Source organism: Ectopseudomonas toyotomiensis, assembly GCF_017167985.1.
Classification (GTDB): Bacteria; Pseudomonadota; Gammaproteobacteria; order Pseudomonadales; family Pseudomonadaceae; genus Aquipseudomonas; species Aquipseudomonas toyotomiensis.
Genome location: NZ_CP070505.1, coordinates 2,709,817 through 3,165,903 on the forward strand (window position 1 = coordinate 2,709,817; position 456,087 = coordinate 3,165,903).

Here is a 456,087-nt window from a genome sequence, read left to right on the forward strand (position 1 = left end):
GTGCTCATTTCTTCAACTGCTTGGCGTTGGCGAACAGGGCGGCCATGCCGCCGGTGGCAGGTGCCGGTTTGTCCTGGCTGGAATGGCGTTCGCTGCGTGGGGGATTGCCGCCGCGGTTGCCACCGCGCGACTGGCCGCCACGCGCGCCCTCGACTTTCTCGCCGGGGGTGTCGCCCATGCGCATGGACAGGGCGATACGGTTACGCGGGATGTCCACTTCCATCACCTTGACCTTGACCACGTCGCCGGCCTTGACCGCCTCGTGCGGGTCCTTGATGAACTTCTCCGACAATGCGCTGATGTGCACCAGACCGTCCTGGTGCACGCCGATATCGACGAAGGCGCCGAAGTTGGTGACGTTGGTCACCACGCCTTCGAGCACCATGCCCAGCTTGAGGTCATTGAGGGTTTCCACGCCTTCCTGGAACTCGGCGGTCTTGAACTCCGGACGCGGATCGCGGCCGGGCTTGTCCAGTTCCTTGAGGATGTCGCCGACGGTTACCAGGCCGAAGCGCTCATCGGTGAACTTGGCCGGGTCGAGGCGCTTGAGGAAGCTCGAATCGCCGATCAGCGAGCGGATGTCGCGGCCGGTGTCCTGGGCGATGCGCTCGACCAGCGGGTAGGTTTCCGGGTGCACCGCGGAGGCGTCCAACGGGTTGTCGCCGCTCATCACGCGGAGGAAGCCGGCAGCCTGTTCGAAGGTCTTGTCGCCCAGGCGCGGTACCTTCTTGAGCTCGGCGCGCGAGGCGAAGGCGCCGTTGGCGTCGCGATACTGCACGATGTTCTGCGCCAGGGTGGCGTTGAGGCCGGAGATGCGTGCCAGCAGGGCGGCGGAGGCGGTGTTGACGTCCACGCCGACGGCGTTCACGCAGTCCTCGACCACGGCGTCCAGGCTGCGCGCCAGCTTGAGCTGCGACACGTCGTGCTGGTACTGGCCGACGCCGATGGATTTCGGGTCGATCTTCACCAGTTCGGCCAGCGGGTCCTGCAGGCGACGGGCGATGCTTACTGCGCCGCGCAGGGACACGTCGAGATCGGGGAATTCACGGGCGGCCAGCTCCGACGCCGAGTACACCGAGGCACCGGCCTCGGAGACCATCACCTTGGTCAGTTTCAGGCCCGGTACTTTCTTGATCAGCTCGGCGGCCAGCTTGTCGGTCTCACGGCTGGCGGTGCCGTTGCCGATGGAGATCAGGTCGACGCCATGCTTGGCGCACAGCTTGGCGAGGATGGCCAGGGTGCCGTCCCAGTCGTTGCGCGGCGCGTGCGGGTAGACGGTGGCGGTTTCCAGCACCTTGCCGGTGGCATCGACCACGGCCACCTTGCAGCCGGTGCGCAGACCCGGGTCGAGCGCCAGGGTGGCGCGGGGGCCGGCCGGTGCGGCCAGCAGCAGGTCATGCAGGTTGCGGGCGAATACGGCAATCGCCTCGTCCTCGGCCTTTTCGCGCAGCTCGCCGAGCAGGTCGGTTTCAAGGTGGTTGTACAGCTTGACCTTCCAGGTCCAGCGCACCACTTCGGCCAGCCACTTATCGGCGGCACGGCCTTGCGCGCTGATGCCGAAGCGCTCGCCGATCATCAACTCGCACGGATGCATGGCGCCGGGCAGCTCTTCGCCGACCTTCAGGCTGGCGCTGAGAATACCTTCGTTGCGACCACGGAAGATCGCCAGCGCACGGTGCGACGGCACGCCCTTGAGCGCTTCGTCGTGCTCGAAGTAATCGCTGAACTTGGCGCCTTCGTTTTCCTTGCCTGGCACCAGGCGAGCGCTGAGGGTGGCGTTGTCCTTGAGGAAGCTGCGCAGCTTATCCAGCAGCGCGGCGTCTTCGGCGAAGCGCTCCATGAGGATGTACTTGGCACCTTCGAGCACGGCCTTGACGTCGGCGAAGCCCTTCTCGGCGTCGATGAAGCGCTCGGCTTCCTGCTCCGGAGTCAGGCTCGGATCGTTGAACAGCGCATCGGCCAGCTCGCCAAGACCCGCTTCCAGGGCGATCTGGCCTTTGGTGCGGCGCTTCTGCTTGTACGGCAGGTACAGGTCTTCGAGACGGGTCTTGGTGTCGGCGAGGTCGATCTCGCGCTTGAGCTCGGGCGTCAGCTTGCCCTGTTCCTCGATGCTGGCGAGGATTGCCACGCGACGCTCGTCCAGTTCGCGCAGGTAGCGCAGGCGCTCTTCCAGGTGGCGCAGCTGGGTGTCGTCGAGGCTACCGGTCACTTCTTTACGGTAACGGGCGATGAAGGGCACGGTGGAGCCTTCATCGAGCAGGGCCACGGCGGCGGCAACCTGTTGCGGGCGCACGCCCAGTTCATCGGCGATGCGGTTGTTGATGCTGTCCATATAAAAACTACCCACTGAAGCGACAGGGCGGCCGCAAAGATGCTGGCCAGACACGAAAGCGGCGCATTATAAACACCGCATTCGCGAGAGCTGCGAACCGTTGGGGAAAAATCTGCTAACAATGGCTAAAGCGCCCATCCATGCGCCTGAGCGATAATGCCGCCACTTGCCGTCCTCAGTACGGCTGTCCAAGGAGACGCCATGACCCAGTCCGCTGCCCCTGTCGCCGAAGGCGAGAAGATCCTCATCGTCGATGACGACGCCCGTCTGCGCCGCTTGCTCGAGCGCTTCTTCGATGAGCAGGGCTACCGGGTTCGCGCAGTGGAAAACGTCGAGCAGATGGATCGTCTGCTGGCGCGCGAACTGTTCAATCTGGTGGTGCTGGACCTGATGTTGCCGGGCGAAGACGGTCTCTCTGCTTGCCGCCGCTTGCGTGAAGCCGGCAACCAGATGCCGATCATCATGCTCACCGCCAAGGGCGATGAGTCCAGTCGTATCCAGGGCCTGGAGCTGGGTGCTGACGACTACCTGGCCAAACCCTTCAACCCGCGCGAGCTGCTGGCGCGGATCAAGGCGGTGCTGCGTCGTCAGGCACCGGTGGTGCCGGGTGCGCCGGGCAGCGAAGACGAGAGCGTCAGCTTCGGCGAATACGAACTTTCCCTGGCCACTCGCGAGCTGAAGAAGGGTGAGCAGGTGCACATGCTCACCACCGGCGAGTTCGCCGTGCTCAAGGCGCTGGTGCAACATGCGCGCGAGCCGCTGACTCGCGACAAGCTGATGAACCTGGCCCGTGGCCGCGAGTGGGATGCGCTGGAGCGCTCCATCGATGTGCAGATCAGCCGCCTGCGCCGCCTGATCGAGCCGGACCCGTCCAAGCCGCGCTATATCCAGACTGTCTGGGGTGTGGGCTACGTGTTCGTTCCCGACGGCAACAAGTGATGCGCGTGTGAAGGCTCCCGTCTGGTTCCCGCAAAGCTTCTTCGCCCGCACCCTCTGGCTGGTGCTCGTTGTCGTGCTGTTCTCCAAGGCGCTTACCCTGGTGTATCTGATGATGAACGAGGACGTGCTGGTCGACCGCCAGTACAGCCACGGTGCGGCGCTGACCCTGCGCGCCTACTGGGCAGCCAATCCCGATGATCGCGACCATATCGCCCAGGCCGCCGGGCTCAAGCGCATCCCGCGGGACAAGGTGCCGGCCAGTGAGCAGCACTGGCCCTACAGCGAGATCTTCCAGCGGCAGATGCAAACCGAGCTCGGCCCCGATACCGAAACCCGCGTGCGCGCGACCACGCCGCCAGCGCTGTGGGTGCGGGCGCCGAGTCTCGGCGATGGCTGGGTGCGGGTACCGATGTATCCGCATCCGCTGCGCGGCCAGCGTATCTGGAGCGTGCTCGGCTGGTTCCTGGGTATCGGCCTGCTGTCCACGGCTGCCGCCTGGATCTTCGTGCGCCAGCTCAATGCGCCGCTCAAGCGCCTGGTCTATGCCGCTCGCCAGCTAGGCCAGGGGCGCAGCGTGCGCCTGCCGGTGGGTGATACGCCAAGCGAGATGACCGAGGTGTACCGCGCCTTCAACCAGATGGCCGAGGACGTCGAGCAGGCCGGGCGCGAGCGCGAGCTGATGCTGGCCGGTGTTTCTCATGATCTGCGCACGCCGCTGACGCGCCTGCGCCTGGCCCTGGAATTCATGGATAACGATTCCGAACTGACCGAGGACATGGTGCGCGATATCGAGGACATGGACGCCATCCTCGATCAGTTCCTCGCCTTCATCCGTGACGGGCGCGACGAGCCGGTGGAGGAGCTGGACTTCTCCGAACTGGTGCGCGAAACCCTGGCGCCCTATAACCAGAACGGCGAGCGCGTGCGCCTGTGCCTGGAGCCGATCCCGCCTTTCCCGCTGCGCCGCGTCTCGACCAAGCGCCTGCTTACCAATCTGGTGGAGAACGCCCTCAATCACGGCGGTGGTGATGCCGTCGAGGTGGTCGCCAGCCTGGCCGGCGACCACAACGCGCCTTATGTGGTGCTGAGCGTGCTGGACCGTGGCAACGGTATCGATCCGGCCGAGCTGGACAGCATTTTCAACCCCTTCATTCGTGGGGATCGGGCGCGTGGCGGGCGTGGCACCGGCCTCGGCCTGGCCATCGTCAAGCGCATCGCGGCGCTGCATGGTGGCAGTGTCGAGCTGCGCAATCGCAGCGGTGGCGGCCTCGAGGCGCGGGTGCGCCTGCCGCTCGGCCTGCTGTTGCCGCGCGACGCGGTGTAGCTGACGACCGACCGTCCTGGCGGCGGTCTGGGTGCTGGCAATATGCTGCCAAGCGCTCTGGCGCTGGGCTATGCTGTGCCAGCGCATCAATTCGAGGCCTGCATGCCCGCCGCCTTCCCCGACCGCTTGCCCAACTGGACCTGGTGGCTGCCGCTGCCGATTTTCCATCTGGCAACCTGGATTTCCCTGGCGACCCGTCTGAGTGACGGGGTGGCGTTGTGTTACCTGCCCTTGGTGCTCGGCCTTGCCCTGTGCCTGTGGTGGGGACCGCGGGTGCTGCCTGCGTTGTATCTCAATGCCCTGGTGAGTGTGCCGCTCTGGGGGCTGCCCTGGGCGTGGGCGCCGCTCTACGCCCTGCCGGAAACCGCCGCCGTTGCCCTGGGCTGGTGGCTGTTGCGGCGTCAGCCTTTCGATCCTGCGCTGGGACGTTTGAGCGATCTGCTGAGATTTTTTGCCTTCGCTGTGTTGATGCCGAGCGCCTTGGTGTCGCTCGGCTTGCAGAGCAACCTCTGGCTGACCGGTTTTCAGGTAAGCGGGCAATGGGCGCAGGACAGCCTGGCGATCTGGTTGAGCGACACCATCAATATGCTCGCCCTGACGGCGCCTTTGCTGGCGTACGGCACTCCGCTGCTGCGGGCGCGCGGCTGGACCCGTGAGCCGCTGGTAGATAGCGCGCCGACGCTGAGCATCAGTCGCTCGCCAGGTGGTTGGCTGTTGGCGACAGGCGTATTTGTAGTGCTGATGCTGCTCAGCGCCAGCCTGCCGGCTCAGCTCGCCCTGCCGCTGCTTGGCCTGAGCATGTTGGTACTGGCGCTGCGGCACGCCTTTGCCGGTGCTCTGTATGGCGTGCTGCTGGTGTACGCCGCGACCCTGCCGGTACCACTGCTGCGCGGCAGTCCGAGTTTCGGTGAGCTGGATCTGCAGCGTAGCCAGTTGCACTTCGCCGTCATGCTGCTGATGGGCGCCACCTTGCTGGTGGGCCGGGCGCTCAGCGATCTGCGTCAGGCGCTGACGCGCAGCGCGCAGATGCAGCAGCAACTGGCCCGTGCCAACCTGGCGATGGAGGCCAGCCCGCTGGGCGTGACCATTGCCGATGCGCGCCAGGCCGATACGCCATTGGTGTACTGCAATGCCGCATTCAGCCAGATAACCGGCTACAGCGCCGAGGAGGTGCTGGGGCGCAACTGCCGTTTCCTGCTCGGCCAGGATCTCGCCCAACTTGAGTTGCAGCCGTTGCGCCGAGCCCTGCGAGAGGGGCGCAGCGGCCACGCGGTGGTGCGCAACTATCGCAAGGACGGTAGGCCGTTCTGGAACGAGGTGGTGTTGGCGCCAATGCGCGACGGGGAGGGCATCAGCCATTTTGTCGGGCTGCAGCATGATGTCACCGAGCGTGTCGAGCTGGCGGCCAAGGTCGAGCTGCAGCGTGCGCAATTACTGCGTCAGAGCCATCTGTTCAGCCAGACCGAAGACATCGCCAACCTGGGTGGCTGGGTGCTGGAGATCAGCGACTACGGCATGTTCTGGAGCGATGGCTGCTACCGCATCGTCGAACGCGACATTCATCTTGGGCCACCGAATCTCGAGCAGGCGCTGCATTACTTCGACACGCCGAGCCAGACGCTGATCATGCAGACCCTGCAGGCAGCCTTGAGCGGGATGGATGATCTGGATATCGAGGTGCGCCTGGCCGCGCGTCTGGGCGGACGCCTGGTGCGCCTGCGTGGCATGGCCGAGCGCAATCAGGACGGTAGCCTGGTGCGCATCTATGGCGTGGTGCAGGACATCAGCGAGCGCAAACGCACCGAGTCGCAACTGCGCGAGCGTGACGAGCGGCTGCGCCTGTTCTTCGAGGCGCCGCTGATCGGCATGGCACTGACCACCCAGAGCTTTGGCTGGGAGGAGGTCAACCAGAAGCTGTGCAGCATCCTCGGCCGCAGTCGAGACGCATTGCTCGCCTGCAGTTGGCAGCAGCTGTCGCACCCGGACGATCTGCCGATCGAGCAGGCCCATGTGGAGCAGGTGCTGCTGGGTAGCAGCGATGGCTTCGAGATGGACAAGCGCTTTCTGCGTGCCGATGGCTTGGTTGTCTTCACCCGTGTCAGCCTGCGCGCCGTGCGCGGCGGTGGTGGCCGGCAGACGCTGTTCCTGCTGCTGGTCGAGGACATCAGTGCGCGGCGTGAGGCCGAGGCGCGCTACCGAACACTGGTCGAGCACGCGCCCGAGGCGATCTTGCTGTTCGACCCCGAAGGCGGCATCGTCGAGTGCAATGAGAACGCCCTGCGTCTGTTTCGTTATCGCCGCGATGAGCTGCTCGGTCGCTCGATTCAAAGCATCAGCCCGCTGCGCCAGGCCGATGGTCGCTCGTCCTCCCGCGCCGGCAAGGCCTTCCTGCGCCGCGCCATTGCCGGTGAAGCGCCGGTGTTCGAATGGAACCATCGCGACAGTGGAGGTCGCCAGCTGCCCTGCGAGGTGCGCCTGGTGCGCATGCCGGGGGAGAGTCTGCTGATTCGCGCCAGCGTCACCGATATCTCCGAACGTCAGCGCTACCAGCGCGAGATCGAGCGCCTGGCCTACAGCGACGAACTGACCGGCCTGCCCAATCGCCGCCTGTTGCTCGATCGTCTGCAGCACGCCATGGACCGGGAGAATCGCGAGGGCAGCCTGGGCGCGCTGCTGTTCATCGATCTGGATCATTTCAAGACGGTCAACGACAGCCTGGGCCATCTGGTTGGCGACGCCCTGCTGGTCGAGGTGACCACACGCCTGGCTCGTGAGCTGCGCACTGAAGACACCCTGGCGCGTCTCGGCGGTGACGAGTTCGTGGTGCTGCTCGAAGCTCTGGGCCATGAGCCGCAAGCGGTTGCCGAGCAGGCCGCAGCAGTGGGTGAGAAATTGCTGCGCGGCCTGCATGGCAGTTGCCTGATCGACGGTCATGAGCTGGCGATCAGTGCCAGTATCGGCATCGCCCTGCACCCGTTGGGCCTGCAACAGGCCTCGGACATTCTCAAGCAGGCCGATACCGCCATGTACCGGGCCAAGCATGCCGGGCGCAACGCCCTACATTTCTTCGCCCCGGAGATGCAGGTTGCCATCGACCAACGGCTGCAGTTGCAGAGCGAGCTGCGTCAGGCCATCGCGCGTCAGCAACTGCAGCTGGTGTTCCAGCCGCAACTGATGCTGGCTGACAACAGCGTGGCGGGCGCCGAGGTGTTGCTGCGCTGGATGCACCCCGAGCGTGGTGAGATCGGTCCGGACCAGTTCATCCCACTGGCCGAGGAAACCGGGCTGATCCAGGACATTGGCCAGTGGGTGCTGGAGCAGGCCTGTGCGGCGCTGGCGCGATGGCAGGGGCAATGGCCGCAACTGGTGCTGGCGGTCAATCTCAGCCCGCGTGAACTGCGTCAGGCTGGCTGCGTGGAGCGTGTCGAGCAGTGCCTGCGTGATCACGCCGTGCCGGCCCAGTCCCTGGAGCTGGAAATCACCGAGGGCGTGCTGCTCGAAGATGTCGAGCGCTGCATCGGCAACATGCAGCAGCTCAAGGCGCAGGGCGTGCGCTTCGCCATCGACGACTTCGGTACCGGCTACTCGTCGCTCACTTACCTCAAACGTCTGCCGCTGGACCGGCTGAAGATCGACCGCAGCTTCGTCGCCGATCTCGACGGCGAAGCGAGTGGGCGCATGCTGGTGCAGACCATCCTGATGATCGCGCGCAACCTGGGCCTGGAGTGCGTGGCCGAAGGTATCGAACACGACAGCCAGCTGGCACTGCTGCGTGAGCAGGGCTGTGCCTTGGGCCAGGGTTATCTGTTCGGGCGGCCGATGACCGAAGCGGAGTTTCTTGCCTGGATACAGGCTCGTCAGCGCTGAGCCGGGTTACCAGCTCAGGCTGCCGCTGCCCAGGCGCGCCCGCTGGCCATAAGGCCAGGGATAGTTGCTGTCGCCATGCCCGCTCGGCAGGTCGCCATACAGCGGCACGCCCAGCGGCGCCAGGTATTCGCCGATGATCTGCTCCAGGCTGTGGTGCACGCCGCGCCGTGGGCAGTCGGTGAAACTGCCCAGGCACACCGCACGCGGGCGCTTGCCGGCGAAGCTGTGCAGCAGTTGCCAGAGACTGCGCTCCAGGCGGTAGTAGGGCTCGCCGACGTCCTCCAGAATCAGGATCGAATCCTCTGTCAGGCGCAGCCCAGCATCGGTACCGCAGACGCTGGCCAATGCCGTGAGATTGCCGCCCTGCAGGGTGCCTTCGATGGCATGCAGCGGGCCGCTGATATGCCTTAGCGGCAACTGCCGGTGCTGGCCCTTGAGCAGGTTCCACAGCGCCTGCATCGAGGCCAGGCGTTCGCGCTGGCCGGCGGGCGCCGATAGCATCTGATGGCCGAGTGCGGTGGCCACCGGCCCATGAATGGCTGGCAGGCCCCGCTGCGCAAAGGCTTCGAGCAGAATCGACAGATCGGAGAAGCCGATCAGCGGGCGCGGGCTGGCCTGGCGCAGCAGCGCCCAGTCGATATCCGCCACCAGTTGTGCGCAACCATAGCCGCCACGCAGACACCAGACGGCGCTGATATCCGGCAGGGTTAAGGCCTGGTGCAGGTCTGCCAGGCGTTGCTCCGGCGTGCCGGCCAGGTAGCGATGGCGGGCGCGTACATGCCGGCCCAGGTGGTAGCGCACGCCCAGTACGTCGAGCTGCGCCAGCGTTGCCTCGAGCACGTCTTCGGCGATGGCAGAGGCCGGTGCGATCAGCGCCAGGCGACCGTCGAACACTGGGCTCATCCGCGGCCCTTGGTGCGGGTCTGGCCGGGTTCGGCGTTCTTTTCCAGGTACTGGATGATCATCCCGGCGACGTCCTTGCCGGTGGTGGTCTCGATGCCTTCCAGGCCGGGCGAGGAGTTCACCTCCATCACCAGTGGGCCGTGGTTGGAGCGCAGGATGTCCACCCCGGCGACGTTCAGGCCCATCACGCGGGCAGCGCGCACAGCGGTCATGCGCTCTTCCGGGGTGATCTTGATCAGGCTGGCGCTGCCGCCGCGATGCAGATTGGAGCGGAACTCGCCGGCCTTGGCCTGGCGCTTCATTGCCGCGATCACCTTGTCACCGACCACGAAGCAGCGAATGTCGGCGCCGCCGGCTTCCTGGATGTATTCCTGGACCATGATGTCCTGCTTGAGGCCGAGGAAGGCCTCGATCACCGATTCGGCCGCCTTGTGCGTTTCGGCCAGTACCACGCCCATGCCCTGGGTGCCTTCCAGCACCTTGATCACCAGCGGCGCACCGCCAACCATCTGGATCAGGTCGGGAATGTCGTCCGGGGAGTGGGCGAAGCCGGTCACCGGCAGGCCAATGCCTTTGCGCGACAAGAGCTGCAGAGCGCGCAGCTTGTCACGCGAGCGGCTGATGGCCACCGACTCGTTGAGCGGGTAGACGCCCATCATCTCGAACTGGCGCAACACCGCGCAGCCATAGAAGGTCACCGAAGCGCCGATGCGCGGAATCACCGCATCGAAGCCCTCCAGCGCCTGGCCGCGATAATGGATCTGCGGTTTGTGACTGGCGATGTTCATGTAGGCGCGCAAGGTGTCGATCACCTGCATCTCATGGCCCCGCTGCTGACCGGCCTCCACCAGGCGGCGAGTGGAATACAGACGCGGGTTGCGCGACAGCACGGCGATCTTCATTGGGCACCTGGAAGGGACGAGGAGAGTGAGGGTTTGTCCTGCACATAGCTGAGTGCCGGATTGACCACCAGTTGGCCGGTGATCAGCGCCTTGGAGCCGAGTAGTACGCGATAACGCATGGTCTTGCGACAGGCCAGGGTGAACTCCACCGGCCACAGGCGATCGCCGAGGGCCAGGTGCGTGCGGATCACGTAGCGGCTCTGCGCCTGGCCGTTGGAGCTCTTGATGCGTTTGACCGAGACCATCTGCGCCTCGCAGCGATGACGGCGTTGCACCTGGGTGCCGAGGTAGGCGGTGAAACGCACCCAGTCCTCGCCGTCCTTCTGGAACGGCTGGATATCGCTGGCGTGCAGGCTCGAGGTGCTGGCGCCGGTGTCGATCTTGGCACGCAGGCCGATGATGCCGAGCTCTGGCAGATTGATCCACTCACGCAGGCCGATCACGCTGAGCTGGTCGAAAGTCTTCAAGGTGAGAGTGTCCCCTGCGGCCGACAAAGCCTATGATTCCGCGCATTCTAGTTGTGTCGTGTGACAACTGCATCTGCCGTGCGTGCGAATACCTGAACCCTTCAGAGAGTGAGATGAGCGAAAAAGACGACGACAAGATCCGCCTGGACAAATGGCTGTGGGCGGCACGCTTCTTCAAGACGCGCGCCCTGTGCAAGGCCGCTATAGAAGGTGGCAAGGTCCATCATCGTGGCGAGCGCTGCAAGCCGGGCAAGGAACCGAAGATCGGCGACGAATACGTGCTGCGCACCGGTTTCGATGAACGCACCGTGGTCGTGCTGGCGCTATCCAGTTTCCGCCGCGGCGCGCCCGAGGCGCAACTGCTGTACCGCGAGACGGAAGAAAGTATCGCTCGCCGCGAGCAGGCTGCGGCGATGCGCAAGGCTGGCGCCGTGGGTATGCAGACCGATGGTCGGCCGAGCAAGAAGCAGCGCCGGCAGATTCATCAGTTCAACGAACAGCAGGAAGGTGGCCTGCGCCACCCCTGGGCGGATGAGGATTAGGCGCAAGCCTGCAGGAGCGAGTCGGGTTGTTGGTAGCCCGGATGAAATCCGGACTACCCGCTTCAGCGCCCGCTGACGATGCTCATGCGGCCCAGCAGCGGCAGCTTGGCCAGGCGCGAGGTGATTGGCAGGGTGATCTTCTCCAGCCATTCGCTGGCGCGATAACCCAGTGGGGTGTAGCAGCTCCAGGCCAGGGCCAGCAGGCTGAGGAATACGCCGCCGACGAAGGCATCCGCCCCCCAGTGAGCACCGGCCACCAGGCGCGGCAGGATGCCGATCGCGGCAATCGCCCAGACCAGCAGCAGGCGCCAGCTGCGGGCGAAGAACGTCATGAAGTAGGCCCAGATCAGTAGCACCGAGGCATGGTCACCGGGGAAGCTGCGGCTGGCGCTGTCCTTCAGGTCCCAGCGCTCTTCCCAGGCCGGGAACATCTCGGTCAGACGTGCGCTGCCTTCTACCACCAGCGACGGGCTGGCATGCTGCCAGCCCATGTATTCGACCAGATCGGCGAACAGCACGCGCATCAGCAGCATGACCGTCAGAGCAACGAGAAAGGCGAACAGGGCCCGACGCACCTGGGCACCGGTGAAAATCAGATCGGCTTTGAGCATCACCGCCAGCATCACCACACCGACACCCGCATCCACTGGGCGCAGGCTGCCGATGGCCCAGACGTGTGCCCACAGACCACCCGCATGTACCGGATCGTTGAGCAGCTTGAACAGCCACAGGTCGAAGGCGTCCCACAACTCGCGAGTGGGCTGCCACAGCCAACTGGCGAGCAGCACGATGGCCGCGACATGGCAGACCAGCATGGCGCGTGGCTGCCAATGGCGATTGATGAACGTGCTCGACATGAAAAGTCCCTTTGCAGATTTATGACAGGCCCTACCCGGGCGCGCGGATAATAGGCAGTGCTGGCGGCAGTACAAGGCCAGCAGTACGGTCGTTCAGCCACAGTTCAGGGGCTGGTTCTTGCCGTGTGAGCAGACGCATATGACGGTCGGGCCTTGGTTGTGATGGCGTTTGTGCATAAAATCGCCAGCCTTTTACAGACCCTGGGCCCGCCGCCATGTACGACTTCAGTCAACGCTTTCTCTTCGACGACACCGACGTGCGGGGCGAAATGGTCGCGTTACGCGAAAGTTACGCTCATGTGCTGGCCAAGCACGCCTACCCGCAGCCAGTGGCGCAACTGCTCGGCGAGATGATGGCCGCCGCCGCACTGCTGGTCGGTACCCTAAAGTTCGAGGGTCTGCTGGTGCTGCAGGCGCGTTCGGAAGGCCCGCTGTCGCTGCTGATGGTGGAATGCTCCAGCGCCCGTGAGCTGCGTGGTATAGCCCGCTACGAAGCCGAGCAGATCGGCGCCGATGCCGACCTGCAAAGCCTGATGCCCAATGGCGTGCTGGCCATCACCATCGATCCGACCCGTGGCCAGCGCTACCAGGGCATCGTCGACCTTGAAGGTGTCGACCTGGCCGAGTGCCTGTCCAACTATTTCGCCAGCTCCGAGCAACTGCCGACCCGCTTCTGGCTCAAGGCCGACGGCCAGCGTGCTCGCGGTCTGCTGCTGCAACAGTTGCCGCCGCACCACCAGATCGAGCCCGAGGCGCGCCAGGAAAGCTGGAACCATGTGCTGACCCTGGCCGACACCCTGAGCGCCGAAGAGCTGCTCGGTCTGGACAATCCGACACTGCTGCATCGCCTCTACCATGAAGAGAACGTGCGTCTGTTCGACGAGCAGCCACTGCAGTTCCGCTGCAGCTGCTCGCGTGAGCGTTCTGCCAGCGCCCTGGCCAGTCTCGGCCAGGCCGATGCCGAACTGCTGCTGGCCGAGCAGGGTGGCAGCGTGGTGATCGATTGCCAGTTCTGCAACGAGCGTTATGCTTTCGATGCTGCCGATGTCGCCCAGCTGTTCGCCGGCGCTGGCAGCGAGGCGCCGTCGCATACACGACATTGATGAACTTTTCTGAACGATAGCCGTTCTCTATCAGATCGGAGGCTGCCAAGCAGTTCGCTTTTCTGGCATACTCCCGCGACTTTTTTACCGTGTAGTGCAGTTGCCCCTGTACTACACAACGTTCGGAAGACTCGGCCAGCGGCCGACGGGGACCCTCATGACGCAAGCCAACAACGCCGTGTACACCGACATCAGCGCCGCGCAACTGGTCGAAGAAGCCATTCGCCGTGGTGAAGGGGAACTGGCCGCCAACGGCGCGCTGGTCGTACGTACTGGTCATCGCACTGGCCGCTCGCCGGCAGACCGCTTTATCGTTCAGGAGCCGAGCACCGAGGCGCAGATCGCCTGGGGCGCCATCAACCGTCCGTTCCCGGCCGACAAGTTCGACGCCCTGTGGGATCGCGTCGCGGCGTTCAACAACGCCCAGGAGCACTTCGTCTCCCACGTTCACGTAGGTTCTGCCGAAGAGCACTACCTGCCGGTCAAGATGACCACCGCGACCGCCTGGCAGAACCTGTTCGGCCGTCAGCTGTTCATCAACCCGAGCGCCTACAACCCGGCCGGCAAGGCCGAGTGGCAGATCCTCAACGTTGCCAACTTCGAGTGCGTGCCGGAGCGTGACGGCACCAACTCCGATGGCTGCGTGATCATCAACTTCGCCGCCAAGAAAGTCTTGATCGCCGGCATGCGTTACGCCGGTGAAATGAAGAAAGCCATGTTCTCCGTGCAGAACTTCCTGCTGCCGGAAAAAGACGTGCTGCCGATGCACTGTGCCGCCAACATCGGCGAAGAAGGCGACGTCACCCTGTTCTTCGGTCTGTCCGGCACCGGCAAGACCACCCTGTCCGCCGACGAGTCGCGTTACCTGATCGGTGACGACGAGCACGGTTGGGGCGAGGGCGTGGTGTTCAACGTCGAAGGCGGTTGCTACGCCAAGTGCATCGACCTGTCCGAGAAGAACGAGCCGGTGATCTGGAAGGCCATCCAGTTCGGCACCGTACTGGAAAACGTCGTGCTCGACGACAGCCGCACCCCGGATTACGCCGACGACAGCCTGACCCAGAACAGCCGTGCGGCCTACCCGCTGGAGTACGTCGAGAAGCGCAGCGAGAAGAATCTGGGCGGCGAGCCGAATGCCGTGATCTTCCTGACCTGCGACCTGACCGGTGTACTGCCGCCGGTGTCGATCCTCAACAACGAGCAGGCGGCTTATCACTTCCTGTCCGGCTACACCGCGCTGGTCGGTTCCACGGAAATGGGGTCGGGCGGCGGCATCAAGTCGACCTTCTCCACCTGCTTCGGCGCACCGTTCTTCCCGCGTCCGGCTGGCGTATACGCCGAGCTGCTGATCAAGCGCATCAACGCCTTCGGCTCCAAGGTCTACCTGGTCAACACCGGCTGGACCGGCGGTGGCTATGGCGTCGGCAAGCGTTTCAACATCCCCACCACCCGTGGTGTGATCGCGGCCATCCAGAGCGGTGCGCTGATCGGTGCCGAGACCGAGCACCTGCCGATCATCAACCTGGATGTGCCGAAGTCGGTTCCGGGCGTCGAAACCAATCTGCTCAACCCGCGCAACACCTGGGCAGACAAGAATGCCTATGACGAAGCCGCCAAGGGCCTGGCCAAGCTGTTCATCGACAACTTCCAGAAGTTCGATGTCAGCGAAGCGATCAAGAACGCCGGCCCGCAGCTCTAAGCTGACCTGCGTTTTCTGACAAAGCCGCCTTCGGGCGGCTTTGTCGTTGTTGGGGGCTGCGTACAGCGTAGACGGGTGCACACAGCGGAGTAGGGCGTACTCGCCGAAGGCAGTACGCCATTGCTGCGCCAGGCGCAGGTTGCGAGGCCGAGCCTGGCATACGGCGGGCTGTTCGCTGGCGCTCCTGAGCCCGCCCTACGCACTGCAATACGTCGCTGCGCATGACGCACCCTACCTAACCGCGTTATGGTCAGGGACCATTCAGCGGTCAATGGAGTGACAGCGCATGTCTACCCTCAAACGTGTCTTCGGTTTCGATCAGCTGCGTCCCGGTCAGGAAGCGGTGCTCAGCGCCGTACTCGCCGGTCGCTCGGCGGCGGCGATCTTTCCTACCGGTTCGGGCAAGTCGCTGTGCTACCAGTTGCCGGCCTTGCATCTGCCACACTTGACCCTGGTGATTTCGCCGCTACTGGCGCTGATGCAGGATCAGTTGGCCTTCCTGCATGCCCATGGCATCGCGGCGGCCAGCATCGATTCGGCGCAGAGCCGCGAGCATGCCGCCGAGGTGATGAACCGCGCACGCAGCGGCGAACTGAAGATTCTGATGATCTCGGTGGAGCGCCTGAAGAACGAGCGCTTCCGTAATTTCATCGCTCAGGTACCGATCTCACTGTTGGTGGTCGACGAGGCGCACTGCATTTCCGAGTGGGGCCACAATTTCCGCCCTGACTACCTCAAGCTGCCCGACTATCAACGCCAGTTCGGCATCAAGCAGGTGCTGCTGCTCACCGCCACGGCCACGCCCAAGGTGATCGCCGACATGCGCGAGAAATTCGCCATCCTTGAAGCGGACGTGGTCACCACCGGCTTCTACCGGCCCAATCTCAACCTGCTGGTGGAGCCAGTGGCAGGCTCCGCCAAGGCGCAACGTCTGCAGCAATGGCTGGCGCCGCGGCGCGGCCAGGCGAGCATCGTCTACGTCACCCAGCAGAAAACTGCCGAGCAGGTCGCCGAACGCCTGGCGCGTGACGGTCTGGCGGTCAGCGCCTACCACGCTGGCATGGCCCATGACGTACGTGAGTCGATCCAGCGCCGTTTCATGGCAGGCGAACTGGAATGCATCGTCGCCACCATCGCCTTCGGCATGGGCATCGACAAGCGCGACATCCGCAACGTGGTGCACTTCGACTTGCCCAAGTCGGTGGAGAACTACAGCCAGGAAATCGGCCGCGCCGGACGCGATGGCCAGGCCTCGGACTGCCTGGTGCTGGCCAGCCGCGACGGTCTCAGCGTGCTGGAGAACTTCGTCTACGGCGATACGCCGGAGCTCGCCGGCATTCGTGCCGTGCTCGACGACCTGCGCGCAGTCGGCACGGGCGGGCAGTGGGAGCTGATGCTTGGCCAGTTGTCGGAGCTGAGCAATATCCGTGCGCTGCCGCTCAAGACCCTGCTGGTGCAGCTGGAGCTGCGCGGCATCATCGCGCCGCGCTATGCCTACTTCGCCGAGTATCGCTTCAAGTTGCTGCTGGAGGATGAGGCGCTGCTGGCGCAGTTCGAGGGCGAGCGCCGCCAGTTCGTCGAGGTCATCCTCGCCTGCTCGAAGCGCGCACGCACCTGGTCGACGCTGGACTTCGATGCCCTGTATCAGCAGTACGGCGCCGAACGCGCGCGGGTGGTCAAGGCACTGGACTACTTCCAGGAGAAGGGCTGGCTGGAGCTGGAAAGCAAGCAGATGACCGAGGTCTATGCCGTGCTCGATGGCGACTTCGATGTGGCGGCGCTGGCCAATGATTTGCACGCCCACTTTCGCACCCACGAGGCCAGTGAGATTGCCCGCATCCAGGCCATGCTCGCCCTGTTCGAGAGCCGTGAATGCCTGAGCCGGCGCCTGGCGCTGTACTTCGGCGATGCGCAGGCGCCCGAGCGTTGTGGGCATTGTTCTGTGTGCCAGGGCCGCGTCGCTACCCTGCCGCAACCGCCAGAGCAGCCGCCGTTGAGCGCTCGTGATGCGCAGGCGCTGTGCGCGGCCTTCGTCGAAAAGCACCTGCAGCACGCCGGCGACAGGCCGAGCCATGAGTGCCTGACGCGCTTTCTCTGTGGCGTGACCACGCCACTGTTGACCAAGCTCAAGGCGCGCCAGCTGGCCGGTTTCGCTGCACTGGAGGAGTACCCCTACGCCGAGGTGCGCGGTTGGTTGGCGGCCTCGTTTGCGTAGGGGGGCCTAGGCGTGCGCACCAGAGATTGCGCGCAAGGCATTGGTGCGCACGGTTCTCGTCAGTTGTGTAGGGTGCGCCGCGCGCACCGATGATCACCTGTGAAGTGTCTGGTGCGTACAGCCCAGGCGGCCCGCCACACCCTACGGGGTAGCGCGTTGCCCTTCGGCCAGCGTCCAGTTCACCAACTCCTGAGCCAGGCGATCCCCCGCCTGGCCGAAGGCGGCTACCACCGCGGGGACCGACGTATCACCTGCCGGCTGGCTGACGCTGAAGCGGCGGCTGGCGAGGATGCGTTGATCGCGGGCATCGACCAGGCGCACGTCGAGCTGGATCAGCGCCTCGGGGCGGCCGTCGCGATACTGGCTGTGGAAGCTGCGCAGGTCGCTGACCAGCTCCAGGTCGGCTTGCAGGCGCTGCTCTTCGTTGCTCAATGCCTGAACTCGACCGTCGTCGTGAAAGGCGTCCAGCAGGCGGCCACGCAGCAGTTGCGGCGTGCGTTCGCTCCAGCGTACGCCCTGGTAGGTATTGACCCGACCGGGCTCAGGCAGCACGACGATGCGCGTGCCGTCGAGCAGCTGGTTGCTGACCGGGCTGTTGACACGTAACGACCAGTCGACGCGCTGAGTTTGCGCCGGCATCGCGGCGCCTGGCAGCAGGTAGATATCCAATGGTTCGCTCTGCGGCAGGATCGAGCAGGCGCTGAGCAGGCCAGCGGCCAGCAGCAGGGACAGACGCTTCATGGTTGGAACTCCTTGATGCTGTCGTTGCGCAGCAGGTAGCCGGTGGGATCCTGCTCCAGGCGGCGGGAGAAGCTGCGCAGGGCGCCGAGGGTGTCGCGCAGTTCGCCAATCGCCGGGCCCAGCTCGCCGAGGCCCTGCATGCCGCTGTCCAGCGCACTGCGATTACTTTCCAGCAACTGCTCGATGCTGCGGCTGCTGCGTTCCAGCGAGGCCATCAGACGCTCGGCATTGTCCAGCGCCTGACTGCCCTGGCCGTCGAGCAGGCGGTTGGCGGTGCGCATCAGTTCGGCCGCCTCGCGGGTGGCGGCGCCGGCCTGTTGCAGGGCTTCGCTCAGCTCGCCGCGTTGGTCGGCCAGGCCGGCGGTGGCCTGCTCCAGATTCTCCAGGGTGCGCGAGACGCGCTCGGCGTTCTCGCGTGAGAGCAGGCGGTTGGCACGGGTCAGCAGGCGGGTGATATTGACCACCAGGTCCTCACCATTGGCCATCAGCCGGGACAGTGGCGAACGGTCGGCGATGATGATGCCTGGCTCGCCATCCTTGCCTTCCAGTGGCGGGCTTTCCGGGCTGCCGCTGTACAGCTGGATCACTGCCAGGCCGGTGATGCCGGTGATCGACAGGCGCGCGCGGGTGTCCTGCTTGATCGGTGTATGGCCGACGATGCGGATGCGCGCGCGCACCGTGCGCGGGTCGTCCGGGTCGAGGCCGAGGCTGATCACGTCACCGACCTTGATCCCGCTGTACTGCACGGCGCTGCCCTGCGACAGGCCACTGACCGCCTCGTTGAAGATCACCTCGTAATCGGTGAAGGCGCGATCGGCCCCGGCCTTGTTTAGCCACAGGGCGAACAGCAGCGCGGCGCCCACCGTGAGCACGGTGAACAGGCCGATCAGCACGTGATGGGCTCTGGGTTCCATTCATTGACTCCCTGCCGCGGTAGCGGCCTGTGCAGCCGCGCGTCCGCGCGGGCCGTGAAAATATTGCTGAATCCAGGCGTCGTCGGTGGCGGCCACCACGTCCAGGCGGTCGGCCACCAGCACCTTCTTCTGTGCCAGCACCGCGACCCGGTCGCAGATGCTGTAGAGCGTGTCCAGATCGTGAGTGACCAGAAATACGCTCAGACCCAGGCTGTCGCTGAGCGTGCGGATCAACTGGTCGAATGCCGCCGCGCCAATCGGGTCGAGGCCGGCGGTGGGTTCGTCGAGAAACAGGATGTCCGGGTCCAGTGCCAGGGCGCGGGCCAGGGCGGCGCGCTTGACCATGCCGCCGGACAGCGAGCTGGGGTATTTGTCGGCGGCATCCTGCGGCAGGCCGGCCAGGGCGATCTTGACCCTGGCCAGGCGTTCGGCTGCCGCGCGTGACAGACCGGCGTGTTCGATCAGCGGCAGGGCGATGTTCTCGCTGACGGTCAGCGAGGAGAACAGCGCGCCGCGCTGGTAGAGCACGCCGAAACGCCGCTCCAGTTGCGAGCGCCGCTCGGCTGACAGGCTCAGCAGTTCTTCGCCGAACACCCGTACGGTGCCGGCATTGGGCTGGCGCAGGCCGACGATGCTGCGCAGCAGCACCGACTTGCCGGTGCCCGAGCCGCCGACCACGCCGAGTATCTCGCCGCGATAGAGGTCGAAGTCCAGATGCTGATGCACCACCTGTGTGCCGAACTGGTTGCACAGGTCGCGTACCTCGATGATGGTCTCCTGGCTCACCAACCCATCTCCATCAGAAATAGCGCCGCCAGGGCGTCGAGCAGGATCACCACGAAGATCGACTGCACCACCGCCGAGGTGGTGTGCTCGCCCACCGATTGTGCGCTGCCGCTGACCTTGAAGCCTTCCAGGCAGCCGATCAGGGCGATCAGGAAAGCGAAGATCGGTGCCTTGAGCAGGCCAACGAGGAAGTGCTGCAGCAGGTCGCTGTCCTGCAGGATCGACAGGTACATGGTCGGCGAGATGTCCAGGCTCAGTGCACAGACCAGCGCGCCGCCGAACATACCGCTGAGCATGGCGATGAAGGTCAGGATCGGCAGGGCGATGAGCATGGCGAACACCCGCGGCAGCACCAGCAGCTCGACGGGGCTCAGGCCCAAGGTGCGGATGGCGTCGATCTCCTCGTTGGCCTTCATCGAGCCGATCTGTGCGGTGAAGGCGCTGGCGGTGCGCCCGGCCATGAGAATCGCGGTGAGCAGCACACCGAACTCGCGCAGGAATGAGAACGCCACCAGGTTCACCGTGTAGATGGTGGCACCGAAGTCGGCGAGGATGGTGGCGCCGAGAAACGCCACCACGGCACCCACCAGAAAGGTCAGCAGGGCGACGATGGGCACGGCGTTGAGGCCGCACTGTTCCAGATGGGCCGCCAGCGAGGTCAGGCGCCAGCGCGCCGGGCGCAGCAGGATCGTCAGCATGCCGCTGAGGGTCAGGCCCATGAAACCGAGCAGTTCCCGGCCATGGCACCAGGTGGTTTCCACCGCCTCGCCGATATGTCCGAGCACTTCGCGCAGTGCCGAAGGTGTGGCGTGTTCTGGCACCTGCTGACTGCCTGCCATGGCGTCTGCCACCGCCAGCAGAAGGGCGCGGCGCTCGGTGCTCAGGCTGTCCTGTTGCGCCAGTTGGCGCAGGCGCTCGCAGCCCAGCAGTTCCACCAGCAGCGCAGCGCCGGCGGTATCCAGTGCGGCCAGTTCGTCGAGGTCGATGTTTTCCCGGCCGTGCAGGCGTTCACGCAGGGCCAGGACCTGAGGTTCGAGTCGGCTGTAATGGGCCAGCGTCCAGTCGCCACCGATGCGCAGGCCGCTGGCGGCGTCCGTGCTGCTGGTCTGGAGCGGGGTCAGGTATGGCGTGGTCATGGCGACAGCTTAGCGCTGCGAGGGTCTGCCAGGCCAGTCGCGCGGTTCAGGCTGTATCGGCGGCACGGCGCATGAGCCGCTCGGTCACACCAACGTTCGGATGACGAGCGCATGGGCTAAGGTGATGCTCATTGCCCGAGTTTCGTGAGCGTGCGCCATGTCCGTGGAACATCTGGATGTCCTGATCATCGGTGCCGGCCTGTCTGGTGTCGGTGCCGCCTGCCATCTCAAGCGCCTTTGCCCCGGCAAACGTTTCGCCATTCTCGAAGGGCGTGAGGCCATGGGTGGCACCTGGGACCTGTTTCGTTACCCGGGCATCCGCTCCGACTCGGACATGTACACCCTCGGCTACAACTTCAAACCCTGGAGCGATGCACAGGCCATTGCCGACGGTCCGTCGATCCGCCGCTACATCGAGGAAACAGCACGTGAGTATGGCGTCGATGGGCTGATTCGTTATCGGCACAAGGTGCTCAAGGCGGATTGGTGCAGTGCCAGCGCCACCTGGCAGTTGCTGGTGCAGCGCGGTGACGAGGCCGAGCCGCTGCGCCTGAGCTGCCAGTTTCTGATGATGTGCACCGGTTACTACCGCTACGAGGCCGGTTACACCCCCGAGTTCGCCGGGCTCGACGACTTCCGTGGCACCTTCATCCATCCGCAACTTTGGCCCGAGGGCTTCGACTACAGCGGCAAACGCATCCTGGTGATCGGTAGCGGCGCCACAGCGGTGACCCTGGTGCCGGCACTGGCCGAGCGCGCGGCGCAGGTCACCATGCTGCAGCGTTCGCCCAGCTACGTGATCAACCTGCCGCAGCGCGATGCGCTGTCCAACGCGCTGCGGCGAGTGTTGCCGGAGAAGTGGGTGTACCGCCTGGCGCGCGGGCGCAACGTGACCCTGCAACTGGTCTTCTACAAGCTGGCCAAGCGTTTTCCCAACCTGGTGCGGCGGGTTTTGCTGGGTCTGGTACGGCGCCAACTGGGTGAGCGGGTCGATCTGCGCCATTTCAGCCCCCGCTACAAACCCTGGGACCAGCGCGTCTGTGCGGTGCCCGACGGCGACCTGTTCCGCGTGCTGCGCCAGGGCAAGGCGCAGGTGGTGACGGCCGAGATCGAGCGTTTCACCGCGCACGGCATCCGCCTGAAAAGCGGCGAGGAGCTGGCTGCCGACGTGATCGTCAGCGCCACCGGTCTGCAACTGCAGTTGTTCGGCGGTATCGACGTGAGCGTCGATGGCACGTCCTTCGAGGCACCGACGAGCATGGGTTACCGCGGCATCATGTTGCGTGACCTGCCCAACCTGGCGGTGGTGATGGGCTACACCAATGCCTGCTGGACGCTCAAGGCCGATCTCTCCAGCGAGTACTTCTGCCGCCTGATCCGCCACATGGACGCTATCGGCCGGCGTCAGGTGACCCCGCGCGACACTGATGGTCGAGTGCGGCCGGAGCCGTTTCTCGATCTGCAGTCAGGCTATATCGAGCGGGCTTCGCACCTGCTACCGGCGCAAGGTGACCGGGTGCCCTGGAAGCTGCATCAGAACTATCTGCTCGACCTGGCGCTGCTGCGTTACGGCAAACTCGAAGACGACTATCTGGTGTTTTCCGCCCCTCAGGGCGAGCAGCAAGGCGTATTGGCGCAGCCCTGATTCGGCGTGAGCTATAGCGAATGTCCTACAAGAAATTGCACAATCGCGCCGCTTTATTTCCTGGCATTGCGCCACTACCATTTTGCGATCTGTGTCACGGATGAGCCAGTGGGTGCAGCGTCACCTATCACATGAGGAGTCGGCCATGAAGGAACAGCGCCATCTACCCGCACTGCGGGCGCACATCGAGCAGTTATTGAGCAAAGGCTGGGTGATCGCCAGTCGCAGCCCCATGACGCTACGTAGCGGCAGCCGCTGCTATCTGGTGTCACACGGCATGCTGATCAGCGAGTCCGCCACGCGCGCGGCCTGACAACTCTTTTCCCGACCGCTGCGCCGTTATCCCGCCTGGCGCAGCGGCGTTTTTGGTTACCGGATATTGCGTCCGTAGCCTGCCGTATTTCCCCTCTTTCTCCCGTCATAGCCGGGCTGCAGGCATTTCACCGGCATGCTTTCTTTGCCCGATACCTGATCGGCAACGGATGTAACGTCTTGGTCTGAGCGTGGTCAGTGCCTATAACCAACCGGTCACTGATTAGAGGAGCCACGCCATGCCCAGTCGTCGTCGATTCCTGCACGGCAGCGCCAGCCTGGTGGCGTTAGCCGCCCTGATGCCCTGGTTGCCGTCATCCGTCTTCGCTTCCGGCACTTTGCTGAGTCGGGCGATTCCCAGCACTGGTGAACTGCTGCCGGTGATCGGCCTGGGGACCTCGCGTACTCACGATGTGGCGATGACCGACGAGGCGTTACAACCCTTGCGCGAGGTGCTGCAGGCGCTGGTCAATGGTGGCGCCAGTCTGGTGGATACCGCGCCCAGCTACGGACGAGCAGAGGCCGTGTGTGGTGCATTGGCCGCAGAAGACGACATGCGCAAGAAACTGTTCCTGGCCAGCAAGGTGTCCTCCTCCGGGCGCGCAGCAGGTGAGCGTCAGGTCGAGGCCAGTTTCGCCGCGCTCAAGACCGACACCATCGACCTGATGCAGGTGCACAACCTGCAGGACACCAGCACTCAACTTGCGCTGCTGCGCGAGCTGAAAGAGCAGGGCCGGGTACGCTACATCGGTGTGACTCACTACCTGGATTCCGCTCATGAGCGCTTGCTCGAGGTGCTGCGCCAGGAACCGGTGGATTTTGTCCAGTTCAACTACTCCATCGGTGAGCGCAACGCCGAGCGTGAGCTGTTGCCTTATTGCGCCGACAAGGGCATCGCGGTGCTGATCAACCGGCCCTTCCAGCGCGCGGCGCTGTTCGACCGAGTCAAGGGGAAAAGCCTTCCCGACTGGGCTGCGGTGGAGTTGGACGTCACCTCCTGGGCGCAACTGATGCTCAAGTTCATCCTCGCCAATCCGGCGGTAACGGCGGTGATTCCGGCCACCTCGAACCCGCGTTACATGGCCGACAACATCCTCGCCGGGCAGGGCCGCCTGCCTGACGCGGCGCAGCGCCAGCGCATCATCGAGTTGTTCGCCTGAGATGCAGGCGCTCACCCGGCGCCTGGCGCGGGCGATCAATGCCGAAGGAGAAGAGTTGGCGGCCGTTCTGGCTGGCTTCGCCCTGTTCTTCTGCCTGTTCGCCGGCTACTTCATGCTGCGGCCCATTCGCGAGGCGATGGGTATCACCGGCGGGGTGAACAACCTGCAGTGGCTGTTCACCGCCACCTTCGTCGTCATGCTGCTGGCAGTCCCGCTGTTCGCCTGGCTCAATTCGAAAGTCCCGCGTATTCACTTCATCGACTGGGTATACGGCTTTTTCTGCCTCAACCTGCTGGTCTTCGTCCTGCTGTTTCGTGTCGATCACGACAGCGTGTGGCTGGCGCGGGTGTTCTACGTATGGATCTCGGTCTACAACCTGTTCGTCGTCTCGGTGGCCTGGAGCCTGATGGCCGATGTGTTCGACGGCGCCCAGGCGCGCCGGCTGTTCGCCTTCATCGCCGCGGGCGCCAGTGTTGGCGGGCTGTGCGGGCCGCTGCTGAGCGCCTTGTTGATCGGCGCTATCGGCGAGTCCGGGCTGATGCTGATGGCCGCGGTGCTGCTCGGCGCGGCCATGGCGCTCAAGCGCTACCTGATGGATTGGCGCGAGCGGCAGGGCGCCGGACGATCTGGGGCGGTACCCAGCGAGAGCCCACGCAGGCCGGTGCCGGGCAATCCGTTCAGCGGGCTGACGCGTATGCTCGGTTCGCGTTACCTGCTGGGTATCGGCGCGTTCATCCTGCTGCTGACCTCGGTCAGCACTTTCCTCTACTTCGAGCAGGCGCGCCTGGTGGCCGAACTGTTCCCGGATCGCGCCGCGCAGGTGCGGGTGTTCGGCGTGATCGATTTCGTCGTGCAGGCCGGTGCCCTGGCAACTCAGGTATTCATCACCGGCAGGGTGGCGCAGAAGCTCGGCGTGCGCGTGCTGCTGTCGCTGGTGCCGGCGCTGGTCTGCCTGGGCTTTATTGGCCTGGCGCTGGCGCCGACTTTCGCCATGCTGGCGGGGCTGATGATCGTGCGGCGCATCGGTGAATACGCCTTCGTACGGCCGGGGCGGGAAATGCTCTTCGCGCCGCTGGATGCCGAGAGCAAGTACAAGGTGAAGAACTTCATCGACACCGTGGTCTATCGCGGCGGCGATGCCCTCAGTGGCTGGGCCAAGGCGGGTCTGGACATGCTCGGCCACGGGGCCTGGCTTGTAGCCATGGTCGGTGCGCTGTGCGCCGCGTTGTGGGGTGTGCTCGGCTGGTACCTGGGTGGCCGCGCCGATAGGCAAGTCGAGAGGTAGGCTGTGCTGTACGCACCGGCATTGCACTACCGGTAGATTGAAGAATGGCCGGTGCGCACCGCCTGTGGCGGCCCCGCGACATCCTAAGGGTTGGCCACTGCGACGATCTCCTCGATCAACCATTGCAGCGCGGCATCGCGCTGGCGCTGCGCCAGGCTGACCACTTCGAGGTGGAAGGGCCCGAGGCTGAAGGGGAGGTCGAACAGCTGCAGCGGCAGCAGCGTGGCGAAGTGCCGGGCCAGGGCGGTGGGCAGTACCGCCGCCAGCTCGCTGCCGGCGACGATATGCGCGGCCTGCAGGTAGTTCGGCGTGGTGTAGAGGATCTGCCGCGACAGCCCCTGCTCCCCCAGCCACTGATCGACCATGCCGCGGGTCTGCCCACCGTGTACCCAGAGGTGACGCAGACGCAGGAAGGCCTCCAGATCCAGATTACCCTGGCGCAGCAGAGGGTGCTCGCGGCGCACCGCCAGTTTGAGCGTCTCGCTCATCCAGTGGCGGCGGGCGAAACGCGCCGGCATCTCGTCGAAACGGCCCAGCACCAGGTCCAGCTCGCCCTTGTCCAGCGCTTCCATCGGCAGGCTGGGGCTGAGGTGGCGAATATCGATGCCGATGCCCGGTGCCTTGTGGCTGAGGCGGTCGAGCAGGCGCGGCATGCACACCAGCTCGACGTAGTCGGTGACGGCAATGCGAAAGCGCTGGCGGCTTTCGCCCGGCTCGAAGGCCTCGCCGGCGCTCAGGCTCTGCTCCAGCTGACGCAGCGCGTTGCGGATCGGCGCCTCCAGTGCCAGTGCCCGCGGCGTTGGCTGCATGCGCCGGCCGACGCGCACCAACAGCGGGTCGTCGAGCAGCACGCGCAGGCGATTGAGCGCATTGCTCACCGCCGGCTGGCTCAGCGCCAGATGTTCGGCGGCGCGCGAGACGTTCTGCTCGCGTAGCAGGGCGTCCAGTACGCGCAGCAGGTTGAGGTCGAAGTTGCTGAAATTCATCTACTGAATACGTCGTATCACAAGACTAAATTTCAAAAATAGTAGCGGCTTGCTTATCGTGACCCAAGCTTTTCTGTTTGTGCACGAGAGGAACAACAATGAATAAAGTCGTCTCGCCGCTTCGCTGTGCCGCCGTGATCGGCGCCGGCACCATGGGCCGCGGTATCGTCATCAGCCTGGCCAATGCCGGCCTGCAGGTGCTGTGGTTGGATAACAACCCGCAGATGGTCGAGCAGGGCCTGGCGATGGCTGAGGAAACCTGGGCGCACAATGTCGCCAAGGGCCGTATCGATGCGGCCGAGGCCGCCGCGCGGCGCGCACGTATCGAGGCGGTGTACGGCTACGCGGCGCTGGCCGACGCTGACCTGGTTATCGAGGCGGTGTACGAGAATCTCGAGCTCAAACAAAACATCTTCCGTGAGCTGGACTCGGTGCTGAAGCCGGGCGCCATCCTCGCCAGCAACACATCGGCGCTGGATGTCGACGCTATCGCTGCAGTCACCACGCGGCCAGAATCGGTGCTGGGCCTGCACTTCTTCAGCCCGGCGCACATCATGAAACTGCTAGAGATCGTGCGTGGTGCCAGGACTGCGCCTGCCGTGCTGCAGGCCGCTCAGGAGCTGGGCGAGCGCATGGGCAAGGTGGCGGTGGTGGCCGGCAACTGCCACGGCTTTATCGGCAACCGCATGCTGCACACCTACGTGCGCGAGGCGCGCATGCTGCTGCTCGAGGGCGCCTGGCCGCATCAGGTAGATACGGCGCTGCAGGGTTTCGGTTTCGCTATGGGGCCGTTTCGCATGTACGACGTGGTCGGCATCGATCTCGAATGGCGCGCCCGTGAACTGTCTGGCCAGGGCCAGGATGATCCGGCGGTGCAGGTGGATAACCGTCTGTGCGAGTTGGGGCGCTTTGGCCAGAAGAGCGGCAAGGGCTATTACCGCTATGCGCCCGGCAGCCGCCAGGCCGAGCATGATCCGGTTGTCGATGGGCTGGTGCAGATGCAATCGGAGCGCCTGGGCTTCACCCGCCGCGATATCGGCAACGAGGAGATTCTCGAGCGCTGCCTACTGGCCCTGGTCAACGAAGGGGCGAAGATTCTCGAGGAGAACATTGCCGCCAACAGCCGCGACATCGATCTGGTCTATCTCAACGGTTACGGCTTTCCCGTCGAGCGTGGAGGCCCGATGAGCTGGGCCGACGGCGAGGGTGTCGCGGCGATTCACCAACGTCTTTTGCAACTGGCAGAGCGCTTCGGCGCGCATTGGCAACCGGCGGCGCTGATCGAACGCCTGGCTGCCGAGAACAAGCATTTCAGCGACGTACAGGAGGGTCGGGTATGAGCTATCAGGCGCCATTGCGCGATATGCGCTTCGTCCTGCACGAACTGTTCGACGCTGCCGGCCACTGCGAGCGTCTGGGTAACGGCCTGGATCGCGAGCTGGTCGACGGCGTGCTGGAAGAGGCGGCGGCCTTCGCTGCGGGCGAGGTCGCGCCGCTAAATCGCAACAGCGATGAGGAGGGTTGCCACCTGGAAAATGGCCAGGTCAGCACGCCCAAGGGCTTTACCGAGGCCTACCGGCAGTACGTGGACAACGGCTGGGCGAGCATGACCGGGCCGGTAGAATATGGCGGCCAGGGCTTTCCGCAGCTGGTGGCCTTCGCCTTCCACGAGATGCTGATGGGCGCCTCGCTGTCGTTCCGTGTCTACTCCGGGCTGACCGAGGGCGCCGTGCTGGCGCTGCACAAGCACGGCAGCGAAACGCTGAAGCAGCAGTACCTGGGCAAGCTGGTCAGTGGCCAGTGGACCGGCACCATGTGTCTGACCGAGCCGCAGGCCGGCACCGATCTGGCCCTGCTGCGCACCCGCGCCGAGCCGCAGGCCGACGGCAGCTACCGCGTTAGCGGCAGCAAGATCTTTATCAGTGGTGGCGAGCAGGACATCTCCGAAAACATCGTCCATCTGGTGCTGGCGCGCCTGCCGGATGCGCCTGCTGGCGTGAAGGGCATTTCATTGCTGTTGGTGCCGAAATTTATCGCTGCCGCCGACGGCACACCGGGTGAACGCAACACGCTGTCGTGTGGCGCTATCGAGCACAAGATGGGCATCAAGGGCGCCTCCACCTGCGTGATGAACTTCGACGGCGCCACCGGCTGGTTGGTGGGCGAAGCCAACCAGGGCCTGGCCTGCATGTTCACCATGATGAACGACGCGCGCTTTCAGGTCGGCCTGCAGGGCCTCGGCATTGGCGAGGCAGCCTTCCAGGGGGCGCTGCGCTACGCCCGTGAACGCCTGCAGTCGCGTGGTCTGGCGGGTGTGCAGGCGCCGGACAAGGCGGCCGATCCGATCATCGTTCACCCCGATGTGCGGCGCATGCTGCTGACGCAGAAGGCCTTGGTCGAGGGCAGCCGCATGCTCGCCGCCTACTGCGCGCGCCAGCTTGACCTGGAGCACGGCGCCGAGTCGGCCGAGGCGCGCAAGGCCGCTGGCAAGCGCGCGGCGCTGCTGATCCCTATCGTCAAGGCGTTCTTCACCGATATGGGTCAGGAAGTGGCCAGCCATGGCGTGCAGGTTTATGGCGGCCACGGCTTCATCCGCGAGTGGGGCATGGAACAACTGATGCGCGACAGCCGCATCACCCAGCTTTACGAAGGGACCAACGGCATTCAGGCGCTGGACTATATCCGCCGTAAATTGCTGGGCGACGGTGGTGCGGAGTTGTCCGCACTGCAGGCCGAGTTCAGCCAGCTGTGCGATGCCGAGGCGGATCGACCAGCCCTGGCTCAGATGGCCAGTGTGGTGCAGGCCCGCCTGGGCGAATGGCGCGAGCTAAGCACAGAAGTGATTGCCGCCTGTCAGCGCGACCCGCAGGAGATCGGCGCCACTTCGGTGGATTTTCTCCAGTACTCGGCTTATGTGCTGCTCGCCGGTTTCTGGCTGCAGGCCGCGGCGCGGGCGCAGGATGCGCTGGAGGCGGGCAGCGGCGAGGCGGCGTTCTACCAGGCCAAGCTGCACAGCGCCGAGTTCTACCTGCGCCGCGTGCTGCCGCGCGCCAGCGCGCACCGCGAAGCCCTGCTGGGCGGCGCGCAGTGCCTGATGGCCATGGATGAGGACAGTTTCGCCTTTTAGAACCCTCTCCCCCAGCCCCTCTCCCGCAAGCGGGAGAGGGGAGCAATAACGCCTTATTCAGGCCTACCACGGACAGCTCCCTCTCCCATTTATGGGAGAGGGCTGGGGAGAGGGATCGTAGCCCGGATGTAATCCGGGGAAATTTGCATGACCGGTCCCGGATTTCATCCGGGCTACAACAAGAGGAGCACCCCATGCACCCTTTCAGCTTCGCCACCACCGCACAGATTCTTTGCGAATCCGGCGCCAGTCTGCGTCTGGCCGAACTCTGCCGCGAGCGCGGCGCCCGACGCGTGCTGATCGTCACTGACCCGGGCATCATCCGCCTGGGCCTGCTGGAACCCTTGCTGCCGGGCTTCGCCCGCGCTGGCATGAGCGTGCAGGTGTTCGACCAGGTGCTGGCCGACCCGCCCGAGACCGTGGTGCTGGCCGCCGTGACCCAGGCTCGCGAGCTGCAGGCGGAGCTGGTGGTCGGCTTCGGTGGCGGCAGCTCGATGGACGTGGCCAAGCTGGTGGCCTTGTTGGCCCATCCCGACTGCACCCAGGCGCTGAGCGAGATCTACGGCGTGGGCAATGCCCGCGGTCGGCGCCTGCCACTGATCCAGGTGCCGACCACCGCCGGAACCGGCTCGGAGGTGACGCCGATCGCCATCGTCACCACCGGCGAGACCACCAAGATGGGCGTGGTTTCGCCGCTGCTGCTGCCGGATCTGGCTTTGCTCGATGCCGACCTGACCCTCGGCCTGCCAGCGGCGGTCACCGCGGCCACCGGCGTCGACGCCATGGTGCATGCCATCGAGGCCTACACCAGCGCGCTGAAGAAGAACCCGCTTTCCGACCTGTTGGCTCGCGAAGCGCTGCGTCTGCTGGCAGCCAATCTCGATGAGGTAGTGCGCAACGGCAGCAACCGCGAGGCACGTCAGGCCATGCTGCTCGGCGCCTGTCTGGCCGGGCAGGCCTTCGCCAACGCGCCGGTGGCGGCGGTGCATGCCCTGGCCTATCCCCTGGGCGGGCATTTCCACATCCCTCACGGGCTGTCCAACGCCCTGGTGCTGCCACAGGTGCTGGCCTTCAATGCGCCGGTGGCTGCGCCGCTGTATGCCGAGTTGGCGCCGCTGGTACTGGGCGAGCAGTTGCGGGCCGGCAGTGCGGCGGCGCAGACCGAGCAGTTGATCGAGGCGCTGGCAGCTTTCAGTCTGCGCAGCGGCCTGCCGACGCGGTTGCGCGACGCCGGAGTGAGCGAGGTCATGTTGCCCACGCTGGCGGCGGACGCCATGCTGCAGCAGCGTCTGCTGGTGAACAATCCGCGTGAGATGAACGAGCAGCAGGCCCTGTCCATATACCAGGCAGCCTACTGACATTCATCGCGATTGGTGCGCATGGCGCACCCTACCGGGCCGGCGCCATCCCTGCCGTAGGGTGCGCCGCGCGCACCGAAGCCACTCCAAGGATCATCGATGAACCAACCCCAACACCTGCGTGGCGACTACCGTCACTTCCAGTCGATCATCACGCGCTGGCACGACAACGACATCTATGGCCACGTCAACAACGTGACCTACTACAGCTACTTCGACAGCGCGGTGAATGCCTACCTGATCGCCGAGGGTGGTCTGGATATCCATGGCGGCGAGGTGGTCGGCTTCGTGGTCAGCTCAAGCTGCGACTACTTCGCCTCCATCGCCTTCCCCGATGCCATCGAGGTGGGGCTGCGCGTCGGCAAGCTGGGCAACAGTTCGGTGCAGTACGAGCTGGCAATCTTCAAGGTGGGCGAAGAGCAGGCCTGCGCCGCTGGGCGTTTCGTCCACGTGTTCGTAGATCGTGCGAGCAACCGCCCCGTAGCGATCCCCGAGACCTTGCGTGCAGCGATGGCGGCATTGCGGGTGGATTGAAACTCGCGCTGGGTGCGCCGTGCGCACCTTCTGGCTCGGCCTGCTAGGCTGTGGGCAATTATCCGCCAGGGAGTGCCCATGTCCGATCTCGAGCGTGAGCAGGCGCAGCAGCGCGCCGCCCGTATCACCGCCTTCCGTGAGGAGCTGGACGAGCTGCGCCGCGAGCAGGTGCTGCAACTGAGCGAGGCGCAGGAACAGGCGGTCACCGCCCATCATCGGCAATTGCTGACGCATTACCGGCAGACCCTGGACATCGACGCCGATGCCCGCGCGCGCCAGCTATCACTGGGCATGCGCCTGGCCTCGCTGTTCGGTGCGCTGGCGCTGGCGGCCGGGTTGTTTTTCCTGTTCTACCAGTTCTGGGGGCTGTTCGATGTTGCCGCTCAGGTCGCCATTCTCCTCGGCAGCAGCCTCGGCAGTCTGCTGCTGTGCTTTTGGCTACAGGCCCGCGACACCTCTGGCTATTACGCCAAGCTGGCCGCCGTGCTGGCGTTCGTCTGCTTCGTGCTGAACCTGTCGATGCTCGGGCAGATCTTCAATATCACCCCTTCGGACAAGGCCCTGCTGCCCTGGGGAGCGCTGGCGCTGCTATTGGCCTACCAGTGTCGCCAGCGCCTGCTGTTGGTGGTGGCGTTGCTCTGCTTCGGTCTGTTCGTCGCGGCTCGCCTTGGCGACTGGGGGGGCTGGCACTGGTGGTCGCTGGGCGAACGGCCGGAGCTGTTCATGCCGCTGACGGCGCTGCTGCTCGTCCCGCAATGGCTCGATCAGCGGCGCTATGCGGGGTTCGCCGCCTGCTACCGAGTGGTCGGCTTGCTCTACCTGCTCGGCCCGGTGCTGGTGCTCTCCTACTGGGGCGGCGGCAGCTATCTTGACTGGTCGACGGGCTGGATCGAGGCGTTCTACCAGACGCTCGGCTTCGTCCTCGCTGGGCTGACCATATGGCTCGGCATTCGCCGCGGCTGGGGTGAGGTGGTCAACACTGGTCTGGTCTTCGCGTTGATCATGCTCTTCGCCAAGCTGTTCGACTGGTGGTGGCAGTTGCTGCCGCGCTACCTGTTCTTCCTCCTGCTCGGGCTGATCGCTGTGCTGCTGCTGGTGATGCTGCAACGCTGGCGGCGCAGCGCGCCGGGAGGTGCGCAATGAAGCGGTCAGCGTGGCTTGCTCTCAGCGTGGTGCTGTTGAGCAATGCCATCGCCCTGGGTTGCGTCTGGTACAACCGCAGCGGCGAGCCCGAGGCGCAACTGCTGCTCAGCGAGCGTGAGCTGCAGCGCGTCTACGGTGGCTGGTTGCGCGATGAGGACGATGGCGTGCTGCGCCTGCAACTGAGCTGGCAGCGCCCCGGTGATGGCTGGCAGTTGCCCTGGCTGGATGAGGCCAAGCTGCGCGAGCTGGGGTTCTCTGCCACCGATGAACGAGCCTTGAACAGGCAGACAGCACGCGAAGTCTGGTTGGTGTTGGAGCTGGATGGGCCGTTGTACCGACATCAGGTCGAACGGGCTCGCCAGGCACTGGTCGCTGCTGAAGCCGAATTGAATGCCAAGCCCGAGAGTGAGGTTTTGCGGCAGGAACGTGATGATCGCCAGCGTCGTTTGCAATTCGTCGAGCAGCAGGCCAGCCGTCTGATGCTGGTGGATGCGGGCGTGGATGCGCGGGTACTGCGTCAGAGCTGGCCGGATCGGCAACGCCAGGTATTACTGACCGGAAGTATCGAGCCTTACCGCCACGGTGCCGAGGCCGGTTATGGCGCGACCATTCGCCTGGAAAATGATCGCCTGAGTGTTCCCCATGCTTATCGCGAGCTGGCGCGTGGCTGGGAGCGTAACTATGAACAAACAGGGTTCAAGGCGCAGGTCGAAGTGGCCTTCGGTCGTCGTCATGAACCCTGGGTGCTCAGTATCCGTCAGTGACGGCGCCAGTGCTTGTGGTGCTTCTTGTGTTTCTTGCCGTGGTAATGGCGGTGATGCTTGCCGCGACGGTCATCGTCGTAGCTGGCATTGCCCATGTAGTTGCCCAGTGCACCACCGGCTCCGCCACCGACTGCCGCACCGACCACACCGCCGGTGTTGCCGCCGACCTGCTGACCGACGACGTTGCCGCCGGCAGCGCCCAGCGCGCCGCCAATGGCGGCTTCGGTACGACTGCGACGGTCTGCACCGACCATGCTACCGGCTGCGCCGCCGAGACCGGCGCCGACCGCCGCGCCAGTGTTGCCACCGACCTGCTGACCAACCATCGCGCCCACTGCGCCGCCCAGGGCGCCACCCAAACCGGCTTCGGTACTGCCTGCAAAGGCAAAGCCACCGCTGCTCAGGCCAAGGGAAAGAAAGAAGAGTTGCAGAGACTTCATGGACACCTCGATCACAGGATTCGCCGGTCAATGGCGAGCGTTACGCCATTGACCGGTGATTTGCGCAGGAGGTTCCTGGCCGCCTGTCAGCTCGCTGCGCTACTACTCAGCAGATTGCCGCCGCTGGCGGCCTGCAGGCGAATGGCGACGAACTTCGAAGTCGGTGTGCTGCTGCCGACACCAGCACTTTCCAGCGGTACCAGCGGGTTGGCCTCGGGGAAGTAGGCCGCGGCCTGGCCGGCCGGGATGTCGAAGGCGAGCAGGGTGAAACCGCTGACACGGCGCTCGATGCCATCGTTCCACAGCGAGCGAATGTCCACCTTCTGCCCGGGCTTGAAGCCCAGGCGGAGGATGTCCGCCTCGTTGGCGAAGAGCACGTCACGCTGCCCGCGCACGCCGCGGTAGCGATCGTCGAGGCCATACACCGTGGTGTTGTACTGGTCGTGCGAGCGCAGGGTCTGCAGGATCAGATCCGGCGTTTCACCGCTTTCGCGTACCTGCGGGGGCAGCAGGTCGGCGAGCAGAGCATTGGCCTTGAAGTTGGCCTTGCCGGACGCGGTCTTCCACTGCCGTGCGCCGGCCGAGTTGCCGAGGTAGAAACCGCCGGGGTGAGCGACGCGCTGGTTGAAGTCATGGAAGCCGGGGATGGTATCGGCGATCAGCTCGCGGATACGGTCGTAGTCGGCGATCAGCGCGTCCCAGTCCAACGGATGGTTGCCCAAGGTGGCCTTGGCGATACCGGCAACGATGGCCGGCTCCGAGCGCATCTCGCTGCCGGCCAGCGGCTCGAGCTGGCCGTAGGAAGCGTGGATCATGCTGAACGAGTCTTCCACCGTCACCGCCTGCGGGCCGCCGGCCTGGTGGTCGATATCGGTGCGGCCGAGGCACGGCAGGATCAGCGCGTCACGGCCGACAGTGAGGTGACTGCGGTTGAGCTTGGTGCTGATCTGCACGGTGAGGTCGCAGCTCTGCAGCGCCTTGTGCGTGCGCGGGCTGTCTGGCGTGGCCTGGGCGAAGTTGCCGCCGAGGCCGATGAACACCTTGGCCTGGCCGTCGATCATGGCGTTGATCGCCTCGACCGTGTTGTGACCGTTCTCGCGCGGCACCTTGAACTGGAAGCGTTTTTCCAGGGCATCAAGCAGCGTCACCGGCGGGCGGTCATTGATGCCCATGGTGCGGTCGCCCTGCACGTTGCTGTGGCCGCGCACCGGGCACAGGCCGGCGCCGGGGCGGCCGAGGTTGCCGCGCAGCAGTTGCAGGTTGACGATTTCCTGGATAGTGGCCACCGAATGGTGGTGCTGGGTGATGCCCATGGCCCAGCAGATGATCACGCGTTCGGCGCGGCGATACATGCGCGCAGCCTGTTCGATCTCCAGCAGGCTGAGGCCGGACTGGGCTTGCAGCGCCTCCCAGCTGCAATCGTCGAGCAGCTGCAGATAAGCCTCGACGCCGTCGGTGTGTTCGGCGATGAAGGCATGATCGAACACTGCCGGTTCGCCCTTGGCCTGCGCTTCGCGCTCCCACTGCAGGAGGAACTTGGCGATGCCGCGCAGGGCGGCCATGTCGCCGCCCAGCGCCGGACGGAAGAACGCGGTATTCAGTGGCTCGGAGCCGTTGGTGAGCATCTCCAGCGCGTGCTGCGGATGCTGGAAGCGTTCCAGACCACGCTCCTTCAGCGGGTTGAAGCAGACCACCTGGGCGCCGCGTTTGACCGCTTCACGCAGCGGCTCGAGCATGCGCGGGTGATTGGTGCCAGGGTTCTGACCGAGCACGAAGATGGCGTCGGCATGCTCGAAATCGTTGAAGGTCACGCTGCCCTTGCCGATCCCCACGCTCTGGCCGAGGGCGACGCCGCTGGCCTCGTGGCACATGTTCGAGCAGTCGGGGAAGTTGTTGGTGCCGTAGGCGCGCACGAACAACTGGTAGAGAAACGCCGCCTCGTTGCTGGCGCGGCCGGAGGTGTAGAACTCGGCATGATCCGGGCTTGGCAGCGCCTGGAGGTGCCCGGCGATCAGGGCGAAGGCGTCATCCCAACTGGTCTGCACATAGCGATCGGTGCTGGCGTCGTAGCGCATCGGATGCGTCAGGCGACCCTGGTACTCGAGCCAGTAGTCACTCTGCTCGCGCAGTTGGCTGACCGTGTAGCGGGCGAAGAAGGCTGGATCGACACGACGTTTGGTGGCTTCCCAGTTGACCGCCTTGGCGCCGTTCTCGCAGAACTTGATGTGACCGTCCTCGGGCGAATCGCCCCAGGCGCAGCCGGGGCAGTCGAATCCGCCGTTCTGGTTGGTCTTGAGCAGCGCGCGCAGGTTCTTGAACGGCTGTTTGCTGTCCAGCCAGAAGCGGGTGACGGCGTTCAGTGCGCCCCAGCCAGCGGCCGGGCCTTTGTAGGGCTTGTAACGGGGATTGACGGGTTGCAGGCTCATGGTCGTTCTTCTTCGTCAGGCGCGGGGCTATAGACCCGCGGCGTGCTGTGATGAGGCAGGTGGATCAGGTTGAGGCGGTGGCGCCGCGCCCAGTCCACGGTCAGGGCGGTGGGTGCGGACAGGCTCACCAGCGTGTCGATGCCGGCGCGCACCGCCTTGTGCAGTAACTCCAGGCTGCAGCGACTGGTGACCAGAGCAAAGCCACCACGGGTGTCGATGCGCTCGCGGGCAATGGCGCCGATCAGCTTGTCCAGCGCGTTATGGCGGCCGATGTCTTCGCGGCACAGACGAATCTCGCCGTTGGCGTCGATGAACAGGGCGGCATGCAGCGCGCCGCTGTGGCGTGCCAGTTGTTGTTGCTCACCGATGCGTTCGCGTAGCCCGGTCAGGTGTTCCAGTGGTGGCAACGCTGCGCCGGGCAGGGCGGTCAGGGCCGGTAGCGCCTGTTCCAGTGCATCCACACCGCATAGGCCACAGCCACTGGTGCCGGCCATTTGTCGGCGTTGCTGCTTGAGCGCCCAAAAGGCGCGGCTGCTGACTTGCAGGCGCGCTTCGCGGCTGTCACCGAGGCCGCGCAACTGGATGTCATAGATGTCGTCGATGGACTGGATCAGGTCGTTACCGAGACTGAAACCGACGGCAAAATCTTCCAGATGATGGGGAGAAACCATCATCACGGCCTGGTTCAGGTCGTTGTAGCTGATCGCCAGGGCACATTCTTCGGCCAGTGCAGCGTGCTGCGCACGCCCGTCACCGAGTTCGGCGTAGGTGTAGGCACTGGCGATGTGCGGCTGGGCGGCTGGCTTGGCCATCGAGGCGCGCTCTGTGACAGATTGACACAGCTAAGCCTAGGCCCATGGGCGGGGAGCGTCTAATCGTTGGCTTTGATGCGTTGATCGAGCGTATCTATCAATCCTCCGCCAGCCACTCTCGCGCCTCTTCGAAGCAGGCTTGTGCGAGCGGTGAGGCAGGGGCGCTACGACGCATGATCAGGCCCTGAGGTGCCAGGGTATGAGCGTCCTCGATGGGTAGCAGGCGCAGATGACCGTCGGTCGGAGCACCGTCGGCCGGCAGCGGCATGACGCTGCAGCACAGACCGGCGCTGACCGCTTGAGTCAGGTGGTGCACGGCGTCGGCTTCCAGGCGCACCTGTGGGCTGAGGCCGCGCGCACGGAAGCTGTGATCGATGGACTGGCGAAAGTGCATGCCGGTGGAGAGCAGGCCAAGGGGCAAGTTGGCCAGTTGTTCCCAGCGCAGGCTGGCGCTGACGAAGTGGAAGTGGCGCTGATCGTAGAGCAGGCCCATGCGTGCTTCGGCCAGCTCCAGGCTGGCGAAGTGCTCGCGGTCGAGTCGGTCGAGATAGGACAGGCCAAGGTCGAGCTGATTACGTACCAGCCCCTCAAGAATCTGATCGCTGCTCAGCGCGTGCAGTTGGAAGCGCAGCCCGGGGTGACGCTCGGCGAACAGGCTGATCAGGCGCATCGGGTCGAAACTGGCCAGCGGCACCACGCCCAGGCGCAGGGTGCCGACCAGATGGCCACGGCAGGCGGCTGCCTCGGCGAGCAGGCCATCCTGCGCCGCCAGCAGGCTGCGCGCCCAGGCCAGGATACGCTCACCTTCGGCGCTGAAACCCTCGAAACGTTGTCCGCGGCGCACCAGCTCCAGTCCCAGTTCGTCTTCCAACTGGCGCAGGCGCATGGACAGCGTCGGCTGGGTCACGTGGCAGCGTGCAGCGGCCTGACCGAAGTGGCGGGTCTCGTCGAGGGCAACGAGAAATTTCAGCTGCTTTATGTCCATGTGGGCTCCTGGTTTGCTCGGATTCTAATGCGCGAATGCTAATCAGGGGTGTTTCCTGAACTAGACTTTGGTCTCCGGGGGCTTTGCCCGGTCATTCACAAGGAACGAGAGGAATCGCCATGAGTCTGTTTGCCTTTGTCAAAGACGCCGGGGTCAAGCTCTGGGAGTCGCTGGTGGGTCAGGAGGCGCAGGCCGCCGAATCACTCAAGGACCACGTTACCAAGGTTGGCCTGGGTAACCCGAACATCGAGGTCAGTGTCGAAGGTGACAAGGTCATCGCCCGTGGCGAAGTGGCCAGCCAGGAAGAGAAGGAAAAGATCCTCCTGGCGCTGGGCAACGTTGCCGGTGTCGGTGAAGTCGATGACCAGATCAGCGTGACCACGCCCGCCCCCGCAGCGCGCTTCGTTACGGTGAAGAAGGGCGACACGCTGAGCGCCATTGCCAAGGCCGAATACGGCAATGCCAATGCCTACATGAAGATATTCGAGGCCAACAAGCCGATGCTCAGTCACCCGGACAAGATCTACCCTGGGCAGGTATTGCGCATTCCCGAATAAACCCGCGCTTAGGTACTGCGGGGGCGCTTGGCCTTGCCGGCGATCATCGTCATCCGGGATCGCCGGCAAGCCGGCTCCTACAGCGAGGGCGTCGCAGATAGTTCCTGTACCAACTCCCGGTAGTCCTCCACTGCGGCGAACTCCTCGGTATTTTTAGGCCCGGCCTGGCTGTCTGGCTGGCGCACGGCGAGCAGATGGGCAACACCGAACCGGCCGGCGCTGCGCAGGATCGGCAGGCTGTCGTCGATGAACAGGCTGCGCGCGGGGTCGAAATCGACGTCCTGGCGCAGGGCGAACCAGAACTGCTGGTCCTCCTTGGGAAAGCCGTAGTCGTGAGAGCTGATCAGGCGTTCGAACCAGGGCGCCAGCTCGACGCGTTCCAGCTTCAGCGACAGCGAATCGCGGTGCGCGTTGGTGATCAGCACCACGCGCTTGCCCGCTTCTCGCAGGGCGCGCAGAAACAGCTCGGCATCCGCGCGCAGGGCGATCAGGTGCGCGACCTCGCGCTTGAGGTCACGGATCGACAGGCGCAGCTCGCGGCTCCAGAAGTCCGTGCAGTACCAGTTCAGCGTACCGGCATGCTGGCGAAACAGCGGCAGCAGTTCGGCCTGAGCCAGCGCCAGGCTGACGCCATGGTGCTCGGCGTAGCGCTGCGGCAGGTGGGTGAGCCAGAAGTGGTTGTCGAAGTGCAGGTCGAGCAACGTGCCGTCCATGTCCAGCAGGACGGTGTCGATCTGCTGCCAGGGTAGTACGGGCATGCGCATCTCTCTGATTGGGAACAATCGATCCGTGGCCTGTTTCGCCTTGATGCAATCTCGGCCACGGATAATGGCGAAAGCCGCTGTATGATAACCCGCTCGGTCCCGCCAAGGAGTCGCCTCATGCGCCAAAAACCCACGGTTCTCGCTCGCGAAATTGTCGCCAGCAGCCGTCTGTTTCGTGTCGAGGAAGTGCAGTTGCGCTTCTCCAACGGCACGGAGCGCACCTATGAGCGACTGGTCGGCAAGGGTTCGGGCTACGGTGCGGTGATGGTGGTGGCGATGCTCGATGCCGAGCACGCGGTGTTGATCGAGGAGTACTGCGGCGGCACCGATGACTACCAGCTGTCGTTGCCCAAGGGCCTGATCGAACCGGGTGAGGACGTGCTGGTCGCCGCCAACCGCGAGCTCAAGGAAGAGGCCGGTTTCGGCGCGCACGAGCTGGAGTACATCACCGAGCTGAGCCTGTCGCCCGGTTACATGAGCCAGAAGATTCAGGTGGTGCTGGCGCGCAACCTTTACGAGGAGCGCCTACCGGGGGATGAGCCCGAGCCGATGCGGGTCGACCGCATCAGCCTGCGCGAGCTATCCAGTTTGGCCCAGCACGAACAGTTCAGCGAAGGCCGTGCGCTGGCGGCGCTGTACCTGGTGCGCGACCTGCTGACCCAGCGCGGGGAGTTCTGCTCGTGAGTCATCCCTTTATGCCCCAGGTGATCGAACTGGTTCGTGCGGCAGGCGCGGCGACGCTGCCGTACTGGCGCAGCGGTGTGGCAGTGACGGAGAAGGCCGATGCCTCGCCGGTGACCGCTGCCGACCTGGCCGCGCACCATATCCTGCTCGATGGCCTGCAGGCGCTGGCGCCGGAGGTGCCGGTGCTGTCGGAGGAGGCCGCTGATATCCCGCTGGCCGAGCGCGCCGCCTGGACGCGCTGGTGGCTGGTCGATCCGCTCGATGGCACCAAGGAGTTCATCGCCGGTTCCGAAGAGTTCACGGTCAATGTCGCCTTGGTCGAGCGTGGCCGTGTGGTTTTCGGTGTGGTTGGCATTCCTGCCAGCGGGCGCTGCTACTACGGCGGCGCCGGTTTGGGTGCCTGGCGCAGCGATGTGTCGGGTGATGAACAACCGATTCGCGTGCGCCTGGCGCCTGCGCAGGGCTTCACGCTGGTGGCCAGCAAGCGCCATTCCAGCCCTGCGCAGGAAACCCTACTGGCAGGCTTGGCCGCCCGTTTCGGCGAGCCGGCGCTGGCCAATATCGGCAGTTCGCTGAAGTTCTGCCTGCTGGCCGAAGGCAATGCCGACTGCTATCCGCGCCTGGCGCCCACCTCGCAATGGGACACCGCTGCGGCGCAGGGCGTGCTGGAAGGCGCCGGAGGCGAGGTGTTGAACCTGGCAGGCGAAGTGCTGACCTACGAGGCGCGCGAATCCTTCCTCAACCCCTCGTTCCTGGCCTTGCCGGCTGCCGCCGAGTGGCGTGGCGGGCTGATCGAACTGGCCAGCGGCCTGTAGGGTGCGCTGTGCGCACCGAGAGCTGCCCGGAATAGTGCTGGTGCGCACAGCGCACCTTACAGGATCTGCGTAAACCTCAATCGAGCATATCGCTGTAGCGCGCGTCCTTCTTGAACACCAATGGCTGGTCGAAGCCCGGCACCTTCACTTCTTCGGTGGTGATGGAGATCGCCTGGTCGTCGATCATGTCGTTGCCGAAGTTGTAGATGATGTCCAGCTTGCCCTGCAGGGCAAGCTGATCGTACGCGGCAGCGGCGGCACGGGTGCTCTCGCGGCGCGCCAGGTAGGCGTCGAAGGCGGCCTGGCCGTGGCGTTTGCGCAGCATGCGTTCGGTCACGTGCGGGGCCAGCACCAGGGCGCTGGCGTTGTTGCCGCCGAAGCCCTTGGAGTTGATGAAGGCCACGTCCAGCGCCTGCTCACCCACCTTGCGGTCTTCGGTGGACAGGCTCAGGTGATCCTGGTGTACGTCGCCGGCGACGGCGTCGATGGTCTTCAGACCCGGCACGATGCCGTACTTGAAGGCGCCGAGGGCTGCGATCACCTGGTCGCCGCTGGCGGTGGCCAAGGAGTGGCCGACGAAGGCCTTCACTGCCGTGATCGGCCATTGCTCGATACCGAAGGCCGCCGCGACGCGGTCGAGAATCTCCGACTCGGTGACGCGGTTGGCCGGGGTGCTGGAACCATGGGCGTGGACGAAGCTGCGGCTACGCACGGCGTCCAGGCCGAGCAGCTGCACGGCGCTGGCCACGGCCTTGGCCACGGTCAGGTAGTTGCCCGGGCCGGGGGCGGAGATGGATTTCTTGAAGCCATCGGCGTTGATGAACACATCCGGCACCGCGCCGTGGATGTCGGCACCCAGTTCCAGGGCCAGCTCGTCGTCCATCAGCACCACGAACTGACAGGCCTCGGCCAGGGTGAAGCCGCAGTTGTCGCCGAACGGACGGCTGGCGCGGCGGAAGTCCACCTCGCTCTTGCCCTCGATCTGGCGCAGGCCTTCTTCGGTGGCCAGCGCGCCCATGGCGCCGTAGCCCTCGATGCATTCCTGGTTGATCGGCGCCTCGCTGCTGCCGACGATGACCACACGCGCCTTGCCGGAGGCGATCTGCTCGATGCCCTTTTGCAGGTTGTAGAGGAAGGTGGCGCAGGCACCGGTGATACTGCCGGTGGTACCGACGCTGCCGAGCACGTAGGCGTTTATGAAGTCCGCCGGCATGGTGTTCAGGCCCAGGGCCAACTGCTTGGCGGTGACGCGGCCACCCTTGAGGCGCGACTGCATCATGCCGCCGAAGCCGTTCTCGTCGAGCTGGCTCATGATGCAGCTGGCGAACACGGCGATTTCGTCCGGGGCGACATGTTGAACGATGCGCTGCCAGTCGATGCCGACCGAACGCAGGGCGTCGGTGACGCCGACCACGGTCATGGCCAGGCCGCGCGGGTGGAAGCGCGAATTGTACAGCTCGCTCGGCTCGAAGCCGGTGGGCAACTGGCCGGCGGATTTCACTGCCAGCGGGCGATAGCTGTCCACCTTGAACTCGCAGCTGTCATGCAGGGTGACACGCACTTCATTGCCGTCGAGCTCTTCTACGGACCAGTTGGCCGGCAGTGGCTCGGGCAGTTGCTTGCGCTGGGTGATGAAGCTCAGGTTGGCACCATTGGCGGGAGCGACGCCGATGCTCTTCTGCCAGTGGGCGGCGTCCGGGTCCAGGTGCTGCTTCTCGATGCGGCGCACCAGGGTGCCGGCGAGAATGTCCTTGCCGTAGCGGCTTTCGATGTCGGCCAGGCTCAGCGGCTGGCCGTCCTGATCGCGGTACTGGCCGTCGACCACGCGTACCAGCTTCATCATCTGCGCCAGCCCGGCCAGGGTTTCCTGGCGCGCCTGAGGCTGCAGCGACTCCTGCACGGTACGACGGAAACCATGGTGGAAGGAGCTGCGCCCGGCTGCGTTGTAACCCCCAAAACCCACGATCACAGGTAAGCGCGACATAAATCAAAAGCTCCTGAACAAGGCCAGCGCGACGCCAGGCCGGCGCCTCTGGGCGCGAGCAGGGTCATAAGGCGGTGGCATTTGGAAAATTTCGGCTGCCTAACCTGACGTGGATCATGACTGTTGAGTCACTCATTCGTCCAATGTCGTGGCGAGAGTGAGGTGTGTCGCGGATGGGCGGGCGTTAGCGGGGCAATGGATCGGGGGTAGGGTGCGCTGTGCGCACCGCTGTTTTCTGAAGGCTGGTGCGCATGGCCTAGGCGGCCTCGCGACACCCTGCTGGCGGGCTTGTGTCGGCTCAGCCCTGGTAGCTGATATGCCCGTCGACCAGCGTGTAGCGCACTGCACCGGGCAGACAATGGCCGATAAAGGGGCAGTTGCTGCCCTTGGAGTACCACTGCTCACCGGCGACGGTGGAGGCCTGCGGGTCGAACAAGACGATATCGGCAGCGCCCCCGACGCGTAGCGAGCCGGCCGGCAGACGCAGTGCGGCGGCCGGGCCATTGGTCAGGCGTGCCAGCAGCGTCGGCAGATCGAGCAGGCCGTCCTGCACCAGGCTAAGGGCCAGCGGCAGCAGCAATTGCACGCTGCTGATGCCCGGCTCGGTGGCGGCGAAGGGTGCCAGCTTGGCATCGCGCTCGTGCGGTTGGTGGTGGCTGGCGATGGCCGAGATCACCCCGGCCTTCACCGCTTCGCGCAGACCATCGCGGTCGGCACGCGAGCGCAGCGGCGGCTGCACATGGTAGAGGCTGGAGAAGTCGATCAGCGCCTCGTCGGTGAGGATCAGTTGGTACAGCGCCACATCGGCGGTCACCGGCAGGCCGCGCGCCTGAGCGTTGGCGATCAGTTCGGCGCCGCGGGCGCTGGTGATCTGGCTGAAGTGCGCGCGCGCGCCGCTCTGTTCCACCAGCAGCAGGTCGCGGGCCAGGGCCACTGTTTCGGCGGTTTCCGGGATGCCGGCCAGGCCGAGGAAGCTGGCGGTCGGGCCCTCATGAGCCAGGCCGCCTTCGGCCAGATCAAAGTCCTGCGAATGGAAGATCACTTGCAGGTCGAAGGTGGCCGCATACTCCAGCGCGCGGCGCAGGGTGCGGCTGCTGCGGAAGTTGTCCAGGCCATTGCCGAAGGCCACGCAACCGGCATCGCGCAGGGCGACCAGCTCGGCCAGCTGTTCGCCGGCCAGGCCCTTGCTCAGCGCGCCGATGGGGAAGACCTTGGTGTGCCCGGCTTCACGGGCGCGGTCGAGAATCAGCTCGGCCACCGCTGAGGTATCCAGCACTGGCTTGGTGAACGGTGGGCAGCACAGGCTGGTGACACCACCGGCCGCTGCGGCCAGGGTTTCCGTGGCGATGCTGCCCTTGCGGCTATAGCCAGGCTCGCGTAGCGCCACCGACAGGTCGACCAGGCCGGGCGCAGCGATCAGACCCTGGGCGTCGAGGGTTTGGTCGGCGACAAAGCCAGAGGGGGCATGACCAGTGGCCACCAGCTTGCCGCCATCTATATAGAGGTCAGTGACCTGATCCAGGCCGCTGGCCGGGTCGATCACGCGGGCGCCGAGGATTGCGGTACGCATCAGTTGGCCTCCTCGGCGTTGAGTTGACGTTGGGCGTTCTGCCCGCTCATGGCCATCGACAGCACGGCCATGCGGATGGCGATGCCGTAGGTGACCTGGTTGAGGATCACCGATTGCGGGCCGTCGGCCACCGCCGACTCGATCTCCACGCCGCGGTTGATCGGGCCCGGGTGCATCACCAGGGCATCGGGCTTGGCCAGCTTGAGACGCTGCTCGGTGAGGCCGAACAGGCGGTAGAACTCGCCCTCGCTGGGCAGCAGGCCACCCTGCATGCGCTCGCGCTGCAGGCGCAGCATGATCACCACGTCGACGTCCTTGAGGCCTTCGTTGGCGTCGCTGAACACGCGCACGCCGTAGCTTTGTTCCAGGCCGATGGGCAGCAGGGTCTTCGGCGCGATCACGCGTATGTCCGGGCAGCCCAGGGTTTTCAGCGCCAGCATGTTCGAGCGCGCCACGCGCGAGTGCAGGATGTCGCCGACGATGGCCACCGACAGATTCTCGAAGTCGCCCTTGTGGCGGCGAATGGTGAGCATGTCGAGCATGCCCTGGGTCGGGTGCGCGTGGCGGCCGTCGCCGCCGTTGATGATCGCCAGATTCGGGCACACGTGCTCGGCGATGAAGTGCGCGGCGCCGGAGTCGGCATGGCGCACGACGAAGATGTCGGCGGCCATGGCCTCGAGGTTGCGCAGGGTGTCGAACAGCGTCTCGCCCTTGCTGGTCGAGCTGGTGGAGACGTTGAGGCTGATGACGTCCGCCGACAGGCGCTGGGCGGCCAGCTCGAAGGTGGTGCGGGTGCGCGTGGAGTTCTCGAAGAACACGTTGCACACGGTCTTGCCGCGCAGCAGCGGGACCTTCTTCACCGCGCGCGCGCCGACTTCGAGGAAGGAGTCGGCGGTGTCGAGGATTTCGGTCAGCAGCTCGCGGGGTAGGCCGTCGAGTGAGAGGAAGTGGCGCAGCTGACCTTGGTCGTTCAGCTGCAGCGGGCGCTTGGCGGCGAGTGGCGTCATCGCGGGGAGTCTCAGTTGGCGAGCGTCTGGAGTTCGAGGGTCAGCGGCGTGGGGCCGGACAATTTTACCCGTTCGTTGGTCGCCAGTGACAGGGTGGCACCGACCACGTCGGGGCGGATCGGCAACTCGCGGGCGCCCAGGTCGAGCAGGCTGACCAGGGTCACGCTGGCTGGGCGACCGTAATCGAACAGTTCGTTCAGTGCGGCGCGGATGGTGCGCCCGCTCATCAGCACGTCGTCGATCAGCACCAGATGCTGGCCCTCGATCTCGAACGGCAGTTCGGACGGCTGCACCTGCGGGTGCAGGCCGTTCTGGGTGAAGTCGTCGCGGTAGAAGGACACGTCGAGGATGCCCAGTGCGTCATCGCGCCCCAGGGCGGCAAGCAGGGCCTGGGCAACCCAGACGCCGCCGGTACGGATGCCGATGAAGCGTGGCTCGCTGATCTGGCGTTGGTTCAGATGCTGGGTCAGGGCGCTGGCCATGGCCGGCAGCAGGTCGTTGGGGTTCGGTAGCATGGCGAAACTCCTTGATGCGGGCCGACTCGCTCAGCCCGTGCAGTTTTCCTCTAGCCAGCCCTGAAGGAGCAGAGCTGCAGCAATGGCGTCGACCGGGCGCTCGCGATAGCCGCCACTCTGGCCTTCGCGCAGGCGTTGGCCTTTGGCCTCGAAGGTGGTCAGGCGTTCGTCGTGGGTGTAGGCCGGCAGGTTGAAGCGGCCGTTGAGGCGGCGGGCGAATTTCTCGGCGCGGGCGCTCATTTCGCTGGGCGTACCGTCCATGTTCAGCGGCAGGCCGACCACCACGGCGTCCGGCTGCCACTCCTTGATCAGCGCTTCGACGCGGTTCCAGTCCGGTACGCCGTTCTGTGCCTTGAGCACGCACAGCTCACGGGCCTGGCCGGTGATCACCTGGCCGACGGCGACGCCGATCTGCTTGGTGCCATAGTCGAAACCCAGCAGCAGGCGCAATGGCTTGTCGCTCATCAGGCGTGCCCGACCTGCGAGGTCAGCAGGCTGAGATTGACGCCCAGGCGTGCGGCGGCGGCGTTAAGACGCTGGTCGAACGGCAGGTCGAAAAGAATGTTGCTGTCGGCGGGGCAGGTCAGCCAGGCATTGTCGGCCAGTTCGGCTTCCAGTTGCCCGGCATCCCAGCCGGCGTAGCCAAGGGTGATCAGGTAGCGATCCGGGCCGCTTCCGTCGGCGATGGCGAACAATACGTCTTGCGAGGTGGAGAGGCCCAGCTCGCCCAGCTCCAGGGTCGCCTGGAACTGCGGACCAGCGGGGTGCAGGACGAAACCGCGGTCGGTCTGTACCGGGCCTCCGGCGAAGATCGGCAGGCTGTGGCACAGCGCCGCCGGCTCTTCGTCAGGGCGCAGTTGTTCGAGCACGTCAGCCAGATTCAGGCCATTGGGCTTGTTGATGACCAGGCCCATCGCACCTTGCTCGTTGTGTTCGACCAGGTAGGTGACGGTCTGCGCGAAGTGCGGATCGGCCATGTGCGGCATGGCAATCAGGAAGTGGTGCTTGAGCGAAGTGGGGGCTGATTTCTTCATGACGCCTAGTTTGGAACGACAGGCGGCAAGCTACAAGCGTGAGCAGCGCTTTGCCGGATCTCATCCAGGCTGCTGGCGCCACTTCGCAGGGGGCGCAGTGCGCACAGATGATCAGGGTTGGCTAATTACTCGACAGCCGATCACCGCGCTCGAAGCGCCAGGTGCGGATGATTTCCAGGCGGTCGATATCGGCCAGGTCTCCGGTGAAGGGTGCATAGGGCGCGGCCAGGCGCACGATGCGTTGTGCGGCCTGGTCGAGCACGGCCTGGCCGGAAGACTCCAGCACCTGTACCTCGTACAGCGAGCCATCACGGTTGATCGATACCAACAGGCGCAGGCTACCGTATATACGTTGGCGACGAGCGTCGTCGGGGTAGTTGAGGTTGCCGATGCGTTCGACTTTCTTGCGCCATTCGTCTTTGTACCAGGCGCCTTTGTCGCGCATGGTTGAGGCGGCGTTGAGGCGGTGGATCTTCGGGCGTTTGGCGTACTGCTGAACTTCCTGGGCCAGCTCGGCTTCCAGGCTGGCGATTTCTGCCGAGAGCTGGGCCGAGTCGAATACCGGCGCCGGCCGCGTTTCTGGTACCGGCTTGGCTTCTTCGCGTTTGACCGGGGTTTTCTGCTGCTGCGGTGCGCGTGTTGCGACGGCAGCCTTGGGCGCTTCCTGTCTGGTGGCAGGCTGCTGCGGGGTGGCGGGTGGTGTGACCTTGCGCACCTCGCTGTCCTGAAAGGGCGCCTGTTCGGTGGTCTTGGGCGCTGCAGTGTGTTCCAGCGTGCCGCTGCCCTGCTGGTTGTCCTGTGCCAAGAAATCCGCTTCCTTGGGCTTCTCTTCGCTCTTGAAGGTGGACAGGGTGATTTCTAGCGTCTTGCTGATTTCCGGCGGCGCCTCCAGGGTGAAGCCGACGCCGAGGATCAGTGCCGCGTGCAGTGCTGCCGCGAGAAACAGGGTAAATCCCAGGCGGTCCGCCGGTCGGGCGTTGGCGGAGGAGGTGGTCGGTGGGGAGGCTGCTGCGTTCATCGCGTATCGGGTCTGCTTTCGAATGTCGCGCAGTCTGCCGGGTAGCAGTAGGCGCCTGCAAGTTGCGGGCGCCAGGCTGCCACCTGCGTCAAGCTTTTAACCCACGTTTGCGCGCAATGCAGTCCATCAGTTGTTCGCCGATACGGGTGTCGAATGCGGCATCTATTTCGCGGATACAGGTCGGGCTGGTGACGTTGATTTCTGTCAGGTGCTCACCGATCACGTCGAGCCCGACGAAGATCAGACCCTTTTCGCGCAGGGTAGGCCCGACTGCTGCGGCAATTTCGCGATCGCGCTCGGTCAGCGGGCGCGCCTCGCCGCGGCCGCCTGCGGCCAGGTTGCCGCGGGTCTCTCCAGCAGCCGGAATGCGTGCCAGGCAATAGGGTACGGGCTCCCCGTCTATCATCAGGATGCGTTTGTCGCCGTCCTTGATAGCTGGCAGGTAGGCCTGCGCCATGATCTGCTGGTGGCCGTGCAGGGTCAGGGTTTCCAGAATCACCGAGAGATTCGGGTCGCCTTCGCGGTGGCGAAATATCTGCGATCCGCCCATACCATCAAGGGGTTTGAGAATGATGTCACGGTGCTCATCGGCAAACTGGCGCACAATGTCGGGACGCCGGCTTACCAGAGTCGCTGGTGTGTATTGGGGAAACTGGGTGGCGAAGAACTTTTCATTGCAGTCGCGCAGACTCTGCGGCCGATTGACCACCAGTACGCCGTCGTTTTCGGCCTGCTCAAGCAGGTAGGTGGAGTAGACGAATTCGTTATCGAAGGGCGGGTCCTTGCGCATCAGGATCACGTCCAGTTCGGCGAGCGGCGTGTCCTGTTCCGTACCAAGGGTGAACCAGCGCTGCGGATCATTGAACACTTCCAGAGAACGCAGGCGGGCACGGGCCTGGCCGCGAACCTGATAGAGATCCTGCTGCTCCATGTAGAACAGCGACCAGCCGCGTGCTTGAGCGGCCAGCAACATGGCCAGCGAGCTGTCCTTCTTGAAGGAGATGCTGGCGATAGGATCCATGACGATCCCGAGGCGAAGGCTCATGGGGGATAAACTCCGTGGGATAAGGGCGAAGGCCGAGCTGGCCGTGCCGAACAATGGCTGTCAGGGTGGCGCCGGCCGGGCCGCGCGGTCAAGGGTGGTGCTGCCCTGGCAGGCTTATAGATTGCATCTGGAGAGTGTGCTAAAAAGGCCCGACGATTGGGTCAAGCCCCATCGAAGACTGGGCCTCAGGCATACTGATAACGCGAATATAACGACTCACCGAGGCGATGGTAGGGCGAACATGGAACAGCATACCGAGGGTTTGAAAGTGATGGTGATCGACGATTCGAAAACGATTCGTCGCACCGCTGAAACTCTGCTGAAAAAAGTGGGTTGTGATGTCATCACCGCGGTCGATGGCTTCGATGCCCTGGCCAAGATTGCCGACACGCATCCCAGTATCATCTTTGTTGACATCATGATGCCGCGTCTCGATGGGTATCAGACCTGTGCCCTGATCAAGAACAACAGTGCTTTCAAGTCCACGCCAGTGATCATGCTGTCCTCCAAGGACGGTCTGTTCGACAAGGCCAAGGGGCGTATCGTCGGCTCCGATCAGTACCTGACCAAGCCTTTCAGCAAGGAAGAGCTGCTCGGTGCCATCAAGGCTCACGTGCCCGACTTCACCCCGGTGGAACAAGCCTCCTGACGTTCCGGCCTGACCGCCGTACGCCACTTCTGTATTGGGAAACACCATGGCTCGAATTCTGATTGTTGATGACTCCCCGACCGAGATGTACAAGCTGACCGCCATGCTGGAAAAACATGGGCATCAGGTACTCAAGGCGGAAAACGGCGCTGACGGCGTGGCTCTGGCTCGCCAGGAAAAGCCCGACGCGGTGCTGATGGACATCGTCATGCCCGGCCTCAACGGCTTTCAGGCGACCCGTCAGCTGACCAAGGACGCCGAGACCAGCCACATCCCGGTGATCATCGTCACTACCAAGGATCAGGAAACCGACAAGGTCTGGGGCAAGCGCCAAGGCGCCAAGGACTACCTGACCAAGCCGATCGACGAAGATACCTTGCTGAAGACCCTCAATGCGGTACTGGCCGGCTGATGCCGTGCTGTCCGTGTACTAAATAAAAAGAAGGCCAAGGCTGGCATGTCCGCGCAGACTCCTTTCCAGATCCTCCTTGAGATTGACCAGCGTTGCCGGGTCCTGGCGGCTGGCCTGCCGTCGCAACAGGCGGCGGTGCAGAGCTGGAGCGGTATCGGCTTTCGCATGGGCGAGCGATTCTTCGTCGCGCCGATGGGGGAAGTGGGAGAGGTGCTGCACGAGCCGCGCTACACCCTGCTGCCGGGTGTGAAGGGCTGGGTCAAAGGGGTGGCCAACGTGCGTGGCCGCCTGCTGCCGATCATGGACCTGTGCGGGTTCTTCGGTAACGAACTGTCGCCGCTGCGCAAGCTGCGGCGAGTGCTGGTGGTGGACCACCAGGAGATCTTCGCTGGCCTTACCGTCGACGAGGTTTTCGGCATGCAACATTTTCCGGTGGATGCATTTTCAGAACAACTGCCGCCTCTCGAGGCGAGCATTGCGCCGTTTATCCACGGAGTCTTTCAACGAGAACAACCCTGGTTGGTGTTCAGCCCTCATGCGCTGACCACCAATCCGGGCTTTCTCGATGTGTCCTATCAGTAGATTTTCGGTTGGGCCGGCTTTGCCGGCTCTTTGGCGTTACATGGGAACCGTAGTGCGGTCGGTCCAGGCGGGGGCCAGAAAATGAAAAAAATCAATGCAGGTAATTTGTTGGTCGGAGCACGCAGCAGCACGCTGATCGCGGCGCTGTTCGTCGTGCTTATCGTCTCCATCGTGCTGTTGTTCGCGAACTTCGCCTACATCAACACCCAGTCCAACTACGATACCGAGTACATCAGCCACTCCGGTGAGCTGCGCGTACTGTCCCAGCGTATCGCCAACAACGCCACTGAGGCTGCGGCGGGCAAGGCAGAGGCATTCGGCCTGCTGCGTGCAGCGCGTAACGACTTCCAGCGGCGCTGGAGCTACCTGACCGATGGTGATGCCAATACCGGCTTGCCTCCGGCACCTGCTTCGGTGCAAGCGCAGATGGCTGCGGTGCAGCAGGACTGGGACAGCCTGCGGCAGAACACCGACGCCATTATTGCCAGTGAGCAGACCGTACTGTCGCTGCACCAGGTAGCCGCAACCCTGGCGGAAACCATTCCGCAATTGCAGGTCGAGTACGAAGAAGTGGTCGACATCCTGCTGGAAAGCGGTGCACCGGCTGCCCAGGTCTCTGTGGCCCAGCGTCAGTCGCTGCTGGCCGAACGTATTCTCGGCTCGGTGAACAAGGTACTGGCCGGTGACGAAGACTCGGTACAGGCCGCCGACATGTTTGGTCGTGATGCCAGCCTGTTCGGTCGCGTACTGGCCGCCATGCTCGAAGGCAACGCGGCGATGGAAATCAGCCAGGTGACCGACGAGGAGGCTCTCGAGCGTCTGGCCGAGATTTCCGAGCTGTTCGAATTCGTATCCGGTTCGGTGGACGAGATTCTCGAGACCTCGCCCGAACTGTTCCAGGTGCGTGAATCGGCCAGCTCCATCTTCACCGTTTCGCAGACCCTGCTGGACAAGGCGTCCGAACTGGCTGTCGGTTTCGAAGACCTGGCCTCGGGCCGTGCCATCAATACCCTGTTCGGCTACGTGCTGGGTGCCCTGGCGCTGGGTTCGATCATCCTCATCGGTCTGGTGATGGTGCGTGAGACCAACCGTCGTCTGGCCGAGACTGCCGAGAAGAACGAACGTAACCAGGCGGCGATTCTGCGTCTGCTCGACGAAATCGCCGACCTCGCCGACGGTGACCTGACCGTGGCCGCGACGGTAACCGAAGACTTCACTGGTGCCATCGCCGACTCCATCAACTACTCCATCGACCAGCTGCGTGACCTGGTAGCCACCATCAACCTGACCGCCGTTCAGGTAGCCGGTGCTGCGCAGGAAACCCAGGCCACGGCGATGCACCTGGCCGAAGCTTCCGAGCACCAGGCGCAGGAAATTGCCGGTGCCTCCGCAGCGATCAACGAGATGGCCGTGTCGATTGACCAGGTATCGGCGAACGCCTCGGAATCCTCCGCGGTAGCGGAACGTTCCGTAGCCATCGCCAACAAGGGCAACGAAGTCGTACACAACACCATCACCGGCATGGATAACATCCGTGAGCAGATCCAGGACACCTCGAAGCGGATCAAACGCCTCGGTGAATCGTCCCAGGAGATCGGTGACATCGTTAGCCTGATTAACGACATTGCCGACCAGACCAACATCCTCGCACTGAACGCCGCGATCCAGGCGTCCATGGCCGGTGATGCGGGCCGCGGTTTCGCCGTGGTAGCGGACGAGGTTCAACGCCTCGCAGAACGTTCCTCGGCGGCGACCAAGCAGATCGAAGCGCTGGTAAAAACCATTCAGACCGACACCAACGAAGCCGTTATCTCCATGGAGCAGACGACTTCCGAAGTGGTGCGCGGTGCTCGCCTGGCGCAGGACGCCGGTGTGGCACTGGAAGAGATCGAGAAGGTATCGAAAACCCTCGCGGCTCTCATCCAGAACATTTCCAACGCCGCCCGTCAGCAGGCCTCTTCGGCCGGCCACATTTCCAACACCATGAACGTGATCCAGGAGATCACCTCGCAGACGTCCTCGGGTACCACCGCCACCGCCAAGAGCATTGGTAACCTGGCCAAGATGGCCAGTGAGATGCGCAAGTCGGTGTCCGGCTTCACCCTGCCAGACGCCTGATAAAGGAGTGCGGAGGCTGGCGGCAGCCTTCGCTACACAGCCATGACTCAGGGCGAAGGTATGCAGTCAGCGGGCATTTGGGCATTGCGCCCGGTGGCCGATATGTCGCAAGCCGATTTTCACGACTGGCAGACGCTGCTCGAGGCGCGTACCGGTGTGGTGATCAGCGAGCAGCGGCGCGCCTTTCTGCAGACCAATCTGAGTGCGCGCATGCGCGAACTGGGCGTTACGGATTACGCCAGCTACTACCGTCAGGTCACCGACGGGCCGCGTGGCGCGGTGGAGTGGTCGACCCTGCTGGATCGTCTGACCGTGCAGGAAACCCGCTTCTTCCGTCACCCTCCGTCCTTCGAGGTGCTCTCGCAATACCTGCAGCAGCGGCTGGAAGCGGGCCTGGGCAAGCCCTGGGAGTTTTGGAGCGTGGGTTGCTCCAGTGGCGAAGAGCCTTACTCGCTGGCGATTCAGGCCGCGGAGGTTCTGCAAGGCAGCGAGTTGCCCGAACACTTCGCGGTGACCGGTACGGATATCAGTCAGGGCGCACTGAGCAAGGCACGCGAGGCGTGCTACTCGGCGCGACGCCTGGAGCAGGTGAGTGACGAGCTGCGCGAGCGCTACTTTCTCGCCCAGGCCGATGGACGCTTCAAGGTGGTACCGAGCCTGGCCGCGCGTGTGTGCTGCGCCAAGCTCAATGTGTTGGAACTGGCCAAGGCGCCGATGTCCGGCATGGATGTGATTTTCTGTCAGAACTTGCTGATCTATTTCCGCCGCTGGCGTCGCCGCGACATCCTCAATCGCCTGGCCGAAAGCCTGGCGCCGGGTGGCCTGCTGGTCGTGGGCGTGGGCGAAGTAGCCGGTTGGCAGCACCCGCAACTGGTGCCGGTGGCCGACGAGCGAGTTCTGGCGTTTACCCGCAAGGGATAAGGCCAAGTTTATGAGTGGAGTGGCTATGGGTGATCGGCATGATTATGTCGCCCTGGAGTGGGTCAAAGGCGAGATCGGGGAAACCCTGAAGCAGGCGCGGCAAGCCCTGGAGGCGTTCGTCGAGAACCCGCAGGACCCTACGCGCATGCGCTTCTGCCTGACCTACGTGCACCAGGTTCACGGCACCTTGCAGATGGTCGAGTTCTACGGCGCGGCTCTGCTCGCCGAGGAAATGGAGCAGTTGGCCAAGGCACTGATGGAAGGTCGCGTGGCCAACCAGGGCGAAGCCCTGGAAGTGCTGATGCAGGCCATTCTGCAGCTGCCGGTGTACCTCGACCGCATCCAGACCGCTCGCCGCGACTTGCCCATGGTCGTGCTGCCGCTGCTCAACGATCTGCGCGCCGCCCGTGGCGAAAAGCTGCTGTCGGAAACCAGCCTGTTCTCCCCGGACATGTCCGCACGCCTGCCGGCGCTGCCGTCCGATAGCCTGGCACGCCTGCGTACCGCCGAGCTTCCGGTGCTGCTGCGCAAGCTGCGGCAGATGCTGCAAATGGCCCTGGTCGGCGTGATCCGCAATCAGGACCTGGCGACCAATCTCGGTTACATGGCGCGCGTCTTCGCTCGTCTGGAAACGCTGTGCAAGGACGCCCCGCTGGGCGGTCTGTGGCAGATCGCTTCCGGCATGGTCGAGGGTCTGGCCAACGGCAGTGTGGTCAACGGCACCTCGGTGCGTACCTTGCTGCGTCAGGTCGACAAGGAGCTCAAGCGCCTGGTCGAGCAGGGTGCCGATGGCATCAACCAGCCCGCTAGCGACGAACTGACCAAGAACCTGCTGTTCTACGTGGCCAAGGCACCGGCGCAGTCGCCGCGTATTCGCGCCCTGAAGGAACAGTATCGCCTCGACGAAGCGCTGCCCGACAACGAAGTGGTGGATGAGGAACGTGCCCGTCTGGCAGGTCCCGACCGTGATGCCATGCGTTCTGTGGTGGCGGCTCTCTGCGAAGAGTTGGTGCGGGTCAAGGACAGCCTGGACCTGTTCGTGCGCAGCGATCGCAGTCAACCCAGTGAGCTGGACGCCCTTCTGGCGCCGCTCAAGCAGATCGCCGATACCCTCGCAGTGCTCGGTTTCGGCCAGCCGCGCAAGGTCATTCTCGACCAGATCGACGTCATTCACGGCCTGTCCCTCGGTCAGCGCGAGCCCAACGATGCCGTGCTGATGGACGTCGCCGGTGCGCTGCTCTACGTCGAAGCGACGCTGGCCGGTATGGTCGGGCCGAGCGATGACAGCAAGAATGAACAGAGCCACCTACCCACTACCGATGTGGCGCAGATTCATCAGTTGGTGATCAAAGAGGCGCGCAACGGTCTGGAACAGGCCAAGGACGCGATCATCGAGTTCATCGCCTCGCAGTGGAACCACGAGCATCTGGCACGTGTCCCCGGCCTGCTGACGCAGGTTCGTGGCGGCCTGGCGATGATTCCGCTGCAGCGCGCTGCCGACCTGCTCAATGCCTGCAACCGCTACATTCAGGAACAGTTGCTGGCGCGCAAGGCCGTGCCCAACTGGCAGAGCCTGGACACCCTGGCAGACGCCATTACCAGCGTCGAGTATTACCTCGAGCGTCTGGCCGAGGACCACGGTACGCAGGGCGACCTGATTCTCGATGTCGCCGAGGAGAGCCTGGAAGCACTGGGTTATCCGCTCAAGGAAAAACCGTCGATTCTCGACCGCGTCGAGCCGCAGGAGGAAAGCCTGGCGCCGCTGGCTGACCCGCTGCAAGAAATCGAACTGCTGGGTGCCGAGGACGAACAGCTCGAAGAGCCCCTCGCCGAGATCGAGCCGCTGGCCTTCGATTCGGTCGATGCACCTGACGAAGCCGTTGCCGAGCTGGAGCTGGTTGACATCGAGCCTGACCTGCCGGCAGTGAGCGAGAGCGCCGAGACCTTCACCTTCGAACTGGGCGAACTCGAAGAGCTGCCCAGTACGCAAAGCGAAGAGATCATTGCCGCACCGTTGTTCGACGCCCAGGCCGAGCCGGCCTTGGAGCTCGAAGAGCTGAGTCTGGAGCAACTGGCCGAAGCGAGTCAGTGGGATGAGCTGGAGTTGGCCGATCTGGAACTGCCGGAAGTCGAGCTGCCCAGCGCGCCGCACATCCAGGTCGAAGAGCCAGTGGCAGAGAAGCCGCTGTCAATGGCTGACGTGATGGCCGCACCGGTGCAGGCGATCAATCCGCCTGCCGCCGATGTCCCGCCGAGCCTGTTGCCGCCGCCGGCCGATGAAGAGCCGGTGGATGAAGAATTGCTGGAAGTCTTTATCGAGGAAGTCGGCGAGGTGCTGGAAACCATCGGCGAATACCTGCCGCAGTGGCAGGCCGATACCGATAACAAGGACGCGCTGATCGAAGTGCGTCGCGCCTTCCACACACTCAAGGGCAGCGGCCGCATGGTTCGCGCGCTGATCATCGGCGAGCTGGGCTGGTCCATCGAAAACCTGCTCAACCGCGTGCTGGACCGCAGCATCGAACCGAGTGCACCGGTGCAGCAGGTGGTGCTCGACGTAGTGGCGCTGATGCCGGCGCTGGTCGACGAGTTTGCCGCCAAGGCTCAGCGTCAGCGCGACGATGTCGATCTACTGGCGGCCACCGCGCATGCCCTGGCCAAGGGGCTGACGCCCCCAAAATCTGACGCCCCGGCCGCCCAGCAGGTAGCCGAGCCCGTGGGCGTTGACGGCGCTACCGAGGTCGTCGAGCAGGTCGAGTCGGTCTCCGACCAACCGCTCGATAGCGAGTCTCTCGACGGCGAGCCCCTCAATGGTGAGCCCCTTGACCCACAGTTGCTGGAAATCTTCCGCAACGAGGCGGAAACCCATCTGGATACCCTGGTGGGTTTTCTCGCCGATTGCGCCCAGGAGCTGCCGCAGCCAGTCACCGACGACCTGCAACGTGCCCTGCACACCCTCAAGGGCAGTGCCTATATGGCCGGCATTCTGCCGGTGGCAGAAATCGCTGCGCCGCTGGAGAAGCTGGTCAAGGAGTTCAAGACCAACCTGATTCAGGTGGATCTGGCGGCCGCCGAGTTGTTGAGCAGCGCCGAGGGCGTGTTCCGTATCGGGCTTGACAATCTTGAGACTCAGCCTCTGGCACCTATTCCCGGCGCCGAGGCATTGCTTGCCCGCGTCCAGGCGCTGCATCAGGAGCGTCTGGCCAGCGCCGAAGACGAGCGTATGGCGCAGAGCGGTGAAAGTCGCGATCCGCAGATGATCAGCATCTTCCTCGCCGAAGGCATGGACATCTTGCTGGACGCCGAGGACCTGCTGCGCAAATGGCGCGAGCATCCGTCTGAGCGCCAGGAGCTGTCTGCGCTGCTGGAGGAACTGACGACCCTCGGCCGTGGCGCCGAGATGGCCGAGCTGCCGCAGATCGACGAGCTCTGCGAGGCCCTGCTGGATCTCTATGGTGCCGTCGAGGAAGGCAGCCTGGCCGTCAGCGAACGCTTCTTCGACGAAGCGGAAAAGGCTCACGAAGCGCTGATCGGCATGATGGATCAGGTCGCTGCGGCCTTGCAGGTCAGCCCGCAACCCGAGCGCGTACAAGCGCTGCGTGAGCTGCTCAGCGAAGCCATTGATCCGCATACCCTGGCCTTGCTGGCGCCTGGCGCCGAGGGGCTGGAAATCATCGAGCTGGACCAGGCCACTGCCGAGCTGGAGCAAGCTGAGGCCGAGCCGGTGCAGTGGCAAGAGACGCCCACCGAACCGGCAATCGTCGATGACGCTGGCCAGGAGTTGCAGGCCGAGGCCGAACTGGGCTTCAGCCCTGTTGACGCCGACCTCGATGAGGAAATGGTCGAGATTTTCCTCGAAGAGGCTGTGGATATTCTCGACAGCGCCGGTCAGGCGCTGGAGCGCTGGCTCAGTGAGCCGGACAACACCATGCCGTTGTCCTCCCTGCAACGCGACCTGCACACCCTCAAGGGCGGTGCGCGGATGGCCGCGATTCGCCCGATTGGCGATCTTGGGCACGAACTGGAGTCGCTCTACGAGGGCCTGGTCGACCGCCGTTACAACTATTCACCAGCGCTGGGCAACCTGCTGCAGCAAAGCCATGATCGTCTGGCGCAGATGCTCGATCAGTTGCAGGCCCGCCAGCCGCTGGTTTCTGGTGACGACCTGATTCAGGCAATTCGTCAGTTCCGCCAGGGTGGCACGCCGCAGAGTCTGTCGGCCGCAGTGGCTCAGGTTGAACCGGCGCTGGACGACGAGCTCGCCGAGTCGATCGAAGCGGTGGAGCCCGATAGCTTCGAGCTGCCGCCTCTGGCACTGGTCGAAGACGAAATCGTGCTCGACGAAGCGCCACAGGCAGAGCCTGAGGCAGAGTTGCCGCTGATCGACGAAGTCGAGCTGGTGTTGCCCGAGGACGAACTGCCGCCTCTGGCTGAGGCTATCGTCGAGCCAGAGCCAGAGCCAGAGCCAGAGCCAGAGCCAGAGCCAGAGCCAGAGCCAGAGCCACAAGGCACGCTGGCCAACTGGCATGAAGAGCGCGATCCCGAGTTGGTGGAAATCTTCCTCGAGGAAGGTTTCGACATCATCGACAGTGCCGGTGCCGCTCTGCAGCGCTGGATGGGCGACGTCGACAACAGTCTGGAGCTGGAAGCCCTGCAGCGTGACCTGCACACCCTCAAGGGTGGTGCGCGCATGGCCGAGATTCGTGAAATCGGCGATCTGGCCCATGAGCTGGAGTTCCTTTACGAGGGGCTGGGTGGCGGTCGCCTGCGAGCCAGTCAGGAGTTGTTTACCCTGCTGCAGGCCTGCCACGACCGTTTGGCCGAGATGCTCGAAGCCGTGCGTGGTCAGCGCGCGGTGCCGCAGGGCCATGCCCTGATCGAGACGATCAAGCGCTTTCGTGCCAACCCTGACGAGCAGTTGAGCATGCCGTCGGCAGTCCACCTCAGGGCGGTGGTCGAGAGCGATGAAGCCGAAGAGGCTGACAGCGACATCCTCGATATCTTCCTGGAAGAGGGCGATGACCTGCTCGAAGCGATGGAGGCGGCGATCGGGCGTTGGGAAGAACAACGTGATGATGTCAGCGCCATCGACGAGATGCTGCGCACGCTGCACACCCTCAAGGGCGGTGCACGCCTGGCCGGACAGAAGCGCCTTGGCGATCTGAGCCACGACCTGGAGCAGCATCTCAGCGAGGCGCTGCAGCAGGGGGCACCCTGGCCGGAAAGTCTGCTGCTCGATGTGCAGTCCGGTTTCGAAGGACTGCAGAACGAGCTCGATGTGCTGCGCCAGCGCCTCAGCGCCAGCCTCAGCGCCAGCCTCGGCGATGAGCCGGTAGTTGCCGAACCAGCAGCAGCGCCTGCGAACAATCTGCTCAACCCGATCATTGCTGCCAGTGACGTGCCGACCCAGTTGCAGGCACCGAAGGTGCTGCCGTTCGTGAAGCGTGCGCAGGAGGCAGCACTGGAGGCGGCATCCCGCCGCGCGCCACAGGAGCTGGTCAAGGTACCAGCGGAGCTGCTCGAAGGTCTGGTCAACCTGGCCGGTGAGACCTCGATCTTCCGTGGCCGTGTCGAGCAGCAGGTGAGCGATGTCGGCTTCACCCTGAGCGAGATGGAAGCGACCATCGACCGCGTGCGTGATCAGCTGCGCCGTCTCGACACCGAGACCCAGGCGCAGATTCTCAGTCGCTATCAGGCCGAGGCCGAACGCGCCGGTTATGAAGATTTCGACCCGCTGGAGATGGACCGCCACTCACAACTACAGCAGCTGTCTCGTGCGCTGTTCGAGTCGGCCTCGGACTTGCTCGATCTGAAGGAAACCCTGGCGGCGAAGAACCGCGACGCCGAGACCCTGCTGCTGCAACAGGCGCGGGTCAACACCGAGCTGCAGGAAGGTCTGATGCGCACCCGCATGGTGCCGTTCGATCGTCTGGTGCCGCGTCTGCGCCGCATCGTGCGTCAGGTGGCGGGTGAGCTGGGCAAGCAGGTGGAGTTCGTCGTCGGCAACGCCGAGGGGGAAATGGACCGTACCGTGCTCGAGCGCATCGTCGCGCCTCTGGAGCATATGCTGCGTAACGCCGTCGATCACGGCATCGAGCCCACTGCCGTGCGCCGCGACGTCGGCAAGCCGGAAACTGGCACCATTCGTCTCAATCTCGGTCGTGAGGGCGGCGATATCGTTCTTACCCTGGACGATGACGGCGGTGGTATTCGCCTGGAGGCCGTGCGGCGCAAGGCTATCGAGCGTGGGCTGATGGACGCCGACAGCGATCTGAGCGATCACGAGATCCTGCAGTTCATCCTCGAGGCGGGTTTCTCCACTGCCGAGAAGGTCACGCAGATTTCCGGTCGTGGCGTCGGCATGGACGTGGTGCACTCGGAGGTCAAGCAGCTTGGCGGCTCGATGAGCATCGACTCGGCGCTGGGTAAGGGTACGCGCTTCACCATTCGTCTGCCGTTCACCGTGTCGGTCAACCGTGCACTGATGGTGTACTCCGGCGAAGACCTCTATGCCATCCCGCTGAACACCATCGAAGGTATCGTGCGGGTGTCGCCGTTCGAACTGGAGGCCTACTACGCGCCGGATGCGCCGCGTTTCGAGTACGCCGGACAGGCCTACGAACTGAAGTACCTGGGCGATCTGCTGAACAACGGTCAGCAGCCCAAGCTGGTGGGCCAGAGCTTGCCGCTGCCGGTGATCCTGGTGCGTTCCAGTGAGCACGCCGTGGCGGTGCAGGTGGACAGCCTGGCCGGTTCGCGCGAGATCGTGGTGAAGAGCCTCGGCCCGCAGTTCGCCGGGGTGCACGGGATCTCCGGTGCAACGATCCTCGGTGACGGCCGCGTGGTGGTGATTCTCGATCTGCTGGCGACCATTCGTGTGTTGCATGCACATCTGCAGAATCAGTTGATGCCGCGCCTGGCTTCGCGTCAGGCTGCGGCCAATGAAGAGGTCGAGGCCGACCGGCCGCCGCTGGTCATGGTGGTGGACGACTCGGTCACCGTGCGCAAGGTTACCAGCCGTCTGCTTGAGCGTAATGGCATGAACGTGGTCACCGCCAAGGATGGGGTCGATGCCATCGCCCAGCTTCAGGACCACAAGCCTGACATCATGCTGCTGGACATCGAGATGCCGCGCATGGACGGCTTCGAAGTGGCCACGCTGGTGCGCCACGATGAGCGCCTCAAGGATCTGCCGATCATCATGATCACGTCGCGTACCGGCGAGAAGCACCGCGAGCGGGCCATGTCCATCGGCGTCAATCAGTATCTCGGCAAGCCTTATCAGGAATCCTTGCTGCTCGAAACCATCGCTCAGTTGGTGGATAGCCATCGGGTCAAACGGACATGACAGACAAAACCTCCGCGCGTATCGCAGTAATCGCCGACACCTCGCTGCAGCGCCACGTGCTGCAGCAGGCATTGGCCGGTGGCGGTTATCAGGTGGTGCTCAACAGCGACCCGACGCGGCTCGACGAGGAGCAACTGGCAGCCTGCGAGACCGACCTGTGGTTGGTGGACCTGGCCCAGTCGGAAGATTCGCCGCTGGTCGACAGCCTGCTAGAGCGCGTCAGTGCCCCAGTGCTGTTCGGCGAGGGCCATGCCCCCGAGCGCCATTCGGAGAACTACCCGCGTTGGGAGCGCAGCCTGTTCGGCAAGCTCAAGCGCCTGGTCGGCGATCCGACCCAGGCCGTCGGGCCGAGCCTGCAGGCACTGCTCGACGAAGCGCAGCGCCCGGCGCGTCTGGAACTGCCGCAAGCACTGGCCGACACGCCGCTGAAAGCTGGCGAACCGGCCCGTCAGGTATGGCTGCTGGCCGCCTCGCTGGGCGGTCCGGCGGCGGTCAAGGCATTTCTCGATGCCCTGCCGGGTGGCCTGCCCATCGGTTTCATCTACGCCCAACACATTGATGCCAGCTTCGAGGCCGTGCTGCCACAGGCGGTCGGTCGGCACAGTCAGTGGCACGTCAACTCGGCACGTCATGGCGATCCGGTGCGTTGTGGTGAGGTGGTGGTGGTGCCGATCAGCAACGAGCTGGGCTTTGCCGAAGACGGCGCGATGCAGATCGCCGAACGCGGCTGGCCGGAGCCCTACAGTCCTTCCATCGATCAGATGATGCTCAACCTGGCGCAGCAGTTCGGTGCCCAGTGCGGCGTGATCGCGTTCAGCGGCATGGGCAGCGATGGCAGCGCCGCCGCCGCCTACGTCAAACGCCAGGGTGGCGTGATCTGGACCCAGCGCGCCGACAGCTGCGCCAGTCCGAGCATGCCCGACAGCCTGCGCGAAGGCGGTTACAGCAGCTTCAGTGCCGACCCGCGTGAGCTGGCCGTGGCGCTGGTCAATCACCTCGCCGAACATTGCAGTTGAGGACGTTTCAATGAGCCAAGCCGTCGCCACCCAGAACAGCGCCGCCAGTCTCACCGGCTTGCTGGTGCCTCTGGCCGACCGCACCCTGCTGCTGCCCAACGTGGCGGTGGCCGAGCTGATCCCCTATCGCGCACCGCAGGTCACTGAAGGCACTCCCGACTGGTTTCTCGGCCAGATCGCCTGGCGTGATCTGCGCTTGCCGCTGCTCTCCTTCGAGGCCGCCAGCGGCGGCCAAGTGCACGTCGCCAGTGGTGCCCGCGTTGCGGTGATCAACGCCCTGGGCGGCCGCCCCAAGGTCAAGTTCATCGCGCTGCTGGTGCAGGGTATTCCGCGCTCGCTGAAGGTCGGCAGTGAGCTGCAAGGCGCTGATGTCGAGCTGGCGCCTCTGGAGCTGGGCGCAGCGCGCGTTGGTGATGAGGTGGTGCGTATTCCCGATCTGGCCGCACTGGAGCAACTGCTCGCCGATGCCGGCCTGATCTGAACCGACCCGGCGCGATCACCTCGCCCATGAAAAAGCCCCGGCACTGGCCGGGGCTTTTTCGTTACTGCTGTGCGGCTATCAGCGCTGCGGTTGCTGCGCTTCGCCGTTCTCGGCAGTCAGGTTCTCTGCCGAGGTGCTGCTGCTCCAGTAGTCAGCATTCTTGATACCGAGCTTTTCCGGGTGGAAGACCGGGTCCTTGCCCTCGTCCAGCTGCTGCTCGTAGTCCTTCAGGCACTTGTAGGCGACCTTGTGCATGAGCAGGATGGCGATGATGTTCAGCCAGGCCATCAGGCCGACGCCGAGATCACCCAGGTCCCAGGCGAAGGTGGCAGTGTGCACGGTGCCGTACACGGTAGCCGCGATGATGCCGAACTTCAGCAGCAGGGTGAGGACGGGACGCTTCACCTTGCGGTTGATGTAGGCAATGTTGGTTTCGGCGATGTAGTAGTACGCCAGGATGGTGGTGAAGGCGAAGAAGAACAGGGCGATGGCAACGAAGGCGTTACCGAAGCCGGGCATCATGTTCTCCATCGCGGTCTGCACGTAGCCCGGGCCGGCTGCTACGCCAGCGATACCGGTGAACATCGCGCTGCCATCCGGTGCCTGCACGTTGTACTGACCAGTGATCAGCAGCATGAAGGCAGTGGCGGAGCAGACGAACAGGGTGTCGATGTAGACCGAGAAGCCCTGAACCAGGCCTTGCTTGGCCGGGTGGCTGACAGCGGCGGCCGACGAAGCGTGCGGACCGGTACCCTGGCCTGCTTCGTTGGAGTAGACACCGCGCTTGACGCCCCACTGGATGGCCATGCCGACGATGGCGCCGAAACCGGCTTCGAGGCCGAAGGCGCTCTTGACGATCAGCAGTACGACTTCCGGCAGCTTCTCGATGTTCAGCAGGATGATGACCATCGCTACCAGGATGTAGCCCAGCGCCATGAACGGTACGACCACCTGGGTGAAGTGGGCGATACGCTTGACGCCGCCGAAGATGATCAGGCCGATCAGTACGGCCAGCACAGCGGCAGTCACGTTCGGGTCGATACCGAAGGCGGTATTCACGCTGGAGGCGATGGAGTTGGCCTGTACGCCTGGCAGCAGCAGGCCGCAGGCGAACACGGTAACCACGGCGAACAGCCAGGCGTACCATTTCAGACCCAGGCCACGCTCGATGTAGAAGGCCGGACCGCCACGGTATTCACCGTTGAGCTTTTCCTTGTAGACCTGACCGAGGGTGGACTCGACGAATGCCGAGCTGGCGCCGAGGAACGCCACCATCCACATCCAGAACACGGCACCCGGACCACCGAAGGTGATCGCAGTGGCCACACCGGCGATGTTGCCGGTACCGACGCGACCAGCGAGGGTCATGGTCAGTGCCTGGAAGGAGGTGATGCCATGTTCATCGGTTTTGCCGGTGAACATCAGGCGAATCATTTCTTTGAAGTGGCGAACCTGTAGAAAGCGGCCGCGCAGGGAGAAGTAGAGACCAACGCCAAGACATAGATAGATCAGCGCCGGGCTCCAGACCAGACCGTTTAGGGTCGAGACCAGTTCGTTCATGCAATGCTCCTGGGCATGCGGCCGCCTTTTGGGCGGGGCCGAAGCCCGTTGATTTGTTATTGGAAGAGGAACGACGCTGCGGGGCGCCGGCCTCGGCCGCGCGCAGGTTGCTGGTGAGCGGGTCGCGCGAGCGGCGCGCAGAGCATGACAAAGACTGCCAGTCTTGCAATCTCTTGAGGTCACATTTTGTTACGCCAAGGCGACATTTTACGCCTGGAGGTCGCCCCAGAGCTGTTGGGCGACGCTTAGCGCCACCACGGGGGCCGTTTCCGTGCGCAGAACGCGTGGTCCCAGGCGGGCGGCATGGAAGCCAGCGTCCTTGGCCTGATCCACTTCTGCTTCGCTCAAACCGCCTTCCGGGCCGATCAGAAAGGCCAGGCTGTTCGGTTTGTCGTGGCTTTGCAGGGGGGCGGCGACCGGGTGCAGCACCAGCTTCAGGTCGGCTTCGGTTTGTTGCAGCCAGGCTGCCAGTTCCAGCGGTGGGTTGATCACCGGCAGCACCGAGCGGCCACATTGCTCGCAGGCACTGATCGCTACCTGGCGCCAGTGGGCCATGCGCTTGTCGGCGCGTTCGTCCTTCAGGCGTACCTCGCAGCGCGCCGAGACAATCGGTGTGATCTCCGCTGCGCCAAGCTCGGTGGCTTTCTGGATGGCCCAGTCCATGCGTTCGCCGCGCGACAGGCCCTGGCCGAGGTGGATGCGCAGAGGGGATTCGGCCTGGCCGTCGAGCGCTTCACGCAACTCCACCCGCACTGCCTTCTTGCCTACTTCGATCAGCTCGCCCAGATACTCGCGGCCGCTGCCGTCGAACAGTTGCACCGCGTCGCCTGCGGCGTGGCGCAGCACGCGACCAATGTAATGAGCCTGAGCCTCGGGCAGCTCGTGTTGGCCGAGTGAGAGCGGGGCGTCGATAAAAAAGCGGGAAAGGCGCATATGAGGCAGCTACAAGCGGCAAGTTTGAGGCGGTAAGTTTAAAGCGATGGTGCGCGCGGCGCACCCTACGGGAAGGGCGCCGCTTGCTCCATGCGCACCAGGCTCGTTAACCCGGATCGCGATGATCGGGATAGCGATTATCCACCGCCACGCTGATCGACTCACGGGTGGCGATGTCGATGCCCTCGCTGGCCACCTCGGCGAGAAAGTCGATTTCCTCGGGGGTGATCACGTAGGGCGGCAGGAAATACACCACGCTACCCAGTGGGCGCAGCAGCGCGCCGCGTTCCAACGCGTGCTGGTAAACGCGCAGGCCACGCCGTTCCTGCCAGGGGTAGGCTGTCTTGCTGGCCTTGTCCTGCACCATCTCGATGGCCAGGGCCATGCCGGTCTGGCGCACTTCGGCCACATGCGGGTGTTCGGCCAGGTGCGCGGTGGCACTGGCCATGCGTGCCGCCAGGGCCTTGTTGCGCTCGATCACATTGTCATCACGAAAGATGTCCAGGGTCGCCAGCGCGGCGGCGCAGGCCAGCGGGTTACCGGTGTAGGTATGCGAGTGAAGGAAGGCGCGCAGGGTGGCGTAGTCGTCGTAGAACGCGCTGTAGACCTCATCGGTGGTCAGCACCGCGGCCATCGGCAGGTAACCACCGGTCAGTGCCTTGGACAGCACCAGGAAATCCGGGGTGATGCCGGCCTGCTCGCAGGCGAACATCGTGCCGGTGCGGCCGAAGCCGACGGCAATCTCGTCATGGATCAGGTGCACGCCATAGCGGTCGCAGGCCTCGCGCAAAAGCCTGAGGTAGATCGGGTGGTACATGCGCATGCCGCCGGCGCCCTGGATCAGCGGCTCGACGATCACGGCTGCGACCTCATGATGATGCTCGGCCAGCGTCTGTTCCATATGGGCGAACATGGCGCGTGAGTGTGCCTCCCAGCTCAAGCCTTCGGGGCGCAGGTAGCAGTCCGGGCTGGGCACCTTGAGGGTGTCCAGCAGCAGGGGTTTGTAGGTGTCGGTGAACAGCGACACGTCGCCCACCGACATCGCCGCCACGGTTTCGCCGTGATAGCTATTGCTCAGGGTGACGAAGCGCTTCTTGCTCGCTTGGCCGCCGTTGAGCCAGTAGTGGAAGCTCATCTTCAACGCCACTTCGATGCCTGAGGAACCGTTGTCGGCGTAGAACACCTTGTTAAGGCCTGCCGGGGTGATCTGCACCAGGCGCTCGGAGAGCTCGATGACCGGTTGGTGGGTAAAGCCGGCGAGCATCACGTGCTCGAGGCTGTCCAGCTGCTCGCGAATACGCGCGTTGATGCGCGGGTTGGCGTGGCCGAACACATTGACCCACCAGGAGCTGACCGCGTCCAGGTAGCGCTTGCCGTCGAAGTCCTCCAGCCATACGCCTGAGGCCTTGCGAATCGCCACCAGTGGCAGGCGCTCGTGATCCTTCATCTGGGTGCAGGGGTGCCACAACACGTCGAGGTCGCGTTGCATCCAGTGGTCGTTCAGGCTCATGCGAAATCTCCCAGGGTTCGGCGGCACAGCCTACCAGAAGCCGCCAGTGAGACGTGGTCGCTGCCGCTGGTCTGGTGCAATGCACCGTCGGTTCTGCTGCTAATGAACTCTGCAACGAGCGCGTTGAACTAAACTGGTCGGCGAAAGGAAGCTGAAATGAAAGATCGCATTTCTCGATGTTTCATAGCGAAATTTTCCGCTTTAAATCGATATATTTGTCGTTAGTCTTGCTCGGAACTGAATTAGGGAAGCCTCCCATGCAATGGCGCAATACCTCTGTTCGTTATGGTCTGGTCAGCGTCGTGCTGCATTGGCTGGTGGCGTTGGTCGTGTTCGGTCTGTTCGCCCTCGGCTTCTGGATGGTGGGGCTCAGCTACTACGACCCGTGGCGCCAGAGTGCACCTGACCTGCACAAGAGCATCGGCATCCTGTTGTTTGCCGTGATGTTGCTGCGTGTGTTGTGGCGCCTGTGCAGCCCAGCGCCGGCAGCCCTGGCCAGCCATGGCCGGCTCACACGCCTGGCTTCCAAGCTGGGTCATGGCGTGCTCTATCTCGGTCTGTTCGGTGTGATGGTCTCCGGCTACCTGATTTCCACCGCCGATGGCCGCGGGATCGAGGTGTTTGGCCTGTTCAGCGTACCGGCAACCCTGACCGGCATACCCCAACAGGAAGACATTGCCGGGACGATCCACGAATACCTGGCCTGGGGGCTGGTGATCTTCGCCGGCCTGCATGGCCTGGCCGCTCTCAAACACCATTTCATCGACCGCGACAGCACCCTGCTGCGGATGTTCGGGCGCTGAAGCACTTCATAACCGGGCCAAGGCCCATCTAGATCGACAACCTCGCAAGGAGAACACCCCATGTTGAAGAACGCCCTCGCTGCACTGGTTCTGGGCTCCGCTCTGATCGGCGGCCAGGCCATGGCGGCCGATTACGCCATCGACAAGCAAGGTCAGCACGCCTTCGTCAATTTCAAGATCAGCCACCTGGGCTACAGCTGGCTGTACGGCACCTTCAAGGACTTCGACGGCACGTTCAGCTTCGATGCCGCCAACCCCGAGGCCAGCAAAGTCAACGTGACCCTGAAGACCGCCAGCGTCGACACCAACCATGCCGAACGTGACAAGCACATCCGCAGTGCCGACTTCCTCAATGCGAGCAAGCACGCTACGGCCACCTTCGAATCCACTTCGGTCAAGTCCACTGGCGAAGGCACTGCCGACGTGACCGGCAACCTGACCCTGAACGGCGTGACCAAGCCGGTGGTGATCGCTGCCAAGTTCATTGGCGAAGGCAAGGACCCGTGGGGCGGTTACCGTGCCGGCTTCGAAGGCACCACTACCCTGACGCTGAAGGACTTCGATATCTCCATGGATCTCGGCCCGGCTTCGCAAACCGTCGAGCTGATCATTTCGGTCGAAGGCATTCGTCAGTAAGAAAAGCGGCCGCTTGCGGCCCAGCTGATGACCTTCTCCCATTTAATGGGAGAAGACGACTGCAAGGATGCAGGAGCTAAAGCCGAGGGGGTCCAAAGGGCGGGAGAGGGTTGTTTCAGTTCATCCCCCTCTGCACCATGAAAAACGCCACCCCATGGGGTGGCGTTTTCGTTGGCGCGGCAGCTTACTCTTCGCGGTTACGCGTCAGTAGCGCCGGCTTTTCGCTGCGTGGACGAGTGCTGTTGCTCAGTTCGTCGAGCTGCTCGGCGCTGGGGAAACGATCCAGGCGCGAGCCCTTGTGCACGATGATCGGCTGCTTTTCGCGCGGGTTGCGCACGGCCGCTTCGGCGCGTGGCAGCTCGTCGCGATCCAGCGAGGTGATGCGACCGTCCGCCGGTCGGCCACGGCCACCGCCGTTACGCCCCTGGCCGCCTTGGCGACGATTCTTGCCGGGGTTGCCTGGGTTGCCTGGGTTGCCGCCAGCGTTGCTGCGGGGCTGCCTGTTGTTGCTGTTGGCTCTCTGGCCTTGGCCCTGAGCAGCGCCATTGCCAGCCGACCCACCGCCTGAGCGACGGCCGCGACCTTGTGGCTTGTTCTGCACTGGTACGTAATCGGCACGGTTGCCGAAATTATCGATTTCGTCGTCGAGGAACTCTTCCGGGTCGCGATCTGGAGGCAAGGGTGGAATGGCCGGCGCTGCGCCACGACTCTGGCTGCGCGACTGCTGACCACGGCGGTTCTGGCCCTGACCCTGTTGTTGCGGCTTGGCTTTCTGGTCCTTGCCGCTGTCCTTGCCCTTGTCTCTGCGCCCACCGTTGTTGCGCTCACCCTTGGGTTTGTCGCCGCCCTGGGCGTTCTGCGCCTTGGCTTGCTTCTGCCCGCGCGGCTGGCGCGGTTCGCGGGTTTCCGGGCGCTCGGCCTCGACGGTGCTGGCGTCGAAGCCCAGCAGATCGCCGTCGGGGATCTTCTGCTTGGTCATCCGCTCGATGCTTTTCAGCAGCTTCTCTTCGTCCGGCGCGACCAGCGAGATGGCCTCGCCGCTACGGCCGGCACGGCCAGTACGGCCGATGCGGTGAACGTAGTCTTCCTCGACGTTGGGCAGCTCGAAGTTGACCACATGCGGCAGCTGGTCGATATCCAGGCCGCGTGCGGCGATATCGGTGGCTACCAGGATGCGTACCTGGTTGGCCTTGAAGTCGGCCAGGGCCTTGGTGCGGGCGTTCTGGCTCTTGTTGCCATGGATCGCGGCAGCCGGCAGACCATGCTTGTCGAGGTACTCGGCCAGGCGGTTGGCACCGTGCTTGGTGCGGGTGAACACCAATACCTGTTCCCAGGCGCCCTGGGTGATCAGGTGGGCGAGCAGGGCGCGTTTGTGGCTGGAGGCCAGGCGGAACACGCGCTGTTCGATGCGTTCGACCGTGGTGTTTGGCGGCGTGACCTCGATGCGCTCGGGGTTGTGCAGCAGCTTGCCGGCCAGGTCGGTGATGTCCTTGGAGAAGGTGGCCGAGAACAGCAGGTTCTGGCGCTGTGCCGGCAGTTTGGCCAGCACCTTCTTGACGTCGTGGATGAAGCCCATGTCGAGCATGCGGTCGGCTTCATCGAGCACGAGGATTTCGACATGGGACAGATCGATGGCCTTCTGATTGGCCAGGTCGAGCAGGCGGCCGGGGCAGGCCACGAGAACGTCGACACCCTTGGCCAGGGCCTGGACCTGCGGGTTCATGCCAACGCCGCCGAAAATGCAGGCGCTGACGAATTTCAAATCGCGGGCATAGACCTTGAAGCTCTCATGCACCTGAGCGGCCAGTTCGCGGGTGGGTGTCAGCACCAGCACGCGCGGTTGTTTCGGGCCGTGACGTTGTTCGCGATCCGGATGACCGCCCGGAAACAGGCGTTCGAGGATCGGCAGGGCGAAACCGCCCGTCTTACCTGTACCCGTCTGGGCCGCCACCATGAGATCGCGACCTTGCAACACGGCGGGAATGGCCCGCTGTTGCACCGGAGTGGGCTGGGTGTAGCCGGCGGATTCGACCGCACGGACTAGAGCCTCGGAGAGACCGAGGGAGGCAAAGGACATGAGCAATCCTGTACTAAGTGAGGGCGTGGCCCTGGGGGTGTAGAGCCTGGCTTGAATCACACGTGGGGGGCGTGATCCCGTCCGGTACTGCTGGCTTCTGGGAGCTAGCATCCGGGCGCAAGCCTGGCGGGAAGTCCCGAGTATAACAGAGCTGAGACCTTGTGCAGCTACCAGCCTGTCGGTTGGTTCACGGCCTGAGCCGTTCAGGGTTGGCGTAGCGCTGCTGCAATTCGGCGTAGGCAGGCTCGCGCTTGAAGCGGCGCAGCTCGTCAACGAAGTCCTTGGCCAGATGTGCCAGTGCGGGGTCGTGGCGCAGTGCCAGGTACATGCGGTCATGGCCGACCGCTTTGCGGTTGTAATCGACCTGTTGTTGCAAGCCCAACTGCGTCGTCAGATAGAGGCCGGCGCGACGGTCATTGATGACCAGGTCGACGCGGTGGCGGATCAGTTTGCCCAGATTGGCCTCGTGAGTCGGAGCCTCTTCGCGACTGAACAAGGGCGAGTTGCGGAAGGTTTCGTCGTTGTACCAGTAGCCCGGCGAGATGCCGATCACCAGGTCGCGCAGGTCTTCCAGGCTCTCATAGGGGTAGGGGCGGTTACGTGCGTAGAACAGCACGAGTTCGACGTCACTCAGCGGCTCTTCGACGAAGAGCATGCTCGCCTCGCGCTCGGGCAGATGGAAAATATCCAGAATGCCGTCCGCATTGCCCAGTTCCAGCTCCAGCAGGCAGCGCTTCCAGGGCAGGAACTGCAGGTCCAGCTTTACTCCCAGGCGCTGCAGCACCTCGCGGGTGATCTCGTAGTCGAGGCCAGCGGCCTGGCCGTCTTCCTCGTAGACGTAGGGCGCCCAGGCATCTGTGACCAGGCGCAGTGTTTCGCCGCGGGCGGCGAAAGCGCAACAGCACAGCAAAAGGGTGGCGATAATCTGGCGCTGGAATAATGGCATTGCGCCAGATTAGCGATTTTGCGGGTGCCGTGAAAGTGCGTCTTGTGCAGCTTTAGTCGACTACCCGATAGCAGGGCTCATAGGCACTGCCACCCGGCAGCTTCATGCGGTGCTGTTCGACGAAGGCCTGCAGCAGGCGATCCAGCGGGCGCATGATGGTGGTTTCGCCGCGAATCTCGTAGGGACCATGTTCCTCGATCAGGCGGATGCCGTTTTCCTTGACGTTGCCCGCAACGATGCCGGAGAACGCGCGACGCAGGTTGGCGGCCAGGTGATGCAGCGGCTGCTCGCGGGTGAGGTTGAGGCTGGCCATCGCTTCGTGGGTCGGTTCGAAGGGGTGCTGGAAACTTTCGTCGATCTTCAGCAGCCAGTTGAAGTGGAAGGCGTCATTGCGCTCACGGCGGAACTGGCGCACGGCTTTGATGCCGACGGCCATCTCGCGGGCGACTTCGGCCGGGTCGTTGACGATCATGCGATAGCGCTGCTGTGCGGCCTCACCGAGAGTCGCCCCGATGAAGTCATGCAGCTGCTGCAGATACGGTCCGGCGCTCTTCGGGCCGGTCAGTATGACCGGGAAGGGCAGGTCCTGGTTGTCCGGGTGGGTGAGGATACCCAGCAGGTAGAGGAACTCTTCGGCCGTGCCAGCGCCGCCGGGGAAGATGATGATGCCGTGGCCGACGCGGACGAAGGCTTCCAGGCGCTTCTCGATGTCCGGCAGGATCACCAGCTCGTTGACGATCGGATTCGGCGCTTCGGCGGCAATGATGCCCGGCTCGGTCAGGCCCAGGTAGCGGCCCTTGAGGTTGCGCTGCTTGGCGTGGCTGATGGTGGCACCCTTCATCGGCCCCTTCATCACGCCCGGGCCGCAACCGGTGCAGATGTCCAGGCCGCGTAGACCGAGCTCGTGGCCGACCTTCTTGGTGTACTTGTATTCCTCGGTGCTGATCGAGTGGCCGCCCCAGCACACCACCATCTTCGGCTCTACGCCGCTACGCAGGGTCTGGGCGTTGCGCAGCAGGTGGAAGACGTAATCGGTGATGCCTTCGGAGCTGTCCAGGTCGATGCGCTTGTTCTCCAGCTCACTCTGCGTGTAGACGATGTCGCGCAGGGCGCTGAACAGCATCTCGCGGGTGCTGGCGATCATCTCGCCATCGACGAAGGCGTCGGCCGGCGCGTTGATCAGCTCCAGGCGGATGCCGCGATCCTGCTGGTGAATCTTCACTTCGAAGTCCGGGTAGGCCTCGAGGATGGTCTTGGCATTGTCGCTGTGCGAGCCGGTGTTGAGGATCGCCAGTGCGCACTGGCGGAACAGGCGATAAACGCTACCGGAGCCGGTTTCGCGCAGTTGCTGCACTTCGCGCTGCGAGAGGGTTTCCAGGCTGCCCTTGGGGCTGACTGAGGCGTTGATCTTGGTGCGTTTGAGCATGAGGGGCGATCCTTCGGCGGCAAGGCGGGAGGGCGAAGCGAGCAGGCTGCCCAGGATGGGCAGCCTGTGAGTAAGCGGCCTGCTAACGCGGCAGCTTGAGATTGTTCCAGATGGCCAGGCTGGGGCCGGCCAGGTTCATGCTGTAGAAGTGCAGGCCGGGCGCGCCGCCTTGCAGCAGGCGTTCGCACATCTCGGTGATGACCTGCTCGCCGAAGGCGCGAATGCTGTCGGCATCGTCGCCGTAGGCTTCCAGTTGCTTGCGTACCCAGCGTGGGATTTCCGCACCGCAGGCGTCGGAGAAGCGCGCCAGCTTGCTGTAGTTGGTGATCGGCATGATGCCCGGCACCACCGGAATGTCCACGCCCAGTTTCTGCACGCGCTCGACGAAGTAAAAGTAGCTGTCGGCGTTGAAGAAGTACTGAGTGATGGCGCTGTCGGCGCCGGCCTTGGACTTGCGCACGAAGTTGGCGATGTCGTCCTCGAAGTTGCGCGCCTGCGGGTGCATCTCCGGGTAGGCGGCGATTTCGATATGGAAGTGATCACCGGTTTCAGTGCGAATGAACTCGACCAGTTCATTGGCGTAGCGCAGCTCGCCGCTGGCCATGCCCATGCCGGATGGCAGGTCACCGCGCAGGGCAACGATGCGCTTGATGCCGGCATTCTTGTACAGGTTCAGCAGCTCGCGCAGTTCGGCCTTGCTGTCACCCACGCAGGACAGGTGCGGGGCGGTGGGCACCTTGATCTCGCCATCGAGCTGCAGCACGGTGTTGAGGGTTCGGTCGCGGGTCGAACCGCCGGCGCCGTAAGTGCAGGAGAAGAAATCAGGGTTGTAGGTCGCCAGCTGGCGCGCCACGTCCATCAGTTTTTCATGCCCGGCTTCGGTCTTGGTGGGGAAGAACTCGAAGCTGTAGCGGCGTTCTTGGCTCATAGGGTTTCTAGCCTTGGAGACGTAGGGTGGATGGCGTTTTTCCATCCACCTTGCGGGAAGTCGGCGGTGGATAAGCCAGGGGCTTACCCACCCTACGCATTAGTAGCGGTAGGCGTCCGGCTTGAACGGGCCTTCCACGGTCACGCCGATGTACTCGGCCTGCTGCTTGGTCAGCTGGGTGACCACGCCGCCGAAGCCCTTGACCATTTCCAGCGCCACTTCTTCGTCGAGCTTCTTCGGCAGTACTTCTACGGTCAGACGCTCGGCCTTCTTCTCGGCCGGCAGGTCGGCGAACTTCTGTTCGAACAGGAATATCTGCGCCAGCACCTGGTTGGCGAACGAACCGTCCATGATCCGGCTCGGGTGGCCAGTGGCGTTGCCCAGGTTCACCAGACGGCCCTCGGCCAGCAGAATCAGGTAGTCGTCGTTGGTCGGATCGAAGGTGCCGGCACCGGTACGGTGGATCTTGTGCACCTGCGGCTTGACCTCTTCCCACGCCCAGTTCTTGCGCATGAAGGCGGTGTCGATCTCGTTGTCGAAGTGGCCGATGTTGCACACCACGGCACGCTTCTTCAGCGCCTTGAGCATGCCGGCGTCGCAGACGTTGACGTTACCGGTGGTGGTGACGATCAGGTCGATCTTGCCCAGCAGCGCAGCGTCAACGCTGGCCTCGGTGCCGTCGTTGATGCCGTTCTTGTACGGCGAAACCAGTTCGAAGCCGTCCATGCAGGCCTGCATGGCGCAGATCGGGTCGATCTCGGAAACCTTGACGATCATGCCTTCCTGACGCAGCGACTGCGCCGAGCCCTTGCCCACGTCACCGTAGCCGATGACCAGCGCCTGCTTGCCCGACAGCAGGTGGTCGGTGCCGCGTTTGATGGCGTCGTTGAGGCTGTGGCGGCAGCCGTACTTGTTGTCGTTCTTGCTCTTGGTGACCGCGTCGTTGACGTTGATCGCCGGGACTTTCAGGGTGCCGGCCTTGAGCATGTCGAGCAGACGGTGCACACCGGTGGTGGTCTCTTCGGTGACGCCGTGGATGCGCTCGAGCATCTGCGGGTATTTCTTGTGCAGGATCTCGGTCAGGTCACCGCCGTCGTCCAGCACCATGTTGGCGTCCCACGGCTTACCGTCCTTGAGGATGGTCTGCTCGATGCACCACTCGTACTCTTCTTCGGTTTCGCCCTTCCAGGCGAACACCGGGATACCGGCAGCGGCGATGGCGGCAGCGGCCTGATCCTGGGTGGAGAAGATGTTGCAGGAGGACCAGCGTACTTCGGCGCCCAGGGCGGTCAGCGTCTCGATCAGCACGCCGGTCTGGATGGTCATGTGGATGCAGCCGAGGATCTTGGCGCCTTTCAGCGGCTGGCTGGCGGCGTACTTGCGGCGCAGGCCCATCAGTGCCGGCATCTCGGATTCGGCGATGATCAGCTCTTTGCGGCCCCAATCGGCCAGGGAAATGTCGGCGACTTTGAAATCGTTAAAAGCAGCGCTCATGAAAGCTCTCCATTCGTTGTCTGCGAATGGGCGCCGTTGATGCGTATGGTTAACGCCCCATCCGAGCCTGACAAACCGGTGTCGACCGGCCTGCTGCAGCGCCCCTCGGACAGGTGGCGGGAGCGACCGGAGCTGTGCCGGTCGTTTGAAGCTGGCGGATTATAGCTGCGTGCGGCGTGCAGCCCAAGGCTTTCCGTCGCCCCGTCGGCATCGCCAGTGGTAGCCTTGGCATGTCTAGTCGCAACGGATCGGCCATGGCCAACCACAAAATCGAAATTCGCCGTCGCAACGTCAAGAAAATTCTCCTGGCCGCTGAAAAGGTCTTCGCCGAGAAAGGCTACGGCGGCACTGCCATGGCCGATATCGCCGAGCAGGCCGAATTGCCGCGCTCCAACCTGCACTACTACTTCAGTACCAAGGACGAGCTGTATCGCGCCGTATTGCTCGATTTGCTCGAAGTCTGGAAACAGGACGCCCAGTGTTTCGAGGTGTTCGATGACCCGCGTGTGGTGCTGAGCAGCTACATTCGCGCCAAGATGAACCACTCGCGCAGTCGGCCGTATGGTTCAAAGGTCTGGGCCAACGAGATTATCCATGGCGCGCCGGTGCTCGGTGTCACCCTCGACGAGGGCCTGTACGACTGGGCGAAGATGAAAGAGGCGAAGATCCGCCAGTGGGTCGAGGGCAAGCGCATCCTGGCTGTCGAACCCTCGGCTTTGCTCTACATGATCTGGGCCTCGACCCAGCATTACGCCGACTTCAGCCATCAGGTGGCGGTGCTCAACGAGCACCAGGCGCTCTCCGAGCCGCAATTCGAGCGAGCGGTGCAGACGGTGACCAGTGTGATCTTGCGCGGGATCGGGCTGGAGCCCTGATCGCAGTCGCTGCTTGTCGCGGCTAAAACGGATCGCCGCCCGGCCCCTCCCACAAGAGCACTACTATCTTGTGGGAGGGGCTTTAGCCGCGAACTGCTTTAGCCGTGAGCTATTTTCAACTGGCCGCGCGATACGGATTGCGCGGGTCGTGGTTCCAGTCGAGGAAGGGCTTGCCGGTGTCCTGAGCCACCATCTCGATGCAGTCCTGCACCGGGCAGGTGATCTGGCACAGGTTGCAGCCCACACACTCTTCGTCGATCACCTCGTACTTATGCGTGCCGTCGGCCTGGGTCAGGCTGGCGATGGCCTGGTGCGAGGTGTCTTCGCAGGCGATATGGCAGCGGCCGCAGCCGATGCAGGCGTCCTGGTCGATTTTGGCGATCACCTGGTAGTTGATGTCCAGGTACTTCCAGTCGGTGGTATTGCCCACCGCGCGCCCGGAGAAGTCCGCAAGGCTCTGGTAGCCCTGGCTGTCCATCCAGCGCGACAGGCTGTCCTTCATCTCCTCGACGATGCGAAAGCCATGCAGCATGGCCGCCGTACACACCTGCACCGCGCCACAACCCAGTGCGACGAACTCCGCCGCGTCGCGCCAGCTACCAATGCCACCGATGCCGCAGATCGGCAGGCCACGGGTTTCCGGATCGCGGGCGATCTCGGCGACCATATTCAGGGCAATGGGTTTGACCGCCGAGCCGCAGTAGCCGCCGTGGGTGCTCTGCGTGCCGACGATGGGGAGAGCGACCATGCGCTCCAGGTCGATGCTGGTGATCGAGTTGATGGTGTTGATCAGCGACACCGCATCGGCGCCGCCACGATGGGCGGCGCGCGCCGAGGTGCGAATGTCGGTGATGTTCGGCGTCAGCTTGACGATCACCGGCAGCGAGCAATAGGTCTTGCACCAGCGGGTGACCATCTCCACGTATTCCGGCACCTGGCCGACCGCCGCGCCCATGCCGCGCTCGGGCATGCCGTGAGGGCAGCCGAAGTTCAGTTCGATGCCGTCGCAGCCGGTGGCTTCCACCAGCGGCAGGATGGCTTTCCAGGATTCCTCGACGCAGGGCACCATCAAGGAAACGATCAGCGCGCGGTCCGGCCAGTCCTTCTTCACCTGGGTGATTTCGCGCAGGTTGATCTCCAGCGAGCGGTCGGTGATCAGCTCGATGTTATTGATCCCGAGGACGCTCCTGTCAGCGCCGAAGTGCGCCGAGTAGCGCGACGACACGTTGACCGCCGCCGGGTCTTCGCCAAGGGTCTTCCAGACCACGCCGCCCCAGCCGGCCTCGAAGGCGCGGACCACGTTGTAGGCCTTGTCGGTGGGCGGCGCGCTGGCCAGCCAGAAGGGGTTGGGTGCCTTGATACCGGCGAATTCGATGGATAGATCGGCCATTTATGCGGCCTCCACATTGAGCAGCAGATGAGAGTGGATGGCCTCGGCGGCCAGCTTACCGTGTTGCACGGCCTGCACGGTGAGGTCCTGGCCGAGGGCGGTGCAGTCGCCGCCGGCATAGATGCCGGGCACGCTGGTTTGCAGCTGGGCGTCGACCCAGATGCGTTCGCCCTCGCGCTTCAGTTCGCGGGCCAGCGGGTCGCTCAGGGCAGAACCGTCGAAGGCCTGGCCGATGGCGGTGAAGATGGCGTCGGCGGCCAGCTCGAAGGTTTGCCCGGTGCTGTGCAGGCGGCCGTTCTCCAGGCGCGTGCGGGCGAAGCGCATGCCGCGTACCTGGCCCTGGTCGTTCAACAGCACCGCGTCCGGTTGTGCCCAGGTCAGCAGGCGTACCTGATTGGCCTTGGCGATGTGTTGTTCGTGCTCGGTGGCGCCCATTTCCTCGAAGCCACGGCGATAGACCAGATTGACGTCGCGGGCACCGAGCTTGCTCATCTGCACGGCCATATCGATGGCGGTATTGCCGGCACCGAGCACGATGCAGCGCTCGGCCAGGGGCAACTGGGTCAGGTCATCGCTCTGGCGTAATTCGCGGATGTAGTCGGTGGCGGCGAGCAAGCCCGGCGCCTCCTCGTCTGGCAGGCCGAGGCGCTTGCTGGCGGCCAGGCCGATGCCGAGGAAGATAGCGTCGAATTGCTGGTGCAGTTCGCTCAGGCTGAGGTCGTCGCCCAGTTTGTGGCCGTGGCGGATCTCGATGCCGCCGATCTGCAGCAGGAACTCCACTTCGCGCTGGGCGAAGTCATCCACCAGCTTGTACTTGGCGATGCCGTATTCATTGAGGCCGCCCGCTTTCTCGCGGGCCTCGAAGATCACCACTTCATGGCCGTGCATGGCCAGGCGGTGGGCACAGGACAAGCCCGCCGGCCCTGCGCCGACCACGGCGATGCGCTTGCCACTGGCCGGCGCGCGCTGGAACGGGTGCTCGCTGAACTGCGCGTTGTCGATGGCATAGCGTTGCAGCAGGCCGATCAGCACGGGCGCGCATTCCTCGGCGTTGTTACGCACGCAGGCCTGCTGGCAGAGGATTTCCGTCGGGCAGACACGGGCGCAGCTGCCACCGAGGATATTGGCCGAGAGAATCTTCTCGGCCGCGCCCTGAACGTTTTCATGGCTGATATTGCGGATAAACGAGGGGATGTCGATCTCGCTGGGGCAGGCGTTAACGCAGGGCGCGTCGTAGCAATACAGGCATCGAGCGCTTTCCAGGGCGGCCTGGCGAGCGGTGAGTGGTGGGGCCAGATCGCTGAAACGATCGGCCAGTTCGGCCGCCCCGGCATCCGGTCGCGGCAAATGGCTGAGGGTGTCTATCACGGTTATTGCCTCACGGTTTTGTGGCTTTTATTCGGCAGTTAACAGCGGATAAGCGGCCGTCCGGCCTCTGCGGGCCGGTGTGGCGGAATGGGTTGCGGCGGCGGCCGGGCTGTGTGGGAGGGCCCGGGTGGCCCCAGATTCTGTCTCAGCGCTCGACTGCAACCGGCCGGCTGTGCTCGGCGCGTTTGCTCAGCAGGTCGAACACCGCCGGGTAGGCCGGGCGCTCGACATAACGGCCGGCACCGCGTTCGGCGCGCAGGTCGCCATCGACCCAGACCAGCTTGCCAGCGCTGATGGTGTGGCTGGGCACGCCACGCACGGTCTTGCCTTCGAAGATGTTGAAGTCAACCTGCTGGTGATGGGTCTTGGCCGAGATAGTCCGTGTGCCTTGCGGGTCCCACAGGACCAGGTCGGCATCGGCGCCGACCTGCAGCGCGCCTTTGCGCGGGTAGAGGTTGAAGATCTTCGCGGTGTTGGTACTGGTCAGCGTGACGAAGTCATTGATCGACAGCTTGCCGCTGCCCACCCCTTCATCCCAGAGCACCGCCATACGGTCCTCAATCCCTGCCGTGCCGTTGGGGATCTTGCTGAAATCATCGCGCCCGGCGGCCTTTTGTTCGGCGCAGAAGCAGCAGTGGTCGGTGGCGGTGGTGTGCAGGTTGCCCGACTGCAGGCCGCGCCATAGTGCCTGCTGATGCCCGCGCGGGCGGAACGGCGGACTCATCACGTAGCCGGCGGCGGTTTGCCAGTCGGGGTGGCGGTACACGCTGTCGTCCAGCAGCAGATGGCCGGCCAGCACCTCGCCGTACACCGGCTGACCCTTGGCGCGGGCGTAGGTGATTTCGTCCAGGGCTTCCTGGGTCGAAACGTGCACCAGATACAGCGGCGTACCCAGCGTCTCGGCGATGCGGATGGCACGGCTGGCGGCTTCGCCTTCGACCTGCGAGGGTCGCGACAGCGGGTGCGCTTCCGGCCCGGTCAGGCCCTGGGCCAGGAGTTTCTGTTGCAGGTGATAGACCAGCTCGCCGTTCTCGGCGTGCACGGTGGGTACCGCGCCCAGTTCGAGGCAGCGTTCGAAGCTCGCCACCAGGGTGTCGTCGGCGGCCATGATGGCGTTCTTGTAGGCCATGAAGTGCTTGAAGCTGTTGACCCCGAACTTCGCCACCAGCTCGCCCATCTCGGCGGCGACCTGCTCGCTCCACCAGGTGATGGCGACATGGAAGCCGTAGTCGGACGCGGACTTTTCCGCCCAGCCGCGCCAGGTATGGAAGGCTTCGAGCAAGGATTGCTGCGGGTTGGGAATCACGAAATCGATGATCGAGGTGGTGCCGCCGGCCAGGCCTGCGGCGGTGCCGCTGAAGAAGTCCTCGCTGGCCACCGTGCCCATGAAGGGCAATTGCATATGGGTGTGCGGGTCGATGCCGCCGGGCATCAGGTACTGGCCGCTGCCGTCGAGCACCTGACAGCCTGCGGGGGCGTCGAGGTTGTCGCCAATGGCCTGGACCAGGCCGTCTGCGCAGAGCACATCGGCGCGGTAGCTTTGCTCATGGGTGACCAGGGTGGCGCCACGGATCAACAGCGACATGGTGGGTTCCTCGCAGGCTGGCCGATGCGTGTCGGCTCTTGGCTTTCTGGTGCTGACGAGGGCCAATATCAATTCCTGTCAGCAGTGACAGGAACTGAATCTAGTTGCAGTAATCGGATTGGGCAAGATTATTTTTTGATCAGTTTTTGTTTGATTAAGTTATTGAAAATTAACAATAAAAAATAAGAATCACCAAAATGGTGAGGGTTCTCACCATTTTGACGCACTTGACAGAATGCCAATATGGTCAAGATTTCTCATGGAAAATCAGCCGCTTGTGCCCTGGCATGGCGCGGCCTTGGGCGGCGAAAAAAAATCGCTTGCACCAGTTTGAATCCTGACTGACAGGACAAGCCGTTCCGAGTTGGTCTATGGCGTCTGCTGGCGACGTCTGTGGGTTTAGATAAAACGTTTTCAGATCAGATGCTTAATGTGTTCAAGCAGGCAGGATGCAGGCCCCGCCGGGGAATGCGGCACGCTTATTGAGTGGCGCTGCCCCCGTGCTGGCCGGCTCCTGAACTCCGGCCATCGAATTAGCCCGATGCGCTAACAATCAGAAAAATACTGGAGAGGCCCATGCAACAGAGCAGATCGGAAGTGACCGAGCGGGAGGGCTTGTATGAGCTGAACGCCGGCAGCGACGTACTCGACAGCGCGCGCTACAACCATGACATCGCCCCGACCAAGGTGCATCAGCGAACCTGGAACAAGTGGCATATCACCGCGCTGTGGGTCGGCATGTCGATCTGCGTGCCGACCTACACCCTGGGCGGCGTGCTCACCGCCTACTTCGGCCTGTCGGTGGGCGAGGCGCTGCTGGCGATCCTGCTGGCCAACGTGGTGGTGCTGGTGCCGCTGACCCTCAACGCCTTTGCCGGCACCAAGTACGGCATTCCCTTTCCGGTATTGCTGCGTTCCTCGTTCGGCATACTCGGCTCCAACGTGCCCTGTCTGATCCGCGCCGTGGTGGCCTGCGGCTGGTTCGGTATTCAGACCATGTTCGGCGGCCTGGCGATTCACTTGCTGCTGGGTTCTATCTTCGAGGGTTGGAAGGCGCTCGGCGGCACCGGCGAGGTGATCGGTTTCATGATCTTCTGGGTACTCAACCTGTGGATCGTGCTGCGCGGCGCCGAGTCGATCAAGTGGTTGGAAACCTTGTCCGCGCCGCTGCTGGTGCTGGTCGGTGCCGGTCTGCTGGTGTGGGCGTTGCCCAACGTGTCGATGAGCGAGTTGCTGGCGCAGCCGGCCAATCGCCCCGAGGGTGCCAGCGTCACCGGTTACTTTCTCGCCGGACTGACTGCCATGGTCGGCTTCTGGGCCACGCTGTCGCTGAACATTCCGGACTTCAGCCGCTATGCGAAGAGCCAGAAAGACCAGATTCTCGGGCAGATCTTCGGTCTACCGCTGACCATGTTCCTCTTCGCTGCTCTCGGTGTGGTGATGACTGCCGCCTCGGAAGGTCTGGTGGGGCAGACGGTGTCCGACCCGGTCAGCCTGATCGGTCATATCCAGAGCCCTGGCTGGGTCGCTCTGGCCATGGCGCTGATCATCGTCGCCACGCTGTCGACCAACACGGCGGCGAACATCGTTTCGCCGACCAATGATTTCCAGAACATCGCCCCCAAGCTGATCGACCGCACCAAGGCGGTGATCCTCACCGGCCTGATCGGCCTGGGGCTGATGGGTCATGAGCTGCTGAAAAAGCTAGGGCTGCTGGTCTCCGAACTGAGCCTGGAGAGCGTGTACTCCAACTGGCTGCTGGGTTACTCCAGCCTGCTCGGGCCGATTGCCGGGATCATGGTGGTCGACTACTTCCTGATCAAGAAACAGCAACTGGACCTGGCCGGGTTGTACCGCGATGACGTCTATCCGGCCTGGAACTGGATCGGTTTCGCCGCCTTCGCCGTGCCGGTGGCCCTGACCCTGCTGTCACTGGGCAGTAGCGCCTTCAGCTGGTTCTACGACTACGGCTGGTTTACCGGCTCCTTCCTGGGTGGCCTGATCTATTTCGGCTTGTGCAGCCTGCGAAGCGCGCAGCCAGTGGTGGCCAAGGCACCGGTGTAGGAGCGGGCTTGCCCGCGAAGCGATCCAGCAGACGCGCCCCGCGTCACAGACAACCAGAGAGGCCGAGGAAATGACCATGAACACTGCCACCGAGGTTCTGCAATCCAACCAGCCGCACGTCAACGGCGAGCGCCTGTGGCAATCGCTGATGGAGTTGGCGCAGCTCGGCGCCACCGTCAAGGGCGGGGTCTGTCGTCTGGCGCTGACCGACCTCGACCGCCAGGCGCGCGACCTCTTCGTGCGCTGGTGCGAGGAGGCCGGCTGCACTGTCACTGTCGATGGCGTCGGCAATATCTTCGCCCGCCGCCCCGGGCGCAACGCGGCACTGCCACCGGTGATGACCGGCAGCCATATCGACACCCAGCCCACCGGCGGCAAGTTCGACGGCTGCTTCGGCGTATTGGCCGGCGTCGAGGTGTTGCGCACCCTCAACGACCTGGGCATACAGACCGAAGCGCCGCTGGAAGTGGTGGTGTGGACCAACGAGGAAGGCTCGCGCTTCGCCCCGTGCATGATGGGTTCCGGGGTGTTCGCCGAGAAGTTCACCCTGGAGGAAACCCTGGCCAAGCGCGACGCCGAAGGCATCAGCGTCGGCGAGGCGCTGAACGCCATCGGCTACGCCGGCAGTCGTGCGGTGAACGGTCATGCGGTGGGCGCCTATTTCGAGGCGCATATCGAGCAGGGGCCGATTCTCGAAGATCAGGGCAAGACCATCGGAGTGGTGCTCGGCGCGCTCGGGCAGAAGTGGTTCGACCTCACTCTAAAGGGTGTCGAGGCCCACGCCGGGCCAACACCGATGCACCTGCGCAAGGATGCGGTGGTCGGCGCCGCAGCGGTGGTTGCGGCAGTCAATCGGGTGGCGCTGGAGCATCAACCCCATGCCTGTGGCACGGTCGGTTGTCTGCAGGCCTACCCCGGTTCGCGCAACGTGATTCCCGGCGAAGTGCGTATGACCCTGGACTTCCGCCATCTTGAGCCGGAGCGCCTGGATTCGATGATCGAGGCGGTGCGTGGTGTGATCGAAGCGACCTGCGCCAAGCACGGCCTGAGTTTCGAGCTGACGCCGACCGCGGACTTCCCGCCGCTGTATTTCGACCAGGGCTGCGTCGAGGCGGTGCGCGGTGCGGCCGCCGGGTTGGGTTTGTCGCATATGGATATCGTCAGTGGCGCCGGGCATGACGCGATCTTCCTCGCCGAGCTGGGCCCGGCCGGGATGATTTTCGTGCCGTGCGAGGGCGGCATCAGCCACAACGAAATCGAGAATGCCGCGCCGGCGGACCTGGCCGCCGGCTGCGCGGTGCTGTTGCGCGCGATGCTCGCTGCCTCCGTGGCACTGGCAGAGGGCAAGCTGGCAGCATGATTGGCCGAATCGCCATCGACTTGGGCGGTGGCAGTCATGGACGCCCGTGCCTGCTCGGGACAAGCTGCGCACTCCATTACCGAGCTGCGGAGCTTCCATGACCCTCGCCTACTGGTGCGTGCTGATTGCCATCTTCCTGCCCTACCTGGGCACCGCCACTGCCAAGTTTCTTGGCCCCGGCTACGGACCGCGCGCCAATCAGGATCCGCGCGCGTTCCTGAGTACCCTGGACGGCTGGCGCAAGCGCGCCAACAACGCCCAGCTCAACGGCTTCGAGGTGACCCCGGCGTTCGCCGCAGCGGTGATCATTGCCCACCAGGCCGGCGGTGCCGAGCAGGCGCTGCTCGACCAGTTGGCCGTGGCATTCATCGTCAGCCGCGTGCTGTATTTCATCTGCTATCTGGCTGGCTGGGGGCCGGTGCGCTCGCTGGTGTGGTTCGCCGGGATGGGGCTGATCGCGGCGCTGTTCGTGGTGTCTGCCTAGTCGATATCTGCAGCTGACTGTGACGATGGGCTAGAAAGGCGCGTGACTGATCAGTCATTGCTCCGTTCTGGTGCGCTTTATGAGGCCAATCAGCCTGTAGGGCGGCTGGCCGCTGGCCACGTTCTTGCTTGCTCCCGATTATTTGGCGGGGTTTCCCGCCGTCTGCCAGGGAGCTGCTCATGTCCGCCACCGCTTTTTTCGATCGCCTGCTCTGCGCCATCGGCCTGCGCACGCTGAATCAGCAGTTTCTGTTTTCCTATGCGCTGATGTTTCTGCTCGCGGTGGTCGCCTCGGTGGCACTGTACCTGAGCATGTCGGTGTCGCCGGAAACCATCAATGTTGCCGGCGCGCAGCGCATGCTCAGCCAGAAGATGACCAAGGAAGCGCTGTTGCTGCGTGAAGGCGTCCTGCCTGCTGCGACGCTTGAAGCCACCATGGCGCAGTTCGACGCTGCCCATCGCGACCTGCTGAGTGGCAACGCGGCGCGCAATATCAGCGCCATCGCCGAGCTCAGCGTCCAGGCGCAAATGAACAAGGTCGGTGGTCTCTGGCAGGGCTTTCGTACTCAGCTGCAGCGCGTTGTTGCGGGCGATGCGGCAGTCGACCTCAAGGCCCTGGAGCAGCAGTCGGTCGAGCTGCTGCGCGAGATGAACCAGGCCGTCGGTTTGATGGCGGTGCACGCTGAAGGCAGCCAGCGCCGCCAGATGTGGCTGGCGTTCGGTTGCGTGCTGGGCATTCTGGCGCTGGTAGTGCTGGGCCGTCAGTTCGGCCTGCGCCCGCTGATGCACAACCTCAATGCAGTGGAGGGGGCGCTGACCCGAGTCGGCTCCGGCGACTTCACACGTAGCCTTGAAGGTCGTCAGGGTGACAACGAGATCGGCCGCATCTTCGCGGGTTACAACCGCATGCAGGAGCAGGTGCGTGGCTTGCTGGCGGAGGTCAAGCGCAGTGGTGAGCGTACCGGCGAGCACGTCGGCAGCGTGGTCGGTGCTGCGCAGTCGGCGGGCAATGGTGTGCGTCGTCAGTACGAGGATCTCGATCAGGTCGCCACCGCGATGAATGAAATGAGCGCCACCGTCGCCGAGGTGGCGCGTCACGCTGCCCATGCAGCCGAGTCGGCACGCAGTGCCGATGATTGTGCGCAGAGCGGCAAGCAGGTGGTGCAGCGTAGTGCGGTGCAGATCGCCGAACTGGTGGAACAGCTGCAGCGCAGTGGCGAGCAGGTACAACGTCTGGAGGCCGAAACCGGTGGTGTCGGCAAGGTGCTCGAAGTGATCACCGGTATCGCCGAACAGACCAATCTGCTGGCACTCAATGCGGCCATCGAGGCCGCACGCGCCGGCGAGGCAGGGCGTGGCTTCGCCGTGGTCGCCGACGAGGTGCGCACCCTGGCCAGTCGCACCCAGCAATCGACTGGCGAAATCCAGGCGATAATCCAGCGTTTACAGGGCGGTGCGCGTGATGCGGTTCTGGCGATGCAGCGCAGCGCGGCCCTGGCCGACGGCAACCTCCAGCACATTCGTCAGGCCAGTGAGGCGCTGGAGACCATCGTCGGGGCAGTGGATGGCATCAATGCTCTGAATGCGCAAATCGCCACGGCCGCAGAACAGCAGAGCCAGGTGGCGCAGGAGATCGACCAGCGGGTAACGCACATCTCCAGCCTGGCCGAGCGCAGCCAGGGCGAGACCGAGAGCGTGGTGCAGGTCAGTGCGCAGATTCAGGGCGAGGTGCAGCAGCTCAACAGCCAACTGGGGCGCTTCCGCACCTGAACCCTGGCTGACCAACGCATACAAACGACAGCTGTTGTGACAAGAGGTCGCTTGGCCCGACCGGGGCGAGCCGCGATACTGGCGGCCCCTTGTCGCCCGGAAGTCGTGTCGATGACCCTGAAGAAACTCCTGCTGCTCACCTGCGCCTGCCTGACCCTGGCTGCTTGCGGTGGGGTCGACCCTGATTCGCCATTGGGCAAGCGCCAAGCCGCGTTCAAGGAGATGCTCAAGGTCAGCGAAGACCTCGGTGGGATGCTGCGCAATCGTATTCCCTACGACGAAGCCGCATTCATCAGCGGCGCCGCCGAGCTGGAGCGTCTGTCCCACGAGCCTTGGCAGCACTTTCCGCAGGTACGTGACGACGAGCGCAGCAAGGCCAATGCCGAGGTCTGGCAGCGCCAGGAGCAGTTCCAGAAGATGGCGCGTGATCTGGAGCAGGCCACTGCCGCACTGGTACAGGTCACGACCGCGCCGCCGCTACGTCGCTCCGAGCTGGAGCCGGCGGTGCAGGCCGTCGAGGACAGTTGCGAGGCGTGCCACAAGGCGTTTCGCGCTTACTGATCAGCGCGCGCTTCGGCCTCGGCCTGCTCCAGTTCGGCGCGTGCCTCGGCCAGTTTGGCCTGACGCTTGGCGATCTTCTCCTGATCGCCGTTGCCCATGGCTTCACGCAGCTCCATCTCGCGCTCCTGCACTTCCTCCCGGGCTTCCTTGACGCTGGCCAGGCGCTCCTTGTGCAGCGACGCGTCATCGCAATGGGCATCGACATTGCCCAGTGCTCGTTGCAGTCCATCCAGCTCTCGTGAGTTGCCGCTCTTGTGCGCTGCGTCGATCTTCTCCTGGAGCACCTGGCGTTTGACGGCGCAGCCGCTATCGCCCTCGGCGGCCAGAATCGGTGTGACGTTCAGGTTGGCGGCCAGCAGCAGGCCGAGCAAAGCGGTTTGACGGATCATGGTCTCTCCTCGTGAAGGTCTACTTCGAAGTGACCCTGGTTGCCGCGCGAGGTTCGACCCGATTGAGCCATCTGCTGACCTGGGTCAACCGCGCGGTGAATTCTCCTGCGGCAGGAAAGCGACGGTGCCGGCTTCCTGCAGTTGCGCGCCCAGGCGCTGAACTTCCGGGTGGCTGAAGAATGCCAGCAGGCGCTCGGCGCTGTTCTGGCTCACGCCGGGTTGCTGCATCCACTCGGCGTGGCTGCGAGTCACTAGCGTGGTCCAGTCATCCTCCGCGCCGAGCTGAAAACCAGCTGGTGCACCGAGAGCCTGCAGCCATTGCTGCAGTGAGCGCTGTTGGGCTTGGGCGAAGGCCTGCTGCAGCTGCGAGGCGCGCCTTGGGCCGATACCGGGCAGCTGTTGCAGGTGTTCGCTATCGAGTGCCAGCCAATCGAGCAGGCCATCCAGTTTCTGCCCCGCCAGTAGCGTGCTCCAGGTGCCTGGTCCCACGCCGGGCAGGTTCAGCCCCTGTTTGCCGGCGAGCCAGTTCAGGCGTGCCTGGAACTGTTGCTGACACTCGCCACTGAGCCGCCAGCAACTCATGGCGTGGTATCGACTGGGATCAGGCGCGTGTACCGCTGAGCGCTCCTGGCTGCGCCAGATCACTTGCTCGAGACGCGGAATGGTCAGGCCGGCTAGGCGTATCGCCACCTGATCGCCGGGGCGTATGTCCAGCTTCTCCCAGGTTTGCAGCGAGCCGAGAGCGACCCGGCTGATGCGCCGCTCGTCGAGGTCGACCGGCTGCAAGCGCAGGATCGGCGTGATGCGTCCAGTACGGCCGATACTGAAATCCACCGCCTGCACCACGGCCAGCGCCTGGCCGGCCGGGTATTTCCAGGCAACCGCCCAGTGCGGCGCTTCTGCCTGCCAACGCTCTCCGGGTGGCCGCGTGCCCTGACGCAGGACCACACCATCGCTGGCAAACGGCTGCGGCTGATCGAACCAGCGTTGGCGCCAACGGCGGGCTTCCTTTGCGTCCCGCAGGGGCTGGGTATAGTGCAGGCTGTCGTCAAAACCCAGTCTCTGCAGGGCTTGCAGGCGCTCTGGCATGTTCGCCGGGCCATCCGGCCAATCCCAGACGAACAGGCCGATGGAGTCGACCTGTTGCTGGTCGAGCTTTTGTCGCGCCATCAGGCCTGCCACCTTGCCACGGGCGCCAACCCCACCGTCGCGGCCTTGCACGTGGCCGTCCAGGCGCCAGTAGAGCTCGCCCTGTAACACGGCATCGAGTGGTTCCTGCAGGCGTGCGGGAATGGCCGGCAGCTGCAGCACGCGGGCTGTCCAGTCCTGGCCAAGTCGTCCATCGCCACGGCTGATGGCTTGTTGCAGCACGCCGTCTCGGTAGACCAGGGTGACCGCGACGCCGTCGACCTTGGGCTGAATCCACAGATCGTCGCGACTGTTGATCCACTTCGCCACTGCCGCGTCGCTCAGCTTGCGCAGGCCGGTCTGTGGCACTGGGTGCGTGATCGTCCCGCTGCTGCCAGCCAGAGGGTCGGCCAATGCCATGCGGGCGGTCGGAAAGCACCGATGCCAGGACTGCAGGCGATCGCGGGCCTGGTCATAGATTTCATCAGCCACCAGCGAGCGGCCGTGGTTATGGTAGGCGTCGTCCCACTCGGCTATCTGCTGACTGAGCGCGGCGAGCTCGGAGTCGGCGCGACTGGTGGGCCAGTCGGGGCAGGGGGTGGCCTGGGCAGCCAGCGGAAGGAGTAATAGCAGCAGGGCAATTTTCATCGCGGAGCTTCCTTGCTCAAGGTACTCACTGAGCCTAGCAGGCTGTATTGGTATTCGCTGAGCCTTGGAGCTAAGCCTCGGATACTGTTCGGTTTTTTCTTGTTGCCTGGCTATCTGGGTGATAAATTCGCGCGCCTTTTCAACCCCCAAACAAATGGATTTGCCCGGCGGGGGCGCATGGACAGCCGGGCCTCAACCCTTAGAGGTCTTCACTGATGCGTATTGTTTCCGTTGCCTGCTTCACCGCTCTGGCTTTCGCCGCTCTGCCTGCTCATGCTGCCGAGGTCGCCTCGATCCAGGCCAAGTGCCAGGAGCAGATGGCTGCCAATCAGGACGGTCTGGCTCAGCTCAAGCAGTTGGCAGCACTGGCTGGCAACGACAAGGCCAATGAAAACCTGGCTGCGCTCGATGGTGGCTGTGAGCGTCTCAGCGCCGAGGCCGAGACTTCCACTCAGGCTGCTACACCTGATCAGCTGAATGCCACCAAGGATGCACTCAAGGGCCTGAGTTCGATGTTCGGCAAATAAGCCCTCAAGCACGAAAAAGCCCCGCCAGATCGCTCTGGCGGGGCTTTTTCATTTTCAGGGGCTTTCTTACAGGCCGGCAGCGGCGCGCAGGTCGGCGGCCTTGTCGGTGCGTTCCCAGGTGAAGGTGGTAAAGCTGTCGTCGCCGACGGTCTTGGACTGCGGCGTACGGCCGAAGTGGCCGTAGGCAGCGGTGTCCTGGTACATCGGGTGCAGCAGGTCGAGCATCTTGGTGATGGCGTACGGGCGCAGGTCGAACACGTCACGCACCAGTTTGATGATCTTGTCTTCGGCGATCTTGTGGGTGCCGAAGGTATTGATCGAGATGGAGGTCGGCTGGGCCACGCCGATGGCGTAGGACACCTGGATCTCGCAGCGATCGGCCAGGCCGGCGGCGACGATGTTCTTGGCCACGTAGCGGCCGGCGTAGGCGGCGCTGCGGTCGACCTTGGACGGGTCCTTGCCGGAGAAGGCGCCGCCGCCGTGACGGGCCATGCCACCGTAGCTGTCGACGATGATCTTGCGGCCGGTCAGGCCGCAGTCGCCCACCGGGCCACCGATGATAAACTGGCCGGTCGGGTTGATGTGGAACTGAGTGTCCTTGTGCAGCAGTTCGGCCGGCAGCACGTGCTTGACGATCAGCTCCATCACGCCTTCGCGCAGGTCGTCGTACTTCACTTCCGGGTTGTGCTGGGTGGACAGCACCACCGCGTCGATGGCCGCGACCTTGCCGTTCTCGTAGCGGCAGGTGACCTGGGATTTGGCATCCGGGCGCAGCCACGGCAGCAGGCCGGACTTGCGCGCTTCGGCCTGACGCTCGACCAGGCGGTGCGAGAAGCAGATCGGTGCCGGCATCAGCACGTCGGTTTCGTTGCTGGCGTAGCCGAACATCAGGCCCTGGTCGCCAGCGCCCTGATCTTCCGGCTTGGCGCGGTCGACGCCCTGGTTGATGTCCGGGGACTGCTTGCCAATGATGTTGAGCACGCCGCAGGTGGCGCCGTCGAAACCGACGTCGGAGCTGGTGTAGCCGATGTCGCAGATCACGTCGCGGACGATCTGTTCCAGGTCGACCCAGGCGCTGGTGGTGACTTCGCCGGCGACGATGGCCACGCCGGTCTTGACCAGGGTTTCCACGGCCACGCGGGCGTGCTTGTCCTGGGCGATGATGGCGTCGAGCACCGCATCGGAGATCTGATCGGCGATCTTGTCCGGATGCCCTTCGGACACGGACTCGGAGGTAAACAGGGAATATTCGCTCATCTATCGGTTCCTTTCTTGCCGGAGGCTGAAGGCGCTGTGCGCATCGGGTTTGGCAAAGTGCCGTAATTGAATCTGAAAGCCGTTTTTCAGGCCTATGTAAAGGCTTTCGCCGGGTGTCAGGCCGGCGGCCGTCGCCCAGCGCGCCAGGTCTTCCTGTTCGAAGCCGAGCCACAGGTCGCCGCAGGCTTCGCGCGCCCAGCTCTGGTCGTGGCTGCACAGTTCGCTGAGCAGCAGGCTGCCGCCGGGTGCGACCAGGGCAGCCAGCTTGCGAAAGGCTTCGGCCGGCGTGGCGAAGTGGTGCAGCACCATGTTCAGCACCACGCAATCGGCCGTGACTGGTGCGTCCTGCAGCGCATCGGCCAGTTTCAGCTCGACGTTATCCAGGCCCTCGGCGGCGCAGCGTTGGCTGGCCAGTTCGAGCATAGCCGGGCTGTTGTCCAGTGCCGTGACCTGGGCGAAGCGCCGCGCCAGTTCGGGCAGGAAGGCGCCATCGCCGGGGCCGATCTCCAATGCCGTGGCTCCCGGCGCGAAATGCAGGGCATCGAGCAGGGACAGCAGACTGTCGCGGTACTGCGGTAAACCGGCGATCAGATCCTGCTGGGCCTGGAAGCTGGTGGCCATGCGCGCGAAGAAGTCGCGGCTGACGGTGGCGCGTTGCTGATGCACGGCGGCAATACGCGTTTGCACATCGCCGGGCAATGGCAGTTCGTCGATATCGTCCAGCAGGGCGGCGTGCAAGCGGCCATTGGGCAGCGCGCGGCGGTAGAAGATCGCGTTGCCTTCACGGCGCGTGGCCACCAGGCCGGCCTGGGCCAGCACTTTGAGGTGGTGGCTCATGCCTGACTGACCAATAGCGAAGATCTGCGCCAGCTCCAGCACGCCAAACGAATCGTTGCTCAGGGTGCGCAGCACGTTCAGGCGCAGCGGATCGCCGCCGGCCTTGCACAGGGCGGCGAGCTCGTCGCAGGGGTCGAAATCCAACTGGGATGCGCGCAGGGTCATGGGGGCGCAGTCTAGTCGGTCATTTTTCATACAGCAATACCAATATCAAAAAGTTTTGATATTGGTATTGGGGCTAGCCTGGCGCCTGGCTCATTTGCAGAAAAGCGGCGGGGGCCGGGCTCAGGCTGGTGCCGAGTCGCCACAGCACATGCAGTTCACGCTCGATCTGCAGGTCCTGCACTGCCAAGCGCTGGAGTTCGCCGCTGGCCAGTTCACGTTCGACTACCCGCTGCGACAGCCAGGCGATGCCTTGGACGTCGGCGAGCAGGCGTTTGAGCGCTTCGGTGCTGCCGATGGCCATGCCGGCCTGTGGCTCCAAGCCGTGGTCGCGATAGGCCTGCTCGATGCTGGCGCGAGCGCCGGAGCCAGGTTCGCGCATGTACAGCGGGTACGCCTGCAGGTCGCGGGCCTCAAGGCGCTCGGCCCTGGCCAGCGGGTGCAGCGGCGATGCCACCGGAAGCAGGGCATCGCGCGCCAGCAGGCGATGCGCGTAGTCGGCCTGGGCGAACGAGCCTTCGACGAAGCCCAGGCTGATGCGGCCTTCGTCCAGTTGTCGGGTCACGACGTCGGTGTTGCTCACCTCCAGGCTGACGAATATCTGCGGATGCAGAGCGCGAAAACGGGTGAGCAGGGGCGGCAGCAGGTAGGCGCCGAGCGTGGCGCTGGCGCCCAGATGCAGCTCGCCCTGCTCCAGCTGGGCGAAGTCACGCAGGTCGCGTTCGGCGGCGCGCTCCAGGGCGAAGATGCGTCGCGCATAGTCATGCAGGCGTAGGCCACCTTCGGTCAGTCGCACGCCGCGCGGCTGGCGATCAAACAGGCGCAGGTCGAGGCTGGCTTCGAGGTCGCGAATCTCACGCGTTACGGCAGGCTGGCTGATATGCAGGCGCTCGGCTCCGGCGCTGATGCTGCCGGCTTCTGCCACGGCCAGAAAGACCTTGAGATGGTGCAGGTTCATGGTTAATGCATAAATGAAAAGTATGCATTTAATGCTGAATATGTATTTTTCATATGGCAAGCCAATTCTTACCCTTGTGCCATCACTCATGTCACGGGACCACCCGACTCATGCCGCGCCCCTTCAGCCGTTTACCCGAGCCCCTGGCGTTCATTCGCCATTTCACTCCCAGCTGGTTCGCCATGACCATGGGCACCGGTGTGCTGGCGTTGGTGATCGCTCAGTTGCCCTGGCATCTGCCGGGATTGTCGATGCTCGCCGAGGGACTGTGGTTCGTGGCGCTCGGCCTGTTCGCGCTGTTCAGCCTGCTGTTTCTGCTACGTTTGGCGCTGTTTCGAGAAACCATCTGGCCGATGTTGCTGCATCCGGTGCAGTCGATGTTCCTTGGTGCCATTCCCATGGGGCTGGCGGTGCTGATCAAGGGTTTGCTGCTGTTCGGCGTGCCGCGCTGGGGTGAAGGGATTTACGCGCTGGCTCATGCGCTGTGGTGGCTGGATGCGGCGCTGGCGCTGCTCGGCGCCTTGTTGGTGCCTTATCTGATGTTCACTCGCCAGCATCATGCGCTGGAGAAGCTCACCGCGGTCTGGCTGCTACCTATCGTCGCACCGGAGGTTGCCGCCAGCACGGCAGGGGCGCTGGCGCCGCATCTGGCGGCCGAGGCGGCGCAACAGTTGCTGGTGGCCGGTTTCGTGCTCTGGGGGTTGTCGCTGTCGCTGGCGTTCTCGCTGATCACTCTGGTGCTGCTGCGCCTGGCCCTGCATAAATTGCCGGATACCGATTTCGCCGCCACCAGTTGGCTGCCGTTGGGGCCGCTGGCTACCGGCTGTCTGGGCCTGCTCAGCATGGGCCAGGCGGCGCCGCTGGCCTTTGCCGGCACGCCGCTGGTCAGCGCCGCCGAGCTGGCGCGGGATCTCGGCCTGATCGGCGGCCTGGCCTTGTGGGGCGCTGGGCTGTGGTGGCTGGTGATCGCCACACTGTTCACCCGCCACTACATCCGCGACAACATGCCGTTCAACCTCGGCTGGTGGGGTTTTACCTTTCCGCTGGGTGTATTCGCCCTGGCCACCTTCGAGCTGCAGGCCGTGACCGGTTTGAGCTTTTTTGCCTTCATCGGTCTGCTGCTGGCGGTACAACTGGCGGCGGTCTGGACGCTGGTGTTCAGTCGCACACTCGCCGGCGTCTGGCATGGCGAGTTGTTTCAGGCGCCTTGTCTTGGCGGGCCGGGCAGCCCGGCGGTGAGCGTTCTGAGCGAACAGGCGGGCTGATTTGGTCTCTACGACCATCTGTCATTGCCCCATGGGGGCCGGCTGGGCGAAAATAGGCGTCTTTTTTCGCCCCCCTTCATTCAGAAGCAGCCCCCGTAGGAGATTCAGCGATGCCCAGCCGTCGTGAGCGAGCCAATGCCATTCGTGCCCTGAGCATGGATGCCGTGCAGAAAGCCAACAGCGGCCACCCCGGTGCCCCCATGGGTATGGCGGATATCGCCGAAGTACTGTGGCGCGACTACCTCAAGCACAACCCGAGCAACCCGAACTTCGCCGATCGTGATCGCTTCGTGCTGTCCAACGGCCATGGCTCGATGCTGATCTATTCGCTGCTGCACCTGACTGGTTACGACCTCGGCATCGAAGACCTCAAGCAGTTCCGCCAGCTGCACAGCCGTACCCCGGGCCACCCGGAATATGGTTACACCCCAGGTGTCGAGACCACCACCGGCCCGCTCGGCCAGGGCATCGCCAACGCCGTAGGCTTCGCCATCGCCGAGAAGGTGCTGGGCGCGCAGTTCAACCGTGAAGGCCACAACATCGTCGACCACAACACCTATGTGTTCCTCGGCGACGGCTGCATGATGGAAGGCATTTCCCACGAAGTCTGCTCGCTGGCCGGCACCCTGGGCCTGGGCAAACTGATCGCCTTCTACGACGACAACGGCATCTCCATCGACGGTGAGGTCGAGGGCTGGTTCACCGACGACACGCCGAAGCGCTTCGAAGCCTACGGTTGGCAGGTGATTCGCAATGTCGACGGCCACGACGCCGAAGAGATCAAGATGGCCATCGAGACCGCGCGCAAGAGCGTGGACCAGCCGACCCTGATCTGCTGCAAGACCACCATCGGCTTCGGTTCGCCGAACAAGCAGGGCAAGGAAGAGTGTCACGGTGCGCCGCTGGGCAACGACGAAATCGCCCTGACCCGCGCCGCCCTGGGCTGGAACCATGGCCCGTTCGAAATCCCGGCCGAGATCTACGCCGAGTGGGACGCCAAGGCCGCCGGCGCTGCCGCCGAAGCCGCCTGGAACGACAAGTTCTCCGCCTACGCCGCTGCCCATCCCGAGCTGGCTGCCGAGTTCAAGCGCCGCATTGCCGGTGAGCTGCCGGCCGATTTCGCCGAGAAGGCCGCTGCCTATATCAAGGACGTTGCCGAGAAGGGCGAGACCATCGCCAGCCGCAAGGCCAGCCAGAACGCGCTGAATGCCTTCGGCCCGCTGCTGCCGGAATTCCTTGGCGGTTCGGCCGACCTGGCCGGTTCCAACCTGACCCTGTGGAAGGGCTGCAAGGGTGTCTCCGCTGAAGACGCGTCCGGCAATTACATGTTCTACGGTGTGCGCGAGTTCGGCATGAGCGCGATCATGAACGGTATCGCCCTGCACGGCGGTTTCGTGCCGTACGGCGCGACCTTCCTGATCTTCATGGAGTACGCGCGCAACGCCGTGCGCATGTCCGCGCTGATGAAGAAGCGTGTGCTGTACGTGTTCACCCACGATTCCATCGGTCTCGGTGAAGACGGCCCGACCCACCAGCCGATCGAGCAGCTGGCCAGCCTGCGCGGCACGCCGAACCTTGACACCTGGCGCCCGGCCGATGCCGTGGAGTCCGCCGTGGCCTGGAAGTACGCCATCGAGCGCGCCGACGGCCCGAGCGCCCTGGTGTTCAGCCGTCAGAACCTGCCGCACCAGCCGCGCGATGCCCAGCAGCTGAGTGATATTGAACGTGGTGGCTACGTACTGAAAGACAGCGCTGGCGAGCCGGAGCTGATCCTGATCGCCACTGGTTCGGAAGTCGGTCTGGCCATGGCCGCTTACGACAAACTGACCGCCGCCGGCCATAAGGTGCGCGTGGTGTCGATGCCGTCCACCAGCGTCTTCGATGCCCAGGATGCCGGCTACAAGCAGGACGTGCTGCCGCTACAGGTCGGTGCGCGCATCGCCATCGAGGCCTCGCACGCCGACTACTGGTACAAGTACGTGGGCCTGGAAGGTCGCATCATCGGCATGACCAGCTTCGGCGAGTCGGCCCCGGCTCCGGCTTTGTTCGAGCACTTCGGCTTCACCGTCGACAACATCGTCGCTACTGCCGAAGAACTGCTGGACGCCTGAGTTGAGAACGACGCTGTAGCGGTGGATCGGGGCGCTTAACTGGCGTCCTGTTCATCCACCGTTACAGCGCCCGGTGGATCGATAAACGCGATCCATCCTAGGTTCATACGAGACCTCTTATGCCCAATCGCCCCTATCGTGTCGCCCTCAACGGCTATGGCCGCATCGGTCGTTGCGTGCTGCGCGCGCTGCACGAGCGTGGCAATTCGGCGAGCCTGGAAATCGTCGCGCTGAACGACCTGGCCGATCAGGCCAGCATCGAATACCTGACCCGCTTCGACTCCACCCACGGGCGCTTTCCTGGCGAGGTGAAGGTCGATGGCGACTGCTTGCACATCAACGGCGACTGCGTGAAGGTGCTGCGCCAGAGCGAGCCTGAGGCCATCGATTGGGCAGCGCTGGACATCGACCTGCTGCTCGAGTGCTCCGGGCAGTACGTCACCCGTGCTGAGGCGCAACGCTTCATCGATGCGGGGGCGCCGCGCGTGCTGCTGTCGCAGCCGATGGCCAGCGAGGCGGATATCGACGCCACCGTCGTCTTCGGGGTCAATCAGCAGTGCCTGAGCGGCGCCGAGCGTCTGGTGTCGAATGCGTCCTGTACCACCAACTGCGGCGTGCCGTTGTTGAAACTTCTCGATGAGGTGGTGGGTCTGGAGTACGTCTCCATTACCACCATTCACTCGGCGATGAACGACCAACCGGTGATCGATGCCTACCATCACGAAGACCTGCGCCGCACGCGCTCGGCTTTCCAGTCGGTGATCCCGGTATCCACCGGCCTGGCGCGTGGTATCGAACGCCTGCTGCCGGAACTGGCCGGGCGTATCCAGGCCAAGGCCATTCGCGTGCCGACGGTCAACGTCTCGTGCCTGGACATCACCCTGCAGACCGCGCGCGATACCTCTGCAGAAGAGATCAACCGCGTGCTGCGCCAGGCGGCGGAAAGTGGCCCGCTCCAGGGGCTGCTGGCCTACACCGAACTGCCGCACGCCAGCTGCGACTTCAACCACGATCCGCACTCGGCCATCGTCGACGGCAGCCAGACCCGCGTGTCCGGCCCGCGGCTGGTCAACCTGCTGGCATGGTTCGACAACGAGTGGGGCTTCGCCAACCGCATGCTCGATGTTGCCGAACATTTTCTCGCTGCATCCACTTCCTCCGTACAACCAGCCTTTGTGAAGGACTGATCCATGACCGTTCTGAAGATGACCGACCTCGACCTCGCTGGTAAGCGCGTGTTGATCCGCGAAGACCTCAACGTCCCGGTGAAGGACGGTGTGGTCAAGAGCGACGCGCGTATCCTTGCCTCCTTGCCGACCATAAAGTTGGCGCTGGAGAAGGGCGCGGCCGTGCTGGTCTGCTCGCACCTGGGGCGCCCGGAGGAGGGCATCTACAGCGAGGAAGACAGCCTGGCGCCGGTCGCCGCCTACCTGAGCAAGGCGCTCGGCCGCGACGTGCCGCTGGTCAAGGACTACCTCAACGGCGTCGAGGTCAAGGCCGGCGAGCTGGTGCTGCTGGAGAACGTCCGCTTCAACAAGGGCGAGAAGAAGAACACCGACGAGCTGGCCCAGCAGTACGCTGCCCTGTGCGACGTGTTCGTGATGGACGCCTTCGGTACCGCTCACCGCGCCCAGGGCTCGACCCATGGCGTGGCCAAGTTCGCCAAGGTCGCATGCGCCGGCCCGCTGCTGGCTGCCGAGCTGGACGCCCTGGGCAAGGCGCTGGACAAGCCGGCCCGGCCGATGCTGGCCATCGTCGCCGGCTCCAAGGTGTCGACCAAGCTCGACGTGCTCAACTCCCTGGCCGATATCTGCGACTCGTTGATCGTCGGCGGCGGCATCGCCAACACCTTCCTCGCTGCTGCCGGCCTGCCGGTGGGCAAGTCGCTGTACGAGGCCGATCTGGTCGACACCGCCAAGGCCATCGCGGCCAAGGTCAGCGTACCGCTGCCGGTCGACGTGGTGGTGGCCAAGGCCTTCGCCGAATCGGCCTCCGCCACCATCAAGGCGGTCAAGGACGTGGCTGAAGACGACATGATCCTCGACATCGGCCCGCAGACTGCGGCGATGTTCGCCGAAATGCTCAAAGCCTCGCAGACCATCCTGTGGAACGGCCCGGTCGGCGTGTTCGAGTTCGACCAATTCGGCAACGGCACCAAGGCCCTGGCCCTGGCAATCGCTGAAAGCCCGGCGTTCTCCATTGCCGGTGGTGGCGACACCCTGGCGGCCATCGACAAATACGGCGTGGCCGAGAAGATTTCCTACATTTCCACCGGTGGCGGCGCTTTCCTCGAGTTCGTCGAAGGCAAGGTGCTGCCGGCCGTGGAAGTGCTGGAGCAACGCGCGCAATAAACACCAGCTAGGGTGAAGGATGGCCTTCACCTGCGGCGGATTAAACCCTGACGCGAACGGGTGGTCTGTAGAAAACCGGATCATCGTACAAGGAGTCGTGTCATGGACAAGTTAGCCGCATTGAGCGTCATTGGTATGTTGCTGGCCGGTTGTGCTGGCGCAGGAAGGGAGTCGGCCTGCGAGGTATTCAGCCCTGCGCAGATCGAAACCCCGACCACTCAGGATGATCAGCGTGTCGAGGAAAGCACTGGCCAGCCTACTGGCCCGGCGCCGGAACAGCGTTGCTGACGAGGAGAGGTAATTGAGCGGGATCAAATTGACGGGGCTCGCTGCCATTGCCCTGGTGCTGGCAGCCTGCAGTAGTCAGCCGGCCGCGCCGGATCAGTGGAATCGCTGGGTATGCGACAGCCAGACCGAAGTGCTGTGGCGCTTCGCCAACGGCAGCGTCGACCAGGTGGATGTGCGCCTGGGCGGTGACGACATCGTCTATCGTCTGACTCAGGAGCCGGCAGGATCTGGCGCGCTGTACAGCGACGGACGTCTGTCCTTCCACACCAAGGGTGAGGAAGGCCTGGTTTACTGGACTGCCACCGATGACCTGATCGGCCGAGGCTGCAAGGCTCCGTAACACCTTCGGCGACGCCGAGACGAGCGCTGCGGGCATGCCCCAGTCTCACGAAACTTGAACAACGCCTGCCCCTGCGGCAGGCTTGCACGATTAACGACCTCCAAACCGGGAGACAGAAACACCATGGCACTTATCAGCATGCGCCAGATGCTCGACCACGCCGCCGAATTCGGCTACGGCGTGCCGGCCTTCAACGTCAACAACCTCGAGCAGATGCGCGCCATCATGGAAGCCGCCGACAAGACCGATTCGCCGGTCATCGTTCAGGCCTCCGCTGGTGCCCGCAAGTACGCAGGCGCGCCTTTCCTGCGCCACCTGATCCTGGCTGCCATCGAAGAATTCCCGCACATCCCAGTGTGCATGCACCAGGACCATGGCACCAGCCCTGACGTGTGCCAGCGCTCCATCCAGCTGGGCTTTTCCTCGGTGATGATGGACGGCTCACTCAAGGAAGACGGCAAAACCCCGGCCGACTACGACTACAACGTCCGCGTAACCCAGCAGACCGTAGCCTTCGCCCACGCCTGCGGCGTGTCCGTGGAAGGCGAGCTGGGTTGCCTGGGCAGCCTGGAAACCGGCATGGCCGGTGAAGAAGACGGTGTCGGCGCCGAAGGCGTGCTGGATCACAGCCAACTGCTGACTGATCCGGAGGAAGCCGCCGACTTCGTCAAGAAGACCCAGGTCGATGCCCTGGCCATTGCCATTGGCACCAGCCACGGCGCCTACAAGTTCACCAAGCCGCCAACCGGCGACGTGCTCTCCATCGAGCGCATCAAGGAAATCCACAAGCGCATCCCCAACACTCACCTGGTGATGCACGGTTCCTCCTCCGTTCCGCAGGAATGGCTGAAGGTGATCAACGAGTTCGGCGGCGACATCAAGGAAACCTACGGTGTGCCGGTCGAGGAAATCGTCGAAGGCATCAAGCACGGCGTGCGCAAGGTCAACATCGACACCGACCTGCGCCTGGCCTCCACCGGTGCCATCCGCCGCATGATGGCCGAGCACCCGAGCGAGTTCGATCCGCGCAAGTTCTTCGCCAAGACCATCGTCGCCATGCGTGACATCTGCATCGCCCGTTACGAAGCCTTCGGCACTGCCGGTAACGCCTCCAAGATCAAACCGATCTCCTTGGAAGGTATGTACCAGCGCTATGCCAGCGGCGAGCTGAACGCCAAGGTCAACTGATCCGGCGCGGGCGAACGCCCGCCCGGACCAGCCAAAAGCCGCGACTGCGCAAGCGTCGCGGCTTTTTCATGCCTGGCTTTTGGGGCTCAGGGCGCTGTGCTGAGCAACGCGCGATGCTCGATGCTCAACTGGTCGAAGCGCGCAGCGCCGGCTTCGGTCTCGTAGCCGGTGTTGTCCTGGGTGTAGACGCCGGCCTTGAAGTACAGCGGTTTGGCCGCCCAGGAGGAGTCCAGGCGGGTGCTCCAACTGGTCCTGTCGAGCTGGATCGCCAGAGTGCCGTCGGGCTTCAGGTTGATCGCATAGCTGAACGCCTGATTGAGCGCGATGCCACTGGCCACGGTTACCGTCTGAATCTCGGCATTTGGCGTCATGCGTACCTTGGCGACGATGTTGCCGCTGGCGGTCTTGGTCTTGTACTGGTACTCCAGCTTGAGCAGCGGCATCGAGCTCTTGTAGGCATGGATCTGGCCGATGACGATCTTGCCGGTCGACGGCACCTGGCTGACGCTCAGTGCGGCGCGCAGGAAATGGTCGGCGCCGGGGTAGGTCCAGTTGCGCAGGCTGCCGTCGGCGTAGGTCTCGCGCAGTTCGCTGCGTGGATAGCTGGCGCTTTCGGTGGTGGTGCCATTGACCGGTGACCAGAAGAAGATGGCGCCATCTTTGGACTGGAAATAGTGATCCTGATAACCACCGGCCAGAACGCGGGTCTCGATGGTGGTCGCGGGGACGCCGACTGGAATGCTGAGGTTCCACATGGCGAGTTCGATCATGTTCAAAGCTCCTGAAAAACGGAAACTTCAGTCGGGGGCACATCTCATCCAGGAGTCAGTAACGGCTTACTTGGCGTTCCAGCGTGTGACACGCGAGCTAGAAGGGTGGCAGGGCTGCCTGTCACGAGCAGCGAGTGCGCTCGTGGCGCGCTTTATAACGGCAATCGGGGCGAAAGCGTGATGACCGTCTGTCGCTTTATTGGCGTCAATATAAAGTCATTGTCATTGGGCTTTCGATCCCCTCCGTTTTCGATCGACCCGAGTCTGGCGCAGGTAAAACCCTGTAAAACACCTGGGGCATAACGGTGGGTGGGGTGCGCCATAATTCGCGCACTGTCGTTCCGGGAAACTGCCCCCCATGTCCAGCAAGCCACGTCTGTTGCTCGCTTTCCTCCTCGCCGTGTTGCTGGCCTCGCTGCTTGCCTCGATCTTCCAGACCCAGACCAACCTCGCCGCCTTGCAGGCGCTCGGTGCACCGATGCCGCTGGATGTGCGCGTTGGCACCACCTGTCTCGATCTGCTCGGTTTCGCACCGACCTTCGCTCTGCTCAGTGCCCTGGGGTTTCTCATCGCCCTGCCGCTGGCTAACTGGCTGGCGCGGCGCATGCCGCCGCTACGGTGGCTGATCTTCGTGCTGGCGGGCGCGGCAGCGATCTGGACGGCGCTGGCGCTGGCCAATGCGCTGGCACCTATGCCGACGCTGATTGCCGCCGACCGCAGCCCGTTCGGCACGCTCGGACTGATGGCCTGCGGCAGCGTCGGTGCGCTGCTGTTCGGCTTGCTCGGTCGGCGGGTACGCTACCGGGCGCAGCCGACTTCTTCCGATTCTCTGTGACAAGGCGTTGCCCATGTTGAGAAGCACCCGCGCGCTGATGCTCTGCGCCCTGTTCGTCAGTACGCCGCTGCTGGCCCTGGATTACCGCATCGAAACCTTCAGCGAAGGGCTGGAGAATCCCTGGGCCGTGGCCTTCCTGCCGGACGGGCGCATGCTGGTCACCGAGCGTGTCGGGCGGCTGCGCATCATCGAAGCGGACGGCAGTGTCGATCCCGAGCCGGTGGCGGGCCTGCCCGAGGTCTTCATCGCTGCCCAGGCCGGGCTGATGGAAGTGGCGCTGGACCCGGACTACAGCGACAACCGCTGGTTGTATCTGACCTACGCGCACGGCTCGCTGGAGGCCAACAACACGCGTCTGGCGCGTGCCCGCCTGGTGGATGACGAACTGCACGACTTCGAGGTGTTGTTCACCGCCCAGCCGCTCAAGGCCGGTGCCGCGCACTACGGTGGGCGTATCGCCTTTCTCGCCGACAAGACCCTGGTGCTGACCCTGGGCGACGGCTTCGACTGGCGTGAGCAGGCGCAGAACCCGGCCAACCACCTGGGCAAGATCGTGCGCCTGAACCGCGACGGTAGCGTGCCGCAGGACAATCCATTGCTCGGTCAGGAGGGCGCCGCGCCGGAAATCTACAGCCTTGGCCACCGCAACGTGCAGGGCATCTTCTTCGATGCCGAACATGATCGCCTATACAGCCATGAGCACGGCCCGCGCGGGGGGGACGAACTCAACCTGATCGAGGCCGGCAACAACTATGGCTGGTCGCTGGCAACCTTCGGTATCGATTACACCGGTGCGCGCGTCAGCCCCTACACCGAGCTGCCAGGGTTGACCTCGCCATTGTTGCATTGGACGCCCTCGGTGGCGCCGTCGAGCCTGACTCTGTATCGCGGCGAGCTGTTCCCCGAGTGGCAGGGTGACCTGTTCGCGGCCACCCTGGCCGAGCGCAGCGTACGCCGGGTGCGTGTGCGTGACGGCATGCTGGCTGGTGAGGAAATCCTCTTCGAGGAGCTGGACGAGCGTATTCGCGATGTGCGCAGCGGGCCGGATGGCGCGCTCTATCTGCTCACCGATAACCCAGAGGGGCGTCTGCTGCGTGTGGTGCCCAGCGAGTAATGCCGCATCCGTTACACTGACGGTCCAGATGAATTCGGGATCGTAGCTTTGAAGTATCTCCAGGGTTATCCGGTCGCCTTGCAGCAGCAGGTTCGTCAACTGATCGCCGATGATCGGCTCGGTGACTACCTGGCGCAGCGTTATCCGGGCCGGCATGAAGTGCAGAGCGACAAGGCGCTTTATGGCTACGTGATGGCGCTCAAGCAGGAACACTTGAAGAACGCGCCGGCCATCGACAAGGTGCTCTACGACAATCGACTCGACCTCACCCACCGTGCGCTGGGCCTGCATACGGCGGTCTCGCGGGTGCAGGGCGGCAAGCTCAAGGCGAAGAAGGAAATTCGCGTTGCCTCGCTGTTTCGCGACGCCGCGCCGGCCTTCTTGCAGATGATCGTGGTGCACGAGCTGGCGCACCTGAAAGAAAGCGAGCACAACAAGGCCTTCTACAAGCTGTGCGACCACATGCTGCCGGGCTATGCGCAGATCGAGTTCGACCTGCGCATGTACCTGACCTGGCGCGAAATGACGGCGGCCAACTGAGCAGCCGATGTGCTGGCCTGTGACCTCAGCCGTGCAGGCGCACGTTGAGCTGGTCGACCACCGGCGCCCAGTCAGCGTCTTCGAGAATTTCCTCGCGCAGCAGCGCGGCCTGCGCCGGCGTCCAGAACGGGGCCTCGGACAGTTTGCAGGCATCCGGCAGCGGCGAATGGGTGCTGATGAAGGCATTGATGCTGGCGGCATCGTCAGGCAGGCCGAGCTGCTTGAACAGGGTTGGCAGGCTGTGGATTGGATTTTCCATGGTATTGGCTCTCGCTAGACGTGGTGTTCATCGCTAATTACCAACCCTAGCCCAGATAGTTCCGCTTACGTGGCTGCCAGTACCTCGAAAACCTGCTGGCGACTCCCTACTGGCAGGCTTATCTCGTCGCCGGGCTTCTTGCCGAGCAGCAATTTCCCGAGCGGTGCGGTATTGCCGAGCACCTGGATGCTCTGGTCGGCCAGTTGCAGTTTCATGCTCGCGCCTGGAGGACCAAGGAACAGCCATTGTTCGTGGCCATCCTCGGCCGCAAGCTTAATCAGCGCGCCGAGCTCGATACCCTGCTCGATATCGAAGGGGCGCGGGCGCAACTGGCGCCAGGTGATCAGGGTCTGGCGCAGTTCTTCGACGCGGCGCGCCTGACCGCTGGCCAGGTAGGCGGCCTCCAGGCCCAGGGTGTCGTACTTGTTCTCGGCGACATTCTCTTCGTGGGTGGCCGCTTCGTGGGCGCTGAGGGCGGCGAGGCTGGCCTGTTCGAGGTCGCTCTGCAGATGGCTGAGTACGTCTTGCAGCAGCAGATTCTTGTCCATGGTGTGCTATCGGGTTCGGGTTGATGAGAGGGGCAGCGGCCCATCTTCAAAGCTCTTGGGTGGCCAGTTGTACGCGGTTGCGACCTTCGGCCTTGGCTCGGTACATGGCGGCATCGGCCAGGCGAATCAGCAGGGTGGCATCGTCGGCGCCGCGGCTCAGGGCGATGCCGATGCTGGCGCCGACGCGTACGGCACGATCTTCCAGGTACATTGGCGTGTCCAGCCCCTCCAGCAGACGTTTGGCCAGGTCGTGCGCATCTTCGGCTGATTGCACGCTCTCGCAGATCACCACGAACTCGTCACCGCCAAGGCGCGCAGGCAGATCGGTATCGCGCACGTATTGCCGCAGGCGCTGCGCCACTTCGGCCAGTACCAGATCGCCGTAGCCATGGCCGTGCTGGTCGTTGATCGGCTTGAAACCGTCCAGGTCGATCAGCATCACGGCGAGCAGTTCGTTGCGGCGTTGGCTGCGCGCCAGTGCCTGCTCCAGGTGTTGCTGCAGCGCGGTGCGGTTGGCCAGGCCGGTCAGTGGGTCCTGCAGGGCCAGCTCACTGAGGCGCTGATTGGCCTGTTCCAGAGCCTGGGTGCGTTCGGTGACGCGCTTGGCGAGGATCTGCTCGTTGAGCTGCAGCGCGGCTTCGCGTTGGCGCTTGAGTTCGTTGAAGCGTGCCGCCAGGGCGAAGGACAGCAGGATCATCTCCAGCCCCGAGCCGATCTGCATGGCGTACAGGGTAAGGAAGTTCGACGGAATCAGGGCGAAGTTGCGTAGCGCCAGCAACACCGCGCCGGTCAGCAGCATCAGCCAGGCCAGGGCGAACAGGCGAGCACCGGGCACCCGGTAGCCAATGCAGACGAAGCTGGTCAGCAGCAGCGTCAGGGTGGCGATCAGGCCGGTCAGCGACATCAGCTGCAGCGCGCGCTGCAGTGGCAGCAGCACACTGGCCAAGACGGCCAACCCGATGGCGATGGACAGCATCAGCAGGCCCTTGTCCCAGCGTGGCAGCCACTGGCGGGTGTCGAGAAAGCTGCGCGCAAACACCACCGACAGCAGTGCCGCCGTCGTCAGGCTGACCGGCAGCATGCGGTTGCTCCAGGGCGCGGCTGCGGACCACAGATACTGCGCGCCAAGACCATTGAGCGACAGCACGCTGAGGGCGAAGGCGAACATGAACAGCACGTAATTGAGGAAAGGCCGCTCGCGCAGGGCGAGAAACAGCAGCAGGTTGTACAGCCCCAGGGCGATCAGCACGCCGAAGTAGATGGCATGCACCAGGTAGCCGTTCTGGCTGTGCTGCTCGAAATCGCGCGAAGACATCAGCGCGCCGCTGAGGGTCATGCTGCCGCGCGAGTCGACGCGCAGGTACAGCGTTCGCTGCTCGCCGGGCTGCAGAACGATCTCGAATACCGGGTTGCGATGGCCGACGCTGCGCTGCGCGTAGGGCACGGTGTCGCCGCTGCGCGACTCGCGCACGCCATCGGCGCCGATGTCGTACAGACGCACCTCGTCCAGTGAGGCGTAATTCAGTTCCAGGCGCCAGACGCGTGTTTGCTGGGCATCCGATTGCAGCGCCAGGCGCAGCCAGATCACCCCCGGCACGTAGCCGAAGCTGAGGTCACGGCGGTTCAGCGAGGGCTGAAAAGGGGCATCGACAGCGCGAACGTCGTCCAGGCTCAGGGCGCTCTGGGGATCTGCGAGAAAGTCGACCAGGCCGTAGAGATCCTGTGCTGCGCTGCTGTCTCCCAGGCGCGTGCTGGCGAGGGTGACCTGGCTGACCAAAAGCAGGCTGCACACCAGCAGCAGACCCGGCAACGAGACCAGGTAGGCGAGGGTGGTGTGTCGGTTGGCTGGCATGGGCAAGGCCTGGGAACTAGGCGTCGTCAGATAGTGGCAGAAAGCCCCATGAGCCTGCTAGTGGCGATCCTTCTGCAGATGCGCGGCCAAGGTGCGCAGTGGCGCCAGCTGGCGGCAGATCAGTGCGAGTTGCGTCTGCACCAGACGTTGGCGTTCGTCGACGTCGTCGGCAATCTGCTCCAGGCTTTGCGCCAGTGCCTGTTCTTCATCGCTGTGTATGGCCAGCGGCTGCTCGCCGCGCAGGCCAGTGGCGATTTCATCGAGGCTGCTCGCCAGCGCTTCGGCCTGTTCCAGCAATTGTGCCTGGGCCGCCTGTGGCAATTGCTCGCCACGATGGGCGCCGAGCCCTGACAGATAGCTGAGCAGGGTGTGCGACAGCACCAGAAAGCGAAAGCCAAGGTCGGCGTCCTTACGGAAATGGCCAGGCTCCATCAGCATGTTGCCGAGGGTGGTGGACAGTGCCGCGTCGGCGTTGTGCGCGTTGCGTCGAGCCAGGCGGTAGCCGAGGTCGTCACGCTTGCCGTGTGCGTACTGGGCGATGATCTGCCGCAGGTAGGCGCTGTTGCAGCTCAGTGTGCTGGCCAACATGCGCCCCAGGCGTCGACCCTGCCAGTCCGGCAGGATCAGGAACACCGCCAGCCCGGCCAGCATGCCGCCGAGCAGGGTGTCGACCAGGCGCGGCAGGAACAGGCCGTAGCCATCGCCGATCTGGTTGAAGCAGAACAGCACCAGCAGGGTGATCGCCGCCGTGGCCAGGGTGTAGCGGGTGCTGCGTGTGGCGAAGAAGGCGACGCCGGCGACCACTGCGAACAGGGCCTGGATGCTTGGGTCGGGAAACAGGTCGATCAATGCCCAACCCAACCCCAAGCCGATCAAAGTACCGACGATGCGCTGCACCAGTTTGAGGCGCGTGGCGCCGTAGTTCGGCTGACAGACGAACAGGGTGGTCAGCAGAATCCAGTAGCCCTGGGTCGGATGAATCAGGTGCAGCAGGCCGTAACCGGCGGCCAGAGCAATGGACAGGCGCAGCGCGTGGCGGAACAGCAGCGAGGTGGGAGTCAGTTGCTGGCCGATGCGTTCGATGACCTCGCGCAACGAATGCGGTTCGCGATCCAGCAGGCTGCTGTCCTGCTCATCGGCCAGGGCGTCAGGGTTGCTGGCGTTACCGAGCAGCAGGTCGAGACTGGCGAGGTTGCCGGCCAGGGCGCCGAGCGAGCGCAGCAGGCGGCGCCAGGCCGGGTTGCTTTGCAGGTGCAGGTGGTCGAGCGAGGCATGCAGGTCTTCCAGGGCCTGGCTGCACAGCTCGCGGTACTCGAACGGCTGGCGCAACTCGATGGCGCTGCCCAGGCGCTGGCAGGCTTCGCCGTGCAGGCGCAGCAGGCGTTGGCAGCGAAACAGCACATCACTGTGGAAGAAGGCTTCGGCCAGTTCGTTGTAAGGGTAGTGCGATGAGCTGGCGCGTTCGTGAATGTCCTGGGCGAGGAAGTACAGTTTCAGGTAGCGATTGACCTTCGGGGCCGGCCGACCGCCACCGACCCGGTGCAGGATGATCTCCTTGGCCGCGTTGAGTGCGGAGACGACGCGGCCATTCTGCTGGGCCAACTCCAGGCGGCGTTGCGCGACATCCAGCTGGCGCACGGGTTCGAACAGCGCTGCCTTGAGTTTGAGGTACTTGCCCAGTTCGCGAAACAGCCGGGCCAGGGCGAGTTGTACCGGCTGATGGGCGAAAAGAGCGTGCCAGATCACCGAGAGCAGGCCGTACCAGGCGGCACCGGCCACCAGCAGCAGCGGCTCCAGCCACAGGCCGGCGACGCCGCCGCGCTGCTCGACGCCGATCATGCTGTACACCGCGAGGATCAGGGTGCCGGAACCCAGGGTGGCGAAGCGCTCACCGAGTGCGCCGAGCATGGTCAGGCAGAAGGCGGAAAAGGCCAGGGCGATGACGAACAACCAGGGATAGGGGAAGAGAAACTCCACCGCATAGGCCGCCGCGCTGAAGCAGGCCAGGGTAGCCAGCACCGCGCCGAGGCGGCCTTGCCAGCTGTCGTCGGTCTCGGTCAGGGCGCTGGCGATGATACCGAGAAACAGTGGGATCAGCCCATGCATCCAGCCCTGCCACCAGCACAGCGCCAGGGCTCCGGCCAGGGCGATGAATACCCGCAGGCTGGCGCTGAACTTGTCCAGTGCCCAGAGGCGGCGCAGTGATTGGCGAAGGCGAGGTCGGGGCATAGGGGGTCTGGTCGAAAAAGATCTGAGCAGCCTACCGGAACTGGCCGGTCACTGGGTATCTGTCTGCCGGCAATCTGTTCGGTCTAGCCCCTTTCACGATTTCGTCGTCCGTCTCGGATAAATCTGCTCCTGCAGCGAGCAGCTGCTGGCGCACCCGTACATCCCCTGTAGCACATCCGCCAGCCCTGTCGCGGGACCCACTGGGGGCATGGACTATGCTCAACAAAGGCCCTCCGCCACCTGTCCGGTATCACTGCGGGGCCTGGGAGTCGAACGTGTTGCCTGGCTGGTTGCGTCTGTGTCTGTGTGCCCTGATCCTCTGCGGTTCGGTGGGGGCGAGTGCGGCGCCGGGCGCGGTGGTGCGCTTGCAGGTGGACGGCGTGATTGGCCCGGCCAGTGCCGACTATCTCGTACGTGGCCTGACCAAGGCGGTGGACGAGGGCGCGCAACTGGTGCTGATCGAGATCGACACGCCCGGCGGCCTGGATAGCTCCATGCGCGCGATCATCAAGGCGATTCTTGCCAGCCCGATCCCTGTGGCCAGTTATGTCGCCCCGGGTGGTGCGCGGGCGGCCAGCGCCGGCACCTACATCCTCTATGCCAGCCATGTCGCTGCCATGGCGCCGGGGACCAACCTCGGTGCCGCCACGCCGGTGGCCATCGGCATGCCGGGCTCGCCGAGCAAACCAGAGGGGGCTGACAAGGGCGAGACGGACAAGCCCGCGCAAGGCGAAAAGGGCTCGAGCGATGCCATGACCGCCAAGCAGGTCAATGACGCTGCCGCCTACATTCGTGGCCTGGCCAACATGCGCGGGCGCAATGCCGAGTGGGCCGAGCAGGCGGTGCGCGAGGCCGTCAGCCTGTCCGCCGAAGAGGCCCTGGAGCAGAAGGTGATCGACTATCTGGCCAGGGACCTGAGCGACCTGCTGCGCCAGCTGGACGGCAAGACCCTGCCAGCTGCAGGCGTCGAAGTCACCCTGGCTACCGCCGGTGCGCCGCTGATCAGCCATGCGCCGGACTGGCGTACCCGGCTGCTGGCGGTGATCACCAACCCCAGCGTGGCGCTGATTCTGATGATGATCGGTGTCTACGGCCTGTTCTTCGAGTTCTCCAATCCCGGCAGCGGCGTCGGTGGTGTGCTCGGTGGCATCAGTCTGGTGCTCGCGCTCTACGCCCTGCAACTGCTACCGGTGAACTATGCGGGGGTGGCGTTGATCCTGCTCGGCATTGCCTTCATCACCGCCGAAGCCTTCCTGCCCAGCTTCGGTGTGCTCGGCATCGGCGGGGTGGTGGCGTTCGTCTTCGGCGGACTGATCCTGATCGACACCGACGTGCCGGGCTTCGGCATCCCGCTGGCGCTGATCTTCACCCTGGCGCTGATCAGCGCGGCGGCGATCCTGGCCATCGTCAGCATGGCATTGCGGGCCAGGCGGCGTCAGCAGGTGGCCGGTGGCAGCACTCTGGTGGGCAGCCTGGTAGCGGTCGCTGCGGTACGTGACGACGATCCGCGCGCCGGTTGGGTAGCGCTGCAGGGCGAACGCTGGCAGGTGCAGGGCGCCTCGCCGTTACGGCCCGGGCAGCAGGTACGAGTCACGGCGCGCGACGGCGTGCATCTGCGGGTCAGCGCGGTGGATGAACCACCGCCCCAAGGAGGTCACTGATGGGTTTCGAATTGAGTTTTCTTTCACTGGCGATCATCGTCCTGGCACTGCTCGTCTCGTCGTTTCGCATCCTGCGCGAATATGAACGTGGCGTGGTATTCCAGCTCGGCCGCTTCTGGCGGGTCAAGGGCCCGGGGCTGATCCTGATCATCCCTGGCTTGCAGCAGATGGTGCGGGTGGACCTGCGCACCATCGTGCTCGACGTACCACCGCAGGACGTGATCTCCCGCGACAACGTCTCGGTCAAGGTCAACGCAGTGATCTACTTCCGCGTACTCGATCCAGAGAACGCCATCATCCAGGTCGAGGACTACATGGTCGCTACCAGTCAGCTGGCGCAGACCACATTGCGTGCGGTGCTCGGCAAGCACGACCTCGATCAGATGCTCGCCGAGCGCGAACAGCTCAATTCCGATATCCAGCAGGTGCTGGACGCGCAGACCGACGCCTGGGGCATCAAGGTCGCCAACGTCGAGATCAAGCATGTCGACATCAACGAGTCGATGGTGCGCGCCATCGCCCGTCAGGCCGAGGCCGAGCGTGAGCGGCGCGCCAAGGTGATTCACGCCGAAGGCGAGCTGCAGGCCTCGGAGAAGCTGATGCAGGCCGCCGAGATACTCGGCCGGCAGAGCGGCGCCATGCAGCTGCGCTACATGCAGACGCTGAGCCATATCGCCAGTGACAAGAGCTCGACCATCGTCTTTCCGCTACCGGTGGAGTTGTTGCGCGGCATCGTCGACCTGAAGGAGCCCAAGGCTTGAATTTAGAACTGATCGGTTCTAAATTGCGCGCATGACGACACGTGGACGCCCCAAGAGCTTCTGCCCGGACCGGGCCCTGGAAAACGCCATGCAGCTGTTCTGGCAACGCGGTTATGAAGCCGCGTCGCTGCAGGACCTGCAGGCGGCCACCGGGCTGTCCAAGAGCAGCCTGTATCAAACCTACCCGAGCAAGCAGGCCTGGTTCGTCGCGGCCTTCAGCCGCTACGTAGCGCAGCGCCGAGCCTTGTTGCTGGAGCAGCTTGACGCCAGCACCTCGCCGCTCGCTTTCATCCGCGAGCGCCTGCTCAGTGTGCTCGAAGATGATGGCCCTGACGGCGTGCCGCGTGGCTGCATGCTGGTCAACGTGGCCAATGAATTCTCCTTGTCGGAACCGGCGCTGGTGCCGGTTCTGCGGCAAGCCACCGCGGGTATCTGCCAGGTCTTCGAACAGGCGCTCGAACGCGCCGTGGCCTGCGGGGAGTTGAGCAACGGCAGGGACCTCGCGGCTCGCGCCAGTTATCTGCAATGTGTGATGAGCGGGCTGCGCACCCAGGTGAAATCCGCGGTGCCGGCGGATTCGATCCGCGCCACCGTTACAGTGGTGATGGCCAGCCTGGACTGCACCTGAGCAGTCCGGCGCTGGTTTTTGTTCGCTTTATTCTGGACTGATCGGTTTTTAATGGGGGTGATATGCGGGAATTGTTCGAGTTATGCGGCGCCGATCCTGAGCTGGTGTTCTCGCCTTACTGCTGGCGCGTACGTCTGGCGTTGGCGCACAAGGGACTGGACTGGCAGAGCCGGCCGACACGTTTCACTGACAAGGAGTTGATCGCTTTTTCCGGACAGAAGCTGGTGCCGGTGCTGATCGACGAAGGTGAAACGGTGCATGACAGCCTGGCGATCTTTGCCTACCTCGATCAGTGTTATCCACAACGTCCATTGCTCGGTGGCGCGCTGGCTGCCGAGCGCGCCCGCCTGGTCGAGCGCCTGAGCTTTCATATGGTGCGTGTGCCGCTGTTGAAGATGCTGATCCCGCGGGTCTGGCAGGTGATCGACCCGGCTGACCGCGAGTATTTCCGCAGCAGCCGGGAGAAGGCGCTGGGTATGAGTCTGGAGGCGTTCGCCGATCCGCAGGGCGGTGAGCGCTTGTTCCGTGAAGGCGTGGCGCCGCTGGAAATGTGGCTGCGTGATCAGCCCTTCCTCGAAGGCCAGGCCCCTGGCGGTTGTGACTACCTGCTGGCTGGCATGTTGTTCTGGGCCTGGTGCCTGGGCGCGCAACCCTGGGCCGAGGATTCGGCGCTGGGCGCCTGGTTCGCGCGCATCCTGCAGGCGTATGAGGCGACTCACGGCCCGGTCAAGCGGGCCGCGATCCACGTGGAGGAAAACCAATGATCGACCTGTACTACTGGACCACGCCCAACGGTCACAAGGTCAGCATCTTTCTCGAGGAAGCCGGGCTGGACTATCGCATCGTTCCGGTGCATATCGGCAAGGGCGAGCAGTTTGCGCCGGCGTTTCTCAAGATCGCGCCGAACAACCGCATTCCCGCTATCGTCGATCGAGCGCCGGCCGATGGTGGCGAGCCCATCGCCCTGTTCGAGTCCGGGGCGATTCTTGAATACCTGGCCGACAAGAGCGGGCAGTTCCTGCCGCGCGAGACACGCGCGCGTTTCACCGTGTTGCAGTGGCTGTACTGGCAGATGGGCGGCGTTGGCCCGATGGCGGGGCAGAACCACCACTTCGTGCGCTACGCACCGGAGCCGATTCCGTATGCCATCGATCGCTACGTGAAGGAAACCGCGCGCCTCTACGGCGTGCTGGACCGCCAGCTGGCCGGGCGCGACTACGTGGCGGGCGAGTATTCCATCGCCGACATGGCCATCTACCCCTGGGCCAAACTGTGGAAGATGCAGCAACAGAAACTGGAGGACTTCCCCAACATGGCCGCCTGGCTCGAACGCATCGATGCACGCCCTGCGGTACAGCGTGCCTACGCGCTGGTAGAACAGGTGAACGCCGATCCGCAGGCCTTGCTCACCGCAGAGGCGCGGCGCCTGCTGTTCGGGCAGTGACGGACGGACGAAATTTCTCGTGGATTTTCCTGTGAGCTGGCTCACGCTTTCCTAGACTTCAGACTGTTGGCCCGCAATGGTTGGAGATGGTTATGCGAATCGGCGTACCCAAGGAAATCAAGAACCACGAGTACCGAGTCGGCCTCACGCCACAGTCGGTGGCCGAGCTTACGGCGCTCGGCCATGAGGTCTGGATCGAGACCCATGCCGGTGCCGCTGTCGGTTTCGCCGACGAGGATTACCTCGAGGCGGGCGCGCAGATCGCCAGCAGTTCGTCCGAGGTGTTCCAGCAGGGGCAGTTGATCGTCAAGGTCAAGGAGCCTCTGGCGGTGGAGCGCGCCAGGTTGCGAGCCCACCACACGCTGTTCACCTACCTGCACCTGGCGCCGGATCGGGCGCAGACCGAAGAGCTGATGGCCGGCGGTGCCACTTGCATCGCCTACGAGACGGTGACCGATGCGCAGGGGCGCCTGCCTTTGTTGGCGCCGATGTCGGAAGTGGCCGGGCGCATGTCGATCCAGGCCGGCGCCGGCTGTCTGGAAAAGGCCCGTGGCGGGCGTGGCGTATTGCTGGGTGGTGTACCAGGCGTGGCACCGGGCAAGGTAGTGATTCTCGGCGGCGGCGTGGTCGGCAGTCATGCCCTGGCCATGGCGGTCGGCCTCGGTGCCGATGTCACGGTGTTGGACAAGAGCGTCGACGCGCTACGCCGGCTCGATGCCCAGTACGGCAATCGCATCACCACGCTCTACTCCACTCGCGCAGCGGTGCGTGAGCAGGTGTTGGCGGCCGATCTGGTGATTGGAGGGGTGCTGATTCCCGGAGCTGCCGCGCCCAAGCTGATCACTGCGGACATGGTGCGGCAGATGAAGGCCGGCGCAGTGTTGGTGGATGTCGCCATCGACCAGGGCGGATGCGCCGAGACTTCCCGCGCAACCACCCATGCCGAGCCCACCTATGTGGTCGATGATGTGGTGCACTATTGCGTGGCCAACATGCCCGGCGCGGTGGCACGCACCTCGACCCTGGCGCTGAACAACGCGACCCTGCCGTTCGTCGTGGCGCTCGCCCAGAAGGGCACACGCCGCGCCTTGCAGGATGACCTGCATCTGCTGAATGGGCTCAACGTGGCCAGGGGCGTGATCACCTGCGGCAGCGTGGCCGAGGCCCACGGCCTGCCCTTTCAATCGGCCGCCGGGGTGCTGGAACATCTGTCGTAGGGCGTCGCGCTACGGAGGAAAGAGACCATGTCCAGCCGTCGTCATCTCCTCTTCGCCGTTGGCGGCGCGTTGCTGGTCAGCCCGGCACTGGCGCTGGCCGAGCGGTTGCTGACGCCACGCCAGACGTTGGGCCCCTTCTACCCCGACCAACTGCCGCTGGACCGCGACAACGATCTGGTGCGAGTCGACGGCCAGGCCGCAGAGGCGCGCGGCATTCGCGTGCAACTGCACGGCTCGATCCTCGATGCGGGCGGGCGGCCACTGGCGGGAGCGCTGGTGGAAATCTGGCAAGTGGATGCCAACGGTATCTATCTGCACAGTCGCGGCGGTGACCGCCAGAGGCTCGACCCCGGGTTCCAGGGGTATGGTCGTTTCACCACGGCGGCCGATGGGCGCTACCGTTTTCGCACCATCCGCCCGGTGCCCTATCCCGGCCGCACCCCGCATATCCATCTGGCGGTGACCCTGCCCGGCATACCGCGTTTCGCCACGCAGTGTTATGTGCACGGCGAGCCGCTGAATCAGCGCGATGGCCTGCTCAACGCGATCCACGACCCACGCTTGCGCGAACTGCTGGTCGTGCCCTTCGTGCCGGTGAGCGGGCAGAGCGACGAGCAGGTCGCTCGCTTCGATGTGGTGCTCGGCATCACCCCGAGCTCCTGAATGACGGATTACAACGGCCAGATCCACAGCAGCATGGGCACACTGATCAGCACCACGAGGATTTCCAGTGGCAGGCCCAGGCGCCAATAGTCGCCGAAGCGGAAACCACCCGGGCTGAGGATCAGGGTGTTGTTCTGGTGGCCAATGGGCGTGAGGAACGAGCAGGAGGCGCCGATGGCGACGGCCATCAGCAGCGAGTCCGGGCTGACGCCGAGCTGGCTGGCGGCGCTCAGCGCGATGGGGCACATCACCGCTGCAGTCGCCGCGTTGTTCATGAAATCCGACAGGGTCATGGTCACCACCAGCAACAGGGTCAGGGTGATGATGGCGTTGCCTTGCGCCAGGTTCTCCATCAGCAGGCGTGCCAGCAGATCGGCTGCACCCGTGGCGGACATCGCACCGGCCACCGGAATCAGAGCCCCGAGCAACACGATCACTGGCCAGTCGATGGACTCGTAGACGGCGCGCAGCGGCACCAGACGCAGCAGCATGTAGGCCAGTACGCCGCTGGCGAAGGCGATCGCAGCCGAGAGCAGGCCGAAGGCGGCTGCTGCGATGGCCAGCAGCATGATGCCGAGCGCGAGGTTGGCCTGCTGCGGATCGGGAATGTTGATTGCGCGTGCGGCCAGCGGCACGCAGTCATAGTCGCTGGCGAACTCGCCGATATCCTCGGCGCTGCCCTGCATCAGCAGCACATCACCGCTCTGGATCAGGGTCGAGCGCAGGCGTTTGATCGAGCGATGGCTCTGTCTGGAGATAGCCAGCAGGTTGATGGAATAGCGGCTGCGCAGACGCGTGCTGCTGGCGGAACGACCAATCAGCGAAGAGTCGGGTTTGACCAGCAGTTCCTGCATGGCGCGGTCTTCGTCATTGTTGGCTTTCTTCTCGGTTTCACCTTCCTTGTCCTCTTTCTGTTCGGCCTCCTTGGCTTCGCGCTCGGCCTCCAGCAACAGGTCCAGCTGGCCGAGCACTTCGCCCAACTCCTGCGGGTCGGCCTCGATCACCAGTACGTCATCGGCCTGCAGAACGCGCCGCGGGTTGGGCGCAGTCAGGCGCAGCTTGTTGCGCACCATGGCCACCACCTGGGCGTCGGCCTCGTCGAGCAACTGCTCGATTTCGCGCAGGGTCTTGCCCTGGGCCTTGCCACCTTCCTTGACCCGCGCCTCGGTCAGGTAATGGCCGGTGTCGAAGCTGGCGGCGTTACCTACTTCGCGCTTGGGAACCAGACGCCAGCCGAGCAGGGTGATGAACAGCACGCCGGCCAGTGCCACGGCGACACCGACCGGACTGAAGTCGAACATGGCGAAGGGACCGCTGCCATGCTGGGCGCGAAAACTGGAGACGATCAGGTTCGGCGGTGTACCGATCAGCGTGGTCATGCCGCCGAGGATGGTGCCGAAGGCCAGCGGCATCAGCACGCGCCCTGGCGGCAGCTCCAGGCGTGCAGAAATCTGCAGGGCGATGGGCATCAGCAGGGCGAGGGCGCCGACGTTGTTCATGAATGCCGAGAGCAGCGCGCCCAGGCCGGTCAGTGCGGCGATGGACAGCAGTACGCCAGCGCCGCTGGGCAGCAGTCGTTGGGCCAGTCGGCTGACCGCCCCCGTGCGCTGCAAACCATGGCTGAGCACCAGTACGCAGGCGACGGTGATCACCGCTGGGTGACCGAAACCTGCAAAGGCCTCGCGCTCGGGCACCAGGCCAACGATCACGCACGCCAACAGCGCGCCCAGCGCTACCACGTCATGGCGCCAGCGGCCCCAGATGAACAAGCCCATGCTGGCAACGAGAATGACGAAAATCAGGCCTTGTTCGAGAGTCATGAAGCGGCGTCGTCCCTGTGATTGCAGCGTTATATCTGCTGTTCATAGCAGAGTCTGCGCCGCGTCGGCAGTTCCCGCTGCACCGTCAAATGGGGCGCAATATTTTAGCCTCAGACGTATTGCGCGGCGGCGTAGCCCGACGCCCAGGCCCACTGGAAGTTGAAGCCGCCCAGGTGGCCGGTGACGTCGAGCACTTCGCCGATGAAATACAACCCCGGTACCTTGAGCGATTCCAGGGTTTTGGATGACACCTCGTTGGTATTCACCCCGCCCAGGGTCACTTCCGCCGTGCGGTAGCCTTCGGTGCCGGCCGGCACCAGTTGCCAGTCGGACAGGTGCTCGGCAATCGTCTTGAGCTCGCCGGGCGTGTACTGCTTGAGCGGCTTGTTGCTGAACCAGCTGTCGACCAGCAGGGTCGCCATCTTCTTGGTGAACAGTTCGGCCAGCAGAGTTTTCAGCTCGCTGTTGCCACGTTCGCGCTGCTGGGTGGCTAGCCACTCGGGCAGATCGATATGTGGCAGCAGGTCGATATGCACGGTATCGCCAGGCTGCCAGTATGACGAGATCTGCAGGATCGCCGGGCCGGACAGGCCGCGGTGGGTGAAGAGGATGTTCTCGACGAAACTCTGGCCATTGCAGCTCACCCGGCAGTCCTCCACCGAGGTGCCGGAAAGCTCCGTGCACAGCGTCTTGAGCTGCGGGTCGGTGATGGTGAAAGGCACCAATCCGGCGCGGGTCGGCAGTAATTCGTGACCGAATTGCCTGGCTACCTGATAGCCGAAGCCGGTGGCGCCGAGGGTCGGAATCGACAGCCCGCCGGTGGCGATCACCAGTGACTGGCAGGCCACTTCGCCGAGGTCGCTTTGCAGCAGGAAACCGCCTGCGGTTTTTTCGATGCTGTGCACTGCCGTGTCCAGGCGAATCTGTGCCCCGGCCTCGGCACATTCGGCCAGCAGCAATTCGAGGATGTCGCTGGACTTGTTATCGCAGAACAGCTGGCCAAGCTTCTTCTCGTGGTAGGGCACGCCGTGCTTGGCCACCAGGCCGATGAAGTCCCACTGGGTGAAACGCGCCAGGGCGGACTTGCAGAAGTGCGGGTTGCCGGAAAGGAAGTTGTTCGGCTCGCAGTACAGGTTGGTGAAGTTGCAGCGCCCACCACCGGACATGAGGATCTTCTTGCCGGCCTTGTTGGCATGGTCGAGCACCAGCACGCGGCGGCCACGGGCTGCGGCGGTGGCTGCGCACATCAGGCCGGCGGCGCCTGCGCCGATGATCAGTACGTCGGTTTGCAACACGAAATGTCCTCAGGTGAATCGCTGACGCAGCCAGCGCTGCGCGAAAACCGCTGAAGTTTACCCGAAGCCGCTCTGGGCCGACGCTTCTGTCGCGGTGTGGCAGGCAAGCGTATGACGCCCGCCTGACTGTCTCAGATATGAGACAGTGACGAGTGGCGTTGTGCCTGCTATCACTAGAACTGATCATTTCGGATGGATCGCCACCAATGCCCGCAGTGCGTGCCTGGCTATTGCTCTTGATGCTGTCGCCGGCACTTGCCACGGCCGAGCTGTTGCGCCTGGTGGCCGACCCCTGGCCGCCGTTCAATGATCAACGGTTGCCCGGCAAAGGTCTGGCCAGTGATCTGGTGGAGCAGGCGCTCGCCCGTGCCGGCTACACCACCAGCTACGTGGAGGTGCCCTGGGAACGTGCGGTGTTGGGGCTCAAGCGTGGTGATTACGATGTACTGATCAACGCCTGGTACAGCGCCGATCGTACCGAGTACGGCTATTTCTCCCAGCCCTATCTGGTCAATCGCATCCGCTTCATGCGCCGCAAGGGGAGCGACATTCAATTCGAGACCCTGGCCGATCTCTACCCGCACAGCATTGCGGTGGTCAGGGGCTATGCCTATTCCAGGGATTTCGACAGCGATCCGCAGCTGCTCAAGGTTGGTGTCGGCAGTTTCGAGATCGCCGCGCGGATGCTGCATGCCGGGCGTGTGCAGCTGGCGCTGGAGGATGAGCTGGTCGCGCGCCACCTGCTCGGTCGCAAGCTGAGTGCTATCCGCGATGAACTGGAGTTCCTGCCGCAGCCCTTGAGCGAGAATGGCCTGCATATCCTTGTGCGGCGCAGTCTGGTCCAGCATCGCGACATTGCCAGGCGTTTCGATGCGGCGATTCAGGCCATGAGCGATGACGGCAGTTATGCCGCGACGCTGCAGCGCCACAGCCCCTGATCAGGCCAGTACGGTGCGGGCACGGCCCTGTTGCTTGGCCCGGTACAGGCGAATGTCGGCCTCATGCAGCAGGCTTTCCAGGTCCTCGGGGTCACCCTGATAGAGGCCTGCGCTGAACGACAGCGCGGGCGCTCCGACGGCGTAATGCAGGCCGGCGCACTGCCGGCGCAGTTTATCCAGTGCCTGAGCCACATGATCTGCGCCATGCAGGGTCAGCAGGGCAAATTCCTCACCGCCCAGGCGTCCCAGCAGCATGTCGGGGAAGGCATTGCTCATCGCCCGGGCGAACACCACCAGGGCGCTGTCGCCGCTGGCATGGCCGAAGCCGTCGTTGATCTGCTTGAAGTGGTCGAGATCGAGCATCGCCACGCTGACCTCGCGACTTTCCCGTTGCGCCTTCTGCAGTATCTGCATGCCTTGTTCGTAGAAGGCGCGGCGGTTGTTCAGGCCGGTCAGGGCATCGAACTGCGCGGCCTTCTTCAGTGCGCGCAACAGGTCGCGTCGCTCCAGGGTCGACATTACCCGGCAGTTCAGCTCTTCAGGGCAGAAGGGTTTGCGCAGGAAGTCGTCGGCACCGTGCTTGATGAACTGCGCACTGAGCGAGCCCTTGGGATCGGCGGACACGCCGATGATGATCAGGTCATTGAGGCGCAGTTTCTGGCGCAGCAGCTTGACCAGCTCGAAACCGCTGACGCCGGGCATGGCATGGTCGAGCACCAGCAGGTCGATATCTGGATGCTCATTGAGCTGGCGCAGGGTCTCCTTGCCGTCGCTGGCCTCGATGATCTGGTAGTGGTGCGGCTCGAGGATATGGCGAATGTAGTGACGCTGCGCCGCAGAGTCGTCGGCGATGAGAATCTTGATATGGCTGTTGTGGTCGAGCCGGTGCAGCAGGCGGAAGGCGTACTCGTAGGAGTGCTGGCTCTCCTTGAGTACGTAGTCGACCACGCCTTTCATCAGCAATTCGTCGCGGCGCTGTTCGTTGTAGCTGCCACTGAGCACGATGCACGGCAGGTGGTAGCGCATCACCAGGTCGACGCTTTCGCCGTCCGGTGCGTCCGGCAGGTGCAGGTCGACGATGGCGGCGAAGAACAGCGCCGCAGAGGTCTCCAGCATGACTTCCGCTTCTGCCAGTGAGGCACAGAAGATCGGCTCCAGATCGGTTTCCTGACGGAACAGATGCTCGAGGATCTTCAGTACCAGTGGGCTGTCTTCAATGACCAGAATATTGCGCATGGGTAACTCCGGCCCAGGCCGTTTGTCTCTTTATATCAGCCTTACAATAGACGCACACGCAGCGTTCTACCCTTGATCTTGCCGTCAGTGAGGCGCTTGAGCGCTTGACGGGCGACGTCGCGTTCGACGGCGACATAGGCCTGGTAGTCGAACAGGGCGATCTTGCCGACCTGGCTGCCGGGCAGCCCGGCGTCGCCGGTCAGGGCACCAAGAATATCGCCGGGGCGTAGTTTGTCCTTGCGTCCGGCACCGATGCACAGGGTGTGCATCGGCGGCAGCAGCGGCTCACCCGTCGCCTTGGCTGCGGGCAGCGGGTACCAGGCCAGTTCCTTGCCTTGCAGGGTTTCGATGGCCTGGGCGCGACCGGCTTCGGCCGGGGCCACCAGGCTCAGTGCCAGGCCTTTCTCACCAGCGCGACCACTACGGCCGATGCGGTGGATATGCACCTCGGCATCACGCGACAGCTCGACGTTGATCACCATTTCCAGCCCGGCGATATCCAGGCCGCGCGCTGCGACGTCGGTGGCCACCAGCACGCTGAGGCTGCGATTGGCGAACAGCGCGAGAATCTGATCGCGATCACGCTGTTCCAGATCGCCATGCAGCGCGGCGGCGGAAATCTTCTCGGCCTCCAGCTGTGCGGCCAGTTCGTCGCACTGTTGGCGGGTGGCACAGAAGGCCACCGTCGGTTGCTTGCGGAAATGCCGCAGCAGGGTGCTGACCGCTTCCATACGTTGGCTCGGCGCTATTTCGTAGAAGCGCTGCTCAATCTGCCCGTCGTCGTGCTGCGCCTCCACTTCGACCCGCTCCGGGCTACGCAAGAAACGTGCGGCAAGCTGCTCGATGGCGGGCGGATAGGTGGCGGAGAACAGCAGGGTCTGGCGGCGTGCCGGGGTCTGCTCGATGATCTCGGCGATGCTGTCGATAAAACCCATGTCGAGCATGCGGTCGGCTTCGTCGAGTACCAGGGTATTGAGCCCATCGACTTTCAGCGTGCCTTTGCGCAGATGCTCCTGCACCCGTCCCGGCGTGCCGACGATCACGTGCGCACCATGCTCGAGCGAGCCGATCTGCGGGCCGAAGGGCACGCCGCCGCAGAGGGTAAGCACCTTGATATTGTCGGCAGCACGGGCCAGGCGGCGGATTTCCTTGGCCACCTGATCGGCCAGTTCGCGCGTCGGGCACAGCACCATGGCCTGGCAGCCGAAATAGCGCGGGTTGAGCGGATGCAGCAGGCCGATGCCGAAGGCTGCGGTCTTGCCGCTGCCCGTCTTGGCCTGGGCGATCAGATCGCGGCCCTTGAGAATCAGCGGCAGGCTGGCGGCCTGGATGGGCGTCATCTCGGCATAGCCGATGGCGGCGAGATTGGCCTGCATGGCGGCAGAAATGGGCAGGCTGGCGAAGGCAGTAGCGGTCACGGCAAGAGCTCGGGGGTGAAGAAACAGGCCGGCAGTGTAGCAGGCCCGCTCATTCGTCCGCTGAAACCTCGATATTGCGCCCGCTACGGCCATCTTTCGTGTCCAGTTGCAGGAAGATCGCCGCTGCCAGCATCGACAGCAGGCCAACGCACAGGTAGGTCGCCTGGAACGCCTCCAGCACATGGCCATTGTCGCCCAGCTCGCGGCTGAAACCGCTGAGCAGGGCCGCCGCCGAGGCAACGCCAAGGCCCATCGCCAGCTGTACCACCACCGACAGGAGGCTGTTGCCGCTGCTGGCGTCGCGGTTGTCCAGGTCGATCAGCGTTACCGTGTTCATCGCGGTGAACTGCAGCGAGTTGCAGGCGCCGATCAGGCTCAGCTGGATGATCAGCTGCACGGTCGAGGTTTGTGCGTCGACCAGGGCCAGGCTGGCGATCAGGGCGCCGAGCAGCAGGGTGTTGCTGGTGAGGATGTTGCGGTAGCCGAGGCGCTCGATCAGCGGCCTGGCCAGCGGCTTGGCTGCCATGGCCGCCAGCGCCAGCGGAATCAGGCTCATGCCGGCCTGGGCCGGCGAATAGCCCATCGCCAGTTGCAGCAGCAGCGGCGTGAGGAAAGGTAGCGCGCCGCTGCCGAGGCGGGCGAACAGGTTACCGATGATGCCCACGGCGAAACTGCGGGTGTGGAACAGCCTGGGTGCGAACAATGGCTGCTCGATGCGCCCGGCGCGCAGCCAGTAGGCGGCCAGGCAGGCCATGCCGCCGAGCAACAGCAGTACCACACGCATGGTCGGCAGGTGCAGTTCGCCGAGCCCTTCCAGAGCCACGGTGATCAGCAGCATGGCGGCGCCGAACAGCAGAAAGCCGCCGGTATCGAAGCGGCTGCGCTCAGGGCCGCGCAGGTCGGGCATATGGCGCAATGCCGCCCAGCAGCCGAGTAGCCCCACCGGCAGGTTGATCAGGAAGATCCAGTGCCAGCTGGCCACTTCCACCAACCAGCCACCCAGGCTCGGGCCGATCAGCGGGCCGAGCAGGCCGGGCAGGGTGATAAAGCTCATGATCCGTACCAGCTCAGAACGCGGATAGGCGCGCAGTACCACCAGGCGCCCGACCGGCATCATCAGCGCGCCGCCCAGGCCCTGGATGACCCGTGCGCCGATCAGCATGCTCAGCGACTCCGACAGCGCGCAGAGCAGCGAGCCAAGGCTGAACAGGGCGATGGCGCCGAAAAAGATGCGCCGCGTGCCGAAGCGGTCGGCGACCCAGCCCGAGGCCGGGATCAGCAGGGCCACGGTAAGCATGTAGGCGATCACCACCGACTGCATGCGCAATGGATTTTCGCCGAGGTCGGCGGCCATGGCCGGTAATGCGGTGTTGAGGATGGTGCCATCGAGCGTCTGCATGAAGAAGGCGATGGCGACTATCCAGGGCAGCAGGCGGGCGGTTCTGGGGTCGAGCAGGGTGGGATTGGTCATGCTGTTCTCATGGTTTGTGCACCCCACTCTAGGCCGCCGACCGAGCCCGGGCAACTGCGGGTTGCCAACGTGCAAGCAGGTGTCCGAGGTGGTGCTACGCTGGGGTTACTGGCACATCGCCCCGCAAGGGCTAAGGACGGCGTTATGCGCTGGTTGACTCTGTGGCTTTCGCTGGCTTGCCAGTCGCTGCTGGCGGCCGAGTGGTTCCCTTATCCGGTACGTGCCGATGGCCGCATGCTGGATTACCGGCCTTTGCCGGTGGCCAGCCAGCCCTGGCGTATCTGCGCACTGCTGCCTCATGGCAAGGATCGCTACTGGTGGGGCGTGGCCTGGGGGCTGGATCAGGAAGCCAGACGCCTTGGCGTGCGCCTGGGTATCTACGAAGCCGGTGGCTACGAGTATGCCGAGGTGCAAGTGGAGCAGTTCGAGCATTGTGTAGCCGAGGGCGCCGATGCTTTCGTCGTCGCCAGTATCAACACCTATGACCTGTGCAGCGCAGCAGAAGTGCAGATCAAGGCCGGTCGGCCGGTAATCGATCTGGTCAATCGCCTGGAATGCCCAGGGCTCAGCGCGCATTCGCGGGTCGACTTCGCCGACATGACGCGTGCCACGCTCAAGTATCTGGTACGTGTCAGTGAAGGGCGGCCGATTCAGGTCGGCTGGCTACCCGGCCCTGCCGATGCTGGCTGGGTGCAGGATGCCGAACGCGGCCTGCGTGATGCCTTGCCTGGAACCAGGGTGACCCTGGCCCATGGTGGTTATGCCCCAGTGGATCGCAGTAGGCAGGCGCAGCTGACGCGGGAGCTGCTCAAGCAGCATCCACGTCTCGATTACCTGATCGCCAATGCCGAAGCCGCGGCCTTCGCCGCGCAGTTGGTGCACAATATCGGTTCCGAGGCGCAGGTGTTGTCGTTCTATGCCACCGAGCGGGTGCTGGAGCAGATCCGCGAGGGTCAGGTACTGGCTGCACCCACCGATTCACCGGTTATTCAGGCGCGCATTGCCCTGGACCTGGCCGTTCGTGGCCTGCAGGGCGAAAAGCTGCCGCAGCTGGTGAGCCCGCAGATCGAAATGCTCGACGCCGACTCACTGGATCGTTTCGACCTCGGCCGGTTGATGCCGCCCGAGGGCCACTGGATGATCCGCCAGGAATTACCCGACTAGCCTGTCTTGCTGGCTGCGCAGCGGCGTGCCACGCACCGGGCGTTCGCCCGCGACGAAGTAGGGCGCGTTGCTGCGCGGCAATGGCTGGCGCCCGCGAATCCGATCCGCGATCTTCTCGGCGATCATGATGGTGGTGGCGTTGAGGTTGCCGGTGATGATCTCCGGCATGATCGACGCATCCACCACCCGCAAGCCCTGCAGGCCGTGCACGCGGCCCTGACCATCGACCACCGCCATGTCGTCCTCGCCCATCTTGCACGAGCAGGACGGATGGAAAGCCGTTTCCGCATGCTCGCGAATGAAGGCATCCAGCTCGGCGTCGCTCTGCACATGCGCGCCAGGGCTGATTTCACGCCCACGGTACGGGTCGAGCGCCGGCTGCGCCATGATCTCGCGGGTCAGGCGTATGCCGTCGCGAAACTCCTGCCAGTCCTGCTCATGACTCATGTAGTTGAAAAGGATGCTCGGGTGCTGGCGCGGGTCCTTGGACTTGAGCTGGATGCGCCCGCGGCTGGGCGAGCGCATCGAACCGACGTGAGCCTGGAAGCCGTGCTCATTGACCGCGTTGCTGCCGTTGTAGTTGATCGCCACCGGCAGGAAGTGGAACTGGATGTTGGGCCAGGCGAACTCCGGACGCGTGCGGATGAAGCCACCGGCCTCGAACTGGTTGCTGGCGCCGATGCCGTTGCCTGCAAACAGCCATTGCGCGCCGATGCCGGGCTGGTTGAGCAGCTTGAGTGCCGGGTACAGCGACACCGGCTGGGTGCAGGCGTACTGCAGGTACATCTCCAGGTGATCCTGAAGGTTCTGGCCGACGCCAGGCAGTTCGTGTACCAGCGCGATGTCCAGCTCGCGCAGCAGCGCGGCGGGGCCGACGCCGGAGCGCTGGAGGATCTGCGGCGAGGCGATGGCGCCGGCGCATAGCAGCACTTCGCGGCGAGCACGGGCTTCGGTGGCAGCGTTGGCGTTGCCGATCAGGTAGCTGACACCGCTGGCGCGCTTGCCATCGAAGAGGATGCGGTCGGTGGTGGCGTGGGTGACAATGGTCAGGTTGGGACGCGCCCGTGCCTGGTCCAGATAGCCGCGCGCGGTGCTGGCGCGGCGGCCTTCCGGGGTCACGGTGCGGTCCATCGGGCCGAAGCCTTCCTGCTGATAGCCGTTGAGGTCATCGGTGCGCGGATAGCCGGCCTGCACGCCGGCCTCGACCATGGCGTGGAACAGCGGGTTGTTGCCGGCCTTGGGCGTGGTCACGCTGACCGGGCCGTCGCCGCCGTGGTAATCGTTGGGGCCGATGTCGCGGCTTTCCGCCTTGCGGAAGTACGGCAGGCAGTCGTGGTAGGTCCAGTCTTCCAGGCCCTTGGCCGTGGCCCAGTTGTCGAAGTCCATGGCGTTGCCGCGGATGTAGCACATGCCGTTGATCAGGGATGAGCCGCCCAGGCCCTTGCCGCGCCCGCATTCCATGCGGCGGTTGTTCATGTGCGGCTCGGGGTCAGTCTCGTAGGCCCAGTTGTAGCGCCGGCCCTGCAGCGGGAAGGCCAGGGCGGCGGGCATCTGAGTACGAAAGTCGAGGCGGTAGTCGGGGCCGCCGGCTTCCAGCAGCAGCACGCTGACGTCGGCGTCTTCGGTCAGCCGGGTGGCCAGGACGTTACCGGCCGAACCGGCGCCGATGATGATGTAGTCGAATTCCTGGGTCATGGCTCCTCCTGCTGCCCGGCTGTGATCCGGGAAAACGCGGTGACTGTTCCCGGATTGCACCCGGGCTACGGGGGGCGACTTCTTTGTAGGAGCAGATTCATCCGCGATGTCTTTCGTGGCTGAAACGGTGCGCCGCCCGGCCGCTCCTATGCTGTGGTGGGTTCAGAACACCGAGGTGTAATCGCCCATTTCCAGCTGCACCGACTTGATGCGGGTGTAGTGGCCGAGGGTGACCAGGCCGTTCTCGCGACCGACACCGGACTGCTTGTAGCCGCCCACCGGCATCTCGGCCGGCGATTCGCCCCAGGTGTTGATCCAGCAAATTCCGGCTTCCAGCTTGTGGATCACCCGGTGCGCGCGGTTCAGATCGCGGGTCACCACGCCGGCGGCCAGGCCGTAGTCGGTGTCGTTGGCGCGGCGGATCACTTCCTCTTCGCTGTCGTAGATGAGGATGCTCATCACCGGGCCGAAGATTTCCTCGCGCACGATGGTCATGTCGTCCCGGCAGTCGGTGAACACGGTGGGGGCGACGTAGGCGCCCTTGGCGTAGTCGCCGTCGGTCACGCGCGCTCCGCCGATCAGCAGGCGCGCGCCCTCGCTGCGGCCCTTCTCGATGTAGCCGAGCACGCTTTCCATGTGCGCGTAGCTGACCAGCGGGCCGAAATTGGTGGCGTCATCCAGCGGATCGCCGAGGCGGATGCGTTTGACCCGCTCCAGCACCTTGGCCTCGAAGCGTGCCTGCAACATGCGCGGCACGAACACGCGGGTGCCGTTGGTGCACACCTGGCCGGAGCTGTAGAAGTTGGCCATCACCGCGATGTCGGCGGCGCGGTCCAGGTCGGCGTCTTCGAAGATTATCAGCGGTGACTTGCCGCCCAGTTCCATGGTCACTTCCTTGAGGCTGGAACTGGAGGCGCTGGCCATGACCTTCTTGCCGGTGACGGTGCCGCCGGTGAAGGAAATCTTCTCGATGCCCGGGTGCTCGGTCAGCCACTGACCGACTTCGCGGCCGCTGCCGGTGAGCACGTTGAATACGCCAGCCGGCAGGCCGGCCTCGCTGTAGATCTCGGCGAGTTTCAGCGCGGTCAGTGAGGTGACTTCGCTGGGCTTGAAGATCATCGCGTTGCCGGCGGCAAGGGCCGGGGCGGATTTCCACAGGGCGATCTGGATCGGGTAGTTCCAGGCGCCGATGCCGGCGACCACGCCCAGCGGCTCGCGACGTGTGTAGACGAAGGAGGTCTCGCGCAGCGGAATCTGCTCGCCCTCGATGGCCGGGATCAGGCCGGCGTAGTACTCCAGCACATCGGCGCCGGTGACGATGTCGACGTAGCGGGTTTCGCTCAGGGGTTTGCCAGTGTCGAGGGTTTCCAGCTCGGCCAGCTCATCGTTGCGCTCACGGAGGATGTCCACGGCCTTGCGCAGGATGCGCGAGCGCTGCATGGCGGTCATCGCCGCCCACACCTTCTGCCCTTCGGCTGCGCTGGCCACAGCCCGGTCGACGTCGGCCTGGCTGGCGCGTTGCACCTTGGCCAGCACCTCGCCGGTGGCCGGGTTGATGCTGTCGAAGGTTTCTCCACTGCTGGCGGCGACGTACTGGCCACCGATGTAGAGCTGCTGTTCGGCGAAACGGGGCATGGGCTGTCCTCTGCACTTGGCAATCTGCTTGGAGAACAGCCTATTTTATTTAAATTGAACGATCAATCAATAAAAACGACAAGGCGCAGCCAAACGCGACATGCCCGCAAGATGCACGGTCGTAGGGTGCGCTGCGCGCACCGAGCGATCTAAATGATCAGAGAAAGAGGATGTACGCGGTGCGACAGCGCACCCTACGAAGCCTTGGCCAACTGCAGGTCGAGGTAGTCATAGGCGATGCGGCGTGCCTGTTCGGTGTCGAAGGCTTCGCCGGACAGTGCGCCGCGCAGCCACAGGCCGTCGATCAGCGAGGCCAGACCGCGGGCGGCGAAGCGTGCCTGGTCTTGCGGCAGCGCGCGATGGAACTGGCCGCACAGGTTGGAGTAGAGGCGGTGGTCGTTGACCCGCTGCAGGCGGCGCAGGGCCGGCTGGTGCATGCTGCTGGCCCAGAACGCCAGCCAGGTCTTCATCGCCGGGCCGCTGACCTGGCTATCGTCGAAGTTGCCGTCGATCATCGCCTTCAGATGAGCACGCGGGCTGTCCTCGCGCAGTGCGCGACGGCGTGCCCCCACCGCATCGCTGAGCGCCTGCATCAGGTGACGCATGGTGGCTTCGAGCAGGCCGTTCTTGTCGTTGAAGTAGTGGCTGATGATGCCATTGGAGACCCCAGCCAGGCGGGCGATATAGGCGATGCTGGCATCGGCCATACCGACCTGGTCGACGGCTTCCAGGGTGGCTGCAATCAGCTGTGAACGACGAATGGGCTGCATGCCGACCTTGGGCATGGGTGTCTCCAGCGGGGGAAGTTGGGCCGGAGTCTAGGCGGATTTTGATCGTTCGATCAATCAAACGAGGTGGGAGAGCGGGGGGAGGGGGCGGGGCACCGATTCCGTGGGGGCGCCCTGCGCACCGCCTTGTCCTCGGTACCTATGGCGCGCATGCGGCCTCGCAAAACGACGAAGCGGGCCAGAGGCCCGCTTCGATGGCGTGCAGCGAGTGCGGCTTATTTAAGCCAGCTTTCCACGCGCTCTGGGTTGGCGGCGATCCAGTCCTTGGCGGCCTGGTCAGGCTTGGCGCCTTCGCGGATGGCCAGCATCACCGCGCCGACTTCTTCACCGCTCCAGGAAATCTTGCTGAGGAAGGCGGCAGCGTCGGCGGCCTTGCCCTTCAGCTCAGGATTGGCCACGGTGTCGACACGCTCGTCGTCGCCGAAGACTTTCTTCGGATCTTCGAGGAAGCGCAGTTTCCACTTGGCGAACATCCAGTGCGGAATCCAGCCGGTGACCACGATCGGCTTCTGCGCTTTCTCGGCGCGGGTCAGGGCGGTGGCCATGGCCGGGCCCGAGCTCGGCATCAGCTTGATGCTGGCCAGGTTGTACTCCTTGATGGCGTCTTCGGTGCGGCGCATCACACCGGCACCGGCGTCGATGCCGGTGATCTTGCCATCGAAGTCCTTGGCGTATTTTTCCAGATCCTCGATGGTCTTGGCTTCGACGTAGTCCGGCACGATCAGGCCGATCTTGGCGCCGGAGTAGTTGGTGCCGAGGATTTCCACCTTGTCCTTGAGCTTTTCGAAGTACTCGCCATGAGTGGCCGGCAGCCAGGCGGAGAGGGTGGCATCCAGGTCGCCACGGGCCACGCCCTGCCACATGATGGCGGGTTCGACCGGCTTCAGTTCGACGGTGTAGCCGAGTTTGCTTTGCAGGATTTCACCGGCGACGTGGGTGACGGCAACGCTGTCGTCCCAGCCGTTGACATAGCCGATTTTCAGGGTGGGTTTGTCGGCGGCCAGGGCGCTGCCCATGCCGATGGCCAGGGCGGCAGCGCCGAGGCAGAGATGCTTGATTACGCGCATGTTTGTTGTGCTCCATCAGTGAGTGGCAGTTGCAAGATCGTTGACTGGCTCGTTCTCATTGCGGGCCTTGCGAATCCGTGTTGCGCAGCAGATTGCCGGTTCGCGGGCAAAGCCTCCCCGTGACGGCCAGAAAGCAGCCGCTAGTGGCTTACGAGGAGGTTTCCGGGCTCGAACCCTGAGGTTCGAGCCCGAATAGGGTCGCGGCCTGTTACAGCCCGACGTGTTTCTTCACGGCGGCAACGCCGTCCTGACCGTCAAAGGTGGTCACGCCGCTCAGCCACTGGTCGAGGATCGCCGGGTTGGCCTTGATCCACTCCTTGGCGACGTTCTGCGGGTTTTCCTTCTCCAGGACCTTTTCCATCAGCTGGCTTTCGATATCGACGGTGAACTGCAGGTTGTTCAGCAGCTTGCCGACGTTCTCGCAGCGCGCCTCGTAATCCGGCGGTACCACGGTGTAGACCTTGGCCGCGCCGTAGTCGGGGCCGAACACGTCGTCACCACCGGACAGGTAGGTGATGTCGTGCTGAGTATTCATCGGGTGCGGCGCCCAGCCGAGGAAGACCACCGGCTCTTTCTTCTTGATCGCCCGCGATACCTGCACCAGCATGCCGGCTTCGCTGGACTCGACCATGCGGAAGCCGCCGAGGTCGAACTGGTTGTTCTTGATCATGCCGTCGATCAGCAGGTTGCCGTCGTTACCCGGCTCGATGCCGTAGATCTTGCCGCCCAGCTGATCCTTGAACTTGGCGATGTCCTGGAAGCTCTTCAGGCCGGCTTCGGCCGCGTAGGTCGGTACGGCCAGGGTGTACTTGGCACCCTCGAGGTTGGCCTTGGGCAGTACCTTGACGCCATCGTCCTTGAGGAATGGCTCGATCACCGAGTCCATCGATGGCGCCCAATAGCCGAGGAACACATCGACCTGGCCGCTCTTCACGCCGGTGAAGGCAATGGGTACCGAGGCCATGATCTTGCGCGGCTGATAGCCCAGACCTTCGACCAGGGTCATGGCCACACCCGTGGTGGCGGCGATGTCGGCCCAGCCAATCTCGGCGAAACGCACCTGCTTGCAGCTCGCCGGCTCCGCGGCCATGGCGCCCTGCATCAGTGCGCAGGACAGCAGGCCGATGGCGGCAGTGGTCTTGATCATTTTCATCTGCGGTTCCCTGTGAAGTGAAAAAATGTTTACTGGCGCTGCAGCTTGCCGCTGAACCAGGCAAAGATGCCGCCGCGGGCGGTCTGCTTGGTGCCGAAGCTTTCAGTGATGCGGTCGAGAATGATCGCCAGCAGCACCACGGCCATGCCGCTTTCGAAGCCTAGCCCGATGTCCAGGCGCTGGATACTCGCCAGTACATCGTTACCCAGGCCACCGGCGCCGACCATCGAGGCGATGATCACCATCGACAGGGCCATCATGATGGTCTGGTTGACCCCGGCCATGATCGACGGCATGGCGTTGGGCAGTTGTACCTTGAACAGCAGCTGGCGGCTGGTGCAGCCGAAGGACTGGCCGGCCTCGACGATTTCCTTGTTCACCTGGCGAATGCCCAGGCTGGTCAGGCGCACCGCCGGCGGCATGGCGAAGATCACCGTGGCGATGATCCCGGGCACGCGGCCGAGGCCGAAGAGCATGGCCGCCGGAATCAGGTAGACGAACGCCGGCATGGTCTGCATGAAGTCGAGGATCGGCCGGATGATGGTCGCCACGCGCTCGCTCTTGGCGGCCCAGATGCCCAGCGGGATGCCCAGCAGCAGGCTGATCAACGTCGAGGAGAAGGTCAGGCCGAGGGTGACCACGGTCTGTTCCCAGAACCCGGTCATGACGATCAGGATGAACGCCACGGCGGTGAACACCGCGAAGCGTGCGCCGATGCGCCACAGGCCGAGGGCGACGAAGATGGCGATCAGCAGCCAGGCCGGCGGCAGCATGAGCAAGGCTTCGATGCCTTCGGAGAAACCGCTGACCAGCTTGCCGATGCTGTCGAAGGCACCGCTGTAGTTGTCCAGCAGGTGCTGGACGACGTCGTTGACCCAGCTACCCAGGTCGAGTTTCTTGTCACTCATGGGATTCCCCCTGCAGTCGGGTCAGCAGACGGCCCTTGCTGATGGCGCCGCAGTAGTGGCCTTCGGCGTCCACCACCGGGATCGGACCTTCGTTGTCCACCAGGCGGGTGATGACGTGTTCCAGCGGCATGTCTTCGGGTACCGGCACCACCTGCTTGAGCGCATCCGCTTCGAGTGGTCGGGGCTCGTCGCCGTCGACCATCAGGGCGATCTTCTCCAGGCTGATGGAACCCTGGAAGTTGTTCTGCTCGTCGACGATGAAGGCGTAGTGCTTGTCCAGCGCCTGCAGCTCCTTGCAGATCATTGCCGCATCCGGCGCCTTGCCGTTGTAGACGTAGGTCGGCACGCTGTCGGCCTTGAGCTGGCCGGCGGTGAGGTAGCGGCTGGTGTCGACGGTGTCGAAGAAGTTGCGCACGTACTCGTTGGCCGGCTTTTCGATCAGCTCCTGCGGGGTGCCGACCTGGATCAGCTTGCCGCCTTCCATGATGCCGATGCGGGTACCGATGCGCATGGCTTCTTCGATGTCGTGGGAGACGAAGATGATGGTGCGGCGATGGGTCTTCTGCAGCTCCAGCAGCACATCCTGCATCTCGCGGCGCTTGAGCGGGTCGAGGGCGGAGAACGCCTCGTCCATGATGATCATCGACGGGTTGACCGTCAGCGCGCGGGCCAATCCGACGCGTTGCTGCATGCCGCCGGAGAGTTCGTGCGGGTACTTGTGAGCGAAGGTGTCCAGGCCAACCTGCTTGAGCACTTCCATGGCGCGCTTCTCGCGCTCCTTGCGGCCGGTGCCGGCCACTTCCAGGCCGAAGGCCGCGTTATCCAGCACGCTGCGCGACGGCATCAGGGCGAAGGACTGGAAGACCATGCTCATGTCGCGTCGGCGCAGATCGATCAGTTGCGATTGCGGCAGCTTGGCCACGTTCTGGCCATCGATGTAGACGTCACCGGCGCTGGGTTCGACCAGGCGGTTGATCAGACGGATGAGGGTGGATTTGCCAGAGCCGGACAGGCCCATGAGGACGAAGATCTCGCCCTCTTCGACACTGAACGACACATCGCTGACGCCGATCACGGCGCCTTTCTCGGCCAGAATCCTCTCCTTGCTCCAGCCTTCCTTGAGCAGGTCGATGGCTTCTTGTGGGTTGGGGCCGAAAACCTTGTACAGGTGTTCGACCACGATCTTTCCAGACTGCATGGGACGTTTCCCCTTCAATCGGCATCCAGTTCACGCTGGCACGGCTGGGCACGCATCGTCGAAGCGTAGATCAGCTGTGTCAGGCCTCTGATACCTGTGTGGGTGTTTGCTGAATTTCGAGGTTGGCGAACGTTTCGCGGCGGGCGTCGAGTGTGGCGCTCGGGCACGCTGCAGCGCACGCGGCTGGTGGCAGGAATTGCCCGCTGCGTCGTTGCAACCTGTTGATGAGTGACCACTGTCTTGCCGTGCTGCAAACCGCTTTCCAAACCCTCTGGCAGTGTTTCGAAGCCCATTCCCTTGGGGGTTCATGCGTTGTCCTGGCGCATGCGTACATCCGAAATTTCTTGTTGGGCTGGCGCCCTATCGATGGTGGGCCAGCGCTTGTATGTTCTTCGGTCCGGGGCGGTGAGCCCCAGTCTGCCGTTCCCCTCGGGAAGCGGCAGCGACGTCATCGGCTGACTCAACGATATAGTCTTGGGGTCTGCGCAATTATCGGTTTGCGACCCTGACGTGTTGGGCGACGACATGGCCCGTCACACCCCGTGTTTTTCCATGTTCTCGCCGTTTTCCGGGCTCCTGAAAGCACTGCGTGATGCCGTTTCGAATAGCGCTCGATGTGAGCATCGAGAAGCGCTTTCGAGAGCGTACTTTAAAAACCTTAACAGACTTTTTCGTTCCTTGGCCAAGGCTGAAAGCCGCGCCGGTGCTGGTTTTCAGCCCTTCAAGCGAGGCGCAGGCGGCGTAGCGCGGGGGCTGCGGCGATGTTGAAAAAAATTTACAGCGAAAGATGGTGTAGTGCCGAAAATCGCTGAAAAATCGAAAGGCGGCGCAATGTGACCGCCTGGTCACGGCCGGTTCATGTCGCGAGCCTGGGCGTGATTCTCGACAAGACGATGGAAAACCCTTTCGAACTACCAGGTGCGCTTTGTTTTCTGCCATTTTTATTGGTTTTTCTCGGCCATTTCGTCGAATTTATCAGTCATTTCCTGCCAGTGATACGTCGAATACCTTGCTGACAGGGCCACCTTGATAGCGGCTCACACCTTCCAGCCAGGCCGCAATCATCTGCGGGTTGTCTTCGATCCACTGCTTGGCCACCCGGCGGCGGTTGGTATTGCCTTCCAGTACGGCGCTCATCAACTGGTTTTCTGCGGCGATGGTGAAGGTCATATTGCGGAAAAGCCGCGCCAGGTTGGGACACTGCTCGCTCAACCCGCCGCGCGCCACCGTGTTGACCTGCGCTGCTCCGTAATTGGGGCCGAAATAATCATCACCACCGGCCAGATAGTTCATCTTCAGACGCTCGTTCATCGGGTGCGGTTCCCAACCGAGAAATACCGCCCATTTGCCCAGGCGTTGAGCTCGCTCGACATGGTTGAGCATGCCGCTTTCGCTCGACTCGACTAGGCTGAAACCTGCCAGACCGAAGGTGTTGTCGCGAATCATGCCCTTGACCATCTCGTTGCCTTCGTTGCCCGGTTCGATGCCGAAGATCTGCCCACCGAGTTCGTTCTTGAAGCGATGGATGTCGGCGAAATCCTTCAGTCCGCCCTCGTAGCCTGGCGTCAGCACCGCCAGGGTGTAACGCACCGTCGGCAGGTTGGTGTGCAGCTTCTCGATCCTGCCGCTGTCCAGGTGAGGCTGCACCAGTTCACTCTGGGCCGGCATCCAGTTGCCCAGGAACACGTCCAGCTGGCCTTCGGACAATCCGCGGTAAGTATCGGGCAACGACAGGCGGCGTATCTGCGTGCGATAGCCGAGCTCGCCCAATATCAGGCGGGCAACGGCGGTGGTCATGGTGATGTCGGTCCAGCCGACATCGCTCAGGCGCACCAGCTCGCAGCGCTCGGCTTCTTTGGCGTGCAGGGCGGTGGAGGAGGTGAGGGCGATCACCAGCAGCCAGCGAGCAAATCTGTTCATGGGGTGTGCCTCTGTTCGGGCGGCTGGAGCCGCTGGGAGATTCCTGGAGCGGGCGATTGGCTATTTCACAGCAAGAGGTGGGCCGCGCCCTGGGCGAGAAACGACACCGGCATGTCGAGAAAAGACTCCGACACGGACGGTTAACCGCGGCGCGATTGGATATGCATGAGTCGGTTGGAGAGCTGGGCGCGCTGGTGAAAGTTGGATCATCGCGAACCTGTTGCGGATTCGTCAGGATGTTCTTCTCCATGCGTTCCTGGCGGCTGGCACGCCAGCGAGCGGTGACCTTTGCTGGTGCAGCGATTCTGGCAAAGCCGCCGCTTCGCGAGCTTTTGGTGCGATGCTTGCGGGCATCGATTTCCTCAGGTGTGACCGAGCGGTCGATGTTGTTACCGCTCGTCCGTTACTGACAGCCAGAGACGCCGTAGCAGGCCGCTCAGTCTGTGCTACCGAAATGCTCAAAGCCTTGCGCAAAGAGGCCTTGAGAGCGTTTCGCAAACCCTGAAAGCAGGGGCAAGGAGCCCGTCTGGCGCGCCATGTATTGAGGGTTCAGTTTTTATTGAACGCTTGATCAATTTAGGCATGACCTTTGCGTAGAGATGTATAGCCGCCCGGTTTTCAAACCCGGCCAGGACAAAACAGAGGCCCACTTCTAATTGGGCTCACACCGTGCTTAGCGTGAGAGGGTTCCATCAATGTCGCAGTTCAGCCAAGGGGTGCAACCCCAGAACCGTGTCGCCCAGTCCATCGGCTTCCTGCTCCTGGACAACTTCACCCTGATTTCCCTCGCTTCGGCGGTAGAGCCCCTGCGCATGGCCAACCAGCTTTCCGGCAAGGAGCTGTTTCGCTGGCATACCCTGACTCATGATGGCCTGCCGGTCTGCGCCAGTGATGGCTTGCAGATCACCCCGGACGCCGCCATGCAAAGTGCTCCGGCGTTGGATGCGGTGATCGTCTGTGGTGGCGTGGATATTCAGCACAGCGTCAAGCGTGAGCATGTCAGTTGGTTGCAGTTGCAGGCGCGCCAGGGTCGCTTGCTCGGTGCGGTGTGCACCGGCAGTTGGGCGCTGGCCAAGGCCGGTCTGCTCGACGGCTACGATTGCAGCGTGCATTGGGAGTGCCTGGCTTCGATGCAGGAAGCCTTCCCGCGTGCGGCCATCACCACTCGCCTGTTTTCCATCGACCGCAATCGCCACACCTCCTCTGGCGGCACCGCGCCGATGGACATGATGCTGCACCTGATCGGCCAGCAGCACGGTCGCGAACTGGCCGCCGGCATCTCCGAGATGTTCATCTACGAGCGCATCCGCAACGAGCAGGATCACCAGCGCGTGCCGCTCAAGCACATGCTCGGCAGCAACCAGCCCAAGCTGCAGGAAATCGTCGCGCTGATGGAGGCCAACCTCGAGGAGCCGATCGACCTCGACGAGCTGGCCTGCTTCGTCGACATTTCCCGCCGCCAGCTCGAGCGCCTGTTCCAGAAGTACCTGCACTGCTCGCCGTCGCGCTACTACCTCAAGCTGCGCCTGATCCGCGCACGTCAGCTGCTCAAGCAGACCAGCATGTCGATCATCGAGGTGGCTTCGGTCTGCGGCTTCGTGTCCACCCCGCACTTCTCCAAGTGCTACCGCGAGTACTTCGGCATTCCGCCGCGCGACGAGCGTGCCGGTCAGCAGGGCAACAACCTGGTCATGCTGCTGCCGATCCCCGAGCATCAGGTCAGTTCCAGCGCGGTGCTGGCGCTCAACCGTGCCCAGGGTGAGTCGACCTTCGCCAGCGTACGCATCTGAATCGAGCGGCAATGAAAACGGGGCGCCAGTGGCGCCCCGTTTCGTTATGAGTGATGACCTGCGTTGGTCGCTTTAGTCTTGTAGGGTGGGCTTTAGCCACCAGTGGCTCTACCTCTATTCCATGAGACGCAGCCCGATCTGCTGCTGGAGTAAAGTCGCTGCGCTGGCGCAGCGTTGATCAAGCAGGTTTCGGCACCAGCGCCGGCAGCAGATGGCGGCTGATGGCTTCGCGCACGTTGGGCAGCAGGGTGGCGCTGCCGCCAAGCAGTTCTTCCACCAGGTGGCGCAGGGCCACGGCACGTTCTGCGCTGAGGCCGCTGACGGCCAGCTCGCAGGCCTGCTCGGGCGTCACACCTGGTGGAATGCTCAGGCCCAGCGCGATCAGGCGCTCACGGAAGTCTTCCTGGTCGATCAGATCGGCATGCATCATGGTCGTGGCTCCTTGTGACGAGGCAGGCGCTGCGCAGTTGGTCTTCAACCCTCGGTCAGCGCAGAACCCCTTCTTCGATCAATAGCTTGAAGATAGCCTCTGCGCCCTCCTGTGGCGAGACATCCTTGAGCACCTGGCCGCCACCACCACTGGCTTTGGCCGTGGCCGCCTTCATCCGTTCCGCGCCCGTTTTAGCCTTGATCACCTTGAGCCGTTTGGGCCGTGACTTGGCCGGCTGCAGGCTGGCTTCGGCCAGCAGCGGGTCGTCCACTACCGTCACCTCGTGGGCTTCGATCTGCCCGCGCCGTGCCGGGCCAAAGGCACTCTGGCGGGCGACCGGAGCGGCGTTGTCGACGCTGGCCACGCAGGGCAGGCGTACCTTGAGCCGGCGCCGCTGTCCGCGCGGCAGCGCCTGTAGCACCTGGGCTACGCCGTTTTCGACCTTCTCCACTTCCGCCAGGCCGACCACCATCGGCCAGCCCAGGCGCTCGGCCAGCAGGAACGGCAGCATGCCGGAGCCTTCGCCGGTTTCCGCCTGGCTGCCGGTGAGTACCAGTTGGGTGCGGCTGCCTTGCAGATAGTCGACCAGCAGCGGCAGGGCGTCGGCACCTTCGGGCTGTTCCAGCACATCGAGCTGTTCCAGGCCCATACCCAGGTAGCCGCGCAGGGCTTCGGCCTGAGGGTCGCCGGCATGCAGCAGTTGCAGGTTCTGTCCGGCCAGACGCAGGCCCAGCTCGACCGCACGGGCGTCCTGCTCGGCGCGCCGCGGGCGACCCGAGGTCGGGTGGGCGCCGACCGAGACCAGGGCGACGATATTGAGATCAGTCATGGTGTCCCCGTAGCCCGGATGCAATCCGGGAAAGCTGGTGGTGAACCCGGATTTCATCCGGGCTACGCCGCATCACGTTTTCCTTCCTGGCGCCAGGCGGCGACGCGCTCCATCAGCGCCGCAAGGATCGCCGCCGAGTCGCCGATCACCGAGAGGTCGGCACGTTTGATCATGTCGCAGCCGGGGTCCATGTTCACCGCCACCACCTTGTCGCAGGCACCGATGCCCTGCAGGTGCTGGATGGCGCCGGAAATACCGACGGCCAAGTAGACGCGGGCGGTGACCCAGGTACCGGTGGCGCCAACCTGACGGTTGCGCGGCATGAAGCCGTCGTCCACCGCCACGCGCGAGGCGCCTTCGGTGGCGCCGAGGGCGATGGCAGCCTGGTGGAACAGCGTCCAATCCTTCACGCCATTGCCGCCGGAGAGAATGAACTCGGCTTCGGCCATGGGAATCTGCGCTGGATCCACGGCCACCGGGCCGAGATCTTCGATACGCGGCAGGCTGTGAGCGATCTTCGCGCACAGCTCCAGTGGCCGTACTTCGTGACGGGTTTCGCTGACCGGCTCGGCACATTCGGCGGCGGCCATGATCAAGCGGGGCAGGGCGCGCTGGATATCTTGCTGGCCACTGCCGGCGCGGCCGATGGCCTGCTCGCCGGCGACCTGCCAGACGCGCGTTGCAGGGCGCTCACCGAGCTTGGCGGCCAGGCGCCGACCCAGCTCGCCGCCACCGGTACGGCTGTCAGGCAGCAGCCAGTGGCGCGGTGCCAGTTGGCTTTCCACGGCGCTCAGCGCTAGTACGCGGGCTTCCGGGGCGTAGCCGTCGAAGGCATCGCCTGCGATACGCAGCAGGCGGTCGACGCCGGCCGTTTCGAAGGCGTTCTCCTTGTCCTCGCCGAACACCACAGCGACCACGGCGCCACTCTCGCCGGCCAGCTTGCGGGCCAGGCCGAGCAGATCCTTGTCATGGCTGGACAGACGGCCGCCGACCATGTCCGGCACCACGCAGATGTGGAGCGCCGGTTGTTCGATGACGTGTAGTGGAAGCTGCACCTCGACGCTGGCGCTGCTGCGTTTGCCGGCAGTGCCCTGCTGGGCGCCGCTGCGGTCGATACGCTTGAGCCCGGCCGGGCCGACAAAGCCGGCAGCGATGGCGTGCGGGTTCTTGCGGATGATGCCATTGGGGCCCATCCAGCTGGTCTGATTCTGGCTCTGCATGGCTGCATGCAGCGGGTGCAGGCGGTTACGGGCGATCCACTCGGCGCGAGGGTCGCGGCGGATGATGTCGCTCATGCCTGGGCCTCCTGGATGCGCTGGGATTGTTGTTTCATCACTGCACCTCCGCCAGTTCGCGTTTGGCGTTCGGGCGCTTGGCCGCCACTTCGGTGGCTTCGATCAACACTTCTGCCACCAGCTCGGCGATGTCCTTGATTTCCGGGCGCGGCGCGACCACACCTTCGAGCATCGCCGTGCACTGTGGGCAGCCGACGGCCACCAGCTCGGCGCCGGTTTCCTTGATGTCGACCATGCGCATGTCGGGGATACGTTGCTTGCCGGGGATGTCGGTGATCGGCGCGCCGCCACCGCCGCCGCAGCAGCGTGAACGGAAGCCCGAGCGTCCCATCTCCTTGACCTCGATGCCGATAGCCTTGAGTACGGCGCGTGGCGCCTCGTACTCGCCGTTGTAGCGGCCGAGGTAGCAGGGGTCGTGATAGGTGACGCTGGCGGCTTTGCTCTGGCCGAGGTTCAGCGCGCCCTTGCGTACCAGCTCGTCGATAAAGGTGCTGTGGTGCAGAACCTGGTAGTCACCACCGAGCGCGCCGTATTCGTTCTTCAGCACGTGGAAGCTGTGCGGGTCGCAGCTGACGATGCGTTTGAAACGGTACTTGCTCAGGGTAGCGATGTTGCGCTTGGCCAGGTGTTGGAAGGTCGCTTCGTCACCCAGGCGGCGCGCCACGTCGCCGCTGTCGCGTTCTTCCAGACCGAGTACGGCGAAGTCGACGTCGGCAGCCTTGAGGATCTTCACAAAGGCCCTCAGCGTTCTCTGATTGCGCATATCGAAGGCGCCGTCACCGACCCAGAACAGCACGTCGGTTTCGCCCTTGTCGGCGAGCAGCGGCAGGTTCAGGTCGGCAGCCCAGTTCAGGCGACCGCCGGGGTTGAAACCGCCCGGGTTGTCAGTGGCGATCAGGTTGTCCAGCACCTCGGCGCCTTTGTTCGGAGTCGCGCCTTTCTCAAGGGTGAGATGACGGCGCATGTCGACGATGGCGTCGACGTGCTCGATCATCATCGGGCACTCCTCGACGCAGGCGCGGCAGGTGGTGCACGACCAGAGGGTCTCGGCATCCACCAACGCCTTGCCGTTCAGATCGACGATCGGCTGATGTGGGCCGCCGCTGTGTTCGCCCAGCGGCTTGCCGGGGTAGGGCGAGCCGGCGAACTTGGCGTCATTGCCACCGGCCAGGCCGATGACCATGTCCTGAATCAGCTTCTTCGGGTTCAGCGGCTGGCCAGCGGCGAAGGCCGGGCACATGGCCTCGCATTTGCCGCACTGCACGCAGGCGTCGAAGCCGAGCAGCTGGTTCCAGGTGAAGTCGGTGGTTTTTTCCACGCCCAGCGGCGCCTTCGGATTGTCCAGGTCCAGCGCCTTGAGGCCGGTGGAGCGACCGCCGCCGAAGCGCTCGGCGCGGCGGTGCCAGGCCAGGTGCAGGGCGCCGGCGAAGGCGTGCTTCATCGGCCCGCCCCAGGTCATGCCGAAGAACAGCTCGGACACGCCCCAGGCCACGCCGACGGCCAGTACGGCGGCCAGAATCCAGCCGCCGAAACCGACCGGCAGAATTCCGGCAACCGGCAGCGTGGCGATGAAGAAGCTGGCGGCGAACATCAACAGGCTTTTCGGCAGGCGCATCCATGGGCCTTTCGACAGCCGCGAGGGCGGGTCGATACGGCGCTTGGCAACGAACAGGGCGCCGACGAACATCAGTACCGTGGCGCCCAGCAAGGCGAAGCCGAGGATGCGGCTGTGCAGGCCGAAACCGTGCACGACGATCGCCAGTACGGCCGCCAGGACGAAGCCGCCAGCGGTGGCGACGTGGGTCTTGGACATGTACTTGTCGCGCTCGACAACGTGGTGCAGGTCCACCAGGTAGCGACGCGGCATCTTCAGCAGGCCGCCGATCCAATCGACCTTGGCCGGCCGACCGCGGCGCCACATGAAGAAGCGCCTGGCCGCGCCAATGACCGCAAGGGTCAGGGCGGCGAAGAGCAGGAGGGGGAGGATGGTGTTCAACATCTTGGGGTCTCCTTAGCGGGACCGAAAGCTACGCAAATCCATCCCCTCTTCCCCTGGGGGGGAGAGGGTTAGGGAGAGGGGGCAGACGACATGGATATCCGCCCAATGGCCCCTCTCCCCCCGCCCTCTCCCGCAGTCGGGAGAGGGGCCGTTCGTGTCGTGGCTAAAAGTCCTTGCACAACCGCAGCGCGTCGTAGATCGCTGCGTGGGTGTTGCGCTGGGCCACGCAATCGCCAATGCGGAACAGCAGGTAGCCGTCGCCCGACTCGCTCAGGCACGGCTGCGGCTTGATCGCGAACAGCGCTTCGACGTCGATCTGGCCCTTGTTGCGTGAGCCCTGCTTGAGTGCGTAGTACAGCGATTCGTCCGGGCGCACGCCGTTCTCCACCACCACCTGGTCGACCACGCGCTCTTCCTTGGCGCCGGTGTATTCGTTCTCCAGCACGGCGACCAGCTTGTCCCCCTCGCGGTAGACCTTCTCCAGCATCAGGTCGCCGGTCATGATCACTTCTTTCGGGTACAGGCTGCGGTAGTAGGTCGGGAAGCTGGTGCCGCCGATGGCTACACCCGGCTTGATGTCGTCGGTGACGATCTCCACCTGGGCGCCCTTGTCGGCGAGGAAGTCGGCGACCGACATGCCGGTAAATTCGCAGATGGTGTCGTACACCAGTACGTTCTTGCCCGGCGCCACCTTGCCCGAGAGCACGTCCCAGCTGCTCACCACCAGGCCCTCGGCCGCGCCCCAATGCTCGTTCTGCTCGAGGAACGGGTGGCCACCGTTGGCCAGCACGATGATGTCCGGGCGCAGGTCAAGGATGGTGGCTTCGTCAGCCGGTGTGCCCAGGCGCAGGTCTATCCCCAAACGCGCCAACTCGAGCTGGTACCAGCGGGTGATACCGGCGATCTGGTCGCGTTGCGGCGCTTTCGACGCGATGGTGATCTGCCCGCCAAGACTGTCGTTCTTTTCAAACAGGGTCACGTCATGACCGCGCTCGGCGGCGACGCGCGCCGCTTCCATGCCTGCCGGGCCGCCGCCGACGATCACCACCCTGCGCTTGGCGCCGGTGGTCTTCTCGATGATGTGCGGCACGCCCATGTATTCGCGGGACGTCGCGGCGTTCTGGATGCACAGTACGTCCAGGCCCTGGTACTGGCGGTCGATGCAGTAGTTGGCGCCGACGCACTGTTTGATCTGGTCGATCTGGCCCATCTTGATCTTGGCGATCAGGTGCGGGTCGGCGATGTGCGCACGGGTCATGCCGACCATGTCCACGTAACCGCCTTCGAGAATGCGCGTGGCCTGGTTCGGGTCCTTGATGTTCTGCGCGTGCAGCACTGGCACCTTGACCACTTCCTTGATGCCGGCCGCCAGGTGCAGGAAGGGCTCCGGCGGATAGCTCATGTTCGGAATGACATTGGCCAGGGTGTTGTGGGTGTCGCACCCTGATCCCACGACCCCAATAAAATCGATCATGCCGGTAGCATCGTAGTAGGCGGCGATCTGCTTCATGTCCTCATGGGACAGGCCGTCCGGGTGGAACTCGTCGCCACAGATGCGCATGCCGACGCAGAAGTCGTCACCGACTTCCTTGCGCACGGCCTTGAGCACTTCCAGGCCGAACTTCATGCGGCCCTCGAAGGTGCCGCCCCATTCGTCAGTACGCTTGTTCACGCGCGGCGACCAGAACTGGTCGATCATGTGCTGGTGCACGGCGGACAGCTCGACGCCATCCAGGCCGCCTTCCTTGGCGCGGCGTGCGGCCTGGGCGTAGTTGCCGATCACCCGCCAGATTTCCTCGACCTCGATGGTCTTGCAGGTGGCGCGGTGCACCGGTTCACGGATGCCGGACGGCGACATCAGGGTCGGCCAGTGGAAACCATCCCAGCGCGAGCGGCGGCCCATGTGGGTAATCTGGATCATGATCTTGGCGCCATGCTTGTGCATGGCGTCGGCCAGGTTCTGGAAGTGCGGGATGATGCGGTCGGTGGACAGGTTGACCGAACTCCACCATTGCTGCGGGCTGTCGATGGCCACCACCGAGGAGCCGCCACAGATGGCCAGGCCGATGCCACCCTTGGCCTTCTCTTCGTAGTACTTCACGTAGCGCTCGGTGGTCATGCCGCCGTCGGTGGCGTAAACCTCGGCGTGCGCGGTGCTGAGCACACGGTTGCGGATGGTCAGCTTGCCGATCTGGATCGGCTGGAACATTGCTTCGAAGGCCATTACGGCATCCTCACGGTAAGCGCTCTAGCGTTGTGGGAGGCGCTGGCCGCTCCCACGGATTTCTTATGGGTGACTCAAAGTGGCCGAGTGACGAACAGACCGTCGTCATGGCCGTCTTCGGCGCCACTGTATTCCTGCACGGTGACGGTGCGGATCGGGCTGCCCTTGGCAGCCAGGATCTGGTCGATGGCGCCGGAGAACCAGCCGGTGAACATGTAGTCGACCTTGCGGTTCACCTTGCCGTACACGTAGACGAAGGCCGAATGTTTGAGCTTGACCTCGGCATGGCCGGTTTCCAGGTCGAGCTTCTGTGTTTCGAACAGGCCCCAGCCGCGCTGCGACAGGCGCTTCATGTAGTGCTCGAACACCGCAGCGCCGGAAATGCCGTGGCACTCGGCTTCCTTTTCGCACCAGTGCCAGGCGGACTTGTAGCCAGCCTTGTAGAGGATCTCGGCGTATTTCTCGGCGCCGAGCACTTCCTCGATGCCCATGTGGTTGTTGACGAAGAAGTGGCGCGGCACGTAGAGCATCGGCAGCGCGTCGGTGGTCCAGACGCCGGTTTCGTCGTCGACTTCGATGGGCATTTCGGGGGCGTGGGTGGCCATATACGGGAACTCCAGAGTTTGAACCGTAGGAGCGGCTTCAGCCGCGAAGCTTCAAAGCATGCCGTCCCTTCGGGACGGATCGCGGCTGAAGCCGCTCCTACAAGGATTGTGTTGGGAGGGGCTTACTCGCCCCAGACGTCTTTCAGTACGCGCACCCAGTTCTCGCCCATGACCTTGCGCACCACGCGCTCGGACATGCCTCGCTTGAGTAGCGTCTCGGTCAGATTGGGGAACTCGCCCACGGTGCGGATGCCCAGCGGGTTGACGATCTTGCCGAAGTTGGTCAGGCGCCGGGCGTAGCCCTTGTCGTGGGTCAGGTATTCGAAGAAGTCCTGGCCGTGGCCCTGGGTGAAGTCGGTGCCGATACCGATGGCGTCTTCGCCGACCAGGTTCATCACGTACTCGATGGCCTCGGCGTAGTCATCGATGGTCGAGTCGATGCCCTTGGCCAGGAAGGGCGCGAACATGGTCACGCCAACGAAGCCGCCGTGGTCGGCGATGAACTTCAGCTCGGCGTCGGACTTGTTGCGTGGATGTTCCTTCAGGCCCGAGGGCAGGCAGTGGGAGTAGCAGACCGGCTTCTTCGATTCGAGGATGACTTCCTCGCTGGTCTTGGAACCGACGTGGGACAGGTCGCACATGATGCCGACGCGGTTCATCTCGGCGACGATCTCGCGGCCAAAGCCGGACAGCCCACCGTCGCGCTCGTAGCAACCGGTGCCGACCAGGTTCTGGGTGTTGTAGCACATCTGTACGATGCCCACGCCGAGCTGCTTGAATACCTCGACGTAGCCGATCTGGTCCTCGAACGCATGGGCGTTCTGGAAGCCGTAGAGGATGCCGGTCTTGCCTTGCTCCTTGGCCTTGCGGATGTCGGCGGTGGTGCGTACTGGGATGACTAGGTCGCTGTTCTCGCGGATAAGGTTGTTGCTGGCGACGATGTTGTTCACCGTGGCCTGGAAACCTTCCCACACCGACACGGTGCAGTTGGCCGCCGTCAGGCCGCCCTTGCGCATGTCTTCGAACAGGTCGCGGTTCCACTTGGCGATGATCAGACCGTCGATGACGATGCTGTCGGCGTGCAATTCGGCTGGGCTCATCAGGCTTGTCCCCTAAACGGATGCGCCGAGTCGGACGTCGGCGCTTTGGGGAGAGCTTATCCCTGGGGGGCAGGGCGACCCGGTGCAAAAACGACTGGGGGTTTGCCGAAAGCGTCAAGCCGAGGTCGCGAACGGATATGCCAGCGTTTCGCCCGTCACCGCGTAGCCCGGACGCAATCCGGGGAATCGGTGGCGCCTGGCCCCAGATTGCATCCGGGCTACGGTTGGCCTAGCTGCCTGGTCGCTCGTGGCGATCCTGGCTGGGGCTGGCGGCGAAGCGTCTGCGGTAGCTGCGCGAGAAGTACGAGGCCGAATCGAAGCCGCAGGCCAGGCCCACCTCCAGCACGCTGAGGTCGCTCTGGCGCAGCAGCTGGCGCGCCTTGTCCAGCCGCAGGTCAAGGTAGAAGGCCGAAGGTGTGGTATTCAGGTGATGACGAAACAGCCGCTCCAACTGGCGCACGGTGATGCCGGCCAACTCGGCCAGCGCCTCGCTGGACAGCGGTTGTTCGCACTGGCGCTCCATTTCGCCGATCACCCGCACCAGCTTCTTGTTGTGCAGGTCGTAACGGCTGGCCACCTGCATACGCTGGTGATCCAGGCGGGTGCGGATGCGGCTGACCACGAACTGTTCGGACACCTGCACCGCCAGCGCCTCGCCGTGTTCCTGGCCAATCAGGCCGAGCATCAGGTCGAGGCTGCTGGTGCCGCCGGCGCTGGTGATGCGCCGGCCGTCGATCTCGAACAGCTCCTGGGTGACCAGCAACGCCGGGTAGCGCTCGCGAAAGGCGTCGATGGCTTCCCAGTGCAGGGTCAGACGCTGGTGCTGGAACAGCCCGGCCTCGGCCAGCACGAAGCTGCCGGTGTCGATGCCGCCGAGGATTGCCAGTTCCGGTTCGCGTCGTTGCAGCCAGTGCGCCAGGTGATGGTTGTAGTGGGCCAGCGGCTCGAAGCCGGCGACCACGAACAGTGCTCGGCTTTCCTCGGGCAGCTCCAGGCCGCCATCGACGTTGAGCGACATGCCATTGCTCGCCTGTACGGCATTGCCGTCCTGGCTGAGCAGGCGCCAGCGATACAGCTCGCCGCGAAAGCGGTTGGCCACGCGCAGCGGTTCGATGGCCGACATCAGGCCCATCATGGAAAAGCCGGGTAGTAGCAGAAAGCAGAAGGTCTGGGGCATGCAGGTCACGAGGCCGTTGCGGGGTGGCAGATAGCCCGGAAAGATTAATGGGCCAGCATGGCTCTCATACAAGCAGAAAGTCGATATAGGTCAATAAATAGTCGCTCAAGTGTGAATGAGGCGTGAAATCGAAGCGTAAGGTGTTTTCATCGGGAAACGAAGATTCCCGAGCACGGTGGGGGTTCTGCCCGCTGGCAGGCCTCTAGAAAAACGAAATAGAACCGCTGTGACACGATGAGGAGCACCCAGATGAAAGGTCTTACCGCGCTGGCCGCGTGCTGCACCCTGAGCCTGTTCAGTACCTCCCTGCTGGCCGACGAGGCCAGTTGCAAGAACGTTCGCATCGGCGCCGTCGGCTGGACCGACGTGGTCGCCACCACCGCCGTCGCCAGCGAGCTGCTGCAGGGCCTCGGCTACGAAACCAAGCAGACCCAGGCGTCGCAACAGATCATCTTCGCCGGTATCCAGAAAGGGCAGATCGATGCCTTCCTCGGCTACTGGAAGCCGATCATGGACGACAACATCAAACCCTTCCTCGACGCTGGCGCGGTCAAGGTCGCGGCCGAGCCGTCGCTGGATGACGCTGTGGCCGTGCTCGCCGTGCCCAGCTACACCGCCGACAAGGGCCTGAAGACCCTGGCCGACATCGCCAAATTCAAGGACGAGCTGGACGGCAAGATCTATGGCATCGAAGCCGGTTCGGGCGCCAATACGGCGATCCAGAAAATGATCGACTCCAATCAGTTCGGTCTGGGTGGCTTCAAACTGGTGGAGTCCAGCGAGGCAGGCATGCTCGCCGCCGTTGGCCGCGCCGTACGCAACGAGAAACCCGTGGTGTTCTTCGGCTGGAAACCGCATCCGATGAACCTGTCCATGCAGATCACCTACCTCACCGGCACCGAGGATGTGTTCGGCCCCAACGATGGAGCCGCCACGGTGTCCACCGTCACCGCGCCGGACTACGCCGAACGTTGCCCCAACGCCAACCGTCTGCTCACCAGCCTGCGCTTTACCAGCGAGCAGGAGGCCGAGCTGATGCAGCCGATCATGGATCGCAAGCCGGCCGCACAGGTGGCGCGTGACTGGATCAAGGCCAATCCGCAGGTGGTAGAGGCCTGGCTCGAGGGCGTCACCACGCTCGACGGCAAGCCCGCCAACGCCGCGCTGGTCGCCGGCAACTGATAGCACGGCGCCGGTTTATGCGGCGCCAATTTCCCTCTTTGCACAACGCCTGCGGCTCTGCCGTCGGCACTCGTTCGCCTCTGGAAAGGACAGTCGAAAATGAATTATGAGGTTATCGTCACCTGCGCGGTGACCGGCGCTGGCGACACCGTCGGCAAGCACCCGGCGATCCCGGTCACGCCCAAGGAGATCGCTGCCGCCGCCATCGAGGCGGCCAAGGCCGGTGCCACCGTCGCCCACTGCCATGTGCGCGATCCGCAAACCGGCAAGCCGAGCCGCAACGTGGCGCTGTACCGCGAGGTGGTCGAGCGCATCCGCGAGAGCGACACCGACGTGATCATCAACCTCACCGCCGGCATGGGCGGCGACCTGGAAATCGGCCGCGGCGAGCAGCCGCTGGAATTCGGCGCCGGCACCGACCTGGTCGGTCCGCTGGAGCGCTTGGCGCATGTCGAGGAACTGCTGCCGGAAATCTGCACCCTGGACTGCGGCACCCTGAATTTTGGCGACGGCGATTTCATCTATGTCTCCACTCCGGCGCAGCTGCGTGCCGGCGCCAAACGCATCACCGAGCTGGGGGTGAAGGCCGAGCTGGAAATCTTCGACACCGGCCACCTGTGGTTTGCCAAGCAGCTGCTCAAGGAGGGCTTGCTGGAAGACCCGCTGATCCAGCTGTGCCTGGGCATCCCCTGGGGCGCGCCGGCCGACACCACGACCATGAAAGCCATGGCCGACAACCTGCCGTCGGGCATCACCTGGGCCGGCTTCGGCATCGGCCGCATGCAGATGCCCATGGTCGCTCAGGCCATGCTGCTCGGCGGCAACGTGCGGGTCGGTCTGGAGGACAACATCTGGCTGGATCGCGGCGTGCACGCCAGCAACGGCCAGTTGGTCGAGCGCGCCATCGAGATCATCGAACGCCTCGGCGGCCGCGCCCTGACCCCGGCCGAAGGTCGCGAGAAGATGAAGCTCAAGCGCCGTTAACGATTTTCTCCCCTCTCCCATTTATGGGAGAGGGGGCGGGGGAGAGGGCCTGTGGGCACCCCCCGTAGCCCGGATGCAATCCGGGCATTCCCTTCGCCAATCCCCGGATTGCATCCGGGCTACCGGAGTTCAGCATGACCTTCGTTACCGACATCAAGACCTTCGCCGCCCTCGGCACCGGCGTGATCGGCGCCGGTTGGATCGCCCGCGCCCTGGCCCACGGCCTCGACGTGATCGCCTGGGATCCGGCGCCCAGCGCCGAGGCCGCGCTGCGCACGCGCCTGGCCAATGCCTGGCCGGCGCTGGAAAAACAGGGACTGGCCCCCGGCGCCTCGCTGGATCGCCTGCGCTTCGTCAGCACCATCGAGGACTGCGTACGGGATGCTGATTTCATTCAGGAAAGCGCGCCCGAGCGCCTCGAACTCAAGTGCGAGCTGCACGCGAAGATCAGCGCCGCAGCGCGGCCAAACGTGCTGATCGGCTCCAGCACCTCGGGCCTGCTGCCCAGTGAGTTCTACGAGGGCGCTACGCATCCCGAGCGCTGCCTGGTGGGCCACCCGTTCAATCCGGTCTATCTGCTGCCGCTGGTGGAGGTGGTGGGCGGTGTGAAGACCGCCCCGGAGGCGGTGCAGGCCGCCATCGAGGTCTACCAGTCGCTGGGCATGCGCCCGCTGCATGTGCGCAAGGAGGTGCCTGGCTTTATCGCCGACCGCCTGCTCGAGGCGCTGTGGCGTGAGGCACTGCACCTGGTCAACGACGGCGTGGCGACCACCGGCGAGATCGACGATGCGATCCGCTTCGGTGCCGGTCTGCGCTGGTCGTTCATGGGCAGCTTCCTGACCTATACCCTGGCCGGCGGCCCGGCCGGCATGCGCCACTTCATGGCCCAGTTCGGCCCGGCGCTGAAGCTGCCTTGGACCTATCTGCAGGCGCCGGAGCTGACCGCGGGGCTGATCGATGCGGTGGTCGAGGGCACCGCCGAGCAGCAGGGCGAACGCAGCCTGGATGCCCTCGAACGCTATCGCGATGATTGCCTGCTGGCGGTGCTGGAGGCGATTCGCCAGACCAAGGCCAAGCATGGCTTCGAGTTCGCCGAGTAACCGAGTCATTCCCGGTGCGCATGGCGCACCCTACGCACCGGGGCCACTTCTGGAGTCGTGTCATGTCCGCCAAGCCGCTGACCAGCTACCAAACCACCATCTCCCCCGACTGGGTCGACTACAACGGCCATCTGCGCGACGCTTTCTACCTGCTGATCTTCAGTCATGCCACCGACGCGCTGATGGACGTGTTGGGCCTGGACGAAGCCGGTCGCGCTCGCACCGGCCACACGCTGTATACCCTGGAATGCCACCTCAACTTCCTGGCAGAAGTGAAGGACGGCGAGCGGGTGGAAGTGCGCACGCAGCTTTTGGCGCACGACGCCAAGCGCCTGCATATTCACCATGGTCTTTATCGGCCGGGCGAAGACGCCAGTCTCGCGGAAAGCGAACAGATGCTGATGAATATCGACAGTGCCGCCGGCCGCGCGACGCCATTCGACGAGCAGGTGGCCGAGCGGGTGGCGCACCTGGATGCCGAACAGCAGAACCTGCAGCGGCCAACCTGTGTCGGGCGTGTTATCGGCCTGCGTCGGGCTTCGTAGGGTGCGCCGTGCGCACCAGGGGGCCAGTGCCCGCGTGACCAGCCCTACTTAGGCTTGTAAGCGCAATACCCCGGCCGCGGGCCGACCTTGGGGTGATGACGGCAGGTGTCCGGGCGCTTGTCGTAGACGGTGCACAGGCGCGTCTTGCGATCGAGGAACAGGCAGTCGTTGTTGGACATGCGGATCAGGGTGAAGATGCCCGACTTCTGGTTGAAGCGCTCGACGATGCCGTCCTTCTGCAGGCGCTTGGCGATGTTCTTCGGTGGCTCGCTGCGCTCGAACTCGTCCACCAGCTCCAGGCGGATCAGATCGTTCAGGCGCACCTCAACCGGCATGGTGCAGCAGGTGGACATGCAGCTGTGGCACATGTCTGCCGTGTATTTGGCCCAGGTTTCCAGGCGGTCGATCTCTGCGGCGGCTATCAGGCGGGGTTTTATCATGATGCTCGGGTAGGCCTGTCTTGTGCGGCGGACTGTTCGCTTCGCTCCCGAGTCCGCCCTACGGTCACGGGGCGGCGATGATAGCGGGCGCGCGGCATTTGTGAAGCACCGGCTGGCGGCTGATCGCTTTGCGTTGTGCCTGTGAACGGCTTGGCAGTCGTCTCTCTGGGTGTTGGTTGGTGCGAATCCTATACTGGTGCCGTCTCGGGCACAGCAGGACCGCGAGGCGACCTCTTTCTCAGGGTTGGGACATAACGCATGCAATGGATTTTCATGCTGGTCGGTCTGGTGCTCGGCGTGGGCGCCAGCGAATCGGTCACGGGTGCGCTTCTTGGCGGTCTGATCGGCCTCAGTCTGGGCCAGGCGCTGCGTCTGCAAGGGCTGGAGACGCGTAACGCGCAACTGACTGCGCAGCTCAAGGACTTCGCCGAGCGCTTTGAGCGCGGCACCCGCGCCATGCATGAACGCTTGGTAAAGGTGGAACAGGGCGAGCGCAGTGAGCCGGAACCGGGCCCGGTTCCAGTGCCTGCTGAACCCGTCGTTGATGCGGCACCCGACCCCGTGCCCGATCCGGTTATCGCCGAGCAGCCCGAGCCTGAGCTGGACTGGACACTTGATCCGCTGCCTGAAATCGAAACATCGCCGCCTATCGCAGAACCTGCGGCATTGGCCGCTCAGGTCGCTTACCAGCCGCAACCGGCAGCGCAGCAAAGCCCCTGGCGCGAGCAAGCGCCGCGAGAACCGAACCTGATTGAGCGCGGTATTGCTGCTGCCAAGGCCTGGCTGTTCGGCGGCAACACCGTGCTGCGGGTTGGCGTGGTGCTGCTTTTTCTCGGCCTGGCCTTCCTCCTGCGTTACGCCACCGAAGGTGTCGAGGTACCGGTAGAGTTGCGTTACATGGGCGTCGCCGCCAGCGCCCTGGCCTTGCTTGGCCTGGGCTGGTGGTTGCGCCGACGCAATCGCAACTACGCCCTGGTGCTGCAGGGCACCGGCATCGCCGTGCTGTACCTGACGGTGTTCGCCGCCATGCGCCTGCATCCGCTGCTCGATCCGGGCATGGCCCTCGGCCTGCTGGTGGCGGTGACGCTGTTCTCAGCCATCCTCGCCGTGCAGCAGAACGCCCTGGGCCTGGCCGCCGCGGCAGCGCTGGGCGGTTTCGCCGCGCCCATTCTCACCTCCACCGGCAGTGGCAGTCATGTCGCGCTGTTCTCCTATTTTGCCCTGCTCAATGCCGGCATCTTCGCCATCGCCTGGTTCAAGGCCTGGCGCCTGCTCAACCTGATCGGCTTCGTCGGCACCTTCGGCATCGGTTTCGCCTGGGGGCTGCGCTCCTACACGCCGGAGCTACTGGCCAGCACCCAGCCATTCCTGATCCTGTTCTTTTTGATGTATGTGGCCATCGGCCTGCTGTTCGCCCGCCGCACTCTGCGTGATGCGGCGGATGCGCCCGAGGCGCGGGACGAGCTGTTGCGCTGGTCGCTGCGCCGGGGCGATTACGTCGATGCCACCACGTTGTTCGGCCCGCCGTTGATCGGCTTCGGTCTGCAGGTGGCGCTGGTACGGCATATCGAGTTCGCCGCGGCGTTCAGCACCCTCGGCCTCGGTCTGTTCTATTTGCTGCTGGCGCGGGTGCTCAAGGCGCGCGCTGGCGACCGCGCACTGCTGCTGGTGGAAACCTGCCTGGCACTTGGTGTGATATTCGCCAGCTTGGCCATCCCGCTGGGTCTGGATGCGCGCTGGACGGCGGCGGCCTGGGCGGTGGAAGGCGCCGGTATCTACTGGCTCGGCCTGCGCCAGGGCCGGCCGCTGGCGCGTGCCTTCGCCCTGCTGCTGCAGGTCGGCGCAGCGCTGGCCTTCCTCAGTGGCCTGGATCTTGGCTACGCCAGCCTGCTGGACGGTTCGCCGCTGGGCGCACTGATGCTCGGCGTGGCGCTGCTGTTCAGCTACTGGCAACTGCGCCGCGAACCTGAGGCGGGCAGCGCCTGGGAGAGGCGCCTGCTGCCCTGGCTCGGCATTGCCGGCCTGGCGTTTCTCTATCTGATCGCACCGCTGCTGTTCGAGGCTTCCGGCACGGCCATCGCCTGGGCGCTGGCGGGGCTGGCGACGCTGTTGGTCGGGCTGCGCATCGCAGCGCCGAGCTTCGTCTACAGCGCCTTTGCCATCCAGTTGCTAGGCGGTTTGCTGTTCCTCGGTCAGATGGCGCTGGATTCGCTGTTCGGTCGCGGTGGTTTCAGCGCCGGCTGGTTTGGCTTGCTGGCGGCGTCGATGGTTGGCTTGGGGCTGATCGCCGGCATGCTGCTGGCCGCGCGTGATCCGCAGATTCGCGAGAACCGCCGGCTGCTCGGCGCCTTGTCGATGGTGATGCTGGTGGGCCTGGTATTTATCAACCTGGCGGTGTTGTTCGTCCTGCCCTGGGTGGCGGCTGCCGCTGTGTGGGGCGGCACGGGGCTGCTGATTCTGTGGCTGGCGCTGTATCTGCAGCAGCGCGCGGCGTTCCTGTTCAGCTTGCTCCTGCAAGTGTTTGCAGGCCTGGCCTTCCTCGTAGCCGGGCCGTTGCTGCTGTCGGGTATCAGTGGCGAGGGCTTGTCGCCGCTGGCACATACCGGTTTCTGGACGCCCGCCGTGCTCGGCCTGGCCGCGCAGATCGGCGCCTGGCGCCTGCAGGGGCTGGCGCGTAGCGGCCGTGGTACGGGCATCGATGGCGTCAGTCTGCAGCGCCTGGGCCAGCTACTGTTGGCCTGGGGCGCGGGCTGGTGGGCCTTGGCTTTGGCCAGTGAGGTGCTGCGCTTCGTGAGCGACGACATACAGGCCAGCGTGTTGCTGGTACTGGCTGCGCTGTCGGCGCTGATCTGGATGCTGCTGGCGCTACGCACCCGCTGGCGCGAGTTGGCGGTGCTATGCAGCCTGCTGGCTCCGGTGGCGGGCTTGATCCTGATTCACGCCTGGCATCCCTTCTATCACCCGGCGGCGAACTTCGGCTGGTTGGGCTGGGTGGTCGTGATAGCGGCACATCTGCTTGTCCTGCGCCGTCTGCACGAGCTACTACCGTCCATGGCAGCCAGCGTTGCCCACGTGCTCGGCTGCTGGTTGCTGATCGGCATGCTGGCGCTGGAGCTACGCTACCTGCTACTGAGCCTGGCCGATCACTACAACGCCTGGCGCTGGCTGGGCTGGGCATTGCTGCCGATCGCTTACCTGTGGGCAATGGCGCAGGCACGTCGCTTACCCTGGCCGGTGGCTGGGTTCGAGCGTGAATACCGGCTGTGGGCAGCGGCACCGCTGGCCGCGCTGATGCTCGCCTGGTTCTGGCTGGCCAATGCCAATAGCGCCGGTGATAGCGATCCGCTGCCTTATCTGCCGCTGTTCAATCCACTGGAGTTGGGTTTGCTGCTGTGCCTGGGCGCGCTGTTCGTCTGGGCACGTGATGCGTTGCCGCGCTTTGGCCTGCAACCTGCGCGTGCACAGCAAGTGGTGCAGGGCGTCGCAGGACTGTCGCTGTTCGCCCTGCTTACCGTGATGGTGATGCGTACCGCGCACCACTGGGGTGGTGCGCCCTGGCAGAGCGCGGCACTGTTCGACTCGATGCTGGTGCAGGCCGGGCTGTCCATCGTCTGGACCCTGATTGCCCTGGCGCTGATGCTCTTCGGCCACCTGCGCGTACGCCGCGAGCTTTGGCTGGTGGGAGCGGCGCTGATCGCCCTGGTGGTGGCCAAACTGTTCTTCGTCGAGCTGGGCAACCGCGGCGGCCTGGAGCGCATCGTCTCGTTCATCGGGGTCGGGGTGCTGTTGCTGGTGGTGGGCTATTTCGCCCCGCTGCCGCCGCGCAAGGCCGAAAAGTCAGCTGCTGCTGACGAACAGGAGTCTGCCGTATGAAACTCATCCGTTGGGGCCTGCTCCTGGGGTTATCGTTGAGTGCGCTCAGCCAGGCCAGTGAGACACCTCAGGACTATCGGCACAACGCTGCCCTGCAACTCGCTGGTGAGGGCCCCTGGTATCGCCTGGAGCTGCCCTTCGCTGCTCACCTCGCCGCCGGATATGGTGATTTGCGTGATCTGCGAGTATTCGACAGCAATGGTCAGATGCAGGCCTATGCGTTGATTCCGGGGCGTAGCGAGACCGTGCAACAGGAACAGGAGCATGGCGTGCGCTGGTTTCCGTTGCGGGGCCGCGCTGATGCCCAGGAAGTACCCGCGCTGCGCGTCGAGCGCAGCACCACTGGCACGCTGATCGAACTGCGCGGCGGTGCACCGACCGAAAGCGAGCAGCAACTGCGCGGTTGGTTGCTCGATGCCAGCGCCATCGATGCGCCGCTGGTGCGTCTGAATCTGGACTGGAGTGGGGCAGAGGAAGGATTTCAGCGCTTCAGCATCGAGGCCAGTGACGACCTGCAGCACTGGCGCAGTTGGGGAGAAGGGCAGGTGGCACGTCTGAGCTTCGCCGATGAGCGTATCGATCAGCGTCAGGTCGAACTGCCTGGGCAGCGTGCCCGTTATCTGCGTCTGCTGTGGAGCAACCCAGCCCGGGCCCCGCAACTGCAGGCCGTTACCCTGCGCAGTCAGCGGCAGGCTCATCAGGCTGCGCCGCTGGTGTGGTCCGAGTCCATGCCGGCGCAGACCAACGCTGAGGGGCAGTACCAGTGGCAGTTGCCCTTGTCGTTGCCTCTGGAGCGACTGCGGGTCGAATTGGAACAGAGCAACACACTGGCGCCACTGCGCTTCGAGGCGCGCAGCAGCGACCAGGGCGCCTGGCGTCAGCTGACAAGCGGGGTACTTTATCGTCTGCCTGAGGCTGGGCGTGAAGTGGTGAACGATGAGTTGGCCCTTCCCGGTTGGCCGGTGCGCCAGCTGCGCGTGCAGGTGGATGCGCGAGGGAGCGGCTTGGGTGCGGATACGCCTCGTATGCAGGTAGCGCTACGTGCCACGCAACTGGTGTTTCTCGCCCGTGGCGAGCCGCCTTATCGGCTGGCGCTGGGTAGCCCGAGTGCGCAGTCGGCAGCATTGCCGCTGCACACCCTGATCCCCGGTTATCAGCCTGAACGACTTGTCAGCCTTGGTCGTGCCGAGTTGGTCGAGCCGCTTGCCGCTGCGGTCGAATCACAAGCCGACGCCGGTCAGGACTGGCAGCGTTGGGGACTCTGGGCTGTACTGCTGGTGGGCGTTGGGTTGCTGGCCGCGATGGCCGCCAGTGTGCTGCGTCGCCCACCAGACGCCTGAGAGGCATGGACCAATAAAGCCCAGCTGCGGCAGGGCTTTTGCAGTATCTTAGGCTCCCCGCGCCAATCCAGCATTGAAGGTCAGGAAGGCCCTTGCGTATTTCGATTCGCGTCATCGTCCAGTCGCCCCGTGTCGCTTGCGTATGCGATGCACGTACTGCTTCGCCGGGAATGCGGAGGAGTCGCTGATGCAGGCCTGCATGGCTTCCGGCTGGAGTTTCTCGGCGCCTGTCCTGGTGACACTGCTGGTGTGCCTCGGCGTGATCCTGCTGGCGCACTGGGTGACCCGTCAGCGCGACTTTCCCGGACGTGACAGTTTCATTCTGCTGCATCTGGCCAGCCTCTGGTGGATGGTGGCTGCGGCGCTGGAAATGACCTTCCTCAGTGCCGACTGCAAGATGTTCTGGGCCAGCATGGCGTGGCCCGGCATCGTTTCCACGCCGACGTTCTGGGCCGTCTTTCTTTGGCAATACGTCAACAGCATGCGCGCGCCTCTGGCGCGCAGCAGTATCCTCGGGCTGAGCCTGGTGCCGCTGCTGGTCTGGGGGCTGGCGCTGAGCAACCCTTGGCATGGTCTTTTCTACGGGGCTGGCAGCGCACCGGTCGATGCCAGTCTGGGGGCGCCGGTGCGCTACGAGCATGGCCCGCTGTTCTACGCCACCGCCGTCTACGTCTACCTGTTCATGGCCTTCTGCATGGGCGTGGTGACGCGTGCCGCGGCGCTGAGTCAGGGGCTGCATCGCCGCCACTATCTGGCCTTCGTGCTGGTCACCGCGGTGCCCTGGGTGGCCAATATCGCTTATGTGGGGTTCGGTTGGACGCTGTTCGGCTTCGACCCGACGCCCTTCAGTTTCGCGTTCACCCTGATTGCTTTTTCCTGGTTGATCGTCGGGGTGCGTCTGTTCGACCTGTTGCCGGTGGCCCGCCATCTGCTGCTCGAAGCCTTGCTCGATCCGGTGCTGGTGATCGACCCGCGTGGACGTGTGATCGAGGCCAATCCGGCGGCGCTGAAACTGGCAGGCCTGCAATCGGGATGGCAAGGCACCGAGTTGGGGCGGTGGCCGGTTTTCGGTGCCGATCTGCAACAGTTGCTGCAAGAGCACAAAGGCCCCGAGCAGGACCTGCCGCTGACGCTGACCAGCGCCGCGCGCTACTACGAGGTGCGCGTGCGCGCCATCCAGCGCGCCACCCGGCATGGCCCGACCCTGCTCGGCCATATGCTCTATATCCGTGACGTGACTCAGCGTCACCTCAGCGAGCTCAAGTTGGCCGAGGCCCTGGCCCTGAGCGAAGAGCGTCTGCGCACCATCTCCAGCTTGCACGAGCAACTGCGCGAGAAGGCCCTGTGCGACCCGCTGACCGGCCTCTACAACCGCCGCTATCTGGATGAATTCTTCGAACGTGAACTGGCCAGGGCACAGCGCGAGAGCCTGCCACTGGCGCTGGCCCTGATCGATCTTGATCACTTCAAGCGCCTCAACGACGAATGCGGCCACCTGGTCGGTGACGACGTACTCAAGGCCGTCGCGCAGCATCTGCTGGACAACCTGCGCAGCACCGACGCGGTGTTTCGTATCGGTGGCGAAGAGTTTCTGCTGATATTGCCGGGCGCTGATCCGCGCGAGGCCAGCGAGCGCCTGCAGAGCATCTGCGCGCAACTGGCGACTCGCGATGTCGCCACCCGTGGCGGCGACCAGCGTGTGACCCTGTCTGCCGGCCTAGCCCATTGGCCTGAGCAGGGGCAGGCACTCGACGAGCTTCTGCAGGCTGCCGACGCCGCGCTGTACCAGGCCAAACGCGACGGGCGCAATCGTGTTTGCGGGCTGCTGGCAGGCGCCGATCTCAGCCATCCATCCCGGCAGGCAGCATTGCGCGGCGACTCGGGTTAAACTGCGCGCGATTTTTCCCCTTTCCGGAGCCGTCCATGTCCCGCGTCACCCTGAGCCGCTACCTGATCGAGCAGACTCGCAGCCACAACACCCCGGCCGACCTGCGTTTCCTTATCGAAGTCGTGGCACGGGCCTGCAAGGCGATCAGCCACCAGGTTTCCAAGGGCGCCCTCGGCGGCGTACTGGGCAGCCTGGATAGCGAGAACGTGCAGGGCGAAGTGCAGAAGAAGCTCGACGTGATCTCCAACGAGATCCTGCTCGAAGCCAACGAGTGGGGCGGCCACCTGGCCGGCATGGCGTCCGAGGAAATGGACAACGCCTACCAGATTCCCGGCAAGTACCCCAAGGGTGCCTACCTGCTGGTATTCGACCCGCTGGACGGCTCCAGCAACATCGACGTCAACGTCTCGGTCGGCACCATCTTCTCCGTGCTGCGCTGCCCGGATCGCAACGGTGACACCGGCGACCTGGGCGAGGAGGCCTTCCTCCAGCCGGGCTCCCAGCAGGTTGCGGCCGGCTACGCCATCTACGGCCCGCAGACGATGCTGATGCTGACTCTGGGCGATGGCGTGAAAGGCTTCACCCTGGATCGCGAGCTGGGCAGCTTCGTGCTCACCCATGACAACATCAAGGTGCCGGAATCCACCAAGGAATTCGCCATCAACATGTCCAACCAGCGCCACTGGGAAGCCCCGGTGCAGCGTTACGTCTCCGAGCTGCTGGCCGGCGAGACCGGACCGCTGGGGCGCAACTACAACATGCGCTGGATCGCCTCGATGGTGGCCGACGTGCACCGTATCCTCACCCGTGGCGGCGTGTTCATGTACCCGCGTGACGCCCGCGAGCCGGACAAGCCGGGCAAGCTGCGCCTGATGTACGAGGCCAACCCGATGTCGATGATCATCGAACAGGCCGGTGGCGCCGCGACCGACGGTAACCAGCGCATTCTCGATATCCAGCCCACTTCCCTGCACCAGCGCGTGCCGGTATTCCTCGGCTCCAAGGAAGAAGTGCTGCGCATCACCGCCTACCACCGCAACTGATGAGCGCCTGGCAACCGCTGCTCGACTGGTGGTTCGGTACCGAAGGCAGCGCTACCGAAGTCGCCGCAGCGCGCCAGGGTTTGTGGTTCGGCAAGCGTGACAGCCAGGATCGTGAAGCAGAGGCGCGCTTCGGCGCCCTGGTCGAGCAGGCACTGGCTGGCGAGCTGCAAGGCTGGGCGGACGACCCGCAGGGTTGGCTGGCGCAGCTGATCCTGCTCGATCAGCTGCCGCGCATGATCTTTCGCGATACGCCGCGGGCCTTTGCTGGTGACAGCCGGGCTCGCCCATTGCTGCAGGAAGGCCTTGAGCGTGGCTGGGATCGTAGGCTGACGCCGATCCAGCGGGTGTTTGCCTATCTGGTCTTCGAGCACGCCGAAGATCTGCCCTTGCAAGACCGTGCGGTCGAGCTCTTTGCTGATCTGCTGAACGAAGCCGCTGTCGATGAACGGCCATTGTTCGCCAATTTCCTCGATTTCGCCGAGCGCCATCAGCGGGTGATAGCCCGCTTCGGTCGCTTTCCTCATCGCAATGCGATTCTCGGTCGCGCCTCCACTGACGAAGAGCAGGCCTTCCTGCGGGAACCCGGCTCGCGTTTCTGAACTCCAAGCGGGCAAGTCGTCGCCGGCTATGCCAAGCTTGCTGGCACCTTCCCATCAGGAGCTTCATCCATGTCGATGCGTATCGTCGCGTTGCTCGCCTGCTGCCTGCTCGCCGCTTGCAGCAAGGTCAATCAGGAAAACTATTCCAAGCTCAAAGCGGGCATGAGCAAGCAGGAAGTGGAAAGCCTGCTCGGCGCGCCGGGCGAATGTGCCGGCGCACTGGGCATGACCAGTTGCACCTGGGGCGACGACAAGGCCTATATCAGCGTCCAGTACGCCGGGGACAAGGTCATGCTGTTCTCCGGCAAGGGACTCAAGTAAACAGGAGCTTTCATGCGTTCGATCCTAATCGCCAGCGCCATTCTCGCCCTGGCCGGCTGCGCCAATTCCGGTACCGGCAGCATCCCCAAACCGCCACCGCAGACCATGCAGGTCGACCTGCAGCGCTACCAGGGCACCTGGTACGAGCTGGCGCGCCTGCCGATGTTCTTCCAGCGCAACTGCGTGCAGTCCGAAGCGCATTACGGTCTGCGTGACGATGGCCGCATCGACGTGACCAACCGCTGCCGCGACAAGGACGGTGAGTGGATCGAGGCCAAGGGCGTCGCCGAGCCTCAGGTCGAAGGGCAAACCGACAAGCTGTGGGTGCGCTTCGACAACTGGGCCAGCAAGCTGCTACCGATCAAGGGCGACTACTGGGTGATCTACCACGACGAGGACTATCGCGTGGCACTGGTCGGTCACCCGGAGCACAAATACCTCTGGCTGCTCGCGCGCACCCCTGAAGTCGATCAGGAAACCCGCGACAAGCTGCTCAGCGTCGCGCGCGAGCAGGGCTACGTCACCTCTGACCTGATCTGGCGTCAGGCCGATTGATCCAGCGCTCGCCCGTAGCCCAGATGCAATCCGGGGATGTCTACCGGGATTTCCCGGATTGATCCGGGCTACGTCGTCATTCCCAATCCAGGCGCGCCAGCTTCCACTCGCTGCCGTCGAGCCACCATTCCAGTTTCACCGAATAGTGCCGCGCGCTGTCGGGGATCAACCCCTCGGCGCCACTCAGGCCTACCTGAGCTTCGGTATAGCCCTTGCTGCTGATCGCCGCGTCGATCCAGCTGTTCTTGCCCAGTGCGATGACCTTGATGTTCTTGTGGCGCAGGAACAGCAGGGTCATGGTGCGCTTGGCCCATTCACGATTGAGTTCCTGGCGGGCGAGGAAGTCGCCATGCAACTGCTCCAGCACTGCACCGGTGCTCTTGGCCTCGATGTTGTCCTGCAGCTGCTGAACGGCCGTCTCCAGAGCGGCCTGCGGGTCGTCACCGCCGCCGCAGCCGGCAAGCAGGAGGGTGAAGGACATAAACAGCGACCAAGCCAGATGACGCATCGACATGCTGAACTTCCTTTTCATGGTTATGATGCCGGGCAGAGTGGAACACGGCAGTTGTAGCCCAGCCAACAGGAGCCAACCATGCAGACTTTGTACCCGGAGATCAAACCCTACGCTCGCCATGAACTGGCGGTCGAGCAACCGCACGTGCTGTACATCGACGAGAGCGGCTCTGCGGATGGGTTGCCGGTACTGTTCATCCATGGCGGCCCCGGCGCAGGCTGCGATTCTGCCAGCCGCCGTTACTTCGATCCCGCCCTGTATCGCATCGTCACCTTCGACCAGCGCGGCTGTGGCCGCTCCACACCCCACGCGAGTCTGGAGAACAACACCACCCAGGCGCTGATCGCCGATATCGAGCGTATTCGCGAGCATCTGGGCATCGACAAGTTCGTGCTGTTCGGTGGCTCCTGGGGCTCGACCCTGGCGTTGGCCTATGCACAGGCGCATCCGCAGCGCGTGCATGGACTGATCCTGCGCGGCATCTTCCTGTGCCGGCCGCAGGAGTTCAGCTGGTTCTATCAGGAAGGCGCCAGCCGCCTGTTCCCGGATTACTGGGAAGATTACGTGGCGCCCATCCCGGTCGAGGAGCGCGGCGACCTGATGCAGGCCTTCTACAAGCGCCTGACGGGTCCCGACCAGATCGCCCAGATGCATGCGGCCAAGGCCTGGTCGACCTGGGAGGGGCGCACTGCCACCCTGCGTCCGAACACCCAGGTGGTCGAGCGCTTCAGCGAGGCGCATCGGGCGCTGTCCATCGCCCGTATCGAGTGCCACTACTTCGTCAACGACGCCTTCCTCGAGCCTAACCAGTTGCTCCGTGACATGCCGAAGATCGCCCATCTGCCGGGCATCATCGTGCACGGTCGCTACGACGCCATCTGCCCGCTGGACAACGCCTGGGCGCTGCACCAGGCCTGGCCCAACAGCGAGCTGCAGATCATCCGTGACGCCGGCCACTCGGCGGCGGAACCCGGTATCACCGATGCGCTGATCCGCGCTGCCGAACAGATGGCCCGGCGCCTGCTCGACCTGCCGCCGGAGGACGCATGAAGCTCCTGATCCAGCGCGTCACTGGCGCACGGGTTGAAGTCGAAGGCGAGGTGGTGGGGAGTATCGATCAGGGGCTGCTGGCATTGGTTGGCATCGAGCCGCAGGACGATCAGGCCAGCCTCAGCCGTGCTCTGCACAAGTTGCTCAACTACCGCGTGTTCAGCGATGACGCGGGCAAGATGAACCGCTCGCTGAGCGACGTGCAAGGCGGGTTGTTACTGGTTTCGCAATTCACCCTGGCCGCCGACACCAAGAGCGGCATGCGTCCCAGCTTCTCCAACGCTGCGCCACCCGCACAGGGCGCTGCGCTGTTCGATGCTCTGGTGGAAATGGCCAGGGCCCAGCACCCGCAGGTCTCCACCGGACGCTTCGGCGCCAATATGCAGGTGCACTTGGTCAACGATGGGCCGGTGACCTTTCTGCTCGAGGTATAGCGGTAGTTTGTGGGAGCGAGCTCTGCTCGCGAATGCTGGCGACTCGAACGCTTCGCGAGCAGAGCTCGCTCCTACAGGTTGCTCGTTCGCGTTTAGAACAATCTGGCCAGCAATGCCGGCACTGCCGTCTCCACCCGCAGAATGCGCTCGCCCAGTTGCACCGGTTGCAGGCCTGCTGCTTCGCGCAGCAGCTCGACTTCGTAGGGAATCCAGCCGCCTTCCGGGCCGATGGCCAGGGTCACGGCCTCCTGCACTGCACGCGGGCAGGCCGGGTAATCACCGGGGTGGCCGGTCAGGCCAAGCGTTCCCGCCGCCAGGGTCGGTAGGCGATCCTCGACGAAGGGCTTGAAGCGTTTCTCGATGCTTACTTCGGGTAGCACCGTGTCGCGGGCCTGTTCCAGGCCGAGGATCAGCTGTTCGCGAATGGCCTCGGCCTCGAGAAACGGTGTTTGCCAGAAACTCTTCTCCACCCGGTAGCTGTTGACCAATACCAGGCGCGCCACGCCCATGGCGCTGACCGTCTGCAGCACGCGCTTGAGCATCTTCGGGCGGGGCAGGGCGAGGATCAGGGTCAGCGGCAGCTTGGCCGGTGACGGCTGGTCGAGACTGACCTGCAGTTCGGCATGCTCGGCATCCAGGGCGATCAGTCGACCTTCGCCCATCAGGCCGCCAAGATGACCGACGCGCAGGCGGTCACCGGTTTCGGCGCGATGCACTTCATGTAGATGTTTCAGGCGCCTGCCACTGAGGCGTACCCGCTCGCCACCGACGAAGTCGGCGTCCTCCAGCAGTAGCAGGTTCACGGCAGCGGTGCGGGTGGCTGGTCTTCGGACTTGGCTTCTTCTTCGGCCTGTTCCTGGTCGCGCTTGCGCTTGACCAGCGCGCCAGCCAGTACACCGGTCTCGAATAGCAGCCACATCGGCACGGCCAGCAGGGTCTGCGAGAACACGTCCGGCGGCGTCAGCACCATACCGACCACAAAGCAGCCGACAATGACGTAGGGGCGGCTCTTGCGCAGAGTCGCTACGTCGACCATGCCTACCCAGATAACCAGGAAGGTAGCGATAGGGATCTCGAAGGCCACGCCAAAGGCGAAGAACAGCGTCAGGACGAAATCCAGGTACTGGCCGATGTCGGTCATCATCGCCACGCCTTCCGGGGTCACGCTGGCGAAGAAGCCGAACATGATCGGGAACACCACGAAGTAGGCGAAGGCCATGCCGGCGTAGAACAGGAAGATACTGGAAATCAGCAGCGGTACCGCGATGCGTCGCTCATGGGTGTACAGCCCCGGCGCGATGAAGCCCCAGATCTGGTGCAGGATCACTGGCATGCCGAGAAACAACGCACACATCAGGGTCAGCTTGAATGGCGTCAGGAACGGCGAGGCGACCCCTGTGGCGATCATCGTCGCGCCTTCTGGCAGATAGGCGCGTAACGGCGCAGCGACCAGGGCGTAGATATCCTGAGCGAAGTAGAACAGGCCGGCGAAGATCAGCAGGATGATCACTACACAGCGCAACAGGCGAGTGCGCAGCTCGGCCAGGTGCGAGACCAGAGGCATTTCCTGGTCGGCTTGTGGATTATTGCTCATGGCTGGGGATTCTTGTCCTGAACGCTCGGGGCCGTGTCGGCAGTCGGTTTGGCGCTGTTCTCCGCTGGCGGATTGTCGCTTTTGCCGGTGCCGAGAATGTCCTGCTTCATCGCCTGCATTTCCCGCTCGAGTTCGAGAATCCGCTCGTTATGCAACTGACGGCGAATCTCGTCGGCGCCGATCTCGCGCTCCACCTCGGCCTTGATCGAGTTGAAGCTGCGCTTGATCCGGCCGATCCACAGGCTGGCCGTACGCACGGCGCCTGGCAGGCGCTCGGGGCCGAGCACCACCAGGGCCACCAGACCGACCAGCAGCAGCTCGGTAAAACCGATGTCGAACATGGCTTAGTCTTTCTTCGCTGGCTCTTCGACCTTGCGTGCCTGGGCGTCGATGGTCTGGCCCTTGGGCTCTTCCACGGCTGGCTTTTCAGCTTCGCCGCTATCCATCGATTTGCGGAAACCCTTGATCGCGTCGCCCAGATCCGAGCCCAGGCTCTTCAGGCGCTTGGTGCCGAACAGCATGACCACGATGAGCAGGATGATCAGGAGTTGCCAGATGCTGATACCGCCAAAGCCCATGATATGTACTCCGTAATGAAGGTTTATTCGGATTGCGGTCGCGCGGCTTTTTCCGCGTGGCCGGAGAGGCCGAAACGGCGATCCAGTTCATCCAGTACAGCCTGGGGATGCTGGCCGAGGGCGGCGAGCATGACCAGGCTATGGAACCACAGATCGGCGGTTTCGTAGATCAGGTCCTTGCAGTCACCGCTGGCGGCGGCGTCCTTGGCGGCGAGGATGGTTTCCACCGATTCCTCGCCGACCTTTTCCAGAATCTTGTTCAGACCCTTGTGATACAGGCTGGCGACGTAGGAGCTGTCGGCCGCTGCGCCCTTGCGCGACTCCAGTACCTCGGCCAGGCGGCTCAGGGTGTCACTCATGGCTGTGTCCTGCATAGATGGCGTGCGGATCTTTCAGCACTGCGTCGACGGTTTTCCAGCCGCCATTCTCGTATACCCGATAGAAGCAGCTTTCGCGACCGGTGTGGCAAGCGATGCCGCCCAGCTGTTCGACCATCAGCACGATGACATCGGCGTCGCAATCCAGGCGCAGCTCGTGCAGCTTCTGCACATGGCCGGATTCCTCGCCCTTGCGCCACAACTTGCCACGTGAGCGCGACCAGTAGATGGCGCGTTGCTCGCTGGCGGTGAGGGCAAGGGATTCGCGGTTCATCCAGGCCATCATCAGGATGCGGCCAGTCTGGTAGTCCTGGGCGATGGCCGGCACCAGGCCGTCTTCGTTCCAGTGGATTTCGTCGAGCCAATCGTTCATCGGTATTCCGTGTCTGTTGCGCCGGGCCTCGGCCCGTGAATTCCTCAAGTGTGCCAGTGCCGCAGCCAACTGGCTATCGGCGCAGTATCAGATAGAGCCCGCCGCCGACCATCAGCCAGGCTGGCCAGGTGGCCAGCAGTGGTGCCAGGCCCTGCATGGCGCCAGCGCCGATCAGTGCCGCGCCAAGCAGGCGCAGTGGCCAGTGATCGCGCGATGCGGTGGTCTGGACCTGTACCGGCTGCTGCAGACGCTCCAGGGTGTCGCGGGCGATCTGTGACAGGTGCGGTACCTGCTCGGCTTGTTGCTGCAGGTTGCGCAGCAGATGCAGCGGGCTGATGCGCTCGCGCATCCAGCGTTCGAGGAAGGGCTGCGCGGTACTCCACAGATCCAGATCGGGGTAGAGCTGACGGCCCAGGCCTTCGATGTTGAGCAGGGTCTTCTGCAGCAGCACCAACTGCGGCTGCACTTCCATGTTGAAGCGCCGGGCGGTCTGGAACAGGCGCAGCAGCAACTGGCCGAAGGAGATGTCCTTCAGCGGCTTCTCGAAGATCGGCTCGCACACGGTGCGAATCGCCGCCTCGAACTCGTTGACCTTGGTGTCGGCCGGTACCCAGCCTGAGTCGATGTGCAATTGCGCGACCTTGCGGTAGTCGCGCTTGAAGAAGGCGATCAGGTTGCGCGCCAGGTAGTCCTGGTCTTCGTCGGTGAGGCTGCCGATGATGCCGCAGTCGATGGCGATGTACTGCGGGCTCCACGGCGTGCGGGTACTGACGAAGATGTTGCCGGGGTGCATGTCGGCGTGGAAGAAGCTGTCGCGGAACACCTGGGTGAAGAAGATCTCCACGCCGCGCTCGGCCAAAAGTTTCATGTCGGTGCGCTGGTCGGCCAGGGTTGCCAGGTCGGTCACCGGGATGCCATAGATGCGCTCCATCACCAGCACCTGGTGGCGGCACAGGTCCCAGTACACCTGCGGTACGTAGAGCAGAGGCGAGCCGTCGAAGTTGCGCCGCAACTGGCTGGCGTTGGCTGCTTCGCGCAGCAGGTCGAGTTCGTCGTAGATGGTCTTTTCGTAGTCGCTGACCACTTCCACCGGGCGCAGGCGGCGGGCATCGGCCGAGGCTTTCTCGGCGATACGGGCGATCAGGAACAACCAGGCAAGGTCCTGGCGAATCACCGGCTTGAGGCCCGGGCGCACTACCTTGACCACCACCTGCTCGCCGCTTTTCAGCTGCGCGGCATGCACTTGTGCCACCGAGGCCGAGGCCAGTGGCTGGCTGTCGAAACGGGCGAACAGCTCGCTCACTGGTGCGCCAAGCTGGCGTTCGATCAGGGCGATGGCTTGCTCTTCCGGGAAGGGCGGCACCTGATCCTGCAGGCGCGCCAGCTCATCGGCGATATCCGGCGGCAGCAGGTCGCGGCGGGTGGACAGCAGTTGGCCGAACTTGATGAAGATCGGCCCCAGGTCTTCCAGCGCCAGACGCAGGCGTGCTCCGCGCGACAGCCCCAGCGGCTTGCGCGGCAGCCAGCGCCAGGGCAGCAGGCAGGACAGCGCGCGCAGCCAGAATGGCAGCGGCAGCTCGAAGAGCATCTCGTCCAGTTGATAGCGGATGACTACGCGCTGGATGCGCAACAGGCGGCGAACGGCAAGCAGCTTCATGCGTCGGACTTATTGGCAGAAGTGAGGCGCTCGATGCGTGCTTCCAGGCGGTCGAGGGCGAGTTTGAGTTGATCCAGCTCGGCGAAACGCGCATCGGCTTCGCGCTGGCCCACCAGGGTGCGTGACTCTTCGGCCAGGTAGTCGGCCAGATTCTGCTTGAGGCTGGCGGCGCCGTGGCTGGCGAGATTGACCCGGCTGCGCAGGTGACCCGCGAGCAGGGTGGTGGCCACCGGGCCGAGCCAGCGCGAGATTTCGTATTCCCAGTCCAGCTCCAGATCCTGGAGGATGCCGGCCAGTTGCAGCAGCACCGCGCTGTCGCCATCGAGCGACACTTCCGGGCGGTGCAGGATGGCGGTTTTCTCGCGACTCAGGGCGAGGCGCGCCAGGCTGGAGGCAGGCGCGGTGAGTGTGCAGTCGGTGGGTGCATGCCATTGCGACGCCAGTTGCAGGCCGTCGCCGCTGGGCAGGATAAATATTTCCAGTGCTGGGTTCTGGCAATGTACAGCGATGACCTTGCCACTCAGCGTCTGCAGGCGCGGCAATGCCGTGCCATCGAGGCGCAGGACGCGGTTGAGGCCCGCCTCGACGCCCGCCAGCAAGCCCGTGATCAGCATTAAGGCTTGATGCCGCGATGCAGGGCGACGATGCCGCCAGTCATGTTGTGGTAGGTGACACGCTCGAAGCCGGCGTCGACCATCATCGCCTTGAGGGTTTCCTGATCCGGATGCATGCGGATCGACTCGGCCAGGTAGCGGTAGCTTTCCGAGTCATTGGTGATCAACTTGCCGGCCAGCGGCATGAAGCTGAACGAGTAGGTGTCGTAGACCTTTGCCAACAGCGGGTTGCCGGGCTTGGAGAACTCCAGCACCAGCAGGCGACCGCCGGGTTTGAGCACACGCAGCATCGAGCGCAGGGCGTCTTCCTTGTGGGTGACGTTGCGCAGGCCGAAGGCGATGGTGACCACGTCGAAGTGGTTGTCGGGGAACGGCAGCTTCTCGGCATCGGCCTGGACGAACTGCACGTTGCCGGCCACGCCCTTGTCCAGCAGGCGGTCACGACCGACCTTGAGCATGGAGTCGTTGATGTCGGCCAGCACCACTTGCCCGGTCGGACCGACGATGCTGGAGAACTTGCGGGTCAGGTCGCCAGTGCCGCCAGCGATGTCCAGCACGCGGTTGCCCGGACGCACGCCGGACAGCTCGATGGTGAAGCGCTTCCACAGGCGATGCAGGCCACCGGACAGCACGTCGTTCATCAGGTCGTACTTGGCCGCCACCGAGTGAAAGACTTCGGCCACTTTCTCCGCCTTCTGACTTTCCGGCACATCCTGGAAACCGAAGTGGGTGGTGGGTTCCTGCTCCTGGGCCTTGCGTGGATCGCTCATGTCGCTCTCACCGGGTAGAAAACCGCACCATTCTAAAGGCGCCTGGCGCCTTTGTCTTGCCTGGGTGCCCGCTTGCCCGATGGGCTGGTAGAGTGATGTGACCTCATGCCGCAGACGTGCGGCACGCCGCCAGTTCAAGGAGTTGCCATGTCCCGTATTCGTGTAGAACGATCCCATTCCCTCGGTCGCGAGGCCGCCCGCGAGAAGGCCGAACGCCTGGCCGAGCGCCTGGCCAGCGAGTACGACGTGCGCTACCGCTGGAATGGCGACACCCTTGAGTTCAAGCGCAGCGGTGCCGACGGCAGCATCGCGGTCGGTGAAGACACTGTGCGTGTGGAGCTCAAGCTCGGGCTGTTGCTGTCGCCCATGGGCGGCATGATCCAGCGCGAGATCGAGCAGGTGCTGGACAAATCGCTGGCCTGAGAGCAGTGGCAAGCCAGTAGGGTGCGCTGTGCCCGCCGCTACTGGGTCGCATTGAACATGCATGCTGTCGCCTGCTCTTAGTATGCGATTTCTAATTTTTCTCCTTAGGGTGTACCCAAGCCTGCATTCCGTGGGCGTTTCCGCTAACTGTCAAAGCGCGTGAGGTGCACCATGTCGAAAGTTGCCGTGAAGAAAAAAGTAGAAGCCGTGGTCGAAGACAAAGCCGGTCTGTTCGACGACGTGAAGGGCTATGCCCGCAAGATCTACCTCGCTGGCCTGGGCGCTTACGCCAAGGCGGGTAGCGAGGGGGCCGAATACTTCAAGGAGCTGGTCAAGGCCGGTGAAGGCGTCGAAAGCAAAGGCAAGAAGCTGGTCGACGAGCAGGTAGAAGCCGCCAACAGCCAGATCGAATCGGTCAAGCAGTCGGTCAATAGCAATGTCACCAGCGTTAAAGGCAAGGTCGAAGTTCAGCTCGACAAGATCGAGAAGGCTTTCGATACTCGTGTGGCTTCCGCTCTGAACCGTATCGGCATTCCGTCCAAGCAGGATGTTGAAGCACTCTCTGCTAAGCTGGATGAGCTGAGCGCGTTGCTCGAGCATGTCGCGCGTACCAAATAAGGAGATCAGGATGGCTGTTAAGAAGAAAACCGAGAAACAGACCAGCTCCTGGATCGGCGAGGTCGAGAAATACTCGCGTCAGATCTGGTTGGCAGGCTTGGGCGCTTATTCCAAGGTCAGCAAGGACGGCACCAAGCTGTTCGACACGCTGGTCAAGGACGGCGAGAAGGCTGAAAAGCAGGCCAAGAGCGAAGTCGACAAACAGGTTGATGCGGTGAAAGCCGGCGTCGGTTCCAAGGTCGGTTCCGCCAAGTCCAAGGTCGATGAAGTCCGGGGCAAGGCGATCGGCAAGTGGGGTGAGCTGGAAGAGGCCTTCGACAAGCGTCTGAACAATGCCATCTCGCGTCTGGGTGTACCCAGCCGCAATGAGGTCAAGGCATTGAATGACAAGGTCGACAGCCTGACCAAGCAGTTGGAGAAGATCACTGGTGTATCGGCCAAGTCGGTCGCCAAGCCTGCTGCCAAAGCTGCGCCCAAACCTGCCGCGAAGGCTGCCGCCAAGCCTGCTGCCAAACCTGCTGCGAAGCCGGCCGCCAAGCCTGCTGCCAAAGCTGCAGCCAAGCCCGCTGCCAAACCGGCTGCCGCGAAACCTGCAGCCGCCAAGCCGGCAGCTAAACCTGCGGCCAAGCCTGCGGCGAAACCGGCAGCCAAGGCCGCAGCGAAACCCGCTGCCAAGCCAGCCGCCGCCAAGCCTGCAGCTAAGCCAGCAGCCAAACCTGCTGCGGCGAAGAAGCCGGCTGCGAAGAAACCGGCAGCGCCCAAGGCAGCTGCGCCGAAACCGGCTGCACCGGCACCGGCTCCGGCCGCTGCTGCAACGCCGGCCGCTGCACCGGCTCCGGCTGCCGCTCCGGCAACTCCAGCCACCCCGTCCTGAGTTTCTCAGGATCAAAAACGCCCGGCCTAGTGCCGGGCGTTTTCGTTTGCGGTCGCAGGGTGCGCCATGCACAGCAACCGAGGCTGCGCGTCAGGCTTCCAGATACCGCTGCGCCAAGTGCTCGACGGTGCTGCGTGAGGGCTGGTTCAGGTGTGGCGCTACCAGCATCATGATCTGGTACACCACCAGGCGCACTTCACCTTCCTGGTCGAGGATGCGCTGATAGTCGAGAGAGAACAGCAGAGTCAGGGTGATCTGCTCGACCAGTTGGCCGAGCGCCTGGGTGCCGCTGGCCAGTTGGCCGTCGGTCATCAGGCGGGCGAGCAGGGAGGCCAGCGTGCGTTTCAGCGCGTTCAGCCAGTGACGAATGCCGCGCGCCAGTTTCGGCAGACGCCCGGCCAGGTTGGACAGGTCCTGGAAGAGAAAGCGGTACTGCGACAGGCGCTCGACGATCAGGTGCAGGAACAGCCAGTAGTCCTCGACGTCCAGCTGGGCTTCGGCTGGCGGGTCGAGCAAAGGCGCCATCTCGCTCTGGAAACGCTCGAACAGCTCCAGTACCAGCGGCTCCTTGCCATGGAAGTGGTAGTAGAGATTGCCCGGGCTGATGTCCAGCTCGTTGGCGATTTCCAGTGTGGAAACGTTGGGCTCGCCCTGCTCGTTGAACAGCTGCAGAGCGGTTTGAAGAATGCGCTCGCGGGTTTTCATCCTTGGCTTCTTGTTCGATTAGGCGCGAAGGGCTGACGATAACCGGCCGGCGTGCAGCCGGCCATCCCTTTAGTAAAAGTCGCGTAGCGACATCTCTCATGTCCTTCTCCCTTCGGGGGAAGGTGGCGCGAAGCGCCGGATGAAGGATGTGGGCATGCCGCGCAGGTTTTGTTGGCGCTGGGGGCTTCGTGGCATGCCGCTTCAGCGGATATGCACGTAAGTGCCCGGTGCCGCCTCCATGGCCGGATGGTTCTGGTTACCCAGCGCCATCAGGGTTTCGCGTTGCGCGCCGGAGCGTGCCTGCATCCACTCCAGCCACTGTGGCCACCAACTGCCTTGCTGGTGCGTGGCGTCGTGATACCAGGCGCGTGGGTCGGAGGTGAGCTTGGTGTTCTCGTAGTAGTTGGCCTTGGGGTTGCCCGGCGGGTTGAGAATGCTCTGGATATGCCCGCTATTGGACAGAATGAAGCGGCGGTTGCCGCCAAGCAGCAGGGTCGAGCGATAGACCGCATCCCAGGGCGTGATGTGATCGTTGATACCGGCCACGCTGAAGCTGTCGACGTTGACCTTGGCCAGATCCACTGGCGTACCGCAGACCTCCAACGCACCCGCGCGGCTAAGCGGGTTGTGTTTGAAGAAATCGATCAGGTCGCCATGCAGTGCAGCGGGCAGGCGCGTGTTGTCGTTGTTCCAGTAGAGGATGTCGAAGGCGGGCGGCTGCTTGCCGAGCAGGTAGTTGTTGACCCAGTAGTTCCAGATCAGATCGTTGGGGCGCATCCAGGCGAATACCCTGGCCATGTCGCGGCCGTCCAGCACGCCTTGCTGGTAGGAGCGGCGCTTGGCCGACTCGAGGGTTTCCTCGTCGGCAAAGAGCATCGCCGGGCTGTCGATCTGGCTATCGAGCAGGCTGACCATATAAGTGGCACTGGCAACCTTGCGCAGTTGGCGGCGTGCCTGCAGGTGGCCTTGCAGGGCGGCGATGGTCAGGCCGCCGGCGCAGGCGCCGAGCAGGTTGACGTCCTTGCTGCCGGAGATGGCGCGGCAGGCATCGACGGCCTCCTCGACGGCCTGCACGTAGCTCGACAGGCCCCATTCGCGGTGGCGCGGGTCGGGGTTGCGCCAACTGATCATGAAGGTCTGCAGGCCGTTCTTCAGTGCGTACTGGACGAAGCTCTTGTCGTTGGACAGGTCGAATATGTAGTACTTGTTGATCTGTGGCGGCACGATCAGCAGCGGGCGCAGGTACTGCTTTTCGCTCATCGGCTTGTACTGGATCAGTTCCAGAAGCTCGTTGCGGAAGACCACGGCACCTGGCGTGCAGGCCAGATTACGGCCGACCTCGAAGGCGTGTTTGCTGACCTGGCTGGGCAGACCGTCGTTATTCAGCAGGTCGTCGAGCAGATGGCGCAGGCCCTTGAAGGCGCTGCTACCTCCGGTGTTGAACAGCTCCTTGAGTGCCTGCGGGTTGAGCGGGCTGTTCGACGGTGACAGGGCGTCGCTCATCAGCGATGCGAGAAAGCGCGCGCGGGCGCGGTCATCGGCCGACAGGTCGCTGTCGTCGATCCACGCAGCCAGTTGTTTCTGCCACGCCAGATAGGCCTGCAGACTGCGTCGGTAGAAGGGGTTGAGGTGCCAGGTCGGGTCGGCGAAACGCGCGTCTTGCGGGTTGACCTTGTGCAGGGTATCGCCGAGCAGCACCCGGCCAAGCTGGCTGCCGAAGGCCAGCAGATGACGTCCACTGCGCACCGGGTTCTTCAGGCCCTGGGCGGCCAGCAGGCGCATGGTGGACAACAGATCGCGACCGCGCACGCCGACCACGGCGCTCTGGGCATTCATGAAACTGGCAGGTGCCGGCAGTGAAGCCGGGTTCGACTTGTCTCGCATGGGGCAACACTCCGTCGTCAAACCGTCTAGAGACTTTCATGGCGCGGACTGCCTGACACGCACCTTGTACTTGTGCAGGGTGTGCAGCAAGCCCTGTACCAGGCGCGCGGGAAGTGCATTCCAGAGCGCCGCGTCGAACAACAAGAGGCCTTGAGCGGCCCCTTTGTCGAGCACGCAGAACATTGCGCACTACGCTGGTGCGGTCAATGCTGGCGCAATGGTGTGGGCTGCGGGTGCATCACCGCGCGGTGCCGTTCCTCTTCGAGAAACTTCATGATGATCGGGGCCACCGCTTCGGCGCGGGTAACCAGGAACAGGTGGCCGTCGTCGATCACGTGCAGTTCGGCGTTGGGAATGCGCCAGGCCAGCAGGCGCATGTTGATCAGCGGAATCAGTGGGTCGTCGTCGCCGGCCATCACCAAGGTCGGTTGGCGGATCTTGTGCAGCCAGTGGATGCTGGTCCAGCCGAGGCCGGCGAACAGCTGCCAGTAGTAGCCCATCTTGCCGCCCGAGCGCACCTTGCTGGCGTGCGCCATGGCCAGCTTGGGGTCGCGCCGGAAGGCGCCACCGTAGATGTCCGGGGCGATGCGCACACCGTAGGACGGCTGCACATAGCGGCGTGGGCTGGCCATGCGCCAGAGCACCTTGGGCTTGCCCGGCACCATCACCGCGCCGGCAGACGTGGCGGCGAGGATCAGCTTCTTGCAGCGCTCGGGATAGTCATGGGCGAACTGCTGCGCCAGGGCGCCGCCCCAGGACACGCCGATGGCATTGACCTGACCGTAGTCGAGGTAATCGAGCATGCGCGCTGCCAGCTTGGCCAGACCGGGGAAGCGGTAGGGCGTGGCCGGCGTGGAGGAACCGCCGACACCGGGGACGTCGAAGGCGATGATTTCCAGCTCCGGGTCCAGGGCGGCGACGAAGGGCATCACCAGCTCCAGGTTGGCGCCGATGCCGTTGAAGATCAGCAGCGGCACCAACTGGCTGTTGCCTGGCCGCACCGCGGTGCGGATGGTCTGCCCATCGAGATCGATGGTGCGGAATACGAATGGTTGCGGCATAGGCGCAGCCCCTGTGGAGTTGAGCGCTGGAGAGGGCCGTCCGGGCCGCCTCCAGGGTTACCAGGGGTTACCTGGTTCCACGCCGGTCAGACCGTCGTGGCGTGCGGCACTTCCCGGTGCCGCTGCGGTTGAGACTGAAAATCAGCGTTCGTGTACATAGGTGCCCGGAGCGGCTTCGCCGGCCGGGAATTTCTTGTTGCCCAGCGCTCGTGGTGCATTCTTGGTTTCGCCCGAGCGTTCGCTCAGCCACGTCTGCCAATGTAGCCACCAGGAGTCGGCGTGCTTGGTCGAGCTTTCCTGCCAGGCCTTCGGGTCCAGCGGCATCTCGCTGTTGGTCATGTAGCGCGCCTTGGGATTACCCGGTGGGTTGAGAATGCTTTGGATATGGCCGCTGTTGGACAGCACAAACTCGCACTTGCCGCCGAACAGGTGCGCCGACTTGTAGCAGGAGTCCCATGGCGTGATGTGGTCGGTGGTGCCGGCGACGACGAAGAAATCACAGGTGACCTGCTTGAGGTCGATCGGTGTGCCGCAGACTTCCAGCGCGCCCGGACGGGTCAGTGGGTTGGTCTGGAACATGTCGATGAACTCGCCATGCAGCGCGGCCGGCAGACGTGTGGTGTCGTTGTTCCAATAAAGGATGTCGAACACTGGTGGCTCGTTGCCGAGCAGGTAGTTGTTGACCCAGTAGTTCCAGATCAGGTCGTTGGGGCGCATCCAGGCGAACACCTTGGCCATGTCGCTACCCTCCAGTACGCCGGCCTGGTAGGAGCGGCGCTTGGCGGCTTCCAGGGTCTTCTCGTCGGCGAACAAGGCAACCTGGGTGTCGAGCTGGGTATCGAGCACGCTGACCAGCAGGGTCAGGGCGTTGACCTTCTGCTGGCCAAGCGCTGCATAGTGACCGAGCAGCGAGGCAGTGGTCAGGCCGCCGGAGCAGGCGCCAAGCATGTTGACGTCCTTGCTGCCGGTGATGGCGCAGATCACGTCGATGGCTTCCTTGAGCGCCTCGATGTAGGTGGACAGGCCCCACTCGCGCTGCGCCTTGGTCGGGTTGCGCCAGCTGACCACGAAGGTCTGTACCTGGCTGCGCAACAGGAAGCGCGCCAGGCTCTTGTCGGGTGACAGGTCGAAGACGTAGAACTTGTTGATCTGCGGTGGCACCACCAGCAGCGGGCGCTCGTGCACGCTCTCGGTGATTGGCTTGTACTGGATCAGCTCCAGCACATCGTTGCGAAATACCACGGCGCCGTCGGTGGTGGCCAGGTTCTTGCCGACCTCGAAGGCCTCCATGTTCACCTGGCTGGGCATGCCGCCGTTGTGCACCATGTCCTTGGCCAGGTGGGAGAGACCATCGAGCAGGCTTTTGCCGCCGGTTTCGAAGAAGCGTTTGACCGCGGCCGGGTTGGCCATGCTGTTGGACGGCGCCATGGCTTCGGTCATCAGGTTGATGACGAAGTGGCCGCGACTGGCGTCCTGCTCGGACAGCGAGCTGTGTTCGATCCAGTCATGCAGTTCCTTGCGCCAGGCCAGGTAGGTCTGCAGGTAGCGGCGATATAGCGGGTTCTGGCTCCAGGCCGGGTCGGCGAAACGGCGGTCGCCGTCTTCAGGCTTGAGCGCGGACTGGCCGAGCATGACGTTCTTCAGTTCGAGGCCGAAATGGGCGACGTGCTTGGCGCTGTGGAAGGGTTGCTTGAGTGCCTGGGAGAGCACCATGCGGGCAGAGGTCAGGAGATCCTTGCCGCGGATACCAATCACCGGGTTGAGTCCCAGGGTGTTTTCCGAGGCCTGGCGTTTCAGGTCTTCGTTATTCTTATCACTCATCTACGACGCTCCATTGTCCTGAGACGAATACCGGCCTGCCAGGGCGCACGGCGACACAGGGCCTGGTACTGCTCGGGTTACCGGGGGCGGATCGAGTCCGCGTATTTCGTTGCACCTGGCACTGCCAAATGCAGGGAACCTGCCAGTTCCTTGGTTACCCGAGTTTGTGAAGTTAAGCAAGCTGCTCGATGGCGCAGGAGTATGCCGCGATAGATTAGAAAACTCGCCCTAACTGTCGTTAACGTGGTCGTTGGCGGATGCGCCGAGCGCTCTGTGGCAAGGGTTTTCCTGACGCCTCAGAGCATCAGACGTACGACCGATTCGCTGGGGTCGCGGGATTTCCCTGCGGCGCTGAGCTGCGCCAGATAGTCGGCCCACAGCTGATCATGCCGGGTGGCCAACTCGTGCAGATAGTCCCAAGTGAACAGGCCGCTGTCATGGCCGTCGTCGAAGCACAGTTTCAGTGCATAGTTGCCGGCCGGTTCGATGCGCTCCAGGCCGACGTTGAGCTTGCCGGTCTGCAGAATCGGCTTGCCATGCCCCTGCACCTCGGCCGAGGGCGAGTGCACACGGAGGAACTCGGCGCTGAGCGAATAGCTCTGTTCACCGTAGCGCAGTTCCAGGGTTTTCGAGGCCTTGTGCAGTTTGATCGCGCTGGGGATGGGCATGGCTGGTTTCCGTGATCTTTTCAGGCGTTACGCCCAGTTGGGAGCCTGCACTGTTCTGTAGGAGCGGATTTATCCGCGAATTTCGCGGCTGAAGCGGAATGTCGCCCAGCCGCTCCTACAGAATGACGCCGACCACCGGCTACAAGATCGGGCTACGGGGCTTACAGAATATAGCGCGACAGGTCTTCGTCCTGTGCCAGCTCGCCGAGGTGACCGTTGACGTAAGCCGCGTCGATACGGATCGGCTCGCCGTTCTGCTGGCCTGCCAGGTCGCCGGCACTGAAGGACACCTCCTCCAGCAGGCGCTCGAGCAGCGTGTGCAGGCGGCGGGCGCCGATGTTTTCGGTCTTCTCGTTGACCTGCCAGGCGATCTCGGCCAGACGCTTGATGCCGTCTTCGGCGAACTCGATGTTCAATCCCTCGGTCTGCAGCAGTGCACTGTACTGCTCGGTGAGCGAGGCATGCGGCTCGCTGAGGATGCGCTCGAAGTCCTGCGGGCTCAGCGCTTTCAACTCGACGCGGATCGGCAGGCGACCCTGCAGTTCGGGCACCAGATCGCTGGGTTTGCTCAGGTGGAAGGCACCGCTGGCGATGAACAGGATATGGTCGGTCTTGACCATGCCCAGCTTGGTGTTGACCGTGCAGCCTTCGATCAGCGGCAGCAGGTCGCGTTGCACGCCTTCACGCGACACATCGGCGCCGCCGGTATTGCCGCGCTTGGCGACCTTGTCGATCTCGTCGATGAAAACGATGCCGTGCTGCTCGACGGCTTCCAGGGCTCGAGCCTTGAGTTCTTCCTCGTTGACCAGGCGCGCGGCCTCCTCGTCGCGCACCAGTTTCAGCGCGTCGGCGACCTTGAGCTTGCGGCTCTTCTTCTTGCCCTTGCCCATGCTGGAGAACAGGTTCTGCAGCTGGTTGGTCATTTCTTCCATGCCTGGCGGGGTCATGATCTCTACGCCCATGGGCGAGTCGGCCACTTCGATGTCGATTTCCTTGTCGTTCAACTGACCTTCGCGCAGGCGCTTGCGGAACAGCTGACGGGTATTGGAATCCTCGCTGCGCACCGGCTCGTCACCGAAGCCCTGGCGCGCGGGTGGCAGCAGCGCGTCGAGGATGCGCTCCTCGGCGGCATCTTCGGCGCGGTGGCGGACCTTGGTGATTTCCTGCTCACGCAGCATTTTCACCGCTGCATCGGCCAGGTCGCGGATGATCGATTCGACATCGCGGCCGACATAGCCGACCTCGGTGAACTTGGTGGCTTCCACTTTCAGGAACGGCGCATTGGCCAGCTTGGCCAGACGACGGGCGATCTCGGTCTTGCCGACGCCGGTGGGGCCGATCATCAGGATATTCTTCGGCGTGACTTCCTGGCGCAGTTCGGCCGGCAGCTGCATGCGCCGCCAGCGGTTGCGCAGGGCGATGGCTACGGCGCGCTTGGCGTCGTCCTGGCCGATGATGTGGCGGTTGAGTTCGTGGACGATCTCGCGGGGCGTCATGGACATGGAGTTTGGCTCGCTATCGAATCTGTATGAAGAACGGACGTCACTCGGGCGCGTCCAGTTCCTCTATTGTCTGGTGATGATTGGTGAACACGCAGATGTCGCCGGCGATGCCGAGTGCAGTCTGCGCTACCTCGAGGGCGGACAGGTCGGTCTTCATCAGCAGGGCGCGGGCGGCGGCCTGGGCGAAGTTGCCGCCGGAGCCCATGGCGATCAGGCCTTCCTCGGGTTCGACGACGTCGCCGTTGCCGGTGATGATCAGCGAGGCGTCCTTGTTGGCCACTGCCAGCATGGCTTCCAGGCGGCTCAGGCTGCGATCGGTACGCCAGTCCTTGGCCAGCTCGACGGCGGCGCGCACCAGGTGACCCTGGTGTTTTTCCAGCTGGCCTTCGAAGCGCTCGAACAGGGTGAAGGCGTCGGCGGTGGCACCGGCGAAGCCGGCCAGCACCTGGCCGTGGTAGAGGCGGCGCACCTTCTTGGCGTTGCCCTTCATGACGGTGTTGCCGAGGGAAACCTGGCCGTCGCCAGCCATCACGACCTTGCCGTGGCGGCGCACTGAAACGATGGTGGTCAAGGGTGAATCTCCACGCTGCGGGGCGAACTTGCCCGGATGGAAACTCAGATGGGGGGCCCGCCGCAGCTTTTCAACCGGCGGCGGGTCAATCGGCGATCAGCGGACCTGGCGTTGCTGTAACAGCAGGTTGCTGAAGCCGCCGGCTGCCAGGGTCTTCTGCGCGCTGGCCAGTTGCTCGCGGCTGGCGAAGGGGCCGACCAGTACGCGGTGCCAGGTTTCCTCACGCACCTTGCCGGTTTCTACCCGTACGTTCTGGCCGAGCAGGATGATCTGCGCGCGCAGGCCGTCGGCGTCATCGCGTTTACGGAACGAGCCGGCCTGCAGGAAGAACTGCGTGGTGACCGGCGCGCTTGCCAGGACGGGTGGTGGGGGCGGCGGCACCTGGCCGTTAAGGGCCGCTTCGGCGCGAGCGGTGTCGATCTTCGCGGCTTCTTCCGGGGTGACCGGCTTTTGCTCAGGCACGGGTGGTGGCGTTTCTTCCAGTGCCTGCGGCAGGATCACTTCCGACTCCGGCAGCAGAGTGTAGAAGTCGTACTTGGGCCTGGATGGCTCGGGTTGCGTCGGCTTCGGCTCAGGCTTGGTGCTGCGCACTTGTTCGCCCTTGTCGCGCTTGATCTCGTCACGGCCTGGTTCGAGGCTGAACAGGAACATGAAGAAACCGCCGACCACCAGGCCGCAGGCCAGCCAGATCCAGCCCGGTACCGGCTTCTTCGCTGGGGCCTGATAGCGACTGGCGCCGCGTTTCGGCGCCGGCTTCTTGCGCGCTGCCATTTACATCCGCTCCAGAGTTTCCAGGCCGAGCAGCTCCAGGCCCTGCTTGAGGGTGCGGCCGGTCAGGGCAGCCAGGCGCAGACGGCTGTCGCGCGTAGCTTCGCTCTCGGCGCTGAGGATCGGGCAGTTCTCGTAGAAGCTGGAGAACAGGCCGGCGATGTCATACAGGTAAGCGCAGAGCATATGCGGCGTGCCTTTCTCGGCGACATTGCCGAGCAGCTCGCCGAACTGCGCCAGTTTGGCGGCCAGGGCCTGCTCCTGATCGGCGACCAGGGTGATCTGCCCGCCGATTTCATCCACACCCTTGCCCAGCTTGCGGAAGATGCTGGCGACGCGGGTGTAGGCGTACAGCAGGTAGGGTGCGGTATTGCCCTCGAAGCTGAGCATCAGGTCGAAGTTGAAGCTGTAGTCGCTGGTGCGGTGCTTGCACAGGTCGGCGTACTTCACCGAGGCGATGCCGACCACGCGGGCGATTCTACGCAGCTCGTCCTCGCCCAGTTCCGGGTTCTTGTCCTTGACCAGGCTGTAGGCGCGCTGTTCGGCTTCGTCGAGCAGTTGCACCAGCTTCACCGTGCCGCCGTCGCGGGTCTTGAACGGGCGGCCGTCCGGGCCGTTCATGGTGCCGAAGCCCATGTGTTCCATGTCCATGCTGGCCGGGACGAAGCCGGCCAGGCGCGCGCAGGCGAAGACCATCTGGAAGTGCAGGGCCTGGCGCTGGTCGACGAAGTACAGCACGCGGTCGGCCTTGAGCACGCCTGCGCGGTAGCGGGTGGCGGCCAGGTCGGTGGTGGCGTACAGGTAGCCGCCGCCTGCCTTCTGCACGATCAGCGGGAGCGGGTTGCCTTCGGCGTTCTTGAATTCGTCCATGAACACGCACTGGGCGCCGTTGTCTTCGGTCAGCAGGCCCTTGGCGGCGAGATCGGCGACCACCTGCGGCAGGTCGTCGTTATAGGCGCTCTCGCCCTTGACGTCGGCCATGGAGAGCTTGACGCCGAGACGGTCATACAGCGCCTGGCAGTGCGACAGGGAAATGTCGTTGAAACGGTGCCACAGGCGCAGGCACTCGGCGTCGCCGGCCTGTAGTTGCACCACCAGCTCACGGGCGCGGTCGGCGAACTCGAGGGATTCGTCGAAGCGCTTCTTGGCGGCGCGGTAGAAACCTTCCAGGTCGGCCAGCTCGCTTTCGGCGGCGGCCGGGTTTTCCTGCATGTAGGCCAGCAGCATGCCGAATTGGGTGCCCCAGTCGCCGACATGGTTCTGGCGGATCACGGTGTCGCCGAGGAACTCCAGTACGCGCGCCACGCCGTCTCCGATGATGGTCGAGCGCAGGTGGCCGACGTGCATTTCCTTGGCCAGGTTCGGCGCCGACAGGTCGACCACCACGCGCTGCGCGGGGCCGTTCTTACGCACGCCGAGCTGGGCGTCGGCCAGTGCCGCTTCCAGGTACTGAGCCAGGACATCGCTGTTCTGGAAGAAGTTGAGAAAGCCGGGACCGGCGATTTCCACCTTGGTGATCTGCTCGTCGGCCGGTAATGCCGCGATCAGTTTCTCGGCCAGGTCGCGCGGCTTCATGCCGGCGGGTTTGGCCAGCATCATGGCGATGTTGCTGGCGAAGTCGCCGTGACTCTTGTCCTTGGTGTTCTCCACCTGGATGGCCGGCGTCAGGCCAGCAGGCAGCACGCCTTCGGCGGTCAGGCGGTCGAGGGCTTGCTGGATCAGGTGGCGAATGCTGTCTTTCATGTTCGGCTCGGGTTGCCTTGGGGCTTTGATCGAAAACTGCGCATTATAGAAGTAGCGACAGGCTGCAGGCCATAACTTGTAGGGTGCGCTATGCGCACAAAGGGTTGCCTGGTTGCGAATCGAGAAGCGGGTGCGCACGGCGCACCCTATGGTTAGGCGAAGCGGTGGTGCGTCAAAACAGGTCGATCGGGTCGACATCCAGCGACCAGCGCACTGCACGACCGCTGGGCATTTGTTCCAGTGCATGCAACCAGCGGTTGAGCAGCCTGTGCAGTGGCGCGCGGGCATTGCCCTGCAGCAGCAGTTGCGCGCGGAAGCGCCCGGCGCGGCGTTCCATCGGTGCGGGCACCGGTCCGAGCAGTTCGATGCCGGTCAGACCCAGTTCGCCCAGCAAATGTTCGGCCTCGCTGCAGGCCTCATCGAGAAAACTCTCGGCCTGGCCAGGCTTGTGCGCTTCGGCGCGCAGCAACGCCAGGTGGCAGAACGGTGGCAGACCGGCACTGCGGCGTTCGCTCAGCGCCTGTTCGGCGAAGGCGAAGTAGCCTTGCTCGGTCAGTTGCACCAGCAGCGGATGGTCGGCCAGGTGGCTCTGGATGATCACCTTGCCCGGTTCCTCGGCGCGGCCGGCGCGACCGGCAACCTGCACGATCAGCTGCGCCATGCGCTCGCTGGCGCGGAAATCGGCGGAGAACAGGCCGCCGTCGGCATCGAGGATCGACACCAGTGTCACTCTGGGGAAGTGATGACCCTTGGCGAGCATCTGGGTGCCGACCAGGATGCACGGCTCGCCCTTGTTGATGGTGGCGAACAGGCGATCCATCGCCCCCTTGCGTGACGTGCTGTCGCGGTCGATGCGCAGCACCGGGTAGTCGGGGAACAGCACCGCCAGGCGCTCTTCGGCGCGCTCGGTGCCAGCGCCGACCGGGCGCAGGTCGACGTGCTGGCATTTCGGGCAGTTGCTCGGTTGCTTCTCGACATGCCCGCAGTGATGGCAGCGCAGTTCCTGGTAGCGCTGGTGCACAGTCATGCGTGCATCACAACGCGGGCACTCGGATAACCAGCCGCAGTCATGGCAGAGCAGTGTCGGGGCGAAGCCGCGGCGGTTGAGAAACACCAGCACCTGCTGGCCGGCGGCGAGGGTCTGGGCGATGGCCTGCTGCATCGGTCCGGAGATGCCCGAGTCCAGTGGCCGGCTCTTCACGTCCAGGCGTAGGAAGCGCGGCTGGCTGGCACCGCCGGCGCGCTGTGTCAGCTTGAGCAGGGCATAGCGGCCGCTGTAGGCGTTGTGCAGGCTTTCCAGCGAAGGTGTGGCCGAGCCGAGGACGATGGGCACGTCTTCCTGGCGGGCGCGCACCAGCGCCAGGTCACGGGCGTGGTAGCGCAGACCTTCCTGCTGTTTGTAGGAAGCGTCGTGTTCTTCGTCGACGATGATCAGCCCCGGGTTCTTCATCGGCGTGAACAGCGCCGAGCGCGTGCCGATGATGATGTCGGCCTCGCCATCGCGTGCCGCCAGCCAGGCGTCGAGACGCTCGCGGTCGTTCACTGCCGAATGCAGCAGGGCGATACGTGCATTGAAGCGGCGAGCGAAGCGGTCGAGGGTCTGCGGCCCGAGGTTGATCTCGGGGATCAGCACCAGCGCCTGCTTGCCGGCCTCCAGGCATTGGTGGATCAGTTGCAGGTAGACCTCGGTCTTGCCACTGCCGGTGACGCCCGCCAGTAGGAAGGCATTGAACTGGCCCCAGCCTGACGCCACGGCATTCACCGCGGCACGCTGCTCGGCATTCAGTGGTAGTTCCGGTTGTGCCAGCCAGTGCGCCGGCTTGGCATGAGGCTGGGTGCGGCGCACCTCGACCCGTACCAGCCCCTTCTCATGCAGTAATTGCAGGCTGTCGCGGTTGAGTTGCAGCTGGCTGAGCAGGCTGTGGGCAACGCCATGCGGGTGTTGCGCCAGTGCCTTGAGCGCGTCGCGCTGGCGTGGCGCGCGGGCCAGGCGTGGGTCGTCGACGCTGGCGCCTTTGTTGGCCAGCCAGTAACGCTCCTGGCGGGTTTCGGCGGGTTCGCCCTGGCGGAGCAACACGGGCAAGGCCCAGCTCAGGGTGTCGCCTAGGCTGTGCTGGTAGTACTGCGCCGTCCACAGGCACAGCTTGAACAGCGACGCCGGCAGCGGTGGGCGGGCGTCGAGCAGTTCCAGGGCGGGCTTGAGCTTGTCCGTCGGGACCTCGCTCTGGCTGTCGACTTCTACCAGCACGCCGATCATCTCGCGCCGGCCGAAGGGCACGCGTAGGCGTGCGCCTGGCTGCAAGGCGCTGCGCGACACGCCGGCGGGGGCGAGGTAGTCGAACAGGCGGCGCAGCGGCGAGGGCAGCGCGAGGCGCAGGATCAGGTTGGGCAAGCCAGAAGCTCCATTGACAGGCCGGCGATCTTAACACGCGACGACCGGCGCCTTGCGTGGCTTGCATCGGTCTGCGTCTCTGGTAAGATGCGCGGCCTATTTCTGTGCGGTGCCTGACATTGGTCGGGTGGCGGCACGACTACCCCGAGGAAAGCACGATGAAAGCCGATATCCATCCGAACTACGTCGAAATCGACGCTACCTGCTCCTGCGGTAACGTGATCAAGACCCGCTCCACCCTGGGCAAGAACCTGAGCCTCGACGTTTGCTCCGAGTGCCATCCGTTCTACACCGGTAAGCAGAAAGTGCTGGACACCGGCGGCCGTATTGATCGCTTCAAGCAGCGCTTCGGCGTATTCGGCGCCAAGTAAGCGACCGAACGAAAACGGAATCTGGCATGCGCCACTCCGTGATACTGAAAAAGGCGTCCCTGGTGGGCGCCTTTTTCGTTTCTCTGCTTTGCGTCGATCTGGCTCAGGCCTTCTGTCCGTTACGCACAGATCTGGCTCAGGTCGTCGTACGTCAGGTGGTCGATGGCGACACCGTGCGTCTGGCCGACGGGCGCAGCATTCGCCTGATCGGCATCAACGCGCCTGAGTTGGGGCGCAAGGGGAGCAGCGACGAGCCTTTCGCTGTGCAATCCAAGCGTCGTCTGCAGGCGTTGGTCGATGCCAGTGATGGCCGTGTCGGCCTGCTCTACGGCGAGCAGCGCAAGGATCGTTACGGTCGTACCCTGGCCCACCTTTACGACCGTCAGGGGCGTAATCTGGAAGCACAGCTGCTGGGTGAAGGCCTTGGGTTCATGGTCGCCGTGGCGCCCAATAGTGCACTCGTGAGTTGTCAGGTAGAGGCCGAGCGCCAGGCACGGCGTCAGCGTCTGGGTGTGTGGCGCACCGAGCAAGTGAAGACGGCTGGCCGAATAAAAAGTGGCGGCTTCGCCTTGCTCGGCGGGCGGGTTACCGGCGTGCAACGCAATCGTGGCGGCCTCTGGCTCGATCTCGATGGTGGTCGGGTATTGCGCGTGGCGCCAGAACTGCTCGGCGAGTTCGATGTGCGCGCCTTGCAGCGGCTCGAAGGGCGACGGGTGGAGGCGCGGGGCTGGGTCATCGATCGCCAGAGTCGCGGTGGCTTGAAATCTGGGCAGGCGCGCTGGATGCTGCCGCTTACTCATTCGGCGATGCTGGAGGTGTTGCCATGATACGCGCATTGACGCTGTGTTTTATCTGCGGCTGGTTGGCGGGTTGCGCGGTCAATCCCGCCACGGGCCGCACCGATTTCGTGATGATGAGCGAGCGCCAGGAGCTGGATCTTGGTGCGCGTTACAACCAGGAAATCCTCAAGCAGTATCCGCGCTATGAGGACGCCAAGTTGCAGGCCTATATCCAGCGCGTCGGCGAGCGGGTGGCACGCAGCAGCCATCGCAATCAGCTCAACTATGTCTTCACTCTGGTAGACAGTCCGGACGTCAACGCCTTCGCCCTGCCGGGGGGCTACATCTATATCCATCGTGGCCTGCTCGCCTATCTCAATTCCGAAGCGGAACTGGCGGCCGTGCTGGGCCACGAGGTCGGTCACGTGACCGCGCGCCACAGCGTGCGCCAGCAAAGCCAGTCCACGGCCTGGGGGCTGCTAGGTCAGGCTGCGGCCATCGGTACCGGTGTCGGGGCGGTAGGGGATCTGACCAGTGCCATGGGCAATGCTTTCGTGCGCGGCTACGGGCGCGACATGGAGCTGGAAGCCGACGGCCTTGGCGCGCAATACCTGGCGCGTGGTGGCTACGATCCGCAAGCGATGATCGAGGTGGTCAAGGTGCTCAAGGCGCAGGAGGATTTCGCCCGCGAGCAGGCAGCCAAGCGCGGCGAAGCTCCCGCGGCGGGTGGCTACCACGGCTTGTTCGACACCCACCCGGACAATGATCGTCGTCTGCAGGAGGTGATCGGTCCTGCACGTGCGCTGGTGGGCGGCAATCAGGAAGTGGGGCGCGACAACTTCCTGCAGATGCTCGATGGCCTGGTGTTCGGCGATTCGGCCGCCAGCGGCATTCGTCGTGGGCGCAATTTCTATCACGGCGAGCTGGACTTCACCCTGACCTACCCGCAGGGCTGGCAACTGGTCAATCGCCCCGATGTGTTGATCGGCCACACCCCGGATGAGCAGGCTTTCATCGCCATGACCCTGGAGGCGGCGGACAAGCGTCTGTCGCCCGCCGAATTTCTGCGCCAGCGCGTCGGCAATCAGCGTCTGGTGGCCGGCGAGGAGTTGCGTCTTGGCGCGCTGCAGGGCTATACGGCGGTGTTGCAGGGGCAATCGGCGCGCCGTGTTGCGGTAATCTATCGCGGTGACAACGCTTACCTGTTTGTGGCAGCGGTGAAAGGGCGTGCCTCGCTGGAAACCGAGGACCAACGTTTCCTTGAGGTTATCCGCAGTTACCGGCCGCTGAAGCCTGCCGAACGCAAGCTGGCCGAGCCAGTGCGCCTGCACCTGGTAAGGGCGAAGGCAGGGCAGAGCATCTCCGCTTTGGCCAAGAATTCGCCGCTGCCAGTCGATGGCGAGGCCCAGTTGCGTCTGCTCAACGGGCTCTACCCAAGCGGTGAGCCGCGTGCTGGAGAGTGGCTGAAAACGCTGCGCTAGCGCGGCGCTTCAATCGCGACCGAACGGTCTTGTGCAGGTGTATACAACTTGCGTATCCTCGGCCGCCTGCCCGTTCAACAGCCAACAAAAGCGGAAATGCCACTATGTCAGATCTAAAAACTGCCGCTCTCGAATATCACGCCCAGCCCCGCCCCGGTAAGCTGAGCGTCGAGTTGACCAAAGCCACCGCTACTGCCCGCGACCTGTCGCTGGCCTACAGCCCGGGTGTCGCTGAGCCGGTTCGCGAAATCGCTCGTGACGCCGAGCTGGCCTACCGTTACACCGGTAAAGGCAACCTGGTAGCCGTTATTTCCGATGGCACCGCCATCCTCGGCCTGGGTAACCTCGGCCCCCTGGCCTCCAAGCCGGTGATGGAAGGTAAAGGCGTGCTGTTCAAGCGTTTCGCCGGTATCGATGTATTCGATATCGAAGTCGATTCGGAAAGCCCGCAGGCTTTCATCGACACCGTCAAGCGCATCTCCATCACCTTCGGCGGCATCAACTTGGAAGATATCAAGGCCCCCGAGTGCTTCGAGATCGAGCGCGCACTGATCGAGCAGTGCGACATTCCGGTATTCCACGATGACCAGCACGGCACTGCGATCGTTACCGCTGCCGGCATGCTCAACGCCCTGGAAATCGCCGGCAAGACCCTGGAAGAGGCGAAGATCGTCTGCCTGGGTGCCGGTGCTGCCGCCATCTCCTGCATGAAGCTGCTGGTGAGCATGGGCGCCAAGGTCGAGAACATCTTCATGATCGATCGCAAGGGCGTGATTCACGCTGGCCGCGATGATCTGAACCAGTACAAGGCGGTATTTGCTCACGAAACCGATCGTCGCACCCTGTCCGATGCGCTCGACGGCGCGGACGTATTCGTCGGTCTGTCCGGCGCCAACCTGCTGAGCCCGGAAGATCTCCAGCGTATGGCGGCCAACCCGATCGTCTTCGCCTGCTCCAACCCGGATCCGGAAATCAAACCGGAGCTGGCGCACGAGACGCGCAACGACGTGATCATGGCCACCGGTCGTTCGGACTATCCGAACCAGGTTAACAATGTGCTGGGTTTCCCCTTCATCTTCCGCGGTGCTCTGGACGTGCGCGCCACCCGCATCAACGAAGAGATGAAGATCGCCGCAGCGCTGGCGCTGCGTGATCTGGCCAAGTTGCCGGTACCGCAGGAAGTCTGCGACGCCTACGGCGGTATCGAGCTGTCGTTCGGTCGTGAGTACATCATTCCGAAGCCAATGGACCAGCGTCTGATCACCGTGGTTTGCGATGCAGTGGCCAAGGCTGCCATCGAATCCGGCGTGGCGACTCTGCCCTATCCGAAGCACTATCCGCTCAAGTCGGTGGATGAAGTGTTCAACGGCTGATCGGCCTGGCAATAAAAAACCCGCTTCGGCGGGTTTTTTATTGTCGATGATTCGGCTCAGGGCGACGCTTACTGTCGTGTGAGCCTTATCCTAGAACAAGTCGATCGGCGCCATCTCGTCGGCCGGTAGCGGGCTGCCAGGCACGCCCATGCCAGGTTCGAACTCGCTCATCGGAGGGGGCGAGTCTTCACTCTTGAACAGTTCGAAATAGGCGTCCGGTGTGCCGGGTGCGGCAGCGCGGCCACTGATTGGGTCGACGCGCAGCGTCAGTAGCCCCTTGGGTTCCTTGGGCAGATGGTTGGGGCGATCCTTGAGTACTGCGCCCATGTAGTTCATCCAGATCGGCAGCGCGACAGTGCCGCCGTACTCATGGCGGCCCAGGCTCTCCGGCTGGTCGAAGCCGGCCCAGACGGTGGTGACGTAATCGGCGTTGTAGCCTGAGAACCAGCTGTCCTTGGACTCGTTGGTGGTGCCGGTCTTGCCTGCCAGGTCATTGCGGCCAAGGGCGAGAGCACGGCGGCCGGTACCGCGCTTGATCACGTCCTGCAGCATGCTGGTCATGATGTAGGCGGTGCGCTCGTCGATGATCTGTTCGGCGACCTTGGGCTCCTCCAACGGCAACTCATCAGTTGCGTTGACGGTGAGGTTGGCGTTCTCCTCGGTCGGTGCGCTGCCTGGCACGCGGGCCGGATTGGCGCGGAACAGCGGCTTGCCGTTGCGGTCATCGATTCGTTCGATCAGGTACGGCTCGATCTTGTAACCGCCATTGGCGAAGACGGCCCAGCCCTCAGCTATTTCCATGGGGGTCAGGCTGGCAGTGCCGAGTGCCAGTGACAGGTTGCGTGGCAGATCCTGCGGGGCGAAGCCGAAGCGCTCGATATAGCGCAAGCTACGGTCGATGCCCATGTCCTGCAGCAGGCGGATGGAAACCAGGTTGCGCGACTTGTACAACGCTTCGCGCATGCGAATCGGGCCGAGGAAGGTGTTGTTGTCGTTCTTCGGACGCCACTTCTGTGACAGGTAGTCGTCGGAGAGGATGATTGGCGCATCGTTGACCAGCGTCGCTGCAGTGTAGCCGCTATCGAGAGCCGCGCTATAGATGAAGGGCTTGAAGCTCGAACCCGGCTGGCGCTTGGCCTGCACGGCGCGGTTGTAGTTGCTCTGATCGAACGAGAATCCACCGACCAGTGACTGAATGGCGCCGCTGTATGGGTCGAGGGAAACCAACGCGCTCTGCGCAGCGGGGACTTGGGTGAAACGCAGGCTGCCATCCTCCTGGCGCTGCACGCGAACGATATCGCCGATCTGGGTGACATCGCCAGGCTGCTGCGGCCGCGGTCCGAGGCTGTTGGTGTTGAGGAAAGGACGTGCCCATTTCATGCTGTCCCACGACACCGCTTGTTCTTCGCCGTTACGGGTCAGTACCAGAATGCCGCTTTTCTCGACCTGGGTAACCACGGCAGGCTCCAGGCCGCCGATGCTGCGGTACTTGGCCAGCTCGGCCAGCCAGGTTTCGCGGGTCATGCCCGGCAGGCGACTCTCAGGACCGCGATAGCCGTGGCGCTGGTCATAGGCGATCAGTCCGTCACGCAGGGCGGTGTTGGCCACTTCCTGCAATTGGCTGGGCACGGTGGTGGTGACGTTGAAACCTTCGGTGTAAGCCTCGCTGCCATAGCGACCGACCATCTCCGCACGCGCCATCTCGGCTATATAAGGCGCGCTCAGTTCGGGAGCAGGTACGTGATAGCGCGCGTCGACTTCTTCGGCCAGGGCTTGCTCGTAGCTGGCCTGATCGATACGGCCCAGGCGATACAGGCGGCCGAGAATCCAGTCGCGGCGCTCCTTGGCGCGGGTCGGATTGACCAGCGGGTTGTAGCGCGACGGTGCTTTCGGCAGGCCGGCGATCATCGCCATTTGCGCCAAGTTCAGGTCACGGATCGATTTGCCGTAGTACACCTGTGCAGCAGCTTCGATGCCGTAGGCGCGGTGGCCGAGGTAGATCTTGTTGACGTAGAGCTCGAGGATCTCGTCTTTGCTCAGTTCGCGCTCGATCTGCAAGGCCAGGAGAATTTCGGTGGCCTTGCGCGAGAAACTGCGCTCGCTGGTGAGGAAGAAGTTCTTCGCTACCTGCATGGTGATGGTGCTGCCACCGCTCTGAATCTGGCCGCTTTTCAATAATTGCGTGGCAGCGCGCATCAGGCTGGTCACATCGACGCCATAATGATTGGCGAAATTATCGTCTTCGGCTGCCAGCAGGGCGCTGATGAATTCCTTGGGGATTTCGTCGAAGCGAATGGGCGAACGGCGCATCTCGCCGAACTCGGCGATCAGCTTGGCATCGCTGCTGTAGACGCGCAGAGGAATCTGCAGCTGTACCTGGCGCAGCGACTCGACGGACGGAAGGGTCGGGCTAAGATAAAGAAACGCGCCGCTGAAACTGAGCAACAGCCCACAAAAAACGGCAACGCAAGACCACCAGATGAACTTCAGCAGGCGTATCAAAATGTTCGGAATTCCAAGTAAAAGAATGAGTTAAGCAGGAGTCGAGGCTAAAAGGGAAAAGCTGATCACATTATAAGCGTTTTTTTTCCCGGGGAGCCATTTGCGCTTCTGTCAAGACTGATATTTAATGTGGAAAAACATAAATAGTCCGTAAGTCGCGGATGCCAATAGGAAAACGGTCGTGCTAGGGCTCTTCACTAAGAAAGCGAATACGCTGCTGGGGATCGATATCAGCTCGACTTCGGTCAAGCTCCTCGAACTGAGTCGCTCGGGAAGCCGCTACAAAGTAGAGGCTTATTCAGTCGAGCCGCTTCCACCTAACGCAGTGGTCGAGAAGAACATCGCCGAGCTGGAGGGGGTCGGTCAGGCGCTCTCTCGCGTATTGGCCAAGGCCAAGAGCGGCGTCAAGACGGCTGCAGTTGCTGTGGCGGGTTCGGCTGTCATCACCAAGACCATCGAAATGGAAGCAGGTCTTTCCGAGGACGACTTGGAAAACCAGCTAAAGATCGAGGCCGATCAGTACATTCCCTACCCGCTGGAAGAAGTCGCCATCGATTTCGAAGTGCAGGGGCCGGCGCCGCGCAACCCCGAGCGGGTCGAGGTGCTGCTGGCTGCATGCCGTAAGGAGAACGTGGAGGTCCGCGAGGCTGCCCTTGCGCTCGCAGGACTTACCGCGAAAGTGGTCGATGTCGAGGCGTATGCCCTCGAACGCGCTTACGGTTTGCTGGAGGCGCAACTGGGCGGCGGTCACGATGAGTTGACCGTCGCGGTGGTGGATATTGGCGCGACGATGACCACGCTCAGTGTTCTGCATAATGGCCGCACCATCTACACCCGCGAGCAGCTTTTCGGGGGCAAGCAGCTGACCGAGGAAATCCAGCGCCGCTACGGCCTGTCGGTCGAGGAAGCTGGGCTTGCCAAGAAGCAAGGTGGTCTTCCAGATGACTACGACAGTGAGGTTTTGCAACCGTTCAAAGAAGCTGTCGTTCAGCAGGTTTCGCGCTCGCTGCAGTTCTTCTTCGCCGCCGGGCAATTCAATGATGTTGACTACATCCTCCTGGCTGGCGGCACCGCGTCCATTCCTGATCTCGATCGGTTGATCCAGCAGAAGATTGGTACGCAGACGCTAGTGGCCAATCCCTTTGCCGATATGGCGCTGAGCAGCAAGGTCAACGCCGGTGCGCTGGCCAGTGATGCGCCGGCACTGATGATTGCCTGTGGTCTGGCGATGAGGAGTTTCGACTGATGGCGCGGATTAACCTACTTCCCTGGCGTGAACAGCTGCGCGAGGAGCGCAAGCAGCGGTTTCTGGTAAGCCTTGTCGGTGTCCTTGTTGTGGCTGCTGGCGTTGTTTTTCTGGGCGATCAATTGCTCAGCGGGGCAATCGATCAGCAAAATGCCCGCAATGAATTCATAAGGAAAGAAATTGCGGTCCTTGATGCTCGTATCAAGGAAATCAGTGAGTTGAAAACTCGCCGTCAGCAACTACTGGAACGTATGAAAATTATTCAAGACCTGCAGGGGAATCGCCCTATTATCGGGCGCGTTTTCGATCAGCTGGTGAGAACTTTGCCGGATGGCGTGTATTTTTCCAATGTGAAGATGGTTGGGGCGAAGATCGATATTCTGGGTGCTGCAGAGTCTAACAACCGAGTTTCCAATCTGATGCGTAATTTGGATGCCTCTGAGTGGTTGAGCGCGCCCAATCTAACTCAGGTCAAGGCGACAACGGCGGGAGCACTGGATCAGGCCAATGTTTTCCAATTGAGCGTCCAGCAGACTCAACCTGCAGCCGAGGCAGTCGAGGGTAATAAAAAATGAGTCTGGCCGAATCCATTGAAAGTCTGCGCCAATTTGATCTGAGTGATCTTGATTTTAATAATATAGGTTCCTGGCCCGGTGCCGTGAAGGCGGTTGTCTTTGCCCTGTTTTTCGTGGCAGTACTTGGTGCCGGTTATTACTTTCATCTGAGTGATCTTCAGGCTGGCCTTGAGCGTGTTACTTCTGAAGAGGAGAGCTTGAAACAGCAGTTCTCGATCAAGGCGTCTCAGGCGGCGAATCTTGAAGCCTACAAGGAGCAGATGAAGGAGATGGAGGTTTCTTTCGGTGCCTTATTGAGTCAGTTACCCAGCGATACTGAAGTACCTGGCTTGCTGGAAGATATTACACGTACCGGGCTCGGTAGCGGGTTGGAATTTGAGGAGATCAAACTGCTTCCAGAGGTAACGCAGCAGTTCTATATCGAGTTGCCGATCCAGATGGCGGTGGTCGGTGGTTATCATGACCTGGCTACCTTTGTCAGTGGTGTGGCGAGTCTTCCTCGTATTGTGACCCTGCATGACTTTGAAATTAAGCCGGTTGAAAAAGATGGTTCGTCTTCTACTTTGCGGATGACTGTTCTTGCAAAGACTTATCGTTATAACGATAAGGGGCTGGAGAAATGAAAGCGTTTAAATTGCTGTTTTTGACTTGTTTATCTACAGGGTTGATCGGTTGCAGTGGCAGCGACTTCTCTGATCTCCAGGCGTTCATGGAGGAAGTGCGTTCCAGGCCTAAGGGAGCCATTGAGCCGTTGCCTAAGGTTCCTCCCTATGAAGCCTTTACCTATGGTGCTGCTTCTCTGCGAAGCCCTTTTCAGCCGCCAGTCAAAATTGACACTGTCAGTCGCGTCAAGGGCGCTCCGGAAGTTCGCCCTGACGAGACCAGAGTCAAGCAATTTCTGGAAGGCTTTAATATCGAAGTCTTCGAAATGGTGGGGACGCTTTCGAACGATAGTGGTTTTTTCGCGCTTGTGGGTGGGGCTGGTGGGGTTCACCGGGTCAAGGTTGGTGACTATTTGGGGCGAAATCATGGGCGTGTGGTGTCCGTGGATGAGGCCAAGATCGACGTAATAGAAATAGTGCCGGATGGTGATCAGGGTTGGCTTGAAAGGCCGCGAAGCCTAACGCTCAAAGAGCGCTCTTAACAGGCGGGAACAAATATGAAAAATAATTTTCAGTCTGCACAACGGAAGTATTTAATGAACAACTCGTTCTCGCGATTCGGTCTTTCTGTTGCGGCCTTTTTAATGTCTCCTGCCCTGCTCGCAGCAAGCTTGAACGGCTTGGATGTCGCAGCTCTGCCAGGAGACCGGGTCGAGTTGAAATTAACCTTCGATGAGCCTATTCCAGCGCCTCGAGGCTATACTATCGAGCAGCCTGCACGTATTGCGCTCGACTTGCCGGGTGTATCCAATCGTCTGGGTAGCAAGAATCGTGAAATAGGCATGGGCAACGCGCGTAGCCTGACCGTAGTTGAAGCCAAGGATCGCACCCGCCTTATTGTTAATCTGACTAATCTGGCACCGTATACGACTCGCGTTGACGGCAATACGCTGTTCGTGGTTGTCGGAGATGGGCCAGTATCTTCTTCGCCAAGTGTCAGCTCTGTGCCGGTTGCAAGCCCTGCTCCTGTCGTATCGGCACCGGCTGCTCGCGCTATGGCTGGTGTTCGTTCTGTGAGTGACATCGACTTCCAGCGTGGCGAGCAAGGTGAGGGGAATATAGTTATCTCCTTGTCGGATCCCAAGATCAGTCCAGATGTTCAAGAGCAGGGAGGGAAGATCCGAATCGACTTTCCCAAGACTCAATTGCCCGAGTCACTGCGTGTGCGGCTAGATGTAAAGGATTTCGCTACGCCGGTTCAGTTCGTCAATGCCAGTTCCTCCGCTGATCGTGCGAGTATCGTGGTGGAGCCAGCCGGGCTTTATGATTATCTGGTGTTTCAGGCGGACAACAAGCTGACGGTCAGCGTCAAGCCTCTTACGGAAGAGGATGCCGTTCGCCGTAAGGCTGATCGCTTCACCTACACAGGTGAAAAGCTTTCTCTGAACTTCCAGGACATTGATGTGCGTTCGGTCCTGCAGTTGATCGCCGATTTCACGGATCTGAACTTGGTTGCCAGTGATACGGTTCGCGGCAATATCACCTTGCGTCTGCAGAACGTGCCTTGGGACCAGGCCTTGGATCTGGTGCTCAAGACCAAGGGGCTCGATCAGCGCAAGGTCGGTAACGTTCTGATGGTCGCCCCGGCAGATGAGATTGCTGCTCGTGAACAGCAGGAGTTGGCCGTGCAGAAGCAAGTTGCCGAGCTTGCGCCGCTGCGTAAAGACATCATTCAGTTGAACTACGCGAAGGCATCCGACATTGCCAAACTCTACGAAGAGGGTTCTTCCGGTGCGCTGAAGGATGATATGCGGGGCTCGGTGATTTTCGATGACCGTACCAATAGTCTCATCGTAACCCTGACTCAGGAGCGTATCGACGAATTGCGTCGTATTGTCACCCAGTTGGATATTCCGGTACGCCAAGTAATGATCGAGGCACGTATCGTCGAGGCGAATGTCGATTACGACAAGTCGCTTGGTGTTCGCTGGGGTGGGAACATCGGTTCTGGCAATTGGAATGCCTGGGGTAAGAACGGTAATCTCGAACTTGGCGAAGAGACCGATGGTGTTCAGCAGATCGATGTTCCTTTCAACACACCTTTCGTTGATATGGGTGTGAACGGAAGCACCTCGGGTATTGGTATTGGCTTCATTACGAATAACACTGTCTTGGACCTGCAGTTGAGTGCGATGGAGAAGTCTGGTTCTGGTGAGGTTGTTTCACAGCCGAAGGTCGTGACGTCCGATAAGGAAACCGCGAAGATCCTCAAAGGCACCGAAGTGCCTTATCAGGAGGCGAGTTCGAGCGGTGCAACCAGCACTTCTTTCAAAGAGGCTGCGCTATCACTCGAGGTGACGCCGCAAATCACGCCCGACAATCGCGTTCTCATGGAGGTGAAGGTTACCAAGGATGCTCCTGACTTCTCTGTGGCATCTTCAACGGGTGGCATCCCCGCCATCAGCAAGAACGAAGTCAATGCCAAGGTTCTTGTGGCTGATGGTGAGACGATCGTCATCGGTGGTGTGTATTCCAACACCCAGTCCAAGTCAGTGGACAAGGTGCCCTTCCTGGGAGATCTCCCTTTTATCGGTCGGGTGTTCAAGCGTGATCTGGTTCAGGACAGAAAGGCGGAATTGCTTGTATTCCTCACTCCGCGCATCATGAACAACCAAGCCATTGCCGTGAACCGATGACCTAAGTGCGGAATGTAATCCTCGTGGGCCCGATGGGAGCTGGAAAGAGCACCATCGGGCGTTTGCTTGCCAAAGAACTGCGTTTGTCTTTCAAAGACTCCGACAAGGAGATCGAGCAGCGCACCGGTGCTGATATACCCTGGATCTTCGATGTCGAGGGTGAGCAGGGCTTTCGTGAGCGGGAGCGGGCGGTGATCGCCGAGCTGTCGAAGCAGGACGGCCTTGTGCTGGCTACCGGTGGTGGTGCAGTCATGCGCGCGGAAAACCGGCAGGCACTGCATGCTGGCGGGCGTGTCGTCTACCTGCATACCTCGGTGGATCAGCAGATCGACCGCACGTCGCGGGATAGAAACCGTCCGCTGTTGCGCACGGCCAATCCAGCTCAGGTGCTCAGTGATCTGATGGCCATGCGTGATCCCCTGTACCGAGAGGTTGCCGATATCATCATCGAGACGGATGAGCGTCCGCCGCGTATGGTGGTTCAGGAAATTCTGTCGCGTCTGGAAGCCTTGTCGCCCCGTTAAAGCGCGGGGCGAACTGCGCTATCCTAGTGGCCTTTTTATCCTGGGGGCCTCATGCAGACTCTTCATGTCGATCTCGCTGAACGCAGCTATCCCATTTATATCGGTCAGGGGCTGCTGTCCCGACCTGAACTGCTCACTCAGCACATAGCTGGTCGGCAGGTGGCGATCGTGACCAATGACACCGTCGCGCCGCTGTATCTGCAAACGCTGCTGCAGGTGCTCGAGGGCTACAGCGTCACCTCCGTGGTGCTGCCCGATGGTGAGGCGTTCAAGAATTGGGAAACCTTGCAACTGATCTTCGATGGACTGCTGAGCGCTCGACATGATCGCCGCACCACTGTCGTGGCGCTTGGTGGCGGTGTTATCGGTGATATGGCGGGCTTTGCTGCGGCCTGTTATCAGCGTGGCGTCGATTTCATCCAGGTCCCGACGACCCTGCTATCTCAGGTCGATTCGTCGGTGGGCGGCAAGACAGGCATCAATCATCCACTGGGCAAGAACATGGTGGGTGCCTTCTATCAGCCCAAGGCCGTTCTGATCGATACGAGCAGTCTGAACACTTTGCCCGTTCGCGAATTGTCGGCTGGCCTTGCCGAGGTCATCAAGTATGGCCTGATCTGCGATGAGCCCTTCCTGGTATGGCTGGAGCAGAATATGCCGGCCTTGCGTGCGCTTGATCAGCAGGCGCTTACCGAAGCTATCGAGCGATCCTGTGCGGCCAAGGCGCGTGTCGTCGCTGCGGACGAGCGTGAGTCGGGAGTGCGTGCCACTCTCAATCTCGGCCACACCTTTGGGCATGCCATCGAGACCGAGCAGGGGTATGGCGTGTGGCTGCATGGCGAGGCCGTTGCCGCTGGAACGGTGATGGCGCTGGAAATGTCCTATCGCCTGGGCTGGCTGTCGGCGGCGGATCGAGACCGAGGTGTACGTCTGTTGCAGGCTGCCGGGCTGCCAGTGGTGCCGCCGCAGGATATGACGCCTGCGCAGTTCCTCGAGCATATGGCAGTGGACAAGAAGGTGCTCGATGGTCAGCTGCGTCTCGTGTTGCTCAAGCGATTGGGTGAGGCTGTAGTGACTGCTGACTACCCGCGTGAAATTCTCGACGCCACGCTGCGTAGCGATTACGCAGCGCTGGCTCTGTCGTCCAACTCTTGAAGAGTGATCCATGACCAGTTTGCATGCTGACGAAGCTTTCCTGGCGCATTACCAGTTCAGTCACGACCCCTTTGCGCCGCGCGTACCTGGCTTCAAGTTCTTCCCGGCGCAGCGCAAGCCAGTGTTGGGGCAATTGCATCACCTTGCACGTTACAGTCAGCTGTTGCTCGCAGTGGTCGGGCCCGAAGGTAGTGGTAAGACGCTGCTGCGTCAGGCATTGGTGGCCAGTACCAACAAGCAGGCGGTGCAGAGCATTGTCGTTGCGCAGGGCGTCACCGGTAGCGAGGCGCTGCTGCGCCAGGTCGCTCAGGGGCTGTCCATTGCTCAGGCTGATGTGCGTTCGATTCTGGCGCAGGTAGCGCAGTTGGCGTTGACCGGGCAGGAGGTCTATCTGCTGGTCGACGATGCTCATCAGCTGGATGACGCGGCATTGAAGGGCGTCTTGGCGCTTGCTGCGGGAAATGCCGAAGGGCGCCCACATATCTTTCTGTTTGCCGAGCAGGATCTGTTGGCGCGCTTGGAGGCGCTGGCAGGTGGCGAGGAGTGTTATCACGCGATCGAGCTTCAGCCTTACGCCGAAGAAGAGACGCGAGACTATTTGGCGCAGCGGCTCGACGGGGCCGGTCAGAGTATCGATCTGTTGAGCGAAGAGCAGATCGAGGACATTCATGTTCGTGCTCAGGGGTGGCCCGGAGCAATCAATCAAGAGGCGCGTGAACTGCTGGTCGAGCAGATGCTCGCGCAGCGCTCGGCTGGTCGTGGTACGGGCGGCGGTTTTGCCCTGCCGAAAAAGCATCTGTTGGCGCTGGCCGTCGTGCTGGTAGGTGTTGCCGCTGCCTGGTTCATGCAGGGGCGCGAGTCCGCCCCGCCGGCGCCGGTGGCTAGCAACACGTCGCTACCTTTGCAGTCCTCCACGCCGCCTGTAGAAGCTGAAGAGCCGGCGCAAGCGCCTGCTGCGGAAAGTCGCGCGCCAGCCATTGAATTCGCAGGCGCCAGTCAGCCGCTGCCATTGCCGCTTGTGGGGGAATCGCAAGCCGTTATTCGTCAGCCTCTGGCTGAGGCGGCGGGTGAAGAACTGGATAACTTTGAGCCGCCAGCGTCGCCTGAGCCCTCGACAGTCATTCCGCCTTCGGCTCCAATCACTGCTGCACCTGCACCTGCACCTGCACCTGCACCTGCACCTGCACCTGCACCTGCACCTGCACCTGCACCTGCACCTGCACCTGCACCTGCACCTGCACCTGCACCTGCACCTGCACCTGCACCTGCACCTGCACCTGCACCTGCACCTGCACCTGCCAAGCAGCCTGAGCCTGTTACGCCGAAGTCAGCGACTCCGGCTCCCGCGCCGGCTCCGGCTGTGGCCTCAGGTGGGGTGGCGACCAACTGGTACGCGCAGCAGCCGGCGTCCCGCTATGCCTTGCAGGTGGTCGGGTCGCGTTCGGAGGCCAATATTCAGGCGCTGGTGCGTGAGGGTGGCAGCGAATACCGTTACTTCAAGAAAGTCCACCAGGGGCAGCCGCTGTACGTGCTGACCTATGGTAGCTTCTCCAGTCGCGATGCTGCTCAGGCAGCCGTGAAAACCTTGCCTGCCAAGCTGCAGGCGGGCAAGCCCTGGCCTCGTACCCTGGGTAGCATCCAGCAGGAAATGAGCCGCTAAGCGCTCTGTCCCAAGATGACTGCTTGGTCGTTAGCACGACCTTGCGGTCTTATCCTTCGTTTTTGCGACATAAATATTCACCCCCTCGTCACGAAAATTTGTGACGCCATGGGTGGATATGTACAATGACCTCCCTTTTGCCTGTGCAAAGCTGGCCCGTGCCCGCTTTTCGGGTTTAAGTAATTGAATTAGAAAGTAATTTGCCTGAGGTCTAGGCAGCCTGGTGAGAGTTTCCCCTATGAAAGCAGGTTTGTACCGTCCTGATGAGTTCAAGGATAACTGCGGCTTCGGCTTGATCGCCCATATGCAAGGTGAGCCTAGTCATCACCTGCTTAATACCGCTATTGAGGCCCTCACCTGCATGACTCACCGCGGTGGTATCAACGCCGACGGCAAGACCGGTGATGGCTGTGGCCTGCTGATCCAGAAGCCCGATCAATTCCTGCGCGCCATCGCCCAGGAGCAATTCGGCGTCGAACTGCCTGCGCAATATGCCGTGGGCATGGTGTTCTTCAATCAGGATTCGGCCAAGGCCGAGACTGCGCGCGAGAACATGAACCGTGAAATTCAGGCTGCCGGCCTGCAACTGGTGGGCTGGCGCAAGGTGCCAATCGACACCAGTGTGCTCGGTAGGCTGGCGCTGGAGCGCCTGCCGCAGATCGAGCAGGTGTTCATCGGTGGTGATGGCCTGTCCGACCAGGAATTCGCCATCAAGCTGTTCAGCGCCCGCCGTCGTTCCTCGGTGGCCAATGCCGACGACAGCGATCACTACATCTGCAGCTTTTCGCACAAGACCATCATCTACAAAGGCCTGATGATGCCGGCGGACCTGCAGCAGTTCTACCCGGATCTGGGTGACGAGCGCCTGCAGACCGCCATCGCGGTTTTCCACCAGCGCTTCTCCACCAACACCCTGCCGAAGTGGCCGCTGGCGCAGCCCTTCCGCTATCTCGCGCACAACGGCGAGATCAACACCATCACTGGCAACCGCAACTGGGCGCAGGCCCGTCGCACCAAATTCGCCAACGAGCTGATCCCTGATCTCGACGAGTTAGGCCCGTTGGTCAACCGCGTCGGCTCCGACTCCTCGAGCATGGACAACATGCTCGAGCTGATGGTCACCGGTGGCATCGATCTGTTCCGTGGCCTGCGCATGATCATTCCGCCGGCCTGGCAGAACGTCGAGACCATGGACGCCGACCTGCGCGCGTTCTACGAATACAACTCCATGCACATGGAGCCCTGGGACGGCCCGGCCGGCGTGGTACTGACCGATGGTCGCCATGCCGTATGCCTGCTCGACCGTAACGGTCTGCGCCCGGCGCGTTGGGTCACCACCAAGAACGGCTACATCACCCTGGCGTCGGAAATCGGCGTGTGGGACTACCAGCCCGAAGACGTCATCGCCAAGGGCCGTGTCGGCCCGGGGCAGATCCTCGCCGTCGACACCGAAACCGGCCAGGTGCTGGACACCGAGTCCATCGACAGCCGCCTGAAGTCGCGCCACCCCTACAAGCTGTGGCTGCGCAAGCATGCCCAGCGCATCAAGGCGACGCTGGAAGACCGTGACCATGGTTCGGCCTTCTACGACCCGGATCAGCTCAAGCAGTACATGAAGATGTTCCAGGTCACCTTCGAGGAGCGTGACCAGGTGCTGCGTCCGCTCGGTGAGCAGGGCCAGGAAGCCGTCGGCTCCATGGGCGATGACACGCCGATGGCGGTGCTCAGCCAGCGCGTGCGTTCGCCGTACGACTACTTCCGCCAGCAGTTCGCGCAGGTCACCAACCCGCCGATCGATCCGTTGCGCGAAGCCATCGTGATGTCCCTGGAAATCTGCCTGGGCGCCGAGCGCAACATCTTCAGCGAGTCGCCGGAGCACGCCACCCGCGTGATCCTCAGCAGCCCGGTGATTTCGCCGGCCAAGTGGCGCGCGCTGATGAACCTGGATCGCCCTGGTTTCGACCGTCATGTCATCGACATGAACTACGACGAGTCGCTGGGTCTGGAAGCCGCCGTGCGCAACATGGCCGACCAGGCCGAGGAAGCCGTGCGTGCCGGCAAGGTGCTGTTGGTGCTGACCGATCGCCATATCGCTCCGGGCAAGCTGCCGGCACATGCCGCGCTGGTTACCGGCGCCGTGCATCACCGCCTGACCGAGAAAGGTCTGCGCTGCGACTGCAACATTCTTGTAGAAACCGCCACCGCGCGTGACCCGCACCACTACGCCGTGCTGCTGGGCTTCGGCGCCTCGGCGGTGTATCCGTTCCTGGCTTACGAAGTGCTGGGCGACCTGATCCGCACCGGTGAAGTGCTGGGTGATCTGTACGAAGTGTTCAAGTACTACCGCAAGGGCATCTCCAAAGGCCTGCTGAAGATCCTGTCGAAGATGGGTATCTCCACGGTCGCGTCCTATCGCGGTGCGCAACTGTTCGAGGCGGTCGGCCTGGCCGATGAAGTCACCGAACTGTGCTTCCGTGGCGTGGCCAGCCGTATCCAGGGCGCGCGTTTCGTCGACATCGAAAGCGAGCAGAAGCTGTTGTCCCAGGAGGCCTGGAACAACCGCAAGTCGATCCAGCAGGGCGGCCTGCTCAAGTTCGTCTATGGCGGCGAATACCACGCCTACAACCCGGACGTGGTACGCACGCTGCAAGAGGCCGTGCAGCAGGGCAACTACGAGAAGTACAAGGAATACTCGACGCTGGTCGACACCCGCCCGGTGTCGATGATCCGCGACCTGCTCAAGGTCAAGGAGTCCGCCACGCCGATCAGCCTCGACGAAGTCGAGCCGCTGCAGTCGATCTTCAAGCGCTTCGACGCCGCCGGTATCTCCCTCGGCGCGCTGTCGCCCGAGGCGCACGAGGCGCTGGCCGAGGCGATGAACCGCCTGGGTGGTCGCTCCAACTCCGGCGAGGGCGGCGAAGACCCGGCCCGCTACGGCACCATCAAGAGCTCGAAGATCAAGCAGGTGGCTACCGGCCGCTTTGGCGTGACCCCAGAATACCTGGTCAACGCCGAAGTACTGCAGATCAAGGTGGCCCAGGGCGCCAAGCCCGGTGAGGGCGGCCAATTGCCGGGCGGCAAGGTCAACGGTCTGATCGCCAAGCTGCGCTACGCGGTGCCGGGCGTGACCCTGATTTCGCCGCCGCCGCACCACGATATCTACTCCATCGAAGACCTGGCGCAGTTGATCTATGACCTCAAGCAGGTCAACCCGAAGGCGCTGGTGTCGGTCAAGCTGGTGGCAGAAGCCGGTGTTGGCACCATCGCCGCTGGCGTGGCCAAGGCCTACGCTGACCTGATCACCATTTCCGGGTACGACGGTGGTACTGGCGCCTCGCCGCTGACTTCCATCCGTTATGCCGGCGCGCCCTGGGAACTGGGCCTGGCCGAAACCCACCAGACCCTGCGTGGCAATGACCTGCGCGGCAAGGTGCGGGTACAGACCGACGGTGGTCTGAAAACCGGTCTGGACGTGATCAAGGCAGCCATCCTCGGCGCCGAGAGTTTCGGCTTCGGTACCGCGCCGATGGTGGCCCTGGGCTGCAAATACCTGCGCATCTGCCACCTGAACAACTGCGCCACCGGCGTGGCCACGCAGAACGACAAGCTGCGCAAGGATCACTTCATCGGCACTGTCGAGATGGTGATGAACTTCTTCACCTACGTCGCCGAGGAAACCCGCGAGTGGCTGGCCAAGCTGGGCGTGCGCAGCCTCGAAGAGCTGATCGGGCGTACCGACCTGCTCGAAGTGCTACCGGGTGAAACCGCCAAGCAGGGCAACCTGGATCTGTCGCCGCTGCTGGCCAGCGCGCATATCCCGGCTGACAAGCCGCAGTTCTGCCAGGTGCCGAAGAACCCGCCGTTCGACGAAGGCCTGCTGGCCGAGAAGATGGTGGAAATGGCCAAGGACGCCATCGCCAACAAAACCGGTGGTGAGTTCGAGCTGAACATCGGCAACTGCGACCGTTCCATCGGTGCGCGCATTTCCGGTGAGATCGCCCGCGTGCATGGCAACCAGGGCATGGTTGATGCGCCGATCACCTTCCGCTTCAAGGGCACTGCCGGGCAGAGCTTCGGCGTGTGGAACGCCGGTGGTCTGCACCTGCGCCTGGAAGGCGACGCCAACGACTACGTCGGCAAGGGCATGACCGCAGGCAAGATCGTCATCACCCCTCCGGCTGGCAGCCCGTTCGCTACCGAGGACAGCGCGATCATCGGCAACACCTGCCTGTACGGCGCCACTGGCGGCAAGCTGTTCGCCACCGGCACCGCGGGTGAGCGTTTCGCCGTGCGCAACTCCGGCGCCCATGCCGTGGTGGAAGGTACTGGCGATCACTGCTGCGAGTACATGACCGGCGGTTTCGTCTGCGTACTGGGCAAGACCGGCTACAACTTCGGCTCGGGCATGACCGGCGGCTTCGCCTACGTGCTCGACCTGGACAACGGCTTCTACGATCGCGTCAACCACGAGCTGGTGGAGATCCAACGCATCAACAATGAAGCGATGGAGGCCTACCGCAGCCACCTGGAAAGCGTGCTCGCCGAGTACGTCGAAGAGACCGGCAGCGAGTGGGGGCAGAACCTGCTGGAAAACCTGGACGATTACCTGCGCAAGTTCTGGCTGGTGAAACCGAAAGCGGCCAGTCTGAAGTCGCTGCTGTCCAGCACCCGTGCCAACCCGCAATAAGAATGCGCCTGAAGTGGTTTGATGAGGTAATGCAATGACTGAACGTCTGAATAACGACTTCCAGTTCATCGAAGTCGGGCGCAAAGACCCGAAGAAGAAACTGCTGCGTCAGCGCAAGAAGGAATTCGTCGAGATCTACGACAACTTCAAGCCGGCGCAAGCTGCAGACCAGGCGCATCGCTGCCTGGGCTGCGGCAACCCGTATTGCGAGTGGAAGTGCCCGGTGCACAACTTCATTCCGAACTGGCTCAAGCTGGTCTCGGAAGGCAACATCCTGGCTGCCGCTGAGCTCTCGCACCAGACCAACACCCTGCCGGAAGTCTGCGGCCGTGTGTGCCCGCAGGATCGTCTGTGCGAGGGTGCCTGCACCCTCAATGACGGCTTCGGCGCGGTCACCATCGGGTCGGTGGAGAAGTACATCACCGACACCGCCTTCGCCATGGGCTGGCGCCCGGACATGTCCAAGGTCAAACCGACCGGCAAGCGCGTCGCGGTGATCGGCGCCGGCCCGGCCGGCCTGGGTTGCGCCGACGTACTGGTGCGCAACGGCGTGACCCCGGTGGTGTTCGACAAGAACCCGGAAATCGGTGGCCTGCTGACCTTCGGTATCCCCGAGTTCAAGCTGGAAAAAACCGTGCTCAGCCGCCGCCGTGAAGTGTTCACCGGCATGGGCATCGAGTTCCGCCTGAACACCGAGATCGGCAAGGACGTGACCATGCAGCAACTGCTGGATGAGTACGATGCCGTGTTCATGGGCATGGGCACCTACACCTACATGAAGGGCGGTTTCCCCGGCGAGGACCTGCCGGGCGTCTACGACGCGCTGGACTTCCTCATCGCCAACGTCAATCGCAACCTGGGTTTCGAGAAGTCGCCGGAAGACTTCATCGACATGAAGGGCAAGCGCGTCGTGGTGCTGGGTGGTGGCGACACCGCGATGGACTGCAACCGCACCTCGATCCGTCAGGGCGCCAAGGCCGTGACCTGCGCTTACCGCCGTGACGAAGAGAACATGCCCGGCTCGCGCAAGGAAGTGAAGAACGCCAAGGAAGAGGGCGTGAAGTTCCTCTTCAATCGCCAGCCCATCGCCATCGTCGGCGAAGACAAGGTGGAAGGCATCAAGGTGGTCGAGACCCGTCTCGGCGAGCCGGACGCCCGTGGCCGCCGTAGCCCCGAGCCGATCCCGGGCTCCGAGGAGATCATCCCGGCCGAAGCCGTGCTGATCGCCTTCGGTTTCCGTCCGAGCCCGGCGCCCTGGTTCGAGCAGTTCGAGATCCAGACCGACAGCCAGGGCCGCGTCGTGGCGCCCGAGCAGTCGCAGTTCAAGCACCAGACCAGCAACCCGAAGATCTTCGCTGGTGGCGACATGGTGCGTGGTTCCGACCTGGTGGTGACGGCGATCTTCGAAGGCCGCAACGCCGCCGAAGGCATCCTCGACTACCTCGGCGTCTGACTCGTCTCGTACCTGCGCGGCTGCGACCTGCCCGGTCGGTAGTCGCGTGGGTCGATGGCGAAGCTCTCCAGGCGTGAGCGGAGGGTCGTTGGCTTCAGCTCCAGCAACCGCGCCGCGCCGTCCTTCCCCGATATCCTGCCTGCGCAGGCCGTTAGCGCCGCGATCAGGTTTTCGCGCATCTGTCGGCGTTGCTCGCCCTGAGTGAAAATCCGCATTTCCTGTTCGACCGGTGGCTGCGACGGTACGTCGTTGCCGTTGTCGTTGGGCAGATCCAGGCGCAGCCGGGTGCCGGGCGAAATGATCACGGCACGCTCGATCAGGTTCTCCAGCTCACGAATGTTGCCCGGCCAGGAATAGGCCTGCAGGCGCTGGATGTCGGCCAGGCGCAGGCTGGGCTCGGGGCGGTTGAGCTGGCGACAGGCGCGGCTGAGAAAGTGCTGGGCCAGGGGCGGAATGTCTTCCGGGCGCTGGCGCAGTGGCGCCGACTCGATGGGGAAGACGTTGAGGCGAAAGTACAGGTCTTCGCGGAAGCGGCCGGCGCGTACTTCCTGGCGCAGGTCACGGTTGGTGGCGGCGATCACGCGCACGTCGACCTGGCGTGTGCGGGTGTCGCCGACCCGCTCCAGCTGCTGTTCCTGCAGCACGCGCAGCAGCTTGCTCTGCAGCTCCAGGGGGATTTCGCCGACCTCGTCGAGAAACAGCGTGCCGCCGTCGGCCAGTTCGAAGCGCCCGACGCGGTCATTCAGCGCGCCGGTGAAGGCGCCGCGGATATGGCCGAAGAACTCGCTCTCGAACAGTTCGCGCGGCACCGCCGCGCAGTTCACCCGGATCAGTGGGCGGCGGCTGCGTCCGCTGTTGTCGTGAATGGCGCGGGCGATCAGCTCCTTGCCGGTGCCTGACTCGCCAGTGATCAGTACGTTGGCGCCGGTGGGGGCGACCAGCTCTATCTGATGGATCACCTGCTGCATGGCGGCGCTGCGCCCGACCAGGTCGTGCTGGGCGTACTCGCCACGAATTTCCTCCTGCAGGTAGGCATTCTCCAGTTCCAGGCGTTGCTTGAGCTGCTGCACCTCGCTCAGAGCCTGGCGCAGCCGGCGCTCGGTTTCCAGGCGCTCGCTGATGTCGCGAAACACCACCACGGCACCGACCAGTTCGCCGTCGTCGCGCAGCGGCGTGCTGGTGTAATCCACCGGGATTGGCTTGCCGGCCTTGTTCCAGAACACCTCGTCGGCCACCTGATGCACTTCGCCGTCATTGAAGGCCGCATAGATCGGGCAGGTGTGGCCGTCGTAGGTGCTGCCGTCGGGATGATGGTGGTGGATCAGGTCGTGAATGTTGTGGCCGATCAGGTCATCGGCACGCCAGCCGAGAATGCGCTCGGCCGCCGGGTTGACGAAGGTGGTCTCGCCATTGCGGTTGACGCCGTAGATGCCCTCGCCAGCAGCGCCGAGGATCAACTGATTCTGCCGCTCGAACTGGCGGAAGATGCGTTCCACGCCCTGCCATTCGAGTAGCCCTTGACGCTGGTAGCGCTCGGCTTCGGCCAGCCCGCGCAGGGCGTCGAGGCGGCGGCGCTGTTGGATCAGCAGGCCGAGCAGGATGGTGCCGTCATGCTCCATTCGGCTGCCCTCGATTTCCACCTCCAGGCGCTCGCCATCGCGATGCAGCAGTCCGAGGCCGTCACGCCAGGCATTGCCGCGCACCTGTACCTCTTCGGTGAAGGTGACCAGTGCTCCCAGGTCATGTGCCCAGAGACGGCTGGCGCGCTGTGCGAGCAATTCATCCAGCGGCCAGCCGAGCAGGGCGCAACAGGCTGGATTGGCATGCAGGATGCGGTCGTGGATTGGATCGATGACCAGGCTGGCGCTCTGCATGTGTTGCAACAACAACTGACTGGCGGCATTGGGATCGGGCATCGTGGAACTCTCGGGATTGGCCTTTCAGGTCGTTATCCAAAGGACGTGCCAGTTGACGAAATATCGTTTTTTAAGGTGACGAAATCTCGTGAATAACGAGATTTCGTATTTATTGGTTTTGTTAAAAATTTATATTTTTCAATCGCTTATGTAGAGTTTTGAGCTGGTACAGCTCCTGCAATAGCTGACATGAACCGGCCAGTAATGGCCCAGCCCAGTCAGCGCCCGCCTCACCAATCTGGGGCAGGCCATCGCAGGAGTGATCACGATGAGCGTCAACAGCCTGGACGATCCATTCAGCCCCGACAGCGAGCTTTCCCATGCCGCCGGGTGTGCCTGCCAACGTTGCACGCCGAGTGCCGCTGCGCTGCCCGATGACCGCGAGGCCATGCTAGATCGTGCCGTGGAGAACGCCATCGTGCGCGGCGTGTTCGGTCACAATGATTTCTCCCGGCGCAGTTTCATGGGGATGATCGGGGGCGGTGTCGCGGCGGCGATTCTGGGCAGCTTGATCCCGCTGGATGCGGTCAAGGCGGCGGTCAAGGACAGCCTTGGTCCGCTGGAGAAGTCCAAGCTGAAGATCGGCTTCGTGCCCATCACCTGCGCCACGCCGATCATCATGGCCGAGCCGATGGGCTTCTACGCCAAGTACGGGCTGGAAGTGGAAACGGTGAAGACCGCTGGCTGGGCGGTGGCGCGCGACAAGTCGCTGGCTGGTGAATACGACGCCTCGCACATGCTTTCGCCGATGCCGCTTGCCATCAGCCTGGGGCTGGGCTCGACGCAGACGCCCTTCGTCATGCCGGCGCTGGAAAACGTCAACGGCCAGGCCATCGTGCTTGGCATGCAGCACCAGGACAAGCGCGATCCGAAACTGTGGAAGGGCATGCGCTTCGGTGTGCCGTTCGAATACTCGATGCACAACTTCCTGTTGCGTTATTACGTCGCCGAGCATGGCCTGGACCCGGATCGCGACATCCAGATTCGCGTGGTTCCACCACCGGAGATGGTTGCCAACCTGCGTGCCGGCAACCTCGATGGTTTCCTCTCGCCGGACCCGTTCAACCAGCGCGCGGTGTGGGAGAAGGTCGGCTTCATCCACCTGCTGACCAAGGAGTTGTGGCCGGGCCATCCGTGCTGCGCCTTCGCCTGCAGCCAGCGCTTCGCCAGCGAGAACCCCAATACCTATGGCGCGCTGCTGCATGCGCTGATCGATGCCACGCAGTATTCCTCCAAGGCCGAGAATCGCAAGGCGGTGGCCGAGGCGATCTCGACCCGCAACTACCTCAACCAGCCGGTGCCGGTGGTGCAGCAGGTGCTCAGCGGGCGCTATGCCGACGGTCTGGGCAACATCCATGACGAGCCGCAGCGCATCGACTTCGATCCGTTCCCGTGGCAGTCGATGGCCGTGTGGATCCTCACCCAGATGAAGCGTTGGGGCTATCTGCAGGGGGATGTCGACTATCGCTCCATTGCCGAGCGGGTGTTCCTCGCGGCTGACGCCGGCAAGGTCATGAAAGAACTTGGCCTGCCGGTACCGGCCGACGCCTACAAATCCTTCAGCGTGATGGGCAAACCCTTCGACCCGGCCGATCCGGACGGTTACCTGGCCAGCTTCGCCATGCGGAGGTCGTGATGAAAGCGTCCATTTCCCTGCGCGCGGCGATTCTTTCCGTTGTGCTGCTGGTTCTGCTGCTGGTGGTCTGGGAGGTGCTCTGCCGCGCGCCCGCAAGCGCCGCAGTCAGTGCTGATGACGAATACGCCCTGCTCATGGGCGAGGCCGAGCAGGAGGCCCGCGTGCCGCCGCCCTCGGTGGTGCTGGCGCATGCCTACGCCGAACTGAGCCAGCCGTTCTATGACAACGGACCCAACGACAAGGGCATCGGTATCCAGCTCGCGCACTCGCTGTACCGGGTGCTGACCGGCTACCTGCTGGCGGCGCTGGTGGCGATCCCTATCGGTTTCGTCATCGGCATGTCGCCGCTGATGTACCGCGCGCTCAACCCCTTCATCCAGATTCTGCGGCCGATCTCGCCGCTGGCCTGGATGCCGTTGGCGCTGTTCGTGATCAAGGACTCGCAGACCTCGGCGATCTTCGTGATCTTCATCTGCTCGGTATGGCCGATGCTGCTCAACACCGCCTTCGGGGTGGCTGGCGTGCGTCGCGACTGGATCAACGTCGCCCGTACTCATGAGCTGAGCCCGCTGCGTACGGCGTTCAGCGTGATCCTGCCTGCGGCGATGCCGACCATCCTTACCGGCATGCGTATCTCGGTGGGCATCGCCTGGCTGGTTATCGTCGCCGCCGAGATGCTCGTCGGTGGCACCGGCATTGGCTACTACGTGTGGAATGAGTGGAACAACCTCAACTTGGCCAGCGTGATCTTCTCGATTCTGATGATCGGCGTGGTCGGCATGCTGCTCGACCTTCTGCTGGGCAGCGTCGCCCGTCTCGTCAGCTACCAGGAGTGATGTCATGTCCCGCTATTTTCTCGATGCCCGCCGCCTGGCCAAACGCTTCCCGCAACCCGGCAGCGAGCCGCTGACGGTCTTCGAAGACGTCAGCTTCGGTCTCGACCAGGGCGAGTTCGTCTGCATCATCGGTCACTCCGGCTGTGGCAAATCGACCATCCTCAACGCCCTGGCCGGGCTCGACAGTTTCAGCGAGGGCACGCTGGAGGTGGCCGGCAAGGAGGTCGCCGGGCCCAGCCTCGAGCGCGGCGTGGTGTTCCAGAATTACAGCCTGCTGCCCTGGCTCAGCGCGCTGGAGAACGTCGAGTTCGGTGTACGCGCGCGTTTCCCGCAGTGGTCGAAGGAACAGCGCCGTGCGCACAGCCGCAAGTACCTGGAAATGGTCGGCCTGGGCGGCTCCGAGGCGCGCAAGCCGGCGCAGCTGTCCGGCGGCATGCGCCAGCGCGTGAGCATCGCCCGCGCCTTCGCCACCCAGCCGCAGTTGCTGCTGCTCGATGAGCCCTTCGGTGCGCTGGACGCCCTGACCCGCGGGGTGATCCAGGACGAGCTGATCAAGATCTGGAGCGCCACCAAGCAGACGGTGTTCATGATCACTCATGACGTCGACGAAGCGATCCTGCTTTCGGACCGCATCCTGCTGATGACCAACGGCCCGCAGGCGCGCATCGCCGAGTCGGTGCGCATCGATCTGCCTCGGCCGCGCCAGCGTGACCAGGTGATTCACCACCCGGCGTACTACCGCATCCGCAACCACCTCGTGGACTTCCTGGTGAACCGCTCGCACGAGCTACGCGGCCGCACCGTGGCCGACGAGCAAGGCTTTCCGCCCGAAATCAACCCTGCCCTGGACGAGCCGGCAGCGGCTGCCAGGGTCGTACCTCTGACCCCTGTGAAGGAGTTTCACCATGGATAAGCAACAGATGCGCACCACCATCATCGACGCGAAGGCGCGGCTGGGCCTGGACTGGGCCGCGCTTGGCCAGGGCATCGGCATGTCGCCGGTGTGGACGACGTCGGCCTGCCTGGGCATGAACAGCATGCCCAAGGCGCAGGCCGACGCCCTGTGCGAGATGCTCGAATTGCCGGCGGAGGTCTCCACCGCTCTACAGGCCTTCCCGCACAAGCACTGGGACAAAGCCATCCCCACCGACCCGTTGATCTATCGCTTCTACGAGATGATCAACGTCTACGGCGAGACCATCAAGGAACTGATCCACGAGGAATTCGGCGACGGCATCATGAGCGCCATCGACTTCAGCATGGACATTTCGCGCGTCGCCGATCCCAAGGGCGACCGCGTGCAGATCGTGCTCAACGGCAAGTTCCTGCCCTACCGCAGCTGGTAAATCGTCGCGGCATATCGTCGCGATGGACAAAAGGCACGGCACCCGCCGTGCCTTTTGTTTTGCGCTCTGCGAAAATGCCCGCACTTTTTTCTAGGACTCTGCCATGACCGCCCTGAAGAACGACCGTTTCCTTCGTGCCCTGCTCAAGCAACCCGTGGATGTCACGCCGATCTGGATGATGCGCCAGGCCGGTCGCTATCTGCCGGAATACCGCGCGACCCGGGCCAAGGCCGGCGACTTCGTGAGCCTGATGAAGAACCCGGAACTGGCCTGTGAGGTCACCATCCAGCCGCTGGATCGCTACCCGCAACTGGATGCGGCGATCCTGTTCTCCGACATCCTCACCATCCCCGATGCCATGGGCCAGGGCCTGTACTTCGAGACCGGCGAAGGCCCGCGTTTCAAGAAGGTGATCAGCAGCCTCGCTGACATCGAGGCACTGCCGGTGACGGATGCCGAGAAAGATCTGGGTTACGTGATGGACGCCGTGCGTACCATCCGTCGCGAACTCAATGGCCGCGTGCCGCTGATCGGCTTCTCCGGCAGCCCCTGGACGCTCGCCACCTACATGGTCGAAGGCGGCTCGTCGAAGGACTTCCGCAAGACCAAGGCCATGCTCTACGACAATCCCCAGGCCTTGCACGCGCTGCTCGACAAGCTGGCGCAGTCGGTCACTGCTTATCTCAACGGGCAAATCCTGGCCGGGGCGCAGGCGGTGCAGATCTTCGACTCCTGGGGCGGTGCGCTGTCGGCGGCGGCCTATCAGGAATTCTCCCTGGCCTATATGAAGAAGATCGTCGATGGTCTGATCCGCGAGCATGACGGCCGTCGTGTGCCGGTGATCCTGTTCACCAAGGGCGGTGGCCTGTGGCTGGAATCCCTGGCGGACACCGGCGCAGAAGCACTAGGCCTGGACTGGACCTGCGACATCGGCAGCGCTCGTGCGCGCGTCGGTGCCAAGGTTGCCCTGCAGGGCAACATGGACCCGGCGGTACTGTATGCCAAGCCGGAGGCGATTCGTGCCGAGGTGGCGCGCATCCTGGCCGCCTACGGCGCTGGCAGTGGCCATGTCTTCAACCTTGGTCACGGCATCACCCCGGAGGTCGACCCGGCTCATGCAGGCGCCTTCTTCGAGGCCGTACATGAGTTGTCGGCGCAGTATCACCAGTAAGTCGATGCCGGGTGGCCAGGCCTGTGCGCCTGGCCGCTAGCGATCCCCGGCGCGCGGCGCCGTGGGGGCCAGGTGTTCCTTTTTCTTGCGCGGTGGAATCAGTTGCACACTGATCACGCTGTCCGTTTCGCTGTGCTCGAATAGGCTGTCGCCGGGTTTTGGTTTGCCGCCGAAGAGCGACGGATTGCCGGAGAAACCCACTGGCTCCAACGGGATACCGCGGGGGCTGAGGTCCAGTTGACCATTGCCGTTGCTATCCTGGAATACCTGCACGGCGTAGCGACCGGGCGGCAGGTCGGTAATAAGCAGCGGCGTTTCCGTTCCCTGCAGTTCGCGCAGGCTGGGTTGCCAGTCCTGTTGGTCTGCTGACACCAGCGCCAGATAGAGGTTTGCCTGATCCTGCTTGCCTTCCACTTCGACCAGCAGCTCGCCTGCCTGGATCGTCTGGCAAACGAGTAGCGGAACCAATAGGCAGAGTTGGCGCAGGCAGGTTACGGTTTGAAGAAGGCTCTGTGGCATAATTCGGCCATTTTGCAGGGAATGCGCCGCGAATGCGTCATGTTTTAGTCGTCCACTTTTCTCAGACTGGCCAATTAGACCGCTTGGTGCAATCGGTTTGCGCGCCGCTGCGCGAGTGTGACGACATCCAGGTGGATTTCCTGGCGCTGCAGCCGGCCCAACCTTTCCCCTTTCCCTGGCCCTTTCTCGGTTTCTTTCGCATCTTCCCGGAAACCGTGCTGATGAAGCCGCAGCCGTTGCTGCCGCTGACGGTGGACGCCGACAAGCGCTATGACCTGGTGATCCTGGCCTATCAGGTCTGGTTCCTCTCGCCCTCGCTGCCGTGCGCCAGCTTTCTCGCCTCGCCTGAGGCGGCTCGCCTGCTTAAGGATACGCCGGTGGTCACGTTGATCGGTTGCCGCAACATGTGGCTAATGGCGCAGGAGAAGGTCAAGGCGCGCCTGAAGGCGCTGGGCGCGCGCCTAGTGGACAACATCGTGTTGACCGATGCCTGCGGTACGGCTGCCAGCTTCCTGGCCACGCCGCTGTGGATGTTCACCGGCCGGCAGAAGCCCTATAGCTGGGTGCCACGTGCCGGGATCGACGAACGGGAATTGGCGGCGGCCAGCCGCTTCGGCGACGCTATGGCACGCCGGCTACTCGCTGACGAGCTGCCCATTGAAACACCGATGCTCGCCGGCTTGGGCGCGGTGAAAGTGGATGAAAAACTGATCGCCAGCGAAAAAGTCGGTAATCGCAGCTTTACCTTGTGGAGCCGGCTGCTGTCGGCGCTCGGCCCGCAGCAGAGTCGTCGCCGTGGCGCCGGACTGGTGCTGTATATCGTATTTCTGATTTGCCTGATCCTGACCGTGGTACCGATCACGGCTGTTTTGAAAAAATTGCTGGCGCCGCTGTTCAAGGCGCGTATCCAGCGAGAGAAGGCCTACTTTGCCGGCCCATCCGGCGAGTGAAGTGACCCGAGGTAAGACCGTGGTAACCCCAGTATTCATCAGCCGCATCAGCGCCTGCCTGCCGCACGAGCCCGTGGACAACGAGCAGATGGAGGCGCGCCTCGGTATGGTCGGTGGTAAGCCATCGCGCGCGCGCAAGCTGGTGCTGCGCCGCAATGGCATCCAGCAGCGCCACTACGTGATCGACCCGAATACGGGCGAACCAAGCATGAGCAACGCACAGCTCAGCGCCGAAGCCATTCGCGGCTTACAAGGTGACGGCTTCGAACTGAACCAGCTCGACTGCCTGGTGGCCAGCACATCATCGCCGGATCAGGTGATGCCGGGTCATGCCGTGATGGTGCATGGCGAACTGGGCAATCCCTCCTGTGAGGTGGCGACCACCGCCGGTATCTGCCTGTGCGGGATGACCGCGTTGAAATACGCCTGGATGAGCGTGGCCAGTGGCGAGAGCCGCACTGCCGTGGCCTGCGGTTCGGAGGTCGCCTCGACGCTGATGCAGGCGCGCAACTTCAACGCCGAATACGAAAGCCGCGTCGACGAGTTGGAAAAGCACCCGGAGATCGCCTTCGAGAAGGACTTCCTGCGCTGGATGCTGTCCGATGGCGCAGGTGCCGTGCTCCTGCAGGATCGTCCGAATCAGAACGGCCTGAGCCTGCGCATCGACTGGCTGGATATCTACTCCTTCGCCGATCAGATGCCGCCCTGCATGTATGCCGGTGCCGACATGCAGGACGACACCCTGCGCGGTTGGAGCCGTTACGACGCCGACGAGCGTGCCAAGCAGTCAGTGATGGCGATCAAGCAGAACGTCAAACTGCTCAACGAGAACATCGTCAAGTACACCGTGGAAGAGGCGCTGCGCCGCATCATGGCGCGGCGCGAGCTGCGCGTGGCAGACATCGACTGGTTCTTGCCGCACTACTCCTCGGAGTTCTTCCGCGAGCCGCTGGCCGTGGGTCTGGCCAATGTCGACTTGCCGATCCCGATGGAGCGCTGGTTCACCAACCTGACCAGCAAGGGCAATACCGGTGCGGCGTCGATCTTCATCATCCTCGAAGAACTGTTCAACGGTGGGCGCTTGCTGAGCGGCCAGCGGCTGCTCTGCTATGTGCCCGAGAGTGGGCGTTTCTCCAGTGCTTTCATGCACCTGACGGTGGTCGGCGATGAAGCTTGACGAGGTTCCCCAGGATCACAGCTCAACCTATGGCGGCCACAGCAAGCTGGTTTACGCCGTGGATGCCAGCGGTCATTACCAGGGCACCCAGAGCGATGGCTGGGAACCTGAGGCCTATTCCACGCTGCTCGCCGTCGCCGAGCTCGAAGCCCAGGAGGCCGAAGCCAGAGAGGGCTGGCAGCGCGGCGAACTGTCACCGCTGAAATGCCTGATGTACCGCTACCGCATGGACGAGCCCGCGCTGGCGCAGATCACCGGCCTGTGGCAATGGCGGGTGCGCCGCCACTTTCGCCCGCAAATATACCGCCGCTTGAGCACTTCGCTGCTGGCGCGCTACGCCGAGGCCTTTGGCCTGACCGTCGACGAGTTGCGTCGTTACCAGAGAGAGTTGCCATGACTGCGTTCGAACACCGCCAGAGCGCCCACTGCGAAAGTGGCGTCATGGCCAGCCTGCTAACCCACGCCGGTCTGCCGATGAGCGAGCCGATGGCTTTCGGCCTGGCGTCGGGTCTGGCCTTCGCTTACCTGCCGATCGTCAAGCTTGGTGGTATGCCGTTGATTGCCTACCGCATGCCGCCGCGTCACCTGATCAAGACCCTGAGCAAACGCCTCGGCGTGCGCCTGACCAGCCGGACCTTTTCCAACCCCGAGCAGGGCCGCATGGCGCTGGATGCGGCGTTGGATAGTGGGCGCCTCGCCGGTCTGCAGAGCTCGGTATTCTGGCTGCCGTACTTTCCGCCGGAGATGCGCTTTCATTTCAATGCGCACAACCTGCTCGCCTATGGGCGCGAGGGTGACGAGTACCTGCTCAGCGATCCGGTGTTCGAGGCGCCGGTGCGTTGCGCCAGCGCCGATCTGCAGAAGGCGCGCTTCGCCAAGGGCGCGCTGGCGGCCAAGGGCCTGATGTACTACCTCGACGATGTATCGCCGGATCAGGATTGGGAGCGCCTGATCCGCCAGAGCGTGCTGTCCACCTCGCGCATCCTCGACGGTATGCCGCTGCCATGGATCGGCATTCGTGGTATCCAGCACCTGGCCAAATGCGTCGAGTCGCTCGACCCGGCGCAGGCCAAGTACAATCGTCTGTACCTCACCCATATCGTGCGCATGCAGGAAGAGATCGGCACCGGCGGTGCGGGCTTTCGCTTCATGTACGCCAGCTTCCTGCAGGAGGCCGGTGAGAAGATCGGCGATGCCAGCCTGCGGGAGGCTTCGGTGCGGCTCACGGCGGTGGGCGACGACTGGCGCCAGTTCGCCTCGGCCTGCGTGCGTGCCAGCCGGAGCAAGGGCGAGGCGCCGGACTTCAGGCCGATTGCCGAGATGCTCCGTGGCATCGCCGGGCAGGAGCGGGTATTGATGAAGGAACTGGGTGCCTGGGCCAAGCGCAAGGGGTGAGGTGGGTGCTCTTTGCGTGCTGAGAGGCTGGTTGTGGTGGGCTGATGCGGAACGCCGCCCGGCCTACCCTACAGCTAGGCCCGTTTTCGGTATGGCGCTGTGAAACGGTAGACGGGTAAAGCGTCTTCCACCCTGCAACTGCAGTAACCGTAGGGTGGGCTTCAGCCCACCAATGCCATCGATAAGTCAGGCTAGAACTGCAGTTGCAGGACTTCGATGCCTGCCGTCAGCTCGGCAAAATCCAGTGCTTTCGTGGCAGCTTCGACCAGCACAGCCTGTGCCTGAAAATCCCCGTTTTCGTCGATCACCACCAGCAACGCCTGGCTGATCGCGCCATCGGCCAGATCAAGGGCGGCCAGCATCTGTAGCTGTTTCCACACACTGGCCCCGGCGCCGATAAACAGGTTCGGCCCTTCCAGCCCCAACTGCGAGGCGACATGGAAGCCTGCCGCGTTGCTGACGCTGTTGACGAATTCGAAGGGCTTGGGCTGGCGCTGATGCACGCAGACCGCATCGAGCAGTGCGCCCATGGTGGCGCGGGCCGGGTGGCGCGAGGCTAGATAGAGGCCGCAATCGCTACGCACATGCGCCTTGAGTGGCGCGCTGCACAGCAGTGCTTGCAGGATCATGCGGTCTATGCGCCGTGGCGGCGCGGCCAGCCACTGGCCCAGCGCGACCTTGAGATCTTTGTCGGAGCAGCTCGCTTCTCCGCGCACGCTGCAGGCGGCGATGACCGGCTTCATGCTTGGGCTCCCGTGCAGCGCTGCAGTATCAGGCTGGCATTGTTACCACCGAAGCCGAAGAAGTTGGCCAGCAGCAGGCTGTCCGCTGCGATGCTGGTTGGCTTGGCACTGAGCGGCAGCAGGGCTTCGGCGGCGTAGTCCACGCCTGGCAGGCTGGCGAGGTTTTCCACCAGCAGCAGGGTTTCGCTGAGACCGCAGGCGCCCAGGGTATGGCCGAGCCAGGGTTTGAGTACGCACAGCGGCGGCAGCGTGTCGCCGAACAGCAGGCGCACGCCATTACTCTCTGCGCGGTCATTGGCACCTGTGGCCGTGCCGTGCAGCTTCACCAGGCCGATCTGTTCGGCATCGACACCGGCGCTGCGCAGGGCCTCGCGCATCACCCAGTCGATATGGCTACCGTCTTCGCGGGTGGTGGTCAGGTTGCTGGTATCGCAGGCGCTGAAGCCGCCGAGCAGCTTCGCCAGTGGCGCCTCGCCGGGCACCCGCGCCAGCAGAGTCGCAGCATAGGCTTCGCCGAGAATCAGGCCGTCGCGCTCCGGGTGGAAGGGCCGGTAGGCGCCGCTCGGGCTGGTCAGGTCGAGGGCGCCGAAGCCTTGCTGGGCGATGGCGCTGGGCGTTTCGAAGGCCAGTACCAGCACACGTTCGTACAGTCCGGCGGCGAGCATCCGTGCGCCGTACAGCAGGCCGTTGGCGGCGCTGGTGCAGGCGGTATTGAGGGTGAAGGCATCGGCGAAGCCCCAGCGTTGGCGCAGGTTTTTGGCCAGCAGGTCGAGCGGGGTCGAATGCTCCGGGCGAAAACCGCCTTCTGCAGCGATCAGTTGTTCGAGGTCGTCGATATCCAGGCTGGTGCTGGCGATGATCAATAGGCAGTCATCCAGCTTGCCCGTCTGTCCGCCCAGTGTTTCGCCGAGCAGTCGGTCGCAGCGCTGCTGGCGGCTTTCACCGTTGCTGTTGACGACGGCCAGATAGGGGCGCGGCTGCTGCAGCTCATGCAGCAGAAACGAGCTCGGCACAGGCAGTTGGCCGGCTTGCAGGGCTGCGCTGGCAGCGTGCAGGTCGGTGCCAAGGGCGCTGTGCAGGGCGCCGCGCTGGAGATAGATGGGCGTCACTTTTGTTGCCTGATAAAGGCCGCGATGCTGGCGATGCTGTTGAGAATACGCCGTCCATCCTTGGCGCCCTCGATGCGAACGCCATAGTGCTGCTGCAGGGCCAGGGAGACCTGTAGAGCATCGAGACTATCCATGGCGATACGGCTCTGTTGACCGAACAGCGGCTCGTCATCGGCGATGCTCTGCCAGTCGATGTCGTCTTCCTTGTCGCACTCACGGATCAGCAATTGCTTGAGTTCTTGTTCTAGTAGTGTGTGGTCCATTGCGTTTGCTGCACTCGTTTGCGGAACAGGTAAAGCCCGACGCCGCCCAGGAGGATGGCGAACAGCATAAGACGGGCACAGTCAGGGGCGATGTCGGCGAGCGTTCCCTGGCCCACCAGCAGGGTCAGGAAGGCGTCCAGCGCCCAGCTCATCGGCGAGATTTCTGCCAGTTGGCTCATGGCCTCGGGCATCACGCTCTTGGGCACCATGATGCCGCCGATTGCGGCGAGGATGATATTGAGGCCACCACCCAGCAGCAACGCCTGTTCGCCACTGCGCGCCAGCGAAGCCAGGAAAAGCCCCAGGCTGCAGGCGGCCAGGCTCAGGCTCAGGGCCAGCAGCGCATAGGCCAGTGGCGCGCCGGGAAGGCTCAGGCCGCTCAGCCCGAGCAGCGGTAGCACGTATACGCCGATGGCCAGCAGCAAGGTGAACTGCAACAGGTTGATCACCAGGTAGGGCAGCAGTTTGCTCAGCACCAGGGTGGCAGGGCTCAGGCCCAGTGCGCGGAAACGCAGCAGCGCGCCGCTTTGCTGTTCGCGCTGGAAGCCGCCGGCCATCGGCAGGGCGACGAAGAACATGCCGAAGATCAGCCAGGCCGGCACGCTCAACTGGCTGGCGTTGGCCTTGCCGCTGAGCTCGCCGCTGGCCAGCACCTGCAGCTCGCTGAGCTGGCTTTGGGTACGCTGGCGGATGAGTTGCAGGCGCTGCTCTGCGTCCATGTCCTGCGGCAGTGCATCGCTGTCTTCCAGGTAGGCGAGCAGGCGGGTCTGGGCCAGGGCGATGTTGACGGCGGCCCGCAGGCGCTGACGGGTCTGACGGTCGACGCGTGCGGGATAGGTCAGTGCGGGGCCTGTGTGCGGTGTGTCCAGCAGCGTCTCGCTAAAGTCATCGGCAAGGATGATGTGCGGCAGCGCTTCGTCGCTGCTGACGAGCACCCGGCTGCCTGGCAGTTGCTCCTGCAAGGCCTGCTGGAAGAACGCACTGGCCTCGCTGTGCTGCGGAGCCTCGAGCACAAGGTTGAGGGGCGGCGGCTGGTCGCTCAGGTAGTTGGACAGCGCGGCGGCCATCAGCACGAGAAACAGGATTGGCATGATGAACAGCACCGCCAGCGCATGCGGGTCGCGCAGCAGCAGCAGGCATTCCTTGCGTACCAGCGCCAGCAACGGGGTCACAGGCGGCCTCCGTTGAGACTCAGGTAGAGCTGCTCCAAAGAGGGCCGGCCAAAGCGCAGCAGGCTCGGTGGGTTCGGCTGCGCGGCGAGGAACTGGGTGATCACCAGCAATTGCTGGCTGTCCAGATTGCCGATGCGCAGACCATCCGGCAGCGTCTCGGCGCTCAGTTGCAGCTGGTCGAGCAGTTGCTGAAAACCGGCGGGAGCCTGCTCCGGCCATTCCAGCAACAGGCCGTGGCCGCCGTCGAGCAGTTGCTGCTTGTCGACATCGAGGCGCACCTTGCCTTCATGCAGAAGCAGGATCCGCCCAGCCACGCGCTCGACCTCGTCCAGATAGTGGCTGGTGTAGATCACCCCATGGCCTTCCGCAGCGAGTCGTTCTACGGCATCGAGCAGCAGTTGCCGGCTGCCGGCATCGACGCCGACTGTGGCTTCATCGAACAGATACAGGCGCGCGGGCTGCAAAAGGCCGATGGCGAAATTCAGACGACGTTGCTCGCCACCGGACAGGCGTGCGGCGCGGCGCGGCAGCTTGTCTTCGAGGGCGCAGCTGGCGATGCACAGTTCCAGGCGCTGGCGGCGCTGGGTACCCTGCAGGCAGTACAGATCAGCGAACAGCGCGAGATTCTCGGCAACCGTCAGTTCGGCGTAGAACGCCAGTTGCTGTGGCACCAGGCCCAGGCTGCGCGGCCCATTCCAGCGGATTTCGCCCTGTTGCAGAGCCAGCGTATCGCTGAGCAAGGCCAGTAGCGTGGTCTTGCCGGCGCCGTTGCTGCCAAGCAGGCCCAGGCACTGGCCTTCCTGCAATTGCAGGTCGATGCCGTGCAGGGCGAAAGTTTCTGCGCCTGGGTAGCGAAAACTGACGCCACGTAGCTCAAGCACGAACGAGCACCAGCAACAGTTTGCCGTCCAGCAGCGGTTGGCTACCGGCCTGGATGGCGAATGCGTAGAGCGCGCCGGCCGGGCTCAACGCCTCCTGCTGGGCGCTGACCAGCAGCGGCTCTGCACTGCGTGTGACCGGGTGCAGATTGAGCTGGGAAAGTTTGCCGACCAGGGCCATTTCAATGGCATCCGCTTCGCCGTATAGGGCACCATGTGCGGCGCAAAGCTGGGCTGCGGCCTCGAACAGCAGGCAAGGGGAGGCATTTTCGCCAAGCTTGTCGAGGTGATGCCAGGCGCTGAGACCGCGGATATTGAGGCTATCGTGATCGACCAATGCATCCAGCCAGAGCGCGTCGCCCTGGTGTGGCAGCAGTGTGTGCAGTTGGGTGCGATCCATGGCGGGCGGTCGGTGCATACGGGCGACGCAGTGTAACAGAGGCAGGGATAGAGGGAGGATGCAGTGACGATCTGGCAGTTGGTGACTTTTGTGGTGCTCAGCGTAGTGCTGGTGGGTATTTCCTGGCGCACCCTGGGTAATCCACGCAGTCACGGGTTCTATCGTTTTCTTGCGTGGGAGGCGATGGCGTTGATGCTGGTGCTCAATGCGTCGTCCTGGTTCGGCGACCGGGGCGAGTTGCATCAGCGCATATCCTGGGTACTGCTGAGTCTTTCTCTGCTGGTGCTGTTCGCCGGCGTTTATCAGATGCGCCGTTTTGGTCAGGCCGGTGAGCAGCGCCAGGATGATGAGCTATTTGCCTTCGAACGCACGTCGCAACTGGTCACGGGCGGCATCTTCCGTTACATCCGGCACCCTATGTACTGCTCGTTGCTGCTGCTGGCCTGGGGCATCGCTTTCAAGCGTATCGATGCGCTGATCGTGTTGCTGGCAGTGCTCTCCAGCGTGCTGCTGTGGTGCGCCGCGCGTTGTGAGGAGCGCGAGTGCCTGGCCTATTTCGGCGAGGCCTACCGCGACTACATGGGGCGAAGCTGGATGTTCGTGCCACTCGTGCTCTGAGACCTCAGCGGCTCTATTGCCCGCTCTGGTGCTCCAGCAGAAGCTGCCGGTAGGCACGTTGATAATTCTCATAGTCGAGCTTTTGCTGGTGCAGATCACGCACGCGTTCATCCAGGCTCTTGCGTGGCTCGGCTGTCGAGTGGGTCTGTGTGGGAGGTGGGGCTGCGCTGCTCAACTGTGCGCTGGCCAGCAGCTCGTCGATGACCGGGTCTATCTTGCTTTTGGTGCCTTGCCATTTCATCAGCGACAGGCCGCCCTTGCCGCGCAGGTGATAGTTGGCTTTGGCCAGTGTCTGGCGCCGCGGGCCGAGGATGGTGATTTCGGCAGTGGACAGGTACGGCGCCATGTCCCAGGAGCGGCGGGCGGTGTAAGTCACCACGTAAGGGCAGTCTGCTCTGGGAATCTTCGAGTAGATCTGTGTCTGGATTCCATGCCGTGCGAAACCTTCCTGCAGTACGGGCACGAAGTCGCTGACCTGAACTTTTGGGTTCTCTTCGATACACATCTGGTCGGCCGCCGCCTTTAGCGGTGTGACCCGGGTAGCAGTGCAACCGCCTAGTAGGGTTACCGTTGCGAGCAAGGGCAGGGCTATGCGTAGTTTCGACATGGGAGAGGGCTTCCTTGCGTGAAAAGGCCACCTCAACGGTGGCCTTTGCGTGAGTGCCGCTGGTGTCACTTCACCTTGGCGTATTTGGCCTTCAGCGCGACACCGGCCATGATGGCGCCGGCATGGCATTCGTATTTGCTGTCGTCGCGGTATTCCTTGTTCTTGTAGTTGCTGGCCAGGTCGACCACTGCGTTGGCTCCGGCGGCCTTGGCGGCGTTCTGCAACTTGATCAGGGCCGATTGCAGAACCCAGCTGCAGGCTTCCTCATCGCTCTTGTTGAAGGCGTTGGTCTTCTGGCTGGTGGTGACGTTGGCGTTGATGATCTGAGCACCAGCCGGGGTCTTGTTCAGGTAGAACTTCACCGAACCGTCGAGACGACCAGCCTGGGTGGCTTCGTTGACCACAGACTGGAAGTCGAGGAAGTGAGCGGTGTCGCGCGCCTGGCTGAGGCCGGGCAGCAGGGCGACGGAGAGAAGTGCGGCAGTGGTCCAGATTTTTGCTTGCATGGTTATCTCCTTGAATATCACTGTATGTAAAAGCTCGTTCAACGTCTGCTGCGCTTGGGCCTGTAGCACTGATGAACAGGCCGTTACCAACCAGGCACCTGCTAGAAGGACGCCCTGTTCAGTTCCTGCTGGATGCTGCGATCCAGATTATGAATCCACTTGTTGTAGTTGCGATGGATCTTGCCGTCCTTGTAGCCAAGGTTCTGGCTGTCGCGGTAGCGGATCGAATAGCTCGACGCGCTGTAGGGAATGGTGATCTCGGCCTGGTGACTGCGTCGCTGAATCAACGCCATGATGTTGCCCCGGTCGGCACGCTCGACCGTCCACTGGCGGCTTTGCAGCGCGGCGAGAATAGCCCTGCGCATATCATCCTCATTCCTGGCCGCCGAAGTGGGTGTGCGGTTCTCAATGTTCATCACCGGCTTCGACGTACAGGCTGCGACGCCCAGCAGCAACGCAACGATCAGAGCAAATCGAGTGAAACGAGACATCATCCATGTTCCTTGTCAGTTGAAGGTCATTGCCAGCGCTTGAAGATCAGCGAGGTGTTCACGCCACCAAAGGCGAAGTTGTTGTTCATCACGTATTCATGGCTCATCTGGCGGAACTCGCCGCGCAGATAGTCCAGCTCACCGCAGGCCGGATCGATTTCGTCCAGGTTCAGCGTGTAGACGTAGCTGTCCGAGTTCATCATCTCGATGCTGAACCAGGACTCCAGCGCCCCGCAGGCGCCCAGGGTATGACCAAGGTAGCTCTTCTGCGAGCTGATCGGCATCTGCGCGCCGAACAGGCTGCTGGTGGCCAGGGTCTCGGCGACGTCGCCCTGTTCGGTAGCGGTGCCATGGCCGTTGACGTAACCGATTGCCGAGGGTTCCAGGCCGGCGTCATCGAGTGCCAGCTGCATGGCGCCGCGCATGGTTTCCTGCACCGGCTTGGTGGCGTGCTGACCGTCGGAGTTGCAGCCGAAACCGACGATCTCGGCATGGATGGTGGCGCCACGGGCGAGCGCGTGCTCCAGCTCTTCGAGCACCAGGACGCCGGCGCCTTCGCCGATCACCAGGCCGTCACGGCCGCTGTCGTAAGGGCGCGGGCTGGTGTGCGGGGCGTCGTTCTTCAGGCTGGTGGCATACAGCGCATCGAAGACCATGGCTTCGGTCGGGCACAGCTCCTCGGCACCACCAGCGAGCATCATCTTCAGGCGACCGAACTTGATCGCCTCGTAGGCGTAACCGATGCCCTGGCTACCACTGGTGCAGGCGCTGGACGTGGGGATCAGGCGGCCCTTGAGGCCGAAGAAGATGCTGATGTTGGCCGCCGTGGTGTGCGGCATCATGCGGATGTAGGAGTTGGCGTTGAGGCCGTCCGCCACCGAGTTCAGCAGCATGTTGCCGAAGGCCTTGACCTCCTCGGTGCTGCCGGTGGACGAGCCGCAGGCTACACCCATGCGCCCGTCGGCGATGCATGGGTCGCCGAGCAGGCCGGCGTGCTCCAGGGCGCGTTCGGCGGCATACACGGCCAGCTTGGACACTCGGCCCATGCTGCGCGTCTGCTTACGGTTCCAGTGCTTGGGCTGGACGAAATCGTCCACCGGCCCACCCAGGCGGGTGTTCAGCTCGGTGAAGCGGTCCCATTCATCCATGCGCCGGATACCACTCTTGCCGGCCTTGAACGCGGCCGAGATGGTTGGCCAGTCGCTGCCCAGCGAGGTGATACCGGCCATGCCGGTGACGACTACACGTTTCATCAACACAAACCACCATTCACCGCGAGAACCTGGCGCGTAATGTACGCCGCCTCGTCGGACATCAGAAAGTTCACCGCACCGGCTACCTCTTCGGGGGTGCCCATGCGGGCGGCCGGGATCATCTTGAGAATCTCGTCCACCGGTACCAGTTCGTCGAGGATCTCGGTGTCGATCAGGCCGGGCGCCACGCAGTTGACGGTGATCCTGCGCTTGGCCAGTTCGATTGCCAGGGCCTTGGCGGCGCCGATCACGCCGGCCTTGGACGCGCTGTAGTTGACCTGGCCACGGTTGCCGACCAGACCCGACACCGAGGTGATGCAGACGATACGACCTGGTGCGCGGCGACGAATCATCGGCATGGTCAGCGGGTGCAGCACATTGTAGAAACCGTCCAGGTTGGTGCGCAGCACCTGATCCCAGTCCTCCTCGGACAGCGCCGGGAAGGCGCCGTCGCGGGTCAGGCCGGCGTTGCACACCACGCCGTAGTAGGCGCCGTGTTGCTCGACATCGGCCTCCAGCGCCTCGCGGCAAGCGGCGCGATCGGATACGTCGAACTGCAGGATGCGCGCCTGGCGACCCAGCTCGGCGATCTGCGCCTGCACGGTTTCGGCCTCATCGCGGCGCGAACGGCAGTGCAGGACGATGTCATGGCCCGAGCGCGCCAGGCGCAGGGCGATGGCGCGGCCGATGCCGCGGCTGGAGCCGGTGACCAGAACGGTGGCGGAAGTGCTTTCAGTCATGGGATTGTTCTTGCTGCTCTTGTAGATAGACCGCCGGCTGCGGCGGGCGGAACACATTGAGGCGGGCTTCGGCCTGGATGCCGGGGCCTTGCAGGTGGCATTCGAACACGCCCATGCCGTTATCGTCCTGCAGTGAGCACAGGGCGCGTATGCGCAATTCGCTGCCGGCCGGGAAACACTCGACGTTACAGGCGTACTTGCGTGTGCCAAGCAGGAAACCCAGCTCCACCGGCAAGCCGGCGCGCTTGGCCTGGACACCGGCGAAAGCGGCGATGGCCTGCGCCATCAGCTCGATGCCGGTCCAGGCTGGCAGGTTGCCGTCGGCATCGCTGAGCAGGCCGTCCGGGCGTACGACGAGGCGTACCTCGATCGCTTCGCTATCGCAGCTCAATACTTCATCGAGCAGCACCATGTTGCCCGCGTGGGGCACCAGTTCGGCGACGGGCCACAGGCTCATGGGGCATCTCCCAGGATCAGTGCGACGTTGTTGCCGCCGAAGGCGAAGGAGTTGCTCATCAGGTAGCGGCCCTGGTCACGTGCCAGGCGGTCGCCAGGCCGGACGAGTTGGAGGGGCGCCAGTTCGGGGTCGTGCTGGCCATCCCAGAGGTGCGGTGGCAGCAGGCCGTCGCGGTTGTATTGGCTCAGGGTCAGCCAGCAGAAGGCCGCTTCCAGCGCGCCGGCGGCGCCCAGCGTGTGGCCGGTCATGGGTTTGCTCGAGGAACAGGGCACCCCATCGGTGAACAGTGCGTGCACGGCCTTGCTTTCCATCACGTCGTTATGCCGGGTGGCGGTACCGTGCAGGTTGAGATAATCGATGTCGCTGGCGGCTATGCCGGCGTTGGCCAGTGCCTTTTCCATGGCGGCACGGGCGCCGAGGCCTTCCGGGTGGGGTGCGGAGATATGGTGGGCGTCGGAGGTGGCGCCGCCACCGAAGAAGGCGATTGGACCATGCTCACGGGTCATCAGGAACAAGGCCGCGGCCTCGCCGATGTTGATGCCGTGGCGGTTTACCGAGAACGGATTGCAGGGGTCGGCGGAGACGGCTTCCAGCGACGAGAAGCCATTCAGGGTGAGGCGGCACAGGCTGTCGACGCCACCGCAGATCACTGCATCGCACAGGCCCAGGCTGAGCAGGCGATGAGCGCTGAGCAGGGCCCGGGCGCCGGAGGTGCAGGCCGTGGACTGGCAGTACACCGGGCCAGTCAGGCCCAGCCAGTCGGCAAGGAAGTTGGCCGGTGCAGCCATCTCCTGTTGGGCGTAGTTGTATTCGGCGGGCAGCGCGCCTTCGTTGACGTGGCGTGCGATATGCTCGCCCGCTTCGCGGATGCCCGAGGTGCTGGTGCCCAGCACCAGGCCGACGCGCTGCGCGCCGAAGCGGGTGATGGCTGCGCGCAGCTCGGGCTCGATCTGTTGCGCAGCGGCCAGCAGCAACTGGTTGTTGCGGCTGTGGGAGGCCTCGAAACCTGCAGGCATGGCGGGCAAATCGACATGCACGGCGCCTACCGTCAGGCTGCGGTCTTGCACCCAGCCGTCTTCGGCGCGCATGCCCGAGGCGTCACCGGCGAACAGCGCGTCGGCCACGGCTTGCTTGCCTTCGCCGATGGCGCAGAGCAGGCCGAGTGCATTGAGGTAGCCGGGGGTTGGGGAGCGGGGCATCAGTCGCTTTCTTCCAGGTTCAGTGCGCGTATCCGGTAGTTCAGGCCGGTTTTGCCAAGGGTGAAATCCACAGGGCCTTGGTAATCGATGGTCCAGTCCGGCGCTAGTCGGCGCCGTTCATCGTTCACCTGCTGCCAACTGCCAGCCGGGTAAGCCTGCAGCGCGTCGGCGCGGGTCAGGGCGAACAGCAGTGCAGCGAAAAGCTCACGCGCCTCGGTATTCGGTGGTAGCAGGCCGTCGTTGCGCCACTGCCCCGCATCCAGCAACTGGCGGGCCAGGGGGATGCCGAGCGGATCCAGCAGCGACCAGCGCAGGGCGGGGCCTTCCTGCTGGATCACCAGTAGCCAGTCCTGACGCACGTCCGCCTGTTCACGCTGGATCTGCAGGGTGAGCGGCAGCGCTGCGACCAATGCCGGGGCCACTGGCGGCACGGGGGTGCGTGCAGCGCAGGCGCCCAGCAGCAGGCTGGCGACGAGCAGGAGTATGCGTGGCATCACGGCTTGCGCGCCACTACGTTGAGCAGCGTTTCGTCGCGTTGGCCGACCGGCTTGGGCCGCATCAGCCCCCAGCGCTCCAGCAGGCCGAAGTCCTTGGCCCGGCTCCACCACAGGTAGGGGTAGGAAACGCTGGCATCGTCGAACTGGAAGCCCTGATCGCGCAGCATGTCCAGGTACTGTTCCGCGCTGCGCTGGACGTGCATCGGGTGGCGGAACAGCCAGCGGATCACCCAGGTGTCGATGTAGTACTTGGTCGACTCGGCCAGCAGCAGTCGGCCACCGGGTTTGAGCACGCGCCAGAACTCGGCCAGGGCTCTTTCCTGTTCCACCAGATGATGCAGAGTCTGATGGCAGAACAGCAGATCGACGCTGGCATCGGGCAGGTCGATGGAGGCGCAGTCACTGGCGATCAGTTCCACGTCCAGACCCAGGCGCTCGGACTCGCGGCGCGAGCACTCGAGGCTGTGCGGATCGGCGTCGAGACCGATCATCCGCACCGGTGCGAAGGCGGCGTTGAGCAGGCCGAAGGAGCGGCCCTGACCGCAGCCGGCATCGAGCAGCACGGGCGCTTGCGGCAGCGGGCTGCCGGTCAGGCGCACCAGGTCGTTGATCGCAACCCGCAGCACATGGTGTTGCCACACATGGCTCTGCAGGAACCAGAAGCCGAAACGGGTTTCTTCGACGTAGGTGGGCGAGACGGGGCGCAGGGCGTTCATCGACGATCCTTGTCAGGGTTGGGCGCACAGCTCTGCGAGAACTCGCAGGCGTCGGCGTGGTTCGGAAACATAGGGATTCTTGCTGTCCCAGGCGTAGCCGGCAAGGATCGAGCTGATCATGCGGCGAATCTCCGGGGAGGCTTTTTCGTAGTAGATCACGTCCTGGAACGAACCCTCGTACCAGCCCTCGACGTAGACGCGGAAGGTGTCGACGCCGCGTTTGAGCGGGATAGCGAACTCGTTTTCCCAGTCCACCGTCTCGCCGTTCAACTGACGATGCAGCAGCCCGGCGGCCATGCTCGCCGAGCGCATGGCAATGGTCACTCCCGAGCTGAATACCGGGTCGAGGAACTCGGCGGCGTTGCCCAGCAGAGCGAAGCCTGGCCCGTGCAGGCTCTTGACGTTGGCCGAGTAACCGTTGATCTCGCGCGCCGGGGTATCCCACACGGCATTGCCCAGCACCTTGCTCAGCGATGGGGTTTCGGCGACGAACTGCTTGAGGCAGGCATCGAGATCCTGCGGGTAGTTCTCGTAGTGCTCGGCCGCGGCGACCACGCCCAGCGAGCAGCGGCCGTTGCTGAACGGGATGGTCCAGAACCACACGTCACGCAGGGTCGGATGGGTGGTGATGAGGATCATCTCGCGGTTGAAGCCCGAGGCCGGGTCGATACGGTCCTCGATATGGGTGAACACCGCACGGCGTACCGGGAAGGCCGATGGGGTGTCGAGGTCGAGCAGGCGTGGCAGCACGCGACCATAGCCGCTGCCATCGAGGACGAAGGCGCACTCGACCTGGTATTCAAAGCCATCGGCCAGGCGGCGAACCGACAGCCGCGGGCAGTCGCCGGAGAAATCAGCGGCGAAGATTTCTTCCTCGTAGCGAATCTCCACGCCCTGGCGCTCGGCCTCGTCGGCCAGCAGCTTGTCGAAGTCGGCGCGGATCACCTGATAGGTCGAGCCCTTGCCCTCGGTGAACTTATCGCGGAAATCGAAGCTGGTGTAACGATCGCCCCAGGCGAACGCGGCGCCATGTTTGGTCTGAAAGCGGGCTGCCTGCACGGCTTCGAGCATGCCGGCTTCTTCGACGAAGTCCAGGCAGTGCGACAGCAGGCTTTCGCCGATGGAAAAGCGCGGGAAGCGCTGGCGCTCCAGCAGCAGTACGTCGTGGCCCTGGCGCTTGAGGATGGCGGCGGCGATGGCGCCGGACGGGCCGGCACCGATGACGACGATCTGACGTTGTTCGAGTTCAGGAGATTTCATAGCGGGCTTTCGCTTCATGATTGACGGTGTGCCGGCCCAGCAGGGCAGGCAACAGAGTAGAGAACAGACTCATCAGCAGCAGGCCGAAGTACACCGTTGAATCAATCAGCTGGAGCTGCAGGAGCAGGTTGAGGAACACGATTTCGGTCAGGCCGCGGATATTCAGCAGCAGGCTCTCACGCCACTTGATCCGCGCTGACGCAGCCGGGTCTGCCCAATGCAGGCCCAGCCAACTGCCAAGCACCTTGCTGATGACCGGCAGCGCCAGCAGGGTACCTATCACCAGCCAGGACATGTGTTGACCCAGGCCATGGAAATCCACGCGCAGCACGCCGTAAGTGAGAATCAGCGGGACAGCCACGCCATTCATCAGCAGCTGCCAGTGACGCTGCGCCAATGGCAGCACGAACGGCTGCTTCAGGTAGCCCAGACACAGCATGTAGGCGATGCCGAACACCAGAGCGTTCAGCCCCAGTTGTTGGAACAGCAGCATCAGGGCGAAGAACGGCAGGCTGTAGCACGACGGATGACGCAGCTTAAGCAGGCGCAGCAGCACGGGCAGCAGCGCCGTCAGCAGCGGCCAGAGCAATGTCGCCGGTTGACTGCTGCCCTGGGCCAGGCCGAACAGGCTCCAGCACATGAAATCCATCAGGATTGCCGCATGCAGCAGGCGTTTGCTGGCGGCGGCCGGGTAACCGATGCTCTGCAGGAACAGATAGAGCACCGGGATGGCGGTGATGGAGAACAGCAGGCCAATGCCCACCGCGCTCAGCCAGCCGCGCTCGCCGGGCAGTAGCCAGAGCGAGCAGGCCAGGCCAGCCAGCATCGGCACGAGAAAGCTCGGCAGGGCGATCTTCACGCAGGCCTGGCTGAGATCGAGGTCGATCACGTCGCTGAGGATATAGCCGAGCAGCAGCGCGAAGCACAGGCCGTAGGCGAGGTTCAGCCAATCGGGCGCCAGCAGCTCGGCCGCGCTCAGTTGCCAGTGCGGCTCGGCCCACAGCAACAGCAGCGCCGGAATGGCGAGTGCTGCCACCAGCAGTTGGCCGACGATGGGAACCAGGCGGCGCCCAGCGACGACCGCGACCAGCGCATAGATGGCCAGGGCCAGCAGCCAGAACAGGGCGACCGTCATGTCTGCTTATCCTTGGCCAGCGCGTCACCCGCCCAGGGGGCGAGGAGGAAGCTGAAGGCCAGGCCGATGCTGATGGCCAGGCCGAAGTTGCTTACTGCAGGCGTACTGGAAACGGCCAGCAGGCCGAACGACAACCAGGTGGTCAGTGCCGACAGCAGCGTGCCGAGCAGGCTGGTGGCCGCACCGCCGACCCGTTCGCGAATCAGAATGGCGTAGTCCACGCCGATGGCGGTGACCAGCAACAGGCCGAACAGGCTGAACAGGGTCAGCGGCTGGCCAAGCCAACCGAGACTGGCCAGGCTGGCCAGTGCGGCCAATAGAGAGACCGCCAGTACGCGAGCGGCGCCGTGTGCGCCGAAGAAGATGCACAGTACGGCGAAGATCAGCAGGCAGGAGGCCAGCTTGAGTTCGGCGGCGCTGACTTGCGTGGCGGCGAACAGGCGATTGAGTTCGCCGAGGCGGTCGACCAGCTTCACCCCGTCCAGGCCTTCGGCCCGGGCGGCGAGCAGGTCGCTGTCGGTCAAGCCTTGCAGGCTGATCAAGCCGGCGACCTGGCCGTCATCGGTGTTGCCCAGCCAGAGTGGTCGCCAGGGCTCACTGAGCGGCGCGGCGAGCACCTGGTCGATGTTCAGCGTCGGCAGGGCTTGCAGCTGTTGAGCCTCCCGCGCGATGGCGTCGGCGGGGATGCCCAGCTCGCTGAGTGCGGCGCTGTGGCTCGGCAGCTGTGCCACGGCCTGACGCAGTGCCTCCTGCTGCGTGGCCGGCGCCATCAGCTGGCTCAACGCCAGATAGCTCTTCAACTGGCCTTGTTCCACCAGCCTGTCCAGGCGCTGGCTCAAAGACTGCTGGCGTTGCAGCAATTGCTCCTCATCGTCGGCGCGCACCAGAAAGAACTGACTGGTCGGTTGCATACCGACGATCTGGCTGATGGCTTTCGATTGCTCCAGCAATTGTGGCGGCACGCTGGCCCACTGACGCAGGTCGTCCTTGTGCGAGAGCTGCAACAGGCCACCGGTGCAGAACAGGGCGAAGATCAACAGCAGCCAGGGTGTGGGCAGTTTGCGTAGCAGGGCTTCGCGCCGGTCGAGCAGACGCTGTGCCAGAGCATGCGGCGCTTGCCAGGGACGGAGCGCGGCCTTGCCGAGCAGCGTTGGCAGCAGAAATAGAGTACTCAGATAGGCGCCGAGCAGGCCGGCGGCGGAAAAGATCGCCACCTGCTTGAGTGCCGGGAATGGGGTGAAGGCCAGGGCCAGATAGCCGATGACATTGGTCAGCAGACCGAGGGTCAGGCCAAGAAAGGTGGCGCGCAGGGCACGCCAGCTATCCCAGGGTTGCAGCGTCCAGCTTTTCGACAGCAGGTGCAGAGGGTAGTCGATGGCCACGCCGATCAGGCTGGCGCCCAGCACCAGAGTCATCACATGAACATGGCCGAACACCGCGACGCAGGCCGTGAGCCCAGCGAGCACGCCAATGGCTGCGGGAATGAAGGCGAGCAGTACGCGTACCCGGCGAAACACCAGCAGCATCATCAGCAGGGCGCCGGCACTGGCGATGCTGCCCATCAGGCTGATTTCGCGAGTGGCTTCACGCTGGCCGTGGGCGGAATACAGCAGTCCGCTGCTGGCGAGCAATTGGCCGCCGCCTGCCTGCACCTCGTTGCGAGCCTGGGTGACTAGATCGTCCACGGCCAGCGCCAGGTTGCCGTCGAAGGCGTCTGCATTGGTGCGGGCGCGCAGCAGGGCCCAGGTGGTCCCCTCGCTTTCGGCGATCAGCGCGCCGCTGAGATCGACCTGGACATTGTGGTGGTGGGGAAGCCCTTTCTCCACCAAGGTGCTGAGGCCGAGCAGGTCATCGTTGGTGGCGACTACGCCCTGGCTGCGAAAGGGGTCGAACAGATCCTGCACACGCCGCTCGACGAAGGCGGCCGGGTTGTCGATCAGCAATTGACGGTCGGCAGCCGGCAACAGCGCAAGGCGTTGATCCTGCAATTGCTGGCGGATGCCGGACAGGTCGGCTTGCGGATCCCACTGCACCCTCTCGAACAGCGCCTGCTGCTGCCAGCGTGTGCCCAGTTCGGCTGTCAGCGCCAGTGCCTGTTCGCGCTGCGGGTGGCTGATCAGCACCAGCAGCTCGCGGTTGAGCGGCTCCTGCATGCGTTGCACGGCCTGCTGTTCGGGCGCGTCCGGCGTGCCGCTGGGGACCAGTTCCAGCAGGTTGGCCGAGATCGGCGCGCCGCCGCGCCACTGCCAGGCAGCAACGACAACGAGCAGCAGCAGGGCGAGCGGGAACAGTCGTGAGCCCCAGTATTCAACTCTGGAAGTCATGTCGCTCCGCATCGCTCAGGGACTGGTCGGCCTGATTGTCCTCAAGGCGCAGCACGGTGCTGTCGCCCTGGGTTTCCTGCAGTTCGATGCTCTGCACCAGCTCACCACCATTGATGACGATGGCCTTGAATACCTGCTTGAGCAGCACGCTGCGAGGCGTCAGGTCGAGCTGCCAGGCCTCGGCTGTGCCGCTCAGGCTGAGCTCGAAATCCTGACGCAGACCGCTGCTGTCGCCCTTGAGCACGGCGAGGAACAGGCGGTTCTGCTGAGCGGTGGCGCTTTGCTGGGCGACGAATTGCCAGCCTTGCTCGCCGCGCCGGGCGATGCCCTGCGTGTCGATGCGGTAGTCCTGCTGCAGCGGGCGTTCGAGCAGCCAGAGCAGGCCATGATCCTTGGCCAGGACGAAGGTGCCACGGCTGGTCAGCGGCTGCGGCAGGGCGCGCAGGTGTTTTTCCTGGATGAAAGTGCCGCGCACCACCTCGGGCTCGCCGAGTTGCTCGCTGAGCTGGTCGAGGTCGAAGGCCAGCGCCAGATGGGCTGTGCCGAGCAGGATAAAGCCCAGAGCTGCACCGAGAAGGCGTTTCACGCGATGGCCCTCTGTACGGCATCGATGAAGACCTGTGGCGAGGCGAACTGCATTTCCCGCGTGGCGATTTCCACGGCCACTTGCACGGTGCTGCCGCGAGTCATGCGCTCACCCGTTTCGGCGTCGCTGATCAGGTAGTTGATCTTCAAGCGGCTTTCCCATTCCACCAGGTCGGCGCGCACGATGATGCGCTGGCCGAACTGGGCGCCGCGCACGTAGCGAACCTGCAGGTCGATCACCGGCCAGGCGTAGCCGGAGTCGCGCATCTGCCGGTAGTTGTGGTCGAGCTTGTCGAGCAACGCGCAGCGCGCCTGCTCGAAGTATTTGACGTAGTGGCCGTGCCAGACGATTTCCATCATGTCGACGTCATAGAACTGCACCTGCAGTTCGATTTGCGCCTGCAATACGCCTGATTTACGCATACAGCCTCCAGTACTGGCTGCGGATACGCTCCAGGCACAGACGCAGCTCATCTTCCAGGGCGCGATCTTCGATCACCGGTGGGAAGTCGCTGGCCAGTTGCTCGCGCATCGCCGCCAGCGGCGCCGGGATGTCGCGCTTGCCGGCGCGCTCGCGTAGCCAGACGCCCTGGTTGGCGGCCAGCAGGGTAGCGGCGGCGACCTGCTCGGTCAGCTCCAGGCTGCGCAGGGCATCGCGTGCAGCGATGGTGCCCATGCTCACCTTGTCCTGGTTGTGGCACTCGGTGGAGCGCGAGAACACGCTGGCCGGCATGGTGTTTTTCAGCGCTTCGGCAGTCCAGGCGCTGGCGCCGATCTGCACGGCCTTGAAGCCGTGGTTGATCATCGCCGTTGCAGCCGGCGCGCCGGACAGGTTGCTCGGCAGGCCATGGTTGTAGCGGGTATCGACCAGCAGGGCGAGCTGACGGTCGAGCAGGTCGGCGACGTTGCCCACCAGGTTCTTCAGGCTGTCCATGGCGAAGGCGATGTGCCCGCCATAGAAATGCCCGCCGTGCAGGGTGCGCTCGGTCTCGGCGTCGAACAGCGGGTTGTCGTTGGCGCTGTTGAGTTCGATCTCGATGAACTGGCGCAGCAGGCCCAGGCTGTCGGCCAGCACGCCAAGCACGTGCGGCGCGCAGCGGATCGAGTAGCGATCCTGCAGGCGGTGCAGTGGCGGCAGCGGCGCCTCGACGGCCAGATCCTGGCGAATCCAGGCGGCGACCTGGGTCTGGCCCGGATGCGGCTTGGCGGCGAACAGGCGCTCGTCGAAGTGCTCCGGATTGCCCTCCAGGGCGATCACATTGAGCGCGGTGATGCGTGTCGCCAGCTTCAGCAGGTAGTCGGCGCGGGCATAGGCCAGACAGGCCAGGGCGGTCATCACGGCGGTGCCGTTCATCAGCGCCAGGGCTTCTTTCGGGCGCAGGGTCAGCGGCGTCCAGCCGAGTTCTTCATGCACCTCGGCGGCGCTGCGCCGCTCGCCCTTGTACAGCACGTCGCGCTCACCGCTGAGGGTGGCGGCGACGTAGGACAGCGGGGTGAGATCGCCGCTGGCGCCGACCGAGCCTTCTTCAGGAATCAGGGGCAGCACGTCGTGCTCGATGAACGCCTGGAGGCGTTCCAGCAGTTCCACGCGCACGCCGGAAACGCCGTGGCACAGTGACTGTAAACGGGCGGCTAGCACGGCGCGGCTGCTCGGCGCGTCGAGCAGTTTGCCCAGGCCACAGCCGTGGAAGGTGAACAGGTGCTTGGGCAGCGCCTCGACCTGATGCAGCGGCACGGCCACCACGCAGGAGTCGCCGTAGCCGGTGGTGACGCCGTAGATCACGCCTTCCTTGTCCAGCAGGGTGTCGAGGAAGCGCGCGCCCTTGGCGATCTTTTCCCGGTAGGCGGCATCATCCTGCAACTGGGCGCGGGCCTGGCGCTGCGACAGGGCTACGATGTTCTCGATGGTCAGGGCGCGCTCGCCGAAGATCACCGGCTCAGGCTGGTATGTCGTCATCTCGCTTCCAGAAAGGGTAGAAGTTGAACCATTGCTGCGGGGCGTCCAGGCAGTGTTCGCCCAGGCGCTGCGCGTAACGTTGTGCCCAGCCGTGAACCACCTGGTCGCGCTCGCTGCGCTTCCAGCTCACCGCATCGGCGAAATGTTCCAGGCGCACCTGGTAGCGCCCGTCGATCTTCAGGCAGTGCATCAGCCCGACCGGGCATTGCAACAGGCCGGCCAGCAACCAGGGACCTTGAGGGAAGGCGGCGGGCTGGCCAAGAAAATCGACCGTGACACTGCGTCCGCCATGCAGCGGCACGCGGTCGCCGGCGATCGCCAGCCACTCGCCACGCTCCAGGCGCTCGGCCAGCTGCAGCATGATTGCCGGGTCCAGCTCGCTGACCTGAATCAGGCGCAGATGGCTGGCGCCGGATTCGCCCAGCAGACGGTTGAAGCGCTCGGCGTGCTTGGTGTGTACCAGCACGTTCATGCGCACCCGCTCGCCAAGCTCGGCCAGCGCCCGACAGACCTCCAGGTTGCCCAGGTGAGCGCCTACCAGCAGTCTTCCACGGCTACCGTCATGCAAGGTGTGGCGCAGGTTGCCGGGGTCTACCAGTTGCAGTTCCTGCAACGGCAGGCGGCCGTTCCACACGTCGAGCTTGTCCAGCAGGCTATCGGCGAACGCCAGGAACTGACGCAGTACCGAACGGCGGCTGGGGCGCAGATCGGGGCGTGCGCCCCAGTTCGCCAGGTTGTACTGGTATTGATGGATGCTGGTCCGCGCGCTGCGGCCAAAGATGTAGAAATACAGGACGATCAGATACAGCAGCGGCACCAGGGGGCGACGGCCGAGCAGTCGCGCGGCGGCGACGGTGAAGCGCATCAGCAGAAAGCTGCCGCGCTCCTTCTGCCGAGCCCAGTGATCGGTGTGCTCGGCAGCGCTCATGCGACCAGCCTGCGCCATAGAATCCTCGGTGCGCGCAGCAGCATGCCGAAGAACAGCCGGGCGTGCATGCCGGAGATCAGCAGGTTGTCGTGCCACAGGCGAAAGTGCGAGAGGCCATCGGCCGGGTAATGCACACGGGTCGGCAGCCAGTGCATGGGCTGCTCGCGCCAGGCCATGCGCACCAGTATCTCGGTGTCGAAGTCCATGCGCCGGCCGAGTTTCACCGTATCGAGCAGGGCCAGGGTGGCCGGCAGCGGGTAGATGCGAAAGCCACACATGGAGTCGCGAATCTGCAATGACAGACAGTTGATCCAGACCCAGACGTGGGTCAGGTAGCGTGCGTAGAGGCGCGACTTGGGCACGCTCGCATCGTATTGCGGATAACCACAGACCAGGGTTTGCGGATGAGCACGAGCGGCGGCGATGAACTGGTCAAGAGTGCTCAGGTCGTGCTGGCCATCAGCGTCTACCTGCAGGGCATGGCTGTAGCCGAGGCGCGCCGCCTCACGCAGGCCGGCCATCACTGCGCCGCCCTTGCCCTGGTTGCTCGGCAGGCGTAGCAGGTGAATGTTCGGCTGCTGCGCCAGTTCGTCGATTACCGCCGCGCAGGGCGCGTTGGAACCGTCATCCACCAGCAGGCACGGCAAGCCGGCGCGGCGCAGTTGCCCGACCACACCGGGCAATGGCCGCTCGTGGTCGTACACCGGGATCACTGCACAGGGATTGAAGCCTGGCTCAGCCATGGGCCTGCTCCAGCAGAATGCGCCCGGAAGAACAGGCTGCCTCGCCATTGCGATAGGCGAAATACAGCTTGCCGCGTTCGGCATCGAAACGCAGGGACAACTGCAGGGTGTCGCCGGGGCGCACCAGTTGCTGGAATTTCAGCACTTCCATGCCGGCGAAGCGCGGTGGCAGGTCGATGATCAATTGGCGCGCCAGCTGCTGGGCCCAGTCCACCTGCACCACGCCTGGCAGCACCGGCGTCTGCGGGAAGTGGCCGGTGAAATGGGCGAGATCCAGTGGCACCTGCAATTGCAGCAGCCATTCGCCGTCGCGCTGTTCGGCGCTGACAGGCTCCACCCGCGTCGGGCGTGGCGCGGCCAGCAGGGCGTCGATCTGGCTCTGCGCCAGCTTGCCCTGGCTGCTGTAGGGCAGTTCCAGCAGCAGGCGCCAGCGGCGTGGCAGGGCGATGGTTTCGCAGTGTTCGGCCAGGTGTCGACGCAGGGTTTCGGTCACGCTGCGACGGCCCTGATTGCGCAGGACATGCACGCCGTTCGGGCTCAGGGCCAGCACGGCGCCGAGGAAGGCTCGGCCTTCCTGAATCACGCCAAGGCGGGCATCGGTTACCCAGTCATGACTGATCAACGCCTGCTCGAGCATGGGCAGGGAGATGCGTTTCTCCTCGAGCTTGATGATGCGGTCGAGGCGCCCGCGCAGAACGAAACGGCCGTCAGCGCCGATCTCGGCGGCATCTGCGCTCTGTTCGATATGCCCGGCTGGCAAGTACGGTGAAGCGATGCGCAGGGCGCCGGTTTCATCGAGGCTCAGCTCGACGCCTGGGAACGGCTGCCAGGCTGTGTCGCCCTGGCGCCAGCCGATGCCGCCAGTTTCCGAGCTGCCGTAGATTTCCGTTGGCCACTGGCCCAGGCGTTCGTGCAGGGATTCGGCCGCTTCGCTGGGCAGCGCGCCACCGGAGGAAAATACCTGTTTCACGCAGCTCAGTGCCGACCAGTCGAGATTGTCGCCCATGCGCTTGAGCAGGGCCGGGCTGGCGACCCAGACAAAGTCGGTCTGGCTCAGGCTGGCCTGCTGCAGATCTTCAGGGAATGGCAGGGCGCGGCGACAGAAGGGGCGACCGGCGCACAACGGCCAGAGCAAACGAAACAGCAGGCCGTAGATATGCTGGCAGGCGACGCTGCCGAGGACGGTGGCCTGGCCGAGGTTCTGGCCCCACAACCGCTCCAATGCCTCGACCTCGTTGGCCAGCTGCGCAAGGCTCTTGTCGATCAGCTTGGGTTCACCACTGGAGCCCGAGGTGCACAGGGTCAGGCGGCAATATTCGGGCTGCAGCGGTGCGCCTGGCAGTGGTTCGGCATCCAGTTCGGCGATGTCATCCAGCCACAGGTCGACCTGGGACGTCAGGCGCTGACGTGTCTGCACCTGGGCGTCGGCAGGCAGCAGCACCTCGACGCCAGCGCGCCAGGCACCGAGCAGGGCGATGGCCAGCTCGGCAGCATCTTCCAGATACAGTGCCACGCGTTGTACACCGCGCGCCTGCAGGGCGGCGGCCAGGCGCAGGGCGCGCTCACGCAACGCCGCATGATGCAGGGCGGGTTGCAGGGCAACCTGACGCTCGGGCTGAGCCTCCAGCAACAGATCAGTGAGGGGCAGCCAGATCATTCGTATTTCCTTACCTGCTGGCGTATCAACCATTCGCCAGCGAACAACAGGCCGATCAGGCCGTAAGAGATCAATCCGGTGTAGAGCGTCCACCAGGACAGCGGTGCCCACATCGCCAGTGCCATCAGCAGGACGGTATTGCCGAGGAAGAACAGCGCCCAGACCTTGGTGACGGTGCGCGTGTAGCGCACGGCGACGTCCGGCAGCTCCGGCTCGCGTAGGCGCGCCATGCGTTCCACCAGCGGCGGGCCGAACTTCAGGCTGAGGCCGAACAGCGCCAGCAGCATCAGGTTGAGCAGAACCGGGTACCAGCGCAGCAGCACCGGTTCGTTGGCGACGCCGAGCAGTAGGCAGAACACCAACGCCGCCACGGCCAGCCACAGGCCGCCCGGCCGGCGACGCGCCGTCAGGGCGCGGGCCAGCCAGAGGCCGCCCAGTAACGCGGCGAACACACGCGGCGACCAATGCTCCAGGCCGTAATAGACGGCGAACGGGTAGAGCACGCCGGCTATCAGCAACAGCAGGCCAAACAGGCGAGCCATGGGGTCAGTCTTGGGTCTGAGGCGTGTCATTGATCAGGCGATACACGGCCTCGACCACATCGCCCACGCTGCGCACGCTCTTGAACTCCTCGGCGGCGAGCTTGCGCCCGGTCTGGCGCTTGATATGGTCGATCAGGTCGACCGCATCGATGCTGTCGATCTCCAGGTCTTCATACAGGCTGGCGTCCAGGGTCACACGCTCGGCCTCCAGCTCGAACAGCTCCACCAGGGCGCTACGCAGGGTGACGAAGATTTCTTCACGGCTTTGCATCGGTGAAATCCTCAAGCAGCTTTCTGGGCGGAAACGAACGCAGCCAGGCTCGCGACGTTGGCGAAGTGCTTGCGCGTGTCCTTGGCTTCAGCGTCGATCTTGATACCGAAACGCTTCTGGATTGCCAGCCCCAGCTCGAGTGCGTCCACCGAGTCCAGGCCGAGCCCTTCGCCAAACAGAGTCTGCTCCGCGCCAATGTCATCGGCACTCATGTCCTCGAGGCCGAGGGCATCGATGATCAGGTTCTTGATTTCAAGTTGCAGATCGCTCATCTGAGGCGAGCTCCTTCATAAAGTGTTGGTGCAGATGGTCGTTGAGCTTGCGCGAAGCTATCGGCAATGGCGCCTGCTCGGTGAATTGGCGCGGATCGATATCCTCCCCGACCCGCAGCCGAAAGTGAAAACGACGCGACGGAATGCTGTACCAGGGCTCGGCCTTGGTCAGCGTCGTGGGCGTCACGCTGATGACCACCGGGGTCACCACGCTGGCGCCGCGCACGGCAATCGCGGCGGCGCCACGATGAAATTCCGGGCTGCTGCCAGGTACGGTACGAGTGCCCTCGGGGAAAATGATCAGGGTTTCGCCGTTTTGCAGGGCGCCGGCAGCTTCGTCAAGCATGTCCATGCTGCCGCTGTTGCTGATGTACTGGGCGGCGCGAATCGGCCCGCGCATGCAGGGGTTTTCCCACAGGCTCTGCTTGACCACGCAGTTGGCATCGCGGATGAAGGCGATCAGCACCACCACATCGATCAGTGAGGGATGATTGGCGATCACCATCTGTCCCGGGCGGCCCAGGCGCTCTGCACCCTCGACCTCATAGGTGAGTACGCCGGTGCGGAACATGAATTCGACGAATAGGCGAAAGGTACGGCTGACCACCGCGCGTGCACGGGTACGCCGATGCAGGGCGTCGCCTGGCAGCAGGCCGATCAGCGGGAATACCAGCACGCGCAGCAGTACACCGCCGACGCCGAACAGGGCGAAGCTCAGTGCAGTGGCGACAAGCCTCCATGCATAAGGCGGGCTATAAGGGCTCAGGCCTCGTTGCGTGACCAGGTCCATTGGCGGTCTTTCCAGTAATGAGTCAGCGTTCGCTGCCCGCCATGCAAGGCGCGCAGCAGGTTCAGGGGGTGTGGCCAGGCGGCGGGTAAGCCGGATTCGGCAGGTGCGAGGCTCAAGGTCCAGGTTTTGCCCGGTTTCAGCAGCAGAGCCAGCGCGTACGAGAAGGGTACGTCATCTATATAGGCTGTATAGAGGTCGGGCGGCAACTCTTCGGCAATGACCAGCAGAACAGCGGGGGCGCCTTCGGCAAGTAGCCCGCTGGCTTCGAGCATGGCCTGTTCCAGGCCGTCCCCGGCAGCGGCCATGGCGGTCATTTCGCTATTGTCTTCGCGCAGGATCGACCACAGACCGATGATGGCGTTGTGCACTGACAGGCTGAATTGGGTGGGCGACAGCGGCTCGCCCTTCGCCAGCTCGTTGAGGATCGCCAGCGTGCGCGGGGTTTCGCCATGGCGCGAGGCGAACACCAGGGGTAAAGGGCCTCGCCCCTCGGCCAGTGGCCAGGCGACATGGAACAGCATGCGCGCCAGCCGGCTGAGGCGGCGCCGTTGCATGGCGGGTAGGAAACTGACGTCCGGCTGTTGCTGGTCGTCGGGCACGACCATGGGGGCGTTGCACCAGGCACGCCAATCATCCTCTGACTCCAGGCCGGGGGCCCAGGCGCGCAATCCTTCGATCTGGAAATTCATAGCACGAGGCTTTTCGCCACTCCGGGCATACTGGTCGGCACGACGATACGCCTGAAAGAGACAGCGTCAGTCAGTGCCATGGCATAGTGCCGGTACTTGTTCGGGCGGGCATTATCTAGATGCACGCGGCGCTGTGCAAATGTTGCGCAGCTTCTTCTGATGGGCGGATGATGGCGATGTGGCCTACGTCTCGTGCTTGTCATGGGCTTTGCATAGAATTCGGAACATTCCAGATCAGGGAGAGCGGCGATGCGACGTGTGGTGTTCAACCAGAAAGGGGGGGTGGGCAAGTCCAGCATCGCCTGTAATCTCGCGGCGGTCAGTGCGGCACAGGGCTACCGTACGCTGCTGATCGACCTGGATGCCCAGGCCAACTCGACTCACTACCTCACCGGGCTCACTGGCGAGGAAATTCCCATGGGCATTGCTGACTTCTTCAAGCAGACCCTGTCTTCCGGGCCCTTCGCCAAGAAGGGCAAGGTGGATATCTACGAGACGCCGTTCGACAACCTGCACGTGGTCACCGCCACGGCCGAGCTGGCCGAGCTGCAGCCGAAGCTGGAGCAGAAACACAAGATCAACAAGCTGCGCAAACTGCTCGACGAACTGGCCGAAGATTACGACCATATCTACCTGGACACACCGCCGGCACTGAATTTCTATACGGTTTCCGCGCTGATTGCGGCTGACCGCGTGCTGATCCCCTTCGACTGCGACAGCTTCTCGCGCAACGCCCTGTATGGCCTGCTGGCCGAGATCGACGAGTTGAAGGAAGACCATAACGATGCTCTGGAGGTGGAGGGCATCGTGGTCAACCAGTTCCAGCCGCGCGCGACCTTGCCGCAGCAATTGCTGGATGAGCTGATCGCCGAGGGCTTGCCGGTGTTGCCGGTGAACCTGATGAGCTCGGTAAAGATGCGCGAATCGCACCAGGTGTGCACGCCGCTGATCCATCTGGATGCACGGCACAAGCTGACGCTGCAGTTCGTCGAATTGCACGATCTGCTCAATCAGGCTTGAGGGACTGTCAACGATAAAACAAGGCGCCCGCGGGCGCCTTGTTCGTTAGCGCACCACGAACACGTCGCAAGGCGCCTTGTGCAGGAAATGCTGCGCCAGGCTGCCCAGCAAGGCTTGAGAAAAGGCGCTGCGGCCGTGGCTGCCGAGCACCAGCAGTTCTGCTCGACGCGTCTTGATCTGCTCTTGCAGGCTGCGCAGGATGCCGCCCTGCAGCACGTCGTGGCTGAGCTTCGGGCCGCCAGGCGGCAGGCTTTGCGCTTCGTCTTGCAATAGCTGATCGATCAGGCCGCGCTGGGTCTGCAGTTGCAGTTCCACCTGCTGCGGCGTGCCCTTGTCCGGTTCGAATACGTGCAGGGCGTGCAGCTCGGCATCGCCGGGCAGCAGGCGATAGGCCTGGCCGAGGGCACTGCAGGCGCACAGAGAGAAGTCGATGGCGGCCAGCGCCCTCTTATAAGGCTGGGCGTCGTTGCGCGCTACCAGCAGCAGCGGCACGGTGCAGCGGCGGGCGATGCGATCGAGGCTGGTGCCGGAGAAAAAGTCATGACGCTGGTGGTGCCCGCCCAGCACCAGCAGGTCGCAGCCGCTGTCCTGAACCTGTTGCAGCACCACTTCCGAAGGTTTGCCGCTGAGCATGCGCAGTTCAGTGCCGGGAGGGGCGTATCGGGTCAGGCTGCGATCCAGCGCTTGGCGCGCCTTTTCGTGCTGTTCGCTGCTCTGGCTAGGGTCGAGCACGTGCAGGATGCTCAGTCGGGCGTTGTGCTGCTGGGCCAACTGCGTGGCGCGGCATAACGCCATGTCAGCGGTGTCGCGCAGGTCATGGGCGATAAGAATGTGCTTGAACATGGTGACGGCTCTCCTGCCGATACCCCTCGGCAATTTTATTGTGCCTGTTCAGATAGCCGCTCTTTTGACCTATGGCAAGGTCGGGGAATGTTACCGATTGCGAATGCAGGCAGCGGCACCGTTCAGCGTAAACGCAATTGGTAGTACCCGCGACTTTCTGCGACCACTTCGCCGCTGCCGTCGGTCAGTTGCAGCTCCAGCAGATATTCGGCCTTGCCCTGCTGGTTGGCCTGTTCTTCCAGGTGGACGATTTCCTCGGCCGAGAGGCGCGCCTCGACCTGAATGTCGCCCGTGGCCGGGCGGCGAAAGCGCAGGTTCATTTCCTTGATGATGGGATAGAAGCGCTGGGCGTCGAAGCTGGTCAGAAACAGCGCGCCGCCGGGAATTTCGGCCAGGGTGAACAAGGCGCCGGCGTACATGCTGCCGATATGGTTCTGGTTGCCTTGCAGGGGCATGCGCAGGCGCACGAAACCTGGCTCCAGCACTTCGGCCTTGAGGCCGCTGCGTTTGACGAAGGCGATCTGTTCCTCGGTGAGCTGGCGAGCGATTTCTACGGGCAGCGGCATGGCGAAACTCCTTGAGCGGACGTTTTGCCAGACTAAGGGGCGGTTGGCGCGCTGCAATTGACCGCAGCGCCCGTGGCGACTGACCGAAGCGCTCAAGCGCCCCAGGCACGTAGTCCGGATGCAATCCGGGAAATCGCGTAACGGCTATCCCCGGATCGCATCCGGGCTACCGGTGCATCCTAAATGCCCTGCTGGCGCAGCCAGGCCTGCAGTTGTGGGAGAGGCATGGCGCCGCTCTGGCGGGCGACTTCGACGCCGCCCTTGAACAGGATCAGGCTGGGAATGGAGCGTATGCCCAGTTGCCCAGCCAGGTTCTGATTGGCCTCGCTGTCGAGCTTGCCCAGGCGGCAGCGTCCCTGCAGCTGTGCGGCTGCCTGCTGGAAGGTCGGGGCGAAAGCCTGGCAGGGGCCGCACCAACTGGCCCAGACATCCACCAGCAATGGCAGGTCGCCTTTCAACTGACTGGCGAAGTTGGCTTGGGTGAGCGTGATGGGCGCAGCGGGCAGCACTTCACTCTTGCAGCGGCCGCAGCGTGGGGCGTCGTGCAGACGCTCGGCGGGAATGCGGTTGAGCCCGTTGCAGTGCGGGCAGGGAATCAGCAGCGGATCGGACATGAGGCGAGGCTCCGTGAGTCATGTCCCTTAAATGGCGCCAGCGCCTGCGGATATCAAGTCAGAGCGGGGTCAGCGGGAAGAACCAGGGGATGACCAGGGTGGCTACGCCCCACAGCAGCAGGTTCAGGGGAATACCGATCTTCATGAAGTCGGTAAAGCGGTAGCCACCGGCGTTGTAGACGAAGGTGTTGGTCTGGTAGCCGATGGGCGTGGCGAAGCTGGCACTGGCGGCGAACATCACTGCGACCACGAAGGCGCGTGGGTCCACGCCCAGATGTTGGGCCATGCCGATGGCGATGGGGGTGATCAGCACGGCCACGGCGTTGTTCGACAGCATTTCGGTAAGGATGGACGTGAACAGGTAGATAAAGCTCAGCATCAGCAACGGTCCGGCCCAGGGCAGCCAGCCCATGACGTTTTCCACCAGCAGCTTGACCAGGCCAACCTTGTCCATGGCGATGCTGATGGCCAGCATGCCGAAGATCAGGCTGAGAATTTTCCAGTCCACCGCCTTGTAGGCGTCTTCCACATCCAGGCAACGGGTCGCCAGCACGGTGACTGCGCCGATGATCGCCAGGCCTTCGATGGGCATCACGCCAAAGGCGGCCAGCAACATCACGGCCAGGGTGGAGAGAATCGCGATGGGCGCCTTGTCGCGGCGGAAGGCGCGCTCCTGCACGGCGTTGAGGCTGATCAGCTCGCCGTTGTCGGCGAAGCGTTTGATCTGTGCCGGCGTGCCTTCGACCAGCATCACGTCGCCGAATTGCAGCTCGAAATCATCGAGGTTGCCCTGCACGTTCTCGTCCTGGCGATGCACGGCGAGCACGGCGATACCGTAGCGCGCGGTAAGGTCCAGATCGCGCATCGGGCGGTGGCTGTAGCGTGAGTTACGCCCGACGATGGCCTCGGCGAGAATCACGTCGTGGCTGCTGATGGTCTCGAAGGCATCACCGCGGTTGAAGCTCAGGTGGCCGCTCTCACGCAGCTCCACCACATCCTTGACCTGGCCGTGCAGCACCAGGCGGTCGCCACTGGAGAGCAGGGTTTCGGCGCCGGGTTCGGTCAGTTCCTGCTCTTCACGGAACAGCTTGAGCACCTGCAGGCCACTGCCGCCATTGAGGTTGGCTTCGTGCAGGGTCTTACCGATCATCGGTGAGTCGTGCGGTACCAGCAGTTCGGTCATGAAGGTGCGCGACAGATCCGGGCGCAGCTGGCGCGACAGGGTCTCGCGTTCTGGCAGCAGGTGGCGGCCTACGGTCAGCAGGTAGAGCATGCCAAAGGCGGCCATGATCAGGCCGACGCCGGTGATCTCGAAGATGCCAAAGGGCGCCATGCCCGCCTTGCGTGCGACACCGTCGACCAGGATGTTGGTCGAGGTGCCGATCATGGTCAGGGTGCCGCCGAGAATGGTGGCGTAGGACAGCGGGATCAGCAGTTTCGACGGCAGAGTGCCGGCGCGGCGCGCCAAGGCGATGGCCACCGGGGTGAGGATGGCCACCACTGGCGTGTTGTTCAGGCAGGCCGATACCACCAGCGCGGTGACGGTGAGGCCGGTGAGCACGCGAATCGGGCTGGTGCCGACCAGATTGCCCAGCCAATTGCCGAGGGCGTCGATGCAGCCGGTACGCTCCAGCGCAGCGGAGAGCACGAACATGCAGGCGATGGTCACGGGGGCTGAGTTGGACAGCACGCTTAGCACTTCGCCTGGCGTCAGCAGCTGGCTGACCAGCAAGGCGGCTACGGCGATGGCGGCGACGATGTCCGGGCTCCACTTTTCGCGGACGAAGGCATAGAGCACCCAGATCAGCAGGGCGCCGACAAACAGCAGAGGCAGGGAGTCCCAGAGCATGAAAATCCTTAGAACCGGCCGCTGATCCGCTGGGTGGCCTGGCTGTTTGGCAGCAGGTCTCGGCCAGCGGGATCGGGGACAGATTCTTTGCGTCGAATCTCGTGTGAGGTATCGGGCACGCACTGGGCGGCCTGGCAGGGCGCCAAGATAGAGGGGTTCTTTTAGATAGTCTAAGAATGTTTGGGCAGATTGATATGCCTTTTCGATTTAACAGATAAGCGCTGTCGAGAGGTCTGGCCAGAGTCTGTGGGCCGCCACGAACAGGGCCAAAGCGCTACCACTTACGACGAACAGCTGATCTCCAGGTGCTTGCCCCACTCCGGCGGGCGTTCGGCATAGCGCTGCATGTCCGGTTGTTCGTCGAACGGTCGTGACAGCACCGCGTGCAGCTCACGTACCGGGCCATAGTCGCCCTGTTCGGCGGCTTCGATGGCCTGCTGTGCCAGGTAGTTGCGCAGGATGTACTTGGGGTTGACCGAATGCATGCGCGCCTGGCGTTCGGCCTGTTCGCCGCCCTCGCGTTCGCAACGGGCCAGGTAGTCGCGGCTCCAGGCGTCGAAGCCGGCGAGGTCGACGAAATCGTCACGCACGATCATCAGTGCCTCGGCAGGCGCCTGTTCGCCGAGGTGGCGGAAGAACAGGGTGTAGTCGGTGGATTTACCGGCCTGCATCAGTTGCAGCAGACGCTGGATCAGCGCTTCGTCCTCATCCTCGGCACTGGTGAAACCCAGGCGCTTGCGCATCAGGTCGAGGTAGTGCGCCTGGTACAGCGGCAGGAACAACTCCAAGGCCTCGCGCAATTGTTCGACCGCGGCGAACGGCGTCAACGCCTGCGCCAGGGCGGCGAGGTTCCAGTGGGCGATGGGCACCTGATTGCTGAAGCTGTAGCGACCGGTGTCGTCGGAATGGTTGCAGATATGGTTGGCGTCGAAATCGTCGAGGAAGGCGTAAGGGCCGTAGTCGAAGGTGATGCCAAGGATCGACATGTTGTCGGTGTTCATCACGCCATGGCAGAAACCATAGGCCTGCCAGTAGGCGATCATCGCGGCGGTGCGTTCGATCACCTCGCGCAGCAGCGCCAGCCAGGGTTCGTCCTGTTTCAGGCACTGCGGGAAATGGCAGGCCATGACGTGTTCGCCCAGAGTCTTCAGGTGCTCGTGTTGGCGCGTGTAGTAGAAGTATTCGAAGTGGCCGAAGCGCACGTGGCTCTGCGCCAGGCGCAGGACCATGGCGGCGCTTTCCTGCTTCTCGCGCCACACCGGTGTCTCCGAACCGGTCACGCATAGCGCGCGCGAGCTGGGGATACCAAGGGCATGCAGGTGTTCGCTGGCGAGAAACTCGCGGATCGAGCTGCGCAGCACCGCGCGGCCATCGCCCATGCGCGAGTAGGGCGTCATGCCGGCGCCCTTGAGGTGCAGATCCCAATGCTGGCCGGCCTCGTTGACCACTTCGCCCAGCAGCAGTCCGCGACCATCGCCCAGGCGCGGGGTGTAGCCGCCGAACTGGTGGCCGGAATAGACCATGGCGCGCGGTTCGGCTTCTTCCCAGAGTTTGTGTCCGGCGAACAGTTCGGCGAACTCGGGGCGCTGTGCTTCGCTAGCGGCGAGATCGAGCAGAGCCAAGGCTGACTCGCTCGCCACCACCAACCTTGGCTGCTCGATCGGTTCGGGCAGTATTTCGGTTGAGAACGCATCACCGAGGCGGGCGAAGCGGTTGTTGAAGCTCAGCGTATCGAGACTTTTCACCAGGGTTCCTAACTGCTCAGGGCGCCGCGGGCGGCTTGGGTGGTTGCTGCAGGCTGGCGGCGCCGGCAGCTGCGGCCTTGGCCAGATCCTTTTGATCGAGTTTTTGCTCGCCGTGTTCCAGGTTCTTCACATACACCTCGACCTGACGGAAGGCGATGTTGATGCCGTTCTTCGGGAACTCGCGGTCGATGAAGCGGTTGATCTCGTCTGTGGCCGGGTTGCGGTCGCCGAGGTCGCGCACGTGGATGCGCAGCTCATGGTCCAGCGTGCTTTCGCCAAAGTTTAGGAAGTACACCAGCGGCGACGGCTCCTTGAGCACCCTTGGGTTTTCCTGCGCCGCTTGCAGCAGCAGCTTGCGCACCAGGTCGAGATCCGAGCCATAGCCGACACCGACCTTGAGGGTGACGCGGGTGACCGTGTCGCTCAGCGACCAGTTGATCAACTGGCCGGTGATGAAGGTCTTGTTTGGAACGATGATTTCCTTGTGGTCGAAATCGGTGATGGTGGTGGCGCGGATACGGATCTTGCTCACTGTGCCGGACAGGTTGCCGATGGTCACCACGTCGCCGATACGCACCGGGCGCTCGAACAGAATGATCAGGCCGGAGATGAAGTTGGCGAAGATTTCCTGCAGGCCGAAGCCCAGGCCCACCGACAGCGCGGCCACCAGCCATTGCAGCTTGTCCCAGCTCACCCCCAGGGTGGACAGGGTGGTGACGATACCGATACCCACCAGCACGTAGGACAGCAGGGTGGTGGTGGCGTAGGCGCTGCCCTGCGCCAGACGCATGCGCGACAGCACCAGTACCTCGAGCAGGCCCGGCAGGTTGCGCGCCAGGGCTACGGTGATGGCGACGATGATCAGCGCGCCGATCACGTCCATCAGGCTGATGGGCACCAGTGTTGCGCTGTCTCCGGTGCCACTGCTGTATTCGTAGAGATTGATCGTGTCGAGGTAGGTGAAGACGCCGATCAGATCGGCCCAGACCCAGTACAGGCAGACCAGGAAACCGCCGAGCAGGGCCAGGCGAATCAGGCGCAGGGACTGCTGGTTGACCTGCTCGATATCCAGGGTCGGTTCTTCTACCGGTGCTTCGCCATCCAGGCTTTCCTTGCTCTGTGCCTGGCGTTTGGCCAGTGCACGCTGATAGGCCAGGCGTCGTGCCGCCACGCTCAGGCCGCGTACCAGCGTGGCCTCGACGATAAGCAGGATGATCAGCAGGTACAGGGTGTCGATCAAGCGGTCGGTGAGCTTGAGCGCCGTGTAGTAATAACCGAAGGCAACCGCACCGATCAGCGCTAGCGGTAGCAGGTTGAACAGCACGCCGACGCTGGTGCGCAAGGCGGAGGTGTTCTCGCGCAGCGGGGCGCTGAACAGCAGGTGGAACAGCAACCAGGCCATCAGGGCGTAGCAGCTCAGGACCACGGCGATGCCGATGACGTCGTTGGCCAGGCTCGCCGGCTGGTGTTCGGCAATGCTCACCACGGCCACCAGCGCCATCACCACCAGGCCCAGGCGGCGCAGGTGCTGGCGGAAGAAGGCAACGTTGGCCGGTGGCCAGTGGAAGTGCAGGATGGCCACACCATCCGGAGAAAGAATGCGGTGCAGGGTGTAGAACACCAGCCAGGCTTCCGCCATCTCATAGAGTGCGGCACCCAGATAGAGGTTCTGCCCGCGCGCATCATGCAGCAGGGCATAGCCGCAAAGCGCCAGGAACAGTGTAACCGGTAGCGCGAGGATGACGTTGAGCCCCAGTGCCATCGGTGTATGTAGCTGGCTGTCGTGCTTGTAATGGCCGATGTCGCCATGCAGGGCGCTGAGCTTGTTGAACAGATACTGGCGCCGCCAGAGAATCAGGGCGCAGAGCAGAATCAGCGGCAGGAAAACCAGTGGGCGCTCGAACAAACCGGCGCCGAGCTCGCTGATGGCCAGACCCCAGGGCATGCTGGCCAGTTGCTGCTCAAGACGACGCGGTGCCGATTTCAGCCAATCCAGATCGAGTGGCTTGTTGCTGGGAATCCAGAACATCTGCTCGTCGATGGTGGCGCGCAGGCTGCTGGCCGTGCTCTCCAGCTCCTTCTGGTTGAGCTGAAGGGTGATCGACTCATTGAGCAGCGCATTCAGCGAGCGATTGAGGCGGTCGAGCAATTCACGCCGGGTGTTGAGTTGCTCGCGCAGTGCATTGCGCAGTTCAGGGGTGACCTCCTCGCTCGGCTGGTCGCTGAGCAGGTTGTCCACATAGCGGGCGGGGTCGCTGATTTCTTCACGTTGCTTGTTCAGCTCGAACTGATAGAGACGAATGTCGGCGATCTCGTCGGCGAGCGAGCCGTCTTCGAGCTTGAGTTTCGGCAGGGCCTGTTTCTGCTGGTAGAGAATCTTCGACAGCAGCAGGCTGCCTTGCAGCACCCGAATCTGCTCATCCAGGGCCTGGTTGGCCTGATTGAGGTTGTCCAGCTGCTGACGAGTTTGCAGGTTTTGCTCGGTCAGGCCGTTGAGGCGGTCTGTCGCACGCAGCAGATAGTCGGAAAGCTTCAGGTTGAGCGAGCTTTCCCTGGCCAGCAGCTTATCCGAACTGGCACGTTCGGCCTCGCGCGATTGCTCGGCGACAGTCTGCTCCGATTCCGCACGGCGCCGTTCGTTGATCAGACCCTGCAGGGCCTGGCGCTCCTGCTCGGCGCGATTGATACGTTCCTCGAGCAGTGCGCGCTGGGCACTGCCGAGGTCTTGCAGCAGGCTGTTGCCGGCCAGCTCCTGGCGGCGTAGCTGGGTTTGCGCTGCGAGCAACGAGAGCTCCGCGCTGAGTTGATTACGGCGCTCCTGGGTCAGTGCCTTGCCATCGAAGCGACCGCTCTTGAGGCCGTCGTTGATCAGTTGGCTGCGTGTCTGGTTCTGGCTGATCTCCGCCTGGGCACGCTCCGGGCGGGTTTGTGCGGTGATCACCAGGCTGTTGGCCTCGATGATGGCCTTGTTCCATTCGCTGATCTGGCTGGAGCGCTCGCTGAGCAATTGTTCGAGCTGAGCGAGCGAGGTCCGCGCATGGCGCGCGGAAACCTGTTGTTCCGGGCTGGCCTTGAGTCTGTCCAGTTCGCGCTGGGCCTCGGTGATCAAGCGCGGCGCGTCGTCCAGTTGCTTGCGCAGGTCGCTGAGACGCTGATCGGCGCTCTGCCGATCCTGAAGCATGCGCAGCGTCTGTTCCAGGGTCTGTTTGAGCGCCAGCTGCTCGGCTTCCGGCAGTTTGCGATCAGCCAGGCTATCCAGGCTCTGCTGCACGCTCTCCGCCGTCGGTGGCTCCTCGGCGAACACCTGTGGGATGCCAATGAACAGGGCGAACAGAACGGCTGCTAGGGAAAGGCGCGACAGATGCATGGTCGATTGATCTACTGAGTTTAGCGATAACGATTGAGAATGCCTGCGGCACAACGAAGACGCGGGCCCTGTGGCCCGCGCGTGATGCTGATGCTAGCAGAGTCCTAGCCGGTAGTTTTCAACTGCTTGCTAGAAGTGCAGCCCGGGGCCGGGACGGGCGCCCTCGGGGAATCTGACGCCGACTTTGCGCACCTTGTTCCCTTCCATGGCTGCGACCGTCCAGGTCAGGCCCTGCCACTCCACCTGGTCGCCGACTACGGGCTCACCACCGATTTCGTGAGCGATGAAGCGCCCCAGCGGCTGATTGCCTTCCAGCTCGTCGAGCTTCAGGCCGTAGAGCGCCGCGACTGCGCTCAGCTCGGCGTCGCCTTCCAGTACGAAATCACCGAAGAAGCGCAGGTCCTGGCCACGCTTGGGCGCCTGGCTGAACAGCTTGCCGAGGGCTGGCAGGTCGTGTTCGTGGCCGATCACGCAGAGCAGGTCGCCAGCTTGCAGGCGTGTGCTACCCGAAGGGTGGAGCAACTCGCGGCCACGGAACAGGGCGGCGATACGGGTGCCATCGGGCATGTTCAGCTCACGCAGGGCGGCGCCGATGCACCATTTTTCTGCACCCAGGCGATAGACGAACAGCTCCCACTGGCTGGTCGGGTGTACTTCCAGGCCGGCGCGTGACACCGGTGCTGGCTCCGGCGGTACGGTCACACGCATCAGCTTGGCGGCCAGCGGCAGGCTGGTGCCCTGCAGCAACAGGGAGATGATGACGATGAAGAAGGCGACGTTGAAGAACAGCTGCGCATTGGGCAGGCCGGCCATCAGCGGGAACACCGCGAGGATGATCGGCACCGCGCCGCGCAGACCGACCCAGGCGATGAAGATCCGCTCGCGGTCGTGGAAGGCACGAAACGGCAGCAGGCCGAGGAAGATCGACAGCGGTCGCGCGAAGAGGATCATCCACAGTGCCAGGGCCAGAGCCGGCAGGGCGATCGGCAGCAGCTCGTGCGGAGTGATCAGAAGGCCGAGGACGAGGAACATGCCGATCTGCGCCAGCCAGGTCAGGCCGTCGAGCATGTGCAGAATGCCGTGGCGCGAACGGATCGGTCGGTTGCCCAGCAGCAGGCCGCACAGGTAGATGGCGAGGATGCCGCTGCCACCCACGGCGGTGGTAATGGCGAAGATGATCAGGCCGCCGCTGACCACCAGGAGCGGATACAGGCCGGTCGCCAGCTCCATGCGATTGATCAGTTTCAGCAGCAGCCAGCCGCCCCCCAGGCCGAGCAGGGCGCCGAGACCGAACTGCTGCACCAGCTGGATCGGCAGGTCCCAGCTGAAACCGGTCTGGCCGCTGGCGAGCATGGCGATCAGGGTCACGGTGAGGAACACCGCCATCGGGTCGTTGCTACCGGACTCGATTTCCAGTGTGGAGCTGACCCGTTCGTTGAGGCCGCGCCCGCCCAGCAGGGAGAACACCGCCGCGGCATCGGTGGAGCCGACGATGGCGCCGATCAGCAAACCTTCCAGCAGGGTCAGATTGAACAGCCAGGCGGCAGCCAGGCCGGTCAGGCCTGCGGTTATCACCACCCCCACCGTCGCCAAGGATAGCGATGGCCACAAGGCCACACGGAAGCTGGAGACCCGTGTGCGCATACCACCGTCGAGCAGTATCACCGCCAACGCCAGGTTGCCGACAAGATACGCCAGGGGATAGTTGTTGAAGATGATGCCGCCAGGGCCGTCGGTGCCGGCCAGCATGCCGACGGCGAGGAAGATCACCAGGATGGGGATGCCGAAACGAGTACCGAACGCGCTGACCAGAATACTGGCCGCTACCAGCAAGGCGCCGATCAAGAACAGATTATTGATGGCGCTGGCATCCAACGGCGCGTACTCCTGGCTGGGTCATCGGGTGCGCCGTTATGCATGGCGCGTGCCAGGGATTCTAACCGTAGCCTTCGTACCGCTGTCAAAAAGGTTATTACATTTTTCTAAATTGCCCCGAAGCGCCTCGTGCAGGGGCGCCCCGGGGGCTTTGGCTCAGTTTCAGAACCAGGCGTCCTGCATGCCCAGGCAGGTGTCGTCACGCGCTTCGAGAATGGCCAGGTCGTGGTGGCAGCTCGGCACCTCCCAGGTCAGGAAGTAACGCGCGGCTTGCAGCTTGCCGCGATAGAAGGCCTGCTCCTCGGCATTGTCCGTGCGGGCCAGGCCTTGTGCGGCGCGAATCGCCTGCTCCAACCAGCGCCAGCCAATTACCGTGTGGCCGAACACCTTCAGGTACAACGCCGAGTTGGCCAGTCCCTGGTTGACCTTGCCGCTCATCAGATCGCCCAGCAGCGCCAGGGTCACCGCCTGCAGGCGCGCCAGCAGCTGTTCCAGCGGCTGGCGCAGGGCGGTGAGCGATTCGTGCTCGCTGGCGCGCTGGCAGCAGTCGTTGATCAGCTTGAGCAGTTGCTTGAGTGCAGCGCCACCGTTCTGCGACACCTTGCGCCCGAGCAGGTCGAGCGACTGGATGCCGTGGGTGCCTTCGTGGATCGGGTTGAGGCGGTTGTCGCGGTAGTACTGCTCCACCGGGTACTCGCGGGTGTAGCCGTGGCCGCCGAGGATCTGGATGGCCAACTCGTTGGCCTTGAGGCAGAACTCCGAGGGCCAGGACTTGACGATGGGCGTGAGCAGGTCGAGCAGCTCTAGGGCGCGGGTGCGCTCTTCGGCTGTCTCCAGGGTGTGGGTGTCGTCGAACAGGCGTGCGGCGTACAGGCCGAGGTCGAAGGCGCCTTCGACGTACGCCTTCTGGGTCAGCAGCATGCGCCGCACATCAGCGTGCTCGACGATGGAAATCTGTGGGCTGGTCGGGTCCTTGCCATCGGGCTGGCGGCCCTGCGGACGGTTGCGCGCGTAGTCCAGCGAATACAGGTAGCCGGCGTAGCCGAGCATGATCGCGCCCATGCCAACGCCGATGCGCGCCTCGTTCATCATCTGGAACATGTAGGACAGGCCAGCGTGCGGCTTGCCCACGAGATAGCCGACGCACTCGCCGTTGTCGCCGAAGTTCAGCGCCGTGGAGGTGGTGCCGCGCCAGCCCATCTTGTGGAACAGGCCGGCCAGGGTCACGTCGTTGCGCGCGCCCAGTGAGCCGTCGTCTTTGACGTGGAACTTGGGCACCAGGAACAGGCTGATGCCTTTAACGCCGGGCGGTGCGTCCGGCAGCTTGGCCAGCACCATGTGCACGATGTTCTCGGAGATCGGTTGGTCGCCGCCGGAGATGAAGATCTTGTTGCCCTTGATCCGGTAACTGCCGTCGGCGTGCGGTTCGGCCTTGGTGCGAATGTCCGACAGCGACGAGCCTGCGTGCGGCTCGGTCAGCGCCATGGTGCCGAAGAAACGGCCATCGATGATCGGTTGCAGGTAGCGGGCCTTCTGCTCCTCGCTGCCGAAGGCCTCGATCAGGTTGGCCACGCCCATGGTCAGCATCGAGTAGGAGCTGGTGGCGATATTGGCCGACTGGAAATGGGCGAAGCAAGCCTGCGACAGCAGGTTGGGCAGTTGCATGCCACCGTGTTCGAAATCGCGGGTGGCATTGAGAAAGCCGGCCTCGTGGAAGGCGCGCAGGGCGGGTTCGACCTCGGGGATCAGTACCGCGCCGCCGTCGACGTACTGCGGCTCGTGTTCGTCGTTCTTGCGGTTGTGCGGGGCGAACAGCTCTTCGGCGATGCCACGCGCGGTGCTGATAGCCGCATCGAAGGTCTCGCGGTTGTGATCGGCGAAGCGCGGACGCTGGGTCAGGGCTTCGGCGTCGAGCACTTCATAAAGTTCGAACGCCAGGTTGCGGGAGCTGAGCAGGGTCTCGGACATGGAACGGGCCTCCAGATGATCGACCGAGTCTAGGCAGTCAGTCGCCTGGCTGCCCAGCATCATCATCGGTGGTGATAAAGCGCTACATCACCTGTAGGAGCGGCTGGGCGGCATTGTGCTCCAGTCGCGTTTCGCAAGCGGGGCAAAGCCCAGCGCCAGCTCACGGGTCAGCTCCGCTGCAGACATGGGCCGACAACTCGCGACATTCTGCCCGGCCCATAACGGCGAAAAGTCCCCGCTACCTTGTGCTTCGGCCGCCGTACGCAAGGGTGCGATGGCCGCAGTGGCCAGGGGAAAGGCTGGCGCCTGCGTGCTCAGCGGCCCCAGCTCGCGCATCAGGCGATTGACGATGCCGCGTGCCGGGCGACCGCTGAACAGGTTGGTCAGTGCGGTATGGCGCGCCGCCGGGCTCTGCAGTGCTGCGCGGTGCAGAACGCTGGTGGTGGCCTCCGGGCACAACAGATAAGCACTGCCGACCTGCACGCCAGCGGCGCCCAGGGCCATGGCTGCGGTCACGCCGCGGGCATCGCTGATACCGCCGGCGGCAATCACCGGTACGTTGAGGGCATCGACCAGTTGCGGCAGCAGGGCGAAGGTGCCGAGCTGGCGGCTCAGGTCGAAATCCAGAAAATGCCCGCGATGGCCGCCAGCTTCCAGTCCTTGGGCGATCACCGCATCGACGCCGTGCTCCTGCAGCCACAGCGCTTCGTCCAGGGTAGTGGCGCTGGAGAGAATCTTCGCCCCGCTGCGGCGTACTCGCTCTAGCAGGTCCGGCTGCGGCAGGCCGAAGTGGAAGCTGACCACCGCAGGGCGGAACTCCTCCACCAGTGCGGCCGCTTCGTCGTTGAACGGCAGGCGCCCAGGCCCGCTGGCAATGCTCGCCGGGTTCACGCCCAGCTCGTCATAGTAGGGCGCCAGCGCTTCGCGCCAGCCAGCCTCGCGGGCCGCGTCCGGCTCGGGCGGCACATGGCTGAAGAAGTTGAGGTTGAACGGCCGCTCGGTCAGCTCGCGCATCGCCTGCAGTTCTTGGCGCAGGGCGGCAGGCGTGAGCATCGCGCAGGGAATCGAGCCGAGGCCGCCGGCCTGGCACACGGCGGCGGCCAGGCGATGATCCTGCGAGCCGGCCATCGGCGCCTGGATCAGGGGCAGGTCAGTGTCGAGCAGGGCGGTGAGAGACATGGGATGGCTCCATTTCAGCATGGGATCGTGGTTCGGACACCTGCCAGGCCCACAGGACGGCCCAGAGCAATGCCGCGGTACCGATAAGGAAGCTGCTCGTGAGGCTATGGCCAGCGGCTGTCCAGTGTTGCACCAGCCAGGGGCCGAGCAACTGGCTGCCGCTGTACAGACTGATCAGCAGGGCGGCCAGGCGCAAGCCCTGGTCCGGGTTGAGGGCGCGGGCCAGGCGTTGGGTCAGCAATACGGTGCCGAGGAAGGTCCCGCCGACCAGCAGCGCGCAGGTCATGACGCCAAAGGGACCGGGTAGCAGGATCGGCATCGTCACACCGAGCAGTTGCAGCAGGTAGTTGGCCAGCAGGGCCCGACGATCGCCCAGCCAGGCGCCGGCATGATTCCACAGCGTCGCCGAGAGCAGGCAGGCGAGCGCCGTCCACCACCAGTTGCCGACCAGTAGCGGATGACCGGCAGGCAGCTGCTCGCGGGCCAGGGCCGGCAGAAAGGTCAATGGCAGGATGTAACCCAGGCCTGCTCCCAGATAGGCCATCGGTAACGCCAGGTTGTGGCTGCCGAACAATGCGCCACGAGCGGTCGCGGGTGGCTTGTCGGGCAGATCCCGCGCCAGGCGCCTCAGCATCGGAGCGCAAAGCAGCGCCAGAGGCAGGGCGCACAGCGCGATCGGCAGCCAGCGCATCGGTCCCTGCCATGGGGTGATGGCCACCAGCACGCCGCACAGCAACATGCCGCCACCCAAGCCCAGATAGACCAGACCGCTCAACGCCGTGGCCTGGCGCAGGGCAAGCCACTCCAGCACCAGGGCCGGGGCCAGCACGAAGACCACGCCGTTGCTGACGCCGTTGGCCAGGCGCAAGGCGGCCAGCAGGTCGACGTCGTGGGTGAACACCTGGGCCAGGGTCAGGCCGGCATTGACCAACAAGGCGGCCGGCAGGCCCTGGCGTAGGCCGCGCGGGTTGGCCATGAACAGTGCGAGCAGGGCGCCAAGCAGATAGCCGAGATAGTTCCAGGTCGCCAACTGGGCGCCTTGGGCCAGATCGAACAGGCCGTCGTCGAGCAGCAGTGGCAGCAAGGGGGTGAAGGCGAAACGGCCCAGCGCGTGGACGACCACCAGCGCCAGTGCGGCGGCGAGCAGGGCAGTGAGGTGGGCGCGGTCGAGTCTGGGCATGGGGTCTCCGGTCGTGCTGCCTACCTTAGTCATTGTCGTTAATTGATGGTTAGTGAAAAATATTGCGGTCTATTTTCACTTTTGGTGAATACCATGGATGCCTGGCAACGACTCAATCCGCAGCTGCTGCGTTATTTTCTCGCCGTGGCTCGGGAGGGCTCGCTGAGCGCCGCTGGCGTGCGCCTGCACTGCGTGCCGTCGAACGTCTCGGCGCGTCTTCGTCAATTGGAGCAGCAACTGGACATCCGGCTTTTTCAGCGTCAGGGGCAGCGTCTGCGAGTGACTGCGGCCGGCGAACGTCTGCTGCCCCATGCCGAGCACCTGGAACAGCTTTGCCAGATGGCCTGGCGCAGCGTGCAGGAAGATATCTGGAGCGGCGATCTGCGTCTGGGGTCGATGGAAACCACCGCCGCGGTGCGTTTGCCTGAGCTGCTGGCGGCTTTCCACCAGCGGGCTCCGCGAGTGAACCTGCAGCTCAGCACCGGGCCGAGCCGGCGACTGGTCGAGGGGGTGTTGTCAGGAGAACTGGACGGCGGATTGATCGGCGGGCCGTTCGAGCATCCTCAGCTCGACTGCCTGCCCATCTGGCAGGAGGAACTGATGCTGGTGCTGCCGCCCGAGCAGGATGGCACCCAACTGGAGAGTCGACCGCAGACTCTGCTGGGTTTCCCCGATGGATGCCATTACCGCGAGCGCCTTGAGCGCTGGGCAGTCAGTCGTGGTTTGCAGGTGGCGGCGCGGCAGAGCTATGGCTCCATCGACGCGATCTTTGCCGGCATTGCTGCCGGCATGGGGATCGGCCTGTTGCCACGCAGCCTGCTCGACAGTCACCCGCGTGTGCATCTGGTGCAATACCAGGCCATCGCCCCTGAGCTTGGCGCAACGACTACATTGTTGGTACGTCGTCGCGACGCCGGTGAGCACCCGCCGCTGGCCTTGTTGCTGGAGCTGATGCGCGCGTAAAGCCCTTCCAACGGGTAAACTTGGCGACCGCTTTGGAGACCTCCATGAACTACCGCCACGCCTTCCATGCCGGCAATCACGCCGACGTACTCAAGCATCTGGTGCTGACTCGCCTGATCAGCCTGTTGTCGAAAAAGGAGGCACCTTTCGCCTACCTCGACAGTCATGCCGGACTCGGTTTGTACGACCTGCATGGCGATGCGGCCAGCCGTACCGGCGAGTACCTGGAGGGCATCGCACGCCTGTGGCAGGCTGAGCACCTGCCGGATGCCGTGGAGGCCTATCTGGAGGTGGTGCGGGCGATGAATCCCGATGGCGAGCTGCGCTATTACCCCGGCTCGCCCGAACTGGCGCGGCTGCTCAGCCGTGAGCAGGATCACTTGCAACTCAACGAAAAACATCCCGAGGACGGCCGCCTGCTCAAGGACAACATGCGTGGCGACCGCCGCGTCGCTGTGCACCTGGGCGAGGGCTGGCACGTGCCGCGGGCGCTGATGCCGACCCGCGAGAAGCGCGTGCTGCTGCTGATCGATCCGCCATTTGAAAAGACCGACGAGCTGCAGCGCTGTGTCGAGGCCTTGAACGAAGCGCACGGCCGCATGCGTCAGGCCATCGTCGCGATCTGGTACCCGATCAAGGATGAGCGACAGCTGGCGCGCTTCTATCGTGACCTGAGCAAGAGCGCTGCGCCCAAGCTGCTGCGCGCAGAGCTTTACGTGCACGCGCCGGACGATGCCACGCGCCTGAGCGGCTCGGGTCTGGTGATCAGCAATCCGCCATGGGGCCTGGAAGATGAGCTCAAGCAGCTGCTGCCCTGGCTGGCCGATGTGCTTGGCCAGAGCCAGGGCGGCTGGCGCCTGGATTGGCTGATCGAGGAAAAGTCGGCCGGTTGAGCGAGCGGGGCGGTGCGCATGGCGCACCCTACGGCCACGCAGCTGTCACCTGGAGACAAAGTCGTCGCTGGCGGCTGCTCAAGCCGGCCTGTGGTTGGGCTCGATGTGGTAGCTGAGGTTGCGCCGCGGGCTGAGGTACTCCAGCACCTCCAGCGGTAGCTGCGAGGGGCGCAGGCTGCGGGCGATGGCGAGCTTCGGCTCCTGGGCAAGATCGACGATCAGGGCTTCCTGCTTGGGAATGTCGGCGTCGTAGAGAATCAGTGTCGGTTTCAACGCCTGAGTTGGGTTCATGCCCAGCACCAGCGCATAGCGCTCATCTTCCAGCTGCACCAGGCTGCCCGGCGGGTAGATGCCCATCACGCGAACGAAGGCCTTCAGCGCTACCTCGTCGAAATGCTCGCGCTGCTGCTTGAACATCAGCGCCAGGGCTTCGTGTGGGCTTAGCGCCTGGCGCGGGTCGAGCGGGTTGCACAGCCCGTCGAAATGGTTGGTGATGGCCACCAGACGACTCAGACGGCCGATCGCTGCTTCGCGCAGGCCACGCGGATAGCCGCTGCCGTCACAGTGCTCGTGATGTTCATGAATGATGCGCAGCACCTCGTCATCGAGCATCAGCTTCTGCCCCATGCGTAGGCCGAAATCGGTGTGCATCTGCAGCAGTTGCTGCTCCGGGCGGCTCAAGGGGGCGGGCTTGAGTAGCACCTTGCTCGGCACTTCCAGCTTGCCGATATCGTGCAACAGGGCGCCTAGGCCGAGGCTATGACAGGCCTCGCTGTCGAGTCCGAGCTGGCGTCCGAGCAGCAGGGACAACACGGTGACGTTGAGGGCGTGGAAGTAACTGTCCTCGGCCGCCTTGCCGGTGATGCCATGCAGCACCACGCCAGGCGCTCCAAGCAGCGTCTCGACCATCTCGCCGACAATGACGCCGGCTTGACGCATGGCGTCTTCCGGGCGGCTGCGCAGGGTCTGGTTGAGCGCCTTGATGCGTTGGCTGGCCTCGATGAAGCGGCGATCCACCTCGGCCAGGCGACTGCGCAGGTGACGCAGTTTTTCCACGCGTTCCTGGCGTGTCTGACTCTGCGGGTCGATTGGCGGTTCTTCGACAGGAGGGGCGGTGATGCTGTCGACGAGAGACGGAGGCGGGCAGTCGCTGCGCGCCGGGTCATAGCGCAACTGCTTCAGGTTGAGCGCGCGCAAGGCGCGAATCTGCGCTTCGTCCTTTATCTTGAAATTGCTGAAGGCGAAATCATGCTCCCACCAGCTCAGGTCCAGATGAACGTAGAGGCCGACGCAAAGCTGATCGGGGGTGATGGTGGGGAGAGTGGCGGGCATGCCGGGCTCGTCGATCGATGGCTAATTGCCCGCAGTTTAGTCCGGCTGATGGCCTGAAGGCATTAGTTGTTCAGGCCATCACGTCGATGCTGTTGCCCAGGTTGGGCGGATTGCTGGGGGCGCTGACCGGTGCAGCTGACTGCACCAGCCCTGTGATATTGGCGGCCTGCAGCTCCAGCGTCTTGCGCAGCAGCAGAAGCGACATCTGCGCGGAGATCTGCGCCGATGCCTGACTCGATACCTGGCTGGAAATGCTGCTCAGCTCCACGACCCGTTACCCGTGCTCAAGATTCAGGGGGTAGACATACGCCTGTTCCGCCGAGGCCGCAATAGCCGCCCGGATTCTTCGCCAGGTATTGCTGGTGATAGGTCTCGGCGTAGTAGAAGGTCGGCGCCTCGGCGATTTCAGTCGTGATGCTGCCCACTCCGGCCTTGTCCAGCTCGGCCTGGAAGCGTGCTTGGCTGGCCTTGGCGGCGCGAAGTTGAGCGTCGTCCTGGCAGTAGATCGCCGAGCGGTACTGAGTGCCCTGGTCGTTGCCCTGGCGCATGCCCTGGGTTGGGTTATGCACTTCCCAGAACACCTTGAGCAGCGCTTCGAAGCTGGTCTGCTGCGGATCGAACACCACCAGTACCACTTCGGTGTGTCCGGTCAGGCCCGAGCAGACTTCCTCATAGGTGGGGTTGGGCGTGAGGCCACCGGCATAGCCGACCGCCGTGCTGAACACGCCAGACTGTTGCCAGAAGCGTCGTTCGGCGCCCCAGAAGCAGCCGAGACCGAACACCGCCTGTTGCAGGCCGGCGGGGAAGGGCGCTTTGATCGGATTGCCGTTGACGTAATGAGTGTCTGCCACTGGCATCGCCTCTGTGCGGCCGGGCAAGGCCTGCTCGGCAGTCGGCAGGACATCCTTGTTAACGAGAATCTGGGAACGCAGAACCATGTCGGTCTCCTGGAAGTGGGTAGGTAGTGGACTACGCGCAGTGAGGCGTATTACGTCCGTTGGTCGGCCTGTGGCCGGCAGGGGTAGCGGCGCAGGCTGTCGATCAGTTCGCGGCCGGGAATCGGCTTGTCGAACAGGTAGCCCTGACCTACGTCGCATTGCTGGCGGCGCAGGAAACCGAGTTGGGCACCAGTCTCGATGCCTTCTGCGACCACCTTGAGCTTGAGGTTGTGGGCCATGGCAATCACCGCTGAGGTGATCTCCATGTCGTCCTGATTGTCGGGAATGTCCTTGATGAAACTGCGATCGATCTTGATCACGTCGATGGGGAATTTCTTCAGGTAGCTGAGCGAGGAATAACCGGTGCCGAAGTCGTCCATGGCCAGGGTCAGGCCCAGGCTCTTGAGGCGGCCGAGCTGGTGGCGGGTGTCCTCGGTGGCTTCCAGCAGCAGGCTCTCTGTCAGCTCCAGTTCCAGCAGGCGCGGATCGAGCTGTTCTTCGTGCAGGATGGCGGCGATGGAGCCGACCAGATCGGGGTCGGAGAACTGCTTGGGTGACAGGTTGATCGCCACCTGCAGTTCGCCCATGCCGATGGCGGCGATCTGCTTGCTCATGCGGCAGGCCTGACGTACTACCCACTTGCCGATGGGAATGATCAGGCCGGTTTCCTCGGCGACGCTGATGAACTGGTCAGGGCGGATCATGCCCTTCTCCGGATGGTGCCAGCGCAGCAGCGCTTCCAGGCCCAGCAACTGGCCGTTTTTTAGGCACAGCTTGGGTTGGTAGAACACCTCCAGTTCACTCTGGGTCAAGGCTCGGCGCAGGTTGTTCTCGACGAACAGCTTGTAGTTGGCCTCGGCATTGAGCTCTTCGGTGAACAGCTGCACCTGATGCTTGCCGTTGGCCTTGGCCTTGTGCAGGGCCAGGCCGGCGTGCTTCATCAACGTCTGCGGGTCGTCGCCGTGTTCCGGGGCCAGGGCCAGGCCAAGCGAGCCGGTGATGCTGATCAACTGGTTATCGACGAACAGCGGCTTGTCCAGGGTCTGCAGCACTTGATGAGCGACGCGCAGGCCAGTGTCCTGATCGCCACCGTCGAGCAGGATGGCGAATTCGTTGCTGGCAAAGCGTGCCAGTGTGCCCTTGGCGCCGAGGCTGTTGCGCAGGCGCCGGGCCAGGGCCGAGAGCAGCTTGTCGCCGGTCTGGTGGCCGAGACTGTCGTTGATCCGCTTGAAGTTGTCGATGTCCACCAACAGCAGGACCAGCGGCTGCTGCGTATTCTGAGCAAAGCGTTGTTCGAGGCTGCGGATGAACGAGGGGCGATTGCCCAGATTGGTCAGGTTGTCGGTATAGGCCAGGCGTTCGATGCGCTGCTGCGCCAGCTTGGCTTCGGTGACGTCTTCGTAGATGCCGATGTAGTGGGTCAGCTCGCCATCGTCGCCATACACCTTGGATATCGACAGATGGCCCCAGTAGGGGTCCAGGTTCTTGCGTCGGCTGCGGAACTCGCCCTGCCAACTGCTGTGCTCGGCCAGGCTCGAGCCGGCATCGAACAGCAGGTCGCTGAGGTTGTTCAGAGCCGGCAGCTCGGACAGGCGGTGGCCACAGACCTCGTCGCTGCTGTACAGGGTGATGGCCGTGAAGCTGGGGTTGACGTACTCCACCCGGCCGTCGCGGTCGACCAGCAGAAAGGCGCTGGCGCTCTGTTCGACGGCGCGCTGGAACAGATGCAGGGCGCTGGTGGCGCTGCGTTTCTGCTGGTTGATCAGCACCTGGGCGAACTGATCAGCCAACTCGCCGGCGAAGGCGATCTCGTCGGCCTGCCAGGTGCGCAGGCCGCCGATATGCTCCAGGCAGAGCACGCCGACTACTTCACCTTCGATGCGTATGCTGGCGTCGAGCATCGAGCAGATATCCAGCGGCTGCAGGTAGCTGGCGGCCAGTTCGCAGGTGCGCGGATCGCGCTGGGCGTCGTGCGCGTCGATGGCGCGGCCGCTGTGCAGCGCTTGCAGATACTGCGGAAAATTACGTGCGTTTATCGACGGTAGTTGTTCGTGGCGATCCAGGTCGCGGCGGTACAGTGACACGGAATCCAGGTGATGACTGCTCAGCTTCCAGATGCCGGCGCGAGCGACACCGTAGACCTCGCAGGCGGCCTGGGTGATCAGTTCGGCCGCTTCCTGCTGAGGGTCGCTGGAGGTGTAGCGCTGGCGCGCCAGACGCACGATCAGCTGCTGCTGGGTACGTGAACGGGCGAGGTGTTGCAGGTGGTCATTCTGAGTGCGCTGATATTGCTGCAGAGAGCTGCGCAGTTGCTGATTTTGCGTGTACAGCTCCTGTTCGGCAGGGGCGAACTGATCGAGGCTCTCGTCCGCTACCAGCAGATAGCCGCGCAGCAGCTGGCGGTTGCGCTGTTTGAAGGGTTCGCCCATCTCCAGCAGGGTCAGAGCACCTTGCGGGGTATGCAGGGTGTAGCGCACCAGGTAATGCGGGCCTTGCAGCAGTTGCTGCTGGATGGCGTCGTGCAGGCGATAGCGCGCTTCGGGTTCCATCAGGCTGGCGTAGGGGGCATCCACCAGTGCACAGAGATCGCTGGCGCTGATACCTAGCTGGCGTTCACAGGCCGGGTCTAGAAACAGCAGCGCCCAGCTTGGCTCGTTCAAGCGCTCGAAACGCAGCATGCCGAGCCGCGAGGGCACTGGCAACTGCGTCACAACCTCGGCTGCCGAGCGTGCGCTGGCATCGGGATGGCTTTTCATTGGGCGGCGGGCTTCCAGTATGCTGACCAGGCGAGGCATCCGTTCTCAGTACAGGGCCGCTGCTGCCAGAGGGCGCAGCGGCACGGACGGAGGCTAGGGCTCAGGCCTACTTCACTATAGCGTTCGGCAAGGGTGCATCATGCAAGCGAGACTGACAAGAAAACTCATGGCCATGGTGCTTGGCGGAGCACTTTTTACGGCCATGCCCGCGGTTGCCGGCGCCGATGATACGGCGACGCTGCAGGGCGCCGAGCAGGCTGCTTATCTGGACGGGCTCAAGCGTCTTTATCTGACCGACAACGAGCGCAATGCGTTGCTCGCGCACAGCAATGCATTGCTGGAAACCTACGCCCTGCGCGCGGGTTACCAGGTTGGCCAGGCGCAGCGGCAGGACCTCCTGTATCGATTCAATGTCGGCAATGCCGGCGAGCTTATCTTGCGTGAGGAGAGTCGTGGCGCGCAGGGCACCGCCATCTCGGTGCGCAATCAGCGTGTTGCGGTGTTCGGTATCGATCCGTTCATCCGCTACGAGTGTCCGACCGGCGGTATCCACTGTGTGCTGTTCAATCCGGCTGATGGCAGCCCGTTGCTGAGCATCGTGCGTGATCACCAGGGGGCGAGCGAATTGGCCAAGGCGCTGAGCTTTCTGATTCGCAATGTGCAGAAGGGCTGAGAGGCCTCACACCGCTCTGAAAGAATGCAAAAAAAACCCCGCCTGAATGGGCGGGGTTGAGGATGCGAGCGTGGCGTGCTCGAAACGATTTACAGCAGGATGGTGCGGATATCGGCCAGCAGCTGCGACAGACGCTGAGTGAAGCGTGCTGCGGCAGCGCCGTTGATCACGCGGTGGTCGTAGGACAGCGACAGCGGCAGCATCAGCTTGGGCTGGAAGGCCTTGCCATCCCACACCGGCTGCATAGTCGCCTTGCTGACCCCCAGAATCGCCACTTCCGGCGCGTTGACGATCGGCGTGAAGCCGGTGCCGCCAATGTGGCCGAGGCTGGAAATGGTGAAGCAGGCGCCCTGCATGTCATCAGCCGAAAGCTTCTTGGTGCGCGCTTTTTCTGCCAGTGCGGCGGCCTCAGCCGCAAGCTGCAGCAGGCTCTTCTGATCGACGTTCTTGATCACCGGCACCAGCAGGCCGTCCGGCGTATCGACAGCGAAGCCGATGTGGACGTACTTCTTGCGGATGATCGCCTTGCCACTCGGGGCCAGCGAACTGTTGAAGTCCGGCAGTTCCTTGAGCAGGTGGGCGCAGGCCTTGAGCAGCAGCGGCAGCACGGTCAGCTTGACGCCGGCCTTTTCCGCCACGGCTTTCTGAGCGACGCGGAAGGCTTCCAGGTCGGTGATATCGGCCGAATCGAACTGGGTCACATGCGGCACGTTGAGCCAGCTGCGGTGCAGATTGGCGGCGCCGACCTGCATCAGGCGGGTCATCGCCACTTCTTCGATTTCGCCGAACTTGCTGAAGTCCACGGTCGGGATCGGCGGGATGCCGGCGCCACCGGTGGCAGCAGCAGTCGCCTGCGGTGCGGCCTTGGCCTTGTGCATCATCGCCTTGACGTACACCTGCACGTCTTCCTTGAGGATGCGACCTTTCGGGCCGGTACCGGCGATATCCGCCAGTTCCACGCCGAAGTCACGAGCCAGCTGACGCACGGCGGGGCCGGCATGCACTTTGGCGCCATCGCGCTTGGGCGCGTTGGCGACTTCGGCGGCAGCAGCCGACAGCGAGGCGATGGCGCGTACTTCTGCGGCCACTTCCGGTGCGGCGCCTTCCGGTACGCGGTGCACTTCCTGGCTGGCTTGCGCCGGCGCTGCGGCCGGTGCAGCGCCCGCGACCTTGAGCTTGAGAATCAGGTCACCAGTGCCGACTTCGGCATCCAGCTTGACCAGCACTTCTTCCACCACGCCGGCAGCCGGCGAGGGGATTTCCATGGAGGCCTTGTCGGACTCCAGGGTGATCAGCGACTGGTCAGCTTCGATTGTGTCGCCGGCCTTGACCATGACCTCGATGACCTTGACCTTGCCGTCGGTACCAATGTCCGGCACGTGCACGTCCTGCACCGAAGCAGCAGCCGGGGCGGCGGCAGCAGGAGCAGGTGCGGCGGCAGGCGCAGCAGCGGCTGCTGCGGCTTGAGCGGGTGCAGCACTCGCAGTGGCAGCGCCAGCAGTACGCAGCTTGAGGATCAGGTCGCCAGTGCCAACTTCGGCATCCAGCTTGACCAGCACTTCTTCCACCACGCCGGCAGCCGGCGAGGGGATTTCCATGGAGGCCTTGTCGGACTCCAGGGTGATCAGCGACTGGTCAGCTTCGATTGTGTCGCCGGCCTTGACCATGACTTCGATGACCTTGACCTTGCCGTCGGTGCCGATATCCGGCACGTGCACGTCCTGCACGCTGCTGCTGGTCGCGGCGGCTGCAGGAGCCGCCACCGGAGCGGCTGCTTGCGGTGCTTCGGCAGGTGCGGCTGCGGCTTTCGGCGCAGGCGCCGCTTGCGCAGCACCTTCGACTTCCAGCACCAGCAGCTCGTCGCCTTCCTTCAGGCGGTCACCGATCTTGACCTTGATTTCCTTGATCACGCCGGCCTTGGGCGAGGGCACTTCCATGGAGGCCTTGTCGGACTCCAGGGTCAGTACGCTCTGGTCGGCTTCGATACGGTCGCCGACCTTGACCAGCAGTTCAATGACCTCGCCTTCACCGCCGAGGTCGGGTACGCGAATCAATTCACTCATCGCTACGCTCCTTAGCAGTCCAGGGGATTGGCTTTGTCGGCGTCGATACCGAACTTGGTGATGGCATCAGCCAGCACCTTGGCTTCGATCTCGCCACGGTCGACCAGGGCTTCCAGGGCGGCGAGCACGACCCAGTTGCGATCCACTTCGAAGAAGTGACGCAGCTGCTTGCGGCTGTCGCTGCGGCCGAAGCCGTCGGTGCCCAGGACCTTGTATTCCTTGCTCGGCACCCACTGACGAACCTGCTCGGCGAACAGCTTCATGTAGTCGGTAGAGGCGATGACCGGACCCTTGCGACCGCTCAGGCACTGCTCGATGTAGGTCTGCTTGGGCTTCTGGCCCGGGTGCAGGCGGTTGCTGCGCTCGACGGCCAGGCCGTCGCGACGCAGTTCGTTGAAGCTGGTGACGCTCCACACGTCTGCGCCGATGTTGAACTCGTCACGCAGGATCTTCGCTGCTTCGACGACTTCACGCAGGATGGTGCCGGAGCCCAGCAGTTGCACGTGGTGCGCGGCTTCCTTCTTGTCTTCCTCGAGCAGGTACATGCCCTTGATGATGCCGTCTTCCACGCCTTGCGGCATGGCCGGCTGCTGGTACGACTCGTTCATCACGGTGATGTAGTAGAAGATGTCCTGCTGCTCTTCGGTCATCTGGCGAATGCCTTCGCGGATGATCACGGCGAGTTCGTAGCCGTAGGTCGGGTCGTAGGTGCGGCAGTTGGGGATGGTCGCTGCCAGCATGTGGCTGTGACCGTCTTCGTGCTGCAGGCCTTCGCCGTTGAGGGTGGTACGGCCGGCGGTACCGCCGATCAGGAAACCACGGGTGCGGCTGTCGCCAGCGGCCCAGGCCAGGTCGCCGATGCGCTGGAAGCCGAACATCGAGTAGAAGATGTAGAACGGCAGCATCGGCTGGTTGTGGTTGGAGTACGAGGTACCGGCGGCGATGAAGGAGCTCATGGCGCCCGCTTCGTTGATGCCTTCCTCGAGGATCTGACCCTTCTTGTCCTCTTTGTAGAACATCACCTGGTCTTTATCGACCGGCTCGTACAGCTGGCCGACCGAGGAGTAGATGCCGAGCTGACGGAACATGCCTTCCATACCGAAGGTACGGGCTTCGTCCGGAATGATCGGGACGATGCGCTGGCCCAGTTCCTTGTCCTTGACCAGCTGCGCGAGGATGCGCACGAAAGCCATGGTGGTGGAGATTTCGCGGTCGCCCGAGCCGTCGAGGATGGCCTTGAGGGTATCCAGCGGCGGGGTGGGGATGCTGAAGCTCTGCTGGCGACGCTGCGGTACGAAGCCGCCTAGCGCGTTGCGGCGCTCGTGCAGGTACTTGTACTCGGGGCTGCCCGGCTCCGGGCGCACGAACGGCAGGTTTTCCAGGTCTTCGTCCTTGACCGGGATGTCGAAGCGGTCGCGGAACTGACGCAGGCTGTCGACATCGACCTTCTTGGTGTTGTGCGCGGTGTTCTTCGCTTCACCGGCGCCGGTACCGTAGCCCTTGATGGTCTTGGCCAGGATCACGGTCGGCTGGCCGCTGTGGTTCACGGCCTGGTGGTAGGCCGCATAGACCTTGTACGGGTCGTGGCCGCCACGGTTGAGCTTCCAGATCTCGTCGTCGGAGAGGTCCTTGACCATCTCCTTGAGCTCAGGGGTATTGAAGAAGTTTTCGCGCACGTAGGCGCCGTCTTTGGCCTTGTAGTTCTGGTATTCACCGTCGACCACTTCGTCCATGCGGCGCTGCAGGGCACCGTCCTTGTCCTTGGCGAACAGCGGATCCCAGAAGCGACCCCAGACCACCTTGTTGACGTTCCACTGGGCACCGCGGAACACGCCTTCGAGTTCCTGGATGATCTTGCCGTTACCGCGCACCGGGCCGTCGAGGCGCTGCAGGTTGCAGTTGATGACGAAGATCAGGTTGTCCAGCTTCTCGCGGCCGGCCAGGGAGATGGCGCCGAGGGATTCCGGCTCGTCGCACTCGCCGTCGCCCATGAAGCACCAGACCTTCTGCTTGCCGGCCGGGATGAAGCCGCGCGCTTCCAGGTACTTCATGAAGCGGGCCTGGTAGATCGCCTGGATCGGGCCGAGGCCCATGGACACGGTGGGGAACTGCCAGAAGTCCGGCATCAGCCAGGGGTGCGGGTAGGACGACAGACCTTTGCCATCCACTTCGCGGCGGAAGTTCTTCATCTGGTCTTCGCTGATGCGGCCTTCCATGAAGGCGCGGGCGTAGACGCCAGGGCTGGCGTGGCCCTGATAGAACACCAGGTCGCCGCCGTGTTCGTCGGTCGGGGCCTGGAAGAAGTAGTTGAAGCCGATGTCATACAGCGTCGCGGAGGAGGCGAAGCTGGAAATGTGGCCGCCCAGATCCGGGTCGTCCAGGTTGGTGCGCATCACCATGGCCAGGGCGTTCCAGCGCACCAGCGAGCGGATGCGGCGTTCCATGAACAGGTCGCCGGGCATGCGAGCTTCATGGGTTACCGGGATGCTGTTGCGGTAAGGCGTGGTGATCGCGTAGGGCAGTTGCGCACCGCTACGGGTGGCCAGCTCGCCCAGACGGGTCATCAGGTAATGGGCACGGTCTTCACCCTCACGGTCGAGGACGGATTCAAGGGCGTCCAGCCATTCCTGGGTTTCGATCGGATCGAGGTCTTGCATGGCTTGCTCCAGGGCGGAAAGGCTTCCAGAATCGGAGGCCAGTTGGGTCTCACCGGCTTTTTGGGCGGGCGAGTTGAAATTCTTGGATTTACCGGGGGTAGGACCGGCCGCTTGTAGTTTTACTACATTTCGACGACGGATTCAGCCCTCTGGATACAATTCTTTCGTAGTAAAACTACAATCCGCGGCACCGCCGGCCGCGCGTGCCCCGTTGGAGCGGGGCTGCGGGCGATTGCACCGCGCGTCCGGCAGTCCGCCAAAAGGATAGACCATGAGCCTGCCGTTGCTGGTCGAGTTGCCCCCTTCTCTTGTCCCCCTGGCCGAACGCGCCGAACAATCATTGCAAACCGCTTTGGCCGAACATCAAGCTCTGGCTGAACGTGTCGCCGCCTGGCCGCAAGAACGCCGCAATACCTGGCGGCAGGTGTCGGCGCTGAGCGATTTCGTCGCCGAGCAGGCTCAGCGTGATCCACAGATGTTCGTCGCGCTGGCCGAGTCCGGTGAGCTGGAGCGCAGCCTGGCATCGGGCGAGCTGCGCCAGCAACTGGAGGCGCAGTTGGCCGAGTGTGCCGATGAGGATGCCTTGGGGCGCTGCCTGCGGCGTTTCCGCAACCGGCAGCAGTTGCGCATCATCTGGCGCGATTTCAGCCGGCAGGCGGCGCTGGCGGAGACCTGTCGCGACCTTTCGGATCTGGCCGACGCCTGTATCGATCTGGCCTATCACTGGCTCTATCCACGCCATTGCGCGCAGTTCGGTACACCGGTGGGGCGGCGCAGCGGCCAGGCGCAGCACATGGTCATTCTCGGCATGGGCAAGCTCGGCGCGCACGAGCTCAACCTGTCTTCGGACATCGATCTGATCTTCGGTTATCCCGAGGGCGGCGAGACCGAAGGGGTCAAGCGTCCGCTGGACAATCAGGAGTTCTTCATCCGCCTCGGGCAGAAGCTGATCAAGGCGCTGGATGCGATCACCGTCGACGGTTTCGTGTTCCGCACCGACATGCGTTTGCGGCCTTATGGCTCCAGCGGTGCGCTGGTCTTCAGCTTCAATGCGCTGGAGCAGTACTACCAGGATCAAGGCCGCGACTGGGAACGCTACGCGATGATCAAGGCGCGCGTGGTGGGTGGCGATCAGGCCGCGGGTGCCGAGTTGCTGGAAATGCTGCGGCCCTTCGTCTACCGGCGCTACCTGGATTTCTCCGCCATCGAGGCGCTGCGCGCGATGAAGCTGCTGATTCAGCAGGAAGTGCGGCGCAAGGGCATGAGCGAGAACATCAAGCTCGGCGCCGGCGGCATTCGCGAGATCGAGTTCATCGCCCAAGCCTTCCAGCTGATTCACGGCGGGCGCGACCTCAGCCTGCAGCAGCGGCCGCTGCTCAAGGTACTGACCACGCTGGAGGGGCAGGGCTATCTACCGCCTGCCGTGGTTGCGGAGATGAAGGAAGGCTACGAGTTCCTGCGTTATGCCGAGCACGCCTTGCAGGGCATCGGTGACCGGCAGACGCAGATGCTGCCGACCGACCCGCAGGATCAGGCGCGGGTGGCGGCGATCATGGGTTTCGCTGACTGGACGAGTTTTCATGAGCGCCTGATGCACTGGCGTGGTCGCATCGAATGGCATTTCCAGCAGGTGATCGCCGATCCTGACGAAGATGAGTCGGATGCTGGCGAGGCCTGCGTTGGCGCCGAGTGGTTGCCTTTGTGGCAAGGGGCTCTGGACGACGAGGCTGCCGCGCTTCAGCTGCAGGAGGCAGGCTTCATCGAGCCAAGTGCAGCCTGTCGGCGTCTGGGGGATCTGCGCAACGGTCCGCAGGTGCGCGCCATGCAGCGCCTCGGTCGTGAGCGTCTGGATGCTTTCATTCCAAGACTGCTGGCACAGACTGTGGAGCACGACAAGCCGGATCTGGTGCTGGAGCGGGTGCTGCCGCTGGTGGAGAAGGTCGCACGGCGTTCGGCCTACCTGGTGCTTTTGAGCGAAAACCCAGGTGCGCTGGAGCGCCTGATCAGTCTTTGCGCAGGTAGCCCGTGGATTGCCGAGCAGATCGCCCGCTATCCGCTGTTGCTCGACGAGCTGCTCAACGAAGGGCGGCTGTATTCGCCGCCGCTGGCGCCGGAGCTGGCGGCCGAGCTGCGCGAGCGGTTGATCCGTATTCCCGAGGAGGATCTGGAGCAGCAGATGGAGGCGCTGCGCCACTTCAAGCTGGCCCACAGTCTGCGCGTGGCGGCGTCGGAAATCGCCGGTACGCTGCCCTTGATGAAAGTGTCGGACTACCTGACCTGGCTGGCCGAGGCGATTCTCGATCAGGTGCTGGCGCTGGCTTGGCAGCATACGGTGCAACGTCATGGTCGCCCGCAGCGTGCCGATGGCACGCTGTGCGACCCGGACTTCATCATCGTCGGTTATGGCAAAGTCGGTGGCCTGGAATTCGGCCATGGCTCGGACCTGGATCTGGTGTTCATTCATGACGGCGACCCGCAGGCCGAGACCGACGGCGCCAAGCCCATTGATGGCGCGCAGTTCTTCACCCGTCTGGGCCAGCGCATCATTCACCTGCTGACCACCCAGACCACCTCCGGCGCGCTCTACGAGGTGGACATGCGCCTGCGACCATCGGGCGCAGCCGGGCTTCTGGTCAGCTCGCTCGGCGCCTTCCAGGGCTATCAGGAAAACGAGGCCTGGACTTGGGAGCACCAGGCGCTGGTGCGCGCACGGGTGCTGGTGGGATGTTCGCGCCTGGCCGGCGAATTCGCTCGCGTGCGCGCCGAGGTGCTAGGCCGTCAGCGCGATATCCAGGCACTGCGCGTCGAGGTCAGCGAGATGCGCGCGAAGATGCGCGACAACCTTGGCAACAAAAATACCGCAGCCGGAACGGCGCCGAATGCCTTCGAGGCCACGTCCTCCTTCGATCTGAAGCAGGACGCCGGTGGTATCGTCGATATCGAATTTATGGTGCAATACGCGGCTCTGGCCTGGTCGTGGCAACACCCGCAGCTACTCGAGTTCACCGATAACATCCGCATTCTGGAAGGTCTGGAGCGGGTCGGTCTGATGAGCGCCGAGGATGCCGCATTGCTGCGCGAGGTCTACAAGATCTATCGCTCGGCTGCCCATCGCCAGGCACTGCAGAAGCAGCCTGGGGTGGTGCCGGGGGATCAGTTCCAGGATGAGCGCCGCGCCGTGATGCGCCTGTGGCGTGAGCTGGGGCTTGAGTTGAACAACGGGGCCTGAGGCCCCACCTACTGATCGAACCGTGAAGCGAATTTGAGGAGCAGGCAAGATGTCGATGTCCGACCGTGATGGCGTGATCTGGTACGACGGCAAACTGGTGCCGTGGCGCGAAGCCAACACCCATGTGCTGACCCATACCCTGCACTACGGCATGGGCGTGTTCGAGGGCGTGCGCGCCTACAACACCCCGGACGGTACCGCGATCTTCCGCCTGCAGGCGCACACCGACCGCCTGTTCGATTCGGCGCACATCTTCAATATGCAGATCCCTTTCAGCAAGGAAGAGATCAACGAAGCGCAGCGCGCCGCCGTGCGTGAAAATGGTCTGGAAAGCGCCTACCTGCGCCCGATGGTGTTCTTCGGCAGCGAAGGCATGGGCCTGCGCGCCGCTGGCCTGAAGGTGCATGTGATCGTTGCTGCCTGGCACTGGGGCGCCTACATGGGTGAAGAAGCGCTGGAAGCCGGCATCAAGGTGCGTACCAGCTCCTACACCCGTCACCACGTCAACATCTCCATGACCCGTGCCAAGGCCAACGGCAACTACATCAACTCGATGCTGGCCCTGCAGGAAGCCATCTCCGGCGGAGCCGACGAGGCCATGCTGCTGGATCCGGAAGGCTACGTGGCCGAGGGTTCGGGCGAGAACATCTTCCTGGTCAAGGACGGCGTGGTGTATACCCCGGAGGTGACCTCCTGCCTCAACGGCATCACCCGCAGCACCATCCTGACCCTGGCCGAAGAGCACGGCATCAAGGTGGTCGAGAAGCGCATTACCCGCGATGAGGTGTACATCGCCGACGAGGCCTTCTTCACCGGCACCGCCGCTGAAGTCACACCGATTCGCGAAGTGGATGGTCGCAAGATTGGCGCCGGCCGCCGTGGTCCGGTCACCGAGAAACTGCAGAAAGCCTACTTCGACCTGGTCACCGGCAAGACCAGTGGCCACGCCGAATGGCGTACGCTGGTTAAATAAGCGATTGCTCGAAGGCTCGACGGGGAGGCGAAAGCCTCCCCGGTCGTTTCTGGAAAGAATATGAAGATACTGATCGTTGGGCCAAGCTGGGTAGGCGACATGGTGATGGCGCAGACGCTGTTCCAGTGCCTGAAGCAGCGCCACCCCGAGTGCGAGATCGACGTGCTGGCGCCCGAGTGGAGCCGGCCGATTCTCGAGCGCATGCCTGAAGTGCGCGCCGCATTAAGCCTGCCGCTCGGTCACGGCGTGCTCGATCTGGCCACGCGCCGGCGCATCGGCAAGTCGCTGGCCGGCCAGTACGACCAGGCCATCCTGCTGCCCAACTCGCTCAAGTCCGCCTTGGTGCCCTGGTTCGCCGGCATCCCCAAGCGCACCGGCTGGAAGGGCGAGATGCGCTATGGCCTGCTCAACGATATCCGCACGCTTGACAAAGAACGCTACCCGCTGATGATCGAGCGTTTCATGGCGCTGGCCTATGAGCCCGGTGCTATGTTGCCGCAGCCTTATCCGCAGCCGCGTCTGGTGATCGATGAGGCCAGTCGTGATGCCGCGCTGGTCAAGTTCGACCTGCAGCTGGATCGCCCGGTGCTGGCGCTGTGTCCAGGCGCAGAGTTCGGCGAGGCCAAGCGCTGGCCGGCCGAGCACTATGCCAAGGTGGCCGAGATCAAGATTCGCGAGGGCTGGCAGGTGTGGCTGTTTGGCTCGAAGAACGACCATGCCGGCGGCGAAGATATTCGCATGCGCCTGATTCCGGGGCTGCGTGAGGAAGTCAGCAACCTGTCCGGGCAGACCAGCCTGGCCGAGGCCATCGACCTGATGTCGGCGGCCACTGCCGTGGTGTCCAACGACTCCGGGCTGATGCACGTGGCAGCGGCGCTGAACCGTCCGCTGGTGGCTGTCTACGGCTCCACCTCGCCAGGTTTCACCCCGCCGTTGGCCGATCGCGTCGAGATCGTTCGCCTGGGGTTGGAGTGCAGCCCCTGCTTCGATCGGACCTGTCGTTTTGGTCACTACAACTGCCTGCGCGAACTCAAGCCGCGCCCGGTGATCGAGGCGCTGGATCGGCTGGTAGGTGAAACCTTGAGCCTGGTCGAGGGCGACTGATTTGCGGGTTCTGATTATCAAGACCTCATCGCTGGGCGACGTGGTGCATACCCTGCCGGCTCTGACCGATGCGGCGCGTGCCATTCCCGGCATCCGCTTCGATTGGGTGGTGGAAGAGGGCTTCGCCGAGATTCCCGCCTGGCATCCTGCCGTTTCCCAGGTGATACCGGTGGCCATCCGACGCTGGCGCAAGCATCCGCTGCGCACCTGGCGTAGCGGTGAGTGGGCGCGCTTCAAGCAGCGTCTGCGTGAAACCCGCTACGACCTGGCGATCGATGCCCAGGGCCTGCTCAAGAGTGCCTGGCTGACGCGTTACGTCTCGGCGCCGGTGGCCGGTCTGGATCGCGATTCGGCGCGTGAGCCACTGGCCAGTCGCTTCTATGACCGCCGCTATGCGATAGCCAAGGATCAGCACGCGCTGGAGCGCGTGCGCCAGTTGTTCGCCAAGGCTTTGGGTTATTCGCTGCCGTCCGGCAGTGGTGACTACGGCCTGAATCGTGCGGCGATGATGGACGCTACCGCGCAGCCCTATCTGGTATTCCTGCATGGCACCACCTGGGCCAGCAAGCACTGGCCCGAAGCCGATTGGCGTGCCCTGGCCGAACGCATGGACGAGCTGGGTTGGGCCGTGCGCCTGCCTTGGGGGAACGAGACCGAGAAGGCGCGTGCCGAGCGCATCGCTGCCGGTCTGACGCATGCCGCCGTGCTGCCGAAGCTGAACCTGGCCGGCGTGGCCAAGGTGATCGCCGGTGCCAGCGCCTGCGTCTCCGTCGACACCGGGCTCGGCCATCTGGCCGCTGCGCTGGATGTACCCAATATTTCTTTGTATGGCCCGACGTTGCCCGGCAAGGTGGGTGCCTACGGTCGCAGCCAGATTCACCTGTGTGCCAGTGGCCCGGGCGCCGGCAGCGGTGACCGTGACCAGCCCTGCTTCGATGGTCTCGGCGCCGAGCGCGTCGGCCTGGAACTGGAGGCGCTGCTGCTGGCGCCTCCCGGCACCCTTTAAGGAGCGGCTATGCAACTGGCCTTCGTCCTCTACAAATATTTCCCCTTCGGCGGGCTGCAGCGCGACTTTATGCGTATCGCCCTCGAATGCCAGGCACGTGGTCATGCCATCCGTGTTTACACGCCGATCTGGGAGGGCGAAAACCCCGGCGGCTTCGATGTGCGCGTGGCGCCGGTGCGTGCGCTGTTCAATCATCGCCGCAACGAGAAATTCAGTGCCTGGCTGCAGGCTGATTTGAAACGCGACCCGGTCGACCGGGTGATCGGTTTCAACAAGATGCCGGGCCTGGATGTTTATTACGCTGCTGACGGCTGTTTCGAGGACAAGGCGCAGACCCTGCGCAACCCGATCTACCGCCGCTGGGGCCGCTACAAGCACTTCGCCGATTACGAACGCGCGGTATTCGCGCCGGAGTCGAAAACCGAGATTCTGATGATCTCCGAGGTGCAGCAGCCGCTATTCATCAAACACTACAAGACCCCGCTGCAGCGCTTCCACCTGCTGCCGCCCGGCATTGCCTTTGACCGCCGCGCGCCGGCCAATGCCGCCGAGATTCGCGCCGAATTCCGTCGCGAGTTCAAGCTGGCCGACGACGACCTGTTGCTGGTGCAGATTGGTTCTGGCTTCAAGACCAAGGGTCTGGATCGCAGTCTCAAGGCGCTGGCCGCGTTGCCGCGCGAGCTGCGCAAGCGCACGCGGCTGATCGCCATCGGCCAGGACGATCCAAAGCCCTTCCTGCTGCAGATCAAGGCGCTGGGTCTGTCCGATCAGGTGCAGATACTCAAGGGGCGTAGCGACATTCCGCGCTTCCTGCTCGGTGCCGATCTGCTGATCCATCCGGCTTATAACGAGAACACCGGCACCGTGCTGCTGGAGGCTCTGGTATCCGGCTTGCCGGTGCTGGTCACCGATGTCTGCGGCTACGCCCACTACATCACCGATGCCGATTGCGGCCGCGTGCTGCCCAGCCCCTTCGAGCAGAACCATCTCAATCGCACGTTGGCCGATATGCTGGCTGACCCTGAGCGCCGCGCTTTCTGGAGCCGCAACGGCCTGCTCTATGCCGATAGCGCCGACCTGTATTCGATGCCGAAGAAGGCCGCCGACGTGATCCTCGCGGAGAGACGCGCGTGAAGCTGATTCTTGCCGAACCCTTCAAGAGCCTGTGGGCGGGCCGCGATGCCTTCGAGGCCGTCGAGGCGCTGCAGGGCCAGGTCTATCGTGAGTTGGAAGGGCGTCGCACCCTGCGCACCGAAGTCGATGGGCGCGGTTATTTCGTCAAGGTTCACCGTGGCATCGGCTGGGGAGAAATCGCCAAGAACCTGCTGACGGCCAAGGTCCCTGTGCTCGGTGCTGCGCAGGAGTGGCAGGCGATCGCTCGCCTGACCGAGGTCGGTGTGCCGACCATGACCGCCGTGGCCTATGGGGAGCGTGGCAGCAATCCGGCGCGTCAGCACTCGTTCATCGTCACCGAAGAGCTGGCGCCGACCGTAGATCTGGAGCAGCTCAGCCTCAACTGGGCGCAGCAACCGCCGAAGGCCTCGCTCAAGTGGGCGCTGATCCGCGAGGTGGCGCAGATGACCGGCACCATGCACCGTGCCGGGGTCAATCACCGCGATTGCTATATCTGCCATTTCCTGCTGCACACCGATCGGCCGATTCAGGCCGATGACCTGCGCCTGTCGGTCATCGACCTGCACCGTGCCCAGGTGCGTAGCGCCACGCCACGGCGCTGGCGTGACAAGGATCTGGCTGCGCTGTACTTTTCGGCGCTGGATATTGGCCTGACTCGCCGCGACAAGCTGCGTTTTTTACGCGCCTACTTCCAGTGTCCGTTGCGTCAGGTGCTGCGCGAGGAAGCGACTTTGCTCGCCTGGTTGGAGTACAAGGCGGCGAAACTGTATGAGCGTAAGCAGCGTTATGGAGATGCGCTCTGATGGCTAGCTGGAGTCTCGCCGCTGAGTATCAGGTGTTGGCCGAAGATTTCGGGTCGTTGGAAGCTGTTTTCGCGATAAAGGGCGAGAGGCTGACCAAGGATCCGCTGTCGGAGGTGATCCGTATCGAGCGGGAAGGCGTGCACTACTACGTGAAGCGCTACTGGGGGGCAGGCAAGGGGCTGCGCCGCTATCTGGGGCGTCCGCGGGTCAAGGCCGAGTGGCAGAACCTGAAATTGTTCGCCAAGTGGGGCATCCCTACCGCACAGATCGTCGCCCATGGCCTGGAACGTCGGGCGGGTGCGTTCGTACGGGGCGCGCTGGTGACGCGTGAGCTGGAAAATACGCGAGATATGGCGGAGATGGCCAACCAGGACGATCCTCGCTTGCGGGATCCTTGCTGGGTGGCGAACGTCAGTCGGCAACTGGCAAGCCACACCCGTACGCTGCATGACCGCCGCTTCACTCACAACGATCTGAAGTGGCGCAACCTGTTGGTCAATGACAAAGCCGAGTTGTTCTTCATCGACTGTCCTACCGGCAGTTTCTGGTGGGGGCCACTGCTGCGCTATCGCATCGTCAAGGATCTGGCCTGTCTCGACAAAGTGGCCAAGCGTGTGTTGTCGAGGACTCAGCGTCTGCGTTTCTATTTGCAGTATTGCGGGCATCACCGTTTGAATAATGGTGACAGGCTGCGGGTGTTGGAAATCCTGAAATTCTTCGAGGGGCGGGAATGAGCGATTTTATCGCGGTACAGGACCGTGCCCTGCTCGAGCGTCATGGGCTGGCCAGTTTCGAGGCGCTCTGGGCATTGAGGCTGGAGGCGGTGGACGAGCCCAATACCGAGCGTGGCGGCTGGAGCAGCGTGTATCGACTTGAGCTTGGTGAGCGTGCCTTCTATCTCAAGCGGCAGAGCAACCATCTGACTCGCAGCCTGCTGCATCCCTTTGGCGAGCCTACCTTCGCCCGCGAGTTTCGCAATATCCGCCGTTATACCGAGCTGAACATACCGGCCCTGCAGGCTGCTTTCTTTGCTGAGCGCCGAGTACCGGGCGAGCGTCGTGCCGTCCTGCTGACGCGTGCATTGGACGGCTGGCATGATCTGGATAGTTGGCTGCCGCGCTGGCACGAGCTCGATGTGCTCTGTCGCGGTGGCATCCTGCGCGCCTGTGGCGAACTGGCGCGACGTCTGCACCAGGCCGGGCAGATGCACGGTTGTTTCTACCCCAAGCATATCTTCTTGCGTGAGCAGGGCGCTGGCGTCGAGGCGCAGTTGATCGATCTGGAGAAGACCCGGCCGCTACTGCTGGGGCGGCGTGATCGCATCAAGGATCTGGAGCCGCTGCTGCGCCGCGCCAGAGTTTGGAGCGAGGCCGAAGTGCGCGAATTACTGACAGCCTACCTGGGCGCCGTGACGGATGTTGACGCGTGGTGGCGCCTGCTCGGCGCTCGTCAGCGTCACAAGGAGGCGCGCTGATGCGCTTGAGCGAACTGGCCGAGTCTGGGCGCAGCCCCAAGCTGCCGCTGACGCTGCAGATCGACGGTGAGCCGCTGCTACTGGAGCGCTTGCTGCGTGTATTGCCTGGGCAGCGTTATGTTGCGGCGGCCCGATGGCAGGGGCGTCCGGTACTGGCCAAGTTGCTGGTGGGGGGCAAGGCGCAGCGGCACTTTCTACGTGAGCTGGAGGGGGCCGAGCTGATGGCTCGGCAAGGGCTGGTCACGCCTGAACTACTGGCGCGGGGTTTTACCGACGGGCAGGGTGGCTGGCTGCTGTTCGACTATCTGGAGGGTGCGCAGAGTCTCTGGGATGCCTGGCGCCAGGCCACTCGCGAGCCATTGCTGACGGATGCCCAGCAGGCAGTACTAGGCGAGGCTCTAGCAGTTATCGGACATATGCACTCGCGGGGTCTTTGGCAGGCTGATCTGCACCTGGACAATCTGTTGCGGCATGATGGTGAGTTGTTTCTTATCGATGGGGGAGGCGTGCAGGTCGAACAGGCGGGACAGCCGCTGTCGCGCGCACGGGTGTTGCAAAACCTTGGCGTGTTCTTTGCCCAGTTACCAGCGGAGTTAGATCCCTTTATCGAAGAGTTGCTGGTCCACTACCTGCTGGCCAATGGTGAGCATGCACTGCCGCTGGAAGCGCTGCTGGTCGAGGTGAGTAAAGTGAGGCGCTGGCGGCTGCGCGATTATCTGAGCAAGGTCGCGCGCGATTGCAGCCTGTTTTCCGCGAGTATTGGGGCCTTTGGCCTGCGTGTGGTGCGCCGCGATTGCGCAGCAATCCTGGAGCCCATACTGGAGGCTCCGGATGTTGCGCTGGCGAGCGGGCAGGCTTTGAAACTTGGAGGCAGTGCCACGGTTGCGCGTGTCGAACTCGAGGGCCGTCCGCTGGTGGTCAAACGCTACAACGTGAAGAACTGGCTGCACTGGCTCAAGCGCTTCTGGCGGCCAAGTCGCGCCTGGCACAGCTGGCGTGAGGGTAATCGCCTGCAACTGCTCGGCATCGCCACGCCGACACCGCTGGCCGTGCTCGAGCGGCGCTGGTGCTGGTTACGCGGTCGCGCTTACCTGATTACCGACTATTGCGGTGGGCAGGATATAATCGCCCGTTTCGAGGCATATAAGCAGGCAACGCCCCCGGAAACCGAACTGCTGGCGCTTGATCGCCTTTTCGCTGCCCTGCTGCGCGAACGCATCAGCCACGGTGATTTCAAGGGGCACAATCTGTTTTGGGATGATGCGCTGGACACCTGGTCGCTGATCGACCTGGATGCCATGCGCCAGCATCGCAGTATGCGCAGTTTCGCCCGGGCCTATGCCCGCGACCGCGCCCGTTTTCTGCGCAACTGGCCAGTGGACTCGGCTCTGCACCAGTTGCTCGACCAACGTTTACCGCAGGTGCCCGGCACCTGCCCGAATTAGAGGCTCAAACCTGTGGCACTGACCATTCTCGGCCTGTCCGGCGCTCTCAGTCACGATCCGTCCGCTGCGCTGTACATCGACGGCAAGCTGATCGCGGCGGTGGAAGAAGAGCGCTTCGTGCGCGATAAGCACGCGAAGAACCGCATGCCCTACGAATCGGCCAAGTTCTGCCTGGAGCAAGCCGGGATCAAACCGTCCGACGTCGACGTGGTAGCCATTCCCTTCGCGCCCATCAGCATCTTCGAGAAGGCCCGCTGGCAGTACGCCAAGCGCTATGCCTACGCGCCGGATCGCGCACTCGATGCCATCCTGTTCGGTAACCGCCGCTACAAGCGCTACAAGAAGCGCATCGAGTGGTGCCTGGCGCAGCTCGGCTTCGACCTGAAGAAGGTCAAGATCGAACCGGTCGAGCACCACCTGGCGCACGCCTCCAGCGCCTACCACTGCTCGGGCTTCAAGGAGAAGACCGCGATCCTTGGTATCGACGGCAAGGGCGAGTACGCCACCACCTTCTTCGGCTACGGCGAGAACGGCAAGATCCACAAGATCAAGGAATTCTACGATCCTGACTCGCTCGGCGGTCTCTACGGTGCGATCACCGAGTACCTGGGCTTCGAGATGCTCGATGGCGAGTTCAAGGTCATGGGCATGGCGCCCTATGGCGACGCCGCCAAGTACGATTTCTCGCGCCTTGCCAAGTTCGAGAACGGCGAGCTGATCATCAACACCGAGTACGCCAACGTAATCGGTTTCCGTCGCTACAAGGAAAACGGCAAGGGCTACTACTTCTCGCCCAAGCTGATCGAGTGGCTCGGTCCGAAACGTGAGGGCGATATCGCCGACGACCCGTATATCCATTATGCGGCCAGCATGCAGGCGCTCTTCGAGAAGCTGGCGCTGCAGATGATGGAGTACTACCTCGGCGACATCCTCAAGGAAACTGGCAAGATCGCCTTTGCTGGCGGCTGTGCACTGAACGTCAAGCTGAACCAGAAGATCATCGCCCGCGATGACGTCAAGGAACTGTTCGTGCAGCCGGCCTCCGGCGATGCAGGCACAGCCGTCGGCGCCGCCGCCTATGTCTCGCACCAGCGCGGCGTACCGGTGGAGAAGATGGAGCACGTCTACCTCGGCCCCTCGTATAGCAACGAAGAGGTCATCGCCGCCTGCGCCAAGCACCCGAACAAGCCGGTGTTCAAGCGCATCGATAATACCCCCGAACGCATCGCCAAAATCATGGTCGATGGCAACCCGGTGGCCTGGTTCCAGGGCCGCATGGAGTTCGGTCCGCGCGCCTTGGGTGGCCGCTCGATCATCGGTTGCCCGAGTATTCCTGGTGTGGCCGACCGCATCAACGAGCAGATCAAGTTCCGCGAGCGCTGGAGACCCTTCTGCCCGTCCATGCTCGACACCGTGGCCGAGAAGATGCTCAAGGTCGACCACCCGAGCCCGTTCATGACCTTCACCTTCGAGGTGAACGAGGAGTGGAAGGAGCGCGTTGGCGAAGTGGTGCATGAAGACGGTACCTCGCGCGCCCAGGTGCTGGAGCGCCGATTCAACCCACGCTGGTATGACCTGATGCTGGAGCTGGAGAAACTCACCGGCAATGGCGTGTCGCTGAACACCTCGCTCAACCGTCGCGGCGAGCCGATGATCTGCTCGCCCACCGATGCGCTGAACATGTTCTACGGTTCGGACCTGCAGTACCTGATCATGGAAGACGTGCTCGTGGTCAAGGACGGTAAGGATTGGTATGACGGCGTCTGAACAGGCTCATGGCGAGCCCGAGCGTTGGGTGTTGCAGTTCTGCCATGGCTATGACGGCCCCTTCCTGGATTGCGCGCGGCAATACGCCGTGCTGTTCAAGGGCACGTCCTACAAGGTCTGCACGGTATACCTGACCGGCAAGCCGAGTGCCGAGGTCGAGCGCGGTTCGGCCTCCGACGAGGTGATCTTCCTCGACTACTCCAGCGCTCAGGTGCGCGGCCTCAAGCTGGGGGCGATCCGCGATTTGCGCAAGATCGCCGCCTCGCGAGATTTTGCCCTGTGCATCGCGCACCGCTTCAAACCAATTTACGTTGCGCTGCTCGGCAGCAGCCTGCCGGTTATCGGTGTGCATCACGCCTTCGGTGACTACAAGCGCCGTTCGCGCCAACTGTTCGCCAACTTGTTCCGCAAGCGCCTGGCATTGCTGGGCGTGTCCAATGCCGTGCGCGACGACATGCGCGCCTATCTGCCTGACTGGCCGGCCGAGCGCATCGAGACGCTGTACAACCGTATCGACGTTGAGGCCGTACAGGCCGAGCAGTTCCCCCGCGAGGCCGCTCGCGAGCATCTGGGCCTGCCGCCGGATGCCTGGGTGGTCGGCAATGTCGGCCGTCTGCATCCGGACAAGGATCAGGCCACGCTGATTCGCGGCTTCGCTCAGGCCTTGCCGCAGTTACCTGCGGCTAGCTTGCTGGTGATCATGGGGAGTGGTCGTCTGGAGTCTGATCTCAAGGCTCTGGCGCTAGAGCTGGGTGTAAGCGAGTCGGTGCGCTTTCTCGGCCAGGTGCCAAATGGGCGGCGCTACTTCAAGGCCTTCGATGTGTTCGCGCTGACCTCCGACCACGAGCCTTTCGGCATGGTGTTGCTGGAGGCTATGGCAGCGGAGGTACCCGTCATCTGTAGTGATTGTGGTGGCGGCCGCGAGGTGGTGGACGGGAGTGGCTTGCTGGTTGCTTTTGCTCAACCCTCTGCATTGGCAACAGGCTTGCGTGACTGTGCTGAGGGGCGGATAGACACGCTGTCATCAGCGCGTAGGTTGAGTCTGTACTTTAGTGATCATGCAGCACGTGAGCGCTTCTGGGCGCTCGGTTGGTTGTCCCAATAGTTGCCGCGTTTTATTTGAATTCCGGGATCGTGACTGTGGCTCCTAGTATTTGTTTCATCATTCCGTATTTTGGGCGCTGGCCGTTCTGGATGCCTCTGTTTCTCGAGAGCTGCAGAACCAATCCAGATATAGACTGGTTGTTTTTTAGCGACTGTGGTGAGCCGGAGGGTCTGCCGGCCAACGTTCGCGTTGAGCCCGTGACGTACGCTGACTATTGCTCGTTGGTTTCGGATCGTCTCGGTATATCTTTCGCACCGGTTAATCCCTACAAGCTTTGCGACCTCAAACCCGCTCTTGGCTTTATTCACCAAGAACAATTGCGGGGATACGATTTTTGGGCATTCGGTGACCTCGACTTGATTTACGGGCGTTTGCGCCAGTACTTCACCGATGAGCGGCTTGCACGTTACGACCTCTATTCCACACATGCCCGGCGTGTGTCTGGGCATCTTTGCCTGATACGTAATACGGACGTGATGTGTCAGCTGTTCATGCGCATGCCGCACTGGCAGGAGCGTCTGGGTGATCAGGAGCATCATGCACTCGATGAAGGTGCATTCAGTCGTTTGTTCCTGTGGCGGAAGAATTTTCCAAAGCCGCTTTTCAATTTGCTAGGACGCTTCAACTCCTTGCGTCGGCGTAGCGAGTTCATCGAGGCATTCAGCACCCCTGATGGATGTATCCCTTGGATCGATGGCAGTCTTAATTTTCCTAGGCGTTGGCGCTGGCGTAACGGCAGCCTGACCAACGACCAGGATGGTGATCGACAGTTTCCTTATTTCCACTTCGCCATATGGAAGCGTGGTGCGTGGTCGGATAAATCGGCTCCCGCGCAGGAGTCGATGCAGATGCTGGCAGGTAAGCAGGCTTGGATGATCGACGAAGAGGGATTTTCGCAGTGGGAGTGAATATGGCGCGGCGTATCAAAGTCTTGCAGTTGCATCCAGACTACAACATCAAGACGCACGATTTTGCCGATTTGGGGGAGCAGATTTTTCACGCCCTACCTTCGGAGCGTTTCGAGACGATCAATGCGTTTCTACGTGGGCGGCCTACCGGTGATCAGCCCGAGAGTCGAGCCGAGCGTTCGATCTATTTCGAGTTTTCCGACGCCCAACTCAAAGGTATGCGTATTCGCGCCATGTGGCAGTTGTTCCGATATTGTCGAAGTGAGCGCTTCGATGTAGTGATCTGCAATCGCTTCAAGCCTGTGAACATGATGCTGATGCTAAATCGCTGGCTGAAGATCCCTTTGTGTATCGGTATCGCTCATGGTTTTGGCGAGTATGATCGGGCCTATCGTCGTCAGCAGACGGCTCGCTTGGTCAGCGCCGCTTGGCGTTTCGTAGGTGTTTCACCTGCGGTCAGACAATATCTCCTCGATTGCCGATGCGGCTTCACCGAGCGCAATACTGTCGCGATAACCAATGCCATTGATATTGTGCAGGCCGAAGGCCTTCAGCTTTCGCGTGACGAGGCGCGTTCCCAGTTAGGGCTCGAGCCACATGTACGGCTTGTCGGAGCGTTGGGGCGACTGGTTCCGGTAAAGGGGCATATTCACCTGATCCGTGCTTTTGCGCAGATTGCAGGGGCGCATCCGAATGCGCAGTTGGCAATCATTGGCGCGGGACGCGAGCATGACCGCTTGCTGCAGGAGGTAGAGCTTCTCGGTTTGCAAGGGCGTATACATCTGCTTGGTTTCCGCGAAAATGCCCTACGCTATGTGCGCGCATTCGATATATGGGCCATGCCTTCTTTGGCAGAGGGTCTAGGTTTAGCGCTGCTCGAAGGAATGAGTGGGCGACTGCCGGTGATCGCGAGCGATGTCCCAGCCATGCTGCCATTGATCCAGGGGGCTGGTGGTATTGCTGTCGCACCGGCAGATGTCGAGGGTTTGGGCAGGGCTTTGGATGAGTACCTCTCTCTCAGTGATGAGCAGCTCCAGATGAAGGGGGAGCAGTCCTACCGTTATCTGAAGGAACAGCATGATATTGACGTGTTTCGCCAGCAGTACCTGGAGTTGATCGACTTTGCGTTGAGCGAGGTGACGCCATGACGGAACAGCTGCCATTGGTCACGGTCGTCATTGCCTCATATAACCATGCGCCCTATATCGAAAAGTGCATCCTCAGTGTCGTGCAACAGACATATCCGCATATCGAGTTGCTCGTAGTTGATGACGGCTCCACAGATAACAGTGTGGCGCGAATAGAGCAGTTGCAGCGTGAGCATGGATTCGAACTGTGTGTTCAGCAGAACAAAGGCCTGACGCACACGCTCAACGAGGCGATTGCACGCGCCAAAGGCAGCTTGATTGCTCCGTTTGGTTCGGATGACATCATGGTGCCCGAGCGAATCGCCAAGCAGGTTGCGTACATGCAGGACAAGCCTGAGGTGGGAATCTGCGCCGGTAACATCGAATTGATCGATTCCGATGGCCAGCTGTTTCCTGAGTCTCGTCAGCGGAGGGATATCGCGTTCCGGCGACTGGATTTCGATGACGTGTTCATGGAGCGCAAACCTTATCCGCCAGCACCCACTCTGCTGTTTCGCAAAGAGGCGTTGGAGCAGGTGGGTGGGTTCGATCCGAAGATTCGACTGGAGGATCTGCTCATTGAACTCAAGATCACCCATGCCGGCTACTACATCGACTGCCTTGGCGAGGTGCTAGCTCAATACCGCAAACATGACAGCAACTCGTCCAAGAATACGCCGTTCATGGTGGACAGCATTCTGCGCACCTATGCCTTGTTCAAGGATCACCCGCAGTACGAATTTGTCCGGACACGCTTTCTCAGTTCGATGTTCCTCAAGTGCTCCAATCGAGATCGTGCTTACGCGAAGCAGTTGCTCAGGCAGATTCCGTTTCGTAGCTGGAACAGGAAGACCTGGCGTGGGTTGGGGCGTCTGCTTTTCTCGCCCTTGGAGAAGAATTGACCATGAGACTTTGGGCAAGATTTAGAGAGCGTCGGGCCAAGCGAGCGATCCGTAAGTTGCCGAAGCTGTATCGCGGTCAGGCACGGTTCCTGCTGCGCTATCCCCACTATTCGATTGGTGTCGGCAGCTATGGTCTGCCAATCGTTCATGACTGGAACGAGGGGGCTACGCTGCGTATTGGCGCTTACACCTCTATCGCCGAGCAGGTCGAGATTTTTCTGGGTGGTCATCACCGTACGGAGTGGGTCACGACCTACCCGTTCCCCGCAATGATTGATGAGGCTGCGGAGATTCCCGGTTATGCATTCAGTCGTGGCGATGTTGTTATCGGTAACGACGCGTGGCTATGTACCGGCGCGGTGATTCTTTCCGGCGTCACTGTGGGGGATGGTGCGGTGGTCGCCGCTGGCGCTGTGGTCACCCGTGATGTTGCGCCTTACTCGATCGTAGCCGGCAACCCAGCACGACACATCCGTTGGCGTTTTTCTGAGTCGATCAGAGAGGCGCTTTTGGCTGCGAAATGGTGGGATTGGCCGGAAGGCGAGATCCGTCAGGTCAGTACGCTGCTTTGCAGCGAGCGGTTGGATGCGTTTATCGAGTACGTGGAGCGGCGCACTAACGCCACGTCAAATCAGTCCGGCCTCAACAAAAGCGCCTGAACGAAATTAGGGGCGTACTGGCCGTAGCCTTCGCTCAACGCGTCCCTGTACAACCCGAAAAGCCAGTGTTCATCCTTTTCGTAGCGACGCATGTGCTTCAGGTTGCGTAGACGCATGCTCAGGCTGAGCGGGCGGCGTCCCACTTTCATATCCGCTACATCGATAAGACCTAATGCTTCATTTGGCAGCACGAGTACGTTGCCCAGGTGGATGGAACGGAAATAGACACCTTGCTCATGCAGGTGTCCGAGCAGTCGGCCGAATTGCGTAATCAATCTGCGCTGTTGTTCCGGCTGTGCTTCCTCGAGGGTCTTTCTAAGCGTATCGCCAGGCAATGGCACGTAATGCACGGCCGTGCCGTTTACTTCATCTTCTACGCGATAGGCTGCGATGATCTGCGGCGTGCTGAAGCCCAGACGTTGTAGGCGTCTGGCATTTTCTGAAAAGCGCATCGCGTAAGGCTTTAGTGTTTCGCTGGAGAATAACCGCCGCTTACGAAACAGTTTCAGGTAGCTGCCGTCCAGAAGGCGTAAAACCTTCGGGCCGAGACCATCCTGTTCCAAGACGGTCGAATCGTGCATCAGTACTTGTAGTTGATCGGCTGACAGACGTTGCATCAACGGTCTCGCTTTTTTTTGCGGCCGATATTCAAGGCTGCCACCAGGGCCAGGGGAATCCAGGTCAGGAACCAATGCTCCTTGGGGCGGGAAAGAATGCCACCACCCTCGGCCAGGCCGGCGCCAAGCCCGTAAACGACCAGGGCGCCAGCGATAATGAAATACAGGTCGCTGCGTTGCTGCCAGCAGGCCCAAAGTGCTGCTCCGTGCATAAACAGCCAGAAGAGGGCGCCAATGATCCCTGTGTAATACAGCACCCCGAGGAAGAAGCTATGGGGCTCGCTGAATGTGTATTTGGTTCCTGGGATGCTAATCGCAAGATGGGCATCGAAACCATGCCCGATCCAGGGCTGGAGGCGAATTTGCTCTAGTGCCAACTGCCAAATTTCTAAACGATAAGATGTGCCCCGGTTCAGCAAACCCTCCGGGTAGATCAGCAGCAGGGCCAATACACCACCGGCACCAAGGACGGCCAGCACAAGGGCGCGCTTATTCCAGCAGCAGATCATCAACCAGCCCGATGCGAGCGCTAGAGCGAGAATTGGAGTGCGTGAGCCGGTTGCAAGCAGGGTCAGCAACAGCACCGCGAGCGGTATGAGTGCCAGCTGGCTCTGCTTGCTGGAGGCTGTCATCCCCCAGCCAAGCCAGGCTATGCAGAACAAGCCGAATACATGCGAGCTGAGCAGAGGATTGTCCAGCGCGCCGCTACCGACCAGGCGAGCACCAGGTTTGTGATGGAGAGCAAAATCGATCAACGCATAAGCGGCTATCGGGATAATCACAAGTGAGGCCAGGCACACTACCTTCAGCAGTCGCGAGCAGTTGCGTTGGGCCATGAATGCGCAGGCCATGAAGAGCATGAGGATATACAGTGGCCTCTTGCTCAGCGATGCAACAGACTCGTCGGTGCCCGACCAGGAGATGCTCAGCAGGGCCCACGCAGAAAAGGCAATGAATGCTAGCGTGATGGGGTCGCGAAGCGGCGAGACAAGCTGCTTGGGCTGCATCACCATTGCGATGAGTGCCGGCGCTGCAATCAGTGCATAGAAAAGCTTGTGATACTGACTGCGATCGTCCAGCCAAGTGAGGCCGGTCAGCAAGCAAAAGTAGCCGATCGGCAAAATCCATTCGCCAATGAAATCTGATGTAGTGTGCGGCCAGGCGCGTAAGGCAAACGACATTGATCCTGTATCCCCTGATCCTGAATCGAGGCGCGATTCTACGGGATACCAGCGGATATTTCGCGCATCCATGGCGCAAGGGGGCTGTGATAGTATTCGCCCCTGTTCTGGCTGCGGCATATTTCCATGACCGATACCTCTGCGGACCTTCAATCCAGTTCTAGTTTGAAGATCTATTTTCGCTTGTTACGTTACGTCAGACCTTACATCGGTTTGTTCCTGCTCAGCCTGGCAGGCTTTCTGATCTTCGCGTCCACCCAGCCGATGCTGGGTTATATCCTCAAATATTTCGTAGACGGACTGTCCAATCCAGATGCCAGTCTTTTTGCGGGTGTGCCCTGGTTGCTGGAGCATGCGCCATGGCTAGCGCACCTGAAGCTGCTGCAGGCCGTACCACTGCTGATCGTGTTGATTGCGTTGTGGCAGGGTATTGGTTCGTTTCTCGGCAATTACTACCTGGCCAAGGTATCGATGGGATTGGTTCAGGATCTGCGCGTAGAGCTATTCAATAATCTGCTAACCCTGCCCAATCGTTATTTCGACAACCATAATTCCGGGCACCTGATTTCGCGGATCACCTACAACGTGACCATGGTCACCGGTGCCGCTACCGATGCGATCAAGGTGGTGGTGCGCGAGGGCATGACGGTGATTTTCCTGTTCGCCACCTTGCTGTGGATGAACTGGAAGCTGACGCTGGTGATGGTGGCCATCCTGCCGGTCATCGGTCTGATGGTGACCAGTACCAGCAAGAAATTCCGCAAGCAGAGCAAGAAGATCCAGACCAGCATGGGTGATGTCACCCACGTCACCTCCGAGAGCATCCAGGGCTACCGCGTGGTGCGCAGTTTTGGTGGTGAGGATTACGAGAAACGGCGCTTTCTCGGTGCCAGCGAGGAGAACAAGCTCAAGCAACTGAAGATGGTCAAGACTAATGCGGTCTATACGCCTTCGCTGCAGCTGGTGATCTACAGTGCCATGGCCGTGCTGATGTTTCTTGTCCTCTGGCTGCGTGGCGATGCCTCGGCGGGTGATCTGGTGGCCTATATCACTCTGGCGGGTCTATTGCCCAAGCCGATTCGCCAACTGTCCGAGGTCAGCTCGACCATCCAGAAAGGTGTGGCAGGTGCCGAGAGCATCTTCGAGCAGCTCGACGAGGAGCCGGAGGTCGACCGCGGCACTCAGGAGCGCGAGCGCGTCAGCGGCCGGCTGGAAGTAAAGGAGCTGAGTTTCAGCTACCCCGGCTCGGAAAAGCCCGTTCTGAACAATATTTCCTTCGTCGCCGAACCGGGGCAGATGGTGGCGCTGGTCGGGCGTTCCGGTAGCGGCAAGTCGACTCTGGCCAGCCTGATTCCGCGTTTCTATCACCACGAGCAGGGCAGCATCCTGCTCGATGGGGTGGATGTGGAGGATTACACCCTGCGCAACCTGCGCCGCCATATCGCCCTGGTTACCCAGCACGTCACCCTGTTCAACGATACGGTGCGCAACAACATCGCTTATGGCGACCTGGCTGGCGCACCGCTCGAAGCCGTTCAGCAGGCGGCGAGCGATGCCTATGCCGCCGAGTTCATCGAGAAGATGCCGCAAGGCTATGACACCCTGGTCGGCGAGAACGGCGTGCTGCTGTCCGGCGGCCAGCGCCAGCGCCTGGCTATCGCCCGGGCGCTGCTCAAGGATGCGCCGGTGCTGATCCTCGACGAGGCCACCTCGGCGCTCGACACCGAGTCCGAGCGGCATATCCAGGCCGCACTGGATCAGGTGATGCAGGGCCGCACCACTTTGGTTATCGCGCATCGCCTGACCACCATCGAGAAGGCTGATCTGATTCTGGTGATGGACCAGGGGCAGATCGTCGAGCGCGGCAGTCATGCCGAGTTGTTGGAGCGTAACGGATACTACGCTCGCTTGCATTCCACGCAATTTGAAGACGCTGGCACTGATAATTCAATCGAGCAGGATACTTGATGCTGGGCTATCTGCGTTTCTGGAGGGAGCGTGGCTGGGACGTGATCGAGGCCGCGGACTATGCTTTAGCCTGGGCTCGATTCGGAGGGAGCGTCATTACCCACCCGCTAGTGGTCGAGCGGCTTTCTGGCCTTGCCGGTATACCCGTGCGTTACCTCGGATACTTTGTTGGGGGCGAAATTCAGGCTGCCATTCCTACATGGGGGCGCTACCTCGCACTTTCGCGCAAGGTTCTGAAGAGCAAAGGGCAGCGTGAACTCTTTGACCTTGGCAATGCTGAAATCATTCTCCCTGCCGCTGTGGACGCACGAGCACCGTTGCGGCATGAGGTGAGCTACATCTCCGAACTTAATCGGGTGGCTTTTCCAGGGCTTCGTCTGCAGAAAGAGCAGTTGGCGATGGCACGAGCCCCTGAGGAGCTTTCGAAGAAGTTTCGCTATAACCAGAGGCGTGAGCTACGCCTGTTCGAGGAGGCCGGCGGTACAGTACGCTCTGTGGGCGAGTTCGCTCCAGATGACTTCGCCGCTATCTATACCGAACTGTTCGAGCGACGCTGGGGCTTTCCCGTGCCGGGGAAAGGCCATCTGAGTGAAGTATTTGCGTTGTTGCGCGAGCTGCTTCAAGGCTCCCTGCTGATGTTGGATGGTGTTCCTACTGCTGTTCAGGTGTTGTACAGGGTTGAGTCGCCAAACTGGCTCAGTTACGAGTACATCAATGGCGGAGTCGACCCTCGTGCTCAACACCTCAGTCCGGGCAGTGTCCTGAGCTTCATCAATACTCAAGCTGCATGGTCTGACGCTCGACAACAAGGAAAGGCATTGCGCTACTCTTTCGGCAGAGCCGATCGAGAGTACAAGGATCGTTGGTGCAGCAGGGTTGCCGCGTTTCGGACATAAAAAATGGAAACACGTAAGCAAGGACTGTTGCGCCGTCATCGGCGCAACAAGCGCATTACTATGGCTGTTGCGTTACCGATTATGGTGGCGCTGGACTGGTTTGCTGGCTGGAGTAGTCTGCCAGTACTTCTACTGTTGGCGTGGATTGCTCACGAGGCTTGGTTCTCTGACCATCTCTTTTACTCGCCGCGAGACGACTATCAGTATTCATTTCCTGCTTCGAGCCAAGTCGCTACCGGGACATTGAGCAAGGGGCGGATAGCTCTGGATACAGTCGATCTTACGAATGCGATGGACACGCTCATTCTTGAAGTATCCATCCATAGTTCCTGGCTGGGACGCTGGCTAGACCCCCATATTCTGATCTGTGCTGAGGCAATACTTGACAGGCAGGATTTCGAGCAGGGCGCGCGTGGTCGGCGTTACCTCAATATTTCTGGTCTGTTGCCCGAGCTGCAAAGCGGAAAACTGCGATTGCGTACGCGGTTTTGCCGGCTCTCGACTGACGTACGGTTATACGCATTTTCAAACCCCGATTATGCAATGCGACGCGTGATGGTCATTGCGCCACATGCGGACGATGCCGAGCTTGCTGCCTTTGGTCTCTATAGTCGAAGTGATGAGGCCTGCATTGTGACGCTCACTCAAGGTGAAATCGAGGCTCATAACTATGCACGCATGGGCCTCGACAGGGCCGCGGCGGCCCGTCTCAAGGGGCGCCTGCGTAGCTGGAGTAGCCTGGCTGTTCCGCTGTGGGGGGGCGTGCCTGCAAGCAGGTGTGTGCAGTTGGGGTACTATTGTCTTCAGCTGACGCCCATGGCCTCGGCTCCAGAGCAGGCTTTCCCGTCTCTTGAGTCGGGTGAGTCGGATATGCGCAGTGTGCGCCGTTTCAATCCCATTATTTTGCCTGGCGATGTCGACGGAGTGCCATCGTGGCGGAACCTTGTTGGTGATCTGGCTGCTCTGCTTGTCGCTTTTCGTCCAGAGGTAGTGGTTCTGCCTCATCCGGAACTTGATCCTCATCCTGATCATATCCAGGCCAGCAAGCTTCTCGATGAGGCGGTTGCTCTGAGTGAATGGAGCCCTGAGGTACGTCTGCTCTATGCCAATCACCTATACGATAATGATCGTTGGCCCATGGGGCCTGTTGGCAATGGCATATCGTTGCCCCCTTGCCATACAGGCCTGTCGATCGATGGGCTGTGGAGCCCGCTTCTGAACGATTCAGTGCGGATGGACAAGGCGCAGGCGTTGGCCATGCAGCATGATTTGCAGACGCCATTGCCTCTCAAAAAACGCCTTCGTCGCTTAATTCAGTGGTTACTGGCTGGGCGGCGTTGGCCCGAAGTCGGCCAGGATGATTTCTTCCGCAAGGCAGTACGTCGTCATGAGCTGTTCTGGGTGCGCGCGTTACCCGATAGGGATGCTCGGGTTGACTGAGTGGCCATGTTATTATTCTCTCCATTTTTTTGCTCTGGAGCTCCCATGAAGCTGACCATGCCTCGCTACGATCAAGCCGCCGTTCTGGTGGTGGGCGACGTGATGCTCGATCGCTATTGGCATGGCGGCACCTCGCGGATTTCTCCGGAGGCGCCGGTTCCGGTGGTGCGTGTCGACCAGATCGAGGATCGTCCCGGTGGTGCTGCCAACGTGGCCCTGAATATCGCCGCACTTGGTGCGCGGGCCTTGCTGGTTGGGGTTACCGGTAATGATGAGGCCGCCGAAAGCCTGAGCGACAGCCTGCGTGGCGCGGGCGTGGATGCACATTTCCAGCGTCATGACGACCAGCCGACCATCGTCAAGCTGCGGGTGATGAGCCGTCACCAGCAACTGCTGCGCATGGACTTCGAGGAGCCTTTCAACACCGATACCGCCGCTCTGGCCCGTGAGGTCGATACACTGCTCGATGGGATCAAGGTGCTGGTACTTTCGGACTATGGCAAGGGGGCGTTGCAGAATCATCAGGCGCTGATCCAGGCCGCGCGCAGGAAAGGCATTGAGGTGCTGGCTGATCCCAAGGGCAAGGACTTTTCCATCTACCGTGGCGCCAGCCTGATCACCCCCAATCTGCACGAGTTCGAACTCATCGTTGGTGGTTGCGCCGATGAAGCCGAGCTGGTCAGCAAGGGGGCCACGCTGATGCGCGAACTGGAGCTCGGGGCCCTGCTGGTGACTCGTGGCGAGCACGGCATGACCCTGCTGCGTCCGGATCACGCCCCGCTGCACCTGCCGGCTCGTGCCCGAGAGGTGTTCGACGTTACCGGTGCAGGCGATACGGTGATCTCTACCCTTGCAGCTTCCATCGCTGCGGGCGAAGAGTTGCCGCTGGCGGTGGCCCTGGCCAACCTGGCTGCCGGCATCGTCGTCGGTAAGTTGGGCACTGCGGCGATCAGCGCACCTGAGCTGCGCCGCGCCGTGCAGCGTGAAGAGGGTTCCGAGCGTGGCGTGCTGAGCCTGGATCAATTGCTGATCGCCATCGACGACGCCCGTGCCCATGGCGAGAAGATCGTCTTCACCAACGGCTGCTTCGACATCCTTCACGCCGGCCACGTGACCTATCTGGAGCAAGCGCGCGCGCAGGGCGACCGTCTGATCGTGGCGATCAACGATGACGCCTCGGTCAGCCGCCTGAAAGGCCCGGGGCGGCCGATCAATGCCGTCGACCGGCGCATGGCGGTGCTCGCCGGCCTGGGTGCGGTGGATTGGGTGGTGAGCTTCGGTGAAGACACGCCCGAGCGCTTGCTCAAGCAGGTGCAGCCGGATGTGCTGGTCAAGGGCGGCGACTACGGCATCGATCAGGTGGTAGGCGCCGGTATCGTCCAGGCCTATGGCGGCGAAGTGCGTGTGCTCGGCTTGGTGGAAAACAGCTCCACCACCGCTATCGTCGAGAAGATTCGCAGCAAATGACTGCAGGCTGAGCAAGACGCAGGTCTTGCTCAGCCAGTACGTTTCCCTGGCGATGGCTTGACCCGATTGCCGCCGCGGCGCGTCTTGAGGGTCATAGGCGTGCGCCAGTCGGCAGCGCATCATCGATGGCATCTCTCATGTGGAGCGAGATGCCATGATCGTCGATACCCAAGGCCAGGCTCTGAGCGTACTGAGCAAGCTGGCCCAGGCCGACTGGCCAGACCGCCTCAAGGTACGCAAATCCTTCGAGAAGCTCGTCTACAGCGGTAGCCGCGCCAGTTTTCGCCTGGCCGCCGGCGGCACCAGCAACAAGCCGCGCGCGGCAGCCGATGACTTGTTTGATCTATCACTGACCGAAGAGCAGCAGATGCTGGTGGACATGCTCCAGGGCTTCGCGCTGGAGGTTCTGCGCCCGGCTGCGCACGGGGCCGACGCCGAGGCTCACGTGTCTGCGGCACTGCTCAATCAGGCGCATGAGCTGGGCCTGGCCCACTATGGCGTTGCCGAAGCACAAGGTGGTCTTGCTGGGGCGCGCACCGTGCTGAGCAACGCGCTGATCGCCGAGAGTCTGGCGCAGGGCGACTTTTCTCTGGCCGCGGCCTTGCTGATACCGCTGTCCGCAGCCAATTGCATTCGGCGCTGGGGAAACTACGCGCAGCAGTCTGCCTGGTTGCCGGCATTCGTCAGTGAACAAGGCGCGCCAGGCTTCGCGTTGGCGGTAACAGAGCCCGGCGTATTGACCGATGCTGGTCAACCCGCGACGCGGGCGCGCAAGCGCGGCAAGCACTATCTGCTCGATGGGGAGAAGGCGCTGGTCATTGCTGGTCTGGATGCCAGTTGGTTGATCGTAAGCGCCCAGGCAGTTGATGGCCCGGCGCTATTTATTGTCGATGCGGCGAGCAAGGGTGTCTGTCGCCGTGTCGAGCCGGGCATGGGGCTCAAGGCCTGCGGGTTGGCACGTATTCAACTGAAAGGCGTCAAGGTACCAGGCGAGTGCCGTCTGGCAGGCGAGGGTTTCGATTTTCCGGCCTTTCTCGATTATTCGGCCTTGGCATTCTGTGCCCTTGCAGTCGGTACGGCGCAGGCGGCACTGGACTACGTGACGACTTACTGCAACGAGCGCCAGGCGTTCGGCGAGCCGATCAGTCATCGCCAGGGCGTGGCCTTCATGGTGGCCGACATCGCCATCGAGCTGGACGCCATGCGTCTGCTGCTCTGGCGTGCCTGCGCCCGTGCAGAGTCTGGTCTGCCGTTTCGCCGTGAGGCGTACCTGGCACGCCTGCTCTGTGTGGATAAGGCGATGAAGATCGGCTCCGATGCGGTGCAACTGCTCGGCGGCCATGGTTTTACCCAGGAGCACCCGGTCGAGCGCTGGTATCGCGACCTGCGCAGCGTAGCGGTGCTCACTGGCGGCCTTCATCTCTGAACAGGCAGGCAACCATGAATCTGGAAACCCCGAAGAAATTCCGCGGCCTGCAACAGCAGGCGCAGCTGGTGGCCAAACACTACTTCCGGCCGATTTCGCGCAAGTACGACAAGGCCGAGCACGCCTATCCCAAGGAGCTGGATCTGCTCGCCGCGTTGCTCGATGGCATGAACGAAGGCTCGCCCGATGCCGTCGGTGCCGGTTCGGCCAGCAAGCGCGGCGCCGCCCGTGAGCAGCAGGCAGGCATCACGAATGGCGGCAACATGGCTGCGCTGCTCGGCGTGATGGAGCTGTGCTGGGGCGATGTCGGCCTGCTGCTGGCCATGCCGCGTCAGGGCCTGGGCAATGCGGCTATTGCCGCGGTGGCCAATGACGAGCAACTGGCGCGGTTCGGCAAGACCTGGGCGGCCATGGCGATTACCGAGCCGGGCTGTGGTTCAGATTCGGCGGCGATTCGCACCACGGCGGTAAAGGATGGCGACCACTACATCCTCAATGGTGAAAAGATCTTCGTCACCTCCGGCGAGCGTGCCGATGCCGTGGTGGTTTGGGCTAGTCTGGACAGGAGTCTGGGGCGTTCGGCAATCAAATCCTTCGTGGTGGAGAAGGGCACGCCAGGCATGGCGGTTACTCGCCTGGAGAAGAAACTCGGCATCAAGGCCTCGGATACCGCCTCGATCAGCTTTAGCGACTGCCGGGTGCCGGCGGTCAACCTCTTGGGCAACGCCGAGATCGACGTGCAGAAGGGCTTTGCTGGGGTCATGGAAACCTTCGACAACACCCGACCGCTGGTCGCCGGCATGGCGGTCGGCGTGGCGCGCGCGGCGCTGGAGCGTACCCGTGAATTGCTGAGCAAGGCCGGTTGCCGCTTTGATTACGCCAAACCACTGCTGAGCGTTACCCATGCCGAGGCCACGTTGTATCGGCTGGAGGCGGAATGGGAGGCAGCGCGCCTGTTGACGCTAAAAGCGGCATGGATGGCCGACAACAAACTGCCCAACTCCAAGGAGGCGTCCATCGCCAAGGCCAAGGCAGGGCGTGTGGCCAGCGAGGTGACGCTCAAGTGCGTGGAGCTGGCCGGTGCGCTGGGCTACGGTGAGGATGAATTGCTGGAGAAGTGGGCGCGCGATTCGAAGATTCTCGATATCTTCGAAGGCACCCAGCAGATTCAGTTGCTGATCGTTGCCCGGCGCCTGCTGGGCAAGAGTTCCAGCGAGCTCAAGTAATCAAGGTAATCCAATCCGCCGCGAGCTTGCTGCACGTGGCGCCCCCTACAAGAAAAAGCCCGCATCAGCGGGCTTTTGCTTAGAAACGGAAGACTTCCGTATCGATCTTGATCGGTTCCGCCACCGGAATCTTCGGCCCGGCAGCGGCGGGGTCCTGCGGTTTGGCTTTGGCCACTGGAGGCTTCTTGCGCGGCGGCTCGGGGGTAGGCTCAGCTGCAGCGATGGGTTGAATAGCCACAGCCAGTTCAGCCGCCAGACGTTGCAGCAAGACACTCTGTGCCTTGACCTGTTCGGCCATGGGCCCACCGTGCGCTTCTTCCAAACGAATCAGCCGGCTGTCGCGCAGTTGTCCGCGGCGGTCGAGCAAGCGCCACTGAGCTTCCAGCACGGCAGGTTGAGTCGGGCCGGAATCCAGGCGGGTAATGGTCAGCATGACCTGAGCATCGGCACTGAAGCCTGGTGCCGCCGGGGCTAGAACCAGGCGCTGGCTATCCAGGCGCCAGGCCAACTGGCGCAGCATCTGCTGGTCGATATCGTTGGCCAGACCGCTGGCCCAGCGGGCATCATGCGCGGCCACCAGGCTGCCATCGGCCTGACGTTGCAGCAGATTTTGCTGGCGCAGGTAATCGGCCACGCTGATCGGGCCGACCAGTACGGTCACACCGTTGTCCTGGGTCGGCGTCACGGCGCTGCCGCTATCGAGTTGGTAAAGAGGAACCGGCTTCTGCTGCAGCAGACTGCAACCACTCAATACGAGCAGCGTGGTCAGAAGCAGAGCCACAGGGCGTACTACAGTCATCATTAATTCCAGGCAGCCGCTTCTGGGGCAGCTGCATATCGATCCCATATCATGCTGTGGGGTCATTTGTGCATGACCCGGGGCGCGTATCATCCGTCAAACCGCGCTACGACTCCAGCCTTGCCTGCTGGCTGGTAGCGCGGATATCCCGGACGAACGGGGCGTGTTGCCGACGCTATTCCACCAGCAGCTGGTCGACGCGCTGGAAGCCTCGCGGCAGCTTGTTACCGCGGCGGCCGCGCTCGCCCTTGTAGTGCTCGAGGTCGTCGGCTTTCAGTGTCAGGGTACGCTTCCCGGCCTGCAAAACCAAACTGGCGCCGCTGGGCAGCACGGCCAGATCGGTCAGATATTCCTCACGCGAGGCTACGCGCTCGCCGGGAATGCCGATGATCTTGTTGCCCTTGCCTTTACCCAGTTGTGGCAGATCGGTGACCTTGAACAGCAGCAGGCGACCTTCGGTAGTCACCGCGGCCAACCAGTCGTCGTCCAGGTTACTGACTGGCTTGGGTGCGACCACCTTGGCGCCGTTGGGTAGAGTCAGCAGCGCCTTGCCCGCCTTGTTCTTGGCTTGCAGATCCTCACCCTTGACCACGAAACCGTAACCAGCGTCGGAGGCGATCACGTACAGGGCGCTGTCTTCCGGCAGCATCACGCATTCGAAGGTCGCCCCTGGTGGTGGCGTCAGACGACCGGTCAGCGGTTCGCCCTGGCCGCGAGCCGACGGCAGGCTGTGGGCGGCGAGCGAATAGCTCCTGCCTGTGGAGTCGATAAACACCGCGTACTGGTTCGAGCGCCCCGGCGCGGCGGCCTTGAAGCCGTCGCCAGCCTTGTACGACAGGCCGGTGGCGTCGATGTCGTGACCCTTGGCGCAGCGAACCCAACCTTTTTCCGAGAGCACCACGGTGACCGGCTCGGTCGGCATCAGCTCGGTTTCCGAGAGGGCCTTGGCCTCGGCGCGGGCGACGATCGGCGAGCGGCGGTCATCGCCGTACTTCTCGGCGTCCTCGATGATTTCCTTGCGTACCAGCTTCTTCAGCTTGGCTTCGCTGCCGAGCAGGGCCAGCAGTTTTTCGCGTTCCTTGGCCAGCTCGTCCTGCTCGCCGCGGATCTTCATTTCTTCCAGGCGCGCCAGTTGACGCAGGCGGGTGTCGAGGATGTAGTCGGCCTGCACGTCGGTCAGGCCGAAACGCTCCATCAACACCGGCTTGGGAGAATCCTCGGTGCGGATGATGCGGATCACCTCGTCGAGGTTGAGGAAGGCGATCAGCAAGCCTTCCAACAGGTGCAGGCGCTTTTCCACCTTGTCCAGGCGGAACTGCAGGCGGCGGCGCACGGTGCCGACGCGGTACACCAGCCACTCGCTGAGCAGGGTGCGCAGGTCCTTGACCTGTGGCTTGCCGTCGAGACCGATGACGTTGGTGTTGACTCGGTAGCTGGACTCCAGATCGGTGGTGGCGAACAGGTGGGTCATCAGTTCGTCGGCATCGACACGGTTGGAGCGCGGGATGATGACGATGCGGGTCGGGTTCTCGTGGTCGGACTCGTCGCGCAGGTCGGCGACCATCGGCAGCTTCTTGGCCTGCATCTGCGCGGCGATCTGCTCCAGTACCTTGGCCCCGGAAACCTGGTGCGGCAGGGCGGTGACGACGATATCGCCGTCCTCGATGCGATAGACGGCGCGCATGCGTACCGAGCCGCGGCCGGTCTCGTAGATCTTCAGCAGATCGGCCTTGGGCGTGATGACTTCGGCTTCGGTGGGGAAGTCCGGCCCCTGAATGTGTTCGCACAGCTGCTCGACCGTGGCGCCCGGCTCGTCCAGCAGGCGTACGCAGGCGGCCGCTACCTCGCGCAGGTTGTGCGGCGGCACGTCGGTGGCCATGCCCACGGCGATGCCGGTGGTGCCGTTGAGCAGCAGGTTGGGCAGGCGCGCCGGCAGCGTCGCCGGCTCGTTCATGGTGCCGTCGAAGTTGGGTACCCAGTCGACGGTGCCCTGGCCGAGTTCGGAGAGCAGCACTTCCGAATAGCGCGACAGGCGCGCCTCGGTGTAGCGCATGGCGGCGAAGGACTTGGGATCGTCCGGTGCACCCCAGTTGCCCTGGCCGTCGACCAAGGTGTAGCGGTAGCTGAACGGCTGCGCCATCAGCACCATGGCTTCGTAGCAGGCGCTGTCGCCGTGCGGGTGGAACTTGCCAAGCACGTCACCGACGGTACGCGCGGATTTCTTGTGCTTGGAGTCGGCGTCCAGGCCCAATTCGCTCATGGCGTAGATGATGCGCCGCTGTACGGGTTTCAGGCCGTCGCCGATATGCGGCAGGGCGCGATCCATGATGACGTACATGGAGTAGTTGAGATAAGCCTGCTCGGTGAAATCGGCGAGTGACCGGCGTTCAACGCCTTCCAGGCTCAAATCGAGGGATTCGCTCATGCGGGCCTCATTGCAAGGTTGATTGGCGCAGCACCAGGGTGCCGCCCTTCTGACTGAATTCGAGTTGTTTCAGGGCACTCATGCCCAGCAGCACTTCGTCGCCGTCCATGCCTGGGGCGATCAGTGCGGCGACGTCACGTAGTTCGATATCGCCCAGACGCAGGCTGTCCAGGCGTGTGCGATGCCCGGTAGCACGGCCATTGGCAGTGCTGATGATGATCGGGGCGCCGCGTTGCAGGCCAAGACGCTCGGCCACCGCGCTGGGTATTGCCACCTGGGTGGCGCCGGTGTCGAGCAGAAAGGTCACGTCATTCCCATCGATCTGGCCATTGACCAGGTAGTGACCCTGACGACTGCTGGCCAGGCTCACCTCGACGAAACCATCGCCATGCACCGACTGCGGCGTCTGGTTGGGGTTGCGCTGGCGGTCTTCCCAGTTACCGAAGAAGTGCGTGGCCAGCAGCAGGCCGGCGCCCCAGGCGAGCACCAACATCACTCGTCCAGCACGACGGCCTGGCGTCTGTTCGCTCACGGGCGCCGGCTCCAGCCGCCCTTGGGCGCGGCAAAACGCCAGACGATGGGGCGTTCTTCGCCATCGGCGCGGGTCTGGCTGCCATTGTCGACGCCGATCCAGGCGCCCTCCTTGTCGATCCACAGTGCTTCGGCCATGCCGTAGTCCGGTGCGTAGCGGCGTGGTTCGCTCAGGGCTTCGCTGGCGAACGACCAGCAGATTTCCGCGACACCGTCGCTCAGGGTGCGCCGGCAGACACGGTGGGCCTGACGCTCCAGGGTAAAGAGCTTTTCATCGAAATAGGCAAGGCCGGAGAAGTCGCGTGGTGCCATATGGCCGCCGAGCGCTTCGGGCGACGCCTCGTCACCACTTTCGCTGGTCAGCACGCAGCCGCCGGTACAACGCCAGCCGCTGCCGCGACGATGCAGTACAGTGAGGCCGCGGCGGCGCTGTTCGGCAGCCAGCCACAGGCGATCACCGGCCGGATCGATGGCGATGCCTTCGAAACCCTGGTTGAAATGCAGCAGCATGCCGCTGGCGCGCGCCTGGCGCACCAGCCCGCTGGGCAGGTTGAGCCACTGGGCGTTGCCGTTGCTGCTCACCTGCAGCACGGCGGCGCGGGTTTCACTGACCAGGTAACGGTTGCCTTGTGCGTCGCACGCCAGGCCCTCGAAATCCAGTGCGCCACCGCGTACCAGGCCGGCCACCCAGTTGCGCATGCGCAGGCCCCAGGGCAGAGCGCTCTCGGGGGGCTCGGGAGCAACAAAGGTTTCTGCTTCGGCGCGCAGCAGGCCTTCTTCGCGATGCAGTTGATAGAGGCGATCGTCGTCACGGTCGGAAACTGCCCACAGCGTTTCGCCGCACAGGGCCAGGCCGGACAGGTTGCCGCCCGGCATTTCCGTCACCGGGTATTCGGCCTCCAGCTTGAGCTCTTCCAGCACCACTGGCTCGGCGTTCGCGACGCCGGCCAACAGACCGAGTGCAAGGAGGTGATTACGCATCAGGCCAGTACCTCGGCCAGGTTGCCCTTGGTTTCCAGCCAGCTCTTGCGATCACCGGCGCGTTTTTTCGCCAGCAGCATGTCCATCACTTCGCGGGTACCTTCGAAATCATCCAGGGTCAGTTGCACCAGACGTCGGGTGTTGGGGTCCATGGTGGTTTCGCGCAACTGCGGCGGGTTCATCTCGCCGAGGCCCTTGAAGCGGGTGACCTGTGGCTTGCCGCGACGTTTCTCGGCTACCAGGCGGTCGAGAATACCGTCGCGCTCGGCGTCGTCCAGGGCGTAGAAGATTTCCTTGCCCAGGTCGATGCGGTACAGCGGCGGCATGGCCACGTAGACGTGACCGGCATCCACCAGTGGGCGGAAGTGACGCACGAACAGGGCGCAGAGCAGGGTGGCGATGTGCAGGCCGTCGGAGTCGGCGTCGGCGAGGATGCAGATCTTGCCGTAGCGCAGCTGGCTCAGGTCGCTCGAGCCGGGATCGATGCCGATGGCCACGGCGATATCGTGCACCTCCTGCGAGGCCAGGACTTCGCTGCCGTCCACTTCCCAGGTGTTCAGGATCTTGCCGCGCAGCGGCATGATGGCCTGGAACTCCTTGTCGCGCGCCTGCTTGGCACTACCGCCGGCCGAGTCGCCCTCGACCAGGAAGAGCTCGCAGCGCAGCGGATTCTGCCCCGCGCAATCGGCCAGCTTGCCGGGCAGCGCCGGGCCTTGAGTGATCTTCTTGCGCTCGACCTTCTTGCCGGCCTTGAGACGACGGCCAGCGTTGCTGATGGCCAGTTCGGCCAGCGCCAGGCCGGTTTCCGGATGGGCATTGAGCCACAGGCTGAAGGCATCCTTGACCACGCCGGAGACGAAGGCGGCGGCTTCGCGCGAGGACAGGCGCTCCTTGGTCTGGCCGGAGAATTGCGCGTCCTGCATCTTCATCGAGAGAACGAAGGCAATGCGTTCCCAGACGTCTTCCGGGGCGAGTTTCACGCCACGCGGCAGCAGGTTGCGGAACTCGCAGAACTCGCGCATGGCATCGAGCAGGCCCTGGCGCAGGCCGTTGACGTGGGTGCCGCCCTGCGCGGTGGGGATCAGGTTGACGTAGCTTTCCTGCACCGCGTCGCCGCCTTCAGGCAGCCACAGCAGGGCCCAGTCCACGGCTTCCTTGTTGCCAGCCAGACTGCCGACGAAGGGCTCGGCCGGCAGACGCTCGAACTCGCTGACGGCATCGACCAGATAGGAGCGCAGGCCGTCCTCGTAATGCCACTCGACCTTCTCGCCCGAGGCCTTGTCTTCGAAGCTGACGTTCAGGCCCGGGCAGAGTACGGCCTTGGCCTTGAGCACATGCTTGAGGCGGCTGATGGAGAACTTGAAGGAGTCGAAGTATTTGGCATCCGGCCAGAAATGCACGCTGGTGCCGGTGTTGCGCTTGCCGACGCTGCCGATGACTTCCAGTTCGCTGGCCTTGAAACCGTCGGCGAAGCTCATCTGGTATTCGTTGCCGTCACGCTTGACGGTAACCACCACGCGGGTCGACAGGGCATTGACGACGCTGATGCCGACGCCATGCAGACCACCGGAGAACTGGTAGTTCTTGTTGCTGAACTTGCCGCCGGCATGCAGCTTGGTAAGGATCAGCTCCACACCCGGCACGCCTTCTTCCGGATGGATATCCACCGGCATGCCGCGGCCGTCGTCGATCACCTCCAGCGAGTTGTCCTCGTGGAGGATTATCTGGATCGACTTGGCGTGCCCGGCCAGGGCTTCGTCGACGCTGTTGTCGATGACTTCCTGGGCCAGGTGGTTGGGGCGTGTGGTGTCGGTGTACATGCCCGGGCGCTTGCGCACCGGGTCGAGGCCGGAAAGGACTTCGATGGCGTCTGCGTTATAGGCGTTCTGCTGGGCCATAGGGTCTCTTGGTCGTCAATTGAATGCGGAAAAGTCGGTATCGCGCCAAAGTGTGGCGTTAATGCCGGCAAAAGCGAAGAGTGTCGGCAGGCGTTCGGCGAAGCCCTGGAAGCCATGGTCGCCCCCGGCCTGGATGCGCAGGGCGCAGGCGCGGTAGTAACGCTCGGCGTCACGGTAGTCGAGGGTTTCGTCGCCGGTCTGTAGCCAGATCTGGTAACGCGTCGGGTCGCTCGGCGGCGCGACGTCGAGTTCGGCCAAGGCCTGGACGTGATCTTCGGTAAGGTCCCAGGTCTCGTCGCTGTAGTAATTCTTCTGTGGGCCCAGATAGCCGTCGAAACGCAGGTGCGGCTGCACGGCCGGGTTGATCAGCAGCGCCTTGAGCCCATGCTGTTCGGCCAGGTAAGTGGCGTAATAGCCACCCAGGGAACTGCCCACCAGCACCGGCGCGCCGAGTTCGCTGATCAGCGCCTGCAACTGGGCGATGGCCTGACGCGGATGATGATGCAGGGCCGGTACGCGCAACTGGTTTTCCAGACCCAGGTGGGCCATGGCGCGGCTCAACTGGCTGGCCTTGTGCGAGGCTGGCGAGCTGTTCAGGCCGTGTATATAGATGATGGATGCGGTCATGGAGCGGGAGGCTACTCGTCCGGGGCCTCAAGCTGCAAGCTTCAAGCTGATTGGGGGTATGTCAGTAACCCTTGACGCTGTAGTCCACTTCGAAATGGATGCCGGTGACGCGCGATACACCGGTATCCAGCTTGCCGTCGGCATGCAGGCGCAGCCAGCGATAGCCGGGGGCTTCGCTGTCCACCTGAAACTCCTCGCTGCCCGGCGCAAACTGCACGCAGGTCGAAGGCGAGGCCAGCAGGCGCAGATTACCGCGCTGCTGGTCGAACTCCTGATGGATATGCCCCCAGAGCACGGTGCGCGCCTGCGGGTAGCGGTCGAGCACGGCGAACAGGGCGTCGGGGTTGCGCAGACCGATGGGTTCCATCCACTTGCAGCCGATGGAGACCGGATGGTGGTGCAGGCAGATCAGGTGATGGCGTTGCGGCGCTTCGCTGAGGGCGCGTTCGAGCAGTTCGAGTTGACTGTCGGCAAGAAAACCGGGCACCGCGCCGGGGATCGAGGAGTCGAGCATGACGATGCGCCAGGCGCCAAGGTCGATTACCGGCTCCAGCAGCTCGCTGCCCTGGCAGGCGGCCTGCATGGGGGGGATTTCGTCATGGTTGCCGGCCAGCCAGCGGATTGGTGCGTCGATGGCTGAGGTGAGTTGGCGAAAACGCTGATACGACGCTTCGCTGCCATCCTGCGAAAGATCACCTGTAGCCAGAATCAGATCGATCTGCGGCTGCTCCTGCAGGACCCGTTCGATCACCCGCTGCAGGCTGTCGCAAGTATCCATGCCCAGCAGCTTGCCGTCCGCTTCGGCGAACAGATGGCTGTCGGACAACTGCACCAGCAGTACCGAGGAATCAGTGGATTGGGTGGGCAGGCTCGGCAAGACCGTCTCCTAGGGTGCAATCGGGTGAATTATGGTGGTTGCCGCAGTAAAGGGAAAACCCGGGAAGCAGACGCAGGTCACAGAAAAAACGCCAGAAGCGCTTTTTGCCGTGATTCGCGACAGTCGTCAGGCAGTGCGGGCCATCCAAACAATACAACGCCGCGCTATCGGCCAGGCAGCGAAAAGCTTGATCGCCGCCTTACATCACCGGCTGCGGTTCGTGCCCACAGGCCAGGCAATGGCTCAGCCATTCGCCGAGGAACAGGTTGAGCTGACTCTTTTCGTCCGGTTGATGCATCGCCGCGTTGGGGTAGGGGTAGCGAATATGCAGGCGACGCGCGTTCTCTGCGCTGACGACCTCGGCCATACGCGCATCGTGATAGACCCGCACTTCCAGCTGCGGCACCGGCAGCCAGGGCAGGCTGTGTTCCTGGCGCACGCACAGGGTGGTGGTGTAGGGACAACTTTCCAACACGTCCAGCGCCAGCACGCCGAGCAGATGCTCACCCTGGCTCAGCGCCACGCGGCGGCTTTCCGTGTGCTCGCGCATGTTCGGCAGCAGGCGCATCAGGCGCGCATAGTTGGCCTCGCAAGCTGCTTGCAGCTCGACCAGGTCGACCCGATAGCGCTCGCGTAGCAGATTCACGACCACATACCCCGCACTTCGTCGCGGTTCAGCGCCAGCCATTGCAGGGCGATGATGCTGGCGGCGTTGTCGATACGCCCGTCGCGCACAGCGGCCAGGGCATCCTCCAGCGGCATCACCTGTACCCGGATGTCCTCGCCTTCTTCGGGCAGACCATGCACACCGCCGGCACCTTCACTGCTGCAGCGACCGACGAACAGGTGTACGCGCTCGTCCGAGCCTCCAGGCGAAGGGTAGTACTGGGTGATCGGCCACAGCGACGTCAGGGGCAGATCGGCTTCCTCGATGGCTTCGCGACGCGCGACCTCCTCGGGCTCCTCGTCCTTGTCGATCAGGCCGGCCACCAGTTCCAGCAGCCAGGGGTTTGCGCTCTTGTCCATGGCACCGACGCGAAACTGCTCGATCAGCACCACTTCGTCGCGCTGCGGATCGTAAGGCAGCACGCATACGGCGTCGTGACGCACGAACAGCTCGCGGGTCAGCTGCGGGCCCATGTTGCCGGCGAACTGGCGATGGCGCAGCTTGATCCGGTCGAGGCGGTAGAAGCCGCGAAAGCAGTTCTCGCGCTCGATGATGTCGATGTCGTCTTTGCCCATGGCAGCTCCCCAGATAGTCGTAACGGGCCAAACTGCGGCCCGTTACCTGTCACACTAGCGAGCATAGCGCTGCCAGATCAAGCTTCCATGACTGCCTGCTACACGCGTTGGTAGAGTTGGCTGCCTTGCGCCTTGAATTCCTCGGCCTTGGCCTGCATGCCTTGCTCGGCATCCAGATCGACGGCGTCGATACGCTGCTCCTTGGCGTACTCGCGTACTTCCTGGGTGATCTTCATCGAGCAGAACTTCGGCCCGCACATGGAGCAGAAGTGTGCCACCTTGGCCGAATCCTTCGGCAGCGTCTCGTCGTGGAAGGCACGGGCGGTGTCCGGGTCGAGGCCGAGGTTGAACTGGTCTTCCCAGCGGAACTCGAAGCGCGCCTTGCTCAGGGCATTGTCGCGAATCTGCGCGCCGGGATGCCCTTTGGCCAGGTCCGCTGCGTGGGCGGCGATCTTGTAGGTAATGATGCCGGTCTTCACGTCATCCTTGTTCGGCAGGCCCAGGTGCTCCTTGGGCGTGACGTAGCAAAGCATGGCGCAGCCGAACCAGCCGATCATCGCCGCGCCGATGCCGCTGGTGATGTGGTCATAGCCCGGTGCGATGTCGGTGGTCAGCGGGCCGAGGGTATAGAACGGCGCCTCGTCGCAGCACTCCAGCTGCTTGTCCATGTTCTCCTTGATCAGTTGCATCGGCACGTGGCCGGGGCCTTCGATCATGCACTGCACATCGTGCTTCCAGGCGATCTTGGTCAGTTCGCCGAGGGTTTCCAGTTCACCGAACTGCGCTTCGTCGTTGGCGTCGGCAATCGAGCCTGGACGCAGGCCATCGCCCAGCGAGAAGCTGACGTCGTAGGCCTTCATGATTTCGCAGATGTCTTCGAAATGGGTGTAGAGGAAGTTTTCCTTGTGGTGCGCCAGGCACCACTTGGCCATGATCGAGCCGCCGCGCGAAACGATGCCGGTGACGCGCTTGGCGGTCATTGGCACATAGCGCAGCAGTACGCCGGCGTGGATGGTGAAGTAGTCCACGCCCTGCTCGGCCTGCTCGATCAGAGTGTCGCGGAACAGCTCCCAGGTCAGGTCTTCGGCGATGCCGCCGACCTTTTCCAGCGCCTGGTAGATCGGCACGGTGCCGATCGGCACCGGCGAGTTGCGGATGATCCACTCGCGGGTTTCGTGGATGTGCTTGCCGGTGGACAGGTCCATCACCGTGTCCGAGCCCCAGCGGATGCCCCAGGTCAGCTTGGCCACTTCTTCTTCAATCGAGGAGCCGAGCGCCGAGTTGCCGATATTGCCGTTGATCTTCACCAGGAAGTTGCGGCCGATGATCATCGGCTCCAGCTCCACGTGGTTGATGTTGGCTGGGATGATGGCGCGGCCGCGAGCGACTTCGCTGCGTACGAACTCGGGGGTGATCTCTTTCGGGATGGCAGCGCCGAAGCTGTGGCCTGCGTGCTGTTCGCCCAGCAGACCGGCTTCACGCGCCTCGGCCAGCTTCATGTTTTCGCGGATGGCGACGTATTCCATCTCGGGCGTGATGATGCCTTTCTTGGCGTAATGCATCTGGCTGACGTTGTGCCCGGCCTTGGCCCGGCGCGGGTTGCGCACGTGGGCGAAGCGCATCTTGGTCAGCTCGGCATCGTTGAGGCGGCGCTGGCCGAACTCGGAGGACAGGCCCGGCAGTTTCTCGGTGTCACCGCGGTCTTCGATCCAGGCACTGCGCACATCGGCCAGGCCCTTGCGCACGTCGATGGTGACGTTCGGGTCGGTGTAGGGGCCGGAAGTGTCGTAGACGGTGACCGGGGCGTTGATCTCGCCACCGAAGTCGGTCGGTGTCACGTCCAGGCTGATCTCGCGCATCGGCACGCGGATATCCGCTCGTGTGCCTTGTACGTAGACTTTCTGCGAACGGGGGAAGGGCTGTACCGACTGTTGGTCGACCTGGGCGCTTTCGCTCAGGTTCTTTTGTTGTTGTGTGCTCATCAAGGCTCTCTCCGGGATAGATGTCGGAGTTGGAACCTGAGCGGACGAAGGGCGCGAGATACACCGTGGGCGGTGTCGAGAGGACTCGCCGGTCTACTGGCGAGGACATCTTGTTCCCTACGCAGGCCTTAACCTGATCAGGTTCAACGGGATCCGGCAGCTGCCAATCTCAGCCCCGCATTTGGGGCACCCCGACAAGAACTCGGGCAGTCTAAACAAGCTGGTGGGAGAAAACCAACTCGGTGGTCAATAAATATCGACCCGTGCGTCGGAAAGCGACTGCTCGCGCTGCTGGTGGCGGATTGTTCCCGACGAGCAACATAGCTTGCCGCCAGCTAGACTGATGCCGTCCATGGCGCGCTTGACCCCCGACTGTGGCGACCCGTAGCCTTGCCGATTACCGCCTATTCAAGGATCGACATCCATCATGTTGCGCAGACTATCCCTGGCAATCGCCGTGGCCGCCGCTTCGGTGGGCCTGGTTCAGGCCGAAGAGGCCCCGCTGTCGAGCAAGACCGACCTGGTCACCGTGTATCAGGAAGCGGCGAAGAACAATGCCGATATCGCCGCCGCGCGCGCCGATTATCAGGCGCGCCGCGAAGTCGTACCGCAGGCGCGTGCCGGCTTGCTGCCCAACCTGTCCGCCGGTGCCAATTACGGCGACACGCGCACCGAGGTTGATTCGCCCAGCGTGACGCTCTCGCGCAGTGGCCTGGTCTATCAGGCCAACCTCAGTCAGCCGCTGTTCCGTGCCGACCGCTGGTTCCAGTTGCAGGCTGCCGAGGCCACCAGCGAGCAGGCTTCGCTGGAGTTGTCTGCCACTGAACAGAATTTGATTCTGCAGAGCGCCGAAACCTATTTCGCCGTGTTGCGTGCGCAGGACACCCTGGCCTCGACCAAGGCCGAGGAAGCGGCATTCAAGCGTCAGCTGGACCAGGCCAATGAACGTTTCGATGTCGGCCTGTCCGACAAGACCGATGTGCTCGAAGCGCAGGCCGGTTTCGATACGGCCCGTGCCAACCGCCTGCTCGCCGAGCGTGCAGTGGATGACGCCTTCGAAGCCCTGGTGACCCTGACCAACCGCGATTATCTGGCCGTCGAGGGGATCGTCCACACCCTGCCGGTGCTGGCGCCGACGCCGAATGATGCCAAGGCCTGGGTCGACACCGCCGCGGCACAGAACCTCAACCTGCAGGCCAGCCTTTACGCTGTGACGGCTGCCGAAGAGAATCTGCGCCAGCGTAAGGCCGGTCATGCGCCGACTCTGGATGCCGTGGCCAGCTATCAGCAAGGCGATAACGACAGCCTGGGGTTCACCAATTCCGGCTCCTTTGGTGCGCCGCGTTACAGCGGCGACGTCTCGCAGCGCTCCATCGGCTTGCAGCTGAATATCCCGCTGTACAGCGGCGGTCTGACCAGCTCGCAGGTGCGCGAGGCCTACCAGCGCCTCGGCCAGACCGAGCAACTGCGCGAGAGCCTGCGTCGCCAGGTAGTGCAGAACACCCGCAACCTGTTCCGTGCGGTGAATACTGACGTGGAAACCGTGCAGGCGCGTCGCCAGTCGATCATCTCCAACCAGAGCGCGCTGGAGGCCACCGAGATCGGCTATCAGGTCGGTACCCGCAACATCGTCGACGTGCTCGACGCCCAGCGTCAGCTGTACAGCGCCGTGCGCAACTACAACGACGCGCGCTACGACTACATCCTCAACAACCTGCGCCTGAAGCAGGCCGCCGGCACCCTCAGTCCGGCCGACCTGGAGGCGCTGGGCAGCTTCCTCAAGCCGGACTACAACCCGGACAAGGACTTCCTGCCGCCAGATCTGGCCTCTGCCGCCGAAGACCGCCTGCAGAACAATCAGGATTTCTGAACCGTTCGCAGCAAACTAAAAGCCCGACTCGCGTCGGGCTTTTTGTTTCGGCGATATGGCACGTAGGGTGCGCTGCGCGCACCGATCGGGTTGGCGGTGCGCACGGCGCACCCTACCCCTGTTTGATCCGAACTAAATCAGGCGACGTAACCCACTCAGCAAGCGCTCCAGCGCGCCCTGGTTGGCCTTGAGCACGCTCAGGCCCGCCCGGCTCATGCGCTGCATCTCGCTCGGTTCGTTCAGCAGCGCCGCAACCTTGTCCGCCAACTGCATGGCGTTTTCCACTTCGCTCAGGGCACCGGCTTCACGCAATTGCGCGGCGATTTCCAGGAAGTTGAACAGGTGCGGGCCGCTCAGTACCGGCTTGCCGAGTGCGGCTGGCTCCAGCAGGTTATGGCCGCCGTTGGCCACCAGGCTGCCGCCGACGAAGGCGATATCCGCCAGCGCATAGAGAAACAGCAACTCGCCCATGGTGTCGCCGAGCAGCACCTGGTCACCGGCTTGCACGGTTTCACCCGCTGAGCGTCGGCGCGTCGTCAGTCCCTGGCTCAGGCAGAGTTCACTGACCGAGTTGAACCGCTCTGGATGGCGCGGCACCAGGATCAGTAGCGCATCGGGGTGATTGCCGAGCAGTTGGCGATGGGCGGCAAGGATGATCTCGTCCTCACCAGCATGGGTGCTGGCGGCAATCCACACCGGGCGCTGCTCTGCTTGCCACTGACGGCGTAACTCGACCGCGTGCTGCAGCAGCTCGGCATCGATCTTCAGGTCGAACTTGATCGAGCCGGTGACCTCCACACAGCCAGGGCGAGCGCCCAGGTCGAGAAAACGCTGCGCCTCGGTCTGGGTCTGCACGGCGATCAGCGACAGTTCGGCAAGCATCGGTGCGGTGAGTTTGCCAAAGCGCGCATAGCCGCGTGCCGAACGCTCGGAAAGGCGCGCATTGGCCAGGGCCACCGGGATACCGCGCTTGGCGCACTGATGGATGTGGTTCGGCCACAGCTCGGTTTCCATCACCACGGCTAGGCGTGGTTGCACACGGTTGAGAAAACGCGCGGCAGCCCAGGGCAGATCGTAGGGCAGGTAGCAGTGCTGCACGCTTTCACCGAACAGTGCCTGGATGCGCTCGGAGCCGGTCGGCGTCATGCAGGTCACGGTGATCGGCAACTCGGGATAGTTCGCCTGCAGCGCACGAATCATCGGTGCGGCGGCAATGCTTTCACCGACCGATACCGCATGTACCCAGATGCCGCCTGGTTTCATTGCCGGCAGGCCGAGGGAGAAGCGTTCATTGATACGCCGCGCATAAGCCGGTGCCTTGCGTGCGCGCAGGGCCAGACGCAGGGCAATCAGTGGCAGGGCCAGGTGCAGCAGCAGGGTGTAGAGAAGTCTGTTCATGGGGGCGCAGCTTAGCAGGCTGTTGAAAAACTATCTGCGTTGCCACTGCTGCGTTAAAAACAGGCTCAAAGTGCTCATTTACAGCTCGTAAACTCCGCTTTTTCGCCTGTTTTGGCCTTGCATTGGCTACCTCGCCTACGTTTTTCAACGGCCTGCTATCGCCGCCGGTCATCCTCTGGAAGCGCGATCATGCCTGCGGGCGCAGCAGTTCGCGCGCCAGGCAGTCGGCCAGCCAGTTGGCAGCGGGGCCGAGCGCGCCGTCGCGACGGCAGACCAGTTCCACCACCAGCGGCAGCGGCGCCCAGTCGCTGCGCAGTTCCTGCAGGTGGCCCTGGTAGGTCGGGTACTGCGCCACATGGCGCGGTAGCCAGGCCCAGCCCACGCCACGTATCACCAGCTCGGCCATGACGTAGAAGCTGTCGGCGCGCCACACCAGTGGACTGATCTGCTCGCCGCCGGGGTAATGGCTGTCCTGCGGCGTCATCAGCAGTTGACGATGTTCGGCCAGGTCGCGACGTTCCACGCTGCCGAGTTCGGCCAGCGGGTGTTGCGGGCTGCATACCGTGACCATCTCGATGGTGCCCAGGCGCTGGCTTTCCAGTGCGCGTGGCATCTGTTCGTGATGAAACAGCAGGCCAAGATCGGCCTGGTGCTGCAGCAGCTTGCGCGCCACGTCGCCCTGGGCGCCGCTGGAAAGCTGCACTTCGAGCAGGGGGAAGGCGTCGGCCAGTGCTTCCAGGCTGGCCAACACCGGCTGGTAGGGCATGGCCTCGTCCTGCGCCAGTCGCAAGCGCGCCTCCTCGCCACGTGCCAGGCCCAGCGCGCGGCCATCGAGGCGCTCGCACTGCTGCAACACGCTGCGGGCCTGCTCCAGCAGCGCCGCGCCTGCCTCGGTCAGCTGTGGCTGGCGACCGCTGCTGCGTTCGAAGAGGGTGACGCCAAGATCGCTTTCGAGCAGGGCGATGGCGGTGCTGACCGCCGATTGCGCGCGTCCGGTTTGCCGAGCTGCAGCAGAAAAGGAGCGGCTCTCGGCGGTACGGACGAACAGTTGCAGTTGATCGAGATTCCAGTTCATGGCTGACCTATCTCAAAAGCAGATAGGTAATGACTTTATCCCATCATGGAAGAACTTAGAATTGTGGCCATCTTTCAGGAGTCGCCATCATGCCCGGATACCTCTATCTCGCCATTGCCATCGCGGCCGAAGTGGTCGCCACCACCTCGATGAAGGCTATCGACGGCTTCAACAAGCCCTTGCCGCTGTTGCTGGTGATCGGCGGTTACGCGATCGCCTTCTGGATGCTGATTCTGGTGGTACGCACCATCCCGGTGGGCATCGCCTACGCCATCTGGGCAGGGTTGGGCATCGTCCTCGTCAGCATCGCGGCGATGTTCATCTACCAGCAAAAGCTCGATCTGCCGGCCGTGCTCGGCATGGGGCTGATCGTCAGTGGCGTGGTGGTGATTCAGCTGTTCTCGCAGTCGACCGGGCACTGATGGGCCGCGGGCGAGGGAGCTGACGGGTTATACTGCGCGCCTGTTTTTCGCCGAGGCCCGTTCATGTCCCAGTCTCTCAGCACCGATGTCCTGATCGTCGGCGGCGGTATCGCCGGCCTCTGGCTCAACGCGCGCCTGCGTCAGCAGGGTTTCTCCACCGTTCTGGTGGAGCGCGGCAGCCTGGGCGGCGGGCAGAGCCTGAAGTCGCAGGGCATCATCCATGGCGGCGCCAAATACGCCCTGCATGGCGCGCTGACCGGTGCCTCCGAGGCCATCGCCGATATGCCGCGCCGCTGGCGCGAGGCGCTGGCCGGTAACGGCGAGCTGGATCTGTCCGGTGTGCGCATTCTTTCCGACGCGCATTACCTGTGGTCCCCCGGCACCCTGGCCGGCAACCTCACCAGCTTCTTCGCCAGCAAGGCGGTACGGGGGAGGGTCGATCAGGTCAAGGGCGAGCAATTGCCGCCCGCGCTGCAGCATCCTAAGTTCAAGGGCAAGGTCTATCGCCTGGCCGAGCTGGTGCTCGATGTGCCGAGCCTGATCGCGCGTCTGGCCGAGCTGGCGGGTGACAGCCTGCTGGCCGCCGAGCGTATCGAACCGCTGCAGGAAGACGCTGAGCTGTGCGGGCTGATCATCGACGGACGCGAGATTCGTGCGCAGCGTGTGGTGCTCAGTGCCGGTGCCGGCAATGCCGAGCTGCTCGCCGCACTGGGCGTTGAGCAGCCCGCGCAGCAGTTGCGCCCGCTGCATATGGTGCTGGCCAAGGGGCCTGCATTGAAGCCGCTGTACGCCCATTGCCTTGGTGGCGGGCCGAAACCTCGGGTCACCGTGACCACCCATCCGGCGGCCGATGGCCAATGGGTCTGGTACCTCGGCGGCGATCTGGCCGAAGCCGATGGCGTCGCCCGCGACGAGGCGGCGCAGATTCAGGCCGCACAGAAGGAAATGGCAGCGTTGTTGCCCTGGGTCGACCAGAGTCAGACACGCTGGGCCACGTTGCGCGTGGATCGCGCAGAGCCCGCGCAGTCGGGCCTGGTGCGTCCGGACAATGCCTTTCTCGCCGAGCAACAGCGTCTGCTGGTGGGCTGGCCGACCAAGCTGGCGCTGGCGCCGGACTTCGCTGACCGCGTGCTGGCCGCGCTGCAGCGCGATAACCTGCAGCCTGCTGGCCATGTCCCGTTACCCGAACTGCCACGCCCAGCGCTGGGGCAGCCAGTGTGGGAGGCGCTGCTGCCATGAGCACGCTGCACGATCTGCATCGCTCGCTGGGCTGCACCGGCCTGCGGGTTTCGCCGCTGGGCCTGGGCACGGTCAAGCTGGGCCGTGACCAGGGCGTCAAGTACCCCAACGGCTTCACCATTCCTGACGATGCGCAGGCCCTGGCCTTGCTGCAGCAGGCCCGCGAGCTGGGCATCAATCTGATCGATACTGCGCCGGCCTACGGCATCAGCGAGCAGCGCCTCGGTCCGCTGTTGCGTGGCCAGCGTGATGAGTGGGTGATCGTCAGCAAGACCGGTGAGGAGTTCGAGCAGGGCCGATCGCACTTTGATTTCTCCCCCGCACATACTCGCCTCTCAGTCGAGCGCAGCCTCAAGCGCCTGGAGACCGATCGTATCGATCTGCTGCTGGTGCACTCCGACGGCAACGATCTTGCCGTGCTGCGCGAGACAGGTGTGTACGAGACGCTGGCCGAGCTCAAGCGTGAGGGCAAGATCCTTGCCTACGGGATTTCCGGCAAGACCGTCGAGGGTGGGCTGCTGGCGCTGGAACAAGGCGACTGTGCCATGGTCACCTATAACCTGAGTGAACAGGGCGAGAAGCCGGTGTTGGACTACGCTGCCAGTCACGCCAAGGGCATCCTGATCAAGAAGGCGCTGGCCAGCGGGCATGCCTGCCTGGCCGAGGGTGTCGACCCGGTGCGTGCCAGCTTCGAGCTGATCTTCAGCCACCCGGGCGTCAGCAGCGCCATCGTCGGCACCATTACGCCCGCGCACTTGGCGGCCAATGTCGCGACTGTCGCGGCGGTTTTACAGGGCATCCGCTGAGTCCCCGGTCACGTCCTCTTACAGCCTTGGGTTGTACTGGGTGGTCGGCTTGGGGCAGCCTTGAGCGGTTTTCGCTTCAACCTGACCCTCGCGTGAGCGCTGGCTGCCGAGCCGTCTCATGCCCAGCCGGAACAAGGAGTCGAGATGCCGCGTACGCTGATCCGCAAGGACCCGAGTAACTTCAAGACCCTGCCGCTGTTCGTCGAAGCCAGCCCGGATGGGCTGAGCTACCAGAGCCTGGGGCAGCCGCTGAATTTCCAGCAGATGCTCGAACGCCGCCGCCCGGTCGAGGTGGCGGACAGCTCGCGGTTTTCCGTCGAGCTGGCCAACCTCGGCGTCTCGGTGCGTCTGACCCTGCGCCTGCATGGCCGTGATTACTGGTTGCTGGTGCGCCAGCGGCGGCCGGATCGCGGCGACACCGTGCTCAAGCTGATTTCCGGCTATGTGCCGGCGCATGAGCTGAATCTGCCGCTGCTCACCGCCATTCAGGAAGTCGCCGAGGAGTGCCTGCTGGAGAGCGCCGATGGCTGGCTGAGCGGGCGTTTTGCCGATACCTGGTTGCCCACGCCCTATCAGGGCGCGCTGCGTTATCGCGAGTCGAGTCATTTTCGCCTCAGCCCGCTGTCCGGCGCTGCGCGGCCCGTGCAGTGTGGCAACCTGACCTTGCTCGAGCGCCCGCGCGCCTACGTGCACCTGCCTACCGCATCCTTGCAGCTGGTCTACGACCTGAGCCTGGAGCTGCCGCGTGATGCTCGTCAGCTGAGCCTGTTCCATGTCGACGAATGCCTGGAAGACGGCCGCCTGGTGGCGCGTCTGGAGCGTCGTCGGCCGGATATCTACTTGTTGGCATTGCAGCGCGGCGTGCCCAGTGGAGGTCTGTTCACTCTGCGCAAGGGCGAGCTGCTACCTGCCAGTACCCGAGGGGTGTGGCTGTCGGAGAGTTTTGCCGAACAGGATGGCTGGCTGGTGCGGGACGAACGGATTCGCTGGAAGGACTGGCTGCAGCGCTACGGTGTAAAGACGCCGCAGCGGCGCGCATTGGCCAGCGCTTGAGTGACGCCGGGCCTCAGTGCGCCCGGCTGTCGTGCATGCGCGTCAGTTGCCGCTCCAGTAGTGCCGGATAAGGATCGAGCAGGCGCTCCACGCAGCTGGCTCCTTCCGGGCTGGCAATCGGGCGAATGCGGGCGCGCTGGCGGGCCAGAGCATCCTGCGCGACGCGTTGCTCGACCAGCAGCAGATTGCGGCTGTGTTGCGACAAGGCCAGGGCGTCCAGGGCGCTGTCGCTGAGCAGCAGGTCGGCTTGGCCCAGCTCTTCCAGATCACTGCCCAGGGTCAGGCCCAGCTGCAGTTGCAGGGTGATGCCGCTGTCGGCGACCTCGATCTGCAGGGCGTGGCCCAAGGCGCGCATCAGCTCGCCACAGCAGATCGCGTGGGTCAGGTAATCCTCGCCGCATTCACGCTCGTGGAACAGCATCAGGCTGCTGCCGTCCTTGAGTGTATGAAGCTGACCCTGATAGAGGGCAGCAGCCTGTTCCAGGCAACCCCGATAACGATCCAGCAGGTCCAGCAGGCGCGTGCGCGGCAGGCGACGCAGCTGCTCCTGGGCGCCGAGTTGAATGGCCAGTACGGCACTCGCCTGCGATGGGCGCGGAGCCTTGGCGATCGGCGCAGGCGCCTCGGACTCGTCACGCAGGTCGGCAAAGGGATCATCCGGCTCTATCGTGTCAGGCCAGGGCTTGAGCGGCTCGTCATCGTCTTCACGCAGGTCTGCTTCGTCGAAGTCATGCTCGGCGCGGGGCTCTTGCGGTTCGTCGAAGCGCTCGTCGTCCTCGTCATGCAGATAGTCCTCGCTGTCATCCTCCAGCAGCGGCTCGTCATCGAGTTCCGGCTCGGGCTCCGGCTTTTCCGGTACCAGGCGCGCCTGTAGCTGGCGCGCTAGATCACCGATCTCGTCGTTGCGTCCGGCGCCCGGTGCAGGGTCGTCCGGGTCGCGCAGCCACAGGCGCATCTGCAGCAGTGGGGTGGAAATATGCCGGCCGAGGCGCATGCTCAGTGACAGTGTCAGGGCCAGCAGAATCAGGCTGAGAATGCCCATGCTCTGCAGGCTGATGGTCATCGGTTGCTGGAACTGGCTCATGTCCAGGCTGATGCGCAACTGCCCGGCCATCACTTCCTGGAAGGTGATGGGGGTGGTGTACAGACCCTCGGTCTCGCCCAGCACACTGCGCGTCGGACGGGCACCTGCTTCGGCGAGGATGCGATTGTCCACGCTGTAGATGGCCGCATGGGCTACCAGCGGGTTCTTCGCCAGGTTGTTCAGCAGTACGTTGAGGCTGAGGATGTCGTTGGACACCAGCAGTTCGGTGGCCGAGGCCGCCGTCTGGGTGATCAGCGCCTGACCCAGTGCATCGGCCTGCTGCTGCATGGCTTGCTTGAACTGCATGCCCATGACCCACGCATAGATGACCATGGCCAAGGCCACCAGCAGCAGGCTGTGGCTGGCGATGCGCAGCACCAGAGGCACCCGCCGCTGACGCAGCGCGTGGAAGATCATGATGAAGAAGTTATCGGGTTTGACGGGCGCGGGCCGGTTCACAGAGCACGGCTCTTGTCGACTGAAGTTGCCGCGCAGTATAGCGAGCGCCCTGGGGCGGGCAAAGCGCATGGCTGCCCGGATTGGCGGGAAACTGGGTAGAATGTGCGCCTTTTCGTCGGTCAGTGGTCAATTCGCCGCTTGCCTGCCTCAATCGTTTGCCTTGGAGGGTGCGTCTTGCGCGAAATCGTCCTGATCAATATCACCGGCGAGGATCGCCCCGGACTTACCGCAGCCATCACCGGCGTGCTGGCTCAGGGCGGGGTGAACATCCTCGATATCGGCCAGGCGGTAATCCACGACACCCTGTCCTTCGGCATCCTCATCGAGATTCCTGACAACGGCCACTCCCAGTCGGTGCTCAAGGATCTGCTGTTCACCGCCTACGAGCTCGATCAGCAGGTACGTTTCACCCCGGTCTCCGAAGACGACTACCGCCAGTGGGTTGGTGGCCAGGGCAAGGCGCGCCATATCGTGACGCTGTTGACGCGCAAGGTCAGCGCCGAGCAGTTGCAACGGGTCAGCGCGATCACCGCCAAGTACGGCCTGAACATCGATCATATCGACCGCCTTTCCGGGCGCATGCCACTGGACATGCCGGCCGAACAGGGCAAGGGCTGCATCGAGTTTTCCGTGCGTGGTGAGCCGGCCGATCCGGTCGCCCTGCGCGCCGAATTCCTCAGTGTGGCGCAGGAACTCAACGTCGACATCGCCTTCCAGCGTGACTCGGTGTTCCGCCGTAATCGCCGTCTGGCAGTGTTCGACATGGATTCGACGCTGATCGAGGCCGAGGTGATCGACGAGCTGGCCAAGGCTGCCGGTGTTGGCGAGCAGGTAGCCGAGATCACCGAGCGCGCCATGCGTGGCGAGCTGGATTTCCGCGCCAGCTTCAAGGAACGTCTGGGCTTGCTGCAGGGCCTGTCGGAAGACGTGCTGGAAGAGATCGGCGCGTCCCTACGTCTGACCGAAGGCGCCGAGGTGCTGTTCGCTGAACTCAAGCGCCTGGGCTACAAGACCGCGATTCTCTCTGGCGGCTTCACTTACTTTGCCAAGCAGCTGCAGGCCAAACTGGGCATCGACTACGTGTTCGCCAACGAACTGCAGATCGAGAACGGCAAGGTCACCGGCGTGGCCGTCGAGCCCATCGTCGACGCGCAGCGCAAGGCGGATCTGTTGCGTGAGCTGGCGCAGAAGGAAGGTTTGCAGCTGGAGCAGACCATCGCCGTCGGCGATGGCGCCAACGACTTGCCGATGCTCGGGCTGGCCGGTCTCGGTGTGGCCTTCCGCGCCAAGCCGCTGGTCAAGCAATCGGCCAAGCAGGCGATCTCCACCCTGGGGCTGGACGGCATTCTCTATCTGCTCGGCTTCCGTGACCGTGAGGGACAGGAATAAATACCAGCGCTGCGTCGGATATGAAAAAGCCGCCTGTTCAGGCGGCTTTTTTGTCGGTGGAATTTATTCGTCGCCGGCCGAGAAGTCGTAGTCCATCGACTGGCTCGGGCCCTGCAGGTAGTAACCCTGAATGAAGTTGACTCCGGCCTGCCACAGCGTGGCCAGTACGCTGGCACTTTCGACGAAGGGCACGATAGTCAGCTTGGCCTGGGCATGCAGGCTGCTGAGCAGGGTTTTCAGCGCTTCCTGGTTCTCTGCATTGCTCAGGTCCTGGGAGAACGAGCCGTCGACTTTGACGAAGTCCACTTGCAGGTGTTTGAGCGTATTGAACGGGTTCAGCGCACAGCCGAACTGGCTCAAGGCCACCTTGCAATGCAGTTCCGCCAGACCCTGGGTCAGCGCCTTGGCCTGCTTCAGGTAGGCGATGGCGTCCGGTTCGCTGAACTGGAACACCAGCGAGTCCGATGGCAGGCGCGCGGCTTTGAGTGCCACGCTGAGCCAGGGCAGCAGCGTCTGGTCCTGCAGGCTGGCGCTGGACAGGTGTACGAATAGACGGGTGTTATGGCCTCTAGAGCGGTGGTCTGCCAGTAGCTTGATCGAGTTGAGGATTACCCAGCGGTCGATCTTCTCGCCGAGGCCGGCATCCTTGGCGGCGGCGAGAAATTCCATTGGCGGCACCTCTGCACCCTGCGGATTGAGAAGGCGCAGCAGCACTTCATAGTGTTCGTGAGCATCGCCACGCAGGCTGATGATCGGCTGGAACAGCAGTCGGAAGCTGTTGTTCTCCAGTGCCTGCTGCACCATCGCCAGCAGGCTGCCGCGGTTGGCTGCTGCGGCGAGTTCATCGGCCGGGTTGAACACTTTGATGGCATTGCCGTCACTGAGCTCGTCGGCGCAGCGGTGCGCGCGATCGAGGACTTCCTGCGCCTTGGCGGTTTTCTCGCTAAGGCCGGCGACGCCAATCGACAGGGTGGTCTGCGCGGTGCGGCCGCTGACATCGAACAGGTGGGCTTCGACCTTCTTCAGCAGGGGCGCCAGGCTGGCTTGGCACTGCTCGGGCGTCTGGCCCGGGAGCAGGGCGGCGAACACGTCGTCACCGAAGCGGGCCAGTTGAGTGTCCGCCGGGAAATGTGCGCGCAGCAGGCCGGCCAGGTCGGTCAACAGCAGGTCGATACCGGCCAGGCCGATCTCGCCCTGCATGCTGGCATAGCGGTCGACACGGATGTACGCCAGGGTCGAGGGCTGACCGGTGTTGACGGCGCGCTCTGCGGCGCTGTCCATCAGCTCGAGGAAGTGATTGCGGTTGAACAGGCCGGTGACCAGATCCTGGCTGCTGATCTCGCGCAGTTTCTCTTCCAGTTCGGCATTGGAGGTTTCCGCGCGGATCACCACCTGAATGCACGGTTCGCCATCATAGGTGGCGGGGGAGAAGGTCATCTGCGCGGCGAAGCTGCTGCCATCGGCGCGTACGCCCTGGCAATTGAGCTCGGCATTGCCTTCGGCGCTCTGGTAGTTTTTCAGGAAATCCTTGAACGCAGCGTGATCGGCACTGGCGATCAGGTCGATCATCGGCATGCCTTCCAGCTCTTCACCATCTTCGTAGCTGAACAGCTCGAGATAGGCACGGTTGGCATAGATGTGCATGCCGTCGTGGACGTAGGTGATGGCGTCTACCGAGCTTTCCAGCAGCAGCTGGCAGCGCTTCTCCGCTTCACGCAAGGCCACTTCGGCGGCACGGCGGGCGCGACGTTCCTCGAGGTTGGCCAGCTCGCGCTTGGCCACCAGCACCAGACGCTCGTCCTCACCTTGCGGCAGGGCGTCTTGCGCGCCGAACAAGAGGGCTTCGGTGATGATCTCGGAATCATTTTCCTCGACCAGCTGGATGACGGGGATGTCCTTGGCCTGGCGGCGGATGGCACTGATCGCCTCGCCAGGATCGAGATGCTCGCTGCTCGCTGCGCAGATCAGCAGGTCCCAGGTCTGTTGCAGTGTCTCTGCCAGGTCATCGCTGGAGGTCAGACGATGCACACGAGTGGCATGCCCGGCGTTGCGGAACAGACTGACTAGGCGCTCTGCTTCGTTCTGCGAGTCTTCGAGAATCAGCAGGCGGATGGTTTTTTTTTCGATGGCCATAGAGGGGTCATTACCGCGCCGAACGGACGCGAAAAGGCGACAAATGGTGAGTTCGCCGGAGCCTACAGCGACTTCCAGAGCGAGTCAAAATCTTCCTCCCCCGCAGGCTTCTGGCTTTGCGAGGCTGTGACCGGTGTCCCGGGCGCACCTTCTTCTTCGCCTACGCGGCGATACTCGAACTGGCTGAAGCTGCCGGTGCTGACCTGTCTGCGGGTCAGTAGCGCGCGGTGTTCTTCGCCGTGGTCGTTGATCAGGACCTTGCTGCCCTCCTGAAATGGCAGGCGTGGGGTGATTAGGCTGGCGGGGCGAGAAATGGCGCTGATTTCCGGTAGCAGCAGGGCGCGCAGAAACTGGCTGTTCTGCTCGGCTTTGCGCAACAGTTGCAGGCCGCAGGGGCGGGCGTGCGGTGCGATCAGCTCGATACCCATCTGCGTGCCGCCGCCGCGCACTTGGCGAATCCAGCGCACGATGGCCACGCTCCAGCCCTGGCTGGGGTTGTCTTGTACGCCTAGCAGTTCACCGGCCTGCAGTTGGCTGGGGACGTCCTTGGGCCAGGACAGGCAATAGCCACCTGGGCTGTGATTGACGATGGGCAGGGGGAAGGTCGGGTAACTTTCGCCATTGCTCTCAGGCTGCGCCTGCTCACCGGGGGTTACCTTGGTGTACTGAATCTCTTCGAAGTGGATTTCGTCAGCCGCATTGCGCTGGGCATCGAAGGCGTTCGACCAGACATCAGGCTCGCCCGTGGAAGGCTTGAATACCGCAGCGCCCAACTCTACCGGGCGTTTCAGCACTTCAGCGAACGAGCAGCGTCCGGAGAGGAAGAAATGCAGCGCGGTCATACCGATGCACAGGGTCAGGCTGCCTTGCCCCGGCGTGCGCTGGAAGGTGCGCTCGGCGATGTCGCCCCAGGCTGCGGCAACGTGCTGCAGCAGATCGAGGGTAATGCCCTCCGGAATCATCAGGCGCGATTTGCTGCGCTCTTCTTCGGGAAGTTCCAGGTATTCCTTGATGGCATCGACCAGCGGCTGCGTATCGATGCCCAGCAGGTTGTGCAATTCGCTGCTCTGATACAACGACTTGTAGCGCGGCGGGCCGTCGACCTGCGGCGCCAGCACGAACAGGCTGTCGGCATGGTCGCCTGGCTGCAGCTTGACCAGCGCGCTCCAGGGCTCCAGCGCTTGCGCCAGGCGGGCGATGCCGTTCTGGCGCATCTGGTTGGTGCGCGCGCAGCCGAGTAGCAGTGCGGTCACGTAGGTCTGCTCGGTGCTCAGGCCCTGAGTATGGCGTGCCAGTGGGTCGCGAATGACCTGGCGCTGCAGGCGCTGCTCGCAGGCAATCTGATAGAGCTGATGCAGCTCCAGCCAGAGCCCTTCCGGAACCGGGCAGTAAAGCTGACTGGCACGAATCAGCGGACTGCACAGGCTGTGGCTGGCGCGCTGCAGGGAGACGGCGAGCAACTGGTCGCGATCTTTGCCGCTGCGGGCGATCACGCGGGAAATGATCAGCTTGTAGCCGACGGCCAGGTGGTTCTGCAGCGCCTGGCACAGATTGGCCACCTTGCGCGGGCGCTCGTCGAGAACGATGGCCTGGTTGAGAAAGTGACGCTCCAGGTGTTGGCAGACGAAGCTGACTTCCGGGCGCAGCAGTTCGAGCAACTGCAGGCGATTTTCCGAGGGGGTGAGGAATTGATTGAGTTCCACCAGGCTCTGATACAACTGGCGTGCAGTTTCACCGATGTTCGCCTTGGGCAGGCCTGCGATCCAGCGTTTCAGATCGCGGGGGCTGCCGTCGCAGAAACTGAGGCTCTGCTTGCTCGGCGTGGGAACGCGCAACAGTTGAAGGTGGGTACTCTGTCTATCCATCAAACTCGGATACTCCGGCCACGCAATACCAAGCGGCTCTAGTAATAGTCTTTCGAACTCTAGCAGTATCTGCCTGTGCTGGCAGCCCGTCCGCGTGGACGGTCTACCTTGCCAGGGTACGGATCTATGACCGAACGGTCGAGATGCGGGTTCCTTTTCTCAGCGGCTCAGTTCTGAGCATTGCCCATAAGCTGACCCATGCGCACCGCGCTGCCAGCGTCCAGCTCTTCGGCCCATTGCACCTGATTCGGGCCGAACAGGACGATGGCAGTGGAGCCCAGTTTGAAGCGGCCCATTTCCGCGCCCTTGGCCAGCTCGATCGGCCCGCGTGCCTCAGCGTCATAGCGGGTGCTCTTCAGTTCGCGCTTGGGTGGCGTGACCAGGCCGGCCCATACGGTTTCCACGCTGGCAACGATCATCGCGCCCACCAGTACCACGGCCATCGGCCCGCGCTCGGTGTCGAACAGGCAAACCACGCGCTCGTTGCGGGCGAATAGTTCCGGCACGTTTTCCGCGGTGGTCTGGTTGACCGAGAACAGGCGGCCCGGCACGTAGATCATCTCTTTCAGCGTGCCGCCCAGCGGCATATGGACGCGGTGGTAATCCTTCGGCGAGAGGTACACGGTGGCGAACTGGCCGCCCATGAACGGTGCTGCACGTTCGGCGTCGCCGCCAAGGAGTTCGACCGCGCTGAAACTGTGACCCTTGGCCTGGAAGATGCGGCCGTGCTCGATGGCGCCGAGTTGACTGATTGCTCCGTCGGCCGGGCTGAGAATGGCCCCGGGAGTATCATCCAGCAGGCGCGCGCCGTCTTTCAGAGCGCGGGTGAAGAACGCGTTGAAATGTTCGTAAGCACGCAGGTCCTCGACTTGCGCTTCGCTCATGTTGACCTGGTACTGCTTGGCGAACCACAAGATCAGCGGATTCTTCAGCCAGCCGATACGGCATTCGGCAACGCAGCCGATCAGGCGCGACAGCAGGTGATGAGGCAGCAGGTACTGGCTGAGGATAAAAAGACGTTGTTTCATCGTGTTTCCTTGAAGGTTCTGAACCGGCATTGGCGTGGCCAGGCCGGGTGCAACTGAATGGTCGACGGACTCAGCGTTCGATGGGCGTGTCGGGCAGGTTGCCCCACTCGGACCAGGAGCCGGCATAGGCCTTCACGCGCGGGTAGCCGAGCGCCTTGGCGACCACGTAGCTGAAACCGGAGCGGCGATGGGTCTGGCAGTGAGTGATCACTTCCTTGTCGGGTGTGATGCCCAGGCCTTGCAGGATTTCTGCGATATCCGTGCGAATGCGCATACCGCGTTGCGGGTCCATGCCGGCGGTCCACTCGAAATGGGTGGCGCCGGGGATATGCCCGCCACGCGCTGAACTCAGTTTTTCGCCGCGGTATTCGTCCGCGCCGCGCACGTCCCAGATGGCCAGGTCGGTGGCGTCCAGGCGCGATTGCAGGTACTCGCGGGTGGCGGTGGGGGCATCGCTCAGCGTCAGCGATACGTCGGTGCGGGTTACTGCGGGCACCTCCTGGCTCAGCTTGAGGCCATCGCCGATCCAGGCCTGCAGACCGCCATTGAGGAAGTGGTAACGCTGATGGCCGATCACGTCGAGCAGCCAGATGAAGCGACCGGCCCAAGGGCCGCCCTCATCGTCGTAGACCACATAAACGGCATCCGCGTGATGACCGATATCGGCGAACAGCGCTTCGAGCTGCGCTCGCTCGGGCAGCAGACCGGGGGCGGGCGGCAGGCCCAGTTGCGTACGCTTGGCATCCACCCAGCGCGCGCCTGGGATGTGGCCGGTGGTGTAGCGCGCTGCGCTGCTCAGATCGAGCAGGATCAGGTCGGCTGCATCCAGGCGTTCGGCCAGTTGGGCTGGCTCGATCACCAGTGGCAAGTTGTCGAAGGCGGACATGACGGCCTCCTTGAATGAAAAGAGGTCGATTGTAGCGGAAACAGAGCGCTTCAGCGCCCGCGCCTGGAAAAGCTGCCCAGCGCGCGCTCGATGCACTGCACGGTCTTGGTATAGGCCTGCAGGCTGACGTCATTGAGCGGTTGGCCGCCCTGGTCGGCCACGACCAGCATCACTACCCGACCGTTGTTGGCCACAGAGCGCAGCAGCAGATGCTCGCTGGGGAACAGGGCCTTGAGGTTGCCTGGCAGCAGTGCCGAAAACTGCGCCACGTTGCTGGGCGTCAGGCGCAGTTGTCCTGGCGCGCTGAGCAGGCGTTTCAACACCTGACTTTGCGCCGGGTCGAGGCTGAGAGTGGCCGCGCTGGCATTGAGCCCCGCCTGTTGCTGGGTTTGCAGGCGGGTGTGCTGGCGATCGGCAAGAAGCAGCAGCACGCGCTTCAGGCCGCAGGCCTGCAAGGCGTCGCGGGCGCAGGCAGTCAGCTGCGGCACATTGGCAAAGGTGCTGGGCTCGGCGAGCAGGCGTGCACAGTGCTGGCGCCAGGTGGCCAGGTCATCGCGCTTGGGTGGCGCTGCGGCGCTGACGGCTGGCTTCAGGCGATGGGCGTCCCATGGCCAGATCAGTGCCTGGGCCGGGTGCCAGAGTGCGTGATCGTGAATCAGGCGTGCGCTGTTCACGGCGTGCTGGTGCAATTCCTGTTGCAGCTCATTCAGAGGGATCTGCAGGTAAAGTCCGGTAAGGCGCTGCCAGCGCAGGCTGTGCGCGGTATCCCAGGCGTGGTGGGCGGATACTGCCAAGCCGTTGGCCAGCAGCACGCAGTTGCTCGGATGGGTGAGCCAGTGGCGCAGGGGGATGTCGGCGTCGAGCATTTGCTGTTGATGCAGCGGATGCTCGTTGTCGCGAGCGATGTGCAGTGCCCGGACCAGTTGGCGACGATCACGCTCAAGCAGGCGGTAGCCGCGCACGATCCATTCTGGCAGTCGCCAGCGCTCGGCCAGTTTGACGCACAGCTGGATCAAGGTGACGCCGAGCAGCTCTTTCTCGACTGCAGCGGGTCGCTCACCCTTGAGCAGTACACGTTGCTCCCAGGCCTCGAACAGCTGCGGATGGGCGCACAGCAATGGCCAGATGGGTGAAAGAAACAGCAGGCTGCAGCCGTGCAGTTCATTCCACAGGCGTGCCAGGCGTGCACCGAACAGGCCACGAGCCTGTTGGCTGGCATGCTGACTGATCAGCAAAATCTGCTTGAATGCTAGAGGGATGTCGCTTTCTGGCAGGGCAGGCGCCTGGCTGAGAAGGGCTTCGCAGCGGCTCAGGCCGAGGCGCGACAGCGCGGTTTCGACGCTCTCGGCTGGATCGCTGAGGCTGTTGCTCGATTGGTTTGCCTCGCGCAGTACCTGCAGGGCGAAAGAGGGGCTGGACTCTATCGCCTCGGCAATTTCGCGCCAGGTTCGGCGACTGTCTGCCAGGATGCGACGCAGGCGCACATGCTGCTGCTGCTCGATAGGCAGTGGCAACTTGCCCAGATGTTGGACCCAGGCGTCCAGAGTGCGTGGCAGAGACTTTGACGTCGGCATATTGGCTCGAGTCGAACTGGCTTTTGACCATAACTGGCTATAGTCTGGCGTATAAGCTCCGATAATTAGAAGGGTTGTTTTTAATAACCCGTCCACTAGGCTCTACAAGCGTTTATTCCATGGTAAAAATCTTAGGCATCATTGTCGTCTTTGGCTGTGTGCTCGGCGGGTTCATACTCTCGGGCGGGAAGTTCATGGCATTGGTCCACCCCTTCGAGGTTCTGATTATTGGCGGCGCGGCGCTGGGTGCATTCCTCCAGGCCAACCCCGGCAGCATGTTCATGCAGGTTTTCAAGAAATCGCTGAGCATGTTTGGCAGTCGCTTTACCCACGCTTATTACCTCGAAGTGCTCAAACTGCTGTACGAGATCCTCAACAAGAGTCGCCGCGAGGGCATGATGGCCATCGAGGCGGACGTCGAAGATCCCAATGCCAGTCCGATCTTCAGCAAGTATCCCGGTGTGCTCAAGGACGCGCGGATGACTGCGTTCATCTGCGATTACCTGCGCATCATGTCTTCCGGCAACATGGCGCCGCACGAACTCGAAGGCCTGTTCGACATGGAACTGGCCAGCCTCAAGGAGGAAGTGGAGCACCCGGCGCACGCCGTGGCCAAGGTCGCCGACGGCATGCCGGCCATGGGTATCGTCGCGGCCGTGCTGGGCATCGTGATCACCATGTCAATCCTGGCAGAGGCGGACAACGCGCAGATCGGTGAGAAGGTGGGTACTGCTCTGGTCGGTACCTTCCTCGGTATTCTCGCTTCCTACGGTTTCTTCGGCCCACTGTCGAACGCGCTGGAACATGACGCCAAGGAAGAGCTGAACCTTTACGAAGCGATCAAGGCGACTCTGGTCGCTTCTGCCTCGGGCATGCCGCCCACCCTGGCCGTAGAGTTCGGGCGCAAGGTGCTTTATCCGGCACATCGTCCGAGCTTCAGCGAGCTCGAACAGGCCATGCGCGGCAGCTAAGCCATGGAAAATAACCAACCCATCATCGTCAAGCGGGTCAAGAAGACCGCTGGCGGACACCATGGCGGTGCCTGGAAGATCGCTTTTGCCGACTTCGCAACCGCCATGATGGCGTTCTTCCTGGTCATGTGGCTGATGACATCGGCTACTCCGGAACAGAAGAAAGCCATTTCCGGCTATTTCCAGGACCCGATCGGTTTCACCGAGAGTGCCAGTCCATACGCCATCGACCTGGGCGGCACGCCTACGCCAGCGCCCGAGCGCACCCTCAATCCGGACATCTCCGAGACGCCGGAGAGTCAACCGGACGAGTCCGGCGTCAGTACCGATCAGATCGAAACCCTGGCGGAAAAGATGGAGCAGGAACGCCTGGAACTGCTGTTGCAGGAGCTGCAGAACAAGGTCGAAGAGAATCCCGAGCTGCAGCGTTTCAAGGACCAGATACTGTTCGAAATCACCCAGGATGGCCTGCGCATTCAGATCATGGACGCCGAGAACCGACCGATGTTCGCCCTCGGCAGTGCCAACCTCCAGCCCTATTTCGAAGACATCCTGCTGGCCATGGCCGACACCATTCGCGCGGTGCCGAACAAGATCAGCATCAGCGGTCACACCGATGCCAAGCCGTTCGTAGGGCGCGGCGATTTCGGCAACTGGGAGTTGTCATCCAACCGTGCCAACGCCGCGAGGCGCACATTGGTGGCGGGCGGGTACCCGGACGAGCAGGTGGCGCGAGTGGTCGGCTATGCCTCGTCGGCGCTGTTCGACCGCGAGGACCCATTCAATCCGGTCAATCGGCGCATCGATATCGTTGTGCTGACCAAGAAGGCGCAGCGCGCCATCGAGGGCGAACAAGGCGTCGAGGACGGCACTGCGCCCGCGCCAGGCGAGGCTCCGGCGGACGCGGCGAGTGAGCCGCTAGCGCCAGAGCAACTGCAGCAGCGCCTGAATATCTTCGAAGAAGGCGCCTTGCAGTTCGATCAACTGAATAATCAGTAATCGTCTTCCGGCAGGCTGGCGATGATGTGCCGGTAGCTGGCCATGCGCTGCGGCTGCACGCGGCCGTCTTCCAGGGCCTGCAAAAGCGCACACCCGGGTTCGCGATCATGCTTGCAGTCGCGGAAGCGGCAGCGCCCGAGCAGGTCGTGGAATTCGATGAAGCCCGCTTCCACGTCATCACGGCTGACATGGCCGAGGCCGAATTCGCGAATGCCCGGGGAGTCGATCAGTTGACCACCACCGGGAAAGTGGAAAAGCCGTGCGGTGGTGGTGGTGTGCGTGCCCTTACCTGTCAACTCCGACAGCGCGCCGACACGCGTATCGACGCCGGGCAGCAGGCTGTTGACCAAGGATGATTTGCCCACGCCAGACTGGCCGACGAATACGCTGACGTTTCCGTTCAGGCGATGTTTCAGCTGCTCCATGCCATCGCCCTGATGGGCCGAAACTTCCAGCAGCGGGTATTCGAGCTCACGATAGACCTTGAGCAGCGCGTCCAGCGCTACCTGGTTCTGCTCATCGATCAGATCGGCCTTGTTCAGCAGCAGTAGCGGGCGAATGCCCGCGTGCTCGGCGGCAACCAGATAACGGTCGATCAGGTTGGCGTGCGGCTCGGGCAGCGGCGCGAAGACGATGACGATCTGGTCGACGTTGGCCGCCACCGGCTTGAGTTGGCCGCGCATGTCGGGGCGGCATAGTTCGCTGTTTCTCGGCAGTTGCGCGACGATGACGCCGTCACCCTGGTTGCCGGGGCGCCAGACCACCTGATCACCAGTGACCAGTGCCGGCAGGTTGGCGCGCAGGTGGCAGCGAAACACCTGGCCGGCCATCTCGCCCTGTAAACCTTCGATTTCCACCTGTACGCCGAAATGGGCGATTACCAGTCCGGTCTGTTCCGGGCCGAGGTCACCGCCTTCCAGTGCTTCCATTGCCCGTGATTCACGCTTGGCGGCGCGGGCGGCGCGCTCGCCTTGAATCTTTTCGATCCGCCAGTTCTGGCGGCGGTTGAGTTGGCGTTTGGCCATGGAGCATCCGGGTAGTGGAGTGTTGATCGCGGCGAGTTTAGCATGAGCGCTCGGCGGCCATTCGGCTGTCAGGAACAGAGGTCGGGAATGACGGCAGGCGAGGAACGAGCGGTGCTGCGGCTACCGCTATTGCGCGCTCTTTTGGCGCAGGGTCTGGCCCTGGCGCTGGTGGTGGTGCTGGTCTATCTGCTGGCGTTGCTGCCCTGGCGCATGTCGCTTTTTTCGGTGGCGCTGCTGCAAGGTGTTGTGGCCGCCGGGATCGGCTGGCGCCTGGGTCTGTCACGCTGGTGGTTGTGGATCAATCTGGCGTTTCTGCCCGCGCTGCTGGTAATGCAGCGCGCCGATTTACCGGCCTGGTTGTTCCTGCTGGGCTTCGTTCTGCTGCTACTGGTCAACTGGAACAGTCTGCGTGAACAGGTGCCGCTCTACCTGAGTGGGCGCAAGGCGCAGCAGCGTCTGCAGCAGTGCTTGAGCGAGCGTGAGCCGCCGCTGCGCTTCGTCGACCTGGGGTGTGGTACTGCTGGTACGTTGCTGCAGCTGGCCAGACGGTTTCCGCGCGGGCAGTTCGTTGGTGTCGAGACGGCGCCGCTGCTCTTCGCTTTCGCCTGGCTACGCTGCCTGCTGCAGGAGAACTGCAGCATTCGTTATCGGAGTCTGTGGCAGGTCGAGCTCGGCGACTTCGATGTCGTCTACTGCTTTCTCTCGCCCGTGCCGATGCCGCGTCTGTGGGCCAAGGCGCACGTCGAGATGCACGCCAATAGCTGGCTGATCAGCAACACCTTCGAGATTCCGGGCGTGCCGGCTGATCGCGAGTTCGAGATCAACGAAGGGCGGCAAACGTCCCTGTTTCTCTGGCGCATGAAGGGTCACGAGATCCGCTAGACTTGGCGCCTGAGCCAAGGAGCCTAACCATGCAAAACCCCAACAACCTGATCTGGATCGACCTGGAAATGACCGGGCTGGAGCCGGAGCGCGATGTGATCATCGAGATGGCCACCATCGTCACCGACAGCGAGCTGAACGTGTTGGCCGAGGGCCCGGTGATCGCCGTCCACCAGAGTGACGAAGCTCTGGCCGGCATGGACGAATGGAACACACGCACCCATGGCCAGAGCGGCCTGACCCAGCGCGTACGTGAAAGCAAGATCGACACGGCGGCGGCTGAAGCACAGACCATCGCCTTCCTCGAGCAGTGGGTGCCCAAGGGCAAGTCGCCCATCTGCGGCAACAGCATCGGCCAGGATCGCCGCTTTCTCTACAAGTACATGCCGGCCCTGGAAGCCTACTTCCACTACCGCTACCTGGACGTGTCGACGCTGAAGATCCTCGCTGGCATGTGGGCGCCAGCGGTCAAGGACAGCTTTCAGAAAACCGCCACCCACCAGGCGCTGGATGATATCCGTGAGTCGATTGCCGAGCTCAAGCACTATCGTCAGCATTTCCTGAAGGTGTAGGCCCTGCCTACTATCCCCCAGACCGAGTAGAACCATCGTTCCGTAGGGTGCGCCGTGCGCACCGCGTGGCCGGCCAGTGCTGGCTCCCGGTGCGCGCGGCGCACCCTACGTGCTTCCGCACTGCTGGTGTCGCCCAAGCGCCCACTCGACATGCTCGCGCACGAGCTCCGACGGGTGTTCGCGGCGCGCCTGCAGAGCCTGTAGTACCGGGATGGTGGATGGCGCGTTGCCCAGGCCGACTGCCAGGTTACGCAGCCAGCGCTCGTAGCCGGCGCGGCGTAGCGGCGAGCCTTCGGTGCGGCTGAGAAACTCCTCTTCCGTCCACATGAACAGCTCGGCCAGGCCGCTGTTGTCCAGGCCGTGGCGCGGTTGAAAGTCGCCCTGGTCGGTGGGGCGAGCGAAGCGATTCCAGGGGCAGACGATCTGGCAGTCGTCGCAGCCGAACACGCGGTTGCCGATGGGCGCACGCAGCTCTTCGGGGATCGAGCCTTTCAGCTCGATGGTCAGGTAGGAAATGCAGCGCCGGGCATCCAGCACGTAGGGCCCGGCGAAGGCTGCAGTGGGGCAGATATCCATGCACGCGCTGCAGCGTCCGCAATGCTCGCTGGCGTGTGGGGCATCCACCGGCAGTGGCAGGTTGACGAACAGTTCGCCGAGGAAGAAATAGCTGCCGGCCTTGCGGTTGAGCACCAGGGTGTTCTTGCCGATCCAGCCGAGACCGGCTTTTTCGGCGATAGCCTTTTCCAGCACCGGGGCGCTGTCGACGAAGGCGCGGTAGCCGAACGGACCGATCTGCTGCTGGATGCGTTCGGCCAGTTGTTGCAGGCGCTTGCGGATCAGTTTGTGGTAGTCGCGGCCCAGGGCGTAGCGCGACACATAGGCCTGTTGCGGTTCTTTCAGGCGCTGGGCCATCTGCGTGTCGCCGGGCAGATAGTCCATGCGCAGCGACACCACGCGCAGGGTGCCAGGTACCAGTTCGTCCGGGTGTGAGCGCATGCTGCCGTGGGCGGCCATGTACTCCATCTCGCCCTGATAGCCAGCTGCCAGCCAGCGTTGCAGGTGCGCCTCGTGTTCGCCCAGCTCGACATCGGTGATGCCGACCTGCTGAAAGCCCAGCTCACGTCCCCAGTCCTTGATGGACAGGGCCAGAGCATTGAGGTCGAGGGTTTGATCGGACATGGGCGGGCGCAGGCGATGGACGTAGGTATAATTCTGCCAGACATCCGTGGTGAGCGAGCCATGCATCTATTACCAGCCTCTTTGCCGTTGAGCCTGCACAGTGCCGAACAGGTGCGTGCGCTGGATGCGCAGTTGATCGCCGCCGGCACGCCCGGTTTCGAGTTGATGCAACGCGCCGCCCATGCGGCCTGGCGCGCGTTGCGCAGACGCTGGCCGGATGCCGGCGAAATCACCGTACTGGCCGGGCGTGGCAACAATGCCGGTGACGGCTACCTGATTGCGGCTCTGGCTCAGCGTGCCGGTTGGCGCGTGCGCGTGCTGGCAGTGGGTGATCCCGCTGCTCTGAGTGGCGATGCTGAGCAGGCCTGCGCCGAGGCGCGAAGGGCGGGTGTGGATCTGCTGCCCTGGAGCGAATGCGCGCCACTGGCTGGCATCGTGGTCGATGCGTTGCTCGGCACGGGTCTGGCTGGCGCGGTGCGTGAGCCTTATGCGCAGGCGATTCGCATGCTCAACCAGAGTGGCTTGCCGGTGCTGGCGGTGGATATTCCTTCTGGTTTGCACGCCGATAGCGGCGCGTGCCTTGGCGTGGCCGTGCGCGCCGATCTGACCGTGACCTTCATCGCCCTCAAGCTCGGCCTGCTCACGGGCATTGGCCCGGAGCTGTGCGGCGAGCTGCAGTTCGACGATCTGCAAGGCGATGCCCAGCTATTGGTCCAGGCGCCCAGCGTGGCGCAGCGTCTCGACCCGGCCAATCTGCCGCGCCTTGCGGCGCGGTCGCCGGTGGCGCACAAGGGCCAGTTCGGTCACCTGCTGGTGATCGGAGGCGATCTGGGCATGGGCGGCGCCGCGCTGCTCTGTGCCGACAGTGCCCTGCGTGCCGGCGCTGGCCTGGTGTCACTGGCGACACGAGGTGAGCATGTCACGGCCGCTTTGGTGCGGCGGCCTGAAATCATGTGTGCGGCGGTGGCTTCGGCCAATCAGCTGTTGGCACTCACCGAGCGAGCCGATGTCTGCGTGGTAGGGCCTGGCCTGGGCCAGGGGGCCTGGTCGCGCAGTGTGCTGTCTGGCGTCTGTGGTCTCGATATGCCTCAGGTCTGGGATGCCGATGCGCTCAATCTGCTGGCTGCCGGGCAGGTCGCCGCGCCTGATCAGGGCGTGCTCACGCCGCATCCGGGCGAAGCGGCGCGTTTGCTGGGCATCGATACCGCGAGCGTGCAGGCTGATCGGCCGGCTGCCGTGCGGGCCCTGGCGCACCGTTTTGGCCTGGTGGTAGTGCTCAAGGGCGCAGGCAGCCTGGTCGCAGCACCGGACGGGCGTCTGGCGCTGTGTGATCGTGGTCATCCGGCGATGGCGGGAGCCGGCTTGGGTGATGTTCTGGCTGGATTGATCGGTGCGCTGCTGGTGCAGGGCATGGCAGCGTATGATGCGGCCTGCCTGGCGGTATGGCTGCATGCACGTGCCGGTGAGGTGCTGGCTGCGCAGGGGCGCGGGCTGGCTGCCGGTGATCTGCCCTGCACCATTCGTCACTTATTGGAGGAGTTGTGTCCTTGTGTGAAGTGAAACTCGAAGCGGCCGACGAAGCAGCAATGCTGACTCTGGGGGCGCGGATCGCCAAGATCAGTGGGGGGCAGGGCATCATCTATCTGCATGGTGATCTGGGCGCCGGCAAAACCACCCTTTCACGCGGAATTCTGCGCGGCCTGGGCCACGCTGGCGCGGTCAAGAGCCCGACCTTTACCCTGGTCGAGCCCTACGAAATTGGCGACGTGCGCGCCTTCCATTTCGATCTTTATCGTCTGGTCGACCCTGAGGAGTTGGAGTTTCTCGGCATCCGCGATTACTTCGAGGGGGATGCCTTGTGCCTGATCGAATGGCCGCAGCGTGGCGCGGGCGTTTTGCCAAAGCCCGACCTGGACATTACCATTAGCCCCCAAGCGAGCGGCCGTTCGCTGTTGCTGCAGGGGCGTGGGGCTCGAGGGGAGGCCTGGTGCAAGGCTCTGAGCAGCAAGGAATGAATAAGAAGCGATGGGGTTGGTTATGCGCATAGGCGCGCTGGTTACAGCTGTGGGGGTGTTGTTGGCGGCCCTGGCTGCCGAGGCCCTGGCTGCCTCCGATATACGGAGCGTGCGTTTGTGGCGTGCCCCGGACAATACCCGTCTGGTCTTCGATCTGTCTGGCCCGGTACAGCACAGCGTGTTCACCCTTGCCGCACCTGATCGCATCGTTATCGACGTCAGTGGCGCCAAGTTGGCTACCAGTCTCGAGCAACTTTCGCTGGCCAACACCCCGATCACCGGTGTGCGCTCGGCCCAGCGCAGCGCTGATGACCTGCGCGTGGTCATCGATTTGTCGGCGCCGGTATCGCCAAAGAGCTTTACCCTGGCGCCTAACCAGCAATATGGCCATCGCCTGGTGGTCGATCTGTTCGATCAGGGCAGTGCGCCCCCCGCCACGCAGACGCCCAGCATTGCCGCCAGCGCACCTCCTGTGCCGGTCACGCCGACCCAGCCACCACCGAAGTTGACGCCTGTGCCCAATGGCAAGCGCGATATCGTCGTCGCCATTGATGCCGGCCATGGTGGTGAGGACCCGGGGGCGCTGTCGCCGGTCAAGGGGCAGTATGAAAAGCACGTGACCCTGGCCATCTCCAAAGAGTTGCAGCGGCAGATCAATGCCGAAAAGGGTTTCCGTGCCGAACTGGTGCGCACCGGTGACTATTTCATCCCGCTGCGTAAACGCACCGAGATCGCGCGCAAGAAAGGCGCGGACCTGTTCGTGTCCATTCATGCCGACGCGGCGCCGCGGGCTTCGGCGTTCGGCGCTTCGGTCTATGCCCTGTCCGAACGGGGTGCTACGTCCGAGACGGCGCGCTGGCTGGCCGACGCCGAGAACCAGTCCGACCTGATCGGTGGCGCCGGCAATGTCAGTCTCGACGACAAGGACAAGATGCTCGCCGGCGTGTTGCTGGATCTGTCGATGACCGCTTCGTTGTCCTCCAGTCTCAATGTCGGGCAGAAGGTGCTGTCGAACATGGGCGGCATCACCCCGCTGCACAAACGGCGCGTCGAGCAGGCAGGCTTCATGGTGCTGAAATCGCCGGATATTCCCTCGATTCTGGTTGAGACCGGTTTCATCTCCAACCCCAACGAGGCCAAGAAACTGCATAGCGCCAGCCATCAGCAGGCGCTGGCGCGTTCGATCACTACCGGGGTCAAGCAGTTCTTCCATGAGAACCCGCCGCCTGGCACCTACGTTGCCTGGCTGCGTGACGAAGGCAAGATCGCCGCTGGTCCGCGTGAGCATGTGGTGGCACGCGGCGAGAGCCTGGCGCTGATCGCCCAGCGCTACCAGATCAGCCTGGCGTCCCTGCGTAATGCCAACAAGCTCAATGGTGACGTGATCAAGGTCGGCCAGACATTGCAGATACCCGCCACAGCGCTGGCAGCCCAGTAGTGAGTGTCATGTCCCGTATTCATTTGCTCAGCCCGCGCCTGGCCAACCAGATCGCTGCGGGCGAGGTGGTTGAGCGCCCGGCTTCGGTCGCCAAGGAACTGCTGGAAAACAGCCTGGACTCCGGGGCGCGGCGTATCGATGTCGACGTCGAGCAGGGCGGTGTCAAACTGCTCAAGGTGCGCGACGACGGTGGTGGTATCGCCCCAGACGACCTGCCGCTGGCGTTGGCGCGCCATGCCACCAGCAAGATTCGTGAGCTGGAAGACCTCGAAGCCGTGCTCAGCATGGGCTTTCGTGGCGAGGCGCTGGCGTCGATCAGCTCGGTGTCGCGCCTGACCCTGACCTCGCGTACCGCCGACGCCGACCAGGCCTGGCAGGTGGAAACCGAAGGCCGTGATATGGAGCCGCGCGTGCAGCCTGCTGCGCACCCGGTGGGTACCTCGGTGGAAGTGCGTGACCTGTTTTTCAATACCCCGGCGCGGCGCAAGTTCCTGCGTGCCGAGAAGACCGAGTTCGATCATCTGCAGGAGGTGATCAAGCGCCTGGCGCTGGCGCGGTTCGATGTGGCTTTCCATCTGCGTCACAACGGCAAGACCGTGTTTGCCCTGCACGAGGCTGGCGACGAAATCAGCCGTGCGCGCCGCGTTGCTTCTGTCTGCGGCCCGGCTTTTCTGGAGCAGGCGCTGCCCATCGAGATCGAGCGCGGTGGCCTGCGCTTGTGGGGGTGGGTCGGCTTGCCGACCTTCTCCCGCAGCCAGGCGGATCTGCAGTATTTCTACGTCAACGGCCGCATGGTGCGTGACAAGCTGGTGGCCCATGCGGTGCGCCAGGCCTATCGCGACGTGCTGTTCAATGGCAGGCACCCGACCTTCGTGCTGTTTCTGGAAATCGATCCGTCGACGGTGGACGTCAACGTTCACCCGACCAAGCATGAAGTGCGTTTCCGTGACAGCCGCATGGTTCACGACTTCCTCTACGGCACCCTGCATCGCGCCCTGGCCGATGTACGCCCGGAAGATCAGGTGGCGGCTCCGGCAGCCATTTCATCCATGGCGCGTCCGACCGGCATGGCTGCCGGAGAATTTGGCCCGCAGGGCGAAATGGGTCTGGCAGCCAGCATTCTTGAAACGCCGGCTCCCAGCGTGCAGCCAGCCTGGCGCGGCAGTGGTGCCGGGTATCAGCAGCCGGCAGGTAATCCCGGCGTATCCGCTGGCGAAGCCCAGGCTGCATATCGCGAGTATTTTTCGCCACTGCCGACTGCCCAGGTTCAGCCCATGCCCCAGGAGCAGGGCGACATTCCACCACTCGGTTATGCCGTGGCGCAGCTCAAAGGCGTTTACATCCTCGCCGAAAACGCTCAGGGCCTGGTGGTGGTGGACATGCACGCCGCGCACGAACGCATCACTTACGAGCGTCTTAAGCACGCCATGGCCAGTGAAGGCTTGCGCGGCCAGCCGCTGCTGGTGCCTGAGTCCATCGCCCTCAGCCAGCGCGAAGCCGATTGCGCCGAGGAACATGCCGAGTGGTTCCAGCGTCTGGGCTTCGAGCTGCAGCGCCTGGGTGAGGAAACCGTGGCGATTCGCCAGATTCCGGCGTTGCTCAAACAGGCTGAGGCCACCCAGCTGGTGCGTGACGTGCTGGCCGATCTGCTCGAGTACGGCACCAGCGACCGTATCCAGGCGCATCTCAACGAGCTGCTGGCGACCATGGCCTGTCATGGCGCGGTGCGCGCCAACCGGCGCCTGACCATTCCCGAGATGAACGCCCTGCTGCGTGATATGGAGCAGACCGAGCGCAGCGGCCAGTGCAACCACGGGCGTCCGACCTGGACGCAGTTGAGCATGGATCAGCTCGACAAGTTGTTCATGCGTGGTCAGTAATTGAATGAAGCCCTGAGTCAGGGGCGCCCGTCTTCGTGTTTCGAGCCATATCGATGTCTTCGCTTCCTCCTGCAATCTTCCTGATGGGCCCGACTGCCGCCGGCAAGACCGATCTGGCCCTGGAGCTGGCGCGCGTATTGCCGTGTGACCTGATCAGCGTCGATTCGGCGCTGGTCTATCGCGGCATGGATATCGGCACGGCCAAGCCCGAGCGCGCCATTCTTGATGAATTTCCCCACGCGCTGATCGACATCCGCGATCCGGTCGAGAGTTATTCGGCGGCGGAATTTCGCGCCGATGCCCTGGCTGCCATGGCCGAGAGCGCCGCGCGTGGGCGTATTCCGCTGCTGGTAGGCGGCACCATGCTCTATTACAAGGCGCTGTTGGAGGGCTTGGCCGATATGCCCAGCGCTGACCCGGCCATCCGCGCCGAGCTGGAAGCAAGGGCCGCAGCCGAAGGTTGGGAGGCGCTGCATCGGGAGCTGGCTGAGGTCGATCCAGAGTCCGCCGCGCGCATCCATCCCAACGATCCGCAGCGTCTGACCCGGGCACTTGAGGTCTATCGCGTGAGCGGCCTGAGCATGACCGAGCATCGCCTGCGCCAGGCTGCAGGAAATCCCGATGCGGGCACATCAGGCACCGGGCAATTACCCTATACTGTTGCTCAGCTTGCTATCGCACCAGCGCAGCGTCAGGTTTTGCATGACCGCATCGCTCAACGATTTCGGGTGATGTTGGAACAGGGTTTCGTGGAAGAGGTCGAAGCCCTGCGTAGGCGAAGTGACTTGCACGCGGGATTACCGTCTATACGGGCGGTGGGTTATCGCCAGGTATGGGAATACCTCGATGGCGAGCTGCCCCGGGACGATATGGTCGAGCGGGGCATCATCGCCACTCGGCAATTGGCCAAGCGTCAGTTCACCTGGCTACGCGGTTGGGAGAACTTGCATTGGCTCGATAGCCTGGCCTGCGACAATCTGTCTCGCGCCTTGAAATACCTGGAAAGCGTCTCCATATTGAAATGAGACCTTGCCGCTGGTCGTCTATCCTTGGGGGTGGGGCGGCCTGAAGCCATTGTTTACCTACTAAAATTATTGAAATTGATCCTCGAAAGGAGTGCGGCACATGTCAAAAGGGCATTCGCTACAAGACCCTTACCTGAATACCCTGCGTAAGGAACGCGTCCCTGTTTCCATCTATCTGGTCAACGGCATCAAGCTGCAGGGCCAGATCGAATCCTTCGACCAGTTCGTCATCCTGCTGAAGAACACTGTCAGCCAGATGGTCTACAAACACGCCATTTCCACCGTCGTACCTAGCCGTCCGGTACGCCTGCCAAGCGCTGGCGACTCCGAGCAGGCCGATGGCGAGCCGGGTAACGCCTGATAGGGGGCTGCATTGTTCTTCGAGCGTCATGAGGGCGGTGAGCGGGCCATCCTGGTTCATCTGGAAGGCCAAGACTCCGAGGCGAGCGAAGATCCCCAGGAGTTCCAGGAATTGGCCATGTCGGCAGGCGCCGACATGGTCGCTTTCTTTAGCGTGCCCAGCAGTCGTCTGACTGCCAAGTTCCTTATCGGCAGCGGCAAGGTCGAGGAGCTGCGCGACCAGGTCAAGGCCATCGAGGCCGATCTGGTCATCTTCAATCACACCCTGACCCCGAGCCAGGAGCGCAACCTCGAGCGCGCCTTCGAGTGTCGTGTGCTCGATCGTACCGGGTTGATCCTCGATATCTTCGCCCAGCGTGCGCGCACCCACGAAGGCAAGCTGCAGGTCGAGTTGGCCCAGCTCGATCACATGAGTACGCGCCTGGTGCGTGGCTGGACCCACCTTGAGCGGCAGAAGGGTGGTATCGGCCTGCGTGGTCCGGGGGAAACCCAGCTGGAAACCGACCGCCGCTTGCTGCGTGTGCGTATTCGCCAGATCAAGCAGAAGCTCGAGAAGGTGCGCAGTCAGCGCGAGCAGGCGCGCCGTGGGCGCAGGCGCGCGGATATCCCTTCGGTTTCCCTGGTGGGTTACACCAACGCCGGCAAGTCCACACTGTTCAATGCGCTCACCACCTCCGAGGTCTATGCGGCCGACCAGCTGTTCGCCACGCTCGACCCGACCTTGCGGCGTCTGCAACTCGATGACCTGGGTCCGATCGTGCTGGCCGACACCGTGGGTTTCATTCGCCACCTGCCGCACAAGCTGGTCGAGGCCTTCCGCGCTACGTTGGAAGAGTCGAGCAACTCCGATCTGCTGTTGCACGTGATCGATGCCCATGAGCCCGAGCGTATGGCGCAGATCGAGCAGGTGCAGAACGTGCTCAAGGAGATCGGCGCACATGAGTTGCCGATGCTCGAGGTATACAACAAGCTGGATTTGTTGGATGGTGTCGAGCCGCAGATCCAGCGCGATGCTGATGGCAAGCCGCTGCGTGTCTGGCTGTCGGCCCGCGAGGGGCGTGGTCTTGAGCTGTTGCGTCAAGCAGTGGCGGAGCTGTTGGGCGAAGATTTGTTCGTCGCTACGCTGCAGCTGCCGCAACGTCTGGGGCGACTGCGTGCGCAGTTCTTCGCACTGGGGGCGGTGCAGAGCGAAGAACATGACGAGTTGGGGCGCAGCCTGCTAGCGGTACGTTTGCCGCGAGTCGAGCTCAATCGCCTGGTGAGTCGCGAAGGTTTGGAGCCTCAAACCTTCATCGAGCAACATACTTTGCAATAAAGCCTGGGACGGTGGCTTTGCTGTCACCATAGGGCTTTGGGTAGCATTGGCCGGCGCGCCGTGGGCGCGCCTTCGCTTTATCAGTACGGAGAACGCTATGGCTTGGAATGAGCCGGGTGGCAACTCGAACAATCAAGACCCTTGGGGCGGCCGCAAAGGCGGTGGCCGGCAGGGGCCGCCGGATCTCGACGAAGCGTTCCGCAAGCTGCAAGAAAGCCTCAACGGGCTGTTTGGCGGTGGCAAGAAACGTGGTGACGACGAATCTGGTCGCAGTGGCGGCGGTGGCTTCGGTCTGCTGTTCGTCGGCCTCGGCCTGTTGGCGGTGGTATGGCTGTACAGCGCGATTTACGTGGTGGATGAACAGGAGCAGGCCGTTGTGCTGCGCTTCGGTAAGTACCACGAGACCGTTGGTCCGGGCCTGAACATCTATTTCCCGCCAATCGATCGCAAGTTCCAGGAAAACGTCACGCGTGAGCGCGCCTACAGCAAGCAGGGTGCGATGCTGACCGAGGACGAGAACATCATCGAAGTGCCGCTGACCGTGCAATACCGGGTGAGCAACCTGCAGGACTTCGTGCTCAACGTCGACCAGCCGGAAGTCAGCTTGCAGCACGCCACCGACAGTGCCGTGCGCCACGTGGTGGGCTCCACCGAGATGGATCAGGTGCTGACCGAAGGTCGTGAACTGATGGCCAGCGAGGTGCGTGAGCGCCTGCAGCGTTTCCTCGACAACTACCGCACCGGTATCACCATCACTCAGGTGAACATCCAGAGCGCTGCGGCGCCGCGTGAGGTTCAGGAAGCCTTCGACGACGTGATCCGTGCCCGTGAAGACGAGCAGCGCGAGAAGAACCAGGCTGAGTCCTACGCCAACGGCGTGATTCCGGAAGCGCGTGGTCAGGCCCAGCGTCTGCTGGAGGAGGCCAACGGTTATCGTGATGAAGTCATCGCTCGCGCCCAGGGTGAGGCTGATCGCTTCACCAAGCTGGTCGCCGAGTACCGCAAGGCACCCGAGATCACTCGTGAGCGTCTGTACATCGACACCATGCAGGAAGTCATGAGCAACACCAGCAAGGTTCTGGTCACCGGTGACAAGGGGCAGAACAACCTGCTCTATCTGCCGCTGGACAAGATGATCGACAGCCGTGGTGGTGCTTCTTCCTCCAGCTCTGCCAACAGCAGCAATTCGACAGCGCGTGATCCGGCCGTGCCGCTGAGCAGCGATATGTCCCAGCGTAACCTGCGTACCCGGGAGGGCCGTTGATGAACAACAAGTCCCTGATCGGCCTGATCGTGGCCGTGGTTGTGGCCCTGGTGGCGTGGAACAGCTTCTATATCGTGGCGCAGACCGAACGTGCGGTGCTGTTGCAGTTCGGGCGAGTGGTTCAGCCTGATGTGCAGCCCGGCCTGCATGTGAAGATTCCCTACGTCAACCAGGTGCGTATCTTCGACGGTCGTCTGCTGACGCTGGACTCGACGTCCTCGCGCTTCCTGACCCTGGAGAAGAAGGCGCTGATGGTCGATGCCTATGCCAAGTGGCGGGTGAAGGATGCCGAGCGCTTCTATCAGTCCACCTCGGGCATGAAGCAGGTCGCTGATGAGCGCCTGGCGCGTCGTCTGGAAGCATCGCTGCGTGACCAGTTCGGTAAGCGCACCCTGCACGAATCGGTATCCGGTGAGCGTGATGCGCTGATGGCTGACGTGACCGCGACCCTCAACCGCGCCGCCGAGCGTGAGCTGGGTATCGAAGTGGTCGATGTTCGGGTCAAGGCCATCGACCTGCCGCGGGAAGTGAACCGCAGCGTGTTCGAGCGGATGAGCACCGAGCGTGAGCGTGAGGCCCGCGAGCATCGCGCCAAGGGTCGTGAGCTGGCCGAAGGTATTCGCGCCGATGCTGATCGTCAGCGCCGCGTACTGCTGGCTGAAGCCTATCGTGAAGCTGAAGAGCTGCGCGGTGACGGTGATGCCCAGGCTGCCTCCATCTACGCCAACGCTTTCGGTCAGGATCAGGAGTTCTACTCCTTCTACCGTAGTCTGCAGGCTTACCGCGAAAGCTTCGCTGACAAGCGTGATGTGCTGGTGCTGGACCCGGGCAGCGATTTCTTCCGCTACCTGGAAAAGTCCAGGCCTTGATTGGCAACCCTGGCGGCGCGATGCGTCGCTAGGGTGACCGCAAGGTAAAACGTGGTATCATGCGGCAGCCGGGAAAATCCCGGCTTTTTTGCGTCTGTGGGAATCATGTGGCAGGAACTCGGCATCGCGTTGTGTCTGGTATTGGTGCTGGAAGGCATCCTGCCCTTCCTCTATCCGCGCCATTGGCGCGGAGCGGTCATGCAGGCAGCTCGTCTGCCCGACCGCCGACTGCGCCTTATGGGGCTGGCCAGCATGCTGCTGGGTACGGCCCTTCTATATCTGCTTCACTGAAGGCTTGTGCCGCCCGGATCGAGAGGGGAATGGCGAAATGGCAACGGTAGACCGCTGGCTGCTGCCAGATGGCATCGAAGAAGTACTGCCGCCGGAAGCGGCACGCATCGAGGCGGCACGCCGTCAGGTGCTGGATCTGTTCCAACGTTGGGGTTACGAGTTCGTCGTCACCCCCCATATCGAGTACCTGGAATCCCTGCTGACTGGCGCTGGCCAGGATCTCGACCTGCGTACCTTCAAGGTCACCGATCCGCTGTCCGGTAGGCAGATGGGCTTTCGTGCCGACATCACCCCGCAGGTGGCGCGCATCGATGCGCACACCATGCGCCGTGAGGGGCCGAGCCGTCTGTGCTATGCCGGCAGCGTGTTGCATGCGCAGCCGCGTGCACTGACTACCTCGCGTAGCCCGATCCAGCTGGGTGCCGAGCTCTATGGCGACGCCAGTCCGGCCAGCGATATCGAGGTGATCAGCCTGCTGGTCGAGACCCTCGAGCTGGCTGCGGTGCCGGACGTGCACATGGATCTCGGTCATGTCGGTATCTACCGTGGTCTGGCGCGTGCCGCCGGTCTGTCCGGTGAGGCCGAGCAGCAACTGTTCGATGCTCTGCAGCGCAAAGCCATGGATGAGATCGAAAGCCTGACCGCCGCGTTGCCGGCGGGCCTGGGCGGCATGCTGCGTTCGCTCGCCGAGCTGTGTGGCGGCCGGGAAGTGCTGGATCTGGCCCAGGCCGTTCTGGTTGAGGCGCCGGATGCGGTGCACGCTGCGCTCGATGAGCTGGTGGCCATCGCCGATGCGCTGGAGCTGCGCTATCCGGAGCTGCCGCTGTACTTCGACCTGGGCGAGTTGCGCGGCTACAACTATCACACCGGCGTGGTGTTCGCGGCCTTCGTGCCGGGTGAGGGCGGTGCCATCGCTCAAGGCGGTCGTTATGACGATACCGGCGCGGTATTTGGTCGTGCGCGCCCGGCAACTGGCTTCTCCACGGACCTGAAGACCCTGGTAACCCTGGGTGACATGCATGTGGATGAGGCGGTCAGCGGTGTCTGGGCGCCGGACAATCATGATCTCTATCTGTGGCAGGCCGTTCGTCGTCTGCGTGGTGAGGGCGAGCGCGTGGTACAGGCGCTGCCCGGGCAGGGCGAGGCGGATGCGCGCGAAGCGGGCTGTGATCGCCTGTTGACGCTGCGCGATGGACGTTGGCAGGTGGCGCCCCTGGCGTCCTGAATTCATTTTCGCCGGCTCGCAGCCGGCATCGAAGCTTGCGCGAAGAGGACAAGTTTATGGGTAAGAATGTCGTCGTCCTGGGCACCCAATGGGGTGATGAGGGCAAGGGCAAGATCGTCGACCTGCTCACCGAGCAGGCCGCTGCAGTCGTGCGTTATCAGGGCGGTCACAACGCAGGTCACACCCTGGTGATCAACGGTGAGAAGACCGTCCTGCACCTGATTCCGTCCGGCATCCTGCGTGCTGGCGTCGAGTGCCTGATCGGCAACGGTGTGGTCGTCGCTCCCGATGCTCTGATGCGCGAAATCACCAAGCTGGAAGAGAAGGGTGTACCGGTGCGTGAGCGCCTGCGTATCAGCCCGGCCTGCCCGCTGATCCTGTCCTATCACGTGGCGCTGGACCAGGCGCGCGAAAAGGCCCGCGGTGACGCCAAGATCGGTACCACCGGTCGCGGTATCGGCCCGGCCTACGAAGACAAGGTCGCGCGTCGCGGCCTGCGCGTCGGTGACCTGTTCCACCGCGAGCGTTTCGCCGCCAAGCTGGGCGAGCTGCTGGATTACCACAACTTCCAGCTGGTCAATTTCTACAAAGAGCCGGCCATCGACTTCCAGAAAACCCTGGATGAGTGCATGGAATACGCCGAGCTGCTCAAGCCGATGATGGCTGATGTGACTGCCGTGCTGCATGACCTGCGTCGTGAAGGCAAGGACATCATGTTCGAAGGTGCCCAGGGTTCGCTGCTGGACATCGACCATGGCACCTACCCCTACGTGACCAGCTCCAACACCACCGCTGGCGGTATCGCCACCGGCTCCGGTTTCGGTCCGCTGTACCTGGATTACATCCTCGGTATCACCAAGGCCTACACCACCCGTGTCGGTTCCGGCCCGTTCCCGACCGAGCTGTTCGATGATGTCGGTGCTTTCCTGGCCAAGCGTGGTCACGAGTTCGGCGCCACCACCGGTCGTGCCCGTCGCTGCGGCTGGTTCGATGCGGTGATCCTGCGTCGCGCCATCGAGATCAACAGCATCTCCGGCCTGTGCCTGACCAAGCTGGACGTGCTCGATGGTCTGGAAAGCATCCGTATCTGCACCGGCTACAAAGATGCCAACGGCCAGGTGCTGGTCGATGCGCCGACCGACGCCGACAGCTACATCGGCCTGCAGCCGGTCTACGAGGAAATGCCCGGCTGGAGCGAATCCACGCTGGGCGCCAAGACCCTGGAAGACCTGCCGGCCGCTGCTCGTGCCTACATCAAGCGGGTGGAAGAGCTGGTTGGTGCGCCGATCGACATCATCTCTACCGGCCCGGATCGCAACGAGACCATCGTACTGCGTCATCCGTTTGCCTGATCGAGATGCTCTCGAGTCGCACAGGAGCCGCCTTCGGGCGGCTTTTTTGTGGCCGTCCGTACCGGCGCTCCTGCATAGGAGCTGGGCATGCGCTTTGCTTATATTCAATAAATCCCGGAAGTCGCCGTTATAGCTATTACGGTTGTTGAGGAGTGTCCCCAGTGTTCGCCATCGTTTCCATGTTGCGTAGCCGTTTGTTGCGCCCGGTGTTCGTTGCGCTTGGCCTGGCCATGTTGGTGCAGGTCGGTTTGGCTGTTTGGCTGATGCGCGCCTCGGTCGATGGTATGGTCGAGGATCTGGCGCAGCGCCTGGGTGGTGAGAGCCGCCGCCTTGGCGAAGAGCTGAACATGGCTGAGCGCGAGATGAGCCAGGGGCTTGCGGCGTTGGCGAGCAGTACCCGCACTCGCCTGGGCGAAGGGCTTTCTGGCCAGTTGAAGAGTGAGCAGGCACAGCTGCGTGTGGTGCTCGAGGGTAATCTCAAGCAGTCCGGCCAGGCGCTGGCGCAGTTGCTGGCCGGGGTGGCGCCGAAGTCCATCTGGGATCTGGATATTCCAGCGCTCACGGCACTGACGCGCATCGCCCAGCAGGACCCAGCGGTGCTGTTCGCCATCATCTATGACGCCGAAGGCAAGCGCCTGACGCGCAACTTCAATCGCAGTAATGCTCAGGTGCGCGAGCTGGTCGCTGCTGGGCAGGGTGACTCGCCGCTGGATAAGTTGGTGGAGGCGGCCTCGCGTGATCCGCGTGTATACGTGGTCGAGGCGCAAATCAGTCCGATGGGGGCGTCGATCGGCAAGGTGCAGATGGGCCTGTCGCTGGATCTGGTGGAAAAGGAGCTGACGGCGCTGGACGGTCGTTTCGCGGCGCTAGTCAGTGGTGCGGGTGAGTTGGTCGACAGCAGTCTGGCTGGCGCTTCCGAAGAGGCGACCGGTGCGCTGCGCGAGCGTCTGCAGTCGGCCGAGCGCTACACCCAGGAAATGGCGCGCAACGGTGGTGAGTCGGTGCGCGTGGCGGCGGATTCGCTGCGCTGGAACATCGCCCTCGGCCTGTTGATCGTGGGGGCGCTGGCAATGCTAGTGGTCGCCCTTGTGTTGGGTTGGCGAGTGCTGAGTCGCTTGCGCTTGCTTAGTGCAGCGCTCAATGACCTGGCGGCGGGCGAGGGCGATCTGACGCGGCGTGTGAGCATCGACAGTCAGGACGAGGTCGGCGAGATGGCTGATGCAGTCAATCGCTTCATCGCCAAGCTGCAGCCCATCGTGCGTGAGTCGGGTGAGGTGGCGTTGCGTACCGGTGAGCAGATTCGCAGCCTGACTCAGCGCGGCGTGGCGGCTGAGGCAGCAGCGGGGCGCCAGCGCGACGAGGTGGCTGGCAGTCTGCAAGCATTGGAGCAAATGGCCGACGAGGCGCAGGCGGAAAGCCAGGCCATGCAGGGTGCGCTGCAGCGTGTCGATACCATCCGCCAGGCTGCGCACGAGAACGCGGCTATCGCTGAGCGTCTGTCCACGCTGATCGAGGGTTTGGTGGCGCGGGTGGCTGATGGCTCGGCGGTGATCGAGCGCCTGGCCAAGCAGAGCGAGCAGATCGAGGTGGTGCTGACGGTGATTCAGTCAATTGCCGAGCAGACCAATCTACTCGCGCTCAATGCCGCCATCGAGGCGGCGCGCGCCGGCGAGAGTGGTCGCGGGTTTGCCGTGGTAGCTGACGAGGTGCGCGCGCTGGCGAGCAAGACCCAGCAGTCCACCGGCGATATCCAGACCCATATCGCAGCGCTGCAGCGTGGTGCGCAGGAGGCGGTTACCGCCATTGCTCAGGCGGGCGCGCAAGGTAGTGAAGGTCTGCAGGTGCTGCGTGATAGTGCGCGTCTGCAGCAGTCGGTGCAGCAGTCAGTGGACGAAGTGCATGGCGCCATCAATGCGGCGACCCAGGCAGCGGCGCATCAGGCTGAAGGCGCAGGAGCGGTGCGCGGGCGTGTCGAGATCATTCATGCCGAAGCGCAGCATGCTGCGGAGGCTGTGGCGGCGATTGCCGGCAATGCGCGGGCGCTGGATGAGTTGGCGGCGCAGCTCAAGGCCAGTTTGGGGCAGTTCAAAGTGTAGGGTGCGCTGTGCGCACCGCTGCTCTGTGGTCTTGGCGGTGCGCGCAGCACGCCCTGCGAGTTGGTGTACTTTTTCATAGGCAATAAAAAACCGAGCCATTGGCTCGGTTTTTTGAAATTTGGTGCCCAGGAGAAGACTCGAACTTCCACGACCGTTAAGTCACTGATACCTGAAACCAGCGCGTCTACCAATTCCGCCACCTGGGCACTGCAGCAATGTTCGTCGTTGCCGACACGGAGCGTTGCATCCGTTTATTTGCAAAGTGGGTTATCAAGCCACTTCACGAAATTTGGTGCCCAGGAGAAGACTCGAACTTCCACGACCGTTAAGTCACTGATACCTGAAACCAGCGCGTCTACCAATTCCGCCACCTGGGCACAGAAACCGATGAATCATCATCTGCTTCGTGTTACAACGTCTGCTCGACGCTGTGGGCGCGAACTATACGGGCGGGCATTTACCTTGTAAACCCCTGACCCCAAAAAAATTATTGTCGCCGGAAAAGCTGCCTTGAATGACGTTTTCGCGCTTCAATAGGCAGATGGCATACACCTCTATAGATAAGCACAGGTAATCCTCCTTACATGGCCGATTGGCAATCCCTCGATCCCGAGGCCGCCCGCGAGGCGGAAAAATACGACAACCCCATCCCCAGCCGTGAGCTGATTCTTTCGCACCTGGCCGAGCGCGGCGCGCCCGCCAGTCGTGAACAACTGGTCGAAGAGTTCGGTTTGCATACCGACGATCAGCTCGAAGCCCTGCGACGCCGACTGCGCGCCATGGAGCGCGACGGTCAGCTCATCTATACCCGTCGTGGCACCTATGCTCCGGTGGACAAGCTCGACCTGATCTGCGGTCGCATCAGTGGCCACCGTGATGGCTTCGGCTTCCTCGTGCCGGATGACGGCAGCGACGACCTGTTCCTCAGCCCGGCGCAGATGCGCCTGGTGTTCGATCGTGATCGCGCGTTGGTGCGGGTGGCAGGTTTCGATCGGCGCGGCCGGCGTGAAGGCGGTATCGTCGAGGTGATCGAGCGCGCGCACGAGAGCATCGTCGGCCGCTACTACGAAGAGAACGGCATCGGCTTCGTCGTCGCCGACAATCCCAAGATCCAGCAGGAAGTGCTGGTCACGCCGGGGCGTACTGCCGGTGCGCGCATTGGTCAGTTCGTCGAGATCAAGATCACTCACTGGCCTACGCAGCGTTTCCAGCCGCAGGGCGACATCGTCGAAGTGATCGGCAACTACATGGCGCCGGGCATGGAGATCGACGTGGCGCTGCGCAGCTACGACATCCCGCACGTCTGGCCCGAGGCGGTAGTCAAGGAAGCGCGCAAGCTCAAGCCTGAGGTGGAGGAGAAGGACAAGGAGAAGCGCGTCGACCTGCGTCATCTGCCCTTCGTCACCATCGATGGTGAAGACGCCCGTGACTTCGATGATGCGGTCTACTGCGAGAAGAACAGCAGCCGCTGGAAGTTGTTCTCCGGTGGCTGGAAACTCTACGTGGCCATCGCCGACGTCTCGCACTACGTCAAGGTTGGCTCGGCGCTGGATGCCGAGGCGGTCGAGCGCGGCAACTCGGTGTACTTCCCCGAGCGCGTCGTGCCGATGCTGCCGGAAGAGCTGTCCAACGGCCTGTGCTCGCTCAACCCGCATGTCGATCGCCTGGCCATGGTCTGCGAAATGACCATGTCCAAGAGCGGCCAGATGGTCGACTACAAGTTCTACGAGGCGGTGATCCACTCCCATGCGCGCCTGACCTACAACAAGGTCAGCCTGATGCTGGAAGATCCCAAGAGCAGCGAGGGCAAGTCCCTGCGCAGCGAGTACAAGGACGTCCTACCGCATCTCAATCAGCTCTACGCGCTCTATCAGGTACTGGTCGCCGCGCGTCACGAGCGCGGCGCCATCGACTTCGAAACGCAGGAAACTCGGATCGTCTTCGGTACCGACCGCAAGATCGACGAGATCCGTCCGACCCAGCGCAACGACGCGCACAAGCTGATCGAGGAGTGCATGCTGGCCGCCAACGTGGCCACCGCACGCTTCATGCAGGATCACGAGATCCCGTCGCTGTATCGCGTGCACGATGGCCCGCCGCCGGAGCGCCTGGAGAAGCTCAAGGCCTTCCTCGGTGAGCTGGGGCTGTCGCTGCAGCGTGGCAAGTCCAAGGATGGTCCGTCACCCAAGGACTATCAGCGGCTGCTGGAAAGCATCCGCGAGCGCCCGGACTATCACCTGATCCAGACCGTGATGCTGCGCTCGTTGAGCCAGGCGGTGTACAGCGCGCATAATGAAGGGCACTTCGGCCTCAATTATGAGGCGTATACCCACTTCACCTCGCCGATCCGTCGCTACCCCGACCTGCTGGTGCACCGTGCCATTCGCAGCGTGGTCCGCTCCAAGCGCGACACCAAGCACGTGGAGCGTGCGGGTGCGGCGATCATGCCCAAGGCACGCATCTATCCGTACGACGAAGCGACCCTGGAGAAACTCGGCGAGCAGTGCTCGATGACCGAGCGCCGTGCCGATGAGGCGACGCGTGACGTGGTCAACTGGCTCAAGTGCGAGTTCATGCAGGATCGTGTCGGCGAGACGTTCGCCGGTGTGATCACTGCCGTGACTGGTTTCGGCATTTTCGTCGAGTTGCGCGACATCTATGTCGAGGGCCTGGTGCATGTGACCGCGCTGCCGGCCGACTACTATCACTTCGACCCGGTTCACCATCGCCTGTCCGGCGAGCGCAGCGGCCGCAGCTTCCGTCTTGGCGACAGCGTCGAGGTCAAGGTGATGCGCGTCGATCTGGACGAGCGCAAGATCGACTTCGAGCTGAGCCAGGACAAGGCCGGCAAGGGTGACGATGCGCGTCGTGGCGGCAAACCGACTGGCATGGGCAATACCGACGTGCAGAAAAGCCGGGACGTGAAGAAGGCGCTGTTGGCTGGTGCCAAGGCTGGCAAGGGCGCGAGTGGCAAAGGTGCTGCCGGCAAGTCGGCGAGCAAGCCGGCCGGCGGTGCGCGCAAAGGCTCCGGGCGTGGTGACAGTGCCCCGCCACCTGCCGGTAAGCCGCGCAAGCGTAAGGCCAAGTCATGAGTGATCTGGAAAAGATCTACGGCGTACATGCCGTAGAAGCCATGCTGCGTCATCACCCCAAGCGGGTAAAGCAGGTCTGGCTGGCCGATGGTCGCAGTGATCCTCGGGTGCAGCCCTTGCTGGAGCTGGCTGCGCAGTCTCGCGTAAAAGTGGGTCAGTGCGAGCGCCGTGAGATGGATGCCTGGGTCGAGGGTGTTCACCAAGGTGTGGTTGCCGATGTCAGCCCCAGTCAGGTCTGGGGCGAGGCGATGCTCGAGGAGTTGCTCGATCGCTGCGAAGGCCCGCCTTTGCTGCTGGTGCTCGATGGTGTGACCGATCCACACAACCTGGGGGCCTGTCTGCGTACGGCGGATGCCGCCGGCGCTTTGGCGGTTATCGTGCCCAAGGATAAATCGGCCACCCTCAACGCCACGGTACGCAAGGTGGCCTGCGGTGCTGCCGAGGTGATTCCGCTGGTGGCGGTGACCAACCTGGCGCGCAGTCTGGAAAAGTTGCAGCAGCGCGGCCTGTGGGTGGTGGGTACGGCCGGTGAGGCCGAGCTGGAGGTCTATCAGCAGGACATGACCGGGCCAACGGTGCTGGTCATGGGGGCCGAGGGCAAGGGCATGCGCCGTTTGACCCGTGAGCATTGCGATTACCTGGTCAAGCTGCCCATGAGCGGCAGTGTCAGCAGTCTCAATGTCTCGGTTGCCACCGGTGTCTGCCTGTTCGAGGCGGTGCGTCAGCGCCAGGTCCAGCGCAAGGGCTGACTGCTCAAATAATCGCCAATTCGTCTTGCGTGCGGCAGGGGGCTTCTCTAGAATGGCGCCCCTTGCCGTGACGGCAGGCCTTTTCGCGCCTACCGCCTGGCAAGCTCATCACGAGAAAAACCCACTCCTTGCCTGACCACCTTAGTTGGCAGGCTACAACCCGTAAGGAGCATTTATGCGTCATTACGAAATCATCTTTCTGGTTCACCCGGACCAGAGCGAGCAAGTCGGCGGCATGGTCGAGCGTTACACCAAGCTGATCGAAGAAGACGGTGGCAAGATTCACCGCCTGGAAGATTGGGGCCGTCGTCAGCTGGCTTACGCCATCAACAACGTCCACAAAGCCCACTACGTGATGCTCAACGTAGAGTGCACCGGCAAGGCCCTGGCCGAGCTGGAAGACAACTTCCGCTACAACGACGCCGTGATCCGTAACCTGGTCATCCGTCGCGACGAGGCCGTCACTGGCCAGTCCGAGATGCTGAAGGCCGAAGAAAACCGCAGTGAGCGCCGCGAGCGTCGTGAACGTCCTGAAAACGCCGAGTCCAACGACGGCGATGACAGCGACAGCAACGACAGCGACAACGCTGACGAGTAATCCACGGATCTATTGAGGAGCCAATCACATGGCACGTTTCTTCCGTCGTCGTAAATTCTGCCGCTTCACCGCTGAAGACGTGAAAGAGATCGATTTCAAAGATCTCAACACCCTGAAAGCCTACATCTCGGAAACCGGCAAAATCGTTCCTAGCCGTATCACCGGTACCAAGGCTCGTTATCAGCGTCAGCTGGCCACCGCTATCAAGCGCGCCCGCTTCCTGGCCCTGCTGCCCTACACCGACAGCCACGGCCGCTGAGACCGGACAGTCGACAAGAGTTAAGGAATAGATCGCATGCGCGCCCTGGCTGAATACATCATGCGCGGCCGTATGCAGGCCACCCTCGTGGTGGTGGGATCGGCAGCGATGCCGCTGTTGTTCTGGTTGAGTGCCGCCGCTGGCAGCCTGGTGCTGTTGCGGCGTGGAGTCAGTGATGCCATCGGCATCCTGGCCTGGGCCATGCTACCGGCGATTGCCTGGTGGTATTTCGGCGAACCGCGCACCTTGCTGGTGCTGGTCGGCGCGCTGGGGTTGGCGTTGTTGTTGCGCGCCAACTGGACCTGGAACCGCATACTGCTGAGCAGTGTGGCACTGGGCCTGGTGTATGGATTTGTCCTTGGGGCAGTGTTCCGCGAACCCATCGCGGCCATGGCTGGTGAGCTGCAGAAGCTGCTGCCAACCATGTTCGATGGGGCTCACCAGCAGTTGTCGGTGAGCGAACGCGAGCGTCTCGAGGCACTGATCGCACCGGTGCTGACCGGACTGCTGGCAGCCTTGTTGCAGATTCTGAGCTTGCTGAGCCTGATCCTTGGGCGTTACTGGCAGGCCGTGTTGTACAACCCTGGCGGTTTTGGTCGCGAGTTTCGCGGGCTGAGACTGCCGCTGCCACAGGCGCTGTTGCTGCTGGCGGGCATGATGCTAGGTCCCAATCTGGGGCCGCAGTTGGCCATGCTCACGCCGCTGTGCAGCGTGCCGCTGCTGTTCGCCGGGATCGCCCTAGTGCACGGCCTGGTGGAGAAGGGTGGGCTCGCTCGCTTCTGGCTGGTGGGCATGTACATTACGCTCCTGCTGTTCATGCAGCTGATCTATCCGCTACTGGTGGTCTTGGCCATCGTCGACAGTCTGTTTGATTTTCGCGGTCGCCTGGCGCGCAAGAACGGCCCGGGCTCTGCGAACGGTGAAGGTTAAAAGTTAAGAGGTAAGACCCAAATGGAAGTCATCCTGCTGGAAAAAATCGCCAATCTGGGCAACCTGGGCGACAAAGTGAACGTTAAAGCCGGTTACGGCCGTAACTTCCTGCTGCCGCAAGGCAAAGCCACCGCTGCCACCGAAGCCAACGTTGCTGCTTTCGAAGCACGTCGCGCCGAGCTGGAAAAAGCTGCTGCCGAGAAGAAAGCTTCCGCTGAATCTCGCGCTGCTCAGCTGGCTGAGCTGGAAGTCACCATCACCGCCACCGCTGGCGATGAAGGCAAGCTGTTCGGTTCCATCGGCACCCACGACATCGCTGACGCCCTGACCGCCTCCGGCGTTGAAGTGGCCAAGGCTGAAGTTCGTCTGCCGAACGGCACCATTCGCCAGGTTGGCGAATACGACGTCGCTGTGCACCTGCACACCGACGTCGAAGCCACCGTCAAGGTGGTTGTGGTCGCTGCTTAATCAAGTAGCCGCCAAGCGGGCTTGCGCTGTAGCGTAGGTCTGCTGACAATCGGGCACGGTATCGCTCTGCGATCCGTGCCCTTTGTTTTTTCTATCGCAGCATTTTCTCCCCGAGCCTATGAACGACATCAGCATTCCCGAGCAATACGACCTGCAGACTGCCGCCCTGAAAGTGCCACCGCACTCCATCGAGGCGGAACAGGCGGTGCTCGGCGGCCTGATGCTCGACAACAATGCCTGGGAGCGCGTGCTCGATGGGGTGTCGGATGTCGACTTCTATCGCCACGACCATCGCCTGATCTTTCGCGCCATCTTCAAGCTGGCCGAGCGTAACGAGCCCTTCGACGTGGTGACCCTGTCCGAGCAGTTGGACAAGGAAGGGCAGCTATCGCAGGTCGGTGGCCTGGCTTATCTCGCCGAGCTGGCGAAGAACACGCCGTCGGTGGCCAACATCAAGGCCTATGCGCAGATCATTCGTGAGCGCGCCACGCTGCGCAAACTGATCAGCATCAGCAACGAGATTGCAGACAGTGCCTACGCCCCGGAGGGCCGAACCGGCGAGGAGATTCTCGACGAGGCGGAGCGCCTGATCTTCCAGATCGCCGAAGACCGCCCTAAGACCGGCGGCCCGGTGGGTATCAACGACATTCTGGTCAAGGCCATCGACCGCATCGACACGCTGTTCAACAACGGCGATGCGATCACCGGTCTGTCCACCGGTTTCGACGATCTGGATAACCTGACCAGTGGCCTGCAGCCGGCCGACATGATCATCGTCGCCGGCCGTCCGTCGATGGGTAAGACCACCTTCGCCATGAACCTGGTGGAAAACGCCCTGATGCGCAGCGACAAGGCGATTCTCGTCTATTCGCTGGAGATGCCGTCGGAGTCCATCGTGATTCGTATGCTCGCCTCCTTGGGTCGCATCGATCAGACCAAGGTGCGAGCCGGTCAGCTCGACGATGACGACTGGCCGCGCCTGACCAGTGCGGTCAACCTGCTCAACGACCGCAAGTTGTTCATCGACGATACCGCCGGTATCTCCCCGAGCGAGATGCGTGCGCGCACCCGGCGTCTGGCGCGCGAGCACGGCGAGATCGGTCTGATCATGGTCGACTACCTGCAGCTGATGCAGATCCCGGGCTCCAGCGGCGACAGCCGGGTCAACGAGATTTCCGAGATTTCGCGCTCGCTCAAGGGCCTGGCCAAGGAATTCAATTGCCCGGTCATCGCCCTGTCGCAGCTCAACCGTGGCCTGGAGCAGCGCCCCAACAAGCGCCCGATCAACTCCGACCTGCGCGAATCCGGTGCGATCGAGCAGGACGCCGACATCATCCTGTTCGTCTACCGCGACGAGGTGTACCACCCGGAGACCGAGTACAAGGGCGTGGCCGAGATCATCATCGGCAAGCAGCGTAACGGCCCGCTGGGCACCGCGCGCCTGGCCTTCCTCGGCAAGTATTCGCGTTTCGAGAACCTGGCGCCGGGTAGCTACCAGTTCGAAGACGAATAGGTCGTTTCCGCGCTCGTTGCGGTTTCCACCGCAACGCGGCAGCGGCACAGATCAATGAAAACGGGCGCCCAGCGGTTAAGATGGGCGCCCGTTTTTCGTTCAGGCCTTCTGTCATGCGTCCGCTTGCCGCCATCGTCGACCTCTCCGCCATCGCTCATAACTACGCTGTCGCCAAGCGCTGCGCGCCCGGGCGTCAGGCCTTCGCCGTGGTCAAGGCCAATGCCTATGGGCATGGCGTGCGTGAGGTGGTGACGGCGCTGCACGAGGTTGCCGACGGCTTTGCCGTAGCCTGCCTGGAGGAGGCGGCCGAGGTGCGGGCGATGCATGGCGAAGCCCGCATTCTGCTGCTCGAAGGTTGCTTCGAGGCCAGCGAGTACGCCATCGCCGCACAGCTTGGGCTGGATCTGGTGGTGCAGAACGCAGCGCAGGCCGAGGCGCTGATTGCCGCTGAGTTGGCGCGTCCGCTCAACGTCTGGCTCAAGCTCGACTCTGGCATGCATCGCCTTGGTTTCGACGCCGCCAGTCTGCGCCAGTGGCATGCGCGGCTGGAAGACGCCGAGCAGGTTGCTGAGCTCAACCTGCTCAGCCACTTCGCCTGCGCCGACGAGCGCGGTCACCCGCTGACCGAACAGCAAGTCGAGCGTTTTCTCGACCTGCTGGATCTGGATTTCAATCATCGCTCACTGGCCAACTCTGCGGCCGTGCTGACCATTCCCGCCGCGCATATGGACTGGCTGCGCCCTGGCATCATGCTCTACGGTGCTACGCCGTTCGCCGAGCTGAGTGCACGCGAACTGGGGCTGAAACCGGCCATGACTCTGGCAGCGCGGGTGATCGCCGTGCGTGAGGTGGTCGTCGGCGAAAGCGTTGGTTATGGCGCGACCTGGGTGGCCGAGCGGCCCTCGCGTATTGCCACGGTCAGCTGCGGTTATGCAGATGGTTATCCGCGCCACGCACCGAGCGGCACGCCGGTGCTGGTCGAGGGGCAGCGTGCCGGGCTGGCCGGCAGGGTATCGATGGACATGTTGGCGGTGGATATCACGGATCTGCCCGAGGCCGATATCGATTCGCCGGTGGAACTGTGGGGCAGCCAATTGCCGGTGGATGAGGTGGCCACGGCGTGCGGCACCATCGGCTACGAGTTGCTGACCAAGGTCACCGCGCGGGTGCCGCGGCGCTATATCGGCTGATCAGGCCAGCCCACTCGGGACTTTCAGTACGTCCAGCTCCAGACAGGCCTGTTCGCTGAGCTCGCCATCGTCGCCATGCACGCGTGAACCGGAGCGACCCAGTTCCTTTACCCGGTAAAGGGCCATGTCTGCCGCCTTGTACAGCCCGGTGAAGTTTCTCGCATGACGCGGATAGAGCGCTACGCCGATGCTGATGGTCACGCGTAGGCGTTCGGCACCGTAGTGCACCGGCGTGGATAGTTCTGCCAGCAGGCGTTCGGCGATCTCCCTGGCCTGACTTTCGGCATCGCTGCCGCAGATCAGGGCGGCGAACTCATCGCCGCCCAGGCGGGCAACCGCATCGCCTGCGCGAACGTGCTCGCGCAGGCGCTTGGCGATCACCTGCAGCATTAGGTCACCGGCTGCGTGACCAAAACGGTCATTGATCGGCTTGAAGTGATCCAGGTCGATCAGCAGCAAAGCCACGCTCTCCTTGTGCCGCTCGGCGTGAGCCAGGGCCGATTCGCAACGCTCGACCAGATAGCGGCGGTTGGGCAGTTCGGTCAGCGAGTCATGGAAGGCAGCGTGCTGCAGTTCGCGCTCGCGGTCGCGTAGCTGTTCGTTGGTCGCGGCCAGCTCGGCGGTGCGTGCGGTCACCGCTGCTTGCAGCTCATCGGCGCTGGCCTGTAGTTGCGCCAGGCGAGCGGTTTTCTCACGGTCTGCCTGTTGCAGGGCAACGGCGCGCTCCTGCTTGAGTATCTGGATGCGATACGCCAGGGCAAAGGAGAACAGGATGGATTCGGCCGCCACGGCCAGCGGGAATACGTAGGCATTCCATTCGGCCGGTTGCAGCACCCCGGTGGTGCGCAGCAGCAGGATGGCGACGCTGCCCAGGACCAGACCATAACCGTAAAGATACAGCTGCGCCGGGAAGAACCCCTGGCGCCAGCGGATCACGGCGCTGCCCAGGGCTGCAGGGATACTGGTCAGCGACAGCAGGGCAATGGCCCAGGCGGCCAGGTAACGTTGATCGAACAGGGTCAGGGCGATGGCGATGAGGTAGATCACGCAGGCCATGTTCAGCAGATGATGCGCCCAACGTACGTAAACGCGTGTCTGCAGCAGCGTCTGGGTGAAGCGGCTGGCGAACAGGCCCCACAACGACGGCAAGGTGATGCGGTCGAGCCACGCCGGCACCGGGTGGTTGGGCCACAGGTACTGCGCGCCATGGCCGGTCATGCTCATGATGAACAGCAGGGCGAAGGCGGTGGTCAGCACATACCAGAAATAGGCCTTGTCGCGCAGCGAGATGAGGATGAACAGGTTGTACAGCAGCAGTGCGAAGACCACGCCGTAGATGACACCGAGCGCTAGATTCTCGCGGGTGGCCAGTTGCGTGAGGTCGTCGAGCTGCCAGATGCGCAGCGGGAAGGAGTTGCCCGCCGGGTCGAAGGCGCGCAGGTAGAAGGTCGTTGGCTGTTCACCCAGGGTTGGCAGGTCGAACACCATGCGTCGGTAGGGGTGGTCGCGGTTCTCGCTGAAGGCGACGCGCTCGCCAGATTGACGCACCAGCCAGCCGCCCTGGCCGTCGGGTTGATGGAGCTGCAGGTCGAGTTGGGTCACCGAGCCCACTTCCAGTACCCAGTGGGCGGGGGCACGCATATCGCGTTGCAGGGTGAGCTTGATCCACCAGGGATTGAGGCTCTGGCCGACACTGGCACGGCCATTGGCCGGTTGAAAGCGCGACTGCAGCTCAGGGGTGGCAAGGTCATCGATGGTCAGAGTGCCCTGAGCGTCCTCCAGCAGCTCGATATGCGCATTGAGCGGCATGCCGCTGCTGGCGTCGGTGAGCACCACGGACGCCGCCGCCAGGCCCGTGGTCGACAGTCCCAACAGAAGAGCGAGCAGAAAGGCGAAGCGCTGCAGCATAGATGTCCTGGAGTCGGATGACCGAGTACTTGAGTATATGCACAGGATTGTTATCGGACGAAAACAAATATGGCGTATGGCTACTGCAGGAAAATGTTTGATTTTTCTATTCTTTCTTTCCCCAGGTCGGTGCTGCGCCAGAGCCGATGCCCGGACCATTGAGCCAGGCGCGTGCTTGAGCGTTCGTCGCAGTGCGTGCAGGCGGTATTAAACCCAGTGCAACAGTCTGGTTTGGTCAATATTTGTGCTATTATCCGCGCCCCTTCGAGAGTCCGATTGATCAAAAAACATGCAAGCCGCCAAGCCGCTGTTCGACTATCCCAAGTACTGGGCCGAGTGTTTCGGGCCCGCGCCCTTCCTGCCGATGAGCCGGGAAGAGATGGATCAGCTCGGCTGGGACAGCTGCGACATCATCATCGTCACCGGTGACGCCTACGTCGATCACCCCTCGTTCGGCATGGCCATCATCGGCCGCCTGCTCGAGGCCCAGGGCTTCCGCGTCGGCATCATCGCGCAGCCGGACTGGCGCAGCAAAGACGACTTTATGAAGCTGGGCGAACCCAATCTGTTCTTTGGGGTTGCTGCCGGCAATATGGACTCGATGATCAATCGCTACACCGCGGACAAGAAGATTCGCTCCGACGATGCCTACACCCCCGGCGGCCTGGCCGGCAAGCGCCCCGACCGCGCCAGCCTGGTCTATAGCCAGCGCTGCAAGGAGGCCTTCAGCCACGTGCCGGTGGTGCTCGGCGGCATCGAGGCCTCCTTGCGCCGCATCGCCCACTACGACTACTGGCAGGACAAGGTGCGCCGCTCGATCCTGATGGACGCTACCGCCGACATCCTGCTGTACGGCAATGCCGAGCGCGCCGTGGTCGAGATCGCCCAGCGTCTGTCGCGGGGCGAGCAGGTCGAAGCCATCAGCGATGTGCGCGGTACGGCCTTTATTCGTCGCGACACGCCCGAAGGCTGGTACGAGGTCGACTCCACTCGTATCGACCGTCCGGGCCGCGTCGACAAGATCATCAACCCCTACGTCAATACGCAGGACACCGAGGCCTGTGCCATCGAGCAGGCCAAAGGCGAGGTCGAAGACCCCAACGAAGCCAAGGTCGTACAGATTCTCGACAGCCCGCGTATGACCCGCGACAAGACGGTGATCCGTCTGCCGTCGTTCGAGAAGGTGCGCAACGACCCCGTGCTCTATGCCCACGCCAACCGCGTGCTGCACCTGGAGACCAATCCGGGCAACGCCCGTGCGCTGGTGCAGAAGCATGGCGAGGTGGATGTGTGGTTCAACCCGCCACCCATTCCGATGACCACCGAGGAAATGGACTACGTGTTTGGCATGCCCTATGCGCGCGTGCCGCACCCGGCGTATGGCAAGGAGAAGATCCCGGCCTACGAGATGATCCGTTTTTCGGTGAACATCATGCGCGGCTGCTTTGGTGGCTGCACCTTCTGCTCGATCACCGAGCACGAAGGCCGCATCATCCAGAACCGTTCGCACGAGTCGATCATCCGCGAGATCGAGGAGATGCGCGACAAGGTGCCGGGCTTCACCGGCGTGGTCTCCGACCTCGGTGGGCCGACCGCCAACATGTACCGCATCGCCTGCAAGGACCCGGAGATCGAGAAACACTGCCGCAAGCCGTCGTGCGTGTTCCCCGGTATCTGCGAGAACCTCAATACCGATCACTCCTCCCTGATCGAGCTTTACCGCAAGGCGCGCGCCCTGCCGGGTGTGAAGAAGATCCTGATCGCCTCCGGCCTGCGCTACGACCTGGCCGTGGAGTCGCCGGAGTACGTCAAGGAGCTGGTCACTCATCACGTTGGCGGCTACCTGAAGATCGCTCCGGAGCACACCGAGCGCGGCCCGTTGGACAAGATGATGAAGCCTGGGATCGGCAGCTACGACCGCTTCAAGCAGATGTTCGAGAAGTACTCGAAAGAAGCGGGCAAGGAGCAGTACCTGATCCCGTACTTCATCGCCGCGCATCCGGGTACGACGGACGAGGACATGATGAACCTCGCCCTGTGGCTCAAGCGCAACGGTTTCCGTGCCGACCAGGTGCAGGCGTTCTACCCGTCACCGATGGCCACGGCCACGGCCATGTACCACTCGGGCAAGAACCCGCTGCGCAAGGTGACCTACAAGAGCGACGGCGTCGAGATCGTCAAGAGCGAGCAGCAGCGTCGCCTGCACAAGGCCTTCCTGCGCTATCACGATCCGAAAGGGTGGCCGCTGCTGCGTGAAGCGCTGGAGCGCATGGGCCGTAGCGATCTGATCGGCAATGGCAAGCATCAACTGATCCCCACCTACCAGCCGCAGAGCGACGAGTACCAGAGCGCCCGACGCAAGAACTCGACGCCCGCCGGCAGCAAGAAAGTGGGCAAGATCCTGACCCAGCACACCGGCTTGCCGCCTCGTGCCAGCGACGGCAGCAAGCCCTGGGACAAGCGTGAGCAGGCCAAGGCGGCGGCTGAGGCGCGTAACCAGCAAGCCGCGCGTGAACGTGCGGGCGCCGCCAAAGGCAAGGGCAAGAAGCACGGGAAGAAGCCAGCGGTACCGCGCTGAATCATCAGCAGCACTCACGAAAACGCCAGCACTGTGCTGGCGTTTTCGTTTCAGAAGCCCTAGCCAGCGCCTCGGAGGGTGGGCTTCAGCTCACCATTATCGTGTGAGGTGTGGCTTGTCTCAGTCCGTGCTGAAACGGCAGGTCAGGTAGCGATTGCTCGGGCCATAGCGCAGGATCGACCACAAGCGCCTGAACAGATAAAACGGGTGGCTGCGGTAATACGCCAGTACGGCATTGCCGACACCTTCCGAGCGGTGCTGGCGTGCCTCCTTTTTCTCCGGCTTCTTGAATAGCCCGGAAAACTCCCAGCGCTGGATCTGCTCGAAACGCTCATGCGGGCGCAGCCCATGGCGGCTGAACAGGCGCGCGAAGCTGGCCGGGCTGAAGTCATGCAGGTGGTGTGGGTTGCCGTCGAGTGTCGGTGTGGTCGGCACCGAGGCAATGATACGGCCACCCTGGGCCAGCAGTCGTACGAGGTTTTCTGCCAGGCGCAGCGGGTCTGGTAGATGCTCGATGGTTTCCAGGCTGACAATGCTGTGGAAGCCTGAACTGTCGGCGAAGGTTTCGGCATTGGCGCACTGATAGCGCAGGTTGGGTCGCTGATAATTCGCCTGCGCGTAGGCAATGGCTTCGGGATCGATGTCGATACCGGTGATCTGCTTGTCCGGATGCCGTTCGGCCAGCAATGCACTGCCATATCCACAGCCGCACGCCATATCGAGCACGCGCGAGCCTGCCAGCGAGTCGCTGGCGAATTCGTAGCGCTGCATGTGCAACTCGAGAGTGGCCAGGTCGGCGGCCAGGCGATCATCCATCTTCAAGGGGTAGATGCGTTCGAGGGTGTGCATGGCGGCCTGTCCTTGGGCTGCGAAAGTGTTCGTAGTCTGTTGTTTCCCGGAGGGGGCTGCAAGCATCTGGCTTGGTTTCATGGCGCAGCTTGCGGAGGTTGGCTTGTTCGTTTGTTGGTACTATAGTTCCATAATATAAAAACAACAGTGGAGTCCCATCATGCGCCTTGCCGCCACCTCGTTTATTGCTCTGTCCTTGCTGCTGGCAGCATGCGGGGAGAGCGAAGCGCCGCCCGTGGCCAGTCTCGACTTTCAGAAGCAACTGCAGACGCAGCTGATCAAGGCCAAGCCGGGTGAGGTGATCGAGATTCCCGCCGGCACCTGGCAGCTCGACCGCAGCCTGAGCCTCAAGGTCAGCGGTGTGACGTTGCGCGGTGCCGGCATGGATCAGAGCATCCTCAACTTCAAGGGCCAGAAGTCCGGCGCTGAAGGGCTGTTGGTGAGCGCTTCCGACTTCACCATCGAGGATCTGGCGCTGGAGGACACCAAGGGCGATGCGCTCAAGGTTGTTGGCGGCCAGAACATCATCATCCGTCGCGTGCGCACCGAGTGGACCAATGGCCCGGCTACCGAGAATGGTGCCTATGGCATCTACCCGGTACAGACCGAGAATGTGCTGATCGACGGCGTGGTGGCCATCGGGGCCTCGGACGCCGGCATCTACGTTGGCCAGTCGCGCAACGTGGTGGTGCGCAACAGCCGTGCCGAGCGCAACGTCGCCGGTATCGAGATCGAGAACACCATCGGTGCCGACGTTTACGACAACGTCGCCACCGGCAACACCGGCGGCATTCTGGTATTCAACATGCCCAACCTGCCGCAGCCAGGACACACCACACGCGTCTACCGCAACAAGGTCGAGAGCAACAACCACAAGAACTTCGGCCACAAGGGCACGCCGGTCGCCAGTGTGCCGGCGGGCTCTGGCGTGCTGGTCAACTCCAACGACAAGGTGGAGATCTTTGATAACGGTATTGGCGACCACCGCACGGCCAACGTGATCGTCAGCAGCTACTTCAGCACCGGCTACACCGACCTCTCCACCGAGGCGGACTTCGATCCCTACCCGGAGGCCATTCATATTCATGGCAACCGCTTCGGACCGGGCGGCGACAGCCCCGACAACCTCGAGCTGAAAGCGCTGAGGCTGGCCAAGTTCGGTCTCAATGGCCGCCTGCCGGACATCCTCTGGGATGGTTACGTGAACCCTGAAAAACTGGTCGATGGCAAGCTGCCGGCTGAGTTGGCCATCTGCATCGACAATGGCGATGCCGGCATCGTCAACGTCGACGGCCCCGGCGGCTACAAGAACATCAGCACGGACATCGAGCCGCACCGCTGCGAGCTGCCTCGTCTTCCTGCCGTCGAGCTGCGCGCAGCCCTGGCCGAGGCAGGTAAGTAAGCATGAAGTGCGCCTGGCTGTTGATTGCCGCCTTGCTGCTCGGCGCCTGTGAGCAAGCGCGTACGCCCCTGTATCTGCCCAGCAGTGAAGACTATCCGCACAAGCTCAGCGCCTGGGGTGTGCTGCAACAGCTTGACGGCCAGTTGCAGCCAGTCGAAGGTGTACAGCCCTACGATCTGAATACGCCGCTGTTTACCGATTATGCGCACAAGCTGCGTACGATCTGGCTGCCCGAAGGGAGACATGCTCGCTATGCCGAAGCACGTTTCGATTACCCCGTTGGCACCGTGCTGAGCAAAACCTTCTACTACCCGATCGATGCCCAGGGCCGGTTGCAACGCAGCGAGCAGCACGATGCCGAGGCGGTGGAACTGAAGCGGGTACGGCTGATCGAGACGCGCATCCTGCTACGTCAGGAACAGGGCTGGGTCGCCCTTCCTTACATCTGGGACGAGGCGCAACGCGAGGCCACGCTGGACTGGGCAGGCGCCAGCTTCGATCTGCAACTGCATGATGAAACTGGCGAGGTGCTGGCGGTCGACTATCAGGTGCCCGATGCCAACCAGTGTGCGGGCTGTCACGAGGAGCAGGCGGGCAAGGGCGTACAACCTCTGGGGCCGAAGGCGCGTCATCTGAACAAGGGTTTCGCCTATGCCGATGGAGCGGCCAACCAGTTGTTGCACTGGCAGGGTATCGGTTTTCTGCAAGGCGTTCCGGCTGACATGGCCAGCGTTCCACGCAACGCCCTGTGGGGCGCGCCGCGTGAAGGGGAGAGTCTGGAGCATCAGGCGCGTAGTTATCTGGATGCCAACTGCTCGCACTGCCATAACCCCGAAGGGCCGGGGCGTACCTCAGGTTTGTATCTCGATCCGGCTACGCCGCTGAGCATCGCCTATGGTCTGTGCAAGCAACCCGTGGCCGCGGGCAAGGGCTCCGGTGATCGCCTGGTGGACATTCATCCCGGTGCGCCGGAAAAATCGGTGCTGAGCTTCCGCCTGCACAGCACCGATCCCAGCATCATGATGCCCGAGCTGGGCCGCTCCACCTCCCACCGCGAAGGGCTGGAGGTGATCGACCGCTGGATCGCCAGTCTCGACGGCGAGTGCTGAAGTCGCGCTTAATTATCATCAGTGCTGCCGACGCCTGCTCTATAGTTGTGCATCCATCCGAGCTTGGTGCGGACAATGCCCTAATAAGGTGCTTGTGGGGTGCGGCACGCTGGGAAACAAGCGGGTTGCCTCTGGCATAAGTCTTGCGCTGCACTGAGTATCGTCCAGGCTAGCAGGAGGCCGCCGTGTCGATTCATGTCGCGCTGCACCACGTCACCCACTACCGCTACGACCGTGCGGTGAACCTTGGGCCACAAGTCGTACGTTTGCGGCCGGCGCCGCACAGTCGCACACGCATCCTTTCCTATGCGCTGAAGGTCGAACCGGGCCAGCACTTCATCAACTGGCAGCAAGACCCGCAGGGCAACTACCTGGCGCGCCTGGTGTTTCCCGAAAAGACTCGGGAGTTCAAGGTCGAGGTCGACCTGGTCGCCGAGATGGCGGTGTTCAACCCCTTCGACTTCTTCCTCGAACCCTACGCCGAGCGCATTCCCTTCGCTTACACCGAGGGCGAGCAGCGCGAGTTGGCGCCGTACCTGGTTAAGCTGCCGGCCACGCCGCTGTTCGCCAAGTACCTGGCCGGCATTTCCCGCGAGCCGGTGCCCAGCATCGATTTTCTGGTCGAGCTGAACCAGCGCCTGTCGGCTGACATCCGCTACCTGATCCGCATGGAACCGGGCGTGCAGACGCCGGAACAGTCGCTCGAGCTGGCCGCTGGTTCGTGCCGCGACTCGGCCTGGCTGCTGGTGCAACTGTTGCGTCACCTGGGTCTGGCGGCGCGCTTCGTCTCTGGCTACCTGATCCAGCTCACCGCCGACGTCAAAGCTCTCGACGGCCCCTCCGGCACCGACAAGGACTTCACCGACCTGCACGCCTGGTGCGAGGTGTACCTGCCTGGCGCCGGCTGGGTCGGTCTCGACCCGACTTCAGGCCTGTTTGCCGGCGAAGGCCACATTCCTCTGGCGTGCAGCCCGGAGCCATCCTCGGCGGCGCCGATCACCGGCGGGCTGGACGAGTGCGAGGTGGAGTTCGAGCACCTGATGAGCGTCGAGCGGGTGTGGGAGGCGCCGCGCGTCACCAAGCCTTACAGCGAGGCGCAGTGGCAGGCGATCCAGGCACTGGGCCGGCAGATCGACGATGACCTGCACAAGCACGACGTGCGCCTGACCATGGGCGGTGAACCGACCTTCGTCGCCCTCGATTACCCCGATGACGACGAGTGGAACACCGCCGCGCTCGGGCCGAACAAGCGGCGCCTGGCTGCCGACCTGTTCTATCGCCTGCGCAGTCACTATGCACCCAAGGCGCTGGTGCACTTCGGCCAGGGCAAGTGGTACCCCGGCGAGCAGTTGCCGCGCTGGTCACTGAACTGCTTCTGGCGCCGCGATGGTGAACCGCTGTGGCATGACCCCAGGCTGCTGGCCGATGAGAAGCGTGGCTATGGCGCTAGCGCCGAAACCGCCGCGCGCTTTCTCGCCACGCTGGCAGCGCATCTGGAAGTGGATGCCGGTAACGTTTTCCCGGCCTACGAGGACTGGTTCTATTACCTGTGGCGCGAGCGCAAGCTGCCGGACAACGTCACCCCGGATGACCCGCGCCTGAGCGACCCGCTGGAGCGTGAGCGCCTGCGCAAGGTGTTCGACCAGGGCCTCGAGAACGTGGTCGGCCATGTGCTGCCATTGGCACGCCAGGTGGTGGGCGAGGGCTGGCAGAGCGGGCGCTGGTTCCTGCGCGACGAGCATTGCCGCCTGCTGCCCGGTGACTCGGCGCTGGGCTATCGCCTGCCGCTGGATTCGCTGCCCTGGGTCAGTCAGGCCGACTACCCCTATGTCAATCCGGTCGACCCCAGTCAGGCGCTGCCGCCGTTGCCCAGCCCGGCGCAGATCCAGCGTCAACTGCGCGGTGTCTGGCGCGGCGCGAGTGCCGGCCCGCAGAGCGCGCGTCCGGCCAGCGGGCAATCGGCTGCCGGCATCGTGCGCACCGCACTGTGCGCCGAGCCGCGCGAGGGGCGCCTGTACCTGTTCATGCCGCCGCTGAGCCATCTCGAAGACTATCTGCAGCTGGTCGCAGCCATCGAGGCAGTGGCGGCCGAGCTCAAGTGTCCGGTGTTGCTGGAGGGCTACGAGCCGCCGCTGGACCCGCGCCTGCAGTACTTCCGCGTCACCCCCGATCCGGGCGTGATCGAGGTGAACATCCACCCAGCCGCAAGCTGGGATGAGCTGGTCGAGCGCTGCGAATTTCTCTACGAGGCAGCGCGGCAGTCGCGCCTGTCCAGCGAGAAGTTCATGATCGACGGGCGCCACACTGGCACCGGCGGCGGCAACCACTTCGTCCTCGGCGGCGCCACGCCGGGGGATTCGCCCTTCCTGCGTCGCCCCGACCTGCTGCGCAGCCTGATCAGTTACTGGCACAACCATCCGTCGCTGTCCTACCTGTTCAGCGGTCTGTTTATCGGCCCGACCTCGCAGGCGCCGCGCGTGGACGAGGCGCGCAACGATGCCTTGTACGAACTGGAGATCGCTTTCGCGCAGATGCCCGAGCCGGGCCGCGACTGCCCGCCCTGGCTGGTCGATCGGCTGCTGCGCAACCTGCTGGTGGATGTCACCGGCAACACCCATCGCGCCGAGTTCTGCATCGACAAGCTGTACTCGCCGGACTCGGCCAGCGGTCGCCTCGGCCTGCTCGAGCTGCGCGCCTTCGAGATGCCGCCGCACGCGCAGATGAGCCTGGCCCAGCAACTGCTGCTGCGTGCGCTGATCGCGCGTTTCTGGCAGGAGCCCTACCACCCGGCGAAGCTGGTGCGCTGGGGTACCGAGTTGCATGACCGCTACCTGCTGCCGCATTTCGTCGAGCAGGATTTCGCCGACGTGCTGCAGGAGTTGGGCAGCTTCGGTTATCGCCTGCGCAGCGAATGGTTCGCCCCGCATCTGGAGTTCCGTTTCCCCAAAGCCGGCGATTTCGTGGTCAAGGGCATCGATCTGGAGCTGCGCCAGGCGCTGGAGCCCTGGCACGTGCTGGGCGAGGAGGGCGCAGTCGGCGGCACCGTGCGTTACGTCGACTCGTCGCTGGAGCGCATGCAGGTGAAGGTGAACGGCATGGCGCCGGATCGCTACGTGCTGACCTGCAACGGCGTGCCGGTGCCGTTGCGCCCGACCGGCAAGGTTGGCGAGTTCGTCGGTGGTGTGCGTTTCCGCGCCTGGCAACCGGCCAGTTGCCTGCAACCGACCATTGGCGTGCATGCGCCGCTGGTGTTCGACCTCATCGACACCTGGATGCAGCGCTCGCTGGGCGGTTGCCAGTATCATGTGGCGCATCCGGGCGGTCGCAACTACGACAGCCTGCCGGTCAACGCCTACGAGGCCGAGAGCCGGCGCCTGGCACGCTTCTTCCGCCTGGGCCATAGCCCAGGCAAGCGCCCTGTCATGCAGCCGATAGACAATAATGAACTGCCGATGACCCTGGATCTGCGTCGCGCCTGACGTCGATTCCATCTGTGGGAGGGGCTTTAGCCGCGAGCTGTCGCCGCTGAAGCGCCTCCCACGGATGCGGTATCAAACTGCATCACGCTGCACCGCCTTGCCACTGCCGAGCCTGCCATGCACGACCTGCTAGCCGATTACCCGCCGCCTAACGGTGCCTACCACGAACTGCTCGACGCCAAGGGCAACGTGCGCCCGCATTGGCGCCGCCTTTATGAACAACTGGCACGCAGCCGCCCGGAGCACCTGGCGCAGCGCGAGGCCATGCTGGCGCGGCAGATCCAGGAAAACGGCGTTACCTACAACGTCTACGCCGACCCCGACGGCGCCGACCGACCCTGGGAACTGGACCTGCTGCCCAACCTGATACCGGCTGACGAGTGGCAGCAGATCGCTGCTGGCGTGGCGCAGCGCGCGACCCTGCTCAACCGCGTGCTGGCCGATCTCTACGGCCCGCAGAAGCTGATCGCCGAAGGCCTGCTGCCGACCGAGCTGGTGTTCGGCCACAACAACTTCCTCTGGCCCTGCCAGGGCATGCAGGCGCCTGGAGGCACCTGGCTGCACCTGTACGCGGTGGATCTGGCGCGGGCGCCGGACGGGCGCTGGTGGGTTACGGCCGACCGTACCCAGGCACCCTCTGGTGCCGGTTATGCGTTGGAGAACCGGCAGATCGTCTCGCGTGCCTTCCCCGAGCTGTACCGCGACCTGCGCGTGCAGTACCTGGCCAGCTTCTTCCGTACCCTGCAGGACACCCTGGCACGCCAGGCGCCGAGCGGTGGCGAGACGCCGCTGGTGGTGCTGTTGACGCCGGGGCGCTTCAACGAAAGCTATTTCGAGCACCTGTACCTGGCGCGTCAGCTCGGCTACCCGCTGGTCGAAGGCAGCGACCTGACCGTGCGCGATGCCACCCTCTACCTCAAGACCCTGGCCGGCCTGCGCCGTGTGCACGCGGTGCTGCGCCGCCTTGACGACGACTATTGCGACCCGCTGGAGCTGCGCACCGATTCCGCCCTCGGCGTGCCCGGCCTGCTCGAAGCCGTGCGCCGTGGTCGCGTGCTGGTGGCCAATGCTCTGGGCAGCGGCGTGCTGGAGTCGCCCGGCCTGCCCGGTTTCTTGCCGGCGATCAGCGAGCACCTGTTGGGTGAGGAGCTGCTGCTGCCGTCCATCGCCAGTTGGTGGTGCGGTGAGCCGCCGGTGCTGGACGAGGCGCTGGAGAAGCTCGACCAGTTGCTGGTGCGTCCGGCGTTCCCCTCGCAGAGCTTCACGCCGGTGTTCGGTCGTGACCTGGACGAGGCGCAGCGCACCAAGCTGGCCGAACGGCTGCAGGCACGCCCCTACGCCTATGTCGCGCAAGCGCGGGCCAAGCTGTCGCAGGCACCGGTGTGGGATGGCAGCGGTTTGCAGCCGCGGGCCATCGGCATGCGCGTATTCGCCGTGGCCAGTGCCGATGGCTACCGGGTGATGCCCGGAGGCCTGACCCGCGCGGCCGCTGAGGCCGATGCGGAGGTGGTATCGATGCAGCGCGGCGGGGCGAGCAAGGACACCTGGGTGCTCGGCACGCGGCAGAGCGGCGGCGAGCCCTGGCAGACGCAACGCACCCTGGGCACTGCCGACCTGGTGCGCAGCGACCCCTTCCTGCCCTCACGCGTGGTGGAGAACCTGTACTGGTTTGGTCGTTACGCCGAGCGCTGCGAAGGCAATGCGCGCCTGCTGCGTATCATGCTGGCGCGCTACGTCGATGATGATGACGACCCGCAGGCGCTGCAGAGCGCGTTGGCATTGGCGCAGGATTTGGGACTGCTGGCAGATCCCGAGGAAGGTGAACTGGCCGAGCGTCTGCTGCAGGCGCTGCTGGGCAGCGACTGGCCGGCCAGCCTGCGCTCCAATCTGCAGCGCTTGCAGTGGGCCGCTGGCAGCGTGCGCGGCAAGCTGTCCCAGGCCAACTGGCAGGCGCTGGTGGAATTGCAGCGCGAGGCGCAGTTGCTTGAAGGTCAACCGGCCGACTTCGGTGAACTGCTGGATTTTCTCAACCGCCTGCTGATGTCGCTGGCGGCGCTGTCGGGCTTCGCCCTCGACGACATGACCCGCGACGACGGCTGGCGCTTTCTCATGCTCGGCCGCTATATCGAGCGTTTGCAGTTTCTCTGCGACAGCTTCGCCGGCTTCCTGCGCAGCGGTTCGGCTACCGACCAGTCGGCGCTGGAATGGCTGCTGGAACTGGGCAACAGCAGCATCACCTACCGCACCCGTTACCTGGCCTCGGCGCAGTTGATTCCGGTACTCGACCTGTTGCTGCTCGATGAGCAGAACCCGCACGCCGTGATCTTTCAGATGCGCACCCTGCTGCGTTCGCTGGAAGGGCTCAACGAACGTTTCGAGCTGCCAGCCGAGCGCTACCTGGTCTATCTGGAGCAGCAGCTCACCGCCTTCAGCCTAGCCAGCCTGGAAAACCCATTGTTCGGCCCCGGTAGCACTCGGGCGGTGCTTGAAGGCCTGGCCGATTTGCTGGTGGCCATCAGTGAGGCCGCCGGCGCGGTCTCCGATCATCTCGGGCTGCGTTTCTTCGCCCATGTCGATGTCAGCCAGCGGACGCAATCCTCATGAGCAGCGCGTTGTATCAGGTGCTTCACGACACCCATTACCGATACTCGGCGCCGGTTTCCCTGGCCCAGCAGCTGGCGCACCTGTGGCCGCGTGACTGCCCCTGGCAGCGCTGCCACGAGCAGGAGCTGCGCATCGACCCGCAGCCCTGCCAGCGCCGCGACGGCCTGGACGTGTTCGGCAACCCACTGACTCGGCTGGTGTTCGAGCGCCCGCATGAGCAGCTCAGCGTCAGCGCACGGTTGCGCGTCGAGGTGCTCACGCGTGTGCCGTTGGAGCTGGACGACTCGCCGAACTGGGAGGCTGCGTGCGCCGCGCTCAGCTACAGCGGCAAACGGATGGAGCCTGCATTGCTGGAGGCAGCACGCTACCGTTTCGAGTCGCCCTACGTGCGTCTCAAGCAGGTATTCGCCGACTACGCCGACGATTGCTTCACGCCGGGGCGCCCGCTGCTGCAGGCATGTCAGGCGCTGATGCAGAAGATTTTCGACGAGTTCAGTTTCGATGCCGAAGCCACTCAGGTGGCGACGCCGCTGCTGCAGGTGCTGGAGGAAAAGCGCGGGGTCTGCCAGGACTTCGCCCACCTGATGCTCGCCTGCCTGCGCTCGCGTGGCCTGGCGGCGCGCTACGTCAGCGGCTACCTGCTGACCCAGCCACCACCCGGCCAGCCACGCCTGATCGGCGCGGATGCCTCGCACGCCTGGGTGTCGCTGTATTGCCCGCGGCAGGGTTGGGTGGATTTCGATCCGACCAACAACGTGCGTCCGGCACTGGAGCACATCACCCTGGCCTGGGGCCGGGATTTCTCCGACGTGTCGCCGTTGCGAGGGGTGATTCTGGGGGGCGGCAGCCACGACCCGGACGTGCAGGTGACGGTGCTGCCGCTGGGATGAGGTTCGTGGGAGGGCGCGACAGGCGCATCTCCCACGGTTTGTGGTGGCCTCAGTCGACCAGGGCCAGACTGCCTTTCATCAGCGAGTAGTGGCCAGGGAAGGAGCAGAAGAAGCTGTAGTCTTCGCCTGCCGCCAGCTTGCTGACATCGAAGGTTACCGAAGTGCTTTCGCCACCGCCGATCAGATCGGTATGGGCGATCACACGCTCGTCGCCGGCCTTGAGGTAGCTGGCATCAGGGCCGGCAGAGATGCCGTCGGTGGCCACGCCGGGCATGTCGGCGGTCTTGCTCAGCACCCAGTTATGGCCCATCGCGGTCTTGGGCAGCGAGCCGGTGTGCTTGAGGTTGACGGTGAAGGTCTTGCAGCTCTTGCTGACGGAGATGGCCTGGGTGTTGAAGGTCATCTGATCGGTCGACTCGACATCTACCGCGCATTCGGCAGCCAGAAGCGGTGTGCTGGCAAGTCCGAGCAGCGCCAGCAGGGCAACGTTACGCAACATCTTGATTCCTCCAGTTTCTGATAACCCGGTCAGGTCTGAAGAGACTCGCACAGCTGCCTGCGCTTATGGATGCGACCGAACGCCACGCCTGGTTATCCAGAAAAGCTGTGGATAATTCTGTGGGGAAGCTCTGTGATGCCAGCTCGAGGCCTGTTTCCGCGGGCTTTCTGGGTATCTGGTCAGCTTTTGCCCAGGACACCTGCTCGCCACTGAAAAATGCTTTGAAATGAATTGCTTGAGCGAGAAGTCAAGGCTTCTGAGCATGTCTGGACAGCCACTGGCCGGTTATCCACGAAAGCCGTGGAGCAAGCTGTGGATAAGCTTGGGGAAAGCCGGCCTCGACTGCGCCCGGCAAGGGGCGCAGACGATTGATGAGAAAGTGAGCGTTTTCTTAAGCGGACTGCGGTTTGCGCAGGGCCTGCCACAGGCGTGTGGCGAGGCTGACCAGCGGTACGCTGAGCAAGCCGGCGACGACACCCAGCAGGGCATTGAGCAGCGTCGGCACTATCGCCGAGAGCAGGAGGCCGGCGTCGCGCGCGACCCATTCGGCGGCGTGATGCACGGCGCTTTCCACCGGCGGCAGGCCATGACTGAGAATGCCGCCGCCGACCATGAACATGGCTGCTGTGCCGATCACCGACAATGCCTTCATCAGCCAGGGGGCCAGGCGCAGGATGCCGCGGCCGCAGGCCTGCGCGAGGGCGCTGGTGCGCTGGCTGAGGTAGAGCCCGGCGTCGTCGAGCTTGACGATGCCGGCCACCAGGCCATAGACGCCGACGGTCATCAGCAGAGCGATGCCGCTGAGCACCAGTACCTGATTGAGAAAGCTGGCGGTGGCGACGGTGCCGAGGGTGATGGCGATGATCTCGGCCGACAGTACGAAATCGGTACGCACCGCACCACGGATCTTGTCGCGCTCGAATGCCACCAGGTCCACCTGCGCATCGGCGATGGCCGCCAGGTGTGCCTGTTGTTCGTCATCCTCATGCTTGTGCAGCAGTTTGTGCAGCAGCTTCTCGGCGCCTTCGTAGCAGAGGAACAGACCACCGAGCATCAACAAGGGCACCACCAGCCAGGGCGCCACGGCGCTGATCAGCAGCGCCGCCGGCACCAGGATCGCCTTGTTGACCAGCGAGCCCTTGGCTACGGCCCAGACCACCGGCAGTTCGCGATCCGCCTTGACCCCGGTGACCTGCTGGGCATTTAGTGCGAGGTCGTCGCCCAGTACACCGGCGGTCTTGCGCGCGGCGATCTTGGTCATGGTGGCGACGTCGTCGAGTACCGTGCTGATGTCGTCGATCAGGGCGAGCAGGCTGCTTCCGGCCATGTTGCGGCTTCCATGAGAGAGAGAAGCCGCAGAGCGTAGCATTGTGTTACATGTCTGCGTACAGGTTCAGACGGGCGCGCGATCTACCCACTTCGGCGCCGCGCTGGGGCGCCATTCGCTGAGGGCATCGAGCAGGTTCTGCGGGTTGCCTGCGATCTGCAGCATCTCGCGGTGCTGTGGGCGAACGAAGCGCTCGGCGACCAGATGATCGAGGAAGTCGCCGAGTTTGCTGTAAAAACCGTTCACCTCCAGCAGGCCCAGCGGTTTGGCGTGGTAACCCAACTGGCCCCAGGTCCACACCTCGAACAGCTCTTCCAGGGTGCCGAGGCCGCCGGGCAGGGCGATGAAGGCATCTGACAGCTCGGCCATGCGCGCCTTGCGTGCATGCATGCCGTCCACCACTTCCAGGCAGGTCAGGTTGCGATGGCCGATCTCGGCGCGCTCCAGGCTTTGCGGGATGATACCGATCACTTCGCCACCGGCGTTCAACGCCGCATCGGCGACCACACCCATCAGGCCGACGGCGCCGCCACCATAGATCAGGCGAATGCCGCGCTCGGCCAGGTGCTGGCCGAGCGCTTCGGCAGCCTCGCGGTAAACGGGACTGGCGCCAGGGCTGGCACCACAGAAGACACAGACACTATGCAGGGACATGCAACGACTCCTTGGGCAAATAAGCCAAGGGTAACCAGCCGCTGCGTTCGCACCAAGTATCAGTGCCGCGTATCAATGCCGCAGGTGGCGCAGGCGTAACTGGCGAGCAATTGCTTGAGCAGATCGTTGAGGTACATGGCGCGGCTTCCTGACGCGGGGACATGTGGTTCAGGCTAGTCCCGTTGCTGGCGCCGCGCCGTTAGATTGTTTCGATGATGGCAATAGTCGCGGCTCGCTCAGACCAGTTCCATCGCACTCATCCCGGCCAGACCCAGCAGCACCACGCCGCAGGCTGCGTAAGTCAGGCGGTGCCAGAGCAGCGACGCGGCGCGGCGAAACCAGTCCACCAGGCCGGCGCAGATGAAGCACCAGAGCAGCGAGGACACCATGAAGCCGGCGAAGAACACCGCCAGGTGCGTCGGCGTTGGCTGGGCAACGCCGATGGCCGCCATCGCCCCGCCCATGGCGGCCCAGTAGACGATGTTCTGCGGGTTGGTCAGCGACAGCGCAGCGCCAGCGGCGAATGCGCCTCCGGCCGCGACCTGACCATCGTCGCTGGGTTGCGGCGGGCGATGGGCGTCGCGCAGCGACTGGTAGCCGAGCCAGGCCAGATACAGTGCGCTGGCCAGGGTCAGCGGGTAACGAATCTGTGCGCTGTCGAGCAGCAGCGCCAGGCCGGTCAGGCCCAGGGCGGCCCAGGTAGCATCGCCCACCAGCGAGCCGATCTGTACCAACAATGCCGGTTTGTAGCCGTCACGCAGCCCGCGGCGCAGGGTTTCGCTGAAAACGGCACCTGGCGCGGCGTTGAAGACGAAGCCGAGGAGCATGGCGGCGAGGAAGAAACTGAACATGAAGTATCCTTACAAGAAGAGGCAGGGCAGGGAAGCGTGAGGTTCATAGCAGGTGGCGTGCCAGACGCCGATAATAAAGTTTTCCACGGGGTCTGTGGGTATCTCTGTGGATAAGCTGGTGGTGCTCCTCTGCTGGCCTCGTCATGCGTTGCTCCGGCCATGCTGACGAATATTTGAGCAACGGAGTTTTTCCTTTGTACACAGTGGGTTGACAGTTTGAAGGGATTTTTTAGGGCTGTTGTTGGTTGTCCACGATGTCTGTGGATAATTTTGTTGGTAATCCCTGTAAGCATTGCTGATGGCTTCATGTGGCGGGGCTTTCAGCGTTTTGCTGGTTTTTTGATCAGCGTCTGTGAAGGATCGGGCGAGGACGGAAACGGGTCGAGTTGTCCAGTGTTTTCGCCGGCCGCTCTGTGGGCGCAGCAGGTTATCCCCGGATTCTGTTGGCAGGTTTGTGGATAAGCTGGTGGCAAGGCCATCAAGCGCCTTTCGGGCGGGCTCGAAGAGCAAGTGGCGAGTTGCTCGCCATCATTGTGGCTGCAGCGCGCCGAGCTGTGTCGAGCGGCCGAGCAGCTGCAAGGCGCGATCCGGGTAGTCGGTGATCAGCCCGTTGGCGCCCATTTCCAGTAATCGCCGCATTTCCGGCTGTTCGTTGATTGTCCACAGCTGTACGTGCAAGCCACGCGTCTGTGCATTGCCGATGAGGCGCGGGGTGGCCAGGGTCAGGCCGCTGTGCTGGGGCGGAATCTGCAGTACCGGGTAGGAGGGTGATAGCAGGTCGCTCAGACCCAACCAGTTCAGCGCCAGCAACAGGCGCACCGAAACCGGTCCGGCCGAGGTGGCGACCTCCGGACAGAGCTCACGAAAGCGCTTGAGGCTGCGCTCATGAAAGCTGCCGACGATGACCCGATCGAGTTGGTCATAAGCCGCCAGCATTTCGCAGAGCACAGCTTCCATGCCGACATCGGGCACCTTGATTTCGAGCGCCTTGGGGATCAATGGGAAGCGCTCGAACACCTCCTCCAGCGCGGCGATGCGCGTACCCTGGCCACGGTAGGGATAGCTCTGGCCGCCATCGGCCGTCCATTTGTAGCCGGCATCGAGCGCTTGCAGTTCGGCGAGGCTGAAGTGCGCGACCGGGCCCTGGCCATTGGTGGTGCGTTCCAGGGTTTCATCATGGATCACCACCAGCTTGGCGTCCTGACTCAGGTGCAGATCCATCTCCAGCATGTCGACGCCGAGAGCAGCGGCGCGTTCGAAGGCGAACAGGGTGTTCTCCGGCCATAGCCCCTTGCCACCGCGATGGGCGATCACCAGAGGGCGTTCGCCGAGGTCTTCGAGCACCGCAGGCATGCTCGCCTGACGGCTGGTCAGCGTCAGTACCAGCACGATGATGCCGATCAGCAGCAGCGGGACGAGCAGAAATCGGGTGAAGCGCAGCATGGGCCGGGTCTCGAAAGCGGTTCGGGACTTTGTGCCCCAGCGCAGGGGGCGTTGGCAAGTGCTGTGGTGGCGGTCGGTAAGGTACGTCGCGCACCGCAGTGTTCGCGATGGACGAGTCGACATCGGTGCGCATGGCGCACCCTACCGATTGCCGGCGCTTAGCTGGCCAGCAGCCAGACGCCAGTGGCGGCTGACGCAGCGCCAGCGATGCGCACCAGCGGTGCGGCCGCTCGCGGCAGAAATCGCACCAGGGCGAAGCCGACAGCGTGCAGTGCTGCGGTGGCGACGATAAAGCCGATGGCGTAGCCGAAGGGGCTGGCCAGGTCCGGCAGCTCCAGGCCGTGGGCGACGCCGTGGGTCAGGGCAAATACTGCGGTCAGGGTCATGGATGCGGCCATTGGCAGGCGCGCCGCCACGGCCACCAGCAGACCGAAGGCCAGCACCGAACCGGCGATGCCGGTTTCCATCAGCGGAATTTCCACCCCGGCGAAACCCAGCAGGCCGCCGATCAGCATGCTGCCGACGAAGGTCGCCGGCAGCGCCCAGCGTGCTGCGCCACTCTGCTGCGCGGCCCACAGGCCAACGGCGAACATCGCCAGCAGGTGATCCAGGCCAAACACCGGGTGGGCCAGGCCGGCCATGATCCCGGAGTCACCATGCCCTGGGTGGGCGAAGGCCAGCGCCGGGGTGCAGAACAGGGCGATGGCGTAGAGGGTTTTGCGCAGATTCATGTGGATCTCCTTGAGGTGGAATCAGGCCGCCGTGAGCATGCCCTGGCGTTCTATGAAGGCGATGATCTCGTCGAGACCCTGGCCGATTTTTTGATTGCTGAAGACGAAGGGCTTGTCGCCGCGCATCTTCAGGGTGTCGCGCTCCATCACTTCGAGCGAGGCGCCGACCATGGGGGCCAGGTCGACCTTGTTGATCACCAGCAGGTCGGACTTGCAGATGCCTGGGCCGCCCTTGCGTGGCAGCTTGTCGCCGGCGGATACGTCGATCACGTAGAGGGTCAGGTCGGACAGCTCGGGGCTGAAGGTGGCCGACAGGTTGTCGCCGCCGGACTCGACGATGATCAGGTCCAGGCCAGGGAAGCGGCGGTTGAGCTGCTCCACGGCTTCCAGGTTGATCGAGGCGTCCTCGCGGATAGCGGTGTGCGGACAGCCGCCGGTTTCCACGCCGATGATGCGCTCGGGCTCCAGGGCCTCGTTGCGCACCAGGAACTGGGCGTCTTCCTGGGTATAGATATCGTTGGTGACCACGGCGATGTTGTAGCGCTCGCGCAGGGCGCGGCACAGGGCCAGGGTCAGGGCGGTCTTGCCGGAACCGACCGGGCCGCCGATACCGACACGCAGAGGTTGGCTGTTCATGTGCTGATGTTCCTCGTCAGGAGCGGAAGAGACGCGAGTACTGGCGTTCGTGCGCCATGCTCGCCAAGGCCAGGCCGAAGGCGGCACTGCCCCAGTGTTCGGGAGAAAGACTGGCGGCCTGCTGCTGGGCGGCCTCGAGCGTTGGCAGCAGGCGGCTGGTCAGGCGCTGGGCGGCCTGCTGGCCCAGCGGCAGCACCTTCATCAGGACGGCCAGCTGGTTTTCCAGCCAGCCCCAGAGCCAGGCGGCCAGCGCATCGTCCGGGGTGATCTGCCAGGCGCGTGCGGCCAGCGCCCAGGCCAGGGCCAGGCCCGGTTCGTGCTGGGTTGCGAGCAGTTCGCGCGCGGCTTCGTCCAGCTCGGGCAGGCCTTCGAGCAGTTGCCGCAGCGAGTACCCCATCTGCCGACTTTCCAGGGCCAGTTCGCGGGTTTCGCGGCTGGCGCGGTGCCGTTCGGCCAGTGCCTGCAGGTGCGGCCAGTCGTCCTCGTGCGCGGCGCGACAATGTGCCAGCAGCAGCGGTGCTTCGAAGCGGGCGAGGTTGAGCGTGAGCTGATCGGCCAGCCAGCGTTCGGCGGCGTCGGCATCCTGGATCAGGCCGCTGTCTATCGCCCACTCCAGGCCTTGCGAGTAGCTGTAACCGCCGATGGGCAGCTGCGGGCTGGCCAGGCGCAGCAGTGCCCAGGCCGGCTTCATGAGCTGACCCCGATACGCGCGGGCGACGGCGCTTGGCTCACTTGCGCACACCGAACTGGTGCAGGCGCGGGCCGTAGTTGAATTCCTCGTCGCCATGATGGGAGTGATGGTGGCCGCCGCCATAGGCGCCCTGTTCAGGCTGGTAGGGCGCTTCGATGGCCTCGACAGTGGCGCCGAGCTGTTCGAGCATGGCCTTGAGCACATAGTCGTCGGGCAGGCGCAGCCAGCCGTCACCCAGTTGCAGGGCGACATGGCGGTTGCCCAGGTGGTAGGCGGCGCGCATCAGCTCGAAGGGGCTGGCGCAGGTGACATGCAGCAGCGGCTCGGCCTTGGCGCGCACGCGTACGATGCGTCCGTCCTTGGCCTGCAGAAACTCACCATCGGCCAGTGCCGGTTGGCCGCGTTCGAGGAGCAGGCCGACCTCTTCGCCCGCCGTGGTGAAGCAGCGCAGACGGCTTTTGCTACGGGCTTCGAAGGTCAGTTCCAGTTCGGCGTCAGCAGCAGCCTGCGGCGCGATTCGGGCGTGGATCACCAGCATCTGTGTTTATTCCGGGGCAATGTGCCCGGAAATAGTGCAAGTGGCTTGCCAAGGCTGGAGAGTGGCGCAAGGCAGCGCATTTCTGCGTGCTGTGGATAACTTGGCGAGGCGGTCAGGATTTATTTGGTGCGTTTTCGTTGTTGGTGCACGATTGTGGTGCGCGCTACTCGGAAGGCTTGCCCAGGCCCAGCCAGTGCTTGCCACCGACCATGATGAAGCGCAGCTGCTGAATGACCTTGGCTTCTGCCGTGAGGTGCACCGGCAGGGTTTCAGCGGGCGGGTCGATCAGTTCGGGCAGGGTGGCGAATACCGTCTTCACCACCAGATCCGACACCACGTCGAGCGCTGCATCATCAAGGTGCGGCATGCGATTCATCAGCTTGAGGTCGGCGGCCAAGTCGCTGGTGATGCGTTCGCGCAGGGCCGCAACGGCCTGGCGTACCGGTTGCGAACCGCCGTACTGCTCGCGGGCGAGAAAGAGGAACTGAGCGCGATTGGCAGCCACTTCGGCAAGGAAGATACGCACCGAGGCGTCGATCATGCCGCGCATCTCGAACTCATGGCGGCGCACCTGGCGGATCGCCGCACGGAAGGTTTCGCCCACCTCTGCCACCAGCGCCAGGCCCAGTTCGTCCATATCGGCGAAGTGACGATAGAAACCGGTGGGCACGATACCGGCAACGCGCGTCACCTCGCGCAGGCTCAGGCTGCCAAAGCCACGCCCGCTCTCCATCAAGGTAAGGGCGGCGTCCATCAGGGACTGGCGAGTCTGCTGCTTCTGTTCGGCGCGTGGCGTCATGCGAAATCGGGTCATTGAGCGATGCCGCACTCTAGCAAATGCACGGCGCCAGCGTCGAACCGCGCGGATGTAGTTCGGTGAACGACTGTTGACTGAAATACAGGCTATCTGTCAGCCTTGTGCACAAGTGTTCACTGGAATCCATTCATGGCTCTGCTTTCCCTGTCACTGGCGCGGCATGTCGCTCGCGGTCTGCAACCGCTGCGCCGGCTCTGTGCGGTCGGTTGGTTGCGTGAGGCAGATATCGATCTGTGCTTGCGCCTGCTACACCCGGCACTGCGCCTCAATCGCGTGTTCGCCCAGGTCGAGGCGCGCCGTTGGGTGGCCGACGACATGCTGGTACTTGAGCTGCGCTGCAACGGCAATGCGCAGGACTGGCGAGCCGGGCAACACGTTCAGCTGTATCTGGAGCAGGACGGCGTGCGTCACGGGCGCAGTTACAGTCTCACGTCAGTGGCTGCCGACGGGCGCATCGAGCTTGCGATCAAACGCCAGCCGGGCGGGCGCCTGTCCAATTTGCTGCTCGATCATCTGGAGGTGGGTGAGGTGGTCGAGTTGGGTCAGGCATTTGGCGATTTCGCCTGGCCGCAGGAGCAGAATGCGGTGTTGCTGCTGGCGGCTGGCAGTGGCATCACGCCGTTGCTCGGTTTGTTGCGTGATGCACTGGCGCGTGGCTTTTCTGCGCCGGTGATGCTGCTGCATCAGGTACGTCGCCGGGGGCAGCAGGCCTTTGCCGAAGAGCTGCAGGCGCTGGCTGCGCGTTACACCAACTTCCAGGTGCGCTGGGCCTTCAGTGGTGAGGATGGTGGCCGCCTGACGGCCGAACAGCTGGCGGCGCTGCCGTGCGCGCACCTGTTGATATGCGGCCCGCGTGGTTTCGTCGATCAGGCGTGCGGCTGGTGGCGCGACGCCGGGTGCGGGCGCAGCCTGCAGGCGGAAAGCTTCAGCCCACTGCCGGTGCTGGCTGAGGCCGATACCGGCGAGGTTCGTCTGCGCTTTGCGCGCAGCGGCCAGCAGGTTTCGGGCAACGGCAACGCCAGCCTGCTGGAGCAGGCCGAGGCCAGCGGGCTGCGCCCGGCTCATGGCTGTCGCCAGGGCATCTGCACCAGCTGCACTTGCCTGCTGCTGGCCGGCACGGTGCGCGATCTGCGCAGTGGTGAGCTGTTCGCCGAGCCCAACCAACCCATTCGCTTGTGCGTCAGCGCCCCGCATGGGGATGTGGAGATCGATCTGTGACGGCTCGTGTTGATCGTGAGTTGAACCCCGCCGAACTCGAAGCCTTCGGCCAGGAGCTGGATGCTCTGCGCCAGCGCACCCTGGCTGATCTGGGCGAGGCCGATGCGCGCTATATCCGCCGTGTGCGTGGCGTGGTGCGCCTGTGCTGCTGGAGTGGACGTGCGCTGCTGATGCTGGGCTGGTTTCCACCTACCTGGCTGCTCGGCACCTTCTTGCTGGGGCTGGGCAAGATCCTCGAGAACATGGAGCTGGGCCACAACGTCATGCACGGCCAGTACGACTGGATGAACGACCCGGAATTCGCCGGGCGCCAGTACGAATGGGACATCGTCGGGCCGGCCGATTTCTGGCGGCATACGCATAACCACGTGCATCACACCTACACCAACGTACTGGGCATGGACGATGACGTCGGCTATGGCGTGGTGCGCCTGTTCCCCGAACAGCGCTGGAAGCCGTTCTACCGCTGGCAACCCTTGTGGGTGACGATCCAGGCGCTGCTGTTCCAGTACGCCGTGGCCATCCAGCACCTGCGCCTGGACAAGCTGGTGAAAGGCCGCATCAGCAAGGAGGAAGTACGGCCGCTGGCGCGTCAGTTCGGCGCCAAGCTGGCGCGGCAGTGGGGCAAGGACTATCTGGCGTTTCCGCTGCTGGCCGTGCTGCTCGGCGCCAATGCACTGGCCGTACTGACCGGCAACCTGGTGGCCAATCTGCTGCGCAATCTGTGGACCTTTCTGGTGATCTTCTGCGGCCATTTCACCGAGAAGGCGGCGGTGTTTGCACCCGAAGTATTGGAAGGGGAGACGCGTGGGCACTGGTACCTGCGCCAGCTGCGTGGTTCCAGCAATCTGTCCGGTGGGCCGCTGCTGCATATTCTGACCGGCAACCTCAGCCATCAGATCGAGCATCACCTGTTCCCCGATCTGCCGGCTCGGCGCTATGCCGAACTGGCGCGCGAGGTGCGCCTGATCGCCCAGCGCTATGGTCAGCATTACAACTGCGGCACCTTGTGGGGACAATTTGCGACCGTGCTGCGGCGTATCTGGATCTACCGTTTACCCGCTGCCGGGATGGCGTGACTCGCGTGAAAGGCATAAAAAAGCCCGGCATGCGCCGGGCTTTGGGGGTGTGACTACAGGGCTCAGGCCGTGTGGCCACGCTGCTTGATCAGGCGATCGGAACCACCCTCGGCCAGCTGAACACGCTGGGCGCCCGGAGTACGCTCATAGCCGCCCTCTACCAGTTGGATGCGCTGGGCACCCGGCGTGCGGTCGGAACCGTCTTCGGCGAGCGGTGCGATGGGTTGCTGTTGTACCTGGCTGTCCTTGGCTTCGCCCACCAGAGGGAAGGGCGCGCTGCTCGATGCGGCGAATACGCTGGTGGTGATCAGACTAAGGGCCAGAGTGGCGAGGGTCAGTTGAGCTTTCATGTCGATGTCTCCTTGGGGAGTAATAAGTGGCGTCGGAGTCAATTCTTGAGGACATGAGCGCAGATAAGAACTTGACTGGCCTGATAGTGAACATCGACCCTCTCAATACTCGATCGGAAGGCTCTATCTCGGGGCTTGTGGGCGGGCGTTACGCGTCGCGACGAATGTTTAGCCAGGCATCGCGCTGAATGCCGGGCGCGCGTATGCTTGGCGACCCTTGCGGGTCGTGCTCGATCCGTCCTCTTTTGCAGTTCCCTGGAGGCAGGCTCAGCAATGCTCGCGGCACAGGCAATTTTGCCGATCTTCGCTCTGATCGTTCTCGGCTATCTGCTCGGCTGGCGCCAGTGGCTCACCAACGAGTCGGCGGCCGGTCTGGCCAACATCACCTTCAAGCTGTTCATGCCGACGCTGCTGTTCGCCGGTATCGCCAAGGCATCGCTGGCTGAAGGTCTGTCGCCAATGCTGCTGTTGGCCTACTACCTGCCGGTACTGCTGGTGTTCGGCGCGGTAAACGTACTGGCGCACTGGCGTCGCGGTACGGCGACGCCGCTGGGATTGGTGGCGGCGTTCTCCAACAACGTGCTGGTGGGCATTCCGCTGATCGCCAGCCTGATGGGCAACGACGGCCTGCTCTACGTGTTCGCCATCCTGGTGTTTCACAGCCTCACGCTGTTTTCCCTGCACAGTTTCTATGCCGCTTTCGGTAGTCAGGAGCGTGTCGACGGTCGCGCGCTGCTGAAGAACCTGGCCAACCCGATGATCATTGGGCTGGGATTGGGCGCACTGCTCAACCTGTCCGGGCTGCAGGTGCCGGAGAGCCTGTGGCGGGCGATCACCTGGCTGGGCCAGGCTGCCTTGCCTTGTGCCCTGATCGTGCTCGGCGCCAGCCTGTCGCGTTATCGTCTGCGTCCTACCGGCGAGGCCTGGGGCGTGGCCTTGGCCAAGCTGCTGCTGTTCCCGGCGCTGGTGTGGTGGCTCAGCGGCCAGTTGCCTGGCCTGAACGAGACGGCGCGCAGCGTGTTGGTGCTGCTCGCTGCTTGCCCCAGCGGGGTCAACGTAATGGCTTTTGCCCGTACGGCCGAAGACAGCCGTAGCGTCAGCGCGGCGATCTCGCTATCGACGCTGTTGGCGGCGGTTTCACTGCCGTTGTGGATGCTGCTGGTAGGGTTCTGATTGTTCTGTCTGGCGATTCCCTCTTCCGGGCGATAGGCGTGTTCGCGGTGGTCAGCTAGCATCGCGCTTCCGATCCATTCAGGACTGCCCAGATGAAACGCCTCGCCCATGCGCTGCTCGGCCTGCTGTTGGTGTTCGGGTTGACCCTTGCCGCTTTCGTCGCACTCAGCTGGGCCCCGGATCTCCCGCTGGACGAACTCAAGGCGCGCTGGGCGCCACCGCCTTCGCAGTTCGTCGAGATCGATGGAATGTCGGTGCACCTGCGTGATCAGGGGCGGCGCGATGACCCCGAGCCCATCCTGCTGTTGCACGGCACCTCCGCCAGCCTGCATACCTGGGACGGTTGGGTAAAAGAGCTGGCCAAGCAGCGTCGCGTGATCAGCCTGGACTTACCTGGTTTCGGCCTGACCGGGCCATTTCCCGATGGTGATTACCGCGTCGAGCACTACACAGGCTTTCTCCGCAGTCTGCTCGATCATCTGCAGGTGAGCCGTGTAGTGCTGGTCGGCAACAGTTTCGGCGGCCAGTTGGCGTGGCGCTTTGCCCTGGCCCATCCCGAACGCAGCGCGCGTCTGGTGCTGGTGGATGCAGCCGGCTATCCGCGCAACGCCGAGTCGGTGCCGATAGGCTTTCGTCTGGCCGGCATCCCGGCATTGGCGCCGTTGATGAGCCGCTTGCTGCCGCGGAGCATGATCGAGTCGAGCGTGCGCAATGTTTATGGCGATCCAGACAAAGTCGATGACGAACTGGTCGAGCGTTACTACCAGCTGACCCTGCGTGCCGGCAATCGTCAGGCCTTGCGTCAGCGCTTCGCCCAGGCCCCCAGTGGCGAGCTGCATGAGCGCATCGGCGAACTGCAATTGCCGACGCTGATCATCTGGGGTGGGCGTGATCGGCTGATTCCGCCGGACAATGCCGAACGTTTCGCCGCTGACATCGCCGACAGCCAGTTGGTGCTGTTCGACGACCTTGGCCATGTGCCCCAGGAGGAGGAGCCGCAGCGCACCGTTGCGGTGCTCGTTGCCTTTCTGCAGCGCTGAGGCTCTAGCACGGTATTTTCCAAGCCTTTGATTTTATTCGTGGAAGCGCTGGCTGTTAATGGCTGGCGCGTTTCCTGCTATGGCTCGGCGGGGCGGTTGGCTTTGGCGAATCTTCGTCTAGGCTGACGGGATAACGAACAAGAAAAGCAGGAAACTGCATGCGCAAGGGCATTAGAGCTTTCGTCCGGGTAGTGGACGCATTCAACCGGAGGGTCGGGCGTTTCGCCATGTACCTGATCTTCGCCATGCTGGCGGTGCTCCTGTACTCCTCCATCAGCAAGACCTTCTTCACCCCATCGATATGGACCCTGGAAAGCGCCCAGTTCCTCATGGTCGCCTACTTCCTGCTCGGCGGTGCCTACTCGATGCAGCTCGACGCTCATGTGCGCATGGACCTGGTCTACAGCGCCTGGTCGCCGCGCACCCGCGCCGTGGTCGATGCGATCACCGTGTTGATGCTGATCTTCTATCTGGTGATGCTGCTGATCGGCGGCATCTCCTCCACCGAGTACGCCATCGAATACAAGGAGACCAGCTACTCGGCCTGGTCGCCCCATATGGCGCCGATCAAGATCGTCATGTGTTTCGGCATCGCCCTGATGCTGTTGCAGGCAGTCGCCACCTTCTTCAAGGACCTGTACGCAGCCCGTGGGGAGACGCTCTGATGAGCTACGAGCTGATCGCGCTGTTGATGTTCTCCTCGATGATGTTGCTGCTGCTGACCGGTAAGCGGGTCTTCGGCGCCATCGGCTTCGTCGCTGCGGCTGCTGCATTGCTGTTGTGGGGCGATGGCGGCTCGGAGATGGCCTTCAGCGCGGCCATGAAACTGATGAAGTGGTACCCGTTGCTGACCCTGCCGATGTTCGTGTTCATGGGTTACATGCTCTCCGAGTCGGGCATCGCCGAAGACCTGTACAAGATGTTCCATGTGTGGATGGGCCCGCTGCCGGGCGGCCTGGCCATCGGCACCATCTTCCTCATGGTGGCGATCTCGGCGATGAACGGCCTGAGCGTGGCCGGTATGGCCATCGGCGCCAGCATCGCCCTGCCCGAGCTGCTCAGGCGTGGCTACGACAAGGTCATGATCACCGGGGTGATCCAGGCTGGCAGCTCGCTGGGCATCCTCATTCCGCCCAGCGTGGTGCTTGTGCTCTACGGCATGATCGCGCGCCAGCCGGTGGGCCAGCTGTGGCTGGCCGGGGCGATTCCGGGCTTGATGATGGCCGGCATGTTCATGCTCTACATCGCCATTCGCTGCCGCCTGCAGCCGCATCTCGGCCCGCCTCTGGCACAGGCCGAACGTGAGCAGATCAGCATGCAGGAGAAGCTGCGGCTGCTCAATGCCGGGTTGGTGCCGGTGTTCATTTTCCTGTCGATGACCGGGCTGTTCCTGCTGGGGTACACCAGCCTGGTGGAAAGCTCGGCGGTGGGCGCCAGTGCTGCGACCCTGGCGGCTTTGTTCAAGGGGCGGCTGAGCGGCAAGGTGATGGAGGAAACGCTGCGCAAGACCCTGGCCATCAGCTGCATGTTCATGTGGATCATTCTCGCCGCGCTGTGCTTCGGCGCGGTGTTCGACGGCCTCGGCGCGGTCAAGGCCATCGAAGGCTTCTTCGTCGACAGTCTGCACCTGGGGCCGTGGCAGATTCTCATCCTGATGCAGATCTCGTTCATCGTGATGGGCATGTTCCTCGACGACACCGCCATGCTGGTGATCGTCGCGCCACTCTACATCCCGCTGGTCGGTGCCCTGGGCTTTGACCTGATCTGGTACGGCGTGCTCTACACCATCACCTGCCAGATCGCCTACATGACCCCGCCATTCGGCTACAACCTGTTCCTCATGCGCGCGATGGCACCACCGGAAGTGACCCTGCGCGACATCTACGTCTCGGTCATACCCTTCGTCTTCATCATGGTCCTGGCGCTGACCCTGGTCATGGTCTTCCCGCAGCTGGCGCTGTGGTTGCCGCAACTGCACTACGGCGGTTGATCAACGGAAATCGGCGCGTCCACGCGCCAGCAGTCGAGCCGGATCGTCCGGCCACTGGTAAGGCCGTCAGCTATGGCGGCATTGAGCGGTTGTATTGCATCTGCATCGACATTACGGAGAGACCAGCATGAGTACGAGACGCGATTTCCTGAAAACCGCCGCAGTCGGTACCGCGGCCTTGGGCTCGGCGCATATTTACGCCGCCGAGCCGAAGAAGATCACCTGGCGATTGCAGACCTACGCCGGCGCGGCACTGGCCGAGCATGTGATCAAACCCTCGATCGACGCCTTCAACAAGGCCGCCAATGGCCAGATGGAGATCCAGCTGTATTTCGCCGACCAGTTGGTGCCGACTGGCGAGCTGTTCCGCGCCATGCAACGCGGCACCATCGATGCGGTGCAGAGTGATGACGACTCGATTGCGGCGCCAGTGGACGTCTCTGTATTCGGCGGTTACTTCCCTTTCGCCACCCGCTACAGCCTCGATGTGCCGGTGCTGTTCGAGCAGTACGGGCTCAACGAGATCTGGGCCGAGGCCTATGGCGAGGTCAAGGGCGTCACCTGGCTCGGCGCTGGCGCCTGGGACCCTTGCCACTTCGCCACGGTCGAGCCGATCACCAAGCTCGAACACCTCAAGGGCAAGCGTATCTTCACCTTCCCTACCGCCGGCAAGTTCCTCTCGCGCTTCGGCGTGATCCCGGTGACCCTGCCCTGGGAGGACATCGAGGTGGCGATCCAGACTGGAGAGCTGGACGGCATCGCCTGGTCCGGCATCACCGAGGACTACACCGTCGGCTGGGCCAACGTCACCAAGTACTTCCTCACCAACAACATCTCCGGCGCCTGGTGCGGTTCCTACTTCGCCAACTCGGACAAATGGGCGGAAGTGCCGGAGCACCTCAAGACCCTGTTCAAACTGTGCATGGACAGTTCCAACTACTACCGTCAGCACTGGTACTGGGGCGGCGAGGCGCAGCTGCGGGTCGAGGGCGGCAAACTGGAGCTGACCTCCATCCCCGCCGAGGAATGGGCCACGGTGGAGGCCGAGGCGCTGAAGTTCTGGGACGAGATCGCCAAGACCAGCCCGCGCTGCGCCAAGGTGGTGGATATCTTCAAGAAGTACAACGCACTGATGGCCAAGGCGGGGGCACCTTATCGTTGATGTCATTTGAGTGAGCCAGAGCGCCCGTACCGAGCGGTACGGGCGCGGTTCTATCCCGCACAGCATCGCGCCAGCCAGATTTTTCCCGCCGCTTCCCTGCCATCCCGGCAATCCTGTACCACACTCTATGAGCCTGAAACGGACGCTGTCACACGCGTCGTGCTGCGCTCGTGCGTCGTCGGCCTTGCCTGGCCGGTCATGGATGCCCAGCCCTGCGCTTGACCCGCCCGCGATAACAACAAGACACAGGGGTTAGCATGTTCAAACCACGGGATGTAAAGACCCTGGGCGATGCTCGGCGCATCGTCGAGGAGCGTGGCCTGAGCCACGTCAAGGTCGGTCTGTTCGATAACGACGGGGTGATGCGCGGCAAGTACATGAGCCGCAGCAAGTTCTTCTCCGCCCTTGAGCACGGTTTCGCTTTCTGCGATGTGGTGCTCGGCTGGGACGTCAAGGACCAGCTCTACGACAACGCCCAATACACCGGCTGGCACAGTGGCTACCCGGACGCGCCGGTGCGCATCCTGCCGCACACCTGCCGCGAGATCCCCTTCGAGAACGGCATGCTGCTGTTTCTCGCCGAATTCGATCAGCAGGCCGAGTCGGTGTGCCCGCGCGGTACCCTGCGCCGGGTGATCCAGCGCTGCCAGGACATGGGCTTTGAGCCCTATGCCGCGCTGGAATACGAATTCTTCATGTTCGATGAAACCCCGGACTCGGCACGGGCCAAGGGCTTTCGCGATCTGAAGCCATTCACCCCGGACTGGTTCGGTTACTCGATGATCCGCAACTCGGTGCATGCCGAGCTCTATCACCAGATTCTCGAAATGGGCGAGGCGATGGATTTCCCCATCGAGGGCCTGCACACCGAGACCGGGCCGGGCGTGCTCGAGGCGGCAATCGCCTATGACCGCGCCGAGGCGGCGGCGGACAAGGGGGCGTTGTTCAAGACCTTCATGAAGGTGCTGGCCCAGCGCAACGGCCTTATGGCTACCTTCATGGCCAAGTGGTCGGGCAAGTATCCGGGGCAAAGCGGGCACATCCATGTGTCGCTGCGCGACCGTGTAACTGACAAGTCGGCCTTCTACGACCCTGATCAGGCGCACAACATGAGCAAGTTGCAGCGGCATTTTCTCGCCGGGCAGCAGCGTCTGATGCCGGAATTCCTGTGCATGGTGGCGCCGACCCTGAACAGCTATCGGCGCCTGATCCCTGGTTTCTGGGCACCGACCGACGCCACCTGGGGCGTGGAGAACCGCACCGCAGCGCTGCGGGTGATCCCTGGGAGCGACAAGTCGCAGCGCCAGGAGTACCGCCTCGGCGCCGCCGACGGCAATCCGTTCCTGGCGCTCTCGGTGGCCATCGGTTCGGGCTTGTACGGCGTCATGCAGGAGTGGGAGCCGACCGGACCGGTCAGCGGTAACGCCTACGCGGTCAAGCATCCAGAGGAGCTGGCGTTGCCGCGCACGCTGTGGGACGCCGCGCAGCGTCTGAAGGGCTCGCAGGCCGCCCGCGAACTGTTCGGTGATGCCTTTGTCGAGCACTTCGCCGCCAGCCGCGAATGGGAAGAGCGCGAGTACCGTCGCCATGTCAGCGACTGGGAGCTGGATCGCTACTTCGAAATCATCTGAGCGCTCCCCCTCTCCCCAACCCTCTCCCCGGAGGGGCGAGGGGGCCGAGCGCGGCACGCGATCCACCGCGTGGGTCGCGATTCCTCTTACGGAGCACCTTATGAGCAAACTGCAATGCATTTCCCCCATCGACGGTTCGGTCTACGTCGAGCGTCATCTGGCGTCCAATCCCGAGGTGCTGGTCGCGCTGGCCAAGGCCGAGCTGGCGCAGCAGGCCTGGAAGCAGACTCCGCTGCGTGAGCGTATCGCCATCGGCCGGCGCGCCATCGAAGCCTTCGCTGCACGTGAGGCGCAGTTGGCCGAAGAGTTGTGCTGGATGATGGGCCGGCCGATCCGTTACGCCGCCGGCGAGATCCGTGGTTTCGTCGAACGTGCCAGCCATATGGCCGATATCGCCGAGGGCTCACTGGCCGATATCCGCCTGCCGGAAAAGGCCGGTTTCACCCGTTTCATTCGCCGCGAGCCGCTGGGCTTGGCGTTGATCATCGCGCCCTGGAACTACCCCTATCTGACCGCCGTCAACGCGGTGATGCCGGCGCTGTTGGCGGGCAACGTGGTGCTGCTCAAACACTCGGCGCAAACGCCGCTGTGTGCCGAACGCATGGTTGAGGCCTTCGCCGAGGCCGGTCTGCCCGAAGGCGTGTTCCAGTACTTGCACCTGAGCCACGGCGAGACCGAGGCGCTGATTCGCTCGCCGAGTATCGACCACGTTGCCTTCACCGGTTCGGTACCCGGCGGGGCCATGGTCGAACGCGCTGCTGCAGGACGCTTCATCAGCGTCGGCCTGGAACTGGGTGGCAAGGACCCGGCCTACGTTCGGGCCGACGCCGATCTGCAGCACGCGGTGGAAACCGCCATCGACGGCGCCTTCTTCAATTCCGGGCAGTCTTGCTGCGGCATCGAGCGCATCTACGTGCACGAGTCGCTTTTCGATGAGTTCGTCGAGCGCGCCGTGGCGCTGGTACGCCAATACAAACTGGGGCGTTCGGACGACCCGGAGACCACCCTCGGCCCGCTGGTGCGCAGCGACGCCGCCGACTTCGTCCGCGCCCAGATCGCCGAGGCGGTGGAGCAGGGCGCCAGGGCGCATATCGACCCGGCCGAGTTTCCCCTGGATGCGCCAGGTACGCCCTACATGGCGCCGCAGGTACTGACCAACGTCAACCATGAAATGCGCGTGATGACCGAGGAGTCCTTCGGCCCGGTGGTGGGTATCCAGAAGGTCGCCAGCGACGAGGAGGCGCTGGCGCTGATGAACGACAGCGAGTTCGGCCTGACCGCGGCGATATTCAGTCGCGACGTCGATGCCGCCATGGCCCTGGCTGATCGGGTGGAGGCCGGCACGGTGTTTCTCAACCGCTGCGACTACCTCGACCCCGGTCTGGGCTGGACTGGGGTGAAGCACTCCGGGCGCGGCTGCACCCTCTCAAGGGTCGGTTATGAGCAACTGACCCGGCCGAAATCCTTCCACTTCAAGACTCAGCTGTGAGGCGTTCAATGACTCTCGATCAGTACCGTATGAACTGGAACTACCCGACCTCGATGCGCGTCGGCGTCGGCCGCATCAGCGAGCTGGCCGAGGCCTGCCGTCAGCTCGGCATGCGCGCGCCGCTGCTGTGCACCGACCCCGGTCTGGCCGCGCTGCCGATGATCGACGCGGCGCTGCGTCAGTGTCGCGATGCAGGCTTGAACGCAGGGCTGTTCTCGGCGATCAAGGGCAACCCTACCGGCGCCAACGTGATGGACGGTGTGGCCGCGTTCAAGGCCGGCGGTCATGACGGGGTGATCGCCTTTGGCGGCGGCTCGGCGCTGGATGCCGGCAAGGCCATCGCCCTGATGGTCGGCCAGGAGCGGCCGTTGTGGGATTTCGAGGACGTCGGCGACAACGCCAGCCGGGTCAATGTCGCTGGCATGGCGCCGGTGGTGGCAGTGCCGACCACCGCCGGCACCGGCTCGGAAGTCGGCCGCGCCTCGGTGATCACCGATGACGCGGCGCATATCAAGCGCATCATCTTCCACGCGCGCATGCTGCCGGCGCTGGTGATTCTCGACCCCGAACTGACCGTCGGACTGCCGGCCAAGATCACCGCCGCCACCGGTATGGACGCCCTGTCGCACAGCCTGGAGGCGTTCTGCTCGCCGCTGTTTCATCCCATGGCCGAGGGGATCGCCCTGGAAGGCATGCGCCTGGTGCAGCAGTACCTGCCGCGTGCAGTGGCGCAGGGCATCGATGTCGAGGCGCGGCTGCAGATGCTGGTGGCCTCGAGCATGGGGGCCACTGCCTTCCAGCGTGGCCTCGGCGCCATGCATGCGCTGGCGCATCCGCTGGGAGCGCTGTACGACGCCCACCACGGCCTGCTCAACGCAGTGCTGATGCCCTACGTGCTGGTAGCCAACCGTGCGGTGATCGAGCCGCAAATGGAGAAAATGGCGCGCTACCTGGCGTTGCCGGGCGGCGGCTTCGATGCGGTGCTGGAGTGGGTGTTGGCGCTGCGCAGTGATGTGGGTATTGCCCACAGCCTGGGCGAGATCGGTATAGACGATGCGCGTATCGAGCAGGTCGGGTGCATGGCTGAAGTCGATCCATCGGCCGGCACCAACCCCATCGCCTTCAGCGCCGCGCAGTACAGCGCGTTGTTCGAGAAGGCGCTGCGTGGGGCCTTGTAGCCCGGATGCAATCCGCGAGCGGCAGCCCTCTCCCCCAACCCCTCTCCCGCAAGCGGGAGAGGGGGAGCAGTGCAGCACGAGTTTGATTCTGGCTGCAGATAGCCCCCTCTCCCATTTATGGGAGAGGGTTGGGGAGAGGGAAAAAACGGTGGCTTATTCCCCCGCCAGCTCTGCCTGCAAGGCTTCCAGCGCTGGCGCGGCATAGATGCCCACTTCCACCGCCAGCTCCATCACCCGCGGCAGATCGCTGGCGTACACCAGTACCGCCTGCAGCTCGTCGTCCAGCGGTTCGCTGAAGTCCACCAGCACATAGCCGCCGGTTTCCGGCGACAGCGCCGAGAGCTGCACCTGAATACGGTTGAGCGCCTTGAGCGGTTCGGTCTTGGCCAGTTGCTTGGGCTTGAGCACGAACTGCACTTGTGGGCCGAAGGACTCGGTGATGCGCTGGAACAGCTCTTCATAGCTGTCGGCCTGGAACAGCACGGTATCCGGCAGGCTGCCGACCACCACCCATTCGCCCAGCGGGATAGGGAATTCGTCGTCGTAATTGACGTCCGGGTTGGCGGCGAGGAAGGCGGTCGGGTCGGCGTAAGCCTGGGTGGCCTCGTCGGCGATACGGGCGATCTCGTCCTCGGGCAGGCAGCCGGAGCTTATCTTGGCGATCAGTTCTTCCAGCTGGGCTTTCATCGAGGCATTCCTGTTCGGGGGGCAAAGGCGCGCAGGATAAGTCAAAGCGCGCTGCGCTAGAAGTAGGCCAGCAGGCGGCCCAGGCTCATCACCAGCAGCCAGATCAGAAGCGACAGCGCCGCCTGCAGCCGACCTAACAGTGGTGCGTGCGTATCCCAGTTGCCCAGCCGAGCACTCCATAGCTGGCGAAACAGCAGGGCGTTGCCAATACCCATGGCAATCAGCAGCAGCTTGAGTTGTAGCAGTCCATCGGCGCTCAGAGGTCCCGCGTCGGCGGCGAACAGGCAGAAACCGCTGCCAAGCAGCAACACAAGACCGAACACTGCCAGTGGCGTCAGCGCCCGCGACACGGCAGGCAGGGAGAAAGTACGGCCGGCGCCTAGCAAACGCGCATCGAGTAGCAGCATGGGCCCAAGCAGCAACACCAGGCCAAGCAGATGCAGCAGGTTGAGCGCCGGGTAGAGCAGTGCCGAGCTGCGCATCTGCTCGCCCAGCGCCGTGGCTTCGAGCCAGGCGGCCCAGGCGATCAGACTGTCCATCTAGCGCAGTTCGATGGTGCGCCCGTCGACGATGATGCGTTCGGCGCGGATCTCCGCGGTGCCGTCCTTGCGCGGGTAGCCGACTATGGTCACGGTCTTGCCCGCCGTCAGGTCGGATTCCGGCAGCCCACGCGCCTGCAGGCGGCTGATCGGGGCGAGGATCACCTGCCAGGTGCGCCCGTCGTGCTCGATGCTCACGTCGGCGTGCGGGTTGCGGTAGTTGACGGTCTGTAGTGGCACTTCCAGGGTCAGGAGCTGATCGGCGTCGTAGGAGCTCCAGCCATGGTGAGCCTGGGCGAGGGCAGCGGTCAGCAGCAGGCCAAGTGTGGTGGTGAGGAGCAGCAGTTTCTTCAGCATGGCGATCACCCGGTGGGCTGATTGAACACCGGGTAAACCTAGACCCTGTAACTGATGCTGCGGCGGACGGGCAGCATTTGGAAACAGAATGAGGCGGTCAGATGCCTCAGCCGTAGCGTTTCTTCGCTTCGATGGCCAGGCCACTGCCGATGCTGCCGAAGGTATTACCTTCCACACTGCGCGCGTTGGGCAGCATGGCTGCCACGCTCTGGCGCAGCGCCGGCACGCCGCTGGAGCCGCCGGTGAAGAACAGGGTGTCGACCTGATCGGCGCTGACTCCGGCATCGGCGAGCAATTGCGTGAGGCTGGCGCGGATGCGTTCGAGCAGCGGCTCGATGGCGTTCTCGAACAGCGGGCGGGTCAGCTCGGCGACCAGTCCCGGCTCCACGCGTGACAGGTCGATGGGCCGTGCGTCCTGCTCGCTGAGGGCGATCTTGCTCTCTTCCACCTGCATCGCCAGCCAGTGCCCGGCGCGCTGTTCGATCAGACCGAACAGGCGGTCGATGCCGGTGGCGTCGACGATGTCGTAGCGCATGTTCTGCAGAGCAAGCTGGGTCTTCTGCGCGTACAGCGCGTTGATGGTGTGCCAGGTCGCCAGGTTGAGGTGATAGCTGGTGGGCATGAACGCGTCGCTCTTCATCCGGCTGCCGTAGCCGAACAGCGGCATGACGCCGGCCAGCGACAGTTGCTTGTCGAAGTCGGTCCCGCCGATGTGCACGCCTCCGGTGGCAAGGATGTCTTCCTGGCGCTCGGCCAGGTGGTGGCGCTCGGGTGCCAGGCGCACCAGGGAGAAGTCCGAGGTACCGCCGCCGATGTCGACGATCAGCACCAGCTCCTCGCGGTCCAGATTCGACTCGTAGTCGAAGGCTGCTGCGATGGGCTCGTACTGGAACGACACGTCCTTGAAGCCGAGCTTGTGCGCCACGGCCACCAGGGTGTTCTGCGCTTCCTGATCGGCAGCCGTGTCGTCATCGACGAAGAATACCGGGCGGCCCAGCACCACTTCCTCGAAGGCACGCTCAGCCTGGGCTTCGGCACGCTTCTTCAGCTCGCCGATGAAGAAACCGAGCAGGTCCTTGAATGGCAGGGCGCTGCCCAGCACGGTGGTTTCGCTCTTCAGCAGCTTGGAGCCCAGCAGGCTTTTCAACGAGCGCATCAGACGCCCTTCATAGCCTTCCAGATACTCGTGCAGGGCCAGGCGGCCATAAACCGGGCGGCGCTCCTCGATGTTGAAGAAGATCACCGAGGGCAGGGTGATCTTGCAGTCTTCCAGTGCTAGCAAACTGTCCTGGCCGGGACGCAGCCAGCCGACAGTGGAATTGGAGGTGCCGAAGTCGATGCCGCAGGCGCGGGCAGGAGTGGAAAAGGACATGGAACGCAGAGCCGCAAAAATGGCCGCGCATTCTATGTCAGTAGCGCGGCGACGGCGAGTCGTCAGGACGGCAGGTTGCCGCTCTGCTGCTTGCTCTTCCACTGGCTCCACTCGAAGCCCAGCACTACCAGTAGCGACAGGGCGAAGGGCAGCAGCAGGTAGAACACGCGAAACACGATCAGCGCGGCCAGCACGTCGGCGGCGGGAATTTCTGGCAGGGCCGCCAGGAAGGTCACTTCCAGCACACCCAGGCCACCTGGTGCGTGGGACAGCAGCGCCAGCGAAAAGGAGGCGAGGAATACGCCGAGCACGATCAGATAGCCGGGGTGATTGTCGGCTGGCAGGGCGAAATAGATGATCGCCGCCGCACAGAGCAATTCCAGCGGGCCAGCTAGCAACTGCCGACCGACGATAGGCAGGCGCGGATATTCCACGTGCAGCTTGCCCAGGGTCCAGGGTTTGAACTGGCGCCAGGAGCCCAGCACGTAGAGGCCGACCAGGCTCAGCAGCACACTGCCGATGACCACCGAGACCAGCGGCGTGATGTTGGCGACCCGGTGGATCAGGTCGGGTTGGGCGATCAATACGCAGCCGCTGGCCAGCAGGGTGCCAAGGGCGAAGGTGAAGGAGCAGAAGACGATGAGGATGCCGATTTCCTGAGGCGTCAGGCCCTTGCTGCGATAGGCGCGATAGCGCACCACGGCACCGGAGAACACCGAGGCACCGATATTGTGGGCCAGGGCATAGGTGGTGAAGGAGCACAGGGTGATGAAACGCCAGGGAATCTGCTTGCCGAGGTGGGCGACGGCGATGCGGTCGTACCAGGCCAGTGCCCAGTAGGCACCGAGGGTGGCGGCGGCGGCGAGCAGCCAGTTCATGTGGGAGATCGCCTCGAGGCTGCCCTTGATCTGGTCGAGGGAAATGTTGGCCAACTCGCGGTAGAGCAGGAAGCCAGACAGCACCACGGCACTGAGCCCGATCAGCGTCCAGATCAGGTCGCTGCGCTTCAGTTTGGGTTTGGCTTCTACGACAGACACCGCTATTCCTCGCTCACCAGGCCCGGGGTAGTGGGGCCGTATGCCTCTGACGAGGCGGCTGTTCACCGGCTTGCCGGCCGCTCGCAACGGCCGTTGGCGGATCGTGCTCGCGCGGCGCGCTGCGCAGTATCAGGGAGCCGCCGCCAGTACTCAACTGGCAAGCATGCAGACGCCCCTCAATAGTTGTGTCAGCGATTGTTCCGATATGTTCATATCCAGGTCAGGGTCAGCGCTGCCAGCACCGCGTAGCGGCCGGCTTTGGCCAGGGTGACGATGAGCAGGAATATCCACAGGCGTTCGCGCATCACACCAGCGACCAGCGTCAATGGGTCGCCGATCACCGGCATCCAGCTGAGTAGCAATGACCAGCGCCCGTAACGGGCGTACCAGGCCTGCGCCTGCTGCAAGCGGGCCGGGCTGACGGGAAACCAGCGCCGTTCCCGATGGTGCTCGATGGAGCGGCCCAGCAGCCAGTTGACCCAGGAGCCCAGCACATTGCCCAGGGTAGCTACCAGCAGCAAGGCCCAGAGCGGATGCTGGCCGGCCAGCAGGAGGGCGACCAGCACGGCTTCGGACTGCAGCGGCAGCAGCGTCGCCGCGCCGAAGGCAGAAAGAAACAGTGCCGGATAGGCGGACAGACTCAGCATGACAGGAGCGCGCCGGCCGCAGGGCCGGCGGGGGTCAGGACTGCGATTCCTGGCCGCTGTTGGCCATGATCTCTTCCAGGCTCAGGCCGGTCAGGCCGTGAATGGTCTTCCACAGGTAGTAGAAGATGGCCATCAGCATGATCATCGAGGGAATGGCGATCATCGGGTAGCTGAGCAGGGTCATGCGCCCCAGTTCATCATTGAAGGCCTCGGTGCCGGCCGGGCTGACCACGATCCACTTGGCCAGCACGTAGTTCATGAACGAGGAGAAGAAGAAGGTGCCGCTGAGCCAGTAGGTTGCGCGCATCAGACGCGTCTCGAAGTGCTCGACGTGGCCGCCTTGCTCCAGGCGATCATGGATCTTGTCGATATTGAGCACCGTCTTGTTGAACAGCAGGGTGCGGATCAGCGGGTAGCGGGTGCGGGTGGAGACCAGCACGGCAATGCCGATCAGGCCGGGAATCAGCGCTTCCTTGACTGCCAGCCACTGAGTGTCGAGCTTGAGCAGGCCGATACCGCCGGTCAGCGCTACGCTGATCAGGCCGAGCAGGGCGATGAAGTTGAATTTGCGATATTTGATCAGCTCGAACGCGCCCCAGCCCAGCGGGAACGCCAGGGCCAGTATCAGTGCGCCATCGGCGCCGAGGCGGTGCTCGCCACTGAGCTTCATCAGGATGAACGAGGGAATCAGGATGCTGATGGCCAGGTCGATCAGCGGGCGGGGCTTGTGCGTCGGGGTACGGCTGTCAGTAGTGGCGGTCATGGTAGCTGGAGTCTGCGTAGGAAGGCCGATGATCGCCTGCCCGGCGCGCCAGGGCTAGCCCGACCGTCGGTTTTGAATGTGAAAAAGTATGAGTCGACAGCCATCCGACAGGAGAGAAGAGCTGGCTGGCGATGCTAAAGTGATGGCAGGCCTGGGAGTCGAACATGCCAAGAATCATCCCTTTCATTTGCCTGTTGCTGGCTGCTGTTTTCCTGACGCCTGTGCCGGCCTGGGCGCGGGACTGCATCGGTATGGTGCCGGCCGGCACATCGGCGTTCTGGAGCGAGCTGGAAGCCGGCGCGAGACGCACCGCTGACGATCTGCAATTGGAACTCTATACGCGCGGCCCGACCCAGGAGGGCAGCGTCGAGGTGCAATTGCAGCTGATAGATCGTGTGCTTGCACAGGGCTGCAAGGCGCTGATCATCGCCCCGGCTGGCGATGCCATCGATACCCGGATAGCGGCCTTGCGTGACGAAGGTATTCCCACCGTCTATGTCGACCGCGGCGTTGCGGGAGATGGCGCTTATGCGCTGGTGGCGACCGACAACTTCCTCGCAGGTCAGTTGGCCGGGCAACAACTGGCCGAGCGTCTCGGGCAGGGTGGCAGGGTCGGGGTGTTGCGTTTGCGTCCCGGGCTGCAATCGACCGAGGAGCGTGAGCGCGGCTTTCTGCTGGCGGCACAGGCGTCAGGGTTGCAGGTGGTATTCGACACCTACCTGGGTGATGACCGCCAGCGCATCGCCGATGCCCTGAGTGAGCAGTTGCCCAGGCTCGACGGCCTGTTCAGCCCCAATGGCACCAGCAGCCGGGCGACACTGGCGGCTCTGCGCCAGTTGGGCAAGGCCGGTACGGTGGACTTCGTCGGCTTCGATGGAGGCGAACTGCTGTTCGATGCCGTGAGACAAGGACAGATTCACGCCCTGTTGCTTCAGCAGCCGCAGGCCATGGGTGATCATGCGGTGCGCCTGGTGCATCGGGCCCTGAGTGGCGAACGCGCCATTTCACGCCTGCAACTGTTGCTCGAGCCACGGGTACTGACCGCCAGGGAATTGGCCGATATGACCGCGCCGCAACAGCCTTGGTGATGGGCACAGCGCGGGTTTATGATCCTTGTCCTGGCCGCCCTGAATTCGCTGTAGGGCGCGCTCTAGACGGTGGCGTGCAATGAACCTGAAGTACCTGCTCGCAGCTCTGTTGTTCTGCAGTTTTTGCGTCCACGTGACGGCTGCCGAGTTGCGGCTGTATACCGAAGACTATCGACCGTTCAGCTATCTTGAGAATGGCAGGCCGAGTGGCATGGCTGTGGCGGTGGTCGAAGAGTTGATCCGCCGTACCGGTGAGCAGGCGCGCATCGAACTGGTGCCCTGGACACGCGGCTACCACCAGGTTCGTCATCAGGCCGACACCGCGTTGTTTTCTACCGTGCGCACGGCGCAGCGCGAAGCCGAGTTTCAGTGGGTCGGGCCGATCGCGCGAGGCTATACGCGCTTCTACACGCACAAGGATGCCGGGCTGCGAGTCACCAGCCTGGACGACGTGCGCCAGCTCGGCACCCTTGCGGTGCCCAAGCAGTGGTACAGCTACGAACTGCTGCGTGAGCAGGAGCTGGATAACCTGTATGGCGTGCCGACGCCTCAGGACATGCTGCGCATGTTTCGCCATGGCCGGGTCAAGCTGCTGCTGGCCAACAACCTGACCCTCGACGGCATGCTTGCCGAACAGGGCATGCATGCCGGGCAGCTGCAGGCGCAGTTCGACCTGATGCCCAATGACTCCTATATCGCCTTTTCCCTGCAGACGGATGCCGCTCGTGTCGCGCGATGGCAGCAAGCGCTGCAGCAGATGCGTCATGACGGTAGCCTGGAGCGGATCTATCGACACTGGTTTCCGACGGTCGATGAGCGGACGTTGGTCGATTTGCTGCGCCTCGAGTGAAGCGGCTGCATGGCGCTCCACGTCTTGCTAGGCTGCAAGCGGGAGGGGCGGTGATGGCCAAGTGTATTAATCAATGGCTGTGTATCCTGCTGCTGGTGCTGTGCGCTCCAGCGGCGGCACAGCTGCGTCTGCTCACCGAGGATGCCCCGCCGATGAGCTTCTTGCGCGAGGGCGAGCCCAGCGGTTTCTCCGTCGAGGTGGTCAGAGCGTTGCTGGCGCGCACCGGCGACAACGGTCAGATCGAACTGATGCCCTGGACGCGAGCATTGCATCTGGCTCAACAGGAGGAAGATGTCGCGCTGTTTTCCACCGTGCGTACTGCCGAGCGCGAGAACAGATTTCAGTGGGTCGGGCCCATCGTGGTCGGCACCACCAGCTTCTATTCGCTCAAGTCGCGCGACCTGGTCATCGACACCTTGGAGCAGGCCGCGGCCAGCGGGCCACTGGCGCTGCCCAAGCAGTGGTACACCTTCGAGACCCTCAGCGCGAGGGGCTTTACCAACCTCTACGGCGTGCCCAGTTCGAAACAGATGGTGACCATGCTCAAGCATGGCCGGGTCAACCTGATTGCTACCGAAGACCTGACCCTGGCTGGCGAGCTGGCTGCTGTCGATCTCAAACCGCAGGACGTCACCGCGCACGTGCCGTTCATGCGCTCGGCCTATTACATCGCTTTCTCCCCGCAGACTTCGGTGGTGCGTGTGGTGCGCTGGCAGCGCGCCTTGCAGCAGATGCATGAGGACGGCAGCCTCGCGGCGATCCTCGGGCGTTGGCTGCCGCATGCGCCGATGCCGCCCATCGCTCCGTAGCGCCTCGCGTGACGACTGGTTAACCTGAGCGCTGAAATCTACCGAGTTCGATCATGTCGCGTCGTCATCTCACTCTCGATCTGCGCAGTCGCGCCGACTTGTTCGCTCACCTTGGTGCGATGGAACGGGCCGGTGTGCCCATTGATCGGGCGCTGTTCAGTCTGGATCTCGGCACGCGCCACGAGGCCGCCGTGAAGCGCTTGCGGCAGATGGTCGGCGGTGGACGCGACCTGGCGAGTTCCGGCCAGTTGAGTGGCGTGTTCACGCCACTGGAAAGTGGCCTGATACGCGCCGCGCAAGAAGCCGGTGCACTGGCGCATGTCTACGAGCAGCTGGCGCAGCGCTACGATGAGCAGGCGCGTCATGCCGCAGAGTTGAAGTCACGTCTTCTGCTGCCCGCCGGGGTTTTGCTGCTGGCGCTGGCGGTCAAGCCCTTGCCTTCTCTGGTCGCTGGCAGCCTGAGTGGTGCAGGTTACCTGGCGGCCGTTCTGCTGCCGGTGTTGTGGCTGGCTGCGCTGTTGTTCGGTGCGCGCGCTTTGTGGCGACGCTGGCAGCAGTGGCGAAGCGATCAGCCAGGTCCGCTCGACGATCTTCTGCTGGCCCTGCCGATATTGGGCAGCCTGCAGTTGCGAGCGGATATTCGTAACTTCTGCGACAGCCTCGGGCTGTTGCTGGAGGCGGGCATGCCGGTGCTCGATGCCTTGCCGCGTGCCTGCAATGCCGTGACCAATGCACGGCTGCGGCGGGATTTCGCCAACCTGGCACCACGTGTTGCGGCTGGGCAGTCGTTGGTGCGGGCGTTCGACGGGCTGAGTTTTCATGGCAAAGCCATGCTCATCGGCGTGCTCAATACCGGCGAAGCGACCGGCCGGCCAGGCGAGGCGCTGCTGCGTTTCGCCCGCCTGCAGGCGCAGCAGCTGGCTGCGAGCCAACAGATGCTGGCGAGCTGGGCGCCACGGCTGTTCTATTTGGCGGTCGCCGGCTGGATGGCATACGGCCTGCTGACCGGTGGCGGTTTCTTCCCGGCCCTGCCCGCGGAGCTGGCTGGCCGATAATTTGCTGGTTATCGACCACGGCGGTCCGTTTGAAAGCTGGCAGCAAGTGCCTTGCGCTAGCATTCGTCACGTCTACGCCATTACTAAAAAGAGAAAAAAGCGATTCAACCGACTTTGGAATACGCCCCATGCCCATCCTGCAACGTGCATCCCACCATGAGCTACGCAGTGCCTTTCGTGCCCTGCTGGCTTCCGACCGCTGTTACCACACGGCTTCGGTCTTCGATCCCATGTCCGCCCGCATCGCCGCCGATCTCGACTTCGAGGTCGGTATTCTCGGCGGCTCCGTCGCCTCCCTGCAGGTACTCGGTGCGCCGGACTTCGCCCTGATCACTCTCAGCGAATTCGTCGAGCAGGCCGCGCGCATCGGCCGCGTCGCGCGTTTGCCGGTGATCGCCGATGCCGACCACGGCTACGGCAATGCGCTCAATGTGATGCGCACCGTGGTCGAGCTGGAACGCGCCGGAGTCGCCGCGCTGACCATCGAAGACACCCTGCTGCCGGCCCAGTTCGGCCGCAAGTCCACCGACCTGATCTCCATCGAGGAAGGCGTCGGCAAGATCCTCGCTGCGCTGGAGGCGCGTGTCGATCCGGAGCTCTCGATCATCGCCCGTACCCATGCCGGCGTACTGGAGGTGGACGAAGTGATCCGCCGCACTCGCGCCTATGAGGCTGCAGGCGCCGACGGCATCTGCCTGGTCGGGATCAAGGATTTCGCCCATCTCGAGCAGATCGCCGCAGGCCTCAAGGTGCCGCTGATGCTGGTCACCTACGGCAACCCCGAGCTGCGCGACAACCAACGCCTGGCGCGTTTGGGCGTGCGCATCGTGGTCAACGGCCACGCCGCCTACTTCGCCGCGATCAAGGCCACCTACGACTGTCTGCGTGAGCAGCGCGGTGCGCAGCCGTGCGACCTCAACGCCACCGAGCTGACCCACAAGTACACCATGCCCGAGGACTACATCCTTTGGGCCAAGGAGTTCATGGAAGTCCGCGAGTAGCCTGTCGCGACCGGCTGCACTTGCACTTCGCATTCTCCGGGCGCATATCTGTTCGGAGAGTGCGAGGAGGTCGAACATGGCAGGTGGTTGGGCGAACGACGACGCAGTGCAGGAGCAGATCGACAGCAGCATCGAGGACGCCGTTGCGCGTGCTCGCAGCCAGCTACCGAAGGGTGAGAGCCTGCGTCATTGCGAGGAGTGCGATGCTGTCATTCCCGAGGCCCGGCGTCAGGCAATTCCCGGCGTGCGCCTGTGCGTCAATTGCCAAGCCGAGCACGACCGAGAGAACGCCGCCTACAGCGGCTATAACCGTCGCGGTAGCAAGGACAGCCAGTTGCGTTGAAACCTCAGAACAGCGCGCCGATATAGACTGCGCCGCCAATCCCCGCCTGGATGCCAAGATTGGCTCCTGCCATCACCAGGGCTCCACTCGCGGACTGCATCAGCTTGCGGGTCAGTATCGGCGAGATGGTGAGGTTGGCTGCTGGAGTTGTATTCGCCAGCATCGCTGCCGCCAGTAGCTTCGGGTCCAGACCGAACAGCATGGCCGTTGCGGATACGCCTAGCGCAACACCCCCGCCTGCTTCCACGTACATGCAGGGGCCGACGATATCGTCGCGGGTGAGGTCGTCAGCCGTGAGGTCGTCGGCGACGAACACCGCGCCGTCGCTGGGGAAGGCTTCTGCTGCCCCGACTCCACCGACACTCTTGCCCTTGATCTTGATATCCACTTTGCCGAAGCGCGGCAGTTTGGCCCCTATGCCAATGCCAGCACCGATGCCGCTGTAGTGTAGTTTGACGTTCTCGCCGGTTGGCGAACGCAGGGTTATCGAACCGCCGCTACCGGCAACAAAGGCCACGGTCAGGCCGCCGCCACTGGCCGTGACGTAGTCCCAGCGGCTGGGGTTGACGGGCAGGGGGATGGTCATCATCGACATTTTCGCTTCCTTGTGAAGTTTGCTCAGACGCTTTCGTGAGGCGCGCGTCTGAAGAGGGTCAGCAGCCCGCTGACCATGAAGACGGAGCCCAGCAGCCCAAGAAGGACCGAGGTTCCCCAAAGTGCGCCGAAGTCATCGATCACGGCAGAGGTGGCCGGTGCCTCGGCCCGGTAGTAGACCTTTACCGGCATGCCAACCTGATAGCCGTAAATCCAACCGCCTTGGGGGTAGGAAATACGGGTACCGCTTTCGTCGGTGAAGGCTATCTCCGGGTGGGAGCCGCCTGCATTGAGGGAGGCGACATTACCTTCGGCCTGAAGGGCGGATTTCAGGAAATCCACGCGAGAAGAGGTCTGCACGACCGTTGCTGTGAGCAGTACAAGACCTGCCAAGTTGAAGAGGCCGCCCTTGAGCAGGCGAGATGGAGTAGTGGGCATCCTGTGGTATTCCTGATCTTCCATGAACATTGCCAGAGAATTCTGGGCCGGACGTTAGGACAAGCAGCACTCTGCGAAATTCCCTGTCATTGCACAGTCTGAATAGAGGGTGTTTTCGTTAATGCCAGCCTGCTTATTTACGCATGTGACGAAGCCGGATCATAAGGTTTCGTGGCGAGGTATGACATGGCGAGGTTCACGGCTTGGCGAGTTTTTACAATTGCCGTTCACCAGGCCGCGTCACAGGCTTCCGGAGTCGATGTATTTCTGCCCCATCGAGCGTATTGAGGTCGGGTTGATGAGCCAGTGTGGCACCTATTCACCTGCTGCTGGTCTAGTGCTACTACGACCGTGACTCAGGAAGAGGTGCCTGCATGACGATTTTCGAAGCCTTACGCATCAGCCACGATATCCAGCGCGAACTGGCGCAGAAACTGATCGCCACCCAGGGCGACAGCGCCGAACGCCACGCTTTGTTTTCTCAGCTCAAGCAGGAACTGGCCGTGCACTCGGTGGCCGAAGAACGCCATTTCTATATTCCCCTGATGCAGCAGGACGCGGGCGTGGATCTATCGCGCCACGCGATCGCCGAGCATCACCAGATGGACGAAATGATCGAGGACCTGGAGGAGACCGACCCCAGCAGCCCGAGCTGGCTGGTGCAAGCCAAGGCCCTGGCGGAAAAGGTCGAACACCACCTCAAGGAAGAAGAACACACCTTCTTCCAGATGGCCGGCAAGCTGCTTCGCGACAAGGAGAAGCAGCAACTGGCGGGTGACTATCTCAGCGCCTACGACGAGATGAAGCAGGCGTCCTGACAGACCGATAAGAGCCGGGCGCAACACCCGGCTCTTGCATCAGAACAGGAAATAACGCTGCGCCATCGGTAGCACCTCGGCTGGCTCGCACCAGAGCAACTGGCCGTCGGCCTTGACCTGATAGTTCTGTGGATCGACCTCGATATTCGGCAGGTAGCCGTTGTGGATCAGGTCGGTCTTCTGCACCTCGCGACAGCCCTTGACCACGCCAATCTGCTTCTGCAGTCCGAGCTGCTGCGGCAGCCCGGCGTCGAACGCCGCCTGGCTGATAAAGGTGATGCTGGTGGCATGACGGCTGCCGGCGTAGCTGGCGAACATCGGTCGGTAGTGCACCGGTTGCGGCGTCGGGATCGAAGCGTTGGCGTCGCCCATCAGGCTGGCGGCAATTGCCCCGCCCTTGAGGATCAATGTCGGTTTGACGCCGAAGAAGGCCGGGCGCCACAACACCAGATCGGCCCACTTGCCCACTTCGATCGAGCCCACTTCATGGCTGATGCCGTGGGTGATCGCCGGGTTGATGGTGTATTTGGCGATGTAGCGCTTGGCGCGGAAGTTGTCGTTGCCGGGGGCGTCTTCAGGCAGCGGGCCGCGCTGCTGCTTCATCTTGTCGGCAGTTTGCCAGGTACGCGTGATCACCTCGCCGACGCGGCCCATGGCCTGGCTGTCGGAGCTGATCATGGAGAACGCGCCGAGGTCGTGGAGGATGTCCTCTGCCGCAATGGTTTCGCGGCGGATACGGCTCTCGGCGAAGGCCACGTCCTCGGCGATGCTCGGGTCGAGGTGATGGCAGACCATGAGCATGTCCAGGTGCTCGTCGATGGTGTTCTTGGTGAACGGTCGGGTCGGGTTGGTCGAGGACGGCAGCACATTGGGGAAGCCGCAGGCCTTGATGATGTCCGGCGCGTGGCCGCCACCGGCACCCTCGGTGTGGTAGGTGTGGATGGTGCGGCCCTTGAAGGCGCCGAGAGTGGTTTCGACAAAGCCGGACTCGTTCAGCGTGTCGGTATGGATGGCCACCTGCACGTCGTATTGATCGGCGACCGACAGGCAGTTGTCGATGGCCGCCGGGGTGGTGCCCCAGTCTTCGTGCAGCTTCAGGCCGATGGCGCCGGCCTTGACCTGCTCGATCAAGGGCTCGGGCAGCGAGGCGTTGCCCTTGCCGGTAAAGCCCAGGTTCATCGGGAAGGCATCGGCGGCCTGCAGCATGCGCGCCATGTGCCAGGGGCCTGAGGTGCAGGTGGTGGCGTTGGTGCCGGTGGCCGGCCCGGTGCCGCCGCCGATCATGGTGGTTACCCCGCTCATCAGCGCCTCTTCTATCTGTTGTGGGCAGATGAAGTGGATATGGGTGTCGATGCCCCCGGCGGTGAGGATCATGCCTTCGCCAGCGATCACCTCGGTGCCGGCACCGATGGCGATGGTCACATCGGGTTGGATATCAGGGTTGCCGGCCTTGCCGATAGCAGCGATGCGCCCGTCCTTGAGACCGACGTCGGCCTTGACGATGCCCCAGTGGTCGATGATCAGCGCGTTGGTGATCAGCGTGTCGACCACATCGGCGGCACACAGTTGACCCTGGCCCATGCCGTCGCGGATCACCTTGCCGCCACCGAATTTCACTTCTTCGCCGTAGGTGGTGAAGTCCTTTTCCACTTCGATCCACAGGTCGGTATCGGCCAGGCGCACCCTGTCGCCGACGGTGGGGCCGAACATGTCGACGTAGGCTTGGCGGGAAATCTTCATTGGAGGTCCTCGTAGGGTGCGCTGTGCGCACCGTTGCTATCTGTGTCGTTGCTGGTGCGCACGGCGCACCCTACGGGCTATAGATCGCCCATGACCCGGCCGGCGAAGCCGAACACCCGGCGCGCGCCAGCCAGATCGACCAGTTCCACTTCACGGCTCTGCCCTGGCTCGAAGCGTACTGCGGTGCCGGCGGGGATGTTCAGGCGCATGCCACGCGCGGCAGCACGGTCGAACAGCAGGGCGTCGTTGGTCTCGAAGAAGTGGTAGTGCGAGCCGACCTGGATCGGTCGGTCGCCGCTGTTGGCTACGGAAATGGTCAGGGTGCGGCGACCGGCATTGAGCTCGATCTCGCCGTCGGCAATCTGGTATTCGCCGGGAATCATGGTGAAGGCCTCGCAAGCGTCTTGTAGTAGATGGCATTGGCCCGGTAGGTGCCGTCCGGGCCGCAGGCGTAATCGGGTAGACCACCAATGCACTGGTAGCCGAGGTGACGATAAAGCCGTTCTGCGTCACTGCCGGCCTCGGTGTCGAGGTACAACAGGCCGCGTTTGCGGGTCACGGCTTCCTGCTCGACGGTTTGCATCAACAGACGGGCGATGCCGCGACGACGTGCAGTACTCAGCACCAGCAGTTTCTGGATCTCTGCGCGGTTCAGTCCGTTGGGTTTCTGGCACAGGCTCAGTTGCACGCTGCCCAGAACGCGGCTCTGCTCATGGGCCACCCAGAGCAGCAGAGAGCCGTCCGTCATGGCCGCATGCACCTGGGCGAAATATTCAGCGGCTTCTCGTTCGTCTGGATCGGCGAGAAAACCTATAGATGCACCATCGTTGATCGCATCGAGCAGCAGGACGCTCAAGCCTTCGCGGTAGTTGGCGAAGTTGGTGCTATCGAGTCGCTGCAGTGTCACGCTCACAGGGTCACTCCTTGGTTCCGAGGATCAGTTGCATAAAGGTCAGATCCAGCCAGCGCCCGAACTTGCGGCCGACCTGGGGCATCTGCCCGGTGGTGATGAAGCCGAGGCGCTGGTGCAGACGAATCGAGGCTGCGTTCTCCGACTCGATGGCGGCGACCATGACATGCAGGTTGGCGGCGCGAGCGCGCTCGATCAGCACCTGCATCAGCGCGGGGCCCAGGCCCTGGCCGCGCTGGTCGGCGCGTACGTAGACCGAGTGTTCGACGGTCTGACGGAAGCCTTCTATGGTGCGCCAGGTGCCGTAGCTTGCATAACCGACTACCTCGCCGGCAGCGTCATGCGCGACCAGCACCGGGAAGCCGGCCGCCGTGCGTTCGACCAGCCAGGCACGGCGGTTGGCCAGGTCTACCAGGGTCTCGTTCCAGATTGCTGTGGTGTGCTGCACCGCGTCGTTGTAGATGGCCAGGATGCCGGGCAGGTCGGCTTCGCTGGCATTCACTATGTCGAAACTCATGGTTCAGGCGATCGGTTGGTGGACGGTCACCAGCTTGGTGCCGTCGGGGAAGGTGGCTTCGATCTGGATCTCCGGGATCATCTCCGGCACACCCTCCATCACCTGATCGCGGGCCAGCAGGGTGGTGCCGAAATGCATCAGCTCGGCGACTGTCTGGCCGTCGCGCGCGCCTTCGAGCAGAGCGGCGGAGATGTAGGCCATGGCTTCCGGGTAATTCAGCTTCACCCCACGCGCCAGGCGGCGCTCAGCCACCAGGCCGGCAGTGAAGATCAGCAGCTTGTCTTTCTCGCGTGGACTCAGATCCATCGTTCGCTCCAGTTCATGGGGTGGCTGCAGGCAGCCTCCGCCTCAGGTATTCCAGATTCGGGGTGGCACTGCTTCGCGCCCCAGCAGCGCCGGGCGCAGCAGGCGCCAGAGGGCGATCAGCCAGGCACGCGCCTTGAGCGCCTCGCTGGCCAGGCAGCGGGCGATCAGCAGGCCAGAGAGCTGGCTGAGATCGCCACGTACGCTATCAATCTGCAGTTCTCGGCAGCGCTCCAGCAACGCGCTGTTCACCTCGCCGCTGACCAGCAGGGTGGCGAATACCGGCTGGCCGTCGAGGCCGATGGGCGAGTCGAGCAGGCCGTCGCCGCCAGTCAGGCGCTGACGTTCGTGCCAGAGCAGCTTGCCATCGCGGCGGACATCCAGCACGGCCTGGAAATGGCCGCTGGCAAAGCGCTCGTCGGCGGCGGGGCGGCCGAGGGCGACGATATCCCAGTAGAACAGGCGAGCATCGCCGTGCAGCTCGATCTGTGTGTGCAGTTCGGCCTGAGCGCCGGCATAGATGATGGTTTCCTGCGGCAGCCACTCCAGGGTGGCGCCGGTCTCGACGTTCAGGCGCAGAACCTGGCGGGCGACACCTGCTGCGCGGTACCACTTGGCCGCGCCAGGGCTGGTGAGCTGTACCCAGCTGCGCTCGCCGGCACGGGCCGAGATGTTCAGGGTGTCGCCGCCAGCGATGCCACCGGGCGGATGAACGATGATGTGCTGGCAAACCTCCGGGCCTTCGGCATACAGATGCTTCTGCACTCTAAGTGGGCCGACATGGCGTCGCTGCACTGGTGTGGTGCGTTCGCCGTGACGTGCGTAAGCCAGCTCCAGCTCGGCAGGCCAGCTTGGCGTGAACAGGGCAGCAGGCAGATTCATCAGTGCCAGGGTTCCACGGGATAGTTGACCGAGTGGGCAAGCAAGAGGCGTGCCCTGAACCAAGTCGGTGCGCTTGCCTGCACGCTCACGTGGCCAGTCGAGGTGCTGCATCTGGCTCTGCCTCAAAGCGTCTCCCCGGTTCTAGAGTCGAGCGTCGATTCGTTGGGAGCACTCATGTTTTTTATCATCGCCTTCGCCGCCGGCCTGGTGCGCGGCTACAGCGGTTTCGGTTTCGCCATGCTGATGGCGCTCGGGCTGATGCTGCAGTTGCCGCCAGCCGAGGCGGTGCCGGTGGCGTTGATTCTCGACGTGGCCTGTAGCGTGACGCTATGGCCGGCCGCGTTGCGCGCCGTCCATGGGCGCGTGTTCGGGCGCCTGCTGCTGGGCATGCTGCTGGCGGTGCCGCTGGGCGCATGCTTGTTGCTATGGCTACCTGCAGGCGTCATGGCGCCGTTGGTGGCCTCGCTCTGCTTGTGTGGTGGATTGCTGGTGCTGTGGCGCCCGCCCGTTGGTAAGGCGCTAGGCCAGGGCTTGGCCTGGTTGGCAGGGCTGGCATCCGGTCTGGCGACGACCATGGCCTCGGCCGGTGGCCCGCCACTGATGATCTACCTGCTGCGCAGTGGTCTGGATGCGCGGCAATTGCGTGGCACGGCGGTGCTGTTCTTCCTGGCCAGCAGTTTCTCTGCGTTGATCGGGTTGGGTGTCGCTGGCGTGTTGACCGGCTCGCAGTGGCGACTGGCGCTGGAACTTGCGTTACCGGCGCTGGCCGGCAACCTGCTTGGCCAGTGGCTGTATCCGCGCTGGCAACCTTTGTCGCTAAGGGTGTTGGTAGGTGGGTTGCTGGTGCTGTTGTCGCTGGGAAGCCTGCTGAAGGCGATCTGGTAGGGTGCGCCGTGCGCACCGAAAACGCGTGCTCTCGCTGCGGATCGGCAGAACGTATGCGTTGTTGCGGAGTTACTGCGGCCGCACGGCGCACTCTACGGGCGGGTTCGGTGTCGATGACCCGCCCTGCTAGGCGCGCTCTTCAATCGCGGTCGATGGCGAAGGGCGACCAGGCCTGGCGGCTCGGCATGATTTCCAGGCGGTTGATGTTGATATGGTCGGGCAGGGTGGCGACGTAGAAGATCTGCTCGGCGATATCTTCGGCGGTCAGCGGTGTGGTGCTGCCATACAGCGCGTCGGAGGCAGCCTGGTTGCCCTTGGTGCGCACCAGGGTGAATTCGGTTTCGGCCATGCCTGGTGCGATGTCGGTGACGCGCACGCCGGTAGACACCAGGTCGCAACGCAGGTTGAAACTGAACTGTTTGACGAAGGCCTTGGTGGCGCCGTACACGTGGCCGCCCGGGTAGGGCCACTCGCCGGCCACCGAGCCGATGTTGATGATGCTGGTGCCCTTGCCGATTGCCAGCAGCTTGGGCAGCACCGCGTGGGTGACATTGACCAGGCCGGTGACGTTGGTGTCGATCATGGTGTGCCAGTCTTCCAGTGCGACCTTCTGCGCAGCCTCCGGGGCCAGCGCCAGGCCGGCGTTGTTGACCAGCACGTCGATACGGTCGAAGGGCGCCTGCAGGCCGTCGACCAGCGCCTTCACCGCCGCAGCATCACGCACGTCGAGCGCAGCGATGTGCACCGGCACCTTGTCCTGCAGTTCGGCCTTCAGCTCTTCCAGGCGCTCCAGGCGTCGGCCGCTGAGCACCAGCGCCCAGCCCGCCTCGGCGAAGCGTCGTGCCGTGGCGCGGCCAAAACCGGATGTCGCGCCTGTGATGAATGCCACCTTGCTCATGGATAACCTCGTTTTGCTATCAGGATTCATGGCCTGCTCCTGCATCCACTGTCGGGCGCAGCGAGAACAGTCCTATTGGGGCGGTGCATCAGTGTATGGCCTTGGCCGTTAGGCCGCGCGCCACAGCTGGCCGCGGATTCATGCGGACAGTTCGAGGAACTTGCGCACGCGTTCGGTTTCCGGGTTGGTGAAGAACTTCTCTGGCGCGGATTTTTCGATCAGCAGGCCCTTTTCCAGGAACACCACCTGATCCGACACCGCTCGGGCGAATTCCATTTCGTGGGTGACCACGATCATGGTGTAGCCCTCGCTGGAGAGGTTTTTCATCACCGTCAGCACTTCGCCGACCCGCTCCGGGTCGAGTGCCGAAGTCGGCTCGTCGAACAGGATCACCTCCGGGCTCATGGCCAGGGCGCGGGCAATTGCCACACGCTGCTTCTGCCCACCGGAGAGGGTGTAAGGGTAGGCCTCGGCCTTCTGCTCCATGCCGACTTTTTCCAGCAGCGTCTGGGCGATGGCGCGGGCCTCGTCCTTGCGCATCTTCTTCACCTGCATTGGTGCTTCCATGACGTTCTGCAGCACGTTCAGGTGCGGCCACAGGTTGAAGCTCTGGAACACCATGCCGGTTTTGGCGCGAATCGCCGCCAGGTCGCGGTTGTTCATGCGCTTGCCCTGGGCATCCACGCCGATGCGCTGGCCGGCGATGTGAATGCTGCCGCGATCCGGCTCTTCGAGCCAGTTGATACAGCGCAGCAGGGTGGATTTGCCCGAGCCGGACGAGCCCAGCACGCTGACCACCTCGCCCTTGTTCACGGTCAGCGAGATGTCGCGCAGCACCTCGACGCCGTCGAAGCTCTTGGACAGATTGTCGATCTGTACCGCGGGTACGTCAGGCATGTTCGAAACCTCGTTTGGCGCCGAACCGGCTCGCCCACTTGAGCGCCAGTTCCAGGCAGATGCTGATGATCCAGTACAAGGCGATGACCACGATGAACGCCTCGGTGGGGATGAAGTAGGTGGCCTGCACCGAGTTGGCTGCAGCGGTCAGTTCCTGCACGGTAATGATGGTGAGAAAGGCGGTGTCCTTCAGCGCATAGATCAACTGGTTACCGAGCAGTGGACGGGTGCGGATCACCAGTTGCGGCAGGATGATCCGCCAGTACAGGCGCCCAGGGCGAAAGCCATGGGCCTTGGCCGCCTCGACCTGGCCGAGCGGCAGTACCAGGCGCGCGCCGCGCAGTATCTCGGCGAAGTAGGCCGCGTGATAGAGCGCCAGCGCCACCAGGCCCGCGCCCCAGGCGCTGGGTTTGATGCCCAGCGCCGGCAGGCCGTAGTAGAGCAGGTAGGCCAGCACCAGAAAGGGCAGCATGCGCATCAGGTTGATCGCTCCGCGCAGCAGCGTCGACAGCCAGTTGCGGCCCTCCAGCAGGTATACGCTGAAGCAGCCGATGACGAAGGCCGCCAGCACTGACAGGACGAACAGGATCAGGGTGTTGAGTGCGCCGTTGAGGAAGGCGCCGCGCGCCTCCCATATGATGCTCCATTCGGTCATGGTCGCGTCCTCACATGGCCAGTCGGTTGGCTTTCTTCTCGGCAACGGCCTGCACCTTGAGCAGCACGCCGATGATCAGCATGTACAGCAGGGCGGCGGCGAGAATCGGTGGCAGCGGCTCGTAGGTCACGGCGCTGATGCGGTTGGTCACGCGGGTCAGGTCGACGATGCCGATCACCGCGATGGCCGGGCTGCTCTTGATCAGGAAGGACATCTCGTTGACCAGGCCGGGCAGGCTGCTGGTGATCATCTGCGGCAGCATGATGCGGCGGAAGAACACGCCGTTGGTCATGCCGCAGGCCAGCGCCGCTTCCTTCTGCTCACGGGAGAAACTAATGAACGCCGTACGCCAGACCTCGGCATTGAAGGCCGCGGTGTTCAGGGTGAGGGCGAGGATTGCCGCCGTGTTGCGGTCCATCGCCAGGCCGAAAGTTGGCGCCGAGAGGAAGATGAACAGCACCAGGGTGACCAGCGGCGTGGCGCGCGCCAGGCTCACGTAGAGCACCAGCGCCTGTTCCACGAAGGGAATGCGCGCCATGCGTAGCAGGGCAATGCCCAGACCGATGACGACGCCCAGGGCGATGGCGATCGAGGAGATCCACAGAGTCGTCCAGGCGCCTTCGAGCAGCAATAACCAGGCTTGTCCGTTCATGTCGGGCTCCAGGGAAAGGGATGGGGTGTTGCAAGCAAGGTCAGGGCCAGGGCTGGCCCTGATAGACGGCAGTGCGTTGGCGATGAGCATGTAGGGTGCGCCGTGCGCACCGAAGCGCTGGCACCTTTGAGGCTGATGCGCGCGGCGCACCCTATGCGGCCATGTCAGAGACTTGGCCGCGGCCCGCTGTCACATGCCGGCCAGTTCGTGGAACTGCTCGACCTTGGTGATCGGCTCCTTGGGCATGGCCGGGAAGGCTTCGCCGAACCACTTGGTCTGCAGCTCGGCCAGGCGACCGCTGTCGCGCACCTCGGTCATGAAGCCGGTGAGAAACTCCAGCAGCTCGGGGCTGCTCTTGGGCACCGGCCAGGCGGCGAAGCCGTCGCCGGACACGGCGATGCCCTTGGCGAAGGTGTCGCCACGGGTCTTGACCAGGTCGTTGACCGAAATCAGCGCGTTGATCACGTAGTCCAGACGGCCGTTGGCCAGGTCGGCGTAGGCCTCCGGGTAGGACGGGTATTCGGTCACGGTGCCTATCTCGCAGCCTTCGGCAGCCATCATCTTCTTCAGCTCCGGCAGGCGCGCAAGCAGGGCGCTGCCGGCCTGTAGGCCGACGGTCTTGCCACACAGGCTGGCGATGTCGCTGAGGCGGTCGTCACCGGCGCGTTTGACGTAGAAGTGCTGCGCCGAGGCAAAGGGCGGGGCGAAGTTGAACACGCGCAGGCGGTCGTCGGTGACCAGGGCGCCGGTGAAGGCCATGTCGTACTGGCCGGCCGAAACCGAGGCAAGCAGGCCGGTCCAGGGCAGGATTTCCTGCTTCACGTCGAAGCCCTGCGCTTTGGCGTAGGTCTTCAGGTCCTCCAGCAGTTCCTTGTGAAAACCTTCCGGCTTGCCATCGACGATGAAGTTGAACGGCGCGTAGTCATCCTCGGTGGCGACGGTCATCACGCCCTTGGACTTGATCTCGTCGAGGTCGGCGTGGGCGCTCAGCGAGGCGCCGACCAGGCAACTGGCCAGGGCCAGCTTGCGCAGCAGGCCGAAGGGTTTGGAATCGGTGTTCGATGGCTTCATGGGCGTGCTCCAGAGGTGTCGACAAGGGTTGTCCAGGCCGCTCGGCGGCGGTTTCGTTTTCACCTTAGAGAGGCCTGGCGAGCCGGCGATAGGGGCAGTTCCGGCCTTTGTTCTGGCCAGTGACAGTGGCGCGCTACTTGCTACATCACAGGGTTGTTTGGCTGTTGGAGGGCGCCATGATCGATCACTTCTACCACCTCGATTTCGACCGTCAGCGCGGCCTTCAGGAGCAGCTTCGCGAGTCGTTGGTATCGGCCATTCTCGGTGGCGGTTTCCCTGCCGATGAGCCGCTGCCGTCATGCCGCAAGCTGTCCCAGCAGCTGTCGGTCTCGCGCAACACCGTGGCACTGGTCTACGAAAGCCTGCTCGACAACGGCTACCTGATCAGCCGCCCGCGCAGTGGCTACTACCTGCACCCGGACTATTGCGGGCAGGCGGGCGAGGCGGTGCTGCGCATGACCCCGCTGCGTAAGCTGGAGCAGTCCGACGCCAGCAGCGCTGCCACTGCCCCGGATTGGACCGCGCGCTTTCGCATGCAGCCCAGTTTGAAGCACGGCGTGCTGCGCCCGAGCAACTGGAGCCGCTTCACCTACCCGTTCATTTACGGCCAGCCGATCAGTGAGCTGTTCCCGCTGGAGCGCTGGCGCGAGGTGTCGCGCAAAAACCTCAGCGGCGAGCGCGACCAGCTGTGGCTGGGCGACCGTTTCGACCGTGACGATGAGCAACTGATCGAGCAGCTGCGCACCCGTGTGCTGCCCAAGCGCGGCATCTGGGCGCGTGCCGACGAGATCCTGGTGACCCTCGGTTCGCAGAACGCCCTGTACCTGCTGGCCAGCCTGCTGATGGCGCGCGGGGTGCGAGTTGGTGTGGAAAATCCGGGTTTTCGCGACGCGGCGAGCATCTTCGACCTGCACGGCGCCAAGGTGCACCTGCAGGATGTCGACGATCAGGGCCTGGTGGTGGACCGCCGGCTGGATGACTGCCAGTACCTCTACGTGACGCCGGGGCACCAGGTGCCCACCGGTGTGGCGATGAGTGCGGCACGGCGCGAGCAACTGCTGTGGCAGGTTCGCGAGCACGACCAGGTGTTGATCGAGGACGACTACGACGCCGAATTCAATCTCGACAATCACCCACTGCCGGCGCTCAAGGCCAGCGACAGCAGTGGCCGGGTGATCTACCTGAGCAGCCTGTCCAAGGCTTTTTCGCCAGGGCTGCGCATCGGCTACATGGTCGCCGATGCCGAGTTGATCGACGAACTGCGCGCCCTGCGCCGACTGATGTACCGCCATCCGCCGCTGAACAACCAGCGCATGCTCGCCGACTTCCTCGCCCAGGGGCATTACGACGCGCACCTGCGGCGCTTTCGCGAGGAGCATTGCCGCCGCCGCGAGCTGCTCTATCAGGCGCTGCGCAGCGACCTGAGCGATTGCCAGCCGATGGGTAGCCCGGGTGCCAGCGCCTGCTGGCTGGCGGCGCCCGCAGGCGTCGATACCCAGCGCCTGGCCTGGGCGGCGGCGCAGCAGAGCGTGCTGATCGAGTCCGGGGCGCAGTTCTTCCTTGGCGAGGGCGCGGCACCGACCAACTTCATGCGCCTTGGCTTTCATGCCATCGATGCCGAGCGCATTCGACCGGGTGTGCAGAAGCTGGGTGAGGTGCTGGCGAGTTTATGAGTCGTAGGGTGGATCGCGCTTTATCGATCCACCGCAGGTGGATGTGAAGAGCGACATCCACCCTACGCACTGGCTGGGTTGTAGCTCCCTCTCCCATTTATGGGAGAGGGTTGGGGAGAGGGTGGTGAGGGTTGCACGGCATTGTTGAGCAAACCCTCTCCCCCGGCCCCTCTCCCGCAAGCGGGAGAGGGGAGAAATCTAGCCAAAGCGCGTCGCGAACAGGGCGAACACCTCGTCGAAGATCGCCAACGCCTCGTTTACCTGCGCGGCGCTGACGATGCACGGCGGCACCACATGGATGCGGTTCTCCACCACGAAACTGAGCAGCCCGCGCGCGGTCAGCGCCGCCTTCATTTCCTGCATCACCGCTGCCGGCATCGGCGTCTTCTTCTGCACGTCGCTAACGAACTCCAGTGCCCAGAACAGGCCGACGCCGCGTGCCTCGCCGATCATCGGGTAGCGCTCGGCCAGTTTCTTCAGGCCCGGGCCTAGCACTTGTGCGCCGATATCACGGGCGTTCTCCACCATGCCTTCCTCGGTCATCGCATCCAGCGTGGCGACGATCGCGGCCATGGCCAGCGGGTGGCCGGAGTAGGTCAGGCCGCCGGGGAAGAAGTGGTTGTCGAAGTACTCGCAGATCGGCTGGGAAATCATCACCCCACCGGCCGGTACGTAGCCGGAATTGACGCCCTTGGCGAAGACGATCAGATCCGGCACCGCGCCGAAATGCTCCAGCGCCAGCCAGGAGCCGGTGCGACCGAAGCCGGCCATCACCTCGTCGAGGATGAGCAGGATGCCGAACTCGTCGGCCAGCTTGCGCACGCCCTGCATATAGCCTTTTGGCGGTACCAGAATGCCGGCGGTGCCGGGGATACTCTCGAGCAGTATCGCGGCGATGGCAGTCGGCCCCTCGCATTCGATGACCCGGCGCAGGTGCTGCAGGGCACGCGCGCATTCTTCTTCTTCGTTCGCCGCATTGAACTCGGTGCGGTACAGGTAGGGGTTGAAGAAGTGCACATGACCACGGGCGTACTCGTTGGGTACACGGCGTGGATCGCCGGTGGCCACGATGGCCGCGCCGGTGCTGCCATGGTAGGAACGGTAGGCGGAGAGGATCTTGTCGCGACCGGTATACAGGCGCGCCATGCGCATGGCGTTCTCGTTGGCATCGGCGCCGGCGTTGGTGAAGAATACCTTGGAGAAACCGGCTGGTGCGCGGGCGAGAATGCGCTTGGCCGCTTCACCGCGCATCAGGTTGGCGGTGGCCGGAGCGATGGTCACCAGGCTGCCAGCCTGTTCCTGGATGGCGGCGATGACCTTCGGGTGCTGGTGGCCGATGTTGGTGTTGACCAGTTGGCTGCTGAAATCGAGGTAGCGTTTGCCGTCGTAATCCCACAGCGTGCAGCCCTCGCCACCGGCGATCACCAGCGGGTTGAGGGCGCCCTGGGTCGACCAGGAATGGAAGACGTGCTGGCGATCCAGATCGTGGACGTACTGGTTGCTGATCGGTGTGCTCATGATGACCTCGGGCTGGCCGTTGCGGATGGCCTCACCTTAGGAACAAAGCGTCTGCGTGCCGTAGGGCCAGATGCCGGAAATGGCCGGGCCAGCGCGTCTGGCTCACCGATGCCTGACAACTGTCCCTAGGCGCTGTGTGTGCACAGGCTAGGCTGGAGGCATCCGTTTTCAGGAGTGAAGCCATGGCCCACGCATTCGAGATCAACACCGCCCCCGTGGCGTCCAGCGAAGGCTTGAACAGCCCCGTGATCGCCCAGGCGCGTATCGACCTGGCCGCCTGCTTTCGCATGGCGGCGCGGCTCGGCATGGGCGAGGGCATCTGCAATCATTTTTCCGTGGTGGTGCCGGGGCGGCCGGAGCTGTTTCTGGTCAACCCCTATGGGCTGTCCTTCGCCGAGGTCACTGCTTCGTCGCTGCTGATCTGCGATTTCGACGGGCGCGTGGTGCTGGGCAATGGCCGCCCTGAGGCCACGGCGTTCTTCATCCATGCCCAGTTGCATCGCCTCAATCCGCGCGCCACGGCAGCCTTCCATACCCATATGCCCAACGCCACGGCGCTGTGCATGCTGGAGGGCGAGCCCTTCGTCTGGTCCGGGCAGACCGCGTTGAAGTTCTACGAGCGCCTGGCGGTGGACGAGGATTACCAGGGCCTGGCGCTCGACTACGCCGAAGGCGAGCGCATCGCCCGCGCGGCAGGTGATGCCGATGTGGTGATGCTGAAGAACCATGGTCCACTGGTGCTGGGGGCGAGCATTGCCGAAGCCTGGGACGATCTCTACTACCTGGAGCGCGCTGCCGAGGTGCAGCTCAAGGCCATGGCCAGCGGTCGGCCGTTGAAGGCTGTGGCACCGGCGATTGCCAGTGCGGCGTGCCGGCAGATGCTGCAGGGCAACGCCGAAAGCGCGCATCTGCATCTTGAGAGCGTGAAACGCCAGTTGCTGCGCGAGGGATCGGATTTCGCCGAGTAGAGCAGCGAACCTCTGTGGGGGGGGGCGCTTAGCGGCGACTGAGGCGATCACCGGGTCGCGGCTAAAGCCCCTCCCACAGGCGGGCGCAGGTCAAATCGCCACCAGCCCGCGCACGCCTTCGGCTTCCATGTTCTCGCCACGGCCCTGCTGGACGATCTCGCCACGGCTCATCACCAGGTACTGGTCGGCCAGTTCGGCGGCGAAGTCGTAGAACTGTTCGACCAGCAGGATGGCCATGTCGCCACGGGCGGCGAGCTTCTTGATCACCGCGCCGATCTCCTTGATCACCGAGGGCTGGATACCTTCGGTGGGCTCGTCGAGGATCAACAGGCGCGGCTGGCTGGCCAGCGCGCGACCGATGGCCAGCTGTTGCTGCTGGCCACCGGACAGGTCGCCGCCACGGCGATGCTTCATTTCGCGCAGCACCGGGAACAGCTCGTAGATGAACTCGGGCACGGCCTTGGCCTGGCTGCCGGGAAAGCGTGACAGGCCCATCAGCAGGTTCTCTTCCACCGTCAGGCGGCCGAAGATCTCGCGGCCTTGAGGCACGTACGCGATGCCGGCGTGTACGCGCTGGTGCGGTTTGAAGCTGGTGATGGCCTTGCCTTCCCATTGCACGCTGCCGTCCTTGGCCGGAATCAGGCCCATCAGGCACTTGAGCAGGGTGGTCTTGCCCACGCCGTTGCGGCCAAGCAGGCAGGTGACCTCGCCGACCTTCACGTCGAACGACAGGCCACGGAGGATGTGGCTGCCGCCGTAATACTGGTGGAGTTGTTGGACTTGCAGCATATCGATGTCCTTAAGCATGCGGTGCGCGCGGCGCACCCTACGGAGCGCCAGCCTTCTCCCCTCTCCCGCTTGCGGGAGAGGGGCTTTTCAGCGACCCAGATAAACCTCGATCACCCGCTCATCATTCTGTACCTGCTCCAGCGAGCCTTCGGCCAGCACGCTGCCCTGGTGCAGCACGGTGACGTGGTCGGCGATGGAGCCGACGAAGCCCATGTCGTGCTCGACCACCATCAGCGAGTGTTTGCGTGCCAGAGACTTGAACAGCTCGGCGGTGAACTCGGTTTCGGCGTCGGTCATGCCCGCCACCGGCTCGTCGAGCAGCAGCAGGTGCGGCTCCTGCATCAGCAGCATGCCGATTTCGAGGAACTGCTTCTGGCCATGGGAGAGCAGGCCAGCCGGACGGTTGCGCGAGGCTTCCAGGCGAATGGTGGTCAGCACTTCCTCGATACGATCCTTCTGCTCGCCACTGAGCCTGGCGCGCAGGCTGGCCCATACCGATTTGTTGGTCTTCTGCGCCAGCTCCAGGTTTTCGAACACCGTCAGCGCTTCGAACACCGTGGGCTTCTGGAACTTGCGGCCGATGCCAGCCTGGGCGATCTCCACTTCGCTCATGGCGGTCAGGTCGTACTGCTCGCCGAAGTAGGCGACGCCGTTGTCCGGGCGGGTCTTGCCGGTGATCACGTCCATCATGGTGGTCTTGCCGGCGCCGTTGGGGCCGATGATGCAGCGCAGTTCGCCCACGCCGATGTACAGGGTCAGGTTGGTCAGCGCCTTGAAGCCATCGAAGCTGACGTTGATGTCTTCCAGGGTGAGGATGGTGCCGTGGCGGACGTTTACGCCCTTGCCGACGTTCTTGCCGGTGTCCAGCGCCAGGGCGGTGGGGTCGAAGGCGGCTTCGAGCATGGTCTCGGGCAGGGGAGTGGCTCTCATTGATCCTTCTCCTTCTTCAGCAGGCCGATCACTCCCTTGGGTAGAAAGAGGGTGACGACGATAAACAGCGCGCCCAGGGCGAACAGCCAGTATTCCGGGAAGGCCACGGTGAACCAGCTTTTCATGCCGTTGACCAGGCCGGCGCCCAGCAACGGACCGATCAGCGTGCCGCGACCGCCCAGGGCGACCCATACGGCAGCCTCGATGGACTGCGTCGGCGCCATTTCGCTGGGGTTGATGATGCCCACCTGCGGCACGTACAGCGCACCGGCCAGGCCGCACAACACCGCGCTCAGCACCCAGATAAACAGCTTGTAACCGCGTGGGTCGTAACCGCAGAACATCAGGCGGTTCTCGGCATCGCGCAGGGCGGTCAGCACCCGGCCGAACTTGCTACGCGCCAGGCGAAAGCCCAGGTACAGGCTGCCCACCAGCAACACCACGGTGGCGAAAAACAGCGCGGCGCGGGTGCTCTGCGCGGTGATGTCGAAGCCGAGGATGCGGGTGAAGCCGGTGAAGCCATTGTTGCCGCCGAAGCCGGTTTCGTTGCGGAAGAACAAGAGCATGCCGGCGAAGGTCAGCGCCTGGGTCATGATCGAGAAGTACACGCCCTTGATCCGCGAGCGGAAGGCGAAGAAGCCGAACACCAGCGCCAGCAGGCCGGGCGCCAGCACCACCAGGCACATAGCCCAGAGGAAGCTGGAGGTGCCGTACCAGTACCAGGGCAGCTCGTTCCAGGCCAGGAAGCTCATGAAGGCCGGCAGGCCTTCGCCCGCCGACTGGCGCATCAGGTACATGCCCATGGCGTAGCCGCCGAGCGCGAAGAACAGGCCGTGGCCCAGCGACAGCATGCCGGCGTAGCCCCAGACCAGATCCAGCGCCAGGGCTACGATGGCGTAGCAGAGGATCTTGCCCACCAGCGTCAGCGAATAGGCCGAGACGTGCAGGGCATGGTCAGCCGGCAGCAGGTGCAGCAGCGGCATGGCGAGCAGCACGGCCAGCACCAGCAGGCCAATGGCGATGGACACCTGCGGGCCGAGCTTGGCGCTGGCGCGGGCCAGCAACGTTTGATTGAGTGGCATGGTCATCAGTCGATCACCCGTCCTTTGAGAGCGAAGAGGCCTTGCGGGCGTTTCTGGATGAACAGAATGATCAGCGCGAGGATGAGGATCTTGCCGAGCACCGCACCGATCTGCGGTTCGAGGAACTTGTTCACCACGCCCAGGCCGAAAGCCGCCAGCACGCTACCGGCCAATTGGCCGACGCCGCCGAGCACCACCACCAGGAAGGAGTCGATGATGTAGCTCTGGCCTAGGTCCGGACCGACGTTGCCGATCTGGCTCAGGGCCACGCCGCCAAGACCCGCGATGCCTGAACCGAGGCCGAAGGCCAGCATGTCGACTCGCCCCGTTGGAACCCCACAGCAGGCGGCCATGTTGCGGTTCTGCGTCACTGCACGCACGTTCAGGCCCAGGCGCGTCTTGTTCAGCAGCAGCCAGGTCAGCACCACGACGAACAGCGCGAAGCCGATGATGACGATGCGGTTGTAGGGCAGCACCAGGTTTGGCAACACCTGCACGCCGCCGGAGAGCCAGGCCGGGTTGGCCACTTCGACGTTCTGCGCGCCGAAGGTGACGCGTACCAGTTGAATCAGGATCAGGCTGATGCCCCAGGTGGCCAGCAGGGTTTCCAGCGGCCGGCCATAGAGGTGGCGGATCACCGTGCGCTCCAGGGCCATGCCGATGCAAGCCGTGACCAGAAAGGCGATCGGCAACGCGGCCAGCGGGTAGAGCGTCAGGTATTCGGGGGCCAGGCGCTGGAAGCTCAGCTGCACCACATAGGTGGTGTAGGCGCCAAGCATCAGCATCTCGCCGTGGGCCATGTTGATCACCCCGAGCAGGCCGAAGGTGATGGCCAGACCGAGGGCGGCGAGCAGCAGGATCGAACCCAGCGACAGGCCGCTGAAGGCCTGGCCGAGCAGTTCGCCGATCAGCAGTTTGTTCTTCACCTGGGCCAGGCTCTGCTCGGCGGCAGTGCGCACGGCGGCATCGTTTTCCTCACCATCTAGCAGGCTTTGCAGGCGCGTGCGGGCCTGCGGGTCGCCGGTTTCGCCCAGGCGCTCCACAGCGGCCAGGCGCACGGCCGGGTCGCTGGCCTCCAGCTGCAGGTTGGCCAAGGCCAGGGTGATGGCGTCACGTACGTTCTCGTCGGCTTCCATGCTCAGGCGGTTTTCCAGCAAGGGCAGCAGCGCCGGCGGCGTGTTGCGTTGCAGTTGCTGGGCCGCAGCGAGGCGCACGGCTGCATCGTCGTCGAGCAACTGATGGCTGGCCACGGCGAAGGCGATCAGGCCGCGCAGGCGATTGTTCAGGCGCAGTTTGCGTGGCGTGCCGTTGGCTTCGGCTGCGCCATCGGCGGCTTGCCAGGTGCCATCCTGTTCGATGAATGCGCGTTTGTCGGCATCGCTGCCGATGCGGCCCTGCTGCAGGGCTTGCAGCAGCGGTATACGCTCTGGGCTGGGCGCGGCGGCCCAGTCCTGCAGCAGTTTGGCCTGCTTGCTGGCGTTGGCGGCGACGAAATCGTCGGCCTCGCCAGCCTGCGCCGCCAGTGGCAGCAACAGCAGCAGGCTCAGGAAAATTCGGGTAAGGGCAGTGGGCATAAGGATGTCCTTGGCGTAGCCCGGATGAAGTCCGGGGCGAGCTTCCCGGATTGCATCCGGGCTACGGCGGCCCTCTCCCCCGGCCCCTCTCCCGCAAGCGGGAGAGGGGAGACAAGCGGCACTGCAAGCCATTGACGAGCTGTGGTTGCCGCTTGCAGGAGAGGGCTTTTGCCTCAGTTCGACTTCACCGGGGTATCGGCTTTCTTGTCGTTGCCTTCGATGAAGGGGCTCCACGGCTGGGCGCGAACCGGGCCGTCGGTTTCCCAGACCACGGAGAACTGACCGTCTTCCTGGATTTCGCCGATCATCACCGGCTTGTGCAGGTGGTGGTTCTTCTCGTCCATCTTCAGGGTGAAGCCGCTCGGCGCGGCGAACTCCTGGCCGGCCATGGCTTCACGCACCTTGTCGACATCGGTAGTGCCGGCCTTCTCGACGGCCTGCGCCCACATGTGGATGCCCACGTAGGTGGCTTCCATCGGGTCGTTGGTCACCACGGTGTCGGCGTTCGGCAGCTTCTTGGCCTTGGCGTAGGCCTTCCAGTCGGCGACGAACTTCTCGTTGACCGGGTTCTCCACGGACTGGAAGTAGTTCCAGGCCGCCAGGTGGCCGACCAGCGGCTTGGTGTCGATGCCGCGCAGTTCTTCTTCACCCACGGAGAAGGCCACCACCGGAACTTCGGTGGCTTCCAGACCCTGGTTGGCCAGTTCCTTGTAGAACGGCACGTTGGAGTCGCCGTTCACCGTGGAAACCACGGCGGTCTTGCCGCCAGCGGAGAACTTCTTGATGTTGGCGACGATGGTTTGATAGTCGCTATGACCGAAGGGGGTGTAGACCTCTTCGATGTCCTTGTCGGCGATGCCCTTGCTGTTGAGGAAGGCGCGGAGGATCTTGTTGGTGGTGCGCGGGTAGACGTAGTCGGTGCCGAGCAGGAAGAAGCGCTTGGCGGCGCCGCCGTCTTCGCTGAGCAGGTATTCCACCGCCGGGATGGCCTGCTGGTTTGGCGCAGCACCGGTGTAGAACACGTTCGGCGACATCTCTTCGCCTTCGTACTGCACCGGGTAGAACAGCAGACCGTTGAGCTCTTCATAGACCGGCAGCACGGATTTACGCGATACCGAGGTCCAGCAGCCGAAGGTCACCGCGACCTTGTCCTGGGTCAGCAACTGACGACCACGCTCGGCGAACAGCGGCCAGTTCGACGCCGGGTCGACCACCACGGCTTCGAGCTGCTTACCGAGTACACCGCCCTTGGCGTTGATCTCGTCGATGGTCATCAGCGCCATGTCTTTCAGCGAGGTTTCCGAGATGGCCATGGTGCCGGACAGCGAGTGCAGGACGCCGACCTTGATGGTCTCGGCGGCCTGGATGGACCAGGACAGGCCCATGGCGGCGATGGAAGCGGAAAGGGTAAAGGCCTTGATCAGGCTGCGACGTTGCATGGTGCGATCTCCATTCACAATCGTGAGTAAGTGGACAGCGTTGTTATTGGTGGCAGTGATTCAAAGGTCATTTACGTCACCCTTGCGCCGGCAGTGCCCGTTGCCGGGCGCTGTGCAGCATGTGCAGGGTGATCTTGCGCACTTCCGCTTTGCTGACCTCTATGTGGGTCTTGAGCAATAGCTGTGCCTCTTCGCAGCGACGCGACAGGATCGCGCCGAGGATGCGGGCGTGTTCCTCGTAGGTGAGTTCCACGCGCGGCCCCTGGGTGAAGTCCAGGCGCCTGATAATTCGGATCTTTTCGCTGATTTCGGCATGCAGCCGGGCCATCTCGCGATTGCCGGCGGCTTCCACCAGTTGGCAGTGAAAACGCTCGTCCAGACGCGAGACTTCGCGGCCGTCTTGCAGGCGCTGTTCGGGTTGCACCATCCAGGTGCGACGCAACTGTTCCAGTGCATCCGGCAGCTCTTCATTGGGGCGTTCGCACAGGCGCTTGACCGCCTCCAGTTCGAGGACGATGCGCACCTCGTAGAGCTCCTCGAAGTGGGCGAAATCGAACGGCTTGACCTGCCAGCCGCTGCGGAAATACACCTCCAGATAGCCCTCGCGCTCCAGGCGATACAGCGCCTGGCGTACCGGTGTGCGGCTGGCGGCCATGCGCTCGGCGATCTCGCCTTCGGAAAAACGGTCACCCGGCAGCAGGCGAAACTCGAAGATGTCGTCCTTGAGCTGGGCATAGATGCGCTCGGCGAGATTCTCCGGGCGCTCCTTGCCGCGCTTGGCCGGGCTGACCAGTTGCATCTCAGGCCGCCTCGCTCGGAGTCAGCAGGAGCAGGGCATCGCCCGGCGTCACCGCCTTGCCGGGGGCGCAGCGCAGCGACTTGACCGTGCCGGCCACCGGCGCGGTCACCGCCAGCTCCATCTTCATCGCTTCCACCACCAGCAGCGGGGTGCCGGCCTCCACATGCTGGCCGGGCTCGACCAGCACCTTCCACACGCTGCCGCTCATCTCGGCGGCGACCAGATGGCCGTCCAGATCGGCGTCGTCATGGCTCGTGCTGGTCAGCGCTTGTGCGGCGCTCGGATCGTCGTCCTTCCACAGCTCGACTTCGGCCTCGAAGGCGGCTTTCTGCTGGCGCTGGAAGGCGGCGATATCGGCGGCGTTGTCGGCGATGAAGCGGTTGTAGGCGGCGAAGTCGAATTCGGTTTGCTCGATGCGGATCTGCGCGCGGCCCTCGCGGAAGGCTTCGCGGAACTCATCCAGCTCGGTCTCGCTGACCGGGTAGAAGCGCACCTGATCGAAGAAGCGCAGCAGCCAGGGCTGACCGTTCTCGAACTGGGCGTTCTTCACGTACTTGTTCCAGATCGGCAGGGTGCGACCGACCAGTTGGTAGCCGCCGGGCGAGTCCATGCCGTAGATGCACATGTACATGCCGCCGATGCCCACGGTGCCTTCGGCGGTGTAGGTGCGCGCCGGGTTGTACTTGGAGCTGAGCAGGCGATGGCGCGGGTCCAGCGGCACGGCGCAGGGCGCGTCGAGGTAGACATCACCGAGGCCGAGGATCAGGTAGCTGGCATCAAACAGGATGTCTTTGACCTCATCGCGGCTGGCCAGGCCATTGGCGCGCTGGATGAAGTCGACGTTGTTCGGCAGCCAGGGCGCCTCGCTGCGCACGGTTTCGCGGTAGCGCTCGACGGCAGCGAGGGTGGCGCTGTCCTCGAAGGCCATGGGCAGGTGGACGATCCGGGTCGGCACCTTGAGCTCGGCGACATCACCGAGCTGGCGCTCCAGGCGCAGCAGGTGTTCGAGCAGGGTGCGCTGGTGCAGCACGCGGCTGTCGTAGCGCAGTTGCAGCGAGCGCACGCCGGGGGCGAGCTCTTCCAGGCCACGCAGCGGCTCGGCCTTGAGCGCCTCCATCAGCAGGTGCACGCGCAGGCGCAGGGCCAGATCCAGCACGTTGTCGCCATATTCCAGCAGGATGTAGGCGTCGCCAGCCTGGCGATACACCGCGCGCGGGCGGCTGCCTTCAGCGGGCAGCTCGGCCAGCACGGTGGCGGAAACGGTGTTATCAGGTTGCAGCGACGGCGCCGGCAGGGTCACCGCGCTGATCGCCGCCAGTGCCTCGATGCTGCCCAGTTGCGCCTGCTCCAGGCTCTGCGCCTGCTGGAAACCAATGGGATGAAAGCGCAGCTTGTCGCCGGGCTTGACCTGGCCGACCTTCCACAGCTCGGCCTTGGCGATGGTCACCGGGCAGACGAAACCGCCGAGGCTGGGGCCGTCCTTGGTCAGGATCACCGGGAAGTCGCCGGTGAAGTTGATCGAACCGATGGCGTATTCGCAGTCATGCACGTTGGACGGGTGCAGGCCGGCTTCGCCGCCGTCGGCCCGCGCCCAGCTCGGTTTCGGGCCGCTGAGGCGCACGCCGAGACGGTTGGAGTTGTAGTGCACCTCCCATTCGGCGGCGAAGAACTCCTCGATGGCTTCAGCGGTGAAGAAGTCCGGCGCGCCGTGCGGGCCATAGAGCACGCCGATGTTCCAGGTGGTGCCGTAGCTGGGGATCAGGCTCGGGTGCGCCGCCTGCGGCGGGGCGATTGGCGCGGGCGTGGTGCAGGCCGGCAACTCGGGCTGGGAGATGGCCAGCATGTCGGCGGTGCGCAGGGTGCGCCCGGCATGCCCGCCGAACTGGCCGAGGGCGAAGGTGGAGCGGCTGCCCAGGTACAGCGGCACGTCCAGCCCATTGCGCACGGCCAGATAAGTGCGGCAGCCGCTGACCGCGCGGCCCAGCTTGAGCTCCTGGCCGGCCTTGACCGCGACCGGCTGCCAGTAGGCCACTGGCTCGCCATCCAGCTCGGCTGGACAATCGGCGCCGGTCAGGGCGATCAGTGCGTCGCTGTGAAAGCGCAGGGTCGGCCCTTGCAGGGTAAATTCCAGGCCGGCCGCTTCGGCCGCGTTGCCGACGATACGGTTGGCCAGGCGGAAGGCGAAATCATCCATCGGCCCGGACGGCGGCACGCCGATGTCCCAGTAACCGAGACGGCCGGGATAGTCCTGCACGCTGGAGTAAGTGCCTGGCTCCAGCACTTCGATCACGCTGGCCTTGAAGGAAAAACTGTCGAGCAGACGCGTCCACACTTCGCCTTTGGCGAAACGCTCGTCGGCGACCACTTGGCGCAGGTAGTCGAGGTTGCTGGCGATGCCGTGCAGGCGGGTTTCGCCCAGGGCTTTTTGCAGCTTGGCGATGGCTGCATCGCGTGTATCGGCATGCACGATCAGCTTGGCGATCATCGGGTCGTAGAAGGCCGACACCTCGCTACCGGTGCTGACCCAGCCATCGACACGCACGTCGTCAGGGAAGTGCACATCGGTGAGCACCCCCGGGCTGGGCTGGAAGTTCTTCAGCGGGTCTTCGGCGTAGATCCGCACTTCGATGGCGGCGCCTTGCGGGGCGCGGTCGAGCGTGGGCCAGTCCAGCGCATCGCCTGCAGCCACGCGCAGCATGCACTCGATCAGATCCAGGCCGGTGACCATCTCGGTAACCGGGTGCTCGACCTGCAGGCGGGTGTTCACTTCGAGGAAATAGAAGTCGTCGCGGGCGGCGTCGTAGATGAATTCCACGGTGCCGGCGCTGCGGTAGTTGACCGACGCGCCAAGCTGTACGGCAGCGGCATGCAAACGCTCGCGGGTGGCCTGCGGCAGGTTCGGCGCCGGGGTTTCCTCGACCACCTTCTGGTTGCGCCGCTGCAGCGAGCAGTCGCGCTCGCCGAGGGCGGCGACGCGCCCGGCACCGTCGCCGAAAATCTGTACCTCGACGTGGCGCGCCTGATCGACGAAACGCTCGAGGAAGACCCCGGCATCGCTGAAGAACTGCTCGCCCATGCGCTTGACGCTTTCGTAGGCGCTTTCCAGCGCGACGGCGTCGCTGCAGCGGGTCAGGCCGATGCCACCACCGCCGGCGGTGGTCTTGAGCATCACCGGGTAGCCGATGCTTGCCGCGGCGGCCAGTGCTTCTTCCAGGCTGTGCAGCAGGCCGGTGCCTGGCGCCATCGGCACCTGGGCCTGGGCGGCCAGTTCGCGTGCTCTGTGCTTGAGGCCGAACTCGCGAATCTGCTCGCCGGTCGGGCCGACGAAGGCGATGCCGGCTGCCTCGCAGGCATCGGCGAACTCGGCGCTTTCCGAGAGAAAGCCATAACCGGGATAGATCGCCTGGGCGCCGGTTTCCTGCGCGGCGGCGAGAATCTTGTCGATACGCAGGTAGCTGTCGGCCGGCTTGTCGCCGCCCAGGGCAATGGCGATATCGGCGTCACGTACGTGCCGGGCATTGCGGTCGGCGTCGGAGTAGACGGCGACGCTTTTCACGCCCAGGCGCTTGAGCGTGCGGATGGCGCGGACGGCGATCTCGCCACGGTTGGCGATCAGGACTGTTTCAAACATGGCGGTTCTCCGTGGCGAGATCGCCGTGACGGGCTACGCCCGTCCGGCACTTTGGCTTCGTCGCTGCGCCGCTACGCGGCTGGTCGCCACGGTTGGCGATCAGTACGGTATGGAACATGGGGCTATCCCTTCCTCAGTTCTTGGCGGCTTGTAGGCTGGCGATATAGGCGCGCCAACCACCAAAGCTGGTGATGTCACGCGCGCCATCCAGCGCATAGGGCTCACAGATGAAGCCCTTGACCCAGCGGCCGTCGGCCAGCTCCAGGTTGCCGATGCCCAGTGGTGGCGGGATCTCGGCGACGAACTCGCCGAAGCGCGCCTGCGGTACGTCCCACAGCTCGACGATGATCTCGGCGCCGTCTTCGGCGACCCGTGCCAGGCCTGGCTTGGGCGGCACGGTGCCGGGCAGCGCGTAGAGGCGGTAATGCGCGGCGCTGGTGGTCTGCTCCACCAGCACGGCATCGCGGCTGGTGAGCTGGAAGTTCAGCGGCATGCCGGTCAGGTGCGCGCCGACTACGGCGACGCGGATGCAGCCCGGCGCTGGTTTATCGCTGGCGGTTTGCGCTGGCAGCGGCTTGCCAGTGGCGCCCAGCGGCAGATCGAGGGCCTGCTGCCAGCGCTGACCGAAGGTCGCCAATGCCTGGTCATGCCAGGCTGGGGCGAGCAGGGTGATGCCGGCCGGTAGACCGTCGGCGCGCAGGCCAGCCGGCACCGCCAGGGCGGCCAGGTCGGCGAGGTTGGTGAAGTTGGTGTAGGTGCCGAACTGGCTGTTGAACAGCACAGGTTCCGCTTCCATCTCGGCCAGGGTGCGGATGGTTGGTGAGGTCGGTACCACCATGGCGTCGAAGCCGGCCAGGGCGTCGTTGATCACGCGACTCAGTTCGGCGCGAATGTACTCGGCCTTGTAGGCGTCGCAGGCGCTGTACTTGTGGCCGTTGTCGACGATGCCGCGCACCACCGGGTTGATGTGTTCGGGGTTCACGCCTTCCACCGCGACGGTGCGTTCGGCGACCCAGGGGCCGTAGTAGAGCTGCTCGGCCAGTTGCTGGAAGGGGGCGAAATCGATCTCCACCAGTTCGGCGCCCAGTTCGCGCAGTTTGCCCAGGGCGGCCTCATAGACGGCCTGGTTCTGGCTGTCGCCGAAGAACTCGGGGTTGGCCGGCACTGCCAGGCGCGGCTGGGCCGGCATGCCGACCTTGGCGCTGTTCGGATTCTTGCGGCTGTAGGCGTCGGCGGCGTCATAGCCACCGGCGATAGTGGCCACGGCCAGCGCATCGGCCACGGTCAGGGCGAACACCGAGATGCAGTCGACCGTGCGGCAGGCCGGCACCAGGCCGGTATTGGGCAGCCAGCCCTTGGTCGGCTTGAGCCCGACGATATTGTTGAAACCCGCCGGTACGCGGCCCGAACCGGCGGTGTCGGTGCCCAGCGAGAAGGGCACCAGGCCACGGGCGACCACACTGGCCGAACCGGAGCTGGAACCGCCGCTGACGTAATCCGGGTTGAAACTGTTAGGCACCGCGCCGTGAGGCGAACGGGTGCCGACCAGGCCGGTGGCGAACTGATCGAGGTTGGTCTTGCCGATAAGGATGGCGCCAGCGGCGCGCAGGCGTGCGACCACGGTAGCGTCGGCCTGGGCCTGGTAGGCGAACTCGGGGCAGGCCGCCGTGGTGGGCCAGCCGGCGACGTCGATGTTGTCCTTGATGGCGAAGGGCACGCCGTACAGCGGCAGCTTGTTCAGATCACCTGCTGCACCTTCCAGTGCGCGGGTCAGGGCATCGAGCTGGGCATCGAGCTGCGCTTCGCTGGTCAGGGCGATCCAGGCGCTGTCATCGCTGCGCAGTTCCAGGCGCAGGGCGTGCAGCAGTTCGGCAGGGGATTGGCCGTTGCGGTAGGCCTGTTGCCACTGCGCGAGGGTGAAAGCGATAGGTGCGTTGGACATGCTTAGAGATTCCATCTTGTATCCAAGTTGGAATTGCTAGAGCAATGAGGGTGCCAGTTTTGCGTAGGCCTCTATTTTCGGGGTTCTCAGGGCAACTGCAGGGGCTTTGGCGAGAGGCGTTGCACCGAGGTGGGGCTGGCCTGCAAGCGAATGGTGCAAGACTTTAAGGACTCGCGGTGCGCATAGCGCACCCTACGGGATCGTGGCGCCAGTGGCGTAGCCCGGATGAAATCCGGGGCGGTCATACGCTCGTCGCGGCGTTACGGCACCAGGTAATTCTTCACCCCGGTGAAGATGATCTGCGCGGCCAGGGCGCAGACGAACAGGCCCATCAAACGGCTGACGATCTGCAGCCCCTGGTCGCCGAGCAGGCGTTCGAACTGATTGGACAGGTACAGCACCACGCCCACGGTGAGGCTGGCGAGGAAGATCGCCGCCACCGCCACCAGCTTGTCGTCCCAGTGCGGCTGGCTGGCGCCCATCAGCAGCAGGGCGCCGATGGTGCCGGGGCCGACGGTGATGGGGATGGTCAGCGGCACGATGGTCACGTCCTGTTGCACGTTATCGCTCTGCACCGCCGACTTGCCCTGGGCCATGCCTAGGGCGGAGATGAACAGCACCGAGCCTGCACCGATTCGGAAGGCGTCGATGGTGATACCGAACAGGGTGAAGATGTGCTTGCCGAATAGGTACAGCAGCACGCTGGCGATCAGCGTGGCCAGCGCCACCTTCCAGGCGAGGCGCTTGCGCTCCTTGAGGGTGTAGCCACGACTGAGGCCGATGAAGCAGGAGAGGACGAAGAAGGGGCTGTAGAGCACCAGCATCTTCAGGTACAGGCTGAACAACTCGGACGCCATGGCGGCAGGCTCGCAGAAAGGCAGAGAAGGTAAATAAGACTATCAGTGTGGCAGCGCGTCACGCTGGCGGCGCAGCTCGCGCTCGGCGATCCAGTGTTCGATCAGCTCGCGCAGCTGCGACAGCTCCACCGGCTTGGACATGTGACCGTCCATGCCGACAGCGCGCGCGCGTTCCTTGTGTTCGCTCAAGATATGCGCGGTCAGCGCCACCACTGGCGTGCGCGGACGCTTCTCGCTCTTTTCCCAGGCACGTAGCTGTTCGGTAGCAGAGAAACCATCGAGCACCGGCATCTCGCAGTCCATCAGCACCAGATCGTAGGGCTGCGCCTTCATCGCGCTGAGGGCTTCCTCGCCGTTGCTGGCGGTGTCCGGCTTGAGGTTGAGCTTGCCGAGCATGCCGCGAATCACCTTGGTGGAGATGCTGTTGTCTTCGGCCACCAGAATGCGGAAGTCGGTCGGCACGTTCAGCGGCGTGCTCACCGGTGTCGGCGCGGCCTGTGCGGGCGTGTCGTTGGGGCGCTGGGCCAGTTCGTCGGCCAGGGTGGTCTTGAGCGTGTAGCCTGCCACCGGCTTGGCCAGGATGCGCTTGATCCCGGCGTTGCGTGCGATCACCTTGCTCGGCGCGTTGCTGATGCCGGTGAGCATGATGATCAGAATGTCGTGATTGAGGCTCGGGTCTTCTTTGATCTTGGCGGCCAGCTGCATGCCGGTCATGCCGGGCATGTCCTGGTCGAGCAGCACCGCGTCGAAGTATTCGCGCATGTGTGCCTTGGTACGCAGCAGGGCCAGGGCCTCCTTGCCGGAGGGCACGGCGCTGACCTGCATGCCCCAGGCATTGCACTGCTGCATCAGTACCTTGCGGCAGGTGTCGTTGTCGTCCACCACCAGCAGGCGTGCACCCTGTAGCGGACTGTCCAGGTCGGTTTCCGGCTGTTCCAGGCGGGCGGCGTCCAGCGGCAGGGTCAGCCACAGGGTGGTGCCCTGGTTGCCGCTGCCCTGGATGCCGAACTCGCCGCCCATCAGGCGTACCAGTTGGCGCGCGATGATCAGGCCGAGACGCCCGCCCAGGCGGGTGGCAGATAGGAAGTCGCGGCTCTGCAGTTCGGCGTTGAGCAGGGCGTCGCGCTCCTCCGGCAGCAGCGGTCGGCCGCTGTCCTGCACGGCGATGCGCAGGCGGTGCTGGCCGTCGCTGCTGTCGAGTGCGGCGACCAGCAGGATCTCGCCCTCGTCGGTCTGCTTGAAGGCATTGTCCAGCAGGCTGAGTAGGGCCTGGCGCAGGCGCGTCGGATCGCCGCTGATCACCCGGGGTACCTGCGGCTGGATGAAGCTGATCAGCTCCACGCGCTGTTGTTCGGCCTTGGCGCGGAAGATGTCAAGGCAGTCCTCGATCAGCGCGCCGAGATCGAATTGCACGTCGTCCAGCTCGATCTGCCCGGATTCGAGCTTGGAAATGTCGAGGATTTCGTTGATCAGGGTGAGCAGCTCGTTGCCCGAACTGTGGATGGTCTGCACGTAGTCACGCTGCTTGGCCGACAGTGGCGTGCCCAGCAGCAACTCGGTCATGCCCAGCACGCCATTCATCGGCGTGCGGATCTCGTGGCTGATCTTGGCCAGGAACTCGGCCTTGGCCTTCAGCTCGGCGCTGCTGGCGGCCAGGGCGGTGCTTTCCTGCAGGGTGTCGCGCTGGATCTGCCGCTGCCGCTCGGTCAGCGACACGCTGAGAATCAGGCCGGCCAGGGTGGCAACGCTGAACACGCCCAGCACCAGCCAGCCCGGATTGAGCTGATCGAAGCCGAGCAGCACCGGCACGAAGAAGCCGAAGCCCAGGTTGAAAACCAGCATGCCGATGGTGATCAGGCGTGCCGGCTGATAACCGGCGCGCCAGTGCCGGCTGCTCACCAGCAGCAGATTGATTGCACTCAGGGCCACCAGCAGGTAGACCAGCGAGCTGAACCAGAACAATCCGGTGACGGCAATACACAGGGCGTAGGCCAGGATCAGCAAGGCATTGCCCTGCAGCAGGCGGTTGAGCGGGCTGCGCTGCACGGGGGTGCCGTGCATGAAACTCAGGCCGAAGGCCAAGGCGCTGAAGGCGGCGAACAGTGCGGAGAGGTCGGCGATCAATGACTGGTTGTAGCCCAGGCTGGGTAGCCACTGGGCGAAAATGCCGAGGTTGGCCGACGAGCACACGGCCAGGCCGATGTTCACCCCGGCCAGCCACAGGCCGCTGGCGCTGCGGCTGTAGATGAAGCGGATGAGGTTGTACAGGGTCAGCAGCAGCAGAGCACCGAACAGCATGCCGTAGAGGTAGGCGGGTTTTTCCAGGCTGACCAGTTCGGCCTGATCCATCACCTTGAACCAGGTCATCAGCGGGTGGTTGGAGGTCAGGCGGACATAGGCGACGCGGGCCTGACCGTCATTGGGCAGCGGCATCAGGTAGAAGCGCGACGGCAGCGGTCGCGAATCCAGCGGCATGGCCTCGCCGGTGTGCAGGTTCTGCTCCAGCTGGCCATCTCTCAGCAGGTAGTAATCGAGGTACTGCACCCGCGGCGAGAATATCCACAGCCAGGCGGGCTGCTGCTGCGGTGCGAATTCGGCACGGAGCCAGACGGCGTGGTCACTGGGCGGGAAGGTAAAGGATTGTTTGCTGAGGGGCTTGAATTGCTGGCGCTGGGCGCGGACTTCTTCGAGGCCCAGGCGGGCGCTGGCGTCGACCATATAGGACCAGCTGTGCGCGCTTGGCGGGACCGAGTTCGCACTGGCTGTCAGCGCAAGGCTGAGAAACAGCATGCTGGCGAGTAGTCCGATGGCAATCCTGAGCCGGCGCACGGGCAAAATCCTTCTAAATGAGTGGCCGGATTATAGCCAAGCATCTGCTCGCGGGAACATGGTGCAGCCAGGCATTTTTAAGGCTTTCTGCTGGTAAAAGCCGCCTTTTACCGGGCTGCACCCTGTTTATCAGTCCTCGCCGCGCTCGCGGGCGATGGCCCGATAGCCGATGTCGTTACGGTGGAACATGCCGTTCCAGCGAATCTTCTCGGCCAGGCGGTAGGCCTGCTGCTGGGCATCGGCAACGCTGGCGCCGATGGCGGTGGCGCAGAGTACGCGACCACCAGCGGTGACGATCTGGCCGTCCTTCAGTGCGGTACCGGCGTGGAACACCTTGCCGTCGAGCTTGGCGGCTTCATCCAGACCTTCGATGACATCGCCCTTGGCGTAGTCACCCGGGTAGCCACCGGCGGCCAGCACCACGCCGACGGTCGGACGCGGGTCCCAGGTCGCCTCGACCTTGTCCAGCGCCTTGGCCAGGGCAGCCTCGACCAGCAGCACCAGGGAGCTTTCCAGACGGCACATGATCGGCTGAGTTTCCGGGTCGCCGAAGCGGCAGTTGAATTCGATAACCTTGGGCTTGCCCGCCTTGTCGATCATCAGGCCGGCATAGAGGAAGCCGGTGTAGACGTTGCCTTCGCTGGCCATGCCGCGCACGGTGGGGTAGATCACCTCGTCCATCACGCGCTTGTGTACTTCGGCGGTGACTACCGGGGCTGGCGAGTAAGCGCCCATGCCGCCGGTATTTGGGCCGCTGTCGCCGTCGCCGACGCGCTTGTGGTCCTGGCTGGTGGCCATCGGCAGCACGTTCTCGCCGTCGACCATGACGATAAAGCTGGCTTCTTCGCCGTCGAGGAACTCTTCGATCACCACGCGCGAACCGGCGTCACCGAAGGCGTTACCAGCGAGCATGTCGCGCACCGCGTCTTCGGCCTCCTGCAGGGTCATGGCGACGATCACGCCCTTGCCTGCGGCCAGGCCGTCGGCCTTGATCACGATCGGGGCGCCTTTCTCGCGCAGGTAGGCCAGGGCTGGCTCGATCTCGGTGAAGTTCTGGTAGTCGGCAGTCGGGATCTTGTGACGCGCCAGGAAATCCTTGGTGAAGGCCTTGGAGCCTTCCAGCTGGGCGGCGGCGGCGGTGGGGCCGAAGATGTCCAGTTTGCGGCTGCGGAACAGATCGACCACGCCTTTGACCAGCGGCGCTTCCGGGCCGACGATGGTCAGTTGCACGTTCTTCTCAGCGAAGTCGGCGAGCTGCTCGATGGCCAGCACGTCGATGGCGACATTCTCACACTTGGCTTCCACCGCAGTGCCGGCGTTGCCCGGGGCGACGAAGACCTTCTCGACGCGTTTGTCCTGCGCCACTTTCCAGGCCAGGGCGTGTTCGCGGCCGCCGCTGCCGATGATCAGTACGTTCATGTCTGTCTCCTTGTGGAGGTGGGCCGTTGGCCCGGTTGGTGGATAAGAAAAGCGTTATCCACCCTACGAATTTCGAGGTCGCGATGAAGCGGGTAGATGCTAGGCGCCCCAGGTTTCGACAAGCGCAGTTGCCGACTGGCAATGAGCATTGGCGGAACCTGGGGCAACAACGCAGATGCCGGCTTCAGTGCGGCCGATTTTAGTGCCTGAAGTGGCGCATGCCGGTAAACACCATGGCAATGCCGGCTTCGTCGGCCGCGGCGATCACCTCGTTGTCACGCATCGAACCACCCGGCTGGATCACCGCAGTGATACCGGCCTTGGCGGCATTGTCGATGCCGTCGCGGAACGGGAAGAAGGCGTCCGAAGCCATGACGGCGCCTGGTACGGGCAGGCCAGCGTGCTCGGCCTTGATCGCGGCGATACGGGCGGAGTTGACGCGGCTCATCTGGCCGGCACCGACACCCACGGTCTGACGGTTCTTGGCGTAGACGATGGCGTTGGATTTGACGAACTTGGCCACTTTCCAGGCGAAGATCAGGTCGTGGATTTCCTGCTCGCTCGGCGCACGTTGGGTGACGATCTTCAGGTCGGAAGCTGCGATCATGCCGATGTCGCGGCTCTGCACCAGCAGACCACCATTGACGCGTTTGAAGTCCCAACCCGCAGCACGCTCGGCCGGCCACTCGCCGCATTCGAGCAGGCGCACGTTGGCCTTGGCGGCCACCACTTCACGGGCGGCGGCGCTGATTTTCGGGGCGATGATCACTTCGACGAACTGACGCTCGACGATGGCCTTGGCGGTTTCGCCATCCAGCTCGCGGTTGAAGGCGATGATGCCGCCGAACGCCGACTCGGTGTCGGTGGCGTAGGCCAGGTCGTAGGCCTTGCGGATGCCGCCTTCGTCTTCCGGTACCACGGCCACGCCGCAGGGGTTGGCGTGTTTGACGATGACGCAGGCCGGCTTGACGAAGCTCTTCACGCATTCCAGCGCGGCGTCGGTGTCGGCCACGTTGTTGAACGACAGTTCCTTGCCTTGCAGCTGCACGGCGGTGGAAACGCTGGCTTCGCCTTTCTTCGCTTCGACGTAGAAGGCTGCGCTCTGGTGCGGGTTCTCGCCGTAGCGCATTTCCTGCGCCTTGACGAACTGGCTGTTGAAGGTGCGCGGGAAGGCGCCACGGCCTTCGGTGGACAGGGTGCCCGCTGCCTGGTCGATGGTGCCCAGGTAGTTGGCGATCATGCCGTCGTAGGCAGCGGTATGTTCGAAGGCCTTCAGCGCCAGGTCGAAACGCTGGGCGTAGCTCAGGCCGCCGGCCTTGAGGGAGGCGACGATGCCGGCGTAGTCGCCGGTATTGACCACGATGGCGACGTCCTTGTGGTTCTTCGCCGCGCTGCGGACCATGGTCGGGCCGCCGATGTCGATGTTCTCGATGGCATCGGCCAGGTCGCAATCAGGCTTGGCCACGGTGGCTTCGAAGGGATAGAGGTTGACCGCGACCAGGTCGATCGGCTTGATGCCGTGCTCGTCCATTACCGCGCCGTCCAGCGCACGACGGCCGAGAATGCCGCCGTGGATCTTCGGGTGCAGGGTCTTCACGCGGCCGTCCATCATTTCCGGGAAGCCGGTGTAGTCAGCCACTTCCACTGCGGCTACGCCGTTGTCCTTGAGCAGCTTGTAGGTACCGCCGGTGGAGAGAATCTCGACACCGAGGGCGGCCAGTTCGCGAGCGAATTCGAGGACACCGGTCTTGTCGGAAACGCTGATCAGCGCGCGGCGGACGGGCAGAAGGGTGGTCTGGTCGGTCATTTCACTATCCATCAGAGCGGGGATATCAGCAAAAAAGGCGGCTCATGCGGGCCGCCCTTTTCGGGAGTTCAGGGTTACAGCAGGTCGTACTGCTTGAGCTTCTTGCGCAGCGTACCGCGGTTCAGGCCGAGCAGTTCGGAGGCCTTGGTCTGGTTACCTTTCACGTAATTCATGACGGTTTCCAGCAGCGGCGCTTCGACTTCGGTGAGCACCAGGTTGTACACGTCGGTGACGTCCGCGCCCTCGAGATGGGCGAAGTAATTGTGCAGCGCCTTCTCCACGGCGCCGCGCAGGGTCTGGCCCTCTTCGCTCGGCGTGTTCAGGTGCTGTTTAAGGCTGGTGTTGTCACTCACGGGTGCAATTCCACTCACTAGGGTCTCTGTCATCAACGTCATGCGGCCACCTCGTTTCCATCGTTGTGCCGTTCGCGGAAGAACGCGCGAACGTGGGCGCACTGTGCGTCCGTACTGTCCAGACGGTTGAACTGGGCGCGAAACTCCCTGGCGCCCGGCAGGGTTGCCAGATACCAGCCGACATGCTTGCGGGCGATACGCGTGCCCATCAATTCGCCATAGAAGGCGTGCAGTGCAGCCAGGTGCTCTAGCAGAATGCGTTCCACTTCGAGCAGGCTCGGTGCCGGCAGGGTTTCGCCGGTACGCAGGTAGTGCTCGATTTCACGGAAGATCCATGGCCGCCCTTGGGCGGCGCGACCAATCAGCAGGGCGTCGGCGCCAGTGGCGTCGAGCACGGCCTTGGCCTTCTGTGGAGAGTCGATGTCGCCATTGGCGAACACCGGAATCGATATCGCCTGCTTGATGGCGGCGATGGTGTCGTACTCGGCTTCGCCGGTATAAAGGTCGGCGCGGGTGCGGCCGTGTACGGACAGTGCAGCAATGCCGGCATCTTCGGCGATTTTCGCCACGGTAATGCCGTTCTTGTTCTGGCGGTCCCAGCCGGTACGAATCTTCAGGGTCACCGGCACGTCCACCGCACCGACCACGGCAGCGAGGATTTCCCGTACCAGCGGCTCGTCACGCAGCAGGGCGGAGCCGGCGGCCTTGTTGCAGACCTTCTTGGCTGGGCAGCCCATGTTGATGTCGATGATCTGCGCGCCTAACTCGACGTTCTTGCGTGCTGCGTCGGCCATCATCTGCGGGTCGCCACCGGCGATCTGTACCGAGCGCGGCTCGGGATCACCGGCGTGCAGCAAACGCAGGCTGGACTTGCGGCTATTCCACAGGCGCACATCGCTGGTGACCATCTCCGACACCACCAGGCCGGCACCGAGACGGCGGCACAGCTGGCGGAACGGGCGATCGGTGACGCCGGCCATGGGAGCCAGGATCAACCGATTGGGCAATGTGTAAGGGCCAATACGTGGGGCCGACATGGGGCGTCCCTGCTTGTTGGTGCGCAGTTGAGACAAAGGGCGATCAACACCTGCCCTCCACTGTGTCCTCAGGGGAAACTGCGGTGGGTCGGTGCTCGCGAAAGGGTGGGCATGATACCCGCTCTGGATGACCGGATAAAGGTCGTTTTGAACAAATTCTGAACAGCTATGGGCTTATCGCCAGGAGTTAGAAGGAAGGCCTGCGACCACGGGTCGCGCCGTCTTCAGACTACTCGGGTGAGTGGAAGCTCAGGCTGTAGTTCACCGCGCGGGTGCCCGGATCAAGGATGTCCAGGGAGATGTGGATGGGCGTCTGCGGTGGCATCTCGCTCTGTCCGGCCAGCTCGCCGGCCAGGTACTCGCTGGGTTTGAAGCGACGACTGGCGACCAGTTGTCCGCCCAGGTCGGCGAAGCGCATCTCCAGCAGCGGGAAGGGCTGGGCGAAGGAGGCACGGTTGTAGAGGATGGCGTCGACTATCAGTGCGCCGGAGAACTCCGGGTGGCTACGTACCACCAGGTTGCTGCTGCGAATCTGGCTGATGTCGACTTTCGAGGGCAGGGCGCAGCCGATGTTCGGGCACAGTTGTTCGAACCAGGGGCGATAGCGGTCCTGGCGTGCCAGCTCATCGAAGTTGTAGGCAACGTATTGTGCCAGCAGGCCGCCAGCTGCCAGCAGATTGAGCAAGCCCCAGCCAAACAGGCGGCCCCATGATGTGCCCTGTGGCTGGCGCCAGTCGAGTTGCAGGGGTTCGTCGTCCAGTTCGAACAGACGTTCCTCGCGCAGCCCCGGCTCGTTGCGCACCATCTTGGGTTCTTCAGGTGCCGTGCGCAGGTCTTCGTCCTGGTGCTCCGGTTCGGTCTGCTCGTCATCGAGATCACCCAGGCGCGGCTCAACGGCTTCGTCGATGTCATCGGCGATGGGCTGCTGCTTGCGGGGCGCGGCGGGAGGGACGAACTCAATGGCTGCTTTGGGTTCAGGCGCAGTGATCGGTTCAGGCTGCTCGTCAGTCGGTTGCAGTTCGAAGCTGTCGCGCTCGCGCTGCACCGGCTCGTCACGCAGCAGGGCCTCGGCCCAGGCTTCGTCATGCACTTCGTCGGGTTCGTCCGTCGCGCGGTTGCCGAAATTCTCGGCGTAGCGCGGCGCCTGTTCCAGTGCGAGGAACTGCTGAGACAGCTGCTGTTCCTGCTCCTCCAGTCTGGCCAGTTCCTCATCGAGGTTGAGGCTGTCCAGGTCGAGGTCGTCATGAATCCACAGGGTATCGTCGGCGGGCTTGCTCGCTGGCGGCTTGGTGCGTGTGTCGGGCTGGGCTGTGGTCGGAGCGCTCACCGTTTTGGCTGCCGCTGGCGCAGGTGCGGCGGCACGCGGGCCGAACAGTTGTTCGGCAGCATTGAACACGTGCAGGCAGGCACCGCAGCGTACTGCGCCATGGGCAGCAGCCAGCTGCGCCTGGCTGACGCGGAAGCTGGTACGGCAATTGGGGCACTGGGTGACGTGGCTTTCGCTCATGCGCGGGTCCGGAAAATCCAAGCAGCTAGTCTAACGCAACGACTGCGCGCGGTTCAGCGCTTGACGCCGCTGATGCGCACCCAGCCGTCCTTGACGGCCGTTGGGTCGAGGTCGAAGGCGCTTGCGTAGGCGGCGCGGACTTCCTCGGCCTGTTCGGCGAGGATACCCGACAGCGCCAGGCGCCCACCGCCTTTGACCAGCGCAGTGATCTGAGGTGCCAGGGAAACCAGCGGGCCGGCGAGGATGTTGGCGACGACCACGTCGGCAGGCTGCTGTGGCAGATCGGCAGGCAGATACACCGGGAAGCGCGCTGGATCGATGCCGTTGCGCGAAGCATTGTCGCGCGAGGCTTCCAGCGCCTGCGGGTCGATATCGGTGCCCGCTGCCTGCGGCGCGCCGAGCAACAGGGCGGCGATCGCCAGGATGCCCGAGCCGCAACCGAAGTCGAGCACGCTGCAGTTGTCCAGACTCTGGCTATCGAGCCATTCCAGGCACAGTGCGGTGGTCGGATGCGTGCCGGTGCCGAAGGCCAGGCCCGGATCGAGCAGCAGATTGACCGCGTCCGGCTGCGGCGCGGCATGCCAGCTTGGCACGATCCATAGGCGCTGACCGAAACGCATGGGCTGGAAACCATCCATCCAGCTGCGTTCCCAGTCCTGATCCTCGATGCGCTCGACATGATGCTCCGGCAGCGCGCCGCCACACAGCAGTTGCACGTGGGCGAGCAGTGCGGTCTCGTCGGTGTCGGCCTCGAACAGGGCCAGCAGGTGGGTGTTCGACCACAGCGGGGTGGTGCCCAGATCCGGCTCGAAGATCGGCTGATCTTCGGCGTCCATGAAGGTTACCGATACGGCGCCGACTTCCAGCAGGGCATCCTCGTAGGTTTCTGCCTGCTCAGGAGTGATGGCGAGACGGACTTGTAACCAGGGCATGGAAAACCTCATGAAGGGCGCGCGTTTGGCCGCGCAGCTTACTTGAAGGGGCGGGCGGCTTGCCAGTTCGGCCGCTGAAACGACAGGGGCCGCCCGAAGGCAGCCCCTGTTGAGCATTTCAGTCATGACCTCGCGAGCTAGAGCGGAACAAGGCAAAAGTGACTGAGGAAGCGGAGTTTACTGTTGTAAATGAGCATTCCTCGGTCACTTTTAACGCAGGGCCGCCGACGCGCAGCAGGTCATGGACTCAGTGCTTGTCCATACCCAGTTTCTTTTCCAGGTAATGGATGTTCACGCCACCTTTGACGAAACCCTTGTCGCGGGTCAGGTCGCGGTGCAGTGGCACGTTGGTCTTGATGCCGTCGACCACGATCTCGTCCAGGGCATTGCGCATACGGGCCATGGCCTCGTCACGGTCCTTGCCGAAGGTGATCAGCTTGCCGATCAGCGAGTCGTAGTGCGGTGGAACGCTGTAGCCGCTGTACAGGTGCGAATCGACGCGCACGCCATTGCCGCCCGGAGCATGGAAATGCTTGACCTTGCCGGGGCTGGGCATGAAGTTGTCCGGGTCTTCGGCGTTGATCCGGCACTCGACCGAGTGACCGAGGATCTTCACGTCTTCCTGCTTGATCGACAGCTTGTTGCCAGCAGCGATGCTGAGCATCTCCTTGACGATGTCGATACCCGTGACCATCTCGGTGACCGGGTGCTCTACCTGAACACGGGTGTTCATCTCGATGAAGTAGAAACGACCGTCTTCATAGAGGAACTCGAAGGTGCCGGCGCCACGGTAGCCGATCTCGATGCAGGCATCGACGCAGCGCTTGAGCACTTCGGCGCGGGCCTTCTCGTCGATCAGCGGAGCCGGAGCCTCTTCGATCACTTTCTGGTGACGGCGCTGCAGCGAGCAGTCACGGTCGTACAGGTGAATCGCGTTGCCCTGGCCGTCGGACAGCACCTGGACTTCGACGTGGCGCGGGTTGCCGAGGAACTTTTCCAGATAGACCATCGGGTTGCCGAACGCAGCACCGGCTTCGGTGCGGGTCAGCTTGGCCGATTTGATCAGGTCTTCTTCCTTGTGCACCACGCGCATGCCGCGACCACCGCCGCCGCCAGCGGCCTTGATGATCACCGGGTAGCCCACTTCACGGGCAATGCGCAGGGCTTCTTCCTCGTCTTCCGGCAGCGGGCCGTCGGAGCCGGGAACCACCGGTACGCCGGTTTTGATCATGGCTTCCTTGGCCGATACCTTGTCGCCCATCAGGCGGATCACGCTCGCGGTCGGGCCAATGAAGGCAAAACCGGAGTTTTCCACCTGTTCGGCGAAGTCGGCGTTCTCGGCGAGGAAGCCGTAGCCCGGGTGAATGCCCGTGGCGCCGGTCAGTTCAGCTGCGCTGATGATCGCCGGGATGTTCAGGTAGGACTGCGCGCCGGCTGCCGGACCAATGCAGACGGACTCGTCGGCCAGGCCCAGGTGCATCAGTTCGCGGTCGGCGGTGGAGTGCACGGCCACCGTCTTGATACCCAGCTCCTTGCAGGCACGCAGGATACGCAGGGCGATCTCGCCACGGTTGGCGATAAGGACTTTTTCCAGCTTCTGCATTGCAGGCTCCCCGGGCATCAAACGATGGTGAACAGGGGCTGGTCGTACTCAACCGGCTGGCCGTTTTCCACCAGGATGGACTCGATCACGCCGCTGGCTTCGGCTTCGATGTGGTTCATCATCTTCATCGCTTCGACGATGCACAGGATGTCGCCCTTTTTCACGGTCTGACCGACTTCGACGAAGTTGCCCGAGGTCGGCGAAGCGGCGCGGTAGAAGGTACCGACCATCGGCGAGCGAGCGACAGTGCCGTTCAGTTTCGCGGCGGCGGCCGGGGCGGCTTCAGCGCCCGGAGCAGCTGCAGCAACAGGCGCGGCGACCGGAGCCGGTGCAGGCGCGTACATCGGCTGCGGGGCATAGGCCGGTTGCTTGCTGTGACGGCTGATGCGTACGGACTCTTCGCCCTCTTTGATCTCCAGCTCGTCGATACCGGACTCTTCCAGCAGCTCGATCAGTTTCTTGACTTTACGGATATCCATGAATGGTCAACTCCCAGAGGTGAGGTAGGACTTGTCTACCAGGCTACGCGTCAGGCGCGCCCGGTCAGTTGTTCGAGTGCCGCTTCCAGGGCCAGCCGATAACCGCTGGCGCCAAGGCCGCAGATCACCCCTACTGCAACGTCGGAAAAATAGGAGTGATGGCGGAAAGGTTCACGCTTGTGCACGTTGGACAGGTGCACTTCGATGAATGGGATGCTCACCGCCAGCAATGCGTCACGTAATGCGACGCTTGTATGGGTAAAAGCGGCAGGATTGATCAGGATAAAGTCGACACCTTCACCCTTTGCGGCGTGAATGCGGTCGATCAGTTCGTACTCGGCATTGCTCTGCAGGTACAGCAAATGGTGGCCCGCCTCGCGTGCGCGCTGCTCCAGATCCTGATTGATCTCGGCGAGGGTGGTGGCGCCATATTTATCGGGCTCGCGGGTGCCCAGCAGATTCAGATTGGGGCCGTGCAGCACCAGTAGGGTGGCCATGGTCGCGTTCCTTGTTGTTCAGGCTGCGCAGGACTATGCCGCAGCTGCGCGATGTCAGCAATAGTCGACACGATGCCTGCTGTTTGCGGCAGAAATATGACTATAGCGTTGGTTTCGGTCGTTGCCAGGGCATTTGCAAAGAACGGGCGATGATCGCGTTGCCAGCGTTCAACGACCTGCCTGGCGGCTGCTGGCCTGATCCAGGCGCCCTGCGAAAGTGGCGGCATTGACCTCACCTACGACACGCAGATCGAGCAATTCGTCACCATTGCCGGCGAACAACTGGATGGCAGGTGGGCCGAACAACTTGTAACGGTCCAGCAGGGCGCGCTGGGCGGCGTTGCTTTCGGTGATATCGAAGCGGATCAGGCGCCAGCCGGCCAGTTTGCTGCCCACTTCGGCATTGCCGAACACCTCGCGCTCGATGACCTTGCAACTGATGCACCAGTCGGCGTACCAGTCCAGCAGCAACGGCTGGCCGTCGGCTTTGGCCTCGGCCAGTGCGGCGTCCAGTTCGGCGGGGCTGCTCAGGGTTTGCCAGGCACCGCTCTTGGCGCTGCTCTGGCTGGTACCGGCCTGCAACTGGCCGAGCGGCTTGAGCGGATCGCTCGCACCCTGCAGGGCGCCGACCCAGGCGGCCAGGGCATAGACCAGCAACGCCAGACCGGCGATCTGGCCGAGCTTCTGTCGATGCGTCTTGGGGCCGAACTCCAGCGCACCGAGGAATACTGCCACACCACCTGCCAGCAGGCCCCACAGGGCCAGGCTGAGACTGCCCGGCAGCACGCGCTCGAGCAGCCAGACCGAAACGGCCAGCAGCAGCACGCCGAAGGCATTGCGTACGCTGACCATCCAGGTACCGGTTTTCGGCAGCAGCGCACCACCGCCAACTGCGAACAGCACCAGCGGCGTACCCATACCGAGGCCGAGCGCGAGCAGCTTCAGGCCACCGCCCAAGGCATCGCCACTGGCACTGATATAAAGCAGTGCACCGGCCAGCGGCGCCGAGACGCAGGGGCTGACCAGCAGGCTGGACAGCACGCCGAGCAGGGCTGCATTAAGATGCGAGCCGCCATGGGTTTTGCCTGCCAGGCGATCCAGCGGTTCACTGATGAAACGAGGCAGGCGCAGCTCGAACAGGCCGAACATGGCCAGCGCGAAGAAGGCGAAGAAGGCGGCGAAAGGCACCAATACCCAAGCCGATTGCAGGCGAGCCTGCAGATTGAGGCCCGCGCCGAACAGCCCCATCAGCGTACCGAGAATGGCGAAGCAGGCGGCCATCGGCAGGACATAAGCCAGTGACAGCGTCAGGCTGCGCAGGCCACCCAACTGGCCGCGCAGTACTACGCCGGAGAGGATCGGCAGCATCGGCAGCACGCAGGGGGTGAAGGTCAACGCCAGACCGCCGAGGAAGAACAGCGCCAGCTCTTTCCAGTTCCAGCCTGTCGCGACAGGCGCCACATCATTGCTGGTGGCGGCAGGCATATCACCGATCTCGATATATTCGGTTTCCGGCGGATAGCACAGGCCCTTGTCGGCGCAGCCCTGATAGCCGACCTGCAGGCGCAGCGGGCGGTTATCCGGATTGTCCAGTGGCACGCGGATATCCAGCACGCCGTAGTACACCTCGACATCGCCGAAGAATTCATCGTGCTTGGCCTCGCCTGCTGGCAATTGGGCGTCGCCGAGCACCAGGTCCGCCGGTTCGACGCTGAAATTGAAACGATGGCGATAGAGGTAATAACCCTCGGCCGCGACGAAGCGCAGCGTCACTGCCTGTGCATCGCTGCTCACCAGGCTCAGCTTGAAGGCTTCACGCACCGGCAGAAAATCGCTGCTGTTGTTCAGGGGGGCGCCAATCGGCGAGGCAGCAGGGCGCTGGTCGAACAGGTTGGCGCTGGCGGGCAGGCTCAGGCAGAGCAGAAGCAGGGGAAGCAGCAGTCGACGCAGTGACATCGGGCGAATATCTCGGCGAAAGGTGGCGGCATGATACCGGAAAGCGCCCACCCGTATCGTCGTCGCCGCGCCGGAGCGTCGATTGTCGGGGATGAGCGGAACCTTGGAGAAGGCCGGCCTTGTCGAGTTCCCGTGCAGATCAAGCCTGCGCTGCCGTGTCGCAGGCGCTTAGACGCGAAACGCCTGTACGGCGCTGTGCAACTGGCCACCCAGGTGCAGCAGGCGTTCACTCTCGCTGCGTCCGTTGGCGATCAGGCCGAGGTTGTCGTCGCCCAGTTGGTGGATGCGTTCGCCGTGTTCGCGAATCTCGCTGACCGCATCGCTCTGCTGCGCGGTGGCCTCGGCGATGCGCTCGGCCATGCTGGCGATGGTACGGATGGCGTTGACGATCTCGTCCAGCGCACCATCGGCCGCTTCGGCCTTGCCCGCGGTAGCTTCGGCATGTTCGACCTGCGCCCGCATGGCCTGTACCGACTGGTGCGCAGCCTGTTGCAGGCGGCCGATGACATCCTGGATCTCTGCCGTGGCGCTGCCGGTGCGCTGCGATAATGAGCGCACTTCGTCGGCGACCACGGCGAAACCGCGGCCGGCCTCGCCGGCGCGTGCGGCCTCGATGGCGGCGTTGAGGGCGAGCAGGTTGGTCTGTTCGGCGATGCCGCGAATCACCGTAAGCACGCTGCCGATGGTGGCGGTCTCGTCGGCCAGGCGTTCGATGGCCTGGGCGTTGTCCTGCACCTCGGAGACCAGGGCGTGCAGCCCTTCCAGACTCTGGCCGATGACCTGCTGGCCCTGGATCAGGGCGCGGTCGGCGTCGCGGCTGGCGTCGGCGGTCTGGCTGGCGTCCTGGGCGACCTGGCCGATGGTCGCTTCCAGCTCGCTCAACGCGTCGCGGATCAGGGCGGTATCGCCGGCCTGGCGTTCGGCTCCGCCGTGCAGGCCGCCACTGAGGTCGGCCAGGGTACGGCTGGAGCCGGCGACATGCTCGGCGTGGCCGCGGATGCTGGCGACCAGCTCCACCAGATAGCGGCGCAGGTGATTGAGCGAATCTTCGATATCGCGCAGCTCGCGGGTGCGGGAATTGATGCTGATCGGCGTCGCGAAATCACCTTTGGCCCACTGCGACAGCGCCGGTACCAGGCGCTCGAGTACCTGTGACAGGCGCCGCTGGATGCGGTCGATGAGCAGGGCGATCAGCAGGATCAGGCCGATCATCAGGCCTTGAATCAGCCGGACCTCACCCTGAATGCGCGCGTATTCGCCTTTTACCAGGGGCTCCAGCGCCGCCAGTGCCTGTTGTACCTGCGTCACGCGTTCGGTGGTGGTCACGGCCAGTTGCTGACGTTGCTCGACCAGCTCGCGGGTGCGCTGCAGTTCGCTGGGGTAGCGGCGTACCAGGGTGCCCAGTTCGCGTTTCAGTTCGATGCCACGATCCTGCGTCTGTTGCTCCTGCTGTGTTTCATCCAGGCCTAGCAGTGCAGCGAAACCGACGCTGGCTGAGCTGTCGGCCTGCTGCACGCCGAGTAGCGGCAACTTATCCAGCGCCTCTGTCTGCTGAGCAAGAGCCTTGAGTTCGCGTTCGACGTCGCCGAGTAGCTCACTACGACCCTGGTTGGTGAAGCGTTCGCGGGCGTGGGCCAGCCTCAGCAGGCGCGAACCGGCTTCCTGCAGCGGTTTGCGGTAGTCACCAGCGGCGGGGCTGCTGGCATCTGCGACGTACTGGGTCAGTTGTTCCAGCGCGGCGAGCATCTCGCGTTCGGCCTGCAACAGCAGCCCCTGCGGATCACCGGCCAGTTTGCCGGCCGCTAGCAGCTGATTGGCGCTGAAGTCGCGCAGTTGCTCAAGGCTTGAGCGCAGCTCGGTGGTCAATTGTTGCGGCAGTTGTTCGAGGGATTCGTCGAAGGCGTCGATGGCCTGGGTCGCACTGCTGTGTTGCACCGCGTTGCCACTGGCCAGATAGGCCTGAATGTTGTCGGCCACCTCGCGCTGGAACTGCTGGGACAGCGTCAGGTAGCGCTCCATCAGTTGCACCGGTTGCTGCAACGCGCGCTGCGACCACCAGAGCGTCGCCGCCAGCGCGACGCAGACGGTGACCAGCAGCAGAGTATTGAGATTGGTGAGTAGCTTGAGGCGCATGACGGGCTCGATCGACGACTGAACGATGCCCGCGAGCTTATTGCGGTTTGGTTACATCCTGATGACGGTGTGAGCTGGGTCACGCTTTGCGGGCGCCCCAGTACCTATTGAGCTGACTGAGAGGCTGTCAGCCAACTGTTTACCTGGCGTATGTCGGTATCGCTGAGCCGCCCACTCCAGCGATACAGGACTAACAAACTGGTGATGTAGTTGTATTGCGATTGCAGCAGATCTCGTTTGGCGCGGAACTCCATTTCGATGCTATTTAGGACATCTACGGCGTTCATGACTCCGTAGCTAAAGGCCTGTTCGGTCGCAGTCCGTGAGCGCTCGGCGGATGCCAGGGCGAGTTGCAAGGCTGTCACGCGATTCAGGCTGGCCTCGAGGTTGAGGTAGGCCGTGCGCGTCTCCCGCACTACCTGCCGGCGCAGGGCTTGGTGTTCGTACTGAGTCGCATCGAGTTCCGCATGCAGTGAGGCAACCCTGGCCTGGGTCGAGCCACCACTGTAAAGGGGAATCTGCACGCCCAAGGAGGCAACGTAGGTATCCGAGCGGGGCGTTGCAGTTCCTTCGTAGCCGATATCGCTGCGCTGGGCGCTGAGGTCCAATGCCAGGGTTGGCAGGTGTTCGGCCTTCGCTTCGCCTAGGGCGGCTTGCGCGGCGTCCAGTGCCTGGCCCCTGGCCAGCAGGGCCGGGTTGCTGCGCAAGGCGGTCTCGACCCAGAACTCCCGGCTCTGTTGCGGTGGGAGGAAGTTCGGTTGCGCAGCGAGCCGTTTCAGGGGTTGCTCCAGCGAGCGTCCGATCAGTTCGGCAATGGCTTCCCGGTCGATTTCAATCTGGTTGGCCGCTTCGATGGCCTGTGCTTTCAGTAGGTCCACGCGGGCCTGAAGCTCGAGCACATCCGTGATTCTGGCCATCTTCTTCGCAAACAGTGCTTCAGTCCGTACGTGGTTGCGCGCCGTTGCGTCCAGTTCCGCTTGAACCAGGCGTAACTCGTCCTCGGCCGCCAGTGCCGCAAAATAGCGCTCGGCGAGGTCAATACTCGCCTGTACGCGAGCCTCCTCGTATTCAAACGTGCTCTGTCTGGTGAGGGCCGAGAACTTCTGGTAGCTGCGCCACGCCTGAGGTGCGTAGAGCAGCTGGCTCAGTCCGAGCGAGTAGGCCTGGCCGTTGTAGCGGCTGCGGGCGAGGTCGTCCTCGCGCTGGCTACGATTGACGCTGGCGTTGCCGCCGAGTTGCGGCAACAGGCGGCCCAGGGCTTCGCGTTGGCGCCCTTCACTGCTTTTTTCCAGCGCCCCAGCCCTGAGTATCCTGGGGTCCGCGTTACGGGTTTCGATATACAGGTCCCATAGGTCGACGGGCGTGCTGGTGGCCATGGCAATGCTCGCGTGCGTTAGAACACAGAGCCCAAGGGCCGATAGCTTGAATATTGAAGTGCGCACGCTTCAGTCCTCGATCAGTGAGCGGGCCAGTGCATCGCCGGCAGGCTGCATCAGGTAGTTGAGTAGCGTGCGTTCGCCTGTGTTGATCAGCACTTCCGCCGGCATGCCTGGCAGCAGGGTCAGCCCCCCGAGGGTGGCCCGGCCCTCTTCGGTCAGCTCGAGACGACCGAGGTAGTAAGGCATACCTGTGTCCGTATCAATCAAGCGATCGGCAGAGATATGCGTCAGCAGTCCTTCGATTACCGGGGTGGTGCTGCTCTTGAAGGCGCTGAAGCGAATGTCGGCATGGCGGCCTATGGCTACCCGGTCGATGTCAGTTGGCGCTATGCGTGCCTCGACGACGAGCTCCGCTTCGGCAGGCACTATATCCAGCAATGGCGTGCCGGCGCCGATCACTCCGCCAACCGTGTGCACGCTAAGGCCTATCACCATCCCAGACTCCGGCGCCACGATCCGCGTCCTTTCGAGCCGGCTCTGGATGGCCGCGAGGCGCTCGCGCAGATCCCTCACGCGGGTGTGGGTGTCGCCGAGCTGGCTGGCCACTTCGCTGGCAAAGGCCTTGTTCAGTTGCAGGATCTGCAGGCCCGTCTCGCTTATGCGCAAGCGTGCCTGGGCCATTGCCGAGCGATGCTCGGCAATTTCACTGCGCAGGCGGGTCAAGCTGCGCTCCTGATCACGCAGGCGCTGGATGTCGATGAAGCCTTCGGCGAGCAGCGCGCGCAGATCGGCAATCTCCTCGGCATAGGAACGGGCCAGTTCCTGCTTGCTGGACACCATGGTTTGGAGGCCTTCGATCTGCGCCTCAAGCTGCACCGTGGTTTTTTCCAGAATGCTTACTTCCCCGGACAAGCTGCTGCGCCTGGTCTGGAAAATCTGCTCCTCGTTGGCCATCGCTTCCCGGATGCGTGGATCGCCAAGGGCGAAGTCCGGCACCGGCAAGGCGCCGTCGTGAGCCTTCTGCTCGGCCTGCAACCGGGATTTCTGGGCCAATAGCGCGATCAACTGGCTGCGCACCATCTCGAACTCTGCACGGAGCTGGCTGTCGTCGAGTTCCAGAAGAACGTCGCCGGCCTCGACCGGGTCGCCATCGCGCACATGCAAGGCGTGGACGATGCCGCCCTCCAGGTGCTGCACGGTCTTGCGATAGCTCTTGACCGTCACTACCCCGGGGGCCAATGCGGCGCCATCCAGAGGTGCCAGAGTGGCCCAGCCGCCGAACAGGCCAAAGGTTACGAAGAGAATGCCATAGCCCAGGCGCCGGATTGGCTTGTCGTCTATTGGCAGAGGAGTGAGGGCGTGGCTTGGGGTCATGGGGCTATTCATGTTGGCTTACTGAGGCTCGGTGAACCGGGAGCCACTGGTGCTGGGCTCCGGCTTAACCTGCAGCTGTTTGAGCACCTTGTCGCGAGGGCCGCATAGGGGCATTTCGCCGGCACTCATGACGATCAGGCTGTCGAGCTGCGCCAGCACATTGGGACGGTGGGTGATGACGAAGAGGGTACTACCGCGCTGTTTCATACCTTGCAGTGCCTGAGCAAGCATCTTTTCCCCAGCCTCGTCGAGGTTCGAGTTCGGCTCATCGAGGATCAGCACCCTGGGATTTCCATACAGTGCCCGGGCCAGCCCGATACGCTGGCGCTGTCCGCCGGAAAGACCGCCGCCATTTGCGCCGATGCGCGTGTCATAGCCTTGCGGTAGCTGCAGGATGAGCTCATGCACACCTGCCAGTCGCGCCGCCTCCACGACGGCCTCGGCATCCAGCTCGCCCAGTCGGGCGATGTTGTCGCTAATGCTGCCCTCGAACAGCTCGATGTCCTGCGGCAGGTAGCCGAGGTGGCGTCCCAGTTCCTCGCGTCGCCATTGGCTCACGTCTGCGCCATCCAAGCGAACATGCCCTTCCAGCGCCGGCCAGATGCCGAGCAGTGCGCGCGCAAGGGTCGACTTACCCGAGCCGCTGGGGCCGATGATTCCGACCGCGGTGCCTGGTGTGACCTGGAAGTTGATATTCCTGATAATTGGCCGGGAACTGCCCGGGGCGCCCGCGTGAAGGTTTTCTACAGCGATGCTGCCTAGCGGCGTGGGAAGCGGCATGGGGTCGGGCTCTTGCGCCACCTTGGCCAGCAGATCGTGCAGGCGCGCATACTGCGATCGGGCACCGATAAAGCCCTTCCAGGCACCGATCATCTGATCTATTGGGGCCAGGGCCCGGCCCAGAAGGATTGAGCCGGCGATCATCAATCCCGCGCTGATCTCCTGGTTGATCGCCAGGTAGGCGCCCAGGCCGAGGATCAGCGATTGCACCAGTTGGCGGAAGGTTTTCGACAGAGAGCTGATCGCGCCGGCGCGGTCGCTGGCGAGGCTCTGCAGAAGCAGAACTTTGTGCACCTGCTGTAGCCAGCGTTGGCGGAGGCTGGGCAGCATGCCCATGGCTGCGATGACTTCTGCATTGTTCAGGCTCTTGCCGGTAAGGTCGGTGGCGAGCAGTTGTTCGCGATTGGCCTGCTGCAGGGGGGCCTGGGTCAGGCGCTCATTGAGCATGGCCAGGGCGATCAACAGCAGTGCGCTCACCAGCCCCAGCCAGCCGAACCAGGGATGGAAGATAAACATCACGGCGAGGTAGATTGGCAGCCAGGGCGCGTCGAAGAAGGCGAAGAGGCCATTGCCGGTGAGAAACTGGCGCAGGCCGTTGAGGTCGCTGAGCGGCTGGGTGGTGGCGTTCACGCCGCCCGAGTCCAGCGCCAGTTTGAAGCCGGCATCGTGGAGGCGAGCGCCCAGGTCGTTTTCCAGGCGGGTACTGACGCGCACCATGATACGTGAGCGCACCCACTCCAAGGCGCCCATGCTGATCATCAGAAACAGCATGATCAGGGTCAGCATCAGCAGCGTGGCTTCGCTACCACTACCCACTGCGCGGTCGTAGACCTGCAGCATGTAGAAAGAGGGCACCAGCATCAGCAGGTTGATAAAGAAGCTGAACAGCGCCACCGCGAAAAAGCTCGTACGACAGGCGAGCAGGGTGCGTTCAAGGTCGGTTTGCGATAACCGCAGCATGGTGGGAGTCCGGAGCGTCGAGGGGGTGGCGAAGAACTTGGTGGCGGGTTGGTCGGCGGCCGGGCAGTTTGCCACCTTTGTCGCACTGGCTCCATCGGGGATGGAGCCAGCGGTTGGCTAGGTTCTAGATGATGAAGTCATCCACGCTTAGTGCGCTTACACCGACCAGTTTGATGGAAAAGTCGGCGTCGAGGTTGCCGCTGCTGTTGCCGTAGAGGATCAGGTCACTGCCGTCATGCACAGCCCAGAGCTGCTTGGTGCCAGTGATAACGCCATCTTCCTTGAAGCTCCAGCCCTTGAGTGCGCTGAAGTCGAGCTTGTCCACTCCCGCCTCATTGAAACCATGAATCACATCCTGCTTGCCTTCGCCGATGCTGAGATCCTTGAGCGAGGTGAAGCGGAAGGTGTCGTCGCCTGCGCCGCCATGCATGATGTCCGCTCCGGCGCCTCCGATCAGCACGTTTTTTCCGCCCTCACCAGCATAGAGAGTATCGTCACCGGCACCGCCGCTGAGGATGTTGTCGCCAGCGTTGCCCCGGATCACGTTGTTCAGTGCGTTGCCGGTCAGGTTGAGCCAGAGATCTTCAGTATCACTGGCGTCAAGATTCTCCAGGTTGGTGCCGAGGACCAGGGTGGTGGCCTTGCCGGCGTCCGCGAGCTTGTCCAGGACGTCCTGGCTGATACGTAGTTGCAAGGTGTCCTCACCTTCACCTTTCTTCTCGACAATGCTGTCTTCGAGGGCGACCGTAGCCTTGGCGCCAGTGCCTTTGGCTATCAGGTCGACGAAGTAAGTGTCGTCACCTAGACCGCCGATCAGCTTGTCGACTCCACCCCGGCCGTCGAGGGAGTTGTCGCCAGAGTTGCCGGTGATGACGTTCTTCTCGTCATTGCCGGTGCCGTCGATATGTTCGCTGCCCTCAAGGATCAGGTTCTCGACATGGTCGGTGAGTTCGTAGCTGACATGGGCCTTGATCGTATCGGTGCCTTCCTTGTCGTTTTCTTCCACGATGTCGCCGATGTTTCTGACGATATAGGTGTCGTTGCCCTTGCCGCCCCGCATGGTGTCGACGCCAGCGGAATTTAGGCCACCGTCTAGGACGTTGTTGCCGTCGTTGCCGATCAGCAGGTTGGCTTGCGCGTTGCCGGTGGCGTTGATCGCGGCTTTGCCCTGCAGTGTGAGGTTCTCCAGGTTCTCGCTCAGAGTCCAGTGGACGGTGGATTCGACGGTGTCCTCGTCGCCTTCGCCGTCCAGTTCGACGATCTGCGCGTCCTTGTGGCCGACTCTATAGGTGTCGTTGCCCGCACCGCCCTTCAGCACGGCAGCATTCTTGCCGCCGTCTAGGATATTGTCGGCGGTATTGCCGATCAGCTCGAACAGGCCGGTACCGGTAAGCTGGATATTCTCGACATGTTGCAGGTTGTCCTGGCTCAGGTCGACGAGTAGCGTCTCGGTCTTCGAGGTATTTTTGTAAGTGATGCGCAGGGTGTCGTTACCTTCGTCCGCCAATTCCTCTACCAGATCCAACTCTTCCGCGCGGTCGAGCACGTAGGTGTCGTTACCCTTGCCTCCGATAAGGGTATCGATGCCGGCCTTGCCGTCGAGGATATTGTCGGCATCGTTGCCGATCAGGGTGTTGGCGCCAGCGTTGCCGTTCAGGTGGAGTCTGGTTTGCCCGGTCTGGCTGGCATCCAGGGTCTCCAGGTTAGCTCCCAGGGTCAGGGTCGAGTAGTTCTCGGTCAGTACCTCTCCGCGCAGGATCAGGCGATCATCGTCGCCGGCATTGGCTGCCTCGGTCACTGTGTCTTCCAGGGCGACGCTGGCCTTGGTACCCGCGCCCTTCTGGATCAGGTCGACTACATAGGTGTCGTTGCCGGTGCCGCCGATCAGTCTGTCCACGCCCTTGCCGCCATCGAGATAGTCGTCGCCGGCGCCTCCGTTGAGGGTGTTGTTGCCATCGTTGCCTGTCAGCCTATTGTCCTGTGCATTGCCGGTGCCATTGAGGTTGGCGGTGCCGGTCAGCTCGAGGTTCTCCAGGTTGGCGCTCAGGGTCCAGTTGACCGAGGCGCGCACGGTATCGGTGCCTTCACCCTCTTTTTCGATGACCACATCTTTCAGGTTGTCGACGATATAGATGTCGTCGCCTTCGCCGCCAATCAGGGTGTCGGCCCCGGCGCCCCCATCCAGGATGTTGTTGCCGCGATTGCCGACCAGTCGGTTGTCGGCGTTGTTGCCAGTGCCGTCGATGTGGCTGTCGCCGGTCAGGGTCAGGTTTTCCAGGTGCTCGCCCAATGTGTAACTGGCACTGGTCATGACCGTATCGGAGCCGCCTCCGGCCTCTTCGATGATGATGTCGTCGGCATTTTCGATGATATACAGGTCGTTGTCCTTGCCACCGGTCATCATGTTGCTACCGGCGCCGCCGATCAGTACGTCATGACCATCTCCGCCAGTGAGGGTGTCATTACCGGCGCCGCCATCGAGGGTGACGCCGCTGCTGCCGGTCCATGTAAGTGTATTATCGCCATCATCACCTGTGAGCGTCAGGGAGTTGCCGTTGGCGTCGAAGCGCTTGACGTAAATGTCGCCGCTGCCTTCGCCATAGTTGGCGGTGCGCTCGGTGGCTTCCCAAGTGATCAGGAAGCCGCCGTCGGCGCTGGCTGCTACCGAGGGGAAGAAGTCCTGGTTGGGAGCGCTGGCGACTACCAATTCGTCGCCCACCTTGGAGCCATTCTTGTCATAGACCTGTGCGTAGAGCCTTGAAGGGCCGCTGTACAGCTCACGTTCATCACTGGTCGCATAGGTAATGACGTAGCCACCGCCCTCCAAGGCAGTAATAGCCGGGTCGTTGTAGAAACCTGACGTGCTGTTGACCTGGGCCTCGCCACCCAGCTTTTTGCCGTCTGCGCTGAAGCGCTGCATGAAGATATGCGTATCGACGGTGCGTTCCTCGACCACGTTATTGCCCCATTCGTCCTTGTATTTGAGGTCATCGTGGGTTTCACGGGTCCAGGTGACGACATAGCTGCCATCTGCGAGGGTGACTACTTCCGGATCGCCTTGGTCGCCCTTGGTGCTGGTGTTGACCTGAATGGCTTTACCGTCCGGTGTACCGTCGGCCTTGAAGCGCTGCAGGTAGATTTCCTCGCTTTCTTTGGCGTCGTTTACATATTCCCATGCAACGACAAAACCACCGCTCGGCAGGGCGCTGACACTGGGTTCGAAGGCCTGCAGGTTGCCGGTGGCCAGAGCGATAGGCTGCCCCTTGGCACTGCCGTCGGCATTGAATAGCTGGATGTAGGCTTGGCCCTCGCTTTCCAGGTATTCACCGTCCTGGTCAAACTCATCTGGAATCGACTGGTCGGGAGTTTCTTCGGTCCAGGCGAGGACAAAGCTGCCATCTTTCAGTTGCGTCACTGAAATGTCATCGACATTTCGAGCCTGATCGACCTGCGATAGCTCGATTGACTGGCCAACCGACTGGCCTGCAGCATCGTAGCGTTGAACATAAAAGGCATCGCCCTCGTAGTTTCCCCAGACCAGAGCAAAACCATCGCCCAGCGCTGCGACGTTCAACGATCCGCGCTCGTATTCAATACCGCTTGCAATGGCTTGCTGCCAGTTCCCATCACGGAAGAGCTGGATTTGCACTTCCGGGCCTTGCTTCCAGGCCACCACTTGGGTGCCATCTGCCAGCGTGGTGGTAGAAGGCGTTTCGGAGTCGGCCTGGCCACTTTCCAGCGAAAGACTACCCTCGTTGATCGTGATGGCGCCGTTGGCAAACTGGAGCTGCTCGATGCTGATCAGAGTGTCGCGCTGGGCTCCGTTAATGACCTGCAGATTGCCCTGGTTGTCGAGGCCGAAGTGGTAGTCGGCCTGCTCGCCGGTAAAGATGGCGGTGTCGTCACCCTGGCCGCCATCAAGGATATCGCTGCCGTTGCCGCCGGTCAGCCGGTCATCGCCGGCGCCTCCACGGAGGATGACATCATCATCGCCGATCCAGGTCAGATCGTCGTTGTCGTCGCCACCCTCGATCAGGGTCAGGGCGTTGCCGATTGGTTTGCCATCGGCATCGTAGCGCTGGCTGAACAGAGAAGAGCCGCTGTCGCCATTTTCGTTGGCATTCGTCCAGGTGATGATAAAGCCGCCGTCCGGCAGGGAGGTGACCTTGGCTTCGTACGAGCTGCCGGAGGCATTGACGATGAAGCTGTCACCGCGAGGCTGGAGGTCGGCGTCCAGCAGTTTGGCGTAGGTGGTGTTCCCTTCGCTCCAGTTGTATGTAGACCAGACGGCCAAATACGTGCCGTCTGCCAGCAGGGTCAGGCTGGCATCGTTGGCATTGGGGTTGCCGACTGGGATTACGACCTCTGCATCGCCGACAGGCTCTAATGCACTGTCGAATTTCTGCGCTATCAGGGTGCGGCCGAATATAGGGGCGGCGTCGACATTGGCTACCCAGCTCGCCAGATAACCATCGTCGGTCTTGATCAGGGAGTAGTAGCTGGCATTGGGATAGCCGGTGTCGAGGGTGTGTAGCAGTTGCGGAGCGCCTTTGGCGCTGCCGTCGGCGTTGAGCTCACGCGCATAAAAGTCGCTTCTGTATCCGTTCGGTAGTGCGCTTTCATGGGTGTAGGCCACCAGGAAGCCGCCACCGTCCAGAGGCAGGATGATCTGGTCGTCAGGCGTGCTATTGGTGACGGTCTCGGTGTTGACCTTCTGTGCTGCGCCGATTTTCTTGCCGTCGGCGCCGTACACCTGCAGATATAGATCGCCGGTTTCCTTGCCGTTCTTTTCAACAGCCGAAACCCAGGAAACCACATAGTTGCCATTGGGCAATACGCTGACGACCACATCCTCCAGTTCCGCGCTTTTACTGCTGGCAACGGTCTGCGCATTGCTAGTGGCGTTGCCGTCCTTGTCGAACTGCTGGATAAGGACCGAACTGCTGCCCTTGCTCTCGGTGGACCAGGCGATGAAATAGCCACCGTCGGCAGTGGCGGTTACGCTGGGGTCTTCGGCTTCGCCCGAAACAATCTTGGTTTCCTTTAGCAATTTGCCGGAGGCATCGTAGTGCTGCAAGGTGACGCCTTCGTCAGGATCGCCGTCCCGGGAACCGTAGTGTTCCCATACCAGCACATAGCCGCCGCCCGTGAGAGCCGTGCTTGCAGGGGTGCCGAAGTACAGGGTGTCGGAGCTGGCGACCCGGTTATCGAAACTCTGGCTCAGGTCGACGCTGCCGCCGCCGGCAAATGTCACGTTGAAGTTATCGGCCTCTCGTGCGACTTCCGTACCATCGTCCTTGCGGGTGATGACGAGCTCGCCGCCGTCGCGGCTGAATGTGTAATCCGTTTGATTCCCGGGGAGGATGCTCATAGTCCCTATCCTTGCAGTGGAAAAATCGTCGCGCTGATGGCGGAAGAATCTGGCGTCTTTTTATTGACGCAAATGAGCGTGCTTTTTAGCAGAGGCCATGGAGTGATGGCAATGGGCTACTTGGTGGGGCGGGAGCGACTGTGGGGGGCGGTTTGGGGAGGTGGTCGATGCCTCTCAGTCGCCTTGATGGGGTTGGCCACGAAGCAGGGGCGCCTGCCGGGTGGGGCTGATCGTCCCTACCCGGCATTGCCAAGGAGCCCAGAAGGGCTAGGCCTGTTCAGCCAAAGAGGAAGTCGCTGCTGTCAAGCGTCGTGACACCGACCAGTTTGATGGAAAAATCGGCGGCGGGGTCCTTGTTGCTATTGCCGTAGAGGATCAGGTCGTCGCCCTCCTGCACCGCCCAGAGCTGCTTGGTGCCGGTGGCGGCATGCCCTTCGCCAACGCCATTGAAGCTCCAGCCCTTGAGGGCCTTGAAGTCAAGCTTGTCGCCACTCTCGGCATCGGGGCCGCTGGTGAAGTTGTGGATCACATCCTGCTTCCCTTCGCCCAGGCCGAGATCCTTGAGCGAGGTAAAGCGGAAGGTGTCATCGCCTGCGCCGCCATACATGGTGTCGGCCCCCGTCCCGCCGATCAGCACGTTTTTCCCGCCTTCACCGGCATGGAGAGTATCGTCGCCGGCACCGCCGCTGAGGATATTGTCGCCAGCATTGCCCCAGATCACGTTGTCCAGCGCGTTGCCGGTCAGATTGAGCCAGAGACTATTGGTGCCGCGGGCATCGAGGTTCTCCAGGTTGGCGCCGAGGGTCAGGGTGGTAGCCTTGCTGGCATCCCCCAGGCTGTCCAAGACATCCTGGCTGACCCGCAGTTGCAGGGTGTCCTCGCCTTCCCCCTTCTTCTCGACGATGCTGTCTTCGAGGGCCACTGTGGCCTTGGCACCTGTGCCCTTGACGATCAGGTCGACGATATAGGTATCGTC

At 63.5% G+C, this 456,087-nt stretch carries 397 protein-coding genes, 2 tRNA genes and 2 riboswitches (2 of these 401 cut by a window edge); of the genes, 179 read left to right on the forward strand and 220 right to left on the reverse strand.

Annotated elements, in window-relative coordinates; all coding sequences use genetic code 11:
* Both JWV26_RS12525 and JWV26_RS12530 read right to left on the reverse strand, forming a co-directional pair.
* Nucleotides 1-8, reverse strand: the beginning of a protein-coding gene (locus JWV26_RS12525) for a PaaI family thioesterase (protein ID WP_072423490.1). The gene continues 379 nt to the left of window position 1, outside the view; only the first 8 of its 387 coding nucleotides appear in the window; it begins with the start codon at nt 6-8; the stop codon falls past the left edge of the window.
* A complete protein-coding gene (locus JWV26_RS12530; RefSeq protein ID WP_206416984.1) occupies nt 5-2,332 on the reverse strand; it encodes a Tex family protein in 2,328 nt (775 codons plus the stop codon). The genes JWV26_RS12525 and JWV26_RS12530 overlap by 4 nt, the downstream gene beginning before the upstream one ends.
* 201 nt (nt 2,333-2,533) lie before the next feature.
* Between JWV26_RS12530 and ompR the strand changes: the two genes are divergently transcribed.
* From ompR to JWV26_RS12545, 3 genes are read left to right on the forward strand one after another with little or no spacing between them, the layout of a single operon-like run.
* Nucleotides 2,534-3,271, forward strand: coding sequence for an osmolarity response regulator transcription factor OmpR (gene ompR, locus JWV26_RS12535; protein ID WP_021487699.1), 738 nt, complete (start codon nt 2,534-2,536; stop codon nt 3,269-3,271).
* A 7-nt stretch (nt 3,272-3,278) separates the two neighbouring features.
* A complete protein-coding gene (locus JWV26_RS12540; protein WP_072423488.1) occupies nt 3,279-4,595 on the forward strand; it encodes an ATP-binding protein in 1,317 nt (438 codons plus the stop codon).
* Between the two features lie 42 nt (nt 4,596-4,637).
* Nucleotides 4,638-8,462: a bifunctional diguanylate cyclase/phosphodiesterase gene (locus JWV26_RS12545; protein ID WP_241201217.1), complete on the forward strand. Its 3,825-nt coding sequence runs from the start codon at nt 4,638-4,640 to the stop codon at nt 8,460-8,462.
* A 6-nt stretch (nt 8,463-8,468) separates the two neighbouring features.
* Here JWV26_RS12545 and JWV26_RS12550 read toward each other — a convergent pair whose 3' ends face one another.
* From JWV26_RS12550 to rimB, 3 genes are read right to left on the reverse strand one after another with little or no spacing between them, the layout of a single operon-like run.
* Nucleotides 8,469-9,365: a S66 peptidase family protein gene (locus tag JWV26_RS12550; protein ID WP_206416985.1), complete on the reverse strand. Its 897-nt coding sequence runs from the start codon at nt 9,363-9,365 to the stop codon at nt 8,469-8,471.
* Entirely contained in the window at nt 9,362-10,267 is a 906-nt protein-coding gene (gene rimK / locus JWV26_RS12555; protein WP_072423486.1) for a 30S ribosomal protein S6--L-glutamate ligase, read from the reverse strand. Before rimK ends, JWV26_RS12550 begins: the two co-directional genes overlap by 4 nt.
* On the reverse strand, nt 10,264-10,734 hold the full coding sequence (rimB, locus tag JWV26_RS12560; protein ID WP_017678396.1) for a retropepsin-like aspartic endopeptidase RimB: 471 nt from the start codon (nt 10,732-10,734) through the stop codon (nt 10,264-10,266). Before rimB ends, rimK begins: the two co-directional genes overlap by 4 nt.
* Nucleotides 10,735-10,847: 113 nt before the next feature.
* Here rimB and JWV26_RS12565 point away from each other — a divergent pair, with 113 nt between their 5' ends.
* Nucleotides 10,848-11,276 carry an RNA-binding S4 domain-containing protein gene (locus JWV26_RS12565; RefSeq protein ID WP_206416986.1) on the forward strand — a complete coding sequence of 143 codons (429 nt, stop codon included), beginning with the start codon at nt 10,848-10,850 and terminating at the stop codon, nt 11,274-11,276.
* Between the two features lie 62 nt (nt 11,277-11,338).
* On the opposite strand, the gene JWV26_RS12570 is transcribed toward JWV26_RS12565, so the two are convergent.
* Nucleotides 11,339-12,133, reverse strand: coding sequence for a phosphatase PAP2 family protein (locus JWV26_RS12570; protein WP_206416987.1), 795 nt, complete (start codon nt 12,131-12,133; stop codon nt 11,339-11,341).
* 215 nt (nt 12,134-12,348) lie between these two features.
* Between JWV26_RS12570 and hslO the strand changes: the two genes are divergently transcribed.
* The 3 genes from hslO to JWV26_RS12585 all read left to right on the forward strand — a co-directional run bounded on the left by hslO (nt 12,349) and on the right by JWV26_RS12585 (nt 17,150).
* Nucleotides 12,349-13,236 (forward strand): Hsp33 family molecular chaperone HslO, encoded by an 888-nt coding sequence (hslO, locus tag JWV26_RS12575; protein WP_072423483.1) that lies wholly within the window; start codon nt 12,349-12,351, stop codon nt 13,234-13,236.
* A gap of 157 nt (nt 13,237-13,393) precedes the next feature.
* Nucleotides 13,394-14,935: a phosphoenolpyruvate carboxykinase gene (locus JWV26_RS12580; protein ID WP_072423482.1), complete on the forward strand. Its 1,542-nt coding sequence runs from the start codon at nt 13,394-13,396 to the stop codon at nt 14,933-14,935.
* 286 nt (nt 14,936-15,221) lie between these two features.
* Nucleotides 15,222-17,150, forward strand: coding sequence for a RecQ family ATP-dependent DNA helicase (locus tag JWV26_RS12585; protein ID WP_206416988.1), 1,929 nt, complete (start codon nt 15,222-15,224; stop codon nt 17,148-17,150).
* A 141-nt stretch (nt 17,151-17,291) separates the two neighbouring features.
* Here JWV26_RS12585 and JWV26_RS12590 read toward each other — a convergent pair whose 3' ends face one another.
* From JWV26_RS12590 to JWV26_RS12605, 4 genes are read right to left on the reverse strand one after another with little or no spacing between them, the layout of a single operon-like run.
* A complete protein-coding gene (locus tag JWV26_RS12590) occupies nt 17,292-17,891 on the reverse strand; it encodes an ABC-type transport auxiliary lipoprotein family protein (RefSeq protein ID WP_074913584.1) in 600 nt (199 codons plus the stop codon).
* Nucleotides 17,888-18,805 carry an MlaD family protein gene (locus JWV26_RS12595; protein ID WP_074913585.1) on the reverse strand — a complete coding sequence of 306 codons (918 nt, stop codon included), beginning with the start codon at nt 18,803-18,805 and terminating at the stop codon, nt 17,888-17,890. Before JWV26_RS12595 ends, JWV26_RS12590 begins: the two co-directional genes overlap by 4 nt.
* Nucleotides 18,806-19,591, reverse strand: coding sequence for an ABC transporter ATP-binding protein (locus JWV26_RS12600; RefSeq protein WP_074913586.1), 786 nt, complete (start codon nt 19,589-19,591; stop codon nt 18,806-18,808).
* Nucleotides 19,588-20,727 (reverse strand): MlaE family ABC transporter permease, encoded by a 1,140-nt coding sequence (locus JWV26_RS12605; protein WP_206416989.1) that lies wholly within the window; start codon nt 20,725-20,727, stop codon nt 19,588-19,590. The genes JWV26_RS12600 and JWV26_RS12605 overlap by 4 nt, the downstream gene beginning before the upstream one ends.
* A 157-nt stretch (nt 20,728-20,884) precedes the next feature.
* Between JWV26_RS12605 and JWV26_RS12610 the strand changes: the two genes are divergently transcribed.
* From JWV26_RS12610 to JWV26_RS12625, 4 genes are all read left to right on the forward strand, one after another.
* Nucleotides 20,885-22,372 carry a flavin-containing monooxygenase gene (locus tag JWV26_RS12610; protein WP_206416990.1) on the forward strand — a complete coding sequence of 496 codons (1,488 nt, stop codon included), beginning with the start codon at nt 20,885-20,887 and terminating at the stop codon, nt 22,370-22,372.
* 145 nt (nt 22,373-22,517) lie between these two features.
* Complete coding sequence (locus JWV26_RS12615) at nt 22,518-22,685, forward strand: hypothetical protein (protein ID WP_206416991.1); 168 nt, start codon at nt 22,518-22,520, stop codon at nt 22,683-22,685.
* 238 nt (nt 22,686-22,923) lie between these two features.
* Nucleotides 22,924-23,844 (forward strand): aldo/keto reductase, encoded by a 921-nt coding sequence (locus JWV26_RS12620; protein WP_072423475.1) that lies wholly within the window; start codon nt 22,924-22,926, stop codon nt 23,842-23,844.
* Nucleotide 23,845: 1 nt separating this feature from the next.
* Nucleotides 23,846-25,129, forward strand: coding sequence for an NTP/NDP exchange transporter (locus JWV26_RS12625; RefSeq protein WP_074913590.1), 1,284 nt, complete (start codon nt 23,846-23,848; stop codon nt 25,127-25,129).
* Nucleotides 25,130-25,212: 83 nt separating this feature from the next.
* Here the strand turns inward: JWV26_RS12625 and JWV26_RS12630 are convergent, their stop codons facing one another.
* The gene (locus JWV26_RS12630; RefSeq protein ID WP_074913591.1) at nt 25,213-26,115 is read right to left on the reverse strand and encodes a LysR family transcriptional regulator; all 903 of its coding nucleotides are present in this window, start codon (nt 26,113-26,115) and stop codon (nt 25,213-25,215) included.
* Nucleotides 26,116-26,213: 98 nt separating this feature from the next.
* Between JWV26_RS12630 and JWV26_RS12635 the strand changes: the two genes are divergently transcribed.
* The 6 genes from JWV26_RS12635 to JWV26_RS12660 all read left to right on the forward strand — a co-directional run bounded on the left by JWV26_RS12635 (nt 26,214) and on the right by JWV26_RS12660 (nt 33,041).
* Nucleotides 26,214-27,455 (forward strand): 3-hydroxyacyl-CoA dehydrogenase, encoded by a 1,242-nt coding sequence (locus tag JWV26_RS12635; protein ID WP_206416992.1) that lies wholly within the window; start codon nt 26,214-26,216, stop codon nt 27,453-27,455.
* Complete coding sequence (locus JWV26_RS12640; protein WP_206416993.1) at nt 27,452-29,242, forward strand: acyl-CoA dehydrogenase C-terminal domain-containing protein; 1,791 nt, start codon at nt 27,452-27,454, stop codon at nt 29,240-29,242. Before JWV26_RS12635 ends, JWV26_RS12640 begins: the two co-directional genes overlap by 4 nt.
* Before the next feature lie 194 nt (nt 29,243-29,436).
* Nucleotides 29,437-30,600: an iron-containing alcohol dehydrogenase gene (locus JWV26_RS12645; RefSeq protein WP_074913594.1), complete on the forward strand. Its 1,164-nt coding sequence runs from the start codon at nt 29,437-29,439 to the stop codon at nt 30,598-30,600.
* Between the two features lie 99 nt (nt 30,601-30,699).
* Nucleotides 30,700-31,134: an acyl-CoA thioesterase gene (locus JWV26_RS12650; protein WP_206416994.1), complete on the forward strand. Its 435-nt coding sequence runs from the start codon at nt 30,700-30,702 to the stop codon at nt 31,132-31,134.
* Nucleotides 31,135-31,212: 78 nt separating this feature from the next.
* Nucleotides 31,213-32,277, forward strand: a complete 1,065-nt coding sequence (locus tag JWV26_RS12655; RefSeq protein WP_206416995.1) for a DUF2157 domain-containing protein — start codon at nt 31,213-31,215, stop codon at nt 32,275-32,277.
* Nucleotides 32,274-33,041, forward strand: a complete 768-nt coding sequence (locus tag JWV26_RS12660; RefSeq protein ID WP_206416996.1) for a DUF4824 family protein — start codon at nt 32,274-32,276, stop codon at nt 33,039-33,041. The genes JWV26_RS12655 and JWV26_RS12660 overlap by 4 nt, the downstream gene beginning before the upstream one ends.
* Here the strand turns inward: JWV26_RS12660 and JWV26_RS12665 are convergent.
* The 4 genes from JWV26_RS12665 to JWV26_RS12680 form a co-directional block, all read right to left on the reverse strand.
* Nucleotides 33,035-33,481, reverse strand: coding sequence for a glycine zipper domain-containing protein (locus JWV26_RS12665; RefSeq protein WP_017678417.1), 447 nt, complete (start codon nt 33,479-33,481; stop codon nt 33,035-33,037). The genes JWV26_RS12660 and JWV26_RS12665 overlap by 7 nt on opposite strands.
* An 86-nt stretch (nt 33,482-33,567) precedes the next feature.
* The gene (locus tag JWV26_RS12670) at nt 33,568-35,907 is read right to left on the reverse strand and encodes an FdhF/YdeP family oxidoreductase (RefSeq protein WP_206416997.1); all 2,340 of its coding nucleotides are present in this window, start codon (nt 35,905-35,907) and stop codon (nt 33,568-33,570) included.
* The gene (gene fdhD / locus JWV26_RS12675) at nt 35,904-36,719 is read right to left on the reverse strand and encodes a formate dehydrogenase accessory sulfurtransferase FdhD (RefSeq protein ID WP_206416998.1); all 816 of its coding nucleotides are present in this window, start codon (nt 36,717-36,719) and stop codon (nt 35,904-35,906) included. The genes JWV26_RS12670 and fdhD overlap by 4 nt, the downstream gene beginning before the upstream one ends.
* 97 nt (nt 36,720-36,816) lie before the next feature.
* A complete protein-coding gene (locus JWV26_RS12680) occupies nt 36,817-37,704 on the reverse strand; it encodes a LysR family transcriptional regulator (protein WP_206416999.1) in 888 nt (295 codons plus the stop codon).
* A 119-nt stretch (nt 37,705-37,823) separates the two neighbouring features.
* On the opposite strand from JWV26_RS12680, the gene lysM reads away from it, so the two are divergent.
* Nucleotides 37,824-38,261 (forward strand): peptidoglycan-binding protein LysM, encoded by a 438-nt coding sequence (gene lysM, locus JWV26_RS12685; RefSeq protein ID WP_017678421.1) that lies wholly within the window; start codon nt 37,824-37,826, stop codon nt 38,259-38,261.
* 77 nt (nt 38,262-38,338) lie between these two features.
* Here the strand turns inward: lysM and yrfG are convergent, their stop codons facing one another.
* Entirely contained in the window at nt 38,339-39,019 is a 681-nt protein-coding gene (yrfG, locus tag JWV26_RS12690; protein ID WP_072423763.1) for a GMP/IMP nucleotidase, read from the reverse strand.
* A gap of 123 nt (nt 39,020-39,142) precedes the next feature.
* Here yrfG and nudE point away from each other — a divergent pair, with 123 nt between their 5' ends.
* Both nudE and cysQ read left to right on the forward strand, forming a co-directional pair.
* Nucleotides 39,143-39,709 (forward strand): ADP compounds hydrolase NudE, encoded by a 567-nt coding sequence (nudE, locus tag JWV26_RS12695; protein ID WP_206417000.1) that lies wholly within the window; start codon nt 39,143-39,145, stop codon nt 39,707-39,709.
* The gene (gene cysQ, locus JWV26_RS12700; RefSeq protein ID WP_206417001.1) at nt 39,706-40,524 is read left to right on the forward strand and encodes a 3'(2'),5'-bisphosphate nucleotidase CysQ; all 819 of its coding nucleotides are present in this window, start codon (nt 39,706-39,708) and stop codon (nt 40,522-40,524) included. The genes nudE and cysQ overlap by 4 nt, the downstream gene beginning before the upstream one ends.
* A 76-nt stretch (nt 40,525-40,600) precedes the next feature.
* Here the strand turns inward: cysQ and JWV26_RS12705 are convergent, their stop codons facing one another.
* From JWV26_RS12705 to gshB, 8 genes are all read right to left on the reverse strand, one after another.
* On the reverse strand, nt 40,601-42,508 hold the full coding sequence (locus tag JWV26_RS12705; protein ID WP_206417002.1) for a beta-ketoacyl synthase: 1,908 nt from the start codon (nt 42,506-42,508) through the stop codon (nt 40,601-40,603).
* A gap of 298 nt (nt 42,509-42,806) precedes the next feature.
* Nucleotides 42,807-44,078 (reverse strand): dihydroorotase, encoded by a 1,272-nt coding sequence (locus tag JWV26_RS12710; protein ID WP_206417003.1) that lies wholly within the window; start codon nt 44,076-44,078, stop codon nt 42,807-42,809.
* On the reverse strand, nt 44,078-45,085 hold the full coding sequence (locus tag JWV26_RS12715; protein WP_017678427.1) for an aspartate carbamoyltransferase catalytic subunit: 1,008 nt from the start codon (nt 45,083-45,085) through the stop codon (nt 44,078-44,080). Before JWV26_RS12715 ends, JWV26_RS12710 begins: the two co-directional genes overlap by 1 nt.
* Before the next feature lie 11 nt (nt 45,086-45,096).
* The gene (gene pyrR, locus JWV26_RS12720) at nt 45,097-45,600 is read right to left on the reverse strand and encodes a bifunctional pyr operon transcriptional regulator/uracil phosphoribosyltransferase PyrR (protein ID WP_072423459.1); all 504 of its coding nucleotides are present in this window, start codon (nt 45,598-45,600) and stop codon (nt 45,097-45,099) included.
* Nucleotides 45,601-45,630: 30 nt separating this feature from the next.
* The gene (gene ruvX, locus JWV26_RS12725; protein ID WP_024306524.1) at nt 45,631-46,068 is read right to left on the reverse strand and encodes a Holliday junction resolvase RuvX; all 438 of its coding nucleotides are present in this window, start codon (nt 46,066-46,068) and stop codon (nt 45,631-45,633) included.
* The gene (locus JWV26_RS12730; RefSeq protein WP_017678430.1) at nt 46,065-46,634 is read right to left on the reverse strand and encodes a YqgE/AlgH family protein; all 570 of its coding nucleotides are present in this window, start codon (nt 46,632-46,634) and stop codon (nt 46,065-46,067) included. The genes ruvX and JWV26_RS12730 overlap by 4 nt, the downstream gene beginning before the upstream one ends.
* Before the next feature lie 121 nt (nt 46,635-46,755).
* Entirely contained in the window at nt 46,756-47,652 is an 897-nt protein-coding gene (locus tag JWV26_RS12735) for an energy transducer TonB (protein ID WP_206417004.1), read from the reverse strand.
* An 88-nt stretch (nt 47,653-47,740) separates the two neighbouring features.
* Nucleotides 47,741-48,697 (reverse strand): glutathione synthase, encoded by a 957-nt coding sequence (gene gshB, locus JWV26_RS12740; protein ID WP_072423456.1) that lies wholly within the window; start codon nt 48,695-48,697, stop codon nt 47,741-47,743.
* Between the two features lie 241 nt (nt 48,698-48,938).
* On the opposite strand from gshB, the gene pilG reads away from it, so the two are divergent.
* From pilG to JWV26_RS12780, 8 genes are all read left to right on the forward strand, one after another.
* The gene (gene pilG / locus JWV26_RS12745; protein WP_017678433.1) at nt 48,939-49,346 is read left to right on the forward strand and encodes a twitching motility response regulator PilG; all 408 of its coding nucleotides are present in this window, start codon (nt 48,939-48,941) and stop codon (nt 49,344-49,346) included.
* Between the two features lie 46 nt (nt 49,347-49,392).
* Nucleotides 49,393-49,758, forward strand: a complete 366-nt coding sequence (pilH, locus tag JWV26_RS12750) for a twitching motility response regulator PilH (RefSeq protein ID WP_003458790.1) — start codon at nt 49,393-49,395, stop codon at nt 49,756-49,758.
* A gap of 45 nt (nt 49,759-49,803) precedes the next feature.
* Nucleotides 49,804-50,340 carry a chemotaxis protein CheW gene (locus tag JWV26_RS12755; RefSeq protein WP_017678435.1) on the forward strand — a complete coding sequence of 179 codons (537 nt, stop codon included), beginning with the start codon at nt 49,804-49,806 and terminating at the stop codon, nt 50,338-50,340.
* An 81-nt stretch (nt 50,341-50,421) separates the two neighbouring features.
* Nucleotides 50,422-52,458, forward strand: coding sequence for a methyl-accepting chemotaxis protein (locus JWV26_RS12760; RefSeq protein ID WP_206417005.1), 2,037 nt, complete (start codon nt 50,422-50,424; stop codon nt 52,456-52,458).
* A gap of 60 nt (nt 52,459-52,518) precedes the next feature.
* A complete protein-coding gene (locus JWV26_RS12765) occupies nt 52,519-53,379 on the forward strand; it encodes a protein-glutamate O-methyltransferase (RefSeq protein ID WP_206419213.1) in 861 nt (286 codons plus the stop codon).
* A 25-nt stretch (nt 53,380-53,404) separates the two neighbouring features.
* Nucleotides 53,405-60,727 (forward strand): Hpt domain-containing protein, encoded by a 7,323-nt coding sequence (locus JWV26_RS12770; RefSeq protein ID WP_206417006.1) that lies wholly within the window; start codon nt 53,405-53,407, stop codon nt 60,725-60,727.
* Nucleotides 60,724-61,743: a chemotaxis protein CheB gene (locus JWV26_RS12775; RefSeq protein ID WP_072423453.1), complete on the forward strand. Its 1,020-nt coding sequence runs from the start codon at nt 60,724-60,726 to the stop codon at nt 61,741-61,743. The genes JWV26_RS12770 and JWV26_RS12775 overlap by 4 nt, the downstream gene beginning before the upstream one ends.
* A 10-nt stretch (nt 61,744-61,753) precedes the next feature.
* Nucleotides 61,754-62,224: a chemotaxis protein CheW gene (locus JWV26_RS12780; protein ID WP_072423452.1), complete on the forward strand. Its 471-nt coding sequence runs from the start codon at nt 61,754-61,756 to the stop codon at nt 62,222-62,224.
* Nucleotides 62,225-62,302: 78 nt separating this feature from the next.
* On the opposite strand, the gene JWV26_RS12785 is transcribed toward JWV26_RS12780, so the two are convergent.
* From JWV26_RS12785 to JWV26_RS12795, 3 genes are all read right to left on the reverse strand, one after another.
* Nucleotides 62,303-63,784, reverse strand: coding sequence for an alanine/glycine:cation symporter family protein (locus tag JWV26_RS12785; protein WP_206417007.1), 1,482 nt, complete (start codon nt 63,782-63,784; stop codon nt 62,303-62,305).
* 207 nt (nt 63,785-63,991) lie between these two features.
* The gene (locus tag JWV26_RS12790) at nt 63,992-64,717 is read right to left on the reverse strand and encodes a 16S rRNA (uracil(1498)-N(3))-methyltransferase (protein WP_072423450.1); all 726 of its coding nucleotides are present in this window, start codon (nt 64,715-64,717) and stop codon (nt 63,992-63,994) included.
* A 106-nt stretch (nt 64,718-64,823) separates the two neighbouring features.
* Entirely contained in the window at nt 64,824-66,227 is a 1,404-nt protein-coding gene (locus tag JWV26_RS12795; protein ID WP_206417008.1) for an adenosylmethionine--8-amino-7-oxononanoate transaminase, read from the reverse strand.
* Nucleotides 66,228-66,484: 257 nt separating this feature from the next.
* On the opposite strand from JWV26_RS12795, the gene JWV26_RS12800 reads away from it, so the two are divergent.
* Entirely contained in the window at nt 66,485-67,030 is a 546-nt protein-coding gene (locus tag JWV26_RS12800) for a cytochrome b (RefSeq protein WP_072423448.1), read from the forward strand.
* A gap of 60 nt (nt 67,031-67,090) precedes the next feature.
* Nucleotides 67,091-67,666, forward strand: coding sequence for a YceI family protein (locus tag JWV26_RS12805; RefSeq protein WP_072423447.1), 576 nt, complete (start codon nt 67,091-67,093; stop codon nt 67,664-67,666).
* A gap of 184 nt (nt 67,667-67,850) precedes the next feature.
* Here JWV26_RS12805 and JWV26_RS12810 read toward each other — a convergent pair whose 3' ends face one another.
* From JWV26_RS12810 to ahcY, 5 genes are all read right to left on the reverse strand, one after another.
* The gene (locus tag JWV26_RS12810) at nt 67,851-69,743 is read right to left on the reverse strand and encodes an RNA helicase RhlE2 (protein WP_206417009.1); all 1,893 of its coding nucleotides are present in this window, start codon (nt 69,741-69,743) and stop codon (nt 67,851-67,853) included.
* Between the two features lie 187 nt (nt 69,744-69,930).
* A complete protein-coding gene (locus tag JWV26_RS12815; protein WP_072423445.1) occupies nt 69,931-70,689 on the reverse strand; it encodes a substrate-binding periplasmic protein in 759 nt (252 codons plus the stop codon).
* A 52-nt stretch (nt 70,690-70,741) separates the two neighbouring features.
* Nucleotides 70,742-72,115, reverse strand: coding sequence for a nucleotide 5'-monophosphate nucleosidase PpnN (gene ppnN / locus JWV26_RS12820; protein ID WP_017678447.1), 1,374 nt, complete (start codon nt 72,113-72,115; stop codon nt 70,742-70,744).
* An 82-nt stretch (nt 72,116-72,197) separates the two neighbouring features.
* The gene (gene metF / locus JWV26_RS12825; RefSeq protein ID WP_196457748.1) at nt 72,198-73,043 is read right to left on the reverse strand and encodes a methylenetetrahydrofolate reductase [NAD(P)H]; all 846 of its coding nucleotides are present in this window, start codon (nt 73,041-73,043) and stop codon (nt 72,198-72,200) included.
* A gap of 99 nt (nt 73,044-73,142) precedes the next feature.
* Nucleotides 73,143-74,537 carry an adenosylhomocysteinase gene (ahcY, locus tag JWV26_RS12830; protein ID WP_072423443.1) on the reverse strand — a complete coding sequence of 465 codons (1,395 nt, stop codon included), beginning with the start codon at nt 74,535-74,537 and terminating at the stop codon, nt 73,143-73,145.
* Between the two features lie 21 nt (nt 74,538-74,558).
* Nucleotides 74,559-74,650: riboswitch (S-adenosyl-L-homocysteine riboswitch) on the reverse strand.
* 141 nt (nt 74,651-74,791) lie between these two features.
* Here ahcY and JWV26_RS12835 point away from each other — a divergent pair.
* Entirely contained in the window at nt 74,792-75,412 is a 621-nt protein-coding gene (locus JWV26_RS12835; protein WP_003458822.1) for a TetR/AcrR family transcriptional regulator, read from the forward strand.
* Nucleotides 75,413-75,527: 115 nt separating this feature from the next.
* On the opposite strand, the gene preA is transcribed toward JWV26_RS12835, so the two are convergent.
* From preA to hydA, 3 genes are all read right to left on the reverse strand, one after another.
* A complete protein-coding gene (preA, locus tag JWV26_RS12840) occupies nt 75,528-76,802 on the reverse strand; it encodes an NAD-dependent dihydropyrimidine dehydrogenase subunit PreA (protein WP_196457746.1) in 1,275 nt (424 codons plus the stop codon).
* Nucleotides 76,803-78,176 (reverse strand): NAD(P)-dependent oxidoreductase, encoded by a 1,374-nt coding sequence (locus JWV26_RS12845; RefSeq protein ID WP_420890299.1) that lies wholly within the window; start codon nt 78,174-78,176, stop codon nt 76,803-76,805.
* 139 nt (nt 78,177-78,315) lie between these two features.
* On the reverse strand, nt 78,316-79,755 hold the full coding sequence (gene hydA / locus JWV26_RS12850) for a dihydropyrimidinase (RefSeq protein WP_206417011.1): 1,440 nt from the start codon (nt 79,753-79,755) through the stop codon (nt 78,316-78,318).
* Between the two features lie 576 nt (nt 79,756-80,331).
* Between hydA and JWV26_RS12855 the strand changes: the two genes are divergently transcribed.
* The 5 genes from JWV26_RS12855 to JWV26_RS12875 all read left to right on the forward strand — a co-directional run bounded on the left by JWV26_RS12855 (nt 80,332) and on the right by JWV26_RS12875 (nt 85,993).
* On the forward strand, nt 80,332-81,819 hold the full coding sequence (locus JWV26_RS12855) for an NCS1 family nucleobase:cation symporter-1 (protein ID WP_196457740.1): 1,488 nt from the start codon (nt 80,332-80,334) through the stop codon (nt 81,817-81,819).
* 76 nt (nt 81,820-81,895) lie between these two features.
* A complete protein-coding gene (locus tag JWV26_RS12860; RefSeq protein ID WP_196457737.1) occupies nt 81,896-83,179 on the forward strand; it encodes a Zn-dependent hydrolase in 1,284 nt (427 codons plus the stop codon).
* Nucleotides 83,180-83,276: 97 nt separating this feature from the next.
* A complete protein-coding gene (locus JWV26_RS12865) occupies nt 83,277-83,663 on the forward strand; it encodes an MAPEG family protein (RefSeq protein ID WP_206417012.1) in 387 nt (128 codons plus the stop codon).
* Between the two features lie 179 nt (nt 83,664-83,842).
* The gene (locus tag JWV26_RS12870; protein ID WP_206417013.1) at nt 83,843-85,432 is read left to right on the forward strand and encodes a methyl-accepting chemotaxis protein; all 1,590 of its coding nucleotides are present in this window, start codon (nt 83,843-83,845) and stop codon (nt 85,430-85,432) included.
* A gap of 111 nt (nt 85,433-85,543) precedes the next feature.
* A complete protein-coding gene (locus JWV26_RS12875; protein ID WP_074913616.1) occupies nt 85,544-85,993 on the forward strand; it encodes a c-type cytochrome in 450 nt (149 codons plus the stop codon).
* On the opposite strand, the gene JWV26_RS12880 is transcribed toward JWV26_RS12875, so the two are convergent.
* Entirely contained in the window at nt 85,987-86,382 is a 396-nt protein-coding gene (locus JWV26_RS12880) for a DUF1090 domain-containing protein (protein ID WP_206417014.1), read from the reverse strand. The two genes, JWV26_RS12875 and JWV26_RS12880, sit on opposite strands and share 7 nt — an antisense overlap.
* 84 nt (nt 86,383-86,466) lie before the next feature.
* Nucleotides 86,467-88,158 (reverse strand): NAD-dependent DNA ligase LigB, encoded by a 1,692-nt coding sequence (gene ligB, locus JWV26_RS12885; RefSeq protein ID WP_206417015.1) that lies wholly within the window; start codon nt 88,156-88,158, stop codon nt 86,467-86,469.
* A gap of 215 nt (nt 88,159-88,373) precedes the next feature.
* Here ligB and JWV26_RS12890 point away from each other — a divergent pair, with 215 nt between their 5' ends.
* The gene (locus tag JWV26_RS12890; protein ID WP_072423437.1) at nt 88,374-88,685 is read left to right on the forward strand and encodes a hypothetical protein; all 312 of its coding nucleotides are present in this window, start codon (nt 88,374-88,376) and stop codon (nt 88,683-88,685) included.
* Between the two features lie 66 nt (nt 88,686-88,751).
* On the opposite strand, the gene metK is transcribed toward JWV26_RS12890, so the two are convergent.
* The 3 genes from metK to JWV26_RS12905 form a co-directional block, all read right to left on the reverse strand.
* Nucleotides 88,752-89,942: a methionine adenosyltransferase gene (gene metK, locus JWV26_RS12895; RefSeq protein ID WP_072423436.1), complete on the reverse strand. Its 1,191-nt coding sequence runs from the start codon at nt 89,940-89,942 to the stop codon at nt 88,752-88,754.
* Nucleotides 89,943-90,944, reverse strand: a complete 1,002-nt coding sequence (locus JWV26_RS12900) for an ArsR/SmtB family transcription factor (protein WP_072423435.1) — start codon at nt 90,942-90,944, stop codon at nt 89,943-89,945.
* A gap of 73 nt (nt 90,945-91,017) precedes the next feature.
* Nucleotides 91,018-91,899, reverse strand: a complete 882-nt coding sequence (locus JWV26_RS12905; protein WP_206417016.1) for a LysR family transcriptional regulator — start codon at nt 91,897-91,899, stop codon at nt 91,018-91,020.
* Nucleotides 91,900-92,009: 110 nt separating this feature from the next.
* On the opposite strand from JWV26_RS12905, the gene JWV26_RS12910 reads away from it, so the two are divergent.
* The 7 genes from JWV26_RS12910 to fba all read left to right on the forward strand — a co-directional run bounded on the left by JWV26_RS12910 (nt 92,010) and on the right by fba (nt 99,442).
* A complete protein-coding gene (locus JWV26_RS12910; protein WP_206417017.1) occupies nt 92,010-93,164 on the forward strand; it encodes a TDT family transporter in 1,155 nt (384 codons plus the stop codon).
* 110 nt (nt 93,165-93,274) lie between these two features.
* Nucleotides 93,275-95,275, forward strand: coding sequence for a transketolase (gene tkt, locus JWV26_RS12915; RefSeq protein ID WP_206417018.1), 2,001 nt, complete (start codon nt 93,275-93,277; stop codon nt 95,273-95,275).
* Nucleotides 95,276-95,394: 119 nt separating this feature from the next.
* Entirely contained in the window at nt 95,395-96,462 is a 1,068-nt protein-coding gene (gene epd, locus JWV26_RS12920; RefSeq protein WP_206417019.1) for an erythrose-4-phosphate dehydrogenase, read from the forward strand.
* A 3-nt stretch (nt 96,463-96,465) separates the two neighbouring features.
* Complete coding sequence (locus tag JWV26_RS12925) at nt 96,466-97,626, forward strand: phosphoglycerate kinase (protein WP_206417020.1); 1,161 nt, start codon at nt 96,466-96,468, stop codon at nt 97,624-97,626.
* A gap of 102 nt (nt 97,627-97,728) precedes the next feature.
* The gene (locus JWV26_RS12930; protein ID WP_017678463.1) at nt 97,729-97,914 is read left to right on the forward strand and encodes a hypothetical protein; all 186 of its coding nucleotides are present in this window, start codon (nt 97,729-97,731) and stop codon (nt 97,912-97,914) included.
* 13 nt (nt 97,915-97,927) lie between these two features.
* Nucleotides 97,928-98,254 carry an MliC family protein gene (locus JWV26_RS12935; protein WP_017678464.1) on the forward strand — a complete coding sequence of 109 codons (327 nt, stop codon included), beginning with the start codon at nt 97,928-97,930 and terminating at the stop codon, nt 98,252-98,254.
* 123 nt (nt 98,255-98,377) lie between these two features.
* Nucleotides 98,378-99,442, forward strand: a complete 1,065-nt coding sequence (gene fba, locus JWV26_RS12940; RefSeq protein WP_003458863.1) for a class II fructose-bisphosphate aldolase — start codon at nt 98,378-98,380, stop codon at nt 99,440-99,442.
* An 86-nt stretch (nt 99,443-99,528) separates the two neighbouring features.
* Here fba and JWV26_RS12945 read toward each other — a convergent pair whose 3' ends face one another.
* A complete protein-coding gene (locus JWV26_RS12945; RefSeq protein ID WP_003458865.1) occupies nt 99,529-100,212 on the reverse strand; it encodes a polysaccharide lyase family 7 protein in 684 nt (227 codons plus the stop codon).
* A gap of 358 nt (nt 100,213-100,570) precedes the next feature.
* On the opposite strand from JWV26_RS12945, the gene JWV26_RS12950 reads away from it, so the two are divergent.
* From JWV26_RS12950 to JWV26_RS12960, 3 genes are read left to right on the forward strand one after another with little or no spacing between them, the layout of a single operon-like run.
* Nucleotides 100,571-101,047: a hypothetical protein gene (locus JWV26_RS12950; RefSeq protein ID WP_206417021.1), complete on the forward strand. Its 477-nt coding sequence runs from the start codon at nt 100,571-100,573 to the stop codon at nt 101,045-101,047.
* 13 nt (nt 101,048-101,060) lie between these two features.
* On the forward strand, nt 101,061-102,161 hold the full coding sequence (locus tag JWV26_RS12955) for a PQQ-dependent sugar dehydrogenase (RefSeq protein ID WP_206417022.1): 1,101 nt from the start codon (nt 101,061-101,063) through the stop codon (nt 102,159-102,161).
* Nucleotides 102,162-102,209: 48 nt separating this feature from the next.
* Complete coding sequence (locus JWV26_RS12960; protein WP_003458870.1) at nt 102,210-102,701, forward strand: YgjP-like metallopeptidase domain-containing protein; 492 nt, start codon at nt 102,210-102,212, stop codon at nt 102,699-102,701.
* 25 nt (nt 102,702-102,726) lie between these two features.
* Here JWV26_RS12960 and JWV26_RS12965 read toward each other — a convergent pair whose 3' ends face one another.
* The 4 genes from JWV26_RS12965 to yccS all read right to left on the reverse strand — a co-directional run bounded on the left by JWV26_RS12965 (nt 102,727) and on the right by yccS (nt 107,589).
* Entirely contained in the window at nt 102,727-102,960 is a 234-nt protein-coding gene (locus JWV26_RS12965; RefSeq protein WP_206417023.1) for a DUF2789 domain-containing protein, read from the reverse strand.
* Between the two features lie 65 nt (nt 102,961-103,025).
* Complete coding sequence (locus tag JWV26_RS12970; RefSeq protein WP_206417024.1) at nt 103,026-103,508, reverse strand: GreA/GreB family elongation factor; 483 nt, start codon at nt 103,506-103,508, stop codon at nt 103,026-103,028.
* A gap of 46 nt (nt 103,509-103,554) precedes the next feature.
* A complete protein-coding gene (locus tag JWV26_RS12975; RefSeq protein ID WP_206417025.1) occupies nt 103,555-105,360 on the reverse strand; it encodes a diguanylate cyclase in 1,806 nt (601 codons plus the stop codon).
* 57 nt (nt 105,361-105,417) lie between these two features.
* Complete coding sequence (yccS, locus tag JWV26_RS12980; protein WP_074913629.1) at nt 105,418-107,589, reverse strand: YccS family putative transporter; 2,172 nt, start codon at nt 107,587-107,589, stop codon at nt 105,418-105,420.
* 215 nt (nt 107,590-107,804) lie between these two features.
* On the opposite strand from yccS, the gene JWV26_RS12985 reads away from it, so the two are divergent.
* The 7 genes from JWV26_RS12985 (at nt 107,805) to JWV26_RS13015 (ending at nt 113,963) form a co-directional block, all read left to right on the forward strand.
* Nucleotides 107,805-109,250: an NfeD family protein gene (locus JWV26_RS12985; protein WP_420890269.1), complete on the forward strand. Its 1,446-nt coding sequence runs from the start codon at nt 107,805-107,807 to the stop codon at nt 109,248-109,250.
* Nucleotides 109,250-110,011, forward strand: coding sequence for a slipin family protein (locus JWV26_RS12990; RefSeq protein WP_072423423.1), 762 nt, complete (start codon nt 109,250-109,252; stop codon nt 110,009-110,011). The genes JWV26_RS12985 and JWV26_RS12990 overlap by 1 nt, the downstream gene beginning before the upstream one ends.
* 88 nt (nt 110,012-110,099) lie before the next feature.
* Nucleotides 110,100-110,639: a TetR/AcrR family transcriptional regulator gene (locus JWV26_RS12995; protein ID WP_083563722.1), complete on the forward strand. Its 540-nt coding sequence runs from the start codon at nt 110,100-110,102 to the stop codon at nt 110,637-110,639.
* A gap of 62 nt (nt 110,640-110,701) precedes the next feature.
* The gene (locus JWV26_RS13000; RefSeq protein ID WP_206417026.1) at nt 110,702-111,403 is read left to right on the forward strand and encodes a glutathione S-transferase family protein; all 702 of its coding nucleotides are present in this window, start codon (nt 110,702-110,704) and stop codon (nt 111,401-111,403) included.
* Complete coding sequence (locus tag JWV26_RS13005) at nt 111,400-112,083, forward strand: glutathione S-transferase N-terminal domain-containing protein (RefSeq protein ID WP_206417027.1); 684 nt, start codon at nt 111,400-111,402, stop codon at nt 112,081-112,083. The genes JWV26_RS13000 and JWV26_RS13005 overlap by 4 nt, the downstream gene beginning before the upstream one ends.
* Nucleotides 112,084-112,175: 92 nt before the next feature.
* A complete protein-coding gene (ald, locus tag JWV26_RS13010; RefSeq protein WP_017678476.1) occupies nt 112,176-113,300 on the forward strand; it encodes an alanine dehydrogenase in 1,125 nt (374 codons plus the stop codon).
* A 27-nt stretch (nt 113,301-113,327) separates the two neighbouring features.
* Nucleotides 113,328-113,963, forward strand: coding sequence for a dioxygenase family protein (locus JWV26_RS13015; RefSeq protein WP_206417028.1), 636 nt, complete (start codon nt 113,328-113,330; stop codon nt 113,961-113,963).
* A gap of 8 nt (nt 113,964-113,971) precedes the next feature.
* Here JWV26_RS13015 and JWV26_RS13020 read toward each other — a convergent pair whose 3' ends face one another.
* Nucleotides 113,972-115,783, reverse strand: coding sequence for an SLC13 family permease (locus JWV26_RS13020; RefSeq protein ID WP_074913634.1), 1,812 nt, complete (start codon nt 115,781-115,783; stop codon nt 113,972-113,974).
* Between the two features lie 110 nt (nt 115,784-115,893).
* Entirely contained in the window at nt 115,894-117,078 is a 1,185-nt protein-coding gene (locus JWV26_RS13025; RefSeq protein WP_079784831.1) for a BaiN/RdsA family NAD(P)/FAD-dependent oxidoreductase, read from the reverse strand.
* Between the two features lie 206 nt (nt 117,079-117,284).
* Here JWV26_RS13025 and JWV26_RS13030 point away from each other — a divergent pair, with 206 nt between their 5' ends.
* On the forward strand, nt 117,285-118,016 hold the full coding sequence (locus tag JWV26_RS13030; RefSeq protein WP_206417029.1) for a substrate-binding periplasmic protein: 732 nt from the start codon (nt 117,285-117,287) through the stop codon (nt 118,014-118,016).
* On the opposite strand, the gene JWV26_RS13035 is transcribed toward JWV26_RS13030, so the two are convergent.
* Genes JWV26_RS13035 through mdtD form a run of 3 tightly spaced genes read right to left on the reverse strand, consistent with a single transcriptional unit; the run spans nt 118,017 to nt 122,141 of the window.
* Nucleotides 118,017-119,252 (reverse strand): GGDEF domain-containing response regulator, encoded by a 1,236-nt coding sequence (locus JWV26_RS13035; protein WP_074913637.1) that lies wholly within the window; start codon nt 119,250-119,252, stop codon nt 118,017-118,019. It abuts the gene before it with no gap.
* A 41-nt stretch (nt 119,253-119,293) separates the two neighbouring features.
* The gene (dbpA, locus tag JWV26_RS13040; RefSeq protein ID WP_206417030.1) at nt 119,294-120,670 is read right to left on the reverse strand and encodes an ATP-dependent RNA helicase DbpA; all 1,377 of its coding nucleotides are present in this window, start codon (nt 120,668-120,670) and stop codon (nt 119,294-119,296) included.
* Nucleotides 120,671-120,719: 49 nt separating this feature from the next.
* Entirely contained in the window at nt 120,720-122,141 is a 1,422-nt protein-coding gene (gene mdtD, locus JWV26_RS13045) for a multidrug transporter subunit MdtD (protein ID WP_206417031.1), read from the reverse strand.
* Nucleotides 122,142-122,285: 144 nt separating this feature from the next.
* Here mdtD and torT point away from each other — a divergent pair, with 144 nt between their 5' ends.
* Nucleotides 122,286-123,305, forward strand: a complete 1,020-nt coding sequence (gene torT / locus JWV26_RS13050) for a TMAO reductase system periplasmic protein TorT (RefSeq protein WP_206417032.1) — start codon at nt 122,286-122,288, stop codon at nt 123,303-123,305.
* On the opposite strand, the gene betA is transcribed toward torT, so the two are convergent.
* From betA to JWV26_RS13090, 8 genes are all read right to left on the reverse strand, one after another.
* A complete protein-coding gene (betA, locus tag JWV26_RS13055) occupies nt 123,294-125,000 on the reverse strand; it encodes a choline dehydrogenase (RefSeq protein ID WP_206417033.1) in 1,707 nt (568 codons plus the stop codon). The genes torT and betA overlap by 12 nt on opposite strands.
* A 162-nt stretch (nt 125,001-125,162) precedes the next feature.
* Nucleotides 125,163-126,635 carry a betaine-aldehyde dehydrogenase gene (betB, locus tag JWV26_RS13060; protein WP_206417034.1) on the reverse strand — a complete coding sequence of 491 codons (1,473 nt, stop codon included), beginning with the start codon at nt 126,633-126,635 and terminating at the stop codon, nt 125,163-125,165.
* A gap of 194 nt (nt 126,636-126,829) precedes the next feature.
* Nucleotides 126,830-127,420 (reverse strand): transcriptional regulator BetI, encoded by a 591-nt coding sequence (betI, locus tag JWV26_RS13065; protein ID WP_072423408.1) that lies wholly within the window; start codon nt 127,418-127,420, stop codon nt 126,830-126,832.
* A 218-nt stretch (nt 127,421-127,638) separates the two neighbouring features.
* Nucleotides 127,639-128,490 (reverse strand): glycine betaine ABC transporter substrate-binding protein, encoded by an 852-nt coding sequence (locus tag JWV26_RS13070; RefSeq protein WP_072423407.1) that lies wholly within the window; start codon nt 128,488-128,490, stop codon nt 127,639-127,641.
* 208 nt (nt 128,491-128,698) lie between these two features.
* Nucleotides 128,699-129,643 (reverse strand): choline ABC transporter substrate-binding protein, encoded by a 945-nt coding sequence (locus tag JWV26_RS13075; RefSeq protein ID WP_072423406.1) that lies wholly within the window; start codon nt 129,641-129,643, stop codon nt 128,699-128,701.
* A gap of 29 nt (nt 129,644-129,672) precedes the next feature.
* Nucleotides 129,673-130,551, reverse strand: a complete 879-nt coding sequence (locus JWV26_RS13080; protein ID WP_003458908.1) for an ABC transporter permease — start codon at nt 130,549-130,551, stop codon at nt 129,673-129,675.
* A complete protein-coding gene (locus JWV26_RS13085) occupies nt 130,544-131,749 on the reverse strand; it encodes a quaternary amine ABC transporter ATP-binding protein (protein ID WP_072423405.1) in 1,206 nt (401 codons plus the stop codon). Before JWV26_RS13085 ends, JWV26_RS13080 begins: the two co-directional genes overlap by 8 nt.
* A gap of 975 nt (nt 131,750-132,724) precedes the next feature.
* Nucleotides 132,725-133,669 carry an ABC transporter substrate-binding protein gene (locus tag JWV26_RS13090; protein WP_079784824.1) on the reverse strand — a complete coding sequence of 315 codons (945 nt, stop codon included), beginning with the start codon at nt 133,667-133,669 and terminating at the stop codon, nt 132,725-132,727.
* A 695-nt stretch (nt 133,670-134,364) separates the two neighbouring features.
* On the opposite strand from JWV26_RS13090, the gene gbdR reads away from it, so the two are divergent.
* Nucleotides 134,365-135,459 carry a choline metabolism transcriptional regulator GbdR gene (gbdR, locus tag JWV26_RS13095; RefSeq protein WP_206417035.1) on the forward strand — a complete coding sequence of 365 codons (1,095 nt, stop codon included), beginning with the start codon at nt 134,365-134,367 and terminating at the stop codon, nt 135,457-135,459.
* A 178-nt stretch (nt 135,460-135,637) separates the two neighbouring features.
* Here gbdR and JWV26_RS13100 read toward each other — a convergent pair whose 3' ends face one another.
* The 8 genes from JWV26_RS13100 to JWV26_RS13135 all read right to left on the reverse strand — a co-directional run bounded on the left by JWV26_RS13100 (nt 135,638) and on the right by JWV26_RS13135 (nt 145,118).
* Nucleotides 135,638-135,889, reverse strand: a complete 252-nt coding sequence (locus tag JWV26_RS13100) for a hypothetical protein (protein ID WP_003458918.1) — start codon at nt 135,887-135,889, stop codon at nt 135,638-135,640.
* A gap of 55 nt (nt 135,890-135,944) precedes the next feature.
* Complete coding sequence (gene etfB / locus JWV26_RS13105; protein ID WP_074913920.1) at nt 135,945-136,718, reverse strand: electron transfer flavoprotein subunit beta; 774 nt, start codon at nt 136,716-136,718, stop codon at nt 135,945-135,947.
* A gap of 62 nt (nt 136,719-136,780) precedes the next feature.
* Nucleotides 136,781-138,013 (reverse strand): electron transfer flavoprotein subunit alpha, encoded by a 1,233-nt coding sequence (etfA, locus tag JWV26_RS13110; RefSeq protein ID WP_093048251.1) that lies wholly within the window; start codon nt 138,011-138,013, stop codon nt 136,781-136,783.
* A gap of 37 nt (nt 138,014-138,050) precedes the next feature.
* Complete coding sequence (gene dgcB / locus JWV26_RS13115; RefSeq protein ID WP_206417036.1) at nt 138,051-140,012, reverse strand: dimethylglycine demethylation protein DgcB; 1,962 nt, start codon at nt 140,010-140,012, stop codon at nt 138,051-138,053.
* A gap of 163 nt (nt 140,013-140,175) precedes the next feature.
* Nucleotides 140,176-142,236, reverse strand: coding sequence for a dimethylglycine demethylation protein DgcA (dgcA, locus tag JWV26_RS13120; RefSeq protein ID WP_074913647.1), 2,061 nt, complete (start codon nt 142,234-142,236; stop codon nt 140,176-140,178).
* Between the two features lie 74 nt (nt 142,237-142,310).
* Nucleotides 142,311-142,841, reverse strand: a complete 531-nt coding sequence (locus JWV26_RS13125) for a DUF5943 domain-containing protein (protein ID WP_084342426.1) — start codon at nt 142,839-142,841, stop codon at nt 142,311-142,313.
* Nucleotides 142,842-142,963: 122 nt separating this feature from the next.
* Complete coding sequence (locus JWV26_RS13130; RefSeq protein ID WP_072423397.1) at nt 142,964-143,941, reverse strand: dipeptidase; 978 nt, start codon at nt 143,939-143,941, stop codon at nt 142,964-142,966.
* A gap of 229 nt (nt 143,942-144,170) precedes the next feature.
* Nucleotides 144,171-145,118, reverse strand: coding sequence for a GlxA family transcriptional regulator (locus JWV26_RS13135; RefSeq protein WP_206417037.1), 948 nt, complete (start codon nt 145,116-145,118; stop codon nt 144,171-144,173).
* 249 nt (nt 145,119-145,367) lie between these two features.
* On the opposite strand from JWV26_RS13135, the gene choX reads away from it, so the two are divergent.
* The 4 genes from choX to JWV26_RS13155 all read left to right on the forward strand — a co-directional run bounded on the left by choX (nt 145,368) and on the right by JWV26_RS13155 (nt 148,929).
* Nucleotides 145,368-146,300 carry a choline ABC transporter substrate-binding protein gene (gene choX / locus JWV26_RS13140; protein WP_206417038.1) on the forward strand — a complete coding sequence of 311 codons (933 nt, stop codon included), beginning with the start codon at nt 145,368-145,370 and terminating at the stop codon, nt 146,298-146,300.
* 99 nt (nt 146,301-146,399) lie between these two features.
* Entirely contained in the window at nt 146,400-147,284 is an 885-nt protein-coding gene (gene cdhC, locus JWV26_RS13145) for a 3-dehydrocarnitine:acetyl-CoA trimethylamine transferase CdhC (protein ID WP_011920729.1), read from the forward strand.
* A 134-nt stretch (nt 147,285-147,418) separates the two neighbouring features.
* On the forward strand, nt 147,419-148,384 hold the full coding sequence (locus tag JWV26_RS13150; RefSeq protein WP_206417039.1) for an L-carnitine dehydrogenase: 966 nt from the start codon (nt 147,419-147,421) through the stop codon (nt 148,382-148,384).
* 62 nt (nt 148,385-148,446) lie between these two features.
* Nucleotides 148,447-148,929 (forward strand): thioesterase family protein, encoded by a 483-nt coding sequence (locus tag JWV26_RS13155; protein ID WP_206417040.1) that lies wholly within the window; start codon nt 148,447-148,449, stop codon nt 148,927-148,929.
* A 44-nt stretch (nt 148,930-148,973) separates the two neighbouring features.
* On the opposite strand, the gene JWV26_RS13160 is transcribed toward JWV26_RS13155, so the two are convergent.
* The gene (locus tag JWV26_RS13160) at nt 148,974-149,369 is read right to left on the reverse strand and encodes a YkgJ family cysteine cluster protein (protein WP_021487773.1); all 396 of its coding nucleotides are present in this window, start codon (nt 149,367-149,369) and stop codon (nt 148,974-148,976) included.
* A gap of 258 nt (nt 149,370-149,627) precedes the next feature.
* Here JWV26_RS13160 and JWV26_RS13165 point away from each other — a divergent pair, with 258 nt between their 5' ends.
* From JWV26_RS13165 to JWV26_RS13195, 7 genes are all read left to right on the forward strand, one after another.
* Nucleotides 149,628-153,242 (forward strand): DUF2339 domain-containing protein, encoded by a 3,615-nt coding sequence (locus tag JWV26_RS13165; RefSeq protein ID WP_206417041.1) that lies wholly within the window; start codon nt 149,628-149,630, stop codon nt 153,240-153,242.
* Nucleotides 153,239-154,582, forward strand: a complete 1,344-nt coding sequence (locus JWV26_RS13170) for a DUF3999 domain-containing protein (RefSeq protein WP_072423389.1) — start codon at nt 153,239-153,241, stop codon at nt 154,580-154,582. The genes JWV26_RS13165 and JWV26_RS13170 overlap by 4 nt, the downstream gene beginning before the upstream one ends.
* Before the next feature lie 187 nt (nt 154,583-154,769).
* Nucleotides 154,770-156,470 carry a histidine kinase N-terminal 7TM domain-containing diguanylate cyclase gene (locus JWV26_RS13175; protein WP_206417042.1) on the forward strand — a complete coding sequence of 567 codons (1,701 nt, stop codon included), beginning with the start codon at nt 154,770-154,772 and terminating at the stop codon, nt 156,468-156,470.
* 35 nt (nt 156,471-156,505) lie between these two features.
* Nucleotides 156,506-157,513, forward strand: a complete 1,008-nt coding sequence (locus JWV26_RS13180; protein WP_206417043.1) for a class 1 fructose-bisphosphatase — start codon at nt 156,506-156,508, stop codon at nt 157,511-157,513.
* Complete coding sequence (locus tag JWV26_RS13185) at nt 157,513-158,112, forward strand: DUF924 family protein (RefSeq protein WP_072423386.1); 600 nt, start codon at nt 157,513-157,515, stop codon at nt 158,110-158,112. The genes JWV26_RS13180 and JWV26_RS13185 overlap by 1 nt, the downstream gene beginning before the upstream one ends.
* A 69-nt stretch (nt 158,113-158,181) precedes the next feature.
* Complete coding sequence (gene bamE / locus JWV26_RS13190; protein WP_024306606.1) at nt 158,182-158,433, forward strand: outer membrane protein assembly factor BamE domain-containing protein; 252 nt, start codon at nt 158,182-158,184, stop codon at nt 158,431-158,433.
* A gap of 12 nt (nt 158,434-158,445) precedes the next feature.
* Nucleotides 158,446-158,988 (forward strand): lipocalin family protein, encoded by a 543-nt coding sequence (locus tag JWV26_RS13195; RefSeq protein ID WP_074913705.1) that lies wholly within the window; start codon nt 158,446-158,448, stop codon nt 158,986-158,988.
* Nucleotides 158,989-159,064: 76 nt separating this feature from the next.
* On the opposite strand, the gene JWV26_RS13200 is transcribed toward JWV26_RS13195, so the two are convergent.
* Nucleotides 159,065-159,502 (reverse strand): hypothetical protein, encoded by a 438-nt coding sequence (locus JWV26_RS13200; protein WP_206417044.1) that lies wholly within the window; start codon nt 159,500-159,502, stop codon nt 159,065-159,067.
* Nucleotides 159,503-159,580: 78 nt separating this feature from the next.
* On the opposite strand from JWV26_RS13200, the gene pip reads away from it, so the two are divergent.
* Both pip and dtd read left to right on the forward strand, forming a co-directional pair.
* Entirely contained in the window at nt 159,581-160,552 is a 972-nt protein-coding gene (pip, locus tag JWV26_RS13205; protein ID WP_072423383.1) for a prolyl aminopeptidase, read from the forward strand.
* Nucleotides 160,549-160,986: a D-aminoacyl-tRNA deacylase gene (gene dtd / locus JWV26_RS13210; RefSeq protein ID WP_074913708.1), complete on the forward strand. Its 438-nt coding sequence runs from the start codon at nt 160,549-160,551 to the stop codon at nt 160,984-160,986. The genes pip and dtd overlap by 4 nt, the downstream gene beginning before the upstream one ends.
* Nucleotides 160,987-161,078: 92 nt before the next feature.
* Here the strand turns inward: dtd and JWV26_RS13215 are convergent, their stop codons facing one another.
* From JWV26_RS13215 to ubiE, 9 genes are all read right to left on the reverse strand, one after another.
* Nucleotides 161,079-161,789 (reverse strand): 16S rRNA (uracil(1498)-N(3))-methyltransferase, encoded by a 711-nt coding sequence (locus tag JWV26_RS13215; protein WP_074913709.1) that lies wholly within the window; start codon nt 161,787-161,789, stop codon nt 161,079-161,081.
* Nucleotides 161,786-162,580 (reverse strand): twin-arginine translocase subunit TatC, encoded by a 795-nt coding sequence (gene tatC, locus JWV26_RS13220; RefSeq protein ID WP_074913710.1) that lies wholly within the window; start codon nt 162,578-162,580, stop codon nt 161,786-161,788. Before tatC ends, JWV26_RS13215 begins: the two co-directional genes overlap by 4 nt.
* Nucleotides 162,577-162,921, reverse strand: coding sequence for a Sec-independent protein translocase protein TatB (gene tatB, locus JWV26_RS13225; RefSeq protein ID WP_003458969.1), 345 nt, complete (start codon nt 162,919-162,921; stop codon nt 162,577-162,579). Before tatB ends, tatC begins: the two co-directional genes overlap by 4 nt.
* A 3-nt stretch (nt 162,922-162,924) precedes the next feature.
* Complete coding sequence (gene tatA, locus JWV26_RS13230) at nt 162,925-163,158, reverse strand: twin-arginine translocase TatA/TatE family subunit (protein WP_074913711.1); 234 nt, start codon at nt 163,156-163,158, stop codon at nt 162,925-162,927.
* Between the two features lie 23 nt (nt 163,159-163,181).
* Nucleotides 163,182-163,517, reverse strand: coding sequence for a phosphoribosyl-ATP diphosphatase (locus tag JWV26_RS13235; protein ID WP_003458971.1), 336 nt, complete (start codon nt 163,515-163,517; stop codon nt 163,182-163,184).
* Nucleotides 163,510-163,908 carry a phosphoribosyl-AMP cyclohydrolase gene (hisI, locus tag JWV26_RS13240; protein WP_072423379.1) on the reverse strand — a complete coding sequence of 133 codons (399 nt, stop codon included), beginning with the start codon at nt 163,906-163,908 and terminating at the stop codon, nt 163,510-163,512. Before hisI ends, JWV26_RS13235 begins: the two co-directional genes overlap by 8 nt.
* Before the next feature lie 73 nt (nt 163,909-163,981).
* Complete coding sequence (gene ubiB, locus JWV26_RS13245; protein ID WP_074913712.1) at nt 163,982-165,565, reverse strand: ubiquinone biosynthesis regulatory protein kinase UbiB; 1,584 nt, start codon at nt 165,563-165,565, stop codon at nt 163,982-163,984.
* Complete coding sequence (locus JWV26_RS13250; protein ID WP_074913713.1) at nt 165,562-166,179, reverse strand: ubiquinone biosynthesis accessory factor UbiJ; 618 nt, start codon at nt 166,177-166,179, stop codon at nt 165,562-165,564. The genes ubiB and JWV26_RS13250 overlap by 4 nt, the downstream gene beginning before the upstream one ends.
* Nucleotides 166,179-166,949 carry a bifunctional demethylmenaquinone methyltransferase/2-methoxy-6-polyprenyl-1,4-benzoquinol methylase UbiE gene (ubiE, locus tag JWV26_RS13255; protein WP_072423376.1) on the reverse strand — a complete coding sequence of 257 codons (771 nt, stop codon included), beginning with the start codon at nt 166,947-166,949 and terminating at the stop codon, nt 166,179-166,181. The genes JWV26_RS13250 and ubiE overlap by 1 nt, the downstream gene beginning before the upstream one ends.
* Before the next feature lie 147 nt (nt 166,950-167,096).
* Between ubiE and JWV26_RS13260 the strand changes: the two genes are divergently transcribed.
* The 3 genes from JWV26_RS13260 (at nt 167,097) to JWV26_RS13270 (ending at nt 168,864) form a co-directional block, all read left to right on the forward strand.
* Complete coding sequence (locus JWV26_RS13260; RefSeq protein WP_017678522.1) at nt 167,097-167,372, forward strand: polyhydroxyalkanoic acid system family protein; 276 nt, start codon at nt 167,097-167,099, stop codon at nt 167,370-167,372.
* 171 nt (nt 167,373-167,543) lie between these two features.
* Nucleotides 167,544-167,990, forward strand: coding sequence for a phasin family protein (locus tag JWV26_RS13265; protein ID WP_072423375.1), 447 nt, complete (start codon nt 167,544-167,546; stop codon nt 167,988-167,990).
* Nucleotides 167,991-168,000: 10 nt separating this feature from the next.
* Entirely contained in the window at nt 168,001-168,864 is an 864-nt protein-coding gene (locus JWV26_RS13270) for a phasin family protein (protein WP_072423374.1), read from the forward strand.
* Between the two features lie 90 nt (nt 168,865-168,954).
* Here the strand turns inward: JWV26_RS13270 and JWV26_RS13275 are convergent, their stop codons facing one another.
* From JWV26_RS13275 to JWV26_RS13325, 11 genes are all read right to left on the reverse strand, one after another.
* On the reverse strand, nt 168,955-169,569 hold the full coding sequence (locus JWV26_RS13275; RefSeq protein ID WP_206417045.1) for a TetR/AcrR family transcriptional regulator: 615 nt from the start codon (nt 169,567-169,569) through the stop codon (nt 168,955-168,957).
* 201 nt (nt 169,570-169,770) lie between these two features.
* Nucleotides 169,771-171,453, reverse strand: coding sequence for a class II poly(R)-hydroxyalkanoic acid synthase (gene phaC, locus JWV26_RS13280; RefSeq protein WP_072423372.1), 1,683 nt, complete (start codon nt 171,451-171,453; stop codon nt 169,771-169,773).
* Between the two features lie 36 nt (nt 171,454-171,489).
* Nucleotides 171,490-171,627, reverse strand: a complete 138-nt coding sequence (locus JWV26_RS13285; protein ID WP_206417046.1) for a hypothetical protein — start codon at nt 171,625-171,627, stop codon at nt 171,490-171,492.
* Between the two features lie 29 nt (nt 171,628-171,656).
* On the reverse strand, nt 171,657-172,514 hold the full coding sequence (phaZ, locus tag JWV26_RS13290; RefSeq protein ID WP_003458999.1) for a poly(3-hydroxyalkanoate) depolymerase: 858 nt from the start codon (nt 172,512-172,514) through the stop codon (nt 171,657-171,659).
* Between the two features lie 141 nt (nt 172,515-172,655).
* A complete protein-coding gene (gene phaC / locus JWV26_RS13295; protein ID WP_072423371.1) occupies nt 172,656-174,335 on the reverse strand; it encodes a class II poly(R)-hydroxyalkanoic acid synthase in 1,680 nt (559 codons plus the stop codon).
* A 296-nt stretch (nt 174,336-174,631) separates the two neighbouring features.
* On the reverse strand, nt 174,632-175,003 hold the full coding sequence (locus JWV26_RS13300) for a gamma-butyrobetaine hydroxylase family protein (protein ID WP_017678529.1): 372 nt from the start codon (nt 175,001-175,003) through the stop codon (nt 174,632-174,634).
* A gap of 161 nt (nt 175,004-175,164) precedes the next feature.
* A complete protein-coding gene (gene hslU, locus JWV26_RS13305; RefSeq protein WP_017678530.1) occupies nt 175,165-176,505 on the reverse strand; it encodes an HslU--HslV peptidase ATPase subunit in 1,341 nt (446 codons plus the stop codon).
* A gap of 40 nt (nt 176,506-176,545) precedes the next feature.
* Nucleotides 176,546-177,076 (reverse strand): ATP-dependent protease subunit HslV, encoded by a 531-nt coding sequence (hslV, locus tag JWV26_RS13310; RefSeq protein ID WP_003459006.1) that lies wholly within the window; start codon nt 177,074-177,076, stop codon nt 176,546-176,548.
* A 96-nt stretch (nt 177,077-177,172) separates the two neighbouring features.
* Entirely contained in the window at nt 177,173-177,847 is a 675-nt protein-coding gene (locus tag JWV26_RS13315) for an SPOR domain-containing protein (protein ID WP_021487790.1), read from the reverse strand.
* Nucleotides 177,848-179,587, reverse strand: coding sequence for an arginine--tRNA ligase (argS, locus tag JWV26_RS13320; protein ID WP_206417047.1), 1,740 nt, complete (start codon nt 179,585-179,587; stop codon nt 177,848-177,850).
* A 172-nt stretch (nt 179,588-179,759) separates the two neighbouring features.
* Entirely contained in the window at nt 179,760-181,979 is a 2,220-nt protein-coding gene (locus JWV26_RS13325) for a primosomal protein N' (protein WP_206417048.1), read from the reverse strand.
* A 158-nt stretch (nt 181,980-182,137) separates the two neighbouring features.
* Here JWV26_RS13325 and rpmE point away from each other — a divergent pair, with 158 nt between their 5' ends.
* The 4 genes from rpmE (at nt 182,138) to JWV26_RS13345 (ending at nt 185,983) form a co-directional block, all read left to right on the forward strand.
* A complete protein-coding gene (rpmE, locus tag JWV26_RS13330) occupies nt 182,138-182,350 on the forward strand; it encodes a 50S ribosomal protein L31 (RefSeq protein WP_003459015.1) in 213 nt (70 codons plus the stop codon).
* A 26-nt stretch (nt 182,351-182,376) separates the two neighbouring features.
* Complete coding sequence (locus JWV26_RS13335) at nt 182,377-183,177, forward strand: thermonuclease family protein (RefSeq protein ID WP_206417049.1); 801 nt, start codon at nt 182,377-182,379, stop codon at nt 183,175-183,177.
* Nucleotides 183,174-184,610, forward strand: a complete 1,437-nt coding sequence (locus tag JWV26_RS13340) for a M48 family metalloprotease (RefSeq protein ID WP_206417050.1) — start codon at nt 183,174-183,176, stop codon at nt 184,608-184,610. Before JWV26_RS13335 ends, JWV26_RS13340 begins: the two co-directional genes overlap by 4 nt.
* A 104-nt stretch (nt 184,611-184,714) precedes the next feature.
* Complete coding sequence (locus tag JWV26_RS13345; RefSeq protein WP_017678537.1) at nt 184,715-185,983, forward strand: malic enzyme-like NAD(P)-binding protein; 1,269 nt, start codon at nt 184,715-184,717, stop codon at nt 185,981-185,983.
* Between the two features lie 90 nt (nt 185,984-186,073).
* Here JWV26_RS13345 and JWV26_RS13350 read toward each other — a convergent pair whose 3' ends face one another.
* Nucleotides 186,074-188,485 carry a penicillin-binding protein 1A gene (locus tag JWV26_RS13350; protein ID WP_196457609.1) on the reverse strand — a complete coding sequence of 804 codons (2,412 nt, stop codon included), beginning with the start codon at nt 188,483-188,485 and terminating at the stop codon, nt 186,074-186,076.
* A 181-nt stretch (nt 188,486-188,666) separates the two neighbouring features.
* Between JWV26_RS13350 and JWV26_RS13355 the strand changes: the two genes are divergently transcribed.
* The 10 genes from JWV26_RS13355 to JWV26_RS13400 all read left to right on the forward strand — a co-directional run bounded on the left by JWV26_RS13355 (nt 188,667) and on the right by JWV26_RS13400 (nt 203,083).
* Nucleotides 188,667-189,731 carry a pilus assembly protein PilM gene (locus JWV26_RS13355; protein ID WP_017678539.1) on the forward strand — a complete coding sequence of 355 codons (1,065 nt, stop codon included), beginning with the start codon at nt 188,667-188,669 and terminating at the stop codon, nt 189,729-189,731.
* On the forward strand, nt 189,731-190,306 hold the full coding sequence (locus tag JWV26_RS13360; protein WP_206417051.1) for a PilN domain-containing protein: 576 nt from the start codon (nt 189,731-189,733) through the stop codon (nt 190,304-190,306). Before JWV26_RS13355 ends, JWV26_RS13360 begins: the two co-directional genes overlap by 1 nt.
* A complete protein-coding gene (gene pilO / locus JWV26_RS13365) occupies nt 190,303-190,929 on the forward strand; it encodes a type 4a pilus biogenesis protein PilO (protein WP_196457603.1) in 627 nt (208 codons plus the stop codon). The genes JWV26_RS13360 and pilO overlap by 4 nt, the downstream gene beginning before the upstream one ends.
* On the forward strand, nt 190,926-191,450 hold the full coding sequence (gene pilP / locus JWV26_RS13370; protein WP_196457600.1) for a type 4a pilus biogenesis lipoprotein PilP: 525 nt from the start codon (nt 190,926-190,928) through the stop codon (nt 191,448-191,450). Before pilO ends, pilP begins: the two co-directional genes overlap by 4 nt.
* Before the next feature lie 54 nt (nt 191,451-191,504).
* A complete protein-coding gene (locus tag JWV26_RS13375) occupies nt 191,505-193,604 on the forward strand; it encodes a type IV pilus secretin PilQ (protein WP_196457961.1) in 2,100 nt (699 codons plus the stop codon).
* Nucleotides 193,605-193,609: 5 nt separating this feature from the next.
* Nucleotides 193,610-194,128 carry a shikimate kinase AroK gene (gene aroK, locus JWV26_RS13380; protein ID WP_206417052.1) on the forward strand — a complete coding sequence of 173 codons (519 nt, stop codon included), beginning with the start codon at nt 193,610-193,612 and terminating at the stop codon, nt 194,126-194,128.
* A 51-nt stretch (nt 194,129-194,179) separates the two neighbouring features.
* Complete coding sequence (aroB, locus tag JWV26_RS13385; protein ID WP_072423358.1) at nt 194,180-195,283, forward strand: 3-dehydroquinate synthase; 1,104 nt, start codon at nt 194,180-194,182, stop codon at nt 195,281-195,283.
* 10 nt (nt 195,284-195,293) lie between these two features.
* Nucleotides 195,294-196,943, forward strand: a complete 1,650-nt coding sequence (locus tag JWV26_RS13390) for an AAA family ATPase (RefSeq protein ID WP_206417053.1) — start codon at nt 195,294-195,296, stop codon at nt 196,941-196,943.
* Nucleotides 196,944-197,181: 238 nt separating this feature from the next.
* Complete coding sequence (gene gltB / locus JWV26_RS13395; RefSeq protein WP_093048288.1) at nt 197,182-201,630, forward strand: glutamate synthase large subunit; 4,449 nt, start codon at nt 197,182-197,184, stop codon at nt 201,628-201,630.
* Between the two features lie 34 nt (nt 201,631-201,664).
* Complete coding sequence (locus JWV26_RS13400; protein ID WP_017678548.1) at nt 201,665-203,083, forward strand: FAD-dependent oxidoreductase; 1,419 nt, start codon at nt 201,665-201,667, stop codon at nt 203,081-203,083.
* Here JWV26_RS13400 and JWV26_RS13405 read toward each other — a convergent pair.
* Nucleotides 203,068-204,999 (reverse strand): sigma-54-dependent Fis family transcriptional regulator, encoded by a 1,932-nt coding sequence (locus JWV26_RS13405; RefSeq protein ID WP_206417054.1) that lies wholly within the window; start codon nt 204,997-204,999, stop codon nt 203,068-203,070. The genes JWV26_RS13400 and JWV26_RS13405 overlap by 16 nt on opposite strands.
* A gap of 268 nt (nt 205,000-205,267) precedes the next feature.
* On the opposite strand from JWV26_RS13405, the gene JWV26_RS13410 reads away from it, so the two are divergent.
* The 5 genes from JWV26_RS13410 (at nt 205,268) to hemE (ending at nt 209,988) form a co-directional block, all read left to right on the forward strand.
* On the forward strand, nt 205,268-206,635 hold the full coding sequence (locus JWV26_RS13410; RefSeq protein ID WP_072423353.1) for a CmpA/NrtA family ABC transporter substrate-binding protein: 1,368 nt from the start codon (nt 205,268-205,270) through the stop codon (nt 206,633-206,635).
* Entirely contained in the window at nt 206,635-207,471 is an 837-nt protein-coding gene (gene ntrB, locus JWV26_RS13415; protein ID WP_196457591.1) for a nitrate ABC transporter permease, read from the forward strand. The genes JWV26_RS13410 and ntrB overlap by 1 nt, the downstream gene beginning before the upstream one ends.
* A 4-nt stretch (nt 207,472-207,475) precedes the next feature.
* Nucleotides 207,476-208,384, forward strand: coding sequence for an ABC transporter ATP-binding protein (locus tag JWV26_RS13420; RefSeq protein ID WP_206417055.1), 909 nt, complete (start codon nt 207,476-207,478; stop codon nt 208,382-208,384).
* Entirely contained in the window at nt 208,377-208,817 is a 441-nt protein-coding gene (gene cynS / locus JWV26_RS13425) for a cyanase (RefSeq protein ID WP_072423350.1), read from the forward strand. The genes JWV26_RS13420 and cynS overlap by 8 nt, the downstream gene beginning before the upstream one ends.
* A gap of 103 nt (nt 208,818-208,920) precedes the next feature.
* Nucleotides 208,921-209,988 (forward strand): uroporphyrinogen decarboxylase, encoded by a 1,068-nt coding sequence (hemE, locus tag JWV26_RS13430; RefSeq protein WP_072423349.1) that lies wholly within the window; start codon nt 208,921-208,923, stop codon nt 209,986-209,988.
* Between the two features lie 36 nt (nt 209,989-210,024).
* Here hemE and JWV26_RS13435 read toward each other — a convergent pair whose 3' ends face one another.
* On the reverse strand, nt 210,025-210,507 hold the full coding sequence (locus tag JWV26_RS13435) for a DUF2141 domain-containing protein (protein WP_239690012.1): 483 nt from the start codon (nt 210,505-210,507) through the stop codon (nt 210,025-210,027).
* A gap of 86 nt (nt 210,508-210,593) precedes the next feature.
* Here JWV26_RS13435 and JWV26_RS13440 point away from each other — a divergent pair, with 86 nt between their 5' ends.
* From JWV26_RS13440 to darH, 4 genes are read left to right on the forward strand one after another with little or no spacing between them, the layout of a single operon-like run.
* Entirely contained in the window at nt 210,594-211,457 is an 864-nt protein-coding gene (locus JWV26_RS13440; RefSeq protein WP_239690013.1) for a dialkylrecorsinol condensing enzyme, read from the forward strand.
* Nucleotides 211,458-211,476: 19 nt separating this feature from the next.
* On the forward strand, nt 211,477-212,634 hold the full coding sequence (locus JWV26_RS13445; RefSeq protein WP_093049862.1) for a beta-ketoacyl-ACP synthase III: 1,158 nt from the start codon (nt 211,477-211,479) through the stop codon (nt 212,632-212,634).
* Nucleotides 212,624-213,031, forward strand: a complete 408-nt coding sequence (locus tag JWV26_RS13450) for a DarG family dialkylresorcinol biosynthesis protein (RefSeq protein WP_074676412.1) — start codon at nt 212,624-212,626, stop codon at nt 213,029-213,031. The genes JWV26_RS13445 and JWV26_RS13450 overlap by 11 nt, the downstream gene beginning before the upstream one ends.
* Complete coding sequence (darH, locus tag JWV26_RS13455; protein WP_093048307.1) at nt 213,028-214,029, forward strand: BtrH-related acyltransferase DarH; 1,002 nt, start codon at nt 213,028-213,030, stop codon at nt 214,027-214,029. The genes JWV26_RS13450 and darH overlap by 4 nt, the downstream gene beginning before the upstream one ends.
* Nucleotides 214,030-214,220: 191 nt before the next feature.
* Here the strand turns inward: darH and JWV26_RS13460 are convergent, their stop codons facing one another.
* From JWV26_RS13460 to JWV26_RS13485, 6 genes are read right to left on the reverse strand one after another with little or no spacing between them, the layout of a single operon-like run.
* A complete protein-coding gene (locus JWV26_RS13460; protein WP_206417056.1) occupies nt 214,221-214,772 on the reverse strand; it encodes a hypothetical protein in 552 nt (183 codons plus the stop codon).
* Nucleotides 214,769-215,881, reverse strand: a complete 1,113-nt coding sequence (locus JWV26_RS13465) for a beta-ketoacyl synthase N-terminal-like domain-containing protein (RefSeq protein WP_206417057.1) — start codon at nt 215,879-215,881, stop codon at nt 214,769-214,771. Before JWV26_RS13465 ends, JWV26_RS13460 begins: the two co-directional genes overlap by 4 nt.
* The gene (locus tag JWV26_RS13470; protein WP_079784784.1) at nt 215,878-216,144 is read right to left on the reverse strand and encodes an acyl carrier protein; all 267 of its coding nucleotides are present in this window, start codon (nt 216,142-216,144) and stop codon (nt 215,878-215,880) included. The genes JWV26_RS13465 and JWV26_RS13470 overlap by 4 nt, the downstream gene beginning before the upstream one ends.
* Nucleotides 216,126-217,316, reverse strand: a complete 1,191-nt coding sequence (locus tag JWV26_RS13475; RefSeq protein WP_206417058.1) for an ABC transporter permease — start codon at nt 217,314-217,316, stop codon at nt 216,126-216,128. The genes JWV26_RS13470 and JWV26_RS13475 overlap by 19 nt, the downstream gene beginning before the upstream one ends.
* Nucleotides 217,313-218,197: an ABC transporter ATP-binding protein gene (locus tag JWV26_RS13480; protein WP_206417059.1), complete on the reverse strand. Its 885-nt coding sequence runs from the start codon at nt 218,195-218,197 to the stop codon at nt 217,313-217,315. The genes JWV26_RS13475 and JWV26_RS13480 overlap by 4 nt, the downstream gene beginning before the upstream one ends.
* Nucleotides 218,190-218,594 (reverse strand): beta-hydroxyacyl-ACP dehydratase, encoded by a 405-nt coding sequence (locus JWV26_RS13485; RefSeq protein ID WP_074913733.1) that lies wholly within the window; start codon nt 218,592-218,594, stop codon nt 218,190-218,192. Before JWV26_RS13485 ends, JWV26_RS13480 begins: the two co-directional genes overlap by 8 nt.
* A 63-nt stretch (nt 218,595-218,657) precedes the next feature.
* On the opposite strand from JWV26_RS13485, the gene JWV26_RS13490 reads away from it, so the two are divergent.
* Nucleotides 218,658-219,212, forward strand: a complete 555-nt coding sequence (locus JWV26_RS13490; RefSeq protein WP_206417060.1) for a methyltransferase family protein — start codon at nt 218,658-218,660, stop codon at nt 219,210-219,212.
* Between the two features lie 13 nt (nt 219,213-219,225).
* Here the strand turns inward: JWV26_RS13490 and JWV26_RS13495 are convergent, their stop codons facing one another.
* The 23 genes from JWV26_RS13495 to JWV26_RS13605 form a co-directional block, all read right to left on the reverse strand.
* Entirely contained in the window at nt 219,226-219,819 is a 594-nt protein-coding gene (locus JWV26_RS13495; protein ID WP_206417061.1) for an Sbal_3080 family lipoprotein, read from the reverse strand.
* 65 nt (nt 219,820-219,884) lie between these two features.
* On the reverse strand, nt 219,885-220,325 hold the full coding sequence (locus tag JWV26_RS13500; RefSeq protein ID WP_074676402.1) for an excinuclease: 441 nt from the start codon (nt 220,323-220,325) through the stop codon (nt 219,885-219,887).
* 101 nt (nt 220,326-220,426) lie between these two features.
* Nucleotides 220,427-220,819 carry a hypothetical protein gene (locus JWV26_RS13505; RefSeq protein ID WP_026088731.1) on the reverse strand — a complete coding sequence of 131 codons (393 nt, stop codon included), beginning with the start codon at nt 220,817-220,819 and terminating at the stop codon, nt 220,427-220,429.
* 23 nt (nt 220,820-220,842) lie between these two features.
* Entirely contained in the window at nt 220,843-222,069 is a 1,227-nt protein-coding gene (locus JWV26_RS13510; RefSeq protein WP_206417062.1) for a beta-ketoacyl-ACP synthase, read from the reverse strand.
* Nucleotides 222,069-222,809 (reverse strand): 3-oxoacyl-ACP reductase FabG, encoded by a 741-nt coding sequence (gene fabG, locus JWV26_RS13515; protein ID WP_206417063.1) that lies wholly within the window; start codon nt 222,807-222,809, stop codon nt 222,069-222,071. Before fabG ends, JWV26_RS13510 begins: the two co-directional genes overlap by 1 nt.
* Nucleotides 222,802-223,266, reverse strand: a complete 465-nt coding sequence (locus JWV26_RS13520; protein ID WP_093048322.1) for a hotdog family protein — start codon at nt 223,264-223,266, stop codon at nt 222,802-222,804. Before JWV26_RS13520 ends, fabG begins: the two co-directional genes overlap by 8 nt.
* Nucleotides 223,263-224,465: a beta-ketoacyl-[acyl-carrier-protein] synthase family protein gene (locus JWV26_RS13525; RefSeq protein WP_206417064.1), complete on the reverse strand. Its 1,203-nt coding sequence runs from the start codon at nt 224,463-224,465 to the stop codon at nt 223,263-223,265. Before JWV26_RS13525 ends, JWV26_RS13520 begins: the two co-directional genes overlap by 4 nt.
* Nucleotides 224,465-224,959 (reverse strand): hypothetical protein, encoded by a 495-nt coding sequence (locus tag JWV26_RS13530; protein WP_074913739.1) that lies wholly within the window; start codon nt 224,957-224,959, stop codon nt 224,465-224,467. Before JWV26_RS13530 ends, JWV26_RS13525 begins: the two co-directional genes overlap by 1 nt.
* Nucleotides 224,959-225,678, reverse strand: a complete 720-nt coding sequence (locus tag JWV26_RS13535) for a class I SAM-dependent methyltransferase (RefSeq protein WP_074913740.1) — start codon at nt 225,676-225,678, stop codon at nt 224,959-224,961. The genes JWV26_RS13530 and JWV26_RS13535 overlap by 1 nt, the downstream gene beginning before the upstream one ends.
* A 12-nt stretch (nt 225,679-225,690) precedes the next feature.
* Nucleotides 225,691-226,938, reverse strand: a complete 1,248-nt coding sequence (locus tag JWV26_RS13540; RefSeq protein ID WP_206417065.1) for an NAD(P)/FAD-dependent oxidoreductase — start codon at nt 226,936-226,938, stop codon at nt 225,691-225,693.
* Nucleotides 226,925-228,073: a cation:proton antiporter gene (locus tag JWV26_RS13545; protein ID WP_092379641.1), complete on the reverse strand. Its 1,149-nt coding sequence runs from the start codon at nt 228,071-228,073 to the stop codon at nt 226,925-226,927. The genes JWV26_RS13540 and JWV26_RS13545 overlap by 14 nt, the downstream gene beginning before the upstream one ends.
* The gene (locus JWV26_RS13550; RefSeq protein WP_206417066.1) at nt 228,070-230,397 is read right to left on the reverse strand and encodes an MMPL family transporter; all 2,328 of its coding nucleotides are present in this window, start codon (nt 230,395-230,397) and stop codon (nt 228,070-228,072) included. Before JWV26_RS13550 ends, JWV26_RS13545 begins: the two co-directional genes overlap by 4 nt.
* Nucleotides 230,381-230,983: a LolA family protein gene (locus JWV26_RS13555; protein ID WP_206417067.1), complete on the reverse strand. Its 603-nt coding sequence runs from the start codon at nt 230,981-230,983 to the stop codon at nt 230,381-230,383. The genes JWV26_RS13550 and JWV26_RS13555 overlap by 17 nt, the downstream gene beginning before the upstream one ends.
* Complete coding sequence (locus JWV26_RS13560; protein ID WP_074936516.1) at nt 230,980-231,405, reverse strand: acyl-CoA thioesterase; 426 nt, start codon at nt 231,403-231,405, stop codon at nt 230,980-230,982. The genes JWV26_RS13555 and JWV26_RS13560 overlap by 4 nt, the downstream gene beginning before the upstream one ends.
* On the reverse strand, nt 231,398-232,939 hold the full coding sequence (locus tag JWV26_RS13565; protein ID WP_206417068.1) for an HAL/PAL/TAL family ammonia-lyase: 1,542 nt from the start codon (nt 232,937-232,939) through the stop codon (nt 231,398-231,400). The genes JWV26_RS13560 and JWV26_RS13565 overlap by 8 nt, the downstream gene beginning before the upstream one ends.
* Nucleotides 232,920-233,867 (reverse strand): LpxL/LpxP family acyltransferase, encoded by a 948-nt coding sequence (locus JWV26_RS13570; RefSeq protein WP_074913926.1) that lies wholly within the window; start codon nt 233,865-233,867, stop codon nt 232,920-232,922. Before JWV26_RS13570 ends, JWV26_RS13565 begins: the two co-directional genes overlap by 20 nt.
* Nucleotides 233,864-234,610, reverse strand: a complete 747-nt coding sequence (locus JWV26_RS13575) for a glycosyltransferase family 2 protein (RefSeq protein ID WP_206417069.1) — start codon at nt 234,608-234,610, stop codon at nt 233,864-233,866. The genes JWV26_RS13570 and JWV26_RS13575 overlap by 4 nt, the downstream gene beginning before the upstream one ends.
* The gene (locus JWV26_RS13580; RefSeq protein ID WP_206417070.1) at nt 234,603-236,267 is read right to left on the reverse strand and encodes an acyl-CoA synthetase family protein; all 1,665 of its coding nucleotides are present in this window, start codon (nt 236,265-236,267) and stop codon (nt 234,603-234,605) included. Before JWV26_RS13580 ends, JWV26_RS13575 begins: the two co-directional genes overlap by 8 nt.
* Nucleotides 236,264-236,809, reverse strand: a complete 546-nt coding sequence (locus tag JWV26_RS13585; protein ID WP_206417071.1) for a COG4648 family protein — start codon at nt 236,807-236,809, stop codon at nt 236,264-236,266. The genes JWV26_RS13580 and JWV26_RS13585 overlap by 4 nt, the downstream gene beginning before the upstream one ends.
* 4 nt (nt 236,810-236,813) lie before the next feature.
* Entirely contained in the window at nt 236,814-237,080 is a 267-nt protein-coding gene (locus JWV26_RS13590) for an acyl carrier protein (RefSeq protein WP_074913750.1), read from the reverse strand.
* An 11-nt stretch (nt 237,081-237,091) separates the two neighbouring features.
* On the reverse strand, nt 237,092-237,352 hold the full coding sequence (locus JWV26_RS13595; protein WP_017678587.1) for a phosphopantetheine-binding protein: 261 nt from the start codon (nt 237,350-237,352) through the stop codon (nt 237,092-237,094).
* Complete coding sequence (locus JWV26_RS13600; RefSeq protein ID WP_241201218.1) at nt 237,333-238,142, reverse strand: lysophospholipid acyltransferase family protein; 810 nt, start codon at nt 238,140-238,142, stop codon at nt 237,333-237,335. The genes JWV26_RS13595 and JWV26_RS13600 overlap by 20 nt, the downstream gene beginning before the upstream one ends.
* On the reverse strand, nt 238,115-238,831 hold the full coding sequence (locus tag JWV26_RS13605; protein WP_206417072.1) for a beta-ketoacyl synthase chain length factor: 717 nt from the start codon (nt 238,829-238,831) through the stop codon (nt 238,115-238,117). The genes JWV26_RS13600 and JWV26_RS13605 overlap by 28 nt, the downstream gene beginning before the upstream one ends.
* A gap of 249 nt (nt 238,832-239,080) precedes the next feature.
* Between JWV26_RS13605 and JWV26_RS13610 the strand changes: the two genes are divergently transcribed.
* Nucleotides 239,081-239,851, forward strand: coding sequence for a ParA family protein (locus JWV26_RS13610; protein WP_074913752.1), 771 nt, complete (start codon nt 239,081-239,083; stop codon nt 239,849-239,851).
* Between the two features lie 45 nt (nt 239,852-239,896).
* Here the strand turns inward: JWV26_RS13610 and JWV26_RS13615 are convergent, their stop codons facing one another.
* From JWV26_RS13615 to JWV26_RS13660, 10 genes are all read right to left on the reverse strand, one after another.
* The gene (locus JWV26_RS13615; RefSeq protein ID WP_074913753.1) at nt 239,897-240,694 is read right to left on the reverse strand and encodes a universal stress protein; all 798 of its coding nucleotides are present in this window, start codon (nt 240,692-240,694) and stop codon (nt 239,897-239,899) included.
* A gap of 122 nt (nt 240,695-240,816) precedes the next feature.
* Nucleotides 240,817-241,260, reverse strand: coding sequence for a YiiD C-terminal domain-containing protein (locus tag JWV26_RS13620; RefSeq protein ID WP_206417073.1), 444 nt, complete (start codon nt 241,258-241,260; stop codon nt 240,817-240,819).
* A 179-nt stretch (nt 241,261-241,439) separates the two neighbouring features.
* Nucleotides 241,440-241,874 carry a thioredoxin TrxC gene (gene trxC / locus JWV26_RS13625; RefSeq protein WP_079784762.1) on the reverse strand — a complete coding sequence of 145 codons (435 nt, stop codon included), beginning with the start codon at nt 241,872-241,874 and terminating at the stop codon, nt 241,440-241,442.
* Between the two features lie 58 nt (nt 241,875-241,932).
* Nucleotides 241,933-243,723 (reverse strand): SLC13 family permease, encoded by a 1,791-nt coding sequence (locus tag JWV26_RS13630; RefSeq protein WP_072423343.1) that lies wholly within the window; start codon nt 243,721-243,723, stop codon nt 241,933-241,935.
* Nucleotides 243,724-244,004: 281 nt separating this feature from the next.
* Nucleotides 244,005-245,468, reverse strand: a complete 1,464-nt coding sequence (gene selO / locus JWV26_RS13635; RefSeq protein WP_072423342.1) for a protein adenylyltransferase SelO — start codon at nt 245,466-245,468, stop codon at nt 244,005-244,007.
* Between the two features lie 16 nt (nt 245,469-245,484).
* A complete protein-coding gene (mscK, locus tag JWV26_RS13640; protein ID WP_072423341.1) occupies nt 245,485-248,835 on the reverse strand; it encodes a mechanosensitive channel MscK in 3,351 nt (1,116 codons plus the stop codon).
* A 129-nt stretch (nt 248,836-248,964) separates the two neighbouring features.
* Nucleotides 248,965-250,710 (reverse strand): potassium/proton antiporter, encoded by a 1,746-nt coding sequence (locus tag JWV26_RS13645; protein WP_072423340.1) that lies wholly within the window; start codon nt 250,708-250,710, stop codon nt 248,965-248,967.
* A 162-nt stretch (nt 250,711-250,872) separates the two neighbouring features.
* Nucleotides 250,873-252,678, reverse strand: a complete 1,806-nt coding sequence (locus JWV26_RS13650) for an acyl-CoA dehydrogenase (protein ID WP_072423759.1) — start codon at nt 252,676-252,678, stop codon at nt 250,873-250,875.
* Nucleotides 252,679-252,765: 87 nt separating this feature from the next.
* Nucleotides 252,766-253,857: an NAD(P)H-dependent flavin oxidoreductase gene (locus JWV26_RS13655; protein WP_206417074.1), complete on the reverse strand. Its 1,092-nt coding sequence runs from the start codon at nt 253,855-253,857 to the stop codon at nt 252,766-252,768.
* On the reverse strand, nt 253,829-255,037 hold the full coding sequence (locus JWV26_RS13660) for a YbfB/YjiJ family MFS transporter (protein WP_072423338.1): 1,209 nt from the start codon (nt 255,035-255,037) through the stop codon (nt 253,829-253,831). The genes JWV26_RS13655 and JWV26_RS13660 overlap by 29 nt, the downstream gene beginning before the upstream one ends.
* Before the next feature lie 93 nt (nt 255,038-255,130).
* On the opposite strand from JWV26_RS13660, the gene JWV26_RS13665 reads away from it, so the two are divergent.
* The gene (locus JWV26_RS13665; protein ID WP_045733903.1) at nt 255,131-256,000 is read left to right on the forward strand and encodes a LysR substrate-binding domain-containing protein; all 870 of its coding nucleotides are present in this window, start codon (nt 255,131-255,133) and stop codon (nt 255,998-256,000) included.
* A 44-nt stretch (nt 256,001-256,044) separates the two neighbouring features.
* On the forward strand, nt 256,045-256,893 hold the full coding sequence (locus tag JWV26_RS13670; RefSeq protein WP_072423337.1) for a 23S rRNA (adenine(2030)-N(6))-methyltransferase RlmJ: 849 nt from the start codon (nt 256,045-256,047) through the stop codon (nt 256,891-256,893).
* Nucleotides 256,894-256,971: 78 nt separating this feature from the next.
* Here JWV26_RS13670 and JWV26_RS13675 read toward each other — a convergent pair whose 3' ends face one another.
* The 4 genes from JWV26_RS13675 to JWV26_RS13690 all read right to left on the reverse strand — a co-directional run bounded on the left by JWV26_RS13675 (nt 256,972) and on the right by JWV26_RS13690 (nt 261,919).
* Nucleotides 256,972-258,225 (reverse strand): cyclic di-GMP phosphodiesterase, encoded by a 1,254-nt coding sequence (locus tag JWV26_RS13675; protein WP_072423336.1) that lies wholly within the window; start codon nt 258,223-258,225, stop codon nt 256,972-256,974.
* A 70-nt stretch (nt 258,226-258,295) separates the two neighbouring features.
* Nucleotides 258,296-258,493 (reverse strand): putative motility protein, encoded by a 198-nt coding sequence (locus tag JWV26_RS13680; protein ID WP_017678604.1) that lies wholly within the window; start codon nt 258,491-258,493, stop codon nt 258,296-258,298.
* Nucleotides 258,494-258,509: 16 nt separating this feature from the next.
* A complete protein-coding gene (msrA, locus tag JWV26_RS13685) occupies nt 258,510-259,163 on the reverse strand; it encodes a peptide-methionine (S)-S-oxide reductase MsrA (RefSeq protein WP_072423335.1) in 654 nt (217 codons plus the stop codon).
* A gap of 50 nt (nt 259,164-259,213) precedes the next feature.
* Complete coding sequence (locus JWV26_RS13690; RefSeq protein WP_072423758.1) at nt 259,214-261,919, reverse strand: putative bifunctional diguanylate cyclase/phosphodiesterase; 2,706 nt, start codon at nt 261,917-261,919, stop codon at nt 259,214-259,216.
* A 166-nt stretch (nt 261,920-262,085) separates the two neighbouring features.
* Between JWV26_RS13690 and JWV26_RS13695 the strand changes: the two genes are divergently transcribed.
* Nucleotides 262,086-262,592 (forward strand): hypothetical protein, encoded by a 507-nt coding sequence (locus tag JWV26_RS13695; protein ID WP_083563721.1) that lies wholly within the window; start codon nt 262,086-262,088, stop codon nt 262,590-262,592.
* 89 nt (nt 262,593-262,681) lie between these two features.
* On the opposite strand, the gene aceF is transcribed toward JWV26_RS13695, so the two are convergent.
* Both aceF and aceE read right to left on the reverse strand, forming a co-directional pair.
* A complete protein-coding gene (gene aceF, locus JWV26_RS13700; protein ID WP_072423334.1) occupies nt 262,682-264,655 on the reverse strand; it encodes a dihydrolipoyllysine-residue acetyltransferase in 1,974 nt (657 codons plus the stop codon).
* A gap of 11 nt (nt 264,656-264,666) precedes the next feature.
* Entirely contained in the window at nt 264,667-267,312 is a 2,646-nt protein-coding gene (gene aceE / locus JWV26_RS13705) for a pyruvate dehydrogenase (acetyl-transferring), homodimeric type (RefSeq protein ID WP_072423333.1), read from the reverse strand.
* Nucleotides 267,313-267,583: 271 nt separating this feature from the next.
* On the opposite strand from aceE, the gene glnE reads away from it, so the two are divergent.
* The 15 genes from glnE to JWV26_RS13780 are packed head-to-tail and all read left to right on the forward strand — an operon-like array spanning nt 267,584 to nt 284,948.
* Nucleotides 267,584-270,541 (forward strand): bifunctional [glutamate--ammonia ligase]-adenylyl-L-tyrosine phosphorylase/[glutamate--ammonia-ligase] adenylyltransferase, encoded by a 2,958-nt coding sequence (gene glnE / locus JWV26_RS13710; RefSeq protein ID WP_206417075.1) that lies wholly within the window; start codon nt 267,584-267,586, stop codon nt 270,539-270,541.
* 49 nt (nt 270,542-270,590) lie between these two features.
* Nucleotides 270,591-271,514 (forward strand): branched-chain amino acid transaminase, encoded by a 924-nt coding sequence (locus JWV26_RS13715; RefSeq protein WP_072423331.1) that lies wholly within the window; start codon nt 270,591-270,593, stop codon nt 271,512-271,514.
* A 60-nt stretch (nt 271,515-271,574) separates the two neighbouring features.
* Nucleotides 271,575-272,618, forward strand: a complete 1,044-nt coding sequence (gene waaF / locus JWV26_RS13720; RefSeq protein WP_074913766.1) for a lipopolysaccharide heptosyltransferase II — start codon at nt 271,575-271,577, stop codon at nt 272,616-272,618.
* 1 nt (nt 272,619) lies between these two features.
* Nucleotides 272,620-273,624 carry a lipopolysaccharide heptosyltransferase RfaC gene (gene rfaC / locus JWV26_RS13725; RefSeq protein ID WP_206417076.1) on the forward strand — a complete coding sequence of 335 codons (1,005 nt, stop codon included), beginning with the start codon at nt 272,620-272,622 and terminating at the stop codon, nt 273,622-273,624.
* A gap of 9 nt (nt 273,625-273,633) precedes the next feature.
* Nucleotides 273,634-274,758, forward strand: a complete 1,125-nt coding sequence (locus JWV26_RS13730) for a glycosyltransferase family 4 protein (protein ID WP_072423328.1) — start codon at nt 273,634-273,636, stop codon at nt 274,756-274,758.
* On the forward strand, nt 274,755-275,561 hold the full coding sequence (gene rfaP, locus JWV26_RS13735; RefSeq protein WP_206417077.1) for a lipopolysaccharide core heptose(I) kinase RfaP: 807 nt from the start codon (nt 274,755-274,757) through the stop codon (nt 275,559-275,561). The genes JWV26_RS13730 and rfaP overlap by 4 nt, the downstream gene beginning before the upstream one ends.
* On the forward strand, nt 275,561-276,295 hold the full coding sequence (locus JWV26_RS13740) for a lipopolysaccharide kinase InaA family protein (RefSeq protein ID WP_206417078.1): 735 nt from the start codon (nt 275,561-275,563) through the stop codon (nt 276,293-276,295). The genes rfaP and JWV26_RS13740 overlap by 1 nt, the downstream gene beginning before the upstream one ends.
* Nucleotides 276,292-277,035: a lipopolysaccharide kinase InaA family protein gene (locus tag JWV26_RS13745; RefSeq protein WP_206417079.1), complete on the forward strand. Its 744-nt coding sequence runs from the start codon at nt 276,292-276,294 to the stop codon at nt 277,033-277,035. The genes JWV26_RS13740 and JWV26_RS13745 overlap by 4 nt, the downstream gene beginning before the upstream one ends.
* Nucleotides 277,035-278,480, forward strand: a complete 1,446-nt coding sequence (locus tag JWV26_RS13750; RefSeq protein ID WP_206417080.1) for a lipopolysaccharide kinase InaA family protein — start codon at nt 277,035-277,037, stop codon at nt 278,478-278,480. The genes JWV26_RS13745 and JWV26_RS13750 overlap by 1 nt, the downstream gene beginning before the upstream one ends.
* A 12-nt stretch (nt 278,481-278,492) precedes the next feature.
* Nucleotides 278,493-280,247 carry a carbamoyltransferase family protein gene (locus tag JWV26_RS13755; protein WP_206417081.1) on the forward strand — a complete coding sequence of 585 codons (1,755 nt, stop codon included), beginning with the start codon at nt 278,493-278,495 and terminating at the stop codon, nt 280,245-280,247.
* The gene (locus JWV26_RS13760) at nt 280,234-281,352 is read left to right on the forward strand and encodes a glycosyltransferase (protein WP_206417082.1); all 1,119 of its coding nucleotides are present in this window, start codon (nt 280,234-280,236) and stop codon (nt 281,350-281,352) included. Before JWV26_RS13755 ends, JWV26_RS13760 begins: the two co-directional genes overlap by 14 nt.
* Before the next feature lie 26 nt (nt 281,353-281,378).
* Nucleotides 281,379-282,260, forward strand: coding sequence for a DUF6625 family protein (locus JWV26_RS13765; RefSeq protein ID WP_206419216.1), 882 nt, complete (start codon nt 281,379-281,381; stop codon nt 282,258-282,260).
* A 2-nt stretch (nt 282,261-282,262) separates the two neighbouring features.
* Nucleotides 282,263-283,408: a glycosyltransferase family 4 protein gene (locus tag JWV26_RS13770; RefSeq protein ID WP_206417083.1), complete on the forward strand. Its 1,146-nt coding sequence runs from the start codon at nt 282,263-282,265 to the stop codon at nt 283,406-283,408.
* Entirely contained in the window at nt 283,405-284,289 is an 885-nt protein-coding gene (locus JWV26_RS13775) for a glycosyltransferase (RefSeq protein ID WP_206417084.1), read from the forward strand. Before JWV26_RS13770 ends, JWV26_RS13775 begins: the two co-directional genes overlap by 4 nt.
* Nucleotides 284,290-284,291: 2 nt before the next feature.
* A complete protein-coding gene (locus JWV26_RS13780) occupies nt 284,292-284,948 on the forward strand; it encodes a CatB-related O-acetyltransferase (RefSeq protein WP_206417085.1) in 657 nt (218 codons plus the stop codon).
* Here the strand turns inward: JWV26_RS13780 and JWV26_RS13785 are convergent.
* Together JWV26_RS13785 and JWV26_RS13790 are read right to left on the reverse strand one after the other, a co-directional pair.
* Complete coding sequence (locus tag JWV26_RS13785) at nt 284,921-285,565, reverse strand: phosphotransferase (RefSeq protein ID WP_206417086.1); 645 nt, start codon at nt 285,563-285,565, stop codon at nt 284,921-284,923. The genes JWV26_RS13780 and JWV26_RS13785 overlap by 28 nt on opposite strands.
* Nucleotides 285,565-286,746 (reverse strand): O-antigen ligase family protein, encoded by a 1,182-nt coding sequence (locus tag JWV26_RS13790; protein WP_206417087.1) that lies wholly within the window; start codon nt 286,744-286,746, stop codon nt 285,565-285,567. Before JWV26_RS13790 ends, JWV26_RS13785 begins: the two co-directional genes overlap by 1 nt.
* 126 nt (nt 286,747-286,872) lie before the next feature.
* Here JWV26_RS13790 and msbA point away from each other — a divergent pair, with 126 nt between their 5' ends.
* The 6 genes from msbA to JWV26_RS13820 all read left to right on the forward strand — a co-directional run bounded on the left by msbA (nt 286,873) and on the right by JWV26_RS13820 (nt 295,169).
* Nucleotides 286,873-288,714: a lipid A export permease/ATP-binding protein MsbA gene (gene msbA / locus JWV26_RS13795; protein ID WP_206417088.1), complete on the forward strand. Its 1,842-nt coding sequence runs from the start codon at nt 286,873-286,875 to the stop codon at nt 288,712-288,714.
* Nucleotides 288,714-289,610 carry a GNAT family N-acetyltransferase gene (locus JWV26_RS13800; protein ID WP_112212108.1) on the forward strand — a complete coding sequence of 299 codons (897 nt, stop codon included), beginning with the start codon at nt 288,714-288,716 and terminating at the stop codon, nt 289,608-289,610. The genes msbA and JWV26_RS13800 overlap by 1 nt, the downstream gene beginning before the upstream one ends.
* Nucleotides 289,611-289,613: 3 nt before the next feature.
* Nucleotides 289,614-291,050 carry a PIG-L deacetylase family protein gene (locus tag JWV26_RS13805; RefSeq protein ID WP_206417089.1) on the forward strand — a complete coding sequence of 479 codons (1,437 nt, stop codon included), beginning with the start codon at nt 289,614-289,616 and terminating at the stop codon, nt 291,048-291,050.
* A gap of 45 nt (nt 291,051-291,095) precedes the next feature.
* Nucleotides 291,096-292,517 (forward strand): bifunctional D-glycero-beta-D-manno-heptose-7-phosphate kinase/D-glycero-beta-D-manno-heptose 1-phosphate adenylyltransferase HldE, encoded by a 1,422-nt coding sequence (gene hldE / locus JWV26_RS13810; RefSeq protein ID WP_206417090.1) that lies wholly within the window; start codon nt 291,096-291,098, stop codon nt 292,515-292,517.
* 154 nt (nt 292,518-292,671) lie between these two features.
* Nucleotides 292,672-293,943, forward strand: a complete 1,272-nt coding sequence (locus JWV26_RS13815; protein ID WP_206417091.1) for an acyl-CoA dehydrogenase family protein — start codon at nt 292,672-292,674, stop codon at nt 293,941-293,943.
* A 14-nt stretch (nt 293,944-293,957) separates the two neighbouring features.
* Complete coding sequence (locus JWV26_RS13820) at nt 293,958-295,169, forward strand: acyl-CoA dehydrogenase family protein (protein ID WP_206417092.1); 1,212 nt, start codon at nt 293,958-293,960, stop codon at nt 295,167-295,169.
* Nucleotides 295,170-295,248: 79 nt separating this feature from the next.
* On the opposite strand, the gene JWV26_RS13825 is transcribed toward JWV26_RS13820, so the two are convergent.
* The 10 genes from JWV26_RS13825 to thiC form a co-directional block, all read right to left on the reverse strand.
* Nucleotides 295,249-295,971 (reverse strand): PqiC family protein, encoded by a 723-nt coding sequence (locus JWV26_RS13825; protein ID WP_072423310.1) that lies wholly within the window; start codon nt 295,969-295,971, stop codon nt 295,249-295,251.
* A gap of 172 nt (nt 295,972-296,143) precedes the next feature.
* Nucleotides 296,144-298,393 (reverse strand): DNA topoisomerase IV subunit A, encoded by a 2,250-nt coding sequence (parC, locus tag JWV26_RS13830; protein ID WP_206417093.1) that lies wholly within the window; start codon nt 298,391-298,393, stop codon nt 296,144-296,146.
* Nucleotides 298,394-298,400: 7 nt separating this feature from the next.
* The gene (locus JWV26_RS13835) at nt 298,401-298,886 is read right to left on the reverse strand and encodes a retropepsin-like aspartic protease family protein (protein ID WP_394327881.1); all 486 of its coding nucleotides are present in this window, start codon (nt 298,884-298,886) and stop codon (nt 298,401-298,403) included.
* Nucleotides 298,887-298,921: 35 nt separating this feature from the next.
* Nucleotides 298,922-299,905: an esterase-like activity of phytase family protein gene (locus JWV26_RS13840; RefSeq protein WP_206417094.1), complete on the reverse strand. Its 984-nt coding sequence runs from the start codon at nt 299,903-299,905 to the stop codon at nt 298,922-298,924.
* Nucleotides 299,905-301,803 carry a DNA topoisomerase IV subunit B gene (gene parE / locus JWV26_RS13845; protein WP_206417095.1) on the reverse strand — a complete coding sequence of 633 codons (1,899 nt, stop codon included), beginning with the start codon at nt 301,801-301,803 and terminating at the stop codon, nt 299,905-299,907. Before parE ends, JWV26_RS13840 begins: the two co-directional genes overlap by 1 nt.
* Before the next feature lie 15 nt (nt 301,804-301,818).
* Complete coding sequence (locus JWV26_RS13850) at nt 301,819-302,430, reverse strand: YqiA/YcfP family alpha/beta fold hydrolase (RefSeq protein ID WP_206417096.1); 612 nt, start codon at nt 302,428-302,430, stop codon at nt 301,819-301,821.
* Nucleotides 302,431-302,491: 61 nt separating this feature from the next.
* Nucleotides 302,492-303,307 carry a 3',5'-cyclic-AMP phosphodiesterase gene (gene cpdA, locus JWV26_RS13855; protein WP_206417097.1) on the reverse strand — a complete coding sequence of 272 codons (816 nt, stop codon included), beginning with the start codon at nt 303,305-303,307 and terminating at the stop codon, nt 302,492-302,494.
* A 199-nt stretch (nt 303,308-303,506) separates the two neighbouring features.
* Nucleotides 303,507-303,959 carry a DUF1249 domain-containing protein gene (locus tag JWV26_RS13860; protein ID WP_021487849.1) on the reverse strand — a complete coding sequence of 151 codons (453 nt, stop codon included), beginning with the start codon at nt 303,957-303,959 and terminating at the stop codon, nt 303,507-303,509.
* Nucleotides 303,950-304,549 (reverse strand): NUDIX domain-containing protein, encoded by a 600-nt coding sequence (locus JWV26_RS13865; RefSeq protein ID WP_021487850.1) that lies wholly within the window; start codon nt 304,547-304,549, stop codon nt 303,950-303,952. The genes JWV26_RS13860 and JWV26_RS13865 overlap by 10 nt, the downstream gene beginning before the upstream one ends.
* Before the next feature lie 98 nt (nt 304,550-304,647).
* Nucleotides 304,648-306,531, reverse strand: coding sequence for a phosphomethylpyrimidine synthase ThiC (gene thiC / locus JWV26_RS13870; protein WP_206417098.1), 1,884 nt, complete (start codon nt 306,529-306,531; stop codon nt 304,648-304,650).
* 97 nt (nt 306,532-306,628) lie between these two features.
* Nucleotides 306,629-306,735: riboswitch (TPP riboswitch) on the reverse strand.
* Between the two features lie 223 nt (nt 306,736-306,958).
* Here thiC and JWV26_RS13875 point away from each other — a divergent pair.
* A complete protein-coding gene (locus JWV26_RS13875) occupies nt 306,959-308,401 on the forward strand; it encodes a TolC family outer membrane protein (RefSeq protein WP_072423302.1) in 1,443 nt (480 codons plus the stop codon).
* A gap of 132 nt (nt 308,402-308,533) precedes the next feature.
* Here the strand turns inward: JWV26_RS13875 and waaA are convergent, their stop codons facing one another.
* Together waaA and JWV26_RS13885 are read right to left on the reverse strand one after the other, a co-directional pair.
* Complete coding sequence (gene waaA / locus JWV26_RS13880) at nt 308,534-309,799, reverse strand: lipid IV(A) 3-deoxy-D-manno-octulosonic acid transferase (protein WP_206417099.1); 1,266 nt, start codon at nt 309,797-309,799, stop codon at nt 308,534-308,536.
* A 187-nt stretch (nt 309,800-309,986) separates the two neighbouring features.
* Nucleotides 309,987-310,874, reverse strand: coding sequence for a LysR family transcriptional regulator (locus tag JWV26_RS13885; RefSeq protein ID WP_206417100.1), 888 nt, complete (start codon nt 310,872-310,874; stop codon nt 309,987-309,989).
* Nucleotides 310,875-310,963: 89 nt separating this feature from the next.
* On the opposite strand from JWV26_RS13885, the gene JWV26_RS13890 reads away from it, so the two are divergent.
* From JWV26_RS13890 to JWV26_RS13905, 4 genes are all read left to right on the forward strand, one after another.
* A complete protein-coding gene (locus tag JWV26_RS13890; RefSeq protein WP_021487855.1) occupies nt 310,964-311,296 on the forward strand; it encodes a DMT family transporter in 333 nt (110 codons plus the stop codon).
* Nucleotides 311,297-311,359: 63 nt separating this feature from the next.
* Nucleotides 311,360-312,535: an NAD(P)/FAD-dependent oxidoreductase gene (locus JWV26_RS13895; protein WP_206417101.1), complete on the forward strand. Its 1,176-nt coding sequence runs from the start codon at nt 311,360-311,362 to the stop codon at nt 312,533-312,535.
* Entirely contained in the window at nt 312,532-313,341 is an 810-nt protein-coding gene (locus JWV26_RS13900; protein WP_206417102.1) for an aldo/keto reductase, read from the forward strand. The genes JWV26_RS13895 and JWV26_RS13900 overlap by 4 nt, the downstream gene beginning before the upstream one ends.
* Before the next feature lie 144 nt (nt 313,342-313,485).
* Complete coding sequence (locus JWV26_RS13905; protein ID WP_093048372.1) at nt 313,486-314,394, forward strand: metal ABC transporter ATPase; 909 nt, start codon at nt 313,486-313,488, stop codon at nt 314,392-314,394.
* 13 nt (nt 314,395-314,407) lie between these two features.
* Here JWV26_RS13905 and JWV26_RS13910 read toward each other — a convergent pair whose 3' ends face one another.
* The gene (locus JWV26_RS13910; protein ID WP_206417103.1) at nt 314,408-315,937 is read right to left on the reverse strand and encodes an AhpA/YtjB family protein; all 1,530 of its coding nucleotides are present in this window, start codon (nt 315,935-315,937) and stop codon (nt 314,408-314,410) included.
* A gap of 174 nt (nt 315,938-316,111) precedes the next feature.
* Here JWV26_RS13910 and serB point away from each other — a divergent pair, with 174 nt between their 5' ends.
* The gene (serB, locus tag JWV26_RS13915; protein ID WP_093048378.1) at nt 316,112-317,326 is read left to right on the forward strand and encodes a phosphoserine phosphatase SerB; all 1,215 of its coding nucleotides are present in this window, start codon (nt 316,112-316,114) and stop codon (nt 317,324-317,326) included.
* A 63-nt stretch (nt 317,327-317,389) separates the two neighbouring features.
* On the opposite strand, the gene JWV26_RS13920 is transcribed toward serB, so the two are convergent.
* The 5 genes from JWV26_RS13920 to JWV26_RS13940 all read right to left on the reverse strand — a co-directional run bounded on the left by JWV26_RS13920 (nt 317,390) and on the right by JWV26_RS13940 (nt 324,812).
* Nucleotides 317,390-319,459, reverse strand: a complete 2,070-nt coding sequence (locus tag JWV26_RS13920; RefSeq protein WP_074913795.1) for an EAL domain-containing response regulator — start codon at nt 319,457-319,459, stop codon at nt 317,390-317,392.
* A gap of 62 nt (nt 319,460-319,521) precedes the next feature.
* On the reverse strand, nt 319,522-321,324 hold the full coding sequence (locus JWV26_RS13925; RefSeq protein ID WP_092379742.1) for a molecular chaperone: 1,803 nt from the start codon (nt 321,322-321,324) through the stop codon (nt 319,522-319,524).
* Between the two features lie 167 nt (nt 321,325-321,491).
* A complete protein-coding gene (gene asd / locus JWV26_RS13930; RefSeq protein ID WP_206417104.1) occupies nt 321,492-322,352 on the reverse strand; it encodes an archaetidylserine decarboxylase in 861 nt (286 codons plus the stop codon).
* 70 nt (nt 322,353-322,422) lie between these two features.
* Nucleotides 322,423-323,238, reverse strand: a complete 816-nt coding sequence (locus JWV26_RS13935) for a rhodanese-like domain-containing protein (RefSeq protein WP_074913798.1) — start codon at nt 323,236-323,238, stop codon at nt 322,423-322,425.
* A gap of 50 nt (nt 323,239-323,288) precedes the next feature.
* On the reverse strand, nt 323,289-324,812 hold the full coding sequence (locus JWV26_RS13940; RefSeq protein ID WP_206417105.1) for an HDOD domain-containing protein: 1,524 nt from the start codon (nt 324,810-324,812) through the stop codon (nt 323,289-323,291).
* Nucleotides 324,813-324,931: 119 nt separating this feature from the next.
* On the opposite strand from JWV26_RS13940, the gene motA reads away from it, so the two are divergent.
* Both motA and motB read left to right on the forward strand, forming a co-directional pair.
* On the forward strand, nt 324,932-325,783 hold the full coding sequence (gene motA / locus JWV26_RS13945) for a flagellar motor stator protein MotA (protein WP_021487864.1): 852 nt from the start codon (nt 324,932-324,934) through the stop codon (nt 325,781-325,783).
* Between the two features lie 3 nt (nt 325,784-325,786).
* Nucleotides 325,787-326,782 carry a flagellar motor protein MotB gene (gene motB, locus JWV26_RS13950; RefSeq protein ID WP_206417106.1) on the forward strand — a complete coding sequence of 332 codons (996 nt, stop codon included), beginning with the start codon at nt 325,787-325,789 and terminating at the stop codon, nt 326,780-326,782.
* On the opposite strand, the gene rsgA is transcribed toward motB, so the two are convergent.
* The gene (gene rsgA / locus JWV26_RS13955; protein WP_021487865.1) at nt 326,776-327,807 is read right to left on the reverse strand and encodes a small ribosomal subunit biogenesis GTPase RsgA; all 1,032 of its coding nucleotides are present in this window, start codon (nt 327,805-327,807) and stop codon (nt 326,776-326,778) included. The genes motB and rsgA overlap by 7 nt on opposite strands.
* 87 nt (nt 327,808-327,894) lie before the next feature.
* Here rsgA and JWV26_RS13960 point away from each other — a divergent pair, with 87 nt between their 5' ends.
* Nucleotides 327,895-328,689: a class I SAM-dependent methyltransferase gene (locus JWV26_RS13960; RefSeq protein ID WP_206417107.1), complete on the forward strand. Its 795-nt coding sequence runs from the start codon at nt 327,895-327,897 to the stop codon at nt 328,687-328,689.
* 29 nt (nt 328,690-328,718) lie between these two features.
* A complete protein-coding gene (gene orn / locus JWV26_RS13965) occupies nt 328,719-329,261 on the forward strand; it encodes an oligoribonuclease (RefSeq protein WP_093048396.1) in 543 nt (180 codons plus the stop codon).
* Nucleotides 329,262-329,366: 105 nt separating this feature from the next.
* Here orn and queG read toward each other — a convergent pair whose 3' ends face one another.
* Entirely contained in the window at nt 329,367-330,440 is a 1,074-nt protein-coding gene (gene queG, locus JWV26_RS13970; RefSeq protein WP_206417108.1) for a tRNA epoxyqueuosine(34) reductase QueG, read from the reverse strand.
* Between the two features lie 60 nt (nt 330,441-330,500).
* On the opposite strand from queG, the gene JWV26_RS13975 reads away from it, so the two are divergent.
* From JWV26_RS13975 to JWV26_RS14035, 13 genes are all read left to right on the forward strand, one after another.
* Nucleotides 330,501-332,000, forward strand: coding sequence for an NAD(P)H-hydrate dehydratase (locus JWV26_RS13975; RefSeq protein ID WP_206417109.1), 1,500 nt, complete (start codon nt 330,501-330,503; stop codon nt 331,998-332,000).
* Complete coding sequence (gene tsaE / locus JWV26_RS13980; RefSeq protein ID WP_074913937.1) at nt 331,988-332,455, forward strand: tRNA (adenosine(37)-N6)-threonylcarbamoyltransferase complex ATPase subunit type 1 TsaE; 468 nt, start codon at nt 331,988-331,990, stop codon at nt 332,453-332,455. Before JWV26_RS13975 ends, tsaE begins: the two co-directional genes overlap by 13 nt.
* 10 nt (nt 332,456-332,465) lie before the next feature.
* Nucleotides 332,466-333,893, forward strand: a complete 1,428-nt coding sequence (locus JWV26_RS13985) for an N-acetylmuramoyl-L-alanine amidase (RefSeq protein ID WP_206417110.1) — start codon at nt 332,466-332,468, stop codon at nt 333,891-333,893.
* 8 nt (nt 333,894-333,901) lie between these two features.
* Nucleotides 333,902-335,773: a DNA mismatch repair endonuclease MutL gene (gene mutL / locus JWV26_RS13990; protein ID WP_420890270.1), complete on the forward strand. Its 1,872-nt coding sequence runs from the start codon at nt 333,902-333,904 to the stop codon at nt 335,771-335,773.
* Between the two features lie 53 nt (nt 335,774-335,826).
* Nucleotides 335,827-336,798 (forward strand): tRNA (adenosine(37)-N6)-dimethylallyltransferase MiaA, encoded by a 972-nt coding sequence (miaA, locus tag JWV26_RS13995; protein WP_206417112.1) that lies wholly within the window; start codon nt 335,827-335,829, stop codon nt 336,796-336,798.
* Nucleotides 336,799-336,898: 100 nt separating this feature from the next.
* Nucleotides 336,899-337,159, forward strand: coding sequence for an RNA chaperone Hfq (hfq, locus tag JWV26_RS14000; protein ID WP_013713855.1), 261 nt, complete (start codon nt 336,899-336,901; stop codon nt 337,157-337,159).
* 12 nt (nt 337,160-337,171) lie between these two features.
* Nucleotides 337,172-338,473: a ribosome rescue GTPase HflX gene (gene hflX, locus JWV26_RS14005; RefSeq protein ID WP_074913807.1), complete on the forward strand. Its 1,302-nt coding sequence runs from the start codon at nt 337,172-337,174 to the stop codon at nt 338,471-338,473.
* 97 nt (nt 338,474-338,570) lie between these two features.
* Nucleotides 338,571-339,737 (forward strand): FtsH protease activity modulator HflK, encoded by a 1,167-nt coding sequence (hflK, locus tag JWV26_RS14010; RefSeq protein WP_206417113.1) that lies wholly within the window; start codon nt 338,571-338,573, stop codon nt 339,735-339,737.
* A complete protein-coding gene (gene hflC, locus JWV26_RS14015; RefSeq protein ID WP_017678667.1) occupies nt 339,737-340,606 on the forward strand; it encodes a protease modulator HflC in 870 nt (289 codons plus the stop codon). The genes hflK and hflC overlap by 1 nt, the downstream gene beginning before the upstream one ends.
* Nucleotides 340,607-340,711: 105 nt before the next feature.
* Nucleotides 340,712-340,897, forward strand: coding sequence for a DUF2065 domain-containing protein (locus JWV26_RS14020; RefSeq protein ID WP_003459207.1), 186 nt, complete (start codon nt 340,712-340,714; stop codon nt 340,895-340,897).
* 37 nt (nt 340,898-340,934) lie between these two features.
* Entirely contained in the window at nt 340,935-342,122 is a 1,188-nt protein-coding gene (locus JWV26_RS14025; protein ID WP_206417114.1) for an ATP phosphoribosyltransferase regulatory subunit, read from the forward strand.
* Between the two features lie 56 nt (nt 342,123-342,178).
* Entirely contained in the window at nt 342,179-343,474 is a 1,296-nt protein-coding gene (locus JWV26_RS14030) for an adenylosuccinate synthase (protein ID WP_072423279.1), read from the forward strand.
* 161 nt (nt 343,475-343,635) lie between these two features.
* Complete coding sequence (locus tag JWV26_RS14035; RefSeq protein ID WP_206417115.1) at nt 343,636-345,570, forward strand: methyl-accepting chemotaxis protein; 1,935 nt, start codon at nt 343,636-343,638, stop codon at nt 345,568-345,570.
* Between the two features lie 119 nt (nt 345,571-345,689).
* Here the strand turns inward: JWV26_RS14035 and JWV26_RS14040 are convergent.
* Together JWV26_RS14040 and JWV26_RS14045 are read right to left on the reverse strand one after the other, a co-directional pair.
* Nucleotides 345,690-345,776: transfer RNA gene (locus tag JWV26_RS14040), tRNA-Leu, on the reverse strand.
* An 84-nt stretch (nt 345,777-345,860) separates the two neighbouring features.
* Nucleotides 345,861-345,947, reverse strand: a tRNA-Leu gene (locus tag JWV26_RS14045).
* A gap of 207 nt (nt 345,948-346,154) precedes the next feature.
* Here JWV26_RS14045 and rnr point away from each other — a divergent pair.
* The 8 genes from rnr to alr all read left to right on the forward strand — a co-directional run bounded on the left by rnr (nt 346,155) and on the right by alr (nt 354,369).
* On the forward strand, nt 346,155-348,662 hold the full coding sequence (gene rnr / locus JWV26_RS14050) for a ribonuclease R (RefSeq protein WP_206417116.1): 2,508 nt from the start codon (nt 346,155-346,157) through the stop codon (nt 348,660-348,662).
* Nucleotides 348,659-349,411, forward strand: coding sequence for a 23S rRNA (guanosine(2251)-2'-O)-methyltransferase RlmB (gene rlmB / locus JWV26_RS14055; RefSeq protein WP_093048418.1), 753 nt, complete (start codon nt 348,659-348,661; stop codon nt 349,409-349,411). Before rnr ends, rlmB begins: the two co-directional genes overlap by 4 nt.
* Before the next feature lie 175 nt (nt 349,412-349,586).
* Entirely contained in the window at nt 349,587-350,009 is a 423-nt protein-coding gene (gene rpsF / locus JWV26_RS14060; RefSeq protein WP_003246846.1) for a 30S ribosomal protein S6, read from the forward strand.
* Nucleotides 350,010-350,037: 28 nt separating this feature from the next.
* A complete protein-coding gene (rpsR, locus tag JWV26_RS14065; protein WP_003246847.1) occupies nt 350,038-350,268 on the forward strand; it encodes a 30S ribosomal protein S18 in 231 nt (76 codons plus the stop codon).
* Between the two features lie 36 nt (nt 350,269-350,304).
* A complete protein-coding gene (locus JWV26_RS14070; RefSeq protein ID WP_206417117.1) occupies nt 350,305-351,198 on the forward strand; it encodes a YybS family protein in 894 nt (297 codons plus the stop codon).
* 21 nt (nt 351,199-351,219) lie between these two features.
* The gene (rplI, locus tag JWV26_RS14075; protein ID WP_017678673.1) at nt 351,220-351,666 is read left to right on the forward strand and encodes a 50S ribosomal protein L9; all 447 of its coding nucleotides are present in this window, start codon (nt 351,220-351,222) and stop codon (nt 351,664-351,666) included.
* Nucleotides 351,667-351,784: 118 nt separating this feature from the next.
* Nucleotides 351,785-353,179, forward strand: coding sequence for a replicative DNA helicase (dnaB, locus tag JWV26_RS14080; protein ID WP_004423263.1), 1,395 nt, complete (start codon nt 351,785-351,787; stop codon nt 353,177-353,179).
* A gap of 113 nt (nt 353,180-353,292) precedes the next feature.
* The gene (gene alr, locus JWV26_RS14085) at nt 353,293-354,369 is read left to right on the forward strand and encodes an alanine racemase (protein WP_093048421.1); all 1,077 of its coding nucleotides are present in this window, start codon (nt 353,293-353,295) and stop codon (nt 354,367-354,369) included.
* Here alr and JWV26_RS14090 read toward each other — a convergent pair whose 3' ends face one another.
* Nucleotides 354,370-356,277 (reverse strand): diguanylate cyclase, encoded by a 1,908-nt coding sequence (locus tag JWV26_RS14090; protein ID WP_074913811.1) that lies wholly within the window; start codon nt 356,275-356,277, stop codon nt 354,370-354,372.
* A gap of 289 nt (nt 356,278-356,566) precedes the next feature.
* On the opposite strand from JWV26_RS14090, the gene JWV26_RS14095 reads away from it, so the two are divergent.
* Nucleotides 356,567-358,855 carry a YgiQ family radical SAM protein gene (locus JWV26_RS14095; RefSeq protein WP_206417118.1) on the forward strand — a complete coding sequence of 763 codons (2,289 nt, stop codon included), beginning with the start codon at nt 356,567-356,569 and terminating at the stop codon, nt 358,853-358,855.
* A 120-nt stretch (nt 358,856-358,975) separates the two neighbouring features.
* Here the strand turns inward: JWV26_RS14095 and JWV26_RS14100 are convergent, their stop codons facing one another.
* Nucleotides 358,976-359,704, reverse strand: coding sequence for a class I SAM-dependent methyltransferase (locus JWV26_RS14100; protein ID WP_206417119.1), 729 nt, complete (start codon nt 359,702-359,704; stop codon nt 358,976-358,978).
* Between the two features lie 160 nt (nt 359,705-359,864).
* On the opposite strand from JWV26_RS14100, the gene JWV26_RS14105 reads away from it, so the two are divergent.
* The 5 genes from JWV26_RS14105 to JWV26_RS14125 all read left to right on the forward strand — a co-directional run bounded on the left by JWV26_RS14105 (nt 359,865) and on the right by JWV26_RS14125 (nt 369,188).
* Nucleotides 359,865-361,106 carry a parallel beta-helix domain-containing protein gene (locus JWV26_RS14105; RefSeq protein WP_206417120.1) on the forward strand — a complete coding sequence of 414 codons (1,242 nt, stop codon included), beginning with the start codon at nt 359,865-359,867 and terminating at the stop codon, nt 361,104-361,106.
* Between the two features lie 2 nt (nt 361,107-361,108).
* On the forward strand, nt 361,109-362,215 hold the full coding sequence (locus JWV26_RS14110; RefSeq protein WP_206417121.1) for an SO2930 family diheme c-type cytochrome: 1,107 nt from the start codon (nt 361,109-361,111) through the stop codon (nt 362,213-362,215).
* 185 nt (nt 362,216-362,400) lie between these two features.
* Nucleotides 362,401-365,694: a transglutaminase family protein gene (locus tag JWV26_RS14115; protein WP_206417122.1), complete on the forward strand. Its 3,294-nt coding sequence runs from the start codon at nt 362,401-362,403 to the stop codon at nt 365,692-365,694.
* A gap of 117 nt (nt 365,695-365,811) precedes the next feature.
* A complete protein-coding gene (locus JWV26_RS14120) occupies nt 365,812-368,298 on the forward strand; it encodes a circularly permuted type 2 ATP-grasp protein (RefSeq protein WP_206417123.1) in 2,487 nt (828 codons plus the stop codon).
* Nucleotides 368,295-369,188: a transglutaminase family protein gene (locus tag JWV26_RS14125; RefSeq protein ID WP_072423256.1), complete on the forward strand. Its 894-nt coding sequence runs from the start codon at nt 368,295-368,297 to the stop codon at nt 369,186-369,188. The genes JWV26_RS14120 and JWV26_RS14125 overlap by 4 nt, the downstream gene beginning before the upstream one ends.
* Before the next feature lie 49 nt (nt 369,189-369,237).
* On the opposite strand, the gene azu is transcribed toward JWV26_RS14125, so the two are convergent.
* From azu to fabR, 10 genes are all read right to left on the reverse strand, one after another.
* Nucleotides 369,238-369,687 carry an azurin gene (gene azu, locus JWV26_RS14130; protein WP_017678694.1) on the reverse strand — a complete coding sequence of 150 codons (450 nt, stop codon included), beginning with the start codon at nt 369,685-369,687 and terminating at the stop codon, nt 369,238-369,240.
* A gap of 391 nt (nt 369,688-370,078) precedes the next feature.
* Nucleotides 370,079-371,014, reverse strand: a complete 936-nt coding sequence (locus JWV26_RS14135; RefSeq protein WP_206417124.1) for a DUF808 domain-containing protein — start codon at nt 371,012-371,014, stop codon at nt 370,079-370,081.
* A 66-nt stretch (nt 371,015-371,080) separates the two neighbouring features.
* Entirely contained in the window at nt 371,081-371,668 is a 588-nt protein-coding gene (locus JWV26_RS14140; protein WP_093048431.1) for an LOG family protein, read from the reverse strand.
* A gap of 236 nt (nt 371,669-371,904) precedes the next feature.
* The gene (locus tag JWV26_RS14145) at nt 371,905-372,519 is read right to left on the reverse strand and encodes a LysE family transporter (protein ID WP_074913825.1); all 615 of its coding nucleotides are present in this window, start codon (nt 372,517-372,519) and stop codon (nt 371,905-371,907) included.
* Between the two features lie 528 nt (nt 372,520-373,047).
* A complete protein-coding gene (locus JWV26_RS14150) occupies nt 373,048-373,962 on the reverse strand; it encodes a glycerophosphodiester phosphodiesterase family protein (RefSeq protein WP_074913826.1) in 915 nt (304 codons plus the stop codon).
* 158 nt (nt 373,963-374,120) lie between these two features.
* Nucleotides 374,121-374,693 (reverse strand): HupE/UreJ family protein, encoded by a 573-nt coding sequence (locus JWV26_RS14155; RefSeq protein ID WP_072423251.1) that lies wholly within the window; start codon nt 374,691-374,693, stop codon nt 374,121-374,123.
* Nucleotides 374,694-374,714: 21 nt separating this feature from the next.
* Entirely contained in the window at nt 374,715-375,329 is a 615-nt protein-coding gene (gene ureG, locus JWV26_RS14160; RefSeq protein WP_003246865.1) for an urease accessory protein UreG, read from the reverse strand.
* 16 nt (nt 375,330-375,345) lie between these two features.
* On the reverse strand, nt 375,346-376,020 hold the full coding sequence (locus JWV26_RS14165; protein ID WP_206417125.1) for an urease accessory protein UreF: 675 nt from the start codon (nt 376,018-376,020) through the stop codon (nt 375,346-375,348).
* A gap of 37 nt (nt 376,021-376,057) precedes the next feature.
* Entirely contained in the window at nt 376,058-376,558 is a 501-nt protein-coding gene (gene ureE, locus JWV26_RS14170) for an urease accessory protein UreE (RefSeq protein WP_206417126.1), read from the reverse strand.
* Nucleotides 376,559-376,721: 163 nt separating this feature from the next.
* A complete protein-coding gene (gene fabR, locus JWV26_RS14175) occupies nt 376,722-377,357 on the reverse strand; it encodes an HTH-type transcriptional repressor FabR (protein WP_206419217.1) in 636 nt (211 codons plus the stop codon).
* A 147-nt stretch (nt 377,358-377,504) separates the two neighbouring features.
* Here fabR and JWV26_RS14180 point away from each other — a divergent pair, with 147 nt between their 5' ends.
* Together JWV26_RS14180 and JWV26_RS14185 are read left to right on the forward strand one after the other, a co-directional pair.
* The gene (locus tag JWV26_RS14180; RefSeq protein ID WP_206417127.1) at nt 377,505-378,593 is read left to right on the forward strand and encodes a ferredoxin reductase; all 1,089 of its coding nucleotides are present in this window, start codon (nt 377,505-377,507) and stop codon (nt 378,591-378,593) included.
* On the forward strand, nt 378,551-379,672 hold the full coding sequence (locus tag JWV26_RS14185; protein WP_420890271.1) for a fatty acid desaturase family protein: 1,122 nt from the start codon (nt 378,551-378,553) through the stop codon (nt 379,670-379,672). The genes JWV26_RS14180 and JWV26_RS14185 overlap by 43 nt, the downstream gene beginning before the upstream one ends.
* 62 nt (nt 379,673-379,734) lie before the next feature.
* Here JWV26_RS14185 and JWV26_RS14190 read toward each other — a convergent pair whose 3' ends face one another.
* A complete protein-coding gene (locus JWV26_RS14190) occupies nt 379,735-380,022 on the reverse strand; it encodes a hypothetical protein (protein WP_206417129.1) in 288 nt (95 codons plus the stop codon).
* Nucleotides 380,023-380,295: 273 nt separating this feature from the next.
* Here JWV26_RS14190 and JWV26_RS14195 point away from each other — a divergent pair, with 273 nt between their 5' ends.
* From JWV26_RS14195 to JWV26_RS14230, 8 genes are all read left to right on the forward strand, one after another.
* Nucleotides 380,296-381,195 (forward strand): AEC family transporter, encoded by a 900-nt coding sequence (locus JWV26_RS14195; RefSeq protein ID WP_072423244.1) that lies wholly within the window; start codon nt 380,296-380,298, stop codon nt 381,193-381,195.
* A gap of 92 nt (nt 381,196-381,287) precedes the next feature.
* Nucleotides 381,288-382,235, forward strand: a complete 948-nt coding sequence (locus JWV26_RS14200; RefSeq protein ID WP_206417130.1) for an alpha/beta fold hydrolase — start codon at nt 381,288-381,290, stop codon at nt 382,233-382,235.
* Between the two features lie 158 nt (nt 382,236-382,393).
* A complete protein-coding gene (locus JWV26_RS14205; protein WP_072423242.1) occupies nt 382,394-382,900 on the forward strand; it encodes a TRAP transporter small permease subunit in 507 nt (168 codons plus the stop codon).
* Complete coding sequence (locus JWV26_RS14210; protein ID WP_074913833.1) at nt 382,900-384,225, forward strand: TRAP transporter large permease; 1,326 nt, start codon at nt 382,900-382,902, stop codon at nt 384,223-384,225. The genes JWV26_RS14205 and JWV26_RS14210 overlap by 1 nt, the downstream gene beginning before the upstream one ends.
* 127 nt (nt 384,226-384,352) lie before the next feature.
* Nucleotides 384,353-385,387 (forward strand): TRAP transporter substrate-binding protein, encoded by a 1,035-nt coding sequence (locus tag JWV26_RS14215; protein WP_074913834.1) that lies wholly within the window; start codon nt 384,353-384,355, stop codon nt 385,385-385,387.
* Between the two features lie 257 nt (nt 385,388-385,644).
* Nucleotides 385,645-387,018 carry a glutamine synthetase family protein gene (locus tag JWV26_RS14220; protein WP_206417131.1) on the forward strand — a complete coding sequence of 458 codons (1,374 nt, stop codon included), beginning with the start codon at nt 385,645-385,647 and terminating at the stop codon, nt 387,016-387,018.
* Between the two features lie 100 nt (nt 387,019-387,118).
* Nucleotides 387,119-388,507: an aldehyde dehydrogenase family protein gene (locus JWV26_RS14225; RefSeq protein ID WP_206417132.1), complete on the forward strand. Its 1,389-nt coding sequence runs from the start codon at nt 387,119-387,121 to the stop codon at nt 388,505-388,507.
* Nucleotides 388,508-388,515: 8 nt separating this feature from the next.
* Nucleotides 388,516-389,685, forward strand: coding sequence for an iron-containing alcohol dehydrogenase (locus JWV26_RS14230; protein ID WP_206417133.1), 1,170 nt, complete (start codon nt 388,516-388,518; stop codon nt 389,683-389,685).
* A 153-nt stretch (nt 389,686-389,838) separates the two neighbouring features.
* Here the strand turns inward: JWV26_RS14230 and JWV26_RS14235 are convergent, their stop codons facing one another.
* The 7 genes from JWV26_RS14235 to JWV26_RS14265 form a co-directional block, all read right to left on the reverse strand.
* Nucleotides 389,839-390,372 carry a hypothetical protein gene (locus JWV26_RS14235; RefSeq protein WP_206417134.1) on the reverse strand — a complete coding sequence of 178 codons (534 nt, stop codon included), beginning with the start codon at nt 390,370-390,372 and terminating at the stop codon, nt 389,839-389,841.
* Nucleotides 390,373-390,428: 56 nt separating this feature from the next.
* Entirely contained in the window at nt 390,429-390,911 is a 483-nt protein-coding gene (locus JWV26_RS14240; protein WP_206417135.1) for a hypothetical protein, read from the reverse strand.
* A complete protein-coding gene (locus tag JWV26_RS14245) occupies nt 390,912-391,268 on the reverse strand; it encodes a DUF6152 family protein (protein ID WP_072423754.1) in 357 nt (118 codons plus the stop codon).
* 106 nt (nt 391,269-391,374) lie between these two features.
* On the reverse strand, nt 391,375-392,640 hold the full coding sequence (locus tag JWV26_RS14250; RefSeq protein ID WP_206417136.1) for an Hsp70 family protein: 1,266 nt from the start codon (nt 392,638-392,640) through the stop codon (nt 391,375-391,377).
* 62 nt (nt 392,641-392,702) lie between these two features.
* Nucleotides 392,703-393,677, reverse strand: coding sequence for a lysylphosphatidylglycerol synthase transmembrane domain-containing protein (locus JWV26_RS14255; RefSeq protein WP_206417137.1), 975 nt, complete (start codon nt 393,675-393,677; stop codon nt 392,703-392,705).
* Nucleotides 393,678-393,886: 209 nt separating this feature from the next.
* The gene (locus tag JWV26_RS14260; protein ID WP_206417138.1) at nt 393,887-394,324 is read right to left on the reverse strand and encodes a YqaA family protein; all 438 of its coding nucleotides are present in this window, start codon (nt 394,322-394,324) and stop codon (nt 393,887-393,889) included.
* 34 nt (nt 394,325-394,358) lie between these two features.
* Nucleotides 394,359-395,087 (reverse strand): VC0807 family protein, encoded by a 729-nt coding sequence (locus JWV26_RS14265; protein ID WP_072423230.1) that lies wholly within the window; start codon nt 395,085-395,087, stop codon nt 394,359-394,361.
* 164 nt (nt 395,088-395,251) lie between these two features.
* Here JWV26_RS14265 and JWV26_RS14270 point away from each other — a divergent pair, with 164 nt between their 5' ends.
* The 6 genes from JWV26_RS14270 to JWV26_RS14295 all read left to right on the forward strand — a co-directional run bounded on the left by JWV26_RS14270 (nt 395,252) and on the right by JWV26_RS14295 (nt 400,233).
* Nucleotides 395,252-396,175, forward strand: coding sequence for a substrate-binding domain-containing protein (locus tag JWV26_RS14270; RefSeq protein ID WP_079784679.1), 924 nt, complete (start codon nt 395,252-395,254; stop codon nt 396,173-396,175).
* Between the two features lie 79 nt (nt 396,176-396,254).
* Nucleotides 396,255-397,025 carry a substrate-binding periplasmic protein gene (locus JWV26_RS14275; protein WP_206417139.1) on the forward strand — a complete coding sequence of 257 codons (771 nt, stop codon included), beginning with the start codon at nt 396,255-396,257 and terminating at the stop codon, nt 397,023-397,025.
* Between the two features lie 53 nt (nt 397,026-397,078).
* Nucleotides 397,079-397,834 (forward strand): substrate-binding periplasmic protein, encoded by a 756-nt coding sequence (locus tag JWV26_RS14280; protein ID WP_206417140.1) that lies wholly within the window; start codon nt 397,079-397,081, stop codon nt 397,832-397,834.
* A 53-nt stretch (nt 397,835-397,887) separates the two neighbouring features.
* Nucleotides 397,888-398,889: a type II secretion system F family protein gene (locus JWV26_RS14285; RefSeq protein ID WP_206417141.1), complete on the forward strand. Its 1,002-nt coding sequence runs from the start codon at nt 397,888-397,890 to the stop codon at nt 398,887-398,889.
* A gap of 137 nt (nt 398,890-399,026) precedes the next feature.
* Complete coding sequence (locus JWV26_RS14290; RefSeq protein WP_092380492.1) at nt 399,027-399,890, forward strand: isocitrate lyase/PEP mutase family protein; 864 nt, start codon at nt 399,027-399,029, stop codon at nt 399,888-399,890.
* A gap of 76 nt (nt 399,891-399,966) precedes the next feature.
* Nucleotides 399,967-400,233, forward strand: coding sequence for a DksA/TraR family C4-type zinc finger protein (locus JWV26_RS14295; RefSeq protein ID WP_206417142.1), 267 nt, complete (start codon nt 399,967-399,969; stop codon nt 400,231-400,233).
* 4 nt (nt 400,234-400,237) lie between these two features.
* Here the strand turns inward: JWV26_RS14295 and JWV26_RS14300 are convergent, their stop codons facing one another.
* Nucleotides 400,238-400,828: a hypothetical protein gene (locus tag JWV26_RS14300; RefSeq protein ID WP_092379810.1), complete on the reverse strand. Its 591-nt coding sequence runs from the start codon at nt 400,826-400,828 to the stop codon at nt 400,238-400,240.
* Nucleotides 400,829-400,851: 23 nt separating this feature from the next.
* Nucleotides 400,852-401,265 carry a DUF3592 domain-containing protein gene (locus tag JWV26_RS14305; protein ID WP_092380495.1) on the reverse strand — a complete coding sequence of 138 codons (414 nt, stop codon included), beginning with the start codon at nt 401,263-401,265 and terminating at the stop codon, nt 400,852-400,854.
* 374 nt (nt 401,266-401,639) lie between these two features.
* Here JWV26_RS14305 and JWV26_RS14310 point away from each other — a divergent pair, with 374 nt between their 5' ends.
* Nucleotides 401,640-402,083 (forward strand): hemerythrin domain-containing protein, encoded by a 444-nt coding sequence (locus JWV26_RS14310; protein WP_206417143.1) that lies wholly within the window; start codon nt 401,640-401,642, stop codon nt 402,081-402,083.
* A 39-nt stretch (nt 402,084-402,122) separates the two neighbouring features.
* Here the strand turns inward: JWV26_RS14310 and ureC are convergent, their stop codons facing one another.
* The 6 genes from ureC to JWV26_RS14340 form a co-directional block, all read right to left on the reverse strand.
* The gene (gene ureC, locus JWV26_RS14315; RefSeq protein ID WP_206417144.1) at nt 402,123-403,823 is read right to left on the reverse strand and encodes an urease subunit alpha; all 1,701 of its coding nucleotides are present in this window, start codon (nt 403,821-403,823) and stop codon (nt 402,123-402,125) included.
* A 77-nt stretch (nt 403,824-403,900) separates the two neighbouring features.
* A complete protein-coding gene (locus JWV26_RS14320) occupies nt 403,901-404,206 on the reverse strand; it encodes an urease subunit beta (protein WP_206417145.1) in 306 nt (101 codons plus the stop codon).
* Nucleotides 404,203-404,736 carry a GNAT family N-acetyltransferase gene (locus tag JWV26_RS14325; RefSeq protein ID WP_196459600.1) on the reverse strand — a complete coding sequence of 178 codons (534 nt, stop codon included), beginning with the start codon at nt 404,734-404,736 and terminating at the stop codon, nt 404,203-404,205. Before JWV26_RS14325 ends, JWV26_RS14320 begins: the two co-directional genes overlap by 4 nt.
* 4 nt (nt 404,737-404,740) lie before the next feature.
* On the reverse strand, nt 404,741-405,250 hold the full coding sequence (locus JWV26_RS14330) for a GNAT family N-acetyltransferase (RefSeq protein ID WP_092379820.1): 510 nt from the start codon (nt 405,248-405,250) through the stop codon (nt 404,741-404,743).
* 3 nt (nt 405,251-405,253) lie between these two features.
* On the reverse strand, nt 405,254-405,556 hold the full coding sequence (ureA, locus tag JWV26_RS14335; protein WP_004425162.1) for an urease subunit gamma: 303 nt from the start codon (nt 405,554-405,556) through the stop codon (nt 405,254-405,256).
* Nucleotides 405,557-405,598: 42 nt separating this feature from the next.
* Nucleotides 405,599-406,435 (reverse strand): urease accessory protein UreD, encoded by an 837-nt coding sequence (locus JWV26_RS14340; RefSeq protein ID WP_206417146.1) that lies wholly within the window; start codon nt 406,433-406,435, stop codon nt 405,599-405,601.
* 174 nt (nt 406,436-406,609) lie between these two features.
* Between JWV26_RS14340 and JWV26_RS14345 the strand changes: the two genes are divergently transcribed.
* On the forward strand, nt 406,610-407,320 hold the full coding sequence (locus tag JWV26_RS14345; protein WP_206417147.1) for a sulfite exporter TauE/SafE family protein: 711 nt from the start codon (nt 406,610-406,612) through the stop codon (nt 407,318-407,320).
* Nucleotides 407,321-407,459: 139 nt separating this feature from the next.
* On the opposite strand, the gene JWV26_RS14350 is transcribed toward JWV26_RS14345, so the two are convergent.
* The 5 genes from JWV26_RS14350 to JWV26_RS14370 form a co-directional block, all read right to left on the reverse strand.
* Nucleotides 407,460-408,218: an SDR family NAD(P)-dependent oxidoreductase gene (locus JWV26_RS14350; protein ID WP_072423218.1), complete on the reverse strand. Its 759-nt coding sequence runs from the start codon at nt 408,216-408,218 to the stop codon at nt 407,460-407,462.
* Between the two features lie 138 nt (nt 408,219-408,356).
* The gene (locus JWV26_RS14355) at nt 408,357-409,115 is read right to left on the reverse strand and encodes an amino acid ABC transporter ATP-binding protein (RefSeq protein WP_072423217.1); all 759 of its coding nucleotides are present in this window, start codon (nt 409,113-409,115) and stop codon (nt 408,357-408,359) included.
* Entirely contained in the window at nt 409,108-409,770 is a 663-nt protein-coding gene (locus JWV26_RS14360; RefSeq protein WP_072423216.1) for an amino acid ABC transporter permease, read from the reverse strand. Before JWV26_RS14360 ends, JWV26_RS14355 begins: the two co-directional genes overlap by 8 nt.
* A gap of 10 nt (nt 409,771-409,780) precedes the next feature.
* Nucleotides 409,781-410,422, reverse strand: a complete 642-nt coding sequence (locus JWV26_RS14365) for an amino acid ABC transporter permease (protein WP_119691952.1) — start codon at nt 410,420-410,422, stop codon at nt 409,781-409,783.
* A 189-nt stretch (nt 410,423-410,611) separates the two neighbouring features.
* The gene (locus tag JWV26_RS14370) at nt 410,612-411,493 is read right to left on the reverse strand and encodes a transporter substrate-binding domain-containing protein (RefSeq protein ID WP_072423215.1); all 882 of its coding nucleotides are present in this window, start codon (nt 411,491-411,493) and stop codon (nt 410,612-410,614) included.
* A gap of 176 nt (nt 411,494-411,669) precedes the next feature.
* On the opposite strand from JWV26_RS14370, the gene pdxR reads away from it, so the two are divergent.
* Nucleotides 411,670-413,166 (forward strand): MocR-like pyridoxine biosynthesis transcription factor PdxR, encoded by a 1,497-nt coding sequence (pdxR, locus tag JWV26_RS14375; RefSeq protein ID WP_206417148.1) that lies wholly within the window; start codon nt 411,670-411,672, stop codon nt 413,164-413,166.
* A gap of 198 nt (nt 413,167-413,364) precedes the next feature.
* Here pdxR and JWV26_RS14380 read toward each other — a convergent pair whose 3' ends face one another.
* Nucleotides 413,365-414,684 (reverse strand): aspartate aminotransferase family protein, encoded by a 1,320-nt coding sequence (locus JWV26_RS14380; RefSeq protein ID WP_206417149.1) that lies wholly within the window; start codon nt 414,682-414,684, stop codon nt 413,365-413,367.
* 182 nt (nt 414,685-414,866) lie between these two features.
* Between JWV26_RS14380 and JWV26_RS14385 the strand changes: the two genes are divergently transcribed.
* A complete protein-coding gene (locus JWV26_RS14385) occupies nt 414,867-415,652 on the forward strand; it encodes an aldolase (RefSeq protein WP_206417150.1) in 786 nt (261 codons plus the stop codon).
* Between the two features lie 90 nt (nt 415,653-415,742).
* Here JWV26_RS14385 and urtE read toward each other — a convergent pair whose 3' ends face one another.
* From urtE to JWV26_RS24605, 26 genes are all read right to left on the reverse strand, one after another.
* Entirely contained in the window at nt 415,743-416,441 is a 699-nt protein-coding gene (gene urtE / locus JWV26_RS14390; RefSeq protein ID WP_206417151.1) for an urea ABC transporter ATP-binding subunit UrtE, read from the reverse strand.
* A gap of 87 nt (nt 416,442-416,528) precedes the next feature.
* Nucleotides 416,529-417,371, reverse strand: coding sequence for an urea ABC transporter ATP-binding protein UrtD (urtD, locus tag JWV26_RS14395; RefSeq protein ID WP_206417152.1), 843 nt, complete (start codon nt 417,369-417,371; stop codon nt 416,529-416,531).
* Complete coding sequence (gene urtC, locus JWV26_RS14400; RefSeq protein WP_206417153.1) at nt 417,368-418,459, reverse strand: urea ABC transporter permease subunit UrtC; 1,092 nt, start codon at nt 418,457-418,459, stop codon at nt 417,368-417,370. Before urtC ends, urtD begins: the two co-directional genes overlap by 4 nt.
* Nucleotides 418,459-420,027 (reverse strand): urea ABC transporter permease subunit UrtB, encoded by a 1,569-nt coding sequence (gene urtB, locus JWV26_RS14405; RefSeq protein WP_074913857.1) that lies wholly within the window; start codon nt 420,025-420,027, stop codon nt 418,459-418,461. The genes urtC and urtB overlap by 1 nt, the downstream gene beginning before the upstream one ends.
* A 173-nt stretch (nt 420,028-420,200) precedes the next feature.
* Nucleotides 420,201-421,466 carry an urea ABC transporter substrate-binding protein gene (gene urtA / locus JWV26_RS14410; RefSeq protein ID WP_017678746.1) on the reverse strand — a complete coding sequence of 422 codons (1,266 nt, stop codon included), beginning with the start codon at nt 421,464-421,466 and terminating at the stop codon, nt 420,201-420,203.
* Nucleotides 421,467-421,542: 76 nt separating this feature from the next.
* Nucleotides 421,543-422,265 (reverse strand): GntR family transcriptional regulator, encoded by a 723-nt coding sequence (locus tag JWV26_RS14415; protein ID WP_206417154.1) that lies wholly within the window; start codon nt 422,263-422,265, stop codon nt 421,543-421,545.
* 1 nt (nt 422,266) lies between these two features.
* On the reverse strand, nt 422,267-425,896 hold the full coding sequence (gene uca, locus JWV26_RS14420; RefSeq protein ID WP_206417155.1) for an urea carboxylase: 3,630 nt from the start codon (nt 425,894-425,896) through the stop codon (nt 422,267-422,269).
* A gap of 133 nt (nt 425,897-426,029) precedes the next feature.
* Nucleotides 426,030-427,838 (reverse strand): allophanate hydrolase, encoded by a 1,809-nt coding sequence (atzF, locus tag JWV26_RS14425; protein WP_206417156.1) that lies wholly within the window; start codon nt 427,836-427,838, stop codon nt 426,030-426,032.
* Nucleotides 427,839-428,098: 260 nt separating this feature from the next.
* Nucleotides 428,099-428,695, reverse strand: a complete 597-nt coding sequence (locus tag JWV26_RS14430; protein ID WP_072423203.1) for a MarC family protein — start codon at nt 428,693-428,695, stop codon at nt 428,099-428,101.
* Between the two features lie 42 nt (nt 428,696-428,737).
* Nucleotides 428,738-431,524, reverse strand: a complete 2,787-nt coding sequence (locus tag JWV26_RS14435) for a hybrid sensor histidine kinase/response regulator (RefSeq protein ID WP_072423202.1) — start codon at nt 431,522-431,524, stop codon at nt 428,738-428,740.
* Nucleotides 431,525-431,653: 129 nt separating this feature from the next.
* Nucleotides 431,654-432,943, reverse strand: coding sequence for a phosphoribosylamine--glycine ligase (purD, locus tag JWV26_RS14440; protein ID WP_072423201.1), 1,290 nt, complete (start codon nt 432,941-432,943; stop codon nt 431,654-431,656).
* Between the two features lie 199 nt (nt 432,944-433,142).
* On the reverse strand, nt 433,143-434,750 hold the full coding sequence (purH, locus tag JWV26_RS14445) for a bifunctional phosphoribosylaminoimidazolecarboxamide formyltransferase/IMP cyclohydrolase (RefSeq protein ID WP_072423200.1): 1,608 nt from the start codon (nt 434,748-434,750) through the stop codon (nt 433,143-433,145).
* Between the two features lie 74 nt (nt 434,751-434,824).
* Complete coding sequence (gene fis / locus JWV26_RS14450; protein WP_026088753.1) at nt 434,825-435,145, reverse strand: DNA-binding transcriptional regulator Fis; 321 nt, start codon at nt 435,143-435,145, stop codon at nt 434,825-434,827.
* Complete coding sequence (gene dusB, locus JWV26_RS14455; protein WP_072423199.1) at nt 435,142-436,140, reverse strand: tRNA dihydrouridine synthase DusB; 999 nt, start codon at nt 436,138-436,140, stop codon at nt 435,142-435,144. The genes fis and dusB overlap by 4 nt, the downstream gene beginning before the upstream one ends.
* 229 nt (nt 436,141-436,369) lie before the next feature.
* Entirely contained in the window at nt 436,370-437,647 is a 1,278-nt protein-coding gene (locus tag JWV26_RS14460; RefSeq protein WP_206417157.1) for a DUF3426 domain-containing protein, read from the reverse strand.
* 53 nt (nt 437,648-437,700) lie between these two features.
* A complete protein-coding gene (gene prmA, locus JWV26_RS14465) occupies nt 437,701-438,579 on the reverse strand; it encodes a 50S ribosomal protein L11 methyltransferase (protein WP_206417158.1) in 879 nt (292 codons plus the stop codon).
* A gap of 247 nt (nt 438,580-438,826) precedes the next feature.
* Complete coding sequence (gene accC / locus JWV26_RS14470) at nt 438,827-440,182, reverse strand: acetyl-CoA carboxylase biotin carboxylase subunit (protein WP_079784658.1); 1,356 nt, start codon at nt 440,180-440,182, stop codon at nt 438,827-438,829.
* Between the two features lie 17 nt (nt 440,183-440,199).
* Nucleotides 440,200-440,661: an acetyl-CoA carboxylase biotin carboxyl carrier protein gene (gene accB / locus JWV26_RS14475; RefSeq protein ID WP_017678759.1), complete on the reverse strand. Its 462-nt coding sequence runs from the start codon at nt 440,659-440,661 to the stop codon at nt 440,200-440,202.
* Nucleotides 440,662-440,711: 50 nt separating this feature from the next.
* Entirely contained in the window at nt 440,712-441,158 is a 447-nt protein-coding gene (aroQ, locus tag JWV26_RS14480) for a type II 3-dehydroquinate dehydratase (protein WP_024306841.1), read from the reverse strand.
* Between the two features lie 168 nt (nt 441,159-441,326).
* Entirely contained in the window at nt 441,327-443,114 is a 1,788-nt protein-coding gene (gene dsbD / locus JWV26_RS14485; RefSeq protein WP_206417159.1) for a protein-disulfide reductase DsbD, read from the reverse strand.
* Between the two features lie 168 nt (nt 443,115-443,282).
* Entirely contained in the window at nt 443,283-445,247 is a 1,965-nt protein-coding gene (locus JWV26_RS14490) for a methyl-accepting chemotaxis protein (protein ID WP_206417160.1), read from the reverse strand.
* Between the two features lie 104 nt (nt 445,248-445,351).
* Complete coding sequence (locus tag JWV26_RS14495; RefSeq protein ID WP_206417161.1) at nt 445,352-446,623, reverse strand: TolC family outer membrane protein; 1,272 nt, start codon at nt 446,621-446,623, stop codon at nt 445,352-445,354.
* A gap of 69 nt (nt 446,624-446,692) precedes the next feature.
* Nucleotides 446,693-448,000, reverse strand: a complete 1,308-nt coding sequence (locus JWV26_RS14500; protein ID WP_206417162.1) for an HlyD family type I secretion periplasmic adaptor subunit — start codon at nt 447,998-448,000, stop codon at nt 446,693-446,695.
* Between the two features lie 18 nt (nt 448,001-448,018).
* On the reverse strand, nt 448,019-449,740 hold the full coding sequence (locus JWV26_RS14505) for a type I secretion system permease/ATPase (RefSeq protein WP_206417163.1): 1,722 nt from the start codon (nt 449,738-449,740) through the stop codon (nt 448,019-448,021).
* Between the two features lie 124 nt (nt 449,741-449,864).
* Complete coding sequence (locus JWV26_RS24515) at nt 449,865-455,111, reverse strand: hypothetical protein (protein WP_206417164.1); 5,247 nt, start codon at nt 455,109-455,111, stop codon at nt 449,865-449,867.
* 277 nt (nt 455,112-455,388) lie between these two features.
* On the reverse strand, nt 455,389-456,087 hold the final stretch of the coding sequence (locus JWV26_RS24605; protein WP_338138744.1) for a calcium-binding protein. The gene runs 819 nt beyond the window's last position; only the last 699 of its 1,518 coding nucleotides appear in the window; the start codon falls outside the window, past its right edge — the gene reads right to left on this strand; the stop codon is at nt 455,389-455,391.

What these genes read in the sequence shown, in the direction of transcription:
- JWV26_RS12530 (WP_206416984.1), bottom strand. Translation starts at nt 2,332, where the DNA reads ATGGACAGCATCAACAACCGCATCGCCGATGAACTGGGCGTGCGCCCG.
- ompR (WP_021487699.1), top strand. Translation starts at nt 2,534, where the DNA reads ATGACCCAGTCCGCTGCCCCTGTCGCCGAAGGCGAGAAGATCCTCATC.
- JWV26_RS12545 (WP_241201217.1), top strand. Translation starts at nt 4,638, where the DNA reads ATGCTGCCAAGCGCTCTGGCGCTGGGCTATGCTGTGCCAGCGCATCAA.
- JWV26_RS12550 (WP_206416985.1), bottom strand. Translation starts at nt 9,365, where the DNA reads ATGAGCCCAGTGTTCGACGGTCGCCTGGCGCTGATCGCACCGGCCTCT.
- rimK (WP_072423486.1), bottom strand. Translation starts at nt 10,267, where the DNA reads ATGAAGATCGCCGTGCTGTCGCGCAACCCGCGTCTGTATTCCACTCGC.
- JWV26_RS12565 (WP_206416986.1), top strand. Translation starts at nt 10,848, where the DNA reads ATGAGCGAAAAAGACGACGACAAGATCCGCCTGGACAAATGGCTGTGG.
- JWV26_RS12570 (WP_206416987.1), bottom strand. Translation starts at nt 12,133, where the DNA reads ATGTCGAGCACGTTCATCAATCGCCATTGGCAGCCACGCGCCATGCTG.
- hslO (WP_072423483.1), top strand. Translation starts at nt 12,349, where the DNA reads ATGTACGACTTCAGTCAACGCTTTCTCTTCGACGACACCGACGTGCGG.
- JWV26_RS12580 (WP_072423482.1), top strand. Translation starts at nt 13,394, where the DNA reads ATGACGCAAGCCAACAACGCCGTGTACACCGACATCAGCGCCGCGCAA.
- JWV26_RS12585 (WP_206416988.1), top strand. Translation starts at nt 15,222, where the DNA reads ATGTCTACCCTCAAACGTGTCTTCGGTTTCGATCAGCTGCGTCCCGGT.
- JWV26_RS12590 (WP_074913584.1), bottom strand. Translation starts at nt 17,891, where the DNA reads ATGAAGCGTCTGTCCCTGCTGCTGGCCGCTGGCCTGCTCAGCGCCTGC.
- JWV26_RS12595 (WP_074913585.1), bottom strand. Translation starts at nt 18,805, where the DNA reads ATGGAACCCAGAGCCCATCACGTGCTGATCGGCCTGTTCACCGTGCTC.
- JWV26_RS12605 (WP_206416989.1), bottom strand. Translation starts at nt 20,727, where the DNA reads ATGACCACGCCATACCTGACCCCGCTCCAGACCAGCAGCACGGACGCC.
- JWV26_RS12610 (WP_206416990.1), top strand. Translation starts at nt 20,885, where the DNA reads ATGTCCGTGGAACATCTGGATGTCCTGATCATCGGTGCCGGCCTGTCT.
- JWV26_RS12615 (WP_206416991.1), top strand. Translation starts at nt 22,518, where the DNA reads ATGAAGGAACAGCGCCATCTACCCGCACTGCGGGCGCACATCGAGCAG.
- JWV26_RS12620 (WP_072423475.1), top strand. Translation starts at nt 22,924, where the DNA reads ATGCCCAGTCGTCGTCGATTCCTGCACGGCAGCGCCAGCCTGGTGGCG.
- JWV26_RS12625 (WP_074913590.1), top strand. Translation starts at nt 23,846, where the DNA reads ATGCAGGCGCTCACCCGGCGCCTGGCGCGGGCGATCAATGCCGAAGGA.
- JWV26_RS12630 (WP_074913591.1), bottom strand. Translation starts at nt 26,115, where the DNA reads ATGAATTTCAGCAACTTCGACCTCAACCTGCTGCGCGTACTGGACGCC.
- JWV26_RS12635 (WP_206416992.1), top strand. Translation starts at nt 26,214, where the DNA reads ATGAATAAAGTCGTCTCGCCGCTTCGCTGTGCCGCCGTGATCGGCGCC.
- JWV26_RS12640 (WP_206416993.1), top strand. Translation starts at nt 27,452, where the DNA reads ATGAGCTATCAGGCGCCATTGCGCGATATGCGCTTCGTCCTGCACGAA.
- JWV26_RS12645 (WP_074913594.1), top strand. Translation starts at nt 29,437, where the DNA reads ATGCACCCTTTCAGCTTCGCCACCACCGCACAGATTCTTTGCGAATCC.
- JWV26_RS12650 (WP_206416994.1), top strand. Translation starts at nt 30,700, where the DNA reads ATGAACCAACCCCAACACCTGCGTGGCGACTACCGTCACTTCCAGTCG.
- JWV26_RS12655 (WP_206416995.1), top strand. Translation starts at nt 31,213, where the DNA reads ATGTCCGATCTCGAGCGTGAGCAGGCGCAGCAGCGCGCCGCCCGTATC.
- JWV26_RS12660 (WP_206416996.1), top strand. Translation starts at nt 32,274, where the DNA reads ATGAAGCGGTCAGCGTGGCTTGCTCTCAGCGTGGTGCTGTTGAGCAAT.
- JWV26_RS12665 (WP_017678417.1), bottom strand. Translation starts at nt 33,481, where the DNA reads ATGAAGTCTCTGCAACTCTTCTTTCTTTCCCTTGGCCTGAGCAGCGGT.
- JWV26_RS12670 (WP_206416997.1), bottom strand. Translation starts at nt 35,907, where the DNA reads ATGAGCCTGCAACCCGTCAATCCCCGTTACAAGCCCTACAAAGGCCCG.
- fdhD (WP_206416998.1), bottom strand. Translation starts at nt 36,719, where the DNA reads ATGGCCAAGCCAGCCGCCCAGCCGCACATCGCCAGTGCCTACACCTAC.
- JWV26_RS12680 (WP_206416999.1), bottom strand. Translation starts at nt 37,704, where the DNA reads ATGGACATAAAGCAGCTGAAATTTCTCGTTGCCCTCGACGAGACCCGC.
- lysM (WP_017678421.1), top strand. Translation starts at nt 37,824, where the DNA reads ATGAGTCTGTTTGCCTTTGTCAAAGACGCCGGGGTCAAGCTCTGGGAG.
- yrfG (WP_072423763.1), bottom strand. Translation starts at nt 39,019, where the DNA reads ATGCCCGTACTACCCTGGCAGCAGATCGACACCGTCCTGCTGGACATG.
- nudE (WP_206417000.1), top strand. Translation starts at nt 39,143, where the DNA reads ATGCGCCAAAAACCCACGGTTCTCGCTCGCGAAATTGTCGCCAGCAGC.
- JWV26_RS12705 (WP_206417002.1), bottom strand. Translation starts at nt 42,508, where the DNA reads ATGTCGCGCTTACCTGTGATCGTGGGTTTTGGGGGTTACAACGCAGCC.
- JWV26_RS12710 (WP_206417003.1), bottom strand. Translation starts at nt 44,078, where the DNA reads ATGCGTACCGCAATCCTCGGCGCCCGCGTGATCGACCCGGCCAGCGGC.
- JWV26_RS12715 (WP_017678427.1), bottom strand. Translation starts at nt 45,085, where the DNA reads ATGACGCCACTCGCCGCCAAGCGCCCGCTGCAGCTGAACGACCAAGGT.
- pyrR (WP_072423459.1), bottom strand. Translation starts at nt 45,600, where the DNA reads ATGCTACCGAACCCCAACGACCTGCTGCCGGCCATGGCCAGCGCCCTG.
- JWV26_RS12730 (WP_017678430.1), bottom strand. Translation starts at nt 46,634, where the DNA reads ATGAAGAAATCAGCCCCCACTTCGCTCAAGCACCACTTCCTGATTGCC.
- JWV26_RS12735 (WP_206417004.1), bottom strand. Translation starts at nt 47,652, where the DNA reads ATGAACGCAGCAGCCTCCCCACCGACCACCTCCTCCGCCAACGCCCGA.
- gshB (WP_072423456.1), bottom strand. Translation starts at nt 48,697, where the DNA reads ATGAGCCTTCGCCTCGGGATCGTCATGGATCCTATCGCCAGCATCTCC.
- pilG (WP_017678433.1), top strand. Translation starts at nt 48,939, where the DNA reads ATGGAACAGCATACCGAGGGTTTGAAAGTGATGGTGATCGACGATTCG.
- pilH (WP_003458790.1), top strand. Translation starts at nt 49,393, where the DNA reads ATGGCTCGAATTCTGATTGTTGATGACTCCCCGACCGAGATGTACAAG.
- JWV26_RS12755 (WP_017678435.1), top strand. Translation starts at nt 49,804, where the DNA reads ATGTCCGCGCAGACTCCTTTCCAGATCCTCCTTGAGATTGACCAGCGT.
- JWV26_RS12760 (WP_206417005.1), top strand. Translation starts at nt 50,422, where the DNA reads ATGAAAAAAATCAATGCAGGTAATTTGTTGGTCGGAGCACGCAGCAGC.
- JWV26_RS12765 (WP_206419213.1), top strand. Translation starts at nt 52,519, where the DNA reads ATGCAGTCAGCGGGCATTTGGGCATTGCGCCCGGTGGCCGATATGTCG.
- JWV26_RS12770 (WP_206417006.1), top strand. Translation starts at nt 53,405, where the DNA reads ATGGGTGATCGGCATGATTATGTCGCCCTGGAGTGGGTCAAAGGCGAG.
- JWV26_RS12775 (WP_072423453.1), top strand. Translation starts at nt 60,724, where the DNA reads ATGACAGACAAAACCTCCGCGCGTATCGCAGTAATCGCCGACACCTCG.
- JWV26_RS12780 (WP_072423452.1), top strand. Translation starts at nt 61,754, where the DNA reads ATGAGCCAAGCCGTCGCCACCCAGAACAGCGCCGCCAGTCTCACCGGC.
- JWV26_RS12785 (WP_206417007.1), bottom strand. Translation starts at nt 63,784, where the DNA reads ATGAACGAACTGGTCTCGACCCTAAACGGTCTGGTCTGGAGCCCGGCG.
- JWV26_RS12790 (WP_072423450.1), bottom strand. Translation starts at nt 64,717, where the DNA reads ATGCGCCTTTCCCGCTTTTTTATCGACGCCCCGCTCTCACTCGGCCAA.
- JWV26_RS12795 (WP_206417008.1), bottom strand. Translation starts at nt 66,227, where the DNA reads ATGAGCCTGAACGACCACTGGATGCAACGCGACCTCGACGTGTTGTGG.
- JWV26_RS12800 (WP_072423448.1), top strand. Translation starts at nt 66,485, where the DNA reads ATGCAATGGCGCAATACCTCTGTTCGTTATGGTCTGGTCAGCGTCGTG.
- JWV26_RS12805 (WP_072423447.1), top strand. Translation starts at nt 67,091, where the DNA reads ATGTTGAAGAACGCCCTCGCTGCACTGGTTCTGGGCTCCGCTCTGATC.
- JWV26_RS12810 (WP_206417009.1), bottom strand. Translation starts at nt 69,743, where the DNA reads ATGTCCTTTGCCTCCCTCGGTCTCTCCGAGGCTCTAGTCCGTGCGGTC.
- JWV26_RS12815 (WP_072423445.1), bottom strand. Translation starts at nt 70,689, where the DNA reads ATGCCATTATTCCAGCGCCAGATTATCGCCACCCTTTTGCTGTGCTGT.
- ppnN (WP_017678447.1), bottom strand. Translation starts at nt 72,115, where the DNA reads ATGCTCAAACGCACCAAGATCAACGCCTCAGTCAGCCCCAAGGGCAGC.
- metF (WP_196457748.1), bottom strand. Translation starts at nt 73,043, where the DNA reads ATGAGCCAAGAACGCCGCTACAGCTTCGAGTTCTTCCCCACCAAGACC.
- ahcY (WP_072423443.1), bottom strand. Translation starts at nt 74,537, where the DNA reads ATGAGCGCTGCTTTTAACGATTTCAAAGTCGCCGACATTTCCCTGGCC.
- JWV26_RS12835 (WP_003458822.1), top strand. Translation starts at nt 74,792, where the DNA reads ATGGCCAACCACAAAATCGAAATTCGCCGTCGCAACGTCAAGAAAATT.
- preA (WP_196457746.1), bottom strand. Translation starts at nt 76,802, where the DNA reads ATGGCCGATCTATCCATCGAATTCGCCGGTATCAAGGCACCCAACCCC.
- hydA (WP_206417011.1), bottom strand. Translation starts at nt 79,755, where the DNA reads ATGTCGCTGTTGATCCGTGGCGCCACCCTGGTCACCCATGAGCAAAGC.
- JWV26_RS12855 (WP_196457740.1), top strand. Translation starts at nt 80,332, where the DNA reads ATGCAACAGAGCAGATCGGAAGTGACCGAGCGGGAGGGCTTGTATGAG.
- JWV26_RS12860 (WP_196457737.1), top strand. Translation starts at nt 81,896, where the DNA reads ATGAACACTGCCACCGAGGTTCTGCAATCCAACCAGCCGCACGTCAAC.
- JWV26_RS12865 (WP_206417012.1), top strand. Translation starts at nt 83,277, where the DNA reads ATGACCCTCGCCTACTGGTGCGTGCTGATTGCCATCTTCCTGCCCTAC.
- JWV26_RS12870 (WP_206417013.1), top strand. Translation starts at nt 83,843, where the DNA reads ATGTCCGCCACCGCTTTTTTCGATCGCCTGCTCTGCGCCATCGGCCTG.
- JWV26_RS12875 (WP_074913616.1), top strand. Translation starts at nt 85,544, where the DNA reads ATGACCCTGAAGAAACTCCTGCTGCTCACCTGCGCCTGCCTGACCCTG.
- JWV26_RS12880 (WP_206417014.1), bottom strand. Translation starts at nt 86,382, where the DNA reads ATGATCCGTCAAACCGCTTTGCTCGGCCTGCTGCTGGCCGCCAACCTG.
- ligB (WP_206417015.1), bottom strand. Translation starts at nt 88,158, where the DNA reads ATGAAAATTGCCCTGCTGCTATTACTCCTTCCGCTGGCTGCCCAGGCC.
- JWV26_RS12890 (WP_072423437.1), top strand. Translation starts at nt 88,374, where the DNA reads ATGCGTATTGTTTCCGTTGCCTGCTTCACCGCTCTGGCTTTCGCCGCT.
- metK (WP_072423436.1), bottom strand. Translation starts at nt 89,942, where the DNA reads ATGAGCGAATATTCCCTGTTTACCTCCGAGTCCGTGTCCGAAGGGCAT.
- JWV26_RS12900 (WP_072423435.1), bottom strand. Translation starts at nt 90,944, where the DNA reads ATGACCCTGCGCGCATCCCAGTTGGATTTCGACCCCTGCGACGAGCTC.
- JWV26_RS12905 (WP_206417016.1), bottom strand. Translation starts at nt 91,899, where the DNA reads ATGAACCTGCACCATCTCAAGGTCTTTCTGGCCGTGGCAGAAGCCGGC.
- JWV26_RS12910 (WP_206417017.1), top strand. Translation starts at nt 92,010, where the DNA reads ATGCCGCGCCCCTTCAGCCGTTTACCCGAGCCCCTGGCGTTCATTCGC.
- tkt (WP_206417018.1), top strand. Translation starts at nt 93,275, where the DNA reads ATGCCCAGCCGTCGTGAGCGAGCCAATGCCATTCGTGCCCTGAGCATG.
- epd (WP_206417019.1), top strand. Translation starts at nt 95,395, where the DNA reads ATGCCCAATCGCCCCTATCGTGTCGCCCTCAACGGCTATGGCCGCATC.
- JWV26_RS12925 (WP_206417020.1), top strand. Translation starts at nt 96,466, where the DNA reads ATGACCGTTCTGAAGATGACCGACCTCGACCTCGCTGGTAAGCGCGTG.
- JWV26_RS12930 (WP_017678463.1), top strand. Translation starts at nt 97,729, where the DNA reads ATGGACAAGTTAGCCGCATTGAGCGTCATTGGTATGTTGCTGGCCGGT.
- fba (WP_003458863.1), top strand. Translation starts at nt 98,378, where the DNA reads ATGGCACTTATCAGCATGCGCCAGATGCTCGACCACGCCGCCGAATTC.
- JWV26_RS12945 (WP_003458865.1), bottom strand. Translation starts at nt 100,212, where the DNA reads ATGATCGAACTCGCCATGTGGAACCTCAGCATTCCAGTCGGCGTCCCC.
- JWV26_RS12950 (WP_206417021.1), top strand. Translation starts at nt 100,571, where the DNA reads ATGTCCAGCAAGCCACGTCTGTTGCTCGCTTTCCTCCTCGCCGTGTTG.
- JWV26_RS12955 (WP_206417022.1), top strand. Translation starts at nt 101,061, where the DNA reads ATGTTGAGAAGCACCCGCGCGCTGATGCTCTGCGCCCTGTTCGTCAGT.
- JWV26_RS12965 (WP_206417023.1), bottom strand. Translation starts at nt 102,960, where the DNA reads ATGGAAAATCCAATCCACAGCCTGCCAACCCTGTTCAAGCAGCTCGGC.
- JWV26_RS12970 (WP_206417024.1), bottom strand. Translation starts at nt 103,508, where the DNA reads ATGGACAAGAATCTGCTGCTGCAAGACGTACTCAGCCATCTGCAGAGC.
- JWV26_RS12975 (WP_206417025.1), bottom strand. Translation starts at nt 105,360, where the DNA reads ATGCCAGCCAACCGACACACCACCCTCGCCTACCTGGTCTCGTTGCCG.
- yccS (WP_074913629.1), bottom strand. Translation starts at nt 107,589, where the DNA reads ATGCCCCGACCTCGCCTTCGCCAATCACTGCGCCGCCTCTGGGCACTG.
- JWV26_RS12985 (WP_420890269.1), top strand. Translation starts at nt 107,805, where the DNA reads ATGCTCAACAAAGGCCCTCCGCCACCTGTCCGGTATCACTGCGGGGCC.
- JWV26_RS12990 (WP_072423423.1), top strand. Translation starts at nt 109,250, where the DNA reads ATGGGTTTCGAATTGAGTTTTCTTTCACTGGCGATCATCGTCCTGGCA.
- JWV26_RS12995 (WP_083563722.1), top strand. Translation starts at nt 110,100, where the DNA reads ATGCAGCTGTTCTGGCAACGCGGTTATGAAGCCGCGTCGCTGCAGGAC.
- JWV26_RS13000 (WP_206417026.1), top strand. Translation starts at nt 110,702, where the DNA reads ATGCGGGAATTGTTCGAGTTATGCGGCGCCGATCCTGAGCTGGTGTTC.
- JWV26_RS13005 (WP_206417027.1), top strand. Translation starts at nt 111,400, where the DNA reads ATGATCGACCTGTACTACTGGACCACGCCCAACGGTCACAAGGTCAGC.
- ald (WP_017678476.1), top strand. Translation starts at nt 112,176, where the DNA reads ATGCGAATCGGCGTACCCAAGGAAATCAAGAACCACGAGTACCGAGTC.
- JWV26_RS13015 (WP_206417028.1), top strand. Translation starts at nt 113,328, where the DNA reads ATGTCCAGCCGTCGTCATCTCCTCTTCGCCGTTGGCGGCGCGTTGCTG.
- JWV26_RS13020 (WP_074913634.1), bottom strand. Translation starts at nt 115,783, where the DNA reads ATGACTCTCGAACAAGGCCTGATTTTCGTCATTCTCGTTGCCAGCATG.
- JWV26_RS13030 (WP_206417029.1), top strand. Translation starts at nt 117,285, where the DNA reads ATGCCCGCAGTGCGTGCCTGGCTATTGCTCTTGATGCTGTCGCCGGCA.
- JWV26_RS13035 (WP_074913637.1), bottom strand. Translation starts at nt 119,252, where the DNA reads ATGCGCAATATTCTGGTCATTGAAGACAGCCCACTGGTACTGAAGATC.
- mdtD (WP_206417031.1), bottom strand. Translation starts at nt 122,141, where the DNA reads ATGACCAATCCCACCCTGCTCGACCCCAGAACCGCCCGCCTGCTGCCC.
- torT (WP_206417032.1), top strand. Translation starts at nt 122,286, where the DNA reads ATGCGCTGGTTGACTCTGTGGCTTTCGCTGGCTTGCCAGTCGCTGCTG.
- betA (WP_206417033.1), bottom strand. Translation starts at nt 125,000, where the DNA reads ATGACCCAGGAATTCGACTACATCATCATCGGCGCCGGTTCGGCCGGT.
- betB (WP_206417034.1), bottom strand. Translation starts at nt 126,635, where the DNA reads ATGCCCCGTTTCGCCGAACAGCAGCTCTACATCGGTGGCCAGTACGTC.
- betI (WP_072423408.1), bottom strand. Translation starts at nt 127,420, where the DNA reads ATGCCCAAGGTCGGCATGCAGCCCATTCGTCGTTCACAGCTGATTGCA.
- JWV26_RS13070 (WP_072423407.1), bottom strand. Translation starts at nt 128,490, where the DNA reads ATGCGCGTAATCAAGCATCTCTGCCTCGGCGCTGCCGCCCTGGCCATC.
- JWV26_RS13075 (WP_072423406.1), bottom strand. Translation starts at nt 129,643, where the DNA reads ATGAAAATGATCAAGACCACTGCCGCCATCGGCCTGCTGTCCTGCGCA.
- JWV26_RS13080 (WP_003458908.1), bottom strand. Translation starts at nt 130,551, where the DNA reads ATGAGTGACAAGAAACTCGACCTGGGTAGCTGGGTCAACGACGTCGTC.
- JWV26_RS13085 (WP_072423405.1), bottom strand. Translation starts at nt 131,749, where the DNA reads ATGCAGTCTGGAAAGATCGTGGTCGAACACCTGTACAAGGTTTTCGGC.
- JWV26_RS13090 (WP_079784824.1), bottom strand. Translation starts at nt 133,669, where the DNA reads ATGAACAGATTTGCTCGCTGGCTGCTGGTGATCGCCCTCACCTCCTCC.
- gbdR (WP_206417035.1), top strand. Translation starts at nt 134,365, where the DNA reads ATGTCGCAGTTCAGCCAAGGGGTGCAACCCCAGAACCGTGTCGCCCAG.
- JWV26_RS13100 (WP_003458918.1), bottom strand. Translation starts at nt 135,889, where the DNA reads ATGATGCATGCCGATCTGATCGACCAGGAAGACTTCCGTGAGCGCCTG.
- etfB (WP_074913920.1), bottom strand. Translation starts at nt 136,718, where the DNA reads ATGACTGATCTCAATATCGTCGCCCTGGTCTCGGTCGGCGCCCACCCG.
- etfA (WP_093048251.1), bottom strand. Translation starts at nt 138,013, where the DNA reads ATGAGCGACATCATCCGCCGCGACCCTCGCGCCGAGTGGATCGCCCGT.
- dgcB (WP_206417036.1), bottom strand. Translation starts at nt 140,012, where the DNA reads ATGTTGAACACCATCCTCCCCCTCCTGCTCTTCGCCGCCCTGACCCTT.
- dgcA (WP_074913647.1), bottom strand. Translation starts at nt 142,236, where the DNA reads ATGGCCTTCGAAGCAATGTTCCAGCCGATCCAGATCGGCAAGCTGACC.
- JWV26_RS13125 (WP_084342426.1), bottom strand. Translation starts at nt 142,841, where the DNA reads ATGGCCACCCACGCCCCCGAAATGCCCATCGAAGTCGACGACGAAACC.
- JWV26_RS13130 (WP_072423397.1), bottom strand. Translation starts at nt 143,941, where the DNA reads ATGAGCCCAGCCGAATTGCACGCCGACAGCATCGTCATCGACGGTCTG.
- JWV26_RS13135 (WP_206417037.1), bottom strand. Translation starts at nt 145,118, where the DNA reads ATGCCCCAGACCTTCTGCTTTCTGCTACTACCCGGCTTTTCCATGATG.
- choX (WP_206417038.1), top strand. Translation starts at nt 145,368, where the DNA reads ATGAAAGGTCTTACCGCGCTGGCCGCGTGCTGCACCCTGAGCCTGTTC.
- cdhC (WP_011920729.1), top strand. Translation starts at nt 146,400, where the DNA reads ATGAATTATGAGGTTATCGTCACCTGCGCGGTGACCGGCGCTGGCGAC.
- JWV26_RS13150 (WP_206417039.1), top strand. Translation starts at nt 147,419, where the DNA reads ATGACCTTCGTTACCGACATCAAGACCTTCGCCGCCCTCGGCACCGGC.
- JWV26_RS13155 (WP_206417040.1), top strand. Translation starts at nt 148,447, where the DNA reads ATGTCCGCCAAGCCGCTGACCAGCTACCAAACCACCATCTCCCCCGAC.
- JWV26_RS13160 (WP_021487773.1), bottom strand. Translation starts at nt 149,369, where the DNA reads ATGATAAAACCCCGCCTGATAGCCGCCGCAGAGATCGACCGCCTGGAA.
- JWV26_RS13165 (WP_206417041.1), top strand. Translation starts at nt 149,628, where the DNA reads ATGCAATGGATTTTCATGCTGGTCGGTCTGGTGCTCGGCGTGGGCGCC.
- JWV26_RS13170 (WP_072423389.1), top strand. Translation starts at nt 153,239, where the DNA reads ATGAAACTCATCCGTTGGGGCCTGCTCCTGGGGTTATCGTTGAGTGCG.
- JWV26_RS13175 (WP_206417042.1), top strand. Translation starts at nt 154,770, where the DNA reads ATGCAGGCCTGCATGGCTTCCGGCTGGAGTTTCTCGGCGCCTGTCCTG.
- JWV26_RS13180 (WP_206417043.1), top strand. Translation starts at nt 156,506, where the DNA reads ATGTCCCGCGTCACCCTGAGCCGCTACCTGATCGAGCAGACTCGCAGC.
- JWV26_RS13185 (WP_072423386.1), top strand. Translation starts at nt 157,513, where the DNA reads ATGAGCGCCTGGCAACCGCTGCTCGACTGGTGGTTCGGTACCGAAGGC.
- bamE (WP_024306606.1), top strand. Translation starts at nt 158,182, where the DNA reads ATGTCGATGCGTATCGTCGCGTTGCTCGCCTGCTGCCTGCTCGCCGCT.
- JWV26_RS13195 (WP_074913705.1), top strand. Translation starts at nt 158,446, where the DNA reads ATGCGTTCGATCCTAATCGCCAGCGCCATTCTCGCCCTGGCCGGCTGC.
- JWV26_RS13200 (WP_206417044.1), bottom strand. Translation starts at nt 159,502, where the DNA reads ATGTCGATGCGTCATCTGGCTTGGTCGCTGTTTATGTCCTTCACCCTC.
- pip (WP_072423383.1), top strand. Translation starts at nt 159,581, where the DNA reads ATGCAGACTTTGTACCCGGAGATCAAACCCTACGCTCGCCATGAACTG.
- dtd (WP_074913708.1), top strand. Translation starts at nt 160,549, where the DNA reads ATGAAGCTCCTGATCCAGCGCGTCACTGGCGCACGGGTTGAAGTCGAA.
- tatC (WP_074913710.1), bottom strand. Translation starts at nt 162,580, where the DNA reads ATGAGCAATAATCCACAAGCCGACCAGGAAATGCCTCTGGTCTCGCAC.
- tatB (WP_003458969.1), bottom strand. Translation starts at nt 162,921, where the DNA reads ATGTTCGACATCGGTTTTACCGAGCTGCTGCTGGTCGGTCTGGTGGCC.
- tatA (WP_074913711.1), bottom strand. Translation starts at nt 163,158, where the DNA reads ATGGGCTTTGGCGGTATCAGCATCTGGCAACTCCTGATCATCCTGCTC.
- JWV26_RS13235 (WP_003458971.1), bottom strand. Translation starts at nt 163,517, where the DNA reads ATGAGTGACACCCTGAGCCGCCTGGCCGAGGTACTGGAGTCGCGCAAG.
- hisI (WP_072423379.1), bottom strand. Translation starts at nt 163,908, where the DNA reads ATGAACGATTGGCTCGACGAAATCCACTGGAACGAAGACGGCCTGGTG.
- ubiB (WP_074913712.1), bottom strand. Translation starts at nt 165,565, where the DNA reads ATGAAGCTGCTTGCCGTTCGCCGCCTGTTGCGCATCCAGCGCGTAGTC.
- JWV26_RS13250 (WP_074913713.1), bottom strand. Translation starts at nt 166,179, where the DNA reads ATGCTGATCACGGGCTTGCTGGCGGGCGTCGAGGCGGGCCTCAACCGC.
- ubiE (WP_072423376.1), bottom strand. Translation starts at nt 166,949, where the DNA reads ATGAGCGATCCACGCAAGGCCCAGGAGCAGGAACCCACCACCCACTTC.
- JWV26_RS13260 (WP_017678522.1), top strand. Translation starts at nt 167,097, where the DNA reads ATGTCCCGTATTCGTGTAGAACGATCCCATTCCCTCGGTCGCGAGGCC.
- JWV26_RS13265 (WP_072423375.1), top strand. Translation starts at nt 167,544, where the DNA reads ATGTCGAAAGTTGCCGTGAAGAAAAAAGTAGAAGCCGTGGTCGAAGAC.
- JWV26_RS13270 (WP_072423374.1), top strand. Translation starts at nt 168,001, where the DNA reads ATGGCTGTTAAGAAGAAAACCGAGAAACAGACCAGCTCCTGGATCGGC.
- JWV26_RS13275 (WP_206417045.1), bottom strand. Translation starts at nt 169,569, where the DNA reads ATGAAAACCCGCGAGCGCATTCTTCAAACCGCTCTGCAGCTGTTCAAC.
- phaC (WP_072423372.1), bottom strand. Translation starts at nt 171,453, where the DNA reads ATGCGAGACAAGTCGAACCCGGCTTCACTGCCGGCACCTGCCAGTTTC.
- phaZ (WP_003458999.1), bottom strand. Translation starts at nt 172,514, where the DNA reads ATGCCGCAACCATTCGTATTCCGCACCATCGATCTCGATGGGCAGACC.
- phaC (WP_072423371.1), bottom strand. Translation starts at nt 174,335, where the DNA reads ATGAGTGATAAGAATAACGAAGACCTGAAACGCCAGGCCTCGGAAAAC.
- JWV26_RS13300 (WP_017678529.1), bottom strand. Translation starts at nt 175,003, where the DNA reads ATGCCCATCCCCAGCGCGATCAAACTGCACAAGGCCTCGAAAACCCTG.
- hslU (WP_017678530.1), bottom strand. Translation starts at nt 176,505, where the DNA reads ATGTCCATGACGCCCCGCGAGATCGTCCACGAACTCAACCGCCACATC.
- JWV26_RS13315 (WP_021487790.1), bottom strand. Translation starts at nt 177,847, where the DNA reads ATGGCAGCGCGCAAGAAGCCGGCGCCGAAACGCGGCGCCAGTCGCTAT.
- argS (WP_206417047.1), bottom strand. Translation starts at nt 179,587, where the DNA reads ATGAAAGACAGCATTCGCCACCTGATCCAGCAAGCCCTCGACCGCCTG.
- rpmE (WP_003459015.1), top strand. Translation starts at nt 182,138, where the DNA reads ATGAAAGCCGATATCCATCCGAACTACGTCGAAATCGACGCTACCTGC.
- JWV26_RS13335 (WP_206417049.1), top strand. Translation starts at nt 182,377, where the DNA reads ATGCGCCACTCCGTGATACTGAAAAAGGCGTCCCTGGTGGGCGCCTTT.
- JWV26_RS13340 (WP_206417050.1), top strand. Translation starts at nt 183,174, where the DNA reads ATGATACGCGCATTGACGCTGTGTTTTATCTGCGGCTGGTTGGCGGGT.
- JWV26_RS13345 (WP_017678537.1), top strand. Translation starts at nt 184,715, where the DNA reads ATGTCAGATCTAAAAACTGCCGCTCTCGAATATCACGCCCAGCCCCGC.
- JWV26_RS13360 (WP_206417051.1), top strand. Translation starts at nt 189,731, where the DNA reads ATGGCGCGGATTAACCTACTTCCCTGGCGTGAACAGCTGCGCGAGGAG.
- pilO (WP_196457603.1), top strand. Translation starts at nt 190,303, where the DNA reads ATGAGTCTGGCCGAATCCATTGAAAGTCTGCGCCAATTTGATCTGAGT.
- pilP (WP_196457600.1), top strand. Translation starts at nt 190,926, where the DNA reads ATGAAAGCGTTTAAATTGCTGTTTTTGACTTGTTTATCTACAGGGTTG.
- JWV26_RS13375 (WP_196457961.1), top strand. Translation starts at nt 191,505, where the DNA reads ATGAACAACTCGTTCTCGCGATTCGGTCTTTCTGTTGCGGCCTTTTTA.
- aroB (WP_072423358.1), top strand. Translation starts at nt 194,180, where the DNA reads ATGCAGACTCTTCATGTCGATCTCGCTGAACGCAGCTATCCCATTTAT.
- JWV26_RS13390 (WP_206417053.1), top strand. Translation starts at nt 195,294, where the DNA reads ATGACCAGTTTGCATGCTGACGAAGCTTTCCTGGCGCATTACCAGTTC.
- gltB (WP_093048288.1), top strand. Translation starts at nt 197,182, where the DNA reads ATGAAAGCAGGTTTGTACCGTCCTGATGAGTTCAAGGATAACTGCGGC.
- JWV26_RS13400 (WP_017678548.1), top strand. Translation starts at nt 201,665, where the DNA reads ATGACTGAACGTCTGAATAACGACTTCCAGTTCATCGAAGTCGGGCGC.
- JWV26_RS13405 (WP_206417054.1), bottom strand. Translation starts at nt 204,999, where the DNA reads ATGCCCGATCCCAATGCCGCCAGTCAGTTGTTGTTGCAACACATGCAG.
- JWV26_RS13410 (WP_072423353.1), top strand. Translation starts at nt 205,268, where the DNA reads ATGAGCGTCAACAGCCTGGACGATCCATTCAGCCCCGACAGCGAGCTT.
- ntrB (WP_196457591.1), top strand. Translation starts at nt 206,635, where the DNA reads ATGAAAGCGTCCATTTCCCTGCGCGCGGCGATTCTTTCCGTTGTGCTG.
- JWV26_RS13420 (WP_206417055.1), top strand. Translation starts at nt 207,476, where the DNA reads ATGTCCCGCTATTTTCTCGATGCCCGCCGCCTGGCCAAACGCTTCCCG.
- cynS (WP_072423350.1), top strand. Translation starts at nt 208,377, where the DNA reads ATGGATAAGCAACAGATGCGCACCACCATCATCGACGCGAAGGCGCGG.
- hemE (WP_072423349.1), top strand. Translation starts at nt 208,921, where the DNA reads ATGACCGCCCTGAAGAACGACCGTTTCCTTCGTGCCCTGCTCAAGCAA.
- JWV26_RS13435 (WP_239690012.1), bottom strand. Translation starts at nt 210,507, where the DNA reads ATGCCACAGAGCCTTCTTCAAACCGTAACCTGCCTGCGCCAACTCTGC.
- JWV26_RS13450 (WP_074676412.1), top strand. Translation starts at nt 212,624, where the DNA reads ATGAAGCTTGACGAGGTTCCCCAGGATCACAGCTCAACCTATGGCGGC.
- darH (WP_093048307.1), top strand. Translation starts at nt 213,028, where the DNA reads ATGACTGCGTTCGAACACCGCCAGAGCGCCCACTGCGAAAGTGGCGTC.
- JWV26_RS13460 (WP_206417056.1), bottom strand. Translation starts at nt 214,772, where the DNA reads ATGAAGCCGGTCATCGCCGCCTGCAGCGTGCGCGGAGAAGCGAGCTGC.
- JWV26_RS13470 (WP_079784784.1), bottom strand. Translation starts at nt 216,144, where the DNA reads ATGGACCACACACTACTAGAACAAGAACTCAAGCAATTGCTGATCCGT.
- JWV26_RS13485 (WP_074913733.1), bottom strand. Translation starts at nt 218,594, where the DNA reads ATGGATCGCACCCAACTGCACACACTGCTGCCACACCAGGGCGACGCG.
- JWV26_RS13495 (WP_206417061.1), bottom strand. Translation starts at nt 219,819, where the DNA reads ATGTCGAAACTACGCATAGCCCTGCCCTTGCTCGCAACGGTAACCCTA.
- JWV26_RS13500 (WP_074676402.1), bottom strand. Translation starts at nt 220,325, where the DNA reads ATGCAAGCAAAAATCTGGACCACTGCCGCACTTCTCTCCGTCGCCCTG.
- JWV26_RS13505 (WP_026088731.1), bottom strand. Translation starts at nt 220,819, where the DNA reads ATGATGTCTCGTTTCACTCGATTTGCTCTGATCGTTGCGTTGCTGCTG.
- JWV26_RS13510 (WP_206417062.1), bottom strand. Translation starts at nt 222,069, where the DNA reads ATGAAACGTGTAGTCGTCACCGGCATGGCCGGTATCACCTCGCTGGGC.
- fabG (WP_206417063.1), bottom strand. Translation starts at nt 222,809, where the DNA reads ATGACTGAAAGCACTTCCGCCACCGTTCTGGTCACCGGCTCCAGCCGC.
- JWV26_RS13520 (WP_093048322.1), bottom strand. Translation starts at nt 223,266, where the DNA reads ATGAGCCTGTGGCCCGTCGCCGAACTGGTGCCCCACGCGGGCAACATG.
- JWV26_RS13525 (WP_206417064.1), bottom strand. Translation starts at nt 224,465, where the DNA reads ATGCCCCGCTCCCCAACCCCCGGCTACCTCAATGCACTCGGCCTGCTC.
- JWV26_RS13530 (WP_074913739.1), bottom strand. Translation starts at nt 224,959, where the DNA reads ATGCCACGCATACTCCTGCTCGTCGCCAGCCTGCTGCTGGGCGCCTGC.
- JWV26_RS13535 (WP_074913740.1), bottom strand. Translation starts at nt 225,678, where the DNA reads ATGAACGCCCTGCGCCCCGTCTCGCCCACCTACGTCGAAGAAACCCGT.
- JWV26_RS13540 (WP_206417065.1), bottom strand. Translation starts at nt 226,938, where the DNA reads ATGAAATCTCCTGAACTCGAACAACGTCAGATCGTCGTCATCGGTGCC.
- JWV26_RS13545 (WP_092379641.1), bottom strand. Translation starts at nt 228,073, where the DNA reads ATGACGGTCGCCCTGTTCTGGCTGCTGGCCCTGGCCATCTATGCGCTG.
- JWV26_RS13550 (WP_206417066.1), bottom strand. Translation starts at nt 230,397, where the DNA reads ATGACTTCCAGAGTTGAATACTGGGGCTCACGACTGTTCCCGCTCGCC.
- JWV26_RS13560 (WP_074936516.1), bottom strand. Translation starts at nt 231,405, where the DNA reads ATGCGTAAATCAGGCGTATTGCAGGCGCAAATCGAACTGCAGGTGCAG.
- JWV26_RS13565 (WP_206417068.1), bottom strand. Translation starts at nt 232,939, where the DNA reads ATGACGACATACCAGCCTGAGCCGGTGATCTTCGGCGAGCGCGCCCTG.
- JWV26_RS13570 (WP_074913926.1), bottom strand. Translation starts at nt 233,867, where the DNA reads ATGAGCGCTGCCGAGCACACCGATCACTGGGCTCGGCAGAAGGAGCGC.
- JWV26_RS13575 (WP_206417069.1), bottom strand. Translation starts at nt 234,610, where the DNA reads ATGGCTGAGCCAGGCTTCAATCCCTGTGCAGTGATCCCGGTGTACGAC.
- JWV26_RS13580 (WP_206417070.1), bottom strand. Translation starts at nt 236,267, where the DNA reads ATGATCTGGCTGCCCCTCACTGATCTGTTGCTGGAGGCTCAGCCCGAG.
- JWV26_RS13585 (WP_206417071.1), bottom strand. Translation starts at nt 236,809, where the DNA reads ATGGCTCGCCTGTTTGGCCTGCTGTTGCTGATAGCCGGCGTGCTCTAC.
- JWV26_RS13590 (WP_074913750.1), bottom strand. Translation starts at nt 237,080, where the DNA reads ATGCAAAGCCGTGAAGAAATCTTCGTCACCCTGCGTAGCGCCCTGGTG.
- JWV26_RS13595 (WP_017678587.1), bottom strand. Translation starts at nt 237,352, where the DNA reads ATGAGCGATCTGCAACTTGAAATCAAGAACCTGATCATCGATGCCCTC.
- JWV26_RS13600 (WP_241201218.1), bottom strand. Translation starts at nt 238,142, where the DNA reads ATGGACCTGGTCACGCAACGAGGCCTGAGCCCTTATAGCCCGCCTTAT.
- JWV26_RS13605 (WP_206417072.1), bottom strand. Translation starts at nt 238,831, where the DNA reads ATGAATTTCCAGATCGAAGGATTGCGCGCCTGGGCCCCCGGCCTGGAG.
- JWV26_RS13610 (WP_074913752.1), top strand. Translation starts at nt 239,081, where the DNA reads ATGCGACGTGTGGTGTTCAACCAGAAAGGGGGGGTGGGCAAGTCCAGC.
- JWV26_RS13615 (WP_074913753.1), bottom strand. Translation starts at nt 240,694, where the DNA reads ATGTTCAAGCACATTCTTATCGCCCATGACCTGCGCGACACCGCTGAC.
- JWV26_RS13620 (WP_206417073.1), bottom strand. Translation starts at nt 241,260, where the DNA reads ATGCCGCTGCCCGTAGAAATCGCTCGCCAGCTCACCGAGGAACAGATC.
- trxC (WP_079784762.1), bottom strand. Translation starts at nt 241,874, where the DNA reads ATGTCCGATCCGCTGCTGATTCCCTGCCCGCACTGCAACGGGCTCAAC.
- JWV26_RS13630 (WP_072423343.1), bottom strand. Translation starts at nt 243,723, where the DNA reads ATGCTCTGGGACTCCCTGCCTCTGCTGTTTGTCGGCGCCCTGCTGATC.
- mscK (WP_072423341.1), bottom strand. Translation starts at nt 248,835, where the DNA reads ATGCATCTGTCGCGCCTTTCCCTAGCAGCCGTTCTGTTCGCCCTGTTC.
- JWV26_RS13650 (WP_072423759.1), bottom strand. Translation starts at nt 252,678, where the DNA reads ATGTCCGAGACCCTGCTCAGCTCCCGCAACCTGGCGTTCGAACTTTAT.
- JWV26_RS13655 (WP_206417074.1), bottom strand. Translation starts at nt 253,857, where the DNA reads ATGTCTCTCACCGCCCTGCTCGACACTGACCTGCCCCTGATCCAGGCG.
- JWV26_RS13660 (WP_072423338.1), bottom strand. Translation starts at nt 255,037, where the DNA reads ATGCCCAGACTCGACCGCGCCCACCTCACTGCCCTGCTCGCCGCCGCA.
- JWV26_RS13665 (WP_045733903.1), top strand. Translation starts at nt 255,131, where the DNA reads ATGGATGCCTGGCAACGACTCAATCCGCAGCTGCTGCGTTATTTTCTC.
- JWV26_RS13670 (WP_072423337.1), top strand. Translation starts at nt 256,045, where the DNA reads ATGAACTACCGCCACGCCTTCCATGCCGGCAATCACGCCGACGTACTC.
- JWV26_RS13675 (WP_072423336.1), bottom strand. Translation starts at nt 258,225, where the DNA reads ATGCCCGCCACTCTCCCCACCATCACCCCCGATCAGCTTTGCGTCGGC.
- msrA (WP_072423335.1), bottom strand. Translation starts at nt 259,163, where the DNA reads ATGGTTCTGCGTTCCCAGATTCTCGTTAACAAGGATGTCCTGCCGACT.
- JWV26_RS13690 (WP_072423758.1), bottom strand. Translation starts at nt 261,919, where the DNA reads ATGAAAAGCCATCCCGATGCCAGCGCACGCTCGGCAGCCGAGGTTGTG.
- JWV26_RS13695 (WP_083563721.1), top strand. Translation starts at nt 262,086, where the DNA reads ATGGCCATGGTGCTTGGCGGAGCACTTTTTACGGCCATGCCCGCGGTT.
- aceF (WP_072423334.1), bottom strand. Translation starts at nt 264,655, where the DNA reads ATGAGTGAATTGATTCGCGTACCCGACCTCGGCGGTGAAGGCGAGGTC.
- aceE (WP_072423333.1), bottom strand. Translation starts at nt 267,312, where the DNA reads ATGCAAGACCTCGATCCGATCGAAACCCAGGAATGGCTGGACGCCCTT.
- glnE (WP_206417075.1), top strand. Translation starts at nt 267,584, where the DNA reads ATGAGCCTGCCGTTGCTGGTCGAGTTGCCCCCTTCTCTTGTCCCCCTG.
- JWV26_RS13715 (WP_072423331.1), top strand. Translation starts at nt 270,591, where the DNA reads ATGTCGATGTCCGACCGTGATGGCGTGATCTGGTACGACGGCAAACTG.
- waaF (WP_074913766.1), top strand. Translation starts at nt 271,575, where the DNA reads ATGAAGATACTGATCGTTGGGCCAAGCTGGGTAGGCGACATGGTGATG.
- JWV26_RS13730 (WP_072423328.1), top strand. Translation starts at nt 273,634, where the DNA reads ATGCAACTGGCCTTCGTCCTCTACAAATATTTCCCCTTCGGCGGGCTG.
- JWV26_RS13740 (WP_206417078.1), top strand. Translation starts at nt 275,561, where the DNA reads ATGGCTAGCTGGAGTCTCGCCGCTGAGTATCAGGTGTTGGCCGAAGAT.
- JWV26_RS13745 (WP_206417079.1), top strand. Translation starts at nt 276,292, where the DNA reads ATGAGCGATTTTATCGCGGTACAGGACCGTGCCCTGCTCGAGCGTCAT.
- JWV26_RS13750 (WP_206417080.1), top strand. Translation starts at nt 277,035, where the DNA reads ATGCGCTTGAGCGAACTGGCCGAGTCTGGGCGCAGCCCCAAGCTGCCG.
- JWV26_RS13760 (WP_206417082.1), top strand. Translation starts at nt 280,234, where the DNA reads ATGACGGCGTCTGAACAGGCTCATGGCGAGCCCGAGCGTTGGGTGTTG.
- JWV26_RS13770 (WP_206417083.1), top strand. Translation starts at nt 282,263, where the DNA reads ATGGCGCGGCGTATCAAAGTCTTGCAGTTGCATCCAGACTACAACATC.
- JWV26_RS13775 (WP_206417084.1), top strand. Translation starts at nt 283,405, where the DNA reads ATGACGGAACAGCTGCCATTGGTCACGGTCGTCATTGCCTCATATAAC.
- JWV26_RS13780 (WP_206417085.1), top strand. Translation starts at nt 284,292, where the DNA reads ATGAGACTTTGGGCAAGATTTAGAGAGCGTCGGGCCAAGCGAGCGATC.
- JWV26_RS13785 (WP_206417086.1), bottom strand. Translation starts at nt 285,565, where the DNA reads ATGCAACGTCTGTCAGCCGATCAACTACAAGTACTGATGCACGATTCG.
- JWV26_RS13790 (WP_206417087.1), bottom strand. Translation starts at nt 286,746, where the DNA reads ATGTCGTTTGCCTTACGCGCCTGGCCGCACACTACATCAGATTTCATT.
- msbA (WP_206417088.1), top strand. Translation starts at nt 286,873, where the DNA reads ATGACCGATACCTCTGCGGACCTTCAATCCAGTTCTAGTTTGAAGATC.
- JWV26_RS13800 (WP_112212108.1), top strand. Translation starts at nt 288,714, where the DNA reads ATGCTGGGCTATCTGCGTTTCTGGAGGGAGCGTGGCTGGGACGTGATC.
- JWV26_RS13805 (WP_206417089.1), top strand. Translation starts at nt 289,614, where the DNA reads ATGGAAACACGTAAGCAAGGACTGTTGCGCCGTCATCGGCGCAACAAG.
- hldE (WP_206417090.1), top strand. Translation starts at nt 291,096, where the DNA reads ATGAAGCTGACCATGCCTCGCTACGATCAAGCCGCCGTTCTGGTGGTG.
- JWV26_RS13815 (WP_206417091.1), top strand. Translation starts at nt 292,672, where the DNA reads ATGATCGTCGATACCCAAGGCCAGGCTCTGAGCGTACTGAGCAAGCTG.
- JWV26_RS13820 (WP_206417092.1), top strand. Translation starts at nt 293,958, where the DNA reads ATGAATCTGGAAACCCCGAAGAAATTCCGCGGCCTGCAACAGCAGGCG.
- JWV26_RS13825 (WP_072423310.1), bottom strand. Translation starts at nt 295,971, where the DNA reads ATGATGACTGTAGTACGCCCTGTGGCTCTGCTTCTGACCACGCTGCTC.
- parC (WP_206417093.1), bottom strand. Translation starts at nt 298,393, where the DNA reads ATGAGCGAATCCCTCGATTTGAGCCTGGAAGGCGTTGAACGCCGGTCA.
- JWV26_RS13835 (WP_394327881.1), bottom strand. Translation starts at nt 298,886, where the DNA reads ATGTTGGTGCTCGCCTGGGGCGCCGGCCTGCTGCTGGCCACGCACTTC.
- JWV26_RS13840 (WP_206417094.1), bottom strand. Translation starts at nt 299,905, where the DNA reads ATGCGTAATCACCTCCTTGCACTCGGTCTGTTGGCCGGCGTCGCGAAC.
- parE (WP_206417095.1), bottom strand. Translation starts at nt 301,803, where the DNA reads ATGGCCCAGCAGAACGCCTATAACGCAGACGCCATCGAAGTCCTTTCC.
- JWV26_RS13850 (WP_206417096.1), bottom strand. Translation starts at nt 302,430, where the DNA reads ATGACCGCATCCATCATCTATATACACGGCCTGAACAGCTCGCCAGCC.
- JWV26_RS13865 (WP_021487850.1), bottom strand. Translation starts at nt 304,549, where the DNA reads ATGGGCAAAGACGACATCGACATCATCGAGCGCGAGAACTGCTTTCGC.
- thiC (WP_206417098.1), bottom strand. Translation starts at nt 306,531, where the DNA reads ATGAGCACACAACAACAAAAGAACCTGAGCGAAAGCGCCCAGGTCGAC.
- JWV26_RS13875 (WP_072423302.1), top strand. Translation starts at nt 306,959, where the DNA reads ATGTTGCGCAGACTATCCCTGGCAATCGCCGTGGCCGCCGCTTCGGTG.
- waaA (WP_206417099.1), bottom strand. Translation starts at nt 309,799, where the DNA reads ATGAACAGACTTCTCTACACCCTGCTGCTGCACCTGGCCCTGCCACTG.
- JWV26_RS13885 (WP_206417100.1), bottom strand. Translation starts at nt 310,874, where the DNA reads ATGAACTGGAATCTCGATCAACTGCAACTGTTCGTCCGTACCGCCGAG.
- JWV26_RS13890 (WP_021487855.1), top strand. Translation starts at nt 310,964, where the DNA reads ATGCCCGGATACCTCTATCTCGCCATTGCCATCGCGGCCGAAGTGGTC.
- JWV26_RS13895 (WP_206417101.1), top strand. Translation starts at nt 311,360, where the DNA reads ATGTCCCAGTCTCTCAGCACCGATGTCCTGATCGTCGGCGGCGGTATC.
- JWV26_RS13900 (WP_206417102.1), top strand. Translation starts at nt 312,532, where the DNA reads ATGAGCACGCTGCACGATCTGCATCGCTCGCTGGGCTGCACCGGCCTG.
- JWV26_RS13905 (WP_093048372.1), top strand. Translation starts at nt 313,486, where the DNA reads ATGCCGCGTACGCTGATCCGCAAGGACCCGAGTAACTTCAAGACCCTG.
- JWV26_RS13920 (WP_074913795.1), bottom strand. Translation starts at nt 319,459, where the DNA reads ATGGCCATCGAAAAAAAAACCATCCGCCTGCTGATTCTCGAAGACTCG.
- JWV26_RS13925 (WP_092379742.1), bottom strand. Translation starts at nt 321,324, where the DNA reads ATGGATAGACAGAGTACCCACCTTCAACTGTTGCGCGTTCCCACGCCG.
- asd (WP_206417104.1), bottom strand. Translation starts at nt 322,352, where the DNA reads ATGAAACAACGTCTTTTTATCCTCAGCCAGTACCTGCTGCCTCATCAC.
- JWV26_RS13935 (WP_074913798.1), bottom strand. Translation starts at nt 323,238, where the DNA reads ATGTCCGCCTTCGACAACTTGCCACTGGTGATCGAGCCAGCCCAACTG.
- JWV26_RS13940 (WP_206417105.1), bottom strand. Translation starts at nt 324,812, where the DNA reads ATGCCGACGTCAAAGTCTCTGCCACGCACTCTGGACGCCTGGGTCCAA.
- motA (WP_021487864.1), top strand. Translation starts at nt 324,932, where the DNA reads ATGGTAAAAATCTTAGGCATCATTGTCGTCTTTGGCTGTGTGCTCGGC.
- motB (WP_206417106.1), top strand. Translation starts at nt 325,787, where the DNA reads ATGGAAAATAACCAACCCATCATCGTCAAGCGGGTCAAGAAGACCGCT.
- rsgA (WP_021487865.1), bottom strand. Translation starts at nt 327,807, where the DNA reads ATGGCCAAACGCCAACTCAACCGCCGCCAGAACTGGCGGATCGAAAAG.
- JWV26_RS13960 (WP_206417107.1), top strand. Translation starts at nt 327,895, where the DNA reads ATGACGGCAGGCGAGGAACGAGCGGTGCTGCGGCTACCGCTATTGCGC.
- orn (WP_093048396.1), top strand. Translation starts at nt 328,719, where the DNA reads ATGCAAAACCCCAACAACCTGATCTGGATCGACCTGGAAATGACCGGG.
- queG (WP_206417108.1), bottom strand. Translation starts at nt 330,440, where the DNA reads ATGTCCGATCAAACCCTCGACCTCAATGCTCTGGCCCTGTCCATCAAG.
- JWV26_RS13975 (WP_206417109.1), top strand. Translation starts at nt 330,501, where the DNA reads ATGCATCTATTACCAGCCTCTTTGCCGTTGAGCCTGCACAGTGCCGAA.
- JWV26_RS13985 (WP_206417110.1), top strand. Translation starts at nt 332,466, where the DNA reads ATGGGGTTGGTTATGCGCATAGGCGCGCTGGTTACAGCTGTGGGGGTG.
- mutL (WP_420890270.1), top strand. Translation starts at nt 333,902, where the DNA reads ATGTCCCGTATTCATTTGCTCAGCCCGCGCCTGGCCAACCAGATCGCT.
- miaA (WP_206417112.1), top strand. Translation starts at nt 335,827, where the DNA reads ATGTCTTCGCTTCCTCCTGCAATCTTCCTGATGGGCCCGACTGCCGCC.
- hfq (WP_013713855.1), top strand. Translation starts at nt 336,899, where the DNA reads ATGTCAAAAGGGCATTCGCTACAAGACCCTTACCTGAATACCCTGCGT.
- hflK (WP_206417113.1), top strand. Translation starts at nt 338,571, where the DNA reads ATGGCTTGGAATGAGCCGGGTGGCAACTCGAACAATCAAGACCCTTGG.
- hflC (WP_017678667.1), top strand. Translation starts at nt 339,737, where the DNA reads ATGAACAACAAGTCCCTGATCGGCCTGATCGTGGCCGTGGTTGTGGCC.
- JWV26_RS14020 (WP_003459207.1), top strand. Translation starts at nt 340,712, where the DNA reads ATGTGGCAGGAACTCGGCATCGCGTTGTGTCTGGTATTGGTGCTGGAA.
- JWV26_RS14025 (WP_206417114.1), top strand. Translation starts at nt 340,935, where the DNA reads ATGGCAACGGTAGACCGCTGGCTGCTGCCAGATGGCATCGAAGAAGTA.
- JWV26_RS14030 (WP_072423279.1), top strand. Translation starts at nt 342,179, where the DNA reads ATGGGTAAGAATGTCGTCGTCCTGGGCACCCAATGGGGTGATGAGGGC.
- rnr (WP_206417116.1), top strand. Translation starts at nt 346,155, where the DNA reads ATGGCCGATTGGCAATCCCTCGATCCCGAGGCCGCCCGCGAGGCGGAA.
- rlmB (WP_093048418.1), top strand. Translation starts at nt 348,659, where the DNA reads ATGAGTGATCTGGAAAAGATCTACGGCGTACATGCCGTAGAAGCCATG.
- rpsF (WP_003246846.1), top strand. Translation starts at nt 349,587, where the DNA reads ATGCGTCATTACGAAATCATCTTTCTGGTTCACCCGGACCAGAGCGAG.
- rpsR (WP_003246847.1), top strand. Translation starts at nt 350,038, where the DNA reads ATGGCACGTTTCTTCCGTCGTCGTAAATTCTGCCGCTTCACCGCTGAA.
- JWV26_RS14070 (WP_206417117.1), top strand. Translation starts at nt 350,305, where the DNA reads ATGCGCGCCCTGGCTGAATACATCATGCGCGGCCGTATGCAGGCCACC.
- rplI (WP_017678673.1), top strand. Translation starts at nt 351,220, where the DNA reads ATGGAAGTCATCCTGCTGGAAAAAATCGCCAATCTGGGCAACCTGGGC.
- dnaB (WP_004423263.1), top strand. Translation starts at nt 351,785, where the DNA reads ATGAACGACATCAGCATTCCCGAGCAATACGACCTGCAGACTGCCGCC.
- alr (WP_093048421.1), top strand. Translation starts at nt 353,293, where the DNA reads ATGCGTCCGCTTGCCGCCATCGTCGACCTCTCCGCCATCGCTCATAAC.
- JWV26_RS14090 (WP_074913811.1), bottom strand. Translation starts at nt 356,277, where the DNA reads ATGCTGCAGCGCTTCGCCTTTCTGCTCGCTCTTCTGTTGGGACTGTCG.
- JWV26_RS14095 (WP_206417118.1), top strand. Translation starts at nt 356,567, where the DNA reads ATGCAAGCCGCCAAGCCGCTGTTCGACTATCCCAAGTACTGGGCCGAG.
- JWV26_RS14100 (WP_206417119.1), bottom strand. Translation starts at nt 359,704, where the DNA reads ATGCACACCCTCGAACGCATCTACCCCTTGAAGATGGATGATCGCCTG.
- JWV26_RS14105 (WP_206417120.1), top strand. Translation starts at nt 359,865, where the DNA reads ATGCGCCTTGCCGCCACCTCGTTTATTGCTCTGTCCTTGCTGCTGGCA.
- JWV26_RS14110 (WP_206417121.1), top strand. Translation starts at nt 361,109, where the DNA reads ATGAAGTGCGCCTGGCTGTTGATTGCCGCCTTGCTGCTCGGCGCCTGT.
- JWV26_RS14120 (WP_206417123.1), top strand. Translation starts at nt 365,812, where the DNA reads ATGCACGACCTGCTAGCCGATTACCCGCCGCCTAACGGTGCCTACCAC.
- JWV26_RS14125 (WP_072423256.1), top strand. Translation starts at nt 368,295, where the DNA reads ATGAGCAGCGCGTTGTATCAGGTGCTTCACGACACCCATTACCGATAC.
- azu (WP_017678694.1), bottom strand. Translation starts at nt 369,687, where the DNA reads ATGTTGCGTAACGTTGCCCTGCTGGCGCTGCTCGGACTTGCCAGCACA.
- JWV26_RS14135 (WP_206417124.1), bottom strand. Translation starts at nt 371,014, where the DNA reads ATGGCCGGAAGCAGCCTGCTCGCCCTGATCGACGACATCAGCACGGTA.
- JWV26_RS14140 (WP_093048431.1), bottom strand. Translation starts at nt 371,668, where the DNA reads ATGTCCCTGCATAGTGTCTGTGTCTTCTGTGGTGCCAGCCCTGGCGCC.
- JWV26_RS14145 (WP_074913825.1), bottom strand. Translation starts at nt 372,519, where the DNA reads ATGTTCAGTTTCTTCCTCGCCGCCATGCTCCTCGGCTTCGTCTTCAAC.
- JWV26_RS14150 (WP_074913826.1), bottom strand. Translation starts at nt 373,962, where the DNA reads ATGCTGCGCTTCACCCGATTTCTGCTCGTCCCGCTGCTGCTGATCGGC.
- JWV26_RS14155 (WP_072423251.1), bottom strand. Translation starts at nt 374,693, where the DNA reads ATGAATCTGCGCAAAACCCTCTACGCCATCGCCCTGTTCTGCACCCCG.
- ureG (WP_003246865.1), bottom strand. Translation starts at nt 375,329, where the DNA reads ATGAACAGCCAACCTCTGCGTGTCGGTATCGGCGGCCCGGTCGGTTCC.
- JWV26_RS14165 (WP_206417125.1), bottom strand. Translation starts at nt 376,020, where the DNA reads ATGAAGCCGGCCTGGGCACTGCTGCGCCTGGCCAGCCCGCAGCTGCCC.
- ureE (WP_206417126.1), bottom strand. Translation starts at nt 376,558, where the DNA reads ATGCTGGTGATCCACGCCCGAATCGCGCCGCAGGCTGCTGCTGACGCC.
- fabR (WP_206419217.1), bottom strand. Translation starts at nt 377,357, where the DNA reads ATGACGCCACGCGCCGAACAGAAGCAGCAGACTCGCCAGTCCCTGATG.
- JWV26_RS14180 (WP_206417127.1), top strand. Translation starts at nt 377,505, where the DNA reads ATGGCTCTGCTTTCCCTGTCACTGGCGCGGCATGTCGCTCGCGGTCTG.
- JWV26_RS14190 (WP_206417129.1), bottom strand. Translation starts at nt 380,022, where the DNA reads ATGAAAGCTCAACTGACCCTCGCCACTCTGGCCCTTAGTCTGATCACC.
- JWV26_RS14195 (WP_072423244.1), top strand. Translation starts at nt 380,296, where the DNA reads ATGCTCGCGGCACAGGCAATTTTGCCGATCTTCGCTCTGATCGTTCTC.
- JWV26_RS14200 (WP_206417130.1), top strand. Translation starts at nt 381,288, where the DNA reads ATGAAACGCCTCGCCCATGCGCTGCTCGGCCTGCTGTTGGTGTTCGGG.
- JWV26_RS14205 (WP_072423242.1), top strand. Translation starts at nt 382,394, where the DNA reads ATGCGCAAGGGCATTAGAGCTTTCGTCCGGGTAGTGGACGCATTCAAC.
- JWV26_RS14210 (WP_074913833.1), top strand. Translation starts at nt 382,900, where the DNA reads ATGAGCTACGAGCTGATCGCGCTGTTGATGTTCTCCTCGATGATGTTG.
- JWV26_RS14215 (WP_074913834.1), top strand. Translation starts at nt 384,353, where the DNA reads ATGAGTACGAGACGCGATTTCCTGAAAACCGCCGCAGTCGGTACCGCG.
- JWV26_RS14220 (WP_206417131.1), top strand. Translation starts at nt 385,645, where the DNA reads ATGTTCAAACCACGGGATGTAAAGACCCTGGGCGATGCTCGGCGCATC.
- JWV26_RS14225 (WP_206417132.1), top strand. Translation starts at nt 387,119, where the DNA reads ATGAGCAAACTGCAATGCATTTCCCCCATCGACGGTTCGGTCTACGTC.
- JWV26_RS14230 (WP_206417133.1), top strand. Translation starts at nt 388,516, where the DNA reads ATGACTCTCGATCAGTACCGTATGAACTGGAACTACCCGACCTCGATG.
- JWV26_RS14235 (WP_206417134.1), bottom strand. Translation starts at nt 390,372, where the DNA reads ATGAAAGCCCAGCTGGAAGAACTGATCGCCAAGATAAGCTCCGGCTGC.
- JWV26_RS14240 (WP_206417135.1), bottom strand. Translation starts at nt 390,911, where the DNA reads ATGGACAGTCTGATCGCCTGGGCCGCCTGGCTCGAAGCCACGGCGCTG.
- JWV26_RS14245 (WP_072423754.1), bottom strand. Translation starts at nt 391,268, where the DNA reads ATGCTGAAGAAACTGCTGCTCCTCACCACCACACTTGGCCTGCTGCTG.
- JWV26_RS14250 (WP_206417136.1), bottom strand. Translation starts at nt 392,640, where the DNA reads ATGTCCTTTTCCACTCCTGCCCGCGCCTGCGGCATCGACTTCGGCACC.
- JWV26_RS14260 (WP_206417138.1), bottom strand. Translation starts at nt 394,324, where the DNA reads ATGCTGAGTCTGTCCGCCTATCCGGCACTGTTTCTTTCTGCCTTCGGC.
- JWV26_RS14265 (WP_072423230.1), bottom strand. Translation starts at nt 395,087, where the DNA reads ATGACCGCCACTACTGACAGCCGTACCCCGACGCACAAGCCCCGCCCG.
- JWV26_RS14270 (WP_079784679.1), top strand. Translation starts at nt 395,252, where the DNA reads ATGCCAAGAATCATCCCTTTCATTTGCCTGTTGCTGGCTGCTGTTTTC.
- JWV26_RS14275 (WP_206417139.1), top strand. Translation starts at nt 396,255, where the DNA reads ATGAACCTGAAGTACCTGCTCGCAGCTCTGTTGTTCTGCAGTTTTTGC.
- JWV26_RS14280 (WP_206417140.1), top strand. Translation starts at nt 397,079, where the DNA reads ATGGCCAAGTGTATTAATCAATGGCTGTGTATCCTGCTGCTGGTGCTG.
- JWV26_RS14285 (WP_206417141.1), top strand. Translation starts at nt 397,888, where the DNA reads ATGTCGCGTCGTCATCTCACTCTCGATCTGCGCAGTCGCGCCGACTTG.
- JWV26_RS14295 (WP_206417142.1), top strand. Translation starts at nt 399,967, where the DNA reads ATGGCAGGTGGTTGGGCGAACGACGACGCAGTGCAGGAGCAGATCGAC.
- JWV26_RS14300 (WP_092379810.1), bottom strand. Translation starts at nt 400,828, where the DNA reads ATGTCGATGATGACCATCCCCCTGCCCGTCAACCCCAGCCGCTGGGAC.
- JWV26_RS14305 (WP_092380495.1), bottom strand. Translation starts at nt 401,265, where the DNA reads ATGCCCACTACTCCATCTCGCCTGCTCAAGGGCGGCCTCTTCAACTTG.
- JWV26_RS14310 (WP_206417143.1), top strand. Translation starts at nt 401,640, where the DNA reads ATGACGATTTTCGAAGCCTTACGCATCAGCCACGATATCCAGCGCGAA.
- ureC (WP_206417144.1), bottom strand. Translation starts at nt 403,823, where the DNA reads ATGAAGATTTCCCGCCAAGCCTACGTCGACATGTTCGGCCCCACCGTC.
- JWV26_RS14320 (WP_206417145.1), bottom strand. Translation starts at nt 404,206, where the DNA reads ATGATTCCCGGCGAATACCAGATTGCCGACGGCGAGATCGAGCTCAAT.
- JWV26_RS14330 (WP_092379820.1), bottom strand. Translation starts at nt 405,250, where the DNA reads ATGAGTTTCGACATAGTGAATGCCAGCGAAGCCGACCTGCCCGGCATC.
- ureA (WP_004425162.1), bottom strand. Translation starts at nt 405,556, where the DNA reads ATGGATCTGAGTCCACGCGAGAAAGACAAGCTGCTGATCTTCACTGCC.
- JWV26_RS14340 (WP_206417146.1), bottom strand. Translation starts at nt 406,435, where the DNA reads ATGAATCTGCCTGCTGCCCTGTTCACGCCAAGCTGGCCTGCCGAGCTG.
- JWV26_RS14345 (WP_206417147.1), top strand. Translation starts at nt 406,610, where the DNA reads ATGTTTTTTATCATCGCCTTCGCCGCCGGCCTGGTGCGCGGCTACAGC.
- JWV26_RS14350 (WP_072423218.1), bottom strand. Translation starts at nt 408,218, where the DNA reads ATGAGCAAGGTGGCATTCATCACAGGCGCGACATCCGGTTTTGGCCGC.
- JWV26_RS14355 (WP_072423217.1), bottom strand. Translation starts at nt 409,115, where the DNA reads ATGCCTGACGTACCCGCGGTACAGATCGACAATCTGTCCAAGAGCTTC.
- JWV26_RS14360 (WP_072423216.1), bottom strand. Translation starts at nt 409,770, where the DNA reads ATGACCGAATGGAGCATCATATGGGAGGCGCGCGGCGCCTTCCTCAAC.
- JWV26_RS14365 (WP_119691952.1), bottom strand. Translation starts at nt 410,422, where the DNA reads ATGAACGGACAAGCCTGGTTATTGCTGCTCGAAGGCGCCTGGACGACT.
- JWV26_RS14370 (WP_072423215.1), bottom strand. Translation starts at nt 411,493, where the DNA reads ATGAAGCCATCGAACACCGATTCCAAACCCTTCGGCCTGCTGCGCAAG.
- pdxR (WP_206417148.1), top strand. Translation starts at nt 411,670, where the DNA reads ATGATCGATCACTTCTACCACCTCGATTTCGACCGTCAGCGCGGCCTT.
- JWV26_RS14380 (WP_206417149.1), bottom strand. Translation starts at nt 414,684, where the DNA reads ATGAGCACACCGATCAGCAACCAGTACGTCCACGATCTGGATCGCCAG.
- JWV26_RS14385 (WP_206417150.1), top strand. Translation starts at nt 414,867, where the DNA reads ATGGCCCACGCATTCGAGATCAACACCGCCCCCGTGGCGTCCAGCGAA.
- urtE (WP_206417151.1), bottom strand. Translation starts at nt 416,441, where the DNA reads ATGCTGCAAGTCCAACAACTCCACCAGTATTACGGCGGCAGCCACATC.
- urtD (WP_206417152.1), bottom strand. Translation starts at nt 417,371, where the DNA reads ATGAGAGCCACTCCCCTGCCCGAGACCATGCTCGAAGCCGCCTTCGAC.
- urtC (WP_206417153.1), bottom strand. Translation starts at nt 418,459, where the DNA reads ATGACCATGCCACTCAATCAAACGTTGCTGGCCCGCGCCAGCGCCAAG.
- urtB (WP_074913857.1), bottom strand. Translation starts at nt 420,027, where the DNA reads ATGCCCACTGCCCTTACCCGAATTTTCCTGAGCCTGCTGCTGTTGCTG.
- urtA (WP_017678746.1), bottom strand. Translation starts at nt 421,466, where the DNA reads ATGCAACGTCGCAGCCTGATCAAGGCCTTTACCCTTTCCGCTTCCATC.
- JWV26_RS14415 (WP_206417154.1), bottom strand. Translation starts at nt 422,265, where the DNA reads ATGCAACTGGTCAGCCCGGCCAAGCGCGGCAAGGAGCGCCCGGAGAAT.
- uca (WP_206417155.1), bottom strand. Translation starts at nt 425,896, where the DNA reads ATGTTTGAAACAGTCCTGATCGCCAACCGTGGCGAGATCGCCGTCCGC.
- atzF (WP_206417156.1), bottom strand. Translation starts at nt 427,838, where the DNA reads ATGTCCAACGCACCTATCGCTTTCACCCTCGCGCAGTGGCAACAGGCC.
- JWV26_RS14430 (WP_072423203.1), bottom strand. Translation starts at nt 428,695, where the DNA reads ATGGCGTCCGAGTTGTTCAGCCTGTACCTGAAGATGCTGGTGCTCTAC.
- purD (WP_072423201.1), bottom strand. Translation starts at nt 432,943, where the DNA reads ATGAACGTACTGATCATCGGCAGCGGCGGCCGCGAACACGCCCTGGCC.
- purH (WP_072423200.1), bottom strand. Translation starts at nt 434,750, where the DNA reads ATGACCGACCAGACCACCCTTCTGCCCGTCCGCCGCGCGCTGATCAGC.
- fis (WP_026088753.1), bottom strand. Translation starts at nt 435,145, where the DNA reads ATGACGTTGATGACAGAGACCCTAGTGAGTGGAATTGCACCCGTGAGT.
- dusB (WP_072423199.1), bottom strand. Translation starts at nt 436,140, where the DNA reads ATGTCGGCCCCACGTATTGGCCCTTACACATTGCCCAATCGGTTGATC.
- JWV26_RS14460 (WP_206417157.1), bottom strand. Translation starts at nt 437,647, where the DNA reads ATGAGCGAAAGCCACGTCACCCAGTGCCCCAATTGCCGTACCAGCTTC.
- prmA (WP_206417158.1), bottom strand. Translation starts at nt 438,579, where the DNA reads ATGCCCTGGTTACAAGTCCGTCTCGCCATCACTCCTGAGCAGGCAGAA.
- accC (WP_079784658.1), bottom strand. Translation starts at nt 440,182, where the DNA reads ATGCAGAAGCTGGAAAAAGTCCTTATCGCCAACCGTGGCGAGATCGCC.
- accB (WP_017678759.1), bottom strand. Translation starts at nt 440,661, where the DNA reads ATGGATATCCGTAAAGTCAAGAAACTGATCGAGCTGCTGGAAGAGTCC.
- aroQ (WP_024306841.1), bottom strand. Translation starts at nt 441,158, where the DNA reads ATGGCCACCCTACTGGTGCTGCACGGCCCCAATCTGAATCTGCTGGGC.
- dsbD (WP_206417159.1), bottom strand. Translation starts at nt 443,114, where the DNA reads ATGTCACTGCGTCGACTGCTGCTTCCCCTGCTTCTGCTCTGCCTGAGC.
- JWV26_RS14490 (WP_206417160.1), bottom strand. Translation starts at nt 445,247, where the DNA reads ATGCGCCTCAAGCTACTCACCAATCTCAATACTCTGCTGCTGGTCACC.
- JWV26_RS14495 (WP_206417161.1), bottom strand. Translation starts at nt 446,623, where the DNA reads ATGGCCACCAGCACGCCCGTCGACCTATGGGACCTGTATATCGAAACC.
- JWV26_RS14500 (WP_206417162.1), bottom strand. Translation starts at nt 448,000, where the DNA reads ATGACCCCAAGCCACGCCCTCACTCCTCTGCCAATAGACGACAAGCCA.
- JWV26_RS14505 (WP_206417163.1), bottom strand. Translation starts at nt 449,740, where the DNA reads ATGCTGCGGTTATCGCAAACCGACCTTGAACGCACCCTGCTCGCCTGT.
- JWV26_RS24515 (WP_206417164.1), bottom strand. Translation starts at nt 455,111, where the DNA reads ATGAGCATCCTCCCCGGGAATCAAACGGATTACACATTCAGCCGCGAC.